Annotated in this window: 416 protein-coding genes, 1 tRNA gene, 3 pseudogenes and 3 riboswitches (2 of these 423 cut by a window edge); of the genes and pseudogenes, 146 read left to right on the forward strand and 274 right to left on the reverse strand. The window is 68.4% G+C overall.

Annotation, left to right across the window (positions count from 1 at the left end; translation table 11 throughout):
• Positions 1-770, forward strand: partial view of a glycoside hydrolase domain-containing protein gene (locus EV649_RS00520; RefSeq protein WP_130379372.1) — the end only. 1,450 nt of this gene lie to the left of the window's left edge; only the last 770 of its 2,220 coding nucleotides appear in the window; its start codon lies beyond the left edge, outside the window; its stop codon occupies positions 768-770.
• Complete coding sequence (locus EV649_RS00525; protein WP_130379374.1) at positions 767-2,059, forward strand: glycosyltransferase; 1,293 nt, start codon at positions 767-769, stop codon at positions 2,057-2,059. The genes EV649_RS00520 and EV649_RS00525 overlap by 4 nt, the downstream gene beginning before the upstream one ends.
• 4 nt (positions 2,060-2,063) lie before the next feature.
• Here EV649_RS00525 and EV649_RS00530 read toward each other — a convergent pair whose 3' ends face one another.
• From EV649_RS00530 to EV649_RS00540, 3 genes are read right to left on the reverse strand one after another with little or no spacing between them, the layout of a single operon-like run.
• Positions 2,064-2,450 carry a VOC family protein gene (locus tag EV649_RS00530; RefSeq protein WP_130379376.1) on the reverse strand — a complete coding sequence of 129 codons (387 nt, stop codon included), beginning with the start codon at positions 2,448-2,450 and terminating at the stop codon, positions 2,064-2,066.
• A 26-nt stretch (positions 2,451-2,476) separates the two neighbouring features.
• Complete coding sequence (locus EV649_RS00535; RefSeq protein ID WP_130379378.1) at positions 2,477-4,099, reverse strand: DNA polymerase Y family protein; 1,623 nt, start codon at positions 4,097-4,099, stop codon at positions 2,477-2,479.
• Positions 4,099-4,869, reverse strand: coding sequence for a hypothetical protein (locus EV649_RS00540; protein ID WP_241997626.1), 771 nt, complete (start codon positions 4,867-4,869; stop codon positions 4,099-4,101). Before EV649_RS00540 ends, EV649_RS00535 begins: the two co-directional genes overlap by 1 nt.
• Positions 4,870-4,945: 76 nt before the next feature.
• Between EV649_RS00540 and EV649_RS00545 the strand changes: the two genes are divergently transcribed.
• The 3 genes from EV649_RS00545 to EV649_RS00555 are packed head-to-tail and all read left to right on the forward strand — an operon-like array spanning position 4,946 to position 6,688.
• Positions 4,946-5,476, forward strand: a complete 531-nt coding sequence (locus tag EV649_RS00545; RefSeq protein ID WP_130379380.1) for a hypothetical protein — start codon at positions 4,946-4,948, stop codon at positions 5,474-5,476.
• A gap of 9 nt (positions 5,477-5,485) precedes the next feature.
• Positions 5,486-5,950, forward strand: a complete 465-nt coding sequence (locus tag EV649_RS00550) for a PPOX class F420-dependent oxidoreductase (protein ID WP_130379382.1) — start codon at positions 5,486-5,488, stop codon at positions 5,948-5,950.
• A complete protein-coding gene (locus tag EV649_RS00555) occupies positions 5,951-6,688 on the forward strand; it encodes a PIG-L family deacetylase (protein WP_130379384.1) in 738 nt (245 codons plus the stop codon).
• Here EV649_RS00555 and EV649_RS00560 read toward each other — a convergent pair.
• The 13 genes from EV649_RS00560 to EV649_RS00620 all read right to left on the reverse strand — a co-directional run bounded on the left by EV649_RS00560 (position 6,654) and on the right by EV649_RS00620 (position 17,897).
• A complete protein-coding gene (locus tag EV649_RS00560; RefSeq protein WP_130379386.1) occupies positions 6,654-7,343 on the reverse strand; it encodes a GntR family transcriptional regulator in 690 nt (229 codons plus the stop codon). The two genes, EV649_RS00555 and EV649_RS00560, sit on opposite strands and share 35 nt — an antisense overlap.
• Before the next feature lie 135 nt (positions 7,344-7,478).
• Positions 7,479-8,423 carry a zinc-binding alcohol dehydrogenase family protein gene (locus EV649_RS00565; protein WP_130379388.1) on the reverse strand — a complete coding sequence of 315 codons (945 nt, stop codon included), beginning with the start codon at positions 8,421-8,423 and terminating at the stop codon, positions 7,479-7,481.
• Between the two features lie 64 nt (positions 8,424-8,487).
• Entirely contained in the window at positions 8,488-9,399 is a 912-nt protein-coding gene (locus EV649_RS00570) for an amidohydrolase family protein (RefSeq protein WP_130379390.1), read from the reverse strand.
• Between the two features lies 1 nt (position 9,400).
• Positions 9,401-9,790 carry a cupin domain-containing protein gene (locus EV649_RS00575; RefSeq protein ID WP_130379392.1) on the reverse strand — a complete coding sequence of 130 codons (390 nt, stop codon included), beginning with the start codon at positions 9,788-9,790 and terminating at the stop codon, positions 9,401-9,403.
• The gene (locus EV649_RS00580) at positions 9,787-11,343 is read right to left on the reverse strand and encodes an FAD-dependent monooxygenase (protein ID WP_130379394.1); all 1,557 of its coding nucleotides are present in this window, start codon (positions 11,341-11,343) and stop codon (positions 9,787-9,789) included. Before EV649_RS00580 ends, EV649_RS00575 begins: the two co-directional genes overlap by 4 nt.
• A gap of 4 nt (positions 11,344-11,347) precedes the next feature.
• Positions 11,348-12,073: an SDR family NAD(P)-dependent oxidoreductase gene (locus tag EV649_RS00585; protein ID WP_130379396.1), complete on the reverse strand. Its 726-nt coding sequence runs from the start codon at positions 12,071-12,073 to the stop codon at positions 11,348-11,350.
• Positions 12,070-12,780: a GntR family transcriptional regulator gene (locus tag EV649_RS00590; RefSeq protein ID WP_130379398.1), complete on the reverse strand. Its 711-nt coding sequence runs from the start codon at positions 12,778-12,780 to the stop codon at positions 12,070-12,072. Before EV649_RS00590 ends, EV649_RS00585 begins: the two co-directional genes overlap by 4 nt.
• Positions 12,777-13,610 (reverse strand): fumarylacetoacetate hydrolase family protein, encoded by an 834-nt coding sequence (locus tag EV649_RS00595; RefSeq protein ID WP_130379400.1) that lies wholly within the window; start codon positions 13,608-13,610, stop codon positions 12,777-12,779. The genes EV649_RS00590 and EV649_RS00595 overlap by 4 nt, the downstream gene beginning before the upstream one ends.
• A gap of 43 nt (positions 13,611-13,653) precedes the next feature.
• The gene (locus tag EV649_RS00600) at positions 13,654-14,049 is read right to left on the reverse strand and encodes a RidA family protein (protein WP_130379402.1); all 396 of its coding nucleotides are present in this window, start codon (positions 14,047-14,049) and stop codon (positions 13,654-13,656) included.
• Positions 14,049-15,137: an Ldh family oxidoreductase gene (locus EV649_RS00605; RefSeq protein WP_130379404.1), complete on the reverse strand. Its 1,089-nt coding sequence runs from the start codon at positions 15,135-15,137 to the stop codon at positions 14,049-14,051. The genes EV649_RS00600 and EV649_RS00605 overlap by 1 nt, the downstream gene beginning before the upstream one ends.
• A 115-nt stretch (positions 15,138-15,252) precedes the next feature.
• The gene (locus tag EV649_RS00610; protein WP_241997627.1) at positions 15,253-16,047 is read right to left on the reverse strand and encodes an ABC transporter permease; all 795 of its coding nucleotides are present in this window, start codon (positions 16,045-16,047) and stop codon (positions 15,253-15,255) included.
• A complete protein-coding gene (locus EV649_RS00615; RefSeq protein WP_130379406.1) occupies positions 16,044-16,850 on the reverse strand; it encodes an ABC transporter ATP-binding protein in 807 nt (268 codons plus the stop codon). The genes EV649_RS00610 and EV649_RS00615 overlap by 4 nt, the downstream gene beginning before the upstream one ends.
• 21 nt (positions 16,851-16,871) lie before the next feature.
• Complete coding sequence (locus EV649_RS00620; protein ID WP_130379408.1) at positions 16,872-17,897, reverse strand: ABC transporter substrate-binding protein; 1,026 nt, start codon at positions 17,895-17,897, stop codon at positions 16,872-16,874.
• Between the two features lie 404 nt (positions 17,898-18,301).
• On the opposite strand from EV649_RS00620, the gene EV649_RS00625 reads away from it, so the two are divergent.
• Both EV649_RS00625 and EV649_RS00630 read left to right on the forward strand, forming a co-directional pair.
• Complete coding sequence (locus tag EV649_RS00625) at positions 18,302-19,585, forward strand: histidine kinase (protein ID WP_241997628.1); 1,284 nt, start codon at positions 18,302-18,304, stop codon at positions 19,583-19,585.
• A gap of 1 nt (position 19,586) precedes the next feature.
• Positions 19,587-20,237 carry a response regulator transcription factor gene (locus tag EV649_RS00630; protein WP_130379410.1) on the forward strand — a complete coding sequence of 217 codons (651 nt, stop codon included), beginning with the start codon at positions 19,587-19,589 and terminating at the stop codon, positions 20,235-20,237.
• On the opposite strand, the gene EV649_RS00635 is transcribed toward EV649_RS00630, so the two are convergent.
• Positions 20,234-20,782: a MarR family winged helix-turn-helix transcriptional regulator gene (locus EV649_RS00635; protein WP_130379412.1), complete on the reverse strand. Its 549-nt coding sequence runs from the start codon at positions 20,780-20,782 to the stop codon at positions 20,234-20,236. The genes EV649_RS00630 and EV649_RS00635 overlap by 4 nt on opposite strands.
• Positions 20,783-20,904: 122 nt before the next feature.
• On the opposite strand from EV649_RS00635, the gene EV649_RS00640 reads away from it, so the two are divergent.
• A complete protein-coding gene (locus EV649_RS00640; RefSeq protein ID WP_130379414.1) occupies positions 20,905-21,576 on the forward strand; it encodes an NAD(P)H-dependent oxidoreductase in 672 nt (223 codons plus the stop codon).
• A 66-nt stretch (positions 21,577-21,642) separates the two neighbouring features.
• On the opposite strand, the gene EV649_RS00645 is transcribed toward EV649_RS00640, so the two are convergent.
• From EV649_RS00645 to EV649_RS00690, 10 genes are all read right to left on the reverse strand, one after another.
• Complete coding sequence (locus EV649_RS00645; protein WP_241997629.1) at positions 21,643-22,506, reverse strand: putative RNA methyltransferase; 864 nt, start codon at positions 22,504-22,506, stop codon at positions 21,643-21,645.
• Between the two features lie 6 nt (positions 22,507-22,512).
• A complete protein-coding gene (locus EV649_RS00650; protein WP_130379416.1) occupies positions 22,513-23,388 on the reverse strand; it encodes an ABC transporter permease in 876 nt (291 codons plus the stop codon).
• Positions 23,375-24,310, reverse strand: a complete 936-nt coding sequence (locus EV649_RS00655; protein WP_130379418.1) for an ABC transporter ATP-binding protein — start codon at positions 24,308-24,310, stop codon at positions 23,375-23,377. Before EV649_RS00655 ends, EV649_RS00650 begins: the two co-directional genes overlap by 14 nt.
• A gap of 8 nt (positions 24,311-24,318) precedes the next feature.
• Complete coding sequence (locus tag EV649_RS40685; RefSeq protein WP_157996142.1) at positions 24,319-25,374, reverse strand: hypothetical protein; 1,056 nt, start codon at positions 25,372-25,374, stop codon at positions 24,319-24,321.
• Positions 25,375-25,560: 186 nt separating this feature from the next.
• Positions 25,561-26,157, reverse strand: a complete 597-nt coding sequence (locus EV649_RS00665) for a hypothetical protein (protein ID WP_241997630.1) — start codon at positions 26,155-26,157, stop codon at positions 25,561-25,563.
• Entirely contained in the window at positions 26,154-27,509 is a 1,356-nt protein-coding gene (bluB, locus tag EV649_RS00670) for a 5,6-dimethylbenzimidazole synthase (RefSeq protein WP_130379420.1), read from the reverse strand. Before bluB ends, EV649_RS00665 begins: the two co-directional genes overlap by 4 nt.
• Positions 27,506-28,849, reverse strand: a complete 1,344-nt coding sequence (locus tag EV649_RS00675) for a cobyrinate a,c-diamide synthase (RefSeq protein ID WP_130379422.1) — start codon at positions 28,847-28,849, stop codon at positions 27,506-27,508. The genes bluB and EV649_RS00675 overlap by 4 nt, the downstream gene beginning before the upstream one ends.
• A 14-nt stretch (positions 28,850-28,863) precedes the next feature.
• A complete protein-coding gene (cobO, locus tag EV649_RS00680) occupies positions 28,864-29,478 on the reverse strand; it encodes a cob(I)yrinic acid a,c-diamide adenosyltransferase (RefSeq protein WP_130379424.1) in 615 nt (204 codons plus the stop codon).
• A gap of 1 nt (position 29,479) precedes the next feature.
• Positions 29,480-31,498 carry a putative cobaltochelatase gene (locus tag EV649_RS00685; protein ID WP_130379426.1) on the reverse strand — a complete coding sequence of 673 codons (2,019 nt, stop codon included), beginning with the start codon at positions 31,496-31,498 and terminating at the stop codon, positions 29,480-29,482.
• 68 nt (positions 31,499-31,566) lie between these two features.
• Positions 31,567-31,730, reverse strand: a riboswitch (cobalamin riboswitch).
• Between the two features lie 91 nt (positions 31,731-31,821).
• Positions 31,822-32,532, reverse strand: coding sequence for a FadR/GntR family transcriptional regulator (locus EV649_RS00690; RefSeq protein ID WP_130379428.1), 711 nt, complete (start codon positions 32,530-32,532; stop codon positions 31,822-31,824).
• A gap of 132 nt (positions 32,533-32,664) precedes the next feature.
• Here EV649_RS00690 and EV649_RS00695 point away from each other — a divergent pair, with 132 nt between their 5' ends.
• The 5 genes from EV649_RS00695 to EV649_RS00715 are packed head-to-tail and all read left to right on the forward strand — an operon-like array spanning position 32,665 to position 39,158.
• Positions 32,665-34,275 (forward strand): ABC transporter substrate-binding protein, encoded by a 1,611-nt coding sequence (locus tag EV649_RS00695; RefSeq protein WP_241997631.1) that lies wholly within the window; start codon positions 32,665-32,667, stop codon positions 34,273-34,275.
• Between the two features lie 11 nt (positions 34,276-34,286).
• On the forward strand, positions 34,287-35,246 hold the full coding sequence (locus tag EV649_RS00700) for an ABC transporter permease (RefSeq protein WP_130379432.1): 960 nt from the start codon (positions 34,287-34,289) through the stop codon (positions 35,244-35,246).
• Positions 35,246-37,210, forward strand: a complete 1,965-nt coding sequence (locus tag EV649_RS00705; protein ID WP_130383449.1) for a dipeptide/oligopeptide/nickel ABC transporter permease/ATP-binding protein — start codon at positions 35,246-35,248, stop codon at positions 37,208-37,210. The genes EV649_RS00700 and EV649_RS00705 overlap by 1 nt, the downstream gene beginning before the upstream one ends.
• Entirely contained in the window at positions 37,207-38,226 is a 1,020-nt protein-coding gene (locus EV649_RS00710; RefSeq protein WP_130379434.1) for an ABC transporter ATP-binding protein, read from the forward strand. The genes EV649_RS00705 and EV649_RS00710 overlap by 4 nt, the downstream gene beginning before the upstream one ends.
• Entirely contained in the window at positions 38,223-39,158 is a 936-nt protein-coding gene (locus EV649_RS00715; protein ID WP_130379436.1) for a dihydrodipicolinate synthase family protein, read from the forward strand. Before EV649_RS00710 ends, EV649_RS00715 begins: the two co-directional genes overlap by 4 nt.
• Positions 39,159-39,171: 13 nt before the next feature.
• Here EV649_RS00715 and surE read toward each other — a convergent pair whose 3' ends face one another.
• Both surE and cobN read right to left on the reverse strand, forming a co-directional pair.
• On the reverse strand, positions 39,172-39,942 hold the full coding sequence (gene surE, locus EV649_RS00720; protein ID WP_130379438.1) for a 5'/3'-nucleotidase SurE: 771 nt from the start codon (positions 39,940-39,942) through the stop codon (positions 39,172-39,174).
• A gap of 12 nt (positions 39,943-39,954) precedes the next feature.
• Complete coding sequence (gene cobN, locus EV649_RS00725) at positions 39,955-43,656, reverse strand: cobaltochelatase subunit CobN (protein ID WP_130379440.1); 3,702 nt, start codon at positions 43,654-43,656, stop codon at positions 39,955-39,957.
• A gap of 34 nt (positions 43,657-43,690) precedes the next feature.
• Positions 43,691-43,832, reverse strand: a riboswitch (cobalamin riboswitch).
• Positions 43,833-43,969: 137 nt separating this feature from the next.
• Here cobN and EV649_RS00730 point away from each other — a divergent pair.
• A complete protein-coding gene (locus tag EV649_RS00730) occupies positions 43,970-45,238 on the forward strand; it encodes a vanadium-dependent haloperoxidase (RefSeq protein WP_130379442.1) in 1,269 nt (422 codons plus the stop codon).
• Positions 45,239-45,243: 5 nt separating this feature from the next.
• On the opposite strand, the gene EV649_RS00735 is transcribed toward EV649_RS00730, so the two are convergent.
• The 3 genes from EV649_RS00735 to EV649_RS00745 are packed head-to-tail and all read right to left on the reverse strand — an operon-like array spanning position 45,244 to position 47,858.
• The gene (locus EV649_RS00735; protein WP_130379444.1) at positions 45,244-46,221 is read right to left on the reverse strand and encodes a DUF3500 domain-containing protein; all 978 of its coding nucleotides are present in this window, start codon (positions 46,219-46,221) and stop codon (positions 45,244-45,246) included.
• A gap of 36 nt (positions 46,222-46,257) precedes the next feature.
• A complete protein-coding gene (locus tag EV649_RS00740; protein WP_130379446.1) occupies positions 46,258-46,938 on the reverse strand; it encodes a phosphoglycerate mutase family protein in 681 nt (226 codons plus the stop codon).
• Positions 46,929-47,858, reverse strand: a complete 930-nt coding sequence (locus tag EV649_RS00745; protein ID WP_198682250.1) for a cobalamin biosynthesis protein — start codon at positions 47,856-47,858, stop codon at positions 46,929-46,931. Before EV649_RS00745 ends, EV649_RS00740 begins: the two co-directional genes overlap by 10 nt.
• Positions 47,859-47,902: 44 nt before the next feature.
• On the opposite strand from EV649_RS00745, the gene EV649_RS00750 reads away from it, so the two are divergent.
• From EV649_RS00750 to EV649_RS00760, 3 genes are read left to right on the forward strand one after another with little or no spacing between them, the layout of a single operon-like run.
• Positions 47,903-48,730 (forward strand): serine hydrolase, encoded by an 828-nt coding sequence (locus EV649_RS00750; protein WP_130379450.1) that lies wholly within the window; start codon positions 47,903-47,905, stop codon positions 48,728-48,730.
• Positions 48,727-49,791, forward strand: a complete 1,065-nt coding sequence (locus EV649_RS00755) for a dipeptide epimerase (RefSeq protein WP_130379452.1) — start codon at positions 48,727-48,729, stop codon at positions 49,789-49,791. Before EV649_RS00750 ends, EV649_RS00755 begins: the two co-directional genes overlap by 4 nt.
• Entirely contained in the window at positions 49,788-50,654 is an 867-nt protein-coding gene (locus tag EV649_RS00760) for an NlpC/P60 family protein (protein ID WP_130379454.1), read from the forward strand. Before EV649_RS00755 ends, EV649_RS00760 begins: the two co-directional genes overlap by 4 nt.
• A 53-nt stretch (positions 50,655-50,707) precedes the next feature.
• On the opposite strand, the gene EV649_RS00765 is transcribed toward EV649_RS00760, so the two are convergent.
• The gene (locus EV649_RS00765; protein ID WP_130379456.1) at positions 50,708-51,739 is read right to left on the reverse strand and encodes a TerC family protein; all 1,032 of its coding nucleotides are present in this window, start codon (positions 51,737-51,739) and stop codon (positions 50,708-50,710) included.
• Positions 51,740-51,997: 258 nt separating this feature from the next.
• A complete protein-coding gene (locus EV649_RS00770) occupies positions 51,998-52,354 on the reverse strand; it encodes an MmcQ/YjbR family DNA-binding protein (RefSeq protein ID WP_198682251.1) in 357 nt (118 codons plus the stop codon).
• 72 nt (positions 52,355-52,426) lie between these two features.
• On the opposite strand from EV649_RS00770, the gene EV649_RS00775 reads away from it, so the two are divergent.
• Positions 52,427-53,314 carry a carbon-nitrogen hydrolase family protein gene (locus EV649_RS00775; protein WP_130379458.1) on the forward strand — a complete coding sequence of 296 codons (888 nt, stop codon included), beginning with the start codon at positions 52,427-52,429 and terminating at the stop codon, positions 53,312-53,314.
• A 24-nt stretch (positions 53,315-53,338) separates the two neighbouring features.
• Here the strand turns inward: EV649_RS00775 and uvrB are convergent, their stop codons facing one another.
• The 9 genes from uvrB to EV649_RS00820 form a co-directional block, all read right to left on the reverse strand.
• Positions 53,339-55,444 carry an excinuclease ABC subunit UvrB gene (gene uvrB / locus EV649_RS00780; RefSeq protein WP_130379460.1) on the reverse strand — a complete coding sequence of 702 codons (2,106 nt, stop codon included), beginning with the start codon at positions 55,442-55,444 and terminating at the stop codon, positions 53,339-53,341.
• A gap of 47 nt (positions 55,445-55,491) precedes the next feature.
• Complete coding sequence (locus EV649_RS00785) at positions 55,492-56,328, reverse strand: hypothetical protein (RefSeq protein WP_130379462.1); 837 nt, start codon at positions 56,326-56,328, stop codon at positions 55,492-55,494.
• A 31-nt stretch (positions 56,329-56,359) separates the two neighbouring features.
• Positions 56,360-57,307, reverse strand: a complete 948-nt coding sequence (locus EV649_RS00790; RefSeq protein ID WP_130379464.1) for a hypothetical protein — start codon at positions 57,305-57,307, stop codon at positions 56,360-56,362.
• Positions 57,304-58,353 (reverse strand): PT domain-containing protein, encoded by a 1,050-nt coding sequence (locus tag EV649_RS00795; protein WP_130379466.1) that lies wholly within the window; start codon positions 58,351-58,353, stop codon positions 57,304-57,306. Before EV649_RS00795 ends, EV649_RS00790 begins: the two co-directional genes overlap by 4 nt.
• On the reverse strand, positions 58,350-59,486 hold the full coding sequence (locus EV649_RS00800) for a PrsW family glutamic-type intramembrane protease (RefSeq protein ID WP_241997632.1): 1,137 nt from the start codon (positions 59,484-59,486) through the stop codon (positions 58,350-58,352). The genes EV649_RS00795 and EV649_RS00800 overlap by 4 nt, the downstream gene beginning before the upstream one ends.
• Before the next feature lie 204 nt (positions 59,487-59,690).
• On the reverse strand, positions 59,691-60,308 hold the full coding sequence (coaE, locus tag EV649_RS00805; RefSeq protein ID WP_130379470.1) for a dephospho-CoA kinase: 618 nt from the start codon (positions 60,306-60,308) through the stop codon (positions 59,691-59,693).
• A gap of 140 nt (positions 60,309-60,448) precedes the next feature.
• Positions 60,449-61,825, reverse strand: a complete 1,377-nt coding sequence (locus EV649_RS00810) for a vanadium-dependent haloperoxidase (RefSeq protein ID WP_130379472.1) — start codon at positions 61,823-61,825, stop codon at positions 60,449-60,451.
• A gap of 177 nt (positions 61,826-62,002) precedes the next feature.
• Positions 62,003-63,496 carry a 30S ribosomal protein S1 gene (gene rpsA, locus EV649_RS00815; RefSeq protein WP_130379474.1) on the reverse strand — a complete coding sequence of 498 codons (1,494 nt, stop codon included), beginning with the start codon at positions 63,494-63,496 and terminating at the stop codon, positions 62,003-62,005.
• Between the two features lie 250 nt (positions 63,497-63,746).
• On the reverse strand, positions 63,747-64,631 hold the full coding sequence (locus EV649_RS00820) for a phosphotransferase (protein WP_130379476.1): 885 nt from the start codon (positions 64,629-64,631) through the stop codon (positions 63,747-63,749).
• 97 nt (positions 64,632-64,728) lie between these two features.
• On the opposite strand from EV649_RS00820, the gene EV649_RS00825 reads away from it, so the two are divergent.
• From EV649_RS00825 to EV649_RS00835, 3 genes are read left to right on the forward strand one after another with little or no spacing between them, the layout of a single operon-like run.
• Positions 64,729-65,481, forward strand: coding sequence for a TipAS antibiotic-recognition domain-containing protein (locus EV649_RS00825; RefSeq protein ID WP_130379478.1), 753 nt, complete (start codon positions 64,729-64,731; stop codon positions 65,479-65,481).
• A gap of 48 nt (positions 65,482-65,529) precedes the next feature.
• Positions 65,530-66,330, forward strand: a complete 801-nt coding sequence (locus EV649_RS00830) for a methyltransferase domain-containing protein (protein ID WP_130379480.1) — start codon at positions 65,530-65,532, stop codon at positions 66,328-66,330.
• Complete coding sequence (locus EV649_RS00835) at positions 66,327-67,364, forward strand: acyltransferase (RefSeq protein ID WP_130379482.1); 1,038 nt, start codon at positions 66,327-66,329, stop codon at positions 67,362-67,364. Before EV649_RS00830 ends, EV649_RS00835 begins: the two co-directional genes overlap by 4 nt.
• Here EV649_RS00835 and EV649_RS00840 read toward each other — a convergent pair.
• Entirely contained in the window at positions 67,271-69,952 is a 2,682-nt protein-coding gene (locus EV649_RS00840) for an alpha-(1->3)-arabinofuranosyltransferase family protein (RefSeq protein ID WP_198682252.1), read from the reverse strand. The genes EV649_RS00835 and EV649_RS00840 overlap by 94 nt on opposite strands.
• 92 nt (positions 69,953-70,044) lie before the next feature.
• Here EV649_RS00840 and EV649_RS00845 point away from each other — a divergent pair, with 92 nt between their 5' ends.
• Positions 70,045-71,316 (forward strand): polysaccharide biosynthesis protein, encoded by a 1,272-nt coding sequence (locus tag EV649_RS00845; protein WP_130379486.1) that lies wholly within the window; start codon positions 70,045-70,047, stop codon positions 71,314-71,316.
• Here the strand turns inward: EV649_RS00845 and EV649_RS00850 are convergent.
• The 3 genes from EV649_RS00850 to EV649_RS00860 form a co-directional block, all read right to left on the reverse strand.
• Entirely contained in the window at positions 71,302-72,225 is a 924-nt protein-coding gene (locus tag EV649_RS00850) for an ABC transporter permease subunit (protein WP_241997633.1), read from the reverse strand. The two genes, EV649_RS00845 and EV649_RS00850, sit on opposite strands and share 15 nt — an antisense overlap.
• A gap of 69 nt (positions 72,226-72,294) precedes the next feature.
• Positions 72,295-73,233: a carbohydrate ABC transporter permease gene (locus EV649_RS00855; RefSeq protein WP_130379488.1), complete on the reverse strand. Its 939-nt coding sequence runs from the start codon at positions 73,231-73,233 to the stop codon at positions 72,295-72,297.
• A complete protein-coding gene (locus EV649_RS00860) occupies positions 73,230-74,978 on the reverse strand; it encodes an extracellular solute-binding protein (protein WP_130379490.1) in 1,749 nt (582 codons plus the stop codon). The genes EV649_RS00855 and EV649_RS00860 overlap by 4 nt, the downstream gene beginning before the upstream one ends.
• A gap of 249 nt (positions 74,979-75,227) precedes the next feature.
• Between EV649_RS00860 and EV649_RS00865 the strand changes: the two genes are divergently transcribed.
• Entirely contained in the window at positions 75,228-75,701 is a 474-nt protein-coding gene (locus tag EV649_RS00865; RefSeq protein ID WP_130379492.1) for an NUDIX domain-containing protein, read from the forward strand.
• Here EV649_RS00865 and polA read toward each other — a convergent pair.
• Positions 75,698-78,400 carry a DNA polymerase I gene (gene polA / locus EV649_RS00870; RefSeq protein WP_130379494.1) on the reverse strand — a complete coding sequence of 901 codons (2,703 nt, stop codon included), beginning with the start codon at positions 78,398-78,400 and terminating at the stop codon, positions 75,698-75,700. The two genes, EV649_RS00865 and polA, sit on opposite strands and share 4 nt — an antisense overlap.
• 96 nt (positions 78,401-78,496) lie before the next feature.
• Between polA and EV649_RS00875 the strand changes: the two genes are divergently transcribed.
• Positions 78,497-78,904, forward strand: coding sequence for a hotdog fold thioesterase (locus EV649_RS00875; RefSeq protein WP_130383452.1), 408 nt, complete (start codon positions 78,497-78,499; stop codon positions 78,902-78,904).
• Here the strand turns inward: EV649_RS00875 and EV649_RS00880 are convergent.
• Entirely contained in the window at positions 78,867-79,484 is a 618-nt protein-coding gene (locus EV649_RS00880; protein WP_241997634.1) for a GNAT family N-acetyltransferase, read from the reverse strand. The genes EV649_RS00875 and EV649_RS00880 overlap by 38 nt on opposite strands.
• Positions 79,485-79,566: 82 nt before the next feature.
• Here EV649_RS00880 and EV649_RS00885 point away from each other — a divergent pair, with 82 nt between their 5' ends.
• Positions 79,567-80,325 carry a DUF554 domain-containing protein gene (locus EV649_RS00885; protein ID WP_130379496.1) on the forward strand — a complete coding sequence of 253 codons (759 nt, stop codon included), beginning with the start codon at positions 79,567-79,569 and terminating at the stop codon, positions 80,323-80,325.
• Positions 80,326-80,352: 27 nt separating this feature from the next.
• Here the strand turns inward: EV649_RS00885 and EV649_RS00890 are convergent, their stop codons facing one another.
• From EV649_RS00890 to EV649_RS00920, 8 genes and pseudogenes are all read right to left on the reverse strand, one after another.
• Positions 80,353-81,069: an ABC transporter ATP-binding protein gene (locus tag EV649_RS00890; protein WP_130379498.1), complete on the reverse strand. Its 717-nt coding sequence runs from the start codon at positions 81,067-81,069 to the stop codon at positions 80,353-80,355.
• Positions 81,069-81,911: an ABC transporter ATP-binding protein gene (locus tag EV649_RS00895; RefSeq protein ID WP_130379500.1), complete on the reverse strand. Its 843-nt coding sequence runs from the start codon at positions 81,909-81,911 to the stop codon at positions 81,069-81,071. Before EV649_RS00895 ends, EV649_RS00890 begins: the two co-directional genes overlap by 1 nt.
• Complete coding sequence (locus EV649_RS00900) at positions 81,908-83,623, reverse strand: branched-chain amino acid ABC transporter permease (protein ID WP_130379502.1); 1,716 nt, start codon at positions 83,621-83,623, stop codon at positions 81,908-81,910. The genes EV649_RS00895 and EV649_RS00900 overlap by 4 nt, the downstream gene beginning before the upstream one ends.
• Entirely contained in the window at positions 83,620-84,558 is a 939-nt protein-coding gene (locus EV649_RS00905; protein ID WP_347233127.1) for a branched-chain amino acid ABC transporter permease, read from the reverse strand. The genes EV649_RS00900 and EV649_RS00905 overlap by 4 nt, the downstream gene beginning before the upstream one ends.
• A gap of 18 nt (positions 84,559-84,576) precedes the next feature.
• Positions 84,577-84,936, reverse strand: a pseudogene (locus EV649_RS42115) (branched-chain amino acid ABC transporter permease); the annotation flags it as partial.
• Positions 84,937-85,019: 83 nt separating this feature from the next.
• Positions 85,020-86,261 (reverse strand): branched-chain amino acid ABC transporter substrate-binding protein, encoded by a 1,242-nt coding sequence (locus EV649_RS00910; RefSeq protein ID WP_241997636.1) that lies wholly within the window; start codon positions 86,259-86,261, stop codon positions 85,020-85,022.
• Positions 86,262-86,601: 340 nt separating this feature from the next.
• On the reverse strand, positions 86,602-87,180 hold the full coding sequence (locus EV649_RS00915; protein ID WP_347233111.1) for a response regulator: 579 nt from the start codon (positions 87,178-87,180) through the stop codon (positions 86,602-86,604).
• A 24-nt stretch (positions 87,181-87,204) separates the two neighbouring features.
• Positions 87,205-87,972: a helix-turn-helix domain-containing protein gene (locus EV649_RS00920; RefSeq protein WP_130379506.1), complete on the reverse strand. Its 768-nt coding sequence runs from the start codon at positions 87,970-87,972 to the stop codon at positions 87,205-87,207.
• Positions 87,973-88,056: 84 nt separating this feature from the next.
• Between EV649_RS00920 and EV649_RS00925 the strand changes: the two genes are divergently transcribed.
• Positions 88,057-88,130, forward strand: a tRNA-Leu gene (locus EV649_RS00925).
• Between the two features lie 36 nt (positions 88,131-88,166).
• Entirely contained in the window at positions 88,167-88,916 is a 750-nt protein-coding gene (locus tag EV649_RS00930; RefSeq protein WP_130379508.1) for a transcriptional regulator, read from the forward strand.
• A 27-nt stretch (positions 88,917-88,943) separates the two neighbouring features.
• On the opposite strand, the gene EV649_RS00935 is transcribed toward EV649_RS00930, so the two are convergent.
• From EV649_RS00935 to gltB, 5 genes are all read right to left on the reverse strand, one after another.
• Positions 88,944-89,753, reverse strand: a complete 810-nt coding sequence (locus tag EV649_RS00935) for an SGNH/GDSL hydrolase family protein (RefSeq protein WP_198682253.1) — start codon at positions 89,751-89,753, stop codon at positions 88,944-88,946.
• A 90-nt stretch (positions 89,754-89,843) separates the two neighbouring features.
• Positions 89,844-91,295 carry a pyruvate kinase gene (gene pyk, locus EV649_RS00940; protein WP_130379510.1) on the reverse strand — a complete coding sequence of 484 codons (1,452 nt, stop codon included), beginning with the start codon at positions 91,293-91,295 and terminating at the stop codon, positions 89,844-89,846.
• A gap of 99 nt (positions 91,296-91,394) precedes the next feature.
• On the reverse strand, positions 91,395-92,951 hold the full coding sequence (locus EV649_RS00945; protein ID WP_241997637.1) for a metallophosphoesterase: 1,557 nt from the start codon (positions 92,949-92,951) through the stop codon (positions 91,395-91,397).
• An 88-nt stretch (positions 92,952-93,039) separates the two neighbouring features.
• Positions 93,040-94,506, reverse strand: coding sequence for a glutamate synthase subunit beta (locus EV649_RS00950; protein WP_130379512.1), 1,467 nt, complete (start codon positions 94,504-94,506; stop codon positions 93,040-93,042).
• Positions 94,506-99,044 (reverse strand): glutamate synthase large subunit, encoded by a 4,539-nt coding sequence (gltB, locus tag EV649_RS00955; RefSeq protein WP_130379514.1) that lies wholly within the window; start codon positions 99,042-99,044, stop codon positions 94,506-94,508. The genes EV649_RS00950 and gltB overlap by 1 nt, the downstream gene beginning before the upstream one ends.
• Positions 99,045-99,297: 253 nt before the next feature.
• Here gltB and EV649_RS00960 point away from each other — a divergent pair, with 253 nt between their 5' ends.
• Positions 99,298-100,098 carry a phosphotransferase gene (locus tag EV649_RS00960; protein ID WP_130379516.1) on the forward strand — a complete coding sequence of 267 codons (801 nt, stop codon included), beginning with the start codon at positions 99,298-99,300 and terminating at the stop codon, positions 100,096-100,098.
• A gap of 57 nt (positions 100,099-100,155) precedes the next feature.
• Positions 100,156-101,205: a 1-aminocyclopropane-1-carboxylate deaminase gene (locus tag EV649_RS00965; protein ID WP_130379518.1), complete on the forward strand. Its 1,050-nt coding sequence runs from the start codon at positions 100,156-100,158 to the stop codon at positions 101,203-101,205.
• Here EV649_RS00965 and EV649_RS00970 read toward each other — a convergent pair.
• From EV649_RS00970 to hisI, 12 genes are all read right to left on the reverse strand, one after another.
• Positions 101,166-101,891 (reverse strand): VIT1/CCC1 transporter family protein, encoded by a 726-nt coding sequence (locus EV649_RS00970; RefSeq protein WP_241997638.1) that lies wholly within the window; start codon positions 101,889-101,891, stop codon positions 101,166-101,168. The two genes, EV649_RS00965 and EV649_RS00970, sit on opposite strands and share 40 nt — an antisense overlap.
• Positions 101,884-102,852 carry a prolipoprotein diacylglyceryl transferase gene (gene lgt, locus EV649_RS00975; protein ID WP_198682254.1) on the reverse strand — a complete coding sequence of 323 codons (969 nt, stop codon included), beginning with the start codon at positions 102,850-102,852 and terminating at the stop codon, positions 101,884-101,886. The genes EV649_RS00970 and lgt overlap by 8 nt, the downstream gene beginning before the upstream one ends.
• A gap of 230 nt (positions 102,853-103,082) precedes the next feature.
• Positions 103,083-103,790 carry a thioredoxin domain-containing protein gene (locus tag EV649_RS00980; RefSeq protein ID WP_130379520.1) on the reverse strand — a complete coding sequence of 236 codons (708 nt, stop codon included), beginning with the start codon at positions 103,788-103,790 and terminating at the stop codon, positions 103,083-103,085.
• A complete protein-coding gene (locus EV649_RS00985; protein WP_130379522.1) occupies positions 103,787-104,281 on the reverse strand; it encodes a MauE/DoxX family redox-associated membrane protein in 495 nt (164 codons plus the stop codon). The genes EV649_RS00980 and EV649_RS00985 overlap by 4 nt, the downstream gene beginning before the upstream one ends.
• Entirely contained in the window at positions 104,278-104,934 is a 657-nt protein-coding gene (locus EV649_RS00990) for an SCO family protein (protein ID WP_130379524.1), read from the reverse strand. Before EV649_RS00990 ends, EV649_RS00985 begins: the two co-directional genes overlap by 4 nt.
• A 7-nt stretch (positions 104,935-104,941) precedes the next feature.
• Positions 104,942-105,766, reverse strand: a complete 825-nt coding sequence (gene trpA / locus EV649_RS00995; RefSeq protein ID WP_198682255.1) for a tryptophan synthase subunit alpha — start codon at positions 105,764-105,766, stop codon at positions 104,942-104,944.
• Positions 105,759-106,961: a tryptophan synthase subunit beta gene (gene trpB, locus EV649_RS01000; RefSeq protein WP_130379526.1), complete on the reverse strand. Its 1,203-nt coding sequence runs from the start codon at positions 106,959-106,961 to the stop codon at positions 105,759-105,761. Before trpB ends, trpA begins: the two co-directional genes overlap by 8 nt.
• Before the next feature lie 77 nt (positions 106,962-107,038).
• Positions 107,039-107,845 carry an indole-3-glycerol phosphate synthase TrpC gene (trpC, locus tag EV649_RS01005; protein WP_130379528.1) on the reverse strand — a complete coding sequence of 269 codons (807 nt, stop codon included), beginning with the start codon at positions 107,843-107,845 and terminating at the stop codon, positions 107,039-107,041.
• 13 nt (positions 107,846-107,858) lie between these two features.
• Entirely contained in the window at positions 107,859-108,116 is a 258-nt protein-coding gene (locus EV649_RS01010) for an HGxxPAAW family protein (RefSeq protein WP_241997639.1), read from the reverse strand.
• Between the two features lie 56 nt (positions 108,117-108,172).
• The gene (locus tag EV649_RS01015; protein WP_130379530.1) at positions 108,173-108,703 is read right to left on the reverse strand and encodes a Trp biosynthesis-associated membrane protein; all 531 of its coding nucleotides are present in this window, start codon (positions 108,701-108,703) and stop codon (positions 108,173-108,175) included.
• A complete protein-coding gene (locus EV649_RS01020) occupies positions 108,700-110,202 on the reverse strand; it encodes an anthranilate synthase component I (protein ID WP_130379532.1) in 1,503 nt (500 codons plus the stop codon). The genes EV649_RS01015 and EV649_RS01020 overlap by 4 nt, the downstream gene beginning before the upstream one ends.
• Positions 110,199-110,531, reverse strand: a complete 333-nt coding sequence (gene hisI / locus EV649_RS01025) for a phosphoribosyl-AMP cyclohydrolase (RefSeq protein ID WP_130379534.1) — start codon at positions 110,529-110,531, stop codon at positions 110,199-110,201. The genes EV649_RS01020 and hisI overlap by 4 nt, the downstream gene beginning before the upstream one ends.
• A 65-nt stretch (positions 110,532-110,596) precedes the next feature.
• Between hisI and EV649_RS01030 the strand changes: the two genes are divergently transcribed.
• Positions 110,597-111,694, forward strand: a complete 1,098-nt coding sequence (locus EV649_RS01030) for a dipeptidase (protein WP_130379536.1) — start codon at positions 110,597-110,599, stop codon at positions 111,692-111,694.
• Here EV649_RS01030 and EV649_RS01035 read toward each other — a convergent pair.
• A complete protein-coding gene (locus tag EV649_RS01035; RefSeq protein WP_130379538.1) occupies positions 111,691-112,557 on the reverse strand; it encodes a GNAT family N-acetyltransferase in 867 nt (288 codons plus the stop codon). The genes EV649_RS01030 and EV649_RS01035 overlap by 4 nt on opposite strands.
• A gap of 193 nt (positions 112,558-112,750) precedes the next feature.
• Between EV649_RS01035 and EV649_RS01040 the strand changes: the two genes are divergently transcribed.
• Positions 112,751-113,758 (forward strand): hypothetical protein, encoded by a 1,008-nt coding sequence (locus EV649_RS01040; protein WP_130379540.1) that lies wholly within the window; start codon positions 112,751-112,753, stop codon positions 113,756-113,758.
• A gap of 123 nt (positions 113,759-113,881) precedes the next feature.
• On the forward strand, positions 113,882-114,196 hold the full coding sequence (locus EV649_RS01045; RefSeq protein WP_130379542.1) for a Fe-S cluster assembly protein HesB: 315 nt from the start codon (positions 113,882-113,884) through the stop codon (positions 114,194-114,196).
• A gap of 59 nt (positions 114,197-114,255) precedes the next feature.
• Here EV649_RS01045 and EV649_RS01050 read toward each other — a convergent pair whose 3' ends face one another.
• A complete protein-coding gene (locus EV649_RS01050) occupies positions 114,256-116,052 on the reverse strand; it encodes an ABC transporter ATP-binding protein (protein WP_130379544.1) in 1,797 nt (598 codons plus the stop codon).
• Positions 116,049-117,830 carry an ABC transporter ATP-binding protein gene (locus EV649_RS01055; RefSeq protein ID WP_241997640.1) on the reverse strand — a complete coding sequence of 594 codons (1,782 nt, stop codon included), beginning with the start codon at positions 117,828-117,830 and terminating at the stop codon, positions 116,049-116,051. The genes EV649_RS01050 and EV649_RS01055 overlap by 4 nt, the downstream gene beginning before the upstream one ends.
• Positions 117,831-118,010: 180 nt before the next feature.
• On the opposite strand from EV649_RS01055, the gene EV649_RS01060 reads away from it, so the two are divergent.
• Positions 118,011-118,652 carry a TIGR03085 family metal-binding protein gene (locus EV649_RS01060; RefSeq protein ID WP_130379548.1) on the forward strand — a complete coding sequence of 214 codons (642 nt, stop codon included), beginning with the start codon at positions 118,011-118,013 and terminating at the stop codon, positions 118,650-118,652.
• Here EV649_RS01060 and EV649_RS01065 read toward each other — a convergent pair.
• The 4 genes from EV649_RS01065 to EV649_RS01080 form a co-directional block, all read right to left on the reverse strand.
• Complete coding sequence (locus tag EV649_RS01065; protein WP_130379550.1) at positions 118,638-119,219, reverse strand: VTT domain-containing protein; 582 nt, start codon at positions 119,217-119,219, stop codon at positions 118,638-118,640. The two genes, EV649_RS01060 and EV649_RS01065, sit on opposite strands and share 15 nt — an antisense overlap.
• Positions 119,216-119,980, reverse strand: coding sequence for an MBL fold metallo-hydrolase (locus EV649_RS01070; RefSeq protein ID WP_130379552.1), 765 nt, complete (start codon positions 119,978-119,980; stop codon positions 119,216-119,218). Before EV649_RS01070 ends, EV649_RS01065 begins: the two co-directional genes overlap by 4 nt.
• A 3-nt stretch (positions 119,981-119,983) precedes the next feature.
• On the reverse strand, positions 119,984-122,083 hold the full coding sequence (locus tag EV649_RS01075) for an alkaline phosphatase family protein (RefSeq protein WP_130379554.1): 2,100 nt from the start codon (positions 122,081-122,083) through the stop codon (positions 119,984-119,986).
• A 68-nt stretch (positions 122,084-122,151) separates the two neighbouring features.
• Complete coding sequence (locus EV649_RS01080; RefSeq protein ID WP_130379556.1) at positions 122,152-123,450, reverse strand: family 43 glycosylhydrolase; 1,299 nt, start codon at positions 123,448-123,450, stop codon at positions 122,152-122,154.
• Between the two features lie 172 nt (positions 123,451-123,622).
• On the opposite strand from EV649_RS01080, the gene dacB reads away from it, so the two are divergent.
• The 5 genes from dacB (at position 123,623) to EV649_RS01105 (ending at position 129,090) form a co-directional block, all read left to right on the forward strand.
• Positions 123,623-125,176 carry a D-alanyl-D-alanine carboxypeptidase/D-alanyl-D-alanine-endopeptidase gene (gene dacB / locus EV649_RS01085; protein ID WP_241997641.1) on the forward strand — a complete coding sequence of 518 codons (1,554 nt, stop codon included), beginning with the start codon at positions 123,623-123,625 and terminating at the stop codon, positions 125,174-125,176.
• A 40-nt stretch (positions 125,177-125,216) separates the two neighbouring features.
• Positions 125,217-126,170 (forward strand): GNAT family N-acetyltransferase, encoded by a 954-nt coding sequence (locus EV649_RS01090; protein ID WP_130379558.1) that lies wholly within the window; start codon positions 125,217-125,219, stop codon positions 126,168-126,170.
• Positions 126,167-127,150, forward strand: coding sequence for a GNAT family N-acetyltransferase (locus EV649_RS01095; protein WP_241997642.1), 984 nt, complete (start codon positions 126,167-126,169; stop codon positions 127,148-127,150). The genes EV649_RS01090 and EV649_RS01095 overlap by 4 nt, the downstream gene beginning before the upstream one ends.
• A 93-nt stretch (positions 127,151-127,243) precedes the next feature.
• Complete coding sequence (locus tag EV649_RS01100) at positions 127,244-127,837, forward strand: ArsR family transcriptional regulator (protein ID WP_130379560.1); 594 nt, start codon at positions 127,244-127,246, stop codon at positions 127,835-127,837.
• Positions 127,834-129,090 carry an MFS transporter gene (locus tag EV649_RS01105; protein WP_130379562.1) on the forward strand — a complete coding sequence of 419 codons (1,257 nt, stop codon included), beginning with the start codon at positions 127,834-127,836 and terminating at the stop codon, positions 129,088-129,090. The genes EV649_RS01100 and EV649_RS01105 overlap by 4 nt, the downstream gene beginning before the upstream one ends.
• Here EV649_RS01105 and EV649_RS01110 read toward each other — a convergent pair.
• Both EV649_RS01110 and EV649_RS01115 read right to left on the reverse strand, forming a co-directional pair.
• Positions 129,087-130,670, reverse strand: coding sequence for an MDR family MFS transporter (locus EV649_RS01110; RefSeq protein ID WP_130379564.1), 1,584 nt, complete (start codon positions 130,668-130,670; stop codon positions 129,087-129,089). The genes EV649_RS01105 and EV649_RS01110 overlap by 4 nt on opposite strands.
• On the reverse strand, positions 130,670-131,176 hold the full coding sequence (locus EV649_RS01115) for a MarR family transcriptional regulator (protein ID WP_130379566.1): 507 nt from the start codon (positions 131,174-131,176) through the stop codon (positions 130,670-130,672). Before EV649_RS01115 ends, EV649_RS01110 begins: the two co-directional genes overlap by 1 nt.
• Before the next feature lie 177 nt (positions 131,177-131,353).
• On the opposite strand from EV649_RS01115, the gene EV649_RS01120 reads away from it, so the two are divergent.
• Genes EV649_RS01120 through EV649_RS01130 form a run of 3 tightly spaced genes read left to right on the forward strand, consistent with a single transcriptional unit; the run spans position 131,354 to position 135,858 of the window.
• The gene (locus EV649_RS01120; RefSeq protein ID WP_130379568.1) at positions 131,354-132,991 is read left to right on the forward strand and encodes an AAA family ATPase; all 1,638 of its coding nucleotides are present in this window, start codon (positions 131,354-131,356) and stop codon (positions 132,989-132,991) included.
• 6 nt (positions 132,992-132,997) lie between these two features.
• Complete coding sequence (locus EV649_RS01125) at positions 132,998-134,341, forward strand: O-antigen ligase family protein (protein ID WP_130379570.1); 1,344 nt, start codon at positions 132,998-133,000, stop codon at positions 134,339-134,341.
• Positions 134,335-135,858, forward strand: coding sequence for a right-handed parallel beta-helix repeat-containing protein (locus EV649_RS01130; protein WP_130379572.1), 1,524 nt, complete (start codon positions 134,335-134,337; stop codon positions 135,856-135,858). The genes EV649_RS01125 and EV649_RS01130 overlap by 7 nt, the downstream gene beginning before the upstream one ends.
• A gap of 6 nt (positions 135,859-135,864) precedes the next feature.
• Here the strand turns inward: EV649_RS01130 and EV649_RS01135 are convergent, their stop codons facing one another.
• Positions 135,865-136,362, reverse strand: a complete 498-nt coding sequence (locus EV649_RS01135; RefSeq protein ID WP_241997643.1) for a MarR family transcriptional regulator — start codon at positions 136,360-136,362, stop codon at positions 135,865-135,867.
• Positions 136,359-137,120 (reverse strand): imidazole glycerol phosphate synthase subunit HisF, encoded by a 762-nt coding sequence (hisF, locus tag EV649_RS01140; RefSeq protein ID WP_130379574.1) that lies wholly within the window; start codon positions 137,118-137,120, stop codon positions 136,359-136,361. Before hisF ends, EV649_RS01135 begins: the two co-directional genes overlap by 4 nt.
• Positions 137,121-137,272: 152 nt before the next feature.
• On the opposite strand from hisF, the gene EV649_RS01145 reads away from it, so the two are divergent.
• Complete coding sequence (locus tag EV649_RS01145; protein ID WP_130379576.1) at positions 137,273-137,746, forward strand: hypothetical protein; 474 nt, start codon at positions 137,273-137,275, stop codon at positions 137,744-137,746.
• A gap of 45 nt (positions 137,747-137,791) precedes the next feature.
• On the opposite strand, the gene EV649_RS01150 is transcribed toward EV649_RS01145, so the two are convergent.
• The 5 genes from EV649_RS01150 to priA are packed head-to-tail and all read right to left on the reverse strand — an operon-like array spanning position 137,792 to position 144,556.
• The gene (locus EV649_RS01150; protein ID WP_130379578.1) at positions 137,792-138,724 is read right to left on the reverse strand and encodes a lysophospholipid acyltransferase family protein; all 933 of its coding nucleotides are present in this window, start codon (positions 138,722-138,724) and stop codon (positions 137,792-137,794) included.
• A complete protein-coding gene (locus tag EV649_RS01155) occupies positions 138,724-140,304 on the reverse strand; it encodes a lactate racemase domain-containing protein (RefSeq protein ID WP_130379580.1) in 1,581 nt (526 codons plus the stop codon). Before EV649_RS01155 ends, EV649_RS01150 begins: the two co-directional genes overlap by 1 nt.
• A 33-nt stretch (positions 140,305-140,337) precedes the next feature.
• On the reverse strand, positions 140,338-141,537 hold the full coding sequence (locus tag EV649_RS01160) for a zinc-binding dehydrogenase (protein ID WP_130379582.1): 1,200 nt from the start codon (positions 141,535-141,537) through the stop codon (positions 140,338-140,340).
• Positions 141,534-143,822: an HAD-IB family hydrolase gene (locus tag EV649_RS01165; RefSeq protein WP_130379584.1), complete on the reverse strand. Its 2,289-nt coding sequence runs from the start codon at positions 143,820-143,822 to the stop codon at positions 141,534-141,536. Before EV649_RS01165 ends, EV649_RS01160 begins: the two co-directional genes overlap by 4 nt.
• A complete protein-coding gene (gene priA / locus EV649_RS01170) occupies positions 143,819-144,556 on the reverse strand; it encodes a bifunctional 1-(5-phosphoribosyl)-5-((5-phosphoribosylamino)methylideneamino)imidazole-4-carboxamide isomerase/phosphoribosylanthranilate isomerase PriA (protein ID WP_130379586.1) in 738 nt (245 codons plus the stop codon). The genes EV649_RS01165 and priA overlap by 4 nt, the downstream gene beginning before the upstream one ends.
• 120 nt (positions 144,557-144,676) lie before the next feature.
• Between priA and EV649_RS01175 the strand changes: the two genes are divergently transcribed.
• Positions 144,677-145,789 (forward strand): cytochrome P450, encoded by a 1,113-nt coding sequence (locus EV649_RS01175; RefSeq protein WP_130379588.1) that lies wholly within the window; start codon positions 144,677-144,679, stop codon positions 145,787-145,789.
• On the opposite strand, the gene EV649_RS01180 is transcribed toward EV649_RS01175, so the two are convergent.
• From EV649_RS01180 to EV649_RS01190, 3 genes are read right to left on the reverse strand one after another with little or no spacing between them, the layout of a single operon-like run.
• On the reverse strand, positions 145,773-146,531 hold the full coding sequence (locus tag EV649_RS01180) for a class I SAM-dependent methyltransferase (RefSeq protein WP_130379590.1): 759 nt from the start codon (positions 146,529-146,531) through the stop codon (positions 145,773-145,775). The two genes, EV649_RS01175 and EV649_RS01180, sit on opposite strands and share 17 nt — an antisense overlap.
• A 9-nt stretch (positions 146,532-146,540) precedes the next feature.
• Positions 146,541-146,990, reverse strand: a complete 450-nt coding sequence (locus EV649_RS01185; RefSeq protein ID WP_130379592.1) for a hypothetical protein — start codon at positions 146,988-146,990, stop codon at positions 146,541-146,543.
• A 40-nt stretch (positions 146,991-147,030) separates the two neighbouring features.
• Positions 147,031-147,807: a TSUP family transporter gene (locus tag EV649_RS01190; protein ID WP_130379594.1), complete on the reverse strand. Its 777-nt coding sequence runs from the start codon at positions 147,805-147,807 to the stop codon at positions 147,031-147,033.
• 104 nt (positions 147,808-147,911) lie between these two features.
• Here EV649_RS01190 and EV649_RS01195 point away from each other — a divergent pair, with 104 nt between their 5' ends.
• Positions 147,912-148,298, forward strand: a complete 387-nt coding sequence (locus EV649_RS01195) for a YciI family protein (protein WP_130379596.1) — start codon at positions 147,912-147,914, stop codon at positions 148,296-148,298.
• On the forward strand, positions 148,298-149,509 hold the full coding sequence (locus EV649_RS01200) for a sigma-70 family RNA polymerase sigma factor (RefSeq protein ID WP_130379598.1): 1,212 nt from the start codon (positions 148,298-148,300) through the stop codon (positions 149,507-149,509). The genes EV649_RS01195 and EV649_RS01200 overlap by 1 nt, the downstream gene beginning before the upstream one ends.
• On the opposite strand, the gene EV649_RS01205 is transcribed toward EV649_RS01200, so the two are convergent.
• The 7 genes from EV649_RS01205 to EV649_RS01235 form a co-directional block, all read right to left on the reverse strand.
• Complete coding sequence (locus EV649_RS01205) at positions 149,473-150,861, reverse strand: FAD-binding oxidoreductase (RefSeq protein WP_130379600.1); 1,389 nt, start codon at positions 150,859-150,861, stop codon at positions 149,473-149,475. The two genes, EV649_RS01200 and EV649_RS01205, sit on opposite strands and share 37 nt — an antisense overlap.
• Positions 150,862-151,013: 152 nt before the next feature.
• Positions 151,014-152,777: a proline--tRNA ligase gene (locus EV649_RS01210; protein ID WP_130379602.1), complete on the reverse strand. Its 1,764-nt coding sequence runs from the start codon at positions 152,775-152,777 to the stop codon at positions 151,014-151,016.
• Between the two features lie 99 nt (positions 152,778-152,876).
• Positions 152,877-153,251, reverse strand: a complete 375-nt coding sequence (locus tag EV649_RS01215) for a DoxX family protein (protein ID WP_130379604.1) — start codon at positions 153,249-153,251, stop codon at positions 152,877-152,879.
• A gap of 53 nt (positions 153,252-153,304) precedes the next feature.
• A complete protein-coding gene (locus EV649_RS01220) occupies positions 153,305-154,129 on the reverse strand; it encodes a GNAT family N-acetyltransferase (protein WP_130379606.1) in 825 nt (274 codons plus the stop codon).
• A 61-nt stretch (positions 154,130-154,190) separates the two neighbouring features.
• Complete coding sequence (locus EV649_RS01225) at positions 154,191-155,450, reverse strand: MFS transporter (protein ID WP_130379608.1); 1,260 nt, start codon at positions 155,448-155,450, stop codon at positions 154,191-154,193.
• Positions 155,451-155,646: 196 nt separating this feature from the next.
• Positions 155,647-156,282 (reverse strand): VOC family protein, encoded by a 636-nt coding sequence (locus EV649_RS01230; RefSeq protein ID WP_130379610.1) that lies wholly within the window; start codon positions 156,280-156,282, stop codon positions 155,647-155,649.
• Positions 156,279-156,443 carry a CopG family transcriptional regulator gene (locus EV649_RS01235; protein ID WP_130379612.1) on the reverse strand — a complete coding sequence of 55 codons (165 nt, stop codon included), beginning with the start codon at positions 156,441-156,443 and terminating at the stop codon, positions 156,279-156,281. Before EV649_RS01235 ends, EV649_RS01230 begins: the two co-directional genes overlap by 4 nt.
• Positions 156,444-156,498: 55 nt before the next feature.
• Between EV649_RS01235 and EV649_RS01240 the strand changes: the two genes are divergently transcribed.
• Entirely contained in the window at positions 156,499-156,861 is a 363-nt protein-coding gene (locus EV649_RS01240; protein WP_130379614.1) for a VOC family protein, read from the forward strand.
• A gap of 346 nt (positions 156,862-157,207) precedes the next feature.
• Here the strand turns inward: EV649_RS01240 and trxA are convergent, their stop codons facing one another.
• Genes trxA through EV649_RS01260 form a run of 4 tightly spaced genes read right to left on the reverse strand, consistent with a single transcriptional unit; the run spans position 157,208 to position 160,349 of the window.
• On the reverse strand, positions 157,208-157,543 hold the full coding sequence (trxA, locus tag EV649_RS01245) for a thioredoxin (protein ID WP_130379616.1): 336 nt from the start codon (positions 157,541-157,543) through the stop codon (positions 157,208-157,210).
• Entirely contained in the window at positions 157,540-157,902 is a 363-nt protein-coding gene (locus tag EV649_RS01250) for a MerR family transcriptional regulator (RefSeq protein WP_130379618.1), read from the reverse strand. Before EV649_RS01250 ends, trxA begins: the two co-directional genes overlap by 4 nt.
• A 60-nt stretch (positions 157,903-157,962) precedes the next feature.
• On the reverse strand, positions 157,963-159,576 hold the full coding sequence (locus tag EV649_RS01255; protein WP_130379620.1) for a thiamine pyrophosphate-binding protein: 1,614 nt from the start codon (positions 159,574-159,576) through the stop codon (positions 157,963-157,965).
• Positions 159,573-160,349, reverse strand: coding sequence for a cyclase family protein (locus EV649_RS01260; RefSeq protein WP_130379622.1), 777 nt, complete (start codon positions 160,347-160,349; stop codon positions 159,573-159,575). The genes EV649_RS01255 and EV649_RS01260 overlap by 4 nt, the downstream gene beginning before the upstream one ends.
• 78 nt (positions 160,350-160,427) lie before the next feature.
• On the opposite strand from EV649_RS01260, the gene EV649_RS01265 reads away from it, so the two are divergent.
• Entirely contained in the window at positions 160,428-160,934 is a 507-nt protein-coding gene (locus EV649_RS01265) for an NUDIX domain-containing protein (protein WP_157996143.1), read from the forward strand.
• Here EV649_RS01265 and EV649_RS01270 read toward each other — a convergent pair.
• The 8 genes from EV649_RS01270 to EV649_RS01305 form a co-directional block, all read right to left on the reverse strand.
• Positions 160,915-161,463: a nucleosidase gene (locus EV649_RS01270; protein ID WP_130379626.1), complete on the reverse strand. Its 549-nt coding sequence runs from the start codon at positions 161,461-161,463 to the stop codon at positions 160,915-160,917. The two genes, EV649_RS01265 and EV649_RS01270, sit on opposite strands and share 20 nt — an antisense overlap.
• A gap of 40 nt (positions 161,464-161,503) precedes the next feature.
• Positions 161,504-162,385 (reverse strand): trypsin-like serine protease, encoded by an 882-nt coding sequence (locus EV649_RS01275; protein ID WP_130379628.1) that lies wholly within the window; start codon positions 162,383-162,385, stop codon positions 161,504-161,506.
• 190 nt (positions 162,386-162,575) lie between these two features.
• Positions 162,576-162,974 carry a PIN domain nuclease gene (locus EV649_RS01280; RefSeq protein WP_241998069.1) on the reverse strand — a complete coding sequence of 133 codons (399 nt, stop codon included), beginning with the start codon at positions 162,972-162,974 and terminating at the stop codon, positions 162,576-162,578.
• A 20-nt stretch (positions 162,975-162,994) separates the two neighbouring features.
• Complete coding sequence (locus tag EV649_RS01285) at positions 162,995-163,249, reverse strand: DUF2191 domain-containing protein (protein WP_130379632.1); 255 nt, start codon at positions 163,247-163,249, stop codon at positions 162,995-162,997.
• Between the two features lie 88 nt (positions 163,250-163,337).
• Positions 163,338-164,486, reverse strand: a complete 1,149-nt coding sequence (gene ispG, locus EV649_RS01290; RefSeq protein WP_130379634.1) for a flavodoxin-dependent (E)-4-hydroxy-3-methylbut-2-enyl-diphosphate synthase — start codon at positions 164,484-164,486, stop codon at positions 163,338-163,340.
• Positions 164,487-164,492: 6 nt separating this feature from the next.
• Positions 164,493-165,800, reverse strand: a complete 1,308-nt coding sequence (locus EV649_RS01295; RefSeq protein ID WP_130379636.1) for a site-2 protease family protein — start codon at positions 165,798-165,800, stop codon at positions 164,493-164,495.
• The gene (gene dxr / locus EV649_RS01300; RefSeq protein ID WP_130379638.1) at positions 165,797-167,008 is read right to left on the reverse strand and encodes a 1-deoxy-D-xylulose-5-phosphate reductoisomerase; all 1,212 of its coding nucleotides are present in this window, start codon (positions 167,006-167,008) and stop codon (positions 165,797-165,799) included. Before dxr ends, EV649_RS01295 begins: the two co-directional genes overlap by 4 nt.
• 17 nt (positions 167,009-167,025) lie before the next feature.
• Positions 167,026-167,859: an FHA domain-containing protein gene (locus tag EV649_RS01305; RefSeq protein ID WP_130379640.1), complete on the reverse strand. Its 834-nt coding sequence runs from the start codon at positions 167,857-167,859 to the stop codon at positions 167,026-167,028.
• A gap of 89 nt (positions 167,860-167,948) precedes the next feature.
• Here EV649_RS01305 and EV649_RS01310 point away from each other — a divergent pair, with 89 nt between their 5' ends.
• From EV649_RS01310 to EV649_RS01325, 4 genes are all read left to right on the forward strand, one after another.
• Positions 167,949-168,653, forward strand: a complete 705-nt coding sequence (locus tag EV649_RS01310; RefSeq protein ID WP_130379642.1) for a type 1 glutamine amidotransferase — start codon at positions 167,949-167,951, stop codon at positions 168,651-168,653.
• A gap of 21 nt (positions 168,654-168,674) precedes the next feature.
• Positions 168,675-169,250 carry a DUF1707 domain-containing protein gene (locus EV649_RS01315; protein WP_130379644.1) on the forward strand — a complete coding sequence of 192 codons (576 nt, stop codon included), beginning with the start codon at positions 168,675-168,677 and terminating at the stop codon, positions 169,248-169,250.
• A 46-nt stretch (positions 169,251-169,296) separates the two neighbouring features.
• Positions 169,297-170,460: an acyl-CoA dehydrogenase family protein gene (locus EV649_RS01320; RefSeq protein ID WP_130379646.1), complete on the forward strand. Its 1,164-nt coding sequence runs from the start codon at positions 169,297-169,299 to the stop codon at positions 170,458-170,460.
• 267 nt (positions 170,461-170,727) lie between these two features.
• On the forward strand, positions 170,728-171,444 hold the full coding sequence (locus tag EV649_RS01325; RefSeq protein WP_130379648.1) for a neutral zinc metallopeptidase: 717 nt from the start codon (positions 170,728-170,730) through the stop codon (positions 171,442-171,444).
• Here EV649_RS01325 and EV649_RS01330 read toward each other — a convergent pair.
• The 6 genes from EV649_RS01330 to recA all read right to left on the reverse strand — a co-directional run bounded on the left by EV649_RS01330 (position 171,441) and on the right by recA (position 178,164).
• Entirely contained in the window at positions 171,441-171,896 is a 456-nt protein-coding gene (locus EV649_RS01330) for a GNAT family N-acetyltransferase (protein ID WP_130379650.1), read from the reverse strand. The genes EV649_RS01325 and EV649_RS01330 overlap by 4 nt on opposite strands.
• Before the next feature lie 35 nt (positions 171,897-171,931).
• Positions 171,932-173,638, reverse strand: coding sequence for a ribonuclease Y (gene rny / locus EV649_RS01335; protein WP_130379652.1), 1,707 nt, complete (start codon positions 173,636-173,638; stop codon positions 171,932-171,934).
• 746 nt (positions 173,639-174,384) lie between these two features.
• Entirely contained in the window at positions 174,385-174,789 is a 405-nt protein-coding gene (locus tag EV649_RS01340; protein WP_130379654.1) for an antitoxin, read from the reverse strand.
• 231 nt (positions 174,790-175,020) lie between these two features.
• A complete protein-coding gene (locus EV649_RS01345; protein ID WP_130379656.1) occupies positions 175,021-175,410 on the reverse strand; it encodes an MmcQ/YjbR family DNA-binding protein in 390 nt (129 codons plus the stop codon).
• 23 nt (positions 175,411-175,433) lie between these two features.
• On the reverse strand, positions 175,434-175,928 hold the full coding sequence (locus EV649_RS01350) for a regulatory protein RecX (protein WP_241997644.1): 495 nt from the start codon (positions 175,926-175,928) through the stop codon (positions 175,434-175,436).
• Positions 175,929-177,093: 1,165 nt separating this feature from the next.
• Positions 177,094-178,164: a recombinase RecA gene (gene recA, locus EV649_RS01355; protein WP_130379658.1), complete on the reverse strand. Its 1,071-nt coding sequence runs from the start codon at positions 178,162-178,164 to the stop codon at positions 177,094-177,096.
• A 229-nt stretch (positions 178,165-178,393) separates the two neighbouring features.
• Between recA and EV649_RS01360 the strand changes: the two genes are divergently transcribed.
• From EV649_RS01360 to EV649_RS01370, 3 genes are all read left to right on the forward strand, one after another.
• On the forward strand, positions 178,394-179,206 hold the full coding sequence (locus EV649_RS01360; RefSeq protein ID WP_241997645.1) for a hypothetical protein: 813 nt from the start codon (positions 178,394-178,396) through the stop codon (positions 179,204-179,206).
• Positions 179,207-179,247: 41 nt separating this feature from the next.
• The gene (locus EV649_RS01365) at positions 179,248-179,814 is read left to right on the forward strand and encodes a GrpB family protein (RefSeq protein ID WP_130379660.1); all 567 of its coding nucleotides are present in this window, start codon (positions 179,248-179,250) and stop codon (positions 179,812-179,814) included.
• A 164-nt stretch (positions 179,815-179,978) separates the two neighbouring features.
• Entirely contained in the window at positions 179,979-182,084 is a 2,106-nt protein-coding gene (locus tag EV649_RS01370) for an MMPL family transporter (protein ID WP_241997646.1), read from the forward strand.
• A gap of 19 nt (positions 182,085-182,103) precedes the next feature.
• Here EV649_RS01370 and EV649_RS01375 read toward each other — a convergent pair whose 3' ends face one another.
• Positions 182,104-182,298 (reverse strand): DUF3046 domain-containing protein, encoded by a 195-nt coding sequence (locus tag EV649_RS01375; RefSeq protein ID WP_130379664.1) that lies wholly within the window; start codon positions 182,296-182,298, stop codon positions 182,104-182,106.
• The gene (locus tag EV649_RS01380) at positions 182,295-183,422 is read right to left on the reverse strand and encodes a hypothetical protein (RefSeq protein WP_130379666.1); all 1,128 of its coding nucleotides are present in this window, start codon (positions 183,420-183,422) and stop codon (positions 182,295-182,297) included. Before EV649_RS01380 ends, EV649_RS01375 begins: the two co-directional genes overlap by 4 nt.
• 109 nt (positions 183,423-183,531) lie before the next feature.
• Between EV649_RS01380 and EV649_RS01385 the strand changes: the two genes are divergently transcribed.
• The 3 genes from EV649_RS01385 (at position 183,532) to EV649_RS01395 (ending at position 189,552) form a co-directional block, all read left to right on the forward strand.
• Entirely contained in the window at positions 183,532-188,181 is a 4,650-nt protein-coding gene (locus EV649_RS01385) for an ATP-dependent helicase (protein WP_130379668.1), read from the forward strand.
• An 11-nt stretch (positions 188,182-188,192) separates the two neighbouring features.
• Positions 188,193-188,978: a DNA-formamidopyrimidine glycosylase family protein gene (locus tag EV649_RS01390; protein WP_130379670.1), complete on the forward strand. Its 786-nt coding sequence runs from the start codon at positions 188,193-188,195 to the stop codon at positions 188,976-188,978.
• A 112-nt stretch (positions 188,979-189,090) separates the two neighbouring features.
• Entirely contained in the window at positions 189,091-189,552 is a 462-nt protein-coding gene (locus tag EV649_RS01395) for a DUF4262 domain-containing protein (RefSeq protein ID WP_130379672.1), read from the forward strand.
• Between the two features lie 8 nt (positions 189,553-189,560).
• On the opposite strand, the gene EV649_RS01400 is transcribed toward EV649_RS01395, so the two are convergent.
• Positions 189,561-189,848, reverse strand: a complete 288-nt coding sequence (locus EV649_RS01400) for a helix-turn-helix transcriptional regulator (protein ID WP_130379674.1) — start codon at positions 189,846-189,848, stop codon at positions 189,561-189,563.
• A gap of 163 nt (positions 189,849-190,011) precedes the next feature.
• Entirely contained in the window at positions 190,012-190,503 is a 492-nt protein-coding gene (locus EV649_RS01405) for a CinA family protein (RefSeq protein WP_241997647.1), read from the reverse strand.
• Between the two features lie 171 nt (positions 190,504-190,674).
• Between EV649_RS01405 and EV649_RS01410 the strand changes: the two genes are divergently transcribed.
• Positions 190,675-191,799 (forward strand): DUF2332 domain-containing protein, encoded by a 1,125-nt coding sequence (locus EV649_RS01410; RefSeq protein ID WP_130379676.1) that lies wholly within the window; start codon positions 190,675-190,677, stop codon positions 191,797-191,799.
• 44 nt (positions 191,800-191,843) lie between these two features.
• Here the strand turns inward: EV649_RS01410 and pgsA are convergent, their stop codons facing one another.
• The 7 genes from pgsA to EV649_RS01445 form a co-directional block, all read right to left on the reverse strand.
• Positions 191,844-192,467, reverse strand: coding sequence for a CDP-diacylglycerol--glycerol-3-phosphate 3-phosphatidyltransferase (gene pgsA, locus EV649_RS01415; RefSeq protein ID WP_130379678.1), 624 nt, complete (start codon positions 192,465-192,467; stop codon positions 191,844-191,846).
• A complete protein-coding gene (gene rimO / locus EV649_RS01420) occupies positions 192,464-194,089 on the reverse strand; it encodes a 30S ribosomal protein S12 methylthiotransferase RimO (RefSeq protein ID WP_130379680.1) in 1,626 nt (541 codons plus the stop codon). The genes pgsA and rimO overlap by 4 nt, the downstream gene beginning before the upstream one ends.
• A 51-nt stretch (positions 194,090-194,140) precedes the next feature.
• Positions 194,141-194,905: a helix-turn-helix domain-containing protein gene (locus EV649_RS01425; RefSeq protein WP_241997648.1), complete on the reverse strand. Its 765-nt coding sequence runs from the start codon at positions 194,903-194,905 to the stop codon at positions 194,141-194,143.
• A gap of 117 nt (positions 194,906-195,022) precedes the next feature.
• On the reverse strand, positions 195,023-195,589 hold the full coding sequence (locus tag EV649_RS01430) for a hypothetical protein (protein ID WP_130379682.1): 567 nt from the start codon (positions 195,587-195,589) through the stop codon (positions 195,023-195,025).
• Between the two features lie 4 nt (positions 195,590-195,593).
• Positions 195,594-198,206 carry a DNA translocase FtsK gene (locus EV649_RS01435; RefSeq protein WP_198682258.1) on the reverse strand — a complete coding sequence of 871 codons (2,613 nt, stop codon included), beginning with the start codon at positions 198,204-198,206 and terminating at the stop codon, positions 195,594-195,596.
• Positions 198,207-198,279: 73 nt separating this feature from the next.
• The gene (locus tag EV649_RS01440; RefSeq protein WP_130379684.1) at positions 198,280-199,074 is read right to left on the reverse strand and encodes a DUF4184 family protein; all 795 of its coding nucleotides are present in this window, start codon (positions 199,072-199,074) and stop codon (positions 198,280-198,282) included.
• A 30-nt stretch (positions 199,075-199,104) separates the two neighbouring features.
• Positions 199,105-199,620: a DinB family protein gene (locus EV649_RS01445; RefSeq protein WP_130379686.1), complete on the reverse strand. Its 516-nt coding sequence runs from the start codon at positions 199,618-199,620 to the stop codon at positions 199,105-199,107.
• A 96-nt stretch (positions 199,621-199,716) separates the two neighbouring features.
• Positions 199,717-199,830: riboswitch (SAM riboswitch) on the forward strand.
• Between the two features lie 17 nt (positions 199,831-199,847).
• Here EV649_RS01445 and EV649_RS01450 point away from each other — a divergent pair.
• The gene (locus tag EV649_RS01450; protein ID WP_130379688.1) at positions 199,848-201,212 is read left to right on the forward strand and encodes an aminotransferase class V-fold PLP-dependent enzyme; all 1,365 of its coding nucleotides are present in this window, start codon (positions 199,848-199,850) and stop codon (positions 201,210-201,212) included.
• Positions 201,213-201,222: 10 nt separating this feature from the next.
• Here the strand turns inward: EV649_RS01450 and EV649_RS01455 are convergent, their stop codons facing one another.
• Positions 201,223-203,289, reverse strand: a complete 2,067-nt coding sequence (locus EV649_RS01455; protein ID WP_130379690.1) for a prolyl oligopeptidase family serine peptidase — start codon at positions 203,287-203,289, stop codon at positions 201,223-201,225.
• A gap of 37 nt (positions 203,290-203,326) precedes the next feature.
• On the opposite strand from EV649_RS01455, the gene EV649_RS41395 reads away from it, so the two are divergent.
• From EV649_RS41395 to EV649_RS01470, 3 genes are read left to right on the forward strand one after another with little or no spacing between them, the layout of a single operon-like run.
• A complete protein-coding gene (locus EV649_RS41395; protein WP_157996144.1) occupies positions 203,327-205,162 on the forward strand; it encodes a helix-turn-helix transcriptional regulator in 1,836 nt (611 codons plus the stop codon).
• Between the two features lie 48 nt (positions 205,163-205,210).
• Entirely contained in the window at positions 205,211-205,963 is a 753-nt protein-coding gene (locus tag EV649_RS01465) for a disulfide bond formation protein DsbA (protein ID WP_241997649.1), read from the forward strand.
• On the forward strand, positions 205,960-206,601 hold the full coding sequence (locus tag EV649_RS01470; protein WP_130379694.1) for a maleylpyruvate isomerase family mycothiol-dependent enzyme: 642 nt from the start codon (positions 205,960-205,962) through the stop codon (positions 206,599-206,601). Before EV649_RS01465 ends, EV649_RS01470 begins: the two co-directional genes overlap by 4 nt.
• A gap of 72 nt (positions 206,602-206,673) precedes the next feature.
• Here EV649_RS01470 and EV649_RS01475 read toward each other — a convergent pair whose 3' ends face one another.
• Complete coding sequence (locus EV649_RS01475) at positions 206,674-208,200, reverse strand: alkaline phosphatase D family protein (protein WP_130379696.1); 1,527 nt, start codon at positions 208,198-208,200, stop codon at positions 206,674-206,676.
• A gap of 198 nt (positions 208,201-208,398) precedes the next feature.
• Here EV649_RS01475 and EV649_RS01480 point away from each other — a divergent pair, with 198 nt between their 5' ends.
• Both EV649_RS01480 and EV649_RS01485 read left to right on the forward strand, forming a co-directional pair.
• Positions 208,399-209,478: an acyl-CoA desaturase gene (locus tag EV649_RS01480; RefSeq protein WP_130379698.1), complete on the forward strand. Its 1,080-nt coding sequence runs from the start codon at positions 208,399-208,401 to the stop codon at positions 209,476-209,478.
• Positions 209,479-209,553: 75 nt separating this feature from the next.
• Positions 209,554-210,636 carry an acyl-CoA desaturase gene (locus EV649_RS01485; protein ID WP_241997650.1) on the forward strand — a complete coding sequence of 361 codons (1,083 nt, stop codon included), beginning with the start codon at positions 209,554-209,556 and terminating at the stop codon, positions 210,634-210,636.
• Here EV649_RS01485 and EV649_RS01490 read toward each other — a convergent pair.
• From EV649_RS01490 to dapA, 3 genes are read right to left on the reverse strand one after another with little or no spacing between them, the layout of a single operon-like run.
• Positions 210,610-211,641, reverse strand: coding sequence for a LacI family DNA-binding transcriptional regulator (locus EV649_RS01490; protein ID WP_130379700.1), 1,032 nt, complete (start codon positions 211,639-211,641; stop codon positions 210,610-210,612). The two genes, EV649_RS01485 and EV649_RS01490, sit on opposite strands and share 27 nt — an antisense overlap.
• 45 nt (positions 211,642-211,686) lie before the next feature.
• Positions 211,687-213,381 (reverse strand): ribonuclease J, encoded by a 1,695-nt coding sequence (locus EV649_RS01495; protein WP_130379702.1) that lies wholly within the window; start codon positions 213,379-213,381, stop codon positions 211,687-211,689.
• A complete protein-coding gene (gene dapA / locus EV649_RS01500) occupies positions 213,378-214,292 on the reverse strand; it encodes a 4-hydroxy-tetrahydrodipicolinate synthase (protein WP_130379704.1) in 915 nt (304 codons plus the stop codon). The genes EV649_RS01495 and dapA overlap by 4 nt, the downstream gene beginning before the upstream one ends.
• Positions 214,293-214,510: 218 nt before the next feature.
• On the opposite strand from dapA, the gene EV649_RS01505 reads away from it, so the two are divergent.
• Entirely contained in the window at positions 214,511-215,032 is a 522-nt protein-coding gene (locus tag EV649_RS01505) for a hypothetical protein (protein WP_130379706.1), read from the forward strand.
• On the opposite strand, the gene EV649_RS01510 is transcribed toward EV649_RS01505, so the two are convergent.
• Complete coding sequence (locus EV649_RS01510; protein WP_241997651.1) at positions 215,023-215,826, reverse strand: metal-dependent hydrolase; 804 nt, start codon at positions 215,824-215,826, stop codon at positions 215,023-215,025. The genes EV649_RS01505 and EV649_RS01510 overlap by 10 nt on opposite strands.
• A gap of 179 nt (positions 215,827-216,005) precedes the next feature.
• Here EV649_RS01510 and argG point away from each other — a divergent pair, with 179 nt between their 5' ends.
• A complete protein-coding gene (gene argG, locus EV649_RS01515) occupies positions 216,006-217,439 on the forward strand; it encodes an argininosuccinate synthase (protein ID WP_130379710.1) in 1,434 nt (477 codons plus the stop codon).
• 251 nt (positions 217,440-217,690) lie between these two features.
• Here the strand turns inward: argG and EV649_RS41015 are convergent, their stop codons facing one another.
• Genes EV649_RS41015 through paaA form a run of 6 tightly spaced genes read right to left on the reverse strand, consistent with a single transcriptional unit; the run spans position 217,691 to position 221,784 of the window.
• Positions 217,691-218,296 carry a hypothetical protein gene (locus tag EV649_RS41015; protein ID WP_198682259.1) on the reverse strand — a complete coding sequence of 202 codons (606 nt, stop codon included), beginning with the start codon at positions 218,294-218,296 and terminating at the stop codon, positions 217,691-217,693.
• A 26-nt stretch (positions 218,297-218,322) separates the two neighbouring features.
• Complete coding sequence (paaE, locus tag EV649_RS01525) at positions 218,323-219,408, reverse strand: 1,2-phenylacetyl-CoA epoxidase subunit PaaE (RefSeq protein ID WP_130379714.1); 1,086 nt, start codon at positions 219,406-219,408, stop codon at positions 218,323-218,325.
• Positions 219,409-219,876 (reverse strand): 1,2-phenylacetyl-CoA epoxidase subunit PaaD, encoded by a 468-nt coding sequence (gene paaD / locus EV649_RS01530; RefSeq protein ID WP_130379716.1) that lies wholly within the window; start codon positions 219,874-219,876, stop codon positions 219,409-219,411. It lies immediately after the preceding gene.
• On the reverse strand, positions 219,870-220,604 hold the full coding sequence (paaC, locus tag EV649_RS01535) for a 1,2-phenylacetyl-CoA epoxidase subunit PaaC (RefSeq protein ID WP_130379718.1): 735 nt from the start codon (positions 220,602-220,604) through the stop codon (positions 219,870-219,872). Before paaC ends, paaD begins: the two co-directional genes overlap by 7 nt.
• On the reverse strand, positions 220,601-220,879 hold the full coding sequence (paaB, locus tag EV649_RS01540) for a 1,2-phenylacetyl-CoA epoxidase subunit PaaB (RefSeq protein WP_130379720.1): 279 nt from the start codon (positions 220,877-220,879) through the stop codon (positions 220,601-220,603). Before paaB ends, paaC begins: the two co-directional genes overlap by 4 nt.
• Positions 220,876-221,784: a 1,2-phenylacetyl-CoA epoxidase subunit PaaA gene (gene paaA / locus EV649_RS01545; protein ID WP_130379722.1), complete on the reverse strand. Its 909-nt coding sequence runs from the start codon at positions 221,782-221,784 to the stop codon at positions 220,876-220,878. Before paaA ends, paaB begins: the two co-directional genes overlap by 4 nt.
• Before the next feature lie 162 nt (positions 221,785-221,946).
• Here paaA and EV649_RS01550 point away from each other — a divergent pair, with 162 nt between their 5' ends.
• The 3 genes from EV649_RS01550 (at position 221,947) to EV649_RS01560 (ending at position 225,580) form a co-directional block, all read left to right on the forward strand.
• A complete protein-coding gene (locus tag EV649_RS01550; protein ID WP_241997652.1) occupies positions 221,947-223,131 on the forward strand; it encodes a DUF418 domain-containing protein in 1,185 nt (394 codons plus the stop codon).
• Positions 223,132-223,149: 18 nt separating this feature from the next.
• Complete coding sequence (locus EV649_RS01555) at positions 223,150-223,752, forward strand: GNAT family N-acetyltransferase (protein WP_130379724.1); 603 nt, start codon at positions 223,150-223,152, stop codon at positions 223,750-223,752.
• 112 nt (positions 223,753-223,864) lie between these two features.
• A complete protein-coding gene (locus tag EV649_RS01560; protein ID WP_130379726.1) occupies positions 223,865-225,580 on the forward strand; it encodes an alpha/beta fold hydrolase in 1,716 nt (571 codons plus the stop codon).
• 369 nt (positions 225,581-225,949) lie between these two features.
• Here EV649_RS01560 and EV649_RS01565 read toward each other — a convergent pair whose 3' ends face one another.
• From EV649_RS01565 to EV649_RS01600, 8 genes are all read right to left on the reverse strand, one after another.
• Positions 225,950-228,448: a tetratricopeptide repeat protein gene (locus EV649_RS01565; RefSeq protein WP_130379728.1), complete on the reverse strand. Its 2,499-nt coding sequence runs from the start codon at positions 228,446-228,448 to the stop codon at positions 225,950-225,952.
• Positions 228,449-228,557: 109 nt separating this feature from the next.
• On the reverse strand, positions 228,558-229,001 hold the full coding sequence (locus EV649_RS01570) for a hypothetical protein (RefSeq protein ID WP_130379730.1): 444 nt from the start codon (positions 228,999-229,001) through the stop codon (positions 228,558-228,560).
• Between the two features lies 1 nt (position 229,002).
• Positions 229,003-229,749, reverse strand: coding sequence for a 4-hydroxy-tetrahydrodipicolinate reductase (gene dapB / locus EV649_RS01575; RefSeq protein WP_130379732.1), 747 nt, complete (start codon positions 229,747-229,749; stop codon positions 229,003-229,005).
• A 37-nt stretch (positions 229,750-229,786) separates the two neighbouring features.
• On the reverse strand, positions 229,787-231,607 hold the full coding sequence (locus EV649_RS01580; protein WP_130379734.1) for a hypothetical protein: 1,821 nt from the start codon (positions 231,605-231,607) through the stop codon (positions 229,787-229,789).
• A 36-nt stretch (positions 231,608-231,643) separates the two neighbouring features.
• Entirely contained in the window at positions 231,644-232,639 is a 996-nt protein-coding gene (locus tag EV649_RS01585) for a dipeptide ABC transporter ATP-binding protein (RefSeq protein WP_130379736.1), read from the reverse strand.
• A complete protein-coding gene (locus tag EV649_RS01590) occupies positions 232,639-233,640 on the reverse strand; it encodes an ABC transporter ATP-binding protein (protein ID WP_130379738.1) in 1,002 nt (333 codons plus the stop codon). Before EV649_RS01590 ends, EV649_RS01585 begins: the two co-directional genes overlap by 1 nt.
• Complete coding sequence (locus EV649_RS01595) at positions 233,637-234,536, reverse strand: ABC transporter permease (RefSeq protein ID WP_130379740.1); 900 nt, start codon at positions 234,534-234,536, stop codon at positions 233,637-233,639. The genes EV649_RS01590 and EV649_RS01595 overlap by 4 nt, the downstream gene beginning before the upstream one ends.
• Positions 234,529-235,455: an ABC transporter permease gene (locus tag EV649_RS01600; RefSeq protein ID WP_130379742.1), complete on the reverse strand. Its 927-nt coding sequence runs from the start codon at positions 235,453-235,455 to the stop codon at positions 234,529-234,531. The genes EV649_RS01595 and EV649_RS01600 overlap by 8 nt, the downstream gene beginning before the upstream one ends.
• A gap of 104 nt (positions 235,456-235,559) precedes the next feature.
• Here EV649_RS01600 and EV649_RS01605 point away from each other — a divergent pair, with 104 nt between their 5' ends.
• Positions 235,560-236,756, forward strand: a complete 1,197-nt coding sequence (locus tag EV649_RS01605; RefSeq protein ID WP_130379744.1) for an RNA-guided endonuclease TnpB family protein — start codon at positions 235,560-235,562, stop codon at positions 236,754-236,756.
• Between the two features lie 37 nt (positions 236,757-236,793).
• On the opposite strand, the gene EV649_RS01610 is transcribed toward EV649_RS01605, so the two are convergent.
• The 5 genes from EV649_RS01610 to EV649_RS01630 all read right to left on the reverse strand — a co-directional run bounded on the left by EV649_RS01610 (position 236,794) and on the right by EV649_RS01630 (position 245,502).
• Positions 236,794-238,377 (reverse strand): ABC transporter substrate-binding protein, encoded by a 1,584-nt coding sequence (locus tag EV649_RS01610; RefSeq protein ID WP_241997653.1) that lies wholly within the window; start codon positions 238,375-238,377, stop codon positions 236,794-236,796.
• 281 nt (positions 238,378-238,658) lie between these two features.
• Positions 238,659-240,410, reverse strand: coding sequence for an ABC transporter ATP-binding protein (locus EV649_RS01615; protein ID WP_130379748.1), 1,752 nt, complete (start codon positions 240,408-240,410; stop codon positions 238,659-238,661).
• Positions 240,407-242,008 (reverse strand): ABC transporter ATP-binding protein, encoded by a 1,602-nt coding sequence (locus EV649_RS01620; protein WP_157996145.1) that lies wholly within the window; start codon positions 242,006-242,008, stop codon positions 240,407-240,409. Before EV649_RS01620 ends, EV649_RS01615 begins: the two co-directional genes overlap by 4 nt.
• Before the next feature lie 414 nt (positions 242,009-242,422).
• On the reverse strand, positions 242,423-244,174 hold the full coding sequence (locus EV649_RS01625) for an ABC transporter ATP-binding protein (protein ID WP_241997654.1): 1,752 nt from the start codon (positions 244,172-244,174) through the stop codon (positions 242,423-242,425).
• 137 nt (positions 244,175-244,311) lie between these two features.
• A complete protein-coding gene (locus EV649_RS01630) occupies positions 244,312-245,502 on the reverse strand; it encodes an MFS transporter (protein WP_241997655.1) in 1,191 nt (396 codons plus the stop codon).
• Between the two features lie 79 nt (positions 245,503-245,581).
• On the opposite strand from EV649_RS01630, the pseudogene EV649_RS41405 reads away from it, so the two are divergent.
• Positions 245,582-246,450: pseudogene (locus EV649_RS41405) on the forward strand (LysR family transcriptional regulator).
• Between the two features lie 4 nt (positions 246,451-246,454).
• On the opposite strand, the gene EV649_RS01640 reads toward EV649_RS41405, so the two are convergent.
• From EV649_RS01640 to EV649_RS01655, 4 genes are all read right to left on the reverse strand, one after another.
• Entirely contained in the window at positions 246,455-247,768 is a 1,314-nt protein-coding gene (locus EV649_RS01640) for a pitrilysin family protein (RefSeq protein WP_130379754.1), read from the reverse strand.
• Positions 247,765-249,981 (reverse strand): polyribonucleotide nucleotidyltransferase, encoded by a 2,217-nt coding sequence (locus tag EV649_RS01645; RefSeq protein WP_130379756.1) that lies wholly within the window; start codon positions 249,979-249,981, stop codon positions 247,765-247,767. Before EV649_RS01645 ends, EV649_RS01640 begins: the two co-directional genes overlap by 4 nt.
• Positions 249,982-250,271: 290 nt before the next feature.
• Positions 250,272-250,544, reverse strand: coding sequence for a 30S ribosomal protein S15 (gene rpsO, locus EV649_RS01650; RefSeq protein ID WP_130379758.1), 273 nt, complete (start codon positions 250,542-250,544; stop codon positions 250,272-250,274).
• Positions 250,545-250,680: 136 nt separating this feature from the next.
• A complete protein-coding gene (locus EV649_RS01655) occupies positions 250,681-251,643 on the reverse strand; it encodes a bifunctional riboflavin kinase/FAD synthetase (protein WP_130379760.1) in 963 nt (320 codons plus the stop codon).
• Between the two features lie 119 nt (positions 251,644-251,762).
• Here EV649_RS01655 and EV649_RS01660 point away from each other — a divergent pair, with 119 nt between their 5' ends.
• Positions 251,763-252,803, forward strand: a complete 1,041-nt coding sequence (locus EV649_RS01660; RefSeq protein ID WP_130379762.1) for an SGNH/GDSL hydrolase family protein — start codon at positions 251,763-251,765, stop codon at positions 252,801-252,803.
• A 40-nt stretch (positions 252,804-252,843) separates the two neighbouring features.
• Here the strand turns inward: EV649_RS01660 and EV649_RS01665 are convergent, their stop codons facing one another.
• From EV649_RS01665 to rimP, 8 genes are all read right to left on the reverse strand, one after another.
• Positions 252,844-253,740 carry an NAD-dependent protein deacetylase gene (locus tag EV649_RS01665; RefSeq protein WP_130379764.1) on the reverse strand — a complete coding sequence of 299 codons (897 nt, stop codon included), beginning with the start codon at positions 253,738-253,740 and terminating at the stop codon, positions 252,844-252,846.
• A 20-nt stretch (positions 253,741-253,760) separates the two neighbouring features.
• Positions 253,761-254,603 (reverse strand): LLM class flavin-dependent oxidoreductase, encoded by an 843-nt coding sequence (locus tag EV649_RS01670; RefSeq protein ID WP_130379766.1) that lies wholly within the window; start codon positions 254,601-254,603, stop codon positions 253,761-253,763.
• A 31-nt stretch (positions 254,604-254,634) separates the two neighbouring features.
• A complete protein-coding gene (truB, locus tag EV649_RS01675) occupies positions 254,635-255,525 on the reverse strand; it encodes a tRNA pseudouridine(55) synthase TruB (RefSeq protein WP_198682262.1) in 891 nt (296 codons plus the stop codon).
• Positions 255,526-255,533: 8 nt separating this feature from the next.
• A complete protein-coding gene (gene rbfA / locus EV649_RS01680) occupies positions 255,534-255,971 on the reverse strand; it encodes a 30S ribosome-binding factor RbfA (RefSeq protein ID WP_198682263.1) in 438 nt (145 codons plus the stop codon).
• Positions 255,972-256,071: 100 nt separating this feature from the next.
• Positions 256,072-259,311, reverse strand: a complete 3,240-nt coding sequence (infB, locus tag EV649_RS01685) for a translation initiation factor IF-2 (protein WP_130379772.1) — start codon at positions 259,309-259,311, stop codon at positions 256,072-256,074.
• A gap of 136 nt (positions 259,312-259,447) precedes the next feature.
• Complete coding sequence (locus EV649_RS01690; protein WP_130379774.1) at positions 259,448-259,777, reverse strand: YlxR family protein; 330 nt, start codon at positions 259,775-259,777, stop codon at positions 259,448-259,450.
• A gap of 44 nt (positions 259,778-259,821) precedes the next feature.
• Positions 259,822-260,814 carry a transcription termination factor NusA gene (gene nusA / locus EV649_RS01695; protein ID WP_130379776.1) on the reverse strand — a complete coding sequence of 331 codons (993 nt, stop codon included), beginning with the start codon at positions 260,812-260,814 and terminating at the stop codon, positions 259,822-259,824.
• 1 nt (position 260,815) lies between these two features.
• Complete coding sequence (gene rimP / locus EV649_RS01700) at positions 260,816-261,346, reverse strand: ribosome maturation factor RimP (protein WP_241997657.1); 531 nt, start codon at positions 261,344-261,346, stop codon at positions 260,816-260,818.
• Positions 261,347-261,521: 175 nt separating this feature from the next.
• Between rimP and EV649_RS01705 the strand changes: the two genes are divergently transcribed.
• Both EV649_RS01705 and EV649_RS01710 read left to right on the forward strand, forming a co-directional pair.
• Complete coding sequence (locus EV649_RS01705) at positions 261,522-262,073, forward strand: cell division protein FtsK (RefSeq protein ID WP_130379780.1); 552 nt, start codon at positions 261,522-261,524, stop codon at positions 262,071-262,073.
• Positions 262,070-262,483, forward strand: a complete 414-nt coding sequence (locus EV649_RS01710) for a ferritin-like domain-containing protein (protein ID WP_130379782.1) — start codon at positions 262,070-262,072, stop codon at positions 262,481-262,483. Before EV649_RS01705 ends, EV649_RS01710 begins: the two co-directional genes overlap by 4 nt.
• On the opposite strand, the gene EV649_RS01715 is transcribed toward EV649_RS01710, so the two are convergent.
• From EV649_RS01715 to hisD, 11 genes are all read right to left on the reverse strand, one after another.
• Positions 262,480-263,880, reverse strand: coding sequence for an alkaline phosphatase PhoX (locus tag EV649_RS01715; protein ID WP_130379783.1), 1,401 nt, complete (start codon positions 263,878-263,880; stop codon positions 262,480-262,482). The two genes, EV649_RS01710 and EV649_RS01715, sit on opposite strands and share 4 nt — an antisense overlap.
• Positions 263,881-263,990: 110 nt before the next feature.
• Entirely contained in the window at positions 263,991-265,292 is a 1,302-nt protein-coding gene (locus tag EV649_RS01720; RefSeq protein ID WP_130379785.1) for an ABC transporter substrate-binding protein, read from the reverse strand.
• A 9-nt stretch (positions 265,293-265,301) separates the two neighbouring features.
• A complete protein-coding gene (locus EV649_RS01725; RefSeq protein WP_130379787.1) occupies positions 265,302-266,405 on the reverse strand; it encodes a branched-chain amino acid ABC transporter permease in 1,104 nt (367 codons plus the stop codon).
• Positions 266,402-267,289 carry a branched-chain amino acid ABC transporter permease gene (locus EV649_RS01730; RefSeq protein ID WP_130379789.1) on the reverse strand — a complete coding sequence of 296 codons (888 nt, stop codon included), beginning with the start codon at positions 267,287-267,289 and terminating at the stop codon, positions 266,402-266,404. The genes EV649_RS01725 and EV649_RS01730 overlap by 4 nt, the downstream gene beginning before the upstream one ends.
• Positions 267,286-269,115, reverse strand: coding sequence for an AMP-binding protein (locus EV649_RS01735; protein ID WP_130379791.1), 1,830 nt, complete (start codon positions 269,113-269,115; stop codon positions 267,286-267,288). Before EV649_RS01735 ends, EV649_RS01730 begins: the two co-directional genes overlap by 4 nt.
• On the reverse strand, positions 269,112-269,933 hold the full coding sequence (locus tag EV649_RS01740) for an ABC transporter ATP-binding protein (protein WP_130379793.1): 822 nt from the start codon (positions 269,931-269,933) through the stop codon (positions 269,112-269,114). Before EV649_RS01740 ends, EV649_RS01735 begins: the two co-directional genes overlap by 4 nt.
• Entirely contained in the window at positions 269,930-270,673 is a 744-nt protein-coding gene (locus EV649_RS01745) for an ABC transporter ATP-binding protein (protein ID WP_347233128.1), read from the reverse strand. Before EV649_RS01745 ends, EV649_RS01740 begins: the two co-directional genes overlap by 4 nt.
• A 195-nt stretch (positions 270,674-270,868) precedes the next feature.
• Positions 270,869-271,510 (reverse strand): imidazole glycerol phosphate synthase subunit HisH, encoded by a 642-nt coding sequence (gene hisH / locus EV649_RS01750; RefSeq protein WP_130379797.1) that lies wholly within the window; start codon positions 271,508-271,510, stop codon positions 270,869-270,871.
• The gene (gene hisB, locus EV649_RS01755) at positions 271,507-272,109 is read right to left on the reverse strand and encodes an imidazoleglycerol-phosphate dehydratase HisB (protein ID WP_130379799.1); all 603 of its coding nucleotides are present in this window, start codon (positions 272,107-272,109) and stop codon (positions 271,507-271,509) included. Before hisB ends, hisH begins: the two co-directional genes overlap by 4 nt.
• Positions 272,106-273,224: a histidinol-phosphate transaminase gene (locus EV649_RS01760; protein ID WP_130379801.1), complete on the reverse strand. Its 1,119-nt coding sequence runs from the start codon at positions 273,222-273,224 to the stop codon at positions 272,106-272,108. Before EV649_RS01760 ends, hisB begins: the two co-directional genes overlap by 4 nt.
• Positions 273,224-274,549, reverse strand: a complete 1,326-nt coding sequence (gene hisD, locus EV649_RS01765; RefSeq protein ID WP_130379803.1) for a histidinol dehydrogenase — start codon at positions 274,547-274,549, stop codon at positions 273,224-273,226. Before hisD ends, EV649_RS01760 begins: the two co-directional genes overlap by 1 nt.
• 123 nt (positions 274,550-274,672) lie before the next feature.
• On the opposite strand from hisD, the gene EV649_RS01770 reads away from it, so the two are divergent.
• From EV649_RS01770 to EV649_RS01780, 3 genes are all read left to right on the forward strand, one after another.
• On the forward strand, positions 274,673-275,344 hold the full coding sequence (locus tag EV649_RS01770; protein WP_130379805.1) for an LON peptidase substrate-binding domain-containing protein: 672 nt from the start codon (positions 274,673-274,675) through the stop codon (positions 275,342-275,344).
• Positions 275,345-275,458: 114 nt separating this feature from the next.
• Positions 275,459-275,695: a ribbon-helix-helix domain-containing protein gene (locus tag EV649_RS01775; RefSeq protein ID WP_130379807.1), complete on the forward strand. Its 237-nt coding sequence runs from the start codon at positions 275,459-275,461 to the stop codon at positions 275,693-275,695.
• Between the two features lie 10 nt (positions 275,696-275,705).
• On the forward strand, positions 275,706-276,008 hold the full coding sequence (locus EV649_RS01780) for a type II toxin-antitoxin system PemK/MazF family toxin (protein WP_130379809.1): 303 nt from the start codon (positions 275,706-275,708) through the stop codon (positions 276,006-276,008).
• Here EV649_RS01780 and EV649_RS01785 read toward each other — a convergent pair.
• Complete coding sequence (locus EV649_RS01785) at positions 275,997-276,767, reverse strand: aminoglycoside phosphotransferase family protein (protein WP_130379811.1); 771 nt, start codon at positions 276,765-276,767, stop codon at positions 275,997-275,999. The two genes, EV649_RS01780 and EV649_RS01785, sit on opposite strands and share 12 nt — an antisense overlap.
• Complete coding sequence (gene ilvD / locus EV649_RS01790) at positions 276,764-278,614, reverse strand: dihydroxy-acid dehydratase (RefSeq protein WP_130379813.1); 1,851 nt, start codon at positions 278,612-278,614, stop codon at positions 276,764-276,766. Before ilvD ends, EV649_RS01785 begins: the two co-directional genes overlap by 4 nt.
• A 124-nt stretch (positions 278,615-278,738) precedes the next feature.
• On the opposite strand from ilvD, the gene EV649_RS01795 reads away from it, so the two are divergent.
• The 3 genes from EV649_RS01795 to EV649_RS01805 all read left to right on the forward strand — a co-directional run bounded on the left by EV649_RS01795 (position 278,739) and on the right by EV649_RS01805 (position 282,102).
• Positions 278,739-279,608, forward strand: coding sequence for a helix-turn-helix domain-containing protein (locus EV649_RS01795; protein ID WP_130379815.1), 870 nt, complete (start codon positions 278,739-278,741; stop codon positions 279,606-279,608).
• A 10-nt stretch (positions 279,609-279,618) separates the two neighbouring features.
• Entirely contained in the window at positions 279,619-281,454 is a 1,836-nt protein-coding gene (gene recQ / locus EV649_RS01800) for a DNA helicase RecQ (RefSeq protein WP_130379817.1), read from the forward strand.
• Between the two features lie 78 nt (positions 281,455-281,532).
• Positions 281,533-282,102: a dihydrofolate reductase family protein gene (locus tag EV649_RS01805; RefSeq protein ID WP_130379819.1), complete on the forward strand. Its 570-nt coding sequence runs from the start codon at positions 281,533-281,535 to the stop codon at positions 282,100-282,102.
• 2 nt (positions 282,103-282,104) lie between these two features.
• On the opposite strand, the gene EV649_RS01810 is transcribed toward EV649_RS01805, so the two are convergent.
• Together EV649_RS01810 and EV649_RS01815 are read right to left on the reverse strand one after the other, a co-directional pair.
• Positions 282,105-283,256 (reverse strand): serine hydrolase domain-containing protein, encoded by a 1,152-nt coding sequence (locus EV649_RS01810; RefSeq protein ID WP_130379821.1) that lies wholly within the window; start codon positions 283,254-283,256, stop codon positions 282,105-282,107.
• Positions 283,257-283,275: 19 nt separating this feature from the next.
• Complete coding sequence (locus EV649_RS01815) at positions 283,276-284,145, reverse strand: LysR substrate-binding domain-containing protein (RefSeq protein WP_130379823.1); 870 nt, start codon at positions 284,143-284,145, stop codon at positions 283,276-283,278.
• 100 nt (positions 284,146-284,245) lie between these two features.
• Between EV649_RS01815 and EV649_RS01820 the strand changes: the two genes are divergently transcribed.
• Positions 284,246-284,947 (forward strand): SDR family oxidoreductase, encoded by a 702-nt coding sequence (locus tag EV649_RS01820; RefSeq protein WP_130379825.1) that lies wholly within the window; start codon positions 284,246-284,248, stop codon positions 284,945-284,947.
• 1 nt (position 284,948) lies between these two features.
• Here the strand turns inward: EV649_RS01820 and EV649_RS01825 are convergent, their stop codons facing one another.
• Together EV649_RS01825 and EV649_RS01830 are read right to left on the reverse strand one after the other, a co-directional pair.
• The gene (locus EV649_RS01825; RefSeq protein WP_130379827.1) at positions 284,949-285,320 is read right to left on the reverse strand and encodes a VOC family protein; all 372 of its coding nucleotides are present in this window, start codon (positions 285,318-285,320) and stop codon (positions 284,949-284,951) included.
• A 127-nt stretch (positions 285,321-285,447) separates the two neighbouring features.
• Entirely contained in the window at positions 285,448-286,950 is a 1,503-nt protein-coding gene (locus EV649_RS01830) for a DUF3352 domain-containing protein (protein ID WP_241997658.1), read from the reverse strand.
• Between EV649_RS01830 and EV649_RS41410 the strand changes: the two genes are divergently transcribed.
• Positions 286,945-287,340, forward strand: a complete 396-nt coding sequence (locus EV649_RS41410; RefSeq protein WP_241997659.1) for a hypothetical protein — start codon at positions 286,945-286,947, stop codon at positions 287,338-287,340. The two genes, EV649_RS01830 and EV649_RS41410, sit on opposite strands and share 6 nt — an antisense overlap.
• Here EV649_RS41410 and EV649_RS01835 read toward each other — a convergent pair.
• The 5 genes from EV649_RS01835 to EV649_RS01855 form a co-directional block, all read right to left on the reverse strand.
• Positions 287,337-287,957 carry a hypothetical protein gene (locus EV649_RS01835; RefSeq protein WP_241997660.1) on the reverse strand — a complete coding sequence of 207 codons (621 nt, stop codon included), beginning with the start codon at positions 287,955-287,957 and terminating at the stop codon, positions 287,337-287,339. The genes EV649_RS41410 and EV649_RS01835 overlap by 4 nt on opposite strands.
• Before the next feature lie 33 nt (positions 287,958-287,990).
• Positions 287,991-291,539: a DNA polymerase III subunit alpha gene (gene dnaE / locus EV649_RS01840; protein WP_130379833.1), complete on the reverse strand. Its 3,549-nt coding sequence runs from the start codon at positions 291,537-291,539 to the stop codon at positions 287,991-287,993.
• Positions 291,540-291,732: 193 nt separating this feature from the next.
• Positions 291,733-292,050, reverse strand: coding sequence for a hypothetical protein (locus EV649_RS01845; protein WP_130379835.1), 318 nt, complete (start codon positions 292,048-292,050; stop codon positions 291,733-291,735).
• Positions 292,047-293,681: an alpha-amylase family glycosyl hydrolase gene (locus EV649_RS01850; protein WP_130379837.1), complete on the reverse strand. Its 1,635-nt coding sequence runs from the start codon at positions 293,679-293,681 to the stop codon at positions 292,047-292,049. The genes EV649_RS01845 and EV649_RS01850 overlap by 4 nt, the downstream gene beginning before the upstream one ends.
• Before the next feature lie 106 nt (positions 293,682-293,787).
• Entirely contained in the window at positions 293,788-296,100 is a 2,313-nt protein-coding gene (locus EV649_RS01855) for a LuxR C-terminal-related transcriptional regulator (protein ID WP_130379839.1), read from the reverse strand.
• 59 nt (positions 296,101-296,159) lie between these two features.
• On the opposite strand from EV649_RS01855, the gene EV649_RS01860 reads away from it, so the two are divergent.
• Positions 296,160-296,954, forward strand: coding sequence for an alpha/beta hydrolase (locus EV649_RS01860; RefSeq protein ID WP_130379841.1), 795 nt, complete (start codon positions 296,160-296,162; stop codon positions 296,952-296,954).
• On the opposite strand, the gene EV649_RS01865 is transcribed toward EV649_RS01860, so the two are convergent.
• From EV649_RS01865 to EV649_RS01880, 4 genes are read right to left on the reverse strand one after another with little or no spacing between them, the layout of a single operon-like run.
• Positions 296,951-297,556 carry a Type 1 glutamine amidotransferase-like domain-containing protein gene (locus tag EV649_RS01865; protein WP_130379843.1) on the reverse strand — a complete coding sequence of 202 codons (606 nt, stop codon included), beginning with the start codon at positions 297,554-297,556 and terminating at the stop codon, positions 296,951-296,953. The genes EV649_RS01860 and EV649_RS01865 overlap by 4 nt on opposite strands.
• A complete protein-coding gene (locus tag EV649_RS01870; protein WP_130383474.1) occupies positions 297,553-298,461 on the reverse strand; it encodes an RluA family pseudouridine synthase in 909 nt (302 codons plus the stop codon). Before EV649_RS01870 ends, EV649_RS01865 begins: the two co-directional genes overlap by 4 nt.
• Positions 298,462-298,475: 14 nt before the next feature.
• Positions 298,476-299,087, reverse strand: coding sequence for a signal peptidase II (lspA, locus tag EV649_RS01875; protein ID WP_130379845.1), 612 nt, complete (start codon positions 299,085-299,087; stop codon positions 298,476-298,478).
• Positions 299,060-299,746: a TraR/DksA C4-type zinc finger protein gene (locus EV649_RS01880; protein ID WP_130379847.1), complete on the reverse strand. Its 687-nt coding sequence runs from the start codon at positions 299,744-299,746 to the stop codon at positions 299,060-299,062. Before EV649_RS01880 ends, lspA begins: the two co-directional genes overlap by 28 nt.
• A gap of 496 nt (positions 299,747-300,242) precedes the next feature.
• On the opposite strand from EV649_RS01880, the gene ileS reads away from it, so the two are divergent.
• Positions 300,243-303,401, forward strand: coding sequence for an isoleucine--tRNA ligase (gene ileS / locus EV649_RS01885; protein WP_130379849.1), 3,159 nt, complete (start codon positions 300,243-300,245; stop codon positions 303,399-303,401).
• Here ileS and EV649_RS01890 read toward each other — a convergent pair.
• A complete protein-coding gene (locus EV649_RS01890) occupies positions 303,398-303,874 on the reverse strand; it encodes a MarR family winged helix-turn-helix transcriptional regulator (protein WP_130379851.1) in 477 nt (158 codons plus the stop codon). The two genes, ileS and EV649_RS01890, sit on opposite strands and share 4 nt — an antisense overlap.
• 46 nt (positions 303,875-303,920) lie before the next feature.
• Here EV649_RS01890 and EV649_RS01895 point away from each other — a divergent pair, with 46 nt between their 5' ends.
• Complete coding sequence (locus EV649_RS01895; protein ID WP_130379853.1) at positions 303,921-304,376, forward strand: pyridoxamine 5'-phosphate oxidase family protein; 456 nt, start codon at positions 303,921-303,923, stop codon at positions 304,374-304,376.
• Positions 304,377-304,488: 112 nt separating this feature from the next.
• On the opposite strand, the gene EV649_RS01900 is transcribed toward EV649_RS01895, so the two are convergent.
• The 18 genes and pseudogenes from EV649_RS01900 to mraZ all read right to left on the reverse strand — a co-directional run bounded on the left by EV649_RS01900 (position 304,489) and on the right by mraZ (position 324,174).
• Positions 304,489-305,238 (reverse strand): DivIVA domain-containing protein, encoded by a 750-nt coding sequence (locus EV649_RS01900; RefSeq protein ID WP_130379855.1) that lies wholly within the window; start codon positions 305,236-305,238, stop codon positions 304,489-304,491.
• Between the two features lie 135 nt (positions 305,239-305,373).
• On the reverse strand, positions 305,374-305,679 hold the full coding sequence (locus tag EV649_RS01905; protein WP_130379857.1) for a YggT family protein: 306 nt from the start codon (positions 305,677-305,679) through the stop codon (positions 305,374-305,376).
• Between the two features lie 38 nt (positions 305,680-305,717).
• Positions 305,718-306,284 (reverse strand): cell division protein SepF, encoded by a 567-nt coding sequence (sepF, locus tag EV649_RS01910; protein ID WP_130379859.1) that lies wholly within the window; start codon positions 306,282-306,284, stop codon positions 305,718-305,720.
• 71 nt (positions 306,285-306,355) lie between these two features.
• On the reverse strand, positions 306,356-307,069 hold the full coding sequence (locus EV649_RS01915; RefSeq protein WP_198682265.1) for a YggS family pyridoxal phosphate-dependent enzyme: 714 nt from the start codon (positions 307,067-307,069) through the stop codon (positions 306,356-306,358).
• Positions 307,066-307,794, reverse strand: coding sequence for a peptidoglycan editing factor PgeF (pgeF, locus tag EV649_RS01920; RefSeq protein ID WP_130379861.1), 729 nt, complete (start codon positions 307,792-307,794; stop codon positions 307,066-307,068). Before pgeF ends, EV649_RS01915 begins: the two co-directional genes overlap by 4 nt.
• A 489-nt stretch (positions 307,795-308,283) precedes the next feature.
• Positions 308,284-309,477 (reverse strand): annotated as a pseudogene (gene ftsZ, locus EV649_RS01925) (cell division protein FtsZ); the annotation flags it as partial.
• Between the two features lie 160 nt (positions 309,478-309,637).
• Positions 309,638-310,378, reverse strand: a complete 741-nt coding sequence (locus EV649_RS01930; protein ID WP_130379865.1) for an FtsQ-type POTRA domain-containing protein — start codon at positions 310,376-310,378, stop codon at positions 309,638-309,640.
• An 18-nt stretch (positions 310,379-310,396) separates the two neighbouring features.
• Positions 310,397-311,857 carry a UDP-N-acetylmuramate--L-alanine ligase gene (gene murC / locus EV649_RS01935; RefSeq protein ID WP_130379867.1) on the reverse strand — a complete coding sequence of 487 codons (1,461 nt, stop codon included), beginning with the start codon at positions 311,855-311,857 and terminating at the stop codon, positions 310,397-310,399.
• The gene (murG, locus tag EV649_RS01940) at positions 311,854-312,969 is read right to left on the reverse strand and encodes an undecaprenyldiphospho-muramoylpentapeptide beta-N-acetylglucosaminyltransferase (RefSeq protein WP_130379869.1); all 1,116 of its coding nucleotides are present in this window, start codon (positions 312,967-312,969) and stop codon (positions 311,854-311,856) included. Before murG ends, murC begins: the two co-directional genes overlap by 4 nt.
• Positions 312,966-314,216 (reverse strand): putative lipid II flippase FtsW, encoded by a 1,251-nt coding sequence (gene ftsW / locus EV649_RS01945; protein WP_130379871.1) that lies wholly within the window; start codon positions 314,214-314,216, stop codon positions 312,966-312,968. The genes murG and ftsW overlap by 4 nt, the downstream gene beginning before the upstream one ends.
• 4 nt (positions 314,217-314,220) lie before the next feature.
• Entirely contained in the window at positions 314,221-315,654 is a 1,434-nt protein-coding gene (gene murD / locus EV649_RS01950; RefSeq protein ID WP_130379873.1) for a UDP-N-acetylmuramoyl-L-alanine--D-glutamate ligase, read from the reverse strand.
• On the reverse strand, positions 315,651-316,727 hold the full coding sequence (gene mraY / locus EV649_RS01955; protein ID WP_130379875.1) for a phospho-N-acetylmuramoyl-pentapeptide-transferase: 1,077 nt from the start codon (positions 316,725-316,727) through the stop codon (positions 315,651-315,653). Before mraY ends, murD begins: the two co-directional genes overlap by 4 nt.
• Positions 316,724-318,115: a UDP-N-acetylmuramoyl-tripeptide--D-alanyl-D-alanine ligase gene (gene murF / locus EV649_RS01960; RefSeq protein WP_130379877.1), complete on the reverse strand. Its 1,392-nt coding sequence runs from the start codon at positions 318,113-318,115 to the stop codon at positions 316,724-316,726. Before murF ends, mraY begins: the two co-directional genes overlap by 4 nt.
• Complete coding sequence (locus EV649_RS01965; RefSeq protein WP_241997662.1) at positions 318,112-319,638, reverse strand: UDP-N-acetylmuramoyl-L-alanyl-D-glutamate--2,6-diaminopimelate ligase; 1,527 nt, start codon at positions 319,636-319,638, stop codon at positions 318,112-318,114. The genes murF and EV649_RS01965 overlap by 4 nt, the downstream gene beginning before the upstream one ends.
• Before the next feature lie 77 nt (positions 319,639-319,715).
• Positions 319,716-321,941 carry a penicillin-binding protein 2 gene (locus EV649_RS01970; RefSeq protein WP_130379879.1) on the reverse strand — a complete coding sequence of 742 codons (2,226 nt, stop codon included), beginning with the start codon at positions 321,939-321,941 and terminating at the stop codon, positions 319,716-319,718.
• A gap of 4 nt (positions 321,942-321,945) precedes the next feature.
• On the reverse strand, positions 321,946-322,560 hold the full coding sequence (locus EV649_RS01980) for a hypothetical protein (protein ID WP_241997663.1): 615 nt from the start codon (positions 322,558-322,560) through the stop codon (positions 321,946-321,948).
• Positions 322,560-323,525: a 16S rRNA (cytosine(1402)-N(4))-methyltransferase RsmH gene (gene rsmH / locus EV649_RS01985; RefSeq protein ID WP_130379881.1), complete on the reverse strand. Its 966-nt coding sequence runs from the start codon at positions 323,523-323,525 to the stop codon at positions 322,560-322,562. Before rsmH ends, EV649_RS01980 begins: the two co-directional genes overlap by 1 nt.
• A 217-nt stretch (positions 323,526-323,742) precedes the next feature.
• Complete coding sequence (mraZ, locus tag EV649_RS01990) at positions 323,743-324,174, reverse strand: division/cell wall cluster transcriptional repressor MraZ (RefSeq protein ID WP_130379883.1); 432 nt, start codon at positions 324,172-324,174, stop codon at positions 323,743-323,745.
• 592 nt (positions 324,175-324,766) lie between these two features.
• Here mraZ and EV649_RS01995 point away from each other — a divergent pair.
• From EV649_RS01995 to EV649_RS02005, 3 genes are all read left to right on the forward strand, one after another.
• A complete protein-coding gene (locus EV649_RS01995) occupies positions 324,767-325,672 on the forward strand; it encodes an AAA family ATPase (RefSeq protein WP_241998071.1) in 906 nt (301 codons plus the stop codon).
• A gap of 3 nt (positions 325,673-325,675) precedes the next feature.
• Entirely contained in the window at positions 325,676-326,962 is a 1,287-nt protein-coding gene (locus tag EV649_RS02000) for a DUF58 domain-containing protein (protein ID WP_130379885.1), read from the forward strand.
• Between the two features lie 115 nt (positions 326,963-327,077).
• Positions 327,078-329,441 (forward strand): DUF3488 and transglutaminase-like domain-containing protein, encoded by a 2,364-nt coding sequence (locus EV649_RS02005; protein ID WP_130379887.1) that lies wholly within the window; start codon positions 327,078-327,080, stop codon positions 329,439-329,441.
• A 7-nt stretch (positions 329,442-329,448) separates the two neighbouring features.
• Here EV649_RS02005 and EV649_RS02010 read toward each other — a convergent pair whose 3' ends face one another.
• The 3 genes from EV649_RS02010 to EV649_RS02020 all read right to left on the reverse strand — a co-directional run bounded on the left by EV649_RS02010 (position 329,449) and on the right by EV649_RS02020 (position 331,408).
• A complete protein-coding gene (locus tag EV649_RS02010; protein ID WP_130379889.1) occupies positions 329,449-329,883 on the reverse strand; it encodes a GNAT family N-acetyltransferase in 435 nt (144 codons plus the stop codon).
• Between the two features lie 110 nt (positions 329,884-329,993).
• Positions 329,994-330,413 (reverse strand): DUF3040 domain-containing protein, encoded by a 420-nt coding sequence (locus EV649_RS02015; protein WP_238155274.1) that lies wholly within the window; start codon positions 330,411-330,413, stop codon positions 329,994-329,996.
• A 239-nt stretch (positions 330,414-330,652) separates the two neighbouring features.
• Positions 330,653-331,408, reverse strand: coding sequence for a methyltransferase domain-containing protein (locus tag EV649_RS02020; RefSeq protein ID WP_130379891.1), 756 nt, complete (start codon positions 331,406-331,408; stop codon positions 330,653-330,655).
• A 195-nt stretch (positions 331,409-331,603) separates the two neighbouring features.
• Here EV649_RS02020 and EV649_RS02025 point away from each other — a divergent pair, with 195 nt between their 5' ends.
• Positions 331,604-331,963 (forward strand): cupin domain-containing protein, encoded by a 360-nt coding sequence (locus EV649_RS02025; RefSeq protein WP_130379893.1) that lies wholly within the window; start codon positions 331,604-331,606, stop codon positions 331,961-331,963.
• Positions 331,964-332,062: 99 nt separating this feature from the next.
• Here the strand turns inward: EV649_RS02025 and EV649_RS02030 are convergent, their stop codons facing one another.
• The 4 genes from EV649_RS02030 to EV649_RS02045 form a co-directional block, all read right to left on the reverse strand.
• Complete coding sequence (locus tag EV649_RS02030; RefSeq protein WP_198682267.1) at positions 332,063-333,274, reverse strand: DUF480 domain-containing protein; 1,212 nt, start codon at positions 333,272-333,274, stop codon at positions 332,063-332,065.
• Between the two features lie 76 nt (positions 333,275-333,350).
• Positions 333,351-333,623 carry a hypothetical protein gene (locus EV649_RS02035; protein ID WP_130379895.1) on the reverse strand — a complete coding sequence of 91 codons (273 nt, stop codon included), beginning with the start codon at positions 333,621-333,623 and terminating at the stop codon, positions 333,351-333,353.
• 30 nt (positions 333,624-333,653) lie between these two features.
• A complete protein-coding gene (locus EV649_RS02040; protein ID WP_130379897.1) occupies positions 333,654-334,127 on the reverse strand; it encodes an SAV_6107 family HEPN domain-containing protein in 474 nt (157 codons plus the stop codon).
• Entirely contained in the window at positions 334,124-334,633 is a 510-nt protein-coding gene (locus EV649_RS02045; protein ID WP_206751581.1) for a DUF6504 family protein, read from the reverse strand. Before EV649_RS02045 ends, EV649_RS02040 begins: the two co-directional genes overlap by 4 nt.
• Positions 334,634-334,997: 364 nt before the next feature.
• On the opposite strand from EV649_RS02045, the gene EV649_RS02050 reads away from it, so the two are divergent.
• On the forward strand, positions 334,998-335,573 hold the full coding sequence (locus tag EV649_RS02050; protein WP_130379901.1) for a DM13 domain-containing protein: 576 nt from the start codon (positions 334,998-335,000) through the stop codon (positions 335,571-335,573).
• A gap of 220 nt (positions 335,574-335,793) precedes the next feature.
• On the forward strand, positions 335,794-336,264 hold the full coding sequence (locus EV649_RS02055) for a YbaK/EbsC family protein (protein ID WP_130379903.1): 471 nt from the start codon (positions 335,794-335,796) through the stop codon (positions 336,262-336,264).
• 3 nt (positions 336,265-336,267) lie between these two features.
• On the opposite strand, the gene EV649_RS02060 is transcribed toward EV649_RS02055, so the two are convergent.
• Together EV649_RS02060 and EV649_RS02065 are read right to left on the reverse strand one after the other, a co-directional pair.
• Complete coding sequence (locus tag EV649_RS02060) at positions 336,268-337,002, reverse strand: nucleotidyltransferase domain-containing protein (RefSeq protein WP_130379905.1); 735 nt, start codon at positions 337,000-337,002, stop codon at positions 336,268-336,270.
• Between the two features lie 10 nt (positions 337,003-337,012).
• On the reverse strand, positions 337,013-338,917 hold the full coding sequence (locus EV649_RS02065; RefSeq protein ID WP_130379907.1) for an N-acetylmuramoyl-L-alanine amidase: 1,905 nt from the start codon (positions 338,915-338,917) through the stop codon (positions 337,013-337,015).
• 162 nt (positions 338,918-339,079) lie between these two features.
• Between EV649_RS02065 and EV649_RS02070 the strand changes: the two genes are divergently transcribed.
• The 3 genes from EV649_RS02070 (at position 339,080) to EV649_RS02080 (ending at position 343,315) form a co-directional block, all read left to right on the forward strand.
• Positions 339,080-339,691: a DUF4126 domain-containing protein gene (locus EV649_RS02070; RefSeq protein ID WP_130379909.1), complete on the forward strand. Its 612-nt coding sequence runs from the start codon at positions 339,080-339,082 to the stop codon at positions 339,689-339,691.
• Positions 339,691-340,998: an NAD(P)/FAD-dependent oxidoreductase gene (locus tag EV649_RS02075; RefSeq protein ID WP_130379911.1), complete on the forward strand. Its 1,308-nt coding sequence runs from the start codon at positions 339,691-339,693 to the stop codon at positions 340,996-340,998. The genes EV649_RS02070 and EV649_RS02075 overlap by 1 nt, the downstream gene beginning before the upstream one ends.
• A gap of 145 nt (positions 340,999-341,143) precedes the next feature.
• On the forward strand, positions 341,144-343,315 hold the full coding sequence (locus EV649_RS02080) for a UvrD-helicase domain-containing protein (RefSeq protein ID WP_347233113.1): 2,172 nt from the start codon (positions 341,144-341,146) through the stop codon (positions 343,313-343,315).
• Here the strand turns inward: EV649_RS02080 and EV649_RS02085 are convergent.
• Together EV649_RS02085 and metF are read right to left on the reverse strand one after the other, a co-directional pair.
• Positions 343,312-343,842 carry a histidine phosphatase family protein gene (locus EV649_RS02085; RefSeq protein WP_130379915.1) on the reverse strand — a complete coding sequence of 177 codons (531 nt, stop codon included), beginning with the start codon at positions 343,840-343,842 and terminating at the stop codon, positions 343,312-343,314. The two genes, EV649_RS02080 and EV649_RS02085, sit on opposite strands and share 4 nt — an antisense overlap.
• Before the next feature lie 4 nt (positions 343,843-343,846).
• Positions 343,847-344,764: a methylenetetrahydrofolate reductase [NAD(P)H] gene (metF, locus tag EV649_RS02090; RefSeq protein WP_130379917.1), complete on the reverse strand. Its 918-nt coding sequence runs from the start codon at positions 344,762-344,764 to the stop codon at positions 343,847-343,849.
• A gap of 57 nt (positions 344,765-344,821) precedes the next feature.
• On the opposite strand from metF, the gene EV649_RS02095 reads away from it, so the two are divergent.
• Positions 344,822-345,892, forward strand: a complete 1,071-nt coding sequence (locus EV649_RS02095; RefSeq protein ID WP_130379919.1) for a polyprenyl synthetase family protein — start codon at positions 344,822-344,824, stop codon at positions 345,890-345,892.
• Here the strand turns inward: EV649_RS02095 and EV649_RS02100 are convergent, their stop codons facing one another.
• Entirely contained in the window at positions 345,893-346,312 is a 420-nt protein-coding gene (locus tag EV649_RS02100; RefSeq protein WP_130379921.1) for a helix-turn-helix domain-containing protein, read from the reverse strand. It lies immediately after the preceding gene.
• Positions 346,313-346,387: 75 nt separating this feature from the next.
• Here EV649_RS02100 and EV649_RS02105 point away from each other — a divergent pair, with 75 nt between their 5' ends.
• Positions 346,388-346,741 carry a DUF4180 domain-containing protein gene (locus EV649_RS02105; RefSeq protein ID WP_130379923.1) on the forward strand — a complete coding sequence of 118 codons (354 nt, stop codon included), beginning with the start codon at positions 346,388-346,390 and terminating at the stop codon, positions 346,739-346,741.
• Here EV649_RS02105 and EV649_RS02110 read toward each other — a convergent pair.
• From EV649_RS02110 to thiE, 3 genes are read right to left on the reverse strand one after another with little or no spacing between them, the layout of a single operon-like run.
• The gene (locus tag EV649_RS02110; RefSeq protein WP_130379925.1) at positions 346,724-347,149 is read right to left on the reverse strand and encodes a barstar family protein; all 426 of its coding nucleotides are present in this window, start codon (positions 347,147-347,149) and stop codon (positions 346,724-346,726) included. The two genes, EV649_RS02105 and EV649_RS02110, sit on opposite strands and share 18 nt — an antisense overlap.
• Positions 347,146-347,574, reverse strand: coding sequence for a ribonuclease (locus EV649_RS02115; RefSeq protein WP_198682268.1), 429 nt, complete (start codon positions 347,572-347,574; stop codon positions 347,146-347,148). The genes EV649_RS02110 and EV649_RS02115 overlap by 4 nt, the downstream gene beginning before the upstream one ends.
• Positions 347,571-348,209 (reverse strand): thiamine phosphate synthase, encoded by a 639-nt coding sequence (gene thiE / locus EV649_RS02120; RefSeq protein ID WP_130379927.1) that lies wholly within the window; start codon positions 348,207-348,209, stop codon positions 347,571-347,573. The genes EV649_RS02115 and thiE overlap by 4 nt, the downstream gene beginning before the upstream one ends.
• Positions 348,210-348,251: 42 nt before the next feature.
• Here thiE and thiO point away from each other — a divergent pair, with 42 nt between their 5' ends.
• The 5 genes from thiO (at position 348,252) to EV649_RS02145 (ending at position 354,675) form a co-directional block, all read left to right on the forward strand.
• A complete protein-coding gene (thiO, locus tag EV649_RS02125; RefSeq protein WP_130379929.1) occupies positions 348,252-349,391 on the forward strand; it encodes a glycine oxidase ThiO in 1,140 nt (379 codons plus the stop codon).
• Positions 349,392-349,559: 168 nt separating this feature from the next.
• Entirely contained in the window at positions 349,560-350,498 is a 939-nt protein-coding gene (locus tag EV649_RS02130) for a LysM peptidoglycan-binding domain-containing protein (protein ID WP_130379931.1), read from the forward strand.
• 75 nt (positions 350,499-350,573) lie between these two features.
• On the forward strand, positions 350,574-352,529 hold the full coding sequence (gene pknB / locus EV649_RS02135; protein ID WP_130379933.1) for a Stk1 family PASTA domain-containing Ser/Thr kinase: 1,956 nt from the start codon (positions 350,574-350,576) through the stop codon (positions 352,527-352,529).
• 36 nt (positions 352,530-352,565) lie between these two features.
• Positions 352,566-353,456, forward strand: a complete 891-nt coding sequence (locus EV649_RS02140; protein ID WP_130379935.1) for a DMT family transporter — start codon at positions 352,566-352,568, stop codon at positions 353,454-353,456.
• Between the two features lie 13 nt (positions 353,457-353,469).
• Positions 353,470-354,675 carry a glucoamylase gene (locus tag EV649_RS02145; protein ID WP_130379937.1) on the forward strand — a complete coding sequence of 402 codons (1,206 nt, stop codon included), beginning with the start codon at positions 353,470-353,472 and terminating at the stop codon, positions 354,673-354,675.
• 21 nt (positions 354,676-354,696) lie between these two features.
• Here the strand turns inward: EV649_RS02145 and EV649_RS02150 are convergent, their stop codons facing one another.
• Positions 354,697-355,239, reverse strand: a complete 543-nt coding sequence (locus EV649_RS02150; protein ID WP_130379939.1) for a hypothetical protein — start codon at positions 355,237-355,239, stop codon at positions 354,697-354,699.
• A 65-nt stretch (positions 355,240-355,304) separates the two neighbouring features.
• Complete coding sequence (locus EV649_RS02155; protein ID WP_130379941.1) at positions 355,305-356,375, reverse strand: glycoside hydrolase family 172 protein; 1,071 nt, start codon at positions 356,373-356,375, stop codon at positions 355,305-355,307.
• A 127-nt stretch (positions 356,376-356,502) separates the two neighbouring features.
• Between EV649_RS02155 and EV649_RS02160 the strand changes: the two genes are divergently transcribed.
• Positions 356,503-357,006, forward strand: a complete 504-nt coding sequence (locus EV649_RS02160) for an SRPBCC domain-containing protein (RefSeq protein ID WP_157996146.1) — start codon at positions 356,503-356,505, stop codon at positions 357,004-357,006.
• A gap of 6 nt (positions 357,007-357,012) precedes the next feature.
• On the opposite strand, the gene EV649_RS02165 is transcribed toward EV649_RS02160, so the two are convergent.
• The gene (locus EV649_RS02165; protein WP_130379945.1) at positions 357,013-357,540 is read right to left on the reverse strand and encodes a hypothetical protein; all 528 of its coding nucleotides are present in this window, start codon (positions 357,538-357,540) and stop codon (positions 357,013-357,015) included.
• 142 nt (positions 357,541-357,682) lie between these two features.
• Here EV649_RS02165 and EV649_RS02170 point away from each other — a divergent pair, with 142 nt between their 5' ends.
• Both EV649_RS02170 and EV649_RS02175 read left to right on the forward strand, forming a co-directional pair.
• Positions 357,683-360,817, forward strand: coding sequence for an amidohydrolase family protein (locus EV649_RS02170; RefSeq protein WP_241997664.1), 3,135 nt, complete (start codon positions 357,683-357,685; stop codon positions 360,815-360,817).
• A gap of 101 nt (positions 360,818-360,918) precedes the next feature.
• Positions 360,919-361,353 carry a VOC family protein gene (locus EV649_RS02175; RefSeq protein ID WP_130379947.1) on the forward strand — a complete coding sequence of 145 codons (435 nt, stop codon included), beginning with the start codon at positions 360,919-360,921 and terminating at the stop codon, positions 361,351-361,353.
• Positions 361,354-361,356: 3 nt separating this feature from the next.
• Here the strand turns inward: EV649_RS02175 and EV649_RS02180 are convergent, their stop codons facing one another.
• From EV649_RS02180 to EV649_RS02195, 4 genes are all read right to left on the reverse strand, one after another.
• Positions 361,357-362,478, reverse strand: coding sequence for a Gfo/Idh/MocA family oxidoreductase (locus EV649_RS02180; protein ID WP_130379949.1), 1,122 nt, complete (start codon positions 362,476-362,478; stop codon positions 361,357-361,359).
• A 53-nt stretch (positions 362,479-362,531) separates the two neighbouring features.
• A complete protein-coding gene (locus EV649_RS02185) occupies positions 362,532-363,524 on the reverse strand; it encodes a serine hydrolase domain-containing protein (protein ID WP_130379951.1) in 993 nt (330 codons plus the stop codon).
• 252 nt (positions 363,525-363,776) lie between these two features.
• Positions 363,777-364,460, reverse strand: coding sequence for a methyltransferase domain-containing protein (locus tag EV649_RS02190; protein WP_130383481.1), 684 nt, complete (start codon positions 364,458-364,460; stop codon positions 363,777-363,779).
• 126 nt (positions 364,461-364,586) lie between these two features.
• Positions 364,587-365,033, reverse strand: coding sequence for a hypothetical protein (locus EV649_RS02195; protein WP_130379953.1), 447 nt, complete (start codon positions 365,031-365,033; stop codon positions 364,587-364,589).
• 266 nt (positions 365,034-365,299) lie between these two features.
• Here EV649_RS02195 and EV649_RS02200 point away from each other — a divergent pair, with 266 nt between their 5' ends.
• Positions 365,300-365,647, forward strand: a complete 348-nt coding sequence (locus EV649_RS02200; protein WP_130379955.1) for a hypothetical protein — start codon at positions 365,300-365,302, stop codon at positions 365,645-365,647.
• A 255-nt stretch (positions 365,648-365,902) separates the two neighbouring features.
• On the opposite strand, the gene EV649_RS02205 is transcribed toward EV649_RS02200, so the two are convergent.
• Together EV649_RS02205 and EV649_RS02210 are read right to left on the reverse strand one after the other, a co-directional pair.
• On the reverse strand, positions 365,903-367,447 hold the full coding sequence (locus EV649_RS02205; protein WP_130379957.1) for a hypothetical protein: 1,545 nt from the start codon (positions 367,445-367,447) through the stop codon (positions 365,903-365,905).
• Positions 367,416-368,015 carry a hypothetical protein gene (locus EV649_RS02210; protein ID WP_130379959.1) on the reverse strand — a complete coding sequence of 200 codons (600 nt, stop codon included), beginning with the start codon at positions 368,013-368,015 and terminating at the stop codon, positions 367,416-367,418. Before EV649_RS02210 ends, EV649_RS02205 begins: the two co-directional genes overlap by 32 nt.
• Before the next feature lie 942 nt (positions 368,016-368,957).
• Here EV649_RS02210 and EV649_RS02215 point away from each other — a divergent pair.
• The 4 genes from EV649_RS02215 (at position 368,958) to EV649_RS02230 (ending at position 372,765) form a co-directional block, all read left to right on the forward strand.
• On the forward strand, positions 368,958-369,938 hold the full coding sequence (locus EV649_RS02215) for an ATP-binding cassette domain-containing protein (RefSeq protein WP_241997666.1): 981 nt from the start codon (positions 368,958-368,960) through the stop codon (positions 369,936-369,938).
• Positions 369,935-370,735: an ABC-2 family transporter protein gene (locus EV649_RS02220; RefSeq protein ID WP_130379963.1), complete on the forward strand. Its 801-nt coding sequence runs from the start codon at positions 369,935-369,937 to the stop codon at positions 370,733-370,735. The genes EV649_RS02215 and EV649_RS02220 overlap by 4 nt, the downstream gene beginning before the upstream one ends.
• A 37-nt stretch (positions 370,736-370,772) precedes the next feature.
• On the forward strand, positions 370,773-371,531 hold the full coding sequence (locus EV649_RS02225) for an ABC-2 family transporter protein (protein ID WP_157996148.1): 759 nt from the start codon (positions 370,773-370,775) through the stop codon (positions 371,529-371,531).
• Positions 371,532-371,703: 172 nt separating this feature from the next.
• Complete coding sequence (locus EV649_RS02230; RefSeq protein WP_241998075.1) at positions 371,704-372,765, forward strand: Gfo/Idh/MocA family oxidoreductase; 1,062 nt, start codon at positions 371,704-371,706, stop codon at positions 372,763-372,765.
• Positions 372,766-372,781: 16 nt separating this feature from the next.
• Here the strand turns inward: EV649_RS02230 and EV649_RS02235 are convergent, their stop codons facing one another.
• The 4 genes from EV649_RS02235 to EV649_RS02255 all read right to left on the reverse strand — a co-directional run bounded on the left by EV649_RS02235 (position 372,782) and on the right by EV649_RS02255 (position 379,139).
• Positions 372,782-373,513 carry a hypothetical protein gene (locus EV649_RS02235; protein ID WP_130379970.1) on the reverse strand — a complete coding sequence of 244 codons (732 nt, stop codon included), beginning with the start codon at positions 373,511-373,513 and terminating at the stop codon, positions 372,782-372,784.
• Positions 373,514-375,731: 2,218 nt separating this feature from the next.
• On the reverse strand, positions 375,732-376,709 hold the full coding sequence (locus EV649_RS02245; RefSeq protein WP_130379974.1) for a ribose-phosphate pyrophosphokinase: 978 nt from the start codon (positions 376,707-376,709) through the stop codon (positions 375,732-375,734).
• Positions 376,710-376,746: 37 nt separating this feature from the next.
• Entirely contained in the window at positions 376,747-377,769 is a 1,023-nt protein-coding gene (locus EV649_RS02250) for a GntG family PLP-dependent aldolase (protein WP_130379976.1), read from the reverse strand.
• A complete protein-coding gene (locus EV649_RS02255) occupies positions 377,766-379,139 on the reverse strand; it encodes a 3-deoxy-7-phosphoheptulonate synthase class II (RefSeq protein ID WP_241997667.1) in 1,374 nt (457 codons plus the stop codon). Before EV649_RS02255 ends, EV649_RS02250 begins: the two co-directional genes overlap by 4 nt.
• A 198-nt stretch (positions 379,140-379,337) precedes the next feature.
• Here EV649_RS02255 and EV649_RS02260 point away from each other — a divergent pair, with 198 nt between their 5' ends.
• Positions 379,338-380,393, forward strand: a complete 1,056-nt coding sequence (locus EV649_RS02260) for a type IV toxin-antitoxin system AbiEi family antitoxin domain-containing protein (RefSeq protein ID WP_130379978.1) — start codon at positions 379,338-379,340, stop codon at positions 380,391-380,393.
• Positions 380,394-380,431: 38 nt separating this feature from the next.
• Here EV649_RS02260 and EV649_RS02265 read toward each other — a convergent pair whose 3' ends face one another.
• The gene (locus EV649_RS02265) at positions 380,432-380,824 is read right to left on the reverse strand and encodes a DUF2237 domain-containing protein (protein ID WP_130379980.1); all 393 of its coding nucleotides are present in this window, start codon (positions 380,822-380,824) and stop codon (positions 380,432-380,434) included.
• A gap of 36 nt (positions 380,825-380,860) precedes the next feature.
• Complete coding sequence (locus EV649_RS02270; protein WP_130379982.1) at positions 380,861-381,625, reverse strand: lysophospholipid acyltransferase family protein; 765 nt, start codon at positions 381,623-381,625, stop codon at positions 380,861-380,863.
• Positions 381,626-381,945: 320 nt separating this feature from the next.
• Between EV649_RS02270 and EV649_RS02275 the strand changes: the two genes are divergently transcribed.
• Genes EV649_RS02275 through EV649_RS02290 form a run of 4 tightly spaced genes read left to right on the forward strand, consistent with a single transcriptional unit; the run spans position 381,946 to position 385,168 of the window.
• Positions 381,946-382,740: an alpha/beta fold hydrolase gene (locus EV649_RS02275; protein WP_241997668.1), complete on the forward strand. Its 795-nt coding sequence runs from the start codon at positions 381,946-381,948 to the stop codon at positions 382,738-382,740.
• Positions 382,733-383,431: a hypothetical protein gene (locus EV649_RS02280; protein ID WP_130379983.1), complete on the forward strand. Its 699-nt coding sequence runs from the start codon at positions 382,733-382,735 to the stop codon at positions 383,429-383,431. The genes EV649_RS02275 and EV649_RS02280 overlap by 8 nt, the downstream gene beginning before the upstream one ends.
• 56 nt (positions 383,432-383,487) lie before the next feature.
• Positions 383,488-384,717, forward strand: a complete 1,230-nt coding sequence (locus EV649_RS02285) for a TIGR00300 family protein (protein WP_130379985.1) — start codon at positions 383,488-383,490, stop codon at positions 384,715-384,717.
• Positions 384,718-384,742: 25 nt separating this feature from the next.
• Positions 384,743-385,168, forward strand: a complete 426-nt coding sequence (locus tag EV649_RS02290) for a nuclear transport factor 2 family protein (RefSeq protein WP_130379987.1) — start codon at positions 384,743-384,745, stop codon at positions 385,166-385,168.
• On the opposite strand, the gene EV649_RS02295 is transcribed toward EV649_RS02290, so the two are convergent.
• Positions 385,165-385,518, reverse strand: a complete 354-nt coding sequence (locus EV649_RS02295; RefSeq protein ID WP_130379989.1) for a hypothetical protein — start codon at positions 385,516-385,518, stop codon at positions 385,165-385,167. The genes EV649_RS02290 and EV649_RS02295 overlap by 4 nt on opposite strands.
• Positions 385,519-385,672: 154 nt before the next feature.
• Here EV649_RS02295 and EV649_RS02300 point away from each other — a divergent pair, with 154 nt between their 5' ends.
• Both EV649_RS02300 and EV649_RS02305 read left to right on the forward strand, forming a co-directional pair.
• A complete protein-coding gene (locus EV649_RS02300; RefSeq protein WP_130379991.1) occupies positions 385,673-386,422 on the forward strand; it encodes an enoyl-CoA hydratase-related protein in 750 nt (249 codons plus the stop codon).
• Between the two features lie 40 nt (positions 386,423-386,462).
• Entirely contained in the window at positions 386,463-387,206 is a 744-nt protein-coding gene (locus tag EV649_RS02305; protein ID WP_157996150.1) for a phytanoyl-CoA dioxygenase family protein, read from the forward strand.
• Here EV649_RS02305 and EV649_RS02310 read toward each other — a convergent pair.
• The 7 genes from EV649_RS02310 to EV649_RS02340 all read right to left on the reverse strand — a co-directional run bounded on the left by EV649_RS02310 (position 387,175) and on the right by EV649_RS02340 (position 392,676).
• Positions 387,175-387,891, reverse strand: a complete 717-nt coding sequence (locus EV649_RS02310) for an endonuclease/exonuclease/phosphatase family protein (RefSeq protein WP_130379995.1) — start codon at positions 387,889-387,891, stop codon at positions 387,175-387,177. The genes EV649_RS02305 and EV649_RS02310 overlap by 32 nt on opposite strands.
• The gene (locus EV649_RS02315) at positions 387,888-389,030 is read right to left on the reverse strand and encodes an ROK family glucokinase (protein ID WP_130379997.1); all 1,143 of its coding nucleotides are present in this window, start codon (positions 389,028-389,030) and stop codon (positions 387,888-387,890) included. Before EV649_RS02315 ends, EV649_RS02310 begins: the two co-directional genes overlap by 4 nt.
• Before the next feature lie 73 nt (positions 389,031-389,103).
• Positions 389,104-390,072, reverse strand: coding sequence for an ROK family glucokinase (locus EV649_RS02320; RefSeq protein ID WP_130379999.1), 969 nt, complete (start codon positions 390,070-390,072; stop codon positions 389,104-389,106).
• Entirely contained in the window at positions 390,063-390,464 is a 402-nt protein-coding gene (locus EV649_RS02325) for a hypothetical protein (RefSeq protein WP_130380001.1), read from the reverse strand. The genes EV649_RS02320 and EV649_RS02325 overlap by 10 nt, the downstream gene beginning before the upstream one ends.
• A complete protein-coding gene (locus EV649_RS02330) occupies positions 390,461-391,771 on the reverse strand; it encodes an ArsA family ATPase (RefSeq protein WP_130380003.1) in 1,311 nt (436 codons plus the stop codon). Before EV649_RS02330 ends, EV649_RS02325 begins: the two co-directional genes overlap by 4 nt.
• Before the next feature lie 4 nt (positions 391,772-391,775).
• A complete protein-coding gene (locus tag EV649_RS02335; RefSeq protein WP_130380005.1) occupies positions 391,776-392,207 on the reverse strand; it encodes an SRPBCC family protein in 432 nt (143 codons plus the stop codon).
• 4 nt (positions 392,208-392,211) lie between these two features.
• A complete protein-coding gene (locus tag EV649_RS02340; RefSeq protein ID WP_130380007.1) occupies positions 392,212-392,676 on the reverse strand; it encodes a polyketide cyclase / dehydrase and lipid transport in 465 nt (154 codons plus the stop codon).
• 105 nt (positions 392,677-392,781) lie between these two features.
• On the opposite strand from EV649_RS02340, the gene EV649_RS02345 reads away from it, so the two are divergent.
• The 7 genes from EV649_RS02345 to EV649_RS02375 all read left to right on the forward strand — a co-directional run bounded on the left by EV649_RS02345 (position 392,782) and on the right by EV649_RS02375 (position 402,311).
• Positions 392,782-394,569 (forward strand): AMP-dependent synthetase/ligase, encoded by a 1,788-nt coding sequence (locus EV649_RS02345; protein ID WP_130380009.1) that lies wholly within the window; start codon positions 392,782-392,784, stop codon positions 394,567-394,569.
• 94 nt (positions 394,570-394,663) lie between these two features.
• Positions 394,664-395,578 (forward strand): ABC transporter ATP-binding protein, encoded by a 915-nt coding sequence (locus tag EV649_RS02350; protein ID WP_198682271.1) that lies wholly within the window; start codon positions 394,664-394,666, stop codon positions 395,576-395,578.
• Positions 395,575-396,339: an ABC transporter permease gene (locus EV649_RS02355; protein WP_130380011.1), complete on the forward strand. Its 765-nt coding sequence runs from the start codon at positions 395,575-395,577 to the stop codon at positions 396,337-396,339. Before EV649_RS02350 ends, EV649_RS02355 begins: the two co-directional genes overlap by 4 nt.
• 25 nt (positions 396,340-396,364) lie before the next feature.
• On the forward strand, positions 396,365-397,600 hold the full coding sequence (locus EV649_RS02360; RefSeq protein WP_130380013.1) for a sensor histidine kinase: 1,236 nt from the start codon (positions 396,365-396,367) through the stop codon (positions 397,598-397,600).
• Complete coding sequence (locus EV649_RS02365; protein WP_130380015.1) at positions 397,593-398,225, forward strand: response regulator transcription factor; 633 nt, start codon at positions 397,593-397,595, stop codon at positions 398,223-398,225. The genes EV649_RS02360 and EV649_RS02365 overlap by 8 nt, the downstream gene beginning before the upstream one ends.
• Before the next feature lie 204 nt (positions 398,226-398,429).
• A complete protein-coding gene (locus EV649_RS41930) occupies positions 398,430-401,798 on the forward strand; it encodes a S8 family serine peptidase (protein ID WP_130380017.1) in 3,369 nt (1,122 codons plus the stop codon).
• 93 nt (positions 401,799-401,891) lie between these two features.
• Complete coding sequence (locus EV649_RS02375; RefSeq protein ID WP_130380019.1) at positions 401,892-402,311, forward strand: STAS domain-containing protein; 420 nt, start codon at positions 401,892-401,894, stop codon at positions 402,309-402,311.
• Positions 402,312-402,329: 18 nt separating this feature from the next.
• Here the strand turns inward: EV649_RS02375 and EV649_RS02380 are convergent, their stop codons facing one another.
• The 3 genes from EV649_RS02380 to EV649_RS02390 are packed head-to-tail and all read right to left on the reverse strand — an operon-like array spanning position 402,330 to position 405,493.
• Positions 402,330-403,235, reverse strand: a complete 906-nt coding sequence (locus tag EV649_RS02380; protein WP_130380021.1) for a carbohydrate ABC transporter permease — start codon at positions 403,233-403,235, stop codon at positions 402,330-402,332.
• Positions 403,232-404,134: a sugar ABC transporter permease gene (locus tag EV649_RS02385; RefSeq protein ID WP_130380023.1), complete on the reverse strand. Its 903-nt coding sequence runs from the start codon at positions 404,132-404,134 to the stop codon at positions 403,232-403,234. The genes EV649_RS02380 and EV649_RS02385 overlap by 4 nt, the downstream gene beginning before the upstream one ends.
• A gap of 3 nt (positions 404,135-404,137) precedes the next feature.
• Positions 404,138-405,493, reverse strand: coding sequence for an extracellular solute-binding protein (locus tag EV649_RS02390; protein ID WP_130380025.1), 1,356 nt, complete (start codon positions 405,491-405,493; stop codon positions 404,138-404,140).
• 176 nt (positions 405,494-405,669) lie between these two features.
• On the opposite strand from EV649_RS02390, the gene EV649_RS02395 reads away from it, so the two are divergent.
• Together EV649_RS02395 and EV649_RS02400 are read left to right on the forward strand one after the other, a co-directional pair.
• Complete coding sequence (locus tag EV649_RS02395) at positions 405,670-407,400, forward strand: glycoside hydrolase family 36 protein (protein WP_130380027.1); 1,731 nt, start codon at positions 405,670-405,672, stop codon at positions 407,398-407,400.
• Positions 407,401-407,409: 9 nt separating this feature from the next.
• Entirely contained in the window at positions 407,410-408,414 is a 1,005-nt protein-coding gene (locus EV649_RS02400) for a LacI family DNA-binding transcriptional regulator (RefSeq protein WP_130380029.1), read from the forward strand.
• On the opposite strand, the gene EV649_RS02405 is transcribed toward EV649_RS02400, so the two are convergent.
• From EV649_RS02405 to EV649_RS02415, 3 genes are all read right to left on the reverse strand, one after another.
• Complete coding sequence (locus EV649_RS02405) at positions 408,411-409,448, reverse strand: alcohol dehydrogenase catalytic domain-containing protein (protein WP_130380031.1); 1,038 nt, start codon at positions 409,446-409,448, stop codon at positions 408,411-408,413. The two genes, EV649_RS02400 and EV649_RS02405, sit on opposite strands and share 4 nt — an antisense overlap.
• Positions 409,449-409,520: 72 nt before the next feature.
• The gene (locus EV649_RS02410) at positions 409,521-409,850 is read right to left on the reverse strand and encodes a carboxymuconolactone decarboxylase family protein (protein ID WP_130380033.1); all 330 of its coding nucleotides are present in this window, start codon (positions 409,848-409,850) and stop codon (positions 409,521-409,523) included.
• The gene (locus EV649_RS02415) at positions 409,847-410,254 is read right to left on the reverse strand and encodes a cupin domain-containing protein (RefSeq protein ID WP_130380035.1); all 408 of its coding nucleotides are present in this window, start codon (positions 410,252-410,254) and stop codon (positions 409,847-409,849) included. Before EV649_RS02415 ends, EV649_RS02410 begins: the two co-directional genes overlap by 4 nt.
• Before the next feature lie 101 nt (positions 410,255-410,355).
• Between EV649_RS02415 and EV649_RS02420 the strand changes: the two genes are divergently transcribed.
• Positions 410,356-411,216, forward strand: coding sequence for a helix-turn-helix transcriptional regulator (locus tag EV649_RS02420; protein WP_130380037.1), 861 nt, complete (start codon positions 410,356-410,358; stop codon positions 411,214-411,216).
• Here the strand turns inward: EV649_RS02420 and EV649_RS02425 are convergent.
• A complete protein-coding gene (locus EV649_RS02425) occupies positions 411,213-412,085 on the reverse strand; it encodes a LysR family transcriptional regulator (protein WP_130380039.1) in 873 nt (290 codons plus the stop codon). The two genes, EV649_RS02420 and EV649_RS02425, sit on opposite strands and share 4 nt — an antisense overlap.
• Before the next feature lie 70 nt (positions 412,086-412,155).
• Here EV649_RS02425 and EV649_RS02430 point away from each other — a divergent pair, with 70 nt between their 5' ends.
• Positions 412,156-412,896 (forward strand): SDR family oxidoreductase, encoded by a 741-nt coding sequence (locus EV649_RS02430; RefSeq protein ID WP_130380041.1) that lies wholly within the window; start codon positions 412,156-412,158, stop codon positions 412,894-412,896.
• On the opposite strand, the gene EV649_RS02435 is transcribed toward EV649_RS02430, so the two are convergent.
• A complete protein-coding gene (locus EV649_RS02435; RefSeq protein WP_241997669.1) occupies positions 412,856-414,058 on the reverse strand; it encodes an MFS transporter in 1,203 nt (400 codons plus the stop codon). The genes EV649_RS02430 and EV649_RS02435 overlap by 41 nt on opposite strands.
• A 67-nt stretch (positions 414,059-414,125) precedes the next feature.
• On the opposite strand from EV649_RS02435, the gene EV649_RS02440 reads away from it, so the two are divergent.
• From EV649_RS02440 to EV649_RS02450, 3 genes are read left to right on the forward strand one after another with little or no spacing between them, the layout of a single operon-like run.
• The gene (locus EV649_RS02440) at positions 414,126-415,103 is read left to right on the forward strand and encodes a DUF5937 family protein (RefSeq protein WP_130380043.1); all 978 of its coding nucleotides are present in this window, start codon (positions 414,126-414,128) and stop codon (positions 415,101-415,103) included.
• A 26-nt stretch (positions 415,104-415,129) separates the two neighbouring features.
• Positions 415,130-415,801: a DUF1345 domain-containing protein gene (locus EV649_RS02445; protein ID WP_130380045.1), complete on the forward strand. Its 672-nt coding sequence runs from the start codon at positions 415,130-415,132 to the stop codon at positions 415,799-415,801.
• A gap of 45 nt (positions 415,802-415,846) precedes the next feature.
• A complete protein-coding gene (locus EV649_RS02450) occupies positions 415,847-416,812 on the forward strand; it encodes an EamA family transporter (protein ID WP_241997670.1) in 966 nt (321 codons plus the stop codon).
• Here EV649_RS02450 and EV649_RS02455 read toward each other — a convergent pair.
• The 7 genes from EV649_RS02455 to EV649_RS02485 form a co-directional block, all read right to left on the reverse strand.
• Complete coding sequence (locus EV649_RS02455; RefSeq protein ID WP_130380049.1) at positions 416,805-417,956, reverse strand: alanine--tRNA ligase-related protein; 1,152 nt, start codon at positions 417,954-417,956, stop codon at positions 416,805-416,807. The genes EV649_RS02450 and EV649_RS02455 overlap by 8 nt on opposite strands.
• 196 nt (positions 417,957-418,152) lie before the next feature.
• Positions 418,153-419,262 (reverse strand): glycosyltransferase family 4 protein, encoded by a 1,110-nt coding sequence (locus EV649_RS02460; protein WP_130380051.1) that lies wholly within the window; start codon positions 419,260-419,262, stop codon positions 418,153-418,155.
• Positions 419,259-420,506 (reverse strand): M48 family metallopeptidase, encoded by a 1,248-nt coding sequence (locus EV649_RS02465; protein WP_130380053.1) that lies wholly within the window; start codon positions 420,504-420,506, stop codon positions 419,259-419,261. Before EV649_RS02465 ends, EV649_RS02460 begins: the two co-directional genes overlap by 4 nt.
• Entirely contained in the window at positions 420,499-421,983 is a 1,485-nt protein-coding gene (locus EV649_RS02470) for a hypothetical protein (protein WP_130380055.1), read from the reverse strand. Before EV649_RS02470 ends, EV649_RS02465 begins: the two co-directional genes overlap by 8 nt.
• 89 nt (positions 421,984-422,072) lie before the next feature.
• Complete coding sequence (locus EV649_RS02475) at positions 422,073-423,134, reverse strand: C40 family peptidase (RefSeq protein WP_130380057.1); 1,062 nt, start codon at positions 423,132-423,134, stop codon at positions 422,073-422,075.
• 214 nt (positions 423,135-423,348) lie between these two features.
• Complete coding sequence (locus EV649_RS02480) at positions 423,349-423,606, reverse strand: hypothetical protein (RefSeq protein ID WP_198682272.1); 258 nt, start codon at positions 423,604-423,606, stop codon at positions 423,349-423,351.
• 81 nt (positions 423,607-423,687) lie between these two features.
• Positions 423,688-424,995, reverse strand: coding sequence for an NYN domain-containing protein (locus EV649_RS02485; protein WP_130380061.1), 1,308 nt, complete (start codon positions 424,993-424,995; stop codon positions 423,688-423,690).
• A 183-nt stretch (positions 424,996-425,178) separates the two neighbouring features.
• Between EV649_RS02485 and EV649_RS02490 the strand changes: the two genes are divergently transcribed.
• The 3 genes from EV649_RS02490 to EV649_RS02500 all read left to right on the forward strand — a co-directional run bounded on the left by EV649_RS02490 (position 425,179) and on the right by EV649_RS02500 (position 430,579).
• Positions 425,179-426,972, forward strand: coding sequence for a DEDD exonuclease domain-containing protein (locus EV649_RS02490; protein ID WP_130380063.1), 1,794 nt, complete (start codon positions 425,179-425,181; stop codon positions 426,970-426,972).
• Between the two features lie 220 nt (positions 426,973-427,192).
• On the forward strand, positions 427,193-427,480 hold the full coding sequence (locus EV649_RS02495) for an Lrp/AsnC ligand binding domain-containing protein (RefSeq protein ID WP_130380065.1): 288 nt from the start codon (positions 427,193-427,195) through the stop codon (positions 427,478-427,480).
• Positions 427,481-427,609: 129 nt separating this feature from the next.
• On the forward strand, positions 427,610-430,579 hold the full coding sequence (locus tag EV649_RS02500) for a hypothetical protein (protein WP_130380067.1): 2,970 nt from the start codon (positions 427,610-427,612) through the stop codon (positions 430,577-430,579).
• Between the two features lie 571 nt (positions 430,580-431,150).
• On the opposite strand, the gene EV649_RS02505 is transcribed toward EV649_RS02500, so the two are convergent.
• Positions 431,151-431,387 carry a hypothetical protein gene (locus EV649_RS02505; RefSeq protein ID WP_130380069.1) on the reverse strand — a complete coding sequence of 79 codons (237 nt, stop codon included), beginning with the start codon at positions 431,385-431,387 and terminating at the stop codon, positions 431,151-431,153.
• Between the two features lie 393 nt (positions 431,388-431,780).
• Here EV649_RS02505 and EV649_RS02510 point away from each other — a divergent pair, with 393 nt between their 5' ends.
• Complete coding sequence (locus EV649_RS02510) at positions 431,781-432,467, forward strand: hypothetical protein (protein ID WP_130380071.1); 687 nt, start codon at positions 431,781-431,783, stop codon at positions 432,465-432,467.
• Positions 432,468-432,514: 47 nt separating this feature from the next.
• Here the strand turns inward: EV649_RS02510 and trpD are convergent, their stop codons facing one another.
• The 3 genes from trpD to EV649_RS02525 are packed head-to-tail and all read right to left on the reverse strand — an operon-like array spanning position 432,515 to position 434,948.
• The gene (gene trpD, locus EV649_RS02515) at positions 432,515-433,558 is read right to left on the reverse strand and encodes an anthranilate phosphoribosyltransferase (RefSeq protein WP_130380073.1); all 1,044 of its coding nucleotides are present in this window, start codon (positions 433,556-433,558) and stop codon (positions 432,515-432,517) included.
• A gap of 6 nt (positions 433,559-433,564) precedes the next feature.
• Positions 433,565-433,984, reverse strand: coding sequence for a response regulator transcription factor (locus EV649_RS02520; RefSeq protein ID WP_130380075.1), 420 nt, complete (start codon positions 433,982-433,984; stop codon positions 433,565-433,567).
• 46 nt (positions 433,985-434,030) lie between these two features.
• Entirely contained in the window at positions 434,031-434,948 is a 918-nt protein-coding gene (locus EV649_RS02525; protein WP_130380077.1) for a cytochrome c oxidase assembly protein, read from the reverse strand.
• Positions 434,949-435,030: 82 nt separating this feature from the next.
• Between EV649_RS02525 and EV649_RS02530 the strand changes: the two genes are divergently transcribed.
• The 4 genes from EV649_RS02530 to EV649_RS02545 are packed head-to-tail and all read left to right on the forward strand — an operon-like array spanning position 435,031 to position 439,269.
• Positions 435,031-435,693 carry a heme-copper oxidase subunit III gene (locus EV649_RS02530; protein ID WP_130380079.1) on the forward strand — a complete coding sequence of 221 codons (663 nt, stop codon included), beginning with the start codon at positions 435,031-435,033 and terminating at the stop codon, positions 435,691-435,693.
• A complete protein-coding gene (locus tag EV649_RS02535; RefSeq protein ID WP_130380081.1) occupies positions 435,690-436,556 on the forward strand; it encodes a cytochrome c in 867 nt (288 codons plus the stop codon). Before EV649_RS02530 ends, EV649_RS02535 begins: the two co-directional genes overlap by 4 nt.
• The gene (locus EV649_RS02540; RefSeq protein WP_130380083.1) at positions 436,553-437,599 is read left to right on the forward strand and encodes a Rieske 2Fe-2S domain-containing protein; all 1,047 of its coding nucleotides are present in this window, start codon (positions 436,553-436,555) and stop codon (positions 437,597-437,599) included. Before EV649_RS02535 ends, EV649_RS02540 begins: the two co-directional genes overlap by 4 nt.
• On the forward strand, positions 437,596-439,269 hold the full coding sequence (locus EV649_RS02545; protein WP_130380085.1) for a cytochrome bc complex cytochrome b subunit: 1,674 nt from the start codon (positions 437,596-437,598) through the stop codon (positions 439,267-439,269). The genes EV649_RS02540 and EV649_RS02545 overlap by 4 nt, the downstream gene beginning before the upstream one ends.
• 49 nt (positions 439,270-439,318) lie before the next feature.
• Here the strand turns inward: EV649_RS02545 and EV649_RS02550 are convergent, their stop codons facing one another.
• On the reverse strand, positions 439,319-439,783 hold the full coding sequence (locus EV649_RS02550; RefSeq protein WP_130380087.1) for a MarR family transcriptional regulator: 465 nt from the start codon (positions 439,781-439,783) through the stop codon (positions 439,319-439,321).
• A 41-nt stretch (positions 439,784-439,824) separates the two neighbouring features.
• Between EV649_RS02550 and EV649_RS02555 the strand changes: the two genes are divergently transcribed.
• Positions 439,825-440,652, forward strand: a complete 828-nt coding sequence (locus tag EV649_RS02555; protein ID WP_130380089.1) for an alpha/beta hydrolase — start codon at positions 439,825-439,827, stop codon at positions 440,650-440,652.
• 49 nt (positions 440,653-440,701) lie between these two features.
• Positions 440,702-442,009, forward strand: coding sequence for an HNH endonuclease signature motif containing protein (locus tag EV649_RS02560; protein ID WP_157996152.1), 1,308 nt, complete (start codon positions 440,702-440,704; stop codon positions 442,007-442,009).
• A gap of 73 nt (positions 442,010-442,082) precedes the next feature.
• Here the strand turns inward: EV649_RS02560 and EV649_RS02565 are convergent, their stop codons facing one another.
• From EV649_RS02565 to coxB, 4 genes are all read right to left on the reverse strand, one after another.
• A complete protein-coding gene (locus EV649_RS02565; protein ID WP_241997672.1) occupies positions 442,083-443,327 on the reverse strand; it encodes an Ig-like domain-containing protein in 1,245 nt (414 codons plus the stop codon).
• Between the two features lie 198 nt (positions 443,328-443,525).
• Complete coding sequence (locus tag EV649_RS02570) at positions 443,526-443,921, reverse strand: cytochrome c oxidase subunit 4 (RefSeq protein WP_130380095.1); 396 nt, start codon at positions 443,919-443,921, stop codon at positions 443,526-443,528.
• Positions 443,918-445,696: a cytochrome c oxidase subunit I gene (gene ctaD, locus EV649_RS02575; RefSeq protein WP_130380097.1), complete on the reverse strand. Its 1,779-nt coding sequence runs from the start codon at positions 445,694-445,696 to the stop codon at positions 443,918-443,920. Before ctaD ends, EV649_RS02570 begins: the two co-directional genes overlap by 4 nt.
• The gene (gene coxB / locus EV649_RS02580) at positions 445,693-446,577 is read right to left on the reverse strand and encodes a cytochrome c oxidase subunit II (protein WP_130380099.1); all 885 of its coding nucleotides are present in this window, start codon (positions 446,575-446,577) and stop codon (positions 445,693-445,695) included. The genes ctaD and coxB overlap by 4 nt, the downstream gene beginning before the upstream one ends.
• 258 nt (positions 446,578-446,835) lie before the next feature.
• Between coxB and EV649_RS02585 the strand changes: the two genes are divergently transcribed.
• From EV649_RS02585 to EV649_RS02595, 3 genes are read left to right on the forward strand one after another with little or no spacing between them, the layout of a single operon-like run.
• Positions 446,836-447,951, forward strand: a complete 1,116-nt coding sequence (locus tag EV649_RS02585; RefSeq protein WP_198682273.1) for an aminotransferase class V-fold PLP-dependent enzyme — start codon at positions 446,836-446,838, stop codon at positions 447,949-447,951.
• Complete coding sequence (locus EV649_RS02590; protein WP_241997673.1) at positions 447,948-448,160, forward strand: sulfurtransferase TusA family protein; 213 nt, start codon at positions 447,948-447,950, stop codon at positions 448,158-448,160. The genes EV649_RS02585 and EV649_RS02590 overlap by 4 nt, the downstream gene beginning before the upstream one ends.
• Positions 448,161-448,173: 13 nt before the next feature.
• The gene (locus EV649_RS02595; RefSeq protein WP_130380101.1) at positions 448,174-448,740 is read left to right on the forward strand and encodes a GNAT family protein; all 567 of its coding nucleotides are present in this window, start codon (positions 448,174-448,176) and stop codon (positions 448,738-448,740) included.
• Here EV649_RS02595 and EV649_RS02600 read toward each other — a convergent pair.
• Positions 448,713-449,627 (reverse strand): hypothetical protein, encoded by a 915-nt coding sequence (locus EV649_RS02600; RefSeq protein WP_130380103.1) that lies wholly within the window; start codon positions 449,625-449,627, stop codon positions 448,713-448,715. The two genes, EV649_RS02595 and EV649_RS02600, sit on opposite strands and share 28 nt — an antisense overlap.
• A 40-nt stretch (positions 449,628-449,667) precedes the next feature.
• On the opposite strand from EV649_RS02600, the gene EV649_RS02605 reads away from it, so the two are divergent.
• From EV649_RS02605 to EV649_RS02615, 3 genes are all read left to right on the forward strand, one after another.
• The gene (locus EV649_RS02605) at positions 449,668-450,390 is read left to right on the forward strand and encodes a Sir2 family NAD-dependent protein deacetylase (RefSeq protein WP_241997674.1); all 723 of its coding nucleotides are present in this window, start codon (positions 449,668-449,670) and stop codon (positions 450,388-450,390) included.
• 76 nt (positions 450,391-450,466) lie between these two features.
• A complete protein-coding gene (gene pulA, locus EV649_RS02610; protein WP_130380107.1) occupies positions 450,467-456,118 on the forward strand; it encodes a pullulanase-type alpha-1,6-glucosidase in 5,652 nt (1,883 codons plus the stop codon).
• Positions 456,119-456,196: 78 nt separating this feature from the next.
• Positions 456,197-457,342 carry the 5' portion of a M1 family metallopeptidase gene (locus EV649_RS02615; protein WP_130380109.1) on the forward strand. 990 nt of this gene lie beyond the right edge of the window, so only the first 1,146 of its 2,136 coding nucleotides appear in the window; the start codon lies at positions 456,197-456,199; its stop codon lies beyond the right edge, outside the window.

Genomic DNA, 457,342 nt, shown 5'->3' on the forward strand with positions numbered 1-457,342 from the left:
TGCGCGACCTCGCCCATGGCTGGCGGGCGGCGTACGACCCGGGCACCGGCCTGCTGCGCGACTCGACGTTCTACGAAGGCGGCCGGTGGAACTACTCCTTCCGGCTCCTGCACGACATGCGCGCCCGGATCGCGCTCGCCGGCGGCGACGAGGCGTTCGTCGGGCTGCTCGACCAGTTCTTCGGGTACGGCGCCGTACCGGTCACCCAGCCGGGGGTGGCGCCGAGCGTGGCCGAGATGGACGCCGGATACGCCCTGTCCCGGTTCGAGGGGCTGAACAACGAACCGGACTACGAGGCGCCGTGGTCCTACCACTACGCCGGACGGCCGGACCGCACCGCCGAGGTGGTGCATGCCGCGATCGCCAACCAGTTCGGCACCGGCCGGGGCGGGCTGCCAGGTAATGACGACTCCGGCGGGCTGTCCGCCTGGTACGTGTGGGCGACGCTCGGACTGTTCCCGGTGGCTGGGCAGAACCTGTTCCTGGTGAGCGCGCCGGCCGTGGCGGAATCCACAACCCGGCTGCCGGACAGCGAACTGTCCATCACCACAACAGGATTCGAACCGGTCGAGGCAGGCGGACCGGTCTCCTACGTCCAGTCCATCGCGGTGGACGGCAAGACACTCGAACGCCCCTGGATCTCCGGCCGGGAACTGCGGCACATCCGCAACCTGCACATCGAGCTCGGCCCTCAGCCCTCCGGCTGGGGCACCCGGATCAGGCCACCATCCACATCCGACCCACTGCACACCACTGGAGGTGAGGCATGAACATCCCATCCACACCCAACCGCCGTCTGGTCATTGTCGTCCGCGCAGACCCGGTGATCTGCGGACACTCCGGTGAGGCCCGGTGCCTCGCCGAGGTGGCGCTCACCCGCGGCTTCGACGACGTACGGATCGTGACCTGGCCGCTGGACGCGCTGGAGGCAGCCGGGCTGCCGTTGAAACCACTCGATCGCGTGCTGCCGTACAGCCCTGGCATCACCGTGGAGCGGCCCGATCCCGTCGGCGACTACCGGGTTCCGGACGGGCGCTACCTGTCCGGGCTCATCGGGCGGCTGGTCGAGCTGTTCAGTGACGGGGTGCCGACGGTGGCGATGTCGCTTTACCTGAGCCCGCACGCGATCGCCGTACAGGAGGCCGTCCAGGTGGCGCGCCGGATCGGGCCCGCACAGGTCATCACGGTGGCTGAGGCGGTGGGCTCCGACATCACCAACGTGGTGCGCGAGTGCGTAAACACCGGCCGGTTCGGGGCGGCCGCGCACATCCTGTCGGTCTACCTCGCGGCCGACCACTGCGTGGCTGTGTCGGAGTACACCAAGGACCTGATCGTGGCCTCGGCGGCGACCCTCGACGGCATGCACGGCACGACGTTCGCGCAGCTGTGCCGTGAGCGGATCGCCATCTCCTACCCGGCGGTCGACTCCTGGTCCTACCTGTCGCTCACCGAGGACAGGATCGCCGAAACTCTTACCCGGCGCGGCCTTTCGCGGGACGGGTACGTGCTGTTCCTGTCACGGATCGCTTCGGCGAAGGGGGTCGACGATCTGATCGATGCCTACGCCGGATCGCGATCGGCCGAGCGGGTGCAACTGGTCCTGGCCGGGCGCGGGCCGCAGGAAGCTGAGGTGGTTGCGCGGGTGGCGGCGGCGGGGCTGGGCGAGCGGGTGCGGGTGCTGACCGACGTGGACGACGCGGAGAAGCCGGCGCTGATGGCCGGGAGCGCGGCGTTCGTGCTGCCGACCCGCGAGCAGCCGGAGTTCGTGGAGACGTTCGGGATCGCGCTGGTCGAGAAGGCTCTCGCCGGCGGCGGGCCGGTCATCACCTGCGCGACCGGCGGTGTACCCGAGGCGGTCGGTGATACGGCCCTGCTGGTGCCGCAACGTGACCCGGCCACGCTGCGGACCGTGCTCGACGAGGTCGTGTGCGACTGGACGCGCGAGCAGCGGGCGGAGGCCGAGCGGCGCGCGCGGGCGTACGCGTTGCAGTTCGACCGGGTAGCGGTGTTCGACCGCCTCTTCGCGCTCGCCGAACCTCCCGCCGTCCACGTCGCCTGAGCTCTTACTCGCTGCCCCAGACGGTCGCGTGCTGCTCGAAGTACGCCGGGTCGCTGTGCACCGGGATGACGCACAGCAAATGACCGCCCGGGGCGCGGAGGGTATGGCACCCCTGCCAGCTCGCAACCTCGACCGCGCCGATCCCGGTCAGGCGGGCGACCTCGGCGGGTACGTCGTCGGTCTCGATGTCCAGGTGGTACCGCGGCTCGTCGTCGACCGACTGGATCGCGGTCACGTACCCCGGAACCGCGTCGTGCAGGCTGATGAACTGCGGCTCACCCTCCGGCGAAGACGTCCGTACGCCGAGAGCCTTCGACCAGAACGCTGTCGCGTCCGGCACCTCGTCCCGCTTGACGTCGATCAGAAACGTGGAAACCCGACTCCGATGCATACGTCCAACCTATGGTGGCGGGTTGATCAGTCGTAAGTGGCTTGGGCTTGCCAGGTGGTTCGGTGGAGGGTGAAGAGCCAGGCCCGGGTGTCGGCGGTCTGGAACTGGAAGCGGGCCTGGCGGGACTCGGTGCTGGGGTCCCACCAGCGTTCCGCGGTGAGCCAGGGGCCGGCCCAGGCGGTGATCGGGTGGATCTTGTTGCTGTCGGCAACTTGAACGCCGGGGGCGCGGGCGGGCAGCAGGGTGAACGAGGTGGGTACGCCGGACAGCTCGCCGCGGGCGCTGACCGAGACCTGAGCGCCGTCCGCGGCGAACACCTTCGCGGGGATCGGCTCCGGGAAGACCGTGGTCGGCGCCAGTGCCGGCCAGCGCTTGGCCGTGCCGATCGAACCGGTGATCGCACCGGGCCAAGGCTGGTCCGGTGACCGTGCAGGCACCACCGGATCGCCCCATGGGACCAGCGTCTGCCGCTCCGCGAACCCGCGACCGCCGCCGATCACCACCGACACCACCGCACCGTGACCGAGCATGCTCTGCACCCGCGACAACGCCCGGTGGATCCGCTCGTCCGGACCGCCGCCCCACAATCCGTCGACATGCGCGCCGACCGGATCCGCCTGGTCCGGGATCAACCGGATCCGGACGACCGGTGACGTCAGCTCGCTGGTCGCCGTACCGCTCCCTTGCAGTTGCCAGCGCACCCGGTCCACCACGTCCGCCGCGGTGAACCAGCGCGGGTGCAGCCACTCCCGCTCGTGGATCCGTCCGGACTCGGTGCCGACCTCGACCCGCAGCGTCGTACACACCAGCCCGAGCTCGGTCAGCCGGACGACCAGCTCGTCGGCGACCGCCCGGACCGCGAACGCGACCTGGTCGACCCGGTCCACGGACGGCTCGAAGTCGAGCGTCCGGGTGAGCTCCGGCGAGATCTCCCGACCCGTCACCGGGCGATCGTCGTACCCACGGGCCAGCCGATGGGCGAAGGCGCCGTCCGGACCGAACCGGGTCAGCACCTCGGTCCGGGGCAACTGCGCGAACGCACCCAGCGACCGCAATCCCAGCCGGCGCAGCAGGTCCGTGAGTGTCGGCTGCTCGAGTACGTCGACCGACAGCGGCGCGAGGAACTCCGGTGAACCGTCCGGCGGCACCACGTGCACCCGGGTCCGCGCGGAACTCACCCGGGCCGCCTGCTCGGCGGCGAACGGCCCGTCGGCGATCCCGATCCGGCCGCCGTGCACGTCGTACGTCTCGAGCCGGTCGAGCAGCTTCTCCGCGGCCGCCTCCTCGCTGCCGTAGAACCGCGCCGGGCCGCGCGCCTTCAACGCGCACATCCCCGGCCGGATCACCTGCACCCCCGGCGTGATCGCCTCCAGGCACGAGATCACCGGGTCGAACGTCCGCGCGTCGATCACCGGGTCGTACTTCAGCACGACCAGCTCCGGGCACCGCGACTGCGCGTCCCGGGCCCGCTGCCCGCGTCGCACTCCTTCGGCGCGTGCGGTGGCGGAGGTGGCGAGCACCTTTCCCTTCTCCAGTACGGCGATCGGCTCGTCCGGTGATCGCCCGGTCGCCATCGCGGCCGCCGCCACCGGCCAGTCCGGCACCCAGATCACCATCGTCCGAGTCAGCCCATTCGTCAGCCCGTTCATCAGCCCACCGCGCCGATCTGGTCCGCCCACTCCTCTGGCCGGGCTTCCGCCGTCCCGGTGGAGCGGATCGTGCCGTCGGGGGCGGGCAGCCAGAGCTCGTGACGAGCCCGGACGGCGGCACGGCGGCCGGTCACCGCGACGGTCGCGCGCCGGGCGGCGAGCAGACCTTCGCCGTCGCCGAGACCGGTCCAGGTGTTGCTCTCGATCTCGAACCGGGCCTCGCTGCCTGGCCAGGACCCGTACGCGATCAGCATCGCGCCGCGGGTCCGGAGCCGCGCGGCGAGCCGGGACGCCTCCCCCGGTGTCACCTCGCCGGGCGGGCGGACGACCACCACGGTCAGTGCGTCGACCAGCGCGGCGACGACGCTCAGCCACTCCGGCCCCGGGTCCGGAACGAGCACGAGACGCTCCAGGTCCACCCCGAGCCCGCGCGCCGCCTCAGCCCCGAACGACGGCACGCCGACCACACCGCACCAGGCGCCCTCCGCGGACGGCCCGGCCATCAGCGCCATCACCAGCGCGGCACTCCCCCGCACCGAGTACACCGAACCGCCGCGCAGGCTCGCCCCCGCCAGCAGCTCACCCACCGCCGGATGCGTCGGCAGCTCCCGATCCACCCCCGCCGTATCCAACGCCTGCTGCACCCGAGCCACCGAAGGCGCCCCGGCGGCAGCCTTCAGGGCGGACTTCCGGTCCTTGGCCTGAGCAAGAAGCAGCCGCGCCTGATCAAGCGCCGTGACCCGACTCGCCGCTGCCTCGTTCCCCGCCATAACTCCATGTTCGAACACCTGTTCGAACAAGTCAATCCGGTCGTCCACAGGCCCGAGGCTGACTAGAGTCCGGGGCATGCGACGTGTCGATCACCCTCGGTTCACCACCGCGCTGCGGCAGGTCGAGGAAAGTATCGACGCCGCCTGGGACAGTTTCTGCAGGGACTCCGGAGGTACGGCGGAACCGCACGAGCTGGCCGAAGTCGTACTGCAGGACACCTCCGAGTTCGACTGGCGAATCGTGGACGGCGCGCTGAACCAGCTGACCTGCCCGGACTGCGGCTCCACGCTCGGCGCCGGCGACTCCGGGTGCCCGAGCTGTGACAAGGCGAACGGCTTCCGTTTCGCGGCACGGGAGACCGACCGCCCCGGCGTACCTCCCGGAAACGAGCACGCGATCCGCGTGTCCTCGGCAGTAGCCCGCACCCGCCACCGCTACTCGCCCCGTGCCCGGGCCGGCTACGAGCTCTTCCTTCCCGATCTGCTCGACGGTGCTCTGCCCACGACGCCGCAGGCTCAACGTGCCAAGCACCTCATCAACCAGCTCACCGACGACGAGCTGGAGCACCTCGTCACCCCAGCGGATCTGCAACTGCCCAGCGCATAGGGTGGAGGCATGCCGAGGACTATTGCGACCAATACCAAGGTTGGGCTCGACGAGTTGCTGGAGTTCGTGCGGCCGCGTCATCACATGTTGCTGATGACCACCCGGGCCGACGGGACGGTGCAGGCTTCGCCGGTGTCGGGTGGTGTGGACACCGAGGGGCGGATCGTCATCTCGTCGTACCCGGAGCGGGCGAAGAGCACGAACGTGAAGCGGGCCGGCAAGGCCAGCGTGGTCGTGCTGTCGGACGAGTGGAACGGCGCGTGGGCGCAGGTGGACGGCAGCGGTGAGGTGATCGAGCTGCCGGACGCAGTGGAGGCGCTGGTCGACTACTACCGCTCCATCTCCGGTGAGCACCCGGACTGGGACGAGTACCGCGAGGCGATGGTGAAGCAGGGCAAGTGCCTCATCCGCATCACCCCGGAGCGCTGGAGCCCGATCGCCACCGGCGGCTTCCCAGCACATCTCGCTGATTAGATGCGTACGGCGTTAGTGGTCCACGCACACCCCGACGACGAGGTGTTCGCCACCGGCGCCGCCACGTCCGTGCTGAACGAGCAGGGCTGGCACGTCGTACTGCGAGTCGCTACCGCCGGCATGCACGGAGCCCTCGATCACCTCGGCGTCTCCTGCGCACTGCTCGGGATCAACGAGTGGGACTGGCTGGGAGCGGTGGACCAGTGGGTCGACGACGGCGGTCGCGGTGGACCACGGTCATTGGCCGCGGCATCGCCGGGCGACCTGGCCGAAGCGATCCAGGTCGCGGCCGCCGTGGTCGAGCCGGAGCTCATCCTCACAGTAGGCAGTGACGGGCTGACAGGTCACCCGGACCACATCGCCGTCTCACAAGGGGTGCAGCGCGCACTCCAGCACGTCGACTGTCGTGCACTGGGTGCACGCGTGCGAGCTCAGGACGTGCGTGCGGGCGAGCAACTGATCCAGCAACTCGCACCGGGTCAGCAGGTCGGGTCAGGCCACGTCAAAGGGTGCGATGCACCGCTGGAGGAGATCGGCGGAGCATCCGAGCAGCGACGGCGGCAGGCACTGGACGCGTACTACGACGGCCTGGGCAGCAAGCCGCTCGAAGAGCTCCTAGGAGTGCACCGGGCGAGCAGCGACGGACTGCTGCTGCGTGCGGTGTTCGACGCGACCGGCTGGCAGCAGGACCGGTTCGAGGAGCTCACTGCTTGGAGCGACGCTCCATCGTCTCGGTGATGCGCTGCATGGCGCCTTCGAGGTGCTCGCGCAGCGCTGCCTCCGCACCCTCTTCGTCGTGCGCCAGGCACGCGTCGAGAATCGCCTGGTGCTCGCGGCGGGTCTGCTCGATCCGGGCCTTGGTCTGCCGCGAACCGAACCGGTAGCGCTCACTGTTCTGCCAGACCGGCTCGATCGCCCGCGGCAGCCACCGTGAGCCGCCGGACCGGTAGATGGCGAAGTGGAACTCGGTGTGCGCCTGCCGGGACGCGATGTTGTCGCCCAGCTTCGACAACCGGACGTGCTCGGCCAGTGCGGTCCGGGCGGCCGCCGCATCCGAGTCGGAGAACCGTGTCGCCGCCGCACGGACTGCCAGCGACTCCAGCGCCAGCCGGGTCTCGTGGGTGTCGCGAAGGTCCTCCATCGACAGCTCACGCACCCAGGCGCCCTTGTGCGGGACGATCTCGACCAGTCCGAGCGCCGCCATCCGCCGGAGCCCTTCCCTGATCGGCATCTGGCTCATGTCCAGTCGCTTGGCGAGCTCCTCCAGCCGGAGCGCCGTACCGCTGGGAAGTTCGCCGGACAGGATGAGCTCGTGCAGCTCGGCGGCAGCTTCCTCGGCGAGCGTACGACGCCCGGTGGGTCCCCCAGGCGTGAGCTCGAGTCGTCGGATCATCAGTAGCGGGCTGCCTCTCTCCTATTCAGCTCTGGAGGTACCGTAGCCGCCGACCGGGTATCTGGCGGCCTTCGCCCACAGATTGCTCAGCTGAAAGCCCAGCAAACATGAGTGGTCTAGGCCACCGGCACTCTCTCAGAGACCCGTCAGGTCGAGCAGAACCCGGCCTGCAGGCCGGTCCAGCACGTCACCGATCCGCTCTGCCGGTACGACGTCATAGTCCGCTCGCCAGGACACCCCTGCGATGTCGGCCAGCGCCTGACCGACAGCATCTGGTGCCAACGTAGTCCGCTGCAGATTCACCGGCAGCACCCGCAGGTCCCGGCCGATCAGCTGGTGCAAGTCGATCGTGGTGAACTCACCGGCCTTGTAGCCGAGTACGGCGATCCGTCCGCCCGGAGAGATGTGTCCGAGCACCCCACCGGCCACCGGACCACCCATGGTGTCGATGACTGCGTTGCACCACGGCAGCTCCCGACCCACCTGTCCCAGACCGTCCACACGGACCACCTGATCCACCACTCCGGTCGCACCGTCGGAGCGGTCGTCCAGCGACACCAGACCGATCACCCGGGACGCACCGGCCGACCGTGCGATCGCAGCACACATGTGCCCGACCAGACCGGTGACGCCGGTGACCACGACCGTCTCGCCCTCCTGTACGTCGGCAACCCGTCGTACGGCGGTGTGCGCCGTCAACACCGGCGTCATCAACGCGAGCGCCGTACCCGGCTCCAGCGACGACGGCAGCCGGTGTACGGCGGCGTTCGGTACGACGGCGTACCGGCCCCAGACACCGTCCCGGGTCACGCCGACACCCTCGCCACGGACCACCACGGGCGTATCGGCCTCAAAAGCGTCCGAGCTCACCACCACACCGGCTCCCTCGGAGCCAGGCACGAACGGCCCAGACGACACGGGCGGCTGCTTTCCGGCCAGTGTCGACCGGTCCAGCGGAGTTACCGCGGCCAGCCGCATCTCCACCAACGTCTCACCCGGACCGGCGGTCAGCTCGACCTCTTCGGCCTTCAGCTGCTCCCCCGGTCCATGACTGCGCAAAACAGTCCCCCGTGTACTCACGCCTCTACCCCGTTCCCCACGATTTGATATCTGATCACAACCTCGACCAGACGGAACACATGTCTCACCACTCGGCGACCTCCTTCGCCAGCGGCCGGGTCAGCATCTCGACCGTGGCGGACCGCCCTGAGGCTCGCACTGTGGACACCTCGTCGCTGCCCATCGGGAACGGCCAGTCACTCCCGGCCAGCACCCGCTCGGGCCCGAACGTCTTCGTCAGCAACTCCAGTACGGCGTCGTCGTGGACCAGGTCGTCGACGTAGAAGCGGCGCAGGGCCTCGGCCACCGGCAAGGACACCGGCTTGATCCCCGGGCGTTCCTGGTCGATCCCGCGCTGCCACCGTCCGGCGACGGCCGCCGTCACACCACCCCCATGGCACAGACAGAACCGGATTCCCGGGAACCGCCCCGGCACGTCCGCGAAGACGAGCGAAGCCGCCGCCAGTCCGGTCTCGTACGGATTCCCCAACAGGTTCGACAGGTAAAACGAATCGAGCCGCTTGTCGTCACTGTGTCCCGGGTGAATCAGCGTGAACGCCTCCAGCGCGTCCAGCACCCGCCACACCGGATCCAGCCCGGCGTAGCTCGGCGTACCGAGGGCAAAACCGCTGAAGACGCCTTCACTGGCCAGTCCGGCAGCTACAGAGGGTGCTGCCGGGTCGAGCAGCGGCAGGTGCCCCAGGACGCGCAGCTGCGGTGTGGCGAGCTCCCGGAGCCCCTGGTTCACCAGCTCGGTCCACTCGAGGCTCTCGTCGTACCGGAACAGGGCCGGCGGCACTGACACCACAGCACCGTCCAGGTCCTGTGACGAGATCCAGTGCAGCAGTGCAGCCGGGTCGGCGAGCCGACGTAGCGGCAGCCGCTCCCCGTCGACAACCAGCGAACCGCTGTCGACGGACAGCCCGAACTCACCCCGATGCGCCGCCGCCAGCACGGTCGGCGGGATCAGGTGCGTGTGGACGTCCCAACCGGCCATGTCAGCGGGCGTCCTCGTCGTTGTCGTAGAAGTCCGGACGCTCCGGGTAGTGCGGACCGTCGTACACCTCCAGCAGGACAGAGGTCTCCTCGGCGCGCGTCGGACCGTGCACGACGCCCTTCGGGTTCCAGTAGAAGCTGCCCTTGGTCAGCGTCGTCCCGGTCGGCAGGTACACGTACCGGCCGGACAGGCAGAACATGAACTGGTTCGACGCGTGCTTGTGCTCCGACGGGATGCCCGAGCCCTTCTCGAACCGCACCAGTGCGATCGACGCCTCGGTCACCGGGTCCCGCCACAGCATCTTGTGGGACAGCCCGTCCAGCGACTTCTCCACCCACTCCAGGTCGTCCGTCTGCAACAGGATCTCCTGCAACGGTTGGTCGAAACTCATGGCACCTCCCGACCCGTGACCCGCGTGTACAGCTCCTCCGCCACACCAGTACCCATCGGAGCAACCGCGGCGATGTGACCATCCGGCCGGATCAGTACGACGCTGTCCGCCGGTACGCCGTACCTCTTGGTGGCGATGCTGCCCGGATCGAACAGCGCCCTGTCCCGCAGACCGGAGTCGTGCGGGGCGTCCCATCGGGACACCGCGTAGTGCTGCAACGCCGGCGACTCGTTCACCGGGACCTCCGGCCGACGCCGTACGTCGGTGAAGTAGAGCGCCACGAACGAGTCGCGACACAGGTCGTGGATCGACGTACGACCGGTTGGGCTCTGCAGCACCAGGTCCGGCGCCCGGTCCCCCGCCCGTACGGCAGGCGGCGCGGCGGACGTGGCCACCATCGACCAGTCGCCCTTACCCTCGACGTCCAGCCGCACACTCAGCAGCGTCCTGTTGTACGCCGTGGCCCACGCGCCCGTGTCCTCGGTGACAGCACCACGCTGGAAGGACATGTACTTGCGGGCCGCCTCCGCCATCTCGCCCGAGCCCTCGATCGCCACCGGCCGCTGCTCTCGCTCATAGCCGTCCAGCAACGACGGATCAGCCCAGCCACGCAGTACCCAGGCCAGCCGCCACGGCAGGTTGGACGCGTCCAGCGCACCCGTGTTCAGACCGAGTGCCCACATCGGCGTGATCAGGTGTGCCGCGTCGCCCATCAGGAAAACCTTGCGGTCCTTGGTCCACTGCTCGGCGACCCGGTGGTGCACGTTGTAGACGACCGAGCCGAGCAGCTCGATCCGGTCCACCTCACCGATGAACTGCTTCACCTTCACCAGCAGGTCCTCGTCACCCGGCGCGTCGGCGCCAGCCGCCAGCGGGAACAGGAACCGCCAGTTGTCCGGCTGCCGGATCAGCACCATCCACTCGGACTTGTCCGCGAAGTACGCGAGGTACGGGTAGTCCCTGGCGTTGTCGACGTCCAGGTCCACCACGACGTCGATCAGCATGTACCGCTCCGGCAGGGTCTCCCCCACCACCTTCACACCGAGCGCATCGCGGATCCGCGAACGCCCACCATCACACGCCAGCAGGTACGACGCTTCCAGCTCCTGCGGACCGTCAGGGGTCTCCAGCTGCAGTACGACGCGATCGTCGCGGACCTCGAACGACGTCATCCGGTGCTGCGTCCGCACCGGCTCCGGAAGAGCTGCCGCCAGCAGCGGCTCCATCTTCTGCTGCGGCAGGTTGATGACGAACGGGAACTGGGTGTCGTTCACGAGCTCGGCCAGCTGCACCGAGGCGCGCGGAGTGTTCGTGGCCCGGTCGATGTCGCCGATCTCGTCGATCCGCAGCGCGGCACCGAGGATGCCGTCGACCGCGCCGTACCGGTTCCAGATCTCCAGCGTCCGGCTGAGCGTCGTACCGGCCTTGGTGTCGGACGACAGGACGGCGTCCTCCTCCAGCAGCACGTACGGGATGCCGTAGTGCGCGAGACCGAGCGCGGTGGTCAGACCGATCGGTCCGGCACCCACCACGGCAACAGGCAGTTGGTTCACTCGTTCACTCCACGAAGCTTGTGAGCTTGGCAAAAGCGCGTTCCCGGGTCAGCACGGACCCGGTCATCGCGGCCGCGTCGGACAGCAGGAACAGCAACGGGCCGACCACGTCCTCGGGGTCGCCGATACCTATGGTGTCCTGCCAGTGCTCCCGGTCCGCACCGGCGTTCGCACCGCGGAACTGCTCGGTGTCGATCACCCCCGGCGCAACCACGTTCACCCGGACCCGGTCGCCGGCCACTTCCACGGCCAGCGTCTTGGCGAACGCCACCAGCGCCGCCTTGCTCGCCGCGTACGCCGCAGCGCCCGCAAACCCGGTCGACGCCATCCCGGACGTGAACACCACCACCGAACCGGACTGCCGCGCCACCATGTGCGGTACGACGGCCTGACACGCCCAGACCACCCCGTCCAGGTTCACCTGCAACGTCCGGGTCCACTCGGCCGCATCCATCTCCAGCACCGTCGACCGCGGCTGCACCGCCGCACCGGCGACCAGACCGTCGATACGCCCGTACCGCTCCAGCACACCCGCTACCGCAGCCTCGACCGCAGACCGGTCAGCCACGTCCACCTTGACGTGCTGGACGCCGCCAGCCGGCGCTGTGACGTCGAAGACAACCGCCGTACCGCCTGCGGCGTTCACCGCGGTGGCCAGCGCAGCACCGATGCCCTGGGCGCCACCTGTGATCACCACGACTTCACCGGTCGCGTCGAAGCTCACCTTCACGGCGTCTCCTTCTGCTTCGATGCCTGCTTCGATGTCATGGTCTCGGTGATCCGCTGGAACGCGCCGGCAAGGTGACTACGTAACGCCTGCTCTGCCGCGTCCGGGTCCCGTGCCACGCACGCGTCCAAGATCGCCTGATGCTCCTGCCGGCTCCGCTCGATCAGGAATGCGGTGGGACGGCTGCCGAAACGGTACCGCTCGCTGTTCTGCCACACCGGCTCGATTGCTCGCGGCAACCACTGCGAACCGCTGGCCCGGTAGATCGCGAAGTGGAAGTCCGCATGAGCCTCACGGGCACCAGCGGAGTCCTCCGCGCGCGACAACCGGAGGTGCTCGGCCAGTGCGGCCGCTGCCTTCGTCAGGTCCTCTTCGGTGAAGTGGGCCGCAGCCGCGCGTACGGCGAGACTCTCCAACGCCAGCCGCGTCTCGTGCGTGTCTCGCAGGTCCGCCAGCGACAGGTCCCGTACCCACGCGCCACGGTGCGGGATGATCTCGACCAGGCCCAGTGCCTCGAGCCGACGGAGCCCTTCACGCACGGGCATCTGGCTCATCTCGAGCCGGCTGGCCAGCTCCACCAGGCGAAGAGGCGTACCACTGGGTAGCTCGCCGGACAGGATCAGCTGGTGCAGCTCCGCGGCCGCGTGTTCGGCGAGGGTACGGCGACCTCCCTTGCCGGCACCCGGCAACAGCTCCAAAGGCCCGCTCATACCCGCGTCACCCGGTTACGCAACGAGCCGAGCTTGTCGGACCGGGTGACGATCACGTCGCCGTCCTGCAGGAACACCTGTGGCTCGCGGGCGTTCCCGATGCCGGCCGGCGTACCGGTGAGCAGCAGGTCACCCGGGCGCAACGTCATACCGAAAGACAGCTCACTGATCAGCGTGGCCACGTCGAACGCCATCTGCCGCGTCGACGCGTCCTGCCGTACGTCGTCGTTCACCAGGCACTGCAGGTGGATGTCCTGCGGGTCGCCCACTTCGTCGGCGGTGACGATCCACGGACCCAGCGGCATCGTGTCGTCGATGCTCTTGCCCTTCAGCCACTGCCCGCCGTGCGCACGCTGCAGGTCCCGCTGCGACACGTCGTTGGCCAGCGTGTAACCCCAGACGTGGTCGAGTGCCTCGCCGACCGGGATGTTCTTGCCGGTCTTGCCGATCACCAGTGCGACCTCGGCCTCGTAGTCCCACTTGGCGGAGATCGCCGGGTCCCAGGCGATATCGTCGTACGGGCCGATCACCACGTCCGGACCCTTGGTGAAGAAGGTCGGGTGCTCGGGCCGGTCCACGTCCTGGCCCTCGCGCTTGCCCTTGCTCTCCTCGAAGTGGTCCCAGTAGTTCCACCCGGTGCACAGGATGTCGCGCCGGAACCGCCGCAGCGGCGCACGCAAGATCTCTTCGCTGTAAGGGATCTTGTCCACCACCTCGGCCGGACCGGCGATCACCTCGGTCAGATCCGTTGCATCGAGCAACAGAACCGAGTCACCGTCGAGTACGCCGGGCCGCTCGCTCCCGGCGTACTCCACCACCACGTACTTCATCTCAAGTCCACTCAACGCCACGCATCACGAGTTCACCCCCTGGTCATGCGATCACGGCGATCGCGTTGATCTCGATCAGATAGTCCGGGTGCGCGAGCTTGCTGACCTCGACCATCGTCGAGGCCGGCAGCGGCTCGGTGAAGTACTGCGCCCGGATCTCGTGGATCTTGGCGAAGTCCTCCATGTTGCGCACGTACACATCCACCCGGCAGACGTCCGCGAGCGTGCCGCCGGCGGCCTCGACCGCCGACTTCACGTTCTCGCACACCTGCCGGGTCTGCTCCCGGACGTCCCCCACGCCGGCGATGCTGCCGTCCGGACGGCGGGCGGTCATCCCGGAGACGAACACGAGCCGCCCGGTCGCCTCGATCGTGGTCGCCTGCGAGAACACCCCGTTCGGGCTCCGCAGCGCATCGGTGGAAACCTGTGTCTTCGGCATCAGCTCAACATCCCTCCCGACGGAATGACGGCGCCGACCGCGCGTGCGGCCGCCAGCAGCCCGTCCAGTCCCGACCGTTCGATCCGTACGCCGTTGCGCCGCTGCTGCGCCGAGCGCTCGGCCTCGATCTCCCCCGGCAGGTACAGCCGGTTCACTCCGGGCGCCGTCGCACTCCCCCGGACACGAGCGGCCAGCCCCGACGAGCGGCGCTTGAAGTCCTCCACGCCGCCCATCAGTTCCGGGTCGATCGCCAGGAACAGGTGCGCGCAGTCGTTCGGCCGGTCCGGCTCCCGGTACAGCGGGCGGACCTGGTCGCCCCACCCGCCGCCGCTCAGTACGCCGGTGAGTACGTCGATCATCAGCGCCAGCCCGAAGCCCTTGTGGCCCGCGGCCGGCAACAGCATGCCGAGCACGGCCTCGTCCGGGTCCGTCGTCGGCGTCCCCGAGGGGTCGGTGGCCCAAGTGTCCGGGATCGTCCGCCCGGCCGAGGCCGCGAGCCTGATCTTGCCCAGGGCAACAGCCGACAACGCCATGTCCAGAACGATCTCCACGCCGGCCGTGGTCGGCACCGCGATCGCGAGGGGGTTGTTGCCGACCAGCCGTTCCGCGCCGCCCGGGGCGGGCATCAGCGGCGTGGTGTTCGACATCGCGATACCGATACACCCCGCCTGGCCGGCTTGCATGGCCCAGCGGCTGGCCGCGCCGAAGTGGTGGGCGTTGCGCACCGAGACGATGCCGATCCCGTACCGGCCGGCGCGCTCGATCGCGTGCCGCATCGCCTGCGGGCTCGACAGCTGGCCCATCCCGCCGCGGGCGTCCACCACCATCGCGGCACCGGCGTCGAACAGGATGTCGAGCTCGCGTTCCCGGGTCACACCGCCGGCGTTCAGGCGTTCGACGTACATCGGGACCAGCATCACGCCGTGCGAGCTGACACCGCGCAGGTCGGCCTCGACGAGTGCCGTGGCGATCTCAGTCGCGTCCGCGGAGTCGAACCCGAGCGCCGTGAACACCCCCGCCACGGTCGCCTCCAGCCACTCCGGCCGAACCAGCACCCGCCGATCCGCATCAGAGGCTTGAGCGGTCATCGGGCCTCCCGTCCTGGACTGAGGAGCGGAGGGAGCGAAGCGACCGGAGCGACGAGGGAAGGACGGGAGTTACAGCCCGATGACCCGCCGCGCCGGAGGCGTGGCATCAGTACAGTCATCGCTTCTCCCGGGCCCATGGGAGGAGCCAGTGCTCCAGCAGGACCAACGCGTAGAACAAGACGATGCTCATCACGCTCAGCAGGGTGATCGCGGCGAACGCCAGGGTGGTGTCCGCGCTCGCGCCGGACTGCTGGATGACGTACCCGAGTCCCTTGGTGGCGCCAACGAACTCCGAGATCACCGAACCGATCACGGCCAGCGAGATCGCCACCTTGAACCCGGTGAAGATCTGCGGCATCGCGTACCGCAGCCGGAGCTTGAAGAACTCCTGCGCCCGGCTCGCGTTCAGCGACCGCATCAGCTCGACCAGCTCGGTCGGCGTCGACTTCATCCCCTGCGCGGTCGAGATGACGATCGGGAAGAAGCACATCAGCAGCACCATCACGACCTTCGGCCACTGCCCGAAGCCCATCCAGATCACCAGCAGCGGCGCGATCGCCACCTTCGGGATCGAGTTCACCATCAGCAGCAGCGGGTACACCAGCCGCTCGAGGACCACCGAGCGGACGATCACCAGCGCGATCGGTACGCCGATCACGATCGCCAGCAGGAAGCCCTCGATCGTCTCGAGCAACGACGTACCGGTCTCCTGCAGCAGGTAGCCGGGCTGCTCGAAGAACTTGACCACCACGTCCCACGGACTCGGCAGCAGGTACGGCTGGATCGAGAACGCGATCGTCGCGCCCCACCACAACCCGATCGCGACCGCCAGGCCGATGATCGGGAGTACGACGGCGGCCACCGGGGAATCGGTCAGCCAGGTCCGCCTCGGCATCGTTCGCCGGGTCATCGCGGCCGCACCTCGTCGACCGGGCGCACCTCGCCGGACTCCTTCTCGGCCAGCAGCGCGTGCAACTGGCCACTGATCGCGGCGACCTCGGTGAGGTGCGCGTTCTGGCCGAGGCTGCGCGGTCGTGGGATGTCGATGTCGACGACCTCCCGCATCCGGCCCGGCCGCGGCGTCAGCACGACCACCCGGTCGGCCAGGAGGACGGCCTCCTCGATCGAGTGCGTGACGAACACGATCGTGGTGGACAGCTCCATCTTGATCCGCTGCAGCTCCTCGGACAGCTCGGTCCGGGTGAGGGCGTCGAGCGCGGAGAACGGCTCGTCCATCAGCATCACCTGCGGGTCGCGGATCAGCGACCGGCACAGCGACACCCGCTGCTGCATCCCGCCGGACAGCTCGTGCGGCAGCCGCCGCTCGAACCCCTGCAACCCGACGAGTTCGAGCAGCTGATGAGCCCGGTCCCGGTACGCCGCTTTGCCGCGATCGCCCGTGCCCTTGTCGATCTCGACCGGCAGCATCACGTTCGACAACACCGAACGCCACGGCAGCAGCGCCGGCCGCTGGAACATGAACGAGACGTCCCGGCGCGGTCCGGTGACGGGCTCCCCCGCCACCTGAACCGCACCGGACGTCGGGGGCAGCAGTCCCGCGATCAGCCGGAGCAGCGTGGACTTGCCACAGCCGGACCGGCCGATCAGCGTGACGAACTCACCGCCGCGAACGTGCAGGTCGATCTTCTCCAGGGCGGTCACCCGGCCCTCGCGTCCGTCGAAGACCTGCCCCACGCCGTCCAGGCGAATCATCCGGTTCCAGTACTCCTAACCTCAGCTCTTCGGCGCCAGGCTCAACGTCACCAGGTCCTCGGGCTTGATCACGCCCGAGCCGATCGCCTTCGACTCCTCGAGCAGCGAGATGACCTTCTGCACCCGCTCCTCCGTGACGTCACCGAGCGGACCGTTGAAGCCCTCCGGCTTGATGTAGTCCTTCATGATCTTGAGTTCCTCGGTGGCAACGTCGAGATCGGTGTTCGGCACGTACTTCTTCAGCGTCGCCGCTGCGGCAGCCGGGTCGTTCAGCGTGTCCTGCAGGCCCTTCAGCAGCGCGTTGGTGAACTTCTTCACCTGGTCCGGGTGGTCCTTGGCCAGGTCCGACCGGGTGATGATCGCGTTGCCGTACAGCTGCGGCAGGGCCTTGCCGTACGGAAGCACGATCGCCTTGCGGTGCTTGTCCTTGTCGGCCTTCTCGATCAGCGGCTGGCCGACCACGAACTGGCCGATGCCCTGAACCTTGCCCGACGCCAGCAGGGTCGGCAGCCCGGGCGGCGGCGACGGGAGGAACGTGACCGAATTCGGATCGATGCCGACCGCCTTGGCATAGACCGGGAACATCACCGTGTTGGTGGAGCCCGGCTGGTCGCCGATCGTCTTGCCGGGCAGGTCCTTCGGGCTGTTGATACCCAGGCCCTCGAGCGACATGATCGCGGCCATCGACCGCTGGTGGATCATGCCGACGGTGGTGACCGGGAGCTTCTGCTTGGCGAGGGTGATCGCGACCGCGGTGAAGTCGCCGATGCCGTAGTCGGCCTGACCGCCGGCCACCAGCTTCATCACGTCGACGGTGCCGCTGCCGGGGGTGATCTTGACGTCGAACCCGGCGTCCTTGAAGTACCCCTTGTCCAGCGCGACGTACGCGTACGCCTCACGCCCGAAGGTGTTGAACGACGTCAGGTAGCTGACCTTCTGCAGCCCGTCGCCGTCGGCCTGCTTGCCGCTGTCGTCACCGTTGCACGCACTCACCAGGGCGAGCCCCAGGACCGCCATCAGGGCGATGACGGAACGCCTCAACCTCATATCGACCTCTCTCGTCCCGATATTTGATCAAACATCAAATATTGAAAGGTGGTCAATTCACCCGCGGGGTCTTCACGGGGACTTAACGTCCGCCGCGCCGGGTCCTCGCGGTCCTGCTGACCACCCGTCCTGGAGCCGTTCCCCATACCTGTCCGAAACACATGCTGTAACCGGACGGGCACCCGCCCCGACCACAGACCGTACCTGCCTGAGCAGCAGATCGCGACGCCCGCAGAGACCGAACTCGGCGACACTCCGTCAAATTTGCGTAAACCCTCAACTTCCTCGTGACCCAACCCACCCGGTCCGTCCGGAATCACGGGTTTCCCTCCGTTCCCTCCGGGGAGGGAGGTGGCACTCGCCCGGCTTTGACAGGATGTGACGGTGCGAGAGGTGGGCAAGAAGTGACGCGACGGGTGTGGCGGGCGATCAGTTGCCTGTGGCGTCCGTCGACGTACCTGCGCTGGGTGTACCTGCTGCTCGGCGCGGCGCTGGTCCTGGCGTTCATCCTCGTCGGCAGCGCGCTCGGCGCGGTGGTCTCCGATCTCGGCCTGCCGAAGGTTGCCACCAGCACCATCTGGGTCCTGATGGCCCTGGTGCCGCCGATCGTGCTCGGCCTGCTGCCCGCTGTCCGCGAGGTCGAGGGCATCGCGGTCGAGTCGCTGCTCGCGGTGCGGTTCGAGGAGCGGCCGCTCGGTCCGGCGCGGACCTGGCCGCAGCGACGGCGGACCACGGTGTGGTTCTGCCTGCACCTGCTGGCCGGCGGCGTCGTCGGCATCCTCAGCACGATCGTGTTCGGTCTCGGCGCGATCTGGCTGGCCGCTCCGTTCCGCTCCCCCGGTGCGCGCGACGTCGTCCCCGGCTGGTCGTACGACGTCCACGGCAACTGGACCGACCTGTGGATGCCGGCCGCGGCGATCGGCGGTCTCGCCGGACTGTTCCTGCTGTCGGCCGCCGTCGGCGCGCTGCTGGCGTACTTGGCGCCCCGCGTGCTCGGCCCGACCGCGGCGGAGCGCATCGAGCTCCTCGAGAAGCAGACCGCGACACTTGCCGAGCGCAACCGTCTCGCGCGGGAGCTGCACGACAGCGTCGGGCACGCGCTGAGCCTGGTCACGATCCAGGCGGCGGCCGCGCGCCGGGTTCTGGCCAGCGATCCGGAGTTCGCCGAGACCGCGCTGGCCGCGATGGAGACCTCCGCCCGGGCGGCGCTGGCCGATCTCGACCACGTACTCGGCCTGCTCCGCGACGACCGGCGACCGGGTTCCCGGACCTCGCCGCACACCACGCTCGGAGGTCTGGACCGGCTGGTGGACGCCACCCGGGCCGGCGGGATCACGATCGAGGTCGAACGGTCGGGCGCACTGGAGGAACTGCCGGCCGCGGTCTCCCGGGAGGCGTACCGGATCGTCCAGGAGGGCCTGACCAACGCGATCCGGCACGCCGGACGCCCGGCCGGCGAACTGGTCGTGCACCTGTCGATCTGCCTCGACGCGTCCGGGCTGCGGCTCGCCGTGACCAACCCGGTCAGCGGCACGTCGGATCACTCCGGGGGCGGCCGCGGGTTGGCCGGGATCCGTGAAAGGGTCGCCGTACTGCGCGGAACCGTCGACGCCGGCCCGGTCGACTGGCAGGACGACCCGGGATGGCAACTGGCAGTGCGGTTACCCGTCAGCGTGACGAAGGGATGACATGAACCTGTCGGTGGTCGTGGTCGATGACGAGCCGCTGATCCGTAGCGGGTTGCGGGCCATCATCAACGCCGAGGAGGACCTCACGGTCGTCGGTGAGGCCGGCGACGGGGCGGAGGTGCTCCCGCTGGTACGTCGTACCGGCGCGGACGTCGTACTGATGGACGTCCGGATGCCCGCGGTGGACGGCATCCAGGCCACCCGGCTGCTGCTGGACAACCTCGACCCGGCGCCGCGCGTCCTGGTCGTCACGACGTTCGAGAACGACGACTACGTGTACGACGCACTACGCGCCGGAGCGTCCGGGTTCCTGCTCAAGCGGACCCCGCCGGACGAAATCATCGCGGCGATCCGGACGGTCGCGAAGAGCGAGTCGTTGCTGTTCCCGGAGGCGATCCGCGCGCTTGCTCTCGCCCATGTCGGCGCCCCGGCGGCGAGCGGACTCGACCGGTACCAGCTGACCGAGCGCGAGCAGGAGGTGCTCCGGCTGATGGCGCGCGGATTGTCGAACGCGGAGATCGCCGCGGAGCTGATCCTCGGCCTGCAGACGGTCAAGACCCACGTCGCGAACGTGCTCGCCAAGCTCAATGCCCGGGACCGCACCCAAGCGGTGATCCGCGCCTACGAGTCAGGCTTCGTGCCGCTGCACTAGGTGTTGGCGGGGTCGTCCGCTTCGGCGAGGGTGCAGGCATTGTGCAGCGGGTCGACGGCGTTGGCCTTCATCGCCAGCCGCTGCAGAAGCATCCGGAAACTGGATCGCTCCGACTCGTCGAGGATGCCCAGCATCTCGTCCTCGGTGGCCCGTAGCCGCCGCTCGAGGTCACAGAGGGCCTCGTGGCCTTCATCAGTCGGCGCGATCAGCCGCGCCCGGCGGTCGGCCGGGTCGGGCCGGCGCTGCACCAGGCCTGCCTTCTCCAGGTCGTCGAGCAGGTAGGTCATCACGGTCCGGTCGACGCCGAGCTGAGCGGCCAGGTCGAGCTGCCGTTTCGGTCCCTCGGCGCTCGTCGTCGCAAGGACCTGGTAGCCCCGCGGTCCGCCGGGCAACCCCTCCAGCGCCGCCGCGGACGCCTTCGCGTACCGCCGGAAGACGACGCCCAGCGCCCAGCCGAGGTCGGCCTCCACCGGTGCGCCACTGGCGACCGCGGGCTCGACCCCTCGCGTACCTCGGGCCGCGACGTCGGGCGGAGTACTGGGCATGTCCCCATCGTACGTGGTGTACGCCACTCGGAATACGATCTGACTTGAATATGTTCTGCTTCACAGATTATCTTCAAAGCAGCTCAATACGAGCACGCCCCCTCACCTATGGAGAACAACGAATGAGCACCCTGCTACGCGTCGACGCCAGCATCCGGCTGGACGGCTCGGTGTCCCGCGCCCTCGCGGACAGCGCAGAAGCCGCCTGGAAGGCTGAGCACCCGGACGGTGTCGTGGTACGGCGTGACCTCGGACAGCACCCGCTGCCCGCCACCGTGTGGCCGACCCTGGCCGCGGCCCAGGTGGGCCAGGAGCCGGTCGCCGAGTCTGACCGGATGCCGCTCGCCGAGGCCCAGGCGATCGCCGACGAACTCAAGGCGGAGATCGTGAGCGCCGACGCGGTCCTGCTCGCCGTACCGATGTACAACTACGGCATCGCCCAGCACGTGAAGACGTGGATCGACCTGCTGGTGATCGACAAGGACCTCGCCTTCGGCTCGCGCCCGCTGGCCGGGCGGCCGGCGATCTTCGCGCTCGCCCGCGGCGGCGGCTACGGGCCGGGCTCGCCGAAGCACGGCTGGGACCACGCCACGCCGTACCTCGAGCGCATCTTCGGCGACGTCTTCGGGATGAACCTCCGGACCGCCGCCGCGGAGCTCACCCTCGCCCCGGTCACCCCGGGCATGGAGGAGCTGATCGACGCCTCCAAGGTCTCGGAGTCCGAGGCACACGTCGAGGCCGAGAACCACGGAACCGTCGTCGCCCGCGAAGTCATCGGCGGCCAGGCAGCCTGACCGACCGGACCTCCAGCACTACACAATTGCCCGCCGGCGAGCAGGCTGAGCGTGGGCGGACCGCTGTCAGGCCGATTGTGGAGTGCTGGAGGTCCGCGACCACGTCGACAAGTTCACCGACAACGTGACGAGCATCGGCTCCGGGAGTACGCCGATCCGCTGCAGCAGCTCGCGGTAGTCCAGGTGGCGCGCGCTCGGCGTCATCAGTACCAACTGCTCCACGGCCGACCGGTCGAGCCGCATCGTCTCCTCGACCAGTTCGGTGCCGACGCGCTCGAACTCCCCCGCGAGCGACTCCTCCAGGCGACGTTCCTTCTGCTCGTCGACGCTGACCATCCCCAGTACCTCGACGAGCTCGCCGAGGTGCTGCTGGTTCGGTGTGACCACGAGCAGCCGGCCGTCAGGAGCCAGGACGCGGGCCATCTCGGCGGCGTTGCGGGGGGCGAACACGTTCAGCAGCAGATTCGCCGCGCCGTCCATCAACGGCAGTTCACGCCACGCGTCGCACACCACGGAAGCGATCCGTGGGTCCGCTCGGGCCGCGCGACGGGCGGCGTACTTCGACACGTCCAGCGCGATCCCGCGGCGGTGCGGAGACAGGCCGAGGACACCGGACAGGTAGTAGGCGGTGCCGGCGCCTACCTCGACGACCAGGTCGTCCTCGCCCAGCCCGGCCTGCAGGATCAGCGCGTCCCGGATCGGTCCGTAGTGGCCGGTGCCCAGGAACACCGTGCGGGCGCCGACCATCGCGGCCGAGTCGCCCTCGATCCCGTTCGAGGCCGAGGGCAACAAGTTCAGGTAGCCCTGCTTGGCCAGGTCGTACGCGTGCCCGCGCGGGCAGCGCGCCGTACGGTCGTCCAGCGCCAGCCGGTCAGCACACACCGGACAGCGCAGGACGGCCACGAGGTCGCCATCCAGAGAGCTGGTCACGGGACACTAGGTTATGTCGCGGCTGGTGATCTTCGCCCAGGCGGCGGCGTAGAAGACGACCAGGTAGCCGCCTTGGAGAAGCAGGTTGCGTCCTATCTCGTGCCAGTACGGCGGGTCGCGGAGCAGGTCGGCGAACGACTGCCAGCGATAGATCAGCAGCCACGGGTGGATCGCGTGCAGCTGCGGGATCGCGGTCAGGATGCCGAGCACGATGAACGTGCCGAACGTCGCCGCCATCGCGGCCAGCGGCGTCGACGTCAGCGACGACACGAACAGGCCGATGCCGGCGAGTCCGAGCAGCGACAGCGAGATCACGACGGCGATCCCGAGCGCGCGGAGCAGGCCTTCGCCGAGCGAGACGGTCGAGCCGGAGAGCAGCAGGACGTCGCCGACCGGGAACAGGATGAAGCCGACGATCAGGCCGGAGATCCAGATCGTCATCGTCGCGGCCAGGCAGAAGACCGCGAGGGCAACCATCTTGGCGGCGAGCAGCCGAGACCGGCCGGCCGGCGCGGTGAGCAGGTTGCGTAGCGTGCCGAGGCTGGCCTCACCGGCCAGCGACTCCCCCGAGATCACGGTCACCGCGGTCGGCAGGAAGAACGGCAGCGACAGTCCGAGGCTGGCGACGATCAGGAACAGGCCGTTGCCGGCGATCTGCCCGATGAACCCCTCGGCGCCGCTGTCCGAGCCGGCGATCTTGATCGCGACCCCGATCAGCAGCGGTACGGCGGCCAGCACCCCGAGCCCCACCTGAGTCCGAGCCCGCCCGAACACCAACCGCAACTCGGACAGGAACAACGCGAGAGTATGCCGCCCAGCACTCGGCCGCTCCCCAACAGCCAATGCCTCGGTTGGTTCGGCTGCTACTTCATTCGGCGACATCGAAGCCCTCCCCCGTGAGTGCTACGAAGGCGTCTTCGAGGCTGGGGCGTTCCAGGCCGAAGCCGTGGATGCGGACGTCGGCGGCGACCAGCGCGGCCGCGAACTTCTCGATCGGCAGTTCGCCCGGATCGCCCTCGACGGTCTCACCGCTCGTCTTCAGATCCGTCACGCCCAACCCCTGCAACGTCTCGGCCGCCGTCCCGGCATCCGGCGTACGCACGACCAGCCGCGGCCGGAGCTCGGCGCGCAGGTCCTCGACCGTGGACTGCCGGAGCAGCTTCCCGCGGCTCATCACGGCCGCGTGCGTGCAGACCTGCTCGACCTCGGCCAGCAGATGGGTCGACGTGAACACCGTCGTACCGTCGCGCGCGAGCTCCTGGATCAGATGCCGGACCTCGCGGGTGCCCTGCGGGTCGAGGCCGTTCGTCGGCTCGTCCAGCACGAGCAGCTCGCGGCGTTGCATCAGCCCGACCGCGATCGCGAGCCGCTGACGCATGCCGAGCGAGTACGCGCGGACCTTCTTACCGGCCGCGTTCGACAGCCCGACCCGCTCGAGCGCCTCACCGGCGCGTGCCTTCCGGGTCTTCGGATCAGCGGTGCGGTCGGCGGCGTCGAACCGCAGCAGATTCGCCTGGCCGGTCCAGAACGGGTAGAACGCCGGTCCTTCGACCAGCGCGCCGACCCGGGGCAGGACCCGCAGGTGCGCCTTCGGCATCGGCTCGCCGAGCAGCTCGACCTCACCGGACGTCGGCGCGATCAGGCCGAGCAGCATCCGGATCGTCGTCGTCTTCCCCGACCCGTTCGGGCCGAGGAAGCCGAACACACTGCCGGCCGGCACCTCCAGGTCGACCGCGTCCACGGCCACCTGGCCGCCGTGGAACCGCTTGGTCAGCCCGTGGGTGACGATCGGCGCGCTCGTCATCTGGCTGTTCAGCGGGGGGCCTTCGCCGCGGCGGCCTGCAGGGTGTCCGGGGTGACCAGGCCGACGAAGACCCGGCCGTCGTCGGTGATCAACGCGCTCACCATCCTGCTGGTCAGCACCTTGCCCTTACCCCACGTGCCCGACACCGTCGGTGCCTTCGCGAGCAGCTGCGCGAGCGGCCCGTTCCCGGTCAGCTGGGCGGTCTGCGCACCGCGGATCATCGCGACGCTCTCCCAGCCCTCACCGATCACGGTCGGCTCGCCGGCCTTCGCCGTACCCGGCTTGAGCTGCTTCGGCTCGACCTGCTTCGGCTCGACCTGCTTCGGCTCGACCTGCTTCGGGGCGACCCGCTTCGGCCGGTCCTGCGACGGCACCTTCTTGTCCGTGACCTTCACACCCTGCGGCGGGGTGAAGGTGAACGTGCTCGCCGCCGGTACGTCGAACGACACCGTGCTGAAGCCAACCTCGAGCGCAGGGTCGTTGCCGGTCCGCGGCATCACCGTCACGTCCAGCGGGACCCAGGTCTTGGAGTCGATCGCCAGCGTCACGGAACCCACGGTCGTCTTGTCGGTCTTCGGCACCAGGCGCAGCTTGTACGCGTCCCGGCCGGCGACCTTCTCGGTACCGCTGACCTCGACCTTGGTGGTCGGGTCGATCGCGTCGAGGAACTGCTTGGCGACCGCCTGCGGGTCGTACGACGGCACCGCCTTCTCCGGCTTCGTCGTCTTGTGCTCGGGGACCGTCAGCTTCACGGCCTCGCGCCTGGACGAGTCGTAGGCCCACGCGGACTTGCCGTCGGTGGTCCAGACCCGCTCGGCCTGGTTGTCGAGCACCGAGACCCGTGCCTTGTCCGGGCTCGCGAACGCAACCCGCGCGGTGTGCTGACCGCTCAGCATCTCGGTCAACTGCTCGCTACCGGCCGGCGCGCCGGGGATGGCCGGCAGGCCCAGGTCCGCGTCCGAGCGGACTGTGCCGCTCAGGCCGTCGACCTTCGCCGTCTGTACCTTCGCGAGCAGGTCCTGCGCGGAGATCCCGGGCAGCTTCGGCGAGGCATCCGCGACCACTGGTCCGAGTGTCCCCACCCCCGCTATCACCGCGACTGCCGTGACCGGAACCAACCACCGTCGACTGCGCTGTGCTACGCCCATGGATACAGCGTCGCACCGGGCCGGACCGGAACCAAGCCCACTCAGGGTAGGTTCACCCGAAAGAGTGAGGGCGGCGTACGACCGTGGTCGTACGCCGACGACTCAGCGGGACTGCAGCGCGTCGAGGGCGACCGTCATCGCGGCGGCGACGCGGAAGTCGAGGCGCTCGTCCTGGACGGTGACCCGGTAGCGGTCGCGGACCGACATCTTCCGCTCAACCGACAGCACCGGCTGCCCGCCGGACCGGTCGGTGAAGTCGAAGTGGAAGATGAACGGCAGCGGGATCTCGCCGATGAACGGCACGAAGTCCCAGACCCGCCGGACGATCGCGATCGTCTGGTTGCGCTCGGTGCCGTCCGCCTCGACGCCCGCCGCGCTGAGCTGCCAGCTGGACCGGAGCAGGCTCTTGCCGAACTCCTTCTTGAACCAGCCGATCGCCTGCCCGTCGGCGTCGTACACGTCGTACCCGGACCCGAGGTCGATGGTCTTGCGGGCCTTGAACGAGAACACCGGCTGGGTCTTGGTGTCGTCGCTGTAGAACGTCACCTGCTCCTTGAACGCCATCCGCTTCTGCTGCGCGAACGCGAGCAGCGCCCCGTCGGTGCCGTCCGGGTTGGTGGCGATCAGCTCGTACTTGTTCGCCATCAGCGTCACACGCTGCTTCATCGAAAACGCGGGCACGTACATAACTGCAGTCATGTCGTGGAGTGTGTCAGACCACAGGCCGACGCACCGACCTGTAGACCGCGAGCGAGCGACTCGGCACGCTCCGAGTTCTCATCCAGCTGTACGGCGAGGTGCCCGACGCCCTGCAGCGCGAGGTCGCGGGCGATCTCGACGCCGAACTCGACCGCCTCGGCGGGTGTGCGCGCCGGCCGCCACAACACCCCGAAGTCGGCGGGCGGGCGGTCTGCCCGCAGATCGACGACCAGCGCATCGGACTGTTGAAGTTGGCTCGCGTCGCCGCCGACGATCACGTGGACCCGCTGACCAGTCGCCGGTACGGCGTTCTGCGCGGCCTGCCGGGCGTCGTCGACGATCGACGTGTCGCGGCGGCCCCATTCCTCGTGGTGGATCGCCCACGACAGCGGGCGCCGCTTCGCCCATCCGGAACGCACGAGTTCGGGCGCCGCGGCGAACTCGTCGACGTACCCGACGCACAGGTAGCCGACCAGTTCGACGTGGGCGGGCAGATCGAGGACCGCGGCGACCTCACCGGGTTCGAAGAACGAGACCCAGCCGACGCCGAGGCCCTCGGCGCGGGCGGCGAGCCAGAGGTTCTGGATCGCGATCGCCGCGGAGAACATGGTCGTTCGCGGATCCGCATGCCGGCCGAGGACGTGCCGTCCGCCGCGACCGGGATCGCAGGTCACCGCGAGGTTCAGCGGGGTGTCCAGGATCGCCGCGATCTTGAGTCCGTCGAACGCGGCGCGCCGGTCCTCGGGGAGGGATGCGGCGAACGCGTCCCGTTGCGCGGTCGCGAGATCGTGCACCTTGCGGCGGGTCGCGAGGTCGCGGATCACCAGAAAGTCCCACGGTTGGCTCAGCCCGACACTCGGCGCCCGATGCGCCGCCTCCAGCACCCGCCCGAGCGTCGCGTCGTCAACCGGCAGGTCCAGGAATCCCCGCCGTACGTCACGCCGCTCAGCAATCACCCGCTGCACAACCGCGCGATCCCGCACGTCATACCCAGCCGCCCGCTGCACACCGATCGCGATGGTGGCGTTGGGGGTTTGCCGTTTCGGGATGAGGAGCTGGGCGCCGGTTGCGAGGACAGCTGCTTCGGCGACGCTCGGGGTTCCTTTGAGCTGCTCGACCTGGGCGCTCGGGGTTGGTACCGGCTGTTCGGCGAGTTCCTCGTTCGAGAAGGTGCGGAGCTCTGCGCCTAGCTGCGCGGCCAGCTGTTGCAGTGCGGGCTCGTTCTCCTTGCCGGTGATCGTGACGACCAGTCGGACCTCGCCCGCGAGTTCGTGGAGGGCTGTGGTCGCTAGGTCCTGCAGTTCGGCGTACGGCGTACCGGTGCGGAGTCCGACGCCGATTACGAGGTTCACCGGGCGCGCTCGCGGGCGGCGGCGACCAGGCGGGCCGGGACATCTGGGGTAGCGGTCCAGTGCAGGTGCAGGTACGACGCATGGACGTGGGGAAGGGTGATTCCTTCGACGCCGCTGGGCAGATGCCAGGCCGGTTGTACGTCGGCCTCGAGGTCGACCGCGGTGCGGTGGAATTCGTGGCCGCGCACCCGCCGTCCTTCGTCGAAGAACGCGGTGCTGGTCGCGGCGATCGCCGTACGGTAGCCGAGCGTGAGGCGGCCGGTCATGCGGGCCGTCGCCGGGAGTACGCCGGTCATCGGGTGACCGTCGAGTTCGCGGCAGAGGTAGAGCAGGCCGGCGCATTCGGCGATCACAGGGAGACCGTTGGCGACCGCGGCGGCCACTTGTTTGCGCAGCTCGACGTTCGCGGAGAGCGCCTCGGCATGCAGCTCGGGGAAGCCGCCACCGAGGTAGAGAGCAGCGGTTGCCTCGGGCAACGCGTCGACGAGCGGGTCGAAGGTGACGACATCCGCACCAGCGGCGGTGAGGAGCTCGGTCGTCTCGGTGTAATGGAACGAAAACACCGGCCCCGCCGCGACAGCCACCACCGGCCGTGCCCCCGCGTTGGGGTTGAGCTCGACGGTTGGGGTCCAAGGAGTGGTGCTGTGGGGTGAGGCGGAGTTGGCAGCGGCGATGACAGCTTGTAGGTCTACGCCTTGGCGGACCAGTTCTGCGGCGGCATCTACGGCTTGTTCGGCTTGGGTGTGTTGTTCGTTGGCTGGGATCAGGCCGAGGTGGCGGCTGGGGACCGTCAGGCGGGTGTCGCGGCGGAGGACGCCCAGGACCGGTACGCCGGTCGGCGCGACCCCGGCTCGTACTTCGGCCTCGTGCCGGTCCGAACCCACCTTGTTCAAGATCACCCCGACGATGCGGATCTCGGTGTCGAAGGCAACGAAACCTTGGACGACCGCCCCGACGCTCCGACCCGCCGCCGATGCGTCGACCACCAGCACCACCGGTGCCTTCAGCAACTTCGCGACGTGGGCCGTGGACGAGAAACCTTCCGTCCCGAGCGCACCGTCGTACAGCCCCATCACACCCTCGACCACAGCCAGGTCCGCACCGGCGGAACCGTGCTCGAACAGCGGCCCCACCAGTTCCTCCCCCGACAGCATCGGATCGAGGTTCCGGCCCGGCCGCCCGGTCGCGACCGCGTGGAACCCGGGATCGATGTAGTCCGGCCCCACCTTGAACCCGGCCACCACATGCCCGGCCCGCCGCAACGCCGCCATCAACCCGACAGCAACCGTCGTCTTCCCCGCCCCCGAAGCCGGTGCCGCAACCACCACCCGCGGAATCATCGTGGTTTCCCGGGTTACCACTCGATGCCCTTCTGGCCCTTCTGGCCGGCGTCCATCGGGTGCTTGAGTTTTGTCATCTGGGTGGCGAGGTCGGCGGCCTCGAGGAGCTTCGGATCGGCGTCGCGGCCGGTGATCACGACGTACTGGTGGCCGGGACGGTTGACGAGCGTGTCGACGACCTCGTCGACGTCGACCCAGCCCCACTTCATCGGATACGTGAACTCGTCGAGTACGTACAGGTCATGGGTCTCGGCGGCCAACCGGCGCTGGATCTCGCGCCAGCCCTCGACCGCGTCGGCGGCGTGGTCCTCCTCGGTGCCGGCCTTGCGGGACCAGCTCCAGCCCTCGCCCATCTTGTGCCACTCGACCGGCCCGCCCTCACCGGTCGATTCGTGCAGCCGGCCAAGCGCCCTGAACGCGCCCTCCTCGCCGACCTTCCACTTCGCGCTCTTCACGAACTGGAAGACCCCGAGGTTCCAGCCCTGGTTCCAGGCCCGCAGCGCCATCCCGAACGCCGCCGTCGACTTCCCCTTCATCTCGCCGGTGTGCACCATCAGCAGCGGACGGTTGCGACGCTGGCGGGTGGTCAGGCCGTCTTCCGGTACGGCGACCGGCTGTCCCTTCGGCATCTCAGGCCGCCTTCCGTTCGGTGACCGTACGGATGAGGTTGCCTGCGACAACGTCTCCGAGGTCGAGGTACTCCGCTCCGAGGTCCGCGGCAAGCTCCGCGGAGAGGCCGAGACGGATACCGCGGCGCGGCTCGCAGTCCACCACGACGGTCGCGATCCCGCGCTGCGCCAGCCATCCGGCGGCCTGGCGGGCGCGGGCGAACGCATTGTCGCCGTGGGTCGCGCGGCCGTCGGTCACAAGGACGAGGAGCGGGCGCCGGCGCGGGTCGCGGATCGCGGCGATCCGCAGTACCTCGGCCGCTTGCAGCAGCCCTTCGGCAAGCGGCGTACGTCCACCGGTCGGGAGCGATTCGAGCCGTCGTACGGCGGTCTCGACGCTGCCCGTCGGCGGCAGCGCGACCGTCGCGGCGGCACCGGCGAACGTCACGAGGCCGACCGTGTCGCGGCGCTGGTACGCGTCGAGGAGCAGCGAGACGATCGCGGTCTTCACCTCACCCATCCGCTTCTTCGTCCCCATCGAACCGGAGGCGTCGACGCAGAACAGCACGAGATTTCCCTCCCGCCCTTCCCGCACCGCGAGCCGCACGTCGTCCGCCCGAACCACCAGCCCTGGGCCGCTCCGCCCGCGAACTTTCTGGTACGGCGCTGCGTTGCGCATCGTCCCCAACAGATGCGGCCTGCCAGCCTCCCGCCCGACCCGACCGCGATCGCCCACAACACGCCCTACCTCGGTGATCGCCCGCGACCGCCGCCCCGCGACACCGGCCCCAGCCACCTGAACACTCAGCAGCCGAGCCTTGTACGGCGCAGAACTCCCCACAACCTCACCACTCCCGGTGGGTTGAGTACCACCGGGCTGACTGTCGGTGGATGGCGTGGCGGCGTCCGCCTGCTCGTACGATCCGTCCGCGCCATCCCCTTCTGAACCGCCTGAGCCGCCCGGCCCGCCAGGGTCGGTGGGGTCTGACGGGTCGTCGTCGGGGTCTTCGGGTGGGGTGCTGTTGTTGATTGCTTCTTCGAGTTGCTGGTCGTCCAGGCCGGGGGCGTCGAAGGGGTTCCGCCGCCGGCGGTGTGGGAGGGCAAGTTTGGCGGCGGCGCGGACATCGTCGACCTCGACAACGGTGCGGCCCGACCAGGCTGCGTGGGCGACCGCCGTACGTGCCGTGACCAGGTCGGCGCGCATCCCATCGACGTCGAACGACGCGCAGATCTCCGCGATCTGCCGGAGCGCCGAGTCGGTCAGGATCACCTCGGTCAGCAGGTCGCGCGCCTTCACGATGCGTTCGGCGAGTTCCCGCTGCGCACCGTCGTACCGGGCGACGAAGTTCTCGGGATCTGCCTCATAGGTCAGCCGCGCGCGCATCACCTCCACGCGTACGGCGGGATCGCGGCTGGCGACCACGTCGACGGTCAGCCCGAACCGGTCGAGGAGCTGTGGCCGGAGCTCGCCCTCCTCGGGGTTCATCGTGCCGACGAGCACAAACCGCGCCGGGTGCGTGACCGAGACGCCGTCCCGCTCGACGGTCGCGCGCCCCATCGCGGCGGCGTCGAGGAGCACGTCGACCAGGTGGTCGTGGAGCAGGTTGACCTCGTCGACGTACAGCAACCCGCGATGCGCCGCGGCGAGCAGACCAGGCTCGTACGCCGTGATGCCTTCCGCGAGCGCCTTCTCCAGATGCAGCGACCCGAGCACCCGATCCTCGGTCGCCCCCACCGGCAACTCCACCAACCGCGCGGCACGCACCGACCGCTCCCCCGCATGCGGGCCGTCAGGACAGGACGAGTCTGGACGGTCGGGGTCGCAGGAGAAGCGGCAGTCGGGTACGACGTCCACGGGGGGCAGGATCTCGGTGAGGGCGCGGACGGCGGTCGACTTCGCCGTACCCTTCTCGCCGCGGATCAGCACGCCGCCGATGGCCGGCGAGATCGCCGCCAGGATCAGCGCGAGCTGGAGATCGTCCATTCCGACGATCGCGGTGAACGGGAACGAGTTCGACGGTCCGCTGAACGGAGCCCGCATCGGCGGTGGTCCCTTTCGTCGAGCGGGTATCCACGCCCGCTACGGCCGGTACGCCGGCGCACGACAATCGCGAGCCTGCGGACGGCAGCAGATGTCCTGGCTTCCGGGCCACGTTGATGCTCATGGCTCCCGGTCACAGTGGCGGGACCGCCCCGGACTCCCAGCACGCTGGTCACCGGTGTTCCTCCACAACCGTCGGCCCGATCATGGCACATCCGCCCGCGCCACAACGCACCCCGGTCACGTGGGCCTCACCACGTACCGTGTGCCATGATCAAGGCCTGCCTCAACGGCGACCGCACGCGGGCAGACCATCCGGTCCGCTACTGATCGGCCGGCCGGCTTCGGTACGGGCCGGTGCCGAGGCGGGCGCGGACCTCGCCGAAGTGCAGGTGGACGGACTCTTCCGCCCGGTCGGCATCACCCGAGGCGATCGCGTCGACCACGCGTTGATGCCGCGCCGCGGTTTCGCCTGGTGACCCGGCGACGGTCTCCAGGTCGGTCTCGACGGCCCGGTAGACGTCCCAGAACAGGCCGACCAGCTCGCGGGCCAGCGGGACCCCGGCCGCGTCGCAGATGTGCTCGTGGAACGCGCGGTCCGCGGTCGCCGCGTCCGGGCCTTCGACCCGCATCCGCTCGACGCAGCCGGACAGCTTCTGCTGGAGCTCGCCGTCGCCGGTTCCAGCGGCGCGACGGGTCAGCTCGGTCTCGAGGATCTCCCGGATCTCGAGCAGTTCCCGCAGCCGCTCGGTGCTGCTGCCGGACGAGCGGGTGCGGAACAGCAGCCAAGGGTGCAACACCGCCGAGCTGGCCGAGCCGACGAAGGTTCCGTAGCCGTGCCGGACCTCGACGATCCCCAGCGCCTGCAAGGCTTTGAGCGACTCCCGGACCGAGTTGCGACTGACGCTGAAGTCGTCCATCAGCACGCTCTCGGGAGGCAGCGCGGCGCCGGGCTCCAGATTGCGTTCGATGATCAGGTCGGCGATCGCGTTGGCGAGCTCGTCACTGCGTTTCGGCTTGAGGCGACCAGCCATCGGTGTCTCCTCCGGTCTTGACCGACCCGGAAACAGACTCTTAAGGTCGGCACTCATAGGACGTAGGACGTAGTACGTCCCATAACCTACCTCCTCTGAAGCTCCGCCACACCCCCTGCCGCTGGAGGCATCGTGAACCAAACAGGGTTCGACCGCCGCTCGTTCCTGAAGTACTCCGGTGCGCTCGGCGCAGCCGCGACGATCACTGGTGGATTGTCGGCCTGCAGCAGCGGCCCCGCCTCGACCGGAGCCGTCGGCGCCGGAGCGGACACCGGCCTGGTCACCGCGGTGATCGGCTACGGGAACAACCAGAGCTGGGATCCGACCATGAGTGCCTCCGCCTTCACGATGGCGGCGATGCAGCACATCTACGAGGGCCTGCTCGACACCGACCCGATCACCCGGCAGCCGTACGCCGCTCTGGGCACGGAGGTACCGGCCGACCTGAACGCCACCTCCTGGAAGTTCACCTTGCGGGACGGGGCGAAGTGGCACGACGGCGAGTCGGTCACCGCCGACGACGTCGTCTTCACCTTCCAGCGGATCCTCGACCCGAAGCTGAAGGTGCTCACCTACAACTTCTTCGCCAGCTGGCTGAAGGAGGTCAAGAAGGTCGACGACAAGTCCGTGGAACTGGTCCTGAACTTCCCGTTCCCCGACGGGGCGCCCCGGCTGACCATCGCGAAGATCATGCCCAAGCACGTCTTCTCCCAGGCCGGAGCCTGGGACCTGGCCAAGAACGGCAAGGCGGTCGGGTCCGGTCCCTACAAACAGGTCTCGCACCAGCCGAAGTCGAACACCACCTTCGAGTCCTTCGCGGACTACAACGGCCCCCGCCCGGCGGCGTTCAAGAAGATGAACTGGCTGAGCATCGTCGACTCCTCCGCCCGGGTCGCGAAGATCTCCGGCGGCAGCGCCGAGGCGCAACTCTCCGACAACATCCCGTACGCCAACATCGAGCAACTGAAGACCTCGGGCCTCACGGTCGAGGGCGGCAAGGGGATGAACCACCTGTTCCTGATGTTCAACACCGCGACCAAGCCGTTCGACGACGTCCGGGTCCGGCAGGCGCTGTTCACCGCGATCGACACCCAGAAGATGATCGAGGTCGCGCTCAAGGGCCGCGGCAAGGCGAGTACGTCGTTCCTGAACGAGGAGAACCCGGCCTACGCCAAGGCGAAGACCGTCTACAGCTACGACCCGGCGAAGGCCAAGGCGTTGCTCGCCGAGGCCGGCGTGACGAACCTGTCGATCAACCTGCTCGCGGTGAACGTGAGCTGGATCGTCGACTGCCTGCCGACCATCGCCGCCTCCTGGAACGCGATCGGCGTGAAGACCACGCTCGAGCCGCAGGACACCGCAGCGGTGTTCACCAAGATGGACCAGCACGCCGACTACCAGGTGGTCGCGGCGGCGTCGAACCCGAACCAGTTCGGCGCCGACGCGGACCTGATCCTTCGCTACAACTACACCCAGGGTGGATCGTGGATGAAGTACACGCGCTGGGAGACCAGTGCCGGCGCCAAGGTGATCTTCGCCAAGATGGACGAGGCCGTCCGGGCCACCGACGCGGACACCAGGACCAAGCTGACCCACGAGTACCTCGATCTGGTCGCCGAACAGGCGGTGCTGTATCCCGTCGTCCACACCGAGTTGATGACGGCCTGGGACTCCAAGAAGCTGAGCGGGATCAAGGCGCAGCCCTATCCGGGGATCAACCTGCTGCAGGCGAAGCGGGCCTGAGGTAACCGACTGTGGCCGTCATCGTCAGAATGCTGGTTCGCCGGCTGCTGCTGCTGGTTCCGTTGCTGCTCGGCATCATCGCGTTCGTCTTCCTGGTGATGCGGTTCTCCAACAACGATCCGGCGGTCGCGTACTTCCAGGGCGCCAACCCGACCGAGGAGCAGTTGCACAGCTTCCGGCAGGAGAACGGTCTGCTGGACCCGCTGCCACTGCGCTATGTGCACTTCGTCGGTGACCTGCTGCACGGCGACCTGGGCACCAGCGTGCTGACGAAGGCGCCGGTGCTCCAGTCGGTCACCACCGCGATGCCCCTGACGTTCCAGCTCACCCTGTTGGGACTGCTGATCGCACTGGTGCTGGCCTTGCTGCTCGGTGTCGTCGCCGCGATCTTCAGGGACCGCTGGCCGGACCAGGCGATCCGTCTGGTCTCACTGATCGGCGTGGCCGCGCCTTCGTTCTGGCTCGCACTACTGATGATCCAGTACCTCGCCGTCGACCGCGGCTGGTTTCCGCCGAGCGGTTACGTGAATCCGGCCGACGGGATCGCGCCCTGGCTGCGGACGATGGCACTGCCGGCGCTGGCGCTGTCCTTGCCGGTGGCCGCGCAACTGACCCGGATCATTCGTACGTCGGTCGTCGAGGAGCTCGACAAGGACTATGTCCGGACCGCCATCGGCAGCGGCCTGCCGCCGGTCGTGGTGGTCGGACGCAATGTTCTGCGGAACGCGCTCATCAACCCGCTCACCGTGCTCGGCCTGCGGATCGGGTACCTGCTCGGCGGAGCCGTCGTGATCGAGCAGATCTTCACGCTGCCGGGGATGGGCACGCTGATGATCAATGCCGTCCGCGACGGTGATCCGGCCGTGGTGCAGGGCGTCGTACTGACCATCGCGGTCGGCTTCGTGGTGGTCAACCTCGTCGTCGATGTGCTGTACCTGCTGGTCAACCCGCGACTGAGGAGCGCTGCGTGATGCGCGCACGACTGGCCGGGCAACTCTCCCGTCCGGGGATCAACTTCAAGCGGCTGCCGCCGGCGGCCTGGCTCGCTGTCGCGGTCCTCGCGGTGGTGATCCTGGCCGCGGTGCTCGCTCCGCTGCTGACGCCGTACGACATCTTGACGCAGGAGGACGCCGGCGGCGGCCCGTCGGGGGCGCACTGGTTCGGGCTCGACAGCGCGAACCGTGACATCTTCACCCGGCTCGTGTACGGCGCCCGCTGGTCGCTGATGATCGGTCTCGGCGCGACCGCGCTCGCACTGACCGCGGGCGCGATCGTCGGAGCGGTCGCGGCCACCTCCCGCAAGGCGGTCGACGAGACCGTGATGCGGCTCCTCGACGTCGTGATGGCATTCCCCGGGATCGCGCTGGCCGCCGTCCTGGTGGCGGTGTTCGGTGGATCCGTCCCGGTCCTCGTGATCGCGATCGCCTTCCTCTACACGCCGCCCGTCGCCAGGGTGGTCCGCGCCAACGTGCTCGCGCAGTACGGCGAGGACTACGTGGTCGCGGAGAAGATCATCGGCGCCCGCACCCCGCACATCCTGCTCCGGCACGTGGCGATCAACTGTGCCGCTCCGGTGCTGGTGTTCTGCACGGTGATGGTTGCCGACGCCATCGTCTTCGAGGCGTCGCTGTCCTTCATCGGGGCCGGGGTGCGACCGCCGGAGCCTTCCTGGGGCTCGGTGATTGCCGACGGCAAGAACATGGTGCTGCTGGGTGGCTGGTGGGCGACGGTGTTCCCGGGACTGCTGATCCTGATCACCGTGCTGTCCCTGAACATCCTGTCCGAGGCCGTCTCCGACGCGTGGGCGGCGCCGGGCGGGCGTCGGGCCGCGAGCAAGAAGCAGGTCAAGGACGCGCTGGAGAGCGCGCAGCCGGGCTCCGGCGAACTCGTCGAGCTTCCCGGTCTGGACCTGGCGGCGACGCGGCTGCGGGAACGAGCGCGGCCCTTGCCGGACGGTGAACCCATACTGTCCGTCCAGCAGCTGGCGATCGGCTTCGAAGGCCGGCACGACGGGGTGGACGTCGTCGACGGGATCAGCTTCGACGTACGGCCCGGCGAGGTGCTCGGTCTGGTCGGCGAGTCCGGCTGCGGCAAGTCGCTGACCGCGCTCGCCGTGATGGGGCTGGAGCCGCGGGGCGCCCGGATCCGTGGCCGGATCCGGTTCGACGGCAAGGACCTGCTGAGTCTGCGGCGCTCGGAGCGGCGCCGGCTGCTCGGTCACGACATGGCGATGATCTACCAGGACGCGCTGTCCTCGCTGAACCCGGCGATGACGATCAAGGCGCAGTTGAAGCAGGTGGTTCGCCGCGGCGGACGGCGTACTCCGGCAGACCTGCTGGAACTGGTCGGACTGGATCCCGAGCGCACCCTGACCAGCTACCCGCACGAGCTGTCCGGTGGTCAGCGCCAGCGGGTGCTGATCGCGACGGCGTTGTCCCGGGAACCGAAGCTGATCGTCGCCGACGAGCCGACCACGGCACTCGACGTCACCGTGCAGGCGCAGGTGATCCAGCTGCTGCTGCGGCTGCGAGCCGAACTCGGCTTCGCCCTGATCCTGGTGTCGCACGACCTGGCACTGGTCGCCGACGTCACCGATCGGGTGGTGGTGATGTACGGCGGTCAGATCGTCGAGACCGGTGTCACGGCGGACCTGGTCGGCGAGCCCGCGCACCATTACGCCCGTGGCCTGCTCGGATCGGTCCTGTCCCTGGAGTCCGGCGCGGCCCGGCTGACCCAGATCCGTGGCGTGGTGCCCTCGCCGGCCGACTTCCCTGCCGGGTGCCGATTCGCCGACCGGTGCCCGATGGTCACCGATCTGTGCCGCGACACCGCCCCCGAACTGACGGGCCGCCCGGCGCGGCATCTGGTGGCCTGCCATCACCCGGCAGTCACCCTCGACCTTCCCGAGCCGCTGGAGAAGGAGGCGCTGCGATGACAGAGCCGGTGCTCGAACTGTCGGACGTGCACGTCGTGCACCGAGCCAGGTCCGGTGGTCTCTTCAGCAGAGACCGGGTCTATGCGCTGACCGGGGCCGACCTGACCGTCGCCGCCGGTGAGACCGTCGGCGTGGTCGGCGAGTCCGGCTGCGGGAAGTCCACGTTGGCCAAGGTCATGGTCGGTGTCCAGCGACCGACCGAGGGCAGGGCCTCGTTCCGGGGCCAGGACATCTGGTCGATGAAACCGGCCGAACGCCGCGAGGCCATCGGCGCCGGGACCGGGATGATCTTCCAGGACCCTTCGACGGCACTGAATCGCCGGCTGCCCGTTCATCGGGTACTGCGTGATCCGCTCGACGTGCACCGTCACGGCACCGTTGCCCAGCGCAACGAACGGGTGCGGGAGCTGATGGCGCTGGTGGGGCTGCCGCGGAGCGTCTCCGACGCCCTGCCCGGCCAGTTGTCGGGCGGCCAGCGACAGCGCGTCGCGATCGCCCGGGCACTGGCACTCGAGCCGTCGCTCCTGGTCGCCGACGAGCCGACCAGCGCTCTCGACGTCTCCGTGCGGGCGCAGATCCTCAACCTGCTGCTGGACCTCAAGGAACGCCTCGGCCTGGCCATGGTGTTCGTCTCGCACGACATCCAGACCGTCCGCCGGATGAGTGACCGGGTGGTCACCATGTACCTCGGCCGGATCGTCGAGCAGGCACCGGCGGCCGGTATCGCCCGGCAGGCGCGGCATCCGTACACCCGCGCGCTGTTCTCGGCGACCCCCGGCCTGATCTCGCCGATCGACCCGATCCCGCTGGTCGGGCCGGTGCCGTCGGCCACCCGGCCGCCGAGCGGCTGCCCGTTCCGGACCCGCTGCTGGAAGGCCGACGACACCTGCTCCGGTTCGATGCCCGAGTTCGAGTCCGATGCCGCCGCCCCGGCGCACCTGTTCCGCTGCTATCACCCCGTGGTCGCGCGCGAGTCCACCGATGACCTGATCACCCAAGCTTTGGAGCGTTCATGACCCTGCCCGCCCGCCTGACCGGCGTCATCCCACCTGTCTGTACGCCGTTCACGCCGGATCACCGGGTGGACACCGCCTCCCTGGTCCGGCTGGTCGACCACCTGATCGACGGCGGAGTGAGCGGCCTGTTCGTCCTCGGCTCCACCTCCGAGGTGGCGTACCTGCCGGACGGACATCGCCGGGTGGTGCTCGACACGGTGGTGGGCCACGTGGCAGGCCGATTGCCGGTGCTGGCAGGTGTCATCGACATGGCGACCCTGCGGGTGATCGACCACGTCCGGACGGCGGTCGCGGCCGGTGTGGACGGCATCGTCGTCACCGCGCCCTTCTACACCCGCACCCATCCGGCGGAGATCGACAACCACTTCCGGATGGTCGCGGCGGCCGCGGGGCTCCCCGTGTTCGCCTACGACCTACCGGTATCGGTGCACTCCAAGCTCGGCGCAGATTTGGTGCTGCAGCTCGCGGCCGACGGAGTACTGGCGGGTCTGAAGGATTCCAGCGGCGACGACGGCGGTCTGCGCAACGTCGTCCTGAGGGCGCGCGACCGGGGTGACATCACCGACTTCAGCGTGCTCACAGGCTCCGAGCTGACCGTTGACAACGCGCTGTGGATGGGAGCCGACGGAGTGGTCCCGGGGCTCGGCAACGTGGATCCCCACGGCTACGTCAAGCTCTACGGCCACGCGGCCGCAGGCGAATGGGAGGACGCGCGGGCCGAGCAGGAACGGCTGGTGCGGCTGTTCGAACTGATCGGGGTCGGCGACCCGGCCCGGATGGGCACCAGCTCCTCCGCCCTCGGGGCCTTCAAGGCGGCGCTGCAACTGCGTGGCGTGATCAAGTACGGCGTGATGGCGCCACCCCAGATCCCCTTGGACGCCGACGAGGTCGCACGCGTCGGGAAGTACCTGGTAGCAGCCGGCCTCCTCTGACCAGGCAGCGGACCTACTGCATCAGGCGCTTCGCCAAAGCGGTCGCGGCGGCGTCGTCGCGGACCTCGCGGATGCCGACGATCGGTGTGACCGTCACGAAGCCTTCGGACAGCAGGGCCTCGTCGGTGCCAGGGACTGTGGCGGCCTGGGGGTAGCGCTCCAGGGCGATCATCGGTTCGCCTGACGGAGCTGTCGTGGCGACGAGACGGGTACGCCGGTTCACGGCCAGTGACGCGTGCCGTACACCGGCCAGCTGATCCAGCGGACGGTCCGGCACGTTGATCGTCAGCACCGTCCCGGCCGGCTCGCCGGCGACCCACCCGAGCGCCTCGCCCGCAATCGTCGCCGCGGTCGCCCAGTGCTCCGGGGCGTCCGCGTCGAGGCTGACGGCAACCGCCGACGTACCCGTCTCGGCCGCCGTCAGGGCCGCTGCGACGGTGCCCGAGTGGAAGATCGACACGCCGATGTTCATTCCCCGGTTGATCCCCGACAGCACCAGATCCGGCGGCGGGCCGAACGCGCCGGCCTGCGCCAGCGTCACCGCGACTGCCGGGGTGCCTTCGATCCCGACGAACGTCACGCCGTTCTCCACGTCGGACGCGGTCCGGATCGGCCGGTCGACGATCCCGGCCCGCGCGGAGCCGACGCCGCTCTCGTCGATCATCGGAGCGACCACGAGTACGTCGTACCCGAGCTCGGCGATCGCCGGCGCGAGCGCCCGGATCCCTGGGGCCCGATACCCGTCGTCGTTGGTGATCAGGACCCTCAGCGGCTCAGACGGCATACGTCTACCCAATCAGCCGCGGTCCTCGATGTCACCCTCCGTCTCAAGGACTGCGTTTCGCAGCGTCTCCAGCGCCTCGGCCGACGGCTCCGCCCACAACCCGCGTTGCGCCGCCTCCAGCAGCCGTTCCGCGATCCCGTGCCGTGCCCACGGGTTCGACTTGCGGAAGAACTCGGCCATCTCCGGATCGGCGACGTACTCCGTGGTCAGCGACTCGTACATCCAGTCGTCGACGACGCCCGCGGTCGCGTCGTACCCGAACAGGTAGTCCACGGTCGCGGCCATCTCGAACGCGCCCTTGTACCCGTGCCGCCGCATCGCCGCCATCCACCGCGGGTTCACCACGCGGGCCCGGAAGACGCGCTTCGCCTCCTCGTCCAAGGTCCGGGTGCGAACCTGTGCGGGTACGGCGGAGTCGCCGACGTACGCCTTCGGGTTCGCCCCGGTGAGGTGCCGCACCATCGCGATCATGCCGCCGTGGTACTGGAAGTAGTCGTCGGAGTCCATGATGTCGTGCTCACGGGTGTCCGCGTTCTTCGCCGCGACCTGGATCCGGGCGTACGCGCGTTCCATCGAGCCGCGGGCCTCGGCGCCGTCGAGATCCTTGCCGTACGCGTACCCGCCCCACACGGCGTACACCTCCGCCAGCTCGGCGTCGGTACGCCAGTTCCGCGCGTCGACGAGCGGCAGCAGACCGGCGCCGTACGAACCGGGCTTGGAGCCGAACACCCGCGCTGTCGACTGCCTCAGGTCATTGCCCGCAGCAACGTCTGCCTCCACGTGCGCGCGCAGGTAGTTGCTAGCAGCATCTTCATCCAGGGCGGCGACCGTGCGCACCGCTTCGTCCAGCAGCGTGACTACGTGTGGGAACGCGTCCCGGAAGAAGCCGGAGATCCGGATCGTCACGTCGATCCGCGGCCGGCCGAGCTCCTCCAGGCCGACCACTTCGAAGGTGGTGACGCGTCGCGAAGCCTCGTCCCAGACCGGGCGGCAGCCGAGCAGCCAGAGCACCTCGGCGAGGTCGTCACCCTGCGTGCGCATGGCCGACGTACCCCAGACGGTGAGGCCGACGGACCGCGGCCACTCCCCAGTTTCCGCCTGGTGCCGCTGCAGCAGCGAGTCGGCGAGCGCGACACCGACGTCCCAGGCGTTCCGGCTCGGGATCGCCTTCGGGTCGACCGCGTAGAAGTTGCGGCCGGTCGGCAGCACGTTCACCAGCCCACGAGTCGGCGACCCGGACGGCCCAGCCTCGACAAACCGGCCGTCCAACGCACGCAACACGTTCGCCACTTCGTCTCCGGTCCGCGCGAGCCGCGGCACAACCTCGGTCGCAGCAAACGTCAACGAAGCCTCGACCTGCTGGGAAGTCCGGCCGAGGACCTCGCCGACCACGACCGGGACCTTCGCCGCGTCCCAACTCAGCGTCTCCATCCCCACCACGAGCTTCCGTGCAACGGCCTCCAGAATGTCGACGCCGTCCGCGCCACTGACCGCCGGCAGATCGGCCAGCGTCGCGAGGTCGGCGAGGTCGACGGCTGCCCCGGGGTTGGCGAGCAGTTCGGCCTCGTCCACTCCGAACGTGTTTCCCAGCGCGGTCCGCAGACCGGCGATCGAGTACGAACCGCCCCACAGTTGCCGAGCGCGCAGTACGGCGAGCACCAGGTTGACCCGCGCCTCACCGGCCGGCACCCCGCCCAGCACATGCAGCCCGTCGCGGATCTGCACGTCCTTGATCTCGCACAGATATCCGTCGAGATGCAGCACGAACTCGTCGAAGTCGTCGTCCTCCGGCTTCTCCGACGTGTGCAGATCGTGGTGCAGCTGCGCCGCCTGGATCAGCGTCCAGATCTGTGCCCGCAACGTCGGCACCTTCTCAGGGTCGAGCGCCGACACGGTCGCGTATTCGTCGAGCAGGTACTCCAGCTTCGCCATGTCGCCGTACGTCTCGGCCCGCGCCATCGGCGGCACCAGGTGGTCGACGACCGTCGCGTGCGCCCGCCGCTTCGCCTGTGTCCCCTCGCCGGGGTCGTTGACGATGAACGGGTACACCATCGGCAGGTTCCCGAGTACGGCGTCTGGCGCGCAGCCGGCCGCCATCCCGATCCCCTTGCCGGGCAGCCATTCCAGCGTGCCGTGCTTCCCGAGGTGTACGACGGCCTGCGCGCCGAACCCGCCCTCGTCGGGTGACGCCTCCAGCCAACGGTACGCCGCCAGGTAGTGGTGCGACGGCGCCATGTCCGGGTCGTGGTAGATCGCGACCGGATTCTCGCCGAAGCCACGCGGCGGCTGGATCATCAGTGCGACGTTCCCGAACCGCAGCGCCGCGAGCGCGATCGCCGGCTCGTCACCCGACGTGTCGACGTACAACTCCCCCGGCGCCTCGCCCCACGCCCCGGTCATTGCCTCCTGCAACGACTCGGGCACCCGGCCGAACCAGGTGGCGTACGTGGACAGCGGGACCTTGGCGACCGCGTTGGCCAGCTGCTCGTCCGTCAGCCAGTCGACGTCGTGCCCACCCGCCGCGATCAGCCGGTGAATCAGCCCGTCGGCCCCGTCCGCTCCCTGCAGCTCGCTCAGATCGAGGTCGCCCAGGTCGTATCCGGCGTCCTTCAACTGCCCGAGCAGGACGACCGCCGACGCCGGAGTGTCCAGCCCGACCGCGTTCCCGATCCGCGCGTGCTTGGTCGGGTACGACGACAGCACCAGCGCGATCCGCTTCTCGGCCGGCGGAACGTGCCGCAGCCGGGCATGCGCGACCGCGATCCCGGCCAGCCGCGCGCACCGCTCCGCGTCCGGCGCATACCGCGCCAGACCGTCGGCGTCGTACGACTTGAACGAGAACGGGACCGTGATCAGCCGCCCGTCGAACTCCGGGATCGCCACCTGCGTCGCCGCGTCCAGCGGACTGACGGCCGCGTCGCTCTCCACCCACTGCTCGCGGGTCGAGGTCAGCGCGAGCCCCTGGATCAGCGGGATGTCGAGCGACGCCAGCGCGCCCGCATCCCACGCGTCATCCGCACCGCCCGCGCTCGCGTTCGCCGCCACGGCGCCGCCTGCGGCGAGGAGAGTGGTGACCAGTACGTCGCACTTCCGCAGTAGATCGAAGAGCCCGACATTCTCCGCCGGGTCGAGCCCGCGAAGAGTCCCGCAGTACACCGGAAGTGGTTGCGCGCCGGCATCGGCGACCGCCGCTGCGAGCGCGTCGACGAAGGCGGTGTTCCCGGAGATCTCGTGCGCGCGGTAGTACACGATCCCCACCACGGGCCGGTCGTCGTCGACGAAGGACCCGCGGACGCCGTACGTCGGGAGCGCGTGCGGCGGCTCGAACTCGTCGCCGGTCAGGAGCAGCGTGTCGCGCAGGAAGCCGGCCAGGTTGCGGAGGTTGTCCGCGCCGCCTTCCCGCAGGTAGGCGAGCGCCTCGGTGACCGCACCGGCGGGCACGGTCGACAGCGACATCAGCTCGGCGTCCGGTGCGGCCTCGCCGCTCACGACCACCGCGGGCTTCCCCGAGGCGAGGACCGCGTCGAGCCCGTCCTCCCACGCACGGCGCCCACCGAGCAGGCGGACGACGACGATCTCGGCGTCGTCGAGCAGCGGTCCGAGACCGGCGAGCTCGAGCCGGGCCGGGTTCGCAACATTCCACCCGGCATCGGCGGCGGCGGCCGCCAGCAGATCGGTGTCGGCAGTGGACAGCAACAGCAGCTTCGCAGGCATGCGCACGCGTTCCTTCCCGGGGTATCCACGCCCCGACTTCAGGTACGACGGCGGCAGTTCCTGACTCCCCTTCACGGGTCACAGTGGCGGGACCGCCCCGGACTCACACCGGGTTCCTGCTGATGCCGTCGATTGACGTCGCGACTCTATCCGACGCCGCCGCAGCGCATTGCAGAGCCAACGCTTGATGCTTGACCGCGCTAGACCACGAGTGTTAGGCCGGATGAAGAGGGCTTGACTCGCTGACCCCCTCCAGCAGCGCACAACGTTGCTTCAGCGCAAGTCGTTCGACTTTCGACTGAAGGAGATACCTGTGCGCTTCAAACACGCTCTTGCCACGTCCGTCGTGCTGGTCGCCGGACTCGCCACCTCGGCCGTCACGGTTCCGGCCGACGCTTCGGCCCGCCGTTCCGATCCCGCGGTCGTCACCACCTGGAACACGATCGCCACCCGCACCATCTTCACCGAGAACGCCACCCCGGTCCCGGTCGGCACGCTGTACTACGGCTTCGTCTCGATCGCCGTGTACGACGCAGTGGTGGCGATCGAGGGACGCTACCGGCCGTACCTGCGACAACCTTCGGTCCACGGCAAGGCGTCGACCGAAGCCGCGGCCGCCACGGCGGCGTACCGCGTTCTGAGCAACTACTTCCCTGCCTCCGCTTCGAACCTCGCCTCCGACTACGCCGCCTCGCTCAGCGGCATCCCCGACGGTTCCGCCAAGAGCCGTGGGCAGCGAGTTGGCGAGGCCGCGGCAGCGTCGCTGATCGCGGCACGGACGAACGACGGGCGTGGCGCGCCCATCACGCTCGACGTCACGCCTGCTCCGGGTGTGTGGCGCCCGACCCCGGAACTCCTCGCGCCGATGCTTGCTCCCTGGCTCGGCTTCGTACGGCCGCTCGCCCTGAAGTCGCCGACCCAGGTACGGCTGCCCGGTCCCGACCCGATCACGTCGAAGGCCTACGCCCGTGATTTCGCCGAGGTGAAAGCGACGGGCGCCGGCGTCGGGTCGTCCCGGACCCCCGAACAGACCCAAACCGCACTGTTCTGGAACGCGCCCGTGCCCGTGCAGTACAACGCGGCGCTACGGGACCGGACGGCGAGCAGCGGGATGGACATCGTCCGGACCGCGCGAGCCTTCGCGCTCCTCAACACCAGTACCTCCGATGCTGTGATCGCCTGCTGGCGGGCGAAGTACGACTACGCGTACTGGCGACCGATCACCGCGATCCGGCTGGCGGACACCGACGGCAACCCCGCGACCGCAGCCGATCCCACCTGGAGCCCGCTCGTCGCGACACCGCCGTACCCGGATTATGTGAGCGGGCACGCCTGCCTCACCGGCGCCGCATCGGAGACATTCAGCCGCCTCTTCGGAGCAAGCTCGATCGACATCGACGTCTCGTCCTCGGTCACCTCGACGAGCCGCCACTACGAAACCGCAGCGGCGCTGGACGCGGAGACCAAGAACGCCAGGATCTGGCTGGGTCTGCACTTCCGTCAGGCGATGGACGACGGCAACCGGCTCGGGCACCGCGTCTCCACCTGGGCCGCGACCCACGAGTTCCAACCAATGCACTGAATCACTCAGCGGTGCATCGCGTAGTGGGCTGCCAGGAGGTCGGTGGCCCAGTCGTTGCGGAGGTCTCGCCAGACCGAATGGATGTGATTGGCGTTGTCCTGGGTGTTGTCGTACTCGGCGAGGAAGGTGGGGCCGGCGATCGAGTAGTAGTGGCGGTGACCGACGCCCTGCTGGGTCTCGCCGGCCCAGGCGAACGTCAGACGCTCGATCCCCTGCTCGGTGATGTCCCGCCATGTCTGCAACCCGATCGGCCCGGCGGCGCGGCCGACGTACTGACCGATGAGAAGGCTCAGGAGCTGGCGCTGGTCCTCGGTCATGTCGCCGTACGCCAGGCCGCGGTGCAGGAGCGACGCGTCGGCGACCGGGTCGTGGCGGGTGAGGATGTCGTCGGGCGCGGCGTCCGAGACCAGTGCAACGTCGAGCTGAGCCGGCTCGAGCGCGTGCAGGAGTTGGAAGCCGAGGTCCTGCTCGGCCACCAGGAACCGCCGCCCGGCGTGCGGCCCGGACAGGACCTCCGCCGGATTCGACCCGAAGAACTGCGGGGTGAACGAGATCGCCCCGTCCACCAGCGTCACGTGCAGTGCCAGATGGTGACCGTTGAGCCGCCAGGCCCACGGCTCGGTCCCGGCGGGGTCGCCGAGCACGCGGAGGTAGTAGCGGTCGCCGACCGTCGAGCCCGTCCATCCCCCGATCTCCGCGACCTCCATCGGGTCGCCGAGACCGCGGACGATGATCTCGGCCGCCATCACGGCGCGGAAATCGGCCAGACCGCGCTTGCTGTAGACGAGCTCGAGCAGGCGGACGACGAGGGCCTCCTGCGCCGCCGACAGCTCGGTCAGCGCCAGGCCCGGAACAGCACCGGGCAGGTAGGTCCAGGTCTGGTGATCGGGTGTGTTGAACGGCGCCGTGATCTTCTTCAGCTGCTCCGGCGTCAGCGCGGCCAGCAGGTCCTGGGTTGCCGCGCGGATCTGGTCCACCACCATGCGATCACTCCCGTCGAGTAGCCCTCGCCCAGGACCCTACAACCAGGCCGACCGTTCGCGTTCTGTTGGTTCGTAGGGTGTCCACTGGTCGAACGGGCGGTCCAGCTTGTAGCGGAAGTCCGGTTGCCGCATCAGAACTCGGGTTTCCGCGTTGGCCGGGTTCCGCAGCGACTCGAAGAACCGTACCGACCAGTGGAACCAGCGCATGCAGAACAGCCGCATCGTGAGTCCATGCGACACGAGCAGCACGTTGCGTGGCGCATCCGGTTTCTCGAAGTCGCGGTGCATGGTCTCCAGGAACGTCGACACCCGGTCGTACACGTCCGAACCCGACTCGCCATGCGTGAACCGGTAGAAGAAGTGCCCGAACGAGTCGCGCAACTGCTCCTGCCGCTCGATGTCCGCGGTGTCCTGGAGGTTGGCCCAGTCCTGCTCCCGTAGCCGCGGCTCTTCCCGCGGTACGCCGATCAGGTCGTCCAGCCCGAGCGAGTCCAGCGTCTGACGGGCCCGCAGGTACGGCGACACGTACGCGCGGACCGGCTCGTTCTCGAACAGCTCCCGCAGCTCCCGCCCCGCCTTGGCCGCCTGTTCGTGTCCGAGCGCCGTCAGCGGGACCGCGTGGTCGGGGGTGCGTTCGTAGATCGTCTTGTCCAGGTTCGCCTCGGACTCGCCGTGCCGGATCAACGCGATCCGCATCGGCCGATGACTCAGCCCCATGGCTTCCCCCTCGATAACACTGCGACGATCGCCGCGACGCCGGTCGCTGCCATCCCGACCCGCCGTGCGAGTGCCGCCGTACGCCGGACATCGGCGACCGTCGGCGCCGGACCGTCGCCCAGCGTGCCGCGATCCTCCGCGTAGGTCCCGTAGCTGTTCGTCCCGCCGAGGGTCAGCCCGAGCGCCCCAGCGAACGCGGCCTCGACCGGCCCGGCGTTCGGACTCGGATGCTTCGGCGCATCCCGCCGCCAGACCCGCGTCGTCTCCTGCACCCGACCTACCGCGAGTCCGGTCAGCAACGCGCACACCCGCGCCGGCAACAGGTTCAGTACGTCGTCCAACCGCGCAGACGCCCACCCGAAGTTCAGGTACTTCGGCGACTTGTAGCCGACCATCGCATCGAGCGTGTTCGCCGCGCGGTACGCGAGCAGACCTGGGACGCCGAGGACCCCGCCCCAGAGCAGTGGCGCGACGCACGCGTCCGACGTGTTCTCGGCGATCGACTCGACCGTCGCACGGGCCAGCTCGTCGGCCTCGAGGTCGGTCGCGTCGCGAGCACACAGATGGCTGAGCCGGTCGCGGGCCGCCGGGATGTCCTTCTCCTCCAGCAAGGCGGCCATCGTTTCGGCCTCGCGGTCGAGGCTGCGGGCGCCGAGAACGGTCCACGTCGCGGCCGCGGTGACTGCGGTGTGGAGGATCGAATGCCGACGGGTGAGCCGCTCGGCTGCGAGGCCCAGAACCGTTGTGCCGCCGACGAGAACGGCGGTGTGGACGGTGCCGTTGAGGCGCGAATCGGCGTACAGGCGCTTCTCGAGACGGGTGGCGGTCTGGCCGAAGCCGGCGACCGGGTGGAAGCGGCGGGGATCGCCGACGAGCCGGTCGGCGGCGAAGCCGATGAGAAGACCGATTGCCCGTGACACCCTCGGCAGTCTGCCAGGTCCCAGGCTGTGATTGGGTGAGCGGCATGGGAATCGCGGAGCTGCTGCGGCAGGTCGACGGGGCCGGTGAGTTCGGGGTCTGGCTGGGCCGGTTGGACGGTACGCCGGTGTTCGTGCACGAGGCAGAGCGGACGCATTACTCCGCGAGCACGATGAAGCTGCCGGTGGCGATGGCGATGATGCACAAGGTCGAGGCGGGTGAACTGGCGCTGTTCCAGCCGGTGGCCGTGCACAACGACTTCGAGTCCGCGGCAGGCGGCCGGTTCGGCGTGAACCCGGACGAGGACGAGGCGCCGAAGACCTGGAAACAGCTCGGCAAGAAGGCGCCGCTCAACTGGCTGGCGACGGAGATGATCACCCGGTCCAGCAACCTGGCGACCGACCTGGTGCTCGAGCAGGTCGGGATCGCGGCCGCTCATGCCGCCCTGGCCGACGCGACGCTGCCCAGCTCGCCCGCGCCGGAGTCCAGAATCCAGCGCGGCATCGACGACGTCCCCGCGGCCCGCGCCGGGATCAGCAACCTGATGAGCCCGGCCGGCCTCGCCGGCGTCCTCGTCGCGGTAGGCAACCAGCAGGGCGAGTACGGCGAGTACCTGCGCGAACTGCTGGCCGCCAACCAGTGGAACGGCGAGATCCCCGCGCTGCTGCCGAAAGGGACCCGCGTCGAACACAAGAACGGCTGGGACACCCGGATCCGGCACGACGGCGGCATCGTCCGCCCGAAGGACGCCGACCCGTTCGTGCTCGTCGTGTGTACGACGTCCGACCTGCCGGACACCGAGGCGCAGCAGCTGATCGCGTCGATCGCGCTCGAGGCCTGGAACCACCGGCACAACCTGGAGGCAGTGCGGTGAAGCTCACCACCCACTTGGTCTCGGCACCGCTGCACACCCCGTTCGTCACCGCGCTGCGTACGGCGACCCACGTCGAGTCGCTCCTGGTCGAGGTGAGCGACGGCGAGCACAGCGGCTGGGGCGAGGCGCCGCAGGTCTGGAAGGTGACCGGTGACTCGCTCGCCGGCTCGCAGGCTTGTATCGAAGGCCCGATCACCACTGCGCTCGACGGCCTCGGCCCGGACGATCTCACCGAGGCGCTGCGTCGCGTGCAGGGCGCGGCGGTCGGCAACTTCGGGGCGAAGGACGCCGTCGACGTGGCGCTGCATGACCTCGCGGCGCGGCGGCGCGAGCAGACGTTGCACGGGTTCCTCGGGTCGACGACCGACGTGGTCCGGACGGACGTGACGCTGTCGGTCGGCGACGCGGACGCGTTGGCCGACGCCGGGAAGGCACGGGTTGCGGACGGGTTCGACGTACTCAAGATCAAGGTCGGCACCGACGCGGCCGGCGACATCGAACGCGTCCGCCGGGTCCGGGACGCGATCGGGCCCGCGCCGCGGCTGCGCCTGGACGCCAACCAGGGCTGGACGCGTCGCGACGCGGTGACGGTGATCCGCGCGCTCGAGGACGCCGGCTGCGCGATCGAGCTCGTCGAGCAGCCGGTCGCCGCGGCCGACCTCGATGGCATGGCCTGGGTGACCGACCGGGTCGGTACGCCGATTCTCGCCGACGAGTCCGTGTACGGCGTCCGCGATCTGGTGGCGGTGATCCGGCACGGCGCGGCCGACCTGGTGAACGTGAAGCTCGCGAAGTGCGGCGGGCTGGCGCCGGCGCGGACGCTCCTCGAACTCGCCCGCGAGCACGGCCTCGGCGCGATCGTCGGCTGCATGATGGAGAGCCACGTCGGCGTCGGCGCGGCGGCCGCACTGGTCTCGGCGTACCCGACGACGGCGGTCAACGACCTGGACGCCGCCTGGTGGCTCCGCGAGGCGCCCGTGACCGGCGGGATCCGGTACGACGGCTCGCTGATCCACCTGCCTTCTGCTCCGGGACTGGGCGTGACAGGCTTGACCGTATGAAGTTAGCCGCCGCCAAGGTCCCGATCAGTACGGTCTGGACTTCACCGGACGCGCCGCGCGACATCGACGCGCCGGCCACCGCCGCACAACCCGACGTGGCCGCGTGGGCCAAGTCGATGGACACCGAGACCCGGCTCGGCCTGCACGGCCGGACCCTGACCCAGCTGCTGTTCGCCGAGCCCGTCCTGGTGCGCTCGGAGCGAGACGGCTGGTCCGAGGTGCTCGCGCCGTGGCAGCCGTCGTCCCAGGACGAGCTCGGGTACCCGGGCTGGGTCCCGTCGAGTCACCTGGGGGAGCTGCCGCAGAGCGCGTCGGATCCGGTCGCAATCGCTGTACCGGCGGCCTCGTTGCTCGCCGAGCCTGGTGGCCGGCCAGTAGCGGAGCTGTCGTTCGGGACGGTGCTGGCCTCCGACGAGCACGCCGACGGGCACACGCGGGTGGCGACACCCGACAGCGGATCGGGCTGGCTTCCGGACGCCGTACTGCGGTCCGTGTCCGAGCCGTCCGATGCCGACGAGCGGCTGCGTCTCGGCGAGCAGTTCCTCGGGCTGGAGTACCTGTGGGGCGGTACGTCGGCGTACGGGCTGGACTGCTCCGGGCTGATCCACACCGTCAGCCGGGTGCTCGGGCTGCGGACGCCCCGGGACGCGCACGACCAGGCGGACACGCTGCCGAACATCCCGATCGACGACGCGCGGCCGGGCGACCTGTACTTCTTCGCGCGGGCCGGGAAGCTGGTGCACCACGTCGGGTTCGTGTCCCCGGCGGGGATGCTGCACGCGTCCGAGACCGGCAAGCGGCTGGAGAACGAGGCGCTCACCGACGACCGCCGGGCGACGCTGGTCACTGCCGCGCGCTTCTGAACAGACAAATCGCCCCGGACCGCGACTGTGCGGTCCGGGGCGATCTGTTGTGTTCAGGACTCCTTGTGGTTCAGCTCCGGCTCCGAGGGCTCGACCTGGTCGACCGGCTCGTCCGCCTTCATCGTGCGGGACTTGCGCAGGCTCAGGATCGTGGTGATGCCCAGCGTCACGATGATGAAGCCGAGCGAGAACCAGATCGGGATCTCCGGGGCCCACTCGATGTGGTGACCGCCGTTGATGAACGGCAGCTCGTTCACGTGCATCGCGTGCAGCACCAGCTTCACGCCGATGAACGCGAGCACCACCGACAGGCCGAGCGACAGGTACACCAGGCGGCGGAGCAGGTCACCGAGCAGGAAGTACAGCTGCCGCAGGCCCATCAGCGCGAACACGTTCGCGGTGAAGACCAGGAACGGCTCCTGCGTCAGGCCGTAGATCGCCGGGATCGAGTCGAGCGCGAACAGCAGGTCGGTGGTGCCGAGCGCGATGATCACGATCGCCATCGGGGTGACGAACCGCCGACCGTTCTTCTTCAGCGTCAGCTTGACGCCGTTGTACTCGTCGGTGGCGTTCAGCCGCCGCTTCGCGAACCGGATGACCGCGTTCTCCTTGTAGTCATCGTCGTCGTTCTCGCCCTGCTTCGCGAGGTGGATCGCGGTGTAGACCAGGAACGCGCCGAAGATGTAGAAGATCCACGAGAACTGGTTGATCGCGGCCGCGCCGACCGCGATGAAGATGCCGCGGAACACCAGCGCCAGGATGATGCCGACCAGCAGCGCTGTTTGCTGGTACTTCCTCGGTACGCCGAACCTGGACATGATGATCAAGAAGATGAACAGGTTGTCGACGCTCAGGCTGTACTCGGTGAGCCAGCCGGCGAAGAACTCCCCGGCGTACTGCCCGCCGGAGAACCACCAGACCCCGAGACCGAAGACGACCGCGAGTCCGACGTAGAACGCGATCGCGGTGGCCGATTCGCGGGTGCTCGGCTCGTGCGGGCGGCGGCCGATGACGAAGACGTCGAAGGCCAGCAGCGCCAGCAGCAGGCCGACGGTGATGTACCAGACATAGTCAGCAACGTGCATAGAATCCTCCGGAGCTCAGACGAAAAATCGACTCCGAAGGTCTCTTCCGCGTCACTCAGAGTGACGCCGAGGGCACCGGGTTCGGGACGAGCCCTGACCGTGATGACGATGCCGCCGCAAAAGGAATACTCCCCTTCTCAAGGACCATTCTGACGGCTCGGTGTCCAAGACTCCAAATCCAGGACGCCGTGTCCGCCTGTCGAAATCATCACAGGCCCGTCAGGGAATAGTCGCAGCCCGTAACCTATTGGCAGCCGATCAATCGCCGGCCGTCGGTCGTTGCCGCTTCGGCAGCTTCCCCACCACGGTCTCGTACGACGCGTCGATCAGCTCCAGCACCTCGTCGTCCGGCACCGCTCCCCCGAGCCGCACCGTGTTCCACCCCGCGCGCCCGATGTACGCCATCTTGCTGACGTCGTCAGGGTACGTATCCACCAGCTCGTCGGCTTCCTCCCGATTCGCCCCGCACTTCAACCCCACCGAACCACCCCCGAGAAACGCGAAGATCTTCGGCCCCACCTTCGCCACCACGTCCCCGTCCCACGGCTCATCCTGCCAAGCCCCCGCCTTCCCCAAGCAGTACTCGAGTACGTCCCCGTCACTCAGCTGCCCCATCTCGTCCCTCCTGCCCAACCGACCCTGACAGGCAGACTAGACCGCGGGGTGGACAGAACTACGCTGCTCGGCATGGGTTCTGTTGTGGTGGCTGCTGTGCAGGCTGGGGCCGTGCTGTTCGACACGCCTGCGACCGTGGTGAAGGCTGAGCGGTGGATCCGCGAGGCGGCGTCGAGTGGGGCGCGGCTGGTGGTGTTGCCGGAGGCGTTTCTGGGCGGCTATCCGAAGGGGTACGACTTCGGGATCACCGTCGGATCACGCTCGCCGGAAGGTCGCGACCTGTTCCGCCGGTACCGGGAGGCCGCCGTCGAACTGGACGGGCCGGAGATCGCGCGGCTGGCCGAGCTCGCGACGGAGCTCGACGTACACCTCGTCGCCGGTGTGATCGAACGGGACGGCGGGACGCTGTACTGCACGGCAGTGTTCATCGAACCGCGCGACGGGCTGGTCGCCCACCACCGCAAGTTGATGCCGACTGCGGCCGAGCGATACCTGTGGGGTCAGGGCGACGGCTCGACAATGCCCGCGGTCCGGACGGACGTCGGGGTGCTGGGCGCCGCGATCTGCTGGGAGAACTACATGCCGCTCTTCCGGCAGTCCATGTACGCCAAGGGCGTGCAGATCTGGTGCGCGCCGACGGTCGACGACCGTGAGCAGTGGCAAGCGACCATGCGGCACATCGCGCTCGAAGGCCGCTGCTTCGTGATCAGCGCGAACCAGTACCTGACCCAGGACGGCACCGTGCTGATCAACGGCGGCAGCACGATCATCTCGCCGCTGGGCGAGATCCTCGCCGGACCGCTGCGCGACGGCGAGGGCATCCTGCTCGCGGAGGTCGACCTCGCCGAGCTCGATCGCGGGTACTTCGACTTCGACTCGGTCGGTCATTACGCCCGGCCGGACATCTTCACCCTGACCGTGGACGAGTCGCCGCGCAACACCGTCGTACGCCGGAGCTGACCAGCAGCCCCGGCGTACTGAGAGCTATTTCGCGCCGGCGTTGGTCATCTGGCGGAGCTCCTTCTTCAGTTCGGAGATCTCGTCGCGGTAGCGGGCGGCGACCTCGAACTGGAGCTCGGCGGCGGCGTTGTGCATCTGGTCGGTCAGCTGCTGGATCAGGTCGGCCAGGTCGGACGACGGGAGCCCGCCGGCCAGTTCCTTCGCCTTCTCGCCGGCCTTCGCCTTGCCTCCACCCGGGACCGGCGCCTTGCCGCGCGACTGGGTGCGGCCGGAGCCGAGCAGCTCGGCAGTATCCGCGTCCTCGCGGGCCAGCATGTCGGTGATGTCGGCGATCTTCTTCCGCAGCGGCTGCGGGTCGACCCCCTGCTCCACGTTGTACGCGATCTGTTTCGCGCGCCGCCGGTTGGTCTCGTCGATCGCCTGCTCCATCGACGGGGTGATCTTGTCCGCGTACATGAACACCTGGCCGGAGACGTTTCGGGCGGCGCGGCCGATCGTCTGGATCAGCGAACGGCCCGACCGCAGGAAGCCTTCCTTGTCGGCGTCCAGGATCGCGACCAGCGACACCTCGGGCAGGTCCAGACCCTCACGGAGCAGGTTGATCCCGACGAGGACGTCGTACTCCCCCATCCGCAGCTCGCGCAGCAGCTCGACCCGGCGGAGCGTGTCGACCTCGCTGTGCAGATACCTGGTCCGGATCCCCATCTCGAGCAGGTAATCGGTCAGGTCCTCGGACATCTTCTTGGTGAGCGTGGTGACCAGGACCCGCTCGTCGCGCTCGACCCGGAGCCGGATCTCGTGGATCAGGTCGTCGATCTGGCCCTTGGTCGGCTTCACGATCACCTCGGGGTCGACCAGACCGGTCGGCCGGATGAGCTGCTCGACGTACCCGTCGGACTTGTCCTGCTCGTACTGCCCCGGGGTCGCGGACAGGTACACGGTCTGGCCGATCCGCTCCAGGAACTCCTCCCAGCGCAGCGGCCGGTTGTCCATCGCCGACGGCAGCCGGAAGCCGTGCTCGACCAGGGTCCGCTTCCGGGACATGTCCCCTTCGTACATCCCGCCGATCTGCGGGACGGTCACGTGCGACTCGTCGATGACCAGCACGAAGTCCTCGGGGAAGTAGTCCAGCAGACAGTGCGGCGCCGTACCGGCCTCGCGCCCGTCGGTGTGCCGCGAGTAGTTCTCGATCCCGGAACACGTCCCGATCTGCCGCATCATCTCGATGTCGTACGTCGTACGCATCCGGAGCCGCTGCGCCTCCAGCAGCTGCCCGCCGCGCTCGAGCTCGGCCAGCCGCTCCTCCAGCTCGGCCTCGATCGAGGTGATCGCACGCTCCATCCGCTCCGGCGCGGTCACGTAGTGCGTGGCGGCACCGATGTAGACCTCGTCCTCCTCGCTGATCACCTCACCGGTCAGCGGGTGCAGCGTCATCACCCGCTCGATCTCGTCACCGAAGAACTCCACCCGGACGGCGAGCTCCTGGTACACCGGGAAGACCTCGAGCGTGTCGCCGCGGACCCGGAACGTGCCGCGGGTCCCGGCCAGGTCGTTGCGCGCATACTGCACGCCGACCAGCTTGCGGAGCAGGCCGTCGCGGTCCATCTCGGTGCCGACCTTCACATGGATCATGCGGTTCAGGTACTCGTCGGCGGAGCCCAGGCCGTAGATACAGGAGACGGTCGCGACCACGATCACGTCACGGCGGGTCAGCAGCGACCAGGTCGCGGAGTGCCGCAGCCGCTCGACCTCCTCGTTGATCGAGGAGTCCTTCTCGATGTAGGTGTCCGTCTGCGGGACATACGCCTCGGGCTGGTAGTAGTCGTAGTACGACACGAAGTACTCGACGGCGTTGGCGGGGAAGAACTGCCGCAACTCGTTCGCGAACTGGGCGGCGAGCGTCTTGTTCGGCTGCAGGATCAGCATCGGGCGCTGGACCTTCTCGGCCAGCCAGGCGATCGTCGCGGTCTTACCCGTACCGGTGGCGCCCAGCAGCACCACGTCCTGCTCGCCGGCGTTGATCCGCCGCTCGAGGTCCGCGATCGCGGCCGGCTGGTCACCCGCCGGATCGAAGTCCGACACCACCTTCAGCGGGGCGACCATACGCTGGAGATCCGAGACCTGTCTCATGCCCTCCACCGTACGGTCCCGCGCCGACAGTTTCTAAGAACCGCAGGTCAGAAGCTTTTGACCACGCTGTTGTTCATGTAGATCAGCTCGTTGACGCGGCGCGTGTAGACGCGGGTCTCAAGGGCCGCGTCGGTGGCGGTGGTGCGGTCGAACTGATCCTGGTAGGCGGTCACGAAGCCCTGCATCGCGACCTTCTTGCCGTTCTTCGCGACCCAGTTGCCGGTGTAGAACACCGCGTAGCAGGCCTTGATGTTCGGATTCGCCGGCTTGCAGGTGGTGCCCTTGCCGATCCGGACGCCCTCCATGCCGTTCGACTCGATGTCGACCAGGTGCTCGGCGAAGCCCTTCGCGTCGTACAACTCGGTCTGACGGACCCAGTAGTACCCGTCGATCAGCCCGCGCGCGTTGAACTGCTGCAGGATGTAGTTCTTCCCGCTCCTGGACTTGTCCCAGTCCGGCAGCCAGCCCTTGGACGGCGTGAACCAGATTCCCCAGCCGACCTGGACCCCGACGTCGTTCGGGCCCTTGGAGTCGTTCGGGGTCGGCGTCGGAGACGGCGTGTACATCGTGCGGCCGGTCGGCTCCGGCGACGACTGCGTGGACGGCTTGTCGTCCTTGCCGTTCACCATCAGCACGACGCCGACCGCGACCAGCAGCACCGCCACGATCGCGCCGGCCATGATGATCCACGGCGTCCGGTTCGACTTCTGCGGATGGCTCGGCCGACCCGGACCCGGACCCCAGCCGCCGCCGAAGCCACCACCGGCGGCGCCGCCGGGTTGCGCGGGCGGTCCCTGCTGCTGACCCTGCTGCGGCCCGGTGCCCCAACCGCCGGGAGCGGGTGCCGGCGGCGGGCCCGGCGGTGGACCGTACTGCTGACTCATAGTTGTTCCTCGCGGTAGTTCTGGGGATCCGTCACAGACTGTCGATCACGGACTTCTTCATGATCGCGGCGTCCGCGTCGGCCTTCTGGGCGAAGTCGACCCGGGTCCGGAAGTCCAGCGCGGTGACCACGTTGTCCTTGCGCCGGTACACCTCGACGGAGCCCTTCACCTTGACGTCCTCGCCGTTCATCTTGGCTGTGGAGGTGTAGTCGATCGCGACGCACTCCACCAAGACGTCCTTCGGGCACGGCAGGTTCCGTACGTTGCCGAGCTGCGCGACCTCGTTCTCGGTCTCGCCCTCGACGATCCCGAGCAGGTAGGCGTTCGCGGTCACGTTCTGCTTCTGCCGGACCCAGAAGAACGCCCTCGCCTCGGCGTTCGGGCCTGGCGTGATGCCCGGCGGGTAGATCGCGACCTGTTTGCCGAGCTTCTCCCAGGTGACCGCGGCCCAGCCCTGGGCCGGGACGAGCGAGACGCCGAACCCGACCGGGAGCGCGTTCGGCGGCGGCTGGTACGACGATGCCGGCGCGGTCGGCGTACCGGCCGGCGGGCTCGGCGACTGGCCCGGGTCGGCCTTCTTGTCACCGCCGGACAGCGCCACCAGCACGACCGCGACCAGCGCGACCACGAGCAGGCCGGCGCCGATCGGGATCAGCAGCGGCGGGACGGAGAAACCCTTCTTCTCCGGCGGCGGGCGGCGCAACGACGGCGGACCGACCTTGTCGCCCCACGCCGACGAGGTCTGCGTCGCCGGACCAGAACCAGATCCAGGACCGGACCCAGGACCAGACCCCGGGCCGGGTCCAGGACCCGGTCCGGGCGCGCCGCCGTCACCCCAGGGCGACGGCGGTGGCGTCACCTCGAGGTCCCACGGCGACGGCGGGAGCTGGTCCTCCGGCTCGTCGGTCTCGTCCGGGTCCGGTCCGGTCTGGTTGACCCAGGGGTTACCGCCGGTCCCCTTGTCTCGCTTTCCGCTCACTGACTCTGCAGCACCGACTTCAGCATGGCCGTGGTGTCCGGGTCGAGCGTCGAGAGCTTGTCCTTGCGCCCGTACGCCCTGGCGACGGTGAACACCCCGTCCTCCCGCTCCACCACGGCGACGAACCCGACGACCGCGAGGCTGCCGCTCTGGCTGCTCTGCATACCGGAGTACGACTGGGTGAGCAGGGTCTTGACCGGGGTCTTGTCTTCCGGACCCGGTGTCGTCGTCTTGACCTGACCGGTCTTGACCGAGGACAGGCTCTTGGTGTCGGTCTTGAGGACCTGGGGCAGCAGCGCCGCTGCGCTGGCACCCGACACCTTCGCGGCCTGGACCATGAAGACACCCTCGCCCTGCTTGACCAGGACGACGCCCTTGAACCCGTCGACGCTCTTGCGGATGTATCCCGTCTGCGGCTTCACGTAGACGCCCTCGGCGACCTCGATGCCCTCGTCGCCGCCGTTCGGCTCCGTGGTCGGCTCCGTGGTCGGCGAGCCGGTGGGCTCGGCAGTCGGCTCACCGGTGGGCTCGCCTGTCGGTTCGCTCGTGGGTTCGCCTGTGGGTTCGCCGGTCGGCTGCGACGTCGTCGGGGTCGGAGTCGGGTCGGCCTGCTCGTCGTCGCCGCCCTTGAAGACCAGGGCGAGCACGACGCCGATGATCGCCACGACGGCGAACGCACCGCCGGCGATCATCAGGGTCTTGCCGCTGCCGCCACCGCCACTACGCGGAGGCTGGTTCCACTGCTGCTGGCCGCCGTACTGCGGCTGCTGCCCGGGGAAGCCCTGCTGCTGGCCGGGATACCCCTGCTGCTGGCCCGGGTAGCCCTGCTGCGGCTGCTGGCCAGGAAACGCCTGCGGTTGCCCCTGCTGCGGGTACGGCGGCTGCTGGCCGTACCCCGGCTGCTGCGGCTGTCCATAGCCAGGCTGCTGACCCGGCTGCTGCGGCTGACCTGGCTGCTGGCCGTACCCGGGCTGCTGCCCGTAGCCAGGCTGCTGACCGGGCTGCTGCCCCGGCTGGCCACCGTACGGCGGCTGCTGGTTGCTCATGCTTGCGTCTCCCCAGTCGTCGCTTCGTACCCACTGGCGCCCGTCGCGGCTGTCACCCCGCGGGCGGACTTCGGTACGGATCGCACCGAGTTGCCGCACGCCGAGCAGAAGTCCGAGTGCGGGAGCAGCGGCATCTCACAGCGCGAGCAGAACGCCAGATCGCCGGACGCGTGGTTGGAACCACCCCGGGCGGCCGACTCCAGCGCAGCCTCCAGGAGGCCCTTGTGGAGCACGGTCCGGACCCGGATGATCAGCGCGCCGAGCAGCAACAGACCCCAGACGACGCCGAGGATCGCGCCGATCGTCGAGCCGCGACCGCCGACGAAGCCGAGCAGGTAGATGCCGCCCTGGAACAGCGCGTTCACCGCCATCGCCTGCAGCAGGCCGCCGACCCAGCGCGGCGTGAAACCGTCGTACTTCTCGCCGAGGCCGGAGAACTCCGCGCCGGCGAGGCCGGTCGCCGAGCCGTACACCAGCGGCTTGATGAAGCCGTGCAGCACGACGATCGAGATCCAGGTCCCGGCGCTGCTGCCCGGACCGGCGAAGCCGCCGCTGATCCAGCCCCAGTGCAGCACCAGCGTCTCGAAGCACGCGTAGCCGACACCGGCGACCACACCGAAGGTGAAGCCGTCCATCAGGTCGTCGTACCGCGGCCGCGATGCGAGGTAGAGCGGGCCGATCTGCCGGATCAGCTCCGACACGACCGGCACCAGGAGGAGCACGATCAGCAGGTCCCGCAAGGACGGCCCGGAGCGGTTCTCGCCGATCGTGGCGATCGACAGCCCCACCTTGTCCGACCAGATCCAGGTGAACAGCGCCGCGAGTACGCCGGTCAGCACGAAGGCCGCGGCGACCACCGGGATCGGCTCGTCCTCCCAGAGGTTCACGTCGTACAAGTAGATGATGTAGACGATCGGGATCGCGAAGGCCGCGATCATGATCGCCACCGGCAGCGCGCCGAGGGCGGCTGTCACCACGGTCAGCAGCAGGGCGATGCCGAGCGCGACCTTGTAGGTGTACGGCTGTGTGCCGGACCCCTGCGGCATGATCGTCGAAACCAGTTTGAACGAGGCCACGGCCTCGTCGGGCCTGGCGGCGTACGCGTTCTTCCGCTCGGAGTCCCCGGTGCGCATGTCGTTGCCACAGTGATGGCAGAAGTGCGACACCTCGGGGACGTCAGAGCTGCAGCGCGGGCAAACCACGCCTTCCTCCCAACGTCGGACGTCCGGACCGGCACGGGGTGCGCCGACCGTGTCCGGCCCTGGGGCATGCCTCGGGCCGAACCGGGACAGATTCTCGTACAGGCGGTCCCGGATGCATCATTTCCCGCGCAAGGGTCACCTTTTCGTGTCCGGACCGTGGCCTTGGCGGTGTTCGAGTGTGTCCCACACCTCGTCCAGGCGGCGATCCAGGTCGGCCAGGCTTCCGGAGTTGCCGACCACGACGTCCGCGGCCGCGAGCCGGTCGTCCCGCGACGCCTGGCTGGCGATCCGTTGTTTCGCTTCCTCGTCAGTCATTCCACGCTGCGCGGTCAGGCGCTGCACCTGGACCTCCACCGGTACGTCGACCACCAGTACTACGTCGAACCGGTCGGCCTGACCGGTCTCGACCAGCAGCGGGATGTCGTGCACCACGATTGCGTCCGCCGCCGCACCGGCCTCGATCTCGGCCGCCCGCGCCCGGACCCGGGGATGGATGATCGCCTCCAGCTTCCGCCGGGCGGTCTCGTCGCCGAACACGATCTTCCCGAGCGCCGGCCGGTCCAGCTCGCCGTCGGCCGTCAGTACGCCGGGACCGAACGCATCGACGACCTCCGCGAGACCGTCGGTCCCCCGCGCGACCACCTCCCGCGCGAGCACATCGGAGTCGATCACCACGGCACCCCGCTCGGCCAGCCGCGACGACACCGCACTCTTCCCGGCACCGATCCCGCCAGTCAGTCCCACTCTCAGCACCGTCGCAGCCTACCGACCCGGTTCGGGCAGCAGTTGAGCCGTCCGGGCCGGACAATCGGAGGGCAGGCAACCGAGGAGCACGGCGTGCTCACCCGCAAGCAGCCTCCCGCACCCGGTAAGGGCGCGGGAGGCCGGTCCGGCTAGTGGCGTGGTTGCAGGTAGTTGCGGACGACCAGCTGACCGATCTTCGTTCCGTGTTCCTCGCCTTCGGTCGTGGCGTGCTTGAAATGGAACCCGACCATGACTCGTGAGCGGGCGTTCTCGGCAGATGCCTGCGAGAACCTGGTGAAGTGACGCATCACCGGGTTGGCGTCGGTACAGGTACTACCGGGCAACACGGTGAAGCTGCACAGCGAGAAGTCCATCCGGTCGGTCTTGAAGAACCCTCGGAGTACGGCGGCCGCCGCGCCGCCCTCGACGCTGTGGCCGGAGTCGTGCTCGGGGACCGGCGGTGTGGTCACCAGCGGGGTCCAGGTCGGATCCTGCGCAGTGGCGTCGTTGCCGTCCGTCGCGCCCAGCTGAATCGCGGTCACCGGCCGCCAGAACAGCAGCTCGTACTTCACGGCGAAGGTCGCGATGTAGCCGTCGGTCAGGGCCAGATCGAGCAGACCGAACAGGCGTGCACTCTGCCAGAGATCCAGGTGCCGGCCGGTGGCCAACTGACGGGCAAGCCGGTTCCACAGCAACGGCGAGCTCTCCACCCAGAACCTGGCCATCTCGGTCTCGTCGGCGGTCCGGGCACTAGGCGTGGTCACGCCGTCGCCGCCCAGACGTTTCACCTCGTTGTAGTCGGCGGCGTACTCGGCCGAGTCGAGCGCGAACGGCGGTGCCACCGGGAACTGCTCGACGGACCGGAGCGCGAAGGGTTGCACCTCTCCCCACGTGGGGGCGAAGGCGAACGGCGTACCAGGAGTGAACCGGTACTCGCCGGGATTGACGCCTTGCGGGAAGTCGGAGCCGATCAGCGGCACCTCGGAGGCTCCATCGTCCGCACGCCTGGCGAGGATGGTGTACGCCGACTTCTTGCCGAGGGCGACACCGGCCAGCTTCGCCGTACTGTCCGGAATCGCTGCCAGTTCCGAGGTGTAGGCCGTCTCGACACCGGTGATAGCGGCGCTCGTGTCGGTGAACGGTGGCGTGAGGTCCGTCAGCGCGCCGACCAACGCTGTCCTCGCGGCAGCAGCGACGGCGGCCTCCGGGGACGCACCCCGCGCACGACCGTGGAACGCATAGGCCTGTGAGCGCGGTTGAATGGCGTTCAGCGCGTCGTGGATGGCGATGTGCATCATCGCGTACATGCGCGACTCGTGCAGCGGATTGTCGGTCGGTGCGAGATGAGTCGCCAGTGCGGCGGTCGCTGCGGTGGCGTTCCACCTGACCACCGCGTTGTCACTGGTCGCGGCCGGGCCGCTCGGTGCAGCGTCCGCGGCTCCGTTGGCCGGTGTGAGCAGCGCGAGCAGCAGAATCGCTCCGACCGCAATTCTGGCGCGGGACAGGACAATGCGTTTTCTGGCCACGACAGGGCCCCCCTTGTGAAAGGCCCGGAGCATCGGATCACGGGCCTTGCCCCGACGCTATGAGCCGCCACTGCGACGGTCAATGCGTCGTGTCAATGCGTCGTGGACGTGCGAGACCCCCGCACCCAGTACGGGGATGCGGGGGTCTCGGGTCCAGCTACTACCGGTTCAGGGAGATCAGCCCTGGCCGGTCAGCTTCTCGCGGAGCGCCTGCAGTGCCTCGTCGGAAGCGAGCGCACCCTCGACGGGAGCGTCGTCCTTCGGGGCAGAGCTGCCGCCGCCGGAGGCCGAGGAGTACGTCGACGCCTCGCCGGCCTCGACGTCCGCCGTCTTGGCGTCCTCGATCTGCTTCTTGTGGGCCTCCCAGCGCGTGTGGGCCTCGGCGTACTGCCGCTCCCACTCCTCGCGCTGAGCGTCGAAGCCCTCGAGCCACTCGCCCGTCTCCGGGTCGAAGCCCTCCGGGTAGATGTAGTTGCCCTGGTCGTCGTACGTCGCCGTCATGCCGTAGAGCGTCGGGTCGAAGTCGTCCGAGACCGGGTCCACACCCTCGTTGGCCTGCTTGAGCGACAGCGAGATCCGGCGCCGCTCCAGGTCGATGTCGATGATCTTGACCATGACGTCGTCGTTGACCTGGACGACCTGCTCCGGGATCTCGACGTGCCGCTCGGCCAGCTCGGAGATGTGCACCAGACCCTCGATGCCCTCCTCCACGCGGACGAACGCACCGAACGGAACCAGCTTGGTGACCTTGCCGGGCACGATCTGGCCCATCTGGTGGGTCCGGGCGAACTGCTGCCACGGGTCTTCCTGGGTCGCCTTCAGCGACAGCGAGACGCGCTCGCGGTCCATGTCGACGTCCAGCACCTCGACGGTGACCTCCTGGCCGACCTCGACGACCTCGGTCGGGTGGTCGATGTGCTTCCAGGACAGCTCCGAGACGTGCACCAGACCGTCGACGCCGCCGAGGTCCACGAACGCACCGAAGTTGACGATCGAGGAGACGACACCCTTGCGGATCTGGCCCTTCTGCAGCTGGGTGAGGAAGTTCATCCGCACCTCGGACTGCGTCTGCTCCAGCCACGCCCGGCGGGACAGGACCACGTTGTTGCGGTTCTTGTCCAGCTCGATGATCTTGGCCTCGATCTCCTGGCCGACGTACGGCTGGAGGTCGCGGACCCGGCGCATCTCGACGAGCGAGGCCGGCAGGAAGCCGCGGAGGCCGATGTCCAGGATGAGACCACCCTTGACGACCTCGATGACGGTGCCGGTGACGACGCCGTCCTCTTCCTTGATCTTCTCGATCGTGCCCCACGCCTTCTCGTACTGAGCGCGCTTCTTGGACAGGATCAGACGGCCTTCCTTGTCCTCCTTCTGGAGAACCAGGGCCTCGACGTGATCGCCGACGTTGACGACCTCGTTCGGGTCGACGTCGTGCTTGATCGACAGCTCGCGGGACGGGATCACGCCTTCGGTCTTGTAACCGATGTCGAGGAGAACCTCGTCCCGGTCGACCTTGACGATGGTCCCTTCAACGATGTCGCCGTCGTTGAAGTACTTGATGGTCTGATCGATCGCCGCGAGGAAGTCTTCCTCCGACCCGATGTCATTGACCGCTACCTGCGGGGTGGTGCGTACTGCGGGGTCGAGAGGTGCCTCGATGCTGGCCGTCATGTGGTGGGTTGCTCCGTGGACTGGTGGTGTTGTGCGGTCGCGTCATGAACCGTTGGATCGCATCAAACCGCTGGATTGCCTGAAGAGCACAGATTCACCACCGACTGCTGCGAGCACGAGCCTGCTCCGTCCGAGGTCGCGCGGGCCCATAGCGCATCTCACAGAATACCGGTCTTGACGAAGACAGCACAACCTGGGGCACCCGGTGCCGACCGGCCGCCCGCCGAGGTCTCCCGACGTGCCACTGATCTCAATGTACGACGTCCAGGTCCGGACGGCCTCCGGCGAGCGTGCCGGTGTCCGCCATTCGGGAGACCAGACGGTGCGCGGCCGCCGCGACCTCGTGCTCGGCGGCCCGCTCCGCGAGGTCCAGCAGCGCCCACAGATCGGCCGCCCGGCCCAGGTCCACCAGCCGCTCCCCCAGCGCCATTCCCCGGAGCGCGTCCAGCACCGCCCCGGCCAGGATGTGGTCCTCCGAGAAGCGGAGCAGGTTGCCCAAATCGGCGTACGGCGAACCTGCGTGGGCGAACTCCCAGTCGATCAGCCCGGTGATCCGCGCCGTCTCCGGGTCGACCAGCAGGTTTTTGGGGTTGAAGTCGCTGTGCACGAGGCAGATCCGGTGCACGCCGTCGGCCAGTACGTCCTCCGCCTCGTCGACCACCGCCGCGAAGCCCTCGCGCTGCCGGTCGTCGAACCCGAGCCGGAGCCCCGCGACGTACTCCGCCAGGTCGCCGAACCCGAACGGCTCGACCGTCAGCTCCCCGCCCCGGAACATCCCAGACTGCAGGAACGGCATCCCGCTCAACCGCGCCAGCAACTCCCCCAGCTGCGTCCCGACCCGCCGCCGCTGCTCGTCCGTCGCCGACTCGAGGAAGACCTGCAGGTTGATCCCCGGCAGCCGCTCGGTCAGCAGGTACGGCGGATCCTCGAAGGACCCGTCGCGCTTGAGATCCAGCACCCGCGGCACCGGCAGCAGCCCGCGCACCAGCTCGAGCAGCGAGGCGTCGACGGCGGCCCGCTCCGGGTCCCGCGCGTAGAACTTGATGACCGCGTCCTCGTCGCCGGCGCTCACCGCGAACGTCTGCCCGCCGTACCCACCGGTCAGCGGGACGGCACTGGCCGCGAAATCACTCATGTCTCCGCATCCTGCCGCATCCCCTGGACAAATCGGCTTGAAGTTGACGTAGCGGCAACATCTACCGTCGGGGACGTCGACGGAAAGGAGCAGTTCGATGGCGTGGTCGATCGCGCAGGTGGCCCGGTCCTCCGGTGTCACCTCACGCACGCTCCGGCACTACCACTCCATCGGCCTGCTGGTGCCGGCCCGGGTCGCGCACAACGGCCGGCGGTACTACGAGCAGGAGCAGCTGTTGCGGTTGCAGCAGATCCTCCTGCTCCGGGACCTGGGGCTGAGTCTGGACGTGGTGGGCGAGGTGATCGCGCACCGCGACGAGCAGGACGCGATCGAGGTGCTCGCCAAGCACAAGGAGTGGCTGGTCAAGGAGCAGCTGCGCCTGGGCCGGCTGGTGCAGACCGTCGACGCCACCATCGACAACCTGAAGAGAGGAGGAGAGATGTCACCGGAGAACGTCTTCGAAGGATTCGAGCGCAACCCGTACGAGGCCGAGGCGCGCGAACGCTGGGGCGACGAGGCAGTGGATGCCAGCTACCAGCGGATGCGCGGCTGGACCGAGGCGGACGCAGAGAAGGCCCGGACGGGCTACACACGGGTCCACGAAGGGTTGGCCGCGCTGAAGGCGGAAGGGGTCGCAGTGACCGAGCTGAGTGTGCAGGAGCTGATCCAGCTGCACTACGAGGTCACCTGTCTGTTCTGGACGCCGACACGTGAGGCGTACAAGGGACTCGGGCAGATGTACGTCGACGACGAGCGGTTCCGGCAGAACATCGGCAGCGGCGACGACGCACTGGTCGAGTACATGCGCGACGCCATGACCGTGTACGCCGACAGCAAGCTGGACAGCTGATCCAGGACCTCGGAGGCTGCAGACTCCGGGGTCCCCTAGGCTGACCCGGTGGTGGAGCCGCGGAGGGTTGAGCTGACGGAGGCGCAGGCGTCACGTGCCAGCCGGACGTACTGGGACGGGGCCGCTGCGGAGTACTTGGCCGAGCACGGTGACTTCCTCGGTGTCGACCGGTTCGTGTGGTGTCCGGAGGGCGTCGACGAGGAGGCGGCCCAGCTGCTCGGGCCGGTGCGCGGCAAGCGGGTCCTCGAGGTCGGCTGCGGTGCAGCCCAGTGCTCGCGCTGGCTCGCCGGGCAGGGCGCCGATGTGGTTGCCTTCGACATCTCGATCGAGCAGCTCCGGATCGCTCACGAACTCGACGTACGCACCGGCACGGCGGTCCGCACGGTGGCCGCTGACGCCGTCGCGCTCCCCTACCGCGACAGCACCTTCGACATCGCCTGCTCTGCCTTCGGAGCCCTCCCGTTCGTGGCCGACGTCGGTACGGCGTTCCGCGAGATCGCGCGTGTCCTGAAGCCCGCGGGCCGTCTGGTGTTCTCGGTGACCCACCCGTTCCGCTGGGCGATGCCCGACGACCCGTCGGCGGCCGGCCTGCGGATCATCCACTCCTACTTCGACCGGACGCCGTACGTCGAGGTCGACGACTCCGGTACGCCGGTGTACGCCGAGCACCACCGCACGACCGGCGACTGGGTCCGCGAGCTGACCGGCGCCGGGTTCGTCGTCGACGACCTGCTCGAACCGGAATGGCCGGCCGGGCACCAGCTCGTCTGGGGCGGCTGGGGACCCGAGCGCGGCCCCCTCGTCCCTGGCACAGCCATCTGGACCGCCCACAAAGGACAGCCCGCATGACCCGGTTCCCCGCAGTGGACGGACTGCGAGTGATTGCCGCACTCGCGGTGGTGGTGTCACAGGTCGGCCTGCACACGCATGCGCCGTTCGCCGGTGTCATGTCCCGGCTGGACGTCGGCTGGGCGATCTTCTGTGCGGTGTCCGGGTTCCTGCTCTACCGGCCGCACGTACTGGCATGGTTCTCCGGCACCCTGCCGCCGCTCACCCTCCCGTACCTGCGCAGCCGCGCCCTACGCATCCTCCCGGCACTACTGGTCGCCGTCGTGCTGTCGATCGTCCTCGTCCCACACCCGGCGACCACCTACCTCCGCTGGGCTGTCCTGACGCCGCTCCCGTTCTACCTGCTCCTGCCCGGTCTGGGGCGGCTGCTGACCGGGTACGAGCGCCCCACTCGCCGCAGTGTCCGGTGGCGACTCCTTGTCCTGGTCGCGCTGACAGCACTCGGACCGGTGTGGATGGCCGCGGTCATGGCAACCGGTCATCCCGAGGCAGGGCTCTGGCTGCCCGGGTACCTCGGCTGGTTCGCCGTCGGCATGGGTATGGCGCTCTGGCAGGTCGCCCGCGCCACAGGTCGCCTCGGCCCGTCAACACTCGACACGCTGACCAGGGTTCCCGGCACTCTCTGGGGAATCGCCGCAGCACTCCTGCTGATCGCTGCAACCCCGATCGCCGGACCGTACGACCACTCCACCCCTACACCGGCACAGGCCCTCATCAAGAGCCTGCTCTACACAGTCGTCGTCGCCTGTGTGCTCTTCCCGGTCCTGACGCCCACGGCCGGGACGGTCCGCGTCCTGGGCAGTCGACCGGCTCAGCGCGCCGCACAGCTGTCGTACGGCGTTGTGGCCTACCAGTTCGTCGTACTAGGCCTGCTCGACGGTCCGTTCGCCGTACAGCTGCCCGTGACGCTGCTGGCCGCTGTCGTCCTCGCAGCCGTCAGCTACCGCCTGGTCGAACGTCCGATCGTGAAGAACGCGGCGGTCGCCAAGATCGAGAGCAACGCGACCAGCCCGAGCAGCAGCCCGGCGCGGTAGGCCCTGTCCGGCATGAAGCTTGCCGTGACCACCTGCTCCGGCCCGGCCGGCAGTACCCAGCCCTGCTGCCAGCCGCCGATCCGGATCGGCGTGAGCTTCTGGCCGCTGCCGTCGTACGCCTCCCAGCCCTCGTTGTAGTTCTGCGCGACTGCCAGCACAGACTGCTCGTCCGCACCCGGTACCTCGACCGTCAGCTCGGTCGGGTTCGGACGCCACACGTCCACACCCTGCACCGGCGTCACGGACACGTCCCCGAATCCTGCCTTCGCCAACGTGGTCTCGATCGGCACAAGCCCACCGTTCGCCTGCACCTCCACCTGGTGGAGCCCGGACCGCAGCGGGATGGTCGACATCTGGCCGCACAGGGTGAACGCCACCTGCCGCCGCTGCAGCAGATCCCGCATGGTGGCCGCGACCTGCGTCCGCGCCGGTACGCCGTCGATGCGAACCGTCGGCCCGTTGCCGCAGTACGCCGGAACGCGACGCTGCGGAGCGACCGCCTTGCGCAACTCGTCCGCACCGAGCACCTCGACCTCGGTCACGCCGACCGGACTGGTCCGCGCGTCCTGCAGCGGCTTCGTCGCGGTGAAATCGATCCTGACGGTCCGAGTGTGCCGCGCCGCGAACCGGACGTACCCGCCGGCGTCGACCGTCGCGGGGACGGACGCGCCGCCGTCGAAGTGCAGCACGACTCCGGCCGGCCGCGAACCGTTCAGGTACGCCTGGAACCGCAGCCCGTGCACGTCCCTTGCTGCAGGCAACTTCAGGGCGAGGCTCGGCGCCGTGTCCTCCGGCGCGGCCAGCCAGCCGGTGCCGAGATCGCGGTCGACGGCGGCATCCGGCCGTCCCTCCGGCGCGGCGACCGCCCGCGACGACGCTGTGGCGGTGATCGCTCCCGGCACCGACAGCAGTCGTTCGAGCGCCTCGCCGTCCTGCGGCAGGGCGGTCCCGCGCAGCTGGTACGTCGCAGCCTGCGGCAGCTGCACGCTGCGGGACAGGCCGTTCGGTTCGGCGGAGTGCTTCGCCTGGTCCTGGCTGCACAGGGCCCGTGCGCCAACGTGTAGACAGGCGGACCGGCCGATCTGCCCGTTCCGCAGTACCACTGCACTCGGTTGCTGCTGCCCCGTCTGCTGGTTGGTCTGCTGGTCGGTGGCGATCAGCGGTAGTCCGTCCAGCTTGCCGTTGGCGTCGGCCCGCAGTACTGCAGCCCCCTGGCCACCGAGCGCGGTCACCACGGTCGGTACGTCGTCAGCAGTGCCGCCGACCGCTACGAGCCGGGACCGCGGGATCAGCCGACCCGGCGCGGTCGCTCCGACGTCGTAGATCTCAACGCTCGGGTAAGGCAGGCGGGACTGTCCGGGCGGGCCGAAGTACGCCACGCGTCCAACGCCGGAGTCCGCCAGGCTCTCGTGAATCGCCAAAGTATCTTCCGGTACGTCGTTGCGCACGACGACGTACCGCACACCGTCACGGGTCAGCTCTTGACGTAGCGCGGGGTCACCGACACCAGAGTCGATACGGCCACGCATGTCGTTGGTGAGCGCGGCCAGTGGGCGGTTCACCAGGGCGGCGAGCGGTTCATTGGAGCTGGCGAGGACCAGCACGCTGCCGGGCGTGGTCTGCTCGTCCAGCCAGTTGGCCGCGTCCTCCCAGTGCGGCGGGATCGCAGCGAACGCGCCGTCCGGTCGGGTGAGCACCACGGGCAGGGCGGCGGCCACAGCCAGGCAGGTGACCAGAACAGGTACGACGCGGCGGTGGACGCCTCGTGAGACGGACAGATTGGTCAGGCGACGCAGGTAGTGCGCCGCGGCCAGTGCGAGCGGCACTCCGACGACCGCAGCAGCGACCGGTACCCAGCGCGGGCTTTGCGGCGCAACGCCGTACCGAAGCAGCATCAGCAGTGGGACCAGCCACCAGATCGACGCTGCGACGACGAAGCCCAGCCACGCGGCAGTCAGCTTCAACCGTGCACGCACCACGAGCCAGACGGCCGGTACGACGAGGGTCGCGACGCCGGCCACCGGGTTGGCGCCGCCGATCAGCGCGAACGCGACAGCCGACCAGCTGACCCGCCACCAACCGGAGCGGGCACCTGGTGAGACGAGTGGCAGTAGTACCCACGGGGCCATGGCCAGCGTCCACACCTCGATGGGAAGCCCGCCGAACGCCAGGGGCACCACGGCGTACAGCAGTGCGACGGCGAGCCGTGTCCAAGCCACGCCGTACTGCAGGACGTTGCAGAGCTTCCAGATGCCGAGGAACGCGACGCACAGGACCAGCGACCACCACAGGCGCTGCGTGATCCAGTCCGGCACCGACAGCGTGTCCAGCAACCAGTGGAACGGCCCCATCGGAAACAGATAGCCGTAGGCGTCGCTCTGCAGCTGGCCGAAGCCAGTGTGCGGATCCCACAGGTGCAGTGCGCGCGACAGGAACCCGCCCGGCCCGGCCGTCAGCTCGAGCCTGCGATCCGGAACGATCTGGCCAGGAGCACGCTGAAAGCACAGGGCGATCAGAGCAAGGCATCCCAGGACGAGCCGTGCCCGCCAGACGACCTGCTCCGAACTACCAGCCTTCAGCCTCCTCACCGGCGGGACATTAACGGATCCGGCGGCTCCTGGGCGGCATCGTTGCCGTACCGTGAGGTCCGGCAAATCTCACACGATCCGAGGCAGCGTAAATGACGTCTGGCATCACTCCGGCTGATGCACCGAATGCCAAGCGCCTGGCGTTCCTGCGGCGTGCCACCGTGGTGGCCGTAGCCATGGCGATCATGAACGTCGCCGCCTACGGCTTCACGCTCATCGGCACGCACCGGCTGGTCCCGGAACAGTTCGGCGCCCTCACAGCCTTGCTGGGTCTGCTGCTGATCGGCAATGTCGCCTCACTCGGCCTGCAGGCAGCCGGCGCCCGCCAACTCGCGACACACTCCGGTGCCGGGGCCGGGGCACTGGCCGACGCGATGTTGAAGGCGGGCAATCGCGCGGCGCTCGGACTGACCGCGGTCTGCCTGGTGCTCACGCCGGTGTTGATGTGGCTGCTGCACATCGATTCGGTGGTCTCGATCCTGCTGCTCGCCCCGACCCTCGGCTGCCTGACGGTGATGGGATCCCAGCTCGGCGTCCTCCAGGGCAGCAAACGCTGGACCGAGCTGGCCGCGATCTACACCTCCACCGGTGTCGGCCGCCTCGTCCTCGGCGGCGGCGCACTGCTCATCCGTCCGTCGCTCGACTCGGCGATGATCGGTCTCGCGCTCGGCGCCGCCGTACCGGTCGTGATCGGCCGCATCGCGCTCCGCGGATCGACCGGCGCGGCCAAGGGCCAGACCAAGGAGGTACTGCGGGAGACCGTGCACGGCACGCACACGCTGCTGGCCTTCTTCGCGCTCGCGAACGCCGACGTGTTGTTCGCCCGCGCATTGCTCGACGGCACGGACAGCGGGTACTACGCGGCCGGGGTGATCATCGCGAAAGCCTGCCTGTTCCTCCCGCAGTTCGTCATCGTCCTGGTGTTCCCGACACTCGCACAGTCGCCGGGTGACACCCTGCGGCTGCGCAAGGCGATCGCGGCTGTCGCAGGTCTCGGTGTGTGTACGGTCATCGGCACCCTGATCCTTCCCGATCTCGTCGTCGCGATCATCGGCGGCAAGGAGAAGTACGCGCCCCTCGGTCCCTACACCTGGCTGTTCGCGGTCGCCGGCTCCGCGTACGCCGTACTGCAGCTGGTCGTGTACGCCGCTATCGCGCAGCAGGAGAAGCGCGCCGCGCTGCTGATCTGGATCGGGCTCGTGGTGCTCGCGGTGGCTGCCGGGATCATCCTCGGCACGGGCACCGCAACCGGCCTGGACGGCGTGAAGGTGCTGGCCGCGATGACCAGCACCTGCGCCCTCCTGCTGTCGGCAGGCCTGGCGGCCGGACTGCACCGCCAGGCTGCCGAATCACCACAAGCTTGACTTGGCGAACCGCCGGGCGAACGTGTTGGCCAGCACCAGCAAGACCAGTCCGATCACCGATCGGAACAACCCGATCGCGGTGGCATAACTGAACTGCGGCACCGATGACGCCAGACCGATCTTGTACACGTAGGTGTCGATCACCTCCGCGACGTCGAGGTTCAGGCTGTTCTGCATCAGCAGCACTTTCTCGAAGCCGACGGACAGGATGCGGCCGATGTCGAGGATCAGCAGGATCACCGCGACCGGCACGATCGCCGGCAGGTCGATGTGCCACATCCGCCGCAAGCGGGACGCCCCGTCCACGATCGCCGCCTCGTGCAGCTCCGGCGGAACACTGGTCAGCGCCGCCAGGTAGATGATCGCGGCGAACCCCATGGTCTGCCACGCACCCGACCAGACGAACAGATGCCGGAACATGCCCGAGTCGCCCATCACGTCGGTCGGACCGAACCCGAACAACCCGATCAGCTTGTTCGTCACACCGGTGTTCGGGCTGGTCAGGACCACGAGCAGACCGACCACGACCACTGTGGAGATGAAGTGCGGCGCGTAGGTGATCAGCTGCGTCGTGCGGCTGAACCACTTCTTCCGGACCGTGTTCAGGCACAGCGCGAGGATGATCGGCAACGGGAACGTCGCGACCAGTTCGTAGACGTGCAGATACACGGTGTTCTTGATCAGCCGCCAGAACTGGTACGACTCCACGAACCGGTCGAAGTACTTCATCCCGGCCCACGGGCTGCCCCAGATCCCGGACACCACGTTGTAGTCCTTGAACGCGATGATCACGCCGTACATCGGCCAGTACGCGAAGATGGCCAGCCAGATCAGCGGCAGCGCGAGCATCGCGTACAGCTGCCAGTTCCGGCGCATCCGCAGACCGAGGCCGACCCTGGACTTCGCCACCCGAGTGCGCTTGTGACCGGCCGACCGCACCGACGACCTTGTCTCAGTTTCTGTTGTGGCCACGGTGCCTCATCCCTTCAGGGAGCCGATCATGGCTCCCTTGACGAAGTGCTTCTGGACGAAGGGGTAGACCAGCAAGGGCGGGATCATGCCGATCACGATCAGCGAGTACTTCAGCTGCTGCTGCAGCTCCTGCATCTGCGCCAGCTTGCTGGTATCGGCCATCTGCGACGGGTCGACCTTGGTCTGGAGCAAGATCTGCCGCAGGATCACCTGCAACGGGAACAGGTGCTCGTTGGTCAGGTAGATGAGCGCGTTGAAGAACGAGTTCCAGGAACCGACCGCGTAGAACAGCAGATTCACGGCGATGATCGGCTTGCTCAGCGGCAGGACGACGCGCCAGAAGAACCCGAAGTCGCTGCAGCCGTCCACCTTCCCGGCCTCCACCAACTCCTCCGGGATCGTCACCATGAAGTAGGTCCGGGTGATGATCACGTTCCAGACCGCCAGCGCCGTCGGCAGGATCATCGCCCACCGCGTGTTCAGCAACCCCAGCTCGTGCACGACCAGGTACGTCGGGATCAGCCCACCGCTGAACATCATCGTGAACACGAACGCCGCCATGATGATCCCTTTGCCCGGGAGCCCCTTCCGCGACAACGGATACGCCGCGAGCAGCGTCAGGACCGTGGCGACCACAGCGCCGACGACCGCGTAGAACACCGAGTTACCGAAGCCGGTGACGATCGACTTGTAGTCGAAGATCGCCTTGTACGCATCCAGCGTGAACCCGACCGGCCACAGCCACACCTCGCCGGCGGACACCAGCTTGGTGTTGCTGACGGAGGCACTGAGGACATAGACGATCGGGTACAGCACCGCCAGGCAGAAGAGCCCGAGAGCGGTGTAGATACAGGCCAGCGCGATCTTGTCGCTCTTGGTGTCCTGGATCGGCGCACCGGCCCCGAGCCGCTGCTCGTCCGGCGCCAGCGTCGTTCCCGCGCTCATCCGTTGTACGTCTCGTAGGCGGCCTGCTGGAGTTCCAGATACGGCTTCACGCCGATCTTCTCGACCCGGCCCTTGTAGTCGTTCCACGCACCGTCGTCGTTGGGGTCGAGCTGCCCGGTGAGGAACTTGGCGAACGACTGGTTCACCTCGCCCTTGAGGTTGGTCCTCAGCTCCGCCTCTTGCGCAGCCTGGTCCTGGTCCAGGGTGACCGGCGGGAACTGCATCTCCGGCGGCTGCTTGTGCGGGAAGTACTTGTCCCTGGTCTGCTCGTAGAGCGGCTTCTCGAAGGTCATGTCCTTCGGGTTCACCCGCTCACTGAGCCGGAAGTCCTGGGACCGGTACATCGGGTTGTCCTGGCTCCAGTTGATGTTCTTCTGCGAGTTCCAGGTCGCGTCGAACCCGTAGACCGCCTGCTTGCCGTTGATCCCGAGCTCGCCCTTCTTCGCCCACGAGAACGCAGGACCGCCGTACCCGCGCAGGATCGCCTCCAGCTCGTACTGGGCGTCGGCCCACTGGACCAACTGCTCCGGCTTGGCGCACTTCTTGGTGATCACCAGGTGGGCCACCTCGACGCCGACGCCGGTGTAGTCCCACGCCGCGTACTGGACGCCGTTCGGTCCCTTCAGCGGCGGGCAGGCCTCGTACTGGCGCCAGCGAGCCTGCGGGTCCTTCTGGTCGATGTCCAGGAAGACGCCCCAGTAGTTCGTCCGGGCGCCCCCGATCAGCGGCTTGCCGGACGCGTTGCCGTAGCGCTTCAGCTGGTCCTCGTCCGCGGTGAACACGTCCCGGTTGATCAGCCCGTCCTTGTACAGGCTGTTCACGAACTTCAGCCCCTCACGCCACTCGTCCTTGTCGAACGCGACGTCGACCTTGCCGTCGCGAATCACCAGCCACGGCTCGCCCGGGTTGTAGAGGAACGGGTTCATGAAGAACGGGTCGATCGCGGAGTCCTTGTAGCCGGCGAACGGAATCGTCTTGCCGTTGCCCGCCAGGTCGGCCTTCTTGAACGCGCGCAGTACTTCCTGGAACTCGTCGGTGGTCTGCGGCATGGCCAGCCCGACCTGCTTGATCCACTCGGTGTTCAGCCAGGCGCGGCCGTCGCTGGCCCGGCAGTGGTAGCAGTCGTTGATGCCGGGGAACGAGTAGATCTTCTTGTCCGGCGCCTGGATCAGCTTGCGGGTGTCGGGGTAGTCCTTCATCGCCTGCTGCAGGTTCAGCGCGTACCCGTCGATGTACTGGCCGACATCGGTGAACAGTCCCTGCTGGCCGTACAGGAACAGTTGCGACCGGGTGAAGGCGATCCCGAGGAAGGCGTCCGGGATGTCGCCGGCGGCGATCATCGCGTTGACCTTGGTCATCACGTCGTCGTCAGTGCCGCCGACCTGCATCCATTCGATGTGGACCCCGGTCTTCTGCTCCAGCCACTTGGTGAACGCGTTGGTCTTCCAGTCGCCGATCGTGACGTCCTGCTTGACCACGATCTTGAACGTGACCTTCTCGGACGTGATCGGCTTCAGTTGGCGGGCGATCGGGCCGACGTACCCGTCCGGGTACTGCACCGTCGTCAGCTTCGGGCCGAGCGTGACGCTGGGCGCCGCGGCGCCCGAACCTGGGGCTGCGCTGTTGGCATTGCTCGAGCCGCTGCACGCGCTGAGCACACCGCCACCGGCGGCCGCGGTCAGTCCGAGTGCGCCGGCGATAAGTGATCGGCGGCTGAGTCCCGGGCGTGCGTGATCGTTCGGCATGGTTCCTCCTAGGCGGCGGGGTCGGAACGGAGACGCAATATCCGATAGCGATATCCGATAGGATCTCGGATCTTTGCCCGGGAGAATGACATAGAAAGCGACCCGACGGAAGGCTTCGTTCGATACCGATCGGGATCGGTCAGTCACTGTTCGTAAGTTGCGCGGCAAACGCTTGCCGCTTGCGTAGACCCACCCAAATTTCTTGCGGCGAAGAAAGTCCTGGACGCCGGCCTCGGTAGGGTTCTGGGCATGCCGACGCCGAAATTCGTCCTCGACCTGCGCGAGAAGATCGGGCACGACCTGCTGTGGCTGAGCGGGCTGACCGCGGTCGTGCTCAACGACCGGGACGAGGTGCTCCTCGTCAAGCGTGCCGACAACGGCCGGTGGAGTCTGGTCGCCGGCATCCTCGAGCCGGGCGAGCAGCCGGCTGTCGGGCTGGTACGCGAGATCCAGGAGGAGACCGCTGTCGAGGCAGTCGTCGAGCGCCTGGTCAGCGTCGAGTCACTCCCACCCGGCAGCTACCCCAACGGCGACCAGGTCCAGTTCCTCGACCTCTGCTTCCGCTGCCGCCCGGTCCGCGGCGAGCCCCGAGTCAACGACGACGAGTCCCTCGACGTCCGCTGGTGGCCCCTGAACGACCTCCCAGACCTGACGGACCGGGAGAGAGTCTGCATCGAGCGAGCGCTCTCCCCCGGCCTGCAACCGGTGTTCGCAACCTCTTAGTGGGCCGCTTCGTGCCAGGTGCGGCCGACCCCGACAGATACGTCTAGCGGGACGGCCATGTCGACGGCGTGGCCCATGTCGTGGCGGACCAGGGTCTCGAGGGGTTCGCGTTCGCCGGGGGCGATCTCGAAGACGAGTTCGTCGTGGACCTGGAGGAGCATCCGGGACTTCAGGCCGGACTCGCGCAGCGAGCGCTCGACCTTCAGCATCGCCATCTTGATGACGTCCGCGGCCGACCCCTGGATGGGCGCGTTCAGCGCCATCCGCTCAGCCATCTCGCGGCGCTGCCGGTTGTCGCTGGTCAGGTCCGGCAGGTACCGCCGGCGACCCAGGATGGTCTCGGTGTACCCGGTCTTGCCGGCGTCGATCACGATCGACCGCAGGTAGTCCCGGACCCCGCCGAAGCCCTCGAAGTACTCGTCCATCAGGCCCTTGGCCTCGTCGACGCCGATCTTCAGCTGCTGGCTCAGCCCGTACGCCGACAGGCCGTACGCGAGCCCGTAGTTCATCGCCTTGATCTTCGCGCGCTGCTCCTGAGTCACCGCGGACGGCTCCACCGAGAACACCCGGGACGCGGTCACCGAGTGGAAGTCCATCCCGGAGTTGAACGCGTCGATCAGGCCCTGGTCCTGCGACACGTGCGCCATGATCCGCATCTCGATCTGGCTGTAGTCCGCCGACATCAGCGACTCGTTGCCCTCTCCGACCACGAACGCCTGCCGGATCCGGCGGCCCTCCTCGGTGCGGATCGGGATGTTCTGCAGGTTCGGCTCGGTCGAGCTCAGCCGGCCGGTCGCCGCGATGGTCTGGTTGAACGTCGTGTGGATCCGGCCGTCGCGCGGGCTGATCGTCTTCAGCAGCCCCTCGACCGTCTGCCGCAGCCGGGTCGCGTCCCGGTGCGCCAGCAGGTACGCCAGGAACGGGTGCTCGGTCTTCTCGAACAGCGCCTGCAGCGAGTCCGCGTCCGTGGTGTACCCGGTCTTGGTCCGCTTGGTCTTCGGCATCTGCAGCTCGTCGAACAGCACCACCTGCAATTGCTTCGGCGACCCGAGGTTGATCTCCTTGCCGATCACCTCGTACGCCGCCGTGGCCGCTTCCCGTACGCCGGTGGCGAACCGCGCCTCGAGCTCCTCCAGGTACGCCCGGTCGACCGCGATCCCGTCCCGCTCCATCGCGGCGATCACCTGGATCAGCGGCAGCTCGACGTCCGCGAGCAGCGCCGTACCGGCCTGCTTCTCGAGCTCTGCGTCGAGGGTGTCGGCGAGGTCCGCGATCGCGCGGGCGCGCAGCATCGTGTGGTCCGCGGCCGGCCCGCCCTCGACGTCGTCGAAGCTGAGCTGGCCGTTCTCGGCCTCCTCGTTGCGCAGCTCGCGCTTGAGGTACCGAACGGTCAGGTCGGCTAGGTCGTACGCCCGCTGGTCCGGGCGGACCAGGTACGCACTGAGCTGGGTGTCCGAGCTGAGGCCCGCGAGGGTCCAGCCGCGCTCCAGGAAGCCGAGCAGCGGGCCGTTCACGTCGTGCAGCGCCTTCGGCTGCTTCTCGTCGGCGAGCCACGCGGCCCACGCCGACTCGTCGTCCGGCGTCATCGTGGTCGGGTCGAACCAGGCCGCCGCACCGGACGTGTTCGCCAACGCCAGACCGGTGATCTGACCGGTCCCGCCGCCCCAGCTGCCCTGCACCGCGACACCGACGCGGTCACCGCCGCTCACGTGCTCCTTGAGCCAGGCCCCGACCTCGCCCGGCTTCAGCTGCACGCCGTCCAGCTCGAACCCGTGGTCGACGGCCGCGTCGACCTCCTCGTGCTCGGCGACCAGCCGCTCGCGCAACACCCGGAACTCCAGGCTGTCGAACAGCGTGTGCACCTTCTCCCGGTCCCACGGCACCCGGGCCAGGTCGTCCACCGAGACGTCCAGTGTCAGGTCGCGGACCAGCTCGTTGATCTGCCGGTTCCGGATCACGTCGGAGAGGTGCTCGCGCAGCGACTCGCCCGCCTTGCCCTTGATCTCGTTCACCCGGTCGATCACGTCGTTCAGCGAGCCGAACTGGTTCAGCCACTTGGCCGCCGTCTTCGGGCCGACCCCGGGAACGCCGGGCAGGTTGTCGCTGTGCTCCCCCACCAGCGCGGCGAGATCCGGATACATCCGCGGGCCGACGCCGTACTTCTCCTCGATCGCGGCCGGGTCCATCCGGGCGATCTCGGACACGCCACGCTTCGGGTACAGCACCGTGACGTCCTCGCTGACCAGCTGGAACGAGTCCCGGTCACCGCTGCTGATCAGCACCTCGAAGCCCTGCTCGGACGCCTGCGTGGCGAGCGTCGCGATGATGTCGTCGGCCTCCCAGCCGTCGATCTCCGTGGTCGGGATCCGGAGCGCCTCCAGCACCTCCTTGACCAGCGAGATCTGCCCCTTGAACTCGTCCGGCGACTTTGACCGGCCGGCCTTGTACTCCGTGTACTGCTCGGAGCGGAAGGTCTTGCGGGACACGTCGAACGCGACGCAGATGTGCGTGGGCTGCTCGTCGCGCAGCATGTTGATCAGCATCGAGGTGAACCCGTACACCGCGTTGGTGTGCTGCCCGGTGGTGGTGGAGAAGTTCTCCACCGGGAGCGCGTAGAACGCCCGGTACGCCAGGGAGTGCCCGTCCAGCAGCAGGACCCGCGGTCGCCCGGTGCCCGGGGTCGCGGAGTCCTTGGTCATCGTCGAAGTGTCAGTATCTGGAGCCACACACCGACTCTAGTGGTTCCCACCGACAGTTCTGTCACAGCCGCGTACTCTGCTTGCGTGACTGATCAAATGAACCTGGGACCGGGCATGGGCATGGAGGGCACACTCCTCCAGCTGATGGGAATCGTTGTCAGCGAAGCGTCACCCGAACGGGTCGTCGCGACGATGCCGGTCAAGGGCAACACACAGCCGTACGGTCTGCTGCACGGCGGCGCGTCCTGTGTGCTGGCCGAGAGCCTCGGCTCGATCGGGTCGGCGCTGCACGCGGCGACGTCCGGGAAGGTCGCGGTCGGCGTCGACATCAACGCGACCCACCACCGCGCGGTCCGCGACGGGGTCGTCACCGGCGTCGCGACACCGATCTACCTCGGCCGGACCACCACGTCGTACGAGGTGGTCGTCACCGACGACCGGGACAAGCGGGTGTGCACCGCCCGGATCACTTGCCAGCTGATTCAGGCTCCGCCCGGGAGCTGACCGCGCGACGGGCGACCGCGGAGCGGCGCGACGAGAGCAGGGCGAGCAGGTTCGGCGCGTGCTCGGCGGTGAGCCGCCGGCGCACGGTGTGGGTGTTCGCGAAGCGCAGTACGCCGGCCTGCCCGAGGCCGAGGCGGGCGAGGAAGCGGTTCGCCTCGCGGGCGATCGCGGGCGCGACCACGGCCAGGTGGACACAGCTCTCGTGCTCGGCCCAGGTGACCGCTTCCGCGATCAGCGCCTTGCCGAGGCCGTGCCGGCGGGACGTGTCGCTGACGTGCAGGTACTCGACCGTGACAGTCGAGTCGTCGTGCAGCGGACTGATCATGGTCCGGCGCAGATACGCCATACCGTGCACCTCGCCGTCCAGCTCGACCACCAGCAGCCGGCCGAACGGGTCGTCCAGATGCTTGCTGACGGCAACCTCGGCGGCCGCGGGCGACGGCGGCGCCGGGAGCCGGGACGGTAGACCGGCAGCTGTGCTGAGCTCACGCCAGAGCGCCACCAGCGCGTCGGCGTCGCTCGGCCGGGCGTCCCTCACCTCGACGGCTGCCACCACAGCGACCTCCAGGGTCCAGTCCACCCCCGAGGTGAACAGACGGGCGGATACGCTCGTCCTCGCGCAACAGTAGGCCCTCGGGGGTCACATGCAAAGCTGACCACAGATGTCCGGAGGGACCAGTTTGTTCATCGGAATCGGGACCGTCGTGAACGTCGCGACAGTGCTGCTGGGTTCGGTACTCGGCGTGCTCGTCGGACACCGGCTCAGTCACCGCACGAGGGACCTCGTCACCGACGCGATCGGCCTGGTCACGCTGCTCATCGCAATTTCTGCCGCACTCACCGTCGGCGACCACGCACTCAGCGACGCCGTCGGCGACAGTGCTCCGATCCTGATCGTGCTGGGCGCGATGCTGATCGGCGGAATCGCCGGGTCGCTGCTCCGGATCGAGCAGCGGCTGGAGGGCTTCGGCGCGTGGATACAGCGCCGGTTCGACCGCGGCGAAGGGCAGAACACGTTCGTCGAAGGGTTCGTGTCCGCGTCGATGGTGTTCTGCGTCGGCCCACTGACGTTTCTCGGCGCGCTGTCCGACGGACTCGGCCGCGGAGCGGATCAGCTGTTTTTGAAGGCGGTTCTGGACGGCTTCACGTCGATCGCCTTCGCCGCGTCGTTCGGCTGGGGCGTCGCCGCGTCGGCCTTGGTCGTCCTCGTCGTACAGGGCCTGATGACGGCCGTCGGCGCCGTACTGGGCGACGTACTGCCGGAGGCTCATGTGACGGCACTCGGCGCGACAGGTGGCGTGATGCTCATCGGTGTGGCGCTGCGGCTGCTCAAGCTGAAGCAGGTGGCCGTCGCCGACCTGCTACCGGCCCTGATCGTGGCGCCGCTGCTGGTTCAGTTGCTCGTTGTCATCCGCAACTGAACCAGCAGCGACAGTGCCAGTCCTCGGTCAGTCCTCGCCGAGGTACGCCTTGCGGACCGAGTCGTTCACCAGCAGGTCCCGGCCGCTGCCGGACAGCACGATCTTCCCGACCTCGAGCACGTACCCGTAGTCGGCCCGCTTCAGCGCGGCCTGGGCGTTCTGCTCGACCAGCAGAATCGTCGTACCCTGCTTCTGCAGCTCGCTCACGGTGGTCATGATCAGTTTCATCATGATCGGCGACAAACCCATCGACGGCTCGTCCAGCATCATCAGCTTCGGTCGGCTCATCATCGCCCGGCCCATCGCCAGCATCTGCTGCTCGCCACCGGAGAACGTCCCGGCCGGCTGCTTGCGCCGCTCCCCGAGGATCGGGAACAGGTCGTACGCCGCCTGCAGGTCGGCCCGCACGCCCGCCGGGTCCCGCCGGGCGAACGCCCCCAGCAACAGGTTCTCCTCGACCGACAGCCGCGGGAAGATCCGTCGCCCCTCGGGCGAGTGCGCCAGACCGCGGGTGACGATGTCGTGCGCCGCCACGTGGTCGATCCGCTCGCCCTGGAACCAGATCTCCCCGCCGGTCGGCCGGAGCAGACCCGAGATCGTCTTCAGCGTGGTGGTCTTGCCGGCGCCGTTGGTGCCGATCAGCGACACCACCTGCCCCTGCTCCACGCTGAAGCTGATCTTCTTCACCGCAAGGATCTTGCCGTAGGCAACTTCCAGGTCCTTGACCTCGAGCATCGCGGCCATCAGACCTCCCCTCCGGGTACGTCGTCCTCGACCTCGTCGTCGTCCTCGCCGGTGCCGATATAGGCCTCGATCACCCGCGGGTCGGACTGCACCTCCTCGGGCGTGCCCTCGATCAGGGCCTCGCCCCGGACCAGGCACAGCACCCGGTCGCAGAGGTTGAAGATGAACCGCATGTCGTGCTCGATCACCACGACCGACAGCCCGGAATCCCTGATCTTGAAGATCAGGTCACTGGCCTGCCGGGTCTCCTGCGGGTTCATACCGGCGGTCGGCTCGTCCAGCAGGATGAGCTTGGGATCGGTGGCCAGGGCCCGCGCGATCTCGAGCCGGCGCTGGTCGCCGTACGGCATGTTCCGGGCCAGGTGCTCGGCTGACCGGCCGAGCCCGACGAACTCGAGCAGCTCCTGCGCCCGGGCGCGGGTGGCCTCCTCCTCGCGGCGGAACTTCGGGCCGTGCAGCACCGACGTGAGCGCGCCCGCGCTGGTCCGGCAGTACCGCCCGACCATCACGTTCTCCAGCGCGGTCATGTTCGCGAACAGCCGGATGTTCTGGAACGTCCGCGCCATCCCGGCCCGGACCACGGCCCGCGGCTTGGGCGGCAACGGCGTACCGGAGAACCGGACCTGTCCGCTGGTCGGCTTGTAGAGGCCGGTGAGGCAGTTGAAGAACGTCGTCTTGCCGGCGCCGTTCGGGCCGATCAGACCGACGATCTCGCCCTCGCGGACGGTCAGGTTGACGTCGTTCACCGCCAGCAGACCACCGAATCGCATAGTCACGCCGGTCGCCTCGAGCACCGTTTCGCCGGCCGCCTGGGGCCGGGCCGCATCCTCGACGACGGTCATTTCGCCTCCTCGATGACCAGGTGTTCTTCCTCGACCGCGACGGCCAGCGCCTCGTCCTCCTCGTGGAACTCCAGCTGCCGCCGTCTGCTCGCCACCAGACCCTCGGGCCGGAACCGCATCATCAGCACCAGCAGCAGGCCGAACAGCAGCAGCCGGTACTCCGAGAAGAATCGCAGCTTCTCCGGCAGCATCTTCAGGATCGTTGCGCCCAGCAACACGCCGGCGATGGTGCCCATACCGCCGAGCACGATCGCGGCGAGCAGGAACGCCGACTCCAGGAAGATGTACTGGTCCGGGCTGACGGCGCCGTCCTGGTGCGCCTTGATGGTGCCCGCCAGACCGGCCAGGAACGCACCGATCGAGAACGCGAGCAGCTTCAGCCCGAACACGTTCACGCCCATCGCCTCGGCGGCCTTCTCGTCCTCCCGGATCGCCACCCAGCCACGCCCGATCCGGCTGTTGTTCAGCCGGGAGAACGCCAGGATGACGCCGCCGACCAGGATCAGCAGCAGGAAGTAGTAGTTCGAGAACCGGCCGAGCTCGATCCCCGCGAGTGTGTGCTCGGAGCCGAAGTTGAAGCCGAACAGCTCCAGGTCCGGGATGCCCGGGATACCGTTCGGGCCGTTGGTCAGGTTCGGGCCGTTGTTGCCGTCCAGGTTGAACATCGAGAACCGGAAGATCTCACCGAAGCCGAGCGTCACGATGGCCAGGTAGTCACCCGAGACCCGCAGCGTCGGCGACCCGATGATCAGGCCCAGGACGGCCGCGACACAGGCGCCGACCAGGACAACCACCAGGAACGGCGGCTTCCAGCCGATGGTCGCGAACGCCGAGTTCGACAGCGTCGCCGCGACGTACGCACCGGAGCCCAGGAACGCGATGTATCCGAGGTCCAGCAGGCCGGCCAGACCGACCACGATGTTCAGCCCCATCGCGGTGGCGCTGAAGACCAGCACCGAGCCCGCGATCGACATGTTCGCGTCCGAACCGTTCTGGGTGAACGGGAACAGGAACGCCGCCGCGAACGCCGCCAGCGTCAGCACTTTGCGGTGCCGCTGTCCGGCGTGTGACACGAACGTCATCGCCCCGGAGCGGAACAGCCCGATCGCGGCGGTGAACACGAAGACCAGGCAGAGGATGAACGACCACGCGTCGGGCAGCCCGAGCGCGTACGCCGCGACGAACAGCAGTGCCGCCATCAGCACGGCGATCGAGAGGATCTCGAACCAGGCCGGCATCCGCGCCTCGCTCATGTCCCGCAAGTGCCGCAACGGCAGCAGGTACGCCGACACCGCGATCAGCGCGGCGCCGACGAGCGTGACATACCCGCCCGGGTTGACGTTGATCAGGCCGTCGGACTCCACCGAGATCGCGACCACGACCAGCACCATGTACAGCGTGAGGCCGTCGCCGAGGGCCCGGAGCGCGAGGGTCACGTCCAGCCACGAGCCCAGTTTGACCAGCGGGCCCTTCTCGGCCAGCAGCAGCACCAGCGACAGCAGGGCGACGATGATCGCCAGGATCTGCAGGCCGCCCGGGTAGAAGTTGATCGACAGGTCGTTCAGGATCGACGCGTCGTAGCTCCAGGACAGGAACGAACCGACGATCACCAGCACCACACCGGCAAGGCCCAGCGGCCAGGCGATCGGCTTGCCCGGCTTCGCCACCGGAGCCTGCGAGATGTCGTCGACAGGAGTCTCGATATCGGTCATGCGCGGTCCACCACCCTTGCGCCCAGCAGGCCCTGCGGCCTGAACACCAGAACCAGGATCAGGATGACGAACGCCCACACGTCCTTCCAGGTACTACCGCCGAACTGGCCGGGGATGTACTGCGTGGCCATCGCCTCGACGACCCCGAGCACCAGACCACCGACGACGGCACCGTAGATGTTGCCGATACCGCCGAGCACCGCGGCGGTGAACGCCTTCAGACCGGCCAGGAAGCCCATCCGGAACTCGATGTTGGTGTTCTGCAGACCCTGCGAGACACCGGCGATCGCGGCCAGCACCGCACCGAGGGCGAACGCGACCACGATGATCCGGTCGACGTTGATACCCATCAGCCGCGCGGTGTCCGGGTCCTGCGAGACGGCCTGCATGCCGCGGCCCAGCCGGGTCCGGTTGATGAACAACCAGAGCAGTACGGCGCAGACCGCCAGGGCCCCGACCGTGAAGATCGCGGACCGCTGAATCGTCACGCCACCGGCCTGCAGCGCCTTGCCTGTCACCACGTCGAGCTGCGGGAACGGGATGCGCAGCTTGGCGCTCGGCCACTCGATGCTGGTGATCACCTTCTTGAAGATCACCCAGCCGACCTCGGCGACCACGGCACCACCGGCAGCGGCGGCAGCGATCGCCTGCACCGATACCTCGACCCGGGCGTTCCGGCGTACCGCAAGACCGGCAAGCCATCCGATCGCGGTGCCGACCAGCGCGCCGAGCACGATCACGCCGGCGATCAGCAACGGGTTGAGGTCGCGGTTGACCAGCCGTACGACGATCCACAGGGCGACGGCACCTCCGGCGCCGCCGAGCACCGGGGCGCGGTCGTACCACCTGGACACCGGGTGGTTCAGGTCCACCTTGGCCACCCGTCCGCCGGCGACGTAGCCGACGGCGATCGCCAGACCGGCGAACACCACCACCGTCCAGGCGGGCTCCTCGTAGAAGAGGCGGATGAACTCCTGCAGGAACACGGAGATACCGATCGCCGTGATCAGCGGCGCGAGTCGTGGCGCGTTCCGCAGGGGACGGTACGCGACACGCTCCATCAGCACCGCGGTGCCGACCGACGCGATCATGGCGCCGACGATCATGATCGGCAGGATCCACACGCTGGTCTTGCCGTCGAAGAACAACAGGTACGTCGTGAGCGCGCCGAACGCGCCGATCATGAACACCTCGCCGTGGGCGAAGTTGATCAGCTGCACGATGCCGTACACGACCGTGTACCCGACCGCTATCAGGGCGTACAGCGAGCCCAAGGTCAGCCCGTTGACGAGCTGCTGGAGGAACTGGTCCACGTCGACCTCCCATCTGCCTCGGTTATGACATGCCACGGGGGTGGGAGGATCGCTCCCACCCCCGAGACATCAGGTCGACTCTGTTACTTGGTTTCGAATGCCTTCGTCTCGACGGTGGCCCACTTGCCGGCGTCCACCTTGTAGACGGTCAGCACCTTCGTGGTGCTGTCGCCGTACTGGTCGAACGCGACCTTGCCGGTCACGCCGTCGAACGAAACCTTGCCCACGGCATCGACCGTGGCCTGGCGTGCGGACTCGACGTCCTTCGCGTCCTTCAGCGAGGTCTTGAGGGCGTTGATGATCGCGTTCGCCGCGTCGTAGGAGTAGCCGCCGTACGCCGCGGAGTCCTCCTTGTACCCGGCCGTCTTGTAGTCGGCGAGGAACTTCTTGCCGGCCTCGGTCGAGTCGGTCGGCGCACCCACCGAGGTGGACAGGTCGCCGGTGCTGGTCTTGCCGGCCAGCGTGATGTACTTCGGGTCCTTGATGCCGTCGCCGCCCATCAGCGGGATGTTCAGGCCGGCGGCCTTCATCTGCTGCGACAGCGGCCCGGCGTTCGGGTACTCACCGCCGTAGTAGATCGCCTGCGGACCGGACGGCTTGACCGCGGAGATCACGGCCTGGTAGTTCGAGTCGTCCGGGTTGATGGTCTGGGCCGCGACGACCTGACCGCCGAGCTTCTTGAACTCCTCGGTGAAGGTGCCGACCAGACCCTGGCCGTACGCCTTCTTGTCGTGGATCGTCGCGACCTTGGTGATCTTCGCGGTCTCGTACAGGTACCGCGCCGCGAACGGACCCTGGACGGCGTCCGTCGTGCAGGTGCGGAAGTACGTCGGGTAGGGCCGCTTCGGCTCGGTCTGCCACTTGGCGCCCTGGGTCAGGCCGGGGCCGGTGTTGGCCGGGGAGACCTGGACGATGTTCTTCGGCGCGAGCACCGGCTGGACCTGCTGGCTGACGCTGGTGTTCAGCGTGCCGACGACACCGATCACGTCCTTGTCGCTCGCGAGCGCGGTGGCGGCGTTCTTGCCCGGCTCGGTCTTCGCCTCGTCGTCCTTGGCGTCCACCTCGAGCTTCCAGCCCGGGATCGCGTTGGAGTCGTTGGCCTGCTTCACAGCGAGTTCGACGGAGTGCTGGATACCCAGACCCAGAGCCGACAAGTCTCCGGACAGCGGCGCGATGACGCCGATCTTCGCGGTCTTGGTCGCTTCTCCGGAGCCCCCGCCAGAATCTTTGTCACTGCGTGAGCCGCAGGCAGTCAGGGCCAACGACGCAACGATCAGCGACGCGCCGACCCGTACTACGGAACGCTGGTGCACTGTTCCTCCCATGTCTGGATAGTCCCAGCGAATCCGGGACTCTCGCGCATTTGCCACGAGCACCCGCAGGTTAGACCCCACGATGGTTGCAAGCGAACAGCGCACGGGCTGTGTTGTGAGGTCGTTACCCCGGTAAGCATCGTCCTATGACCTGATTACTGTCCGGTGGGGAAATGCGGTGACATACGGTCAGCGGGCGGATCTACTCGGTGAGATTCGCTCGACGTCGCCGACCACCTTCGCCACGGTTTGTTACCAACGCCCGTGCAGGTTCACCTCACGGTTACGACACGCCGGTGTTGCGAGCGGATGACGGCAGGTTGCGCATGGACAGGCAGATGCTGCTGCCTGATCAGGAATCTCCGGCTTCGTTGACGACCAGCTCGGCCACCTGGCGCATCGAGACCCGCTTGTCCATCGCGGTCTTCTGGATCCACCGGAACGAGTCCGGCTCGGACAGCCCGAACTTGGTCTGCAGGATCGACTTCGCCCGGTCGACCAGCTTGCGGGTCTCCAGCCGCTCGGCCAGGTCGGCGACCTCCCGCTCCAGCTCGGCGAGTTCGACGTACCGGGATGCGGCGATCTCGATCGCGGGCAGCAGGTCGGCCTTGGAGAACGGCTTCACCAGGTACGCCATTGCGCCGGCGTCCCGCGCCCGCTCGACCAGCTCCCGCTGCGAGAACGCGGTCAGCATCAGCACCGGGGCGATCCGCTCCCCCGCGATCTTCTCCGCCGCGCTCAGCCCGTCCAGCTTCGGCATCTTCACATCGAGAATCACCAGATCCGGCCGCAGCTCGATCGCCAGCCGAATAGCCTCCTCGCCGTCCCCCGCCTGCCCGACGACGTCATACCCCTCTTCCGCGAGCATCTCAGCCAGATCCATCCGAATCAAAGCCTCGTCCTCAGCAATCACCACACGCTTAGCAGTCACACCGCACACCCTAGCGACCCCACCTCACCTCTTCGGCCCCACAAACCCGTCAAGCACCCCAACCGCCTCCCGCCGACTCACCGCGATCACGTTCCGCCGCGGCTGCCGCCAAGCAATCCCTAACTGGTCCAGCGCATCCGTGAGAATCTTCCGGATGTCCTCCGACTCGTTCGAGAACATGTACCGCGTGTAGTAGTACCGCTTGCCGTCCGGCTTACTCGCCCAGTTCACGAACCGGCACCCGTCCGAGTGGAACAGGCCCCGTAGCAACTGATCGGGGTACTCGGCAACTATCTCCCGCTGCCAGTCCGCCAGTTCGATCTTCCGCAGATGCTTCCGTCCAGGACCGTGCTGCGGAAACACACACGGCCAGTGCTTCCACCGAGCCTCGATCCTGATCGCCGTCGACCCGCCACGCAGGCACGGGCTCGCGCCCGGCTTCACCAGCTTGATCGTCGCCGCGATCTCCTGGTTGAGCTCCGGATACTTCTGGTCGTTCGCGATCTGCAGCGTGAACACACCCCGCCGCGCCCGTGCGATGGACCCGTCGCCCAAGTACCACCCCAACAGCAACGCGTATGCCGACTCGTCCAGATCCGCCCCATCACACCGCGGACACGGTGTCCCCCGGTCGCCGCCACGAGTCCGCCCCTCGAGCTGATAACGCCGCCGCCACGTCCGAATCGTCTGCAGGGCAACACCGTGAATCTCGGCGTTTCGCCGATCGCTGACACCGGCGTCGCACAACCGCAACGCCGACTCAACTGTCTCCTTGGACCTGAAGTGCGCCATGCCACATCGTCGCGTCGGCCGCCGACATTTTCTGATCGAGCGGTCATATGGGCTAGGATTTCCCAGCGCGCATGAAGCGTGCATGCCCTGGTAGCCCAACCGGCAGAGGCCGCGCTCTCAAACAGCGTCCAGTGTGGGTTCGAATCCCACCCAGGGCACAGAAATCTGTCGGTCGTCTGCGCGAAGCTCGGTTCGTGTACGACGAGCAGACTCGCGAGATCGCGCTCGCGGCGATGGCGGCGGGCGAGAGTCTGAATGCGATCAGCAAGCGGCTCGGGGTCAGTCGGGCGGCGCTTCGGGAGTGGCGGGACGGCAAGGTACGTCGGACTCCCCCGGCCAACTGCCCGCGGTGTGGAAGCGGGACGCTCGACACCTCGTCGTACGCGCATCTTCTGGGGCTGTATCTAGGCGACGGCTGCCTGTCCAGGCACCGGCGTGAGGTCTACGCACTGCGGATCGCCTGTGATGATGTCTATCCGCGGCTCATCAACGAAGCGGCCGCCGCGATGAGCGCGGTCCACCCGAGTCGGCCGGTGCACCGAGTTCGTGCGGTCGGCTACACGTCGGTTGTTTCGTACTGGAAGCACTGGCCGTGTCTGTTTCCTCAGCACGGTCCGGGGCCGAAGCACGGGCGTACGATCGCGCTCGCCGACTGGCAGCGGGAGATCGTTGCCGAGCACCCCCAACTGTTCCTGCGCGGCCTCTTCGACTCCGACGGCTGCCGCGTCACCAACTGGACAACCCGAACAGTCGCCGGCCAGACGAAGCGCTACGAATACCCGCGCTACATGTTCTCCAACGAATCCACCGACATCATGCACCTCTGTCAATGGGCCCTCGACCTGCTCGAGATCCCGTGGCGCATGCCCCGCCGCAACGCGTTGTCAGTCGCTCGGCGGGTGGCCGTCGCGAAGCTGGACCAGTTTGTTGGGCCGAAGTCGTAGCCATGACCGGCACCAGACCGAGCTAATTTACCCCCACCAGGAGTGGGGCCAGGTGGTTCGGGCGAGGGCGGCTTGGCCGGTGAGGCTTGGGTGGAAGTAGTCGAGCTTGCTGACGTCGCTGCGGGTGAACTGGTAGTTGAAGACAGCGCCGGCGTCGTAGCGGCATTTTGTGATCGCGGCGCACTCCTGCGCGAGGACAGTGTTGAAGGCGATCACACGACCGCGGACTGCTTGGCGCTCGGCTTCGGTGCGGTTCGGAGCGAGCAGGGACTGACAGATGCCGGCGGTCTGCCAGACCAGGGTGGCCAGCAAGTCGGTGTGGTAGATCTGCCAGAGGCGGTAGACGTCAGGGACGCTCGCGACGAAGATGTGGGCGCTGCCGGGCAGGCCCGCGTCGAGGATCTGCAGGGTCTGCCGGAACTGGCTGCGATACACGTCGACAGGCGTCATCGAGGTCGGGGACGACGTGCAGGCGTCGTTGGCGCCCATCAGGATCGTCACGTAGCGGACCTGTTGTGCGACCGCGCGCTGACTTTGCGAGGGCGCATCCGACATCCGGGCGCCGGACTCGGCGTCGTTGTAGTTGTGCCCGGCGATGGCTGGGTTGAGCGCGCGCAGCCGCTCGTAGTGGCTGGTGATCCCGTCCCAGCTCGCCCCGCCGGTACTCCACGAGTTGGCGGGATGGTCGCCGTACCAGCAGCAGACATCGGCCGCCCGTGTCATCGAGTCTCCGATGGAGGCCATGCTCGACGGCACCGCCAGCGCCTGAGCAGACGTCGTGCCGCCGAAAGCCAGCAGCAGACTGAGCAGAACCATCAACACCACTGAGCGACGCACGGCGGACTCCTCATCAGACAGCCCCAGGCCGTCTGTTCGGTACCCAGCCGCAAACCGGCGGGCGGCTGGTGAGCCGCCCGCTGCGGTCGCTTACGGGTTGGGGCTGCGGTACGCCGGGGCGTTGCCTTCGATGGCGTCGCCCATGCGGTGGACTCGGAGGGCGTTGGTGGAGCCGGGGATGCTGGGTGGGGAGCCGGCGACGATGACTACCAGGTCGCCCTTGTTGAGGATGCCGAGCTCGAGGAGGCGCTGGTCTACCTGGCGGACCATTTCGTCGGTGTGGTCGACGGTGGGGACGATGTGGGTGGTGATGCCCCACACGACGCTCAGCCAGGAGCTGACCGACGGGACCGGTGTGAACGCGAGCAGCGGGACATCGGTGCGATAGCGGGCGAGGCGGAGCGCGGTGTCACCGGACTGGGTGAACGCGATCAGGTACTTCGCCTCCAGCCGCTCCGCGACGTCCGCGGCCGCGCGGGCGATCACGCCGCCCTTGGTCTTCGGCTCCCATTCGATCTCCTGGATCCGGCCGAGACCGTGTTCCTCGGTCGACTCCACGATCCGGGCCATCGTCTTGACGGTCTCGATCGGGAACCGGCCGACGCTGGTCTCACCGGACAGCATGACGGCGTCGGCGCCGTCGAGTACGGCGTTCGCGACATCGGAGGCCTCGGCGCGGGTCGGCCGCGGCGCGGAGATCATCGACTCCAGCATCTGGGTGGCGACGATCACCGGCTTCGCGTTCAGCCGGGCCTGGTCGATGATCAGCTTCTGGACCAGCGGGACCTCCTCGAGCGGGAGCTCCACGCCGAGGTCACCGCGGGCCACCATGAACCCGTCGAACGCCTCGATGATCTCGTCCAGGTTGGCGACCGCCTGCGGCTTCTCGATCTTGGCGACGACCGGGAGCCGCAGCCCCTCCTCGTCCATGATCTTGTGCACCAGCTGGATGTCGGAGGCGTCCCGCACGAACGACAGCGCGATCATGTCGGCCGGCAGGTGCAGCGCCCACCGCAGGTCCTCGGCGTCCTTCTCGGACATCGCCGGCACGCTGACCGCGACCCCCGGCAGGTTGATGCCCTTGTGGTTCGACACCGGGCCGCCGACGGTGACCCGGCAGATCACGTCGGTCTCGGTGACCTCCTCCGCGACGAGCGCGATCCGGCCGTCGTCGATGAGCAGCTGGTCACCCGGCTTCACGTCACCCGCCAGACCGTCGTACGTCGTTCCGCAGATGGTCTGGTCACCCGGCACCTCCCGGGTGGTGATGGTGAAGCGCTCGCCGTAGGTCAGCGTGGCCTTGCCCTCGGCGAACTCGGCCAGCCGGATCTTCGGGCCCTGCAGGTCCACCAGGATGCCGACGTTCTTGCCGGTCTCCGCGGCAGCGGTCCGAATCCGCTGGTAGATGCGCTCATGCTCGGCGTGGGCGCCGTGGCTCAGATTGAGCCTTGCGACGTCCATACCTGCTTGGACGAGTTCTGTGATGCGCTCCGGGGCGGCAGTAGCCGGGCCGAGCGTACAAACGATCTTTGCGCGACGCACGTCACAAAACCCTACTCCTGCAAACCACTGGGTCCGCTGGTCCACCCCCGTTACTGGACAGTTAACAGTAGAAGACGAACGGCGGCATCGCCTGAATCGTCAAGAACCCAAGGGGGTGTAGGGCCCGACGGTCACATCGCCACTCGGCTGCGCGGTGACCGTCTGCAGACCGACCGGCAGCCCTTTCTGGTACGTGATCAGGGTGACCTCACCCGGTTTGCGCAAGGTGTAGCCCAGCGCGAAGGCGTACGCCGCTCCCCCGGTCGTCCCGTTCGTGTACGTCGTGACCGCGCGGTTGTCGACCACCCGGTGCTCGGGCCCGACCTGGCGGTGCAAATGACCGGACAACAGCAAGGTCGCGCACCCCCGCGCGGCGGTGTCGGCGTACGACGACGGATCGTGTACCACCATCGTCGAGATCCGCTTGTCGTCCGGCTGGTCGCAGGCGATGTCCGCGAGCCGCTGCGACTGGTGCTCGATCGTCTCGTCGCCCGGGCTGTCCGCGCTGCCGAGCCCGGTGCGCGTCGGGTCGCTGTCGCCGAGGAACCGGATCCCCTCGACCTCGACCGGCTTGCTGTCGAGCACGGTGAACCCGGCCTTGCGCATGAACCCCTCGACGTGGCCGCCGGCGTCGTGGTTGCCGGCCACGGCGACCACCTTGAGATCCTTGAAGTGCTGCCGCAGCGAGTTGATGCTGAACGCTTCCCAGGTCTGCCCGGACGAGGTGTCGTCACCGGCGTCGATGAGCAGCTTGGCGCCGCCCGCCTTGGCCACCTCGGCGGCGAAGCCGTCGATCCCGATGTTGTCGTGCCGGTCCGCGACCAGCAGGGCGACCTTCTCGTTCTCGTTCGGCTTGTGCAGTTGCGGGGCGACGTCGGCGACCCGGTCCTTGAGCTTGCCGTACAGCTCGGTGGACTTGCGGTACGTCTCGACCAGCGTCCGGATCACCCCGACCCCGCCGGTCGTGGAGATCCCGGACGCGACCTCGACCGTCTTCAGCCGGTCGTCGAACGACATCTCCGGCAGCAGCTTGAACAACGGCTGCCACTGCGTCGGCGGTACGTCGGGCTGCCGCATCCGTCCCGGCCCGTAGATCGACGCGATCGTGATCAGCATCGCGACCAGGACGACGATCATCCGGTGCTCGGTCCGGCGTTCGTGCCGGTGCACCAGGTGCCACAGCTCGCTCCGGCGTCGTACCCCGAGAGCTGTCCACAGGGTCGCGACCACGACGACCACGAGCAGGCCGGTCCCGACCCCGGCGACCGCGTTGTCGACTGCCATCTCCTGGATGACCTGCTGGATCCGCCCGATCTCACCGTCGGGCTGGGAGGCGATCAGGGTGTCGCGGGTGAGCAGCTCGGTGAGGTTGTCGGCGTCGGTCTCCTGGACGTCGACGTTGACGCCGATGCCACCCGGCGTGTGGGTCGGGATCCGCAATCGCGGCAGTACGGCGCCGAGGTCGAGCGTCGCGTGCCCGTCGAACGTCGGCGATACGGTCGCCGCGTGCGCGCCGATCGTGACCCGCTCGGAGTCGTTCACGAACCCGAACAGTCCCACCACGAGCGAGGTCAGCACGAAGAGCAGGCTCAACCCGGCCCACGGCGCAACCGCCCGCAGCCGCTCTTTCGTCACCAGCCGGAGAACCACACTCACCAACCTACCGAGAAGCCCCACCTTGAGCACCGACCAACCATTTTCCGTCGCGGATTTTGGTTGCCTGGGGCCCAAGGTGGAGCTGCGGTCAGACTGCGAGGGGGCGGGCGGTGGGCGGGATCGGGGTGGGGAGCGTCGACGATCCGGTGAGGTGGGCGTCGACGCCGCCGGCGCAGGACCGGCCTTCGGCGATGGCCCAGACGATCAGCGACTGGCCGCGGCCGGCGTCGCCGCAGGCGAAGACACCTTCGACCGAGGTCTGGTACCGCTTGTCCCGCTTCACGTTGCCGCGCTCGTCGAGCTCGACGCCGAGCTGCTCGAGGAAGCCCTCGCGCTCCGGGCCGACGAAGCCCATCGCCAGCAGCACGAGCTGCGTCGGAATGGTGCGCTCGGAGCCCTCGACCGGGTTGAACTTCCCGTCCTTGAACTCGACCTCGACCAGGTTCAGTCCCGAGACGTTGCCGTCGGCATCGGCCTCGAAGTTCACCGTGGAGACGGCGTACACCCGGTCGCCGCCCTCCTCGTGGGCGGAGGCGACCCGGTAGATCATCGGGTACGTCGGCCACGGCTGGTGGCCCGGGCGGTCGTCGCCGGGTCGCGGCATGATCTCCAGCTGGGTCACCGTCCGCGCGCCCTGCCGGTGCGCCGTACCGAGGCAGTCGGCGCCGGTGTCGCCGCCGCCGATGATCACCACGTCCTTGCCGGTCGCAACGATCTGGTTCTCGACGGTCTGCCCGAGCGCGAGCCGGTTCGACTGTGGCAGGTACTCCATCGCCTGGTGGATGCCGCCGTACTCACGGCCCGGCACCGGCAGGTCGCGGGCCGCCGTGGAGCCGGTCGCGATCACCACCGCGTCGTACCGCTGCTTGAGCTGAGTGCCCGTGACGTCCACACCGACGTTGACGCCGGAGCGGAAGACCGTGCCCTCCTCCTTCATCTGCTGGATGCGGCGGTCGACCTGAAGCTTTTCCATCTTGAACTCGGGAATGCCGTACCGCAGCAGGCCGCCCGGGGCGTCGGCGCGCTCGTACACGGCGACGGTGTGCCCCGCGCGGGTCAGCTGCTGCGCGGCGGCGAGTCCGGCGGGCCCGGACCCGACGACCGCGATCGTCTTGCCGGTCAGCCACTCCGGCGGCTGCGGCTTGACGTCACCGGTCTCCCAGGCCTTGTCGATGATCGCGACCTCGACGTTCTTGATCGTCACCGGGTCCTGGTTGATGCCCAGGACGCAGGACGTCTCGCACGGCGCCGGGCAGAGCCGGCCGGTGAACTCCGGGAAGTTGTTGGTCGCGTGCAGCCGCTCGATCGCGCTCGACCAGTCGTCGCGCCAGACCAGGTCGTTCCACTCCGGGATCAGGTTGCCCAGCGGGCAGCCGCTGTGGCAGAACGGAATACCGCAGTCCATGCAGCGGCCGGCCTGCTTGGTGATGATCGGCAGCAGCGCCTTGCCGGGACCGCCGGGGTAGACCTCTTTCCAGTCCTTGACCCGTTCGTCGACCGGCCGCCGGTCGGCGACCTCCCGCGGGGTGGTCAGGAATCCCTTGGGGTCAGCCATCAGATGGCCTCCATCATCGCTCGCGTGGTGGCGTCCTCGTCCAGCCCGTCGCGCTCGGCGGCCGCCTTGGCCGCCAGCACCCGGGCGTAGTCGCGGGGCATCACCGTGGTGAACCTGGCCGCCGCGGCGGGCCAGTCGGCGAGCAGCTTGGCCGCCCGTTCCGAACCGGTCTCCTCGAAGTGCCTGCGGACCAGGTCGTGCAGCAGTTCGGACTCGTCCGTGGTGACCGGGTGCAGATCCACCAGCTCCGGGTTCACCAGGGTGTGGTCCAGGTCGAGCACGTGGGCCACGCCGCCCGACATGCCCGCCGCGAAGTTCCGGCCGACGGCGCCGAGTACGACGACGCGCCCACCGGTCATGTACTCGCACGCGTGGTCGCCGACCGATTCGACGATCGCGGTCGCGCCGGAGTTCCGGACGCAGAACCGCTGGCCGGCGCCGCCGCTGATGAACAGTTCGCCGGACGTCGCGCCGTACGCGATCACGTTGCCGGCGATGATCTGGTCGGCGGCGTCGAACCGCGCGCGCCGGTCCGGCCGGATGACGACCCGGCCGCCGGACAGGCCCTTGCCGACGTAGTCGTTGGCGTCACCCTCGAGTCGCAGGGTGACTCCGCGCGGCACGAAAGCGGCGAACGAGTTGCCGGCCGACCCGGTGAAGGTCAGGTCGATGGTGCCGTCGGCCAGGCCGGCCGCGCGGTACCGCTTGGTGATCTCGTGGCCGAGCATCGTGCCGACGGTCCGGTTGACGTTGCGGATCGCGAGCTGCGCCCGGACCGGTTCGCCGTTGTCCAGCGCCGGCCGGCAGATCCGGATCAGCTCGTTGTCGAGGGCCTTGTCCAGACCGTGGTTCTGCTCGATGGTCTGGTGCAGCGAGGCGCCCTCGGGCAGCGCCGGTACGTGCAGGATCGGCGACAGGTCGAGCCCGTCGGCCTTCCAGTGGTCGACGGCGCGCTCGATGTCGAGTACTTCGGCGTGCCCGATCGCCTCGTCCAGCGTCCGGAATCCGAGCTCCGCCAGGTACTCGCGGACCTCCTCGGCGATGAACTCGAAGAAGTTCACGACGAACTCGGGCTTGCCGGTGAACCGCTCCCGCAGCACCGGGTTCTGCGTCGCAACCCCTACCGGGCAGGTGTCCAGGTGGCAGACCCGCATCATGATGCAGCCCGACACCACCAGCGGCGCGGTCGCGAAACCGTACTCCTCCGCGCCGAGCAGCGCCGCGATGATCACGTCCCGCCCGGTCTTCAGCTGGCCATCGGTCTGTACGACGATCCGGTCCCGCAAACCGTTCAACAGCAGGGTTTGCTGCGTCTCGGCGAGACCGAGCTCCCACGGACCACCCGCGTGCTTCAGCGAGGTCAGCGGCGCCGCACCGGTACCGCCGTCGTGGCCGGAGATCAGTACGACGTCCGCGTGGGCCTTCGAGACACCCGCCGCGATCGTGCCGACGCCGACCTCGGAGACCAGCTTCACGTGGATCCGCGCCTGCGGGTTCGCGTTCTTCAGGTCGTGGATCAGCTGCGCCAGGTCCTCGATCGAGTAGATGTCGTGGTGCGGGGGCGGCGAGATCAGGCCGACGCCCGGCGTCGAGTGCCGGGTGTTCGCCACCCACGGGTACACCTTCGGGCCGGGCAACTGCCCGCCCTCACCGGGCTTCGCGCCCTGCGCCATCTTGATCTGGATGTCGTCGGAGTTCGTCAGGTACTCCGCGGTGACGCCGAAGCGACCGGACGCGACCTGCTTGATCGAGCTCCGCCGCGCCGGGTCGTACAGCCGGTCGGCGTCCTCGCCGCCCTCGCCGGTGTTCGACTTGCCGCCCAGCTGGTTCATCGCGATCGCCAGCGTGGTGTGCGCCTCGGCGCTGATCGAGCCGTAGCTCATCGCGCCGGTGGAGAACCGCTTGACGATCGCGCTCACCGGCTCGACCTCGTCGATCGGGATCGGCCCGCGGTCGCTCTTGAAGCCGAACAGTCCGCGCAACGTCATCAGCCGCTCGGACTGCTCGTCGACCCGCGACGTGTACTGCTTGAAGATGTCGTACCGCCCGGTCCGGGTGCTGTGCTGCAGCCGGAAGACCGTGTCCGGGTCGAACAGGTGCGGCTCGCCCTCGCGGCGCCACTGGTACTCGCCGCCGATCTCGAGCTTCCGGTGCGCCGGCAGGATGCCGTCGGCCGGGTACGCGCGCAGGTGGCGACGCCGTACCTCCTCGGCGATCGCGTCCAGGCCGACGCCGCCGATCCTGGACGACGTACCGGTGAAGTAGATGTCGACCAGGAACGGGGACAGCCCGTTCGCCTCGAAGATCTGGGCGCCGGTGTACGACGCGACCGTCGAGACACCCATCTTCGACATGACCTTGAGGACGCCCTTGCCGAGCGACTTCACCACGTTGCGGATCGCCTGCTCGGGCTCGATGCCGGGCAGATAGGTACCGCGCCGGCACAGGTCCTCGACGGACTCCAGCGCCAGGTACGGGTTGATCGCGGCCGCGCCGTACCCCATCAGGAGCGCGACGTGGTGGACCTCGCGGACGTCACCGGCCTCGACGACCAGGCCGACCTGGGTGCGGGTCTTCTCCCGGACCAGGTGGTGGTGCACCGCGGAGGTGAGCAGCAGCGACGGGATCGGGGCGCTGTCGGCGTTCGAGTGCCGGTCGGACAGCACCAGGATGCGGGCACCCTCGCTGATCGCGGCGTCAGCCTCGGCGCAGATCTCGTCGAGCCGGGTCCGGAGCGCCTCGCCACCGCCTTCGACGTCGTACACGCCGCGCAGGACCGTGGTGGCCAGGCCGGGCATGTCGCCGTCGAGGTTGATGTGCCGGAGCTTGGCCAGCTCGTCGTTGGTGATCACCGGGAACGGGATCACCACCTGCCGACAGGACGCCGGACTCGGGTTGAGCAGGTTCGACTCCGGGCCGAGGCTGGACGACAGCGAGGTCACCAGCTCCTCGCGGATCGCGTCCAGCGGCGGGTTCGTGACCTGCGCGAACAGCTGCGCGAAGTAGTCGAACAGCAGCCGCGGGCGGTCACTGAGTACGGCGATCGGCGTGTCGGTGCCCATCGAGCCGATCGGCTCCGCGCCGGCCTTCGCCATCGGGGTGAGGATGACGCGCAGCTCTTCCTCGGTGTACCCGAAGACCTGCTGGCGGCGGGTCACCGACGCGTGGCTGTGGACGACGTGCTCCCGCTCGTGCAGGTCCTCGAACCGGATCAGGCCGGCGTGCAGCCACTCGTCGTACGGGTGCTCGGTGGCGAGCGCGTTCTTCACCTCGGCGTCGGTGATGATCCGGTGCGCGTCGACGTCGACCAGGAAGATCCGGCCCGGCTCGAGCCGGCCCTTCTCGGTCACGGTGGCCGGGTCGATGTCCAGGACGCCCGCCTCGGAGGCCAGTACGACGAGACCGTCGTCGGTCACCCAGTACCGCGAGGGCCTCAGGCCGTTGCGGTCCAGGACCGCGCCGACCTTGGTGCCGTCGGAGAAGACCACCGACGCCGGGCCGTCCCACGGCTCCATCAGCGTCGAGTGGAACTCGTAGAACGCACGCCGCTGCGGGTCCATCGTGGCGGCGTTCTCCCACGCCTCCGGGATCATCATCAGCATCGCGTGCGGCAGCGAGCGGCCGCCGAGGTGCAGGAGCTCGAGAACCTCGTCGAACGACGCCGAGTCGGAGGCGCTCGGCGTACAGATCGGGTAGAGCTGCTCGAGGTCGCCCGGGATCAGGTCGCTGGAGAGCAGCGCCTCGCGGGCCCGCATCCAGTTCCGGTTGCCCTGGACGGTGTTGATCTCACCGTTGTGGGCGATGTACCGGTACGGGTGGGCCAGCGGCCAGGACGGGAACGTGTTCGTGGAGAACCGCGAGTGCACGATCCCGATCGCGGAGGCGAGGTCGGGGTCGGTCAGCTCGGGGAAGAACTTGTCCAGCTGGTCCGTGGTCAGCATCCCCTTGTAGGTGATGGTCCGGCCGGACAGCGACGGGAAGTAGGTGTCGGTCTCCTTCTCGGCCCGCTTCCGCAGCCGGAACGCCATCCGCTCCAGCGCCAGGCCGAGCACGCGGCCGGCCTTCGCGGTCACGAACAGCTGCTTGAAGGTCGGCATCACCGAGCGCGCGGTCGCGCCGAGCAGGCCGGGCGTGGTCGGGATGTCCCGCCAGCCGACGACCGTCAGCTGCTCCTCGTCCGCCAGCTCCTCGATCCGGTCGATCGCCTTCGCGGCGTCGTCGGCGTCGGCCGGCAGGAACGCGATACCGGTCGCATAGCTGTGCGGCGCCGGCAGCTCGAACTCGCACACCTTGCGGTAGAAGGCGTCCGGTACCTGGATCAGGATGCCGGCGCCGTCGCCGGAATCGGGCTCGGCACCGGACGCGCCACGGTGCTCGAGGTTCCGCAGGGCGGTCAAGGCCTTGGCCACGATGTCGTGGCTCGGTTCACCGGTCAGGGTCGCGACGAAAGCGACCCCACAAGCGTCGTGCTCATGGGCTCCGTCGTAGAGACCCTCGCTGGGGCGGTGCCGGTTTTGGGCAGGGGGGACACCAAACATTCAGGAGCTCCCGTCGTCCTACGGTCAACACAACTGGCCGCGGGACAACACTGGCCCAAGCCGGGAGTCCCGAGACTACCTCATGACGCCCGCCAGTTGGACTTCCTGTCCACCGCGCAACGCCTTGATGACCCTCAGTAAGCAAGCGCTCACTATTAGCCTCCCATCATCCCAGCCCACCTCCATCACAGCCACCCACAGCCCCTTGAAATTCACCTGCTGAGACCGGCCGGATCCTGATAGGCCAGGGCCTATGCCCTGGCACCCGTCTCCCGACTGGCAACCGCTCACTGCCGGAACCGGTCAAGCCACCGGCGGCGTCTGGCGAACCCGCGACGGCCAGGTGGTGAAGCGCCTGGTCCCCGGCGTACAGGACCTCCGTCACCACGCCTACTGGGAACGGCAGGCGCTGGTGGCCGAGTCCGGTGTGGTCGCGGGTACGCCGGGACTTCGCGCACCCGCCTGCCTAGGGGTGGAGCGGGATGCTGACGGGATCACGCTGCGGATGGCGTACACGCCTGCCGCTGAGTGGGCTCCCGAGGCGCTGGCCGGGGCACTGGGGCGGTTTGCGGGCTCCTCCTTGGCAGAGCCTGGCTGGGGTGCTCGCGACGTACTGCGTGACCGTCTGGGGACTGTGGAGCGGCGCGGTGGATGGGCGTCGCTGAACCGGGCGGGGCCCGCGATCGACGAGCTGTGGCGGCTGCGGGACAGGGCGCTAGCGGTGCTAGATGACCTACCTCGGGTGCCGACGCATGGTGACGCGCATCCGATGAACCTGCTCGGCCGCGCCGGTGACGACGTAGTGGCGATCGACTGGGAGCAGTTCGGCCTGGGTCCTCTTGGGTTCGATCTCGGTTACCTGGCGCTCGCGGTCGACACACCTCTGGACGCATTGGTCGACGCCCACGGCGGCGACGTACGGCGCGGGGCTGTCATTGTGGCGGCGTACACCGGCGTTTCGCGCGCAGCCTGGGCGCTCGACGCCGGCGATCACACCGATCGGTTGAGGACGCTCTCGTCGATTGTCGACGAGGCTGTTTGCCAGGCGTCGTAGAAGGCGGTAGTTCGGGAAGCGGGTGAAGATGGTGCCTAGCTGATCGAGGAGGAACTGATGGGGCTCAGTGATTTTTCGCGGTATCCGTTGTTGTTCGGGGCGAGTCCGGTGCATCCGTTGGAGCGGCTCTCGGCGTACCTGGGTGGGGCGAAGGTGTGGGCGAAGCGGGAGGACTGCAACTCCGGGCTCGCGTACGGCGGGAACAAGACGCGGAAGCTCGAGTACCTGATCCCGGACGCGCTCGCGCAGGGCGCCGACACGTTGGTGTCGATCGGCGGGTACCAGTCGAACCACACCCGCCAGGTGGCCGCGGTCGCGGCGAAGGTCGGGCTGAAGGCGGTGCTGGTCCAGGAGAACTGGGTGAACTGGCCGGACGCCCTCAACGACCGGGTCGGGAACATCCTGCTCAGCCGGATCATGGGCGCCGAGGTGCGGCTCGACCCGGCCGGGTTCGGGATCGGGTTCAAGGACAGCTGGAAGCAGGCGCTCGCGGACGTCGAGGCTCGCGGAGGTACGCCGTACGCGATTCCGGCCGGTGCTTCGGACCATCGGCTCGGCGGACTCGGGTTCGCGCAGTGGGCGTACGAGGTGCAGCAGCAGGAGCGGGAGCTCGGGGTCTTCTTCGACACGATTGTGGTCTGCTCGGTGACCGGGTCGACGCACGCCGGGATGATCGCCGGGTTCGCGGGTCAGGACCGCCCGCGGCGGGTGATCGGGATCGACGCGAGCGCCAAGCTCCAGGAGACCCGCGACCAGGTCGAGCGGATCGCCCGCGCCACCGCGGAGCTGATCGACCTCGGCCGGGACCTCCGCGCCGACGAGATCACCGTCCTCGAGGGCTGGGCCGGCGACGAGTACGGCGTACCTGTGCAGTCGACCCTCGACGCGATCCGCCTGACCGGTCAGCTGGAGGGGATGATCATCGACCCGGTCTACGAAGGAAAGTCCATGGCCGGCCTGATCGACCTGATCCGCACCGGCGACATCCCCAAGGACTCAACCGTCCTCTACGCCCACCTCGGCGGCCAACCCGCCCTGAACGCCTACAGCAGCCTCTTCACACACACTCAGCCGATTCCGGGGCCGACGAGGGTTCCGACGAAGTAGGTGAGGGCGGCGGCTGCGGCGCCGAGGAGGAGTTGGCGGAGGCCGGAGTACCACCAGGAGCGGCTGGTGACGCGGGAGACGACGGCGCCGCAGACGAAGAGGGCGGTCAGCGCGAGGATCAGGGACGGTACGACGCTGCCCGCGCCGAACAGGTACGGAGCCAGTGGGACGAAGGCGCCGATGGCGAAGCAGATGAACGACGAGGCGGCCGCGATCACCGGGTTCGGGAGGTCGCCGGGGTCGATGCCGAGCTCCTCGCGTACGTGCTCCTCGAGGGCCTGGTCCGGGTCGGCGTGGAACTGCTTCGCGACCTTGCTGGCCAGGTCCGGGTCGAGGCCCTTCGCCCGGTAGGTCTCGGCGAGCTCGATCTCCTCGTCGATCGGGTGCTTCTTGATCTCGGCGCGCTCGACCTCAATCTCCGCCCGGGCGAGCTCGCGCTGGGAGGCGACCGAGGTGTACTCCCCCGCCGCCATCGAGAAGGCGCCGGCGGCGAGGCCCGCGAGGCCGGCCAGCACGATGAACTTCGACCCGGAACTGGTGCCGCCGTCCATGCCGGCGATCAGCGCGAAGTTCGACACCAGGCCGTCCATCGCGCCGAACACCGCCGGACGCAGCCAGCCGCCGTTCACATCACGGTGCGTGTGGTCCCCGTGATGCTCGGCAGAAACCTCAGGCGTCTCAGTCACTTGACCCGTCGTTGGCTTTCGCGGTGGTCGCCTCGGCACCCGTCTCGTCGGTCGCCTTCGCTTCGCTCGGCTCGGCGGTGTCCGGCGTCTCGCCCTCGACGGGCAGGCCAGCGGCGGGGCCGGTGGCTATGTCTTCCTGGCCCGGGCGTTTGCGGGCGCTGATGACGAAGGCGACGACGCCCAGAACAAACAGGATGATCGCGGTCCACACGTTCAGGCGCAGGCCGAGGAAGTGGTTCACGTCGTCGATGCGCATGTTCTCGATCCACGCGCGGCCCGCGGTGTACGCCGCGACGTACAGGAAGAACGCCCGTCCGTGACCGAGTTTGAACCGGCGGTCGGCGAGCAGGATCAGCGCGACCACGCCGAGGTTCCAGACCGCCTCGTAGAGGAACGTCGGGTGGAACGTGGCGAAGTCGGCGTACCCAGCCGGCCGGTGGTCCGTGGCGATCTCCAGGCCCCACGGCTTGGTAGTCGGGCCGCCGAACAGCTCCTGGTTGAAGTAGTTCCCGAACCGGCCGAAGATCTGCGCCAGCGCGATCCCCGGCGCCATCGCGTCCGCGACCGCCAGGAACGGCACCTTGGCCCGCCGGCAGGCGATCCAGGCGCCGAGCGCGCCGAAACCGACCGCCCCCCAGACGCCGAGCCCGCCGTGCCAGATCTTCAGCGCGTCGATCGGATGCTTGCCCTCGCCGAAGTACAGCTCGGCGTCGGTGATCACGTGGTAGATCCGCGCACCGATCAGCCCGAACGGGATCGCCCAGAACATGATGTCGGCGAGCACCGTCGCGGAGCCGCCGCGCGCCACCCAGCGCCGGCGGCCGAGCCAGTAGCCGGCGAAGATGCCGGCCAGGATGCACAGCGCGTACGCGCGGATCGGCAGGGGGCCGAGGTGCCAGACACCTTGGCTCGGGCTGGGGATGAATGCCGGAACCATCACGGCGGGAAGCAGACTAGACATGGCAAAGGGGAACGCTACTCGACCCACCAGAGCACTGCCAGAAACGCACGGTCACGATGGGGCCTCAGAGTGCGTGTGGACCCCCTGCGCCGTCGCGAGCAGGTGCTCGGCGGAGTGCCTCGGCGAGCGGGAGCGGAGGGGTCGATGTGGTGTCATCGTTCCCTTCGCTCCCGCTCGGCGAGGTGCCCGCCGAGTGCCGCGCAGTAGGCGCAGGGGGTCCACACGCACTCTCAGCTTGCGACGGCGTCGACGGCCTTTTGCAGGCCTTCGGCGGTGAGCTGGTCGGCCTCCAGTTGCTTGCCGTTGACGAAGACGGTCGGCGTACCCGTCACTCCCCGGTCGTCGGCCGCCTTGCCGACGGACTCCAGCCAGCTCGCGTAGGTGTTGTCCTGCACGGCCTGCTGGAACGTCGCACCGCCGGCCCCGAGCTGCTTGCCGAGCTCCAGCAGCTGGTCGGTGGTCCAGGACTTCGAGAAGTCGCCGTACAGCTCGTCGACGAAGCTCAGCGCCTTGCCGTTCGCGGCCGCCGCGGCGAATGCGTTCGCGAGCCGTGGTGAGGCGTCCGGGTTCACGAACTGCAGCGGCCAGTATGTGAGCGTCGCCGTACCGTCCTGGACGAGCTTGTCGACGGTCGCGCCGCTCGCCTCCTCGAACTCCGCGCAGTGCGGGCAGCGGAAGTCGAGGTACAGGTCGATGTTCACCTTCGCGCCGGACTGGCCGACCGTGACGCCCTTGCCGGACGTGCCGGGACCGGTGACGACCGCGGGCTCCGGGCGCCCGTTGGAGCTCACCTCGACCTTGGAGTGGCCGCGGTAGTACTGCACGCCGACACCGGCGCCGAGGGCCAGCACCAAGACGATCACCACGATGATCCCGGGTGAGATCCGGCGCTTGGGCTGCTGCACCAGCGGGTTCGCCGGGGGTTTGGTCTTGCTCACGACGCGGTGGCTCCTTGCGGTCCTGTGTTCGGTTCGGTGTTCGGTTCGGATACGACGGCGAACTTACTGGCGGGCTTCAACCACAGCCAGCCGGCCAGCACCAGCAGCCCGAGATCCCGGAGGATCTCCTGCAGGTACTTCGTTTGTCCCGGGGCGACCTGACCACCGCCACCGAAGCAGCCGCAGTCGATCGACAGGCCGCGGGCCCAGGCGGACGACACCGCGGCGATGAAGACGATCATGAAAACACCCGCGGCCACCGCGGAGGCGCGGACGCCGAAGCCGATGATCAACAGCAACCCGATCGCGATCTCCAGGAACGGCAGCCCCCAGCCGACCGGCTCCACCAGGGCCGACGGGAGCAACTCGTACGCACGGACCGCCTGGGCGGCGGTCTCCGGATCGGTCACCTTCAGCGCACCGGCGACCAGCATCACGCCGCCGAGCACCAGCCGCGCCACCAGGGAGACCCAGGGAATCCACGGCTTCACCGGTTGTCCTCCACCAGCTTCCCGAAGTCGTGCGCCAGGTCGCCGATGGCGGCGTTCGACAACCAGAGCACGTTCGCCTTGTCGTTCTTCCCGAAGCCGATCACCTGCGCTCCGTGACCGACCTCGTACCCGCCGGAGGGAAGCTTCTGCATCCCTTCCACCGGTACGCCGACGGCCTTCGCGATGTCCTTGATCGACGTCAGCGATCCGGTCAGCCCGACGAACGACGGGTCGAACCGGTCCAGGTACTTGCGGATCACCGGCCCGGTGTCGCGCGCCGGGTCGGTGGTGATGAACAGCATCTGGATCTGGTCCTGCACCTGGTCGTCGAGCTTGGTGAGCGCGGACGCCACGTCGGCCATCACGGTCGGGCACACGTCCGGGCAGTTCGTGTACCCGAAGAACACCAGCGTGACCGGCTTCTTCGTGGAGGTGACCAGGTTGAACGGGTTCCCGGCGGTGTCGGTCAAGGTGGCCGCGGGCATCGAGTACGGCCGGTCGAGGGTGGCGCCGCGCAACCCGTTCGGGTCCTGGCTGCTGCGGATGATGGCGCCGCCGGGGTTGTCCGGCTTCTCTTCCTTGCCGCTGCAGCCCGCGAGGGCGAGCAGAGCCACCGCCGCCAGGAGCAGGACAGCGTTCCTCGATCGACTCACGTCGGTTCTAACGTACGGCGGGCGCGCGGGGTTCCCGGCGGACGCCTTCGGCCAGGCCCTCTGTGAGCTTGCGAACACCCGCGGGGCCGCCGTCCTGGAGCGCCTTGACGAGGGCCGCGCCAACGATCGCCGCGTCCGCGAACGCCGCCACACCGGCCGCCTGGTCGCCGTTCGAGATGCCGAGGCCGACGCCGACCGGCAGGCCGGTCGCCGACTTCACCCGGGCGACCAGCGGCGCCGCGAGATCCGACGGCTTGTCCCGCGCACCGGTGACACCCATCACAGCGGTCGCGTACACGAAGCCGCGGCAGTTGGCCGTGGTCATCGCGATCCGCGCGTCCGTCGACGACGGCGAGACCAGGAATACCTTGTCGAGCTCGTACTTGTCCGCGGCCGCGATCCACTCCGCGCCCTCGTCCGGGATCAGGTCGGGCGTGATCAGCCCCGCTCCCCCGGCGGCGGCGAAATCGGCCGCGAACCGGTCCACGCCGTACCGCTCGACCGGGTTCCAGTACGTCATCACGAGCAGCGGTACGTCGGAGTACGCCGCGACCTTCTCGACCGTGCTGAGCACGTCGCGGGTCCGCAGCCCACCGGCCAGCGCGACCTCGGTCGCGCGCTGGATCGTGACACCGTCCATCACCGGGTCGCTGTACGGCAGGCCGATCTCGACCACGTCGACACCGCCGTCGATCAGCGCCTTGATCCCGTCCACGCCACCGTCGTACGACGGGAAGCCGGCCGGCAGGTACCCGATCAGGGCGCCGCGGCCCGCGTCGTTCGCCTTCCGGATCGCGACCCCGGCCTTGCCCAGGGCAACCACATCACTCATCAGAACCCCCCAGGCCGAACCAGGTTGCGGCCGTGTCCATGTCCTTGTCGCCGCGACCGGACAGGTTCACCAGAATGGTTGCCTCCGGCCCCAGTTCCTTGGCGATGTCGAGTGCGCCCGCGACCGCGTGCGCGGACTCGATCGCCGGGATGATGCCCTCGGTCTTCGACAGCAACCGGAACGCCTCCATCGCCTCGGCGTCGGTGATCGGCCGGTACGTCGCCCGCCCGGTGTCCGCCAGCCACGCGTGCTCCGGGCCGACACCCGGGTAGTCCAGGCCCGCGGAGATCGAGTGCGACTCGATCGTCTGCCCGTCCTCGTCCTGCAGCAGGAACGACCGCGCACCGTGCAGTACGCCGACCTGCCCGGCGGTGATCGTCGCCGCGTGCCGCCCGGTCTCGAACCCGTCGCCGCCCGGCTCGATGCCGTACAGCTTCACCTCGTCGTCGCCGATGAACGCGGTGAACAGGCCGATCGCGTTCGACCCGCCGCCGACCGACGCGACCGCGGCGTCCGGCAGCTTGCCCAGCAAGGCGAGCGACTGCTCCCGCGCCTCGTCGCCGATCCCGCGCACGAAGTCGCGGACCATCGCCGGGAACGGGTGCGAACCGGCCGCCGTACCGAGGATGTAGTGCGTCTTGTCGACGCTGGCGACCCAGTCGCGCAGCGCCTCGTTGATCGCGTCCTTCAGCGTCCGGCTGCCGGTCTTCACCGAGATCACCTCGGCGCCGAGCAGCCGCATCCGGGCCACGTTCAGCGCCTGGCGCTCGGTGTCGACCTCGCCCATGTAGACCACGCACTCCAGGCCGAGGTACGCGCACGCGGTCGCGGTCGCGACGCCGTGCTGGCCGGCGCCGGTCTCCGCGATCACCCGCGGCTTGCCCATCCGCTTGGTCAGCAGCGCCTGGCCGATCGCGTTCCGGATCTTGTGCGCGCCGGTGTGGTTCAGGTCCTCGCGCTTCAGCAGGATCCGCGAACCGGCGACGTCCGACAGCCGGGTCGCGTCGTACAGCAGGCTCGGGGCGCCGATGTACTCGCGCAGCATCCGCTCGAACTCACCGGTGAACTCCGGGTCGGCCATGGCCTCTCGCCAGGCCTGGGTGAGTTCGTCGAGCGGCGCGATCAGCGCCTCCGGCATGAACCTGCCGCCGAAACGGCCGAAGTGCCCGAACTGGTCGGGCAGCACAGTACTCATCCGACAAAACCTTCCAACCCGGCCCGTACGGCGCGGGAGAGTTGCTGTCCCGTGCCGTTTGGACCGGCCGGGAAGGTCTAGTGCCGCTGCTGGATGGCGGGGTGCGATCCGGCGGCGACGAGGTCGGCGACCGAGGCGCGAGGATCGCGGCCGGTCACCAGGGTTTCACCGACGAGGACGACATCGGCCCCGGCGCGCGCGAACTCGATTACATCATGCGGACCGCGGACCCCGGACTCGGCCACGCGCACGAGCTCGGTCGGGATCGTCGGCGCGACCCGGGCGAAGGTGTCCCGGTCGACCTCGAGGGTCTTCAGGTTCCGGTTGTTCACGCCGATGAGCTGGGCGCCGGCGTCCACCGCACGCCGGGTCTCCTCCTCGTCGTGCACCTCGACCAGCGGGCACAGGCCGATCGAATGGGCCCGCTCGATCAGCGAGACCAGCGCCTCCTGCTCCAGCGCCGCCGCGATCAGCAGCACCATGTCGGCACCGGCCGCCCGGGCCTCCCAGAGCTGGTACGACGAGACGATGAAGTCCTTGCGCAGCACGGGCACGTCGACCCGGCCGCGGACCGCACGCAGGTCGTCGAGGCTGCCGTTGAACCGGCGCTCCTCGGTCAGCACCGAGATCGCCGCAGCGCCGCCCAGCTCGTACTCACCGGCCAGCGCGGCCGGGTCGGTGATCTCGGCCAGCTCGCCCTTGGACGGGCTGGACCGCTTCACCTCGGCGATGATCGCGATTCCCTCGCCGCGGAACACCGGCATCGGGTCCTTGGCGTCGGGTTTGCGCTGGGCCTCGAGCTTCAGGTCGTCCAGGCTGACCAGCGCCTGGCGCTCCGCGAGGTCCTCCCGGACCCCCGCGAGAATGTCGTCAAGCACAGTCATGTCCGTCCGCCCTTCAGTGGTCGCCGTCGGCCGGGACCCCGAAACCGAGCAGCTGCAGCACCTTGCCGGCCAGCGCACCCAGCACCGCGATCCCGACGGAGATCCAGAACAGCACCCAGTTCGGTCCCAGCACCATGGCGATGGCGCCGACCGTGAACGCGACCAGCACGATCGCCACCGCCGTCCACGCAGCCGGGCTGTTGCCGTGCAGATCGTGCGGAGCTTCCTCCTCGATCCGACCGGCCCCTTGATCCGCCACCGTATTGTCCATAGTTGGCGCCACTCCTCCTCGTCGTCCCGTCCTATTGTGGCGGTAGCCCGCCGCGATCAGAGAGTCGGGTCCTCCCCGGCGTCGATCGCCTTCCACTGATCCGCCGGTGAGGCGGCCGGATCACGCTCGTAACGCTGGGTCGCGCTGCGCCAGCGGTGTGCCGTCAGCACGGTGAGCAGACCGGCCGCGACGAGCGCGATTCCGCCGCCCAGGGCGAACCACGGCGCCGGGCCTCCGGTCTGGATAACTTGGTCGGCCAGTACGGCGCTGAGCACCGGCCGGATCCGGCTCAGCTCGGGGCCGTCGGGCCGCACCAGCAGTGCGACGGCGACCGCGATCGCGCCCAGCACGACGACAAGCGCACCGAGCAGGCGGCGCAGCGCCGTACCGGCGAGTTTCGTGATCACCACCGCCACCAGCGACGCGAGCGCCAGCGCGACCGGGGCCTTGGTGATCGAGTAGCCGTTGAAGACCTCGTCCACGCGGCCGTTGCCCGGGTTGACCGACACCCAGGTCAGGTACGCCGAGAGGCCGAGCAGCACCAGCGCCACCAGGGTCAGCAGGTCGACCAGCCGTTGCGGTTTCATCCGTCCGCCAGCACGTCGCTGAACGTCCCCGCGACCGCGATCGCGTTGAGGACGGCGGCCGCCTTCGTCCGGCACTCGGCGTCCTCCGCGGCCGGATCCGAGTCCGCGACGATCCCGGCCCCGGCCTGGACGTACGCCGTACCGCCACGGAGCACCGCGGTGCGGATCGCGATCGCGGTGTCGGCGTCACCGGCGAAGTCCAGGTAGCCGACCACACCGCCGTACACGCCGCGCCGGGTGACCTCGAGTTTGTCGATGATCTCCATCGCGCGCGGTTTCGGTGCCCCCGACAACGTGCCAGCGGGGAACGCTGCGGTGAGCGCGTCGAAGGCGGTCATGCCGGCCTTGAGTTGCCCGGTGACCGTCGATTCCAGGTGCATCACATGGCTGTAGCGGCGGACGTCCATGAAGTCGACGACCTCGACCGTGCCGGGCGCGCAGACCTTGCCGACGTCGTTGCGGCCGAGGTCCACGAGCATCAGGTGCTCGGCGCGTTCCTTCGCGTCCGCGCGCAGCTCCTCCTCCAGCGCGTGGTCCTCCTCGGGCGTCGTGCCACGGCGTCGGGTGCCGGCGATCGGGTGCAGGATCACCTTGTTCTCGGTGACCTTGACCAGGGCCTCCGGGCTGGAGCCGACGATGTCGAAGCCGTCGAGGCGGACCAGGTACATGTACGGGCTGGGGTTCGAGCGCCGCAGCACCCGGTAGATGTCGAGCGCGGAGGCGCTGCTCTGGAGCTCGAACCGCTGCGAGACGACGATCTGGAACGCCTCGCCCGCACGGATCTCTTCCTTCGCGTGCTCGACCGCTTGGCGGTACTCGGCGCTGGAGCGCTGCCGGTGCGGGTCCGGCTGGGCCTGCCGGTCCGCGTGGACGACGTACGACGGGGTGGGTCGGGCGAGGTCGCGCTCCATGGCGTCCAGACGGCGTACGGCGTCTGCGTAGGCCTCGTCGACGCGCTCGTCGGAGTCGTCCCAGTTGACCGCGTTCGCGATCAGCCAGATCTCGCCGGTCTCGTGGTCGAGGGCGGCCAGGTCGGTGGCGAACAGGAACGTGAGCTCGGGCAGGCCGAGGTCGTCGGTGGTCGTGTCCGGCAAGCGCTCCAGGCGGCGTACGGCGTCGTACCCCAGAAAGCCGACCATGCCTCCGGTCAGTGGCGGCAGGTCGGGCAGCCGCGGCGTGTGCAGGATCTCGAGCGTCTCGCGGAGTGCCTTCAACGGGTCGCCGGTCTGCGGCAGGCCTACCGGCGGGTTGCCGGTCCAGACGGCCTCGCCGTTGCGTTCGGTGAGTGTCGCGGACGAGCGGACGCCGATGAACGAGTACCTGGACCAGACGCCTCCGTTCTCCGCCGACTCCAGCAGAAACGTGCCTTCCCGTTCGGCCGCGAGCTTGCCGTACACACCGATCGGCGTCTCCGCGTCGGCCAGCAGCCGCCGCGTCACCGGGATGACGCGGCGGTCCTTCGCGTACTCGCGGAACGTCTCGAGCGCCGGCGCCGTCACGCTGCCTTCACCTCGATCTCGCCGTGCTCGAAGCAGCTGCGGGTCCCGGTGTGACAGGCCGGGCCTTCCTGGTCGACGAGGACGAGCAGGGTGTCGGCGTCGCAGTCGACGAGGATCTGCTTGACGTGCTGACGGTGGCCGCTGGTTTCGCCCTTCACCCAGTACTGCTGCCGGCTGCGCGACCAGAACGTGCTCCGCCCGCTCTCCGCGGTACGGCGCACCGCCTCGGCGTTCATCCAGCCAACCATCAGGACCTCGCGCGTGTCGTACTGCTGCACCACTGCCGGGATCAGACCGGCCGCGTCGAAGGTCAACTCGTCGATAATCACCCACCCATTGTCCCCGATCCGGGGTTGCCTTCTGACCACGGTCCCGAACTTGCGAAGATGACCCAATGAGTCGGATCGAGGCGTTGCTGGCGGAGCATCCGGTGATCGACGGGCACAACGACCTGCCGATCGCGTTCTACGGGCTGTGCGGGTACGACCTGGACGCGTACGACCTGGCCGGCCCGGTGCCGCAGCTCCACACGGACCTCCCGCGGCTGCGCGCGGGCCACGTGGGTGCGCAGTTCTGGTCCCTGTGGGTGCCGCAGGACGAGCACGCGGTACGGCGTACGTTCGAGCAACTCGACTTCGTCCGGCGGCTCGTCGAGCGGTTCCCGTCGGACCTGCAGCTCGCCTCGTCGGCCGACGACGTGGACGCGGCGATCAAGGCCGGCCGGGTCGCGTCGCTGATGGGGATGGAGGGCGGCCACTCGATCGGTGAGTCGCTCGGCGTGCTGCGGGTGATGCGCGCGCTCGGCGTGCGGTACATGACGCTGACCCACAACAACAACGTGTCCTGGGCGGACTCGGCCACGGACGAGCCGGTGCTCGGCGGGCTGAACGAGTTCGGCGAGGACGTCGTCCGGGAGATGAACCGGATCGGCATGCTGGTCGACCTCTCGCACGTCTCCGCGGACACCATGCGGCACGCGCTCCGGGTGACGACCGCGCCGGTAATCTTCAGCCACTCGTCCTCGCGTGCGGTCTGCGACGTACCGCGGAACGCGCCGGACGACGTCCTCGAGACGCTGACCGGCAACGACGGCGTCTGCATGGTGACGTTCGTGCCGTACTTCGTCTCGCAGGCGTACGTCGACTGGCTCGACGGGATGCACGCGCTGGCGAAAGAGCACGGCCTCGAGGGAAGCGAGCATCGCGAGAAGGTCGAGTCGATGTACGGCGTTCCGCGGCCGGAGATCACGCTCGCGGACGTGGTCGAGCATGTCGAGCACGTCCGCGAGGTGGCGGGCGTCGACCACATCGGTCTGGGCGGCGACTACGACGGCTGCCCGGAGTTCCCGGTCGAGCTGCCGGACGTGGCGTCGTACCCGGTGTTGTTCAGCGCGCTGGCCGACCGCGGCTGGAGCGACGAGGAGCTCGGCAAACTTGCCGGAGGCAACATCCTGCGCGTTCTCCGCGCCGCGGACGACGCAGCGACTGCTTAGGCGTCCCGGTACTGGGAGCGGATCTCGTCCTGGGGTTCGAGCCCGGCGGCCTGGTACGTCGCGACGGCGCCGACGTTCGTTGCCGGGGTGACCGTGTAGACGCTGGACGAGCCCATCTCCTGGAGTGTGCGGGCGCAACCGAGGACCATCGCGGTGCCGTACCCGCGGCCGCGGTGCAGGCGGTGGACGCCCATCGGCTCGATGTAGCCGGGGCGTCCCTCGCCGGCCGACCACACGGTGGCGGCGGCAACCGATTCGCCGAGGTCGTTGCGGAGCACGAGATCGCGCGCGTCGGCGTACGGCAGGCCGTCGGCCATCGCGAACCAGCGGTCGTCGGTGAACGTCGACCCGTCGAACGACGCCCGCTGTACGGCGGTCCGCTCGTGGGCCTCCTCCGCGCCGATCACGTCGATCCGGACACCCGGATCCGGCACCGGGTCGGTCAGGTCGCGCCACACCGGGACCCACGGCGCGTCCGCGTTCCAGCCATCCTTGAACAGCAGGTCCTGGACGAGCGCTCCCATCGGCGTCTCGACGTACACCTTGCCCTCGATCAGCACACCCCTCGCGGGCACCGACACGTCCTCGGCGATCCGCTGCGCCAGCTCCTCGTCACGCTGCAGGTCCGGCGCGATCGACATCCGCAGCCAGTCCGGCTCGTCGAGCATCCCGATCGCGACGATCTCCCCGCCCCGCCGCCAGATCCGCGTCGCCGCCGCCGTCCGATCCTCCCCGAACCGCCAGAACCACCCGAGATCCCCCGGATGCAACTGCGACGCCACCCCCTCCCGCTGCCACTCCCGCAGCACCCCAACAACATCCCCCAACTCCCCAACCCCCGCCGTACCCATCTCAATACCCATCCCCCGATCACACACCATCCCCCCGCCACCCCGCACCCCACTTTGAGCCCGCACCAACCACGTCACCCCCACTTTGAGCCTCCACCAACCAAAATCCGTCGCGAGATTTGGTTGGCCCGTGCTCAAAGACGTTTTCCACAGGGCGGTGGGTAGCGGGATGCGGGGCGGGGTGGGGAGGAGGGAGGGTTGGTGGATGGATCGGCTTGGGTACGACGTGCGGGAGCGGCTGGCTGTGGTTGCGCGGACTCCGCAGCGGCGCGCGGTCCTGCGTGAGCTCGGGCTCGGTGACGCCGACCTCCGGCGACTGGTACGGCGTGGCGCTCTGCGACACCACCATGGCCGTTATGTCGACGGGCGTCTCGACGAGCAACTCGCGGCGATCGCCTGTGCACATGCGGCGTACCCGGGCTCGGTCGTGAGTCATTTCAGCGCCGCCCGGCTCGCAGGCATCCCGGTGTGGTCCGACGGCGTCCGCCCGGGTGGCGCCCCGATCGATGCCGCGTGGCTGACCCGCCCACCGGAGGCCCCGCGCAATCAGCGACGCGCGGACATCGTCGTACGGCGTGCCGGCCTGACGGCTGCTGATCTCGCAGGTCACGGTTGGTTGCCCGTCACCCGCGTCGCCAGGACCGTGGTCGACCTGGCCCGCGAGCTGCCGCTGCGCGAGTCGATTGTCACTGTCGACGGCGCATTGCGGGCCGGCACAACGATGGAGGAGCTGCACGCGGTTGCCGAACGCCAGCAGCATTGGCCCGGCATCCGGCGAGCGCTGTCGGCCATCGCGTTCGGCGACCCCGCGTCGGAGTCCCCTTTGGAGTCGATCGCCCGGGCCAGGTTCGCGGCCGCCGGTCTGCCTTCTCCCGTTCTCCAGGTGCAGTTCTTCGACGGCTTCGACTGGATGCTCGAGCGGGTGGACTTCTGGTGGCCCTGGTTCCGCACGGTCGGGGAGGCGGACGGGCTTGCGAAGTACGAAGCGAGCAGCCCGGAGGAGCGTCGGCGTCTGCTGCGCAGGAGCCACCGGCGTGACCAGCGGCTCAGTGACCGTGGAGTCGAACTCGTTCACTTCGGTTGGGAGGACGTGGTCGATCCGAGGTCGGATCTGATCGATCGCTTCCGAGCGGCCTTCGCGCGCGGCGAGGCCCGTCACACCGAGCCGCCCCACTGGCGTACCGCTCCGCCGCCGACCGTGGATGCCGCGTGACCTTGAGCACGGATCAACCAGTTTCGAGGCGCGTCCGTGGTTGGTGGGTGCTCAAGGAAGGTTTGTGATTTCGGTGGTCGGGCACGGGGCGTGGGCTAGTGACAATCGACGGATGGAGTGGCTGTGCTGACCCTGACTGAGAACGCGACGCTGGTGATCAAGAGCATCACCGGGGTCGAGGGCGCGCCGGACGGGGCCGGGGTGCGGATCTCGCAGGAGAACCCGGCGGATCCGGCGCTCGCGGTGACCACGACCGAGGCTCCGCAACCGGGTGACCAGGTCGTCGAGGAGGCGGGTGCCCGGGTCTTCCTCGAGCAGAACGCCGCGAACGCGCTCGACGACAAGATCCTGGACGCGGCGGTCGACGACAAGGGCGGTGTCGAGTTCCTGCTGGTACCGCAGCCGGGCCCGAGCAATGGCGCAGCCCCGACCCCCTGAGCAACAACGTTTGGTGCGTACCGAGGAACGGGTAGTGACTTCCCGTTCCTCGGTCCGTGTTAGAGAGCGCTGCGCTGGGCGATCCAGCTGTCGTGCAGCCGGGTGTAGACCCCGCCTGCATTGACGAGTTCGGCGTGCGGGCCGCGTTCCACGATCTCGCCCTCGTCGAAGACCAGCACTTCGTCGGCCGCCTCGGCCGTCGACAGGCGGTGCGCGATGGTGACCGACGTACGGCCGGACATCAAACGCTCCAGTGCCGCGTTCACCCGCACCTCCGTGCCGGGGTCGACCGCTGACGTCGCCTCGTCGAGCACGAGCAGGTCCGGATCGGCGATGTTCGCGCGTACCAACGCCACCAACTGCCGCTCCCCCGCCGACAGCGACTCGCCGCGCTGACCGACCGGCGACTGCAGCCCGTCCGGCAACGACTCCAGCCAATCCGTCAGCCCCAGCGACTCGAACGCCGTGACCAGCTCCGCGTCCGTCACCTCGGGCCGCCCGAACCGCACGTTCTCCGCCAGCGACGCGTCGAACAGGTACCCGTCCTGCGGCACCATCACGACCCGCTCCCGCAGCGACTCGAACGAAATCTCGCGAGCGTCCACCCCGTCCAGCCGCACCGCCCCGGATGTCGGATCCATCAACCGCGTCAGCAACTTCGCGAACGTCGTCTTGCCGGACCCGGTCTCCCCGACCACCGCGACCCGCCGGTGCGGTTCGATCCGTACGTCGACGTCGCGCAGCACCAATTCGCCTTCCGGATAAGCGAAATCCACGTCGTCGAACTCGACCGTGACCGGCCCGCGCGCCTGTTTCACGCCGTCCTCGCCCGGGTCCGCGACGTCGGCCGGCGTCGCGATCACGCCGAGCACCCGCCGCCATCCGGCGAACGCACTCTGCGCGTCGGTCAGCACCTGCGTGGCGATCTGCACCGGGTCCGAGAACAGCGCCACCAGGAACATGAACGCCAGCAGCTCACCGAGCGTCGCCTGCTTGTCGATGCCGAGCAGTACGCCGACCGTCAGGACGCCGGCGTTCGCGAGACCGGCGGCCAGACCACCGATCGAGAACGTCACACCGGTGAGCGCCTGTGCCCTCGTCGCCGTATGCCGGTAGTCCTCGATCGACGCGTCGATCCGGTCCTGTGTGCGCTGCTCGATCGCGTACGAGCGGACCACCTGCGCGCCGACCACCGGCTCCGCGATCGCGGACAGCATCTCGCCGACCTTCGCCCGCACCACGCCGTACGCCTTCGACATCGCGCGCTGCAGGTACTTCAGGCTGGCGAACAGCGGGATGAAGCAGGCCAGCACGACCAGCGCGAGCTGCCACGAGTAGAAGAACATCACGACCGTCGCGAGCACCATCTGCCCGATGCTGACCAGGAAGATGAACCCGCCGAACTGTAGGAACTGCGACACCGTGTCCACGTCCGACGTGACCCGGCTGACCAGCGCCCCGCGCCGCTCGGTGCTCTGGGTCAGCACCGGCAGGTCGTGCACGTGCCGGAACGCCTTGATTCGCATCGTCGCCAGCCCGTGCTCCGAGTTGACCGCGAGCCGCACGGTCGTCAAGTACGACGCTCCCGCGGTGAGGATCACGCCCAGCGCGCAGATCAGGCACATCCAGGCGACGTACGACATGTCCGGACCGCCCGCGCCGGACAGGCCCTTGTCGATCGTCTGCTGCACGGCGATCGGTACGACGATCCGTCCGCCGGTCATCGTCAGCGCGAGGAGCCCGGTCAGCCACCACCCACGCGCGAGCTCGGGCGAGACCTTCAGGCCGTCCTTCAGGGTCTGCAACCCACCCGCGTTGTCGCCATGGTCAAGCCGGGACGCTTCCGCCGCGCTCACGCTGATACCTCTTCCTCGTCAAGTTCCGCCTCTTCCTGGCGGCGCTCGGCGTCCTTCTCGTACGCGTCGACCAGGTCCCGATAGGCCGCCGTCGAAGCCTGCAGTTCGGTGTGCGTTCCGTGCGCCTGAATCCGGCCTTCGTCGAGGAACAACACCTCGTCGGCGAGCGAGATCGTCGCCTTCCGGTACGCGATCACCAGCACGGTCGTCGCCGCCCCGGAGTCCTCCTGTACGGCGGAGCGCAGCCCGGCCAGGATCCGCGCCTCGACCTGCGGGTCCACCGCGCTCGTCGCGTCGTCGAGGATCAGCAACCGCGGCCGCCGTACCAGGGCCCGCGCCAGCGCGATCCGCTGCCGCTGCCCGCCGGACAGCGTCGTACCGCGCTCGCCGACCTTGGTGTCCAGCCCGTCGCCCAATGCCTTCACGAAGCCGTCGCCCTGCGCGATCCGCAGCGCGTCCCACACGTCGTCGTCGCTGTAGTCCCCGCCGAGCGTGATGTTGCCGCGGATCGTGTCGTCGAACAGGAACGCGGTCTGCGCCACCAGCGCGACCGATCCGGCGAGCTCGTCGCGCGCCAGGTCCCGCAGGTCGATCCCGTCGATCTTCACCGCACCCTGCTCCGGGTCGACGAGCCGGGTCAAAAGCGTCGTCATCGTCGACTTCCCGGCCCCCGTCGGGCCGACGACCGCAACGGTCCGGCCGGGCTCGATCGTGAAGTCCACGCCGGCGAGTACGTCGCGCTCCGGCAGGTACCCGAACCGGACGCCGGCGACCTGTAGCCGGGCCGCCTTCGTCGACGTCAACCGCGCCTCGCCGTACTCCGTCCCGCCTTCAGCCGTCAGCACCCGCTGCACGCGGTCCCATCCGACGACCGACCGCGGAAGCTCACCGAGCACCCAGCCGAGCGCCCGGATCGGGAAGCCGATCAGCGTGAACAGGAACGCCACCTGGACCACGTCGCCCGCGTCCGCGCCACCGGACCGCACCCGCCCGACGCCGACCAGCAGCACCGCGAGGACGCCGAGTCTGGGCAGGCCGTCGATCACCGGGTCGAACATGCCGCGGGCCTTGTTCACCGCGATGTTGGCGTCCCGGAGCGCGTACGTCGGCGTGCGGAATCGCTCCGTCTCGGCGGCCTCCCGGCCGAGTGTCTTCACCACCAGCGCGCCGTCGAACGACTCGTGCGCGACCTCGGAGACGTCCGCGCGGAGCTGTTGCGCCCGGGTCGCGAGCGGCTGCAGGTACCGCTGGAAGATCACGTTCGCGACGAACACCAGCGGGAACACCAGGCAGCCCACCAGCGCCAGCCAGACGTCGGCCGCGAACATCGCGATGGTCGCGAACACCAGCATCGCGATGACGCCGATCGCCATCGGCAGCGGCGCGATCACGAACCAGGTCGACTCCACGTCGGCGTTGGCGTTCGACAGCAACATGCCGGTCGAGTGCTGGTGGTGCCACTCCAGCGGCAGCTTCAGGTACTGCCGGGTGACCCGGCGGCGGTACGTCGCCTGCAGGCGGAACTGCATGACACCAGCTCCGAGCCGCCGTCCGACGACGCCGATCGCGTTCAGGATCGCGATTCCCATGAACAGCGAGATCAGCGCCGCGATCGTGCCGCCGGTGGTGTCACCGCGCTCGAACGACGGGCGGATCAGGTGATCCGTGGACCAGCCGAGCGCCCAGCCGCCGGCCACGGTCATCGCGCCGTACAGCATGGCGGCGAGCACGGACAGCGCGAAAACGCCCGGCTCCTCCCAGATCGCGACCCGCAACACCCCGAAACCTCTCCGGGTGACGCCGCCCTTGTCTGGGACGCGGGGGCCTGGGGGTCGCCTCCCAGATGGCGCAGTCGGGACAGGCAAGACACACTCCAGGGCAGTCAGGTGCATACACGGGACACAGGCATGACAACGATTGACATTCTGCCATTCCCTCCCGACAACTACGATCGAGTTGTGACCGACTACAGCCGGGTAGAACGACTCGCTCTGTGTGATCTGTTCGAGGAAGTCGGCCCCGCCGCTCCGACGCTGTGTGACGGCTGGGACGCCTACGACCTCGCAGTCCACCTGTACGTCCGGGAGGCGGACCCGATGGCGGGCCCCGGGATCATGATCCCGGCGCTCGCGGACACCACCGAGAGACGGATGCAGCGGGTCAAGGAGCGCTACGGCTTCGCGGAGGTCGTCGGCAAGGTACGCAACGGTCCGCCGCCGGTCTCGATCTACGCCCTGCCGAAGCTCGGGCACCAACTCAACACGACGGAGTACTTCGTCCACCACGACGACGTCCGCCGCGCGCAGGCGTCGTACGACGTCCGCGACCTTCCCGCCGAGCAGCAGGACGCCCTGTGGAAGGCGGTCCGGCTGGCGGCGAAGACGATGATGCGGAAGGCGCCGAGCGGCCTGGTGCTCAAACGGCCCGACGGTACGACGTCCGTCGTGAAGCGGCCGAACGAGAACGGTTCCGTCACCGTGACGGGCGAGCCCGGCGAACTGGTGCTGTTCTGCTTCGGGCGGCAACAGGTGGCCGACGTACAGCTGGACGGCGACGCGGAGTCGGTCGAGCGGCTCCGCAACGCGTCATTCGGAGTGTGATTTACGCCGGGCGCGCTGGATCAGGCTGCTGACAACGGTGGTGAGGATGACCAGCACGATCGCTGCCACCACGCCCTGCCACGGCTCGTCGAAGAGCGCGTAGCCGAGCAGTCCGATCGCCATGTAGACCGCCGCCCACAGCGACGACGCGAACAGGTCGACGAGCGCGAACCGCTCCCACTTGTACCCGGCGAGCCCGGCCGCGAGCAGCACCGGGACGCGGCCGCCCGGGATCAGCCGGGACGTGAGCAGCACGCTGATCTCGTGCTCGGCCAACCGCTCCCGGAGGGCGTCCAGCGACGCGTTGTCGCGCAACCACCCGATCCGCTTCGCCAGCCGTTCACCACCGAACCGGCATCCGGCGTACACGATCAGGTCGCCGATGTACGCCCCGGCCGCACCCGCGATCAGTACGCCGACCAGCCCGATCGGATTGCTGTGCGACGCCAGTACGGCGCCGGCCGACACCGCGGCGCCGGTCGGCAAGACGGGCAGCACCGCCCCGATCAGGACCGCTCCGGCGAGCGCGAACAAGTACCAGAGATCGAACTTGGTGTCGCCTGTCACGCAGGCACCTCGATCGACTCGCCCGGCACCAGAACCTCCACCTTCACCGCGGGATCCACCTCGGTCATCGCCGCCTTGAACCTGTCCCCCGGTGGCAGGAACAGCTCCGGTTTGACCCAGTCGAGGCCGATCGGCCAGAACGTCCCGAAATGTACCGGCACCGCCGTCGACGCACCGACCCGCCGTACCGCCTCGGCGGCGCGAACCGGGTCCAGGTGCCCCGGACCGAGCGACGGTCCCCATCCACCCACGGGCACCAGCGCGAGATCGATCGCACCGGTCTCGGCCGCGAGGTCGTCGTACAGATCGGTGTCGCCCGCGAACCAGACACTCGACGAGCCGTCGACCCGGTACCCGAGCGGCTGGGCGGCGTACGACGACCACGGCAGCCGCCGCTCGTCGTGGTGGGCCGTGACGGCGGTGATCTCGAGCGACCCGATCCGGACTTGATTGCCGGGCGCAACCTCGATGCAGCGGTCCGAGTACGTCGGCCCGCGGTCGGCATGAATGAGCTTGGCGGCACCGCGCGGCACGATCAACGCCGCGTCCGGCGCGATGAACGGCAGCGACGTGAGGTGCAGGTGGTCCGCATGCAGATGCGAGATCAGGACCGCGTCGCACTGCCCTGCCTCCACTGACGGCGTCGGTCCGCGGCGGCGGCGCAGGTGCGCGATCCGCGAGGTCAGCACCGGGTCGGTGAGGACCCGCGTGCCGTTCGCCTCGATCGTGGTGGTGGCGTGCCCCCACCAGGTCACTCGCACGCGTCAGGCCTCCACCTTCGACTCGACCGGCAGGTCCTTGCGCTGCCCCAGCTTCTCCAGCCAGCTGATGAGCACTTCGTGGACCGCGTCGGAGCCTACGGGAGGCTCGCTCAGCACCCAGCGACTCGGGTGCACCAGGACCGCCTCGGTCTGCCAGCCGCCGATCCCGCCGTGGCATCCGACCAGTTCCTCGAACGCCGCCACCTCGTGGGTGTACTCGTCCAGCCGGCTGACCACCACCAGGTCACCGTTGTGCGGCATCTCCGCCTGGTGGAGCAACGACGGCGCCGCGAGTTCGCCGTACGCCGACAATGGGTCCTCACCTTCCACCCGGCCGGAACGCAGGACCCGGACCCCGGCCCGTCCGATCGCGACCGGTCCCTCGGCGAGCGAGTCGACCACGACGAACCCGATCCCGGGATGGGTCGCGAGACCCGGGATCAGCTTCGGGTGCAGCAGCTCGATCTCCTCCAGCGGCACCCGGCCGGGCGTCGTCGCGAGGTAGATCAGCGCCAGGTTGCCGGACGCGGTGACGACCATCTGCTCGTCCGCGGCGATCTTCGGCTCGCAGTCCTTCGGGCCGAGTTCGACCTCGCCGGTCTTCACGTGCAGCGCCTTCCGGGTGACGGTTCCGGCCACGCTCCGGCGCATGCTCAGCTCGGTCAGGAACGCGTTCACCGGGCCCCAGCCCTCGGACTTGCCGACCGCCGCGACCGGCTCCTTGGCGGTGTCGACGAGGTCGTCGACCACCTCGGCGAGCGTCCGGCCGTAGCGCTGCAGGAACGTCGCGCCCTGACTCTGGCCGTGATCCGACAGCACGACGATCTCGTACGAGTGCGGGAGGATCTCGATGATCCGCTGCAGCGCGCCGAGCACCCGGTCGAGACCTTCGAGGGTCTGCAGCGACTCGGCGCGGGTCGGGCCGGCGTGGTGCGCGACCTCGTCGTAGTCGACGAAGTCGCAGTAGATGGCCGGCGTGCCCTTCACCAGCTCGTCGGTGATCAGCGAGACGTTCAGGTCGCGGAGCAGGACGTTGCTGATCGCCCGCAGGAAGATGTACGACCCACCCCGCTTGACCCGCGGAACCAGGTGGCGGACCCGCTGTCGCCTGGCCTGGTGCAACTCCTTCACCATCTCGGCAACACACAGCACCAGACCGCGGGTGGCGCCCTGCGGACTGGAGAAGAACCGGACGTAGCCGCGGCTGCGGCTGTTCGGCAGGCCGGCCCGGCTGAACACCAGCTCGCACCGGTCCGCGTCACCGGACCAGTTGTTGCTGATGCTGACGCCGCCGTCCGCGAGCAGGCCGCGGCCGGTGGACATCCGGGCCTCGATCTCCGCCGCGTCCCGGCCGCGGTTGGTGACCATCACCCGGCCGGTCTCTTTCTCGTACCACCGGAACGCCGGGATGTGCCGGGAGCCGCCGTGCAGGATCCCGGCCTGGCTGGCCGGCGTGGTGGCCGGTACGCCGGTGTGCCAGGCGAGCATCGAGTGCTTGCCGTCCCGGATCCAGCCGCCGAGGTTCGGCAGGTTGCCGGCCAGCACCATCCAGTTCAGCAGCGGCGCGGACAGGCCGTCGATCTGGATGATCAGCATCCCGGTCTTCGGCGCGGGCTGGATCCGCCGGGCGCGGCGGTGCACGCCCCGCATCACCTCCGCGACGTACGCGTCGTCACTGCCCGCGTACGCGACCCAGCCGACGAAGGCGCTCACCGAGGACATCACGATCGAGACCATCAGCGGCGCCTCGACGCCGCCGTGCAGGTTCACGCCGGGATCGACGGTGATCGCGAGGTATACGACCCCGAACTGCGACAGCAGGCCACCGACCAGGACGCCGAGCGACCCGATCAGCACCGCGATCCCGGCGAGGATCCAGCGGATCAGCACCGAGAACACCGCCAGCAGGACGACCAACCGGAGGATCGGGAGCCGGCCGTCGCTGCTGATCTGCGGGAGCAGCCAGAACGTGATCACCAGCGAGATCAGTGACAGCAGGCCGCCGACGAACATCGCCTGCAGGCCGCGTCCGGTGCGGCGCAGGTCCAGCCACACCGGACGTCCACGCCGGTTCTCGGACACCTGTTCTGGTGGTTTCGCCATCGCCTGCTTCTTGCTCCCCGTTCCGTCTCGCCGTGCAGGTACGAGAGTACGGGGTCACGCAGACGGATCTACTGCACCTCGAGGTAGTCGACCTCCGTGTACAGGTCGCCCTTCGTCAGACGGATCGTGTTCCAGCCGGCGTTGAGCGTGACGGAGACCGAGCTCTGCTGCCAGTTGTCCCAGCCGGTGACCGGATAGCTGACCGACCCGGCGTTGTTGCCGTTGACAACGAGACCGTGGCTCGCCGTGGATGCCGAACCGTTGGCGTACCCGACGTGCAGCGTGTAGCCGCCCGCAACCGGCGCGAACACCGTGTTCTCCACCCACGAGTCGGCGTAGTCGATGTACGCGACCACCTTCCCGTCGGACGCGCCGGCCGCGTTGGACCGTACGACGCAGTTGTTCAGCGTCCCGCGCTCCGCCTCGTACCGGACCCGGCTCCCGCGCACCACCGGGTAGTCGTTGGCCCACCCGACGTCAGCGACGTACAGGTGCCGCCCGCCGTTCACCCAGCCGTGGACGAACACCTTGTCCCCGACGAAGTCCGCGCCACCCGGCCCGCAGACGTGGCTGTCGAACGTCGCCGTCGTCATCAACGGCCGGTACGCCGTGGTCCACGGCCCGCTCAGACTCGTCGAGGTCGCGTACGACGTCAGGTAGTTGCAGTCGTTGTAGCCGCCGCCGGAGAAGAACAGGACGTACTGGCTGCCGCGCTGGACGAGATCCGGCGCCTCGATCACACCGCTCGACGTGAGCATCGCGGTGTTGCCGCCGACCAGGCTCTGACCGTTGTTCGCCGTACGGGTCAGCCAGAGCGTCGACGGCTGGCTGATGGCGTTGCCGTCGTTCTTCCAGACGAGATACCGGGTGCCGTCGTTCGCCACGAACGTGTTCGCGTCGATCGCGCCGCCCAGGTCGAGCGGGCAGATCAACGGCGCCGTACCGACCGGCTGGAACGGGCCGAGCGGATTCGTGGCGGTGGCGACGCCGATGCACTGGCGGCCGGAGGCTTTGTGCCAGGCGGTGTAGGTGAGGGTGTAGGTGCCGTCGGAGTTCGGGTAGACGTCCGGCGCCCAGGTGCGGCCGGGCTGGGCCCAGGCGCTGGACGGGCCGCCGGGCATCGCGTCGCCGCGGACCGTCCACGGCCCGTTCGCGCTCGGGGCGGTCGCGACCGGGAGGGTGCCGCGGCTGCCGTTGGTCGCGTACGCGTACCAGGTGCCGTTCTGCTCGAAGACGTCCGGGTCGGGGAAGTTCTCGCCGATGATCTCGCTCGGGAAGACCGCCGCTGTGGTCGCGGCGTGGACCGCGGGCGACAGGAAGGCGGAGAGGCTGAAGACGGCCAGAGCGGCCGCCAGAAGTCGTCGCATGTGTGACTCCTCAGGTGGGGGCGGATACCTGTGAGAGGAACTTTTCCATCGATTCACCTGAATATCACCCCTCCACCTCTTCTTTCTTCAATTGCACCGATCCCTGGACCCGAGGGACTGCGAGGTGTTGACTCCCGCTAGTTGGTTTCCGCCAGGGGTGAGGGAGTGTCTCGTGAGTCGTTTACCGAGAGGGATGGTCGCCGCGGTTGCTGCGGTCGCGGCCGCTGTGGGTGGGGTTGTGACACAGTCCGTCGCCGCGCCCACCGCCGTACAAGCAACGGCTTTGCAGCAAAGGCTCGACGGGCTGCTGAACGACAGCCGGTACGACGGATCGCAGGTCGCGCTCGTGGTCCGCGACGCGACCACCGGCGAGACGCTGTACGACCGGAACGGCGGCCAGCGGATGCTGCCCGCGTCGAACACCAAGCTGTTCAGCTCGACCGCCGCGATGCACGCCCTCGGCCCGTCGTACCGCTTCCACACCGACGTACTCGCCGGCGCACCCGTCCGCGGTGGACAGCTGCTCGGCAACCTCTATCTCAAGGGGTACGGCGACCCGACCGCACTCGAGTCGGACTACGCGGCACTGGCGAAGCAGCTCAAGGCAGCGGGCGTACGGCGGGTGTACGGCGACCTGATCGCCGACGACACGTACTTCGACCACGTCCGTCTCGGTGACAGCTGGGCCTGGGACGACGAGCCGTTCTACTACAACGCGCAGATCTCCGCGCTCACCCTCGCCCCGGACACGGACTACGACTCCGGTACGGCGATCGTCGAGAGCCGACCCGGTGCGGCCGCCGGCGCGCCGGTCCAACTCGATCTCGTGCCGGCGAACGGTGTGATCAAGCTGGTGAACACGGCGACGACCGGCGCGGCGGGCTCGTCGAACACGCTGAGCATCGAGCGTGACCACGGCACCAATGTCGTCCGGGTGACCGGCTCGGTACCGCTGGGTGCTTCGACGGGTGAGGAGTGGGTGACCGTCTGGGAGCCCGAGCTGTACGCCGCCGACGTGTTCCGGCGCGCGTTGTCCGCCCAGGGAATCTCGGTCAGCGGCGGGATCAAGAACGCTGCCACCCCGGCGAGCGCGACGCGCCTGGCTCGGGATGAGTCGATGACGGTCGGCGAACTGATGACGCCGTTCCTGAAGCTCTCGAACAACATGCACGCCGAGACGCTCGTCAAGGCGATGGGCGCGGTCGTCGAGGCGGACGGCTCCTGGTCCGCCGGGCTGGGCGTGGTCACCGACTACGCGAAGAGCATCGGCGTCGACACCAGCCGCATCCGGCTCTCCGACGGTTCCGGCCTTTCCCGCAAGGTGAACGTGACCGCCGACTCGATCACCGACGTACTGATCGGTGCGCAGCAGGAGCCCTGGTGGAAGCAGTGGTACGACGCGCTGCCGATCGCGGGGAACCCGGAGCGGTTCGTCGGCGGCACGCTGCGCAGCCGGATGCAGAACACACCAGCGGCCAACAACCTGCACGGCAAGACCGGCTCGCTCACCGGCGTCACTTCGCTGTCCGGGTACGTGACGAACAAGGACGGCCGCAAGCTGGTGTTCTCGATGATCAGCAACAACTACCTGGTCAGCCCGCGCTCGATCGAGGATGCCGTCGGCGTCACGCTCGCGTCCTGGTCCGACACAGCGCCGCCCGCGACCGTGTCCACCTTGAGGACCGCTCAGACGACCTGTGAGCTGGAGTGGGACAAGGCCTGTTAATGCCTTGGACAGTACGGCGGTCGTTCATCACCATGTGGGAATGACCGCCGTACTGCCAGACGCCTACACCGTCCGTCCGCCGATGCTGGAGGACGCGCAGGCGGTCCTCGAGCTGGTGTCCGACTACAACACCTCGGTGGTCGGTTTCGCCGACTACACCCTGGACGACGCCCAGGACGAGCTCACCGAGCCCGGCTTCGACCCCGTGACCGACGGCTGGCTGGTGTTCGACGACGGCCGGCTGGTCGGGTACGGCTCGATCTTCGGCAAGGGCGATCATCGTCAGCTCGACCTCGATGTCGTCACCACCGACCCCGTCGTGGAGCGTTACCTGCTCGACCGGCTCGAGCGCCGGGCGGCCGAGATCGCCACGCAGCACGGGCACCCGGCAGTGCAGGTCGACATCGTCAACTACCAGGCCGACAAGGCCCGCGAGGAACGCCTCGCCGGCTACGGGTTCGAGCGCGGCACGATCTTCCACCGGATGCGCATCGACCACGACGGGACGGTGCCGACGCCCGCGGTTCCGGCCGGAGTCACGGTACGGCGGGGTGCCCCGGACGAGGCGAGCCGTCGGGCGGCGCACGACGTGATGAATGCCAGCTTCGCGGGGCAGTTCGGGTTCTCGCCGCGCTCGTACGAGGAATGGCACGCTTCGCTGGAGAACTTCTCGGCGTTCGACTGGTCCCAGCTGACGGTGCTCGAACTGGACGGCGAGGTGGTCGCGATGCAGCTGTGCAACGACCAGTTCGTCGAGGACGAGAACTGCGGCTACGTCGGCCGGCTCGGCGTACTCGAGAAAGCTCGCGGGAAGGGCCTCGCCAAGTTCCTCCTGCGCGACCAGTTCGCGCTCGACGCGGCCGCCGGGCGGACCGGCACGATCCTGCACGTCGACACCAACAACCCGACACCGGCGCTCGGCGTCTACCTGTCGGTCGGCATGCAGGCCACCCTGGTGATGGAGGTCTGGCGGCGCGAGGTGACCGCTGCGTGAGCCTGCCCGCCGGCTACACCGTTCGGCCGATGCGGCAGGAGGACGCCGCGCTGATCGCGGAGCGGTCCGGTGTCTACACGGCGGCGCTGCTCGGTTTCCCGAAGCACAGCCCGGAGGATGTCGCCAACTATCTCCGGGATCCCGGCATCGACCTGGCGACCGACGCCTGGGTTGTGCTCGGCCCGGACGGCGACTTCGCCGGCTCAGCCACCGCCGTCCCGATCACCGGCGGCACCCACCTGAATCTCGACATCCTCAGCGAGAACCCGGCCGTCCTCAGCTGGCTGCTCGACCAGGTCGAGCACCGAGCCGCAGAGGTCGCCCGGCACGAGGTTGTGGTGCGGGTCGGTGTCATCAGGCAGGACGACCGCCTGGCTGCTGTTGTCGCTGCCCGCGGGTTTGCAGTTGGTACGTCGACGCACCGGATGCGCATCTCCTTCGACGGCCCGATCCCACCACCCGCCGTACCGGAGGGCGTCGTCGTACGGCGCGGCGCTCCGGACGAGGCGAGCCGCCGGGCGGCGCACGGCGTACTGATGGAGGCCTTCGCGGACCAGCCGGGGACGCTGCCGCGGCCGTTCGAGGACTGGGCCGCGTCGCGGGAGAGCCGGTCGACGTTCGACTGGTCGCAGGTGACGGTCGTCGAGGTCGACGGCCGGGCAGTCGGGATGACCGAGTGCAACCACAACTTCGTCAGCACCGACAACTGCGGGTACGTCGGGCGGCTCGGCGTCATACCGTCCGCACGCGGCCGCGGACTGGCCAAATTCCTGCTCCAGAACGCATTCGCAGTCGATGCCGCCGCCGGCCGCACCGGCACAATCCTCCACGTCGACGCAGGCAACCCCACACCAGCAGTCGCCCTCTACACCAACGCCGGCATGCACCCAGACCTAACCAGCGACATCTGGACGCGGACCGTCCGTAACGACAGGACGTGGTCGTCCTCGACGCCTCCCCACCGGCTGTTCCCCGCCTGAACGCCCATCCGGAGCCCGCCCCGAGCGGACTACCTCCTGTCGTTAGCAGCTCCACCCTTGCTCTCGAGAGATCTGAGAGACTACTCTCGAAACATGTCTCTCAGAAATCCGTACGGCGATTTCGAGATCACCGACCCGCAGGCGATGCGGGCGCTGGCTCACCCGGTTCGGCTCGCCGCACTCAGCTACCTGCAACGCCACGGTCCCGCGACCGCCACTCAACTGTCCGAGCACGTCGGCGCCTCCCCTTCGGTGACCAGCTGGCACCTGCGGCACCTCGCGGGCTTCGGGCTGGTCAACGACGGTCCGCCGCCGAGCGGGTCCGACCGGCGCCAGCGCTGGTGGTACGCGGTCGCCAAGGGGTTCCGGTACGAGATGCCGGACACCCCGGAAGGCGCCGAGGCTGGCCGGCTGCTGCGCGCCGAGGTCATGAACCAGGCGCTCGAGGCGGCCCAGACCTGGCTCGTCGACACGGAGCCGAACCTCGAGCCGGAGTGGAGCCGTCGGGCCGGATCCGCGAACACCCTGCTGGTCATCACCACTGCCGAAGCAGAGGCCATCGAGTCGGCGATCGAGCAACTGCTCGCCCCGTACATCAAGCGCTACGGCACCGACGAGGTACCGGACGAGGCCCGCCCGGTTCGACACATCCGTCTGTCTCTGCCCGAAGCACTGGATTCCGAATGAAGACGCTCGCCGCCACGAGCCTTTGGCGCGACAGGAGATTTCGAACGTTCTGGTCCGCGCAGGGCGTCTCCGAGTTCGGCGATCGGATCACCGAGCTCGCCCTGCCGCTGATCGCGGTCACGATGCTCAATGCCTCCCCCAGCCAGGTCGGCTTCCTGACCGCAGCCGTGTGGCTGCCGAACCTCGCGTCACTGTTCATCGGCACCTGGGTCGACGGCCGGCGCGACAAACGACCGCTGATGATCGCCGCCGATCTGACCCGCTGTGTCGTGCTGCTCTCGCTACCGGTCGCCTACTGGTTCGATCTGCTTGCCCTCGGCCACCTTTATGCGATCGCGATCCTGGCCGGCACGGCTCATGTCGTCTTCACCACCGCCTATGTGTCGTTCTTCGTCCGGCTGGTGGATCGGGACCAGTACCTGGAGGCGAACAGCAAGCTGTCCGCGACGCGGTCGATCTCGTTCATGGGCGGGCCGGCTGTCGGCGGTCTGCTGGTGCAGTGGCTGACGGCGCCCGTCGCGATCGTCGTCGACGCGCTCACGTTCGTGATCTCGGCCGTACAGCTCAGCCGGCTGAAGGTCGAACCAAGCGTGCCGGACGAGTCGAGCGAGCCGCTGCTTCGCCGGGCCCGCGCCGGGATGCGGTACGTGCTCAAGCACCCGTACATCCGCCGCAGCCTGGGATGTGCGACCACGGTGAACTTCTTCAACCTGATGAGCACAGCATTGCTCGTGCTGTTCGCGAGCCGGAACCTCGAGCTGTCCGCCGGGACGATCGGTCTGGCCTTCGGGATCGGCGCATCCGGCGGTCTGCTCGGTGCGGTTACCGCGTCTCCGCTCAGCCGCCGCTTCGGTGCAGGTCCGGTGATCGCGGCCGGCGCCATCATTTTTCCGGGCTCGATCGCGATCGCCGCATTGGCCGACGGTCCGACCTGGGCCAAGGCCGTCCTGCTTGCGGTGGCCGAGTTCATCGGGGCGTTCGCGGTGATGTGCTTCGACGTACCGCTGAACTCCCTGCAGGCGGCGGTTGTCCACGACCACATGCGCAGCCGGGTCGCGGGTGCGTTCAGCAGCATCAACTACGGCATCAGGCCGCTCGGTGCGGTCGTCGGAGGGTTCCTCGGCACCTGGATCGGTGTCCGCGAAACCCTCCTCGTCTCCGCCGCCGGCGGCCTACTCGCCGTACTCTGGCTGATCGGCTCCCCCATCATCCGCACCCGCGAACTATCCGGCCTTGAACCACCCGAGCTCTAGTCCTCGATCACGTCGACCTTGGCGACGGTCGTACGGAGGGGGACCTCCTTGATAAACACGACCGCGAGCAGGCTCACCACCGCACAGGCGGCGGCGATCAGGAAGATCCGACCGGTCGCGTCGCCGTACGCGTGCCGGACCAGCTCGGCCAGCTGCGGCGGCAGGTGGTTGACGTCCAGCAGACTCGTACCGCCGGAACCACCCTCCTGCAACTTCCTGGCGGCCTCGGCACCACCCGGACCGCTGGCCTGCAGACCGTCGACGATCAGGTCCTTCACTCGGACGGCCAGGACAGCACCCAGTGCGGAGACACCGACCGCACCACCCAGGCTGCGGAAGAACGCGACGGTCGCGGACGACGCGCCGATCTGCGTGACGTCGACGGTGTTCTGTACGGCGAGCACGAGGTTCTGCATCGTCATACCCATGCCGAGGCCCATCGCGAGCATGCCGAGCCCGACGAACCAGTACGGCGAGGTGTGGTCGATCGTGCCGAGGATCAGCAGACCGCCGAGCAGCAGTACGCCGCCCGCGACCAGGTACCGCTTCCACTTGCCGTAGCGGGTGATCAGTTGACCGGAGCCCGCCGAGCCGACGAACGAACCGAGCATCATCGGGATCGTCAGCAGGCCGGCCTCGGTCGGGCTGTAGCCGCGGGCGATCTGGAAGTACTGACCGAGGAACAGCGCGCTGCCGAACATCGCGACGCCGACCGCGAGGCTGGCGACGATCGCCAGCGCCGTCGTCCGCTCCCGCACGACCTTCAGCGGGACCAGCGGCTCGGCCACCCGGTTCTCCACCACGACGGCGAGGAAGCCGAACAGCAAGGTGCCACCAACGAACAACGCGGACTGCCACGACATCCAGGCGAAGTCCGAGCCGGCGAAGGTGACCCAGAGCAGCGGCAGGCTCGCCGTGATGCTGATCAGCACCGCGCCGAGGTAGTCGATCCGGACCTCACGCTTCAGTACCGGCAGGTGCAGGTACTTCTGCAGGATCACCAGGCTGACCACGGCCAGCGGGACGCAGACGTAGAAACACCAGCGCCACCCGAGCCACGAGGTGTCGACGATGACGCCGCCGATGAGCGGGCCGCTGACGGTCGCGACCGCCATGACGGCGCCCATGTAGCCGGAGTACCGGCCCCGCGACCGGGGTGGGATCGCGGCGCCGATGATGGCCTGGGCGAGCGCCATCAGACCGCCCATCGCGAGACCCTGCAGCACCCGGGCGCCGATCAGGAACGTCACGTTGTGAGACAGGCCGGCCAGCGCCGAACCGATCACGAAGATCGAGATCGCGAGCTGGACCAGCAGTTTCTTGCTCATCAGGTCCGAGAGCTTGCCCCAGATCGGGGTGGACACCGTGGTGGCCAGCAGGCTCGCGGTGAGGACCCACGTGTACTGCGTCTGGGAGCCCTCGAGATCGGCGATGATCGTCGGCAGCGCATTGCTGACGATCGTCGAGCTCAGCATCGCCGTGAACAGCGCGGCGAGCAGGCCGATCAGGATCTCGAGGATCTCACGGTGGGTGAGTTCCGGCGCACTGGGCAGTTGGCGCCGGGTCTCGGTGACAGTCATCAGTCTCCAGTCTTGGGGTTACGCCTCACGACCTTGTTGGCCTCGATGATGGCGCCGGCGACCCGCTGCATGGTGGCTGCGGCCGCGGTCATCGCGTCGTCGTCGAGGTCCGCAAGGGCGGTTCTCAGTTGCCGGGTGTAGGACGAATAGAGCGCCTCGAGCTGGGCCTTGCCCTGGGACGAGAGGCTGACCAGCCCCACGCGGGCATCGGCCGGGTCAGGCCGACGGCTCACCAGTCCGTCGGCTTCCAGCGCGGTCAACTGCCGGCTCACCACCGACGCGTCGACGCCGAGCTTGGCGGCGATCTCGCCGCCGCGCTGCTCGCCGTCCTTCATCAGCACCTTGAGCACACTCGCGTCGGAACGGCGCAGTCCGCCGTCGCCGGTCAGGTGCCGGTGCTCGATACACCGCACGGCGCGCACCAGGGAGCTGACTCCTTCGAGCAGCTCCTGGGCGGCCGCATCCCGCTCTACCCCCGGGACGAGGGGTTGCTGAGCTAGTTGCATAACCCAACTATATACTCCGATAGTTGGTTTCTGCAACCATATGCGCTGATCGGCGGCGGACGATCACGAAGAGTGCCGGATGCCCAGCTGTGGTGACAGGCCGCCTATCATCATGACAAGGGGGCACACTGCTGGGGCGGTGCACCGAGGTCCAGGGGAGCGACTGAGGTGGGGGCCATGAAGGCCACCAGAATCGATCAAGGGCGGTTCGAGCCGACCGTCTTCGGCGCCGTGCGCCGCTACAGCGCCATGGTGCTGCTCATCGGGGTGCTGATGGCCGCGGCGGCGGTGAGTTACACCTTGGTGCAAGTGCAGGTCTACCGCGCCACTGCCACCATCACCGTGCCGCAGAGCACGCTGGCCCACGACGAGAACCCCGACCAGTACTTCGACAGTCAAGTGCTGCTCATGCAGTCCCAGCAGGTCGCCGACCGCGCCGCCGCCATCGCCAATGCGACCCTGAACGGCAACGTCCTCTCCCTCGGCGACTTCGCCGGCGAGGGCAGGTCACTGGAGATCACGCCGCCGGCGCAATCCGCACCGGGAGCCTTCGGCTCCAGCATCGTCACCGTGTCGTTCACCTGGCCGAACGCCCGGGTCGCACAGATGGGTGTCAACGCGGCGCTCCAGGCCTTCGACGAGGAACGAGCCGCCGGAATCCTCGCTCAGGGCGCGGACGCGGTCGCCGCGGTCGATCGAGCTATCCAGGACTCCCGGACCCAAGGCCAGCGCATCGAGCTGCTGAAGCAGCGAACGCAGGCTCTGGTCGACGTGCAGCTAGACCTGGCCACCCATCCGACCGTGGCGTGGGCCCCGGAACCGCAACTGCCGGTCAACAGCAGCTCCAAGAGATCCGGTGCTGTCGGTCTGCTTGCCGGCCTCGTACTCGGTGCCGTGCTGGCGTATCTGCGCGCGGCCCGCCACCGATGCCTCGACGACCGGCTCGACCCGGTGGCGATCTACGATGCGCCGCTGATCGGTGACGTTCCATCGACAGGCAAGAACCGGATCCTGCCGGGCTTCGCGGCCGCCTCCGATCCGCTGCCGATGGTTGTCCACCCGCAGTCCGCGGCCGCCGAGGCGTTCCGGTTCACCGCGGCATCGGTCGAGCGGATCCGGACGGCTCGGGACGAGCAACTCGCCGTCGTCTTCGTCTCGGCGGACAGCGGTGACGGCCGCAGTACGGTCGTGGCCAACGTCGCACTCGCCGCCGCCGAGAGCGGTACGCCGGTGATGGTGGTGGACGCCGACGCTGCCTGGGGGACGCTGACCGAACTGCTGCTTCCAGGCAGCGAACCGACCGATGGCTTCGAGCAGGTGGTAGCCGGCCGGAGTCTGATGTCCGACTGCATCGAGGCCAGTCCGTTCAACGGCGACATCACCGTTCTCCCGGCCGGGCCTACCCGGACGAAGCGAACCACCGGCACGGCGTACGCACACGCGGTGGAGCGAGTGATCGCCGAGGCGAAGGCCTCCTTCGACCTCGTCCTGATCGACAGTCCCGCCGTACTGCGGATGGCGAACGCTGTCGAGCTGGTGAACGACTCCGACGCGGCCATCATCGTTCTCGGCCCGGACGAGTTGGTCAGCGATCACGTCGCTGTGGTCGAGCGGCTGGATCAGGTCGAGTCGAACGTCGTCGGTTACGTCTACCGGCGTCCCGGCCGGACACCCAGGTTCGTCCGCCGGTTACGTGCGCGGACCACCGGCCGGACTGCCGGCCCGCCCAGACTGGCGCTCGCGCCGTCGGCACCCCGGTTCGCGTTCCAGCCTGCCAAGGAGCCGCGATCGACGGCACGCCTGCCGCGGGACTGAGGCGAGATGTCCTCGGCACTGCGCCGCACGGGCGTCCAGCCGGGTCGCCTGTTCGATCTCTACGGCCGATTGCTCGGTCCGTTGCTGGCCGGGTACCTCCTGTTCGACCGGGCTTTCGCGTATGTCCATCTGCCCGGAAGTCCGCTGTTCGTCGCCGAGATGATGCTCGGGCTCGGCTCAGTCGCGGCTGTGACAGCCACTCGCCGTTTCCTCCTCCCGGTCAGCAATGAGCCCGTCCTCGCGTGGCTCGCCGCGTTCGCACTCTGGGGGTTGATTCGCACGGTGCCCGGACTGGCCACCTACCAGCTGGACGCAGTGCGGGATGCGGCGCTGTGGTACTACTGCCTCTTCGCCTTCTTCGTCACTGCCGCCCTCACCACCTCGCCGGATCTGCTCGACCGGCTGATCGACCAGCTGACCAAGCTGATTCCGTGGCTGTTGCTGTGGCTCCCGCTGGGACTGCTGCTGGCACCCGTGGCCGCGGCCCCCCACGTGCCGTTCTCACCGGTGTCTGTGCTGTCACACAAAGCCGGGAGCACAGCGATCGCGGCACTGCTGGCGCTTGGATCCATGTGGCTCCTGCCCGGCACCCGCAGCCCTCGCAGCCGCGCAGGGTGGAGCACCCTCGCATTCCTGGTCCTCGCACTTGTAGCTACCCAGAACAGGGGTGGCCTGCTCGGCGCGGTCGCCGGCATGGCGGTGGGACTGGCGTTCATGCGTCACCGGCTCGGCCTCGTCGCTCGCGCGGTGCTCGTCGTGGGCGTCGGGTTGAGCGTGGCGACGCTGCTGTCGCTCCAGGTCCCGGTCAAGGGGTTGCAGGGACGAGCCTTCTCGGCGTCCCAACTGGTGGCCAACGTGGTGAGCCTCGGCGGCAAGGAATCACCCGGCAATCTGGGCGGCACCGTCGAGGGGCGTGAGCAACTGTGGTCGCGGATCCTCGACAAACAGATCGTGGACGGCCATCTGGCCGATGGGTCCGGATTCGGTCAGAACCTGGCCGCGGACGTCGGTGTGTACGACGCGGGCAAGGACACCTTGCGGAGCCCCCACAATTCCCACCTGCACATCATGGCCAGGCTGGGCGTGGCCGGTCTCTCGCTGTGGATCGCGCTGTGGGTGGCCTGGTACTGGCAGCTGATCGGGGGCTGCCGGCGCCTGGCCCGGGACGGTCTGCACACCAGGCGGCAGCTGGGTGTGCTCTCGATGATGGTCACCACCTCCGTGCTGGTGTCGTGCTTCTTCGATCCCCAACTGGAAGGACCTCAGGTGGCAGCGTTGCTGTGGACTTCGTTCGGAATCGGAGTGGCCGTCACCACCGCCAGGCCCTGGTTCGGCAGGACGTCATGGTGAACCTCGCGTCGGCCGTGGCCATCTGCATGTTGATGGCGCTGCCGACTGCCTGTAAGGGTGCGGACAACGAGACCGACTCCGTTCCGCCGAGCCGCGCCGGCCTCACCGGTCCGGTCGGCCCGGTCCCGAGATCCTGTGACGGCGTCGTAGTCGATCCGTCCGACAACATCCAATCCGTCATCGATGCGCACCCGGCCGGAACGACGTACTGCTTCTCCCCCGGCATGTACCGGCTGGAGCAACCGCTGCGGCCGAAGGAAGGCGACGCGCTCATCGGTCGCCAAGGAGCGGTCGTCAGTGGAGCGAGGGTGCTGACTGGCTGGCAGCAGCACGGAAACACGTGGTCCACCACGGGATTCCTGCCGACCGTTCCCGGCAACCATGGTGAGTGCCTGAAGTCTGTGCTGACGTGCGCGTACGCCGAGGACGTCTTCCTGGACAAGCACCGCCTGACGAGGGTCGAGTCGCCGGACGCAGTGACTCCAGGCACAGTGCATGCCGACTACCGTGCGAACACCATCACGATCGGCGACGACCCCAGACCCCACTTGGTCGAGCAGGCGGTCGCGTCCAGTCTCGTCCGCGCGACGGCCGACGACGTCACCGTCGCGAATCTCGTCCTCGAGCAGGCCGCCAACGAGGCCCAGGTCGCGGCCGTCGAGAGCCGCCAGGCGACGCCCCGGGAGTCGGGCTCCGGCTGGCGCATCCACAACAACGAGGTGCGCGGCAATCACGGCGCCGGCCTCGGCCTGGCCGGCCGCGCGGTCGTCACCGCCAACTTCGTTCACCACCAAGGCCAGCTCGGTTTCGGTGCCTGGGGCACGGGATCGGTTGTCAACAGCAACGAGATCTCGTTCAACGGAGTGGCCGGTTACTCGCCGGACTGGGAGGCGGGCGGCGGCAAGATCTGGCACACCGACAGTTACACCGTCACCCACAACGACGTCCACGACAACCTGGGCCCGGGGCTGTGGACCGATGGCGGCAACATTCGCACGGAGTACTCGGCCAACAAGATCACCGGCAACTGGGGAGCCGGGATCCAGCATGAGATCAGCTACGACGCCACCATCCGGGACAACGTGATCTCTGCCAACGGCAGCCGGCACAAGGGGTGGTCCTGGGAGGCAGGCATCCAGATCCAGTCGTCCGGTGGTACCGGACTGATCGAGGTGGCCGGCAACGTCGTCAGCGGCAATGCCAACGGCATCGCCCTCATCGAGAGCGGCCACCGAACGACCGAGGAACCCGCGCCGTACGGGCCGCACGTCGTCCGCAACATCCTCGTCCACGACAACCGCGTCACCATGTCGACCGGGCAGTCCACCGGAGCTGTCCAGGACATCGGCGACACAGCCGTCTTCACCGGGCGAAACAACCGCTTCGAAGCGAACACCTACTACCTGCCATCCCTCCCCGAGCCGCATTTCTTCTGGAACGACACCGAGCTGACCTGGGCGCGCTGGCGCGCCCTCGGGAACGATGTGAACGGACGGGCCGTCCGCACCACTCGGTGAAGGACCTCAGCCCAGGTCGCCGTTGAGGCGGGCGAGGAGGCGGCCTAGGTCGGCCAGGTCCGTGGGGTTCCAGCGGTCCAGGATGGCGCGGAACTCGGTCCGGCGCTGGGTGCGCATGGCCTCGTAGCGCTCGGCGCCGGTGGTGGTCAGGCGCAGGAGGCGGGCGCGGCCGTCGTCCGGGTCGCCGACGCGTTCGATCAGGCCGAGGTTCTCCAGCTGGGTGATGCCGCGGCTGACGGTGGACTTGTCGAGGCCGAGCACCTGCGCGACGTCGGACGCCCGTACGCCGGCGCTGCTACCGGTGCCCATCTCGATCTGGGAGATCAGCGCGTACCCGGCCGCGTCCATTTCCGGGTGCACGCGACGGGCGAGCCGCAGCGAGGCCGACCGTGACCGGCGGAACAGCGCCGACAGCTCCTGCTCGATGGCTGCGACCATCTGCTCCGACCGCTCAGCAGGCGAGGCCGGCTGGTTCGAGTGCTCGACCTCCGCGGGCGTGCTCACCGGACTACGATCCCGGCGTCGCGGAGCGCCTTCTTCACGTCGGCGATCCGGAAGTCGCCGAAGTGGAACACGCTGGCGGCGAGTACGGCGTCCGCGCCGGCCTCCACCGCAGGCGGGAAGTGCTCCGGCGCCCCGGCTCCCCCGCTGGCGATCAGCGGTACGTCGACCACCGCGCGGACCGCCTTGATCAGCTCGAGGTCGAACCCCTGCTTGGTCCCGTCGGCGTCCATCGAGTTCAGCAGGATCTCCCCCGCGCCCAGCTCACAGCCGCGCTGCGCCCACTCGATCGCGTCGAGCCCCGCCGACTTCCGGCCGCCGTGCGTGGTGACCTCGAACCCGCTCGGCTGCTCCGTGGCCCGCCGTACGTCGAGGGACAGCACCAGAACCTGGTTACCGAAGCGGTGCGCGATCTCCTGGATCACGTCCGGCCGCGCGATCGCGCCGGTGTTGATCCCGACCTTGTCCGCACCGGCGCGCAGCAGCCGGTCCACGTCACCCACCTCGCGCACCCCACCGCCCACGGTCAGCGGGATGAACACCTGCTCGGCAGTACGCCGGACAACGTCGTACGTCGTCTCGCGCGACCCCGACGACGCGGTGATGTCGAGAAAGGTCAGCTCGTCCGCACCCTCCGCGTCGTACACCTGCGCCATCTCGACCGGATCCCCGGCATCCCGCAGATCCGCGAAGTTGACGCCCTTCACCACCCGTCCGGCATCAACGTCCAGACAAGGAATCACCCGCACAGCAAGACTCACGCGGCAAGCCTAGCGTTCACCCGGAACCGATCAGCGCAAGCGACGGCGACGCGGACAGGCAATGGGGGGCTGTGAACCGGCAATTGCTTGTTCACAGACCCCGGCACGCCGGCCCACCACCAACCGCGTACCGTGAGCCGGGGGTGGGAACGATGGGCGGCGATCCAAAGGATCCTCTGGGCCCTGTCGCGGGCGAGGTCCAGCCAACGCCCGAAGACGAAGCGGCGCAGGCGGTGAGGCAGTGGCTCGACGACAACCCCATGCCCAACGCGGGCAGCGTTTGCCTTCTCCGTGATCACAAGACCGTCGTGGTCTATTGGAAAGGTGATCCGCCGGCTGAGCTGCAGCAATTCGTGGCACGTCAGCCAGTGCCGGTGACCATCCGCAACGCAACCTACAGCCGAGCCGAACTGGTGGCGGCCGCCAGATCCCTGATGGAAGCCAACAAAGGTGTCCTGAGCTCGGCCGGCCCGAACCACGACTTCTCCGGGGTCAGGATCACGTTCTGGTCCACGGCACCGCAGACCGCGCTGGCGGCAGTGCGAGCGCAAAGCGTGATACCGATCGAGTCCCACGGAGCCCTCGACATCAGGAACGCAGCCGACCGCTCCAGCTTCCCAGGCTGAGTGGGCGGGACAGTAGGTTCGTCTGTCCCGCCAACGTCCTTCGGGTCACTTCCAGGCGCGGCGGCGGTTGTCGGTGGACTTCATGGGGCGGGTGGACTCCCAGACGCGGCGCCAGCGGGCTGCTTCGGGGCCGGTCTGCGACGGGGAGGCGCCGATGGCGGCGCGGCGGCGGGACTCGTACCAGGTGGTGGATTCCTCGTCGAGGAGGGCCGAGACGGCGGCGGCGATCCGGGGCGCGAAGTCGCGGGCGCTCTCGCCCTCGGCGGCCTTCAGCGGGTCGCCGTACCGGACGTGCACTGCCGGGCGGCCGGGGATCGGCCAGCCGCGGCCGCGCGGCATCGCGGCGAACGAGCCCTTGATGCCGACCGGGATCACCGGCACGTCGTGCTCGACGGCCAGGTACGCCGCGCCCATCCGGAACCGCTGGATCCAGCCGTCCGGCGAGCGCGTGCCTTCTGGGAACACGACGACGTTCCAGCCGTCGGCGAGCAGGTCCCCAGGGGTCGCGCTCATCTTGCCGCCACGGCGCTCGATCGGGAACGTGTTGAACACGATCGCCGAACCTGCCGCCCGCCACCAGGTGTCGAAGAAGTAGTCGGCGGCGGCCGCGAACGCCGTCTTGCGGCGCATCGCGTCCGGCAGCGACAGCAGCAGCAGCGGGGTGTCCAGGTGCGACGAGTGGTTCGCGACGATGATCGCCGGACCGTCGAGCTTGAGCAGCGAGTCGAGTCCGCTCACCTGCGGGCTGACCTCGAAGTTCAGGACCGCGTTCAGCGGGCCCTTCTGGATCAGGTCGCGGACCGCGATCGCGGCCGGCGTCCGGGCCCACTTCGTCGGGAAGACCGTGGTCTCCTTCGGAATCACGTACGGCTCGGCCGACCGCGGCACCTGCGGCCGCCGGCCCCAGCGCCACCCGCGCGCGACCTGCTTCACGTCGCGCGCGGTGTCCTTGCCGAACTTCACCAGGCTGGTGCCCATCAGCGCACGTCCGCGAGCAGGTGCGGCGGGTTGTGCAGGTACGTGATCGACGGCGACCGGCCGACCGAGTGGCTGACCATCTCGAGCGCGTCCTGCAGCGTCGACGCGGACCGGAAGCCCATCCGCTCGACGGTCTTGCGGTTCGCGCCGACCCAGACGATGTCGCCGCAGTGGTCCAGGGCGTGGGAGATCCAGTACCACATGTAGAACGGGTGCACGCCGTGGTACGCGTACGACGTCCGGTACAGGTGGATGTACCACGGGTCCTCGGCGTACTGCTTCTCGAACTTCGCCTCGATCGTCGCCGGATCGGTCGACTCCGACAGCACTTCCTCGAAGAAGTCGACGTACGACGGGTGGTGCAGCTGGCTGAACTCGTAGTCCACCGGGTGGTACAGGATCACCGCGCCGTCCTTGCGGACGACCGGGTTGCCCCGGTACGAGTTGAAGTAGTAGCCCAGGCCCATGCAGGCGGCCAGGATCGGGTTCATCACCGAGTTCACGTTGTACGGGCCGACGAACGGCACGCCCATGATCGCGACGTCGGACTGGCCCTGGACCTCGACCAGGTGCTGGCGGTGCACGGCCTCGATCGTCTTCTCGTGCACCGGCTCGATGGACCCGGCGTTGATCCCGGTCAGGCCGTAGTTCGACCGGACGTCGGTGAAGATCTTGTGCCGGACCTTGGCCGGCGCGGCGGCCAGTGCGCGCTTGGTGCCGAGCATCGAGGCCTGGTCCTTGATCGACCACTCCCACTCGCGCTTCTGCAGGAACTCGATCGGCCCGCCGAAGATGTCGTTGTTCAGCGTCGTCTCGATCTGGAAGACCTTGACGTGGCTGGTCAGCACCTCGCCCATCCGCCAGGCGGAGTGGTGCATCTTCGAGGCCTTGTGGTCCATGAACGACCGCGAGTGGATCATCGTGTGGCTGTTGTGGTGGTGCTTCAGCGACTTGTACGACGCCAGCCCGATCGACGTGGACTTGTGCCCGCCGTCCATCGCCACCAGGTTCACGTTCACGTAGACCAGCAGGTCGGACTCGGCCGCCCGCTTGGAGATCTCGACGTCCTCGCCGTGCCGGGTCTGGCCCAGGTGGGTCAGGTTGTCGCGGTCCTCGGCGTCGAAGTTGTAGAGCTTCCCGTCCGGGAAGAACGACCGGAAGACCCGCTCGCCGACGATCTCGCGCAGCTCGTTCGGGGTCAGCCGGCGGTGCAGTGCGTTCGCCGAGATCAGCTCGACGTCGTCGACACCGGCCTGCGCGGCCAGCTCCAGCACGGCCTCGATGACGCGTTGCCGGATGTCCGGCTTCTTCATCGGGGGCAGCGGCAGCGAGATGTCGTCGAACGCGATCGTCAGCCGCATCCCGGGGCGCAGCAGCTCCGGCAACGGCTCGGACTCGATCGGGTTCAGCAGGGCGTTCTGGATCGCCTCGTCGACGTCGCGGACCGGCGGCAGCGCCTCCGGCGGGTACACCACCCGGGTGCCCTGCGGGAACCGCTCCAGCAGGAAGCCCTCGCCGTTGTGCACGAGCAGCGGCGGCGTCCGGTCGTCCACCTCAAGCACGAAACCTGGCCGAGACATGTCAGAACCTCTCTCGTCGTACGTTCAGCGCCCTCATGAGGCCCTCACATCGAATGCGACCTTGACCGTGCCGAGTCGGCCGGCCGAATGCGCGTGGTCCAAAGCCTCGCGCCAGCGGTACAGCGGGTAGCGGGCGCCGACGATCCCGTCCAGCGGGGCGCGGCCGGCGAGTTCCAGCGCGGTCTCGAACGCCGGGCGGCCGTTCGGCTCCTCCCGCGCGGAAGCGTACGTGCCGGTGACCTCGAGCTCGCGGAACCACACCGGCGACAGGTCGGCGCCGCTGGCCGGCATCCCGGACAGCACCACCCGGCCGCCGGCCTTGGTGACCCGCAGCACGGTGTCGATCGAGTCCTTGCTGCCGACCGCGTCGACGGCGACGTCGACACCGCCGAGCAGGAACTCGCCCCCGCTGAAGTCCTGCTTCAGTCGGAACGCCCCGGTCGACCGCCGTACGCCGCGGAACACCTCGTCCGGCGCCACAACGTCACTCGCGCCGAACGCACGCGCCAACTCCCTCTGCTTCGCGTGCTTGGCGACCACGGTGATCCGTCCGGCCTGCGTCAGCTCGCGCAGCGCGAGCGTCGCGAACAGCCCGACGGCGCCGGCGCCGCTGACCAGCACCGACTGTCCCGGCTGGACCTTGGCCCGCAGCGCGGCGTGCACCGCACCCGCCAACGGCTCGACCAGTACGGCGCGCTCGTCGGACATTCCGTCCGGTACGGCGTACAGCTGGCTGCGATGCGCGACCATCAGGTTGCCCCAGCCGCCACCGGTGTCGCGGCAGAACCCGGTCTGCAGGCCCGGCGCGACATGGCCGACGGTGATCCGGTCGCACCTGTTGGTGTTTCCGGACACGCAGCCCTCGCACGGCTCGACGCCGCGCGCCGCGCAGGTCAGGACGCTGTCCATCACCACGCGGGTGCCCTTCGGCAGGTCCTCGCAGTCGTCGAGCAGCTCGCCGACGATCTCGTGACCGGGGACGAACGGCATCGACACGACCGCAGAGAAGTACAGCTTCGTGGAGCCGGTCACCATGCCGAGATCCGAGCCGCAGATGCCGGACAGGATCGGCCGGATCCGCGCCCAGCCCTCCCGCTCGGCCTTCGGCTCGTTGATGGTGACGAGGCGCAGCGGCGCGGCCGGTCCGGTCAGGATGCCGGGGATGCGGCCGCCGACCGCCTTGGCCGCCAGGTACTTGGCCGGCGACCGGTACATCTCGAGAGCGAGCATCATCGAGCGTTCACCCCTGGGAGCTCCAGACGGGACGACGTGGACGGGGTCTTCCAGTCGACGATCTGCCAGCGCGCGGCCCGGGCAGCCCGGAACAGCGACACGTCCGGCGAGACCGCGACCGGGTTGCCGACCGTCGACAGCATCGGGAGGTCCGAGTGGCTGTCGGCATAGGCGAACGACTTGGACAGATCGATGTTGGTCTGTCGCGCGTGGTGCTTGAGCCACGCGGCCCGCGACTCACCGACCAGCGGCGGGCCGGACAGGAAGCCGGTGCAGCGGCCGCGGTCGTCGACGGCCAGCTCGGCGGCGACGATCTCGTCGAACAACGGCTCCAGCGGACGGGTCAACGGCCGGACAGCACCGGTGATCAGGATCGTCTTGTGCCCCGCCGCGCGGTGCTCGCGAATCCGTCGTACCGCGGCGCCGCTCAACCGCTCGAGCACGTGCTCGGCGAGGATCTCGTCGACGATCTGGTTCAGCTCCTCCAGATCCGCGCCGGCGTACCGGCGGTAGATCGTGCGGAGGAACGTGCCGCGGTCCTTGCGCTCGGCGGCGATCAGCTTCGGGAGCTTGCGGAGCATCGCGCCGATCTCGCCGGCCCGCTGCGGACCGTCCAGCTCGGGCAGCCGCATCCACAGGTAGGTCTCGATCACGTTCGACGACAGCAGCGTGCCGTCCATGTCGAACGCCGCGACCACCTTCGCCTCGGACGGTTCGACCTTCTTCAGCACACCGGCCGACTCGGCGAGCGCCTTGTTCCGCTTCTTGCGGACGACGTCCAGCCGGCGCATCGACTCGGTGACGCTCGGGCAGTGCAGCTCCTGCAGGTAGTACTGCCAGTCGACGACCGCGGTGTCGCAGGCGAACTTCTCCTTGTCGTCGCCTTCGAGCGCGTTGTGCAGCGCGAGCACGTTGTCGTCGATGAACTGCAGCTCCGCCTGCGCGTACTCGGAGTACAGGTCCATGTAGCGGCGCAGGAAGTCGAGCCGGCGCTTCTGGACGTCGAGCTCGCGCGCGTACTTCCGGGTCCGCTCACCCCGCGGGACGGTGGTGATGATCTTGTCGGCGATCTTGTGCGCGCGCTCGCCGTACCTGAGCATCGTCTCGACCGAGTCGCCGCCGGGGAACTTCCATACCGGCAGCCGGACCGCGCCGCGCTCGCCGAGGTCGAACGGGTGCTTGGAGAAGTACGCGCGGACGCCGGCGTACAGCTGCTCGAACGTCAACGGGTTCCGGGAGCCGGAGCCGATGTGGTAGTACTCCGGCTTGCTCAGCTCGGGCTCGGTCGCCATCACCGCGCAGATCGCGCCGACGACGTGGTCGACCGGGATGATCTCGATCACCGAGTCCGGCGACGCCGGGAACTCCGGCAGCTCGCCGCGGCCGTACGCCAGGATCAGCGGCTCGGCCATCTTGAAGCCCTCGATCCAGCCCGGGTGCGGACTCTGGAGCGCGGACTCGATGATGGCCGGCCGGACGATCGACGTCGGCAGCTTGCCGGAGAACTCCTCCACCACGCGCTCGCCGAGCGCCTTGGTGAACGTGTAGCAGTCGGTCCAGCCGAGGCTGCGGGCGCGCTCGGTGCCGGTCTCGACCAGCCGCTTCGCGACCCATTCGGTACGTCGCCGCTCGGTGTCGGCCGCGGCCGTCAGGTGACCGGCGCGCCGGTGCAGCTTCTCGGCCTCCTTGCGGAACTTCGCCAGCATCGGCGCGGACCGGGACTGCTCCTCGATCCTGGACTTCATCGCCATCCCGGCCTCGGCCTCGGTCCGCCAGTCGACGAAGTGGTCGACCGGGGCCTCCGGGATCGCGCCGCGCCGGCGACCGGCGGTGTAGGCGGTGGAGATGTGCACGTAGTGGACCGGCCGGCCGGTCTCGACGATCCGCTCGAGCAGGCTCTTGGTGCCGAGCACGTTGGTCGTGAACGCCTCGTGGATCGGCGGGTCGAAGCTCACATCGCCGGCGCAGTGCACGACGATGTCGAGATCCTTCGGCAGCTCCGGTACGTCGGACAGGTCGCCGTCGATCACCTGGATCCGGGCGGCCGACAGTGCCTCGGCGTCGGCGTACTCCGTGCCCTCGCCGTAGAACGGCTTGAAGATGTCCTTCCGGAGCAGCTGCGCCATCCGGTCGGTGCCGGTCAGCGAACCCTTCGGCCGGATGATCGCGACCACGGTGGTGCCGGGGAGCTCGCCGATGATCCGGTGCAGCAGCGCCTCGCCCACGAAGCCGGTGACGCCGGTGACCAGGACCTTCTTGTCCTTGAGCTTGTCGGCCAGACTCACTTGTCGCCTCCACGCGTGAGCTCGAGTGCCTGTTCCAGGGTGAACGCGCCGGCGTACAGCGCCTTGCCGACGATGACGCCCTCGACGCCGTCCTTGACGAGCGTGCTGAGAGCTTTGAGATCGTCGAGGCTGGAGACGCCGCCCGACGCCACGATCGGCTTGTCGGTGCGTGCGCACAGGTCGCGGTACAGGTCCAGGTTCGGGCCCTGGAGCATGCCGTCCTTGGTGACGTCGGTGACCACGTAGCGTTCACAGCCGGCCGTCTCGAGCCGGGCGAGCACCTCGTAGAGGTCGCCGCCTTCCTTGGTCCAGCCGCGGGCGGCCAGCGTGCGGCCGCGGACGTCCAGACCGATCGCGACGCGGTCGCCGTACTGCTGGATGATCCGGTCGCACCACTCCGGGTCCTCGAGCGCAGCGGTGCCGATGTTCACCCGGCGCGCGCCGGTCGCCAGCGCGGCCTCGAGGGAGTCGTCGTCGCGGATGCCGCCGGACAGTTCGACCTGTACGTCGAGCTTGCCGGTCACCTCGGCGAGCAGTTCACGGTTGCTGCCGCGACCGAACGCCGCGTCCAGGTCGACCAGGTGGATCCATTCCGCACCGGCGTCCTGCCACGCCATCGCCGCCGCCAGCGGGTCGCCGTACGACGTCTCGCTGCCGGCCTCGCCCTGCACCAGCCGAACCGCCTGACCGTCCGCCACATCGACGGCAGGCAGCAGCACCAGGTTCTCAGACATGGCCACACCCTAGAGGGCGATGCTGAAGGATTCGTAACCCGGAGGCCTCCTGAGTCGTTTAAATCCGATCTGTCTCAGCAATACCAGTATAGTCAGTGGTCTTATCACTAGGCTGGTCGGGTGGCGACCGTCGAAGAGCTCGAGACCGACCCGCATCCGACCCTCGCGCAGGTCCGGCCGATCGGGTGGATCGAGGCGCTGAACAGCTGGGTCGTCACGTCGCGCGCGCTCGTGCTGACCGTCCTGCGCGATCCGGACACCTTCACGGTCGACGATCCGCGGTTCTCGACCGCCCAGGTGGTCGGCCCGTCGATGCTGTCCCTGGACGGCGGCCCGCACAAAGCACACCGCGACCCGTTCGAGTCCCCCTTCGGCCTGGCCGAGACCCGCCACCGCTTCGTGCAACCGGTGCAGCAAACGGTCGATGAACTGATGTCCGCCCTGGAATCGCCTGCCGATCTTCGCACCGCGCTCGCGGGACCTCTGTCCGTCGCGGTGGTTGCGATGTCGCTCGGCCTGCCACCGGCGTCAGCCTCGACGGTCCTCGAGTGGTACACCGCGATCTCCGACTCCGTGTCCGGCGTCTCCGCCGGCCACCCGGTCACCGCCGAAGGCGCCACCGCCTTCGCCGAGCTGCACAAACATGTTGCCGCAGGCATCGACTCGTCGGACTCCCTGGTCGCCACGGCCGCGCACGCCGGGCTCGGCGTGGACGAGGTCGTCGCCAATGCCGCCGTACTGATGTTCGGCGGGATCGAGACGACCGAGGGCATGATCACCAACGCGCTCTGGCACCTCCTGACGCACCGCGACCAGCTCGACCTGGTGCTGGCCGACCCGTCGCTGCTGCCGAACGCGATGGAGGAGTCGCTCCGCCTCGAACCGGCCGCGGCCGTCGTCGACCGCTACGCCACCCGTGACATCGAACTCGCGGGCCGGAAGATCCGTCGCGGAGACATGGTCACCGTGTCGTTGGCGGGTGCCGGTCGCGACCCCGAGGTGTTCGAGTCGCCGGACAAGTTCGACGTACGGCGGGCCAACGCCCGTCGCCACCTCGCCTTCGCGAGCGGACCGCACATCTGTCTGGGCATGCACCTGACGCGTCTGGAAACGCTCGTCGCCCTGGAGGCCGTCCTCAAACTCCCCGGGCTCCGCCTGGCCGCGGACTCGCCTCCGCCGCGCGGACTCGTCTTCCGTAAGCCGTCGGCGCTGCGGGTCAGCTGGGACGCGTGAGCACGAGCATCGTCGCGGAGTAGACCGGCATCGCCCGATCCGGATCCCGCTCCGCGTCCTCGGCGAACCTGGCGAACCCGGACTCGATCTCGTCGGCCGGCAGATGCTCGAACGTCGACAGCGCGCGATGGCTGAGCCGCTCGTACCGCTCCCGCAGCGTGCGCGGCTCCTCGGCGGTGATCTCCACGACGTCGTCGCCCGGCGTCAGCCCGGCCTCGACCGCGAGCGCCTGCGCCGCGGACAGTGAGATGTACATCGCGGCGTCGACCTCCCGCGCTGACGGGAAGTACTCGTACCAGAACAGGTCCGGCATCAGGTCCGCGAACTGCGTGCGCAGCAACGCCACTCCCCCGGGCCGCAACACCCGGCGTACTTCACGGAGTCCCTGCAGCGGATCCGGGAAGTGGTGGAACGACAGGAACATCAGCACCGCGTCAACCGATGCCTCAGGCAACGGAATGTCCTCGGCGCTGCCCTTCAGGTACGTCACACCCGGATGCGGTGCCTGCTCGGCCGCCGCACGCATCCGGTCCGACGGCTCCACGCCGTACACCTGGCCCTGGAACTGCGCGGCCAGACCTGGGGTGAGCCGACCGGTTCCACTGCCCAGATCGAGGACGTCCAACGGGCGCCGCTCCGGGAGGTACGTCGCGAAGGCGCTGGTCCAACGCTCTACCTCAGCGGGCGAGATGCCGCGGCCCGCGACGTACACACTGCCCATCCGACCGTTGTAGTCGACCATCGACACAGGCTATCCGCCTTGGCCGAGCATTGACGCGAAGGACAGGAGTGCCGCTAGCAGCGCTAGGACTGCGGCGGCGTACGCAAGGATCGTCGTGGACAGCGCAAAGGTGCGGCCGCTGGGCCGGTCACGCGCCTCCTGGCGGACCGCATGTGCACAGCGAACCGCCGCGACGCCGACCAGCAGGCCCGGTATGGGTTGGAGCAGAAAGCCGGGCGCGTCGAACCGCGGGTCCGAGTACGCGAGGTCGTACATCGTCGTGAAGGCGGCCCAGATCACCAGCGGCGTGGACAATGCGAGCAGAACGGCCGCCGGGGCCGCCGGCACCCAGAGCGGTCCGTCGGCATTCGAAGGATTCACCCACGCGCCGCCGCGACGGCGGCTCGCGGCGAGCACCGCCGCCAGGCCGAACGCGACCAACCCGATGAACGACCACAGAGCGACGTTGTCCCGTTGCACGGTCCTCCACCTCCCCCGCCACTACGGTACAGACGCGGCGTCAGGCGAAGAAGACGTCGTACGCGAGGCGCAGGATGAGCGCCGAGACGACGACCAGGAAGATCACCCGCACGAACTTGCTGCCGCGCGCGACCGCCGTCCGGGCGCCGAGCAGGCCGCCGAGCATGTTGGCGGCCCCCATGATCAGGCCGAGCCGCCACAGCGGTGCGCCGTTCAGCGCGAACACGGCGATCGCGCCCAGGTTCGTGGCCACGTTGGCGATCTTCGCCTTCGCGCTCGCCTGCAGGAAGTTGTACCCGAGCAGGCCGACCAGCGCGAAGATCAGGAACGATCCGGTCCCCGGCCCGACGGCGCCGTCGTAGAAGCCGATCAGTACGCCGACACCGCTGGCCGCGAGGTAGTGATCGCGCCCGTCGAACCGCAACGCGGTGCGGGCGCCGAGGGACGGCTTCATCGCGGTGTAGATCGCGACTGCCACGAGCAGCACCAGGACGATCGGCTTGAACCACGACATCGGGATCCTGGTCGCCACCAGGGCACCGGCCGCGGCCCCGAGGCCGGCCAGGATCGCCATCGGGAGCACGGTTTTACGGTCCGGACGCACCTTCACACCGAACGTGACCGCACTGGTCGCCGTACCGAACAACGACGAGATCTTGTTGGTCGACAGGATCTGCGCCGGCGACGCGTTCGGCAGCCCGAGGAGCATCGCGGGCAGTTGCAGCAACCCGCCACCGCCGACCACCGCATCGATCCAGCCGGCCGCGAAGGCGGCGATCACCAGGAACAACAACGTCAGCAACGAGACATCAGGCACAGCGGCAATTCCTCACGCCCCGATGATCTGGTAAGGGCGTAGTACAGCTCAACCCTTACACCGTCGAGTGAGAGCCATGACACCTCATCCGGGAGAATGGCGGGGTGAAGTTTCTACTGCTGATCCACAACAACCTCGAGGCGCTCAAAGGATTCACCGAGCAGCAGCTGGTCGAGATGTCCGGCGGACGGGAGCACGTCGCGACGCTCGCCCGCGACCTGCTGAAGACCGGTGAGCTGGTGTCTGTCCTCGGGCTCAACGAGCCCGGCGAGGAGAAGGACGTCCAGTTGGTCGCCGGTACGCCGGTGATCTCCGACCGGCCGTTCCTGGAGACGAAGGAGTACCTGGCCGGCGCGATGGTGCTGCACTGCGCGTCGGTGGAGCGGGCGCTGGAGATCGCGGCGCTGATTCCGCTGGCACAGTTCCGGCGCGTCCAACTGCGGGAGATCCGGCTCGACCAGGACGACTTCCTGGCGGAGCTCGGCGAGTAGTGAGTGAGCTCGAGGCGGCGATCAGGGCGGCGGCGCCGCGGGCGCTGGCCGCGCTGGTCCGGCGGTACGGCGTGTTCGACCAGTGCGAGGACGCGGTGCAGGAGGCGCTGCTCGAAGCGTTCGTGCAGTGGCGTGCGAACGGCGTACCCGAGCAGCCGATCGGCTGGCTGATCAGCGTCGCGGCGCGGCGGATGATGGACGGCTGGCGTCGGGACAACGCGCGCCGGCAACGCGAGCTCAACGACTTCCTCCGCGCGCCGGATCCCGCTCCCGAGGATTACCACGAGGACTCCGACGACACTGTGCGGCTACTCGTGCTCTGTTGTCATCCGGCGCTGACTCCGGCATCGCAGATCGCGCTCACGCTGCGCTCGGTAGGCGGTCTGACGACGGCCGAGGTGGCAGCCGCGTTGCTGGTCAGCGAGACGACAGTGGCGCAGCGGATCAGCCGGGCGAAGCGGCAGATCGCGGGCGCCAGCTTCGAGCTTCCGACAGCGGACGAGTACGACGTGCGGATGCGCGCCGTACTGCAGGTGCTCTACCTGATCTTCAACGAAGGCCACACCGCCAGCGCCGGCGACTCGTTGCAGCGCGTGGATCTGGCCGAGGAGGCGTTGCGGATCACCCGCCTGCTCTGTCAAGCCACCGGCGAGGCCGGAGAGGTGGCCGGCCTGCTGGCGTTGATGATCCTCACCCACGCCCGCCGGGACGCGCGGACCGGTCCCGGTGGCAACCTGATCCCGGCCGATCGACAGGACCGATCCCGCTGGTACGCCGACGAGATCGCCCAGGGCATCAGCATCGTCGAGGAGACGTTGCGCTCCGGCGCCGTCGGCCCGTACCAGCTGGAGGCGGCGATCGCGGCCGTGCACAGCGAGGCCGACTCCGTCGAGACCACCGACTGGGAACAGATCGCCGGCCTCTACCGGATCCTCGAGAAGATCGACCCGAGCCCGATGGTGACGCTCGGGTCCGCCGTCGCCGTCGCGATGACCGACGGCCCGGACGCCGGCATCGCGATCGTCGAAGGCCTGGCCGACGACCGGTACCTCGGCGACCACCACCGCCGGCTGTCCGTCCTCGCCCATCTCCACGAGCTCGCCGGCCGCCCGGACCTGGCCCGCTCCAACTACCTCGCGGCACTGGAGCGGACCCGGAACACGGCCGAACAGAACTATCTCCGCGACCGCATCGCCCACCTCATCAGGTGACGACGGCCGCCGGTCCACTCCGGCCGCGGCGGCACGCTCAGCGCACTGCGGAACACGTGGCCCGGGTCGACTGATTGCTTGAGTGCGGCCAGCCGGGTGCGGTGCTGCTCCGGGAAGCAGCTGTCCAGGTCGGCGCCGGTCGGGTCGGAGATGAAGTTCAGGTACGCGCCGTTCGGTTTCATCGACCGCCACAGGGCGTCGAAGTCCTTGGGCTGTTGGGTGCCCTGCTGTTCGGGCGTTCCCATCAGCACCGAGTTGACCATGAACCGTGCGTCGCGGTGCGCGAAGGCGGTCGCGTCCGCGGGCATAGCGCCGTACGCACCACCGAGCGACCTGATCTCGATCGCGAGTCCGGGGATCCGCGGGCGGGCCTCCAGCAATCGCTGGCTCAGCTTCGGCGACCAGGTGTTGTACAGGCCGTTGCGGATCCGGGGGCGCCAGTCCGCCGGCATCGCCATGTCGGAGAACACCTCGGCGTACGGGACCTCGGACACCTTCTCGGTGAGCAGCGAGCCTAGGTGCCGCAACGGCTCGAGGATGCGATCCACGTCGCCGGTGACACACACCATGATCGCGACCGGAACCTGCCGGTCGGCCATCATCGTCGGCGCCAGTTGCAGCGACGACGTGATCTCCTCGGGCGCGTCCGCGGCGTACTCCGTCCAGCCCTTCAGCACCTGCTCCGCCTGCGTCCACGGGTACAGCAAGGTGCCGAAGTGCACGGTCGGCCGTTGAACAGCAGTGATGTCGTACGACGTGACCACGCCGAGGCTGCCCGCGGCGCCGCGGAGTCCCCAGAACAACTCCGGGTCCGTGGCCGCGTCGACCCGGCGTACCGAACCGTCCGCGGTGACCACCTCGGCCGAGACCACGTTGTCGATCGCCAGCCCGTGCTTGCGAACCATCCACCCGATGCCGCCACCGGCCATTAACCCGCCGACACCGACGCTCGCCGTGTCACCGGACGAGATGGCCAGGCCGACCTTGCCGAGCCGCTCGGCGACCCGCCCCCAGGTGGCACCGGTGCCGATCCGCACGACGTCGTCCGGCAGCAACCTGACCTCGTCCATCGGCCGTACGTCGATCACGACGCCGCCGTCGTTCGTGCCGAACCCGGCCGAGTGGTGCCCGCCGCTCCGAACCGCGATCGGCAGGTCGTGCGTCTCGGCGTACTTCAACGCCGCCACCACGTCGTTCGCACCTGCACACTGCACGATCACTTTCGGCCGACCCTCGGCTGTCATCACCCGCCCGGCCTCCGGGTACCCCGGGTCCCCGTCCACGAGCACGTCGCCCGTGACGGCCTGCCGCAGCCCGTCGATCCCCCGCCCATCCAGCACAGATTCCCTCATCGCCAACTCCCTAGCTCCCGGACGCCCCCTCAGGCGCCACACCCCGGGATCGGAGCCGACAGACGTTCCTCGACATCAAATGCTCAAGAAATATGCCGAGAAAAATCCGGCCCCGCTCCCTGCAGCGGGAGCGGGGCCGGGTGAACCGATGATCAGCTGCGGACGGTGGTGACCAGGTGGTCGACGACGTCGGCGACCGGGATGTCGGCGCGGTCGCCGGTGCGGCGGTTCTTGACCTCGATGGTGCCGTCGGCGAGGCCCTTGCCGACCACGGCGATGGTGGGTACGCCGAGCAGCTCGGCGTCCTTGAACTTCACGCCGGGCGACACCTTCTCGCGGTCGTCGTAGATCACCGTCAGGCCCCGGGACTCCAGCTCGTCGGCGAGCTCGGCCGCCTTCGCGAAGAGCTCCTTGTCCTTGCCGGTGGCAACCAGGTGCACGTCGGCGGGCGCGATCTCGCGCGGCCAGATCAGGCCGAGCTCGTCGTGGTTGCCCTCGGCGATCGCCGCCACCGCGCGGGTGACGCCGACGCCGTACGAACCCATGGTGACCGTGACGAGCTTGCCGTTCTGGTCGAGGACCTTGAGGTCGAGCGCGTCGGCGTACTTGCGGCCGAGCTGGAAGATGTGGCCCATCTCGATACCGCGCGCGGTCTCCAGCACGCCCGAACCGTCCGGTGCCTCGTCGCCGTCGCGGACCTCGGCGGCCTGGATCGTGCCGTCCGCGGTGAAGTCCCGGCCGTGCACCAGGTTGACGACGTGGAACCCGGACTTGTCCGCACCGGTCACCCACGCGGACCCCTCGGCCACCCGCGGGTCGAGCAGGTACCGGATGCCGGAGGTGTTGTCCTTGCCGAGCACGCCCGGACCGATGTAGCCCTTCGCCAGCGACGGGTACTTCTCGAAGTCGGCCTCCTCGAAGGCGACCACCTCGGCCGGCTCCACCTGCGCGCCGAGCCGCTTCTCATCGATCGCGCGGTCCCCGGGGACACCGATCGCGAGCGGCTCGCGGGCGCCGTCCGGGTGCACCAGCATCACGAGCACGTTCTTCAACGTGTCCGCAGCGGTCCACTCGCGGCCGTCGGTCCGCGCGTGCTTCGCGTTCATCGCGTCCACGAGGGTGTCGATGGTCGGCGTCTCCGGCGTGTCCACGACCTCGGCGGCCGGTACGCCGGACGCGTCGACGGGCGCCGACTGCGGCACCACGACCGCCTCGACGTTCGCGGCGTACCCACCCGGCGAGCGGACGAAGGTGTCCTCGCCGTTCTCCGCGATCGCCAGGAACTCCTCGGACCGCGAACCGCCCATCGCGCCGGACATCGCCCGCACGATCACGTAGTCGAAGCCGAGCCGGTCGAAGATCTTGATGTACGCCTCGCGATGCTTCTCGTACGACGCGGCGAGGCCGTCGTCGTCGACATCGAACGAGTACGAGTCCTTCATCACGAACTCGCGCCCGCGCAGCACACCGGCCCGCGGCCGCGCCTCGTCGCGGTACTTGTTCTGGATCTGGTAGATCGACAGCGGAAGGTCCTTGTACGACGAGTACAGATCCTTCACGACCAGCGTGAACATCTCCTCGTGCGTGGGCCCGAGGAGCATGTCGGCGCCCTTGCGGTCCTTCAGCCGGAAGATGTTCGGCCCGTACTCCGTCCAGCGGCCGGTGGCCTCGTAGGGCTCGCGGGGCAGCAGCGCCGGGAACACCAGCTCCTGCGCGCCGATCGCGTCCATCTCCTCACGGACGATCCGCTCGACGTTCCGCAGCACCCGCAGGCCGAGCGGCAGCCAGGTGTAGATGCCGGGCGCGGCGCGCCGGATGTACCCGGCGCGGACGAGCAGCTTGTGGCTCGGGACCTCCGCGTCCGCCGGGTCCTCGCGAAGGGTGCGGAGGAACAACGACGACATACGCAAAATCACGGGAGTCTCCAAGCGTGCAAAAGTAGATGACCGGACGTTACAGAGAATATCGGTCCGGCGGACATGCTCTCACCACGTTATCCACAGGCCCACACCGGCTCAGGCAGATTTGCCCTCGCGGGCGGCTTTCAGGGCCCAGCGGATCAACGGGATCTGCAGCGGCAACCGCGCGTACGCGATCGCCTGCGCCGTCCGGGATCCCTTCTTCTGCAGGTCGGCGGCCATCTGGACGTTCGCCGGGAAGACCGCGACCAGCAGCCCGGCGCTCGCCAGCCCGGCCAGCCGCCGGGTCCGCGGGTGCAGCAGCCCGGCCGCGCAGGCCAGCTCCGCCACCCCGGAGACGTACACGAGCTCTTTCTTCCGGGGCAGCGGTTTCGGCACGATCTGCTCGAACGGCTCCGGCTTCACGAAATGCAAGGTGCCGAGAACGCCGAACAGAACGGCCAGGCCGGTGGTGCTCTTGCTCCGCGACATGCGCCGGAGCTTACCCGACGGTAACCACGGCACGAGTGTCACGGCCCGCGGTATCAGAACAGAATCGTCGCGAACGTCTCGGTTGTTCGGAACCCGACGCGTTCGTACGCCGCTCGCGCCGGCAGGTTGAAGGCGTTCACATAAAGCGTGACGACCGGAGAGATCTGCCGGGCCAGCTCGACCACGGCCGCCATCCCGGGCGCGGCCAGCCCGCGGCCGCGGTACTCCGGATCCACCCACACGCCCTGGATCTGGCACACACCAGATCCGACCGACCCGACCTCGGCCTTGAACACGACGCGTCCGTTCTCGATCCGCGCGAACGCGCGCCCGGCCCGGATCAGCTCCGCGACCCGCGACCGGTAGAACGTCCCGTCCGGCCCGGTCTGCGGCGGTACGCCGACCTCCTCGGTGTACATCGCCACACACGCCGGGTAGAGGATCGGCAACTCGACCGGCTCGACAGCGCGGACCAGCGGATCCGGCGCGATCGACGGCGGCCCTTCGATCACCATGAACGGCTGGTCGTCGCGCACCTCGCGGGCCGGTCCCCAGTGCGGCTCCAGAATGTGCCACAGCTGCTCGACCGCGCGGGCCGGCCCGAGGATCTGGAAACAGTTCCGCCCGCGGCGCATCGCGTACGCCGCGAACGCCCGGAGCGCAGCGTCGTCGGCGCCGACCGGAACCATGTTCCCGCCGGCGTGGCACAGCGCCTCGAGCGCGCCTTTCTCGACGTACCCCCAGACCTCCGCACCGCGCCGCGGGTCGAGTCCGGACGCCTGCACAAGGCTGTCCACGAACACGTTCACCACCGGATCACGGGCGATGACCGCGCGCGCCGCCGCGAGGTCGCGAGGACCGAGAACCCGTACACCCACGCGCAGAACCTAGCGGATGATCGACGCGTCCGTATGCAACGGGGCATGCAACGGGGCCGCGTCAGCCGGCCTGCGGCTCGTGGCCCGCGGCGATCCGGCGCAGCGGCGACGTCCACGCAACCACTACCCCCGCGCAACCGAACAGCCCCATCAGCACCATCCCGGTCCGCGGCCCGAACGCGTTGCCGAGCAGCCCGCCGACGACCGATCCGAACGTCCACCCGACGCCCCAGGAGAGCATCCGGCCTGCCGTGTTCACCCGGCCGAGCAGGTGCTCCGGCGTCACCTGCTGCCGGTACGACACCGAGTTCACGATCACCAGCACGTACGCCGAACCCCAGACCAGCAACGCCAGCGCGGCCACGATCCAGTTCGGCGACAACGGCGAGAGCACTCCGAGCAGCGCCGACATCGGCAGCGCGTACAGCGTGATCGCCGCCGGCGGCATCCGCTTGAGCAGCCGCGGGAGGCTGAGCGCGGCGATCAGCCCGCCGATCCCCCACACACCCCAGACCAGTCCGAAGCGAACTCCCGACGTACCGATGTCCAGGACGCGGTCGCACCACACCACGATCAGCGCCATGAACCCGCCGCCCGCGAACGACTGCACGCTGCCGATGATCGTCATCGTCCGAACTCCCGCGTGCCGGATCAGGAAGCGCAGGCCGTCACCGATGTCGTTCAGGATCACCTTCGGCCGCAACGGCGGCTGCCCGTCGCGGGACTCGGACATCGCCCGCACAATCCCGCGGACGGCGAACGCGGACGCCGCAAAGCTGAGGGCGTCGAGCGTGAGCAGACTGGCCGGATCGAGTACGGCGAGGAGCAGACCGGTCGCCGGCGGGACGAGCAACTCGATCAGGCTCGACGCCGTCCAGACCGCGGAGTTCGCCTGAGCCACTCGTGCGCGGCCGACGAGCACGGGCAGCGCGCCGAAGTTCGCGCCGTCGAAGAACGTGTAAACGGCCTGCACCGTGAACGCGACGATCAGCACCTGTACGACGGTCAGCACACCGAGCAGATGCGCGACCGGCACCGACCCCACCAGGACCGCATTGATCGCATCGGCGGTCACCATCGTGCGGCGCCGGTTCCAGCGGTCCGCCAGCGCGCCGGCAAACAGACCGGCCAGCAGGTACGGCGCGGACTCGAGCGCGGTCACCACTGCGGTCAGCACCGTCGATCCGCTCAGCCGGTAGACGAGCACCGGCAACGCGATCGCCGTCACCATCGACCCGGTGATCGACAACGCACGAGCCAACCAGTACCGCCGAAAGTCCGGATCGTCCCGCAGCCGCGCAGGGGGCGTCGCTGTTGTCATGAGGCGAATCTTGCAAGTTCAGGCCCGGTCGAGGTCAAGACTCATCCACATCAAATTCGTCGCCGAGGTCACGGTCGGGCGTCCGCCGCGGCTCTGCGAATCCTTGCGAGCGGTAGAAACCGATCGCCTTGTCGTTCGCCACGAGCACGTCCAGGAGGAGTTCCGGCGTACCTTCCGGCTGCCCGACGTACGGCGATCATCCGTGGACCACTACGAGTTGGCCGTCCGGGTCCTGGATCTCCAGCCCGGCCTCGGTCCGCGATCCGCCGACACGGGCCTGCACGTCGTCCAGGTCCTCGGTCGTGGTCAGGTCAAGCCGTACGGCGAAATCTCCGGCGGCCGGCCCGAAACGGACCGCCGTCTGCACGCCGAGCGCGCCGAGGAACCGCCGCCAGGGCGCCTCGTCCGCCCCGGTCAGGTACGGCGTGACCGACCAGCGACCGTCCGGGGCGGCGTCGTGCAGCTTGTATCCGTACAGATCGTCGGTGCGCTCGTCGACCCAGATCACCACGCCTTCGGGCCCACTGACCGACAGCACCCGTCCGTACGCCTCGTCGAAGACCGTCGCGTCGACGAACCCCACCTGCTCCAGCCGATCCTTCAGCTCGTCGACCTTGTCCGCCTCGAACGACAACGTCGTCTGCCCCGGCTGCCCGCCCGTCGAACTCGACGCCGCATCGTGCAACGCGACCATCCCGCGACCGGTCAGCATGTCGACCCATCCCCCGCGCTCGGACTCGATCCGCGACCGCAACCCCAGCGTCTCCAGGAACGCCCGCATCGCCTCCACGTCAGCCGTGAACCGCAGCGGCCTGATCACCACGTCATTCATCCCCGCGCCTCCCCATGGTTGTCGAGGTACTCCGCCAACGCCTGCTCGACGAGCGCGGACAAGCTCGCCCCGTCATCGATCGCCTTGTGCTTCACCCGCCGCACCAACTCCGGCGGCAGATACACGTTGAACTGCACCTTCTTGTCACCGTCACCCGCCATGGCTATATTGCTAGCATCCTAGACAGCTAACCGTCAATCTTCAGGGAGTCCGACGATGAACCTCCGCTTCGACCACCTCGGTCTGCTGACGGACAGCCGCGACAAGAACCAGGACATCGCCGACTTCTTCAGCGGCGTACTCGGCCTGGAAGTCTCCGGCAACGCCGGCGAGGGGTACGCCGAGGTGAAGGCCGGCGCGATGACGATCGCCCTGCACAGCGGCGCGATGATCGACGACTTCGGCGCGCACGGCGGGACGCTCCTGCAGTTCAGCAGCGACGACGTCCGCGCCGACGTCGAGGAGATCCGCGACCGCGGCGGCAAGATCGCCCTCGAACCCACCGAAGCGGACTGGGGAACGATCGCGTACGTCGCTGGACCGCACGGCGTGCTGGTCGAGCTCTGCACCTCGCACTAGTGTCCGCCGCCGCAAGTTCGCGTCGTAAGTCCGGCCCGGTGCGATCGCGGCTCCGCGCGCCCAGCCCGCCCAGGCCGGACCTCGCGCTCCACAAGCCTCCCCAAACCGCTTTGGGGAGGCTTTTGCCTCCGACCGGGGAGCGCTACTGCCCGATTCGGGCGGGCAGGCGTCCCCAAACCGGTTTGGGGCGGAGTTAGAAGCGGGCGTCCAGCCGAAGCCGGACTTATCGCACGAATCTCCGGCGCGGGACACTGGCGGACCGCCAGGCCATCACAATTGGCGTCAGCGGGACGTGTCACGCTCGGACGCGTCGGCTGCGGACAGTTGTGATGGCCTGGGGATTCGGTCAAACCGCAGTCAGCAGGGCGTCGTCGAGTTCCTTCAGGAGTTTGTGCTTCGGGCGGGCTCCGACGACGGACCAGATCATTTCGCCGCGGTGGAAGAGGATCAGGGTGGGCAGCGCCATCACCCGGTAGCGGGCGGAGATCGCCGGGTTCTCGTCGGAGTTCAGCTTCACCACGGTCAGCTGTTCGTTGCGTTCGGCACCGATCTGGGCGAGGACCGGGGCGATCTGGTGGCACGGCGGGCACCACTGCGCCCAGAAGTCCACCAGCACCGGCTTCTCGGACCGCAGCACCACCTCGTCGAAGGTGGCCTCGTCGACAGTTCGCAGATCGCTCATCTCGTCCTCCAGTTCTCGGCATCGGTCAGGAGGTCGGTCAGCCGCGCCCGCAGATCGGTCAGCTCGGCGATCCGCCGGTCCACTTCCTCGATCCGGGTCCGGTACGCCGTCAGCGACGCCGGGCACACGTCCGCGCGCGCATTGCCGGCCCGCAGGCACTCGATGAACGGATACGTCTGCTCCGCGGTCAGCCCGAGGCTCAGCAACGCCTTCACCTCACGCACCACGACCACGTCGTCCGGCTCGTACGACCGGTACCCGTTGGCCTCCCGTCGCGGCTTGAGCAGTCCCTGCGACTCGTAGTACCGCACCGCCTTGACCGTCACCCCGGCCTCGGCCGCCAGATCACTGATCCGCATCCCGCCTCCTTCACCTCGACGCTAAACCTTGCCCCCAGGGTCAAGGTCAAGCCAGGATAATCAATGCCCGCGGAACGCTTCCTCCAACCACCAGGACGGATGCTCCGCGACGACCTTGGCGTCCACGAGCATCGGCGCCGACCGCGGCCCGTTCAGCCAGCTCGCGACCGCCGCGAGGTCGTCGACGCCACGTACGATCACAGCCTCGAAGCCGTACCCCCGCCCGATCGCGGCGATGTCGGTCGGCGGGAACGTCACCGTCTCCAGCGCGTGCCCGCCCGGACCGAAGTGGTGCACCTCGGCGCCGTACGCGTCGTCGTTGTACACGACCACCAGCATCGGCAGGCCGAGGCGGCGTACGGTGTCGAGCTCAACGGCGCTCATCAGCGCACCGCCGTCACCGAGTACGGCGACCGGAAGGCGGTCCGGCTGCGCCAGCGCGGCACCGATCGCGGTGGCAAGCCCCAGCCCGATCGACTGGAACGCCTGGGTGAAGCAGAACCCGTTCTCGTCCGGCACCGACAGGCACACGCTCGGGTAGCCCATGAAGTTGCCGGAGTCGACGGCGAGCACACGCTCGGCGGGGAGCATGTCGTCGAGCGCGATGCTCAGCGTCCGGGGGTCGATCCGCTCCCCCGTGCTCTCGTCGTCGAACGCGACGACGTCCCGCCACCGCACGCTCCCGAGCTCGGCGGCGCGATAACCCACCTGCTGCTCGCCGTACGCCTCGAGGGCGAGCGTGGCGGTGAGCTCGACGTCGCCGGTGACACCCAGCTGGATCTCACGATGCACACCGAGCGCGGACGCGTCGTCGTCGACCTGCACCACGGTCGCGTCGGGTCCGATCAGCTGACCGTGCCGCATCGTCCACATGTTCAGCGCGCATCCCCAACCCACGATGAGGTCGGCGTCGCGGATCAGTTCGGCGGTGCGAGGCGAGGCAAAGCCGCCGGAGATGCCGAGATCCCAGGGATTGCCGTGGAACAGGCCGTGCGCGACGGCCGAAGTCGCGAGCAGCGCGCCACACCGTTCCGCCAACGATTCAAGGGCCTTCCGATGTCCACGGGCACCACGACCGGCCACGAACACCGGACGCTCGGCCCGCCGCAGCAGGTCAGTCAGCGCGGCGACCTCGGCGGCGTCCGGTACGACGGCATTCCGCGAAGGGCGTGGCTCGGCCACCGGCGCCGCAGTCTCCAACGCCTGCAGCGAAAGCGGAACGTTGAGCAGCACGGTACGGCGTTCACGTACCGCCGTCGCCACCGCGGCCTGTGCCTCGGCCACCGCCGTCTCCGCCGAGGTGATCCGCACCGGCACCGCGCCCACCGAACGGGCGAGCGCGTCCTGGTCGACGTGGAAGTTGGACCGCGGCTCGGTGGCTTCGGCCGCGACAACGAGCATCGGCGTACGGCTCTTCGCCGCCTCGGCGATCCCGGTCATCGCGTTCGTGAGACCGCAGCCCTGATGGACCGACAGCGCAGCGACCGTACCGCTCATCCGTGAGTACGCGTCCGCCATCGTGGCCGCGCCGCCCTCGTGCCGCGCGGCGACGAATCGCGCGCCGGCGGCCACCATCGCATTCGTCAGGTGGAAGTTGCCGGACCCGACCACGCCGAACACCTGGCGGACGCCCGCAGCCGTCAACGCCTGACCGACGGCGACCGCGACCTTCATCCGCGTTCGACCAAGGCGAGCACCCGGGCTGGCGAGCCGGAGCCGCCGACGATCGGCAGCGGTCCGGCGATGACGACGGCGCCGGTCGGCGGCAGCTCGGCGAGGTTCTGCAGCTGCGTCAGCCCGTACTTGTCGCTCCCCATCAAATAGGAGTGGCACGGGAACGGCGGATCGAACGAGTGCGCCTTCCCGGCGTCGGTGCCGACGGTCTCAACGCCCATACCGAGTACGGGCGACTCCTGCGCGACCCATCGTGCGCACTCCGGCGACAGGCCCGGCGTGTGCGGTCCGTTCTCGTCGGCGTTGACGAACGCCTCCTGCGAATGCGATCGCGCGTCCCATCCCGTGCGTACGAACAGCCAGCCGCCGGCGGGCAGCGGAATGTTCTCCGCCTCCCACGCCTTGAGGTGGTCGACCTCGACGAGGAAGTCGGGGTTCTTCTCGACCTCGGCGGTGAAGTCGAGAACGACGGCCGGCGCGATGAGCCGGTTGGCCGGCACCGACGCCACGTCGGCGAGATCCTTGCCGGTGACCCAGTGGTTCGGTGCGTCGAAGTGGGTGCCGGTGTGCTCGCCGCTGGTGAAGTTGTTCCAGTACCACGCCGGCCCGCGGTCGTCGTACCTGCTGATCTCCGCCAGCGCGAACGGCGCCGTCTGCCCGAACTCCGGCGGCAACTGGATCACCGGCGTCGACGCGGACAGCGGCGACGTCAGGTCCACCACCTCGACCGATCCGTCGGCGAGTGCTGCGACAAGTGCCGACAGGAGCGGCATGCGAACCTCCAGGCGAGTGACGAACGGATGCCTGACGCTAGGCCGACGCCCCTGCCCTCGTCCAGGACAATGGGCCGCATGCAGCTAGCGATGTTTCGCGCACCCGAACTCCCGCCCGGCGGACGGATCATCGAACGCACCGCGGTCCGCGGCGTACTGTTCCGCGGCCCCGAGCTGCTACTCCTCAGCTCACGCCACGGCGACTACAAGTTCCCCGGCGGCGGCGTCGAATCCAGTGAGTCGTTCGACCAAGCCCTCCGCCGCGAGTTCCGTGAGGAATGCGGGTACGACGCGGTTGCCGTCGGAGCCGAGTTGGCGACGACCCGCGAGGAGGTCGCGGCGATCGACGCGGAGTACGACGTGTTCGGGATGACGTCGTACTACTTCGAGTGCTCAGGCGGGGCGCCTCTCGGCGACCAGCACCTGGAGGGATACGAGGCGGAGCTGGAGCTCACGCCCCAATGGGTGACTGTGGCGGCGGCCCTGGCCGCCAATCGGAGCGTGCTGGAGAGCGGCGTCGGAGTGATGCGCTGGCTGGTGCGCGAGATCGCCGTGCTCGAATGGCTCAGCGAGCGTTCTCGCTGACCCACTCCCCCAGCACCTTCGCGCTGGCGTCTACGAGGGACGGCCAGTCCAGGGCGGCTTCGTCCGCCGAGTCCGACACGTGTTTCACGACGCGCACAGGTACGCCGTACGCGCGGCACGCGTACACGACGCCGTACGCCTCCATGTCCACCAAGTGCGCTCGCTCCGCCAACCGCGCCCGTACGACGGGATCCGTCACGAAGACGTCCCCCGACGCCAGTACCGTCCCGTCCCCACCCTCGACAGCCAACTCATCCTGCGGATCCAGCCCGATCGCCCGGACCGCCTCCGCGTTCACGTCGTGGTTGATCACCGTGCTCGGCAGATACAACCCGGAGAGCCCGTCCCGCAGTGCGCCCGTCGTACCGACGTTCAACACCACCAGCCCCGTCGTGTCCCGCTCCGCCAAGGCCCGCGCGGTAGCCACCGCCGCCGCCGTCTTCCCGACGCCGGTAACGACGACGGGCAGTTCGTCCGGGACGTAGCGGGCTTCTGCGCGGATGGCGCTGACGATCAGGTAACTGGTCACCCGCCGAAGCGTAGTCGGCGGGTGACCAGTCCTCCGGAGATCAGGGGAGCTTGACGTACGGCGCGAGGAAGGACCGTGCCGATTGGGTGTCGGTTCGATAGACGACGTTCGTCGCGTAGCAGGGGGTGTCGCCGGTGATGGTGGTTGCCGCGAGGACGCGTTTGCCGTTGAGGGTGACGAAGTTCGGGCCGCCTGAGTCGCCGTAGCAGGCGCCGCCGTTGCCCTGCGGCGCGGTCATGGCGAGCCGGACCCACGTCTTGTTCAGCGCGTCGAAGTCCACCGGCGCCTTCATCCGCACACCGCCGCCGGGATGCGTCTGGCCGCCCGGACCGTTGACTGCCTCTTGGGTGCCGTAGCCGACGACCAGCCAGGACGCGGCATCGAGCGCCCGGCTGCCCAGCTTGTCCAACTGACCCGCGCTCGGCAGCGTTGCCGGCGTGAAGCTCCAGACGTCGGCGGGATCGGTCGCGCGGTTCGCGAAGTCGATCACTCCGATGTCGTGCGCGTCGGCCGACGTCCCCGGGTACGCCGGGTCCTGGTGGGTGTCGCCCTCTACCGCGTGATGGTTCGTGACGAACGAGGCGGCGGTCTGCGCGGGGGTAAGGCCCTGCGCCGCGGCGTTGTCCAGGAGCGTCTGGACGTCCTGGTCGAGCGACACGTAGAACTTGGTTCCGGCCGGCCAGTCGTCGGTGCAGTGCGCCGCCGTCAGATAGGTGTCGCGGTCAACCATCGTGCCGCTGCACACCCAGTCGAACCGATCAGGTACGCCGTCACCGGTGTTGTCCCACAACGCCATGAACGCGCCGACCTCGGTCCGCTCCGGCGCCGGCGTCGCGTTGTAGGAGTTGATAGCCGCCGCCGGCACGGTGGACGCACACATCGCCGCACCGATCGCCAGCACGGTCAGGATCTTCTTGCGCATGGAACCTCCCAGAGGGCACGAAACAGCGGCACACTACGCCGCCGCCTGCCCCCGGGAGAAGCCCTGAAGACCCCACCGGCCCACGTCAGAGGGAACCCTCCGCAGCGCGGGACAAACCCTTCGCCCGGATCGGTCAGCTGACGCTAACGCAGGGCTCGCCGGACTCTCTCGCCCCCAGAGCCGGTCATCCTCAGAGCGATCCCTTCGGTACAACCCACTCGACGGGCTGCCCGGTCACCTTCGCAATCCGGTCGTAGTCCTCGTCGTAGTGCAACACCGTCAGCCCGGACAACTCCGCCGTCGCTGCAATGATGAGATCCGGCAGCTTGAAGCCTCGATGCTGACTCTTCGCGGCAAGTGCTCGGTGAACACCTAGAGCCCTGTCCATGACGTCGGTGGTCACGTCTTCCCAGCGCTGCCCCTGGAGGTCTGACCACATTCGCTCGTACGTTGCTGGATCAGGTGCATTGTTGAGACATTCGAGCAAGGTCATCTGGCACAGCGCCACGCGACCTTCGACCAGTAACGTGTCGAAGCGATGCTTGACCGAGGCGTGCCGGCCACGGAGTACGACAACCGACGTGTCCACCAAGTAGGCGGACCCAGCCATCATGCGGTGCGCGCCTCTCGCGCATCCTCCTCCAGTTTGCTCAGATCACGGCCGCCCCCATACCGCCAGGCGTCGGCCGACGCGCTGAGATCGAGTTCGACGGCGTCCAGCGTCGCGATGAGATCCTTTGCCCGCTTACGCCGAGCGAACTCGTGCAAGGCGGCGTTGATCGTCTCCACCTTGCTGTCGGTGCCCAACTCGGCGCGAGCGGCGTCCAGCCACTCGTCGTTCACGTCCACTGAGATGCGCGTCATATAACTAAAGATACACCGAACAAGGACGCCATGTGGTGCAGATTCTCGGTGCGGTCGTACACCAAGTTGAATGGCGAGTTGGTGCAATTCAGCTGACGCTGACGGTGGGCTCGCCGGGCTCTGTGGTCTCCATCGACTCGGCGATGCGCATCGCCTCTTCGATCAGGGTCTCGACGATGGCGGATTCCGGGACGGTCTTGATGACCTCGCCCTTGACGAAGATCTGGCCCTTGCCGTTGCCGGAGGCGACGCCGAGGTCGGCTTCGCGGGCCTCGCCGGGGCCGTTCACGACGCAGCCCATGACGGCGACGCGGAGCGGGACCTCCATGCCCTCGAGGCCGGCGGTGACCTGCTCGGCCAGGGTGTAGACGTCCACCTGGGCGCGGCCGCAGGACGGGCAGGAGACGATCTCGAGCTTGCGCTCGCGCAGGTTCAGCGACTGCAGGATCTGCAGGCCGACCTTGACCTCCTCTACCGGCGGCGCGGACAGCGAGACCCGGATCGTGTCGCCGATGCCCTTCGACAGCAGGGCGCCGAACGCGACCGACGACTTGATCGTGCCCTGGAACGCCGGCCCGGCTTCGGTGACCCCGAGGTGCAGCGGCCAGTCGCCGCGCTCGGCGAGCATCTCGTACGCCTGCACCATCACGACCGGGTCGTTGTGCTTGACCGAGATCTTGAAGTCGTGGAAGTCGTGCTCCTCGAACAGCGACGCCTCCCAGACGGCCGACTCGACGAGCGCCTCGGGCGTCGCCTTGCCGTACTTCTCCAGCAGCCGCTTGTCCAGCGAGCCCGCGTTCACGCCGATCCGCAGCGACGTACCGTGGTCCTTCGCGGCCTGCGCGATCTCCTTGACCTGGTCGTCGAACTTGCGGATGTTGCCCGGGTTCACCCGTACGGCGGCGCAGCCGGCCTCGATCGCCGCGAACACGTAGCCCGGCTGGAAGTGGATGTCGGCGATCACCGGGATCTGCGAGTGCTGCGCGATCTCCGCGAGCGCGTCGGCGTCCTCCTGCCGCGGGCACGCGACCCGGACGATGTCGCAGCCCGCCGCGGTCAGCTCGGCGATCTGCTGCAGCGTCGTGTTCACGTCGTGCGTCTTCGTCGTGGTCATCGACTGCACAGAGACCGGTGCGTCGCCGCCGACGAGCACCTTGCCGACCTTGATCTGGCGGGTCTTCCGACGCGGCGCGAGGGTCGGAGGCGGCAGCGCGGGCATGCCCAGGTTGATGCTCATGTTTCCTTATCCGTTGAACAGCTTGATGGGGTTCACGATGTCGGCGATGACGAGCAGCACACCCATCACCACGATCACACTGGCCGCGACGTACGCGATCGGGAGCAGCTTGGCCACGTCGACGTACCCGGGGTCCGGCCGGCCGAACAGCTTGGCGAGGCCGCGCCGGATGCCTTCCCAGATCGCGCCGATCATGTGACCGCCGTCGAGCGGCAGCAGCGGGATGAAGTTGAACAGGGCGAGGAACAGGTTCAGCGAGGCGAGCAGCAGGATCAGGGTGGCCGCCTTCGCGCCGACGTTCAGGTCGCTGGAGGCGATCTCGCCCGCGACCCGGCTGGCACCGACGACGCTCATCGGGCTGTCCTGGTCACGCTCGCCGCCGACGATCGACTTGGCGACGCCGACCAGCTTCTGCGGGAACTGGCCGAGGGCCTGGATGGTGCTGACCGTGTAGCCGCCCATCTTGTCCAGGGCGTAGCCGACGCTCTGCCGCTCGACCTTGCTCTCCGGCGAGACCCCGAGGAACCCGACCGACACGTACTTGTCCGACCCGGGCTTGTCCAGGACCTGGTTGACGATCGTGCTGGTGTGCAGGGTCACCTGCTGACCGTTGCGCTCGACAACGATCGTGGCGGCCTTGTCGGTGTTCGCCCGGATCAGCGGCGTCAGCTGGTCCCAGCTGTTGATCGTGGTGCCGTTGAACGCGACGATCTTGTCGCCGACCTGGAACCCGGCCTGCTTGGCCGGCGAGGGCTTGTCGCTGTCCAGGCACTTGCGGTCCGGCGACGCCTGGTCGGCCGGGATCACGCAGTCGGTCACCGTCGAGATGGTCGTCTGCGCGACGCTGTCGCCGTAGATCGTGAACAGCCCGGTGAAGAGCACGACCGCGATCAGCACGTTGACCAGCGGCCCGGACGCCATCACGATCAGCTTCTTCCACCACACCTTCTGGTAGAAGAGCCGGCCGTCGTCCTCGGGCGAGATCGTCTCGTACTCCGCCGTGCGCGCGTTCTCGACCATCGACTGGATCGGGCCGGTGTTGGCCTTGCGCACCTTGGTCGGGTCCTGGCCCTTGGCGGGCGGCATCATGCCGATGATCCGGACGAAACCGCCGGCCGGGATCGCCTTGATGCCGTACTCCGTCTCGCCGCGCTTCACCGACCAGATGGTCCGCCCGAAGCCGACGAAGAACTGTGTGACCTTCATCCCGAACGCCTTGGCCGGGAGCATGTGGCCCATCTCGTGCAGCGCGACCGAGATCAGCACCCCGGCAACGAAGAGCACGATGCCGAGAATGGTGAGAAGCACACTCATGCCTGCTGGATCTCCTGTACGCCGGTAATGTCACGGGCCCGCTGCCGGGCCCACGCGTCCGCCGCGAGCACGTCGTCGACGGACAGTTCCTCATATGAGGGTACGTCGTGTTCGGTCACCACCCGTGCCACCGTGTCGACGATCCCCACGAACGGCAGCCGGCCGTCCCGGAACGCCTGGACGCAGACCTCGTTGGCCGCGTTGAAGACAGCCGGAGCGGTCCCGCCCCGGGTCCCCGCCTCGCGGGCCAGCGCCACGGACGGGAACTCGGCGTCGTCGACCGGCTGGAACGTCCAGGTGCTCGCCTCGGCCCAGTTCCACGGCGGCGAAGCGTCCGGTATCCGGTCAGGCCAGCCCAGCGCGAGCGCGATCGGCACCGTCATCGTCGGTACGCCGACCTGCGCGATCGTGGAGCCGTCGAAGAACTCGACCATCGAGTGGATCGCCTGCTGCCGGTGGATGACCACGTCGATCCGGTCCATCGGGATCCCGAACAGCAGGTGCGCCTCGATCAGTTCGAGCCCCTTGTTGACGAGCGTGGCCGAGTTGATCGTGACGACCGGCCCCATCGCGAAGTTCGGGTGGTCCAGGGCCTGCTCGACGGTCACGTTCTCCAGCTCGCTCCGCGGCCGGCCGAGGAACGGGCCGCCACTCGCGGTCAGGAGCAGTTTGCGGACCTCGTCCGGCGTACCGCCGCGCAGGCACTGGGCGATCGCGCTGTGCTCGGAGTCGACCGCGACGATCTGCCCCGGTTTCGCGCGCCGGGTGACGATCGGGCCGCCGATCACCAGCGACTCCTTGTTGGCCAGCGCCAGCGTGTTCCCGGCGTCCAGCGCGGCCAGCGTCGCGTGCAGACCGACCGACCCGTTGATGCCGTTGAGTACTACGTCACACGGCATCGCCGCGAGCTCGCTGGAGGCGTCCGGTCCGGTGACGATCTTCGGGATCCGGAACTCGCCCTGCGCGTACCCCTTCCGCTGCGCCTCGGCGTAGAACGCCAGCTGCAGGTCCTGCGCGACCGTGGCCTTGGCCACCGCCACGACCTCGACCTCGAACTCGAGCGCCTGCTCCGCGAGCAGGGCGACGTTGTCGCCGCCTGCGGACAGGGCCAGGACGTGGAAGCGGTCCCGGTTCCGTCCGATCAGCTCGAGCGCCTGAGTACCGATCGAGCCGGTGGAGCCGAGGATGACGACGCTACGCGGGTTCACGGCGCCATTGTTCCAGGTCAGGCGAGCAATAGCCGGAACGGGAGCGCTCCGAGCCGGATCTCGTCGCCGTGGGTGACCATCGCGGTCTCGATCGGCACGCCGTTCACCAGTGTCCCGTTGGTCGACCCCAGGTCCCGCAGCTCGTAGCTGGTCGCGTCGATCCGCAGCAGTTCCGCGTGGTGGCGGCTGACCTCCTGACGGTCGAGGATCAGGTCACAGTCCGGTGCGCGGCCGATACGGGCCAGGTCGAGCAGCGGCACGACGTCACCGTCCAGCCCGACCAGTGCGGGCTGCGGTCCGGTTTCCAGGGCGGCTGCGATCTCCGTCACGCCCGCGGTCCGGATCGACAGCGAGACGATCAGGTCGTCGCCCTTGTCCACGTGCAGGTTGTGCTGAGCGCCGTACCCCTGCAGCAGGTCGCCGTACTCGTCGATGACGACGGCGGAGACGTGGTAGTACCCCGGCGGCAGCTGTGCGTACGCCGCGGCGCCGAGGGACGTGGTCAGTACTACGGCGTCGTACTCGCGGTGACTGACGTCGGTGATCGTGATGAGGACCGGGCTGTTGGCACTGAGATGTGCCTCGGCGCCGGTGTCACCCGGGGTGAACTCGACAGTGATCATCGGGGCGGGCCGGAACTCGTCCAGCCCGACCAGGCGGCCCACGGCGGGCACCGTGCCGGTCGGAATGGACAGCGGTACGTACTGACCGTGTGACCGCACCAGTACGTCGAGCTGCGGTCGCGGCCACCCGTTGCGGCGGGCGAGCAGGTACGCGCTGACCATGCCCTTGCTGAAGATGAAGGCCACATCTCCGACAACAGCCCGCACGAATCCGCTGACAGGTTCCATCGACACCCCCAGTGCATCAGTATCCCGGAATCGCCACTCCGGTACGGCGGTGCGCTGCGTGTCATGGTGTGCCGCCGTACCGTTGCCCAGTGACCCCACTGCCAACTTCTGTGCTCATCATCGAGAACGATCGCGACAGCGGACCTGGCCGGCTGCTCGACTGGCTGGACGAGCGTGGGCTCTCGCCGATCGTCGTACGGGCCTGGGACGGTGAGCCCATACCCGGGAGCGTGGACGGTCATGCGGCGCTCATCATGCTCGGCGGCGGCATGCTGCCGGACGAGGACGAGCGGTCGCCGTGGCTGCCGGCGGAGCGTTCGCTGCTGCAGGACGCGCACGGACGGGTGCCGGTGCTCGGGATCTGCCTGGGTGCGCAGTTGCTGGCGCACACGTTCGGCGGTGAGGTGCAGGGGAAGTACGGGCAGCCGGAGAAGGGTGTGACCTCGCTGACCGTGCTGCCGGCCGGTGCGGACGACGTACTGCTGGCTGGGCTGCCGTCGACGGTGCGGGCTGTGGAGAGTCACCAGGACCAGATCACGCGGCTGCCGGAGGATGCGGTGCTGCTGATGTCCAGTGCGCGCTGCACGAACCAGATGCTGCGCATCGGGCAGAGCTGGGGTGTGCAGTTTCATCCGGAGGTTGAGGCAGAGCGGGTACGGCGCTGGCAGCCGGCGCGACTGCGGTCGCTCGGGTTCGACCCGGACGCCGTGGTGGCGGACGCGGAACGGTACGCCGTCGAACTGGAGAAGACGTGGTCGACGGTGGTTGGCCGGTTCCTGTCTCTCGTCGGCTGATGCGGCGCTACCTTATGGGGCATGAGTCTGGAGCAGCCGCCGCCCAACCGCCGGGCATCCGACAACGACCGTGAGCATGCCGCCGCCGTGGTCCAGGAGGCGCACACCGACGGGCGGCTGGACTTCGAGGAACTGGACGAGCGGCTGACCCAGATCTACTCGGCCAAGACCCAGCTCGAGCTCCGCAACGCGACCGCGGACCTGGTACCGGTCGCCCACGGCAGCTCTCAGGAACTCACGCTCCGGGCCCGGCACAGCGCGCAGAAACGCGAGGGCGCGTGGGTCGTACCGGAGCGACTGACCGCGATCGCGGAACACTCCTCGGTCAAGCTCGACTTCACCGACGCCGTCGTGCACTGGTCCGACATCCACGTCGACGCCCAGGCCATCCACAGCTCGGTGGTGATGGTCATCCCCGAAGGCTGGAGCGTCGACATCGACCAGGTCGAGGCCAACCACAGCAGCGCCAAGAACAAGGCCGTAGCCCCGCGCCCCGGCGGAGTCCGCCTCCACGTCACCGGCAAGGCCCACCACGCCAGCGTCGTAGTCCGCCACCCCCGCAAACGCCACTGGTGGTGGCCCTGGTACCGCAAGTGATCCATACCTCCTCCGCAGCCGGCCGGATTGCCGTTAGCGTTCGGGCATGAGCGCTTCGTTGGATCTGGTGGATGTCGACTCCTTGCTGACGTCGGACGAGGTTGATGTTCGGGGGGCTGCGCGGCGGTTTGCGGACGAGCGGTTGCGGCCGTCCTTGCCGGAGTGGTTCGAGGCCGGAGTGATTCCGGCGCGGGAGCTGGCGAAGGAGCTCGGGGCGCTCGGGTTCCTCGGGATGCACCTGACCGGGTACGGGTGCGCCGGGCTCGGGCCGGTCGCGTACGGGCTGGCCTGCCTCGAGATCGAGGCGGCTGACTCGGGCATGCGGTCGCTGGTGTCGGTGCAGGGCTCACTGGCCATGTACGCGATCTGGAAGTACGGCAGCGAGGAGCAGAAGGCCGAGTGGCTCCCCCGGATGTCCGCGGGTGAGGCGATCGGCTGCTTCGGGTTGACCGAACCGGACTTCGGCTCGAATCCGGGCGGCATGCGCACCAACGCGCGCAGTGATGGCGCTGACTGGGTTCTGAACGGCTCCAAGATGTGGATCACCAACGGTTCGATCGCCGACGTCGCGGTGGTCTGGGCCCGGACCGACGACGGTGTCCGCGGCTTCGTCGTACCGACGTCGACGCCCGGTTTCTCGGCGCCGGAGATCAAACAGAAGATGTCGCTGCGCGCATCCGTCACGTCCGAGCTGGTGCTGGACGACGTACGGCTGCCGGCGTCCGCGATGCTGCCCGAGGCGCGTGGCCTGTCCGGCCCGCTCGGCTGCCTGAACGAGGCCCGGTTCGGCATCATCTTCGGTGCGATGGGCGCCGCGCGGGACTGCCTGGAGACCGCGATCGCGTACGCCGGCGAGCGGATCGTGTTCGACAAGCCGCTGACGGCGTACCAGCTGACGCAGGCGAAACTGGCCGACATGGCGGTCGAGCTGAACAAGGGCATCCTGCTCGCCGTCCACCTCGGCCGGTTGAAGGAGAAGGGCACGCTGCGGCCCGAGCAGGTGTCGGTCGGCAAGCTGAACAACGTCCGCGAGGCGATCGCGATCGCACGCGAGTGCCGGACGATCCTCGCGGCGAACGGCATCAGCAGCGAGTACCCGATCATGCGGCACGCCAACAACCTCGAGTCCGTGCTCACGTACGAGGGGACCTCCGAGGTCCACCAGCTCGTCATCGGTCAGGCGCTGACCGGGCAGTCCGCGTTCCGCTGACGGGTATTTCCGCTCGGCCCGTGCGGAGCTAGGCTGCCGCGGGTGAATGCGCGGGCTGGGTTGGTCACTGCTGTCGTCGTCGTACTTGCGACCGTCGGGATAGTCGTCGTACGGCAGGTGGGCGGTAGTGATGACTTGCCGACCGCTGGTGGGACGCTGGCGGTGCTTACTCCTAGTGCGACTCCAAGTGCGACTCCTTCACCTACGCCTGAGCCTTCGACGCCTAGCCCGACTCGGACTACTCCGACTGTCGACTCTGTCGCTCAGATGCTCGCGGAGAAGCAGCGGATCGTCGCTCAGAACCCGCTCTACCGCGTCGGCCGGCTGCCCGCCTCGCGCTGCAGGGAACCGTCGGTCCGGCCGACCTCGGTGGCGAACGTGCGCAAGTACTACACCGAGTACATCCGCTGCCTGGACAAGGTGTGGAAGCCGGTGGTCGAGAAAGCCGGCTTCACGTTCCAGCCGCCGCGGCTGGACGTCTTCACGGGCAAGACCCGCACCCTGTGCGACGTCCAGGACTCCGCCGCGTACTGCGGCAGCGGCACGATCTCGATGAACGCCACGTTCGACATCGACAACTACCGCAAGTACAACAAGCTCTGGGCACGTACGACGATGGCTCACCTGGTCGCCCACGAGTACGGCCACCACATTCAGCGCCTGATCGGCATCAGCGACGCCTCCGCAACGCGGACGAGCTACCTGAACGGCGCGGACGCCTCGCTGCTGGAGAGCCGGCGCATCGAACTCCAGGCGTCCTGTCTCAGCGGTGTCTACCTGGGCGCAGACCGCAGCTACTTCCCCGTCGCCGGATCATGGCGGCAGCGGTGGCTCTGGACCATCAGCCACCGTGGCGACGAGTGGGGCACGCAACGCGACCACGGCAGCAGCAAGAGCCACAGCCGCTGGACCCGCCGCGGGTTCGACGCAGGCACGCCGTCCGCGTGCAACACGTTCACCGCGTCGGCCGCCAGCGTCGCCTAGAAGGTCTTGATCAAGTACTCGCAAGGATCGTTGTGCGTCCGTACGACGCTTCCGTCGGCCGCTTGCTCGGTCCAGTAGTCCAGCAAGTGCGGACCGGACCACGGCTCGTACCCGAGCCGCTCGTACAGAGCCCGAGCCGGATCGTTGTCGAGTCCAACGGCGAGCCCGATCGCCGACCGGTTCCACTCCCCCGCCGCGATCGCCTCGGCGGCGCGAATGATCGCCGTACCGATGCCGTGCCGCCGGACGTACGCCTGCAGGGCGTTGATCTCGGCCGGATCCGCGTCAGCGCGAAGTTCGTCGTACTTCGAACGCCGGAGCAGGATCGTCTGACCCACGATCTCCCCGTCGCGCTCCGCGATCAGGTAGACGCCATCATCGGACTGTTGGGTGTCCCAACGAGCCCGGATGTGGTGCTGGGCGGCCGGTTCTCCCGCCAGCGCGCTGATCATCCGATCGACGTCGGCTCGAGTAGCGGGCCTGATGACTATTTCGCGACTTCCGTCGCCCGGGACTCCCGTACGACGGTCACGCGGATCTGACCGGGATATGTGAGCTCCTCCTCGACCTGCTTCGCGATATCGCGGGCCATCACCTGCGCCGCGATGTCGTCGACCGCGTCCGGCAGCACCATCACGCGGATCTCCCGGCCGGCCTGCATCGCGAAGACCTTCTCCACACCCTCGTGGTGCATCGCGATCTCCTCGAGCCGTTCGAGCCGCTGCACGTACGCCTCCAGCGACTCGCGCCGCGCACCCGGCCGGCCGCCGCTCACCGCGTCCGCCGCCTGCGTCAGCACCGCCTCGACGGTGCGGACCTCGACCTCGTTGTGGTGCGCCTCGATGCAGTGCACGACGTCGTCGTTCTCGCCGTACTTCCGCGCCAGCTCCGCACCGACGATCGCGTGGCTGCCCTCGGATTCGTGCGTGAGTGCCTTCCCGATGTCGTGCAGGAACGCACCGCGCTTGCACAGTTTCGGATCCAGCCCGAGCTCGGCCGCCATCATCCCGGCGATGTGCGCCGACTCGATCAGATGCTTCAGCACGTTCTGCCCGTACGACGTCCGGTAGCGCAGCAGCCCCATCGTCCGGACCAGCTCCGGATGCAGCTCGGTGATCCCGACGTCGGCCATCGCGTCCTCGGCCGCCCGCTCGCACAGCTCGGCGACCTCGCCCTTGCTGCGCTCGTAGATCTCCTCGATCCGGCTCGGGTGGATCCGGCCGTCGAGCACCAGCGAATCGAGGGTCAGCCGCGCGGTCTCCCGCCGTACCGGATCGAAGCAGGACAACAGCACCGCTTCCGGGGTGTCGTCGATGATCAGGTTCACGCCGGTGGTCTGCTCGAACGACCGGATGTTGCGGCCCTCGCGCCCGATGATCCGGCCCTTCATGTCGTCGCTCGGCAGGTGTACGACGGACACAACCGACTCGCTCGTCTGCTCGGAAGCGAGCCGCTGCACCGCGCCGGTGATGATCTTGCGCGCCTTCGTCTCACCCTCGTCGAGGGCCTGCCGCTCGATGTCGCGAACGATGGTGTGCGCGTGCCGCTTCGCCTCGTCCTCGATCGCCGCGACCAGCTCGGCCTTCGCCTGCTCGGTCGTCAGGTTCGCGACGCCTTCGAGAATCCGGCGGCGTTCGTCCTCGAGGTCCTTGATCTCCTGCTTGCGTTGATCCAGCACCGCCAGCTGCGCGGTCAGCTCGGTGTGGCGCTCCTCGATCCCGCGGTGCTGCTCGTCGATCCGCTCCTCGCGTTCGGTCAGCCGGTGGTCGCGGCGTTCCATCTCCAGCCGCTGCTCCCGCAGGTCGTCGCGGATCGACTGCGCCTCCGCCTCGGCCTCCCGGCGTACGTCGGACGCCCGCTGCTCGGCATCCCGCCGTACCTCGGACGCCCGGTCCTCCGCGGCGCGGCGGATCTCCTCGGCGCGCTGCTCAGCCGCCTCGGCACGGGTCCGCAGTACGGCGGCGTCCTCCTCGGCCTGCCGACGTACCAGCTCCGCCGCGGACTTGGCGGTGGCGGTCAGCTGCACGGCCTCGAGTTGAGCAGCCTCGAGCTGCGCGTTCTCGAGCTGGGCGGCCTCCTGTTGGGAGGTCGAGATGCCCACGGCCTTCCGGCGGGAGAGGGTGAGGCCGATCCAAGCCAGTAGTCCGGCGATCAGCAATCCGATCAGGGCCAGGCCAACGGACATCGCGGTCATCGGCGTCTCCCCTCTCCTTCGAGTCCCACGCGGGGGACTGTGGCCATCGGTCGAAGGGATCAGCCAGCCGGCCGTTCGTTCGGTAAGGCGTCACCGGGGTACGGCGGTGCCGGCGCCACCTCTGCTGAGGCGGTACCGGTGCTGCCATTCCGGCTGTGCCGACGGTGCTGCTGCGCACTCGCTGCTGATGTGCTGCCCAGCGTGCTCGCGGTCCGCGAACCCCCGTCCGCCGACTGCAGGGACGCCGCATCCGCGGCCGCCCAGCGTTGCTTGCTCACCGTGCGTCGCCGGTTGAACCCTCGGAGACCACGATGGCCCCGCTCGTGTCCTGTCTGGCTGCTGCCGTTCAGGTATTACGTGCGGTGCCGTCTATCCGACAGCGTCTGCACGACGCCGTCGTCCTTCCTTCAGCTCGGTCGAGCGTGGTTGCGTTTTCCCGGCCGGTCGGTAGTTTCGCCAACCCGCCGTTCCTCATATCCGCCACCGTCCCGGTGGATTCATCCCTTCCTGATGCCGAGGCTAGGCGCGCCCCACCACCCGGTCAAGACGGACACTCATCGACGCCACCGCCGATCCTCACAAGACCACCCATCAACGTGGTCTACTCCAGATCGGAAGCCGGTCGTAGAGCAGGCGCTGGCCCGCGGACCGCCCCACTGACCTAGCCAACGCACCCCAGCCGTGCCAGATCAGCTCGACCACACCAGCTACCGCGGTCGAGCTGACCGTTCCGTGTAGCTGCGGGGCTAGCTGCGCGTGCTGCTGCCCTGGGACCCGGCCGCACCCTCCGACGCGCCGGCCGCCGACTCACCCGGCGCTTCGGATGTGCCTGCCGAGGCTCCCGTGGCGGATTCAGGAGGCGTCTCGGCGGACTCGGCCGCGGTGGGCTCGGACGGGGCTGCCTGAGTGGGCTCGGGCGTCGTCGCGGGTGCGGATTCTGTGCCTGCCGAGCTCGGGGCCTCTTCGGAGCCGTGCTTGTCGACGAAGCCGCCGACCTTCTGCTGGACTGCGTCGACCTTCTCCGCGTACTTCCCGCCGGTCTGCTTGTCGATCAGGTCGCCTGCCTTCTCAACGCCGGCCTTGATCTTGTCCGGGTTCTGCTTGACGACATTCCGGAGCCAGTTCTTCGCCTGTTCCTGGAAATCGTTCATTGCACCCTCCGCGGTGTCTGGGGCGGATCGACGGAAAATCCCAGCCTACGGACCGGAGCAAATACCGGCCCTACCTCGGATAACACACCGTCACGGCGCACCCGTCAACGCCCCTCGCCGCAGCCCACCCCCCGAACCCACGTCACCGTCCGTAACACCAGCCCCGCTGAGACCCCAATCAGCAGCCCACACGCGCCCTCCGGGCTCCGGGGTGGTGACTTGGATCGCGGGCTATTTCCCGAGGTGCGCCTTGGCAACGTCCGCCGGTGCGTGCACCAACCACGCGTCGAGCAACGCTTCCTCCAGGACGGTCTCAGACACCTCGTCCAGCTGAACCAGCACCGCGGCGTACCCGTTGAAATGCGGAATCGTGAAGAACCCGTCCCCCGCCCGCGACTGCAGCACGGCTTCTTTCTCCGCAAGATCCTCAACCACCAGCGCGACGATCGGCCCACCCGGCGGCGTCTCGTCCCCGAACCGCCTCAAATCCGCCTTACTGAACGGCCGCTCCCACGCGTACGCCTTCCCCCCGACCTTCCACGTCCGCATCCCGTGGCGAGTCGCCTCCTCGGTCCCCGGCAGCCCCGAGACCACCCGCTCCACATCACCCAAGCTCGTCACCCCACCGACGCTACCGCCCGGAACTACTCGGGTTCGAGACCGGAGGAGTCGAGGAGCGGGAACTCGTCATGGGCGGCGTCGAGTTCCTGTTTGATGATGGTCATCGCGAGACCGCCCGGGTATCCCTTGCGCGCAAGCATTCCGAGCAGCCGCCGAATCGCCACCTGCCGCTCCAGCGAACGCATCGACCGCAACTTCCGCCGTACCAGCTCGCGAGCCTTCTCCTCTTCCTGCTCAGGTTGCAGCTCCTCGAGCGCATCCCGCGCCAGTTCATCGTCCACCCCGCGCCGCCGAAGCTCCTGCGCCAGCGCCCGCTTCCCCAGCCCACGCCCGCGATGCCGCGACTCCACCCACGCATTCGCGAACGCGGCGTCATCGATCAACCCGACGTCGGTAAACCGATCCAGCACCGCATCGGCCACCTCATCCGGAATGTCCCGCTCCGCCAACACATCGGCCAACTCGGCCCGAGTCCGCGGCTGCCCCGTCAACTTGTCCAGCAGAATCGTCCGAGCCACCGAGTACGGATCCGCCTCTACCCCGTCGAGCTCCGGATCCCCCGTCCCCTGAGGCTCATCCCCAACAGGCCGCTTCCCCCGCCGCCCAAATCCCCCACCAACCCGCCGCCGCGCACTCCCCCGCCCACCCCGAGCCGACCCACCCCCAACACCAGCAGAGCCCGCACCACCGAGCCGGGTGCCCTTATCTGCGCTCGCCGGTCCGACCGCTCCGCGCCGGCTCTCCCGCCTGGTCTCCATACCGGCTGATGGCGCGTCGTCTGTCGCACTGGCCGGCGCCGCACTTGACGGGCCTGCGAACGACTGTGCGGACGCCTCTTCGGGTGGTGCGCCGGCTGCTGCATCAGCAGATGTACTACCGGCCTCAGCCTCGCGGCTCCCAACCGGGAGGCGACCAGGTGAGTCGGTCTGGGATTCGTATGTCTCGTCCGCGGCGCTCGTTGGTGGAGGCGCAGCGACTGGGTCTGACCACGGGTCGAAGGCGTCGGCTGTGTCGAAAGCGGCGCGCGAGACCGACGTCGTCGAGCCAACAGACGGCGTGGGCGTCGGGCTGGCCTCAGGGGTGGGACCGTTCGAGGTATTGCGACTCTCGCCGTCGCCGGGCGCTGCCGGGGCATCGTCTGCGAAGGCCTGGGCTTCGGCCCGGCGCTCGGCGGCCTGGGTCTCGAAGGCCTGGACGGTTCGCTTGTCCTCGTCACCCCAAGGGTCGACGGTGCCGGCGGTTCGCCTGATCGAGCTGGTACGTCGCGCTGTACTCCGCTCCGACTCCCCGCTGTCCAGGAAGTCGTCGGGGTCCTCCCACGGGTCGGCAGCGCTCGCTCCACGACCTCGAGTACGACGACTGCCTCGCCTCGAACCAGCCGAGGAGTCGTCGCTGTCACCAGACGCACCACCTGGACGAACGTCGCCCGACGAGGACGCTGACCGCGACGCATCACGCTCCCCGGACACCTGCCGAGCCGACGTAAGCCGGTACGACGTGCGCTCGGTGGCAGCCGGCTCTGTGGTGGAAGGCCCGGTGGTGGTCGCGGACGCGGTCGCCCCTTTGGCCAGGAGTTTGCGGGCCAGAGCGAGGCGTTCGTCGTGGGGTAGAGACAGCGCCGCGGGGGCAGCGTCGTCGGCAGCTGATGGCTGCCGGGGGACGCTGCCACCCGCGGAGGGTCGGTCAGAAGTCGACATCGACCTCGGCCGCGGCAGCGTCGGCCGGCTGGTCAAGGGTCGGGCCGATGCCCATCTTCTCCTTGATCTTCTTCTCCAGCTCGTTGGCCAGATCGGGGTTGTCGCGCAGGAAGTTCCGCGCGTTCTCCCGGCCCTGGCCGAGTTGGTCGCTCTCGTACGTGAACCAGGCGCCGGCCTTGCGGACGAAGCCCTGATCCACGCCGAGGTCGAGCAGGCTGCCCTCACGGCTGATGCCCTGGCCGTAGATGATGTCGAACTCCGCCTGCTTGAACGGCGGGGCCACCTTGTTCTTCACGACCTTGACGCGGGTCCGGTTACCGACGACGTCGGTGCCGTCCTTCAGCGACTCGATCCGGCGCACGTCCAGCCGCACCGACGCGTAGAACTTCAGCGCCTTACCACCGGTCGTCGTCTCCGGGGAGCCGAACATGACGCCGATCTTCTCGCGCAGCTGGTTGATGAAGATCGCGGTCGTGTTCGTCCCGCTGACCGCGCCGGTCATCTTCCGCAGCGCCTGGCTCATCAGCCGGGCCTGCAGACCGACGTGGCTGTCCCCCATCTCACCCTCGATCTCGGCCCGGGGCACCAGCGCGGCCACCGAGTCGATCACGACGATGTCGATCGCGCCGGAGCGCACCAGCATGTCGGCGATCTCCAGGGCCTGCTCACCGGAGTCGGGCTGCGAGACCAGCAGCGCGTCGGTGTCGACACCCAGCTTCCGCGCGTACTCCGGGTCGAGCGCGTGCTCCGCGTCGATGAAGGCCGCGATCCCGCCGGCCCGCTGAGCGTTCGCGACCGCGTGCAGCGCGACCGTCGTCTTACCGGAGGATTCCGGACCGTAGATCTCCACCACCCGGCCGCGCGGCAGACCGCCGATCCCGAGCGCGATGTCGAGCGCGATCGACCCGGTCGGGATGACCTCGATCGGGGGCCGGTTCTGCTCGCCCAGCCGCATCACCGATCCCTTGCCGCACTGTCGCTCGATCTGCGTCAGCGCGGTCGCAAGCGCCTTCTCGCGATCGGCCGCCGCGCGCTCCGCACTCGCTACACCCGCCATGTGACTGCCACCTGACCCATCTGATAATCCGGGGCCGCCGCCGGCCACCCGAAGGAACTTTGTTGTCGCCAGAGAAGGTATTCGTTGCCGCCGACAGTTTTCGCCGCGACTTCGAATCTGTGGACAACTCGGCCGTCCAAACCACCTTCCGAGCACCAAAGTATCCCGAACACGTGTTCGAATCACAACTGACACGCCGAAGGCTGTTCCGGCAGCCATCCTGACCCAGATGATCCCTACCCTTGCGGACGTGACCGACCGTCCCGACGTACCCGACTCCGCCGTGGTCCTCGCGATCAGCCGGGTCGAATTCGGTATCGACATCGTGCTCGACGCGCTGCGCTCGCAGGACCCGTTCGGCATCCGCACCGTCCTGGCCGAGTACTCCGCTCAGGAGAAGCCCAACCTCGCCGAGAAGGGTCTGATCCTCGCGATCGACCGGCTGCTGCAGATGAAGGTGCCCGGCCACGAGGAATGGCCGACCCTCCCGCTGGCCAAGCGCTGCGACTGGTGGGTCGAGCGCCTCGGCGGGTTCGCCGCGGTCGTCGCCGGTCTCCCCCGGCTCAGCGGCGCGGCGGCGGACCGGCTGCCGATGAAGGACACCCTCGGCGCGGCTGTGCAGGCGATGGTGATCGGCGCGGTCTGCCGCGAGTACGGCGTGGACGCGCACGCGGACCGTACGTCGATCATCATCCGGGTACTCACCGATCGCCCGATCACGCCGGACGAGGTCCTCAAGTACGACGACCCGGAGATCGCCGGCAAGGACGTCTCCGAGCAACTGGGCCTCGACGAGGTCTCGGCGGACATGGGGTTGCGCAAGGGCGTCCGGCTGGTCTGGCGACTGAGCAAGCTGTTCGGCGGCCTCAGCGAGGTGTTCGAGGAACGCCCGCGCGGCAGCCTGGGTGCCCGGTTCGTCGGGAAGCTCCCTGGCGTCGGCGTGGTCGGCGGCTTCTTCGACGAGCGCAAGGGCATCAAGAAGGCGGCGTACGAGGCGGCGGATCTGCTCACCACCAGCGCGTTCCGGGTCAAGCCGGTGTAAAGGGCTGGGACCTGCGACCGCAGTACTGGGATGATCTCCGCATGACTGGGATCGTCATCGCGCGGCCGGACGACACCTGGCCCGCGCAGTACCAGAAGACCGCGCAGGTGATCGGCGGACTGCTCGGCGAGTTGGCCCAGCGGATCGACCACGTCGGCTCCACCTCGGTACCCGGCCTGCCGGCCAAGGACATCCTCGACATCCAAGTGACCGTCGGTACAGAACCGGACCTGGACGACGTCGCCGAGCGCATGGCTGCCGCGGACTGGGAGCTCCGCCCGCCGCGGCGCGACCACCCCGTGCCGGGTCTGCCCGCGGACGACATCCAGTGGGTGAAGCGGATGCTGGTCGAGCCGATGTACCGGCGCCGCGTGAACCTGCACATCCGCGTGGCAGGGCGGGCCAACCAGCGATACGCGCTGCTGTTCCGCGACTACCTGCGCAGTCATCCGGAAACGGCACGGGCGTACGCCGTGTTCAAGCAGCACGCGGCTGCGCTCAAGCTCGAGATCGGCGACTACAGCGACCTGAAGGACCCGGTCTGCGACCTCATCTATCTACCGGCCGAAGAATGGGCCGCCCGCACCGGCTGGACACCTGAGAACTGAACCAGTGACCGTGCAGGCTGGAGACGCACGGTGAGCGCAGCACTACCGAGTGGTCGTTGACCAGGTCTGACGCAGCCACCACGCTGGTTCCGGGGGCGTCGTGATCGGTCCGGCGAGCGGACGGGACGGATGTCTCTCCAGGGGGCGTGGTTCGGGTGCGCGGAGTGGGACGACTCGCGGCGTTGCCGTGCGGCAAGGTGTCGAAATGGATCGTGCTGGCGCTGTGGATCGTCGCAATAGGGGTGTCCTTCAGTCCGGCGGGCAAGCTGACCGGTGCGCAGGAGAACGACGCTGTCTCGTGGCTGCCCGGTAATGCCGAGTCCACCGAGGTCTTGAAGGCGACCGCACAGTTCTCGTCCCCGGACGAGATTCCGGCTGTGCTGGTGTACGAACGCTCGTCCGGTATCACTCCCGCTGACCAGCAAGCGGTCGCCCGACAGGTGACGCAGTACGGCGACCTGCAGGACGTCGACCGTGACGTCGTCGGGCCGATCCCGTCGGAGGATCGCAAGGCACTCCAGGTGCTTGTACCGATCAACGCCGGCTCTGGAGGCTGGGAGACCATCGGTGCGCGTGCCGACGACATCAGGCGGATCGCGGCGGACCGGCCGGACGGACTGTCCTTCCACGTGACCGGACCGGGCGGATTCGCCGCCGACTCGCAAGAGGCCTTCGCAGGTATCGACGGCAAACTCCTGTACTCCGCTGCAGCCGTAGTGATCGTCATCCTCCTGCTCACCTACCGGAGCCCTGTGTTGTGGCTGCTGCCAGTCCTCTCCGCAGGTGTCGCACTCTTTGCGGCACAGGCCGTCATCTACGTCTTGGCGACCCGAGCGGACCTGACCGTCAACGCCCAGAGCGCAGGCATCCTGACAGTCCTTGTGTTCGGCGCGGGGACGGACTATGCCCTGCTACTGATAGCGCGCTACCGCGAGGAACTCAGGAAGCATCAGGACAGGCATGAGGCGATGGCATTCGCTCTGCACCGGTCCGGTCCGGCGATCTTCGCATCAGGATCCACAGTGGTAGCAGGCATGCTCTGTCTGCTGTTCGCCTCGATGAACTCCACCCGCGGGCTCGGTCCGGTCGCAGCAGTCGGCATTGTGATCGCCCTGCTCGCCATGCTGACCTTGCTGCCCGCACTGCTCGTCATCTGTGGTCGTTGGGTGTTCTGGCCGCTCCGTCCGACGTACGGATCGGATGACCACACCGAGAGGAGCGTGTGGGGTCGCATCGGCCGACGGATCGCCGTACGGCCGCGGCTGACCTGGATCACCACGTCGGTGCTCCTGGGCATCGCCGCCCTCGGCATGTTGACACTCAACGCCAACGGCCTGACCAACGAAGAGTCCTTCGTCGGTACGCCGGACTCCGTCGTCGGAGAGAAGATCGTGGCCGCCCACTTCCCGGCCGGCGCGGGCAACCCACTGGTCGTGGTGAGCAAGGCCGACAAGGCCGCGGAGGTCCGTACGGCGATGTCCTCGACGCAAGGCATCGCGGCGGTGGCGGAGCCGCGGGTGGCCGGAGGACTGGCGTACCTCGAGGGGACCATGACCGACGCGGTGGACACGCAGGCCGCGAAGGACACCGTCGATCGCGTACGGACGTCCGTCCACGCGGTGCCGGACGCCGACGCACTCGCCGGCGGTGGTGCCGCGATCCTGCTGGACACGCAGCGGGCATCCGCTCACGACAACAGGCTGATCATCCCGGTGGTGCTCGCGGTGGTGCTGGCGATCCTCGCACTGTTGCTGCGGGCACTCGTCGCGCCGGTGATGCTGGTGGCAACCGTCGTACTGTCGTTCGGCGCGGCGCTCGGGATCAGCTCACTGGTGTTCAAGGCACTCGGCTTCGAGGGTGCGGACACGTCGTTGCCGCTGTTCGTCTTCGTCTTCCTGGTTGCCTTGGGCATCGACTACAACATCTTCCTGATGACGCGCGTGCACGAGGAGGCGAAGACCCAGGGCACCCGGCGCGGGGCGCTGATCGGGGTGGCCGCGACCGGTGGGGTGATCACGTCGGCCGGACTGGTGCTGGCGGGGACGTTCGCGGTGCTGGCGACGCTGCCGGTGGTGGCTTTCGCGGAGATCGGCATCGCGGTCGCGCTCGGCGTACTGCTCGACACCATCGTCGTCCGTTCGGTGCTGGTCACGGCGCTGAACCTGGACATCGGCCGGCACCTGTGGTGGCCGAGCCGGCTGGCCCGTGAGCACGAGCCAGGGCCGGCCGACATCCTGCCTGAAGGTGAGTCGACGCTCACCAGGACCTGATTGAGTGGCGGTGGGCCGGTCAGCGTTCGCTGGGCGGAAGGTTGAGGTGGGCCCACACGGCTCGCCAGACGAACTTGGCGGCCTCACCGTCGGCCAGGGCCTCGACGACCGTGCGGCCGCCGAGCTCCTGGACCACCTGGGTCTCTGCCCAGGTCCGTGCATACGCGGGCCCGAGATGGTGATCCATCCGTGCCCAGAATTCCGTCAGTCTCATGCCTGCCCGTCATCGTCCTTCGGCGGCGGTCCCCAACCGCCCTGCTGCCCCTGCTGAGGCGCCGACGGACCACCCTGCTGGCCCCACCCACCCTGCTGCGGCGGCTGCTGACCGTAACCCTGCGGCGGCTGACCAGGCTGCTGACCCTGACCAGGCTGTTGTCCCCAACCACCAGGACCCTGCTGCGGCGGCTGCTGAGGCTGTCCAGGGTACTGCTGCTGACCAGGCTGACCAGGCTGCTGCCCCTGCGGCGGCTGACCCGGGTACTGTCCCGGCTGACCGCCGTACTGACCAGGCTGACCAGGCTGCCCTGGCTGACCGCCGTACTGACCGGGCTGCCCCGGGTACTGCCCACCGGGACCCTGCTGGCCGTACTGCTGCTGCCCGAACCCAGACTGCCCCGGGTACTGCCCCGGGCCGCCGTACTGACCCGGCTGGCCCGGGTACTGCCCCGGGAACTGCTGGCCGTAGCCCTGCGGACCCTGATTCTTGCGGCTACGCAGGACAAAGAACACCACCGCGGCGATCGCCAGCAGCACGAGCACGATGATCAGGATCAGCGCCCACATCGGGAACCCGCCACCGGCCTCGGAGGTCAGCGAGATCTTCCCCAGCTTGTCGAGGCTGTCGTACGTCGCCGTACGGCCGCTGACCTTGGCGCCGCTGTCGTGCTCGAGGATCTTGCCCGGCATGGTGATCTTGAAGTTCACCTCCGGCTGGCTACCGCCGGACGGCAGGTTGCTGCTCAGGTCACCGGCCTTGACAGCCACCTTGACCTTGTCGCCGTCCTTGCTGAAGCCGACGCCGTCGCCGCTCGAGCTGCCCATCTTGTCGAACGGCACGTTCTCGAACGTGCAGTTGGAGCCGACGTACTTGTCGTCCTCGTACGACTTGCAGGTGACGCCCTGGGTGGCCGACTCCTTGATGCCGCTCTCGATCTGCTGGCGGATCTTGTCGAGGGACTGGCCGCTGGACTGCAGCAGCTGCTTGTCCACCCCGATCTTCATGTTCCCCGAGACCGTCTCGTTCGACCCGACCTTCAGGTCGGCGTCGAGCTTGACGCACCCGGTCAGCCCGACCAGGCAGGCCACGACGACGAGGGCTGCACGTACGCGGTTCATCATGCCGCCGATCATTCCAGACGAAGGGGACAACCGGCGCACCGGACGGAAAGCGCCTGCTCACGGTGGGCGACCGGGCGGTCCGTGAAAACTGTCGGCGGGACCCGGCAAGATGGTCAGCGTGAAGAAGACCAGCGCGTTGAGCCGGTTCTCGCCCGCGACCCGGGCGTGGTTCGGCGACGTCTTCGAGGCGGCCACCCCGGCCCAGCTCGAGGCGTGGGACGCCATCACCGCGGGCCGGGACGCGCTGGTGGTCGCCCCGACCGGCTCCGGGAAGACGCTGGCAGCCTTCCTGTGGGCCCTGGACAAGCTGGCCACGACACCGCCGCCGGACGATCCGAAGTTGCGCTGCCGGGTGCTCTACGTGTCACCGCTGAAGGCGCTCGCCGTCGACGTCGAGCGCAACCTTCGCGCGCCGTTGATCGGCATCCGCGAGACCGCCCGCCGGCTCGGTGAGGCGCCGATCGATGTCGAGGTCGCGGTGCGCTCGGGCGACACCCCGGCCAACGAGCGGCGACGGTTCGCCACGCGGCCGTCCGACGTACTGATCACGACGCCGGAGTCCCTGTTCCTGTTGCTGACCTCGCAAGGCCGGGAGTCGCTGCGCGGTGTCGAGACCGTCATCATCGACGAGGTGCACGCGGTCGCCGGGACCAAGCGGGGCGCGCATCTCGCGCTGACCCTCGAGCGGCTGGACACACTGCTGCCGCAGCCGGCGCAGCGCATCGGTCTGTCGGCGACGGTGCGACCGGTGGAGGAGGTCGCGCGGTTCCTCGGCGGTGAGCGGCCGGTGACGGTCGTGCAGCCCAAGTTCACGAAGCAGTGGGATCTGAGCGTCGTCGTACCGGTCGAGGACATGGCCGAGCTGGCCGCGACCGAGGTGGAGACTTCGGGGTCCGCGGCCGGTCCTCAGCAGCATGCTTCGATCTGGCCGCATGTCGAGGAGCACGTCTTCGACCTGATCAGTCAGCACAGTTCGACGATCGTCTTTTCGAACTCGCGCCGCCTCGCCGAGCGACTGACCGCCCGGCTGAACGAGATCGCGGCCGAGCGCGCCGAGCTGGAGCTGCCGGAGCTCGGCTCGCCTGCGCAGCTGATGGCGCAGTCGGGCGGATCGCTCGCGGCTCCGCCGTTGATCGCGCGGGCCCACCACGGCTCGGTCAGCAAGGAGCAGCGGGCACTGATCGAAGCGGATCTGAAATCCGGTCGGCTGCCGTGCGTCGTGGCGACGAGCAGCCTCGAGCTCGGCATCGACATGGGCGCCGTGGATCTCGTCATCCAGGTCGAGGCGCCGCCGTCCGTTGCCAGCGGACTGCAGCGCGTCGGTCGTGCGGGTCACCAGGTGGGAGCGGTGTCGCGCGGCGTGCTGTTTCCCAAGTTCCGCGGCGATCTGATCGACACCGCCGTCGTCGTGCAGCGGATGCGCGACGGCCTCATCGAGAGCCTGCACATCCCGGCCAACCCGCTGGACGTCCTTGCGCAGCAGATCGTGTCGATCGTGGCCCTCGACTCCGTCGACGTCGACGAGCTCTTTTCCCTGGTACGCCGCTGCGCGCCGTTCGCGACCCTGCCGAGATCGGCGTACGACGGGGTGCTCGACATGCTGTCCGGTCGGTACCCGTCGGACGAGTTCGCGGAGCTCCGGCCGCGGATCGTGTTCGACCGGGTCAGCGGTGAGATCTCCGGCCGCCCGGGCGCGCAGCGGCTCGCGGTGACGAGCGGCGGGACGATTCCGGACCGCGGGCTGTTCGGCGTGTTCCTGGTCGGCGAGTCGACGAACCACCGGGTCGGCGAGCTCGACGAGGAGATGGTGTACGAGTCGCGCGTCGGCGACGTGTTCACCCTCGGCGCGTCGAGCTGGCGGATCGAGGACATCACGCACGACCGCGTGCTCGTCTCCCCCGCGCCCGGCCAGCCGGGCAGACTGCCGTTCTGGAAGGGCGATGCGGTCGGGCGGCCGGCTGAGCTCGGCGCGGCGACCGGCGCGTTCGTCCGCAAGATGGCGTCGTTGCCTGCGGCCAAGGCGATCGAGCGCGCGCGGACCGCGGGTCTGGACGAGTACGCCGCGAACAACCTCGTCTCGTATCTCGCGGAGCAGCGCGACGCGACCAGCCGAGTGCCCGACGACGTGACGATCGTGGTCGAGCGGTTCCGTGACGAGCTCGGCGACTGGCGGGTATGCGTGCACTCGCCGTACGGCGGTCAGGTGCACGGCCCGTGGGCGCTGGCGATCGCGGCGCGGCTCCGGGACCGTTACGGGATGGACGCGCAGTCGGTGTCCGGCGACGACGGGATCGTGCTGCGCCTGCCGGAGACGGACGAGCCGCCGCCGGGCGCGGATCTGGTGCTGTTCGATCCGGCGGACATCGAGGATCTGGTGACCACCGAGGTTGGTGGGTCGGCGTTGTTCGCGGCGCGGTTCCGGGAGTGCGCGGCGCGGGCCTTGCTGCTGCCACGACGCAACCCGGGACGACGGTCACCGCTGTGGCAGCAGCGGCAGCGTGCCTCGCAGTTGCTGAGTGTCGCGAGCAAGTTCGGGTCGTTCCCGATCGTGCTCGAGACACTGCGCGAAGTCTTGCAGGATGTCTACGACCTTCCTGCGTTGAAGGATCTGCTGACCGGTATCAGTGAGCGCCGGATCTCGGTCGTCGAGGTGGAGACGTCCGAGGCGTCGCCGTTCGCGAAGTCGTTGCTGTTCGGCTATGTGGGCGCCTTCATGTACGAGGGCGACAGTCCGCTCGCCGAGAAGCGTGCTGCCGCATTGTCGCTGGATCAGAGCTTGCTGGCCGAGTTGCTCGGGCGGACCGAGCTTCGTGAGTTGCTCGACGCCGAGGTCGTACTGCGGACCGAGGCCGAGTTGCAACGCCTCGCCGAGGATCGCCGAGCGCGTGATGCGGAAGGGTTGTTCGACGTATTGCGAATCATCGGTCCGCTGTCGTTGCCGGAGGCAACCCAGCGGTCCGTCGACGGTTCGGATGCGGAGTCCTGGCTGACGTCGCTCGCGGCCGCGCGCCGCGTCGTACGGGTGCGGATCGCGGGTGAGCATCGCTGGGCGGTCGTCGAGGATGTGGCTCGGTTGCGTGACGCGCTCGGCGTGCCGCTGCCCCCTGGCGTTGCGGAGGCGCATGCCGAGCCTGTCGCCGATCCGCTCGGCGACCTGGTGTCTCGGTATGCGCGGACGCACGGACCGTTCCGCGCGATCGATCTCGCGACCCATCTCGGCATCGGAGTCGCAGTCGTCACCGACGCGCTACGGCGGCTCGGCGCGGCTGGGCGAGTCGTCGAAGGCGAATTCCTGCCGGGTGGGATCGCGCTCGAGTGGTGTGACAGCGAGGTCCTCCGGCTGCTGCGACGGCGTTCTCTCGCCGCATTGCGGAAGGAGGTCGAGCCGGTCGATCCATCCGCGCTGGCGCGATTCCTGCCCGCCTGGCAAGGCATCACGAGCAGCCGCGGCCGCGGGTACGACGTACTTCTCGGCGCGATCGAGCAACTCGCGGGATGCGCGGTGCCGGCGTCGGCGCTGGAGTCGATCGTGCTGCCGTCGCGGGTGCCTGGGTATCAGCCGTCGATGTTGGACGAGCTGACCGCGACCGGTGAAGTGGTGTGGGCCGGCTCCGGTTCATTGCCCGGGACGGACGGATGGGTGTCGCTGCATCTGGCTGACAACTGCGACTTGACGCTGCCTGACCCGGATCCGGCCTTCGAGCTCGGCGAAACGCACCAGGCTGTGCTGGACGCGTTGTCGGGCGGCGGCGCGTTCTTCTTCCGGCAGTTGAGCGACGTCGTCGGATCGAGTTCGGGTGCGATCGAGGACGAGACGCTGGTCGGCGTTCTCTGGGACCTCGTCTGGGCCGGGTATCTGACGAACGACACACTGACGCCGGTCAGATCGCTCGTCGGTGGCGGCCGCGGCAGTCACCGAACACGTCGTGCGACTCCACGTGCGCGTCCGGGACGCCCGATGCGGCCAGGCCGACCCGCGATGCCGTCGCGGAGTGGTCCGCCGACGGCTGGTGGGCGATGGTCGTTGCTTCCGGCCCGAAGCTCCGATGCGACTCGGCGGGCACATGCCGCGGCCGAGACCCTTCTCGATCGCTACGGCATCGTGACGCGGGGTTCGGTGATCACCGAGCGGACGCCCGGTGGGTTCGCGGCCGTCTACAAGGTGCTGAGCGCCTTCGAGGAGTCCGGGCGGTGCCGGCGCGGGTACTTCGTTGCAGGCCTCGGAGCTGCCCAGTTCGCGTTGCCTGGCGCAGTCGATCGGCTGCGGGCGCTCGCCGAGCTACCAACTTCTTCGAAGCCGGACGGACCGTTCGGTCCCCCCGGACGGTTCGGGCCTGGTGGCGCACGGACAGGCGGTGCCGCTCGCGGCCGGAAGGACGAGGAGCTGACCGCGCGCGCCGTCGTACTGGCTGCGTCCGATCCAGCAAACCCGTACGGCGCTGCGTTGCCATGGCCCGAGCGGGAAAGCGCCGGCGGCCACCGTCCCGGCCGGAAGGCGGGCGCGTTGGTCGTGATGGTCGACGGACAGCTGATCGTGTACGTCGAACGTGGCGGGCGGACCGTGCTCAGTTTCACGGAGGATCCCGATCTGCTGCAGCCGGCCGTTGACGCGTTGGCCTTGTCGATCCGGGACGGTCAGCTCGGCAAGCTCAGCGTGGAGACGGCCGACGGTGAGCAGGTTCGCCATACCGCGTTCGGGGACGCTCTGGCCAAGGCGGGCTTCCACGCCACGCCACGCGGTCTGCGGCTCCGGGCCTGAAGTAGTCGGTCATGCCTGAAGGAGATACCGTCTGGCGAGCCTGCAAGCGGCTGAATCAGGCGCTTGCCGGGCAGGAACTCGTTCGGACCGACTTCCGTGTGCCTTCGTTGGCGACGACCGATCTGAGCGGACGAACCGTGCTGGAAGTCGTTGCGCGCGGCAAGCACATCCTGATGCGGCTGTCCGGTGGGCTCACGCTGCACAGCCACTTTCGGATGGACGGCAGCTGGCACCTGTACCGTCCCGACGAGCGTTGGCGCGGCGGACCCGACCACGAGATCCGCGTGGTCCTCGAAACCGCACCGTGGACGGCCGTCGGATACCGGCTTCCGGTGCTCGACCTCGTCGCCTCCGGCAAGGAAGACACCGTTGTCGGGCATCTCGGCCCGGACCTCCTGTCCCCGTCGTTCGATCGCGCACTCGCCATCTCGAACGTCGAGTCCGATCCGGGCCGCACCGTCAGCGAGGCGCTGCTCGACCAACGCAACCTCGCCGGAATCGGCAACTTCTACCGCACCGAGGTCTGCTTCCTGCTCGGCTTGCACCCGTGGCGCCCGGTCGAGGCTGTCGATGTCCCCGCCGCGATCGACCTGAGCCGCAAGCTGATGAAGGCCAACGTCCGCAACGGCACCCAGGTCAGCACAGGCATCGACCGGCCGGGACAACGCTCATGGGTGTTCGAACGCGCCAGCAAGCCCTGCCGCCGATGCGGTACGACGATCCTCACGTCCTCTCTCGGCGAGCCGACTCGCGAACGGGTCACCTACTGGTGCCCGGCCTGCCAGCCCGAAGCCTGATTCCTGGCGAAATTCCTGGTGAAATTGCCCTGTGGACAACGCCTCCGGAGGGAGTGAACACGGATACCTTCTCTGACGCATCGAACAACTGTTCGAGCGAAAGGAGACGGTGATGTGCGACAAGTGCGGCGGCCTGGACGACGAGCGGTACTCGCGCCAGCTCGAGCGAAACATCCAGACGTACGGCTGGACGATGCAGTTCATCGAGGGCGACGGCGGGCGGAACCCTGCCTTCGCGTACACACTCGGCCTCAGCCTGTACCGGCATCCGGAGATCATCGTCTTCGATCCGGAGCCGTGCTACGCCTACCTAGGGCTCAAGCCACTCGCCTGGGCGGTGCTGGAAGGAGCGGCCTTCGACGAGGGAGACGACCTGTCCGGCTTCTTCCCGCCTCCGCACACCGCCGAGCTCCTGCGATTTCCCGACTCGGCGCACCACCTGTACACCGCCAACACGATGTTCCGGCGGCCCGGTCAGCCGCCGCTGCCCGCGCTGCAACTCGTCTGGCCGACCCGGACAGCACTGATCCAGCCGTCCAGCAGTGGTTCGACTCCCGACGCAGGGGTCCGATGACCCGCGGCTCAGGCCGCAGCCACGACCTCGGGCTCGATGGTCGGGTGCGCCAGCACCAGAGCCTCTTCGCGCGCCAGATCTTCGCTGACCTCGGCGAACACCGTCGACAACGGCACTTCCAGGGCCATGCAGATAGCCGCCAGCAACTCGCTCGAAGCTTCCTTCTGACCGCGCTCGACCTCGGACAGATAGCCGAGGCTGACGCGTGCGTCGGCGGATACCTCGCGCAGAGTGCGCCCCTGGCGCAGCCGCTTACGCCGCAGCACGTCGCCCAGCAGGCCACGAACCAGCACCATGAGGTTTCTCCCTTCCGCCTGTCCGGTCGCGTCTACTCGCACGGTAGCTCGACCGTAGGAACCAACGGTACCTGTTGCTGGGTCACTACTTCTCGCAATGTCCACCTTCGGTGCGCCGTGCCAGTCTGCCTTACCTGTCCCCATGCTGGTCCCAACACCCCGATCAGTCGAGTTCTTCCGCCACAAGTTCTGCTCCGAGTTCCAGGACGGCCAGCACACTCCCCCGGCGCACAGCTGCCCGATCACCGCTCAGCTGCAACTTCCGCACCTGCACCGAGTCCGGTCCGGCCGCGGCGACGTACACCGTGCCGGCCTCGACACCCGCCTGCGGGTCCGGTCCGGCCACACCGGTCGTCGCGAGCCCGTAGTCCGCCTCCAGACGCTCCCGCACGCCGCTGGCCAATGCAGCAGCCGTATCCGGGTGCACCGGGCCCACAGCAGCCAGCAGCTCCTCCGGAACTCCCGCCAGCTTGGCCTTGAGATCAGTCGCGTAGACCACCACGCCACCCCGATACACAGCCGACACCCCCGGCACATCCGTCAGAACCGCCCCGACCATCCCACCCGTCAACGACTCAGCAGTAGCCAGCGTCACGCCACGTTCCAGCAACAACTCCACGAGCCGCTCAACCGCCACCTCGACCCCGCCGCCCACGGCCACCTCCGACTCTCAGCAGACACCGCTACTCAACACCCACCACCCAACACCACGGTCCCACCAACCTCCGATACACCACCCACGACGCGACGGGAAGGCGGCAACATGGCAAGACTTCGGTCAATAGCCGACGGCACTGGGCGGGGGTGCGTGGCTAGACTCGTTCGAATGCCGCAGGCGACTGGTGGGAGAGCGAAGGGTGGGGTGCGCGGGCGCACTCTCGCGCAGGTGTATCGGCGGTTCGGTGAAGTCGACGCGCTGAAGACTTCGCCGGTCTACGCGCGCATGGCGATTGCACTGAGCGAGTCACCTGAAGCGCTACGCGTGATCGAGAACGCGCCGCCACGCCGCCGGCATCCGACGGCAATCCTCGCCGCACTTCACCACCTCGCGCTCTCCGGACAGGCTCCCGACCTGGCCGCCGCCTTCGCCACCGCAAACACCACCGCCACGACGAATGCAGCTGGGCTGGATGTGGTTGGAGCGGTGGCTGTTGAGGTGGTTCGGCGGCGTGGGGACTTGGTTTTGGAGGCTGGTGCGAAGCGGAAGGTTCGCGGCGACGAGGGTGGGCGGCACGCAGTGTTGTATCCCGCCGTTGCTGAGGTGGCGCGGCGGGTTGGAGCGGGTTCGGTTGGGCTGATCGATGTGGGGCGGTCGGCCGGGCTGAATCTGACTGTTGACCGGGTGGGGATCTCGTACTCCAACGGGCAGTCGTTGGGTGACGCGGGTTCTGCGGTGCAAGCGTCGGCTTCGGTTGTGGGCGACGGGCTCGTGCCACTACGAGCGATGCCGGAGGTTGCGGCTCGGGTTGTGGTTGATGTTGATCCGGTTGATGTGACTGATGTGGACGAGGCGCGTTGGCTGCGGGCGTGTGTTCCGCCGGATCAGGTAGAGCGGTTGGCGATGCTCAAGGCGGAGTTGGCGTTGGCGGAGGCGGCTCCTCCGGTGCTGGTGCGGGGTGGTGTTGTCGACGTTCTGCCGGAGGCGATCGCCTCGGTGCCTGACGACGTACTCCCGGTGGTGATCACGACCTGGGCGTTGTCGGGGCTGGATCTCGAGGGGCGGTTGCGGTTTTTGCAACGGCTCGACGAGGCGGCGACCCGGCGGCCGGTGGCGTGGGTGTCGGTCGAGGGGGTTGGCGTCGCGCCGGGGATGCCGACGTTCGGCGATCGGCGGGCTTCGGGGCACAGCATCGTGGGCTTGGGCGTGTTCGACCACACGTCACTGCACGCCACGGCGGTCGGCCGTTGCTGGCTCCGCGGCGAGATGCTCGCCTGGCTGGCCGATTCGTAGATCCGTCCGACAACCCGCTGCCGCGATCACGCGGCGGGTGGGGGTTACGGGAGGGGGCGTTTGGCGGCGGCTCTTAGGCGGAGGGCTCGGGAGAGATAGTCGAGGCCGGTGACGAGGGTTACCAGGACGGCCGCGGCCATGATGGCTACTGCGGGCCAGTGGACTACGGCCAGGTGTTGCCATGGGAGGAGGTAGAGGCCCAGGGCTACAGCTTGGAGAACCGTCTTCAGTTTGCCGCCTCGGCTGGCGGGCATAACGCCGTGGCGGATGACCCAGAAGCGGAGGGCTGTCACGCCCCACTCGCGGACCATGACGACGATGGTGACCCACCACGGGAGTTCGCCGAGGTACGAGAGGCCGAGGAAGGCGGCGCCGGTGAGGGCCTTGTCGGCGATCGGGTCGGCGATCTTGCCGAAGTTCGTGACCAGGTTCCAGCGGCGGGCGATGTCGCCGTCGAAGCGGTCGGTGACGATGGCGACGACGAACGCGGCCGTGGCGAGGAGGCGGTCGCCGGTGGTGTGGCCGCCGTCGCGGAGTAGGAGCCAGACGAACAGCGGCACCAGGACCAGGCGGAGGACCGTGAGCGCGTTCGGCACGTTCCAGGCGCTGGGCGCGTGGAGATGGCCGCCGGCTGCGTGCGGCGCCGGGTTCGTCTCCGGGTTGGTCACGCGGTCAGGTTAGCTGCCGGACGGGCGTCTGGGGCGTTCACGAGTGCCGCGAACTCGGCGATCAGGTCGACGCCGTCGTTCGACACGACCTTCGCGGAGACCAGATCCCCGACCCGGATCCCGTCCGGGAGGCCGGTCACCGTCGTCATTCCGTCCACCTCGGGGCCCTGGTGCGCCGCACGGCCCTCGGCGTCGCCGGAGTCCGCCGAGTCGAGGGATTCGATGAGGACCTCCAGGAGTTCGCCGATGCGGGACTCGGCGCGGGAGGACGTCAGGTCTTCGGCGAGGCGGGTGACGCGGTCCAGGCGGTCGGCGATGGTGTCCTCGTCGAGTTTGCCGTCGTACGTCTCGGCCTCGGTGCCGTCCTCGTCGGAGTAGCCGAAGACGCCGATCGCATCCAGGCCGGCGCGGGAGAGGAAGTCGCAGAGGATGTCGACGTCCTCTTCGGTCTCGCCCGGGAAGCCGACGATGACGTTGCTGCGGATGCCGGCGGTCGGGGCGGCGGCGCGGACCTGGGCGATGAGTTCGAGGAAACGCTCGGAGTCGCCGAAGCGGCGCATCCGGCGCAGGAGCGGGCCGGAGGCGTGCTGGAAGGACAGGTCGAAGTACGGGACGACGCCGGGGGTGGCGGTCATCGCGGTGATCAGGGTGGGGCGCATCTCGGCGGGCTGCAGGTACGAGACGCGCACGCGGGTGATGCCGGACACCTGGGCGATCTCGCCGACCAGGGTCTCGAGGAGGCGGAGGTCGCCGAGGTCCTTGCCGTAGGAGGTCGAGTTCTCGGAGACCAGGAAGAGTTCCCGTACGCCGTTCTCAGCAAGCCACTCGGCTTCGCGGAGTACCTCGGCGGGCCGCCGGGACATGAAGGCGCCGCGGAACATCGGGATCGCGCAGAACGCGCAGCGGCGGTCGCAGCCGGAGGCGAGTTTCAGCGGGGCCATCGGGCCGCCGTCGAGGCGACGGCGCATGACGCGGGGGCCGCTCGCGGGGGCGGTCGCGAGGTCGGGGGCGTCGATCTTCAGCTCTTCCGGTACACCGGTGACGAAGCGTCCCTTGAGTTCACCGGGAGCGTCCGAGGCGGTGCCGACCGGCCGGAGGGCCTCGGGGATGTGATCACCGAGCACAGGCGTCTGCCCAGCAGCGGTCGGGTCGCCGTGGCCGGGGATTGCTGGGGCGGAGGTGGCGTGGCGGTCTGCGGGGGCCAGCGGAAGGAGCTTGCGGCGGTCGCGCGGTACGTGGGCCTGGTGCTTGGTGCCGGCGAGGATCGCGCGGAGGCGGTCCGAGATGTCGGTGTAGTCGTCGAAGCTGAGTACGGCGTCCGTCTCCGGGAGTGCGTCCGCGAGCTGCTCGCCGTACCGCTCGGCAAGGCAGCCGACCGCGACAACGGCCTGCGTGCGGCCGGAGTCCTTGTAGTCGGCAGCCGCGAGCAGCGTGTCGACGGAGTCCTTCTTGGCGGCCTCGACGAAGCCGCAGGTGTTCACCACCACCGTGTCTGCCTCGGCGGCGTCGTCGACCAGTTGGAATCCCCCGGCTTCGAGCCGGCCGGCGAGTTCCTCGGAGTCGACATCGTTACGGGCACAGCCCAGCGTGACCAGGGCGACGGTGGTGGGTGGCGTAGTCATCCCCACGAGTATGACGCGCTGTGCACGTCCGTACCTAACCCAGAAGCTTGATTACTGGTTGCCGGTGGTCTTGCTGAGGGTGCCGTTCGGGTGCGCGGTGAACTTGTAGAGCTTGGTGGGGATCCGCTTGCCGTTGAGGACGACGACGAGGTTGCCGGGATTGCCCACAGTCACCCGGATGTCGCCGGCGCTGGTGACGGATTGCGCGATGCCCGGGCTGAGGCGGCCCTGGAAGAGGCGCCGATTCTTCCTGTCCCGGATTGTCAGATAGGTGCCATCGCCCGTCGCCGTCAGCCTCAGCGCGGTCTGCAGAGCCGGCGGCTTGGCCGACGTCGGCTTCTTGGTGGGCCGCACCGTCGGCTGCGGCGACGCTTTCGGGGTCGGCGTCGTGACCGTTGCCGTCGTGGTCGCGGTCTTGGACGCGTTGGCCTCGATGTCGCTGGGCAGCGTGAAGAGCCGCACCATCCCCCAGCCCATCAAGATGACCAGGATCGCGCCGACCACGAGGGCCCAGCGCGGGCGGGCCGGGCGGAGGGTCGGGGCCTTGGCCACGGCGCGTTCCTCGCGCCGGGACTTCTCCTCCTCGACGGCCTGTTCGGCGTCGAAGCTGGCGAGCAACGGTGCGGGGTCGGCCTTGACCACGCGAGCGATCGACCGAATGTGCCCACGGGCGTAGAAGTTCCCGCCGCAGCGGGAGAAATCGTCGGCCTCCATGGCGATCAGCAGCCCGGATCTGATCCGGGTGGCGGCGCTCAGTTGCTCGATCGTCATGTCGGCCCGTTCGCGGGCCGCCGTGAGCTCGCTGCCGATGCTCACGTCCCCACCATCCTCTCCTCGTCCGACCTGTTCGCGCGGACCGTCGACAGCCGGTGCATCGACATCAACACAACGACATCAACTCAACGGCTTGGGCTCGTCGGGGTCACGGACGAGTCAGAGCTGTTCCCTGACCGGACATCTGGCATCGGCCAGCATGTGCAGTGCCTGCACCACTTCCCCGTTGGACGGCCGAGCCGTCAACCCGAACGGTATCGCGAGTGAGGATCCGGTCAGACGGCGGTTGGCATCGGTTGTCTTGCGGGTCGAACTCGGCATCGCACCGAGGACGGGCCCAGGATCCTGCAGGTGTACGGCGATCCGCCCGTCGTCGAGCGGATGCCGCCGCTGCAGCACCGTCACCTCTTCGATGTCCTCCCACCGTGTACCCACCCATTCGCTGCCGATGCGCAGCCGGATGCCGACGTCGTCGGCCACCAGCATGTCCCCCACTGTCAGCGCGCGGGCACACACCACCGCGAGTACGGCGAACGCGGCCGCCACGATCCAGCGCAGGATGCCGGCCGGACTCGTGGACGCCGACGCCGCGAAACCGATCGCCACCAGCGCCGCGCCGGCGGCGAGCCCGCCGTGCACCCGCTGCGAGGCGCGAACGGTGAACGGCACTGGCTCGGGGTCGACGTCGAATCGGTCCTGCCTGGGCAGTGCGCTCGCGGCGGTCACGGTCTCACTCTCCTCGGAGGGTGGTGATGAAATCCTCTAGGTCGTCGGGCTTGACCAGGACGTCCCGGGCCTTCGAACCCTCACTGGGACCGACGACGCCGCGGCTCTCCAGGATGTCCATCAGCCGGCCGGCCTTGGCGAAGCCGACGCGGAGCTTACGCTGCAGCATCGACGTCGAGCCGAACTGGGTGGAAACAATCAGCTCCGCTGCCTGCACCACCAGGTCGAGGTCGTCACCGATCTCGTCGTCGAGGTCCTTGCTCGGCCCCGGAGCCGCGGTGACGTCCTCGCGGTACGTCGGCTCCAGCTGGGTCTTGCAGTGTTCGACGACGCCGTGGATCTCGGACTCCGTCACCCACGCGCCCTGGATACGCATCGGCTTGCTCGCGCCCATCGGCAGGAACAGACCGTCACCCTGACCGACGAGCTTCTCCGCACCCGGCTGGTCGAGGATGACCCGGCTGTCGGCCAGCGACGAGGTCGCGAACGCCAGTCGCGACGGCACGTTCGCCTTGATCAGACCGGTGACGACGTCCACCGACGGCCGCTGCGTGGCGAGCACCAGGTGGATACCGGCGGCCCGGGCCAGCTGGGTGATGCGGACGATCGAGTCCTCGACGTCGCGCGGCGCGACCATCATCAGGTCGGCGAGCTCGTCGACGATCACCAGCAGATACGGGTACGGCGTCAGCACGCGCTCGGATCCCGGTAGCGGCTTCACCTTCCCGCTACGGACCGCCTTGTTGAAGTCGTCGACGTGCCGGAACCCGAACGCCGCGAGGTCGTCGTACCGCATGTCCATCTCGCGGACGACCCACTGCAGCGCCTCGGCCGCCTTCTTGGCGTTGGTGATGATTGGCGTGATCAGGTGCGGGATGCCCTCGTAGTGGTTCAGCTCGACCCGCTTCGGGTCGACCAGGATCATCCGCACCTCGTCCGGTGTGGCCCGCATCAGGACCGAGGTGATCAGCGAGTTGACGAACACCGACTTGCCCGAACCGGTTGCGCCCGCGACCAGCAGGTGCGGCATCTTCGCCATGTTCGCGACCACGAAGCCGCCCTCGACGTCCTTGCCGAGGCCGGCCACCATCGGGTGATGGTCGTTGCGCGCGGTCGCGGACCGGATCACATCGCCGAGGCTGACGATCTCCTTGTCGGTGTTCGGGATCTCGATGCCGATCGCGGACTTGCCCGGGATCGGCGACAGGATCCGGACGTCGGCCGACGCGACGGCGTACGCGATGTTCTTGGAGAGCGCGGTGACCTTCTCGACCTTCACCGCGGAGCCGAGCTCGACCTCGTACCGGGTGACTGTCGGGCCGCGGGTGTAGCCGGTGATCTGCGCGTCGATGCCGAACTGCTCGAACACCTCGGTCAGCCGGTCGACCACCGCGTCCGACGCCTTCGTCCGGGCCTTGTGCACCGAACCCGGCTTGAGCATCTGGCCGTCGGGCAGCGTGTACGTGATGTCGCCGGACAGGCTGAGCTGCTCGACACGCTGCGGCAGCGGCGTGTGCGGCGGCGGCTCGGGCGCCGGTGCCGGCGGCTTGCTCGGAGCCGGCGCCTCGAAGGCGGGCTCAGCTGCGGCTGGCGAGGGTGCATCGTCGACGTCGTAGGGCTCCTCGACCACCGGCTGCGCCTTGGCCTTGCGGCCGCGCTTCGGGGTCTCCTCGAGCACCGGTGAGTCGTACGGCTTGATCGTCGGCTCGCCGTCCTCCTCGAGCTCGGCCTTGGCACGCCGCTGCTTGCGGGTCAGCCGGACCGTGTCGTCGGTCGGTGCCGCGATCACGGACGGAGCGTCCTCAGGCAGCTCGGTCCGTCCCATCAGTACGTCGAACGCCGCCCGGAACCGCAGCGGGATCGCGTAGACCGGCGTACCGGTGATCACCAGCGCGCCGAAGATCGACAGCAGCACGAGCAGCGGCGCTGCGACGTACTGCGTGAGCAGGTCGGAGAGGAACGACGAGACGAAGTACCCGATCGCGCCGCCGGCGTCACGCAGCGGTCCGTCGGCCGGGTTGCTCGGCCGCGGCAGACCGTTGGCGATGTGGATCAGGCCCAGTACGCCGAGGCTCACCGCGGTCCATCCGATGACCTGACGGCCGGCCGGGCCGTTGCGGTCGGGGTGACGCAGTGTGCGGATCGCGATGACCACCAGCATCAGCGGCAGGGCCCAGCCGAGCATGCCAATGCTGCCGCCGACCACGGTCCGTACGCCGTCGCCGACCGAGCCTGGGAGGTCCCACCAGATCGCTGCAGCCACGACGACCGACAGGCCGATCAGGAACAGGCCGGCGCCGTCACGGCGATGCTCCGGCTCCAGGTCGCGGGCGCTGTGACCGATCCCCCGCACCATGCTGCCGAGCAGGTGCGCGATGCCGATCCAGACCTTCACCACCCCGCGACAGAGCGCGAGCATGGCGGCCGCGAACGGGCCCGGTCCGCTGTTTTTGGGCGTGCTGGTCCGCGCGGCGGTGGATCCACCGCGCTTCGCGCTTTGCCCACGCTTCTGGGCGCCTGACGGACGGGAGCGTCCACCGGCAGCCGAACGGGCCGTGCTCGGCCGTTTAGCTGCCGACTTCTGCGCCCGCGCCGGGGGAGACGTGCGGGTCGCCATATTGATCAGGCTACCCCGACTACCCCTTGAGTCCCACGTGTCACACGCCGATCACACCGCCCCATACGTAGCGTCACGAAACGTGGGTTCGCCGTCGCAGCCGCTCCAGGTGCCACAGCACGACGTACGCACCGACAGCGATCAGACCGCCGGACACGAGGCCGGTGAGCACCGTTCGTACCCCGGTTTCGCCGCCGAACCCGCCGTCGACCCTGCCGAGCTCCACAACCACTCCCCCGACCGCCAGACCGATGGCCCCGACGTAGACGAGGTACCGCATCCACGTCGGCATGCGCTCATCAACAGGCTGCGGTGCTGTACGGCGGTACCAGCGATAGAGCCACGCCGCGAGAACGAGGCAGCCGCCCAGTGTGCTGACGTACTGGAGGATGCGGTTGACGTCCCACGCTCCCGTCACCTGAGCCCGGAAGAACCCGGGGAACTGGCGGACGAAGTAGCCGTCGCCGTGGGTGAACGAGTCCCAGACGACGTGAGTGACTGCTCCCACGACGGCTGAGACGACCGTCCAGAGCACGACGGCGGCGCTGGGGATGCGGAACGGCCGGCGTGGAATCTCCAGTCGGCCGGAGAGCACAGGTGGGGCGAGAGCGATCAGGGGCCGCTTGAGACCCAGATTGAAGACAGCGAGCAGCACCAGTGCCAGCAGCGGGTCCAGCCACAAAGCAGAGGTGAACTCGTGTGTGAGAGTCAGTGTGAAGTTGCCGTTGATCTGCCGTGTGGCGATCCGGTAGATCGGGTCGACGTACAGCAGGTCAGGCGCCACCGCACCGGCCACCAGGGCTGACGCCACGAAGGGCCGGCGGAACAGCGGGAGCACGGCCGCAGGGTGGGCGAGGGTGAACGGCACGGCGGCAGCCTAGGGGCGCGGTAGGTCGTGTTACGCGCCTGTGGTGCCGTCGAGTTGCTCCCGCAAGAGGTCGGCGTGGCCACAGTGGCGGCCGTATTCGCCGATCAGGTGGATGTAGATCATCCGCAGCGTCGACTCGGTGCCCTTGAACGTGAAGCGGTCGTCCAGCGAGCGACCGGCGGCTGCGTCGTCAGAGAGCTTCCACTCGGCGATCAGACCGTCGTACGCCGTCTGCGCGTCAGCAGGGTCGATCAACTCGAAGTCCGCGTCCTTGCCGAGCTCCGGCGCGAACAGCGGCTCGGCGGGCTCGTCGGCGAAGTGGATGCGGAACCAGATCCGCTCGACCTTGGTGAGATGCCTGATCAGGCCCAGCAGCGACAGGTTGGACGGCGGCGACGGCCGTTCGGCCAACTGCTCGGCGGTCAGACCCGCGCACTTGAAGAGCAGCGTGGTGCGGTAGAACTGCAGGTAGCCGTGCAGCAGTTCCGCTTCGGGTGCGGTCAGCGAGCCGTCCGGTCGCTCGACGGCAGGTGCTCTCCAGGTCATCGAATTCCTTGTCTCGTCCCACGATGTGTGCAGCCATCTCATCACATGAGATAGCCACTGGCGGTGCCTGTATCCCGTTCGTTACCGTTCTCGGCAGGTCATGAGTGTCAGCGACAAGCCCCGGCTAGCTGGCCGGCAACCCTCCTCCGCGGCGGGGTGCCCCGGGTGAAGACCAGGCCGTGCGGATACCCCGTTCGGCAAGTGCGGACTTCCCTGGGAGCAGCATCATGTCGATCCTGTCCATTCTCGAGCCGGCCAGTACGACGACTCCGCGGCCGGCGATCGCCCGGCTCGCGACCGGCAGCATCCCCGCCACGGTCGGCTCGGACCTCCTGGTCCCGCTCGCCGACGGCCGGGTCACCGACTACGCGAACTTCGACCACGGTGCGAGCGCGCCGTGTCTGGAGTCCGTCCGGGCCAGTGTCGAGGCCGCGCTGCCGTCGTACGCGTCGGTGCACCGCGGCAACGGGTACGCCTCGCGGATCACCACGCAGTGGTACGAGCGGGCGCGCGCCGAGGTGCACGCCTTCGTCGGGGCCCGTGCGGACGACCAGGTGATCTTCACCCGCCAGACCACCGACGCGCTGAACCTGCTGGCCCGCGCAGTGCCGGCGGACGCGACCGTGATCGTGTTCGAGTCCGAGCACCACGCGGCGCTCCTGCCCTGGCCGACCGAGCGGACCGTTCGCCTGGCCGCGCCGTCGAGCCCGGCCGAGGCCGTGACCCGGGTCGCCGACGCGCTCCGTCAGGCGCCTGAGGGCCCGCGGCTCGTGGTGATCACCGGCGCGTCCAACGTCACCGGCGAGATCTTCCCGATTGCCGACATCGCCAAGGTGGCCAAGGCGCACGGTGCGCGCGTCTGCCTGGACGCCGCGCAGCTCGCCCCGCATCGCCCGGTCGACATCGCCACCCTGGACGTCGACTGGGTCGCCCTGTCCGGTCACAAGCTCTACGCGCCGTACGGCGCGGGTGCGCTGATCGGCCGCTCCGACTGGCTTGACGCCGCCGACCCGTACCTGCACGGCGGCGGCGCGACCCACGCCGTCACCAGCGACACCGTGGTGTGGACGACCGGCCCGGCCCGCCACGAGGGCGGCTCCCCGAACGTCATCGGTGCCATCGCCTTGGCGAGCGCCTGTGCCGCGATCAGCAAGCACCGGGACGCGATCGAGCAGCACGAGCGCAGCCTGCTGGCGCGCCTGCGCACCGGGCTCGCTCAGATCGACAACGTCACCACGTACTCGATCTTCGGCGAGGACGCGGATCGTGTCGGCACCGTGTGTTTCACGGTCGCCGGTCTGACCTCGACGCTGGTGTCCGCGGCGCTGAGCGCGGAGTACGGCATCGGTGTCCGGGACGGCAAGTTCTGCGCGCACCCGCTGGTCGGCCACCTCCTCGCCGGCTCCCCCGAGCACGGTACGGCGGTCCGCGCCAGCCTCGGCCTCGGGACGACCCGTGAGCACGTGGACCGGCTCGTCGACGCCGTACGCACGCTGGCCACGAGCGGCCCGCGCACGGAGTACACGGAGAGCGCGCACGGCTGTCAGCCGGCCGACGATCCCCGCGACCTCCAAGCGCCCCGCATCTGGTGAAGCAGCCCTCCTACTGCTCAGGAGGTACGAGACCTACATGGTGAGCAGCGAACGCCAGTAGGTCCGCCCACTCCGCCGCGATCATCGCGGCGGGCTTTCCGAAGCCATGGCCGGTGTTGACCTCGACCCGAGTCAAGACAGGCCGCGGATCGGACTGGGCATGCTGCAGCGCCGCGATGAACTTGTGGCTGTGCAACGGAACCACGCGGTCGTCATGGTCGCCTGTGGTCACGAGAGTTGCCGGGTACGCCGTACCGTCGCTGACGCGATGCAGTGGCGAGTAGGCCAACAGGTCCTCGAACTGCTCGGGATCGTCCGGCAGACCGAAGTCGGACGCCCACGCCGCTCCCACGGTGAACAGGTGGAACCGCAGCATGTCCAGGACGCCCACGCCGGGCAGTGCGACGGCGAACAGGTCCGGCCTCTGCGTCATGACCGCGCCGACAAGCAGTCCGCCGTTACTGCGACCGTGGATGGCCAGCTGCTCCGGAGTGGTCACGCCGGTGTCCCGCAGGTGTTCAGCGACCGCGATGAAGTCGTCGAACACGTTCTGCTTGTTCTTGAGCCGGCCCGCGTCATGCCACTCGGCCCCGTACTCACCGCCACCACGCAGGTTCGTGATGACCAGTACGCCGCCTGCGGCAAGCCACGCCGGCCAGCCGGGGCGGTAGTCGGCCTCGACCGGGATGCGGAACCCGCCGTACCCCCACATGAGCGTCGGACGCGGTGCCTCGAAGTCCAGGTCGGACCGGGTGATCAGGAAGTACGGCACGTCGCGGCCAGGAGCGATGCGGCGCGTCACGGTGACCTGTGGCGGTGTGAATCCAACTGAGCCACCCGTGCCACGGACAAGCTCCGGCAGTGCGCGTACGTCGCCTGACCCGGTCGAAACGGCGTACGACAGCGTGGGATCGGTTGTCGTCGACAGGCCGATGAACAGCTCGTCGTACTCCGCTCCGGCGTTGAGGCCGACCACTCCCCCGCCAGGTACGTCGACGACACGCCGGCCGGACCCGTCCAACGCGTAGAGCGTCAGCACCGGCTGCGCGTCGACGAGCGTCAGCGTGGCGAGGCCGTCCGCCGTACCGCGGACAGCCTGCAGTGTCGACTCCCCCTCCGGGATCAGGTCGGTGAACTCACCGGCCAGCGTGGAGAGCACCACGCGGCCCCGGGACGCGTCCCGGTCGGTCCGCAGTACCAGCAGGTCGCCGGACATCCGTACGAACGCGATCTCGTCCACGAACTCGTCGACGACCTTCACCGGCTCGCCCAGCCCGTCCGAGCTGATCGGGTACACCCACAGGCGCGTGGCCGGGTCAGTGCCTTCAAAGATGTGGACGATCAGGTACCGGTCGTCGTCGGCCACCTCCGGCGTGATGAAGTACTGGTCCTTGCCCGGGAAGCTCAGCACCAGCTCGTCCTCGGACTGCGGTGTGCCGACCCGGTGCAGCATCAGCCGCCCACCGGACAGCGACGCCGTCTCGGTCCCCTCGCTGCGCCCGCTTGCCGGGTAGTGCAGGTACAGGTACGCCGAGCTGTCCGGAAGCCATGTCGCCTCGCTGAACTTGGCTTCCGACACCACATCGTCGACCGGCGTGCCAGTGGCGATGTCGAGCAGCCGGTACGTTGTCCAGTCGCTGCCGCTCTCGTTGATGCCGTACGCGAAATACTTCCCGTCAGGGCTGACGGTGAACGACCCCAGCGAGTCGGTGCCGTCCTCGGAGAGGGTGTTCGGGTCGATCAGCACGCGGCCGCGCGACAGCAGCTCGTCGAGCGAATCGGCAACGTAGATCACGTCCTGTGCCTGCGTGCCGTCGTTGCGGCCGACGAAGTACCAGCCCGCCTTCTTGACCGGTACGCCGGCGCGTGGGCGCGCGAGGATCGCGGACATCGTGGTCTGGAACCAGCCACGCTCGGAGTAGCCGGCCAGCTCGGCCTGCGTGTACTCGTTCTGCCGGCTGACCCAGTCTTGGGTGTCGGCCGAGTCAGGGTCTTCCAGCCAGCGGTACGGGTCGGCGATCTGGTGCCCGTGCAACGTCTCGACCACATCGTCGCGGCGGCTCTCCGGATAGGTCATGCTGACAAACCTAACCTGTGACGGTCACACTGCGAGCGTGATAACTGACCTGCTGCTGGGCGCCGCTGCGGTGGCTGGTGAGCGGGTGCGTCTCGAGGTACTCCAGCAGGTCGTCGGCCTACCACCGAAGGACTTCCTGGACGCCCTGGACGCACTGGTCCGTGCTGGCGCCTTGGTCGTCACAGCCGGCGAGGCCTGGTTCGCCGACGAGTCCGTACGCCGGGATGCCGAGGCACGGCTGCCCCTGACCGACCGCGCCGACCTGCACCGCCGTACGGCTGAAGCTGTCGACGCACCGGCCGAGGTCCAGCGGCACTGGTCCGCAGCCGCAGCGGTGACAGCAGATCCACAAGAACGAGCACGGCTGCAACTGAACCTCGCAAAGGCAGCTGTCCGCGCCGGTGACCTCCCGGCAGCACACGCGGCCGTCGGAGCCGCGGTCGCGACTGCACGTACGTCGCAGGACCTCGACCTGCTCGCAGACGCAGCAGTGACGTTGGAGCCGATCGGCCAGTCCGCGTGGGACGGCGACATCCACCAGTGGTGCACCGAAGCGCTCGCCGCGCCCAGGCAGTCAGCACAGCGCAAGGTCCGTCTACGAGCCCGACAGGCACAGGCGGCGATCTACCTCGGCCGCTGGTCGGAGGCCTCGACTGCGAGCAGCGAAGCCCTCACCCAAGCAGAGACCATCCACGATGACGACCTGCTCGTCGAGGCGCTCACTGCACGCCAACTCGCCACCAGCGGACCGGACGACGTCGACGAACTGACCATCGCAGCACGCCGCATGATCGAGCTCGGTACGTCGACCGGCCGCGCCGAGATCGAGCTACGCGGGCGCCTGTGGCAGGTGGACGCGCTGTGGTACGCCGGCGACCTGGCCGCGATCGCAGCCGAGACAGGCCGACTCGCGAGCTGCGCAGGTCGTGTCAGCGGTCCGCACGGCCGCTGGCACGTGCTGCTGACGAGGGCCTCGCTCGCACTGGCCAGGGCTGAGTTCGAGGACGCCGAGGCCCTGCACGACGACGCACTTGCGGGCTTCCGGCAGATCGACCACCCCGCGGCACATGGTGCTGAGGTCGCGTTCCAGCTGCTGCTCGGCCATCACCGCGGTCACACCGAGAACCTGTTGAGCCCTGCGGCCTGGCAGTTCGGGACGGACGTCCGCTGGGACCTGTCCGCCCGCCTGGCTCGCGCGTTCGTTCTCGTGGACGCAGGTCGGTTCGACGAAGCAGCTGCGGCGTACGAACGCTGCGGCCGCCCGGAGTCCTGGCAACCGATGCGGGCCGCCGAGCTGTTGATGGACGCCATCGCAGCGCGAGTCGCGGCCGCACTCGGCCGCACTGACGACGTACGGCTCTTTCGTGCCCGGCTGGAACCCCGCCGTGGCCGGTACGTCGTCGGCGGTGCCGGCGCGACCAACTTCCTCGGTCCGGTCGAGCTGGTGCTCGGTGCGTGCGCTGCCGCGCTCGGCGACTGGGATGCGGCCGCCGTAGACCTCCAGAAGGCCGGTGCGCTCTGCAGGTCGATCGGTGCGCCTGGCTTCGCGGTCGAGGCAGCCTGTCTGCTGGCCGACGTGTACGAGAGGTCCGGTGATCCAGCGCAGGCCCGCGCACTGGCCGCCGAGACACTGCCGCTGGCGAAGACCCTCGGCATGACCCCTTGGGTGGAACGACTCAACCATCCCACCGGCCCGTTGAGTCAGCGCGAGCGAGAAGTCGCCGACCTGGTCGCCAAAGGCCTCAGCAACCGCGAGATCGCCGCTGCACTGGTCATCTCCGAACGAACCGCCCAGAACCACGTCCAGCACATCCTGACCAAGCTCGGCTTCGCGAACCGTGCCCAGGTCGCAGCCTGGGTGAGTAAGGGATGAGCAATTCGGACGATGCGCCACGCCTCCCCGCGGCGGACGCTGAGCAACATGACGCGACACGACCAGACTGGTGCCGACCTCGACCTGTGGGACCAGGTCACCAGGACCTACTTCACTGAGCGCCTGGGCACCGTCCCCACCGAATACGCCCGCCAACGCCAGAGCACAGCACCAGGCGTGGACCTGTACGTCGACCCCGTCTGCCCCTACACGTGGGTGGTGGCCTGCTGGCTACGGGAGGTCGCCCAGCACCGCGACCTGGACCTCCGCTACCACGTGATGAGCCTGCTCATGCTCAACGAAGGCCGCAACGACACCTACAGCCGACAACTAGACGCGTCGACAGGCCCGTCCCGAGTAGCGACCGCAGTCGTCACGCACCACGGCAGTGAAGCGTTCCGGACCTGGCACGGTGCTTTCGGCAACCTGATCTTCGACCACTGGCGCTACCCGACGCCGACGGAGTATCGCGACGCCTCGGCAGCAGCCCTGAGAGAGGCGGGACTGCCCGCGACGCTCGCGGACGCCGCCGACACCACGGAGTACGACGAGGCACTGCGCCGCAGCCACGAGGAAGGAACACGCCCGGTGGGGATCGACGGCGGTACGCCGGTTGTGCACATCGACGGGACCGCCTTCTTCGGACCGGTCCTGAACGCGGTCCCCCGTGGCGACGACGCGCTCCGCCTGTTCGACGGCGTACGGCTGCTCGCAGGGTGTCCTGACTTCTACGAGCTGAAGCGCACGCGCTCCACACCGCCCGATGTGAGCTACCGTCCGATGGAGGGGAAGGCACCATGAACGATGACGAACTCTGGGCCGCGATCGATGCTCAGCGCCTGCGCACCGCCGACCTGCTAGCAACGCTAGCGCCGGCCGATTGGTCGCACCGCTCGCTGTGCGACGGCTGGACCGTACGCGACGTCGCCGGTCACCTCACCCTCCAGCAGATGACCATCGGCGACGTACTCCGCCTCGCGCTGAAGCATCCGGGTGCCCACAGCCTCAACTGGATGATCCGAACCTCCGCCCGCGACCAGGCGGCGCTGCCGACCGAACAGCTCATCGAAGAGATCCGCGGCATGGTCGGTTCCCGGCGGCACAACCTCGGCGTCACTCCGCGCGAGACGCTGATCGACATCGTCGTTCACGGGCAGGATCTGGCGATCCCGATCGGCCGGACGCTCGCGGTTCCGCCGGAGGTAGCCGCGACGGCGGCCGCGCGCGTCTGGGAGTGCCGGGGCACGCGGCTGTCCAAGGTCTTCAAACCAGTGCCGTACGACGGTCTGAGATTGGTCGCCGACGACATCGACTGGACTGTCGGCGACGGGCCGGAGCTCCGCGGTCCTGTGCTGTCGTTGCTCCTGCTGCTCACCGGACGTCGCGTCGTCCTGCCGCAGCTCGACGGTCCCGGCGCAGAGGCCCTACAGCGTGTGTGACGTCGTACTCACCGGCGCTCCGGCGGGCGGCATCCCGCACAGGCGCCGGAGCCCGGTGAGCACGACTGGCCCTCAAGGACGGGCCGGGGTGATGTCCTTGCTCCAGAGCACCGCGCCGAACAGGTTCCGCAGCGAGACCGTGAACACGCCGGTCCGCGGGTCGATCCGGGTGTGCCCGAAGAACTGGTTGCCGGACGCCGGTGACTGGCTCGGGAAGTCGGCCGCCTTCGACCACACGACCTCGGGCCCGAATGTGCTGTCCAGCGCGTTCGGCCCGAAGGTGCCGGCGTTGATCGGCCCGGCCACGATCTCCCAGAACGGGTCGAAGTCGGTGAACGCCGCCCGCGACGGGTCGTAGTGGTGCGCCGCGGCGTAGTGCACGTCGGCGGTCAGCCAGATCGCGTTGCGGACCTTGCGTTTCTTGAACTGGCTGAGCACCCAGGCGATCTCGTGCTCACGACCGCCGGGCGCCCCCGGTAGACCGTTCGCGACCGCCTCGATCAGGTTGCCGTCCGGGACCAGCACGCCGAGCGGCATGTCGCTGGCGATCACCTTCCAGGTCGCCCGCGACGCCGCGACCTCGCGCACCAGCCAGGCGGCCTGCTCGGCACCGAGCATCGCCACCGGCCCGACCGTCGACGGCACCGGGTTCGCGCCGCGGAACGTGCGCATGTCCAGGCAGAACACGTCGAGCTGCGGGCCGTAGCTCACCTTGCGGTAGATCCGGTCCCGCCCGCCGACATGCTCCATCGGCAGGTACTCGAGGAACGCCTTCTTCGCCCGCGCCGCAAGGACGTCGACCCGCTTCTCGGTGTACCGGTCGTCGGTGATGACCTCGCCCGGGTACCAGTTGTTCAGCGTCTCGTGGTCGTCCCACTGCGCGACCAGCGGTACGTCGGCGTACAGCGAGCGCACGTTCTCGTCGAGCAGGTTGTACTTGTACCGGCCGCGGTACTCGGCCAGTGTCTCGGCGACCTTCGCGACCTCCTCGGTCACCACGTTCTTCCACACGGTGCCGTCGGCAACTTTCAGCTCGGCCTGGATCGGGCCGTCGGCGTAGATGTTGTCGCCGGAGTGCAGGAAGAAGTCCGGCCGGGTGTCGTGCATCGCCTTGTAGGCGATCATCCCGCCGAGCTCGGGGTTGATGCCGTACCCCTGGCCCGCGGTGTCGCCGGTGAACACGAACGAGACCGGCCGGTTGCGCCCCGGCGTGGTGAACGAACCGTCCAGCGTCTCGCCGATCCGGCCATCGGAGTCCTCGAAGCCGAGCCGGTAGTCGTACCGCTGCCCCGGACGGAGGCCCCGCAGCGGAAGCCGCGCGGTGAAATCGTCCGCGGCGTCCGTCTTCGGGCCGCGCAGACAGATGGCCTTGTCGAAACGGCCGTGGCTGGTCAGCTGGACGACCAGCCGACCGGGCCGGTCGGCGCGCGACCAGACGACGGCCGAGTTCGGCGTCACGTCGGCGCTCGCGATACCGGACGGCAGCGCAGCACGGTCACGACGGACAAGGTTCGGCCCCGCAGCGGCGATACCGGGTACGGCGAGGGACGCACCGGCGACGGTGGATGCGGCCAGGAGTTGGCGGCGACTCAGTTTCATGACCCGAAGGTGCTCCTCGCTGATGACGGTCAGGTGAAAGCCGGGCGAACTGAGCCTCAAATCACCTCCAGACCCCGGACACCGCCTTGCATGTGGCTACCTGGCGTGGTTCCGTTGAAGACCTCAGCACCTTCTTGTGACGCTGCCCCGGACCTGGTAGCGCATCCGCCGATGCACTACCTGGAACGGGGCGCTCCCATGTCGCAGCTTCTCGCCGAAGACCATGACCCCTTGCGGGCTCAGAACAAGTACACGCACCTCTACACCGACCTGCTCCGGACCGTCCGCGAACTCGGACTCCTCCGGCGGCGACGCGGGTACTACTTCACCCGGATCGGCTTGGTACTGGCTGCCTTCGCCGGCGTCTGGGTCGGTGTCGGCCTGCTCGGCAACTCCTGGTTCCAGCTCCTGATGGCAGGTGCACTCGCGCTGGTGCTCACGCAGGTTGCCTTCCTCAGCCACGACAGCGCGCATCGCCAGGTCTTCGACTCGGCCGCCTGGAACGACTGGACCGCCCGCCTGCTGGCCGGTGGTCTCGTCGGGATGAGCGCTGCGTGGTGGAAATCGAAGCACAGCCGCCACCACGGCGCGCCGAACCAGTTGGGCAAGGACCCGGATATCGCCATCGGAGTCGTCGCGTTCACCCCTGAGCACGTCGGCAGACGCAAGGGCTTCCAGGCATGGCTGACCCGCCGCCAGGGCTGGCTCTTCTTCCCCTTGCTGACCCTGGAAGGCCTGAGCCTCTACGTCTCGAGCATCCAGCACCTGTTCCGGCGGGGAGCGAGCACAGTCGAGCGCATCGAGGCCGCGATCGTGGTCACCCGGCTCGGTGGATATCTGACCGTGCTGTTCCTGCTGCTGCCGATCGGCAAGGCCGGAGCGTTCCTCGGGCTGCAACTCGCCGTCTTCGGCGTCTGCCTCGGCGGTTCGTTCGCGCCGAACCACAAAGGCATGCCGCTCGTCCCGAAGACGATGAAGCTCGACTTCCTGCGCCGCCAGGTGCTGATGTCGCGCAACATCCGCGGCGGTCTGTTCACGGACTTCGCGATGGGCGGGCTGAACTACCAGATCGAGCACCACCTGTTCCCGAGCATGCCGCGGCCGACGCTCCGCAAGGTCCAGCCGATCGTCCGCGAGTACTGCGAGCTGCACGGAGTGAAGTACACCGAGGTCAGCCTGTTCACGTCGTACAAGACCGTCGTCGGGTACCTGAACAACGTCGGTCTGCGCGCCCGGGACCCGTTCGACTGCCCGCTGGCCTCGCAGTACGGGCGATAGCACTTTGCCAACCCGACCTCGTCGTGTCACGTGTCCGCACGCCCGACGTTGCGTGAGGTCACTAGGCTGACCGGGGTGAGTGCCCAGCAGCAGTACGTCAGCCTCTACACCGATCTCCTGCAGACCGTCCGCGACCTCGGTCTGCTCAGGCGGCGGCAGGGCTACTACGTCACCAGGATGAGCATCGTCCTCGGTGCCCTGCTCGCGGTCGTCGCGTGCATGATCCTGCTCGGCAACTCGTGGCACCAGCTCTGGCTCGCCGGAGCCCTGGCGCTCGTGCTGGTGCAGGTGGCGTTTCTCAGCCACGACAGCGCCCATCGGCAGATCTTCCACTCGAACGCCCGCAACGACTGGACGGCGCGGATTCTCGCCGGCTGCGTCCTCGGGATGAGCGTCAGCTGGTGGCGCAGCAAGCACAACAAGCATCACGCCGCCCCCAACCAGGCGGACCGCGATCCCGACGTACAGCTCAAGGTGCTCGCCTTCACGCCCGACGCCGTCGTCGAACGCGGGCCGGTGGGCCGCTGGTTCGCCGCGCGTCAGGGCTGGCTGTTCTTCCCGCTACTCACGCTCGAGGGCATCGGCCTGCACGCCTCCAGCCTGACGCATCTCCTCCGCCGCGGCGCGACCCGCGCGGACCGCATCGACGCAGCGGTCGTCGCCTCGCGGATCTCGCTGTACGTCGCCGCGCTCTACTTCCTGCTGCCGCCCGGGAAGGCCACTGCGTTCCTCGGGCTGCAGCTCGCCGTGTTCGGGGTCTTCCTCGGCGCCGCGTTCGCCCCGAACCACAAGGGCATGCCGATCGTGCCGGCCGGGATGAAGCTCGACTTCCTCCGCCGCCAGGTGCTCACGTCGCGCAACATCCGCGGCGGCATCCTCACCGACTTCGCGATGGGCGGGCTGAACTACCAGATCGAGCATCATCTGTTCCCGAGCATGCCGCGGCCGACGCTGCGGCGGGTGCGGCCGATCGTCCGCGAGTACTGCGAGCTGAACGGCATCGCGTACGCCGAGGTCGGCCTGTTCACGTCGTACCGGGTCGTCGTCGACTACCTGAACAACGTAGGCCTCCGCGCCCGCGACCCCTTCGACTGCCCCCTGGCCGCCGAACTGCGGTCAACGAGCGGGCCGTCAACGGGGAGGCGGGATCTCGCCTGAGCCGCGGATCGTCAGTTTCACGGGGACGCGGACCGTGCGGCCGGGGCGGTGTGGCTCCGGGAGGCGTTCGGTCATCAGCTGGATCGCCGTACGAGCCATCACGTCGGCGGACTGCGCGACCGCGGTCAGGCCGGGGCTGAGCAGGTCGCCGAGCGCCAGGTCGTCGAAGGACACCAGCGCTACCCGGTCCCGCCGGCCCGCGAGACCCCGCAGTACCTCGGCGGTAGTCATGTTGTTCGCCGACAGCAACGCCGTGGCCGGCTCGGAGCGGTCGAGGACGGCCGACAGCGTGATGCCGATGCCTTCGGTGGTCGGCTCGGACAGATGCACCAGATCCTCGTCGACGTTGATGCCGTGCCGGGCCATCGCCGCCCGGTAGGCCACCACCCGCTCGCGGGCAGTGAAGATCCGCTCGTCGTCACCGAGGTACGCGATCCGGCGGTGGCCCTGCCGGACCAGGTGGTCGATCGCCTGGTCGATGCCGCCGGCGTTGTCCGCGAGGACGGCGTCCGCCTCGATCCCGTGCGCGGGACGGTCGATCGTGACGACCGCCATCCCGGCGTCGACGTGCGGCGCGAGGTACTCCTGGGTCTCCCCGATCGGCGCCATGATCAGCGCGTCCGGCCGCCGGGCGACGAACTCCAGGCAGACGTCCCGCTCCCGCTCCGGGTCCTCGTCGGTCAGGCCGATCATCACGACCGAACCGGACGAGCGGGCCCAGAGCTCGACCGCGCGGCCCAGGGACGCGAAGAACGGGTCGCCGATGTCGCGAATGACCACCGCGATCGTCCCGGTCTTGCCGCGGCGCAGCATCCGGGCGGACTCGTTCGGGGTGTAGTTGAGCTCCTTGATCGCGGCCTGGACCTTGGCGGTCAGCTCCGGGCTGACGTTCGGTTCCTCGTTCACCACCCGGGACACGGTCTTCAACGCGACCCCGGCCCGGGCGGCGACCTCCTTCATCGTGGGCCGGCGCTGGCCCGTCCCGTTCACCCCGCTGACACTCATCGCCGGCCCACCCTTTCGTCGTCGCGCAGAGGTTACACCGGGTGACTAGCTCTCCACCACGACCGGGATGATCATCGGGCGGCGGCGGTGGGTGTCGCTGACCCATTTGCCGACCACCCGGCGGATCACCTGCTGCAGCTGGTACATGTCGTCCAGCCCGCTGCCGATCGCCTTCTCGATCTCCGCCTCGATCTTCGGCTTCAGGTCGTCGAACACCGTGTCGTCCTCGGCGAACCCGCGGGCCTGGATCTCCGGGCCGGCGGTCAGCTTGCCGGTCACCGAGTCCATCACCGCGATCACCGAGATGAAGCCCTCGTCACCGAGGATCCGGCGGTCCTTCAGCGAGGTCTCGGTGATGTCCCCGACGGTCGAGCCGTCGACGAACACGTACCCGCAGTCCACCTTGCCGGCCACCACGGCCTTGCGGTCGATCAGGTCGACCACCACGCCGTCCTCGACCACGACCACGTTCTCCCGCGGTACGCCGGTCTGCACCGCCAGGTCGGCGTTCGCATGCAGGTGCCGGACCTCGCCGTGCACCGGCATCACGTTGCGCGGCTTCACGATGTTGTAGCAGTACAGCAACTCGCCCGCGCTCGCGTGACCGGACACGTGCACCAGCGCGTTGCCCTTGTGGATCACGTTCGCACCGTGCCGGATCAGGCCGTTGATCACCCGGTACACCGAGTTCTCGTTGCCCGGGATCAGCGAGGACGCCAGGACGACGGTGTCACCCGGCTGCAGGTGTACGACGTTGTGGTCGTTGGCGGCGATCCGGGACAGCGCCGACATCGGCTCGCCCTGCGAACCGGTCGACACCAGCACCACCTGCTCCGGCGGGTAGTTGTCCAGGTCGCGCATGTCGATCAGCGTGTCGCCGGGCACGTTCAGGAAGCCGAGGTCCCGGGCCACGGCCATGTTGCGGACCATCGAGCGGCCGACGTACGCGACCTTGCGGTGATGCTTCACCGCGGCGTCCATGACCTGCTGGACGCGGTGCACGTGCGAGGCGAAGCAGGCGACGATGATGCGCTGGTTCTTCGCCCGGGTGAACACCCCGTCGAGCACCGGCGCGATGGCGCGCTCGTGGGTGGTGAAGCCGGGCACCTCGGAGTTGGTGGAGTCGACCATGAACAGGTCGACGCCCTCCTCGCCGAGGCGCGCGAACGCGCGCAGGTCGGTGATCCGGTTGTCCAGCGGCAGCTGGTCCATCTTGAAGTCACCGGTGTGCAGCACCACGCCGGCCGGCGTCTTGATCGCGACCGCGAGCGCGTCCGGGATCGAGTGGTTGACCGCGACGAACTCGCAGACGAACGGCCCGATCTGGAGCTTCTCGCCCTCGACCACGGTCTGCTGCGGCACGTTGCGGTGCCGGTGCTCCTTCAGCTTGCCCTCGAGCAGCGCGAGCGTGAGCTGCGACCCCACGACCGGGATGTCGCCCCGCTCACGCAGCAGGTAGGGCAACCCGCCGATGTGGTCCTCGTGGCCGTGCGTCAGGACGACCGCGACGACGTCGTCGAGACGGTCCCGGATCGGCTCGAAGTCCGGCAGGATCAGGTCCACGCCGGGCTGGTTCTCGTCCGGGAAGAGTACGCCGCAGTCCACGATCAGCAGCTTGCCGTCGTACTCGAACACCGTCATGTTCCGGCCGACCTCGCCGAGGCCGCCGAGCGGGATGACCCGCAAAGCGCCCGGAGCGAGAGGTCCGGGCGCGGAGAGATCTGGATGGGGATGGCTCATGCAATCAGTCCTGCCGTCTTGAGGTCGGTGGTGAGCCAGTCCACTTGCTCGGCCGTCGCCTCAACCAACGGCGACCGAAGCGTCGCGTGCTCGATGACTCCGGCCAGCTTGAGCGCGGCCTTCACCATGATGGCGCCCTGGGTCCTGGTCATGATCGTCTCGACGGCGGGCACCAGCCGTCGATCGATCTTCTGTGCGGTGGCGAGGTCGCCGGCCACCACGGCGTCGATCAGCTGCCGGTACTCCCGGCTCGCGACATGGGCTACCACGCTCGCGATGCCGACCGCACCGATCGCCAAGGAGGCGAGGTTCAGCTCGTCGGCACCGCAGTAGTAGAACAGATCGGTGTTCGCCAGCACCTTGGTGGTCCCGGCGATGTCGCCCTTGGCGTCCTTCACCGCGACGATCCGCGGGTGCTCGGCGAGCGTGATCAAGGTCTCGGACCTGATCTCCACGCCGGCCCGGCCGGGGATGTCGTAGAGCATGTTCGGCAGGCCGGTGGCGTCGGCGACCGCGGTGAAGTGCGCGCGCAGCCCGTCCTGCGGGGGCTTGTTGTAGTACGGCGTGACGACGAGCAGCCCGTCCGCGCCGGCAGCCTCGGCCTGCTTGGCGCACTCGATGGTGTGCGCGGTGTCGTTGGTCCCGACGCCGGCGACGACCTTGGCGCGGTCACCGACGGCCTCGCGGACCGCCTGGATGATCTGGACCTTCTCCTGGTCCGACGTGGTCGGCGCCTCGCCGGTGGTCCCGTTCAGCACCAGGGCGTCGTTACCGCCGTCGACGAGGTACGTCGCGACCTTCTGGGCGGCGTCCAGATCGAGGGAGCCGTCAGGCCGGAACGGTGTGATCATCGCGGTCGTCAACCGGCCGAACGGCGGTGTTGACGAGGGCGTGGATGCTGGCGAGGACATGTGCCTCAGATTACCGCTCCCGAACCCTGAAGAAATGGGTAGGCCTGGTGGCTGTCCGCTCGGGGGTCCGGGCAGCCACCAGGCTCACTCGTCCTATCGGGGCCCGCCCGGTAGGCGTTACAGCTTCCGGCAAAAAAGTCGGGAAAAACTTCTGTAAATACTCTCCGTAAGCAAATGGCCGCATTGCGTGGAGATTCCAATGCTTTAGTCTCATCGGCGTGTCGACACCATCTGGCAACTCTGCCACCCCTGCCATGCCGGCCGCCCGCCAGAGCCTGACCACGGTCTGCGCCGCGATGGCCGGGGTGATTCCCCTGATGACTCTCGTCCTGTGGTTCGTCCTCGCCACCGACGGGATCGGCGAGTTCCCGGAGAGCTGGCCGCTGCTGGTGGTGCTCGCCGCCGCGGTCGGCGCTTACTCCATCTGCGAGCTGACCGGCTTCCGCACTCCCCCACTCGAGTACTCGAGCCGCCCGGCCGCCGAGGTCCAGGCGGACTCGTGGCGTCGCTTCACCGCGTCGACGTTCACCCGGTTCGCGGTCTGCGAGGCCGTGTTCCTGATCTCCGTCGCACTCGCGTTCGTCGCCGCCAGCTTCTGGGTCGTCCTGCTCGGGGCGGTCATCGCTCTCCCGCTGTTCTTCTGGGAGGCGTGGCCGGGCGAGCGCAACCAGCGCCGCTTCGCCGCGGCGCTCGAGTCCGGCGGCGTTCCGTCGTACCTGACCGGACGGCCTCAGGACTGACCCGCGAGCCAGATCGAGGTCGCGTCGAACAGCTGCTGCAGCGCCTGGAGCGCGCCGGGGAGAAGTAGTACGCCGCCTATGGTCAGCACCGGGACGATCACCACGTGCTCGAACCACTTGCCGGTGCTGAACCGCAGTGGTTTGGGGAGGCGCAGCTCGTACCAGGTCTCACCCCGGATGGGGAGCGGCCAGAGCCACGGGCAGCCGGAACGGGTCAGGCTGTCCCCTAGGCAGTGAACGAACATGCCGACGGCTACAGCGGCGCCGATCCAGCCGCCGATCTGGCTAAGTCCGGCCTGCAGCGCATCGGCGGCCGCTGTTCCAGGGAGCGCGTCGCCAGTGCCGATGATCGACCAGCCGGCTGCTGCGAGGACGGCGAGGACGATCCAGTCGCCGAGCGCGTCGGCGGCCAGAACGAGACCAGTCACGGCTACAGCCAGTACTGCCCATTTACCGCGGTCGCCGAAGCTTGCGGCGAGCACGCCGAGCAGGATCGCGGCGACCAGCGTATGGGTCGCGTGCCGGTGTTTGCCGGTGCTCTCCTCGTCGCGCGGCCCCTTCGTCACGCTGTAGAGGACGCCGGAGAACGCCCGTACCGCCGCCGACACCAGCCGGGTCACCGGCCCGAGCAGGCGCGATGCGCTCGCCCCCGGATGATCCAGGTCCGGCACCAGCGCGTACCCGGCGGTGGCCGCCGCGAACGGCACCACTTCCGCCACCGAGGTCAGCCCGACCAGCGGCGCCACCGCCAGCCCGGCACACCACCCCGACAAAGCATGCGACCGCCCCATCATCCCGCGCCTCACTCCCTCCAGCCGACCCACATCCTCCCCCACCAACCCCACCAGCCCCCCACACCACACCGGCCGTCTTTGAGCCCGCACCAACCAAATTCCGCGGCGGATTTTGGTTGGTGGGGACCCAAAGACGGTGGCGCTTTGCATAATCATGCAGGAGGGTGCATACTTTTCCTGTGTCCAAGGTGCTTACTTCTTTGCCGGTCGGTGAGCGGGTCGGGATTGCCTTCTCGGGTGGTCTCGACACGTCGGTTGCGGTTGCGTGGATGCGGGACAAGGGTGCGATCCCGTGTACGTACACCGCTGATCTCGGGCAGTACGACGAGCCCGACATCGGGTCGGTCCCCGGCCGTGCGACGGCGTACGGGGCCGAGATCACCCGACTCGTGGACTGCCGCGCGGCGCTCGTCGAGGAAGGGCTCGCGGCGCTTGCCTGCGGCGCGTTCCACATCCGGTCCGGCGGGCGGACGTACTTCAACACCACCCCGATCGGCCGGGCGGTGACCGGCACGATGCTGGTCAAGGCGATGCTCGACGACGACGTCCAGATCTGGGGCGACGGCTCGACCTTCAAGGGCAACGACATCGAGCGGTTCTACCGCTACGGCCTGCTCGCGAACCCGCAGCTGCGGATCTACAAGCCGTGGCTGGACGCGCAGTTCGTGCACGAGCTCGGCGGCCGGAAGGAAATGTCCGAGTGGCTGGTCGCGCACGCCCTGCCGTACCGGGACAGCACCGAGAAGGCGTACTCCACGGACGCGAACATCTGGGGCGCCACCCACGAGGCGAAGACGCTCGAGCACCTCGACACCGGGGTGGAGACGGTCGACCCGATCATGGGCGTCGCGCACTGGGACCCAGCGGTCGAGATCGCCGCCGAGGACGTCACGATCGGCTTCGTGCAGGGCCGGCCGGTGACGATCAACGGCAAGGAGTTCGGTACGGCGGTCGACCTCGTCCTGGAGGCCAACGCGATCGGCGGCCGGCACGGGCTCGGCATGTCGGACCAGATCGAGAACCGGGTCATCGAGGCGAAGAGCCGGGGCATCTACGAGGCACCCGGGATGGCGCTGCTGCACGCGGCGTACGAGCGGCTGGTGAACGCGATCCACAACGAGGACACGCTGGCCAGCTACTTCACCGAGGGCCGCAAGCTCGGGCGGCTGATGTACGAAGGCCGTTGGCTCGACCCCCAGGCACTGATGGTCAGGGAAGCGCTGCAGCGGTGGGTCGGTACGGCGGTGACCGGCGAGGTCACGCTCCGGCTCCGGCGCGGCGAGGACTACTCGATCATCGACACCACCGGCCCCGCGCTCAGCTACCACCCGGACAAGCTCTCGATGGAGCGGATCGAGGACTCGGCGTTCGGCCCGGTCGACCGGATCGGCCAGCTGACCATGCGGAACCTGGACATCGCGGACTCGCGCGCGAAGCTGGAGCAGTACGCCGGCCTCGGCATGTTCGGCTCGTCCAACCCCGCACTCGCGTCGTCCACCGAGCTGATCGGCGAGCTCCCCACGGGCGGCGCCGAGGCGATCGCCTCCCGCGGCGAGGCGACGGAGGAAGACGAGCTGCTGGACCGCGCCGCAATGGAGTCCGGCACCGACTGAGGTCCGCCGCCCCGCCCACCCGCATTTGGCTGGCCCACCAGGGATATTGGGGGTTCCTGACCCTTAACCAGGGTGAGGAACCCCCGACCTGATGGGTCGGCCAGGCAAATTGGTGGGTCTGCCAGGCAAATGGGGGCGCGGGGTCAGGCGTGATGGCCGGCGTGATGGCCGGCGTGATGGCCGGCGTGATGGCCGGCGTGATGGCCGGCGTGATGGCCGGCGTGATGGCCGGCGTGATGGCTGTTTGGCCGTCAGCCGCGCACGTGCGGTTGGTGGCGGTTGTCCTTGGCGCGGTCGGGCGGCTTCGGGGCGACGGCGTCGACTGTGCCGGACGTGCTCCGAGGTCCGGCGGCGGGTGGCGTCACTCCGGCGCCGGCCTGGCGCTGGATTTCGGCCGCCTGCAGGTCGCGTGCGCGGTTGACGGCGCCGCCCAGGACCATGCCGACCTGGCCACCGGCCTCGTGTGCGACCTTCTCGTACTCTCCCCGGAGCAGGCGGTCCGCGCCCTTGCCCGCCAGCTCGCCCAACCGCCCGTCGGCGGCCTGCACAGTCAGCCTCGCGTCGATCGTCCTGGCGGTGACCAGCGCAGCCTGCTGAGCGGCCGCGGACCGCTCCTCGGCCGGCAACGCGTCGAAGTGACGGCTCGCGTCCATGGTCGCCTCGACGGCCGTCTGCAGCCGATGTCCAGGTGCCGCGGCGGACATCAACTCCGCGACCTCGGCCGTCGGTTGGTCGCGCGGCGCGTACTCGCGGGCGATCGCGTCGAGAAACGCCGGCCGCATTGTGTTCTCGACCTTGGCGATGAACTCACGTTCCTCGGTCGTGATCGGCTCTGGCGCACGAATCAGATCGGTCATGCGCCGGAGTGAACCAGGTCGCAGGGTCAGGCGTCGAAGTCGAGTGTCACCGCAGGTGTGGAGGGGTGGGACTGGCAGGTGAGGACGTAGCCGGCGCGGATCTCGTCGGGTTCCAGCGCCCAGTTCGTGTCCATCCGGACGGTGCCTTCGAGGACCTTGGCCCGGCAGGTGCCGCAGACACCGCCCTTGCAGGCGAACGGTGCGTCGGACCGTACGGCGAGCGTCGCGTCCAGGACCGCCTTCGAGTGCTCCCCAAGCGGGAACGTCGACCGGCGGCCGTCGAGGATCACGGTCACCTGGGCCGCGTCCTCGTCGACAGCGGTCTCCTCGACCGGCGCCTTCGGAGCCTCGTCGCCGACATGGAAGAGCTCGGCGTGGACGTGTTCGCGCGCGACACCCTCGGACAGCAGGAGGTCCTGGGCGCCGACGACCATCGCGTACGGGCCGCAGAGAAACCACTCGTCGACGGAGTCCAGCGGGAGGATCGTCGCGAACATCCGCTGCAGCCGGTCCGCGTCGATGCGGCCGCTGAAGAGCTCCACCTCGGTCGTCTCGCGCGACAACACGTGCACGAGGTGCAGGCGCTCGGCGTACCGGTCCTTCAGGTCGGCCAGCTCGTCGGCGAACATCACCGAACCCGCGGTCCGGTTGCCGTACAGCAAGGTCACGCGGCTGGACGGTTCGATCGAGAGGACCGTCGCGATCAGCGACAGAACGGGCGTGATTCCGCTGCCCGCGGCAACGAACGCGTAGTGCTTCTCGTTGGCGGCGTCGAACGTCGTACCGAATCGGCCGAGCGGGGTCATCACCTCGAGTTCGTCGCCGACCTTCAGGACCTTGGCGGCGTACGACGAGAAGTCGCCGCCGGGGAGGCGCTTCACGCCGATCCGCAACACACCTGATCCCGCGGGCGAGCAGATCGAGTAGCTGCGGCGTACCTCTTCTCCGGTACGGCGGATCGTGAGGTGCTGGCCCGCGGTGAACTCGTAGTCGTCCGCGAGCTCCGGCGGTACGGCGAAGGTGATCGCGACCGCGTCGTCGGTGACGGGCTCGATCGCGGCGACCTTCAGCGAGTGGAACGTTGCGCGCCGGCGAGGGGCGATGGTCGTCATCTAGATCGCCTTGAAGTGATCGAAGGGTTCGCGGCACGAGTTGCAGCGCCAGAGCGATTTGCAGGAGGTCGAGCCGAAGCGGCTGAGCTCGGACGTGTCAGGTGAGCCGCACAGCGGACAGCGAATGCTCAACTGCAGCAGGACCGGACCAGTGCTTGATGGTGGAGCGATGCCGTATTCGGTCAGCTTGGTTTTGCCTGCTTCGGTCATCCAGTCGGTCGTCCAGGCCGGGGACAGAACGGTCTCGACTCTGCCGTCCACGTTCAGCGAGCGGAGCGTCAGCTCGACCTCGTGGCGGATCAAGTCCATGGCGGGACAACCGGAGTACGTCGGGGTGATCGTGACGACGACGTCGTCGCCCTCGTGCCGCACACCACGCAGTACGCCGAGGTCCGCGATCGTCAGCACCGGTACCTCGGGATCCGCGACCTCGCCGACGGCTTCGAAGATTGCCGCGTCGGTCACCATGTCGCCCCCGGATGCGAACGCGCCACGTGCTGCAGCTCGGCCAGCAGAAAGCCCATGTGCTCGGTATGACGACCCGAACGACCGCCGGAGTGCTGGTAGGACGACGAAGGCCGCTCGCAGGTGGACTGGTCAATGACGGCCAGGACCCGGTTGGTCCATTCGTCCTGCAGCGTTGACGGATCGACAGCGACAGACAGCCGCCGTACGAGGTCGTCCGACGCGAACATCTCAGCGGTGTAAGGCCACAGCGCCTCCAACGCAGCCTGCATCCGCCGATGACTCTCCTCGGTCCCGTCGCCCAGCCGCAGCACCCACTGCGTCGCATGGTCGACGTGGTACGCGACCTCCTTGACCGCCTTCCCCGCCACGCCGGCCAGCGTCTCGTCGGCACCCGACCGCAGCTCGTCGTACAGCAGATGCTGGTACGTCGCGAAGTACAGCAACCGTGCCATCGCGAACGCGAAGTCGCCGTTCGGCAGCTCGCACAACTGGAGGTTCAGGAACTCGCGCTCGTCCCGGAAGTACGCGAGCTCGTCCTCGGTGCGGCCGTCCAGCGAGCCGGCGTACTGCAGCAGCGAACGCGCCTGCCCCAGCTGGTCGAGCGCGATGTTGCCGAGCGCAACGTCCTCCTCGAGCTGCGGCGCGGCCGCGATCCACTCGCCGGTGCGCTGCGCCGCGATCAGCGCGTCGTCACCGAGCCGGAGTGTGTACTCAAGCAGGTCGTTCACAGGTGCTCGACGCCTTCCGGGACCTCGTAGAACGTCGGGTGCCGGTACACCTTGTCGCCGGCCGGGTCGAAGAACTCGTCCTTCTCGTCCGGCGAGGACGCGGTGATGTCCGACGCCCGCACCACCCAGATCGACACGCCTTCCTGGCGGCGCGTGTAGACGTCCCGAGCGTTCCGCAACGCCATCGTCGCGTCAGGCGCATGCAAGCTGCCCACATGCGTGTGCGACAGCCCCCGGCGCGAGCGGACGAACACCTCCCACAGTGGCTCGATCATGCGGCCCGCACCGCCTTCTTGGCCGCATAGGCAGCTGCGGCTTCACGGACCCAGGCGCCGTCCTCATGCGCCTGCACGCGACGGGACAACCGCTGCTGGTTGCACGGACCGTTGCCCTTCACCACGTCGTACAGCTCGGTGTAGTCGGGCTCGGTGAACCGGTAGTGACCGTCCTCGTACACCAGTCCGTCGTCAGGGACGCGCAGCCCGAGTACGTCGGCCTGCGGCACGGTCATGTCCACGAACCGCTGCCGCAGCTCGTCGTTGCTGTGCCGCTTGATCCCCCACGCCATCGACTGCTCCGAGTGCGTCGACGCCGCGTCCGGCGGGCCGAACATCATCAGCGACGGCCACCACCAGCGGTTCAAGGCGTCCTGCGCCATCGCCTTCTGCGCCTCGGTGCCGTTCGACAACGTGTAAAGGATCTCGAACCCCTGCCGCTGGTGGAACGACTCCTCCTTGCAGACCCGGACCATCGCTCGCGCGTACGGCCCGTAGGAGCAGCGGCAGAGCGGGACCTGGTTGACGATCGCGGCGCCGTCGACCAGCCAGCCGATCGCGCCGATGTCCGCCCAGGTCAGCGTCGGGTAGTTGAAGATGCTGGAGTACTTCTGCCTCCCGCTGTGCAGCAGGTCGAGCAGGTCCGCGCGGTCCACGCCGAGCGTCTCCGCGGCGGCGTACAGGTAGAGACCGTGGCCGGCCTCGTCCTGCACCTTCGCCATCAGGATCGCCTTGCGGCGCAGCGACGGCGCGCGACTGATCCAGTTGCTCTCCGGCTGCATGCCGATGATCTCGGAGTGCGCGTGCTGCGCGATCTGCCGGATCAGGGTCTTGCGATACCCGTCCGGCATCGCGTCCCGCGGCTCGATCCGGCCGTCGGCGTCGATGGTCGCCTGGAAGTCCATACCGACAGCATATGTGACACTTTTTCTCAGAATCAACAACAGGTGTCACAAAGGTGGTGCTGGACCCACCCAGGGAGTGGGTTTGACGCTCTGGGAGCGGGCGGCTCGGGTCGCGAGGATTGAGTCAACAGCTCAACCCTTCCACAGTTTTCGGAGGACACCGTGACTACAACCACCCTCCCGGCCGTCGATCACCGCGGCCCGGTCACCGGCCGGGAGCGCGCGCTGGCCCCCGACCTGATCCGCGGCGCGATGCTGCTGATGATCGGCCTGGCGAACAGCGCCAACTTCGCGTTCGCCGGCCAGCCCGGCGTGGAGAGCGCGCCGCACGGCTTCGAGCGCATCCTGAACTTCCTCAAACTCACCTTCGTCGACGCCCGGGCGTACCCGGTGTTCGCGGTGATGTTCGGCTACGGCCTGGTGCAGCTCGCCCGGCGGCAGCGATCCTCGGGCGCCACCACCGGCGCCGTCCGGCGGATCCTGCTCAAGCGCAACGCCTGGCTGATCGGCTTCGGCGTCGTCCACGCGACGCTGCTGTACTTCGGCGACTTCCTCGGCGCCTACGGCATCGTCGGCATCATCTGCACGCTGTTCCTGCTCAACCGCGGCGACAAGTTCCACCGGATCGTCCTCGGCATCTGGGCGTTCATGGCCGTCGAGGTCCTGTTCATCGGGGCCAAGGCCGCGCTCGCGATCGTCAACAGCTCCGGACCGGCGCACGCGCTGACGAATTCCCCGAACCCGTCGCTGGCCGCTTCGTCGTACCTGGGCAGCCTGGTCGACCGGCTGCACGAGTACCCGCTGCACGCCGCGAGCGTCATCCCCTTCATCGTGATCGTCTGGCTCGGCATCTGGGCCGCCCGTCAGCAGATCCTGGAGAACCCGGGAGCCCACAAGACCCTGCTCACCCGGGTGGCCGTTGGCGGTCTCGGTCTCACCGTCCTGGGCGGCCTGCCGCTCGCACTGGTCGGCGCCGGCTGGATGCACGTCGACGAGAGTGCAGTGGACGCGCTGAGCCTGCTGTCCCACGTGTCCGGCATGTTCGGCGGTCCTGGGTACGTCGCCCTGTTCGGCCTGCTCGTCCTGCGGATCCGCAAGCTGTCGTTGCCGGTCCGTGCGATCTCGGCGCTCGGTCAGCGGTCGCTGTCCGGGTACCTGTTCCAGTCGGTCTCGTGGATGATCCTGCTGGCCCCGTTCACGCTGGACCTGCGGTTCGGAAGTACGGCGTACACCGCGGCGCTGGTCGCGATCGGTGTCTGGGTCGTCTCGGTCGCCGGCGCGTACGCGATGAGCCGGCGTTCCTACCGCGGTCCGGCCGAGACCCTGCTGCGCAAGCTCGTGTACTGACTTGCGAGGATTGCGGTCATGAGTGACTTCGGCGTACCGGAACCCGCCAACCTCTCGGATCTATCAGGCGACACCCCGGTAGCCGAGACCAGCGTGCGGCTGGCGCTGCCTGCGGAGGCAGGAGAGATCGGCGAGATCCAGGTCGCGGCCTGGCGTACGTCGTACGCCGGGCTGCTGCCGGCCGATGTCCTCGCCGATCTCAACCCGGCGCAGTTCGCGGCCCAGTGGCGGGCCGCGCTGGTCGCTCCGGGCGAGGCGCGGAACCGGGTGATGGTCGCACTGGCCGGCCGCACCCTGGTCGGGTTCGCGGCCATCACGGCGTCCGACGACCCGGACGCCGACCAGCAGCACGACGCGTTGATCGCCGAGCTGGCGGTCAGCCCGGAGGCGACCCGCGCCGGCCACGGCTCCCGTCTCCTGAACGCCGTCGTCGACACGGTCCGCGCCGACGGCTTCCGCCGGGTCACCGTCTGGGTCAACTCGACCGACGACGTACTCCGCGCCTTCTACACCGAATCCGGCTGGGCCCCCGACGGCGCCCACCGCGAACTCGACCTCTACGGCGACGAGTCCGTCCGCATCAAGCAGATCCGCCTCCACACCGACCCCGGCACGGAGTAATCCCTTAGCAGGTCGGCGATCGGCGACGGGCCGGGGGTGGTGCTAGACGCGTCCTGGTGGGCATGACAGATTGTCACGGACCGATCACGCATGGCCATCCGCTGGAGTCTGCATGAAGTACGTTCCACTGGCCCTGGGCGCGGCAGCCCTGGGGCTGTCCGTTGCCGCTGTTGTCGTCGTGCCGGGCTCGGGCGCGACGGCGTCGACACAATCGGCCAGTCAGGCACGAGTTGTCGACAAGCCACATCAGGTGGCGACCAAGTACCTCAAGCAGAAACCGCGGTGGTTCGAGTGCGGCGACGCCGAACTCCGCACGTACTGCGCGAAGATCACCGTCCCGCGCGACTGGGCCAACCAGTACGCCGGCAACGACCTGCAGATCGCGGTCAGCAAGGTCGCACCGGCCAAGGGCAAGCCGAGCCGCGTCGTGTTCGGCAACCCCGGCGGACCTGGTGGCGCCGGCCTCGGGATGGCGCCGTACCTCGCGAGCCAGGCGCCGCTCGCCAAGGATCACCTCGCCGTCGGCTTCGACCCGCGCGGCACCGGCGGCAGCTCGAACGTGAGCTGCGACGGCGCCCCCGGCTACACGATGGACGCGCGCGACCGCGCTCCCGCGACCCGCGACCTGATCGCCGAGGCCTCGCAGATGGCGCAGACGTACTGCGACCAGCAGTCCCGCGGCCTGCTCCCCTACATCACCACTGCGCAGACGGTGCAGGACATGGACCTGATCCGGCGGCTGCTCGGCTTCGACAAGATGGACTACGTCGGGTACTCCGGCGGCACCTGGCTCGGGGCGTACTACCAGACCTACTTCCCCGAGCACGTCGGCCGCTTCGTGCTGGACTCGAACACGGACTTCACCAAGGGCTGGCTGGACACGTTCGTCAGCCAGCCGCAGGCGTTCGAGCGCCGGTTCCGCGAGGACTTCGCGCCCTGGGCCGCCAAGTACGACGACCAGTTGCACCTCGGTTCGTCACCCGGTGCGATCATCCGCCTGTACGAACGGTTACGACGGGCTCTCAAGGAGCAGCCCGCGACCGAGGAGTTCATGGACGGCGCGGTCACCGTCAGGTACGACGAGAACACCCTCGACCTGATGGTGACCGGGGATATGTACTCGAAGCTCGATTTCCATTCCCTCGCGGCGGACCTGCTATTTCTCCATGACCTTTCCACAACGCAGGCAAAAGGCGGCCCGCGAGCCGCGCAACGCAAGGTCGACGCGCTCTCCAAGGCCCGCCAGCAGCAGCTCGTCGAGCGCGCCGGACGCGCACCCGTCGGGCTCCGGACGCTCGGCGAGGACGACGCCGAGGATGCGACGTTCACCGCGATCACCTGCAACGACACGGCCTGGCCGCAGGGCCGCGAGTACGGCGAACAGCTCGCCGCCCGCCTCGGTCCGCACTTCCCGCTCGTCGGCTGGACGATGTCCGAGAACCCCTGCTTCTACTGGGACCGCCCGAACCTGACGATGCCCACACCGACCGGCAAAGGCTTGCCCACAACGCTGATGGTGCAGTCCGTGCACGACCCGGCGACCAGCTACAGCCTCGCCGCGGCGGCCCACAGCCGGTACGCCGGTTCGCGGCTGCTGACCGTCACCCGCGAAGGCGACCACGGCATCTACGGCGGTGTGAACCGCTGCGCCGACCGGATCGTCAACACGTTCCTCACGACCGGGGTCGCACCGGCCAAGGACGTCAGCTGCGCCGGCGAAGGCATCCCCGCACCGACGACCGAGGAGCCCGGTTTCGACGAGGGCACCGGTGCTCCTTTACGAAGGATCGCCGGATTCACAAAAGCTGTTTCCGGATATCTGCCGTAACGAGCGCTTGAAAGCGGCTGAATTCACCTACGGACCGGCAGTCCGCGGTCACGGTCGGCGAAGTCCGGCCGGGGTTTTCGTTGTCAGGACAAATTTGTCAGGGCGATGTCAGGGTTCCGTCCCTGTGCGACAGAGCGTGATCACGGCAATCTTGAGGCAGCGCGGAGGACCTGGTCGTCGTCTGGGAGGGCTCGACGACCCGGCGATCATCGCGGAGGTGGCTTCGGCCGGCTGTGAGGTGGGGGGACTGCCTGGGGGGTCAGACAGAGGACACAGCCGGCCGGGTCACAACTCTGGATCCGCGCCCTCAGATCCCTCGCGGGGCATCGTCGATCCCCCAGGTCGTGGTGCTCCGCGAGGCACGCCCACTCAGAGCGGATCGCGAGTCCGCGCCGCCTCTGGGGCGCCCGGGGGCGGGTAACCGTCCGCGACCGCGGCCAGTGGCGCCGCGCGACCGGCCGACCAGGCGGCCCGAAAGGCGCGTCGCTCGAGCGACGCTTCGACCGCGGCTCGGGTAGTTTCGCAGCCTGCCTTCTCGATCTCTGGTACGGGCGCCCGGATGACTTCTCGCACCCCGTCGGCCGCGCCGAGCAGGAAAGCGGCGTACTCGCTGCGATCGCGTTGCTGCGCGACGGCGGCCAGCTCCTCGAGCACACTGGCCGACCGCCACCGGTCTCCCAGATCGCGATGCTCGGCCAGGCTTTCGTCGAGCAGGTGTACGGCGCGGTCGGTCAGGCCACGCCGGCGTTCGACGATGCCGAGCTGGTTCAGCGACCAGGCGACACCCTCGCGATAGCCGAGCCGTTGCGACAGCGCGAGGCTCTCCTGCAACAGGTCCTCGGCCTCGACCAGGTCACCGCCGTACTGCGCGATCGCGCCGAGGCTGATCAGCGACCAGGCGGTTCCTTCGCCGTCACCGACGGCCCGGAAGCTGTCGCGGGCTCGTCGGCACCGACGCGCGCCGATCTCGAGATCGCCGCGGAGCCAGGCCACGAAGCCGAGGTGGTTGTGGGCCCAGGCCATCCCCGACCGGTCGCCGAGGCTCTCGTACAGGTCGTAGCTCTCGCAGTGCAGGTCCTCCGCTGCCTCGTAGTCGCCGCGTTCGCGTGCGACGCCACCGAGGCGTTGGAGAACCAACGCAGTACCGGACGTGTCGCCGAGCTCCTTGTACTGCCGCAGCGCGGTCTGCAGTCGCTCGGTCGCGGCGTCGTACTCGCACTGGAGGAACGCCAGCGTCCCGGCGCCCAGGTTCGCCTTCGCACACACCGGCGCAAGGTCCGCGATCCGTTCGGGCGGCACCGAGTCGCCGAGTTGCAGGGCACGCTCGAGCCACTGACTGCCCTCGGCGTAGTGCCCGCGGAGGTAGCAGAACAGCCACAGCCCACCGGCCAGCCGGAGCGCCTCGTCGACCGAGCTGGTCCGTAGCGCCCACGCCATCGCGGATCGCAGGTTCGCGAGCTCACGGTCCAACCGGTCGAGCCACTCCCCCTGCTCCGGCCCACGCAGACGGCTCTCCGAGTCCTCGGCGAGACCGACGTAGTACTGCGCGTGCCGCTCGGCGGCCTCGTCCGTCTGTCCCGCGGCCCGCAGGCGATCGGCTGCGAACTCCCGAATCACGCCGAGCATGTAGTAGCGCGCGACGCCGCCGCGCCTGGCCACCCGGATCAGCGACTTGTCGGCCAGGCGTCCGATGAGGTCGAGGGCCTCGACCCGGGTCGCACCACCGGGAACGACCGCTGCCGCCGCGCCCAGCGTCCAGCCGCCGGAGAACACCGACAGCCGGGCGAACACGTCCCGCTCGGCCTCGCTGAGCAGTGCGTGGCTCCACTCGATCGCGCCGTACATCGACTGCTGGCGAGGGGACGCGGTGCGTGGACCGCCGGCCAGGATGCTGAACGACGTCTCGAGTTCGCTCGCCAGTTCCTCGATCGTCATGACGTTCGTCCGCGCCGCGGCCAGTTCGATCGCGAGCGGCATCCCCTCCAGGCGGCGCACCACACGCGCGACCTGGTCGAGCTCGCCGGCCGGGTCGTAGCCGCGGGCGATGGCGCGTTCGACGAACAGCCGCACCGCTTCCGACGATGCCAACCGGTCCTCGTCGTGCGGCAGGGAGAGTGCGGGTACGACGTACACACTCTCGCCCGGCAGCCGCAGCAACTCGCGGCTGGACGCGAGGATCGACAAGTTCGGGCAGTACTCGAGCAAGGTCGAGCAGACCTGCCCGACTGTCGCCACCAGGTGCGAGCAGTTGTCGAACACCAGGAGCATCGTGCTCCGGCCGATCTGCTCGGCGATCTCCTCGACCAGGCGCGTGCTGTCCAGCCGATGCATGCCGATCGACGCGGCGACGGCGGGAGCGACCGCGGCGAAGTCGGTGACCGACGCGAGCGGCACCCAGCAGACGCCATCGGGGAAGTTGTCCGCCACGTCGCCCGCGAGGGCCAGCGTCAGCCGGGTCTTGCCGACACCACCTGGTCCGGTCAAGGTCAGCAAGCGAGTCAGTCGCTGCCCCAGCAGGCGCGTCGTCGCGGTCAGCTCGGTCGTCCGCCCGATCAGCTCGTTGGTCGGCGCCGGCGGTTGCCGTATCGGCAGCCGTGCGGAGCCGGCCTCCTTGCGCGCTGCCGCCGTCAGCAGGGACCGCTCGGGCTCACCGAGCCGCAGCGCGTCCGCGAGCAGACGCAGCGTCTGCGCCCGCGGCGCACGCCGGCGGCCTCGCTCCAACGCCGCGATCGCGTCAACGCTGAGACCGGCTCGTTCGGCCAGCGCTTCCTGCGACAGCCCCGCCTCCCGTCGGTGCCGGCGCAGTAGCCCGCCGAACCCAGCCCCCTGTACGTCGCCCGTGCCGCGGCGAGATCCGTCTGATGGCACAGGACGGCCCCACCCAGTCTCCGACCTTTACGTGGCGGCTGCCACGTAACTGCGAAAATATCGCGTTCCGCACCCCGTTGTCAGTTATCCCGGGGAACTGCCCCGGAACTCATGCGGTCCGATCGTGGTGCGCGATGGCGGTTCGCATCGATTCCCGGGCCCGTTTCCGGTCCCCCGCGGCGTCGTACGCCGTCGACAGCCGGAACCACACCCGCCAGTCCTCGGGGGCCGCTTCCGCCTCCGCCTTGTACCGTCCGAAGGACTCGTCCGCGGCCGCCCGGTCCACCCGGCCGGACGGCCGGCGCGGCAGATCGTCGACCGGCAGACCGCCGGCCGCCTCCAGTTCACGCGCCAGCACCTCGGTCCGGCGCCCGAACTGGATCTCGCGCCAGACCAGGTACGCGCCGATCAGCGGGATCACCAGGACCGCGAGCCCGAGCACGACCGACACCGGCGTACCGACCTTGATCAGCAGCACGCCCCGCCAGCCGATCAGCACGGCGTACGCGACGAACACGACCGCCAGCAGGATCGCGGTCTGCTTGGCTCTCATCTCAGGAGAGATCCATGAAGTGCTCGAGCCCGACGGTGAGGCCGGGCGCGTCGCCGATCCGCCGTACGCCGAGCAGGACGCCGGCCATGAACGAGACCCGGGCCATCGAGTCGTGCCGGATCGTCAGCGTCTCGCCCTCGTCGCCGAACAGCACCTCCTGGTGCGCGATCAGGCCGCGCAGCCGGACGCCGTGCACCCGGATCCCGTCGACGTCCGCGCCCCGGGCGCCGTCGAGCGCCGTCGTGGTGGCGTCCGGGATCGGGCCTGAGCCGGCCTCGCGGCGGGCGTCCGCGATCAGTTCCGCCGTACGCCGGGCCGTGCCGGACGGAGCGTCCACCTTGTCCGGGTGGTGCAGCTCGACGATCTCGACGGACTCGTAGTACGGCGCGGCCTTCGCGGCGAACTGCATCATCAGCACGGCGCCGATCGAGAAGTTCGGCGCGATCAGTACGCCGGTCTCCGGGGACTTCTCGAGGAGCCCGCGCAGCGTGGCGAGCCGCTCGTCGTCGAAGCCGGTGGTGCCGACGACCGCGTGGATGCCGTGCTCGATGCACCAGGCCAGGTTGTCCATCACGACCTCGGGGCGGGTGAAGTCGACGACGACCTCCGCACCGGCCTCGGTCAGCGCGTCGAGCGCATCGCCCTGGTCGAGCTGCGCCACCAGCTCACAGTCGGCAGCCTCCTCGACCGCGAGGCACGTCTGAGCGCCCATCCTGCCCTTGGCCCCCAGGACACCGACCTTGATCATGCGACACCTTTCTGTCCGAACTGAGGGGTTCAGGATCTCATCCGGCCGGTTGGGCGGGCCGCTCGGCCTTCGGGATCCAGACCTCCAGCCCGATCGTCTCCCGTGCTGGCGCCAGTTGCTCGTAGTCGGCGTGGAAGTCCAGCCCGCAGCTGCGCAGGGCGTTGATCTCCAGGTCGGAGATCTCCCGGTTCAGGATCACCAGCGGCGGCCTCGACGGACGCTCCTTGCGGCAGACCTCCTCGACGCCGGCCGCGGTTCGCGCGCGTTCCTTCGGCGCGATCCAGGCCTCGCCGAGCGGGCGGCCGCCGAGCATCAGCACCAGGCCGGCCATCTTGTCGAAGGCGAGGATCGGCCGCCCGGGCGGTTCGGTGTACGGGCGGAGGTCGGCGGCCAGGCGGCTGAAGTTCTCCTCGGCCGGTGGCGACAGGTACATGCCGTCCAACGCGGGGATCGTCGTGGCCGCGGTCAGCTGCGAGTGGCCGACGGAGCGGTACGGGTACCGGAACAGACCGGTGTACGCGATCATCGACGTCGCGACCAGGGAGCCGACCAGCACCAGTCCGACAGTCGCCCGCGCGACGATCGGGGTCGCCCAGATGCCGGTCAGGACGGCGATCATAACTGCGGCCCAGGCGGCGAAGGCGTTGAAGCCGATCGTGAAGAGCGGGGTGTTCGTGCCGAAGGCCTGCACGAGCGGCAGCAGCACGAGCAGGGAGAGGATGACCCAGGTGCGCGTGTTCTCGCGGCTCAGCCGGGAGCGGGGCGTGACGCCGACGCGGCCCGCGATCACGGCGCCGGCTGCGGCCACGACGGCGACCAGTACGGCGGCCAGCAGCGTCTCGGCGTACATCGGGATGTGTTGCGAGCCGCCGACTGCGCCGTCGTCGACGACAACCCGTCGTACGGACAGGATCAGTGCCGCCAAGGCGAAGATCGCGGCGGCGATCCGGAGCCGGCGCCAGCGCGCGATGACCGCCACGGCAGTCGCGAGGAGCAGGAGGCCGTGCGCGCTCAGCGTCTGACCGATCAGTCTGATGGTGCTCGACCAGTAGAGCTGCAGCAGCTCGGCCGGCGAGTACGACGTACCGGCGATGAACCTGTTGACGTCGAGGATCCCCGGCACCGCCACGTTCAGCCGCACCACGAAGAGCTGCACGACGAGCGCTACGAGGGCCAGGCCGCCGAGCGCGAAACCGATGCCGCGGGCAACGGCTCGTCCGCCCTGACCAGCCAGTGCGACGACCGCCGTGATCACGATCAGCCCGATCACCACGACCGACGTCCACTTGGCCAGCACCATCATGCCGATCACGAGACCGGCGACGACGAAGATCCAGTACGGGACCGGCGTACCGCGATCGACCGCGGTCGCCATCCACAGCACGCAGGACACCAGCGTCAGCGCACCGAGCAGCACCACATCGTTGTACCCGGGCGACTGCGGCAACCAGCTGTAACACATCCCGCCCGCAGCGAGAACGACCGCCGTACCCGCCGCTTCCCACAGCCGCGTCGGTGGCAGCCCCGGCCGTCGCCCGCGCAGCCAGCGCATCAAGCTGTAGCCGAAAACGAGGTGTACGACGACCACAGTGAACAGCCGGAAGAATCGGAGCTTCACGATGTCGTACCCGAACCACTCGAACACCGGGCCGTACAGATACTGCACGCCGGTCAACGCCAACGGGTTGCTGTCCCACCACCGGTACGAGAGCAGGTAGTAGCCCTCGTCGGTGATGTCGAAACCTTCGTTGGCGGCCCGTCCCGCGGTGAGAATCCACCACGCCGCCAGCCCACCGGCCACCACGATCACCCCGGCAAGCAGGACAAACCGTCTGCTTGCCGAGAGAACCGTACTCACGGCCGCAACCCTAGGCCATCACCCGACAGCTATCCCTCAGGCCGTCGAGTAAGCGGTTTGCGCATCCTCCGCGAAGTGGCACGAGACCGTCTGGCCGGACTTGATCTCCCGGAGCTCCGGTACGTCGGTACTGCACTTGGCCTCGGCCCGCAGGCATCGGGTGTGGAACCGGCATCCGGACGGCGGCATCACCGGCGACGGCGGGTCACCGGCCAGCACGATCCGCTGCCGGCCCTGCCGCGCCAGACCGGGCTCCGCGGACAACAGCGCCTGCGTGTACGGATGCGCTGGTACGTCGTACACATGCTGGTGCTCGCCCAGCTCGGCGACCTTGCCGAGGTACATGACCGCGACCCGGTCGGAGACGTGCCGGACGACGGACAGGTCGTGCGCGACGAAGATGATGCTCAGGCCGAGCTCGCGCTGCAGCCGCATCAACAGGTTCACCACCTGCGCCTGCACGGACAGGTCGAGCGCCGACACGGGCTCGTCGCACAGCAGTACGTCGGGGTTCAGCGCGATCGCCCGCGCGATGCCGATCCGCTGACGCTGTCCGCCGGAGAACTGGTGCGGGAACTTGGTCTCGTCCTCCGGCCGCAGACCGACCAGCTCGAGCAGCTCGCGGACCCGGGACCGGATGTCGACCCCCTTGCCCACGTCCGAGTGCACCCCGTAGGGCTCGCCGACGATCTCGCCGACCCGCATCCGCGGGTTCAGGCTGGAGTACGGGTCCTGGAACACGACCTGGACGTTGCGCCGCCAGCGCCGCAGCTCGCGGCCCCGGAGCTTGCTGACGTCCACACCGCCGTACTCGATCTGGCCCGACGTCGGCTTCTCCAGCGCGGCCAGCAGCCGGACCAGCGTCGACTTCCCGCAGCCGGACTCGCCGACGATGCCGAGCGACTCACCCTTGCGCAGCGTCACGTCGACGCCGTCGACCGCGCGGACGATGGTCTTGGCGCCGAAGTTCAGCGCCGGGCTGATGTCGTAGTGCTTCACGACGTTCGTTGCCACCAGCAACTCTTCGGCCATCAGACAGCCTCCTTCGCGGCTAGCGACGTACGCCGGATGCACGCGGCCTCACGTCCGGGCGCGATCGTCAGCAACGGCGGCACCTCGGCCGCGCAGTCGTCGACCGCGATCGGGCACCGGGTCCGGAACGCGCAGCCGGACGGGATCGCCCGCAGCGACGGCGGCGTACCGGGGATGGTCGGCAGCTCGCGGCCCTTGAGGTCGGCCGACGGCATCGAGCCCAGCAGCCCTTCGGTATAAGGGTGTACCGGGTTTTCGAGGGCCTCCGCCGTCGCGGCCCGTTCGACCACGTGGCCGGCGTACATCACCACGACGTTGTCGGCGACGTCCGAGACCACGCCGAGGTCGTGCGTGATCAGCACCACGCCCATGTCCCGCTCGGCCTGCAGGTCGGCGATCAGCTCCAGGATCTGCGCCTGCACGGTCACGTCGAGTGCCGTGGTCGGCTCGTCGGCGATCAGTACGTCGGGGTCCAGCGCGAGCGCCATCGCCAGCATCACGCGCTGCCGCATCCCGCCGGAGAACTCGTGCGGATAGTCGCCGACCCGTTTCGCCGCGGCCGGGATCCGCACCTGGTCGAGCATCTCCGCGGCCTTCTTCATCGCGTCCCGCTTCGACATCCCGCGGTGCACCCGGTAGCACTCGGCGATCTGGGTCCCGACGGACTGCACCGGGTTCAGCGCCGACAGCGAGTCCTGGAACACCATCGTGATCCGGTCGCCGACGATCCGGCGCCGTTCCCTGGTGGTCATCTGGATCAGGTCCGCGCCGCGGTACTCCGCCGTACCGGACACGATCCGGCCCGGCGGCATCTCCAGGATCCCGGTCAGCGCCTGCGTCGAGACGCTCTTCCCGGACCCGGACTCGCCCAGGATCGCCAGCATCTCCCCCGCCCGCACCTGCCAGGACACCCCGTCCACGGCCCGCACCGGCCCGTGCGGCGTGTCGAACTCGACCGACAGATTGTCGACCTTGAGCAGTACTTCGCCAGTAGCAGTCATCGCATGAGTTTCGGGTCGAGGGCGTCCCGGATCGAGTCGCCGATGATCATGAACGAGATCGTCATCGTGGAGATGAACAGCGCCGGCCAGATGAACAGGTGCGGCGTGTCCCGGTACGACGCCGCGACGCCGAACTGCGAGCCCCAGGAGATCGACGGCGGTTGCAGCCCGACCCCGAGGAACGTCAGCGCGGCCTCGAGCCCCACCATGCCGCCGATGCCGAGCGTGGTCATCGCCAGCAGCGGCGCCATCGCGTTCGGGAACACGTGCTTGCGCAGGATCCGCACCGGCGGCACGCCGATCGACCGGGCCGCCAGGACGTACTCGCGGTTGCGGACCGAGAAGACCGTGGCCCGCATCAGTCGCATCCCACCCGGCCAGCCGATCAGCAGGATGACGCCGACGATGATCCAGATGCTCCGGTTGGCGACCGAGTTCAGGATCACGATCAGCACCACGATGCCGGGGATCGAGAACAGTACGTCGGCGGTCCGCGAGATCAGGCCGTCCACGAAACCCGGGAAGTACCCGGCCAGCAGACCGAGCGATCCGGCCAGCACGAACACGCCGAAACTCGCGCAGATGCTGACCAGCACCGACGGCCGCGCGCCGTAGATCACGTTCGCGAAGTAGTCGCAGCCCTGGATGTCGAACCCGAACGGGTGCCCCGAGCCGCGGCCCTGCCGGCTCTTGGCCAGCTCGCAGAACCGCGGATCGGCGGACGTGAACAGCTTCGGCACCGCCGCCATCGTGAAGAACGCGAGCAGCAGCAGGCTGCAGACGATGAACTGCGGCTTGCGCAGCAGCGCCCGGAGCAGCTCGCGGTTGGACAGGGTGCGGCCGTCGCCGATTTCCTGCGCCTCGGCGCCGACCGCCGCGGTGATCTGTTCAGACATTGCGCACCCTCGGATCCAGGACGCCGTACAGGAGATCGATCAGCAGGTTGATCAGGATGAACGAGATGAACGCGAGCGTGGACAGCAGCACCACGACACCGCCTTCCTTCAGCTTGATCGCCTGGAACATGAACTGGCCGAGCCCAGGCAGGTTGAAGATGCTCTCGGTGATGATCGCGCCGCCGAACATGCCGGCCAGGTCGAGCCCGATGAATGTGACCACCGGCAGCAGCGCGTTCGGCAGGATGTGCCGCCACAGCACCCGCTGCTCGCCGAGACCCTTGGCCCGCGCGGTCTTCACGAAGTCGGCGTTCACCGTCTCCACGATCGACGTCCGCAGCAGCCGGGCCAGGCCGGCGAACCCGAGGACGCCGATCACCAGCGCGGGCAGCAGGTACGAGCGCGGGAACCCTTCCAGCACACCGGACACCGGGAACCACTTCAGCTCGACCCCGAACAGGTACTGCGCGGCGAAGTACGCCACCAGTCCGGGCACCGCGAGCAGCACGAGTGTTGCCAGCAGCAACGACCGGTCGACCCAGCCGTTGCGCTTGAAGCCGGCGTAGATCCCGAAGAACAGGCCGAGCGTCCACTGGACGGCGTTCGCAAGCAGCGTCAGCTTCAGCGTCACCGGGATCCGCAGCCGGAGCTGGTCGGCGATGTCCGCACCCGCGAACGTCGTACCGAAATGGCCGGTGAGGATGTCCTTCATGCTCAGCAGGTACTGGACGATGAACGGATCGTCCAGGTGGTACTGCGCGCGCTTGGCGGCCAGCACCGCGGCGGGGATCGGTTTGTCGCCGGCCAGCTCCCGCAGGGGGTCCCCGGGCATCGCGAAGACGAGCGCGAAGACCCCCAGCGTCACCAGCACACCGATCGGTACCGCCGCCAGTGCACGGCGCAGGATAAAACGGATCATTGGTATTGCCGCGACTGGCGCCCGTTGCTCAAGGCCCGGAGGAACCGCGGCTTCCTCCCCTCAGTGACAGGGAAATGTCGGCGCCGGCTGATTCGATGAGTGCCATGTCCCGGTTCCGGCTCTACCCGACCCCCGCACAGCAAGTTACGTTGTTGAAGCACTGTCAACATGCGCGCTACGTGTGGAATCTGGCGCTCGAGCAATGGTCGATGTGGACCGCCGACAAACCTCGAACACCGGGCTTTGCCGAACAGTGTCGGCAGTTGACCGAAGCTCGAGCCGCGTCGGGCTGGCTGCGCGCAGGGTCGCAAACCGTGCAGCAGCAGGCGCTGCGGGATTTCGACCAAGCTATCCAGCACTTCTACGCCGGGATCCATAGGCGACCGAAGTGGCGCAAGGCTGACCTCCACGAAGGATTCCGGATCGTCGGCGCCCAGGCGTCCCGGATCGTGAAGGTGAGCCGGAAATGGGCGCAGGCACTGATACCCAAGACTGGCTGGGTACGATTCCGGCTGTCTCGCGCCGTACCCGACGCGAAGTCGTACCGCATCACCCGCGACCGCTCTGGTCGCTGGCACATCGCCTTCGCTGTCATCCCCGCCCCGATCCCTCCACCCGGTACGGGCGAGATTGTCGGCGTGGACCGCGGCGTCGCGGTGTCCGCGGCGTTGAGCACTGGCGAACTGCTGCGGTGTCCGGGACTGTCGATCACCGAGCAGGCTCGGCTTGAACGCCTGCAACGCCGACTGGCTCGCTGTCACCGCGGGTCCGGCCGACGACAACGAACGCAGGCGGCGATTGCCAAGCTGTGCGCTCGCGGCGCCGATCGCCGCAAGGACTGGGTCGAGAAGACCAGCAGCGATCTCGCGCGGCGCTTCGACATCGTTCGAGTCGAAGACCTTCGCCTTACCCAGATGACCAGGCGACCGAAGCCAAAGCCGGATTCTGCGCGACCGGGAATCTATCTCCCGAATCGGCGCCGCGCCAAGGCGCGACTCAACCGCGGCATTCGTGCCAATGGCTGGGGAGCTCTGGTGCGACGCCTCGAGCACAAAGCTGCCGGACGGGTCGAGAGAGTCAACCCCGCGTACACCTCGCAGACCTGCAGCGCCTGCGGGCATCGCGCACCGGAGAACCGCAAGAGCCAAGCGGTTTTCCGGTGCGCAGCCTGCGGACACCAGGCCAATGCCGACGTGAACGCAGCCATCAACATCGCGGCCGGACGGGCCGTCAGCGCACGCCGAGAGACGCCCACACGGGTCCCGCCGAAGCGTGAACCTCAACTCACTACCTCCACGTAGTAGTTGAAATCTCCGACCATCACGGTCGGGGAGGACGTCAATTGAACGTGGCCCAGAGCGCCGAGACGCCGACGAACTTCGAGACCCGCGGCTCGATCTTCGCCGAGTGCAGGTACGCGTTCGACTTCGTGTAGAGCGGGATCAGCGGCATGTCCTCGAGCGCGATGTCCTCGGCCTGCTGGTACAGCTTGATCGCCTTCTCCGGGTCCGGCTCGGCGTCACCCTTGGCCAGTACGGCGTCGAGCGCCGGGTTGGCGTACTGGGCGAAGTTCGCGTCACCGTTGGACTTGAACATCGGCGTCAGGTAGTCCTCGATCGACGGGTAGTCGTGACCCCAGCCGGAGAACCGCAGACCGTCCAGCTTGTGGGAGTCCGCCAGCTCGGTGATCTCCGAACCCTGCTTGCCGGTGTACTTGACGGTCAGGCCGAGGTTCTGGCGGAGCATGTTGCCGATCGCCTCGGCGAAGATCTGGCCGGTCGCCGACGAGGTGTTGTAGTTGATGTTCAGCGGGCCGGAGAAACCGCCGGCCTCCTGCAGCAGCTGCTTGGCCTTGGTGGCGTCGAAATCGCAGTACTTGCAGGCGTTGTCGCGGTATCCGGCCATGTCCGGCGCAACCAGACCCTTGGCGGGCTCGGACAGGCCGACCAGGTCCGCGAAGGCCTTCCGGTCGATCGCCTCCGAGAACGCATGCCGCAGCTTCGGGTTCTTGAACCGCGGGTCCCAGGCCGGGATCACCAGGTAGTTGGCGCCGGAGCTGATGCTGGTCACCCACTGGTCCGGGGCGTCGGTCTTGAAGCTCTTCACCTTGGTCGACGGCACGTCGACGAAGTCCACGTTGCCGGCCAGGAACTCGTTGTACGCCGTGTCAGCGTTCGCGATGAACCGGTACGTGATCTCGTCGGCCTGCGGTACCAGCGGGCCCTTGTAACCGTCCCACTTGGCCAGCTTGATGTCGTCACCGGCGTTCCAGTCGGCGGCGAGCTTGAACGGGCCGTTGCCGATCGGCTTGCGCTTGTACGCGTCCGGGTTCTTCCGCACCTCTTCCGGCAGCGGCGCGAGGCCGAGGTACTGCAGCGTCAGGCCGAACTGTGAGAACGGCACCTTGAGCTTGACCGAGAAGGTCAGGTCGTCGATCTGCTTCAGGCCGCTCAGCGTCTTCACCGCGGTCGGCTTCGGCGTGGCGCCGTCCGGGGTCGGCGGGTTCAGGGCGTCGTACCCGTCGACCTTGGAGAAGAAGCCGTTGTTCTTCCAGGCGTTCGAGCCCATCGCGGTCATGTTCCAGCTGTCCACGTAGTCCTTCGCGGTCAGCGGCTGGCCGTTCTGGAAGGTGTTGCCGGCCTTCAGCTTGATCGTCCAGGTCTGGCTGGTCTTGTCCGGCGTGACCGAGTCGGCCATCACGTTCTGCAGCTTGCCGGTCTCCGGGTCCGTGGTCACCAGCGGGGCGAACATCGCCATCGCGATCTGGATGCCCGGACTGCCGTTCTCGTTCAGCGGGTTGATGTACTCCAGCGGGTCGGCAGCGATCGCGATGACCTCGCTCTTGCTGCCCGAGCCACTGCCGGAGCCGCTGCTCTTCCCGTCTCCACACGAGGCGAGCACCAGAGCTAATCCGAGTGCCACCCCCACTACCCCAGTCAGACGTCGCACGGTCAAACCAACTTCCTCGGCGGGAGGGCCGCTAGGCGGGCGGATCAAGCGTCATGGTGGCTGGTCGAAACTGCACATGTCAACGTTGTCAGGCGCAAAGCGGCGGCGCGTAACTCAGGCGTTACTTTGCCAAGACCTCAGATGACCAGCCCTCACTTGCGGAGCGAGCACCCACTTAATCAGATCAGTACGCCAGAGTCATCAGATGACAGGTCAGATCTGGTCAAAACCCGCCTCTGCGCACAGTTGCGCACTTACCGGTAGCCGGCCGCTTGCAGACGGTAAAGCTCCGCATACATCCCGTCGCGCGCCATCAACTCTTCATGCGAACCGGACTCGGTCACTCGGCCGTTTTCCAGTACCACGATGAGGTCCGCCGAGCGCACTGTTGAGAAGCGATGTGAGATGAGCAACGTGATCCGCCCGTCGGAACGTCCGGCCCGTGCCTCGGCGGCCAACCGGTCGAAGACAGCCGCTTCGGTCTGCGGATCCAGCGATGCACTCGGCTCGTCCATGATCATCAGCAACGGCGCCGGACGGACGAGTGCGCGGGCGATCGCCAGCTTCTGCCATTGCCCGCCGGAGAGTTCGACGCCGTCGACCCACGACGTACCGAGTTGGGTGTCGAGGCCCTGCGGCAACGTGTCCACGAAGCTCGCATCCGCCTTGCTGAGGGCGGTCCGCACCTGGTCCGGCGGCTCGGACAGTCCGCCGACCGCGACGGCGTCGCCGACCGTCAACTGGTACCTGACGAAGTCCTGGAAACCGGCGCTGACCTTCTGCCGGTACTGCTCGAGATCCATCGTGGCGAGATCGACGCCGTCGACCAGGACCGCACCCGAGGCGGGCCGGTACATGCCGGTGAGGAGCTTGACCAGGGTCGACTTGCCCGCGCCGTTCTCGCCGACGATGGCGACCGTGCGGCCGGCCGGGAGGAACAGGTCGGTCCCGGGGAGTGCGAGGCGATCTGTTCCGTAGCCGAAGGTGACCTGTTTCAGTTCGATGCCGTGCACCAGGCGATCCGGCGTCGGCGCGGTGCTTGGTTCCTTTTCGGCCTGCTGCGCAAGCCAGAAGTAGTGCTCGGCCGTTGTGCGCACCTGCAGTACGGTGCCTGCCAGGTCGAGGATGCGGTTCGCCGCGCTCACCACGGCGCCGGCCAGCGCGAGCGCCAAGGCCACGTCGCCTGGGGTGACACTCGCCTCGTGAAGGATCAGCACCATTGCGCCGACGTACGCGAGCGGGAACACCGACCAGCCGACGGACCCGATCAGGACCGATCGGAAGAGCGCGTGGTGAGCGATTGAGTTGGCCTTGTCCGCGGCTTCGCGGTGGCTATGGAGCAGCTCGTCGCCCATTGACGCGACGTGCAGCTCCTGTGCCGAGGTCGGAGCGACCGACAGCATGAAGAGTTGCTGCGCGAGCCGCCGCTGCGGAGCCGCCTCCAGCTCCGACCGTCGGCGGATCCGTTCGGCCCGGCGGCTCAACCACAGCGAGGGAATCGCGACCAATGGGAGCACCACCAGCACCGGCTTCAGGTCTGCCAGCAGGACAGTGCTGATCACCAACTGGGCCACGACGAACAGGCCGATGAACGGCATCGTGACGCTGTCCGCGAGGTCCGGCGCCTCCCGCCGCAGGGTCTGCAGCCGGTCCAGGAACTCGGGCCGCTCGAAGTGGTGGATCTGCGGCGCACCCGCGGCCAGCCTCAGTACCCTGCGCTCGGCGACGAAGCTGGAGCGCTCGCGCATCCGGATCGTTGCCCAGCGATAGCCGATCGGGGCCACCAGTACGAAGGTCAGTGCGACGGCGACAGCGATGCCTCCGGCAACCACCTGCCGCGGTTCGCCGGACACTACGCCGTCGACCAGTGGCCGTACGCCGAGTGCGACGAGCAGCGGGCTGATGAAACTCGACATCGTGACGACTGTGTAGAGCGTGAACAGGCCGGGACCGATCTCCCAGCCGAGCCCGATCAGCAGACGCGCTGTGGCGACCCACGACTTCATTCCGGGCCTCCCTCGAAGCGGGCCGCTTGAAGGCGGAACAGGTGGGCGTACGTGCCGTCTCGCTCGAGCAACTCGTCGTGCGATCCCTGCTCGATCACCCTGCCTTCGTCAAGTACGACGATGGAGGACGCCTGGCGCACCGTGGAGAAGCGGTGTGAGATCAGGATCGTGGTCAGCCCGGCGGTCAGGTCCAGGAAACGCCGGTACAGCTCGGCTTCGGAGCGCGCGTCCAGGTGCGCGGCGGGCTCGTCCAGTACCAGTACGGATGCGCCCTGTTGGACGGCGTACAGCGCTCTCGCGAGACCCAGTCGTTGCCACTCTCCGCCGGACAGCTCGACACCGCCATCGAACTCGGCTGAGAGCACCGTGTCCCAGCCGTTCGGCAGCGCCTCGACAATGCTTGTCGCTCCTGCCCGCTCGGCTGCGACCTCAATGTCTGCATCACCGCGGCCGAACCGGACATTGCTGTACGCCGACATCGGCAGCCGCAGGGGCTGCTGGAAGACGACCGCCAGCGTGCGCCGCCAGTCGTCGGTGTCGAGGTCTTGCAACTCGACACCGTCGATCAGGATGGAGCCTTCGGTCGGTTCGTATAGACCGCACAGGAGCTTGACGAGGCTGGTCTTGCCGGCACCGTTGGCGCCGACGACTGCGAGCGATTGCCTGGCTGGAATCACCAGGTCGAGGTCCTTCAGTACCCGGCGGCTCGTGCCCGGATAGCCGAAAGACACGCTACGGAAGGCGATCTCGCGCTGCGGCATCCCGGTTGCCGGCTGCGATCCACCAGCGGGAGCGGTTGTCGGTGCGATTGCGCGCATCGCCTCGTCGTACCGATCGAGGGTTGCGAGGGCGAGCTCTGTCTGCAGGCCAGACCAGGACGACTGCTGGATGCCGCCCAGCGCGACTAGGAACGTCTGGACGTACGTCGCTGTCGGGCCGGCGGCGAGGCGCCCTGCCATCGCCTCGCGGACCACGAGCACGATGCCGCCGAGCACGACGACGCCCAGGAACGCAGTCGCAATCAGCGGACGACGGCCGGCCGGGGTCAGAACGCGCTGCATCGTTGCGGCCCAGGTCTCCCCATGCCTGTTGACGACGAACTCCGGCAAGCCGAACAGGCGGATCTCCTTGGCGGCCGGCGGTGTGGTCCCCAGGTCGTTGAAGTACCGCATCCGGCGCGCGGACTCCGTTGCGCCGTAGTGGTGCCCGGCCTCGGTGCGGGAGGCGACCCGGTCTTCGTACGCCGCCCAGACGCCGGCCACGAGCAAACCCGCGCCGAGCCACCAATGGAAACCGGCGAGAATGATGCCCGAGGCCAGCAGAATGATCCGCCCGGTGGCTAGGCCGCCGATCGTGCTCGCGAGCCGACCCGGCCGCGCCCAGTCCGCCCGCAACGTGTCACGCCCGACCTCCACCAGCGCCGCCGTCGCGGGATCCTCCAAGTGCCGCACGCCACTAGGCGCGGCCACAGTCCTCATCAACTCGTGCTGCAGCACCGCATCGACCCGCTCCCCCAACGCAGTCGCCGCCGCCCGCTGCAACGCCCCACCAAGCCACTGCAGCAACAAACACCCACCGGCCACCACAGCCCAACCCACCGCGTGAGCCCGATCCGCCCGAGCAACCCCCGCAACAACCTGCCCCAGCGCCACCGCAATCCCCACCGGCGCCCCAGCCGCCAACACAACCATGCCAACCGTGAGAACAGACAGCCGTCGCCCCGCACCCCAGGCCACTCGTGCAAACCGCCGGACCCCACTCACCACCCAAGTCAACAACATCCGCCGGTCCACCACCGAACAGCGGGTTGTGTCACCGCTCGTGTGACGCGCCGGAAATTCGCGCGATAAGTCAGTGGTCGAGCCGCCCGCCCCGCCGTCCGAAGCCGGCTGTGGCCACCTTGGGCACCGATCAACCGTGTTCCGCGGCGAATTCTGGTTGACCCGCGCTCAAAGTTGATCGCTGGCACGCACCGCGATCCCTCCGGGTGGGTGCGGGGAGTGCAGCTGCCGTTATGGGTGGGTAATGCTCCCCAGACCCGAGGCGAGGCCGATGACCGCGGTACGGGCGGTTTGGGTGAGGGCTTGGGTGGCGAAGAGGCGGGGGAAGCGGGTGGTTGGGTCGGTCATCAGTTCGTCGTACGTTCCTTGCTGGGCGACTGTGCCGTTGTCTATGACGTAGATGCGGTCCATCTCGCGGAGTGTCCAGGCCCGGTGGGAGACGACGATCGTGATGCGGTCGGCGCTGGTACGGCGTAGGTCGGTGAAGATCTCGTGCTCTGCCTCGGCGTCGATCGCGGAGGTCGGCTCGTCGAGGATCCAGACGCCGGCGTCGCGCAGCCGGATCCGGGCGAGCGCCAGCCGCTGCCACTGGCCGCCGGAGATGCCGGTGCCGCCCCATTGCTGACCGAGTTGGGTGTCGAGCGGGATGTCGGCGGCGAAGGTGCCGGCTAGCGCGTCGCGGATGTCTTGGTCCGTGACGACGTCCGGCGCGCCGAGGCCGACGGCGTCGCGGAGGGTGAACTCGAAGCGTCCGAACTCCTGCACCAGCAGGCCGAAGTGGGCGAGCCGCTCGTCCTCCGCCAGCGCGTCGGCGTCCGCTCCGTCGATCAGCACCCGCCCGCTGCCGGGGCTCAAGGCGCCGACCAGCAGGTTGATCGCCGTTGACTTGCCCGCCCCGTTCACGCCGACCAGCGCAATCATTTCGCCTCGGTGGGCTTCGATGGAAACGCCGCGAAGAGTCGGCTCGGCCGCGCCCGGGTAGCCGAACGTGACGTTGTCCAAGGCAACGGAATTGACCTGCCGGACCACCGCGTGGCGCGGCCCGGCAGACACGCTCCGCACGAACCGCCGGTAGATCGCCGCCTGCGGAGCCGCGGTGACGATACTGCCGAACGCGTACCCACACTGACGAATCGCGTTCAACCCGGTGATCGTGCCTGCCACCGCCGCAGCCGCCGCTCCCCCAGTCGCACCGCCGCGCACCAAAGCGATCAGCGCACCCCCGAAGAGAAGCACAGTGACCAGCGCCGCACCCAGCTCGTACAACAGCGCCGTACGGATCATCCGATCGAGAACCCAAGTCGCCGACGCCCGGCTGTTCGCGACCAGGCCGGCCACCTTCCACCCCGATCCCAGCACCGCGAGCTCGGTCCCGGGGCGCTGCTGGATCAGTTGCTCGGTCGCGTACGCCGCTCTGCGCTCGTGCTCGGCGACCCGCGGCCAGCCCTGCGCCTCCATCCGCGAGATCAACGTGAACGCGAGAACGGTCGGCGCCAACGCAGCAAGGACCAGCAGCCCGGAGACCAGGTTGATCGCCGCGATCGCCACGCACAGTACGACGGACGTCGCCGCCGCGCTGAGCAACTGCACCGGCTTGCCGGCCACGTCACTCATCGGGTGCGTCGCGGTCTGACTCGCCTCCAGGTCGCGGACCGTCTCAGGCTCGGCCAGCCGGCTCGGGCTCAGCCGGGCGGCGACGCGAGCAAGCTCGATCCGCAGCTCGAGCCGGAGACGCAGCATCATCCGCTGGCCGACGCCGTTCGACACCTGGGTCAGCGGATACATCGACCCGACCACCACGGTCAGCCCCAGCAGTGGACGCCAGAGGTCACCGCTATCGACCAGCTCGCGGATCAGCACCACCTGCGCACCAGGCAGAATCGCCAGCAGGAGTTGGAGAACCGAGTACGTCGCGAGCCATCCCGGGGTGATCCGGATGGCGTCGGTCAACGATTCACGGGCAGTACGGAACGCATCGAGCACGATGATCCTCGCAAGGCAGGCCGGAGCCGCGCCGGTGTTCCAGCGCGGATCGCGTCGGCCGCAAATTGCGTGTCATCCCAGCAAGCAGGCCCAGCCCGTGCGTCCAGGGATCCAGTGGCAGATCACGTATGACGTCTTCACTTCAACCTACCCGGCGCGAGGAGCTGAGTCACCAGGAGCGACGCGGCGATGAGCACGATGCCGAAGTACATGACGCTGTTCACGCCCGCATGATCGGCGAACAGTCCGCCGAAGAGAGCACCGAGGGCGATCGAGGTGTTGTACGCCATCGTGTTGAGCGACATGGCTGCCTCGAAGGTCTCGGGAGCGGCGGCCTGCGTGAGGTTCACCTGGCACAGCTGGACCACGCCGAACGACGTACCCCACAGCACCAGTGAGACGACCTGACCAACCGGCCACTGACCGACTGCCAGTAACAGCACCATGGCCGCGGCGGCACCCGCGCAGCCCGCCATGAAACCGGCGCGGCTGTTCCAGGACACCACACGTCCGCCGATGAAGTTGCCGGCCGCCCCAGCCGCGCCGTACGCCATCAGCACGGCGGTGATGAACGCCGGTGACGCAGCCGACTCGCCTTCCAGGAAAGGCCGGACGAAGGTGTAGGCGCCGAAGTGCCCGAGTACGAACAGCATCACCATCAGCATCACCAGCCGGAGCCGCGCGTTGCTGACCGGGAGCGCGAACACTGCCCGCACGGGCACCGCGTTGTCGGACGGCAACGAGGGAATCGCGGCGACGACCGCGGCCAGGACGAGCAGGCTCAGCCCCGACCAGAGCAGGAAGGTGGTGCGCCAGTCGGTCCGGCTCTCGAGGAAGATCCCGAGCGGGATGCCGACGACCGCCGCGACCGAGATGCCGGACATGACGACCGCGGCCGCCTTGCTCGCGTCGCGCTCGGCCACCAGGCGCATCGCCATGCTGACGCCGATCGCCCAGAACACCCCGCTGGCGAAGCCCATGCACAGCCGGGTGGCCAGTATCAGCGGGAAGTTCGGCGCGATCGCGGTCACCAGGTTTCCCACGGTCAGCACCGACAACAGGACGGAGAGCAGGATGCGGCGATTGACCCGCCGGCTCCACGCGACGATGAACGGCACGCCGAGGCCGGCCGAGACGCCGTACAGCGTCACCATCAGGCCGGCGACCCCGACCGGAACGCTGAGGCTGGTACTCAACGGGGTGAGGAGGCCGACGGGCATCAGTTCGGTGGTCAGGAAGACGAACAGGCTGGCGGTGATCGCGGCGACCCCCAGCCACGGGCGCGTCGTCGAGGCCCGTTGCTTCGTGAGGATAGGTTGATTGGTCACCCTGGCAGTTTCCGGCCGCGGTGATCAATGAGTCCAACACATGTTCGTCACGCCATCGATCGTGATTCAAGATAGTTCCATGGAACTCCAGCAACTCCGGTACGTCGTCGCGGTCGCCGAGACGAACAACTTCACCCGCGCCGCCGAACGGTGCCTGGTCGTGCAGTCCGCGCTCAGCCACCAGATCGCCCGGCTGGAGCGGGAGCTGGGCGCGCGGCTGTTCGACCGCACCAGCCGGCGGGTGCGCCTGACACCGGCCGGTACGGCGTTCCTGCCTGCGGCCCGTCAGTGCCTGGATGCCGCCGAGCGGGCCGCCGCAGAGGCCGCCGCCGCGGTCGGCCTGGTCCGCGGACGGCTCGCCGTCGGGCTCATCCCGACCGTCGCCGCGGTCGACATTCCCGCAGCGCTGCGGGACTTCCGGCGTGAGTACCCCGACGTACGGATCTCGCTGCGCGTCGGTGCGAGCGAAAACTGGCCGAACAGGTCAAGGAAGGCGTCCTCGACGTGGCCTTCCTCGGGCTGCCCACGACCGCTCGACCTCAGGGCGTGGAGACGCGTGAACTCGCCCGCGACCGGCTGGTCGCGGTGGTTCCGCCCGATCACCCGCTCGCGGCCGAGTCGTCGGTGACGCTGCGACAGCTCGCGAGCGAGGTGTTCGTGGATCTGCCGCCCCGGACCGCCGGTCGTCTGCAGAGCGACCAGGCCTTCGAGGCCGCCGGACTCGTCCGCGACGTCGCCTTCGAGGTGAGCACCGCCGAGCTGATGGCGCGGCTCGTCAGCGAACGGCTCGCCGTCGCCTTGTTCGCCTCGACCTATGCGCCACAGCTGACCGGCATCGCCACGGTCGAGATCACTGAGGCGCCCGGGCGGATCGAGTACGTCGTCTGGAGCTCGGCCGGCCGCTCTCCAGCCGCGTCCGCCTTCCTCGCTCTGCTGGGAATCAGCTGACCATTCAGACGGTGAAGGCGGTGGTGTCTTCCTGGAAGGGGCCCATGACGGTGAGGGCGGGGGTGCCGACATAGAGGTCGGCGGCCAGGGCAGTCACGTCGTCGAGGGTGACGGAGTCGATGCGGTGCAGGATCTCGTCGACGGTGGGGAGTTCGCCGTACACGAGTTCGGCCTTCGCGATCCGGGTCATCTTGGCGCCGGTGTCCTCGAGGCCCATCACGACCGAGCCGCGCATCTGGCCCTTGCCGCGGAGCAGTTCGTCGGGCGTGATGTTGCCGCGGGCAATCGACTCGAGCTCGCCGCGGATCACGTCCAGGACCTCGGGGGCCTTCTTCGGCAGGCAGCCCGCGTACACGCCGACCATACCCGAATCGGCGTACGCCGAACCGAACGTGAACACCGAGTACGCCAGTCCGCGCTTCTCCCGCACCTCCTGGAACAGCCGCGACGACATCCCGCCGCCGACGATCCCGTGCAGTACGCCGGCGATGTAGCGGCGCTCGTCGCTCCGGACCAGCCCGGGCATCCCAAGCACCAGGTGCGCCTGCTCGACGTCACGGTGGTGCACCTGCACCCCGCCGTACGTCGGAACGGTCTTGCCGGCACCCCGTCGTACAGCTGCCGGCTCGGCCTCGGCGGTCACCCAGTGCCGCTCGAACGCCTTGCGGACCAGGCGGACCACGTCGGCGTGGTCGACGTTGCCGGCCACCGAGACGACGATGTTGGAGGGCTTGTAGCGGCGCCGGTACCAGCCGACGACCTGTTGGCGGGACAGCCCGGCGACCGATTCCGGCGTACCGGTGATCGAACGACCCAGCGGGGACTTGCCCCACAGCTGCTCGGCGAACAGGTCGTGGATGTGGTCCGACGTCTCGTCGGCGTGCATCGCGATCTCTTCGTCGATGACGTCGCGCTCACTCTCCACGTCCGCGTCCGTCAGCGTGGCGGAGGTGATCATGTCGCAGATGACGTCGACCGCGAGCGGCAGGTCGGAGTCGAGCACCCGCGAGTAGTAGCAGGTGTACTCCTTGCCGGTGAACGCGTTCATCTCGCCGCCGACCGCGTCGATCGCGGCGGAGATCTCCAGTGCGTCGCGGCGCTCGGTGCCCTTGAACAGCAGGTGTTCGAGGAAATGCGTCGCACCGGCCAGCTGCTCCGGCTCGTCGCGGGAGCCGACGCCGACCCAGAGGCCGAACGTGACCGAGCGGAAGCCCGGTACCGACTGGGAGAGCACGCGAAGCCCGGAGGGCAGGACGGTCCGTTTGACCGGACCGCCCGCCTCCGGGCTCAGCAGCGTGCTGGTGGTTGCTCGAATCACTCGGCGGACTCGGCAGCCTTCTCTTCGGACTTGTCTTCACCCTCGATGACCGGGATCAGCGAGAGCTTGCCGCGGTCGTCGATCTCGGCGATCTCGACCTGGAGCTTCTGCCCCACCGAGAGCACGTCCTCGACGGCCTCGACGCGCTTGCCACCGGCCAGCGGACGCAGCTTGCTGATGTGCAGCAGGCCGTCCTTGCCCGGCAGCAGGCTGATGAACGCACCGAAGTTGGTCGTCTTCACGACCGTGCCCAGGTAGCGCTCGCCCTTCTCCGGCATGGTCGGGTTCGCGATCGCGTTGATCGCGGCCCGGGCCGCCTCGGCCGACGGGCCGTCGGTCGCGCCGATGTACACGGTGCCGTCGTCCTCGATCGAGATATCGGCGCCGGTGTCCTCGGTGATCTGGTTGATCATCTTGCCCTTCGGGCCGATGACCTCGCCGATCTTGTCGACCGGGACCTTCACCGAGATGACCCGCGGCGCGAACTCGCTCATCTCACCCGGCGCGTCGATGGCCTTGGCCATCACGTCCAGGATCGTCAGGCGGGCGTCCTTGGCCTGGGTCAGCGCGCCGCCGAGCACGCTGGCCGGGATACCGTCCAGCTTGGTGTCCAGCTGCAGGGCGGTGACGAAGTCCTTCGTACCGGCGACCTTGAAGTCCATGTCGCCGAACGCGTCCTCCGCGCCCAGGATGTCGGTGAGCGCGACGTACTGCGTCTCGCCGTCGATCTCACCGGAGATCAGACCCATCGCGATACCGGCGACCGGGGCCTTCAGCGGCACACCGGCGTTCAGCAGCGACAGCGTCGAGGCGCAGACCGAACCCATCGAGGTCGACCCGTTCGAACCGAGCGCCTCGGACACCTGACGCAGCGCGTACGGGAAGTCCTCGCGCGACGGCAGCACCGGCACCAGGGCCCGCTCGGCCAGCGCGCCGTGACCGATCTCGCGGCGCTTCGGCGAACCGACCCGGCCGGTCTCACCGGTCGAGTACGGCGGGAAGTTGTAGTTGTGCATGTACCGCTTGCGCGTCTCCGGGGAGAGCGTGTCCAGCTGCTGCTCCATCCGGAGCATGTTCAGCGTGGTGACACCCATGATCTGGGTCTCGCCGCGCTCGAACAGCGCCGAGCCGTGCACCCGCGGGAGCACGCCGATCTGGGCCTTCAGCGGCCGGATGTCGGCCAGCCCGCGGCCGTCGATGCGGACCTTGTCCTTCAGCACCCGCTGCCGGACCAGCTTCTTGGTCAGCGAGCGGAAGGCTGCGGACAGCTCCTTCTCGCGGCCCTCGAAGTCGGCGGCCAGCTTGTCCACCGTGGCGGCCTTGACCGCGTCGGTGGCGTCGTCGCGCTCGTGCTTGCCGGCGATGGTCAGCGCCTGCGCGAGCTCCTCGCTCGCGGAAGCCTCGACGGCGGCGAACGCGTCGTCCTGGTAGTCCGGGAAGACCGGGAACTCACCGGTCGGCTTCGCGGCCTTGGCCGCCAGCTCGGACTGCGCCTCGACCAGGGTCTTGATGAACGCCTTGGAGGCCTCGAGGCCCTCGGCGACGATCTCCTCGGTCGGCGCCTGCGCGCCACCGGCGACCTTGTCGAAGGTGGTCGGGGTCGACTCGGCCTCGACCATCATGATCGCGACGTCACCGGACTCGGTGACACGACCGGCGACCACCATGTCGAAGACGGCGTCCTCGAGCTCGGTGTGCGTCGGGAAGGCGACCCACTGGGTGCCGATCAGCGCGACGCGGGTGGCGCCGATCGGGCCCGAGAACGGCAGCCCGGCGATCTGGGTGGACATCGACGCCGCGTTGATCGCGAGTACGTCGTACAGCTTGTCCGGGTTCAGCGCCAGGACCGTGATGACGACCTGGATCTCGTTGCGCAGGCCGGACACGAACGACGGCCGCAGCGGGCGGTCGATCAGCCGGCAGGTCAGGATGGCCTCCTCGGAAGGACGGCCCTCCCGGCGGAAGAACGAGCCCGGGATGCGGCCCGCGGCGTACATCCGCTCCTCGACGTCCACCGTCAACGGGAAGAAGTCGAACTGGTCCTTGGGCTTCTTGCTGGCCGTGGTGGCCGAAAGCACCATCGTGTCGCCGTCGAGGTAGGCAGCCGCGGAGCCCGCGGCCTGCTGGGCCAGACGGCCCGTCTCGAAGCGGATGGTGCGGGTGCCGAAGCTGCCGTTGTCGATGACGGCCTCAGCGAATTCGGCGCCCTCCATGGGCGCGCGTGTGGATCCCGACACGGGATACCCCTCTCTCACAGTGTGACGACTGCGAGGCGCGAGCTTCCGGGATGCCGGTCTTCGATCGAGGCCCGCGGGAGTCCAGCTTCGCTGTTCACCCGAAAGCCACTACCGAGGACCGGTCGTTGTCCCGCCACGCGCTTCGCGTCGCCTCGTACGTCTTACGTGCTTCGATATTCAGTACTGTATTCAATTGTCCCTGGCACGCCAGGGCGTGGATACGCCAGGAGCGGCCACCCGAGTTTCGGGGGCCGCTCCTCGCGAAGTCATCGGCGAAGGCCGAGCCGCTCGATCAGGGACCGGTAGCGGTTGATGTCCTTCTTCGCCAGGTAGTTCAGCAGCCGGCGGCGCTGACCGACGAGCAGCAACAGGCCACGACGGCTGTGGTGGTCGTGCTTGTGCTCCTTCAGGTGCTCGGTGAGGTGCGCGATGCGGTGCGTCAGGAGCGCAACCTGGACCTCGGGGGACCCGGTGTCGCCCTCGGTCAGGGCGTACTCACCCATGATCTTCTTCTTCGTTGCGGCATCAACAGATGACACAGGATTCCTCTCGATTTCCGTTGCGCGGCGCACCGGGGCATTCTTCACCCGAGCACTCTCGATCCGCGGCCGTTCAGACGGCAGCAGCCAGCGTATCAGTCCGTGGACGGGGTGCCCTAATCGCCCTGACCGGTCGCTAATCGGTGCTGAGCAGGTGTCGCGCACCGTCGACGTCGGCCTTCATCTGCACCAGCAGTTCGTCGATGCTGTCGAACCGGATCTGCGTACCGCGCAGCCGGGCGACGAAATCGATCGCGACCGTGGCGCCGTACAGCTCGAGGTCGTCGCGGTCCAGCACGTACGACTCCACCCGGCGGTCCACGCCGTCGAAGGTCGGGTTGCTGCCGACGCTGATCGCCGCGGGCAGCGGATCCGGGTACGCCGGGGCGCCCGGCGCCGGTGTCAGCACGGTGAGCCACCCGGCGTACACGCCGTCCTGCGGGACCGCTGCGCCCGGGTCCGCGGGGATGTTCGCGGTCGGGTAGCCGAGCTCGCGGCCGCGCTTGTCGCCCTCGACGACCACGCCGGTGACCCGCAGCGGGCGGCCGAGCGCCTCCGCGGCGGCCTCCACGTCGCCGTCGGCGAGCCGCTGGCGCACGTACGTCGACGACCAGGGCTGCTCGTCCCCCGCGAGGCTCAGACCCTCGACCTGGAAGCCGTACTGCGTTCCCGCCTCGACGAGCGTGTCGACGTGACCGGCCGCCTTGTGACCGAAGCGGAAGTTCTCACCGACCACGATCGCCTTCGCGTGCAGCGCGTTCACCAGCGTGCGCTCGATGAAGTCCTCCGGCGACCAGTGCGACACCTCCTTGGTGAACGGGAGGATCAGCACCGCGTCCGCGCCGGCCTCGCCGAGCAGCTCGGCGCGCCGGCCGGGGTCGCTGAGTTGCAGCGGCGCGTGGTCGGGCCGCAGGACCCGCATCGGGTGCGGGTCGAAGGTCATCGCCACCACCGGCAGACCACCCAACTCGGCCGCCCGCGCGCGGGCGTGCGCGAGCACCTCCTGGTGACCCCGGTGCACGCCGTCGAAGTTGCCGATGGTGACGACGGTCGGCCCGAAGTCCGGGCTCACCTCGTCCAATCCATGCCAGACACGCATGGCAGCAGGATTCCATGCCTGACCTGGATTGCTTCCACCAGGTCCACGATCACCCCTTGTAATCGTGCGGTGACTCAACTTATGGTGGGCCGCGCACTGGATGAGCCTGGGGAGGTCTTGTGAAGCTACGCCGTCTGGTTGCTGTCTGCGCAGCACTCGCTCTGGTGGCCGGGCTACCTGCCACTGCCGCCACAGCCGCGCCAAGCTCCACGATGTCCACCGGCTTCGAGCGGTACGTTGCGCTCGGCGACTCGTACACCTCCGCGCCGTTCGTCCCCTTGGCCGACCTGTTGTCGCTCGGGTGCGCTCGCTCGTACAGCAACTACCCGAAGCTGCTGGCCGGAGCGCTCGGCGTGCACCGGTTCACCGACGTCAGCTGCGGCGGAGCTGACACCACGAACATGACCCAGCCACAGAGCACGATCCTCGGCACCGCCGCGCCGCAGTTCGACGCGCTGACGCCGGACACGGACTTGGTGACGCTCGGGATCGGCGGCAACGACTTCGGCGTCTTCGGCGACATCATCGGCACCTGCCCCGGGCTGGGCGCCTCCGACCCGACCGGGGCGCCGTGCAAGGCGCACTTCACGGTCGACGGCGTGGACACGCTGAAGGCCAAGATCGCCCAGACCCAGACGCGGATCGCGATCGTCGTCCAGGGCATCCGGGCGAGGTCGCCGCAGGCCACCATCGTGCTGGTCGGCTACCCGAAGATCGCGCCGGAGCACGGGACATGCCCGTCGATCCTCCCGTTCGCCGACGGCGACTACGCGTACCTGTACTCGATCGAGCAGGCGCTGAACGCAGCCGTCTCCGGGGCAGCCGAGGCCGGCGGAGCGACGTACGTCGACACGTTCGGGCCGTCCACCGGGCACGACGCCTGCGCCCCGGACGGCCAGGCGTGGATCCAGGGCAAGGACATCAACCTGCTGCGGGCGCTGAACTACCACCCGCGCTTCGAGGGCGAGGCCGGCATGGCCGCGCTCACCTACAAGACGCTGACCGGCGCGCAGCCGGTCGTCACCGCCGCCGAGCAGGCCACGTGGGCCGCCCGGGCGCGCACGCTGGCGAAGCAGGCCGCCGCGTCACCCCAAGCTGCCCTCTCCCCCAAGGCCCTCGAGGCCTCCCTGAACCGCGTACGGACCAGCGCGCAACGCTGACCCTTTCCAATCCGTACTGCGGACCACGGGCCGGGCCACCTCACGCGTGGCTCGGCCCGCTGGTTTCTTCGAGTAGGTCCGTGAGCGCCCTTCCGAGCGGAAGATCGACCCGGTACGTCGCGTACGGGTCGCCGCGGGTCAGGCCCTGGTTGACGATGAGCACCGGCGTACCGGCCTTGGCCGCGTGCCGGACGAAGCGGAACCCGGACATCACGGTGAGGGACGAGCCGAGGACGAGGACGGCGTTCGCGTCGTCGATGAGCCGGTAGCAGCGCTCGACACGGCTCTTCGGGACGTTCTCGCCGAAGAACACCACGTCGGGCTTGAGCACGCCGCCGCAGACCGTGCACGGAACGACGGCGAACGTGCGTACGACGTCCTCGGGGAGTTCGACGTCGCCGTCCGGGTTGATCCGGGTCGCCTCGGCCGTGAACGCCTGGTTGGCGGCGCGGAGGCGGCGGTCGAGGACCTCGCGGGCGGACGTCGTACCGCAGCCGAGGCAGATCACGCGGTCGAGGTTGCCGTGCAGCTCGATCACGTCGCGGGCGCCGGCTGCCTGGTGCAGGCCGTCGACGTTCTGCGTGATGATGCCGCTCAGGTGACCGCGGGCCTGGAGGGCGGCGACGGCGCGGTGGCCGTCGTTCGGGGCGGCGCGGGCGATGGTGCGCCAGCCGAGGTGGCTGCGTGCCCAGTACCGCTGGCGTGCGACCTCGCTCGCGGTGAAGTCGCCGTACGTCATCGGGGTGTGCGTTCGCAGGCTGCCGGTCTCGCCGCGATAATCCGGGATCCCCGATTCGGTCGAGATCCCGGCGCCACTCAGTACGACGACGCGCCCGGCGGCCACGATCCGAGCGACCGGGCCGATGTCCGTCGCACCCGGCTCCAACGCCAGTACCTCGGGCCCGGGGGCCCACTCCAACGTCGGACGAGAACGCACCACTCCAGCGTACGTGCAGATCAATCGACGCGGGGCGGACCGGCCTTCAGGCGACGTTCGGCGGCCTGGCGGACGGCGGTCGGGTCCATCGAGGACCAGTCGGCGTCGATCCACCAGGTCGCGCCGGCCTCGGCCCACGGACGGACCGTGTCCGCGGCTTTGGTGTCGTCGGCGTGGGTCGTGCCTTCGGTGACCACGTCGTACCCGTCCATCGTCAGGCCGTGTGCGTCGCGTTCCTTGCGGATCCAGTCGACACCCTCGGCCACGACCGCGGGCGTCACCTCACCGTCGCCGACGTACGCCGGGAGCCAGCCGTCCTGCAGTGCCGCGCGGCGCATCGACTTCGGTCGTGGCCAACCGCCCACGACCCAGGTCGGGACCCGCGGTTGCTGCACAGGCGGCGGTGGTGCCGGTGGCATCAGCTCGGCGATCTTGCGGGCCTGGTAGTGCTTGCCCGAGTACTCGAACGGTTGGTCGCGCCACAGATGCGGCAGGAGCTCCAACGACTCGTCCATGAGCTCCGCGCGGACCTTCCGCCCGGGATCCTCCTCGAACAGCCAGAACCGGTCATCCCCCGTCACGCCTAGTCCGACCGAGAGGATGACCCGGCCGCCGCTGAGGTTGTCGACGGTCGAGACCTGGCCCGCCACGTCCCACGGTTTTCGGCGCGGCAGCGGCGTGAGCATCGTCCCGAGCCGGATCCGCTCGGTCGTCATCGCCGCCGCGCCGAGCATGACCCAGGCGTCGATCCCCCAGATCGACTCCCACACGAAGAACCCGTCCCAACCGTGCGCCTCGGCGATCGGCGCGAGCTCGGCCGCGTCACGCGCATCGCCGTACGCCATCACAAACCCGTATTTCATGCCACAGGACGCTACGCCGGGCCACCGACATTTAGCTGACGAAGACCGCGGTGGGTTTGGCGACGGGGCCGTGGGGTTCGTAGAGGGCCAGGAAGGTGCCGTCCGGGGCGAACATCGCGGTCTGTCCGGCGCCCAGTTCGAGCCCCGGCAGCGGACGGCCGGTGCGGATCGCGGCTGCCTGGGCGTCGTCGGCGTCGTACCGCGGGAAGGTGCCGGCGGCAACGTCCGCGATCGGCAGCCAGTCGAAGGACTCGGCGAGGGACTCCAAAGTGTGAGCGGCCTTGAGATCGAAGGAACCGACCCGGGTACGGCGCAGCGCGGTCAGGTGACCGCCGACGCCGAGTTCGGCGCCGAGGTCGCGGGCCAGCGCGCGGATGTACGTACCGCTGGAGCAGTCGACCGAGATGTCGACCGAGATCCCGTCGTCGTCGGGCCGGACGTCGAGGATGTCGTAGCGCGACACGGTCACCGCCCGGGCCTTGAGCGCGACCTCCTCCCCCGCCCGCACCCGCTCGTACGCGCGCCGCCCGTCGACCTTGATCGCCGACACCTTCGACGGGACCTGCGAGATCTCCCCGCGGAACCCCTCGACAGCCGCCGAGATCGCCTCGGCGGTCACGCCGTCGACCGGGGCCGTGGACGTGATCTCGCCCTCGGCGTCGTCGGTCGTCGTCGTGGCACCGAGCCGGATCGTCGCGTCGTACGACTTGTCGGCCAGCTGCAAGTGGCCGAGCAACCGCGTGGCCCGGTTCAGGCCGACGACCAGGACACCGGTCGCCATCGGGTCCAGCGTGCCGGCATGGCCGACCTTCCGGGTGCCCGCCAGCCGGCGGATCCGGGCGACGACGGTGTGCGAGGTCAGCCCGGCAGGCTTGTCGACGACCACGATCCCGTCGGACCCCGGCGTGAAGTCAAGGCTCAACGCAGTACTCAGTCCTGCTCGTCCTCGTCGTCGTCCTTGTGCTTGTACGGGTCCGCGTCGCCGGCCGGCTTCGCGCCCGCGGCGGCCTTGGCCACCTCGGCGTCGGCCGACCGCGCCTTCTGGAGCAGCTCCTCGATCTGCCCGGCGGTCTCCGGTACGGCGTCCAGGAAGAACGCCACGCTCGGAGTGTGCCGCAGCCCGAGCGCCTTGCCGACCTCGCTGCGGATCAGGCCCTTCGCCGACTCCAGCGCGGCCGCCGTGGACGCCCGCGCCTGCTCGTCGCCGTACACCGTGTAGAAGACGCTCGCCTCCCGCAGGTCACCGGTCAGCCGGGCATCGGTGACCGTGACGAACCCGAGCCGCGGGTCCTTGACCCGGCGCTCCAGCAGTTCGGCGACGAGCACCTGGATCCGGTCGGCCAGCTGCTTGGCCCGTGCTTCACCCATCAGGGCTCACTCCTCTATTCATGAACAACGTCCGGAGAGGCGGCTAGTGCCTCTCCGGACGTTACTCCGGTGCCCCCGGGATCAGGGGCACCACCTGCTGTCAGCTACGCGGCTTCTCGCGGAGCTCGAACGCCTCGACGACGTCGCCGATCTTGATGTCGTTGAAGTTGTTGATGGTCAGACCACACTCGAAGCCCTCGCGGACCTCGGACGCGTCGTCCTTGAACCTCTTCAGCGACGACAGCTCGGTGTTGTCGACGACCACCGCGCCGTCCCGGATCAACCGGACCTTCGCGTTCCGCTTGAGCAGGCCGCTGGTCACCCAGCAACCGGCGATGTTGCCCACCTTCGAGGAGCGGAAGATCTCCCGGATCTCGGCCTGGCCGAGGGTGACCTCCTCGTAGATCGGCTTGAGCATGCCCTTCAGGGCGGCCTCGATGTCGTCGATCGCCGAGTAGATGACCGAGTAGTACCGGACATCCACGCCCTCGCGCTCGGCCAGGTCACCGGCCTTGCCCGCCGGCCGCACGTTGAAGCCGATGATGACGGCGTTCGACGCGATGGCCAGGTTGACGTCGTTCTCGTTGATCGCACCGACACCACGGTCGATGATCCGCAGGTTGACCTCGTCGCCGACCTCGATCCGGACCAGCGCGTCTTCCAGCGCCTCGACCGAACCGGACACGTCGCCCTTGAGGATCAGCAGCAGCTCCTGGGCCTCGCCCTTCTCCATCGAGGCCATGAAGTCCTCGAGGGTACGACGGACGCGACGCTTGGCGTTCGCGGCCGCACGGGCACGGGCTTCGCGCCGCTCGGCGATCTGCCGGGCCCGACGGTCGTCGTCGACCACCAGGAACTTGTCACCCGCACCTGGCACGGCGGTCAGACCGAGCACCAGGACCGGACGCGACGGAGTCGCCTCCTCGACGGTGTTGCCGTGCTCGTCGAGCATGGCCCGGACCCGGCCGTACGCCGGACCGACCACCATCGAGTCGCCGACCCGGAGCGTGCCGCGCTGCACCAGCACGGTCGCAACCGGACCACGGCCCTTGTCGAGGTTCGCCTCGATCGCGATGCCCTCGGCGTGCATGTTCGGGTTCGCCCGCAGGTCCAGCGCCGCGTCCGCGGTCAGTACGACGCCCTCGAGCAGGCCGTCGATGTTGATCCGGGACTTGGCCGAGACGTCGACGAACATGGTGTCGCCGCCGTACTCCTCGGGGACCAGGCCGTACTCGGTCAGCTGACCGCGCACCTTGGTCGGGTCCGCCGCCGGGACGTCGATCTTGTTCACCGCGACCACGATCGGGACACCCGCCGCACGGGCGTGGTTCAGCGCCTCGATCGTCTGCGGCATCACGCCGTCGTCGGCCGCGACCACCAGGATGACGATGTCGGTGGCCTGCGCACCACGGGCACGCATGGCGGTGAACGCCTCGTGACCCGGGGTGTCGACGAAGGTGATCGCCCGCTCCTGGCCGTCGACCTCGGTGGTCACCTGGTACGCACCGATGTGCTGGGTGATACCGCCGGCCTCGTCGGCCACGACGTTCGCCATCCGGATCGCGTCCAGCAGCTTCGTCTTACCGTGGTCGACGTGACCCATGACGGTCACCACCGGCGGCCGCGGTGCCAGGTCGCTGTCGTCGCCCTCGTCGTTGCCGAAGTCGATGTCGAACGACTGCAGCAGCTCGCGGTCCTCGTCCTCCGGCGAGACGATCTGGACGTCGTAGTTCAGCTCGGTACCGAGCAGCTCGAGCGTCTCCTCGTTCACCGACTGGGTCGCGGTCACCATCTCACCGAGGTGGAACAGCACCTGGACCAGCGACGCCGGGTCGACTCCGACCTTCTCGGCGAAGTCCGTCAGCGACGCGCCACGCGGCAGCTTCACGACCTCGCCGTCACCGTGCTTGACGCGCACGCCGCCGACGGCCGGAGCCTGCATGTTGTCGAATTCCTGGCGCTTCGCCCGCTTCGACTTACGGCCACGACGCGCCGGACCGCCCGGACGCCCGAAGGCACCCTGCGTTCCGCCACGACCGCGGTTGCCCGGACCCGGACGGCCACCGCCGCCACCGGGCGGGCCGCTCGGGCCGCCGCCACCGGGACGGAAGCCGCCACCGGCGCCGCCACCGCCACCGCTGCGCGGACCGGCACCCGGGCCGCCACCGGGACGACCACGGCCACCGCCGCCACCGCCCCCGCCGCCACCGGGACCGCCGGAGCCGCCACCGGGACGGCCGGTGAACGTACCGGCCGAGGACTTCGGCATCATCGCCGGGTTCGGACGCGGGGCGCCCGGCACACCACCGGAACGCGGCCGGTCGCTACCGCCACGCTCGCCGCCGCCACTGCGACCCTGCGGCGGACGCGGAGCCATCCCGGCCGGGCTCGGAGCCCCGGACCGGTCGCCACCACCCTGGCCGCCCGGGCCGGGGCGTGCGCCACCGCGCTGCATGCCCTGGGTCGAGCTGAACGGGTTGTTGCCCGGACGCGGTGCACCCGGACGCGGACCGCCGCCACCCTGGCCGCCCTGACGGGGCGCACCTGGACGCGGGGCGCCCGGACGGGGCCCACCACCCTGGCCACCCGGACGCGGACCGGAACCGGGACCACCCTGGCCACCCGGACGCGGGCCAGAACCCTGGCCACCGCCCTGGCCGCCCGGACGCGGGCTCGCACCCGGCGCCGGACGCGGACCCGGACGGCCCGCGGAGTCGCCACCGGTACGACGCGGCGCCGGTGACGGAGCCGACGGGCCACGGGTCTCCGGGGCTGCCTTCGCGGCCGGAGCCTCGAACGACGGTGCTGCCGGAGTCTCCGCCTTGGCCGCCGGAGCGGACTCGACCGGAGCCGACTCGACCGGGGCAGGCGCAGCCGGCTCGGCCGGAGCGGACTCCTGGCGCGGACCCGGCTTCGGGCCCGGACGCGGTCCCGGCTTGATCCCCGGGGCCGACTTCGCGGGCGCCGACTCGGCCGCAGGGGCCGTCGTGGCCGCAGCGGCCGGTGCCTCGGCGACCGGAGCCGCCTCGGTGCGCACCTCAGCGGCCGGCGCACTGCGCTCGGCCGGAGCCTTCGGGGCGGCCGGCTGGGCCGGCTTGGGCGCCGACGCGACCGGTGCGGTCGCCTGCGGCGCGGCAGACGTGCTGGCGGCGGCCTTCTTGGCCGCGCGCTTCTTCGGCGGGTTCTTCTCGAACTCCTCCGCCAACCGTCGGACGACGGGTGCCTCGATCGTCGAGGACGCCGATCGGACGAACTCTCCCATGTCATTCAGCCTGGTCAGGACGACCTTGCTGGTAACTCCGAGCTCTTTCGCGAGCTCGTAGACCCGGACCTTTGCCACTACTCTCCCTCTGGTCCGAGCCTGGGGCGCGGACCGTTAGTTGACGTACATGCTCATCGCATTGCACTCATCGTTCGACACTCATCGAGTGGTCATGAGTCGATGACCCGCCTTCATGTCGGTCACGACGGTCCGGTCAGACCGCCGCGGACGGCCGGGTGGCCGCCTTTTGTACTGCTTCTTCCCTATCACGCTGCTCGACGTACTCCTGCATCCCGGTGACGTCCAGCGGCCCCGGGACCTTGAAGGCCCGTGGGAACGCCTTGCGCCGGACGGCGAGGTCGAAGCACTCGGTCGCCGGGTGCAAATGCGCTCCACGGCCGGGTGCCCGACGATCAGGATCCGGGAGGACAAGTCCTCCGGACACCGTCATCCGCAGCAGGTCAGTCGGGCTGGATCGTTTCCGGCACCCGATACAGGTGCGCTCCCGAAGCTTCTCAGGGCGCGCGTCTGCAGTTTCTGTCACAGTTCCTCAGGGTGTGGTGACGACTCAGTCGACCGACCGAGAGATCAGTCTACCTTCTTGTCATCACCAGTCACATCGGTATCCGGGCGGATGTCGATCCGCCAGCCGGTGAGCCGGGCCGCGAGGCGGGCGTTCTGCCCTTCCTTGCCGATCGCGAGCGAGAGCTGGTAGTCGGGTACGACGACCCGCGCGGCACGGGCCGCGGCGTCCACCACCTCGACCGACGTAACCTGCGCCGGGGACAGCGCATTCCCGACGAAGGTCGCCGGATCGTCGCTGTGGTCGATGATGTCGATCTTCTCGCCGTGCAGCTCGTGCATGATGTTGCGTACCCGCTGACCCATCGGCCCGATGCAGGCGCCCTTGCCGTTCACGGACGGATTCAGGGTGCGGACCGCGATCTTGGTCCGGTGCCCCGCCTCACGGGCGATCGCGGTGATCTCGACGGTGCCGTCGGCGATCTCCGGGACCTCCAGCGCGAACAGCTTCTTCACCAGGTTCGGGTGCGTCCGGCTGACCGTGATCTGCGGGCCCTTGAAGCCCTTCCGGACGCCGACGACGTACACCCGCAGGCGGGAGCCGTGCTCGTACTTCTCCCCCGGCACCTGCTCGGGCGCGGGCAGCACGGCCTCGATCTTGCCGAGGTCGACCATCACCGACCGCGGGTCGCGGCCCTGCTGGACGACACCGGAGACGATGTCGCCCTCCTTGCCGGAGAACTCGCCGTAGCGCACCTCGTCCTCGGCGTCGCGCAGCCGCTGCAGGATGATCTGCTTGGCCGTGGTGGCGGCGATCCGGCCGAAGTCGGCCGGGGTGTCGTCGTACTCCCGGGCCGGCGTGCCGTCCTCGGCCAGCTCGCGGGCGAAGACGGTCACGTGCCCGTTCTTGCGGTCCAGCTCGACCCGGGCGTGCTGCTGCGCTCCCTCGGTCCGGTGGTACGCCACCAGCAGCGCCGCCTCGATCGCCTCGACGACGACCTCGAGGGCGATGTCCTTCTCCCGTTCCAGCGACCGCAGCACGGCCATGTCGATGTCCATGTCAGTTCTCCTCCACCGTGCCGTCGGCAGGTGTTTCTTTTTCGTCGTTGCCGGCGGTCCGGTTGAACTCGATCTGGATCTTGGCCTTGGCCACGTCGGCGTACGCGACGCTGCGCCGCTTGCCGTCGACGTCCAGTTCGGCCGCCTCGTCGGAGGCGGACTTGATGCGGCCGGTCAGCTTCGCGTCGTCGGTCAGCGTGACCGCGACCAGCCGGCTGATGTTGCGGCGCCAGTGCCGGGGCAGGGTGAGCGGCCGGTCGACGCCGGGGCTGGAGACCTCCAGCGTGTAGGCGCCCTCGCCCATGATGTCGTCGGCGTCGAGCGCCTTGGAGATGGCTCGCGTCACCTCGGCGATGTCGTCCAGGCTGATGCCGCCGTCGCGGTCGACCAGGACGCGCAGCAAACGGCGGCGTCCGGCCGGCGTGACGTCAGCGGCCTCCAGGTCGCAGCCGAACTGCTCGACGATCGGCCGCAGGAAGTTCTCGAGGCTCGTGGTGTCCGTGTGGCGCGTGGGGCCCGGCTTTCGGCTCACAGGTTGACCTGCCTCTCTCCAGTTGTGCACCCGTTCGGCTCCCGGCGGTCCGGCCGAGAGCAGTAGCCCACCATATCCGCCCGCTGCCCCGATCCCGGTCATCGGCTCTCCCGGGCCGGTTGTGGGCGGGTCAGCAGGTATCATCTATCGTTCCGCCGTGCCTGAACGCCGCCAAATGAGATATACACCGAACCGACGTACTGTCGTCGTCACCGCCGCCCTTGTCCCGGGCGCGGTCGCGCTGGCCGGTTGCAAGGACGACGCCGCCTCCGGGGCCGGTACGCCGGGAACGAACGGCGCCGTGAACGGCACGCCGACGTCACCGGGGCCGACCGGGGAGACACCGACCGTCGACCCGGCAGTCGTCGCGGCGCTCAGTACTGCGGCGACCCAGGTGACTCAATTATCCCAGCTCTACGCAACCGCGAGCCGTAAGTTCCCGGCGCTGCGGGCGCAGCTCGCAGCGGGTGCGAAGTACCACGTGAGCCACCTGGCGAAGCTCAGGGAGACCCAGGGCGTCGCACCGCAGGCCGCCAAGTCCGCCGTCCCGGCGAGTTCCCAGGCCGCGCTGGCCGCCATCGCCAAGCAGGAGAAGGCCGCCGCCGTCGCGAACGCGGCAGCCGCGGCCAAGCTGTCCGGCGCCCCGGCCCGCCTCCTCGCCGAGATAGCAGCGGCCGAGATCCAGCTGTCCACGACGCTCACGCCCAAGAAAAAGGACGCCTCGTGAACCAGGTCGAAGCTCTGCAGGCTGCGCTCGCCGGTGAGCATGCCGCGCTGTACGGCGTGGGCGTCGCCGGGGGCAAGCTCAGCGGGGCCAGGTTCCGGGACGCGACCGACACGTTCGAGGTCCACCGCGACAACCGGGACCGCCTGAGCGCGTTGGTGGTCGCCGCCGGCGAAACCCCGGTCGCGGCCCAACCGGCGTACGACCTCCCCCAAGTCGTCAGCAACACCGCGACCGCAACCGCCCTGGTCCTGCTGATCGAGCGCCGGATCGCGGCGGTGTACGGCGACCTCATCGAGGCCGCCGAACAACCCGCCGTACGAACGTTCGCCATCGAGACCCTGCTCGGCTACGCGACCAGCCAACTCACCTGGGGCGGCGCCCCCCTGCCCTTCCCCGGCGCGACCGCCTAACGCCTACGGCGCCACGGGCCGGTGACCGCGTAGGTGATGCCGGGGTTGTAGACGTTGAAGAACATCGTGCGGCCGTCGGCGGAGAAGCCGGCCCCGGCCAGTTCGCCGTACTCCGGTTCCTCCGGGGTGCCGTTGTTCACCCGGTTGCGGGCGAACTTGAAGACCTCGCCGTCCTCCGTGGTGCCGAGGATGTGCTGCTCGCCGAGTCCGTCCTCGCACATCATCAGCCCGCCGTACGGCGACATCGTGATGTTGTCGGGGGCGTCGAACTCGGGGTCGTCCGAGCCGGGCGAAGGCCGGGTGAAGATCACCTCGAGGCGCAGGGTCTGCTTGCGTGGGTCGAACCGCCAGACCTGGCCGTCGTGGTTCACCTTCGGGCCGAGCTCGGTCCGGGCGAACGACGAGACGAAGTACACGCAGCGATCCCGGGCCCCCCACCAGCAGCCCTCGAGCTTGTAGCCACCGGTGATCGGCTTGGCGTAGTCCTGCGCCCGGACCGACTCGGTCGTCGCCAGCGGATCCGGCACCTTCACCCATTGCACGCCGTGGAACAGCGTGCCGGCCTCCTGGACCACCGACAGGTCCGGCAGATCCGGGATGTGCATCGCCTGCAACTCGCCACCGGCGCGCAACGAGCCCCAGCCGCCGCGCGGGCGGTTCGGCAGGAACCGGTAGAAGCCGCCGAGCGGCGCGACGAACGCGTCCTCGGTCTCGTACACGATGCCGGTCGACGGGTCGATGGCGACCGCCTCGTGCTGGAACCGCCCCATCGGCTTCAGCGGAGTCGGGTCCACGTTGCGGCGGTCGTCGTACGGGTCGACCTCGAAGATGAAGCCGTGGTCCTTGGTGTAGCCGCTGTCACCGGCCCTGAGCTCGGTCTCCTCACAGGTCAGCCAGGTCCGCCACGGGGTGATGCCGCCGGAGCAGTTGATCGCCGTACCGCCGAGGCTGACGAACTCCTTCGTGGTCGCGCTGTGCCGGTTCACGACCAGCGTGCTGGTGCCGCCGGCACCGGCCGGGTCGTAGGTCCGCTCGGCGGGCGCGACCACCTTGATCTTCGCGGTCGGGCTGCACTCGTGGTTGCGGACCAGCCGAGCACCGCCGTCGCGGTCCGCGAACGTGCCCATGCCGTCGAAGCGGCTCGGGGTCTGCAGCCCGTCGGGCCGGACGGTGCCTTCGCGGGACAGGATCTTGTAGCTGAACCCGCGCGGCAGGTCGAGCATGCCGTCCGGGTCCTCGATCAGCGGTCCGTAGCCGATCTTCGGGCCGGACGTGCCGAGCGCGGGCTGGGCGGTGTACAACGCCTCCACCGAGCCCGCGACACTGACCGCGACACCGGCCGCGGCAGCTCGGGTGACGAACTGCCGCCGGGACAGGGGATTCTCGTGAACGGACACGGGTGGGGCCTCCTCGTGGGCGTAAGGATCTGCCGGTCACCGGTGAACATACGGTGAACGGCAGACGCCTACAAGATGAACCCCCAGGTCGCTACCAACAGCAGGGCCCGTTACTGGTAGCAGGGCTTGGTGAAGTCGTGCGCCTTCGCCGTCTTGCCGGTGAAGAAGTCGCGTTCCACCTTGACGCCGGTCGGCGCCGTCGGGTCCACCTTCGAGATGATGCTGGAGCGGAAGACGCGCTCGTTCGGCTCGCCGTTGAAGCGGCCCGCCTCGGCCGGCAGCATCCCTTCGTAGTCCACGGTCTGCAGTGACTTCACCGCGGCCAGCAGCCCGGCCCGGGTGAGGTCCTTGGAGTCGACCGCCTTCTGCAGGGCGGCCTTCAGCGGGTACGACCAGACCCAGCCGGCCGTGTAGCCGTCGTTCGGGGCGGCCTTGAAGGTCGCCTGGTCGATCGACGCGGCCAGCGCCTTGTGGCCCGGGGTGTCGGTGCCGTACGGCGCCCACGGTCCAGACTGGCGGTAGAGCGCGGTCAGCGCGGGCGCGGCCGGGCTCTTCAGCAGGGCCGGGTTCCAGGTCGGGCTGGTGCCGATGAACGGGCTCTTGAAACCGTTCTGCGCGGCGCCGCCGACGATGGTGGCCGCCTCGGTCGGGCCGGTGGTCAGGATGACCAGATCGGGTTTGGCCGCGAGCAGTTTCTGGATCGCCGCACCCTGGTTCTCCTGCCCGGGGGCAGTCGGGATGTCGGTGAACTTCAGCCCGTTGGCCTCGGCCGCGAGCTTCGTCCCGGCCGCGGCGTCGTCGCCGTAGTCACCCGGGAAGTGCACCGCGGCGACGCTCTTCGGTTTCAGCGTCTCGACCGCGAAGTCGACCGAGTTCATCGACTCGAAGCAGTAGTTCGTGCCCGACTCCAGGATCACGTCCTCGAACGCCCACGCCGACGTCCAGGACGCCGGTACGCCGATCATCCCGCTGGCCTTGAGGTCGCCGAGGATCGCGGCCGTGGTCGGCGATCCGAGGGTCTGGGCCAGCCCCAGTACGTCGGGCTTGATCTCGGCGTACACCTCGTTGTGGATCTGCGGGTTGTACTTGTTGTCCTTGGTGTACTTCGACACGTCGACCTCGAAGGCCCCGATCCCGCCGGCCTTGTTGACCCGCTGCCAGAACGCCTTCTGGCTCTCGGTGATCGGTACGCCGAGCGCCTTGAACGGGCCCTCGGTGAGGTCCGAGATCGAGCCGAGGTAGATGCAGCCCTTGGTCTTGTCGACCGCGGCCGGGCACGGCTCGGCGGTGACCCCGACGTCGAACTTGACGCCCGACCCGCCCTCCTGCGTCTCCGGGGCGTCGTTCCGGCACCCCACCAGCACAGCCATCGCCGCGATCAGCGCGACAGCGATTCCCCTCCGAATGCTCATCGATACTCCTTAGTGCGAGAACGGCCAGGATTTCCAATAGGTGCGGAGCCGGATCCAGATCCCGAACAGCCCTCGCGGTTCGAAGATCAGGAAGGCGATGATCAGCAGGCCGTAGAGGATCGTCTCGACCTGGAAGACCGTGATGCCGCCGGCCGCCGAACTGCTGCTGATGAACGGCAGCACGGCCGGCAGCTCGCGGGTGATCCTCGGCAGCAGGGTGATGAACAGCGCGCCGAGCACCGATCCGGAGATGGTGGCGACACCGCCGATCAGCACCATCGCGATGTACTGCACCGACATACCGAGGTTGAACGACCCCGGTTCGACGAAGCCGATCATCACGTACAGCAGCGCCCCCGCGACGCCGGCGTAGAACGACGACACCGCGAACGCGATCATCTTGTAGCGGGTCACATCGACCCCGATCACCTCGGCCGCCAGGTCCCGGTCCCGGACCGCGGCCAGCGCCCGGCCGATTCGGGACCGGACCAGGTTCCGGGCGAGTACGCCGAAGATCACCAGCAGCACGAGCATCAGCAGGTACAGCTTCTGCGCCTTGGTGAACATCGCCCCGTCCACCGCGAACTGGATCCCGAACAGCTCCGGTACGGCGGCCGGACGGCCGACGCCGACTCCCCCGGTGAGATCGCGCCAGTGCTTGAACACGTGCTCCCCGATGAACACCAGGCCCAGCGTCACCACCGCCAGGTACAACCCGCGCAACCGGGCCGCGAGCGGCGCGACGATCAACCCGGCCAGTCCCGCGACCAGCCCGGCGGCGAGCAACCAGATCGGCACCGAGGTGATCCCGAACCCGATCAGCCGGGTGCTGTCCGGATCCCCCGACAACGCCGCCGCCGTATAAGCGCCGATGGCAAGGAAGAACGCATGCCCGAGCGACACCTGCCCGGCGTACCCGGTGACGAGGTTCAGCCCGATCGCCCCGATCGACGCCACACACGCAGTCGCCAGTACGACGAGCAGGTCATCGGTCAGCAGGAACGGCAACGACACCGCCAGGATCCCGAGCACCGACGTCCAGAACCGCTTCCCCGGCGTGTTCAGCAAAGCCGAGTCCTGCTTGTAGGACAGGTAGAGCAATGGTCGACTCATATGCGCTCAACCTCTCCAGTGCCGAAGAGGCCATAGGGTCTGACGAGCAGGACGAGGAGCATCAGCAGGTACGGGACGACGAGGAAGAAGTCGCCGCCGAAAACCGGGTGCAGGTTGTCGCCGTAGCTGCCGACCAGCGCCTCGATGACGCCGACCGTGAGGCCCGCGACCACTGCGCCGCCGAGGGAATCCAGGCCGCCGAGGATGATCACCGGCAGCGCCTTGAGCGCGGTCAGCCAGAGGTTCTGCTCGAGTCCGATGCCGGTCGAGAGGAACACGCCGGCCAGTCCGGCGAGTGCGGCCGCGAGCGCCCAGGACAACGAGAACACCCGCCCGACCGACACTCCCTGCGCGAGCGCGACCTCCTGGTCCGACGACGCCGCCCGCATCGCCAGACCGGTGCGCGACCAGCGGTAGAACGCGAACAACGCGGCCACCACGATCAGGGTCGTCACCAGCGTGGCGAGATGCCGCTGATCGATCTTGGCACCCAGTACGTCGACCTGCCGCAGGCCCCACGGATCACCCATCTGCCGGATGTCCAGGCCGATGAACGAGTTCACCACCGTGCGGATCACGATGTCGACGCCGAGGGTGATGATCGCGATCACGAACACCGGCTTGCCGATCATCGGCCGCAACGCCAGCCGTTCCACCCCGGCGCCGAGCAGCCCGGTGAGCAGCAGCGCGACTCCGACGGCGACGAAGAAGTTCATCGACAGCACCAGATAGCCAGTCAGCAAGGCGCCGGCCATCATGAACGCCGGCTGGGCGAAGCTGATCACCCGCATGGACTTGTAGACGATCACGAAGCCCAGCGCCAGCAGGGCGTAGATCGACCCGTTACCGAGACCGCGGACCACCGTGGCGACGAACTCGTTCACCTGACACCCCCGGCGTACATGGACTCGACCAGGCCGGCGAACGCCGACTCGACGGCGGTGCGTTTGACCTTCTGGGTCGCGGTCAGCTCGCCGTCCTCGTGATCCAGCACCTTCGGCAGCAGCCGGAACGACCGCACCTGCTCGACGGTGGCGAACCGTTCGTTGACCTCGTCGACGACCCCCTGGACGAGCCCGATCACCTCGGGCTTCGCGGACAGGTCGCCGTACGTCGAATACGGCAGCCGATGGACCTGCGCCCAGTGCCCGACGGTGTCCGGCTCGATGCCGATCAGCGCGGTGAGGAACTTGCGCCGGTCGCCGATCACGACGGCTTCCTTGATGTACGGCGACGCTTTCAGGGCGTTCTCGAGTTCCGACGGGGCGACGTTCTTGCCGCCCGCGGTGATGATGATGTCCTTCATCCGGTCGGTGATGCGCAGGTGCGTACCGTCGACCCACTCGCCCACGTCGCCGGTGTGCAGCCAGCCGTCCGGGCCGATCACCTTGGCGGTCGCCTCCGGGTCCTGCCAGTAGCCGGCGAACGTCCCCGGATGCCGGGTGAGGATCTCGCCGGTGCTCTCGTCGATCCGTACCTCGACGCCCTCGTGCGGCTCGCCGACCGTGCCGACCTTGACCCGGCCCGGACGGTTGGCGGTGGCCACCGCGGTGTTCTCGGTCATGCCGTACACCTCGTGCATCGGCAGACCGAGTCCCATGAAGAACCGCAGTACCTCGGGTGCGATGGGTGCGGCCCCACAGGCGGCGTACCGGACCTTGCGCAGACCGACGCGATCCTTCAGTGCGCGGTAGCAGAACAACCAGCCGATGCCGTAGACCACTGTCGAGGCGGCGGTATGACGTCCGCCGTTGGCTGCGAGGACGCCGCCGATCCAGTCGGCGCGGCGCAACCAGTAGCCGCCGACCAGGCGCTTGACCGGATCCGCGGACTGGATCCGGATCTGCACACCGGCCGCGATCTTCTCCCAGATCCGGGGTACGCCGAACAGGACGGTCGGCTGCACCTCATGCAGGTTGGGCGCGACGGTCTCGATCGACTCGGCGAAGTGCACGCACACGCCGGCCCCGGCGCCGAACCAGCCGCTGAAGATCCGTTCGGCGACATGGCACAACGGCAGGTAGGACAGCACGCTGTCGCGCGGTGAGGGTGGTGGTGCGGTGAAGCCGCCGCGCTCGACCAGCTCCTGGATCGCGAAGTCGACGTTCGCACCGGTCAGCATCACGCCCTTTGGCGGTCCGGTGGTCCCGGAGGTGTAGATCAGCGTCACGACGTCGTCTGGGCGGGCGTCGATCATTCGCTGCGCCACCGCGTTCGGATGGGCCTCGCGGTGCTCGGTGCCGAGGGCAAGGAAGTCGGGCCAGGCGATCAGCCGCGGGTCGTCGTACCGGTAGCGGATGCCGCGCGGTTCGACGTACACGATGTGCTTCAGGTCGGGCAGGTCGTCGACCGCGAGCGCCTTGTCGACCTGCTCCTGGTCCTCGGCGATCAGCACCTTCGCGCCCGAGTGCCGGAGCAGATAGCCGACCTCGGCGACCGGGTTGGTCGGGTAGAGACCGACGGTGGCCGCGCGGGCCGCGACCGTTCCGACATCGGTGTAGAGCCACTCGCGCCGGTTCTCCGAGTGGATCGCGACCCGGTCTCCGGGTTCGATGCCGAGGGCAATCAGCGCGTGGCCGACCAGCTCGGCGGTGTCCCAGTACTGCAGCCAGCTGACCTGCTGCCAGATGCCCAGATCCTTTTCCCGCAAGGCGATCCCGCCGGGTGTCTTCCTGGCACGCTCCCGGACCCGGGTGGCGATCGTGGTCATGGCATCACCCGGTGTTCCTCGCCCAGGTAGGCGCGCACCACGTCGGGATCGGTCGCGACCTCGCGCGGTGTACCGGTGCGGATCGGCTTGCCGAAGTCGATCACCATGATCCGGTCGGCCAGATCCATCACCAGGCCCATGTCGTGCTCGACCATCACCATCGGCAGCCCGAGCTCGTCGCGGATGTCGAGGATGAACCGGGCCATGTCCTCGGTCTCCTCCAGGTTCATCCCGGCGACCGGTTCGTCCAGCAGCAACAGCTTCGGCTCGGACGCGAGAGCACGGCCGAGTTCGACCCGCTTCTGGATGCCGTACGGCAGCAGGCCGACCGGGAGACGTCGCCACTGAGCGAGCTCGAGGAAGTCGACGATCTCCTCGACGGCGAGGCGATTCGCGAGCTCGTTGCGCCGGGCCTTACCGAGCCACGCGAACGCGGCGAGGACGCCGTACGGGTGATGGAGGTGCCGGCCGAGCATCAGGTTGTCGAGCACGGTGAGATTGGAGAACAGCTCGATGTTCTGGAAGGTCCGGGCGACGCCGAGGCGCGCGATCGCGTGCGGCCGGCGGCCGATCAGGTCCTCGTCGCCGAACCGGACGGTGCCCTGCTGCGGCCGGTAGACGCCGGACAGCACGTTGAAGATCGAGGTCTTGCCGGCGCCGTTCGGCCCGATCACCGCGAACAGTTCGCCCGCGTTCACCGTGAAGCTCACGCCGTTGAGAGCCGTCACCCCGTCGAATCCAAGGAGGACATCCTCGAACGTGAGCACCGGGGTCGCTTCCTCCGTGCTCTCACTCCGCCGAGCTTCCGTCGCCGTCACGACAGCCAACGCTTCCGGCGGCGGTAGTGCTTGACGTCCCGGAAGGACTTCGCCGATCCTTCGGCGCCGAGACCGAGGTAGAACTCGCGAACGTCGCCATCGGCAAGCAACTCCGCGGCGGGCTTGTCCATCACCATCGCGCCGTTCTCCAGCACGTAACCGTGTTCGGCGATCGACAACGCCATCGCCGCGTTCTGCTCGACCAGCAGAACCGTCGTACCGTCCTGGTTGATCTGCACGATCACGTCCCGGATCTGCTGGACGATCATCGGCGCCAGGCCGAGACTCGGCTCGTCCAGCAGCAGGTACTTCGGATCCGACATCAGCGCCCGGCCGATGGCGAGCATCTGCTGCTCGCCGCCGGACAGGTAGCCGGCGAGCTTGCGGCGACGGTCGGCCAGCACCGGGAACAACTGATACGTCCGGTCCAGGTTGGTCTTGATCGAGCGCGGGCTGACGTGCCCGCCGATCCGCAGGTTCTCCTCGACGGTGAGGTCGGCCAGAATGCGCCGGCCCTCCAGGACCTGTTTGATGCCCAGGGCAGCGATCCGGCTGGCGCCGTACGTGTGGATCGGCTCGCCGTCGAGGGTGATCGACCCACGCCGGACCGCGCCGTCATGGACGTCGAGCAGGCCGGAGAACGCGCGCAGCAAGGTGGACTTGCCGGCGCCGTTCGCCCCGAGCAGGGCGACGATCCGCCCCTGCGGAACCTCGAGGCCGACGCCCCGCAGCACCAGCATCACATCGTCGTAGACGACCTCGAGATTCTTCGCCGCCAGCACCCGGCCTCCTCGGTGGAGGTTCCCCAACCAGCATCTTGGCGAGTGAGTGTGACAGCACCGGTGGCGAGTTTGAAGTCCTCGCAGCCCGGAAATCGGACACCGCCACCCAACCGTGACCGACAGTCAGGAGTAAAACCAGCTACGCGACTGGTATTACAACGAACGAACCCAGTTGGCAAGCAGTTCGGCACCTGCATCACCGGACTTCTCGGGGTGGAACTGGGTGGCGGTGAGCGGGCCGTTCTCGACGGCGGCGACGAAGCGGTCGGCGCCGTACGTCGTCCACGTCACGAGCGGGGCGACCGACTCGCGGGCGTCCTGCAGCTGCCACTCGCGCACGCCGTACGAATGGACGAAGTAGAACCGCTCCTTCTCGATGCCGTCGAACAACTTCGTGCCGGACGGTACGTCGATGGTGTTCCAGCCCATGTGCGGGACCGGTTGGTCGTCCTTCGGCTGCAGGCGCTCGACGGTGCCGGGCCACTGCTCGCAGCCCTCGGTCTCGACGCCGTGCTCGATACCGCGGGCGAACAGGATCTGCATGCCGACGCAGATCCCGAGCACCGGACGGCCACCGGTCAGCCGGCGGTCGACCACGACATCGCCGCGGACCGCCTTCAGTCCGGTCATGCAGGCCTCGAAGGCACCCACGCCGGGGACGAGCAGACCATCCGCGTTGCAGGCCGCGTCGAAGTCGGAGGTCACCGTGACGTCGGCGCCGACACGTTGCAGCGCCCGCTCCCCCGACCGGATGTTGCCGGAACCGTAGTCGAGCAGGACGACCTTCTTGCTCACAGGGCGCCCTTGGTGGACGGGATGCCCGGCTGCCGCGGATCCAGCTCGGCGGCAGCCCGAAGCGCCCGGGCGAACGCCTTGAACTGCGCCTCGACGATGTGGTGCGGGTCGCGGCCGGACAGCACCCGGATGTGGACGCAGATCGCAGCGTTGAACGCGAGCGTCTCGAACACGTGCTGGGTCAGCGAACCGGCGTAGTCGCCGCCGATGATCGCGTACACCTGACCGTCCGGCTCGCCCGTGTGCACGCAGTACGGACGCCCGGACAGGTCGACCGTGCAGTGCACGAGCGCCTCGTCGAGCGGCACGGTCGCGTCGCCGAACCGGCGGATCCCGCGCTTGTCGCCGAGGGCCTCTTTCAGCGCCTGGCCGATCCCGATCGCGGTGTCCTCGACCGTGTGGTGCGCGTCGATCTCCAGGTCGCCGACCGTGTTCACGTGCAGATCGAGCAGCGCGTGCTTGGCGAGCGCGTTGAGCATGTGGTCGTAGAACCCGACCCCCGTGGAGATGTCCGCCCGGCCCTCGCCGTCGATGTTCAGCTCGACCAGGACCTTCGACTCACTCGTCTCCCGATCGATCCGCGCCGTACGCCCGCTCATGTCTGCCTTCCCGTGTCTGTCTTCAGAACGCGCTCCAGCGAAGCGCGGAACGCGGCCATCTCGTCGCCGGTGCCGATCGAGACCCGCAGCCAGCCGTCCGGACCGGTCTCCCGGATCAGTACGCCGTCGTCCAGCAACGCCTGCCAGACCGCGTGCCGATCCGCGAACGTGCCGAACAGCACGAAGTTCGCGTCCGAGTCGACCGCCCGCAACCCCAGCGATCGCAGCCAGTCGACGGTCTCGTCCCGCTCCACCCGGAGCTGCTCCACCCGGCCGAGCAACTCGTCGGAGTGCTGCAACGCCGCCCGCGCGACTGCCTGGGTCACCGCGGACAGGTGGTACGGCAACCGGACGATCCGCAGCGCGTCCACGAACTGCTTGCTCGCGGCAAGGTATCCGACCCGCCCGCCCGCCATCGCGAACGCCTTCGACATCGTCCGCGCGACCGCAAGATTCGGGTACGACGGCAACAGGCTGACCGCACTGGGCGTCCCGGCGCGGCGGAACTCGGCGTACGCCTCGTCGACCACGACCACGGCACCTTGTGCACCGGCCTGCGCGACGATCGCCTCGGTCACGTCGATCGGCAGCGCCGTCCCGGTCGGGTTGTTCGGCGAGGCGAGCAGCACCACCGACGGGCGGTGCCGCGAGATCGCCGCGAGCGCCTTGCTCTTGTCCAGCGTGAAGTCCTCGGCGCGGCGGCCGGTGACCCACGCGGTGTTCGTGTCCCGCGCGTACTCCGGATACATCGAGTACGTCGGCGCGAACGAGAGCGCCGTACGACCGGGGCCGCCGAAGGCCTGCAGGACGTGCAGCATCACCTCGTTGGACCCGTTCGCTGCCCAGAGCTGCTCCGGCTCGAGTTGCGCGCCGGACTCGCGCGCGAGGTACGCCGCGAGGTCCGCACGGAGGCCGATGAACTCGCGGTCCGGGTAGCGGTTCATGCCACGAGCGGCCACGGTGACCGCCGCGGCGATGTCGGCGACGGTCGCCTCGCTCGCCGGGTACGGGTTCTCGTTGACGTTCAGGAGCACCGGGACGTCGAGCTGCGGGGCGCCGTACGGCTCGAAGCTCTTCAGCTCGTCGCGGATCGGCAGCCCGTCGAAGCGGCCCATCACCGCTCCCCTGGGAATCGGACGGACACCGCGGCGCCGTGGGCGGGCAGGTCCTCGGCGTGGGCGAGCGTGACCACGTGGCCGGCGACCTCCTGCAACGCATCGCGCGAGTAGTTGATCACGTGCATTGCCTTCAGGAAGCTGCGCACGGACAGGCCGGACGAGTGGCAGGCGCAACCGGCCGTCGGGAGGACGTGGTTGGAGCCGGCGCAGTAGTCGCCGAGCGACACCGGCGACCAGCTGCCGACGAAGATCGCGCCGGCGTTGGTGATCAGGCCGGCCCGCTCCTCGGCGTCCGCGGTCTGAATCTCCAGGTGCTCGGCGGCGTACGCATCGACCACCGCGGTGCCCTGCTCGAGGTCGTCGACCAGCACGACGGCCGACTGCTGACCTTGCAGAGCCTCCGTCACGCGGTCCTGGTGCTTGGTCTGCGCGACCTGACCCGGCAGCTCGGCCTCGACCGCGGCGGCCAAGGTTTCGGACGGTGTCACCAGCACGCTGGCGGCCATCGGGTCGTGCTCGGCCTGGCTGATCAAGTCGGCGGCGACGTGCTTCGGGTCGGCGGTGTCGTCGGCCAGGACCGCGATCTCGGTCGGGCCGGCCTCGGAGTCGATGCCGACCTCACCCAGCAGGAACCGCTTGGCGGCGACTACGTAGATGTTGCCGGGACCCGTGATCAGGTTGACCTTCTTGCAGCCGTCGAAGCCGTACGCGAACCCGGCGATGGCCTGCGCGCCGCCCATCGCGTAGACCTCGTCGATCCCGAGCAGCGCACACACCGCGAGCACCGTCGGGTGCGGCAGACCGCCGAACTCCTTCTGCGGCGGGGAGGCAATGGCCAGGGACGGCACACCGGCCACCTGCGCCGGCACGACGTTCATCAGGACACTCGACGCGAGCGGCGCACGGCCGCCGGGCACGTACAGGCCGACGCGCTGGACCGGGACGAACCGCTGGGTCACCCGCCCGCCTGGTGCAGGCTCGGAGGCGATGTCGGGGGTGAGCTCGTCCTGGCTGACCTCGCGGACCCGGCGGATCGACTCCTCGAAGGCGCTGCGCACCTCCGGGTCGAGCTCCTCGAGCGCGGTCTTCAGCGCCTCGGCCGGGACCCGGATGTCCTCGACGCGCACATGGTCGAACTTCTCGCCGTACTCCCGGATCGCCTCGAGGCCGCGATGGCGGACGTCCAGGCAGATGGGTCGGACGACGTCGAGAGCCTTCTCGACGTCGAACACGGCTCGGGGGACGAGGGCATTCACTTCGGCTTGGAGGTCGGAGACCTCTCCGGCCGCCACTCGGCCCCGCAGGTCGACGCGGCGAATCATGGCGCCAGTCTAGTGGCGCGGACCGGGCAGCTCCGCGCCATATCCACAGGTCGGCCGCCAACGACGCCGTACCGACGCCGTCACCGGCCGTGATCGCGGAGTTCGTCCACTAGGCTCGTTGGCATGGACTCCCGCCTGCCGTTGCTCACTGTCGACACGGTGATCTTTCCCGGCCTGGTGGTCTCGATTCCGGTGACCGACGTCCAGGGCCGCGCGGTGGTCCGCGACCTGGTCGAGAACGGCGGCGAACTGGTCTGCGGCGCGCTCGCGGTCCGGGACGGGTACGAGCTGGGTGAGCGGGTGTTCCGGTCGCTGTACGGGACCGGCTGCGCGGCAACGATCTCCGAGATCGCGCTGGACGCGGACGACGACGGACCGGTCGAGGTGACGCTGACCGGCAACCGCCGGTTCAAGGTGAGCGAGCTGGACGGCGGCGGCGACTACCTGGTCGCGGATGTGGAATGGCTGGCCGACGACCTCGGCGACGACCCGCTGGGTACGGCAACGATCGCGCTCGAAAGGTTCCGCAAGTACGCCGAGGCGATCAGCGAGATCAGCCGCCCCGGCCTGCACCTCGGCGACCTCCCCGACGACCCCGGCACGTTGTCGTACCTGATGTCGGCCGCGATGAAACTCATGACCCCCGACCGCCAGAAGCTCCTCGAAGCCGCCGACATCACCACCCGGCTCGTCCAGCTCGTCGCCCTCATCGACACCGAACTCTCCGCGATCACCGCCCTCCCGTCCCTCCCCGCCACCGACCTCATCGCCTGGTCCGCCCTCTCCCCCAATTAGCCTCCAACCGGGGAGCACAACTGCCCGATTCGGGCGGGTAAACCTCCCCAAACCAGTTTGGGGCCACACCAGCAGGTGCTACCGAAGTGAATCCCACGGCGGTATGGTTGTGGTATGAGCAAGCAGATCACGGTTCGGCTGCCGGACGACCTGGTCGACTTCATGGACGAGCTCGTCGCGACCGACAAGGCGACGAGCCGGGCCTCTGTGGTCGCCCGGGCGATGGTGCGTGAGCGGCGCCGTGAGTTGGCCGCCCGCGATCTCGCCATCCTGAACGAACATGGTGAGTACGCCGACCTCGAAGGGCTCGCCCCCGCGGCCGCGGGCACCGTGCTCAGCGACCTCGACTGAGTACGACGTCGTGCGCCCACTGCACATCGCCCGGCTCGACAAACCCCGGCCGGTGGTCGTGCTGACCCGTGAACTGATCCGGCCGCGCCTCACCAACGTGACGGTCGCCCCGATCACCAGCACGATCCGCGGCCTGTCCACCGAGGTCCTGGTGGGGCCTGACAACGGCCTCGATCACCCCAGCGCGATCTCCTGCGACAACATCCAGACCATCCCGAAGTCCCAGCTCGGCCGCCTGATCGGCTACCTCCACCCCGACCAGGAACCAGCCCTGGCCGAGGCCATCAACCTGGCGTTCGATCTAGAGTTCTAGCAACGCCGCCCGGTTCGCCAGCACGTACGCCGCGGCCGCTCGGTACCCGCCCGCGTGATCCTCTTCCCGGTGTACGTCGAACGCCGGGTCCCCCGCCCGTACCTGCTGGTCGATGTACGCCGCGAACGACAGCAGCCTGATCCCGATCAGATCCACCAACTCGGCCGGCGCGACCCCGAGTCCGTAGGAGTCGCAGAACAGACGCAGCCGGCGGGCCCGGTCGGGCTCCTCCGGCCAGCCGAAAGGCTCGAGCGAGGCCGGCGGGTGGAACGGCACGAACTGATGCGCGGCGTACGCGAGATCCCACCGGCGGTTCGACGGGCGGATCGTGTCCCAGTCGATGATCCCGGTGACCTCCGATCCGTCGAAGACCAGATTCCACGGGGCCAGATCGTGGTGCCCGATGCAGTCGATCCGAACCGGCGTCGCGACCTCGAGCTCGTGCCAGTCGGCTGGATCGACCGGCTCGAACCCCTCGGTCGCATCGTGGAGCCGGCGGATCGCGCGGGCCACACTCACCAGCGCCTGATCCGACCGGAGCTCCTCGGACAGCGGTGGGTATCCGGTGGTCCCGGGGAGGTAGGAGAGCGTCTCCGTCTCACCGTCCGCAGCAACAAGCCGTGGCGCCAGGTCGAATCCGACCTGCTCGAAATGCCGGAGCAGTGCGTGCGTGTTCGCCGTACTCCTCCGGCGGTGCACCGTGTCACCTTGCCGCACCGGCTTGGCGAACCGGCCGCCCGGCAGGGCCTCGCCCGTCACCCCAGCTTGCTGATGTCGCGGACGGCGCCCTTGTCGGCGCTGGTGGCCATAGCGGCGTAGGCGCGGAGGGCGGTGGTGACCTTGCGGTCGCGGTTCTTCGGGGCATAGACGCCGCCGAGTGCCGCCTCGCGCGCGGCCAGTTCGTCGTCGCCGACCAGCAGTTCGATCGACCGGTTCGGGATGTCGATCTTGATCCGGTCGCCGTCCTGGACCAGCGCGATCGTCCCGCCGGACGCCGCCTCGGGCGACACGTGCCCGATCGAGAGTCCCGACGTACCGCCGGAGAAGCGGCCGTCGGTGACGAGTGCGCAGACCTTGCCGAGACCGCGGCCCTTCAGGAACGACGTCGGGTACAGCATCTCCTGCATGCCCGGACCGCCCTTCGGGCCCTCGTACCGGATCACGACGACGTCGCCCGGCTGGACCTGCTTGGCCAGGATCTTCTCGACGGCCTCTTCCTGCGACTCACACACCACCGCGGGACCCTCGAACGTCCAGATCGACTCGTCCACACCGGCCGTCTTCACGACACAGCCGTCGACGGCCAGGTTGCCCTTCAGGACGCCGAGACCGCCGTCCTTGGAGTACGCGTGCTCGCGGTCCCGGATGCAGCCGTTCGCCGCGTCGTCGTCCAGCGTCTCCCACCGCTCCGACTGCGAGAACGCGGTTGCCGACCGCTTGCAGCCCGGAGCCGCGTGCCACAGCTCGACGGCCTCCGGCGACGGCGATCCGCCGCGCAGGTCCCACGTCTTCAGCCACTCGTCGATCGAGTCGCTGTGCACGGTGTGGATGTCCTGGTTCAGCAGGCCGGCGCGGTGCAGCTCACCGAGGATGGCCGGGATGCCGCCGGCGCGGTGCACGTCCTCCATGTAGTACGTGCCCTGCGGCGCGACGTTCGGCGCGACCTTCGCCAGGCACGGGACCTTCCGCGAGACCGCGTTGATGTCGTCGAGGTCGAAGCCGACCTCCGCCTCCTGCGCGGCCGCCAGCAGGTGCAGGATCGTGTTGGTCGACCCGCCCATCGCGATGTCCAGGGCCATCGCGTTCTCGAACGCTTCCTTGGACGCGACGTTCCGCGGCAGCACGGTGGCGTCGTCATTGTCGTAGTACCGCTGGGTGATCCGTACGACGGTCTCGCCGGCCTTCTCGTACAGCGCCTTGCGAGCGGTGTGGGTGGCCAGCACGGAGCCGTTGCCCGGCAGCGAGAGGCCGATCGCCTCGGTCAGGCAGTTCATCGAGTTCGCGGTGAACATGCCGGAACAGGAACCGCAGGTCGGGCAGGCGTTCTCCTCGATCCGCAGGATGTCGGCGTCGGAGACGTTCTCGTTGACGGCCTCGGACATCGCGTCGATCAGGTCGAGCTTGCGGACCGTGCCGTCGACGAGCGTCGCGCGGCCGGCCTCCATCGGGCCGCCGGAGACGAACACGGTCGGGATGTTCAGCCGGAGCGCCGCCATCAGCATGCCGGGCGTGATCTTGTCGCAGTTCGAGATGCACACCAGTGCGTCCGCGCAGTGCGCCTCGACCATGTACTCGACCGAGTCGGCGATCAGGTCCCGGGACGGCAGGCTGTAGAGCATGCCGCCGTGGCCCATCGCGATCCCGTCGTCGACGGCGATCGTGTTGAACTCGCGGGCGATCCCGCCGGCCGCGTGGATCGCCTCGGACACGATCCGGCCGACCGGGGCGAGGTGCGTGTGGCCGGGGACGAACTCGGTGAAGCTGTTCGCCACCGCGATGATCGGCTTCCCGAAGTCCTCCCGGGCTACCCCGGAGGCCTGCATGAGCGCGCGGGCGCCCGCCATGTTGCGGCCGTGGGTGACTGTGCGGGACCTGAGAGCGGGCACGACGACATCTCCTTGCTACACGTGTACGTGGCTACCGATCCTGCCACGCTCGTCCGGATGGCGGTACGCGGGTCCCGGATCCTGGAGGGCCGGTTCTGTCCGTGGCCGGCTCTAGTCTGGATCCATGGCCGGGATGGAGCACCGCACGCGTCCGCTGCACGCTGCGCTGCGCCCGTACGTCGGAGACGTCATCGGGTATGCGTACGACGCCGATCCCCCGGACCTGCACCGCGGGCTGCCGTCGCGCTACCTGACGCTCGTCGTCACGCTCGATGAGCCGCTGGGCGTCGCGTGGCCGGGCGGTCCGGTGGAGAAGTACGACGCACTGGTCGGCGGGTTGCACTCCACCGCCGTGCAGATCGGTCAGACGCCCAGCCGGGCCGGTGTGCAGCTGTCACTCACTCCCGCGGCCGCACGCGTGCTCTTCGGGCTGCCGCCGGGTGAGCTCGCGTCGGCGGTCGTCGGGCTCGACGACGTGCTCGGCCGACCGGCCCGCGAGCTGACCCAGCACCTGCGTGCGGAGACGAGCTGGTCGGCTCGCTTCGATGTGCTCGAGGACATGTTGCTGCAGCGGCTCGGCGCGCGCCCGCATGGTGCGGTCCGTCCCGAGCTCGACTGGGCATGGCAGCGACTGTGCATGTCGGGCGGCGCAATCGGCGTACAGGAGCTGGCGACCGAGGTCGGCTGGAGCCGGCGGCACCTCACCGACCGGTTCACCTCCGAGTTCGGCCTGGCGCCCAAGGTCACGTCCCGGGTGCTGCGCTTCGAGCGCGTCACCAGCTACCTGCGCCGGCATCCACGCACCCGGCTGGCGGAGCTCTCGGCCGCCGTCGGGTACGCCGACCAGTCGCATCTGACCCGTGAGTTCCGGGCGATCGCGGGCTGCTCGCCGCGGCAGTGGATGACCGAGGAACTCCCGGCCCTGCCGGCCGATTTCACCCGTAATCCACAGGGTCCGGCGATCGCGCCAGCATCGTCGGCGCGATCTCACTAAACTCGCCGACGTGAGTGAGACGACCGAGCTGCCCGATTCCGAAGCCCTTCAGGTCCTCCGGCGGGTGTTCGGGTACGAATCCTTCCGCGGTGAGCAGGCCGACATCATCGACACCGTCGTCGCGGGCGGTGACGCGCTGGTGCTGATGCCGACCGGCGGCGGCAAGTCGCTGTGCTACCAGATCCCGTCGCTGGTCCGGTCCGGTGTCGGCGTGGTGATCTCGCCGCTGATCGCGCTGATGCAGGACCAGGTGGATGCGCTGACGGCGCTCGGCGTACGGGCCGGATTCCTCAACTCCACCCAGGATTTCGAGCAGCGGAGAGAGGTCGAGCAGGCGTTCCTGGCCGGTGAGCTGGACCTGCTCTACCTCGCACCGGAGCGGCTCCGGGTCGACGCGACCGTGCGGCTGCTCGACCAGGGCAAGATCGCGCTGTTCGCGATCGACGAGGCGCACTGTGTGTCGCAGTGGGGCCACGACTTCCGGCCGGACTACCTGATGCTGTCCGAGTTGCACGAGCGCTGGCCCGACGTACCGCGGATCGCGTTGACCGCGACGGCGACCGAGGCGACGCATCAGGAGATCGCGACCCGGCTGAAGCTGAACGAGGCGAAGCACTTCGTCGCGAGCTTCGACCGGCCGAACATCCAGTACCGGATCGTCCCGAAGGACAGCCCGCAGCGGCAGTTGCTCGACCTGCTCCGCACCGAGCACGCCGGCGACGCGGGCATCGTGTACTGCCTGTCCCGCAACAGTGTCGAGAAGACCGCGGCCTTCCTGACCCAGAACGGGATCGAGGCCGTGCCGTACCACGCGGGCCTGGACAGCCGGACGCGTGCGACGAACCAGTCGCGGTTCCTGCGCGAGGACGGGCTGGTCGTGGTGGCGACGATCGCGTTCGGGATGGGGATCGACAAGCCGGACGTCCGGTTCGTCGCGCATCTCGATCTGCCGAAGTCGGTCGAGGGGTACTACCAGGAGACCGGTCGCGCGGGGCGGGACGGGCTGCCCTCGACGGCGTGGCTGGCGTACGGGCTGCAGGACGTCGTACAGCAGCGGAAGATGATCGACACGTCCGAGGGCGACCTCGCGCATCGACGGCGGCTGGGTTCGCATCTCGACGCGATGCTGGCGCTGTGCGAGACCGTGCAATGCCGGCGGTCGCAGCTCCTGGCGTACTTCGGTCAGCACGGCGAGACGTGCGGGAACTGCGACACGTGCCTGACGCCGCCGGAGTCGTGGGACGGGACGATCGCGGCGCAGAAGCTGCTGTCGACGGTCTATCGGCTGCAGCATGAGCGCGGACAGAAGTTCGGCGCCGGGCAACTGGTCGACATCCTGCTCGGCAAGGAGACCGACAAGGTCAAGCAGTTCCGGCACAACGAGCTGACAGTGTTCGGGATCGGCACCGAGTTGAAGGACACCGAGTGGCGCGGAGTGGTCCGGCAGTTGCTGGCGCTGCGGTTGCTCGCCGTCGAGGGCGACTACGGAACGCTCGTGCTGACCGAGGAGAGCGGCGAGGTGCTCGGCAAGCGGCGCGACGTGATGATGCGCCGCGAGCCCGAGCGAGTCCGGTCTTCGAGTAGATCGTCGGGCGGGAAGAAGAAGGCGGCGGCCGATCTGCCACCGGAGGCGGCGCCGGTGTTCGAGCGGTTGCGCGCGTGGCGGGCGGCCGTGGCCAAGGAGCAGGGTGTCCCGGCGTACGTCATCTTCCACGACGCGACTCTGCGCCAGATCGCGACCGACCAGCCGTCGTCGCTGGCCGAGCTGGGCACGATCAGCGGCATCGGCGAGAACAAGCTGACCAAGTACGGCGACGGTGTGCTGGAGACATTGGCCGCGGAGTGATGTCGAATCGTGCTCGCGGTCTTCGACGCCTAGGCACAGGTGCGGACCAACCGTGCCCGCGAAGACTGGAGAACGCTCATGTCCTCATCCGTGCTGTTGATGTCGATGTCCGCCGACGGCTACATCGCCGGGCCGGACGACCGGCCGGGCAATCCCGGCGGCGACGACTTCATGCGGTTGCACGAGTGGTACCTGGACGCGGACGGCGAGGTGGGCCGCCCGGACGGTGAGCCTGGCGAGATCTGGGACGAGCTGAACGCCACGGGCGCGATCCTGGTCGGCCGTCGTACGGCGGAGCAGGTCGACTACTACGGCGGCGACCATCACGGCGTACCGATCTTCGTCCTCAGCCGCGACCCGTCACCGGTGGACTACGAGAACGTCCACGTGGTGGGCGACATCGAGACCGCGATGGCGCAGGCCAAGGCGGCGGCCGGCGACAAGGACGTGTTGGTCCACGGCGCGGTCACCGCACAGCTGGCGTTGGCAGCCGGGCTCCTCGACGAGCTGCAGCTCAGCCAGGTGCCGGTCCTGTTCGGCAGCGGTCTGCGACTGTTCGACGTACTCCCCGAACGCGTCGAACTCGAGATCGTCCGCGTGATCGACACTCCCCGGGCAACGCACATCCGGTACCGGGTTCGTCGCTGAGGTCACCTGAGGAGCGGTTGGACGGCCGTCGTCAGGTCGCCCATCGGCCGGCCGATGTGCCGCCCGCCGTCGGCGAGGACCAGCGCGATCGAGAGCTTCTTCTCGGGGATCACGACCAACAGACTGGTGTGATCAGGCAGGTCACCGCCATGACCGTAGGCGTCGCCGAGGCCGAACTGCCGCGTGAACCGCATCGTTCCGAGCCCGTACTCGCCGTCGCCCGCGGTCATCTGGCGGACCAGGTCCGGCGGCAGGATGCGGCCGCCGTACAGCTGGTAACCCCAGCGGGCGACCGTCGGCGCATCGGCGGCGACCCCGCCGAACGGTGCGATCGCGCTGGCGAACGCACGGCACGGGAGGAAGCCGTCAGGCTGCCCGCACGACTCGTTGCGGTCGCCTGCGACCGGCGGCTGCGGCTTCTCCGCATCCTGGAAGGCAAGGTGCCGCAGACCGGCCGGCAGCGCCAGGTCGCGGCGGAGCGCGGTGGCGAGTGGCTGCCCGGTGACCTTCTCGATCAGGAGGCCGAGCAGCGCGTAACTGGGATTGCTGTAGCTGTACGGGCTGTTCGGCACGTTGACTGCCGAAGTGTAGTAGTCCAGCGACTGTGCGAGCCGCCAATGCCTGCCCGGCGCCGCAGCGACCGCCTTGTCCACCCGAGCGACGTCATCCGACTGGAAGTCCGGAACGCCGGACGTCATCGAGAGGTGCTGGCGAACGGTTGCGTTGTTGGCGGTCAGCTTGTGCTGCACGTACCGCGAGAGCGGCACGTCGAGGCTGAGCTTCCCAGCGTTCGCGAGCAGCATCACCTCCGCCGCAAGGAACGTCTTGGTGATGCTGGCAACCGCCATGCTGGTGTCCGGGCGCAGCGGCGTACCGCGGCTGTCCGTGCCGGCCGCGCCCGACCAGGTCCAGTGATCGGTGATCACCGTGACGGTGGCGCCCCGCGAACCGGACGGGCTGTCCGGGAACTCGACGATCCTGGCCAGCACGTCCTGCAAGGCGCCGGCCTTCGCGGGATCGAGAGTCTGCGTGGCCGGGACCGGGAAGGTGCCCACGGAGGCAGGCGTGTCCGGCGCGGGTGTCGGTACCTCTCCCCCACCAGAGCACCCCACCACCGCCGCAATCACCAGGAGGGCGGCTGCGCTCCACCTCATCCCCTGATCATGACACCGCCTATGGCGTCCAAGTGACGGTTGGAGCGAGATCGGCGAATTCGTGCACCAACCGGGAACGCCGGCTGGCGATCCATGCCAGGCAGACCGTGTTCGGGGCGAGGTTGTCGACCGGGACCGTGACCACGTCGGGGCGCTGGTAGAACGTCGCGACGGACAACGGGATGATCGAGACGCCGCGGCCGGCGGCGACGTGTTCGAGTTTCTCCTCGACGCTGCGCAGGACGGGGACCGGCTTCGCCGTCCGGGTGCGAAGCTCGACGGCGATGTCGCGCCATTCCGGTACGGCGTCCGGGTCCTGCAGCAGGTGCTCGCCGGCGAGGTCGGTGATGTCGATGACGGGCTTGCCGGCCAGGCGATGATCGGCCGGGAGCGTGGCGACCCGTGGCTCCTCGAACAGCGGGCGAACGGTCAGCCCGGCCTGATCGATCGGTAGCCGGACGATGCTCACGTCCACTCGCCCGTCGTGCAGTACGTCGACCTGGTCGTCCCACGTGGTCCGGATCAGCTCGATCTCGAGGTCGGGGTGCGTCGCACCGAGCGCGCGGACCGCCTCGGTCACAGTGAGCCCCGGCATGAAGCCGATCGTGAACGTCTTCGAGCCACGCGCGGCGAGCGCGACCCTGCGCCGGGCGGCGTCCGCGGCGGCCAGCAGCGGACGGGCGTCGTCCAGCAACTGGCGACCGGCCGACGTCAGTTCGGTGGCTCGCTTGGTCCGCACGAACAACTGCGCCCGGACCTCGTCCTCGAGTGCGCGGATCTGCCGGGACAGCACGGGCTGCGCGATGTGCAGCCGCTCGGCCGCGCGCCCGAAGTGCAGTTCCTCGGCGACGGCCACGAAGTACCGGAGCTTGCGGAGATCGAGATCCATAATACCTTCAGGGTATTACAGCGACCGGAACAGGTCTTGGACGCCGGCGTCCGGACGGCCGCATCGTGGAAGGGAAATCCCAACCACGAAAGGCAGTTCCGTGACTCTGCAGGACCAACGCGTCGTCGTCCTCGGTGGTACGTCGGGGATCGGGCTCGCGACCGCTGAACTCGCCGCCGCCCAGGGTGCAACCGTGATCGTTGCCTCCAGCAACCCGGAGTCGGTGCAGAAGGCGCTGGCGACCCTCCCCGGCTCGGCCATCGGCGCCGCCGTCGACCTCACCGACTCCGCTGCGGTTGCGGCGTTCTTCACTGGGTTGGAGCCATTCGACCACCTCGTCTTCACGGCCGGGGAGGCGTTGGCGTTGCTCGAGGTCGGCACGATGGACCTCGCCCAGGCGCGGGCGGCGTTCGAGCTGCGGTACTTCGGTGCGCTCGGTGCCGTGAGTGCCGCCGTACCGAAGCTCCGTCCGGGCGGTTCCGTCGTACTCACGACCGGCGCCGCCGCGGACCGGCCCGGCGCCGGCTGGTCGGTCGCCGCGAGTATCTGCGGCGCGGTGGACTCCCTCGTCCGCGCCCTCGCCGTCGAACTCGCCCCGCTCCGCATCAACGCCGTCAAACCCGGTGTCGTCCGTACGCCGTTGTGGCGCGGCGCCCTCGAGTACGACGAGACCGCCCGCCACCTCCCCGTCCAACGCGTCGGCGAACCCGAGGACATCGCCGCCGCCTACGTCTACCTGATGAACCAGCCGTACGCGACCGGCTCGATCGTCAGCGTCGACGGCGGACACGTCCTCGTCTGAGTCAGGCCTGGGAGATGTAGAGGCGGTTTCCGTCGGGGTCGCGGAGGCTGAACATCGGCGGGACGCCTGGCCATTCGAGCAGTTCGTCGGTGTCCACGCCCGCGCCGAGGAAGTGCTCGTGGGCCGCCTTCGCGTCTGGGCTGGCCATCCGGATGCCGGTGTCCACGCCGGCCGGGTTGCCGTCGCTCGCGGGGACAAGCGCGATGCTCGCGGACGAGCCGGCCGGCGCGACCGTGATCCACCGCCCGCCGAACTGCGGCAGCGGCGCATCCATCAGCAACTCGAAGCCCAGGGTGTCGGTGTAGAACGCCACCGCCCGGTCCTGATCGGTCACCGGAACGCCGACGGTCCTGATCTCGCTGATGTGGTTCATCCTGGTTCTCCTTCTCGTGAAGAGGTGCTTTCACCAGGAGGTAGAACCCGATCCGCGGTTTTCGACATCGCCCACGAAAGAAGCCCCGGACGCGGCGGTCCGAGGCTTCTTTTGTGCAGCGTGATTACTACTTCGCGACGACCCGCAGGGTGATCTCCGCTTCGCCGTCGCCGGTGGAGCGGGTCACGATGCCGGCCGAGCGGAGCGCGGCCAGGTCCTTGTCGTCGGAGAACCGGTCGCTGACCGAGCCGGCCGCCTCGAAGTCGACGTACCCGATCATCACCGCGCCCTTGGTGTCGGGCAGCGCCTGCTTGAAGTTCTCGGTCTGACCGAGGTTGCCGCCCTTCAGCACCTGGTCGGCGTAGTCCTTGCTGGTCGAGACGACGAGCGTGTCGTCGTCCTTCGCGGTCTCGATCGGGATGTTGGCCGACGAACGCTCGCGGAGCAGCGTGGTCAGCTTCTGCACCACCGGCTCGGCCTTCGCCGGGTCGGTCTCCATCCGGGCTGCGATCTTCGGGCCGTCGGCGGTGTCCTTGTCGATCGAGACCGACAGGTTCTTGCCGGCCAGGCTCTTCAGGTCCTCCGGGAGCTTGAGGCCGGTCTCCTGGGCGATCTCGTCGATCATCGGCTGGAGTTTGTCGCCGCCTGCCTTCTGCACCTGCGCCCAGGCGGTGTCGATCAGGTTCTCGCCACCGGAGATCGCGATCGCGCCGGCCGTACCGTCCGGCAGCTTCGTGACCAGGTCACCCGCGTCGGCAGCACCCACCTTGACGCTCTTGTCGCCGTGCGCGATGCCCTTCAGTTCGACGTACGACGCGTCGAACCGCAGCGCCACCGCTGCGCTGGCGTCACCGAGACCGGACAGCTGGCCGGAGTCGACCTTGCCGCTGATCGAGGCCAGGCCCTTGGCGTCCGCCCAGCCCGAGATGAAGCCCTGCTCGCCGAGCTTGTCCATGTCCGCGCTGAACTTGGCGTTCTTGGTCAGCGGGTTGTCCTTCGCCGTGGCGACGGCCGAGTCGACGGTCGCCTGGTTCTCACCGAGGATCATGTAGCCGTTGCTGAACGCGCGACCGGGCTTCTCGTCCTCGTTCGCCAGCAGCTTGTCCATGCCCTTGGTCGCGGCGTCCTCGTCCGTGACCTGAACCGCGACCACCGGGACCGGCTCGTCCTTGCCCTCGGTCGGCGGCAGCGCGGCGAACCCGGCGCGGTCACCCAGCCACGGCTTGATGTCCTTGGCGTAGTCGACGTCGGCGAGGTCGTCGCCGGCGGACTTCTTGATCTGCTCGAACAGCTTCTGCTTCAGGTCGTCCTGGTCACTGGTGAGGCCGAGGTTGTCCTTCACCGACGGGAACTTCATCATGAACCGGATCGCCGCGACCTTCTGGCCGGCGGACGGGTTCAGGTCCACGCGGACGTAACCGACCGCGGTGCCCGGCAGGACGTCGGACGGCTGCTTACCGCCGCCACCGAGCTTGCCGTAGGCAAAGATGCCGCCGCCCGCGACCACCAGCACCATCGCCAGTGCGGCGACGATCGGGATCAGCTTGCCGCGCTTCTTCTTCGGCTCCGGCTGCCACTGCTGCGGACCGCCGTACCCGGGACCCTGGGGTGGCTGCCCACCGACATGCATCTGCTCGTACGACGCCTGACCCGGCTGGCCCTGCTGGCCGTAGCCACCCTGACCGTACGGCGCACCGGGCTGAGGACCCTGCGGACCTTGAGGACCGCCGTACTGCGGGCCGCCTTGCTGCGGACCACCGTACTGCTGGCCTTGCTGCGGAGCACCGTGCTGCGGGCCGCCGTACTGCTGGCCCTGCTGCGGGTAACCCTGCTGACCCGGCTGCGGGCCCTGCTGACCCTGCTGGGGCCAGAGGTTCTGCCCCTGCGGGTTCTGACCCTGCGGCGGACCGTACTGCGGCTGCTGACCGCCGGCACCTGGGTACGTGGGTGGTTGGTTCTGGTCGGACATATGCTCCCTCGCTGGCTCCGGTGGCCTCACCGCCGGACCTGCAAAGGCTAGTGGACCGGCGGTCCAGAGTCGGACGCAGCAGGTTGCGAAGTGGTTGCAACCGGGTCCGCGCGCCAGGTGGTAGCCGCGATGATCGCGCACGCCAGCGCGGCGCCGACCAGCCAGGAAGCCGCCGGAGTCCAGGTGTGCAGCTCCAGCGGGGCCGCGACCAGATCACCCGGGTGAGCGGCCCGCAGCCGCGGCTCGAGCGGGTCGTGCCCGAGCAGCATGCCGACACCCCACGACACTCCGGCACCAAGGCACGCACCGAGCGTGACGATCGCCACCGACCAGGGACCGTAGTTACGCAGCCACCAGAACAACGCGGCGCCGAGCACCACGGCCGCCACGAACCCGATCGCGGTGAACGTCCCGTCCGGCCCGAAGATCCGGGTCATCTGCTCCTCGCCCAGCGCGCCACCCTGCTCGTCGACGGTGTATTGCGCCAACGGCGAGAACTGCTGCCACGCCCACCCGGCCACCACTCCCGCGACCAGAAACACCACCACGGTCACCAGAACCGCCTTGGCCCACGGCAATCGAGCCTCCTCCACCACCGGCGCCCCGAACGGGTTGTACGACGGCGATGCCAGGTACGGCGACGACTGGGACGACTCCGGTTGACTCACGACGCCAGTGTGACGCATGGGTTCCACAATCGATCAGCTGGCCAGGCAGGAGGGCCCCAGGAGGGCTTTCAGGTCGGCCATGAGGGATGAGGTGGGGGTTACGCGGAAGCGGTCGCCGATGCGCATCACGGTGGTTTTCTGGCGGGCCTGGAGGCGTAGGTGGACCTCGGTCATGCCGGGGTGGGACGTCAGGATGTCCTTCAGCTGGTCGACGACCGGTGGGGTGCAGCGGTTGACCGGCATCGTCAGGACCACCGGGCCGCTCGGGCCCTCGGTGAGGTCGGGGACGACGACCTCGTCGCCGCTCAGTTCGAGCCGGTCCTCGCGGCGGCGTACCCGGCCCTTCATCAGGATGATCGCGTCGTTGGTGAGCAGGTGCGCGTGCAGCTGGTACGCCGAGGAGAACATCATCACCTCGATCGAACCTTCGAGGTCCTCGATGGTGACGATCGCGTAGATGTCACCGCGCTTGTTCACCTTCCGCTGGACCGCGGTCACCAGGCCGCCGATCGTCACCCGGCTGCCGTCCGGCCGCTCCTCGTCGGCGAGCAGCTGACCGATCGTGCAGTCGCTGCCGTTGGTGAGCACGTGCTCGACGCCGAACAGCGGGTGGTCGGACACGTACAGGCCCAGCATGTCGCGCTCGTGCGCCAGCTTGGTGGCCTTGTCCCACTCCTCGATCTCCGGGACGGTCACGGTCAGGCGGCTGTTGCCCTCGCCCTCGTCCGCGTCGTCGTCGCCCATCGAGAACAGGTCGAACTGGCCGTGTGCCTCGTTCCGCTTCAGGTCGATGGCCTCGTCGACGGCCTGCTCGTGCACCGCGACGATCGCCCGGCGGGCGTGGCTCATCGAGTCGAACGAGCCGGCCTTGGCCAGCGACTCGATCACGCGCTTGTTGCAGACCGGCAGCGGCACCTTGTCGATGAAGTCGACGAAGTCGGTGAACCGGCCCTTCTCCTCGCGGGCCCCGACGATCTCGGCGACCACGTTCACGCCGACGTTGCGGATCGCGGACAGGCCGAAGCGGATGTCGGTGCCGACCGGGGTGAAGTTCGAGTCCGACTCGTTGACGTCCGGCGGTAGCACCTTGATGCCCATCCGGCGGCACTCGTTCAGGTAGATGGCCATCTTGTCCTTGTCGTCCTTCACGGACGTCAGGACGGCGGCCATGTACTCCGCCGGATAGTTCGCCTTCATGTACGCGGTCCAGTACGAGACCAGCCCGTACGCCGCGGAGTGCGCCTTGTTGAACGCGTAGTCGGAGAACGGCAGCAGGACGTCCCACAGCGCCTTGATCGACGCGTCGGAGAACCCGTTCGACTTCATGCCCTCTTCGAAGCCGACGTACTCCGCGTCCAGCACCTCGCGCTTCTTCTTGCCCATCGCCCGGCGGAGCAGGTCCGCCTTGCCGAGCGTGTAGCCGGCCAGGCGCTGGGCGATCTCCATCACCTGCTCCTGGTACACGATCAGGCCGTAGGTGACGCCGAGCACGGGCTCGAGCGCGACCGCGAGCTCGTCGTGCGGGTAGCTGATCTCCTGCTGCCCGTTCTTGCGGAGCGCGTAGTTGGTGTGGCTGTTCGCACCCATCGGGCCCGGCCGGTAGAGCGCCGTACTCGCGGAGATGTCCTCGAAGTTGTCCGGCTTCATCAGCCGCAGCAGCGCCCGCATCGGCCCGCCGTCGAACTGGAAGACGCCGAGCGTGTCACCCCGCGCCAGCAGGTCGTACGTCGGTTTGTCGTCGAGGTCCTTGCTCAGCTTGTCGAGGTCGACCGAGATCCCGTGCGCGGCCTCGATGTTCTTGACCGCGTCGTCCATGATCGTGAGGTTCCGCAGGCCCAGGAAGTCCATCTTGACCAGGCCGAGCGTCTCGCAGCTCGGGTAGTCGAACTGGGTGATGACCTGGCCGTCCTGCTCGCGGCGCATGATCGGGATCAGCTCGATCAGCGGCTCGCTGGACATGATCACGCCGGCCGCGTGCACACCCCACTGGCGCTTCAGGTTCTCCAGGCCGCGGGCGGTGTCGACGATCTTGCGGACGTCCTGGTCGCCCTCGTACAGCTGGCGGAACTCGCCGGCCTCGGAGTACCGCTTGTGCTGCGGGTCGAAGATGCCGGACAGCGGGACGTCCTTGCCCATCACCGCCGGCGGCATCGCCTTGGTGATCCGGTCACCCATCGCGAACGGGTAGTCCAGCACCCGGCCGGCGTCCTTGATCGCCTGCTTGGCCTTGATGGTGCCGTAGGTGACGATCATCGCGACCCGGTCGTCGCCGTACTTCTCGGTGACGTAGCGGATCACCTCGGGGCGGCGACGGTCGTCGAAGTCGATGTCGAAGTCGGGCATCGACATACGTTCCGGGTTCAGGAAGCGCTCGAAGAACAGACCGTGCAGCAGCGGGTCGAGATCGGTGATCTTCATCGCGTACGCGCACATCGAGCCGGCGCCGGAGCCACGGCCCGGGCCGACCCGGATGCCGTTCGCCTTGGCCCAGTTGATGAAGTCGGCGACGACCAGGAAGTACCCGGCGTACCCCTTCGAGACGATGACCTCGATCTCGTAGTCGGTCCGCTTCCGGACGTCGTCCGGGATCCCCTCGGGATACCGGAAGTGCAGGCCGGTCTCCACCTCGGCGACGAACCACGACTCCTCGTTGTGGCCCTCGGGGCACGGGAAGCGCGGCATGAACCGGCCCTCGCCCTCGGTGAAACTCACGTCGCACTGCTCGGCGATCAGCAGCGTGTTGTCACACGCCTCCGGGAAGTCCTTCCAGACCTCGCGCATCTCGGCCGCGGTCTTGACGTAGAACTCGTTCGCGTCGAACTTGAACCGGTTCGGGTCGGACAGCGTCGAGCCGGACTGGACGCACAGCAGCGCGGCGTGCGCGATCGAGTCCTCGGGCTTGGTGTAGTGCAGGTCGTTGGTCGCGACCAGCGGGAGGCCGAGCTCCTTGGCCAGCTTCAGCAGGTCGCCCTGGATGTTCCGCTCGATGCCGAGGCCGTGGTCCATCAGCTCGCAGTAGTAGTTCTCGCGGCCGAAGATGTCGCGGAACTCCGCGGCGGCCTCGACGGCCTCCTTGTACTGCCCCAGCCGGAGCCGGGTCTGCACCTCGCCGGACGGGCAGCCGGTGGTCGCGATCAGGCCCTGGCCGTACGTGTTGAGCAGCTCGCGGTCCATCCGGGGCTTGAAGTAGTAGCCCTCGAGGCTGGCCAGCGAGCTCATCTTGAACAGGTTGTGCATGCCGGAGGTGTTCTTCGCCAGCAGCGTCATGTGGGTGTACGCACCCGAGCCCGAGACGTCGTCACGGCCGGCGTTCGCGTCGCCCCACTTGACCCGCTTCCGCTCGCTGCGGTGCGTGTGCGGCGTCAGGTACGCCTCGACGCCGATGATCGGCTTGACGTCGTACTTCTTCGCGGTCTTCCAGAACTCGTAGGCGCCGAACACGTACCCGTGGTCCGTGGTCGCGATCGCCGGCATGCCCATCTCCTGGGCCGTCTTGAACAACTCGTCGATCCGCGCGGCGCCGTCCAGCATCGAGTACTCCGTGTGCACATGGAGATGCACAAAACTGTCGCTGGACGCCATATCGACGCAGACCTCCCAGGGCGCGATTCAGGTGGACCAGCACAGCCTATGCGGGCCCGGGGACAGTTCTGAATCGGCTCACCGTCAAGCCCGCCACCGCCCGCTATCCGGGCGCCCCGAACGGGGTGCGACAAGGGGTGGAGCGGCCGACCTGGCGTCGAGCAGGGGTCTCAGGGACGCCAGGTCAGCCGGTTCAGGGGGTCGCTGCCGCGACCATCACGTGCACCGCGCCGTGGTGCTCCAGGTCTCGTCTCATCACCTGGAGACCGCCGTCGGTCAGGTGCTGCGGGGTCGGCACCACCACGACCCAGACGTCGTTGTCGCTGCGGACCTCGTCCAGCAGCGCCTCGAACGCGGCCGGCGCGGTCCGCGGGTGTTCGAGATAGACGGTGCCGAGGGCGAGCCCTTCGGCCAGGGCGAACGCCGCCAGGTCCACTTTCACCGCGGCGATTTCGTCGGCGGTCGTCTGCACGCGTGCCCGGATGTAGCCGAGAGCCAATGGACGCGTCACGCCTCGGCCTCCAGCAGGATCCAGGCGGCGCTGTTCGGGGGGAGCTTCTCGCCGGCCTCAGGGTTGCTGGCGAGGAGCAGGGGGCCGTCCACCGGGTTGCAGACCGGCTTGGGCGAGCAGTTGACGACGCAGGCGAAGCCGTCGCCGCGGGTGAACGCCAGTACGCCGGGCTCGGTCGGCAGCCAGCAGAAGTCGTCCGACCCGAGTGCGGGCAGGCGGTGGCGCAGAGCGAGCGCCTCCCGGTACAGGTGCAGCATCGAGTCGCCGCGGTCGAGCATCCGGTCCACCGCGTGCTCCGCGAACCAGTCCGGCTGCGGCAACCAGGTCGTACCGGCCGAGCCGTCCGGTGAGAAGCCGAACACGTCGTGCTCCGCCGTCCATGGCAACGGGACGCGGCAGCCGTCTCGTCCTCGCCGGACCCCGCCGGTGCGGTGGAACATCGGATCGGTGAGCAGATGCTCCGGCAGATCGGTCACCTCCGGCAGGCCGAGCTCCTCACCTTGATAAAGGTACGACGATCCCGGCAGCGCCAGCATGAGCAACGCGGCAGCCCGGGCCCGGGCCAAGCCGAGGTCCAGATCGCCGGGTCCGGCGCCCGGTGCACCTCCGGCATACCGGGTGACCGACCGCGGCATGTCGTGGTTGTTCAGCACCCAGGCGACGGAGGATCCGGACCCGGCGATCGTCTCGAGCCCCCGGTCGATCACGTCGTACAGCGCCGGCGCGTCCCAGGCGGCGCGGAGGAACTCGAAGAAGAAGGTCTGGTGCAGCTCGTCCGGGCGCTGGTAGCGCGCGAGCTGCTCGGTGTCGAGCAGGCCGACCTCGCCGATCAGGACCCGTTCCCGGCCGGTCCGCTGCGTGTACTCCTCCGCGACAGCTCGCCAGCTGCGCCACACGTCGTGCACCTCGGGCTGGTTCCAGGTGTGCGGGTTGATCGGGTCGCCGGTCAGCTCGTCGTGGCCGGCGTGCTCGTGGTCCGGCAGCCCCTCGGCCTTGTGCAGCCCGTGCGCGACGTCGATCCGCAGGCCGTCCGCGCCGCGGTCGAGCCAGAAGCGCAGCACCTCCTCGAAGTACGACGAGACCTCGGGGTGCCGCCAGTTGAAGTCGGGCTGCTCGGCGGCGAACGTGTGCAGGTACCACTGGCCGTCGGGGACCCGCTGCCAGGCGGACCCACCGAAGATCGACCGCCAGTTGTTCGGCGGTTCGTCGCCCTGACCGTCCGCGAAATGAAAGCGGTCCCGCTCCGGGCTCCCGGGACCGGCCGCGAGCGCCGCCAGGAACCAGTGGTGCTCGATGGAGCAGTGGTTCGGCACGACATCGACGATCACCTTGAGGTCGAGGCGATGGGCGTCGCGGACCAGCCGGTCGAAGGAGTCCAGCGTCCCGTAGTCCGGGTGGACGCCGCGATAGTCCGAGACGTCGTACCCGTGGTCGTGCAGCGGTGACGGGTAGAACGGGTTCAGCCACAGCCCGTCGACGCCGAGGCTGCGCAGGTACGGCAACCGGGCCCGGACACCGTCCAGGTCGCCGATACCGTCACCGTCGGAGTCCGCGAAGCTGCGCACGTAGACCTGGTAGACCACGGCGCTTCGCCACCAGTGCAGCGGTGGGCGACTCGTCTCGGCAGACATCCAGGACCTCGGCAACGGTGTGAGGGGCAACGTTGTCAGCAAGGATTGCCAGACCCGGCACCGAAGGCATCGGGACACCTACGTATTTCGGTACGGAGAGAGCGCTCTACCGGTCGGGGTGTTCGGCGAGCCAGCGCCCGACCTGCGCACGGGAGGCGAAGCCGAGCTTGCTGAGGATGTGCTCGACGTGGGTCTCGGCGGTGCGCTGGGAGATGACCAGGCGAACGGCGATCTCCCGGTTGCTCAGCCCATCGCCGATCAGGACCGCGATCTCGTACTCGCGGCGCGTCAGCCGTCCGGCCATCCCGGGCTTCGCCGTCCGTTCGGGCTCGGTCTCCTCCCCCAGCGCCAGCGCGACAGCCCGCTCGAAGGAGTACGCCGCGCCGCGCGCGAACGCACTGTCGAACGCGGCGTCGCCGATCGCGCTCCGGATCCGCGCCTCGGTCCGGTCGTCGAACTGGCTGTACGGCGTGGTCTCGTCGACATGCGCACCGCTGGAGCGCCACACGGCCCGCGAGGCCCCCATCAGGCGAGCCGCGTTCTCGTCCGGCGCCGCGGACCCGCCGCACCAGGACAGCGCCTGCACGCAGAACCCGATGCCGGTGCGGTCGTTCAGCGGCTGCCACAGCCGGATCGCTTCCCGGAGCGACCGCGTCGCCGCCGCGACCTGATCGTGATCACGCCATTGCACGATCCCGACGCTCCACAGCGCGTACGCCTTCGACGACTCGGCGCCATGGGCCACGGCCAGGTCGTACGCCGCCCGGCTGAACTCCCCGACCCGCGGATCCCCCAGGAAGAACGTTGCCGCAGACAACAGGATCAAGACGTCGAACTCACCGAGCGAGTCCCCGACGGCGCGATAGCCGGCCAGTGCCGGCTCCAGGCGGTCGATGGCTCCGGTCAGATCACCCTGGTAGATCGCCGCGTGCCCCAACACCTCCGCGATCCGGGCCCGCAGCCAATCATCGTCGTACCGCTCGGCGAGCTCCTCGCACTCGGTCAGCAACCGGCTGAGCTGATCCGCCTCGCCGAGGAACATCGCGAGGTAGCTGCCCGCCCACAGCCCCATCGCCCGGACCCGTGTCTGCTCCGGCGCGGCATCGAGCGCGCGGGTCAGATAGCGGTGGCCCTCGCGCAGGAAACCGGCGAACCAGAAGTTCCAGATCGGGGCCGCGATCTCCAGCGCGGCCGGGCCCTCGCCCGGCTCGGCCAGGCAGAAGTCCAGCGCGGCCCGCACGTTGTCGTGCTCGCGCCGCATCCGCAGGTACCAGTCGCCCTGCCGCGGGCTGAAGCTGTCCGTCTGCCATTGCGCGGCCAGGGTCCGGTAGTGATCGCGGTGCCGGAGCCGGTACTCGCGAGTCCGGTCGGCCAGTCGCAGGCCGCCGTACTGGCTGATCGTCGTGAGCATCTCGTACCAGGCGGTCGGGTGCGCACCGGCCGTACGGCGGGTGATGATCGACTTGTTCAACAGGCCGGCGACCAGGCCGAGCACGTCGTCGCGGGCGATGCCGTCACCCGAGCAGACCTCCTCCGCGCCCTCCAGGTCGAATCCGCCGGAGAAGACCGACAGTCGATCCCAGAGCATCCGCTCCGCCGGCGAGCACAGGTCGTAGCTCCAGCCGACGGCAGCGTCCAATGCCTGTTGCCTCGGCGGGCCGGCCGATCGCCCGCTCGTGAGCAGCCTGAAACGGTCCTCGAGCCGATCGATGATCTGCGACAGCGACAAGGTCCGCATCCAGACCGCCGCGAGCTCCAGCGCCAGCGGTACGCCGTCCAGCCGCCGGCACACCTCGATCACCTGGGCCCGGTTGGTCTCGTCGATCACGAATTCGGGCAGCACCGCGCGGGCCCGATCCGTGAAGAGAACCAGTGACTCGTACTGGTCGGCGTCGGCCGCCGGGGCCTCCTCGGGTGGCGTCGACAGCGGAGGCACCGACAGGACTTGCTCGCCTTCCACTCCGAGCACATGCCGGCTGGTGGCGAGAATCCGGAGCTGGGGTGCGGCCGCGAGCAGCTTGCTGACGATCACGGCGCACGCCTCGGCCACTTGCTCACAGTTGTCGAGCACCAGCAGCAGGTGCTTGTCCTCCAGGTACTCCGCGAGATCCGCGGTCGGATTCGCCGAGACCTGACTCAGCTCGAGCGCATTCGCCAGCGTGAGCCCGAGCAGACCGGCGTCCCGCAGCGCGGCGAGTTCGACGAACCACACGCCGTCGGCGAACGTACGCCGTACCTCCGTGGCCATCCGGAGCGCCAGCCGGGTCTTCCCGACCCCACCGGAACCGGTCAGGGTCAGGAGCCGGCTGCTCGACAACAGTCGCCTGGTGGCAGTCAGCTCGCGACGCCGCCCTACGAAACTCGTCAGCTCGGCCGGCAACCGGCCACGAGCCGACGCCGCCGGCTTCGACCCCGCCATGCCTCAGCGTAGGCCGGATCGGCGCTGTTGAGACCGGCTCAGGGCGCACACTGAACAACATGGTGCGGTTGGGGCTGATCGCGGTGTCGGTAGTGCTGTTGCTGCTGGCTCTGACGTGGGGCTTCCAGAGGCAGCTGATCTACCTGCCCGACACGTCGGCTGTGACCGCCAGAGCAGGTGTCGAGGACGTGGTGCTCGAGGCGAGCGACGGCGTGCGACTGGGTGCTTGGCTGCTACCTCCTCGAGCACCTGACCGTGGCGTCGCCGTACTGGTCGCCAACGGGAACGGCGGGAATCGGGCCGGGCGGGCACCGCTCGCGCAAGCGCTGGCCGCGCAAGGGCTGACCGTGTTGCTGTTCGACTATCGCGGGTACGGCGGGAACGACGGGAGCCCCAGTGAGGAAGGTCTCGCGCGCGACGTGCGGGCGGCGCAACGGTATCTGGGCGAGTACGGCGTACCGCCTGAGCGGACCGTGTACTTCGGTGAGAGCCTCGGGGCTGCTGTGGTGACCGAACTGGCGTCCGAGATCCCGCCGGCAGGGCTCGTACTGCGTTCGCCGTTCGTCGATCTCGCGTCGGTGGGACGGGAGCACTATCCATTTCTCCCGGTCAGGCTGTTGCTGCGGGACGAGTTCCCACTGGCGGAGCGGTTGGCCGGTTTGAAGGTACCGGTCGCAGTGGTCTACGGCGGCTCGGATTCCGTCGTACCACCGGAGCAGAGCCGCTCCGTGGCCGAGGCCGCGCCGGTGCTGAAGGATGTGGTCGAGATCCCCGGAGCGGACCACAACGACACCTCCTTGGCCCATGGGCCGGAGGTGATCGCGGCCGTGGTCAGGCTCGTCGATCGGCTCTAGACGAGTTCTCGATGGTCGCCGTTCACGACGAGCGCCTGGCCATCGCGCATCTTCAGGTGGGGTACGCCGGTTCGTTCGTACAGGGCAGCCACCTTGGCCAGCAGTTCGGTTTCGGGGTGGCCAGGTGAGTCGAGGTGGGGAACGATCGCCTGGTCGAGCACCCCGAGGCCGTCGAAGGTGACCTCACCGTCCACCGCCGTCAGGTCGTCACACAGCTCGAGACCTCGCAGGCTCGGCGCGAGGACGCAGGGTCCGGCGCTGTACCCGGCGTACACAAGCTTCTCGGTGCGGATCAGCCCGGGGAGGACCTGGTCTGCGCCGGAACGTGCCATCGCGGCACGCAGCACGAAGACGTTGCCGCCGCGGACCCACACGCCGTCGTACGTCGTGAAGTCGGCCGACGTCCGCAGGTCGAACTCCTCGGCACGCAGGCCCAGCTCTGTCAGCCGGCCGATCTCATCGGCGACCTTCTCGCGACGTACCGCGGGATCCTCCGCGTCGATCGCGTTGCAGCTGACGGCGACGCGGGCAGCCGGTGGGAGGAGGGCGACCAGATGTTCAGGGTGATCGCCGAGGCGGAAGGACGAGAGGTAGAGCTTCATTGAGCGTCGACGAGGAGGTCCAGCGCCTGGTCCAGGTCTTCGGGGTACTTCGAGGTGAACTCGACGTACTCGCCCGTGCCGGGGTGGTTGAAGCCGAGGCGCATCGCGTGCAGCCACTGGCGGGTGAGGCCGAGGCGTTCGGCGAGGACCGGGTCGGCGCCGTACGTCAGGTCACCGCAGCATGGGTGGCCGATCGCCGACATGTGGACGCGGATCTGGTGGGTGCGGCCGGTCTCGAGGGTGATCTCCAGGAGGGTCCCGTACCGGAACGCCTCGAGGGTCTCGTAGTGCGTGATGCTCGGCTTCCCGCCGGCCACCACGCCGAACTTGTAGTCGTGGTGCGGGTGCCGGTCGATCGGCGCGTCGACCGTACCGGTGAACGGGTCGGGATGACCCTGCACGAGCGCGTGGTAGATCTTCTTGACCGTGCGCTCCTTGAAGGCGCGCTTCAGGACGGTGTAGGCGTACTCGGTCTTCGCGACCACCATCAGCCCGGACGTCCCGACGTCGAGCCGGTGCACGATGCCCTTGCGCTCGGCCGCCCCGCTCGTGGAGATATTGAAGCCCGCGCCGGCCAGGTGCCCGATCACGGTCGGGCCGGTCCACCCGGGCGACGGGTGCGCGGCGACGCCGACCGGCTTGTCCACGACGACGATCTCGTCGTCGTCGTACACGATCCGCAGGTTGTCGACGGTCTCCGGTACGACGGTCACCTCGGACGGCGGCGCCGGCAGCTCGACGTCGAGCAGGACACCGGCCGCGACCCGGGACGACTTCGGCGCCGTGGCGCCGTCGACCTGGACCAGGCCGGACTCGATCAGCTCGGCGGCCTTCGTCCGGGAGACACCGAACAGCCGCGACAGGGCGGCGTCCAGCCGCTCCCCCGCGAGACCGTCGGGAACCATCACGGTCCGGGAGGTCACTGGCGGTGCTCCCTCGTCCCGTCGAGCCTGATGCCGCGCAGCGTCTGGATCACCAGCAGTACGGCGGCTGACGTCACCGCCATGTCCGCGACGTTGAAGATCGCCCAGTGCGGGGTCTGCAGGAAGTCGACCACGTGCCCGTGGAACGGCGACGGCTCACGGAAGATCCGGTCCAGGATGTTCCCGACCGCACCGCCGAACAGCAGCCCGAAAGCCACCGCCCAGCCCATCGACCCGAGCTTGCGGGACAGGTAGACGACGCCGAGCGCCACGGTGATCTGGACCGCGCTGATGTACGGCGTGTAGCCGGCACCGAGGCTGAACGCGGCACCGGAGTTCCGGATCAGGTTGAACTTGAGCAGCGAACCGATCACGTTCACCGGTTCCCCCGGCGTCAGATGCGCCAGAGCGAGCGCCTTGGTCACCTGATCGAGGAGCAGGACCAGCAGCCCGACCCCGCCGAAGAGCACAGTCCATTTCCGGGAGTGCCCGGCCGGCGACGACGGAGAACCGGCCGACGGGTCGTCGGCCGGTTCCGGTGAGTCTGCGTCCCCCACCTGGTGGGACGAGGCGGCGTCGTTCAGCGGCGTTCCTGGCGTTCTTTGCATGAGACGCACAGTGTCGCACGCGGGAACGCCTGCAGCCGACCCTTGCCGATCGCGTTGCCGCAGTTGTCGCAGACGCCGTACGTGCCGTCGTCGATCCGGGTCAGCGCGAACTCGATCTGGTTCAGCATGTCGCGGGCGTTGTTGGCCAGCGTCAGCTCGTGGTACCGCTCGAGGGTCGTGGAGCCGACGTCCGCCTGGTCGTTGCCGGCGCCGTCGCTGCCGTCCCGGAACAGGCCCGCGATCTCCTGCTCGGCGTCCTTGATCTCCTGCTTGAGGTGCTCGACCTCACCCTCGAGCTCCGCGCGCAGCTCGGCCAGCTCGGCAGCGGTCCACGGGTCCTCGCCCGGCTTCACCTTGAAGGTCTCGGCCGTGTGCGCTGCGGACTTCGCCGGCGCCGTCGCCGGGGTCCTGTTCTCGTTCGTCTTCATGGCCACCCTCTTCGTCGGAGCTTTCTTGGCAGGGGTCTTAGCCGCTGTTTTCTTGGCCGCGGTGGTCGATGACGACTTCTTCACCGCGGAGGTCTTCTTGGCCGGCGAGGTCTTCGCCGCACCGTTGCGAGCCGTCGCCTTCTGGACCGGTTCGGACTGCTTGCCGGCGGCGCTCTTCTTGGCCGCGGCAGAACGTTGGGGGGCGGACTTCTTCCGTGCCGATGTAGCCATGGTCAGCTACCCCCTGCCTTCCGTCGGAGACTGAAGCGGACTGGTCGCAAGACAGTAGGCCACCCGAACACCGCGTGCCAGCCGACTCGCAGACCGTGGACATACGGTAGTCGGTTCTTCAAGTCCGCTCGATGTTCCGCGCGTCACAACCGCATTGCGGACGTCACTGTCCGTAACAATCTCTCTCCCCCGACCGCCCTCGCAGCAGAATTGTCTTACCCGGACGCTCGCCGCACCAGTCATTAACGATTCGTAGTCACCCCGTACGACGCCGTACACTGATGACCGCGAACCGCAAGGCACTGATGGGGCCATCACCCCGGAGCCGCCGGAAGAACAGTCCGTAGGGACCTATTAGAACCGGCAGCGAGTCGTCAAGGAAGTGGGTGACCGGACTTTCGGTCACCAAGGAGGGTGGTACCGCGCGGTAGCCAGGCGACAGGCCCGGCACTTCGTCCCTCGTCCAGTGGCAAGGACGGACGAAGGACGCAGAAAGATGGCGGCAGCGCATCACCCCGGCACCCCGTGGCGGCAGGTTCCCGCCCAGGTCGACTTCCCCGCGCTCGAGCGCGAGGTGCTCACCCTCTGGGACGAGCACGACACCTTCGCCAAGAGCCTCGAGCAGTCCGTCGGCGGTCAGCCGTGGACGTTCTACGAGGGTCCGCCGACCGCGAACGGCATGCCCGGCACCCACCACATCGAGGCCCGCGTCTTCAAGGACGTGTTCCCGCGCTACCGGACCATGAAGGGGTTCTGGGTCGAGCGCAAGGCCGGGTGGGACTGCCACGGCCTCCCGGTCGAGGTCGCGGTCGAGAAGGAGCTCGGCTTCAACGGCAAGACCGACATCGAGGCGTACGGCATCGCCGAGTTCAACGCCAAGTGCCGCCAGTCCGTGCTGCGGCACGTCGACGCGTTCAACGAGCTCACCACCCGGATGGGCTACTGGGTGGACCTCGAGCACCCGTACAAGACGATGGACCCGGAGTACGTCCAGTCGGTGTGGTGGTCGCTCAAGCAGATCCACGACAAGGGCCTGCTGGTCGAGGACTACCGGATCACGCCGTACTGCCCTCGCTGTGGCACCGGCCTGTCCGACCACGAGCTCGCCCAGGGGTACGAGACCGTCGTCGACCCGTCGGTCTACGTCCGCTTCCCGCTGACCTCGGGTCCGCTGGCCGGCCAGGCGTCGCTGCTGGTCTGGACGACGACCCCGTGGACACTCGTTTCAAACACCGCGGTCGCCGTACACCCAGAGGTCGAGTACGTCGTCGCCACCGACGGCACCGAGTCGCTGGTGGTCGCCAAGCCGCTGCTGGACCGGCTCGGCGAGGGCTGGACGGTCACCGGTGAGTACGGCGGTCGCGAGATGGAGCGGTGGACGTACCAGCGGCCGCTCGAGCTCGTGCCGTTCGACGAGCCGGCGCACTACGTCGTGCTGGCGGACTACGTCACCACCGAGGACGGCACCGGTCTGGTGCACCAGTCCCCCGCTTTCGGTGCGGACGACCTCGCGGTGGGCCGCGCGTACAACCTGCCGGTGGTGAACCCGGTGGACACCACGGGTCACTTCAACGCCGACGTACCGCTGGTCGGCGGGCAGTTCTTCAAGAAGTCCGACGAGGCGCTGGTCAAGGACCTGAAGGACCGCGGCCTGCTGTTCAAGCACGTGCCGTACGAGCACCCGTACCCGCACTGCTGGCGCTGCCACACGCCGGTCATGTACTACGCGCTCCCGTCCTGGTACATCCGCACCACCCAGGTGAAGGACGCCCTGCTCCGCGAGAACGAGAAGACCAACTGGTACCCGGACTCGGTCAAGTGGGGCCGGTACGGCGACTGGCTGCGCAACAACATCGACTGGGCCGTCTCCCGCTCGCGCTACTGGGGTACGCCGCTGCCGATCTGGCGCTGCGGTGAGGACCACCAGGTGTGCGTCGGATCGCTGGCGGAGCTCGGTGAACTGGCCGGCCGCGACCTGAGCGCGACCGACCCGCACCGGCCGTACGTCGATGACATCACGTTCGACTGCCCGACCTGTGGCGGCGAGGCGCGGCGCGTGCCCGAGGTGATCGACGCCTGGTACGACTCGGGCTCGATGCCGTTCGCGCAGTGGGGCTATCCGTGGGCGGAAGGTTCGAAGGAGAAGTTCGCGGAGACCTACCCGGCGGACTTCATCTCCGAGGCGATCGACCAGACCCGCGGCTGGTTCTACACGCTGATGGCGATCGGCACGCTGGTGTTCGACGAGTCGTCGTACCGCAACGTCGTCTGCCTCGGGCACATCCTCGCCGAGGACGGCCGGAAGATGTCCAAGCACCTGGGCAACATCCTGGAGCCGATCCCGCTGATGGACGACCACAGCGCGGACGCGGTGCGCTGGTTCATGGCCGCGTCCGGGTCGCCGTGGAAGGCACGCGGCATCGGGCCGAACGTGCTGAACGAGATCGTCCGGAAGGTGCTGCTCACCTACTGGAACACGGTCGCGTTCCACGCGCTGTACGCGCGGCTGGCCGATTGGTCACCCGCCGACGCCCCGGCGGTCGCCGACCGCTCGGTGCTGGACCGCTGGCTGGTCAGCGAGACGCACCGGCTGGTCCGGGACACCGACGAGGCGTACGCCGCGTTCGACACGCAGCGGCTCGGTCTGCTGATCAACTCGTTCGTCGACGTGCTCTCGAACTGGTACGTCCGCCGCTCGCGCCGCCGGTTCTGGTCCGGTGACGCCGGAGCGCTGGCCACCTTGCACGAGACGCTCGAGGTCCTCACCCGGGTGATGGCGCCGTTGACGCCGTTCGTCACCGAGCGGGTCTGGCAGGACGTGTTCCGCCCGGTCACGTCCGACCTGCCCGAGTCGGTGCACCTGACGAGCTACCCGACGTACGACGAGACAGTGATCGACGACGTATTGGCGCAGCACGTGTCGATGGCGCGGCGGGTCGTCGAGCTCGGCCGGTCGGCCCGCGCCGAGGCGAAGGTGAAGACACGGCAGCCGCTGGCCCGCGCACTGGTCGGGTCGGCCGCGATCGCGGACCTCTCCCCCGAGCTGCTGCGGGAGATCGCCGACGAGCTCAACGTGGGCACGGTCGCGCCGTTGTCCTCGGCGGGCGCGGATCTGGTCGAGTTCTCCGCGAAGGGCAACTTCCGGGAGCTCGGCAAGCGGTTCGCCAAGCAGACCCCGGTGGTTGCGGCGGCGATCGCCGCTGCCGACGCTGGCGCGCTGGCTGCCGCGTTGAAGGAGTCGGGTACGGCGACTGTCGTGGTCGACGGCGAGGACGTCCAGGTCGGTGAGGCCGAGGTGCTGGTGTCCGAGCGGCCGAAGGAAGGCTGGTCGGTGGTCAACGAGCAGGGCGAGACCGTTGCCCTCGACCTCGAGGTCACACCGGAGCTCAAGCAGGCCGGGCTGGCGCGCGAGGTGGTCCGCACCCTGCAGGAGGCTCGGAAGAACGCCGGCCTCGAGGTGTCGGACCGGATCAGGGTCTGGCTGACCTCGACCGACCCCGAGCTGACCGATGCCCTCGGCAAGCACGCCGACGAGATCGGCCGCGAGGTCCTCGCTGTCGAACTCACCCAGACGCCGCCGCTCGACACGCCGGCCGACGTTGCCGAAGGCACCGAAGAAGACCTGCAACTCACCTACTGGCTCACCAAGGCCTAACGAGGTGGCCGGACGGCGCGGGCCCGCAACAACGGGCTCGCGCCGAGCCGGTCGATCAGCTCCACAAGCAACAACCGCGCCTGTTCGACGCGGTCGTCACCCAAATCCTTACGAACCTCTGCGTCGATGGCCGCGCGGTGCTTGCGGGCGGCGGCGATCACGGCCTGCCCGCGGTCGGTGAGGACGACCTGGCGGGCGCGGGCATCGGCCGGATCCGGCCGGCGGCTGACGTAGCCGCGGCTCGAGAGGTCGGCGACCGACTTCGAGGCGGCCTGCTGGGTCACCCCCAGCTTCTCCGCGAGTGTGCTGATCGTCACCGGCCCGCCGACCAGATGCTGGAACACCACACCGTCCGCGAAGCGCGAGTCCGCGAACCCCTCAGCCGCGAGCCGTCGCTGCAACTCGTCCGCGAGCGCCCAGCCGGCGAACAACGAGGCCAGGGACAGATCGGCGTCAGCGGGATCGAACTCCATGACCCGAAATATACAACCGCGGTTGTGCATCAGCTAATCTACAACCATGGTTGTGCAAAAGGAGTTCCTGGACAGAGCGCACCGGATCGTCTGGTGCACAGTGGCCACGGTCGGGCCGGACAACCGGCCGCGGACCCGCATCCTGCACCCGATCTGGGAGCTGTACGACGAACTGACCGGCTGGATCGTCACGCGCGCGACGCCGGTGAAGGTGCGGCATCTGGCTCACAGCTCGTATGTCAGCTGCAGCTACTGGGAGCCCGGGCATGAGGTGGCGGTCGCGGACTGCGAGGCGGAGTGGGTCACGGATGCGGTGACCCGGCAACGAGTGTGGGAGCTGTACCGGGACGCTCCCGCACCACTCGGCTACGACTTCTGGAGTGTGTTCCCCGACGGTCCTAGCGGGGAATCACCTTCGCTCCTGCGGCTTACGCCGTACCGGCTGCGGCTTGCTGATGTCGAGACGCTCAGCGGCCGGAAGGTTGCCCTCGCCTGGCCCTGACTCCGAGTCACCAATAAAAGACCCTGTGTCAGAGGTGGTCAGACATGGCGAAGAGGCGGTGCTGCCGGAAAGCACCGCCCCTTCAACAAACAAGTACAGCGACTACGTCTTTTTAGACGCCGTGACCGTGCGCCTGCGCACGCGCCTCCGGCCGGAAGCCGTTGCGCGGGCTGAGCGTGTCGTCGCCGTTGCCGAGCGCCTTCAGCTGCTCGGTGAAGTACGTCTTCAGGCGGCTGCGGTACTCACGCTCGTAAGCGTGCAGGTCGTCGATCGTGCGCTCGAGCTGACCCTTCTGCTTCTCCAGCGTGCCGAGCATCTGCGCGCGGCGCTCGGCGATCTCGCCGTCGAGCTTCTCGGCGCGGGCGCGGGCCTCACCGGTCATCCGGTCGGCCTTGCCGCGAGCCTCGTTCTCCAGGCGCTCAGCCTTGGCGCGGGCCTCGCCGATGATCTTGTCGGCGGTGTCCTTCGCCTCCTGGACCAGGTCGTCGGAGTGCTTGGTGGCCATCTCCAGCAGCCGCACCGCGGAGCTGGAGGCGTCACCGACAGTGCCGGCCGCCGCAGCCGCGGTCGGAGCGGCCACCACCGGCGGCTTCTCCTCGGGCTTCTCGACCACGACCGGGGGCTTCGGCTGCTGCACGACTGGCGGCAGCGCGGCGGTCTGGTCGACCGGGCGCTGCTGGTCAGCACCAGCGCGCTGAGCCGCCGCGAGCTTGGCCCGCAGCTCCTCGTTCTCGGCGAGAAGTCGCTCGAGCTCGGCTTCCACCTCGTCGAGGAAGGAGTCGACCTCTGTGACGTCGTAGCCCTCCCGTAGTCGGACGGGCGTGAACTGCTTCGAGCGGACGTCATCCGGCGTCAGCGGCATCTTTCACCTCGTTTGTCTGTGTCTTGGCGGAGTCCCCGTGGCCCTCGCCTTGGCGACTCAGTAGATCACGTTATCGCTTCGTTGTCTTATGACGGAATCCGGGCTCTATCTACCCCGTCTTCACGGTCCTCACCCTTACAACGACCGAAGGGCCGTCGAGTTGATCGCCATCGCCACCGAGACCATCACGAACAGCATCAGCATCGACAGGTCGATCCGGATTCCGCCGGCCCCGATCGGGGGCAGGATCCGCCGCAACGGCTTCAGGAACGGGTCCGTGATCGAGTAGATCAGCTCGAAGAACAGCAGCAGCGGCCCTTTGGGGTGCCACTGCGGAGCGAACATGACGATCAGACTGAGTACGAACCGTGCCACCAGCACCAGGAAGAAGGCGAGCAGTACCCAGTACAGAACGATGAGGACGAGCGCTAGAGCATCCATGTCGAGACCGAGTGTAGAAGACGGCGGAAGCGCCGGCCTCAGCTCTGGTTGTAGAACCCGTCCGCAGCGATCTTTTCCTTCTCCTCGGCAGCCACCGTCACGTTCGGCGGGCAGACCAGGAACACCTTGGTGGTGATCCGCTCGATCGAGCCCCGGCAGCAGAAGATCAGGCCGGCCGCGAAGTCCACCAGCCGCTTGGCGTCGGAGTGGTCCATCTCGGTCAGGTTCATGATGACGGGCGTACCGTCGCGGAAGTGCTCACCGATGACGCGCGCCTCGTTGTAGCTGCGCGGGTGCACGGTGGTGATGCGGGCCAACTCGGTTACCTCCGGGGACGACGCGACACCGCGCCGGTCTGGGAACTTGCTGACCGTGGCGCCGCTCTGGTCCTGACGCTCCTCGCGGCCCTGGAACTGGGGCTCGGTGCGAGGCTCGCGGCTCTCCCTGCCGGCGGGTACCGGCTCGGCCTCCTGGGAGTCCCCGTCGACGGCTTCGTCCTCGTACTCGTCGTAGCCGTCGTACTCGTCGTCGTACCGCGCGTTGTAGCGCTCCCCGTCCTCGACCAAGCCGAGGTACACACCCATCTTGCGCAGTGCGCCGCTCATGGCCCTCCAGCACCTCGAATCCGGTTCGACGACAACAGTGAGCAGGAAGCAAAACCCGCTCGATGTCGACACTAACCCAGCAGAGAGCGCGTACCGAGTAATGCACGCCCGAGCCGCACGTGTGTCGCACCGTGCTTGATCGCGGCTTCCAGATCGCCGGTCATCCCGGCCGAGATCCAGTCGGCGCCAGGGTGTTCGGAGCGTAGCCGCGACGCTACTTCACGCAGTCCGGCGAAGGCCTCCTCCGGGTCCGAACCGAGGGGTGCGACGGCCATCACTCCCCCGAGCTCGAGGCCGTCGGCCGTCGCGATCTCCGCGGCCAGTTCCGGTACGTCGGCGGGCGCGACACCGCCCCGGCTCGCACCGGTCGCCGCGTCCGCGGATCCGTACCCCGCGAGGCTCACCTGGATCAGGCAGCGCAACGTCTTCTCCTCGGCGACCGCGGCCTTGGACAGCGCCTCGACGAGTGACGACCGGTCGACCGAGTGCACGACCGACGCGTACCGCGCGATCGATCGGGACTTCTTCGACTGCAACTGACCGACGAAGTGCCAAGTGAGATCCGGGCACTCCGGGGCCTTCGACTTGAGCTCCTGCTCGCGGTTCTCCCCGACGTCCTGGATCCCGAGGCCCGCGAGCGCCCGTACGTCGCTGACTGGGAAGGTTTTGGTGATCGCCACGAGGGTGACCTCGTCCCGGGCCCTCCCGGCCGCCTGACAGGCCTTCTCGATCCGCTCCTGCACCTGCACCAGATTCTGGCGCAGCTCGTCGGCGCGTGTACTCACTGTGAGACCAACTTGATCAGCCCTGCCATCCGCCCGCTCTCCGGACCTTCGCGGCGGTACGAGTACAGGTTCTCGGACTCGATCGTGCAGGCAGTCGCATCGACCACCTCGACACCGAGTTCGGCGAGTTGTGCCTTCACGCCGGCAGCCACGTCGATCGCCGGCGTCCCCCAACTTGTCTCGGAGTACGACGCCGGCACCCGCTCCGCGACCTCGGCCCGCATCTCGTCGGGGACCTCGTAGCACTTCCCGCACGCATACGGTCCGAGGACGGCGGTGATCGTCGACGCGCCGAGTTCCCGCATCGCGTCGACGGTCGCCGGGACGATGCCGACGTACATGCCCTTGCGGCCGGAGTGTGCGGCGCCGATCACGCCGTCGCCGGACAGCAGCACCGGCAGGCAGTCGGCCGCGCGAACCGCCAGCACCACATCGGATCGCGTCGTCACCAGACCGTCGGCCTTCGGCATCGGCCGGGCCGGCAGTTCGTCATCCGGCCGTACGACGTGGACGTCGCGGCCGTGCACCTGGCTGACCCGCACCACGTTCTCCGCGGGCACCCCGAACTCGGCCGCGATCAGCCCGAAGTTCGCGATCACCCCGTCGACATCCGGACCCGAGGCGCTACCCAGGTTCAGTTCGCCGTACGGCGGCTGACTCGCACCGCCGAACCGATCGGTAAAGGCAAAGCGGACACCCCGGCGAACCTCGTCATACCCGAACACGCCCAAAGGCTACCGGGCTCGACACTCCTTACTCCCACACCGCCCGGACAACCTTGAGAAGCCACCAACCGTTCTCCGGACGGAGAAATGGTTGGTGGCTTCTCAAAGTTGGTTTCGAGGTACGGCGTGGGTGGAGCGGGGCGGCGGTTACTTGAGGAAGTCCGGGATGTCGAGGTCTTCCTCGGGCTCCGGCTTCTTCGGCTTGGCCGGCTGACTCGGCTGCGTGGACTGACCCGACTGACCGGCGGCGTTGCTCGGGCCGTTGGTCGGCCAGGAGTGCTGGGTCGACGGCGAGGCCGGGGTGTGCGGTGCCGGCTGGGCCGACTGCTGGCCGGACTGCACCGTGCGGACCCCGTCACCCGATTGCGGGCGCGCGGAGTTCGTCGTCCCAGCACCGGGCCGCGGCTCGGTCGATGCAGGCACCGGCACCGTGTCGTCGGTCGGGGCCGGCGGGGTGGTCGGAGTGCCCTGGTTGTTCGGGACCGCGGTAACCGGCGGGTTCTGCACCGGGGGCTGGGCGTTCGGCGCCTGCCCCGGCTGTCCCTGGCCCGGGTGCTGCGCAGGACCAGGCTGCTGGGTCGGCGCGGGCTGCTGCTGAGCAGGCTGCTGCGGCTGGCCTGACTGCTGGCCTGCCGGTGGTGTCGTGCCGCCGGACATCGGCGACGAGTAGCTCTGCGACGACGGGCGGGACGACTGTGGCCGGGCCTGGTTCATCGCCTGTTCGCGGCGTTTCGGCATCCCGCCGTCGAACCCGGCCGCGATCACCGTGACCCGCACCTCGTCGCCGAGGGCGTCGTCGATGACCGCGCCGAAGATGATGTTCGCGTCCGAGTGCGCGGACTCCGAGACCAGTTGCGCCGCCTCGTTGATCTCGAACAGACCGAGATCGGATCCGCCGGCGATCGACAGCAGTACGCCGTGCGCGCCCTCGATACTTGCCTCCAGCAACGGCGAGGAGATGGCCGCCTCGGCGGCCGCGACGGCGCGGTCCTCGCCGCGCGACGAACCGATACCCATCAGCGCCGAGCCGGCGTTCGACATGACCGCCTTGACGTCGGCGAAGTCCACGTTGATCAGGCCGGGGGTGGTGATCAGGTCGGTGATGCCGGAAACACCCTGCAGCAGCACCTGGTCGGCCTGCTTGAACGCGTCCAGTACGGACACGGCGCGGTCGGAGATGGTCAGCAGCCGGTCGTTCGGGATGACGATCAGGGTGTCGACTTCTTCGCGGAGGGTGGCAATGCCGTCCTCGGCCTGGGTCGCGCGCCGCTTTCCCTCGAAGGAGAACGGCCGCGTGACGACACCTATGGTCAACGCGCCGAGCGAGCGGGCGATCCGCGCCACGACGGGCGCGCCGCCGGTGCCGGTGCCGCCACCCTCGCCGGCGGTGACGAAGACCATGTCGGCGCCCTTCAGCGCCTCCTCGATCTCCTCGGCGTGGTCCTCCGCGGCCTTCTGCCCGATCGCCGGGTTCGCACCGGCGCCCAGGCCGCGGGTCTCCTCGCGGCCGATGTCGAGCTTGACGTCCGCGTCGCTCATCAGCAGCGCCTGGGCGTCGGTGTTGATGGCGATGAACTCCACGCCTTTCAACCCGTGCTCGATCATCCGGTTGACGGCGTTCACGCCGCCGCCGCCGATGCCGACGACCTTGATGAGTGCCAGGTAGTTCTGCGGTGCCGCCACGTCCGCGCCTCTCGCCTCGTTGCTTTTCCCGTTGTCCAGCGAAAAGACTGAACCTCAAGTGGATGCTTAGACTTATGTCAACTTTAGATTACGTCGCACGCTACGGGACGGGTTCTGGCGATGTCCACGCGCCTCGCCGCCCGTACCGACATGTGATCCGTCACCGCTTTTCCCCTTTGGTGACAGGAAGATCGGGCGCCGAGACGTCGTACACCTTCGCCTGCCGTTTCATCAGCACGCTGAGTACCTCGGCCTTGCGCTCGCTGTCATCGGAACTACCCCAAACGACCTTGACGCCGGAGCTGAGGTTGAGGGTGATCGAGTCCGGGGACGCTGCCGAGATCGATCCCACCTGCGCCCGCAGCGTGTCCGGCAGGGCCGCCGACACCGTCACCACCGAGTGGATCGTGACGTCGCGCCGCACCCCGGTCACCTTCGCCTCCGGCAGTCCGGCCGGCCGGTCCGGCACCGTGCGGTACGACGTACCCGTCGCGTCCACCAACTCGTACCGCGAGCCGTCGGTGACCACCACGACCGGGACCCGTTCGGTGACGACGATCACGATCTTGCGCGGCCACGCCCGCGTCACCTGCGCGTCCGCCACCGCCGGAATCGTCCGCACCCGGTCCGCGATCGACCGCAGGTCGACCTTCGCCAGTGGTGTACCCGTCGGCGCGGCCGCGACCTGCTCGATCGTTGCCACCGGCACCGTGTCGGCACCGCTGATCCGGACCCCGGAGACCGCGAACGCGGAGGAGAAGTAGAACAGCCAGACGATCAGACCGGCCAGCACGACCAGTCCGCCGCCGATGGCCCAGGGCAACCAGCTCCGCCACCGCACCAGCCGTTGCCGGCGCGCGAACTTCTGCTGTGCCCGAGCCAGATCGACGCTCTGGCTCATTCAACGAACCCCACGCTTTTACTCCACCACAGGTACCGGCATTGCCTCGGAAGGCTCGCGGGCGGCGGCGCGTTCGGCCAGTAAACCAACGACTTCCGGGCCGATCAGCGTCACGTCGCCCGCGCCCAGCGTCACCACCAGGTCGCCCGACTGGGCGAGGTCCGTGACCAGCTGCGGTACGGCGGACCACGACGGCTCGAACCGCACCTGCTCGGGCTTCAGCGGCACGTGGTTCGCGATCAGGGCACCGGTGACACCGGGCTCCGGGTCCTCACGGGCCGCGAAGACGTCCATCACCACGACCTCGTCGGCCAGTGCCAGCGCCTCGGAGAACTCGGTGGCGAAGATCCGGGTCCGGCTGAACAGGTGCGGCTGGAAGCACGCGATCACGCGCCCCTCCCCCGCCACCTGGCGCGCCGCGGTCAGGTCGACGGCGAGCTCGGTCGGGTGGTGCGCGTACGAGTCGAACACCCGCACGCCGTCCTCGAGACCCTTGAACTCGAACCGCCGTCCGGTCCCGGTGAACGACGCCAGTCCCTCGGCCAGGTCGGCCGCGGAGAACCCGAGCCCGAGCCCGACGGTCAGTGCCGCCGACGCGTTCAGCGCGTTGTGCTTGCCGGCCTGCTGCAGATTCACGACGGGCAGCTTGCGTCCGCGGTACACCGGCACGAACGACTGCGTCGCCCCGGTCGCGATGATCTCGGTGACGTGCAGGTCCGCGTCCGCGGCCTCGCCGTACGTCCGGACGTCGATCCCGCGGTCCCGCGCGTACGACGCCAGCGCGTGGGCGCCCGCGTCGTCCTGGCAGATCACCATGAACCCGCCGGGCAGCACCCGTCCGCAGAACTCCTCGAACGCCTTCCGGTAGCTGGCCTCGTCGCCGTAGTTGTCCAGGTGGTCCGGCTCGACCGACGTGACGATCGACACCTCGGGGGCGTAGGTCAGGAACGACTTGTCCGACTCGTCCGCCTCGGCGACAAACAGGTCGCCGGTGCCGTCGTGGGCGTTCGACCCGGACTCGTTCAGGTTGCCGCCGATCGCGTACGACGGGTCCGCTCCGCAGTGCTGCAGCGCCACGGTCAGCATCGACGTGGTCGTGGTCTTGCCGTGCGTGCCGGCGACAGCGAGCGTCCGGCGGCCGACCATCACCGAGGCGAGCGCGGCGGCCCGGGGCAGAATCGGGATCCCGGCGGCGCGGGCGGCGACCACCTCGGGGTTGGTCTCGCGGATCGCCGTCGACACCACCACGGTGTCGGCGTCCTTCACGTGCTCGCCGGCGTGGCCGACCCAGCAGGTAGCGCCGAGCGCCCGGAGCGCGCCGAGCACCTTGCCGTCCTTGGCGTCCGAGCCGGACACCTCGATCCCGCGCGACGCCATGATCCGGGCGATCCCGGACATCCCGGCGCCGCCTATGCCTACGAAGTGCACCCTGCCCAGCTTCTCGGCCGGTAGCAGCGTGTCAGGTGCGGTGACGATCACGACGCAGACCTCACCACATCGAGGATGATCCGCGCCAATCGGTCGTCGGCGTCGGTCCGGATCACACCGGTCGCAGCTGTGGACATGGCTGTCAGACGCTCGCGGTCGAGCAGAAGTTGCGGCACGTTCGCCCGCACCCAATCCACGGTCAGCTCGGCGTTGTCGATCAGCACACCTCCACCCACGTCGACAACGGGCTTCGCGTTCAGCCTTTGCTCACCGTTACCGATCGGCAGCGGAACGTAGATCGCGGGCAGGCCGACACCGGACACCTCGGTCACCGTGTTCGCGCCCGAGCGGCAGACGACCAGATCCGCGGCGGCGTACGCGAGGTCCATCCGGTCGACGTAGTTCAGTACGACGTACGGAAGCGGACCGGTCTGCGGCACCTCGAGGGTGTTCTTCGGGCCGATCGCGTGCAGCACCTGGATACCGGCCGCCTGCAGGTCCGCGGCGGCACCCGACACCGACTCGTTGATCCGCTGCGCGCCCTGCGAGCCGCCGGTCACGAACAGCGTCGGCGCGTCCGGGTCGAGGCCGAAGAACTGCCGGGCCTCGGCGCGCAGCGCGGCCCGGTCCAGCGTCGAGATCGCCCGCCGGATCGGCAGCCCGACGTACTCGGCGTGCGGCAGGTCGGTGCCCGGGAACGACGTCTTCACGTGCTGCGTGCAGTACCGGGCGGCGAACTTGTTCGCGATCCCCGGGACGGCGTTGCCCTCGTGCACCACGATCGGGGTCTTCCGCCGCCAGGCGGCGACGTACGCCGGGGTGGAGACGTAGCCGCCGAAGCCGACCAGGACGTCCGCCTTCGCCTCGTCGAGCACCTTCCGGGCCGCGCTGACCGAGGACAGCATCTTCCCCGGGACTGCGAACAGGGCGGGCGTGGGCTTACGCGGCAGCGGCACCGGCGGGATCAGCTCCAGCCGGTACCCGGCCTCGGGGATCACGCGGGTCTCGAGGCCGCGCTCGGTCCCGAGGGCGATGATCTCGATCGTCGGGTCGATCCGGCGCAGGGCGTCTGCGGTGGCGATCAGGGGTGAGGTGTGGCCGGCGCTACCGCCACCGGCCAGAACGATGCTGGGCACAGCTTTCAACGCTCCCGCGGGGTTCATTTGTACGACGTACGCCGCGAAGGCCACCAGCCGAAACGAGGTCGCCGAGTCTCTTTCAGGGCGGCCTGCGCGCCGGGCTCGGCCTTCGCGAAGGACAGCAGCATGCCGATCGCGATCAGCGTCGGCAGCAGTGCGGAACCACCGTACGACAAAAGCGGGAGCGGGATACCCACGATGGGTAGCAGTCCGATCACGGCGCCGAGGTTGACCAGCGTCTGCGCCATGATCCAGATGGTGATCCCGGCCGCCGCATAGCGGACGAACGGCTCGGTGTTCCGGGTCGCGATCCGCACCCCGGCGTAGGCCAGGGTGAGGAACAGGGCGAGCACGGTGAGCGACCCGACCAGGCCGAGCTCCTCACCGATCACCGAGAAGATGAAGTCGGTGTGCGCCTCCGGCAGGTTGCCCCACTTCTGCCGGCTGTTGCCGATCCCGACGCCCCACCAGCCGCCGGTCGAGAGCGCGTAGAACGAGTGGTACGCCTGCCAGCCGATCCCGGACGGGTCGGTGAACGGATCCATGAACGACGAGACCCGGTCCATCCGGTGCTTCGCGGTGACGACGAAGTACGTCGCGACCGCACCGACCACCACGATGGTCGCGACGAACAGCCGGGTCGGCGCGCCGACGATCCAGATCAGGCCGATCATCACCGCCATCAGCACCAGCGCGGTGCCGAGGTCGCGCTGACCGACGATCAGCGCGATGACCAGTCCGCAGACCGGCACCATCGGGATCAGCAGGTGCTTCCACTGGGTGAGCAGTTTCTCCTTGCGGGCGTACAGATCCGCACACCACATCACCAGGGCCAGCTTGGCGAACTCGCTCGGCTGGATCTGCAGCGGACCGCCGAGGTTCAGCCAGTTGGTGTTGCCGTTCACACCGACACCGAGGCCCGGGATGTAGGTCAGCACGAGCAGGAACATCGAGCCGAGCAGGGCGACGTACGCGAGCATGCGGAAGTGCCGCGGTGTCATCCGGGAGGCGACGTACGCCATCGGCAGGCCGACACCGACCCAGATGACCTGGCGGACGAAGATCGTGTAGCTGTTCCCGTTAGCGCGCAGCGACAGAACGCTGGACGCCGACAGGACCATCATCAGGCCGAGCACGAGCAGCAGGCCGGTCGCGCCGAGCACGATGTGGTACGACGTCAGCGGCCGGTCGAGCACGTCCTTGATCGCCGCGATCCACGCGCGCTCGCTGGTCTGCTTCTTCTGGTCCGGGCGATCTGCGATCGACGTCACGCGATCACCCCAGTCGGCGTACGGCATCGGCGAAGGCGTCGCCGCGGGCTCCGTAGTTGGCGAACATGTCCCAGGATGCGCAGCCGGGCGCGAGCAGCACGGTGTCACCCACCTGTGCGAGCTTCGCCGCCTCCCCCACCACGGTCTCCATGGCTCCAGTGTCCGTTGACTCGACGACGATCCTCGGGACATCCGGTGCGTGTCGCTGCAGAGCTTGCGCGATCACGTCCTTGTCCTGTCCCAGCAGGACGACGGCACGCAAACGTTCCCGTGCTGCGATCACCAACTCGTCGAACGTCGCGCCCTTCGCCTGACCGCCGGCGATCCACACCACATGCTCGTAGGCAAGCAGCGATGCCTGCGCCGCGTGCGGGTTGGTGGCCTTCGAGTCGTCGACATAGTTGACCCCGGCAACTTCCGCGACGTGCGCGATCCGGTGCTTGTCGGGCCGGAATCCGCGCAGCCCGTCGCGGATCGCGGGCGCCGGTACGCCGAACGCGCGAGCCAGCGCCGCGGCCGCCAACGCGTTCGCCACGTTGTGCGGCGCGGGCGGTGTGATGTCGGACAGGCTCGCGAGCTCCAGTGCGGACGTGGTGCGCTGCTCCACGAACGCGCGGTCGACGAGCAGGTCGTCGACGAGGCCGAGCATCGAGAGGCCCGGCGTACCGAGGGTGAAGCCGATGGCGCGGCAGCCCTCGATCACGTCGGCTTCCTCGACCAGGTGCTCGGTGGCCGGGTCCGCGACGTTGTACACGCACGCGACCTGGCAGTTCTCGTAGATCCGGCCCTTGTCCTGTGCGTACGCCTCGAGCGAACCGTGCCAGTCGACGTGGTCCGGCGCGATGTTCAGGACGGCGGCCGAGTGCGCCGACATCGAGTGCGTGAAGTGCAGCTGGTACGACGAGAGCTCGACCGCGATCACGTCGTACGGCTCGGGGTCCATCACGACCTCGAGCAGCGGCAGCCCGACGTTGCCCGCGGCAACGGCCCGGTGGCCGGCCGCCTGCAGGATCGCGGTCAGCATCTGCACGGTCGTGGTCTTGCCGTTGGTGCCGGTGATGCACAGCCACGGCGCGGCGTTCGCCGGATCGCGCAGGCGCCACGCCAGTTCGATCTCGCTCCAGATCGGCACGTCCCGCTCGGCCGCCTGTGCGAGCAGCGGCGCGTGCGGCGGTACGCCGGGTGACGTGACGACGACGTCGACGTCCTTCGGGAGTTCCGTCGTACTGCCCGGGCCGAGGGTGATCGTGGCGCCGAGCGTCTCGAGGATCTGCGCCTTCTCGCGGAGTGCCTCGGTGTCCCGGTCGTCGAGGACGACGAGGTGCTCGGCGCCGGCCTGGAGCAGGGAGTCGGCGCAGGCGTAGCCCGCCGTACCGAAGCCGAGCACGACGAACCGGGTCGTCGCCCAGCCCTCGTCAGTGCGGGTTTCGAGGCTCATCCGGTCACCCATTCCGCGTAGAACACCCCGAGTCCGATCACCACGAACAAGCCTTGGATGATCCAGAAGCGGATCACCACGTTCACCTGTTCCCAGCCGAGCATCTCGAAGTGGTGATGCAAGGGCGCGATCAGGAACAATCGTTTCCCGACGCCGGTGGCCTGTTTGGTGATCTTGAAGTAGCCGACCTGCAGGATGACCGAGGCGGTGATGACGACGAACAGGCCGCCGAGCAGCAGCACCAGCAGCTCGGTCCGGGTCATCACGGCCATGCCGGCCAGCGCACCGCCGAGCGACAGCGATCCGGTGTCGCCCATGAAGATCTTGGCCGGCGACGCGTTCCACCACAGGAAGCCGAACAGCGCGCCGGTCAGACAGGCGGCCACCACGGCCAGATCGTGCGGATCTCGCACCTCGTAACACTTCGTGCCCGGAGCGGTCTGGCAGCTCTGGCCAAACTGCCAGATACAGATCAGCGTGTAGGCGCCGAACACCATCATCGACGCGCCGGTGGCCAGACCGTCCAGGCCGTCCGCCAGGTTCACGCCGTTCGACATGCCGGCGATCAGCAGCAGGATCCAGATGATCACCAGGATGACCGGCAGCTCGAGCCAGCCGATGTCGCGGATGAACGAGATGAACGGCGACGCCGGCCGCTGCCCGCGCTCGTCCGGGAACTGCAGCGCCAGAACCGCGAAGATCACCGCGACGATCGTCTGACCGGCCAGTTTCGCTTTGCTGCGCAGGCCGAGGCTGCGTTGCCGGAAGATCTTGATGAAGTCGTCCAGGAAGCCGACCGCGCCCATCCCGGCGAACAGGAACAGCACCAGGACTGCCGAGGCGCTCGGCGGCGTCATCGTGAACAGCTTCGCCGCGAAGTACCCGACGATGGTCGCGGCGATGAACACCGTGCCGCCCATCGTCGGCGTACCGCGCTTGACCTGGTGCGACTTCAGGCCGTCGTCACGGATCTCCTGGCCGTACCCGTGTTTGGCCAGCCACCTGATCGCGTACCGGGTGCCGAGCAGCGTCAGCACCATCGCGACGGCGCCGCCGAACAGGATCGAAATCACTGGGCGTCCTCCACCAGCGCATCGGCGAGGCTGCGCAGTTTCGCGGCCTTCGAGGACTTCACCAGTACGACGTCACCCGCGCGCAGCTCTTGGCGAAGCAACTCCAGCGCCTCGGGGATGGTCCCGACGAACGCGGACTCGTTGCCCCACGAACCTTCCAGGGAGGCGCCGAGGTGGATCGGTTTCGCGCCCTCGCCGACCACGAGCAGCCGGTTCACGTCCAGCCGGACGGCCAGCCGGCCGATCGCGTCGTGCTCGTCGGTCGAGCTGTCACCGAGCTCGAGCATCTCGCCGAGCACCGCCCAGGTCCGCGCACCGCGCGACCGCCCGATGGCGGCCAGGGACTTCAGGGCCGCGCGGGTCGACTCCGGGTTCGCGTTGAACGCGTCGTTGATGATCGTCACGCCGTCCGGCCGCTCGGTCAGCTCCATCCGCGCCGCGGACACCCGCTCCGCGGCGTTCAGGCCGTCGGTGATCTGCTCGGGCGTCAGGCCGATCGCGACGCCGACCGCTGCAGCGGCCAGCGCGTTCGAGACGTAGTGCTCGCCGATGAACTGCAGCTGGACCGGGGCGCTGAAATCGCCGATCTGCAGCGTGAACGCGGGCCGTCCCTCGCCGTCGATCTTCACGTCCGTGGCCCGGACCTCGGACTCCGGCGCCTCGCCGAACGTCAGCACCTTTTGCTCTGTCCGGCTGCGCATCGCGGCGACCCGGTGGTCGTCGGCGTTCAGGATCGCGGTGCCACCCGGCGCAACGGCCTCGATCAGCTCGCCCTTGGCCAGCGCGATGTTGTCCTGCGACCCGAGCTTGCCGATGTGCGAGGTGCCGACGTTCAGCACAAGGCCGATCTTCGGCGGCGTGATCCCGGCTAGATAGGTGATGTCCCCGAGGCTGCGCACACCCATCTCGGCGATCAGGTACTTCGTCGAAGCGGTCGCCTGCAGCGCGGTCAGCGGGTGCCCGATCTCGTTGTTGAACGAGCCTTCCGGCACCACGGTCTCGCCGTACGGGCTGATCAGCTGCCCGACCAGGTCCTTGGTGCTGGTCTTGCCGGACGACCCGGTCAGGGCGATCACCGTCAGATCAGGCAGCTTGCCCATGACGTGACGCGCCAGGTCGCCGAGGGCCCGCTGCGCGTCGTCGACGACGATGCACGGGCTGCCCTCGATCGGCCGCGTGGTGAGCGAGACCGTGACACCGGCCGCGGTCGCCGTACCGACGAAGTCGTGGCCGTCGACGCGTTCACCGGGCAGGGCGACGAACAGTCCACCCGGTCCCGCGGCTCGTGAGTCGATCACCACCGCGCCGTCCACGACGGCCGCAGGCTCGACGCCCACGAGCTCACCGCGAACGGCGTCGGCGATCTCGCCGCAACTGACAGGGATCACCGGTCTGCCTCCAACAGCTCACGCACGGTTTCGCGGTCGTCGAACGGGTGGATGACACCACCGACGTCCTGGCCCGTCTCATGCCCCTTGCCGAGGACGACGACGGTGTCGCCCGGGCCCGCTAGCTCGATCGCGGACGCGATCGCCTGCCGGCGGTCGCCGATCTCGTGCAGGTCCGCGCCCGGAACGGCCTCGCGGGCTCCCGCGAGCGCGGCGGCCCGGATCGCGGCCGGGTCCTCGCTGCGCGGGTTGTCGTCGGTGACGATCACGACGTCCGCGGCCTTGGCGGCCTCGGCGCCCATCGCGGGCCGCTTCCACGGATCGCGGTCACCGCCGCAGCCGACAACCGCGAACAGCCGGCCCTTGGTCGCAGTCCGCGCGGCCCTCAGCGCCAGCGCGACCGCGTCCGGCGTGTGCGCGTAGTCCACGATCACGGACAGTCCGTCCGCCCGGGTGAACGTCTCCATCCGCCCAGGTACGGCCGCGGTCCGCAAACCGGCCGCGATCGCCTCGGCGGGTACGCCGACCTGCCGCAGCATCGCCGTCGCGAGCAGGGCATTGGCGACGTTGAAGTCACCCGGTAGCGCGATCTCCACGGTCAGCGTCTCGTTCGGCCCCTGGATATCGAGCACCGTCGTACCGTGCTCGGACCGGTGCCGGTTGGCGACCGTCCAGTCGGCGTCACCCTCCGTCGACACCGTGACCAGCGGTACGACGGTCTGCGCGGCGAGCCGGCGCCCGTACTCGTCGTCGATCGTCACCACCGCGACATCGCACCGCTCCGGGGTGAACAACGAGGCCTTCGCCTGGAAGTACTCCTCAAACGTCTTGTGGAAATCCAGATGATCCTGCGTGAGGTTGAGGAACCCGGCGACCGCGAACCGCGCCCCGTCGACGCGGCCCAGCGCCAACGCGTGGCTGGACACCTCCATCGAGCACCACGCGACGGCCTGCTCCCGCATCACCGCGAACAGCGCCTGCAGGTCGGTGGCCTCCGGAGTGGTCCGGACGCTCTTCACGACCTCGTCGCCGATGCGGGTCTGGATCGTCCCGATGAGCGCGGTCGGACCGAGGTCCCGCAGTACGGAATCCAGCAGGAAACTGGTGGTGGTCTTCCCGTTGGTGCCGGTCACGCCGAGCAGCCGGAGCTCACTGGTCGGCTCGCCGTAGATGCGGGACGCGATCGCGCCGAGGACGCTCCGCGGCCGGTCGGCGACCAACACCGGAAGACCAGTTGCCGCGGCGCGGTCCGCGCCGGCCGGGTCGGTCAGTACGGCGACCGCGCCCGCCTGCTGGGCTCTCGCGACGAACTCCGCGCCGTGTGTGACCGCACCGGGCAGCGCGGCGTACAGGTCGCCGGGAAGGATGGAACGCGAGTCGAGGGAAACGCCGGTCACGGTCGCCGGCGACATTGCCGGGACCGGAACATGGGCGACGCTCGCGAGGTCGGCGAGGCTGACCGGCACGACGTGCCGGGGCCTGATCGCTGCGACCGCGCCGCCGGCGGCGGTAGGGGTGGACACGGGCCCTGAGGCTACCGCTCCGGACCCCGTGACTCCTATCTGACCCTGCGTCACCACGCTGCGTATCAAGCTGGGCGTCACCGCTTCGATGAGGTCCAGGTCAGCGGGATGTTCGGCTGCTGCGCCCCGGTCGGCGGGACGACGTACTTCTGCAGCGCGTAGCTCATCACATCGCGGAACACCGGTCCTCCTTGGAGACCACCACCCCGGGCACCCTGGGGATCGTGGAGTACGACGTACGTAACGAACCGTGGGTTGTCCGCAGGAGCGAATCCGGCGAAAGAAGTCGCCCAGGCGCCGTACTTGCCGGTCCCCGGGACGACCTGCTGCGCGGTACCGGTCTTGCCGGCCACCAGGTAGCCGTCGATCGCGGCCTGCGGCGCGGTGCCCTTCTTCGCGGTCACCGCCTCCATCATCGTGGTGACCTCCTTGGCGGCCTTCTCGCTGACCACCCGGCGCGCCGGCGCGGTCTGGTTCGGGACCAGGGTGCCGTTCGCGTCGATGTAGTTGCGGACCACCTTCGGCGGCACGTACACGCCGCCGTTCGCGACCGCGTTCACCGCGGCGGCCTCCTGGACGGCGTTCACCGACAGCCCCTGGCCGAACGCGACGTTCGAGCGGGTGATCTCGGGCCACTCGTCGCCCGGCGTCAGCCGGCCCTTCGTCTCGCCCGGGAAGTTCAGCCCGGTCGGCTCGCCGAAGCCGAAGTCGTGCAGGTACTTCACGAACTGCGGGATCGGCATCTTCTGCGCGGCCATGATCGTGCCGACGTTCGACGACTTCGCGACCACCCCGGAGATGGTCAGGTTCATCGTGGCGTGCGACCAGTGGTCCTTGATGATCCGGCGCTGCACGTCGATGCTGCCGGGGACCTGCAGCTTGGTGTTCAGGTCGATGATCCCGGCATCGGCCAGGGCGGCCATCGTGACCACCTTCTGCACACTGCCCGGTTCGTAGCTGCGCTCCAGGGCCGGATTGTTCAGGTCCGCCGAGGTGTACTTCTTGTTCGGATCGAAGCTCGGGTAGTTGGCCATCGCCATCAGCTCCCCGGACTTCACGTCCATCACGATCACCGTGCCGGCGCTGGCCTTGTACTGCTGGACCGCCTGCTGGATCCGCTTCTGGGCGAAGAACTGCAGGTCGGTGTCCAGGGTCAGCTGGACACCCAGACCGGGCTTCGGTTCCTGCACCGTGTGGTTCGCGTTCGGGATCTTGTTGCCCTTGGCATCGACCTCGTACATCGCCTGGCCGTCCTTGCCGGACAGCTTGTCGTTCAGTCCGTACTCGAGACCGGACTGACCCTTGCCGTCGGCCCCCGTCACGCCGACCAGGGTGGCGGCGATACTGCCGTTCGGGTGGCTGCGGATCGGGTCTTCCTCGGTGTACAGCCCGGCCAGCATCGGGGCCTGCTGTTCCTTCGGCTTGCTCTTGTTCTGCTCGGCGATGGGCACGTTCGCGGCCTTGATCTCGGCCTGGATCGTGCTCCAGATCGTCGGGCTCACCTGGCGCGCGAGGTACGTGAAGCGGCCGGTGCCGGACATCGCGGCGACCAGCTTCGCGGTCGTCGTACCGGTCAGCTTCGGGGCCAGGATCGCGGCCAGCTGGTGCGCCACGGGCTTGGTCTGCTGAGGGTCCGCGGTGATCGCGACCGCGTCCTCGGTGACCGCCAGTTCGACGCCGTTACGGTCCTCGATGGTGCCGCGGCTCGCGTGCAGGATGTACGACCGGGCGTTCTCCTTGGTCGCCGCCTGCGCGTAGCTGTCCGGGTCCACGCCCTGGAGCAGCACAAGGCGCCCGGCGAACAGCGACAGGACGAACGCCATCACGCCGAACGTCATCCGCAACCGCAGCGCCGGCCGGCCCAGCCGCAACATCCGCGGCGCCTTCTTCACCTTGCGCTTCTTCGGCCGCGGCGCAGGCCTGTTCTGCGGCGGCCGCTTGTTCCCGGAGCTCTTCTTCACCGGCCGTTTCGCCGCGACCTTCTTGACCGGCCGCTGACCGGTCTTCTTGGCGGCGCGCTTCTTGGCAGCAGTCTGCTTTGCGGCTGGAGTCTGCTTGCGAGGACTCGGCCGCTTCGCAGCAGCCTTCTTCACCGGGCGTGGTGCAGCTGCCGCCTGCGCGCGCTCCTGCTCCTCGCGGGCTTTGCGGAGGAGCCGTTCGCGGGTGGACTCGGGGCGTTGCGGGGTGGTGCGGCCACTGTCCGTAGCGGATGGACGACGGGGCTGAGCCTTGCTGGGCGGGTTCCCCCGGCCCGGTGCGGCACCACGCTTGCGTGGCGGCTCGTTTCCCCGTCGGTCCGTCATCCGATCATCCCCGTGTGGTCGTGGCAGGCTTCTTCGTCGTGGCCGGCGGCTTCGTGGTGCCGGTCGGCGGCTTGGTCGTACTCGTGGGCGGCTTGGTGGTTCTGGTCTGCGGCTTCACCGGAGTGACCGGCTTGACCGGTGTCACCGGCTTAACGGGCGTCACCGGCTTGGTGGTCGCCGTACCGGTAGGCGTGCCCGGGCCGAACATCGCCGTACCGGCCCCGGCCTTGCCCTCTGCCGGTACGCCGAGCACGCGGCCGTCGGACAGCCGCAGGAACACCGGGTTCGGGTTCGGCACCATGCCCAGCCTGAGCGCCCGGTCGGACAGGTTCTGCGGCGACTCCAGTGTCCGGACCTGCTTCTCCAGCTGTTCCTGCTGGTCCCGCAACTGGTCGGCCTGCGAGCTCAGCTTGGTGATGTTGAACGTGCCGCTCTGCAGCTGAGTGTTCAGCAGCAGCAGGCCGACCAGTCCGGCGGCCAGCAGCGACACCACGAAGATGACGAACGGCATCCGGGGCGGCCGGAACGGCGCGCCGTACACCACCCGCAGCCGCGGCTGCGTCTTCTTCGCCGGGACCGGCGTCACCCGCGCTTTCTGCGGGCTGAAGACAGTACTCATCAGGCGACCAGTCCCCTCTCCCGGATCCGCTCGGCCGCCCGCACGCGAGCCGAGGCGGCGCGCGGGTTCACCGCGACCTCCTCCTCGGTCGGCCGTTCGGCGCCCCGGGTCAGTAGCTTCAGATACGGTTCGTGCCCGGCCGGGATCACCGGCAGGTCGTCCGGTACGTCGGACTTGGTGCCCGGCGCGAACGTCTGCTTGGTGATCCGGTCCTCGAGCGAGTGGTAACTCATCACCACGATCCGGCCGTGCAGCGCCAGCGAGTCGAGCGCGGCGGGCAGCGCGCGACGCAGTACGTCGAGCTCGCCGTTCACCTCGATCCGCAACGCCTGGAAGGTCCGCTTGGCCGGGTGTCCCCCGGTACGACGGGCCGCCTGCGGGATCGCGTTGCGCACCAGTTCGCTCAGCCGCGCGCTGTTCGTGAACGGCTCGGTCTCGCGCTCCCGGACGATCCGGTCCGCGATCCGGCGGGCGAACTTCTCCTCGCCGTACTGGAACAGGATCCGGGCCAGGTCGGCCGCGCTGTAGGTGTTGAGGATGTCGGCCGCCGTGGTCGGGCCGGTCGGGTCCATCCGCATGTCCAGCGGCGCGTCCTGCGCGTAGGCGAAACCGCGGTCGGCCTCGTCCAGCTGCATCGACGAGACGCCCAGGTCGAACAGGATGCCGTCGATGGCCGGTACGTCGAGGTCCTCGAGCACCTGCGGCAACTCGTCGTACACCGCGTGCACGAGGGTGATCCGCTCCGCGTACTGCGCGAGCCGGTCGCCGGCCAGCCGGAGTGCGGCGGGATCCCGGTCGAGGCCGATCAGCCGGAGCTCGGGGAACTGCCGCAGGAACGCCTCGGAATGACCACCGAGGCCGAGAGTGGCGTCGACGACGACAGCGCCGGGACGCGCGAGCGCCGGTGCCAGCAGCGCGACCACGCGCTCCAGCATCACCGGCACATGCCGCTCCGCACCGTCCATCTCGACCCTTCCCGTCGCCGCGGGAGCGACCCTGCCCCCGCAGGTCCTGTGTGGTGCGTAGACAGCACCGTCCGGTCAGATCGCGGGTACGTCTCCCGGGGAAGTACCTGATGGCCTTGGCGCCGGGGAAGTGGCGTCAACACCCCAGGTCGGAAGTCGGACCCGTGATCTCACCGGACGGTCGGTGTGTCCTCGCACTCTGTTCAGCTGTGTGCTTCTAGAAGATGCCTGGCAGTACTTCCTCGGACAGGTCGGCGAATGCCTGCTCCTGCTCCTGCGAGTACCGGTTCCAGTTCTCCGTGTTCCAGATCTCCACCCGGTTCATCGCCCCGATGACGACGCAGTCGCGATCCAGTGCCGCGTAGTCGCGCAACATCGGCGGGATGGTGACCCGGCCCTGCTTGTCCGGCATCTCGTTGGAGGCGCCGGCGAACAACATCCGTAGGTAGTCCCGCGCACCCTTGTTGGTGATCGGAGCCTGCTTCAACTGCTCGGTCAGCTGGACGAACTCACGCTCCGGCCACACGGACAGCGATCGCTCCTGTCCACGCGTGATCACCAGACCGTCGGCCAGTTCGTCCCGGAACTTCGCCGGCAGGAACAGCCGTCCCTTGTCGTCGAGCTTGGGGAAGTGAGTTCCGAGGAACACGCTCCACCTCCCCGTTGCGGACTCTCCGACTCAGGCGGGTGTTTCCACCACTTCAGTTCCACTGCGCTCCACCTTACTCCACTTTCCACCACCGTCAACCAACTTCCGCCCCATTCCGCCCCCGCGCCGCGTGAATCCACGCTCCGCACCCGCGTGTCGCTGCCGCCTCAACCTCCGGCGCACGAGCCGGTTCCGGGCGGTGTAGTAAGTGGTGTGGAGCGATGTGGAGGACGTCGTGGAGGAAAGTGGAGGACGGCCGGATCCGGCGATCGGTGAACTATTCGGCGGCCCGAACCGTGAACCAGTCGGATGTTCGTGGCGTCGTACGCCCCGCATGCGGCTTTTGCCGCCCGTACGCTGGGTAGGAACTAGTTTTCCGACCCCGCCGTGAGGGCGTGTGCCGATGAACACCGAAACGCCAGGTAACGAAACTCCCGCGGCCCTAGGCCCGACCCCTACAGCGGGTGAGAATGTGTCGGCAGTCAACGAATGGGGAGGACACCGAGTGAGCACCACCGCGACCAGCTCGCCGCTGGCAGGAGCCGGGGACTTCGACGAGCTGTCCGAGGTGGCGGGCCGTGTCCGCCGGGCCATGGAGACGGTGATCGAGGGCAAACCCGACGTCGTCGAGGTCGCCATCACGGTCCTGCTGGCCGAAGGACATCTGCTGATCGAGGACGTGCCGGGCGTCGGCAAGACGATGCTGGCCAAGGCGCTGGCGAAGTCGATCGACTGCACCGTGCGCCGGATCCAGTTCACGCCGGACCTGCTGCCGTCGGACATCACCGGCGTCTCGGTCTTCAACCAGGAGATCCGCGACTTCGAGTTCAAGCCCGGCGCGGTGTTCGCGAACATCGTCGTCGGCGACGAGATCAACCGTGCCTCGCCGAAGACCCAGGCCGCGCTGCTGGAGTCCATGGAGGAGCGCCAGGTCACCGTCGACACCACGACGTACCACCTCGAGTCGCCGTTCATGGTCATCGCGACCCAGAACCCGATCGAGATGGAAGGCACGTACCCGCTGCCCGAGGCGCAGCGCGACCGCTTCATGGCCCGCGTCTCGATGGGCTACCCGGAGCCGGCCGCCGAGCTGCGGATGCTGGACGGGCACGCGGCCGACGACCCGCTGGCGAACCTCCAGCCGGTCACCGACGGCCAGCAGATCCTCCGGCTCGTGAAGACGGTGCAGTCGGTGCACGTGTCCGAGTCGGTGAAGGAGTACGCCGTTGCGCTGGTCGGCGCGACCCGCCGCTCGCAGGAGCTGCGTCTGGGCGCCAGCCCGCGGTCGACGCTGCACCTGATCCGGGCGGCCCGCGCGGCCGCTGCTCTCGACGCACGGGAGTTCGTGCTGCCTGACGACATCCAGGAGCTCGCGGTACCGGTGCTCGCGCACCGTGTGCTGCCGGCGGCCGAAGCGCATCTCGGTGGGCGCGGTGCGGCCGACATCATCTCCGGGCTGGTCGCGAGCGTGCCGCTCCCCCGCACCCGCCGGGACTGAGACATGCGGCAGGCACTGCGCGGACTGACCACCAGAGGTCGGGCGTTCGTCGCGGCCGGTCTCACTGCTTCACTGTGCGCGCTGCTGCTCGGCCAGAAGGACCTGCTGCGCGTCGGCATCCTCCTGGCCGCGCTGCCGGTCGTGGCGGCGCTCGTCGTCGGACGGACCCGGCTGCGACTCCAGGTACGGCGCAGTCTCGCGCCGGACCAGGTGCCGGTCGGGACGCAGGCGACCGTGGAGCTGACGCTGAGCAACCAGGGCCGGATGCCCGCGGGGCTGCTGCTGCTCGAGGACCGCATTCCTTATGTACTAGGTCATCGGCCGCGGTTCGTCGTGGACCGGGTGAGCCCGAACTGGCGTCGTACGGTCACCTACCCGGTCAAGTCCGACGTACGAGGACTGTTCCAGGTCGGGCCGTTGATGCTGACGGTGGCCGACCCGTTCGGGCTGGTGGAGACGAGCCGGACGTTCACGCGCAGCCAGCACCTGCTGGTCACGCCGCGGGTCTACAAGCTTCCCGAGATCCGGCTGGGCGCTGACCGCGCCGGGTCGGGCGAGAACCGGCCGCGGGCGATCGCGGCCGCCGGCGAGGAGGACGCGACGGTCCGCGAGTACCGCGACGGCGACGACCTGCGCCGGGTGCACTGGCGATCGACCGCGCGGCGTGGCGAGCTGATGGTCCGTCGCGAGGAGCAGCCCTGGCAGAGCCGGTGCTCCCTGTTCCTGGACGCGCGGGTGATCTCGCACCACGGGCACGGTCCGTCGTCCAGCCTGGAGTGGGCGGTCAGCGCGGCCGCCTCGATCGGCATCGACCGGATGCGGCGCGGCTACGTCACGACCATGCTCGGCGGGCCGACCACGCTGTCCGCCATCACCCACCGGACTTCCGCGGCGGTGCACCAGCCGCTCACGCAGCAGCAGCTGCTGACTGAGTGCGCGACTGTCGAGGAGCACAAGTACGCCGAGCTCGGTCCGCTGCTGACCGTCGACCGGCACGCGCAGGACCCGAGCCTCGTGATCGCGATCCTCGGCGCGTGCGGGACCGAGGACGTCACCGCCCTGAACCGGTGGCGGACCGGCCAGGCGACCGGGGTCGCGCTGGTTCTGGACGCCGCCAGCTGGGCGGTCGGCGCCGAGGCGACCGAGAAGGCGGCCCGTCTGACCGCCGCCACGGACGCCACCGAGAACGAGCTGCGCCGGAACGGCTGGCGAGTAGCCAGAGTCCGCCGCGGCGACCACCTACCGACCGTTTGGTCCGGCCTCGGACTGAGGAGCGGAAGGATCGCATGACAGTGCATATGCCACGCCTCCGGCGCGGCGGGTCATCGGGCTGGAACTCCCGTCCTTCCCTCGTCGCTCCGGTCGCTTCGCTCCCTCCGCTCCTCAGTCCAGGCCGGGAGGCCCGATGACCGGTCACGCCAGGATTTCTATCGCTGCTTGGGGAGCGACCGTGCTCGGGTCGCTCGTGCTCACGCCGGTGTTCTCCGGGCCGTTCCTGTTCATCAGCGCGTTCCTGTGCGCCCTGGTGACCGGCGTCGGCGTCCTGTTGCAGAACCTGCGGACCCCGCGGATCGTCGTGCCGATCGTCCAACTGCTCGTGCTGATCGAGCTCCTGTCGCTGTTCTTCCTGCACAGCACGATGAAGTTCGGGCTGCTCCCGCTGAAGGCGACCGCGATCGAGTTCAACTCACAGCTCGTCGACGCGATGGACTCGATCAACCGGTTCAGCGCGCCGCTGCCCCAGGACTCGCACCTCACCCTGTTCGCGGTGTCCGTGATCTCGGCGACCGGGTTCCTGATCCACGTCATCGCCGTACAACTCCGGCAGGCCGCATGGTCCGGCTTGCTGCTGCTGATCATGTACACCGTGCCGGCCGCGACGGTGCACGGCGGGCTGCCGTGGCTGCTGTTCATCCCGCCGGCGATCGGCTACATCGTGCTGCTGTCCGCGGAAGGCCGCAGCCGGCTCAGCCGCTGGGGCCGCCGGATCTCGGGTGTCTCGCACCTCGACGCGGCCGAGCCGGTCGAGGCGTCGGCGCTCGGTCAGGCCGGCCGGCGGATCGGGCTGACCGTGGTCGCGATCGCCGCACTGCTGCCCGCGTTGCTGCCGACGCTGCCGGAAGGTGTCATCGGCAACGGCCTGGCCGGCGGCGGGACCGGCACCGGGATCGGCGCGAGCATCTCGTCGACCGACCCGATGCTGGACATGGGCAAGAACCTGAAACGCGGCGAGAACGTCGTCGCGCTCACCTACAAGGGCGGCCCGACCGGCGGCACGTACCTGCGACTGACCGCGCTCGACCTGTTCGACGGCAACACCTGGCGGATCGCGCCGCGCTCCCCCGGGCACAAGCTGAACGGCGGCGAACTGACCCCGCCGCCGGGCTACACCGGCGACCTGACCAAGGTCCAGCAGTCCTCGATGGAGATCGACGTCACCCGGACGTTCCGCTCCCAGTTCGTCCCGGTCCCGTACCCGCTGCACTCGATCTCGCTGAAGCGTGACTGGCGGTACGACGCCGGCTCGCTGGACGTGGTCTCGTCGAACGGGTCGATCGTTGGCGGCAAGAAGTACAAGCTGACGTCGTACGACCTGACGCCGACCCCGGACCAGCTGCACGACGCGATCACCACCGGCGCCCCGGACCAGTACACGACGGTCGTACCGGGGAAGACGCCGCTGGACATCAAGCAGAAGACGGCCGAGATCACAGCGGGGGCCAAGGACAACAAGTTCGAAGCGGCCGTGCTGATCCAGAACTGGTTCCGCAGCGGCGGCGGCTTCACCTACAGCACGCAGAACTCCAAGGGCAGCGGGATGGCCGCGCTCGAGGACTTCCTGCTGAACAACAAGGAAGGGTACTGCGAGCAGTTCGCCACCGGGATGGCGCTGATGGCACGGATCATCGGGATCCCGGCCCGGGTCGGGATCGGCTTCCTGCCCGGCACGGCCGGCAAGGACGGTGAGTTCACGGTCAAGATGCACGACATGCACGCCTGGCCGGAGCTGTACTTCCAGGGCATCGGCTGGGTCCGGTTCGAGCCGACACCGTCCGCGCGGGTCGCGGCCACGCCGAACTGGACGGTCGCCTCGAACGAGAACCCGACCAGCCCGACGACGGCGCCGACCAACGTGCCGACGACGCCGGGCGGCAAGGAGACCCCCGGGATCAGCAAGCCGAAGAACGACCCGAACCTGCCGAGCGACAGCGGGACCGCGATCGTTGACTCCGGCAACTGGTTCACCAACGGCGGCGCGAAGGTGATCGCCGGCGGGCTCGGTGCGGTCCTGCTGCTGTCCATCCCCTGGCTGGTCCGGACGCTGACCCGGCGACGGCGTTTCCTGCGACCGCCGGGACGCGCTGGAGCCGAAGGGTTGTGGGCGGAGATCCGGGACACGTCGCGGGATCTGGGCCTCGACTGGTCCGACATCTCGACACCACGTCAGGCCGGCCAGTGGCTGACGTCCCAGCTGCCCGAGGACACGCACCCGGCCGCGCGCCGGGTGGCCCGCGGGATCGAGGCACTGCGGTACGCCGGGGACGCCGAGCTCGAGCTGGACCTTCGCGACGACGCAACCGCCGTACGGCAAGCGCTGTGGTCGCGGGCTCGCGCTCGTCGCCGCTGGAGGGCGCGGCTGCTGCCGCCGTCGTGGCGCTGGTACCTCAGCCGAGGCACCAATGAGGCGTCCGATCTCCTGGACGAGTTCGACCTGCTCCTGGCCCGTCTCCGCTCGCTGATCCTCCCGAAGCGGGCCCACACCAACTGACGGCCTGCTACAGCGGGATCTGATAGAGGATGAAGCCCCGGTTCTCGGCCACCTGGTCGTAGAGCCGGCGGGCCGTGCCGTTGGATTCGTGCGTCGACCAGTAGACGCGTCCGCACGCACGCTCACGAGCCCAGCCGGTGACAGCTTCGATGAGCGCCCGCGCCGCACCGCGACCGCGGGCCTCCGGCGCCGTGAACAGGTCTTGCAGGTAGCAGGAGTCAGGCGCCGTCGTACTCGCGTGTGTCAGGAAGTGCACGATCCCGACCAGCTTTCCGTCCAGGCGTGCTCCGAGCGCGTGCACCTCTTCGTCGCGCTGGAACCTGCTCCACGCGTCCTCGAAGAACTCGTCCGGCATAGTGCGGCCGTAGAACTCGTTGTAGCCGGCGAACAAGGTCTGCCAGACGTCGCGGTCAGCCGGCTCGAGGCGTCCGATGGTGAGCATGGATGAACAGTGCCACGCTCACGGGCCGAGGCGACGGGTGGGACTAAAAGAACCACACTCGTTCCACCAGGGCACGGGTGTGGTTCTCAGGTCAGAGTGGGCGGGGCCTGTCAGAGGTCCTCGTCGCGGCGGCGGCGCCAGCGGTCTTCCATGCGCTCCATGAAGCTGCCGGACGAGTCGTGTTTGGTCCGGTGCCGTTTTGTCGGCGGAGGCGGCGGCGGGATGTCGTCGGACTCTCCCGCGTTGCTGATCCGCTTCATGCTCAGCGCTGCGATGTACAGGCAAGCCACCATCATCACGAAGCCGATGACTCCGATGATGGTGTTGGGGATGATCGCACCGGTCATCAGCACCACGATGCCCAGCACGAATCCAACGCCGGCAAGCACTGCCCGGCGCTTGTAGTACAAGCGCACATTGGTCCCACGCATGGCGGAAACGAACTTCGGGTCTTCCGCAGCAAGGGCACGTTCGAGCTGCTCGAACTGGCGCTGCTCTTCTTCCGAGAGGGGCACCGTCGATCCCTCCATGATGAGCGCGATCTCGATAGGCCGCCTCCAGTCTAGGCCGCGCCCGCGTCACACGAAACCCTGACCGGCTGTCCAGCGCGTCACGGTCCGGCAACTGCCCCGGCCAGGGCGGTCCCAAACGTGTGTCCTTCGGCGTGTCGCTCACAGCCGGTTGACAGCAGCCACCCCGCTGACCGTGCCGGAGGTAGCGTGTTTGTCACCCTCCGTCGCGAAGCCTCAGCTGGTGCAACGGCTCCCGCTCAGCGCGTCGCGAGAATGTGCAGCTGCGTCGCCAGCGCGCGGAACGCCGGATGCCGGCTCGCCGCCCGCTCGAGCTCGGCCAGCGACTCGGCGGCCCCCGGCTCGGAGTCGACGAACGCGGACGGCACCAGATCGGCGAAGGTCCGGACGCCGTGCACGGTCTGCACCACGAACCCGGCATCCGCCAGCTGCCCCGTGATCCCGGCCTCGTCGAACCGCCGCGGCATCGGATCGGTCGCGCCCCAGCGCCCCTCCGGATCCTGCAGCGCGATCCGCGCCTCGGCCAGATGACCGGCCAGCGCCCGGGCCAGGACGACCGCGTTGCGCTGGGCAACCAGCAGACTCAGTACGCCGCCTTCCCGCAGTACCGAGGCCATCGCCTGCAGCGCCTGGACCGGGTCGTCGACGACCTCGAGCACCCCATGGCACAGGACGGCATCGGCGCTCGACTCCCCCGCCAGCCCGGGGAGCTCGGCCGCGTCACCCTGGACGCCGCGGACCAGCTCACTCACGCCTTCGTCCCGGGCGCGGCGCTCCAGCGAGGCCAGCGCGTCCGGGCTCGGGTCGACCACCGTCACCCGATGTCCCTCGACCGCCAGCGGAACCGCGAACCCGCCGGTGCCGCCGCCCAGGTCGACGATGTCCAGTCGGTCCGATCCAGCGCCGGGATCGGTCCGCTTGCGTTCCGCCAACGCGACCCGCAGCGCTTCTCCCACCAACGCCGTCCGCACGCTGCGCCGCCGCCGCTCCACCATCAACCCTCCAGCCGGTCCCCCATCACCACCCCACCGCGCCACACCCTACTTCCACTCCGCCCGGTCCATCCCGCCGACCGCCTGCCGACCGTTCGCAAGGCGTCGTAAGCAGTCGATAAGTCGTGGGATCTATCGCCGGAGGCGCGATCGGCGCACTCTCGGCACAAGGGGAGATGCGATCACCAGGGAGGGATCATGGCCATCTTCAGTAAGTCCTTCGACGAGCCGGACGAGCAACGTACACCGGACAAGACGAGCGTCGACGTCGTCAAACTGCCGGGTGCGAGTGTCGCCCGGGTCACTTTCCAGCCCGGCTGGCGCTGGTCCGAGTGCATCCGTCCGGTCATCGGCGGCGACTCGTGTCAGGTCCGCCATGTCGGCACCCTGCTGTCGGGCGAGATGGAGGTCGTCCACGACGACGGCACCAAGGCGAACCTGGTGCCGGGCATCGCCTACGTCATCGAACCAGGTCACGACGCCTGGGTCGTCGGCAACGATCCGGCGGTCAGCCTGGAGTTCGAGTCGCTCGCAGCGGAGACGTACGCCAAGGCCTGACACACCGGCCGGTCCAGCTGAGGCAGCAATCGGAGGGAGCTGCTGCCTCACCGGACCTGCTGGTGCACGGGACTCTGCCGGTGCGACGGCCGGGTCCCGTCAGGACGGGGCCCGGCCGATGACGTAAAGGCGGCGGGTGGTTTCGGCGCGGGTCGTGATCGGCCCGCGCAGGTACCACTCGGTGTCGGTGAGGCCGGCGGCTTCGACAACGCTCACGACGTACGCCGGATCGTGCAGGACGTAGTCGAGGTTGACCTCGTGACCGAGGAGCTCGTCGACGTGGCTGATCTCCTCGCCGGCATGCAGCGCGAGCACCAGCCAACCGCCCGGGTCGAGCGGCCTCGTCAGCGCGGAGATCGCGTCGGGGAACTCGGACGCAGCGAGGTGGATGAGCGAGTACCAGCCGAGGACCGCCGCCCAGCCGGAACTCGTCGGCGGCCGGCCGAGGCGGCGCAGGTCGCCGACCTCGAACCTCAGGTGCGGGAACCGCCGGTGAGCCTCGGCAACCATCTCCTGCGACAGGTCGACGCCAGTGGCATCCGCGTCCCGGTCGGCGAGGTACGCCGTGACGTGGCCCGGGCCGGAGCCGACCTCCACCACCGGGCGACCGTTGGCGTGGGCAACCACCCGGTCGAGCAGCCAGCGTTCGAACGGCAACGCATCGAGCTCGTCCAGCAACTCGTCCGCGTACGTCGTCGCAACAGCGTCGTACGCCGAACGCACGCGGGCATCACGCTCGTCCGCGCCGTCGGCGATGACCGTGTCCCGGTCGACGCTCTCGACGACGGCGGCCGCCTCCGCCTCGGACACGGGGCCGAGGAGGTGGATCCAGCGGCGATCGTGCTGCCCGACGCGACGTTCCAGCTCGCGCACCAGCGGGTCGGGGCGCGCGGCCATCCGTTGCAGGCACGCTTCGACGTCGCTCCGGTCCTCGAACTTGTACAGCCGCTCGGTCCGCGTCCGCAGCTCACCCGGCGCCTGGGCGCCGCGCAGCAGCAACACCGTGATGAGAGCCCGCTCATCCTCCTCGAGCTCGAGCTTCTCGTCGAGGATCTGGTGATACTTCAAGGTCCGCCGGCCGACGTCGGCCCAGACGATCCGCAACAACTCCCGATCGCGCAGCGTCCGCGCGGTCCGCTCCACGGTGCCCTGGTCGTAGTCGACGACCGGATCCCGGTTGCTGGTCTGATTGCACGCCGTCCGCAACGCGTTCGCCGTCAACGGGTACGACGCCGGCACCGTGGCCTGCTTCTCCAGCAAGCTCCCGAGAACTCGCTGCTCCTCGACGTCCAACACCGGAAGTCCGCTCACCCCGCCGACCTTAGACGCTGTCCGGCCGACCTTTGAACACTTTCGGTGACTCGGCTCTGTGACTCAGCTCTGTGACTCAGCCGGGCTGGTAGGTGTCGGGGAGGGTCAGGGGTTCGAAGGCGGTGCCGTTGCAGGTAGGACACAGGAAGTCGGATCGGATGCCGGACTGAACCTCGGACTGGATGCCGGAGCCGGCGCATTGCGTGCACAGGCCGTCGTGCCAGGAGTCGCCCGACAGCGCCTGGTGGGGTCGCGGGTAGTGCGTGTCCGGCAGGTAGCACTCGGCGCCGGTGAGGGCATGGACGCGACCACACAGGTCCTCGCCCAGACCTCTCGAGGGTTCGCTCACGGTCGGGATCTCCTCAGTGCGGGGTCTGATCTAGCTGGCTTGCATCCAGGGCTGGGTGAGGACGGACTGGGGGTCGGTGGTCGCGGTGAGCACCGGGGTGGTGGAGAGGCGCAGGCTGGCTTCCACCTGGGTGTAGAACGTGTCGACGGCGCGCACCAGGTCGTCCGCCTCGCGGGTGCTGACGGCGCGCTCCAGGCCGGCCTCGGCGGCGGCGCGCTGGGAGGCGCCCGCCGCGAAGAACGTGGCCCATTCGCCGAACTCCGGCGCGACCTCGGCAAGCAGCACCCAGGCGTTGCGCTGGATCCTGCGGCGGCTGCTCGAGCGGACCGGACGGGCGCGGACGGCGAGGACCGCGGCCGCCACCCGGAGCGCCGCGACGTGCGCGCTCGAGTAGCGGATCAGGTGGTCGCTGGTCTCCGTAGCCTCGGCCAGGGCGGCGCGGGCACGGGACAGCTCTCGGCTGGCCGCGCCGGCCGCGGCCGGCGATACCGGTGAAACAGTCATCGGTCGGTCACCCTTTCCAGTTGCCAACGGCCCGAGTCCGGGTCGTGGGCGAGATCGAACATCTCCTGCCGTCCGAACCTTCCGCAGCCGGCTTCGACGCGGAAGACCGCCCGCTCCGGTCCCCAGTCGGCGTCCAGCACTCCGACTGCTGCCGGGGTCATGTCGTCCGGTCCGGGGAGCGTGGCAGCGGGGCGTGAACGGGGGTTGGCCGCCGCTGCCACGCCGGCTGTGTGCGTCCGGGTAGGACGAGTGGTCGTGCGGGCTGCCGAGCACGCTTCGGCGACGGTGGCCGCATCGATCCGCGCGAGCGAATCGGCGTGGGCGCGTGGGTCGTGGATCTGGCCGGTGCCGATGACGCCGCGCTCCCACCAGACGGCGGTCTCGGTCCACTGGGACCTGATCGTGCGGACCCGCCAGAGCCGGCCGCGCCAGAGGAACTGGTCGGGGGCCTGCACACCGTCCACGGGCACCGTGTGCACCTCGACGGCGTCGTCGAACTCCCACATGCTCCATCGCCTCCTGTTCATACCCGGCGCTGCTTCAGATCTGGCTCTGCGTCGAGGGCCGGGCCCCGAGCCGGCGGCCCGGCGGGTGGGCACGGGGTGGGGGTCGAGTACCACCCCGGTGCCCGACCCGCCGGGACCACCGGATTCCGATGCGGCCGCAACTCCGCACCGGGGCCGTTCAGCTGTCCGGCTCACCTCGGTCCGGCCTCCCGACGAAACCGAGTCCGAGGTAATCGAACATCTGTTCGAACAATGGAAGCGTAGCGCCGCCCGCCGACAGTCGTCAACGGTCCGTAAGCCCGGCGCGTCGCCGCGGGGCTGCTCCGGCCGCCAGACTGGAAGCACCGAGGCGAAGGGACGCACGATGCGGAAACGGACAGCCGGAATCGCCGCGGCGGCGGTCGCCGTCGTGGTGGCAGCGGTCGCGCTGCCGCTCTTCCAGCCGTGGCGGCTCGCCACCGACAAGGTCGTCGACGAGGCGTTGCCCGGCGCTGTTCCTATCTCCACGACTTCATCGTCGACGACGCCACCGACAGTTTCCGTCGAGCCGAAACAACCGACGCCGCAACCGACGCAGCCACCGAGGCCGCAGCCGAAAGTTCTCCTGACCGGGAAGCTGATCACGCATGAACACCGGACGTCCGGCACGGTCGCCGTACTCGCACTCCCCGACGGCAGCCGGGTCCTCCGGATCGAGAACCTCGACACCTCGGACGGCCCCGACCTCAAGGTCTGGCTCAGCGACGCCCAGGTCACCCCGGGCCGCGCAGGCTGGCACGTCTTCGACGACGGCCAGTACCGCAGTCTCGGCAGCCTCAAAGGCAACCACGGCAACCAGAACTACGTGGTACCCCACGACCTGAACCTGGAGAGCTTCCGCAGCGTCGCAATCTGGTGCGACCGCTTCAACGTTTCCTTCGGCGCCGCCACCCTCGCATAAGCAGCTCCCCCACCCGGTGCGTGAGTGTGATCAGCCCACTCCGGGCTCAGACGACGGGTTATCCCCTCGTGTTGTGGGTTCTCTACTGATACATGAGTGGAGAACCCTGCACGCGAGGGGATAACCCCGGCTGTGCTGACAGCGCGTGGGGCGGCCGAGGTCGACGGAGCAACCCAACCCACCCGCGGAGGTGGCGGAAGTGCCGCATAAGCTCGCGTCTGTGAGTAGTCATCCCAATGTGCAGAAGGTGGCGGACGCGCTGGGGGCGGCCGGCGCGACCGGCGAGATCGTGATTCTGGACGAGGCGGTGCCGACCGCGGCGGCCGCGGCGGCGGAGCTCGGTTGCGAGGTCGGAGCGATCGCGAACAGCTTGATCTTCAACGGCGACGGCGCCCCGGTGCTGATCCTCACCTCGGGTGCGCACCGGGTGGACACCGCCAAGGTCGCGGCCGAGCTCGGGATCGCGAAGCTGAAGCGGGCCACGCCGGAGTTCGTCAAGGAGCACACCGGTCAGTCGATCGGCGGCGTCGCCCCGGTCGGGCACCCCGGCCGCGTCCCGACGTACGTCGACACCGCGCTCGAGCAGTACCCGGTGATCTGGGCCGCCGCGGGCATCCCGCACTCGGTGTTCCCGACGACGTACGCCGAACTCCTCGAGCTGACCGACGGCACCCCGATCACCGTCAACTGAGCTTTATCGACCGAGTACGGCGGGAATCGCGGTCCGCACGAAGCGCCGGGTCAGGCCGGCGCGGGTGTGCCGCCACCAGGGTCCGGTCCGGGACTCCGGCCCGTAGCGGCGGCGCCTGATGTCCTCGACGACGTCCGCGGGCGCCCCGAGACGGGGCAGCACGTCGAAGGCCGCGCGCTTGGTGATCAGGTCGCCGGTGGCGAGCGTGACGTGCGCGCGGGCGATCGTGAGCAGGCTGAGGTCGACCCAGATGTCGTGGTACCAGGGCTTTCGCTTGCGGGCGACCGGCAACCAGAACTCCCGCAGATCGCGGCGGATGAACGCGAACAGTTCCTCGTCGGTGGTCGCCGGCAGCAACTGGTCCGGCGCCGGTCCGTAGAGCGTCCGGTTGCCGATGGCAAGCTCTCGGCGGGTCACCGGCGTCACCGGGCGGTCGAAGTACCGCTCCTGCGCGAACGTCGGGTGCCGCACCGAGGGGTCGGCCAGCTGAGACGTCAGCATGTACGAGCAATGCAGCTTGGCGGCCAACGGGTCCGCGCGGATCAGCTCCCGATGAAGGTCGGCCACAGCCGGTGAAGGCGGCGCGGAGACGACCGCGACCACGTCCAGGTCGCTGCGCCCCAACTGGTAGTCCCCCAGTGCCAGTGAGCCGTGCAGCCAGACCGCCTCTACGGCAGCGACTTCACGCAGAGAAGTGACAAAGCCGTCCAGCAACGGCTGGACGGCTTCGTCGATCACGGCACACAGACTAGACGGCTGGTCGCACGTCCACGTCGGCGGCCCGTACGTAGGCCATCCGGTGGCCGAACCAGATCTGGTAGTACTTGTCCGTCCCGAGCACCTGGACGTGATCCGCCGGCGGCTCTCCGGCGAACGTCACCGCGCGGTAGTAGTCGGTCTCGATGTTCAGGTCGCTCACGGGGTAGGCCTGCCCCGCACCGATCGAGTACTGCAGCGGCGTCACCGTCTGGTAGGGAATCCCTGCCGGGTACGCCGACTGCTCCGGGTACGCACGCCCATACACCGGCACCGACGTGAGACCGGCCTTCGGCTTCACGACCAGACCCGGCTTGGCGAACGCGTCAGGAGCGGACGCCGGGCTCTTGAACCAGCCCTTCGCACCCAGGTACCAGACAGCCACCCAGTCGCCCTGCCGCTCGGCCACGACGTACTGTGAACCTGCTGCGGCCCGGGAGCCCATGTCGGAGACCTCAGTGGTGCCGTTCGACCCGTCCGGGTGCAGACCGAGGTCCTTGACCAGCGGCGCGTTGTCGTCCGGCGCCTGACGCAGGTAGATGAAGTTGGTGCCCTGCGGCTTGCACGGCGTACCGGGGGTGTCGCAGCTGTTGATGACCTGGACGTTGCCGGCGAAGCCCGGCTTGATCGTGACGATCGACCCGGTGCGCACCGGGAACACGGACTTGCCCCAGATCGGCGCGCCCATCAGGTCCATGTAGTGCTCCCAGTCCCAGTAGGGGCCCGGGTCCCAGTGCATGCCGCGGACCGTGGACGGGACGGTACCCGGCACCTGGTCGTGGCCGAGGATGTGCGCCCGGTCGAGCGGGATGTTGTTCTTGGCGGCCAGGTAGGTCACCAGCTTGGCCGAGTTGCGGTACAGCGACTCGCTGTACCAGGTCGCACCCTGGGCTGCGAAGCCCTCGTGCTCGATGCCGATGCTGTGCATGTTCACGTACCAGTTGCCGGCGTGCCAGGCGACGTCCTTGGCCTTCACGTGCTGCCAGACGTGGCCGTCCGACGACCGCATCGTGTACTGCCAGCTCACGTACGTCGGGTCCTGCACCAGGTTCAGCACGCCCTGCCAGGTGCCCTCGGTGTCGTGGATGATGATGTAGTCGATCTTGCCGGTCTTCGGCCGGTCGGCGAGGTCGTGGTTGCCGTAGTCGCCGTCACCGAACTCCGAGTACGGCGCGGGCAGCCACTCGCAGCCGAGCGACGGCGGGCACTCCACGTCGGAGGTGGACGGCTGCACACCGGCCGGCAGCGACAGCTTGCTGATCTGCGACTTGTCCGGTGTCACGGCGAGCGCCGGCATCACGATCTGCTGGCCCGTGTTCGTCGTACGGGCCGCGCCCTTGGCCATGATCGAGTAGACGTCGTCGGCGAATCCGCCCGCGCCGACCTTGTCCGGAGCCTCGGCGTACGACGCCACTGCGCCGTACCACTCGGCCGGAGAGGTGTTCGCGCCGACCGGCAGGCCGAGCGACTTCTGGTACGACGCCAGCACCGCGGCGCCGCCGCTGATGTTGGCGGTCACGTCGGTGCGCAGCGCGCTCTGCTCGAGGCCGGTCAGCTCCGACGCCTTCTGCAGCGTCTGCAGCGACTCGGCCGTGGCGACCTTCTGCTTGCCGGACAGGTCCTCGACCTCCGAGTCCCCCAGCGAGGTGAGGTGCATCGGGCCGTAGCCACCTGTGGTGCTCGGCGTGCCGGCGTGGTCGTCCCAGCGGGACTCGGCGTACGAGACGGCGAGCAGGACCGACTCCGGTACGCCGTACTTCGCGGCGGCCTGACTGAACGCCGACGCCGCATCGGGCGGTGCGGCCGCGGCTGGTGGACCTCCCAACGACACGCCGACCAGGGCGGCCGGCAGCGCTACCGCAGCGAGTGCGGCAAGAATCTTCGGACGACGCAGCATGATTGTTCTCCTGAACCCGTAGGGCGGGGGCCGGTCACACAGACTGGCAGCCTAGTCACTGTGGGTCGGGGCGACGCGGATGTCAACGGTTAACCAAAACTCACGTCGTCGAGTTCGATACTGACGAAATCATGCCGGTGCCGAGGGTTACGGAGTAGCACGATGGAAGCGCTGCCGTTGGCAGTCACGACAGGCTGGGCCAGTGGGGTGAACGCCTATGCCTGCGTGCTGATTCTCGGTCTGCTCGGCCGGTTCGCCGGTGCCGACGACGTACCGCACTCGCTGACCACGACCCCGGTCCTGATCGTCGCGGGTGTCCTGTTCGCGGTCGAGTTCGTCGCCGACAAGATCCCGTACGTCGACTCCGCGTGGGACGCGATCTCGACCGTCGTCCGGCCGGTGATCGGCGCGGTCCTCGCCGCGCTGATGTCCGGTCAGGCGAGCACGCTGCAGCAGGCCCTGATCGCGACCGCCGGCGGCCTGGTGGCGCTGCTCTCGCATGCGGTGAAGTCGAGTCTGCGGCTCGCGATCAACACCTCCCCCGAGCCGGTCACCAACATCGCCGCGTCGTCCGGTGAGGACGTCGCGGTCGCCGGTGTGATGTCGTTGGCCGCCTTCCACCCGGAGATCGCGCTCGTCATCGCCGGCGTGCTGCTGCTCCTCGGACTGATCGGGGTGTACTTCGCGTTCAGGTTCATCCGGCGCGGGTATGTCAGGTTCAAGGCATGGCGCGAGAAACGTAGTACCCCTGCAACTGGGAGCAGTGCTGCCTGATGGCGAACGTGATTGTCGTGGGGGCCGGTCTGGCCGGTCTCGCGAGTGCTGTGCGGCTGGCCAAGCTCGGCCACCAGGTGACCATCTGCGAACGCAACGAGCACCTGGGTGGCGCTCTCGGCCGCGTTGAGGCGGACGGGTTCACCTGGGACGCCGGAGCCGCCAGTACGACGCTGCCGGCCGCGCTGCGCGACCTCTTCCGCAAGAGCGGCCGTCCGATCGAGAGCCTGGTGCAGCTGGACCCAGTGTCCGAGCCACGTCGCCACATGTTCGTTGACGGCTCCGTACTCGACCTGCCCGTCAGCGATCGCGGTGCCCAAGAAGAAGCGTGGACCGACCTGGCAGGTGCACCTGTGGCCGCGCTGTGGACCGCACTGGTCGACGCGTACGGCGACACGTGGCAGATCCTCCGCAAGACCTCACTGGAGCCACCGCTCGAGGACAAGCTGCCGATGAAGACCATCCGCGCACTCAAGCCCTGGCAGTCGCTGGAGAAGGTCGCACAGCGCGAGCTGACCGACGACCGCTCCCGTGCGGTACTACGGCACTTCGCAGCCCAAGGCGGATCGGACGCCAGCCTCACACCGGGGTACGTCGGCGTCTGGTCCTACCTGGAGCGCACTTTCGGCCGCTGGACGATCGCAGGTGGTTTCGGCGCACTGGCCGACGCCCTGGTACAGCGCGCCAGCGAGCGGAAGATCACTGTGCGCACCAGCGCCGAGGTGGTCGCCGTCTCGACGTCAGGTGGTGCAGTGACCGGTGTACGGCTCGCTGACGGTGAGGAGCTGCGCGCAGACATCGTCGTGAGCGACGTCGACCCACGGATCCTCTACGAGTTGTTCGTCGACGATCCGGTCGCCAAGAAGACCCGCAAGCGGATCCTGTCCACACACCAGGCGCAGGCGGCGTACGTCGTACATCTCGGTCTGAAGGACCCGGTGCCGCAGCTGCCGTTCGAGACCGTGCTGCACGGGACACCGACCGTAGTCGTCCGCACAGGTGGTACAGCACCCGCCGGGCACCAGGCCTGGTCCGTGCTGGTCCACGGCTACCCCACTGACGACGTACTGGATCTCTTGGTCGCCCGTGGGCTGCCTGTCCGGGAGAACGTGGTGTCGCGGCAGACGTCGCCGTCCTGGTGGGCCGGCGTGGCCTGGGAGGGCTACAAGACCGCCCGCCGCCGGGCCACGAACGTGTCACCGGTGAAGGGCCTGTACTGCGTCGGCGCGGGCGCGCACCCGGGCTCTGGTGTGCCCGCCACCACACTCGGCGCGGCCATCGTGGCGGACGCCATCGGGAAGGCCTGAGACCCCTGTGGGGTTGGACAGGGAAGCCAACTAAGATTGGTTGTTCCTGTGTTCTGAGTCGGGGCGGGTCCCGGCCGTAGAGAGGACCTCGGTGGATCAAACCCCCACATCGGCCGATCACCACAACCATGACGTCCCTGACGGCGTGGAGCGGGCTGAGCTGGCGGCGGAGCAACAGCATGTCGACCGGGTGTACGGACGGGTCGAGGAGGCCGCGCGGTCGGCGTCCCGGATCGCGGTCGACGGCCACCAGCGCGGCCAGGCGCAGAACGTCGGGCGTGTCCGCGACGAGGAGCAGACCGGTCTGTACGAGCGCGACGTGCTCGTGTTCGCCGCCGCGCGCCGGATCGCCGAGCTGGACGCCGAGCACGAGGGCCTGGTGTTCGGCCGGCTCGACTCGGACCACGGCGACGACGAGCCGGCTGCCACGACCTCGGCCGAGCTCGACAAGCTGTACGTCGGGCGCATCGGCGTTCGTGACGCGGAGTACGAACCGTTGGTGATCGACTGGCGCGCGCCCGCTGCCGAACCGTTCTACCGCGCCACCGCGACGGACCGGCAGAAGGTCGTCCGCCGCCGCGTGCTGCGGAACAAGGGTGCGCGGATCGTCGGTCTCGAGGACGACCTGCTGGCGCCGGAGCGGGCACCGGAGGACCTGCCCGTGATGGGCGAGGGCGCGCTGATGGCGTCGCTGTCGCGGGCCCGTGGGCACACGATGCGCGACATCGTCGCCACCATCCAGGCCGAGCAGGACGAGGCGATCCGGGCACCAGCCCGCGGCGTCACCGTCATCGGTGGCGGACCGGGCACCGGCAAGACGGTGGTCGCTCTGCACCGTGCGGCGTACCTGCTGTACAGCGACCGCCGGCGCTTCGAGCGTGGCGGCGTACTGGTCGTCGGACCGTCGGCCGCGTTCATGGCCTACATCGAGAGGGTGCTGCCCAGCCTCGGTGAGAACACGGTCTCGCTGCGCGCTGTCGGCGAGCTGGTCGACGGAGTGAAGGCCACTGCGGTCGACAACGCCGCAGCAGCCGCCATCAAGGGCTCGCTGCGGATGCGTGCGGTGCTGTCACGCGCCGCCCGCGACCGGGTGCCGAACGCGCCGACGAACCTGCGGGTGTTCCTCGGCGGCGCCACCGTCGAGCTGGACGCCAACCAGCTCGACAACGTACGGCGGAACGCGCTGCGCCGCACGCCCCGCAACCGAGCCGCCGCTGAGGCGCGGAAGGGCCTGATCGCCGCGCTGTGGCAGCGGTTCCCGGAGGACCTGCGCAACGGGCCTCTCGGCGACCGCGAGGCGTTCGGCGACCGCGTCGCCGACACTCCGGCGTTCCGCACGTTCTTCAGCCAGTGGTGGCCGGTGGTGACCCCAGAAGGGGTACTGCGGTGGCTCGGTGACCCGCGCCGCCTCCAGCGATGGGCCCGCAACGACCTGACCCCCGCTGAGATCGACGCACTCGCTACGGCGATCCGTACGACCGACGAGTTCACCATTGCCGACGTCGCGTTGCTGGACGAGCTGAGCGGGTTCCTGGGACGTCCTCCGATCGTGGAGAACACCGACGAGGAGTTCGACTGGCTCGAAGGGCTCTCGGACGGCGTCAACGAAGTACTGACCAGCTCCGAGCGCCGGGCCCGGGCCGCGGCTGCACGGGAGGCGGAGGAGCCGGAGGAGTACGCGCACGTGCTGGTGGACGAGGCACAGGACCTCTCCCCCATGCAGTGGCGGATGGTGACTCGGCGCGGACCGCAGGCCAGCTGGACGATCGTCGGCGACCCGGCGCAGAGCTCCTGGCCCGACCCGGACGAAGCTCGGGCCGCGATGGACTCGATGCTGTCGCATCTGCAGCGGCACGCGTTCCGGCTGTCCACCAACTACCGGAACTCGGCCGAGATCTACTCGTTCGCCGGTGAGGTGATCCGGCAGTCCATCCCGGACGCGGACCTGCCGAACGCGGTCCGCAGTACCGGAGTGGAGCCGGAGCACCGGGTCTTCGACGCCGGCAAGGTCCCCGCGGCCGCCGGCGACGCGGCCGTGGAGCTGCTGCAGCTGGTCGAGGGCACCGTCGGCGTCATCGTGCCGCCGGCGCTCCGCCCGGTCGTGGACCCGGTCCTCGCCGAGCTGAACGACCCACGGGTCGTCGCGGTCAGCCCACTCGACTCCAAGGGCCTCGAGTACGACGCAGTGGTCGTCGTCGAACCGGACCGGATCGTCAGCGACACGCTGGGCGGCGTACGAGCTCTCTACGTGGTCCTCACCCGCGCCACCCAGCGCCTGATCACCGTCAACAGCACCACCCGCTGGCTGCCCTCTTAGGCACGCGGTGCGACGTACGACACGAGGTCGGCGTCGTTCGCCGAGAGGTCGGCCCAGCGGGTGGTGAGGTGCAGGATCGCGAGGCCCGTGGTCGGGTACTTCTGGGTGAGCTCGACGCGCTCTGGGCTGGTGCCGTCCAGGGCGAGCTCGTCGGCGAGCCACGGGATGCCCGGCGCGTGGCCGACGACGATCACCGTGCGGGCTTCGGCCGGGGTTTCGTGGATGGCGTCCAGGATGCCGTCGGTGTCGCCGTTGTAGATGCGCTTGTCGTACCAGACGTCCTTGGCGCCGACGCCGGCCTCGGCGACGTACTTCCAGGTCTCGCGGGTGCGCTTCGACGGCGAGCACAGGACCAGGTCCGCTTCGATGCCTTGGGCAACGAGGTACCGGCCGGCGGCGCTCGCGTCGGCGCGGCCGCGGTCGGCCAGCGGTCGTTCGAGATCCGGCAGCGTCTCCGGCGGCACCGCCTTGGCGTGCCGGAGCAGGACGAGAGTGCGGTCGATCAACAGGTCCGACGGGTCAGCCATTGCGTCAGGATACGACGGAGGCCTTGAGGTTGCGGAACACCTGCCGCGTCGCCGTGGATCTGTTCAGCGTGATGAAGTGGATGCCGGGCGCGCCGCCGGCCAGCAAGCGTTCGCACAACTCGGTCGCGATCTCGACACCGACCTCGCGGACGGCGGCCGGGTCGTCCTCGACGGCGAGCAGCCGGTCGGTGACGGCGACCGGTAGCGCCATACCCGTGAGGTCCGCCATCCGCTGGATCTGCTTGATGTTCGTGACCGGCATGATGCCCGGCAGCACCGGGATGTCGCAGCCGAGCGCGGCGGCCCGATCGACGAGCCGGAAGTAGTCGTCGGCGCCGAAGAACATCTGCGTGATGGCGTAGTCGGCGCCGGCCTGGGCCTTCGCGGCGAGCACCTGCGCGTCCGTCTCGAGCGAGGCCGCCTCCGGGTGCTTGTCCGGGAAGGCAGCGACACCGACGCAGAAGTCGCCGAGCGAACGGATCAGCTCGACCAGCTCGGTGGCGTGGTTCAGTCCCTCGGGATGTGCGATCCACGGCTGGTTCGGGCCGCCCGGCGGGTCGCCGCGGAGCGCGAGCATGTTGCGGACCCCGGATCCGGCGTACGCGCCGATCACGGAGCGGAGCTCGTCGCGGGAGTGCGAGACGCAGGTCAGGTGCCCGAGCGGCGTCAGCGACGTGTCCTGCGCGACCCGCTCGGTGACCCGGATGGTGCCGTCACGCGTGGTCCCGCCGGCGCCGTACGTGATCGAGACGAAGGTCGGGCGCAGCTGCTCGATCTCGCGGATCGACCGCCACAGCACCTCCTCCGCCTCGGGGGTCTTCGGTGGGAAGAACTCGAACGAGAACGACCGGTCTCCGGACGCGAGCAGCTGGCGGATCGTCGGCGCACCGCCGGGACGCGTCGAGGGAAGACCGTTGGCCATGACGTCAGGTTACCCGCGGTGGCCAGTCACGTCTGCCTACCGACTACGCTCCGAGACGTGTATGGCGATGTGGACATCCCGGCCGAGATCCAGCGTGCACTGAGCGGCTTCCTCGACCGGCAGGAGAAGCGGCTGACCGCCATCGGGCCGGAACTGGCCGAGCAGGTGCAGGCCGCGCGGGACGCGACCAGCGGCGGCAAGCGACTGCGTCCGTCCTTCTGCTACTGGGGTTTCCGGGCCGCGGGCGGCGATCCGGCGCAGCCGATCCTGACCGCCGCGGCCAGCCTGGAGATGCTGCACGTCAGCGCGCTGGTGCACGACGACGTGATGGATTCCTCGGACGTACGACGGGGTGCGCCGGCCGCGCATCGCCGGTTCGAGGCGCTGCAGCGGGAACGGGCCGCGAAGTCCGGACACGGAGCGGATCCGGTCGGATTCGGCGTCGGCGCCGCGATCCTGCTCGGCGACCTGTGCCTGATCTGGGCCGACGAGCTGCTCCACACGTCGGGATTCGACGCGGCCGCACTGGCCCGGGCGGAGCAGTACTTCGACGCCGTACGGGTCGAGGTGACGGCCGGGCAGTACCTCGATCTGCTCGCGCAGGCGAGTGGCGAGTCGGACATGGACCTGGCGCTGCGGGTGCTGCGGTACAAGTCGGCGACGTACACGATCGAGCGGCCGCTGCACGTCGGTGCCGCGTTGGGCGGCGGGGACGCGCAGTTGATCTCGTCACTGTCCGGGTACGGGCTGCCGTTGGGCGAAGCGTTCCAGCTGCGGGACGACCTGCTCGGGGTGTTCGGGGATCCCGCGCTGACCGGCAAGCCGGCTGGGGACGATCTGCGTGAGGGCAAGCGGACGGTCCTGATCGCGTACGCCGTCGACCACGCGTCGGAGATCCAGCTGACCGAGTTCAACCGGCTCTTCGGACGCCCGGACCTCGACGACGACGAGATCCAGCTGCTCCGCGAGATCCTCCAGGACTCCCGCGCCGTACAGGCCTGCGAAGACCTCATCACCGAACGCACCGAGGACGCGCTCGATGCCCTCGACAGCGCTCCCCTGGCCGACGACACCGCCCGCAAGGCCCTCACCGACCTAGCCGTCGCGGCAACCTCACGCGTCGTCTAGCTACTGCTCCGCCAGCATGTTGATCAGGCGGAGGAGGTCTGCGGTGGCTGAGAGGTTGCCGAGGATGATGACCTTGAGGACGGCGCGCTCCTCGTCGTAGATCGTCTCGGCCTTGAGGTGGACCGCCTCGGGCTGGTTGAGCGCGCCGTGGATGTGGGTGCTGAGACGGTCGGCGGTGGCTCGGTCGACCGCGTCGATGTGGACGATGCTGGACGCCTCGACGTGCCGCGCGGAGCGGTCGACGTCGATCACGGCGGCCGGCGTACCGGTGAATTCCTCGAGGTCCTCGCGGGTGATCCGGTACTGCTTCCCGATCCGCACCGCCTTCAGGCGCCCGTCGCGGACGTAGTTGCGGATCGTACGAACGTGCAGGCCCAACTGGTTCGCCACCTGCTCCACCGAATACAGCTCCTGGGCCATCCCCTCAGCGTAGAGCACTTCCTTAGAATTCCCTATAAATGGCTGATTCCAGGCACTTACGGTATTTTGGGGTACATGGTGCTACTGGCTGGGGTGCAGGTCCACGTGAGCGACACCGCGCTCACCGATGAGAGTGACGCCGTACAGCTGATCGTCGACGCGCATTATGCGCATCAGGCTGAGTGGATCGCGGTCGCGCCGGAGCAGTTGGGCGACGAGTTCTTCGAGCTGAGCAGTGGGCGGGCCGGTGCGATCACGCAGAAGTTCGTGACGTACCAGATGGGCCTGGCTGTCGTCGGCGACATCTCGGAGCGGGTCGCGGCGAGCAAGCCGCTCGCGGACTGGGTGCGGGAGAGCAACCGCGGTCGCAATCTGCTGTTCGCCGCGGACCTCGGCGAACTGAAGGACCAGCTACAGGACCGGCAATGAGCCCAGCAGGTCGGGCGTTTCCGTCTCTGCGATGAGCACCCGGAGCTGGCCGGAGTTCGTGGTGTCCTCGGCGAAGATCTGCAGCGCGACGTCGACCGTGTCGTGGTCGTGTTCGAGCAGGTGCCGCAGCCCGGTCCACAGCACGACCTCGGGTGCGCCCGTCGACCGGTCGCTCAGCGAGTCGGCCAGCGCGTCCCAGTTCCGCCCGAACCAGCGGGGCAGGTCGAACGCGGTCGCGCACAGGTCGAGGAACCCGGTCTTGTCGTGGATCTCGCCGGTATCGAGCAGCACGAAGCCGAACCCGGCGGCGGCAGCATCCCGGCGTACGTCGGCAACACCCGAAGCGGATGGCCAACGGTAGACGCCAGGCCGCAACCCCTCGGCCAGCAGCGTGCTCAGCGAGCTCATGAAGTTCCCCCGTCTTCCGCGATCCGGCGGAAGGACTTGTAATGGTCGTCCGTGTAATAACGCTCGCCGGCGTTACCGGTCACGATCCGGCGGGCGCCTCGGTCCTTCTCCCCCGGCGTCTTCACGGTGTACTCGTGGTAGTAGCCGCGGTCGTGCTTCGGCAGGATCTTCTCCAGGTTGCCGAACACCACACCGTCACGGCTGTACGGGTACGGCCCGCCCTGGTCGATCAGCTTCAGCGTGTCCTGCCCCTCCTTCGGCAGGTCCGTCACGACGACGTACTTGAGACCGCTGGTCGGATCGACGTCATCGGACGACGCCTTCTTGTCGGCCGAACAGCCGAACAGCGACGCCGCCAGAGTGATCACCAGCATGGCGATCACCACGACCGCGACGATCCGTGCGGCCTTCGGGTTGTTGATCACCGCAGCCTCCGACTGAACTCGGCGGCCGCCTCCCCCGGGTCGTCCGCCTCGGTGATCGCCCGTACGACGACCACGCGCGAGGCCCCCGCTTCCAGTACCTCGTCCAGCCGCTCCAGGTCGATGCCACCGATCGCGAACCACGGCTTCGACTGCTTGCGACCGGCCGCGTACGACACCAGGTCCAGACCGGCGGCCTGACGCCCCGGCTTCGTCGGCGTCGCCCAGGTCGGCCCGACGCAGAAGTAGTCCGAGCCCACCTCGTCGACCGCGGCGTTCACCTGGCTGAACGTGTGCGTCGAGCGCCCGACGACAGGACCAGGCCCGACGATCGCCCGAGCGGCGTGCACCGGCAGGTCACGCTGTCCCAGGTGCAGTACGTCGGCACCCGCAGCGAACGCGATGTCAGCGCGGTCGTTGACGGCCAGCAGCTTGCCGTGTCGCCGGCACGCGTCCGCGAACACCTCCAGCGCCGCCAGCTCGTCGGCAGCCTCCATCTCCTTCTGCCGGAGCTGCACGATGTCCACGCCGCCGGCCAGCGCGGCGTCCAGGAACTGTTCGAGATCGCCCTGCTTCTCGCGCGCATCCGTGCACAGGTAGAGCCGGGCATCCGCGAGACGGTCGGTGTGGTCAGTCACACCCCAAAGCCTGCCATGTCCCCGCAGAAGTAGGCTTACGGCATGCCTGAGCACACCTCCGAGGTAGTCGTGATCGGTGCCGGGCTGATCGGCTTGGCGACGGCCTGGCGACTGGCCGCAGACGGTGTCCAGGTGGCGATATGTGACCCCACACCAGGCGCGCAGACCTCGAACGTCGCCGCCGGGATGCTTGCCCCGGTCACCGAGGTGGAGTACGGCGAGGACGACCTGCTGGCCCTCAACCTGGCTTCGGTGAACGCCTGGCCCGCCTTCGCGGCTGAGCTCGAGGAACTGACCGGACAGCCCGCGGGCCTGCACCAGACCGGCACGCTGTCCGTTGCGTACGACGTGGACGACGCTGCAGCGCTCCGCAGGCTCGCCGACTACCAGCGACGCCTCGGCCTCGAGGTGGAGGAGCTGTCCGGTCGTGACGCCCGCCGCCGCGAGCCAATGCTCGCCACAGGTGTCTCCGGTGGTGTCTGGGTCCCAGGTGACCATTCCGTCGACAACAGGCAGGCCGTGGCGACCCTGCTGCGCGCCGTCGAGCTCTCCGGCGTACAGCTCATCCGCCAGCGCGTCACTCGAGTCATCACGTCCGGTACGACGGCACTCGGCGTACAGCTCGAGAACGGCGACACGGTGCACGCAGGTCACGTCATCGCGGCAGCGGGACCGTGGTCATCGCAGCTGGACGGCGTACCCGAGGAACTTCGTCCTCCGGTGCGTCCGGTGAAGGGTGAGGTACTGCGGTTGCGGGTCCCGGAGGCGTACCGCCCGGCGCTCCAGCACACTGTGCGCGCCACAGCCCGCGGCTTCTCCGTTTACCTCGTGCCGCGACCAGGTGGCGAGCTGGTGATCGGTGCGACTACCACCGAGCTCGGTTACGACACTCGGGTGCTGGCAGGGGGTGTGTTCGCGCTGCTCCGCGATGCGCGGACCGTGCTGCCCATCATCGACGAGCTCGAATTCGTGGAGTCGATCGCCGGCCTCCGCCCAGCCACACCGGACAACGCGCCGATCCTCGGCCCCTCGGGTCTGGATCGGTTGCTGTGGGCAACCGGCCATTACCGCAACGGCGTACTGCTGACCCCGGTCACCGCGCAGATCCTGGCCGACACCGTCAGCACCGGAACCCTCCCGGACCTCGGGAAACCCTTCCTCGCCAGCCGGTTCGGGCACTGACTCACCGTTGCCCGCAGCAACCGGAAAGATTGTGAACGACAACAATGTAGTTCAGCCTTGAATTGTAACCTTTGCGTTACAGGCGCAACACCAACCCCATTCGCCCCTGTTGTCACATCCGTATCAACACATACGGTCAGGTGACGTTCACACGGGGAGTTGGTTGCGATGCGCAACGTCGTACGGATCTTGAGCGGCCTGGCAGTACCGGTGCTGACCGCGGCGGTGATCACCGCCGGTGCGCCTGGCCTCGGCGCGTACAAGGTCAAGGAGGGTGACACCCTCAGCCACATCGCCGGCCGCTACGGCACGACGGTCTCGACGCTGGTGGCGCTGAACAAGCTGCCCGGCAACGGCAACGCGATCTACGCGGGTGAGGTGCTCAAGGTCCCTGGCAAAGGATCAACCACCACCACGACCAAGACGCGCTCAAAGCTGGGCCGGGTGACGTACGTCGTGAAGCCCGGCGACACCGTCTCCGGGATCGCGAAGCGCTTCAAGTGCTCGCAGGCCAACCTGCTCGCCGCGAACGGGCTGAAGGCGGGTGCCCGCATCTACGCCGGCAAGCCGCTGCAGGTGCCGGTGAAGGTGCGCCCGAAGGCCCGGACCGACAACACGTTCGCGGGGCGCACGTACGCCGACCACATCGTCGCCGCGGCCAACCGCAACCGGGCCACCCTGAAGAAGCGCAAGCTGCCGACCCGGACCCAGGTGCGCTCACTGATCGTGAGCACCGCGAAACGGTACGGCGTCGACCCGGAACTCGCGCTCGCGGTCAGCTGGCAGGAGTCCGGCTGGAAGCAGCGGGTCGTCTCCCCGGCGAACGCGATCGGCGCGATGCAGGTCATCCCGTCGACCGGCCGGTTCGCCTCCCGGCTCGTCGGCCGCGAGCTGGACCTGCTGAAGCCACGCGACAACGTCACTGCCGGCGTCGTCCTGCTGAGCCGCCTGACCGGCGCCGCCAAGCTCGATATCGCGGTGGCCGGCTACTACCAGGGTCTGGGCGGCGTGAAGAAGAACGGTATGTACGCCGACACGAAGCTCTACGTGAAGAACGTCCTCCGGATCCAGGCTCAGCTCGAACGCGGGTGGGACCCCCTGCGGTGAGCCTGAGCCGGTGACGCTGAGGCGTTATCTACACTCTCTGAGCAGAACGGTTTGGGGAGAGGCGGCTCACCGCAAGTGACGGACGACGTGGACACGCAGGTCAGCGACCGCCTCGTCGGGCGCGTGCTCGACGGTCGGTACCGCGTGGGCGCGCGCGTCGCGAAGGGCGGCATGGCCACCGTCTACGAGGCGCTGGACATGCGGTTGGACCGGACCGTCGCGCTCAAGGTGATGCACGACGGGCTCGGTGACGACGCCCAGTTCACCCGCCGGTTCGTGGCCGAGGCCCGCGCCGCCGCCCGGCTCTCGAACCCGAACGTGGTGGCCGTCTTCGACCAGGGCGACGACAACGGCACGCTGTTCCTGGCGATGGAGTACGTCCGCGGCCGCACGCTGCGCGACGTCATCCGCGAGGAGGCGCCGCTGTCCCCCGCCCGCGCGCTGGACCTGCTGACACCGATCCTGTCCGCGCTGTCGGCCGCCCACGACGCCGGCATCGTGCACCGCGACATCAAGCCCGAGAACGTCCTGATCTCCGACAAGGGCGCGGTGAAGGTCGCCGACTTCGGTCTGGCCCGCGCAGTGAGTGCCAGCGGCAACACCGCCACCCAGGGGCTCCTAATGGGCACGGTGTCGTACCTGGCCCCGGAGCTGGTCACAGATGGCAGTGCGGACGCCCGCTCGGACGTGTACTCGGCCGGCATCCTCCTGTACGAGATGCTCACCGGCAACAAGCCGCACTCCGGTGACACCCCCATCCAGGTCGCGTACGCCCACGTGCATGCCGACGTACCCCCACCGTCGCTGGAGCAGCCGAGCATCCCGCCGTACGTCGATGCGCTCGTGCAGCGCGCGACCGCGCGGGACCGGGACCTGCGGCCGACCGACGCGCGGGTGTTCAGCCGGCAGGTGCACCGGGTACGCAGTGCGCTGGACGAAGGGCTGCCGGACGACCCTGAGCTGACCGGTGACCTGACGGTGCCGATTCATCAGATCCGGCAGGACAGCGGGTACGACGACGGCTACACGCGCGGGGAAGCACCACTGGACGGCCAGGAGATCCGTCACGACACGATCGTCGTACCGGTCGACTACGGACGGCCGACGGGCGCTCCGGCCAAGACATCTGCAGTGGCGCCGCCGCGGCGCAGGTCGCGGGGACCGATCGCGCTGATCCTGATCCTGGCGGCCGCGATCGGCATCGGTACGTCGGCCTGGTACTACGGCATCCACCGGTACACCACCACGCCCGACCTGGTGAACCTGGCGCCCGCCGACGCGACTGCGAAGGCGGAGCAGTCAGGCCTGCGGACGAGCCTGGACAACCAGGACTACTCGGAGGACGTGAAGAAGGGTTTGGTCATCCGGACCGATCCCAAGACAGGTGACCGGATCCGGAAGGACGGTGAGATCGGTCTCACCGTTTCCAAGGGACCGGAGCGGTACCGCGTGCCGCAGCTCGTCGGTCTGCAACTGGACGCCGCGCAGCAAGCGCTGTCGCCGATCAAGCTGATCACCGGGAAGATCAACGAGCAGTACAACGAGACCGTGCCGCAGGGCAAGGTGATCGCGATCAGCCCGAGGTTCAACACGGTCGTGAAGCCGGGGACCGCGGTGAACTTCGCGGTCAGCAAGGGCAAACGGCCGATCACCGTCCCGGACCTGACCGGCAAGTCGTACAAGGACGCGAAGAAGACGCTGACCAAACTCGGGTTCGTCGTCGGGCGCAGCTCGCAGTACGACGAGAAGGTCGCCGAGGGCAACGTGATCAGCCAGAGCCCGAACAACGGCACGCTGTTCGCCAAGGACAAGGTCTCGCTGGTCGTGTCGCTCGGTCCGCCGCTGGTCGAGGTCCCGGACGTGAAGCGGAAGACCACCGCCGACGCACAGAAGATCCTCGGCGACGCCGGCTTCAAGGTGACGGTGCAGAAGGCTCCCTTCAACCTCGGCCTCAACATCGTCGCCGCCCAGAGCCCAGCCGGCGGCCGGAAGGTCAAACCCGGCAGCACCATCGTGATCACCGTCCTTTAGGCGCGGTTTTGCCTTGCACGCAAGGCGTCTGATCTGATGTCCGGCGTGAACCACCCCCGTCTTGCCGTGCTGGCCCTGCTGTCGGTTGCGGCCGCCTGGGGGTCGACGTTCTTCCTGACCAAGGACCTGCTCACCAGGATGGACGTCGCCGACTACTTGGCGTTGCGGTTCCTGATCGCGTCGGTCGCGCTGGTGCTGGTCCATCCGCCCGCGATCGCGCGGCTGAGCCGCCTGGACCGCGGCCGCGCCGTTGCCCTCGGCATCACGTACGGCATCGCCCAGCTCCTCCAGACCGAAGGTCTGCGGCACACCTCGGCGAGCGTCTCCGGCTTCGTCACCGGCATGTACGTCGTCTTCACCCCGCTGCTCGGCGCCGTGATCCTGCGGCACAAGATCGGCCGCTGGGCCTGGGTCGCCGTGATCCTCGCCACGACCGGTCTCGGCGTACTGTCCCTGCGCGGACTCAGCCTCGGCCACGGCGAGCTGCTGACGCTGGCGTCCGCCGGCCTCTACGCGCTGCACATCATCGGCCTCGGCGCCTGGTCGACCTCGAGGAACGCGTTCGGTCTGTCGTCGCTGCAGATGATCGTGATCACGTGCGTCTGCGCGATCGGCGCGCTGCCCGGCGGGTTCTCGGTGCCGAGCACCGGCGGCGACTGGGTCAGCGTGATCTACATGGCGCTGGTCGCCGGAGCCCTCGCGCTGATCGTCCAAACCTGGGCACAGGCACACCTGACTCCCACCCGCGCGGCGATTGCGATGACAATGGAGCCAGTGTTCGCCTCGTCGTTCGCGGTGCTGTTCGGCTCCGACAGCCTCACCTGGCGGATGCTGGTCGGCGGCGCACTGGTGGTGTCGGCCATGTATCTGGTCGAGCTGGCACCACGGCGTAAGTTCGAGGCGGAAGTGCAGCACCTGGCACAGTAGATTCGGGGGGACCATGCGGGAGAGTCAGCGGCGGGACCGGTGGTTCCCGTACGTCGTGATCGCCCTCCTGCTCGCGATACTGGCCGCCGGGACCGCCAGCAACCTGGTCCGCAACCCGCAACCCCGCCTGGTCGCCGACGGCGTCCCCAGTGACGCTGCCCCCGTACACGCCGGTTCGTCGCTCCAGCAGCACGACGACCTGGTCCAGCACGCACTAGCTGACCTCAACGCGCTCACCCTCCCGAACGGCGCGACCCTGGCCGGCTGGGACGGCCCGTGGCGGTACGTCTGGCCGCGGGACGCGGCGTTCGTGGCAGCCGCGCGGTGCTCCGTCGGGCAGTACGACAAGGCGTACGACGTACTGTCGTTCCTCAACCGCCTGCGGCCGCGGAGTGGGCAGTGGGAAGCGCGCTACACCGAGGCTGGTGCTCGGGTGGACGACGGGCGGGCCCCGCAGCTGGACGGGTCTGGGTGGGTCCTGTGGGCCACCTGGTTCTGTCGCGCGGGCGGAAGGTACTGGGACCTGGTGCGCGAGTCGGCCGACCACATCGTCGCCGAGCTCGCTCCTGACGGTCTGCCTGCTCCCTCGTCCGACTACTGGGAGCGGCGCGAGAAGGAGCTGACCCTCGGCACGGTCGCCCCACTCCTCACCGGGCTCAGGTCCGCCGTGCAGATCGCGACCGAACTGCACCGTTCCGCCGAGGCCACCCGCTGGCGGTCCGCGGTCGACACGTTGTCGGAGGCAACCGATCGGGTCTTCGGACCGGACTATCCGCGGACCCCGGCGCGGGCCACCAGTTTCGTCGAGCCGGGCGTCGAGCCGATCGCCGTCGGGGGCGGCCGGGACGCGATCGTGACTGTCCTGGGCCCGCCGTTCGCGCCTGCCCGCCCGGTGGTCAGTACGGCGATCGACGGAGCGCGCGCCGCCCTGACACAGCCCAACGGAGGAGTGACACCAGGCGAGGACTGGCGGGCGGACGGTGTGTCGTGGACACCGCAGACCGCCCTGTTCGCCCTCAGCGCCGCGGCCCGCGGCGATCACGCCACCGCGAACAACCTCCTCGGCTGGCTCGCCGACCACCGCACCAGTACCGGCGCCCTGCCGGAGAAGGTCAACCGAGATCTGGAGCCGGCCGGCGAAGCTCCCCTCGCCTGGACCGCGGCGTTGGTCGTCCTCACCAGCACGGCGCTACACGGCTCTCTACCGATACCTGGCTAGCTGTGCCATCCACAGGGCCGATCAGTTCCGCTTCGCTCGCCTGAGCTCGCGCAGCCTCAGCCGGCGGAGCCTGTACCGACGGAGCCGCTGACGCAGGGTCTCGGACCCGCGCCGCTCGTCCTTCGTCAGCCAGGTCCATCCCCACGCGCCGAGCGCGAACAGCCCGGCAGCGATGGGGACCGAGCTGTACATCGCGAACGGCGACCTGTTGAAGACTGCGTTGTGCGAACTGACCCACACCGTCACATGCTCGCCCTCGTCCCGACGGTTGCAGGTCGACATCACGCCGTGGCGTGTGTCTCCGTCTGCGTCCGTCCAGGTCAGGTCGACCTCGTACGACGTGCCGTGGGTGTGCGTCGTCCCCTTGCCGTCCTTGCTCTCGCCGCACGGGCCATCGGCCACGGAGGCACCGGCAACAGCGACCACCTTCTCGGTGCGGAACGTCGCCTGCTCGAAGAAGTCGTCGGGATCGTCGGATCCCAGCAACAGGGCGAATCCGAAGATGATCGCCCACACGAGCGCACCAGCGACCGCCCAGCCGACGATGAACAGAACGCGGCGCATCCCACTACTCCCTTGTACGTCCCCCCGTGAACGTCACAGCGGTGGAGTATAGGCGTGACGCCGTGTCAGCAGATCTCCATCACGTCGTGGGTCGGCGCGTCGGGTCGCGCCGTACTCGTCCTGCCCGAGTAGAAGAACGCCGTGGACGAGATGTCGTCCTGTAGCGGCAGGTAACGTCCGCCGGAGCGCCAGCCGAGCGCCTGTACGTCGACGCGCAGCCGCTCCTTGAAGCGGACCGGGTCCGGCAGGTGGAAGCGGTACATGCCGAATCGCTGCTGGCTCTGGTACTGCCCGTCCGGCCGGATCACCTGAGGCATACCGAGGTACGGCGTACTGAACTCGGTGTAGCCGCCCAGGTGAGGTACGTCGAAGTTCCAGGCGCCACCGAAGTAGTCCTCGGTACCTGTGCCGCAGACGGTCGGGAACTCGTCGTCGCCGTCCAGGTAGAACTTCACCTCGCCCTCACCCCACCAGCCGGTGCTGTTGACGCCCCAGGCCAGGTAGGTGCCAACGTAATGCCCCGGCCCCTCCACACCGTCCAGCAACGTGTGCACCGTCTTTGAAGGCAGTGGGTTGCTCCGACGCCACTGCGCGTGCAGGTACGCCGACTTGTCCGGCACATCGCCCAGCCAGTAGTCCACCTGGAAGTACACGACCACTGCTTCGTCGTGTGTGTTCTCGATGGTCAACTGCGCCTGGGACTGGAACGGCATCTCCCAGTAGCAGTTGAAGCCGCCGTTGGGGTTCACGGCGACCGGCAGCGAGCTCACCTGGGCGAACTTGCCCCAGCCGGAGCAGAAGAAGTCACCGACCGGCGTCTCGATCGCGGGGGTGGCGTCGCCGTCCCAGAATGCCCGCAGTACCAGCCGGCGCCAGTGGTCGACATGCGTGGTCAGCCAGATGTGCGTGATGCAGCCGGACCCGGCGATGTCCGCCAGCGTCACGGTCTCCCCCGGCCCGATCTCGATCGACGGCGAGACCTTCCAGCCCTGGCCGAGGTCGCGGGCCGCGTGCGCGCCGGTCCCCTCGGTCCGCCGTCCACCCTGACCGGGCTCGCCGGTGGGGTTCTCCGCACTGATGGAGCGCGACTCGACGTCGGCGAGCGCGCTGATGCCGGTGAGGTTCCCAAGAGTCATACCCGCGACCTTAGGCCGCGCCCGGTCCGCTTAGAAATCGATTGCCCACCAAATGGGACTCGGCGTGGCCGACGCGGCTATCTCTGTTCCATGGGCGCTTATATTCATCGTGGGTTATATTGCTGGCATGGACAGTCGGCGCGGAACGGTCTTCACGACGGGCGACGGACGGACTGCGATCAGGTTCGAACGACTGCTGCCCCATCCACCGGAGCAGGTGTGGCAGGCGATCACCGATCCTGCGCGACTGTCCTCGTGGTTCCCCGCCGTGGTGGATCTGGATCGGCCGGTCGGGAGTGAGCTCTTCTTCGCGGTGACGGAGGAACAGCAGCGGCGGTACGGGATGGCGGACGACCCGGACCGCAAGCCGAACGGGCGCCTGCTGCGGAGCGAGCCGCCGACTGTACTGGAGTACGAATGGGCCGGCGAGCTCCTCACCTGGGAGATCGCTCGCACCTCGACGGGTAGCCGATTGGTGTTCACCAACATCCTGTCCGATCCCGAGGCCGCCGGACCTGCGTCGGCGGGCTGGGAGGCAGGACTGGAGGTCGTCGAGGCTCAGCTCGACGGCAGGCCTGTCACGTGGGACCCGTTGGATCGGGCCGAGGAGTTGAGCGCCGCCTACGAATAGCGGGCTTCAGCAGGAGCGGACCTTGGCGTCCAGGCCGTAGACAAAGGAGAGGCAGGCCCAGGGGCGGCCCTGGTCGCGCTTGGCGCGGATGACGAGTGGGTAGGCGTCTGCGCCGCGCACCTGCGGATTCTTCTCGGTCGGGAGCGTTCCTACTGCTCCCCCGCGTGCCTCGGCCGCGGCCTGCACGTCCGCGACCGAGACCGCGCTCTGGTTGTTCTTCTCCGCCGCGTTCTTCGCGTCGGTCGCGACCTGTAGCGCGAAGTCGATCTCCGGCGGCTTCGACCAGGCCGTCTGCGAGACCGGGATGATCAGCCCGAACATCCCCAGCCCGACCCCCGTCACGATCTGCCGCAGCCGCCGGGTTTGGTCGGTGGCCAGCAGCGCGGCACAGCAGACCGCGAGCAGGGCGGTGAGGCCGCGGAGGATCCAGTGCCGGTCGAGCCGGATGTCGACCGCGAGCCCGGCCACGACGGCGATCAACAGACAGAGCCCGGCCGCACCCAGCGCCCGAGCCCGCGGAGACAGAGATTGCATGGCGCAGACGATAGACGGTGAGCCGTTCGGCGCACGGTAGCGGCCGTTGGGCGCGGGACGCGCCGGTCAGGTTCGTGCGACTCGGACGGTACTGGCAGATTCGGAGGAGTCCCACCGCCCTCGAGGGATTGGATCCGATGACGTGAGCGAGAACCCTGGTTCCTGGAGCATTTCGCGGCGACGCGCGCTGCAGCTCGGCGGAGGCGCCGCCGCCGTCGGCGCCGTACAACTTCCGGCCCTGCCGACCGAGGCAGCCACTGAGGCGTCAACCGACAGACAGGCCGTGCTCAGCGAGGGCACGAACCTGATGGTGTCGGTGTCGCCGGACGGGAAGTGGCTGGCGTTCGACCTGGTGACGGCGATCTGGGTGACGCCGGCCGCGGGCGGTACGTCGCGCCGGCTCACCGACGACCTGCAGGACGCGACCCGCCCGCGCTGGTCGCCGGACGGGCGGTCGATCGTGTTCCAGTCGTACCGCGACGGGAACTTCCACCTCTGGTCGATCCGGCCCGACGGCAGCGGCCTACGGCAGCTGACCAGCGGACGATACGACCACCGCGAGCCGCACTTCACGCCCGACGGCCGATCGATCGTCTTCTCGTCGGACCGCGGCGGCTTCGGCGACGGGGGCAACACCGCGGGCAGCTACGGCATCCACCGCCTCGACCTTGCGAGCGGCGCGATCGTGGCGCTCACCGACAGCACGAGCGAGGAGGCCGAGCCGACCGTCTCCGCCGACGGCCGGAAGATCGCGTTCACCGTCGACACCAACTCGATCCTCGAACTCGACCTCGCGTCCGGTGTACGCACGACGATTGTCAACAATCAGACCGGGATCAGCCTCTTCGGCCCGTCCTACTCGCCGGCGGGCAAGCTCGCGTACGTTCGACTGACCGGTCCGTCTTGCGATCTGATTGTTGACAATCAGCAAGTCAGCGATGGACAGGATGTCTTCGCGGTCCCGCCGTCGTGGGCGTCGACGGACCTCTTCTACACGGCCGACGGCACGGTCCACCGGTACAACACCGCCGACGCCGGCGGCGAGCACAGCGTCGTACCGTTTGCAGCCACTGTCCCCGTGACGTCGCGGCGGCCGCGGCCGAAGGCTCCTGATCTCGAGTCGACCGGCAAGCGAGCGGTGCGCGGGATCGCGAGCCCGACCGCGTCGCCGGACGGGAAGTGGCTCGCGTTCCGCGCGTTGAACGCCCTTTGGCTGGCGTCGACCGACGGCAAGACGCAACCCCGCAAGGTGGTTGCCGACGGCTACTTCAACTCGGACCCGGACTTCTCGCCGGACGGCAAGAAGTTGCTCTACGCAAGCGATCGCGACGGTACAGCGGATCTGTGGCTGCACGATCTGGCAACGGGTACGAACACCAAGCTGTCTGGTCTCCCCGGCGCTCAGACTGCGCCGCGTTTCGCACCCGACGGGCAGCGCATCGCCTACCAGGACCAGGACGGCATCGCCTGGGTTCTCGACCTTGCCTCGGGCGAGGTCCGCCAGCTCACGCCGACGTTGTTCCAGCCCGGCCGGGTCAGCTGGTCGCGCGACGGCAAGACGATCGTCCTCGCCGCAGTGAAGCCATTCTCCAAACGTTTCCGCGAGGGCACGAGCCAGCTGCTGTACGTCGATGTCGCGTCGACCGCGCTCGAGTACGTCGAGCCGATGCCGTTCCGTTCGCTCGCCACTCGCGGCGACGACGGCCCCGTGTTCTCACCCGACGGCAAGCAGCTCGCCTTCGTGGTGGAGAGCCTGCTGTACGTCGTACCGGTCGATGCACGCGGCCGCTTCACCGGGGAGCCACGCGCAGTCACCAACGAAGTGACGGACTCCCCCGTGTGGCTGAAAAACGAGACGTTGATCTACCTGAACAACGGACGGTTGCGCACGACAACTGGTGAGACGATCAAGCTCGACCTGCAGTACCGGCGGGCGACCGTCAACCAGCACGTCACGATCCACGCAGGTGCGTTGTGGGACGGACGCGCGACCTCACTGCGCCGGGACGTCGACGTGGTCGTCGACGGTGCGCGCATCGCCGCCGTACGACCGCACAGTGGCCGTGCTGACATCGACGCGTCGGCGTTGACCGTGATGCCCGGGTTGATCGACGCGCACAACCATTGGCATCTGCGCGGACGGGCGTGGGGCGCGCGGCAGGGGAACCTGTGGCTCGCGTACGGGATCACGAGTACGCGCTCTCCGGGCGATCCGGCGTACCAGATGGAGGAGACCCGGGAGGCGCTCGTCAGCGGGTCCTTGCGCGGTCCTCGGTACTTCGCGACGGGTGAGGCGATCGACGGGTCGCGGGTGTACTACAACTTCATGCGGCCGACGTTGTCGCTGCGGCAGCTCGGTCTGGAGCTGAATCGGGTCGAGGGGCTCGCGTACGACCTGGTGAAGACGTACGTGCGGCTGCCGATCGAGTACCAGCGGCGGGCGATCGCGTACGTGCACCAGCTCGGGCTCCAGTTGTCGTCGCATTACCTCTATCCCGCGGAGCATCTCGGGATGGACGGCATGGAGCACACCGGCGCGACGAACCGGCTCGGGTACTCGCACACGGTCAGCCGGCTGGGACGCGCGTACGCCGACGTGGTGACACTGTTCACGCGAGCCGGCCTGTCCGTGACGCCGACGCTCTTCAACTCGACCATGGCGCACGTCGACGATCCGTCCCTGCTCACGGACCGCCGTACGACGACGCTGTATCCGTCCTGGGAGTACAACGCGCTGATCACCGAGGTGAATACCGCGAAGGGCCCGGCCGGCGTCACCACGCGCGAACTGTTGCGCGGCAACGTCGACATGGTGCTCCGGATCCACCGCGGCGGCGGGCTGGTCATCTCCGGTACCGACACTCCCCTCGACAACATGGCCGTGTCGCTGCACGCCAACCTCCGCTCGATGGTCGCGGGCGGATTCACGCCGTACGAGGCCCTGACGACGGCGACGCGCAACCCGGCGAAGTGGCTGAACCTGGAGGACAAGCTCGGCGTCGTGAAACCCGGAGCCCAAGCCGACCTGTCCTTCGTCAGCGGAGACCCGTTGGCCGACATCCGCGCGGCCGCCGCCGTACAACAGGTGATGATCGCCGGCAACCACTACACCGTCGACGACCTACTGACGCCGTACTCGTCCACGAACAACCTGCAGCCGACCGTCCACACCGCCAACGCCCCACAACCCCTGTCCCGCTCCCAAGCCCACGCTCACGACACCGACTACTGGTGGCACGAGCCCGAATGGCTCCACCGAGCCTGCTGCGAAAGCTAGAAGGAAATCGCTGCGTTCCGGATGTCGAGGGAGTCGCGTTGGGTCCGTCCTAGGTGTGTAAGCGGCCAGGACGGGCCGCGTGACTCAGAAGGAGCACCAGCGTGACGATTCAGCAGATGGCAAACGTCGGCATCGTCGTTGACGACCTGAAGGCCGCGGTCGCGTTCTTCATCGAACTCGGGATGGAGCTCGAGGGCGAAGCGGAGATCGAGGGCGCGTGGGCGGACCGCGCCGTCGGACTGGACGGCATCCGGTGCGGCGTGGCGATGATGGCGACCCCAGACGGTCACGGCCGGCTGGAGCTGTCGCAGTACCACAGCCCCGCGCTGCTCCCCAGCCCGAGGAACCAGCCGCACAACATCCTGGGTACGCATCGCGTCATGTACATGGTCGACGACATCGACGACACCATCGCCCGCCTGCGCCGGCACGGCGGCGAACTCATCGGCGAGGTAGCGCAGTTCGGCGAGAACACCCGGCTCTGTTACTTCCGCGGCCCGGCGGGCATCATCATCGGCCTCGCCGAATACAAGTAGGACTCAGAACGTCGTGGTGAGGGCCTGGGTCTGACCGGTCGCCGACGCGCGGTACGCGGATTCGATGATGTCGATGACGTGGCGCGCGTGTTCGGCGGTGACGATCGAGGGCTTGCCGTCGCGGACCCAGTCGACGAGCTGCATGACGTCCTCGTACACATGCTGCTCCTCGATCTCCCGGTGTACGCCGGTCACGTGCGGAAGCAGCGCCTGGTTCCCCGGCCCACGGGGCGAGAGCTCGGACGGGTTGCGGTTGGGGAAGTCGAACGGTTCGCCGTTGAGCAGCAGCCCGTCGATCGTTCCCGCCGTACCGTAATAGGCGCCGCCGAACCCTCCTCGCATCCCGCCCGCGGCGGTCCCGGTCGCGACACAGAACAGGTTGTCGCCGAAGTCGATCAGGATGACGGTGTTGTCGTCGGCATCGGTCTGTACGTCGACCCCTCCGCTCGTCCGGACAGGCACCCGTACGCCGGACATCGCCGTGACCCGCTGCGCCGGCCCGAGGATCCCGGTCACGGAATGCAGCGCGTAGACCGTCATGTCGTACAGCGGTCCGCCGCCGGGCTTGCGGAAGTACCACGACGGATCGATGTTCGTGAGTACGTCGTTCCCGCCGCGCACGGACTCGTCCTCGTGGTAGGTGCCGAACGCCGCACCGCAGCTCACCCACGACAACGTCCCGATCGCGCCCTCGGCAATCAACTCCCGTGTCCGCACATGATGCGGCCGCAACATCTCCCCCGGTGAGGCGACGATCCGCAGATCGTTGGCGGCTGCGAGCTCGATGAGTTCGGTCGCCTCGGCAACGGTGATTGTCATCGTCTTGTTGAAGTGCACGTGCTTTCCTGCCTGCAACGCGAGCTTGCCCTGCTCGTAGTGCAACCCGATCGGAGAAGCGATCGTCACCGCATCGACATCGCCGCTCGCCAGCAACTCCTCGTACTCGACGTACGCCCGCTCGACCCCGAACTTCTCGGCCGCCGCCTCCGCCCGCCCTGGCACGGGGTCACACACCGCGCCCAACGACACTCGGTCGGCGAGATCCGGCTGGCCCAGATGCGGAAGGAGCCCGCGAACCGAAATGCTCCCCGCACCGACAACACCGATCCGCACCGAATCCGCCATACCGGCAATGCTATTGGCGATCGCCGAACCCTGCGGCCGTGCGCGTTTCTGGTTCAGATGCCGAGCTGGTCGTTGAGGACCTTGACGATCGGCCAGGCGCCGTCGGACCAGTTCGCGATGACGGTGTAGGTGATCGATGACGACGGCTTGTGCAGGCTGGCGAAGGACACGCCTGCGTCGTACCCCTCGAGCCAGACGCCGTCGCCCGTCGCGTGGAGGTGGAACCCGAGGCCGTAGCGCCTGGTCTCCTCCGGCCAGTCGCTGCGCGGGCGCACCATCTCGGCGACGTGTTCCGGGGAGACGATCCGGCCGGCGAAGAGCGCGTCCCAGAAGGCGCTGAGGTCGGCGGCGGTCGAGTAGATGCCGCCGTCACCGCTGCCAATGACGGGGAGATGCAAGACGTTCGTTCGCAGGCCGTCGACATTCAGGTAGCCGAGCGCGGCGCGTCCGGGGAGTTCGTCGGAGCGCAGGAACTCGGTGTCGACCATGCCCGCCGGCTCGCAGACCAGCGGGCTCACCAGTTCGTGGAAGTTGATGCCGCTCGCGCGTTCGGCCAGCAGAGCGAGGACGACGTAGCCGCCGTTGTTGTAGGCGAACCGCTCGCCGGCCGGGAACACGGTCGCGTGCCCGTCCAGCACCGGCAGGTACTGCTCGGTCGTCGCAAGCTTGTGCACCGACACCGGCATCACATAGTCGGTGATATCGACCTCGTCCTCATCCAGGTAGTCCCCGATCCCGGACCGATGCGCCAGCAGATGCTCGATCGTCACGTCGTCGGCAATCAGAGGCAGATCCTGGCCGAGCAACGAACGGGCGGTGGTCTTGAGCTCGAACGTCCCACGCTCGATCAGGCCCATCACCGCCAACGCCGTCAAACTCTTCGTCCCACTCGCAGTCGCGAACTGCGTCTCGGCCGAGTTGAGGATCCCGTGGGCCCGGTCGGCGTACCCATAAGCCGAGCAGAACTCAGTCACACCTGCCCGATCGACACGAACCACACCCGAAAACCCAGTGCGTTCTGCGACCCCGTCCACCCCATCCCCCACGCCGCCGAAGCTACCACCCAGCCGCTGCCCCGCCCAGACGTTGCCCGCCGCTGCAGATCAACGGCGACCTCCCCCACTGATCACCCCCTCCGGGGACTGGGAACTAGCAATTGCCTATTCCCAGTCCCCGCCGCCTGTGCCGACAACGCCCGCCAAAGCCGCGCGCAGACGGTCCTCGCGCCTCCGGGCGTGTGAACCACCCACTCCGGCCCGCCGCGATGTCCGTTCACCTAGGACGGATTGCGTTTCAGCCTAGGTGTTGCGGTGGGCGATGACTCGGGTGAGACCGAGGGTCCGGCCGGCGTCGGTGTGGAGCATCTGGGCTTCTTCGCGTCCCGGCGTACCGCTGTCGTGGTCGCAGGCCTCGTTCCACTGCAACCAATCCCGCCATCCGTTGGGCAGTCGATCGGCGACCTCGACGGTGACCAGGCCAGTTTTCTCCCAGTGCCGCCGCCACCAGGCCGGGCTGTGCCAGGCACAGAAGTCCCATTGCCAGTACGCCGCGAGGTGTGGCGGCGGAAGCGTCTCGTACTCCTCGGCGAGACCGGGCTGGACGATGCCGATCTGACCGCCGGGCTTCACGAAGCGCGAGTAGTAGCCGAGGTACAGGTCGTCGGTGCCGAAGTAGTGGTAGGCGCCGATGCTGACGAGCGCATCGAAGAACCCCTCAGCGAAGGGCAGTGCATGAGCCTCGGCATGCACCGGATGCACCCGCCCCTCCAGGCCCGCCTCAGCCACCCGCCGCAGGTTCTCATCAGGCTGAACCCACAGATCAGCAGCCCACACCTCAACCCCAAACTCCTTGGCCAAAAAGACCGAACTCAACGCGGTGCCACACCCCATATCCAGCACCCGCATCCCAGCCTCGAGCGACATGAGCTCACTCAGAGCCTCCGCCTGCCACACAGCATTCGGCCCCATACCCCCATCAACCATCCACCGACCGGAGTACGCCGCAGCCCGCGGATACCGCTCATTCCGCAACAGGACCTCAAGCTCGGAATCATCCACGCAACCTGAGTCTTCGGCAGCACCCACAACCAATCAAACGGTTATTGACCCCTACGGCGTGATGGTGATCCGCAACGACGACGCCAACATCAACCTGCCGCCCTCGGTGTCCAGCTCGACAACCAGCCCCCACTCCCCCGGCGGAACGCCGTACCCCAGCTCAGGAACCACCGACGCCGTCCCGATCAACACAGGCACCGAACGACTCTCCTGAGGCCCGACCTCGAACCCCTTCCGTGCCAGGCAATGCGGACCAACGAACCGACCGACCACCCCACCGGAGCCGTCAACCACCGCAGCCGACAGCTCCCCGTTGCTGATCAACACCTCCGCACGCGCAGTCCGGTTGGTGACCAGCACATCCCGCCGCGCATCGTGCCCAGTCCGAACCACCAGCGGAGCCAGTGTCTCGACCTCGAAGCCGGCGTCACCGGCAGGCTCACCACGCAACTGGAGACTGTGCACATTCACCAACAGCTCCCGCCCAGGAAACCGCATAGCCCCAACATGCAGGTCGACGAGTTCCCCGTACGTCGCGTGCAACGAAGCCGCAATCTCCGTCGCCCAAGCGGCCAACCCAATCCAAATCCGCTTCTCGTACCGCTCACTATCCGGATCAGGCCACTCCACCAGCGCCCCTGGCGCCTCCGCCAGCAACCGCCGCAACTCGACCCGCAAGCTGTCCCAACCACCCACAACCCGACGATAACCCCTTCACCCATAGCCATAAGAGCCCTCACCAGCCACCATGCACAATGTCAGCCATGCTCCCGCTCTCCCGCCGCCGCCGCGAACGCCAAGCCACCGAAGCCGTAACCGTCCTGTGCTACGAGGCATTCATCTCCATTCGAGGCAGCGCCTACTTCGGCGAAGTCCGGTCAGCGACAGACGTCGGCCCCATAGATGTCGATGTCATCGAATGGATCCGCTCCCTCGCAGACGCCTGCCACAACCTGCCGCCCTCCCTACGCCCATCAGTCGCCAACGGCCGCAAACACCGAGCAACCGACGCCATGCAGTACCTACTGGCCACAGCAAGCCCCCTCCAACGCAAATGGATAACAGCCACCCTCACCGCCAACAACATCAACCCCGACAACTTGACCCACTAACCACCACCAGCTCCCGGTCGCCGGCAGGTCTCACGCGGACACTCACACGGACAGCCGACAGGTCCCCTCGGGTGCGAACCCACACTCGAAGCGCGGCTCCACATCAGAAGTAGCGCTCAGCAGCAGATCCGTCCATTGGCCGGCTCCCTCTGGTCGCCAGACTTCTAGCCTGGCGCATATCAGTTGGCGGATCACAAGAGGACCCGATTCAGAAGCCGTCCGGCCATCAGCGTCGCTTGTAGGTGGCCAGCCGCATCAGCCGTCGCTGGATATCCGGGTCAGTGCTGCCATTGCTCCGGGATAGTGCCGACTTCGGCACACCGCGCCTAAAAGTAGAGCTTCTAATTCTGCGCTGGTATGTGCGGTGGGCGTCTGTCCAGCGCGATCTGTCCACCTTGGGTAGTCGACGCGGGTTCGTGGAAACACATTGCCCCCTCCCCTCTTCCAACGAGCGAATCGCTCGTCCGCCGCGGTAGCGCTCGCGACGATCCGCAACGCGGACAGGTTTTCCAGAAGAGCGTCGTAGAGGTCCTGAGCGCCGATGACCCACAACGCGTCGAGCGCAACGGAGGCCAAGTAGCTTGAGTTTCGTAGCTCGAGAGTGGTGATGGATGTAGCGCCACCCACGAGCCGTTCGAATTGCGTCTCCTCGTTCTCGTCCAAGCTGCCGAGGCCGAGCCCGTTCTTGTCCGCATCATGCCGATCGAGTAACCAAATTGAGACCTTGCGCATGAACTGGACTGCAGCCTGTCGATCCTGGCGCGCTAGCACGACGACAAGTGGGACGAGACTCGCGGCGAACTGGTCTGATGGCGGTCGCGCTGTCCCGGGGTGGTCGGAGGCCAGAGTGGCGACCGCGTCGGCCGCCCGTGCGGAGACGTCCGGCTCACCCAACAAGGCGAGCAGGCCGAAGACCTCAGCGAGCCGGCAACATGTCGCTGGATACGTGATTACGAATCCAGCATCCATGACTGTGTCCGCGAGATGTTTCGGGCTGCTCAGCAACGGGGTCGCCTGATCCAGTAACTCGGTTGCATAAGAGGCGAAAAGTCGGAGCGAAGCGTCCGAAACAGTCGCCGGGCCAGCGTCGGCGGATGGTGGAACCCAAGCGGCACGATAGAGATGTAACGCTGTCAGCGCCGCGAGGTCCAGCCGTCGTACCGCCACGAGCTCTGTGCAGATTAGGGATGTTTCGATCGACGCTCGGGCGAGGCGATGCCGGTCGTCATCACCTGCTAACCACTGGCGACTGTGGCGCTCCAAGTTGGGTTCTGTCAGGGTCCGCCGGGCGATAGATGTAAGCAAGGCGACCAGCTCGTCCTGAACACCAATTTCCGTCAGCCCGAGTGAGGGGTCGAGGCACAGCCAGTCCAGCAAGGTGTAACGGTCCCAAACCTCAAAGTCCGCTAAGCCACGCTTCTCGCACGCCTTACGGAACTCCTGCGCGTCGACGGCAGCGGAACCTTTCAACCGCCCCGTGGTGACAAGAACCGCCACTCGGGGCAAGTCTTCGTCAAAATTGGGATGAGCTCTCGTATTATACTCGCACTCTTCGAGCTGCGGACGAATCGACCTCCAATCGCCTTGACCGATGTCGCCGGCCTTCGACTGGATGGAGTACTGCCTGATCGTCCCGTTCGCGTCTGTTCGCTTAGCTATAACATCCTTACCGAACTCAAATCCCCCGTGTATGAAGTGAATATCGGTGAATCCTTGAGCGGGTAGCACGGCAAGCAGCGGTGCATCAAACTCTCGCTCGGTTAGGGAATCAAGGAAGCTCCCGACGACGCCGCGAAGCATCCCATTCCTCCTTCCTACGTTCGAGCACCCGCCTGGCACGTTCCTCTTGCTCAGGTGTTGGCTTCCGGCCCTCAAGGCTCTTTGCCGTGTCGGGACCGACAACTACGAACAGACTCGGCTGACCGTTCTCATCGAACGCCATATCGATGGTTTCCATCGCCTCGATCATCACGTCGAAGTAATCGCGACCGTCGGCCTTGATGACTTGTCCCGACGCTTCACATATCTCGCTGATATGCTCAAGCATTCCGCGGGTCGTTTGAGAGCCCAACTCGTCCGCGAGATTGAAAACAAGGGCCAGAAACGCGGCAACATCTCCCATCAGTACGTCGTCTACATCGGCGGTGACTACGTGCTGAACCTCAATGCCACGGTAGAGGGGCGATGCCATTCCTGCCGCATCGGGGGAATGATCATCGGGTCTCGGAAGGTCGGCGACCCGTTCGCGGCGAACCGCGCCGAGAATCGGGTGGAGCTCACGACTGATCGAGTCCATCGCATTGTCCATCCATCTCGCTGCGCCCGCGCCATACTCGTGCGGCATCGCCCACAGCTCGGCTTCCGACATATCGCCTCCGATGCCTGTAGCTATGTCAAGCCTACGGGATGGCTTTGACATTCTAAGTGGAGCTGTCGACGGCGTTGGTCGGTCTGCCACAGAAACGGCCGTGTCGGCGAGTGGCTCCCTGCCCTCGAAGGTCAGCCTGCGTCATCGGCTTCCGCGACCGTAGCGCCATGACGGCGGGCCGTCGCCTTCGTAGCGGCGCAGCTACACGTGGACGAATAGCATGACACATGCACTCAGTCCACCCTTGACCTGCGGATTCACCCTGCCAGGCTGCTCATTCCGCGTTAGTGCACAGACCCTGCGTTCCGTTGATTTTGGCCTGAGTAGAGAGCGGACGCTCGCCGCTGACACAGGTCACCATCTTTCGGCGTGCCGGGATAACCAGGCGACTTTTGCCGAGCCGCCGGCATCTAAGGACCTCGTTCGGGCAGCGCCGGAGCGAGGTCCCGAGACACCACTCGACTCACCGCAATGTCGAACAACCGCGACAACCGATCCCTAACGCGAGCCCTCAACCAACGACACCAGTTCCCGGTCGAGCTCCGAGAGATCCGGCTAGGATGCGGCCAGTAGAGAGGCGGTCTGGACCTTTGGAAGGAACCATCGCGAACGTGTGCTCCGGCACCCTCATCTCGCTCGACAGTCGAGGCAACGTCAGGGCGAGTCCAAGAGACTCCATTTACCGACCATCCCGCGATAATCGCTAGTAGCGTCGAGGGGAATCTGAATGCAGGACATGGTGATGAGGTGCCTCAGAGCCTCGCGGCCTCGCCGGAGCCGGGCGCCTCTGATGCGGTCGGTTCCCCCGACGAAGATGGTCTCCATTCAGGTTCCACACCCTCCACGCCTGACGCGGTTCGTAGCTGCCGCACGGCGGCAAGCGTCTTCGAACCTCCGATACTGTTGGCCGGAGGGGCCACAGATGGCTGTCTGGACATGTCGATGATCGTTGCGGAGCATCTCGTCAAACAGTTCCATCGCCGAGCCGTGCCAGACGGCCCCGCCTCCAGGTTCCGGTCGTTGTTCGCGGCCCGTGAGGCCGTGCGTGCAGTCGATGACATCAGCCTCGCCATCGACAAAGGCGAAATAGTCGGGTTCCTGGGTCCGAATGGGGCCGGCAAATCCACAACCATCAAGATGCTGACCGGAATCCTGGTGCCGACCGCCGGTCGGGTCGAGGTGGCCGGCGTCGTACCCTGGCGGCATCGGCGCCGTAACGCACTCAACATCGGTGTCGTATTCGGTCAGCGGTCTCAGCTCTGGTTTGACTTGCCGCTGCGCCGATCGCTGGAGGCAATTCGGGACTTGTACTCAGTGTCCGCTGCCGACTACCGCAATCGTATGAGTCAGTTCGACGACTTACTTGACCTAGGATCCTTCCTCGATACGCCGGTCCGATCGTTATCCCTTGGGCAGCGCATACGCGGCGACCTTGCTGCGGCAACTCTGTATCGCCCACCGGTCCTCTATCTCGACGAACCCACCGTTGGGCTCGATGTAGTGGCCAAGGTCGCCTTGCGCGATCTCATAACAAGCCTCAACGTTGACGGCCGCACGACCGTCATGCTGACGACACACGACATGGATGATGTCGAGCAACTGTGCCAACGCATCATGGTCATCGACGGCGGAAAGATGTTGTACGAGGGCGACCTCAAGGACCTGAAGCGCCGATTCGCGCCGTATCGCGATCTGATCGTCACGCCGCGGTCTCCGAGCGACGCCGACCGAATCGACTCTGGCCTCGCTACACGCGTCAGTTCGCCAGGAGCCGCAAAAGTAACCCTCCGCTTCGACCCTCAGGAGGTGTCGGCTCCGGAGGTCATCCACTCGGTATCGAGCCAGTTTGAGGTGTCCGATATCTCGATCCTTGACCCTCAGTTAGAGGACGTCGTACGCCGCCTCTACGGAGGCAATCCATGAGGGCAGCGCTTCGCGGTACGGCGGCGATGGTCCGTCTTGGAGCACAATCGGCACTTCACTTTCGTGTCAACGTTGGGATCAGCGTGGTCGGCGCTTGTTTGCAGGCCGTCCTACTAATCGTCGTGTGGCGAAATGTCTACGCAAACCGTCAAACTGTTCAGGGTGTCGGCGTCGATATAGCTGTCCAATATGCGATCCTCTCTCTCGCAGTTGCTCATCTGGCACTACCGTTCCGGCTCTCCTCGCTCCCCGAGCGTGTGCGGCAGGGGGCGATCGCCACAGATGTCATTCGCCCCATTGGAGTCACGTCTCAGAACCTGGCCCATAGTGTCGGGGAAGCGGCGGCAGCCTTGCCGGGATCCGTCGCCGTCCTGATTGTGGGCTGCGCACTTGACGGCATTAGCGCGCCACGCGATCTGTGGGCCGCCGGCTTCTTCGTGCTGAGCGTGGGGCTCGGCCTCCTGATGGCGTGGACCATGAACCTAACAGTGTCGATGGTCGCATTTTGGACAACCGACACTCGTGGCACCTTTTACATTTATCGGACCCTCGCGACTTTCTGCTCAGGAGCGATTGTTCCCTTATGGTTCATACCAGAGTGGCTCGCACATATGCTCAACGCCCTGCCTTTTAGGCTCCAAATATTCGCTCCACTCGAAATATGGTTCGGACAGGTGACATACGATCACTCCAAACAACTGTTGATTCAACAAGCTAGTTGGCTGGCGGTCCTATTCCTCTTGTTACATCTGGTAGCCCGACGCGCTCTTCGGGTGGTGGTCGTTAATGGCGGCTAGCACACTGACCGCCCTCCGGGTTCTGATCAGATTGAGCTTGGCAACCGAACTGCAATATCGAGTCAACCTTCTCCAATCCTTGATCGGTGGCGCCGCAGCGCAGGCGACCCAACTGTTGTTCATCGGCGTGATCCTCACTTCATTCGGTGCAATTGGCGGTTGGTCCGCCAGTGAAGTCATGCTGCTAGTCGGATTGCGCATGGCAGCGCATGCGATCTATGCGTTCTTCTTCAGGCGCGTCATCGACAACGACCGCGTCGTTCACACTGGTGAATTCGATCGATATCTACTGCGGCCCGTCCCAGCATTCTTACAACTGTTGACACGCCAATTCAATCTCCAGCAACTAGGCGACATTTTCATCGCAGCGGCGGTCCTAGGAGTCGCCGTTCGCAATGCATCGATCGACTGGACCTTCGGATTGGCGCTATTTTGTGGCGCTTCAGTTATCGGTGGGGGCCTCATCGAGGCATCCCTTCAGACGATCCGCGCGGCGGCGGCATTTCGCCTCGCTAATACCGACGCCCTTATCGGAACGATTGACAGCTTGGTCGGAACGTACTCGAACTTTCCTCTACAGATCTTCGGAGGCTTTGCCTCCGCATTCTTCACGTTCGCCGTCCCATTAGCATTCATCGCATGGGCGCCGGCCGCCATCTTGCTCAACCGGAGTGCGGACCTAGGCTTCCCGGCAGAAATCGCTTGGTCGACACCGGCCTTCGGGCCCATCTTGATGATGCTCGCCGTCACCGTTTATCATCTTGAGTCACGACACTACTCGAGCCCTGGAAGCTAACGATCACGTCACTAAACTCCTTTTACAGCACACCGTCGCGTTGCTCATGCCCGGCACGCGTGGCGTGCAGCATAACGCAACTCACGGTGAGGGCATGGCAACAGGGCGAGGATGGCAAAGACCAAAGGAGTGAGCGCATATGAGAGCGAATCCAGATCCTCTGCGCGTGGGAATGGTTGGTTGCGGTCGCGTCAGTTCTAAGTACATCGAAGGGATTCATGCTTCCGACCGATTGTCGCTGGTTACATGTACTGATTTGAACCCGGCCAACGCACGAGTCGTCGCTAATGCTCACGGATTCGAGGTGGCTGATTCACTCGATGCTCTACTCCAGAACGACTCGGTTGATATCGTCCTCAACCTGACGCCTCCTCATGCGCACGAAGCCATCACGATCTCGGCCCTTGAGGCCGGAAGGCACGTCTACTCAGAGAAACCTCTCGCTACAACACGGGAAGCAGCGCGTCGAGTTGTCCGCACGGCAGCGTCATCCGCGCGCCTTCTTGCATGTGCGCCAGACCAGATCCTCACTGGTACTATGCGGGCAGCCCGCGAAATGATTGACGCTGGGCACATCGGCAACCCAGTAGCCGCCACTGCATTCATGATGAATCACGGCCATGAGCAATGGCATCCCGACCCAGGTGGATATTATGCGTCACCGGGAGGCGGACCATTCTACAATCGCGCTGGCTACTACGTGGGCGCCCTTATCAATCTGTTTGGCCCGGTTGTCGAGGTTTCAGCAATGGGCAGAACCACATGGCCCCATCGCGAGATAAAGACAGGACCCCGGATTGGCGAATTGATACCGGTGGAGGTTCCGACGCACATATCCGCAAATCTAGCCTTCGAAAACGGCGCCATCGCGACCGTAGTGACAAGCTTTGATGTCTGGAACACCAGTCTGCCAAGAATCGAGATCTATGGCTCGGACGCGACTGCTGTGTTGCCCGACCCAGTCACCAACAATGGCAGCGTTCTCATCCTGCCACGAGATGGCGGCGAAGCTCAGAACTTCCCTATGCGACCATCGCAATATCCTGTGGCTGGCACGGGGATACGCGATCTGGCGTCCGCCGTAGATAACAACGGCCAGCCCATATTGGACGCAGGTCTTGCTTATCACATCGTCGACATCATGGAATCCGTGCACGACTCCATGACTCAAGGTCGCACCCAGCAGATAGAAAGTTCTTGCCGTCGACCTGAGTTGGGTCGGCTGGCGTCGTAATGCGACACCCCTCGCCCTACAAGTTTGCAAAATTGGCAATCCTATCGACCGCGATCGCAGCTCCGTCCCGATTGAGGCGCGCTCGCCACTTTGTCACATTTGATCGAGTCTCACTATCAGACGAGAGGCCCTCAGCTAATGTGCGGATCTGCGCCCATGGGATGACCGACGGGTGAGTGGTCGGCGGGCGGAGAACGTACCCGAGGCCCATCCGCTCCATCCACCTGGCATTGAGTTCTCTCTCTGGACTCGGATCGAGGACGATAACTGACGGCAGTGATGCCTGGATGCAACTCAGACAGGACCCGTGGCCTCCAATGGTAACTGCACATTTGGCAGTTCTGGCTACCACACTCATGTCGAACATAACCTTTATGGAAGCTCGCCCGAATCGGGATGAATCGCGGAGACTCCGTGCGACACTGCCATCGCCCGTTGCTATCATGATTTCACTGCCGAGGTCGCCGAATGCATCGAGGAACTCCTCCGCCCGCGTAGCGTCGAACATAGTTCTGTAGAAGAATATGCCGTTGCGCTCAATATCATGACCGCCATCTGCAGCGCCTAGATCATTCAGCATTGTCAGCGGGCCGACATAGCTCACATTTCCGACTGTGTCCAGATCTGGAATTGGGTCGAACTCGGGAATGCTTGGAATGACGATCAACCCTCGCGCATACAACTCACGGAGATCCTCTGTTATTTCGGGAAGATCGAGAGAGGAAAGGACGCGATTGAATGGTTCCACCGCTAACGACCATGTCCGACTCGCGCCGTCATATGTGAATCCGACCAAATGCACCTGCTGACAGATCGAAACGGCCGGAACGCGTGCCGCAGTTGCCGCGACCATCGCGCTCGGTCGATTGTCGTGCACGACCACGTCCGCTCCTACTCGCGCGATCAAGGCACTGTCGGCCTCAACAGCATCTCGCACGTGATCGTGGTCCCTCCAGCACTGCCAGAGCTGACGCGGAATCAGGCTGGCGGGGTACACAACCGGCTCACAGTTCGCTTCTCGGACTAGCGCGACCTCTGCGTGCATATTCCGTACTGCAATGACCACGCGCCATCCTCGAGCCCTAGCTGCACGGCCAACGACAGCACATCGCGCTACGTGCCCAAGGCCGCCGCCCCAAGAGAGAAGTAGGAGCGTGGGCAGTGATCGCATAGACGTCAACCTTCCACCTTCATTGACCTCAACTCATGGGCTCCGGCTGCTAGAGTCACATGCCGTCAAGATCAATTGTGTCGAAAATGAGGTCCATGTGGCTCCAGACAGCCCGCACGATAGATTACCTCAGCACAGACCGGGCGACATCGTGGTTTGGCGATGCATCCAGGAGTCACGACCTGATTCACTCAGGCACATCACGTACGCAATGCCGGCCATCATGCTCAGCGACGCCGGTGATTCGATCGCGATCCACCATCTGCCAGGCTCAGTTCCCAAGCAACGATCCGGGTCAAGAGTGCAGGGACCTCGCGGGAACCGGATGCTGCCAAGTGGGTGGGACGGTTCATACGAAGATGCACCTGCGTTCATGGGCGAGAATGTGCGCGTGCATCTGAAGAGCAGGCAATACTCGATCTTGCGAAACTGGAACCCTGTACAGCGACAATTTCGTGGTTGGTACATCAATCTCGAATTGCCATGGAAGAGCTCTCATTGCGGCTATGACAGCGCTGACTTAATTTTGGACGTGGCCGTGTCAGACGATCTGAGGTCCTGGAACTTGAAGGACGAGGCAGAGTTTCGTTGGGCAGGCAAGGTAGGAATCCTGGATGCCTCAACCATGGAGTTCGCCGAGCGGCAGGCTAGGTCGGCGATCGATGATATCTCTCACCTACGGTGGCCGTTCTCAGCGGACTGGTCGCCATGGGCACCACATTCCAAGCCATTCGCGCCCAGACTCCCGACTGGCTGGGATCAGTTGGACGATTGAAGTTCGGGGTCCTCAGGCAGGTATGAGATCGATCCCGTCGTCCGGTGGCATCTTCTTCGTTACCCCTAGCGCGTCGGGGTGAACCACGGCAGGCGGCCGAATTGGCGTCGAGGCGATCCTTGGATCGTTCTCGCTTGTGTCTGTGGACATATTCGAGGTTTGCTCCGTGTCAATCGCTCAGCAAGGCCGTGGCCGGTGTTCGAGCGCCGGTCGTTGGGCCCGATAGGTCGGCTAGCTCGATCTTGACGTCACACCGGTCCAGATATTGCAAGCAGCTCGCGAGGTGCTCGCCAAGGAGTTTCGTCATGAGTGGAGGATCGCTCGATGACCTTGGTCTGCCCGTGACCTCACGGACATGTTCGTCGTGGTATCGGACGTACGCAGCAGCGCTCCAGGCCAGCACCTTGCCCTTGTCGTTCTCACTCTCACTACGGGATTGTCGTTCTCCCTCTCACTAGGGGATCGGATGTTGCCCCACGTCCCGATCGGAAGGTGCGGTCAACTGAGGTCAGACCTCCACCGTCTGCTGCACGTGGCAGCTCAACGGCCGGACGGGGCGGAGATCAGACCCAAGCGAGAGCAGTGCGACAGAACGCGATAAGCGCACCGCCAGCTGGCTGCCGGGACCCGGCGGCTGTGGCGTTGGCAGTGCCCCATTGCCCGGGCAGTCCTTGACCAACTCTGCAAATTGGTGGAGTAGATGCAGGTCTCGGGCCCCTGCCGAGGCGCCGACCTGCGCCTGACCTGGGGATTTGTAGACACGGTGGGGGTCGAACCCACAGCCAGCAGAGTTGCTGTCGGTTCGCTCGTGGTGCGCCGCCAGGTGCAGCGCTGGATGCGGCAGGGCCGGGACGTTGCAGTCGCCAGCAGCACGAGTCCGTTTGGTTGCGGGCGTTGGGTTGGTGGTCGCCTGCGAGCGGTAGCGAGCTGAAGGCGGGCGGCAGCTCGCCGGCGGTAGCCGGCAGCTGGAAGACGGCGCTGAGCCGGGGGTGGGTGGGAGCGCTCGGAGGTTGGTTACTTCTAGAACGGGAGTTTGGGTTGGGGTGGGGCGTGGGTGGGGTCTACGCCGTCGAAGAGGCTGCTGACTGATTCGCCGTCGTGGATTCGTTTGATGGCTTCGGCGAAGAGGCCGGCGACCGAGGTGACTTGCAGGTCGGGGAAGCCGGTGGGGCGGGGAACGGTGTCGGTGCTGATGACCTCGGTGATGGAGGGGTGGGAGCGGAGGCGCTCGACCGCGGGGCCGGCGAACAGGCCGTGGGTGCAGGCGACGGCGGCCGACGTACAGCCGCGGTCCTTCAGGCGGTCCAGGAGTTCGACGATGGAGCCGCCGGTGGCGATCTCGTCGTCGAGGACGATCGCGCGTTTGCCGGCGACGTCGCCGACGATCGTGTCGATGACCACGCGGTCGTCGGAGAGCCGCTGCTTGCTGCCGGCCGCGACCGGGAGGCCCAGCAGCCGGGCGAACTGCGTCGCGGTCTTCGCGTTGCCGAGGTCGGGGCTGACCACGACGGTGTCGGACAGGTCGCGACCGCGGAAGTGGTCGGCGAGGATGCCGATCGCGGTCAGGTGGTCGACCGGGACCGAGAAGAAGCCGTGGACCTGGGGCGCGTGCAGCGACATCGTCAGCACCCGGTTGGCGCCGGCCGTGGTCAGCATGTCGGCGACGAGCCGGCCGCCGATCGAGATCCGGGACGCGTCCTTCTTGTCGGACCGTGCGTACGCGTAGTGCGGGATGACCGCGGTGATCTGCTGCGCCGACGCGCCGCGGGCGGCGTCGATCATCAGCAGCAGCTCCATCAGATGATCCTGCGTCGGCGGGACGAGGGGTTGCACGATGTACACGTCTCGTTGCCGGCAGTTCGCCTGCAGTTGGACCTGCAGGCAATCGTTGCTGAAACGATGGATCTCTACCGGAGAAAGCGGTACGCCGAGATCTTTACAGATCTGCTCCGCCAACTCGATGTGGGCACTTCCGCTGAACACGACGATCTCTCGCACGGCTCTCCCCGAACGCTGCGACCCCGACAGCTGAACACTAGCCGATCAGTCGCGCCAGAACTTCTGCGGCCTGACGGCAATCAGCTGCCGAGGCGTCGAGATGCGTGACGATCCGCAGCTGGGTCGCCCCGACCCCACCGACCAGTACGCCGGCGTCGCGAGCGCCGGCCACCACGTCGGCGACTGTGCGACCGGTGGCGGCCAGGTCGGCGACGACGATGTTGGTCTCGACTTGGTCGGGCTTCACCGAGCCGGGCGCGGCGTCGGCGAGCACCTCGGCGATCGCGCGGGCGTTCGCGTGGTCCTCGGCCAGCCGCTCGACGTTGTGTTCAACGGCGTACAGCCCGGCCGCGGCCAGTACGCCGGCCTGCCGCCAGCCCCCGCCGAGACGCTTGCGCCACACGCGCGCCTCGCGGATCAGCTCCACAGAGCCCACAAGGACGGAGCCGACCGGCGCGCCCAGGCCCTTGGACAGGCAGACGCTCGCCGCGGCCGCTCGCGAGGCAAAAGACGCGACGGACCGTCCACTGGCGACACCAGCGTTCCACAACCGGGCGCCGTCCAGATGCAGCGGAATTCCGCGCGCATCGAGTTCGTCCGCGAGTACGTCGTACCCGTGCTGGATCGACCCGCCGCCGAAGTTGTGCGTGTTCTCGACCGAGACGGCCGACGTGACGACGAAGTACGGACCGAGGTCTGGCGCGATCAGCGCGCGGATCTGCTCGAGGTCGATCTGCCCGGACGGCGCGCTCCACGTCCGCGTCGTGACGCCGCTAACGGCCGCGTGCGCACCGAGCTCGGCCCGCGCGATGTGCGCGCTCGCCTCACAGAGCACCTCACCGCCGGGCGGCACCAAAGAACGTACGCCGAGGATGTTCGCGAGCGATCCCGTGACGGTGAAGAGGCCGGCCTCGTGCCCGAGCAGGCCGGCGACCCGCTCCTCCAGGGCGTTGACCGTCGGGTCCTCGCCGTACACGTCGTCGCCGAGCGGGGCCGACGTCATCGCGGCCAGCATCTCCGCGGACGGGCGGGTGACGGTGTCCGAGCGGAGATCGATCATGCCTGTGCGCCGCGCAGGCGTTCCGCCACCAGGAAGGCCAGCTCGAGGGACTGGTGCCGGTTCAGCCGCGGGTCGCAGGCGGTCTCGTACCGGTTCACGAGGTCCTCCGCGACCAGTTCCTCACCGCCGCCGAGGCACTCGGTGACGTCGTCGCCGGTCAGCTCCATGTGGACACCACCCGGCCAGGTCCCGACCTGCTGGTGGGCGTCGAAGAAGCCCTGCACCTCGTCCATCACGTCGTCGAAGTTGCGGGTCTTGTAACCGTTCGGCGTCTCGTACGTGTTCCCGTGCATCGGGTCGCACACCCACGCGATCGGCGAGCCGTGGTCGCGGACCGCCTCCAGCAGCGGCGGCAGCGCCGAGCGGATCTTCCCCGCGCCCATCCGGGTGATGAACGTGAGCCGACCCTCGATGCCCTTCGGGTTCAGCTTGTCGATCAGGGCCCGGATGTACTCCGGCGTGGTGGTCGGACCGATCTTCACGCCGAGCGGGTTCGACAGCGAGGCGAGGAACTCGACGTGCGCGCCGTCCAGCTGCCGCGTCCGCTCCCCCACCCAGAGCAGGTGGCCGGACACGTCGTACGGCAGCTCGGTCCGCGAGTCGATCCGGGTCAGGGCGTGCTCGTACTCAAGAATCAGCGCCTCGTGCGACGCGTAGAAGTCGACGGTCCGGAACTCGTCCGAGGTGGCGCCGCAGGCCCGCATGAACGCGAGCGCGCGCTCGATCTCCGACGCCAGCTGCTCGTAGCGGCGGCCGACCGGGGACGACTTCACGAAGTCCGTGTTCCAGGCGTGCACCTGGTGCAGGTCGGCGTACCCGCCGGTGGTGAACGCGCGGGTCAGGTTCAGCGTCGCGGCCGCCGCGTTGTAGACGCCGCGCAGGCGCTGCGGATCCGGGATCCGCGACTCGGGGGTGAAGTCGAAGCCGTTCACGGCGTCACCGCGGTACGACGGGAGCGTGACGCCCTCGCGGGTCTCCTCGCCGGACGAGCGCGGCTTGGCGTACTGGCCCGCGATCCGGCCGATCTTCACGACCGGCACGCTGGCGGCGTACTGCAGTACGACGGACATCTGCAGGAGCACCCGCAGCTTGGCCCGGATGTTCTCCGCGGTCACGCCCGCGAACGTCTCCGCGCAGTCGCCGCCCTGGAGGATGAACGCCTCACCGCGGGCGACCGCACCGATCTTCGTCGTCAGGTCGTCGCACTCACCGGCGAACACCAGCGGCGGCAGCCTCCGGAGCTCCGTGATCACCTGCTCGAGCACACCCTGATCCGGCCACTCCGGCTGCTGCAGCGGCTTCAGCCCCCGCAACTCCTCCAGCGTAGGAACCCCGGGAACCTGCCCCGCCGTCAACGTCGCAAATTGCATACCCTCAGCCTAGTTGACCCCCCTCGGACCCCACCCACACGTCTCACCACCTCCCCTCGCCCCTCACCGTTGCCCAAATCTCTCCTAGGACAGAAATGCCTCTTCAGCGGGTGAAATCCGCCAGGATCCGGCGGGAGGTTGTCCACAGGGGCCTAACTCGTCGCGAGCGAGGAGGGTGATCGACGGCATGTTGTAGGTGTGGACGGACTTCGGCGAACAGAGGTGGAGGCGGACGATGAGCGGATACGACGGTTCGTCGAGCTGCGCGGCCGGCAGCAGGGCATGTTCACTCGCGCCCAGGCTGTGGCGCACGGGATCGACGACAACACGTTGGCGCGGCGGTGCCGGAACCGGCAGATCCAGCGGATCCACCAAGGCGTGTACGCCGACTTCACCGGCCCGTTGCCGTGGTCGGCCCGCGTCTGGGCCGCCTGGCTGGCGTGCGGTCCCGACGCTGCGTTGACCGCTGATACGGCGCTGCGCTGGTACGGACTGAGCGGCGACTGGCAGGACTCGCCGATCCACCTCGCCGTACCGCAGAATCGTCGGATCGAGCGGCGGTCCGGCATCCGGCTCACCCGCCACCAAGACCTCGCCTCGTGGCTGGTCGATGGACGTGAGCCGTACGTCGCACGCCTGGAGATCGCCGTACTGACCGCGGCCGCCCGAAGACTCGACCCGGATCGTCAGGCGGCAATCGTTCTCGACGCTTGCCGTCAGCGCCGGACGACACCTGACCGGTTGCTCGCCGAACTGAACCGGCTACCACGACTCCGTGGACGCAAGCTGCTGAGACCGATCCTGTCGGACGCCGCGTACGGCGTGCAATCGTTCCTCGAGCAGGTGTATCTGACCCGGGTCGAACGTGCTCACGGTCTGCCTGCCGGCACTCGACAGGTCCGTGCGACGAGCGGCTCGGCAGGTGACTTGACGGTGGACTACCGCGATGTCGAGTACGTTCCGTACGACCTGATCGTCGAGCTCGACGGTCGCACCGGACATGCCGATGCAATCTCGACCTGGCGAGACATGCACAGGGACAACGCAGCGACATTGCAAGGCAAGACCACGCTGCGCTTCGGATATCAGCTGGTGATCGATCCCTGCGCCACTGCGGGCCAGGTCGGCGCGGCGCTCGCCCTCCGCGGCTGGACCGGAACTCTCACTCCATGCTCCCCCACTTGCTCGCTCCAAGGAGGATTTTCCGCACCTAAGAGGAGGGATTCTGGCGCTATCCGAGCAAAACCCTCCTAGCACCGCCACGATCGCTCGCGGGGCGGGCGGGGGCCCGGTCAGGTGAGGGAGCTGGGGTCTTGGGGGACGTCTACGGCGTGGGTGCGGAGGGCGGCCAACGGGATGGTGTCCAGGGCGCGGACGTGGGTTGAGGCGAGTACGACGGGGGCCGGGGCGCCGGCGTGGTAGGACTGGAGCCAGCGGGTTGCTACGACGCACCAGCGGTCGCCCGGGTTCAGGCCGGGGAACTGCCACTCGGGGCGTGGGGTGATCAGGTCGTTCCCGATCGAGGCCTGGTGGGCTAGGAACTCTGCGGTCATCACCGCGCAGACGGTGTGGTTGCCGAGATCTTCCGGCCCGCTCGTGCAGCAGCCGTCGCGGTAGAACCCGGTCACCGGGTCGGTGCCGCACTCCTCGAGCGGCTCACCGAGCACGTTCAGGTCGTTGTCCATGACGGCAATCCTCGCCGTACGACGGCTGGAAAAGCGTCAGCTCGCCTTGGTGTCGCCGAGGCGGACGTGCTCGTCGATCGACTCGCCGGCCTTGAGCAGTTCCTTGGCCTTGTCGGCGTACATGTCGACGTACTCCTGGCCGGACAGGTCCATCAGGGCGTACATGATCTCGTCGGTGACCGAGCGCAGGACGAAGCGGTCGCGCTCCATGCCCTCGTAGCGGGAGAAGTCCAGCGGCTTGCCGAACGCCACGCCCGGGCGCACCAGCCGTGGCAGCAGCCGGCCCTTCTCGCGGTAGAACCACACCGGCCAGATCCGGCCGGGCGGTTGCAGCTTCTCGGTGTCGATCATCGCGACCGGGATCACCGGGACGCCGGCCACGATCGCCATCCGGGCGACGCCGGTCTTGCCCTTGTACAGCCGGCCGTCGGGCGAGCGGGTGCCCTCGGGGTAGATCCCGAACAGGCCGCCCTTCTCGAGGATCCCCAGGCCGGTGTTCAGCGCGGCCAGCGAGGCACGCCCGCCGGAGCGGTCGATCGGGATCTGGCCTACGGACCGGAAGAACGTGGCGACCAGCTTCCCCTTGAGGCCGGGGCCGGTGAAGTACTCCGACTTGGCCGGGAAGACGATCTGCCGCGGAATCGAGACCGGCAGGAAGATCGAGTCGCAGAACGCCAGGTGGTTGCTGACCAGCAGCGCCGGACCGTCGGAGGGCACGTGCTCCGCCCCGGTCACCTTGGGCCGGAAGAACAGCCTGACCAGTGGTGCGACCAAGAACCGTCTGAGGAACAGGTACAGCATCCGCCTCGACCTCCGTCACTCGCCCGACACTCACCAGCACTCACTGAGAGCCCACGTCACCATCGTCGGCCCGTACCTGCGTCCGGCACCAGTGCCCGCCGGTGGCGGTCACGCGACAACTCCGGCGCGCCACCTTCCGGTGCGGACACTACGTTCCAGCTTCCCCCTCAGGCAATGTCACCGCCAGGAATGTGGGCGTTGCTCACCGTGTTGTCACCTGGATGCAGACTGGATGCAGCCCAGATGCGACGATTGTCACGCGCCTACGAGGCCTAGTTGCAGGCGCGTCTGTGAGGACACTGAACGGCGAGGAGTCGAGCGTGCCAGTGCAAGCCCACGCGGAGGAGTTTCGCAGTCCCGGCACCGGGGAGAACGCCGCCGTCGGCGTACTGCTGAGCCACGGATTCACCGGCTCGCCGCGGTCGATGCGGCCGTTCGGTGAGCACCTGGCCGCCGAGGGGTACGGCGTCTCCGTGCCGCGGCTGCCCGGTCACGGGACCAGCTGGCCGGAGATGAACAAGACCGCCTGGCCGGACTGGTACGCCGTACTCGACAACGAGCTCGAGCGGCTGCGCAAGGAGCACGACCGGGTGTTCCTGGTGGGGCTGTCGATGGGCGGCTGCCTGGTACTGCGGCTCGCCGAGCAGCATGGCGAGGACGTATCCGGTCTGGTCCTGATCAACCCGTCGGTGCGCGCCGACGACAAGCGGCTGGTGCTGCTGCCGGTGCTGTCCAAGCTGGTGCCGTCGTTCCCGGGCATCTCGAACGACATCAAGAAGCCCGGCGTGGACGAGGGCGCGTACGACCGGATGCCGCTGCGGGCGCTGCAGTCGCTGTCGCAACTGTGGAAGATCACCCGGGACGATCTGGCGAAGATCACGCAGCCGGTGCTGTTGTTCCGCAGTACTGTCGATCATGTGGTGGAGCCGAGCTCGGGGCGGGAAGTGCTGTCCTCGATCTCGTCCCGCGACGTGACCGAGACCCTGCTCGAGGACAGCTACCACGTGGCAACCCTGGACAACGACGCCCCGCGGATCTTCGCGGACTCGACAGCCTTCATCAGCCGGCTGAGCGAGCCCAAGAGTGAGCCCAGGAGTGAGCGCAGCGATGCGTGACAACGGACTGACCGCGACGTCGTACACGTCGCTCGGAGGCATCGATCCGCTGATCGCGGAGCCGGTGCTCGACGCGCTCAAGGCGGCCGGAATCGCGGCGTACTGCGAGAACCAGAGCGAGGCCCGGACGCCGGAGGAGGCCGAGGAACCGGTCCGGATCCCGGTCGGGTACGACGAGATCTTCGTCGACGCCGAGGCGGTGGAGCGGGCCCGTCCGGTGATCGACCGCAGTACCGAGGACGCCGAGTGGCAGTCGCTGGTGGAACAGTTCAACAAACCGTCCGCGCCGGGGCACGACGGCGGCGAGGAAAAGGTCGCGCGGTGGCCGGCGAGTGAGGACGTCGACGACAAGTACGAGCCGCTGATCGACGTACCGGCCGGGCTCACCGTCGAGGAGAAGAAGACCGAGGACGCCGAGCCGCCGGCCAGGAAGGCCGACGACGCGCACGAGCACTACGTCCCGCCGGAGCCGCCGCGCGGGCCGCGGCTGGACTGGATCAGCCGGCTCGCGTGGCTCGGGCTGCTCGGCGGTCCGCTGCTGCTGATCCTGGCCGCCCTGCTCGACTTCGGCACCGGCCGGATCACGACGCTCGCGGTCACCGGATTCATCGGCGGCTTCCTCACGCTGGTCTTCCGGATGAAGGACCGGCTCCCTCCGGGTGACGGCGGTGACGACGGAGCCGTCGTCTGAGTTAGAGTGCGGATCGTCGGACAATCTGACGACATCACTCGTTTGGGAGGGCACCCGTGCAGGTCACCGAGACGGTCCAGATCACCGGCCACCTGATGGACTCCGGGCTGCTGTCCCGGGTGCTCGACGACATTCGCGGGTACGGCGGCGAGTACACGCTGGACAAGTTCGACCTCGGCTACGACAAGGACGACCCGTCCACGGTCCGGATGACGGTCGGCGCGGAGGACGAGGAGTCGCTGCAGCGGCTGCTGATGCGGATCCAGACCAAGGGCGCGAACCTGGTCGACCCCGGTACGCCGGAGATCACCGAGGTCAGTCAGGACGGGGTGTTCCCGGACGGGTTCTACTCGACCACGAACCTACCGACGAGCGTTCGGCTCGGCGGCCACTGGGTCACCGTCCAGAACCCGGAGATGGACTGCGGCCTGCTCGTCGAGGGTGACGCCGTACGGACCATTCCGATGTCCGAGGTACGCGCCGGGATGAAGATCATCTCGAGTGCGCAGGGCGTGCGCGTCACGCCCCCGATCGTGACGAGCACCGAGGACGGCTTCGGCTTCATGGAGTCGGACGTGTCCTCGGAGAAGCCGCAGCGGGTGCTGGTCAAGCAGGTCGCCGACGGGATGCGCGAGGCGAAGGCGAACGGGCAGAAGGTGCTCTGGGTCGGCGGGCCCGGCATCGTGCACACCGGCGCCGCGCCCGCGATGGTCGCGATCGTCGAGGCCGGGTACGTCGACGTACTGTTCGCCGGCAATGCGCTCGCGACGCACGACATCGAGTCGTCGCTGTACGGGACGTCACTCGGCGTGGATCTCGCCCGCGGGCGGGGCGTCGAGCACGGGCACGAGCACCACATCCGGGCGATCAACACGATCCGCAAGGCCGGGTCGATCGCGGCGGCCGTCGAGCAGGGCGTGCTGACGTCCGGCGTGATGCACGCGCTGGTCAAGAACGGGAAGCAGTTCGTGCTGGTCGGTTCGGTGCGCGACGACGGGCCGCTGCCGGACGTCTACACCGACGTACTCGAGGGCCAGCGCGCGATGCGGGCCGAACTGGACGGCGTCGGGTACTGCCTGATGGCCGCGACCATGCTCCACTCGGTTGCTACCGGCAACATCCTGCCGGCGTCGATCCCGTTGACCTGCGTGGACATCAACCCGGCGACGGTGACCAAGCTCGCGGACCGCGGCTCGTCGCAGGCGCGCGGGATCGTCACGGACGTCGGCCTGTTCGTCGAGCACCTGGCGCGCGAACTCTCCCCGTCGTACGCCGACATGAAGTGACCCTGTCGGCGTACACGCTGGTCCTATGGTGAATCAGGACTTCGAGTCGTTCCTGCGACGCTTCGAGGAGGCCAACACCGCGTTCGTCAACGGCGATCCGTCGTTGTGGTTGCCGTTGGTGTCGCACAGCGAGCTGACCTCGATCTTCGGCGGGTTCGGCGGGCAGGAGGTCGGCTGGTCCGAGATCGGGCCGCGGTACGGGTGGGCGTCCTCGCAGTTCCGCCCCAGCGGCGCGAAGATCGAGTTCGAGTACCTCGTCAAGCACGTTGGCGCGGACACGGCGTACACGGTCGCGATCGAGCGCGGCACCGTGCAGCACGTCACCCAGCCGGATCCGGTGCCGCACCTGCTGCGGACGACGATGGTGTTCCGGGCCGAGGACGGCGCGTGGAGGATCACGCACCGCCACGCCGATCCACTCAACCCCACCTCGGCCCCGACGGGGCCTTAACGGCTGAGGTCGCTGTGCCCGCCGGGGCGATAGCCCCTGTTCTCCCGGCGGCCCCACTCCGGGCCGTTGTCGGCCCGCACTTCCGGCCCTTCGGCGTTCAGAGCACGCGAGATCGACGTGCCTGCGTCGGGACCGTGTTGAACCGTCCGCTGCAACGTCTCGGCGAACTCGACGGCCGCCTTGACCTCGTCCTCGACGTCGAACCGCGCGAGCGTCCGCATACCTCCGTGCTCGCCGTTGTGCCGCAGGACCACCGCCTCGGTGTACGTCTTGTCCGGCTCGATGAAGGCGTTCTCACGGTCCGGCGTCACCAGCAGGTTCTCGTACTCCGCATGAGAACTCTGGCCCACCGCATGCAGCCACCCGTCGTCGTACCGCTTGGTCTCGGAGAACTCGGACCTGTTCGCCTCGCAGGTGGCCCTTTCACGTCACCGGGCCGACATGTCTGCTCTGTCACGTCTGTCCGGGCATGACGCCCGGACCGGAAGCGTGTTGGATGGCGGTATGACGGAACTCGTGCACCTGGATGCCGATGGCGGCGTCGCAACAATCACGCTCGACTCGCCGCACAACAAGAACGCGTTGTCGCAGCAGCTGACCAGTGAGTTGCTGGCGCGGCTCGAGACGGCGGGCGCGGATGAGGCGGTGCGGGTGATCGTGATTCGGTCGGCGCTGGACGTGTTCTGCTCGGGGGCAGATCTGTCCGAGGCTACGACCGTCGGGATGGGCGTCGGCGCGCAGCGGATGGTCGACGTACAGCGCGCGATCGTGGCGAACCCGAAGCCGGTCGTCGTGCGCGTCGCCGGGCCCGCGCGGGCCGGCGGCATCGGGATCGTGGCGGCGGCAGACATCAGCATCGCCGGGGAAAGCGCGACGTTCGCGTTGACCGAGGTCCGGCTGGGGCTCGCGGCGGCGACGATCTCGCTCACGGTCCTCCCCCGGCTCACGGACCGCGCGGCGGCGTACACCTTCCTGACCGGCAACGGCTTCGACGCCCTCGAAGCAGCACGCCTCGGGCTCCTCACGCTGACGGTGCCCGACAGCGACCTGGACGAGGCCGTCGACACGGTGCTCACGTCGCTCCTCAAGGGCGCACCACAGGGCCTACGCGAAACCAAGAAACTCCTCAACCGCGACCTCCTCGCCGACATAGATGCCCGCGGCAAAGACCTCGCCGAACTCTCCGCAAGCCTCTTCGCCTCCCCCGCCGCCCAAGAAGCCATGCTCACCTTCCTCAACCGCAAGAAGAGCTAATTCGTTTGCCGCTCAGGGACACCGCTGCTGGACTGGCGGTATGCGGCAGATCACCGAGGCACAGCGGACGCAGTTCCGGAACGAGGGGTACGTCGTCGTGCCCGGCGTACTCACCGACGAGCAGATCGCCGCCACTCGCCGGATCGTTGCCGAGATGCTCGAACGCCAGCCGCCGGAAGGTGTCGGCGCGCACTTCCTGTGGCCTGCCCTCGACGACGCACACCCGCTGCTGGCGTTGTATCGCGCAGCTGGGATCGCGGAGCTGGCCGCCCAATTGCTGCGGCCGGAGTTGGAGCTGCTCGAGCCGGACCAGGCCCAGGTTGCGACGACGATCCCGCCCTGGCCGCACCGGCCGGGCGGTCCACACGTCGACGGGATCACGCCGACCCTGGAGGACGGCACGCCGGGGACGTTCACGATGCTCGCCGGATTGTGGCTGACCTCCCACGAGGAGCTGGACCGGGGCAATCTCTATCTCTGGCCGGGGACGCATCTTCGGCTCGGCGCCTACCTGGCCGAGCGGGGCGCCGACGCGCTGTCCCGGGTCGACGAGATGACCCCGGGCCCCTACCCCGACATCCCGCTCGGCGATCCGATCCAGGCCAGCGGAGCGGCCGGGAGCGTGCTCTTCGCGCACTACCTGCTGGCGCACAACATCGGCGGCCACTCCGGCAGCGCGGACGACGTACGGCGGGAAACCCTGTACTACCGGCTCCGGACCGAGACACATCGCGCGAACTGGCGGGCCGCAGTCACTGATCCGCTACTCGAGTTCCGGCCCTGATCTCGATCAGCATCGGGAGGTGGTCGGAGGCGGCGGCGAGATCCTCTGGCGAGGCGGGTGTGGGGAGGATGCGTCCCTGCAGCGCGGGTGACAGGTGTGCGCCGTCGATGCGTTTGTGGGGATTTGTGGAGCTGAAGGTCGGGCCCGCGTCGGCTCCGAGGTCGGTCAGGCCCTCCTCGGCGAGTCGTTTCCACACCGGGCCGTCGGGTTCCTCGTTCAGGTCGCCGGCCAGCAGGTACGGCGTGCCGAGGGCGCGGCATCGCTTCAGGACCTGCTCGAGCTCGCGCTGACGGCCGAGGATGTGCAGGCCGAGATGACAGCACACGACAGCGACCTGCGTCGTCCCGACGAGTACCTGGCCGCCGACGGCGCCGCCGGGCAGCTGGGTGGCGACGAAGTTCAGGCGCCGGCGGACGAACGGCCGCCAGACCCGCCAGTGCACCGGATCGCCGAGCTCGATGCCGTCGGCAACCAGGATCGCGTTCCGGGCGGAGCCTGCGACGTACCGCATCCCGAACGTCGCCGCCATCGCGCGCCGCTTCGTCCGGGTCCCGAACCAGGTCGGCGCCTCCTGCACGAGCATCACGTCCGGCGCGCACGCCCGTACCACCCGAGCGAGCGCCGTACGGTCGTCTCCCCACCGGTGCACGTTGTACGACAGCACCCGCAGGGCGCCATCACTCATGCGTCAGGGTCGCCGTTCAGGTCAGCCGGGTGCAGGTCGGTGTCCTGCGCCGCGGCGCGCATCCCGGTACGCCGTCCCGCGGTCTTCCGGGCCGCCCGCTCGAGGCGGGTCGACCGTCCACGCGCCGCAGCCGTCTTCGCGGTCACGGCGGTGGTCTTCACCCGGACCCGGCGCAGCCACGTCGCCTCTTCGCGCGCGAGGTCGGCCGCACCGACCAGGCCCGCCTCCGGCCCGAGCACCGCGCGGACAATCCGCGCCTCCGGGCGGAATCCGCGACCGGTCAGCGTCCGCTTGAACGCCTCCCGCGCCGGTGCCAGCAGCAGTTCGCCCGCGTCGGACACGCCACCGCCGATCACGAACGTGCCCGGGTCGAGCGCGGCGGCCAGGTTCGCGAGGCCGATGCCGAGCCAGCGGCCGACGTCCTCGAGCAGCTCGACCGCGACCGGGTCGCCGTCCTTGGCCAGCTCGGTCACCATCGGGCCGTTGATCTTCCGCGGATCGCCCTCGGCCGCCCGCAGCAGGTTGTGCGCGACCGGCGAACCGGACAGCGCCAGCTCACGGGCCTCCCGGGTCAGCGCGTTGCCGGAGGCGTACTGCTCCCAGCAGCCGCGGTTCCCGCACTCGCAGCGGTGACCGCCCGGCACGACCTGCATGTGCCCGAACTCGCCCGCGATCCCGAACTTCCCGCGCTGCAACGCGCCGTCGTTCAGGATCGCGCCGCCGATGCCGGTGCCGAGGGTGACGCACACCAGGTGGCTCTCGCCTTGACCGCCACCGAACCGCCACTCGGACCAGGCGGCTGCGTTCGCGTCGTTCTCGACGACGACCGGTAGGCCGAGCCGGCGCTCGACCGCGTCCCGCAGCGGCTCGTGCCGCCAGGCGAGGTGCGGTGCGAACAGCACCGACGACCGGGTGCCGTCGACGAACCCGGCGGCGCCGATGCCGACCGCGATCACGTCGTGCCGGGACTCCAGGTCGCGGACGATCTCCGCGATCGCGTCCTCGGTCTCCTTCGGGTCCGTCGTCGGCGTGTCGCGCCGCAACCGGTCCAGGATGTTGGCCTCCGGGTCGACCACCCCGGCGGCGACCTTGGTCCCGCCGATGTCGATCCCGATCGTCAGTGCCTGCGTCAAAGCCAAGGTTCGACCTTCCTCGCGACCCCCGCCGGGCCAGGGTGTGTCTCGGCTCCAGTATCCCAGGTCAGGACAATCATCAGGACTGTTCCGGTGCCGGCGCCGGCCGGCGGGCCAGGTCCGCGGCCCCGATCAGGCCCGCATCGTTGCCCAGCTCGGCGAGGGTGAACGGCGCGTGCGGGCGGTTGGCCTTGGCGGGCAGCACCTTCTCGAACGCCTGCACAGCGGACTTCATGATCAGATCCTTCGCCGCGCTCACACCGCCGCCGATCACGACCAGCGACGGGTCGAAGATCGTCGCCAGGCTCGCCACGCCCTCACCCAGCCAGCGCCCCAGGTCCTCGAGCAGCTCGACGGCGCACGGGTCGCCCTTCATCGCCGCCTCGGTGATCATCGGCCCGGTCAACTCCTCGGGGTCGGTGATCCCGCACACGCTCAGCATCTGCGCCGCCGCGAGCGACCCCGACTCGGCCTGCGCCTTGCCCTCGCGCACCAGCGCCCGCCCGGACGCGTACTGCTCCAGGCAGCCCCGCGCCCCGCATCCACATCGGTGCCCACCGGGTACGACGCGCATGTGGCCGAGCTCGGCCGCCACACCATGGGCACCGCGCAGCAGCTCGCCGTCGATCACCACGCCGCCGCCGATCCCGGTGCCGACCGTGATGCAGACCATGTGCTCGACGTCCTTGGCCGCGCCGAACGCGAACTCGCCCCAGGCCGCCGCGTTCGCGTCGTTCTCGACCACGACCGGGATCTTCAGCTGCTCCGCGACGCGCGCGCCGAGCGGCTCGTCCCGCCAGGCCAGGTTCGGCGCGAACAGCACCGTCGACCGGTCCGAGGAGACGAACCCGGCCGCCCCGATCCCGACCGCTTCCACGGCGTGGTTCGCGATCAGCTCGGCGGCCGCGTCGCAGATCGCGGCCGCGGTGGCGTCGACCGAGTCGGCCGGGGTGTCGCGATGCGTGCGCGCGATGATCTCGCCGTGCTCGTCGACCACGCCGGCCGCGATCTTCGTACCGCCGACGTCGATGCCGATCGTCAGTCCCATGGTTCGGGGTCCTCACTCACGTCGATCCGGTCCACCCGGGACCGGGTCGATTCTTGGGCCGGTTCCTCGTCCGATGGCGAGGACCGCGACGCTGCGTCCTCCCGCGTCTGCCGGGCCGCGTCCGCGGCGGCCTCCAGCAGAGATCTCAGTGAGCCGAGCACGTGCGCGGCCGCCGTCGACAGCTGCTCGATCGTCTCCGGGCTGGTGTTCCGCACCCGGTGGATCAGCTGACAGACCGGGCACCAGACACAGTCGGGCCCCAGCTTGTGCTCATGGTCCGCGGCCTCGTCTGCTGCAGGCGGCGCCTCGTGGGCAGCGTTCTGCAGTACGGCGAACAGCTTCGCGGCCTCCTCAGCGACCGAGCCGACCGAGCCGGTGGAATCCTTGCTCACCGCGCCGCCTCGCGACGAGTCAGCGCCTCGTGGTACTCCGCCGTCAGGCCCTGCGCCAGCTCCTGCGCCGACTCCAACGGACCTGATCCGCTTGGCACATCCGACGAGGGTGCCACCGGCCGCGCGGTCTCCCGCGGCGAGAACCGCACCTGCAACCGGCCTTCGTCCAGCCGTGCGCCCGCGACCACGCCACGCGCCAGGGCGGCCGGCAGCGGCAGCACCCGGCGGTACGACCCGACGGTGATGATCAGCTCGTCCCCGTGCCGCGCGAGCTCCAGTTCGTCGGCGGATGCCAACGGCAACGGCATCGTCAGCGTGTACGTCCGCCCGTCGGTGTCGATGTGCCGATCCACCCACAGCGACGTGTCGTCCGTGGCGCGTGCGAACGGGTCGTCCCCGCCGTACATCTCCACCGCGAACGCGGCCAGTTCCTCGACGCCGACCGGCTCACACACGCGGTACGGCGACTCCCAGATCGGCAACGGCCGGAACGAGTCCGCGACCTCCTCGAGAATCCCGCGCTGCGCGGCGACCCACTGCCGGCGCCACGTGTCGGCCCCGGCCGCCGGGAACACCCGGTTCGCCACGACACCGTCCACGCGGTACCCGTACAGCGACAGCCGGGTCAGCGACCGCCGGGCCTCGGCGACCACGACCGCTTCCGGCGTCAGGACCAGCCGCACCGAGGCGTCCGGGCCGGCCAGCAACGTGCGGATGTCGGACAGGTCGGCCTGCAGCCGCCGCAGCGCATCGAAGACCGTGTCGTCCGGCATCGGGATGCTCGACCCGCGGTTCAGGAACGGCCGGAACGTGCGCATCATCTTGCGCTCGGCGTTGAAGATCCGTTCGAGGTACCAGTTCAGGGCCTCGGGCAGCGCCAGCAGCCGGAGCGTCTCCGCGGTCGGCGCACAGTCGACGACGATCACGTCCCAGCGGCCGGACCGGACGTGATCGCGCACCTCGAGCAGCGCGAGCACCTCCTCGGCGCCGGGCAGAACGGTCAGTTCCTCGGCCTCGACCGGGTCGACACCGACCATGTGCAGCACGGACCGCAGATACGCCTGGATGTCGCCCCAGGACCGCTCGAACTTGCGCTGTGCGTTGATCTGCTGGACGAACAGCAGGTCGTCGATCTCGGTCGGCTCCGGTCCGACCTCGGAGTCGAACGCGTCCGACAGCGAGTGCGCGGCGTCCGTCGACAGCACCAGCGTTCGCAGCCCGCGCAGTGCCGCGAGCGTGGCCGTTCCCGCAGCGGAGGTCGTCTTGCCGACGCCGCCCTTACCTGTGTACAGCAGTACCCGAGTCACTGGATCAGGACTCGACGCGCTTCTTGAGGCCCTTGAGAGCCGTGTCGATGATGACCTTCTCGGCCTTCCGCTTGAGCATGCCGATCATCGGGATCGCCACATCCACAGCCAGCCGGTACGTCACCTCGGTCCCCTCGGCTCCCAGATCCTTCAGGACGTACGCGCCGTCCATTCCCTTCACCATCTTCGCCTCGACCAGCGTCCAGGTCACCTCGTTGCGGGACCAGACGTAGGCCAGCGTGTACTGGTCGGAGATCGCGCCGGCGTCCACCTTGAACCGCACTTTGTTCGGCCGGCCTGCCTCGTCGGTGGACAGCACCTCGGTCTCCCGCATCGAGTCGGCCCATTCCGGGTACGCCGCGAAGTCCGCGATCACCGCCATGATCTCTTTGGGGGTCGCGTTCACCTGGATGGTCGAGGTGGTCTGTTCCGCCATCGATTCACCTCTTCGCTTGCCTGGGACGGGTGCTGCGGACCGCCGGACCCCCCGATGGATCCGCGTCCTCCCCGGAGACTATCGCGGGATCGGATCCGGTACGGCGTTCGCCCGCCGCGCGGCCCGCCTCGAGCTCGTCCTTGAACGCCCACAGCCGCTCCCGGTACGCCGCGACGTACCGCTCCTTCAATCGCTCGACCGCGCGGCCGCGGACCGGTTTCGCGGGGTCGGCCCGGAGGTACCAGTGCACGACGACCCCGTCCCGGACGGCTTCCAGCCACCATTCCGCCGTACCGATCGCGGCGCCGGTGACGGCCCACCGGACCCCCTCCCGGCCGCGCCGCTCGGACGGCGTCAGCGTGAGGTCCGGCCACCACTCACGCCATAGGGTGTCCGAACCGAGTCGCTCGGCAACGTAGGCTGGATCAGCAACGACCAGGTCGTCGCAACTGATGTCGAGCAATGGCATGCCGAGAACCTAGTTCCTTCGGTCACATAAACCTGGCTACTTGTGGGTAGGTGACTGTAGCGTGCGCCGGAAGTCGACAATTCGGGACCGACTGAGGAGACGCGGATGCGTGAGTACACCGTTCCTGCTGTGACAGAACCGCCCACCGGGAGTCTGAGCGACCCGGTGTGGGCGAACGCGTCCTCTCATCCTGACACCGCGGTGTTCAGCCGCCGTACGGGGTCCGCCTGGACAGATGTCACCGCCGCGGAGTTCGCGCAGCAGGTAACGGGCGTCGCGAAGGGCCTGATCGCGGCCGGGGTGAAGCACGGCGAGCGGGTCGCCCTGCTCAGCGCGACGCGGTACGAGTGGACCCTGATCGACTACGCGATCTGGAGCATCGGCGCGGTCACCGTGCCGATCTACGAGACCTCTTCGACCTCGCAGATCCAGTGGATCCTGACCGACTCGGAGGCGGTCGTCGCCGTCGTCGAGAACGCGACCCACGGCGCGGTCGTCGAGTCCTCCCGGGCCGAGGCGCCCGCGCTGCAGGAGGTCTGGCAGATCGAGGCCGGCGCCGTCGACCAGCTGACCGCGCTCGGCCAGGACGTCACGGACGCCGAGTTCGACAAGCGCCGCTCCGCGGTCACGCCGTCCGACCTCGCGACCCTGATTTACACGTCTGGTACGACGGGACGCCCGAAGGGCTGCAAGATCAGCCACTCGAACTTCATCGCCGAGCTCGACCCCGCGGTGAAGATCCTCGACGAGCTCTTCGACACCACCGGCGCGAGCACCCTGCTGTTCCTACCGCTCGCGCACGTGTTCGCCCGGATCATCCAGGTCGGCTGCGTGATGAAGCGGGTCAAGGTCGGCCACAGCGCCGACGTGAAGAACCTGGTCGAGGACCTCGGCGCGTTCAAGCCGACGTTCATCCTGAGCGTGCCGCGGGTGTTCGAGAAGGTGTTCAACTCGGCCAGCCAGAAGGCGCACGCCGACGGCAAGGGCAAGATCTTCGACGCCGCCGCGGAGACCGCGATCGCGTACTCGCAGGCGCAGGACAAGGGCGGCGCGTCGTTCGGGCTGAAGGCCAAGCACGTGCTCTTCGACCGCCTCGTCTTCGGCAAGCTGCGGGCGGTGCTCGGCGGCCAGGTGCAGTACGCCGTCTCGGGCGGCGCCCCGCTCGGCGACAAGCTCGGTCACTTCTTCCGCGGTATCGGCGTACCGGTCCTCGAGGGCTACGGCCTGACCGAGACCACCGCCGCGGTGTCGGTGAACCTGCCCGACGACGTCCGCATCGGCACCGTGGGCCGGCCGCTTCCTGGTGTGACGGTCGGTGTCGCGGACGACGGTGAGCTGCTGTTCAAGGGCGGCCAGGTGATGCAGGGCTACTGGAAGAACGACGAGGCGACCACCAACGCGATCGACACGGACGGCTGGTTCCACACCGGCGACCTGGGCGAGTTCGATGTCGACGGGTTCATCAAGATCACCGGCCGGAAGAAGGAGATCCTGGTGACGGCCGGCGGGAAGAACGTCGCGCCGACGATGCTCGAGGACCAGATCCGGCTGCACCCGCTGGTCAGCCAGTGCATGGTCGTCGGCGACGGCAAGCCGTTCATCGCGGCGCTGATCACGATCGACCCGGAGACCATCGTTCCGTGGGCGACCGAGCGCGGGAAGGCGACCGACCCCGCAGCGCTGACCCAGGACGCCGATCTGATCGCCGAGGTGCAGAAGGCGATCGACGACGCGAACGCCTCGGTCTCGCACGCCGAGGCCATCAAGAAGTTCTCGATCCTCCCGATCGACTGGACCCAGGAGTCCGGCGAGCTGTCGCTGAAACTCTCGCTCCGCCGGCACATCGTGATGGAGAAGCACGGCGCCGACGTCGAGGCGCTCTACACGAAGTAGGCGAGTTGTAGCCCCGGCATCACCCGAATGGCTGATGCCGGGACCAGCTCGTCGGGCGATGTGCGGGCGGTACGCCGTCCGCGAAGCTCGACGTATGACCAGTACTTCTCCCATCGTCGAAGTCAGCAGTCTGCGTAAGACGTACGGCGGGCGCACTGTCGTCGACGAGGTGTCGTTCAGCGTCGACGAGGGCGAGATCTTCGGGATCCTCGGGCCGAACGGCGCCGGCAAGACCACTACCGTCGAGTGCGTCGAGGGCCTGCGCATCCCCGACGGCGGGCGGGTCCGGGTCGCCGGGCTCGACCCGGTCGCCGATCATGCCGCCGTCACGCAGGTGCTCGGCGCGCAACTGCAAGAGAGCGAGCTGCAGGCCAAACTCACGGTCCGCGAAGCCCTCGAGCTGTACGCCGCTTTGTACCCGAACCCGGCCGACTGGCGCCCGCTCGCCGAGCGGCTCGGCCTGACGGGCCGGCTGAACACCAGGTTCGGGGTCCTCAGTGGTGGCCAGAAGCAACGACTGTTCATCGCGCTCGCGCTGATCGGCAACCCGCGCGTCGTCGTACTGGACGAGCTGACCACCGGTCTCGACCCGCGGGCCCGCCGGGACACCTGGGAGATCGTCGAGGACGTCCGCGCGAACGGCGTCACCGTCCTGCTGGTCACGCACTTCATGGAGGAAGCGCAGCGCCTGTGCGACCGGATCGCCTTGATCGACAAGGGCCGGATCACCGCGCTCGACACTCCCCAGGGACTGATCAGCCGGACTGCCGGCTCCACGATCATCTCGTTCACCCCGTCGGCGCCGCTCGACGACGCGGACGTGGCCGCGCTGCCTGCGCTCGCGTCGGTCGAGGAGAAGGACGGCCGGATCACCCTCGGCGGATCCGACGAGACCGTCACGGCGCTGCTGTCGCTGCTCGCCCGGCACCGCATCACCGCCCACCAGCTCCGCGTCACCGACGCCACCCTCGACGACGCCTTCCTCGACCTCACGGGAGCCACCAAATGAGCACGATCGCGGCGGTACGCCGTACCTCGCCGGGAACCGCTGTGCTGCGAGCCGAGGCGCGGCTGTTCCGCCGGGAGGCCGGCACCCTGTTCTGGACGCTCGGCTTCCCGCCGCTGTTGCTGGTGATCCTCGGGTCGATCCGGAGCTTCCGGAAGTTCGACGACGGGCTCGGGATGCGGGTCATCGACGTGTACGTGCCGACCCTTGTCCTGGTCGCGCTGATCGTCACCGGCCTGCAGGCGATGCCGCCGGTGATCACCGGCTACCGCGAACGCGGCATCCTGCGCCGGATGTCCTTGACCCCGGTCCAGCCGACCGCGCTGCTCACCGCACAGATGGGACTGAACGGCACCGCGGGAGTGCTGTCGGCGCTCATCACCCTGACGATCGGGCGGCTCGCGTTCGACGTACAACTGCCGAAGCAGGCCGCCGGCTACGCGCTGGCGTTCCTGCTCACGGTCACCGCCGCGCTGGCTCTCGGCGCACTGATCTCGGCACTCGCTCCGACCGCACGGCTCGCGACCGGTATCGGCATGGTGGTGTTCTTCCCGAGCCTGTTCTCCGCCGGCCTGTGGGCTCCCGTTCAGTCGATGCCGCACACCCTGCGGGAGATCGTCGTACTCCTGCCGTTCGGTGCCGCCTCCCAGGCACTCGAGCAGGCCGCGGCCGGGCACTGGCCGGACTGGTCCCATCTGGGCGTGCTGACCGCGTGGGCGGTGGTGCTGACGGCGGCGGCCGCACGATGGTTCCGGTGGGAGTAGGGCCCGGTTCGTGCACACTGGAGGAGTGACAACGGCGGACAGCGACCTCGACCGGCACGAGGCAGCGTTCCACCGTTGGGCTCCCTACTTCCTGCTCGCCCTCGGCTCGTTCCTGGCCCTGGCGACCGCGGACCAGATCATGCCGTCGCACCGGGAACACATCGCCGCGTACGTACTGATCGGCGTCGCCCTGCTCCTGCAGCTGTGGTGGAGCTGGAGCGGCCGCCTCCACCGCGGCCCGAATGCCGTGTCCGTGACGTACTACGTGATCCGCTGGGTGATCGCGTCCCTGCTGACGATGCTGAGCGGCTTCTTCGCGTTCTACGTGGTGGCGGGGTATTACGACACCGACGAAGTGATCCCGGGCCGGAAGGCGAAACGACTCGCACTGTTCGTCACCTCGATCCCGGTGGCCGGCTCGCAGACCGGAAGCTTCCCGCCCCAGGGACGGACCGGCTGGCTGGCGTTCGCCGGCCTGCTGGTCGCAAACAACGCACTGCTGACCGTCGTCAAGCATTTCGCCGACCGGCAGGAGGCGCGGTCGCAGGCGCGGGCCGCGACCATCACCGAGCTCGAGCAGGCGCACGAGGAGAACGCCGCGTTGCAGGCCCAACTCCTTGTGCAGGCAAGGGAAGCGGGCATCGCGGACGAGCGGCGCCGGCTGGCCGCGGAGATCCACGACACCATCGCGCAAGGGCTGACCGGCATCATCGCCCAGCTCCAGGTCGTGGCCAACGCCGCTGACCCAGCAACCGTCAAGGAGCATGTCGGCCGCGCGACCGATCTGGCCCGGCACAGCCTGGGCGAGGCGCGCCGCTCGGTGCAGAACCTGGCCCCGTCCGGCCTGTCGTACGACGGTCTCCCCGAGGCGCTCCGCAAGACCGTCGACCAGTGGTCCGAGCGGACCGGCGTACCCGCCGAGTTCACCCTGACCGGTACGGCGCAGCACCTGCACGGTGAGTTTTCGGCGACCGTCCTGCGGATCACGCAGGAGGCGCTGGCGAACGTGTCGAAGCATGCCGCCGCGACCCGCGCCGGCGTGACCCTCAGCTTCATGGACGACGAGGTGACGGTGGATATTCGCGACGACGGCAAGGGTTTCGATCCACTGGCCTTGTCCACCCGCACCGGCACCGGCGGTTTCGGCCTCGACGGCATGCGCGCCCGCGCGGAACGGATCGCAGGCTCCCTGACGGTCGAATCCGAGCCAGGTTTCGGTACGGCGGTGTCGGCTCGCCTACCGTTGGTCCTCCATGGCTGACATCTCACTGCTCCTCGTCGACGACCACCCCGTGGTCCGCAACGGGCTACGTGGCATGTTCGAGTCCACGCCCGGCTTCACCGTGCTCGCGGAGGCGTCGAACGGCATCGAGGCGGTCGAGCTGGCCGCGAATCTGACCCCGGACGTGATCCTGATGGACCTCCGGATGCCGGGTGGCGGCGGGCTCGACGCGATCACCGAACTGACCCGCCGCGGCATCCGCTCGAAGGTGCTGGTCCTGACGACCTGGGACACCGACACCGACACGCTGCCGGCGATCGAGGCGGGCGCCACCGGCTACCTGCTCAAGGACGCTCCGCAGGACGAACTGTTCAACGCCGTCCGCCAGGCCGCGGCCGGTCGAACGGTGCTCTCCCCCGCGGTCGCCTCGCGGCTGGTGTCGGCGGTCCGCTCGCCGGCGCCGAGTCCGTTGGCCGCGCGCGAACGGCAGGTCCTGGAGCTGGTCGCGAAGGGTACGTCGAACCGCGACATCGCCCGCGAACTGTTCATCAGCGAGGCCACGGTGAAAACGCATCTCAGCCACGTCTTCACCAAACTCGGTGTCACCGACCGTGCCGCAGCCGTTGCCAAAGGCTACGAACAGGGAATTCTCGGTCGCGACTGACGAACTCCGAGGTCTGGCCGGGGCGCAGGTTCTGGGCATAATCTCTGCTCAGGCAGGCACCGCGGGGGTGCCGGCCGCGACGCCGGTATCCGGGGGGATTCGGTCACAGGACTGAGGGATTCACTGCGTTTCGACCTGGGGGTCTCCTGACGTCCAATGCTGCGTCCTTCCGCGACGGCGTTCCGTCTCTCTGGAGGCCCGCGCATGAGGTCACCGCATCACCGACGAGGTCATCGTCGTACCGCCACTCGAAGTGTCACGGCCGGTGTGTCCGCCGGTCTGCTGGTCGCTGCGTTGCTGCCCGCAATGACCGCGTCAGCCGCAGATCCGTCCCCCACCGCGCCGAACGGCCGGCCCTGGACCGCGACGCCTCTGACCGTCGCCAGTACGGTCAACGGCGCCAAGTCACCCAGCGGCCAGCTCGCGAAGAGCGATCCCGCGCTGGTGAACAGCACGTCCCCCAAGCAGGTCCGGGTGGTCGTGAAGCTCGACTACGACTCGCTGGCGGCGTACCGCGGCGGGATCAAGGGCCTGCCCGGCACCAGCCCGGCCGTCACCGGCAAGCGCCTCGATGTGAAGGGCGCGAACGCCACGAAGTACCTGAAGCACGTGGCCACGCTGGAGAACAAGTTCCTCGCCGCGATGCAGTCGAAGGTCCCGAGCGCGAGGGCAGGCCAGCGGCTGCGCACCGTGTACGGCGGTATCGCGCTCAGCGTGCCGGCGAACCAGGCGCGCGACCTGCTGAAGCTGCCCGGTGTGGCCGCGGTCCAGCAGGACAACCCGCAGCAACTGCTCACCGATTCCAGCGGCGCCTTCATCGGTGCCCCGACGATCTACAACCAGCTCGGTGGTTCGGCCAACTCGGGCAAGGGCGTCATCGTCGGCGTCCTGGACACCGGCGCCTGGCCGGAGCACCCGTCCTTCGCCGACCCGGGCGGCCTGCCCGCACCACCGCCGACCGCCGACGCCACGCCGCGCGTGTGCGACTTCGGCGACAACCCGCTGACACCCGCGGCCGACGTGTTCAACTGCACCAACAAGCTGATCGGCGGCCGGCCGTTCCTCGACACCTACAACGCGGTGATCGGCGGCGACGTCTACCCGGACAGCGCGCGTGACTCCAACGGTCACGGCACGCACACCGCCTCGACCTCGGCCGGAGCAGCGGTCGCGCACGCCAACCCGCTCGGCATCGACCGCGGCGCGGTCGCCGGGATGGCACCGGCGGCAGCTGTGTCGGTCTACAAGGTCTGCGGCGCCGAGGGGTGCTTCCCGAGCGACTCGGCCGCGGCCGTCGCGCGGGTCATCCTCGACGGCGTCCGGGTGATCAACTTCTCGATATCCGGCGGCAGCGACCCGTACAGCGACCCGGTCGAGCTCGCGTTCCTGGACGCGTACGCCGCCGGTGTGTTCGTCTCCGCCTCGGCCGGAAACTCGGGTCCGGGCGCGGCGACCACCGACCACCGCGGCCCGTGGGTCACCACGGTCGCGGCGTCCACGCAGAGCCGCACCTTCCGCTCGACGGTCACGCTGGCCGGTGGTGGCGTGACCGCCACGGTCTCCGGCGCGTCGATTACCCCGGGTATCAGCTCACCGCTGCCCGTCGTACTCGCCGGGAGCACCCCTGGGTACACCGACGCGACCTGCAACACGCCGGCACCACCGGGTGTGTTCACCGGCAAGATCGTCGCCTGTCAGTTCACCCCGGGCCGCGTGATGAAGGGCTTCAACATCCTGCAGGGCGGCGCGTCCGGAATGCTGATGTACAACTCCACGGCTCCGTCCGACGTCTTCACCGACAACCACTGGGTGCCGGCCGTGCAGCTCGAGAAGCCCGACGCCGACGCGCTGCTGGCATTCCTCGCGGCGCACCCAGGGACCACGGCAACGTTCACGCAAGGCACCAAGACCACCTGGCAGGGCGACGTGATGACGTCGTTCTCGTCGCGCGGCCCCGGTGGTGACTTCCTCAAACCCGATGTCACCGCACCCGGCCTGCACATCATGGCCGGAGCCACGCCGACACCCGAGTCACCGGCCGAAGGCCCGCCCGGGAACCTGTACCAGGTGATCGCCGGTACGTCGATGTCGTCGCCACATGTGGCTGGCTCCGCCGCACTGGTCCTCGCCCTGCACCCGTCCTGGACGCCCGGCCAGATCAAGTCGGCGCTCGAGACGACCGCGAAGACGACGGTCACCAAACCGGATCGCACCACCCAGGCCGACCCGTTCGACTACGGCGGCGGGCGAATCGACCTCACCAAGGCCGGCGACCCCGGTCTGACACTGGACGAGACCGCCGCGAACTACGCGACCTCGGCCACCGACCCGCTGAACCGGATCGATCTCAACCTGCCGTCGGTGAACGCACCGACCATGCCCGGCCTGATCACCGCCCAGCGGACGGTCACCAACGTCACCAACCAGACCCTCACCTTCATGGCGTCCGGGACCACGGTCAGCGGTGCGAACATCACCGTGCTGCCTCCGGCGTTCCAGGTGAAGCCGGGCAAGTCACAGAAGCTGACGATCGCCATCACGGCACCCGACGTACCTGATGGTCAGTACTTCGGGCAGGTCAACCTCAAGCAGGTCGGTGGCAGCCGGGCCCTGCACCTGCCGGTGGCGTTCTTCCGCCAGGAGGGCATCGTCCCGATCGACCAGACCTGTGCGCCGTCCACCATCGCGCGGAACACCGGTCAGTCGACCTGCACGGTGACCGTGCGGAACAACAGTCTGCAGACCACGGACGTGACGGCAGTCAGCACGCTGAGCTCGCAACTGCGGCTGACCAGCGTCACGGGCGCGACCCAGGTCGGCCCGCAGATCGCGACCAAGACGGCCACGCTCGCCGGGCGCGAGCCCGACAGTCCGGTCATCGCGCCGGGATCGTTGGCCGGGTACATCCCGCTCGACGCGTTCGGCATCGCCCCGATCCCGATCGGGGACGAACAGGCACTGAACTTCACCGTGCCGCCGTTCACGTACGCCGGGCAGTCGTACAACCGGGTCGGGGTGACCTCCAACGGCTACACGGTCGTCGGCGGCACCAGCTCGGGTGACGACGTCCAGTTCCTGCCGCAGAACCTGCCGGACCCGGCGCGTCCGAACAACGTGCTCGCGTCGTACTGGACCGATCTCGACGGCACCGGAGCGCCAGGCATCTTCGCCGGCACGCTCACCGACGGGGTGTCCACCTGGCTCGTCCTCGAGTGGCGGGTGAACCTGTTCGGCACGAACAGCCTGAAGGTCTTCCAGCAGTGGATCGGTGTGAACGGCGCCGAGGACATCACCTACGCCTACGACCCGGGCAACCTGCCCGGCAGTCCGCCGGCGGGGTACGGCCTGACGGTCGGTGCGGAGAACTTCGAAGGCACGGCCGGCAGTCAGATCGTCGGTCCGCCGGTCATGGACTACCGCATCACGAGTACGCCGGGAGCCCCGGGTGGGTCGATGACGTACTCGATGAACATCAAGGGTGTGCAGAAGGGCACCGGTACGGTCACGACCGGGACCTCGACGCCACTCGTCAAGGGCGTCACGATCGAGGTCGACAAGATCATCGTCAACTGATCACAGGCACGTCCGGGCCGGGCCTCACGGGTCCGGCCCGGACGCTGTGCTCGCTGGGGCGCCGTGCAGGTTAGCCGCGGGGTACTGGGACGCATGAAACCACCCCGTGCGATCAGGTCCGCCCACCGACCGGCAGAGGTGAGCGGACCATTCGTCTGTAGCTGGAGTGCTGTCGGTGACTGTGCGGTCGTCCGGGTGGCGGGCACCGTCGATGTCCGTACCGCCCCCACCTTCGCCCACGAACTCCAACACGTCATCACCACCAAGCTGCCGCGGCTCGTCGTCGACCTGCGGCGCGTCACGGCCATGGAGGCGACCGGCCTCGAGGTTCTCGCCGACGCGCACGAACTGGCTGTCCGGCACGGCGGCTGGTTGCGCGCCTCCGGAGCCGGCCAGTGGCTGGCCGACCTCACGCGGGCCACCGGCACCGGCCGGCCGCTGGAGCACTATCCCACCTTGGCGGAAGCGCTCCCGGCGTACCGGCCGGCGATCAGAGGGTCACTTCCCATCTGAGAACGTGATGCCGGTCTGTCAGGTCTTCGAGCCGGACAGAGCGATACCTTGCACGATCTGGCGCTGGGCGATGATGAAGATCAGCAGCATCGGCAGCGCCGCCATGGTCGTGGCCGCCATCAGGCTCGTCCAATCGGAGGAGTAGGCGCCCTTGAACTGGTTGACCACGAGCGGAATCGTGAAGTTCCGATCGCTGTTCAGGAAGATCAGCGGAGAGAAGAACGAGTTCCACTGACCGAGGAACACAAAGATGCCGAGGGCAACGAGCGGGGTACGCAGCAGCGGCAGGATGATGGTCGTGAAGATCCGGACCCGCCCCGCGCCGTCGATCGAGGCGGCTTCCTCCAGCTCCAGCGGAATGCCGCGGACATATTGGCGCAGGAGGAAGACGCCGAAGGCGTTGAACAACGCCGGCGGGACGATCAGCGCCAGGTGGGTGTCGATCCAGCGGAGCTGCCCCATGATGACGTACAGCGGGATCACGGTCAGCTGGAACGGAACCATCAAGGTGGCCAGGAAGATGCCGAAGATCACTTTCCGCCCCGGAAAACGGATCCGCGCGAAGGCGTAGGCGGCCATCGAGCAGGTGATCAGGGTGAGGACCGTGACCAGACCGGCGATATAGACACTGTTGAAGTACGCGCGGGCGAAGTCGGCGCCCTGCCAAGCGGTGACGAAGTTCTGCGGCTGCCAGAGCTTCGGCAGCAGCTTCGGCGGCTGGGCGAAGATCTCGTCGAGCGGCTTCAGGGCCGAGAACAACATCCACAGGAACGGCACGAACATCGCCAGGGAACCCGCGACCAGCAGCAGGTGCAGCGGAATCCAGGACGGCTTGAACCGCCCGCCGCGCAGGCCATGAGAAGCATTCTTCCGACGCGCCGCCTCGAGGTCCCGGGCGGCGATCTCGCTTGATGAGGAAGTCATTCGGTGTAATGCACCCATTTCTTCTGAGCAAGAAACTGGAGGCCGGTCAGCGCCAGCAGGATGAGGAACAGGTACACCGCGATGGCCGCGGCGAACCCGAACTTGAACTGGCGGAAGGCGAAGTTCACGATGTCGTACACGATCGTGTGGGCGTTCGCCGGCGCTGTGGTGTCGAAGAAGAAGTAGATGTAGTCGAACACCTGGAAGGACCCGATGATCGAGGTGATCGACAGGAACAGGATGGTCGGCGACAGCAGCGGCACGGTGATCCTGCGCAGCTTCTGCCATTCCGACGCGCCGTCGATGTCGGCGGCCTCCATCAGGGTGGGCGAGATGTTCTGCAGACCGGCGACGAACATCACGATCATGTAGCCGAGGCCCTGCCAGATCGACACCACCACGATCGCAGGGATCGCCGTCCGCGGATTCTGCAGCCAGTCCGGCGGGTTGGGCAGCCCGAGCGACTTCAGCAGGGAGTTGATGGGACTGATATCGGGGTTCAGCAGCCAGAGCCAGATCGCACCCACCGCGACGGTCGACGTGACCTGCGGCGCGAAGAAGAAGATCCGGTAGAACGGCGTCAGCCGCCCCGCTTTCTGGATGAAGAACGCGAAGAAGAAGCCGGTGATCAACAGTCCGGGGACCTGGAGGGCGGTGAACCACGCGGTGTTCAGCCAGGACTGCCGCAACTGGGCGTTCTGCCAGACACCGATGAAGTTCTGCAGCCCGACGAACGTGCGCGAACCCAGACCGTCCCAGCTCGAAAACGACAGGACGATGGCGAAGACCAGCGGGCCCACCATGAAGGCGATCAGGCCGATGAGCTGGGGGGTGAGAAAGGCGTACCCCCACAGCGCTTCGGTCCGCCGTCTGCGCTTCACATCCACTGCGAGCGCCATGTCTCACTTCCCGTTGTTGATGAACTTGCAGATCTTGTCGGCCCACACCTTCGCGCTGTCGCCGGCCTTGATCGACTTGTCCATCTCGGTGCCGAGGTTGGCTCCGACCTCCGCCTTGGACGCGATGGCCGACGGGATCGCGTAGCCCTTCTTGGCGGTTTCGGTGAACCAGGCACAGTGCTCGGGCTGCTTGTTCTCCATCACGACCTCGTCCAGACCCGCGACGGACGGTACGGCGTTGCCTCCGCCGGAGAGCCGGGCCTTCTGCCCGTCCTTGTTGACGAACCGGGTCGCGAAGTACATCGCGGCTTCGGGGTCCTTGGCGTTGGCGTTCACGGCCATGGCCGCTGTGTAGACGATCACCGGCGGGACGGTCTTCCCGTCGGCGGACGCGAACGGCGCGATGTCGTAGCCGAACTTCAGCTTCTTGAGGTTCGGCAGGATCCAGCGTCCCACCTGGCAGCTGGCGAGTTGCTGGCTGTAGAACAGGGCGTCGATGGCCTGCCCCTTCGGCAGCGACCCGCCGTAGGTGATGTTGCCATTGGCCATTCCCTCCCAGAGCCACTCGAGGGTTTCCATCGACTTGGCGTCCTCGTTGAAGATCATCTTGTTGCCCTCGGCGACCTTGCCGCCGAACGCGGTCATCCAGCTGAGCATGGGGCCGAAGCCGCCTTCCAGGACCATGCCCCGCTTGCCGGTGGCCTTGATCTTGGTCAGGAAGTCGTCGACGGCGTCCCGGTTCCAGCCGCCGGACTCGTGCAGCTGCGCAGGGTTCTGGGTGACGCCGGCGGCCTCGCACATGTCCTTGTTGAACCAGAACACGATCGGGTTGCAGTCGACGACCAGTCCGTAGGTGCCCGGGCTGCCGTCGGCAGGCTTGCACCAGCCCATGAGGTTCGGGTACAGGTCGTCGATCTTGACGGGCGCGTCCGCCTTCGCCGTGAACTCGGTGAAATCGGCGACCTTCTTGTTCTGGATGAGCCGTTGCATGCCGGAGTCCTGCACGTAGAAGACGTCCGGGGCGCTGCTGCCGGCGAGCTGGGTGAGCAGCTTGGCGCCGTAGTCGCCGACGACCACCTGGAAGGTGACCTTGGTCCCGTGCGCGGCCTCGTAGTCCTTCGAGATCTGCCGGAACCGCTCGGCCTCGCCCGGGTTCGCCCAGGAGGCCCAGGTCACGGTGCCGCCCTTGCCTCCCGCGCCGCCGCCGGCGCCGCCGTTGCCCCCGGCCGAGGTGCCCCCCGCGCTACCGCCGGCGCAGGCGGTGAGCAACGCGCTCGAGCCCACTCCGGCGAGGGCCGCACTGGCCAGGAAACCACGGCGTGTGATCGGTCGCCCCACGGGCATTTCATTGATCGGCATCACAGTTCTCCTTCTCTTGGTTCGGTTTTCGGCAGACGGCCACACCGGCGAGGTCGGAGCTGAGAGCCGGCCCGACGGCTTCTCGAAGAAGGCGGATATTAGCGGTAAAACATAGGGACGTCAGGCAATTCCGTCAATGCTTCGGAGCATTCAGTTTTACCGCTATAGTCCGGCAGGTGACGACATTTGAGATCCGCTCCGCCGAAGGTCGTACCGTCCGCAGCGCAAGCCTGACCGGCCCCGGCACGCTCACCGAGCGCGCGGCTGCCGAGCCCGGTGTCCTGCGGTACGACGTGGTTGCCGACGTCGCTGCCGACGGTCCGGTCACGCTGCGCTGGACCTGGCCTGGCGGGGACGCGGTGACGCTCTGGCAGGCGGCCCAGGGATCACGCCGTCACCTCCCGACGGACTGGGGCTCGCACCGCGACGTCCGTTCCGTCCGCTCCGCACCCGTCGCCACGCTCGTCGATCCGCAGGACCGCAGCCTGTTGACCATCTCCTTGTCGTCGAACGTCCGGGGCTGCGACTTCGCCGTCGGGGTGAGCGAGGAGACCGCGGAACAGCTGATCGAGCTGACCGTGACGGATCTCGAGGGCGAAGGCTTCGCGCTGCGGATCGATGTGCGGGCCCAGCACTTCGCCGAGGCGTTGCGTGCCGTGACGGCGGAGTGGGCGGCCGAGCTGGGTGACCGGATCGCCGACGTACCGCCGGTCGCGCGACAGGCGATGTACTCGACCTGGTACAGCGACCACCAGCACGTCTCGGCCGAGTCCGTCGAGCGGCACGCCCGCGCGGGAGCGGCGTACGGCACCGAGGCGGTCATCGTCGACGACGGCTGGCAGACCGACGACACGCGGCGCGGGTACGCGTACTGCGGCGACTGGGAGCCGACCAGCCACAAGTTCCCCGACATGGCCGAGCATGTACGTCGCGTGCACGCGCTCGGCCAGCAGTACGTGCTGTGGATCGCGCCGGCGCTGATCGGTGTGCACTCGAAGGCCTGGGACAAGCTGAAGGACCGCACACTCGGCTTTGCCGACGGCGAGGTGACCGCCGTCCTCGACCCCCGCTATCCCGAGGTACGCGAACACCTCCTGGAGTGCTGCGTTCGTCCGGTGCGTGACTGGGGCGTCGACGGCCTGAAGATCGACTTCATCGATTCCTGGGCGCGGAGCAGCGTCCCTCCGGCACCGGGCGGTGACTGCTCCTCCGTCGACGAAGGCGTGGAGCGGTTCTTGCAGGCCGTCACTGACGAGCTACGGAAGCTGCGGCCCGACGTGCTGATCGAGTTCCGTCAGGACTACGTGCACCCGAGGCTCTGGCAGTTCGGCACGTTCCTGCGGGCCGGCGACTGTGCGCTCGACCCGGTGGAGAATCGTGTCCGCACGATCGACTGCCGGCTGCTGGCCGGTGACCGCGCGGTGCACTCCGACATGCTGATGTGGGACCCGTCGGCATCGGCGGAGAACGTCGCGCAGCACTTCATCGGTGCGTTGTTCAGTACACCGCAGGTGTCGATGGAGTTGGACGCGCTGCCGCCCGGGCACGAGCAGGTGGTCCGGTACTGGCTCGGATTCCTGCGCGATCACGCCGACGCGCTGCTGCACGGCGTATTGCTGCCGTCGCGATCGGATGCGCGGTACACGCAGGTTCGCGCGGTCGGTGCGAGGGAAACCGTGGTCGCCGTGTACGCGAATCCTGTCGTGCGGGTACAGGAGTCGTGCACCGTCGTGGTGAACGGTGGCGCCGAGCGGCGACTGTACGTCGAAGGTGCGTGCGACCGGCATGTCGACCTCGTAGTGTCTGACTGTTCGGGCCACGAGGTGCACCGAGAGACGACGACTCCGCCTGAGGTGTGGACGATCGACGTTCCGGTCGGTGGATCAGCCCGGATCGTGTGTGACTAAGGGGGAACGGTGGCTGCAGAGAAGCCGCGGCGTACGACTGTCGCGGACGTCGCCCGATTGGCGGGGGTGTCGGCGATGACGGTGTCGAACGTGCTCAACGCGCCACAGCGCGTAGCGGCACCGACAGTCCGGACCGTGCGCGCCGCGATCCAGGAACTCGGGTACATCCCGAACCACGCTGCCCGCGCGTTGTCGTCCGGACGCAGCCAGGTGATCGGCCTGCCGATGTCCTTCGAGGACGACCTCGTGGACGACGACAACCCGGGCCTGGGCGGGTTCCTGCACAGCCTGCTCGGCGGTCTGGTCAAGGCCGCCGCGGTCCCGGGGTACGGCGTCCATGTTGTCGAGACCCCCGCCGACACCGCGACCGAGATCGTGCTGTACGAGAAGCTGATCGCGGCGCGGCAGGTCGACGCGATCGTCGTCCTGGAGACGATGCCGCACGACGAGCGGATCGAGTTCCTCAGCCACCGGCGGTTCCCGTTCGTGGCGTTCGGGCGGACAGGGCCGGAGCATCGGCAGTGCTGGGTCGACGTGGACAACGAGACGTCGATGGCCGGTGTCGCCGCGCATCTGCGGTCGACCGGCCGGGAGCGGGCGGTGTACCTGGCGACGGACATTCCGCTGCCGTGGGTGCATCAGCGGCGGGACGGGTTCGTCCGGGAGTTCCCGTCGACGGTGGCGCGATCGTTCGGTTCGCTCGAAGCGGTCGCGGCGTACGTCAAGGAGCTGGACCCGCCGGACGTTTTCGTTGCGGACAACGACGCGTTCGCGGTCGTCGCGATGCGGGCCTTGCAGCGGCGCGGGATCGCGGTCGGTCAGGACGTCGCGGTCACCGGGTTCAACGACTTCCCGTTCGCGAGCATGCTCGACACGCCGCTCACGACCGCCCGGATCCCGCTGCGGGACATCGCCGCCTTCCTGTTCGACCGCGCCCTGCGGGAGATCAGCGGCGAGCCGGACGAGCCGGGCAGACTCGTCACGGCACCGCTGGTCGTCCGCTCGAGCGCCTAGGGCCTGACCAGCACCTTGAGTGCGGTGCGGTTGTCCATCGTGCGGTAGCCGTCGGCCACGTCGGCGAGGGCGACCTCGCTGTCGAAGACCTTGCCTGGGTCGACGGTGCCCGCGAGGACGTCGGGGAGCAGGGTTTCGATGTAGGCGCGGGCCGGCGCGGGACCGCCGGTGAGGGTGATGTTGGGCAGGAAGAGGCTGGTGAACCCGATCGGGGCGTCGGTGTACTGCGGTACGCCGACGCGGCTGATGACGCCGCCGGCCCGGACGACACCGATCGCCTGATCGTAGGCGGGCCGGTGACCGACAGCTTCGAGTACGACGTGAGTACCGTCGCCGCCGGTGAGATCCCGTACGCGGGCGATCCCCTGGTCGCCGCGCTCGGCTACGACATCGGTCGCGCCGTACTCGCGGCCGAGGTCGGTGCGGGCGGTGTGGCGGCCCATGAGGATGATCTGCTCGGCGCCGAGGCGCTTCGCGGACAGGACGGCCATCAGACCGACGGCTCCGTCACCGATCACCGTGACGCTGGTGCGCGGGCCGACGTTCGCCTTGATCGCAGCGTGATAGCCGGTTCCGTACACGTCGGACAGCGTGAGCAGCGACGGGATCAGCGGTGAGGTCTCTTCGACCGGCACGGCGACAAGGGTGCCGTCCGCCAGCGGGACCCGGACGGCTTCGGCCTGACCGCCAAGGACATCGCCGGCGTTCCAGAAACCGCCGTGCCGGCAGGAGGTCTGCAGGCCCTCGCGGCAGAAGTCGCAGGTGCCGTCGGACCAGGCGAACGGAGCGATCACGAAGTCGCCGGCCTTGACCGTGGTCACGTCGCTGCCGGTCTCCTCGACGACACCGACGAACTCGTGGCCCATGGATTTGCCGTCCGGCGTCGCCGCCAGGGAGTGGTACGGGTGCAGATCGGACCCGCAGACGCAGGCCCGCACAACACGGACGATCGCGTCCATCGGTTCCTTGATGATCGGGTCGGGCACGTCGACAACACGAACGTCGCCGGCGCCGAACATATAAGTGGCTCGCATGAGAATCCTTCGGTAGTTACTGCTTCTTGGTGTCGTCAGGGAGGAGGCGGAGTTCCTGCTCGCTCCAGCCGCTCACTTCGCCGGCTCCGCTGCGCCGAAGACGTCCTTGGCGACGGTGATCGCCGACATGGCGCGCGGCCAGCCTGCGTAGAAGGCCAGGTGGATGATGACCTCTTTGAGCTCGGTCTCGGTGAGGCCGTTGGTCTTGGCCCGGGCGAGGTGGCTTCGCAGTTGTTCGGTGCTGCCGTTGGTGATGAGCGCGGCGCAGGTGATCAGGCTCCGGTCCCGGGGGCTGAGTTCGTCACGGGCCCAGATGTCGCCGAACAGCACGTCGTCGGTGAGCTCGACCAGCTTCGGCGCGAAGTCCCCGATCGCCCGCTGGGCGGGGGTTTGCTCGGTCATGATTGTGCTTTCTCGTAGTCGGTGTCGGTGACGTGCTCACCCCAGGTCGTCTCCGGTACGTCGGGGTTGCCGGTGCCTTCCCAGATGGCCAGGTGGGTCATGAAACAATCGGCGGTCGCGCCGTGCCAGTGCCACTCCCCCGGCGGGGTGTGCACGGTGTCGCCGGGGCGCATCACGATCACCTGCCCGTCCCGGGTACCGACCAGGCCGACACCCTCGGTGACGTGCAGGGTCTGGCCCATGGCGTGCGTGTGCCAGGCGGTGTGAGCCCCAGGCGCGAAGCGCACCACGTTCACCCGCGCGCGAGACGGCTCCTCACCGCGGTAGATCTGGTCGAACCAGACCTCGCCCACGAACCAGTCGCCCGGTCCCTTCGCGGTCGCTGGTCTCGTCAGTTTCTCCATGTGTGCCAGTGAACGGGCCGCCGCGTGCCCGCGGGAGTCACTGTCGTTCCAGGTAATGGCAGTACCTCCTTCAGATCCGGGGGCCCGTCTACGGTGGAGGTATGGACAACCGAGCTGCGATCCGCGAGTTCCTCGCCTCGAGGCGTGCGCGGATCACCCCCGAGCAGGCGGGACTGCCGGCGTACGGCGGCAACCGCCGGGTCAAGGGGCTGCGCCGCGAAGAGGTCGCCATGCTGGCGGGAATGAGCATCGACTACTACGTGCGGCTGGAGCGCGGGAACCTGGCCGGGGCCTCCGACACCGTCTTGGAAGGGCTTGCTCGGGCACTGCAGTTGGACGACGCCGAGCGTGCTCATCTGTTCGATCTCGCCCGCGCCGCCGAACCGACTCCCGCGCGCAGTCGCAAGGCCGCGCCCGCGACCGTTCCGGCCAGCGTCCAGCTCGTGCTCGACGCCGTGAACGATGCGCCGGCCTGGGTCCGCAACGCCCGCCACGACATGCTCGCGGCGAACCGGATGGCCCGCGCGCTCTACTCTCCGCTGCTCGCGGATCCACGCCGCCCCGCCAACAGCGCCCGCTTCGTCTACCTCGACCCGGCCTCACACGACTTCTTCCAGGACTGGGAGCGCGCGGCCGACGACATCGCCGCCATGCTGCGCTCCGAAGCCGGGCGCAATCCGCACGACAAGTTGCTGATCGAACTCATCGGGGAGCTGTCCACCCGCAGCGAGGACTTCCGCACGCGCTGGGCCGCTCACAACGTCCGCTTCCACCGCACCGGTCTGAAGAAGCTCCGCCATCCGGTCGTCGGTGATCTGGATCTGACCTTCGAGGCGATGGAGTTCCCCGCCCACCCAGGACTCACCTTCCTGGCGTACGTCGCCCCCGTCGGCAGCCCGACCGCCGACAGCCTCAAACTGCTCGCCAGCTGGGCCGCCACCACGGAGGTCCCCCAGCACTAAGGAGTGCCTGACCGCCTGACTGCCACCTCGACGAACTTGGCGAGGTCGGCCGAGCGACTGCCGGCCGGCCAGACCACCAGCATCTGGTACGGCTCGACGTCGGTCACCGGCCGGTAGACGACGTCCGGTCGAATGTTGCGCTCGGCCATCGACTGCGGCACGAGCGCGACCGCCTGCCCGAAAGCGACCACCTCCAGCAGCTGTGACGAGTCCTGCACGATCGGCCCGTCCACCGGATCGTCCGGCCGCGCCGACCAGTAGTTGCGCTCAGCAACGTTGGCTCGGCTCCACCGCGGCGCCGGGATCCCGGCCAGATCATCGGCCGCCAGCACGTCCCGCGTCGCCAACTCGTGCCGCGCCGGAAGCGCAGCAACCCGCGGCTCCGTGTACAGCAGCTCGGTTTCCAGTCCGTGGTCGTCGAACGGCCGACTGACCAGCGCAACATCCGCCCGTCCGTCCCGCACCATGTCAGCCTGCTCCCCGAACCCGCTCACCACGACCTGCACCCCCAGCAACTCACCCTGGAGCTCCGTCACGATCCGGTGCAGCACCTCTGTGGCGACACCGGGCTTCGCCGTCACCACGAGGCCTCCGGACGACTGGCTGGCCCGCTGAGTCCGTCGTACCGCGGAGTCGAGCGCATCCAGCACCGGCCCCGACTCCTTCAGCAGGGTCTCCCCGGCCTCGGTCAACCCGAGGCGGGGGCCGGAACGGTCGAAGAGGTCGACGCCGAGACGGTGCTCGAGTTGGCGCATCGCGCGGGACAGCGGCGGCTGGGCAATGCCCAGACGCTCGGCGGCGCGGGTGATGTTCAGGTCCTCGGCGACCGCGCGGAAGTAGCGCAGCTCGCGGATCTCTGGCTCCGGCATACCTCCAGGGTATGGCGGACCACCTGATCGGTGTTGGTCCGCGGGGGTGGGTCCGCGCTGGACTGGAGGCATGAATCAGAACGAAGTCGCCCTGGTGACGGGCGCGAACAAAGGCATCGGCCACGAGATCGTGCGCCAGCTCGCGACCCGCGGGCTCACGGTGTATCTGGGCGCACGGAACCCGGCTCTAGGCGCTCGCGCCGCGGAGGAGCTGGTCGGCGACGTGCGGTTTGTGCAGCTCGACGTGACCGACGTTGAGTCGGTCGCGGCTGCCGCCAAGCAGATCGAAGCGGACTCCGGCCGGCTCGATGTGCTGGTGAACAACGCCGGCATCGTGTCCGAGTGGGGCACGGCGGTCGCGGACATCACGGCCGAACAGGTGCGATCGGCGTACGACGTGAATGTGTTCGGTGTGGTCGCGGTGATCAACGCCTTCGTACCACTCCTGCGACGGTCGCCGAACGCGCGGATCGTGAACATGTCGAGCGGACTCGGCTCGGTCAACCTCCTCTCGGAACTCGACGGCCGCCTCGCAACCCAAGGACTGCTCGCCTACAGCTCGTCGAAGGCGGCGCTCAACGCCCTGACTCTGGTCTACGCAAGCGCCCTGCGCGCGGACAACATCAAGGTGAACGCCGCCACACCGGGCCTGGTGCCAACCGACCTGAACACGCAGGCATCCGTACCACGCGGCGAGCGAACTGTGGCCGACGGAGCAGCCGTCCCGGTCGCCCTCGCGACGCTCCCGGCAGACGGACCAACCGGCGTCTTCAGAGGACCTGAGTCACTGACCGACGTGGCTCCGTGGTGAGGGCCTGACGGGCTATCAGCAGGGTGATTGTGGTGCCGAGGACGCCTGCTCCTGCCATGGTGAGGTTTGGGGCGAGGAACGAGCCGACGACGCCGCCCAGGGCGATGCTGACGCCCTGGATCGCCATCAGGCCGCTGGTTTGGACGGTGAACAGGCGGCCGCGGTACGACGGGTCGGCGTGCTGCAGGATCAGCGGATCGATGCCCTGGTTGAAGGCGTACCCCGTGCCGGAGATCGCGAGGAGTACCGCTGCGACCGGGATCGGCGGTGTGGTGAGGAACGCGATCGCGGGCAGTTGGCTGATCAGCAGGAACGGGACGACGAGCCGTCGCCGCACGGAAGGGGTGAACCGCGCGACGACGAGCTCGCCGAGCACGCTGCCGACGGCGTACCCGGTGAACAACGCACCGGCGGCAGCGGCTGCGACGCCGACCTGAGCGGTGTACGCGACGGCCAGTCCGTCCGGGACGGACGAGAACGCCGGGGCCACCCAGGTCAGCAGGATCAGGTTGCGGAGTTTCGCGTTGGCGAACAGGATCTGCAGTCCGTCCCACGAGTCGCGGACTGTGTTGCTCTTGCGCTCCCCCGGCGGCGTGTACGGCGTACCCGTCGCGATCAGCACCGCGGACGCGAGGAAGGTCACCGCGTCGAGCGCCAGCAACCAGTTCGCGCCGACCACCGCAACCGCGATCCCGCCGAGTGCGAACCCGGTCAGCACCGCGACCTGACTGATTGCCCTCAGCAAGGACCTGCCGACCGGGAAGAGGTCGGTCGGCAACAGGTGGGCGAGGCTGGCGGCTCGTGCGCCCGCGAAGATCGGTGCCACGATCCCGGTCACCAGCAACAGTCCCAGCAACCCGCCTACCGGCATTCCCGGTGTCAGCATCAGTCCGATGGCGACGGCGCTGACCACATCGCACGCGACCAGGACACGGCGCGCGGGGAATCGGTCCGCGATCGACGAGAACAGCACGCCGCTCACGGCGTACGGCAGGAACGAGCACGCCAGGACGAGGGCCGACAGCAACGGTGATCCGGTCCGCTCGAAGATCAGGATGGACAGCGCGACCTGCGCCGCCACGGTTCCCAGCATCGAGACGGTGTGGGCGGCGTACACGGCGCGCAGGCCGGGAAGGCTGAGTACAGCTCGGTAAGACCTCACGCCGCGAGCCTGCACGCGTCACGGCGGTGCGGCGTAGAGTTTTGGTTGTGGCCGAAAGTTCAGGTTCGTGACGGTACTGCGGTTCACGCAGGCGGACGCGCTGCGGTGCCGGTTCGGGGCGTCGCCGTTGTGGGAGACGATGTCCGCGGTGCGGGTGCTGAACGGATCGAAGCACCGGCCGTTGTACGGCGACTGGATCGCGGCGAAGCGGGAAGCGGCAGCGCGGCTCGACCTGCGCGGACTGAAGGCGGTGCAGCCTCGTGTGGGGTTCACGCCGGACTTCCTGACCCCGCCGCCGAAGGCCTCCCGGGCGAAGTTCGCGACCGAGATCGCCCGCGTCCGCAGTACCCCGCTCGACACGGTCCGCACCGAACTGATCCGGTCGCGGAACGAGATGAAGAACCCCGGCGCGCCGGAGATCGACAAGATGCTCGACGACCTGGCCGGCACCCGCGAGCGGCTCGCCGACGAGATCGAGGGCGCCTGGGAGACCCTGATCAAGCCGGACTGGCCGCTGATCAGCCGCGTCCTCGAGGACGACATCGCGTACCGCGGCCAGCAGTTGACCGACGGCGGCCTCGCCGGACTGTTCGACGATCTGCACCCGACCCTGGACTGGGAGGACGACCGCCTGATCGCCGCCCGCTACCGCTCCGAGGACCGCGATCTCGCCGGACAGGGCCTGCTCTTGGTCCCCGGGGTCTTCGCCTGGCCGTACCTCGTGATCGTCGTCGACCCGGCGTACCACCCGACCCTCGTCTACCCGGCCCGCGGCGCCGCCCGCCTGTGGTCCGACGCCCCGGCTCCCCCGGACCCGCTGGCCCGCCTGCTCGGCCGCACCCGCGCGACCCTCCTCGTCGCGCTCGACCCACCCGCCACCACCAGTGCGCTCGCCGCTCAGTACGACCTCGCCCTCGCCACGGTTGCTGAACACCTGTCGGCGTTGTACGACGCGGGTCTTGCGACACGTCGTCGTACCGGTCACCAGGTCCACTACCGCCGTACCGAAGTGGGACAGGCCGTCATCGACGCCTCCGTCGGATAACCGGCCCGCGGCGCGAGAATGCTGAGATGAACAAGCCGACGAAGGTGCGTCCGCCCAGCACCCGCCACACGCGGCGCTGGCCGGCCTCGCTGGCGGTGGTCGCGGTTCTCGTGCTGCAGGTGCTCGTGCCGACGCAGATCAACGCGCTCCCGCGGTGGCTCATGCCCTTGCTCGGTGGACTTCTGCTGCTGCCGCTGGTGTGGATGAACCCGTTCCACCTGCGCCGCGACGAGCCCTGGCTGCGGTCGGTGGAGCTCGTCCTGCTCGCGGTTCTGGTCGCGGTGAACGCGTACTACCTGGCCGGGATGATCTTCTTCCTGAACAACGGGGACGCCAACCAAGGCAAGGTCCTGGTCAAGAGCGCTCTGCTGATCTGGGTGACGAACGTGGTCGCGTTCGCGGTCTGGTATTGGGAGATCGACCGCGGCGGCCCGTTCGCGCGGGCGCCTGAGCACGAGCGTGAGACCGAGCGCGCGGACCTGCTGTTTCCGCAGATGACCGTCGACCTGCCGGGGTGGAAGGGCTGGCTGCCCGGATTCACCGACTACCTGTACGTCGCGCTCACCAACGCGACCGCGTTCAGCCCGACCGACACGCTGCCGCTGACGGCCCGCACGAAGACGCTGATGGGCGTCCAGTCGGCGATCGCGCTCCTCACCGTCGCGATCGTCGCCGCCCGCGCGGTGAACGTCCTCTGAGATCACACTCGACAGCCATGTAATGGGCATGAGAGCGTTATGCCCATGTACAGCACGAAGTCGGTGGGGTTGGGGTTCGCGGTCTTCTCCGCGATCACGTTCGGCGGGTCGGGCCCGTTCGCGAAGGCGCTGATCGGCGCCGGTTTCACGCCGCAGCAGGCGGCCTGGTTACGGATCCTCGGCGCCGCCGCGGTGCTGGTTCCGCTCGTGCTGGCCTTCCGCGGTCGCGCCGGGCTGCGCTCGGCGCGGGCGTCCTGGAAGGCGCTGGTGCTCTACGGCCTGACCGGGATCGCCGGCTGCCAGACGCTGTTCTTCGTCGCTGCGAGCCGCCTGCCGGTCGGCGTGGCGCTGATGCTCGAGTTCTCCGGTCCGGTGCTGGTGGTCGCGTGGCTGAAGTTCGGCCAGAAGGTCGCCGTACCGCGGTCGGCCGCGATCGGGGTGAGTATCGCGGTGGTCGGTCTGGCGACGGTGGCCGAGATCTGGTCCGGGTTGAAGCTCGATCTGATCGGCCTGCTCGCCGGCCTCGGTGCGGCCGCGTGCCAGGCGACGTACTTCATCCTGATCGACAAGTTGACCGGCGCCGCGGATCCTCTCGTGATGACGGCGGCGGGCAGCGTGGTCGGCGCCGTCGTACTGACCCTGATCGCGGCACCGTGGGGTACGCCGTGGCACGTGCTGGTCGACTCGATCGCGATCGGCCAGCGGCACGCTCCCGGCTGGGTGATGGCCGCGTGGCTGATCCTGGTGAGCACGGTCGTCGCCTACCTCGCGGGTGCGGCCGCCGTACAGCGGCTCTCGGCGCCGATCGCGGGTGCGGTCGCGTACGTCGAGGTGGTCGCGGCCTGTGTCTTCGCGCTGATCCTGCTCGGCGAGACGCTGCGCACCAACCAGATCATCGGCGGCGTGATCGTGCTGGCCGGCGCCTTCGTGGCCCAGTCGTCGGTGGGGAAGGTCGCGTCTCCGGAGATTCCCGACGCTCCCCGCTCCGACGTACTGGATCCGGTCACCTGAGCGAGTCCACCAGTTCCCGCGGCAGGCCGTGGGTTTCGTGCAGGTACTCGTAGTCGGTGTCGTCGAGGGACTTGTGGAACCGCTCGTGGCTGAGCACCTTGCGGCCCCGGTCGAGCAGGTTGCTGAACCGGATCTCCTCGTCGATCAGGATCCGGCGGATCAGCGTCACCGTCTCGCCCTGGTGGAAGTGGTGCAGCGTGTGCTCGAACAACTCGATCGGCAGGTCGGACAGCGACCGCGACTCGTCGGTCTGCCAGAGGATTGTCAACAATCGGCGGATCAACCGGCGCAACACGTACCCGCGGCCGGTGTTCGACGGATGCACGCCGTCGCCGACGATCACGATGCTGGACCGCAGGTGATCGATGACGATCCGCTGCGACCGCTCGTCCAGCGTCCACAGCTTCGGGATGATCCGCATCCACGGCTCGAACAGCGAGGTCTCGTACACCGACTGCCGGCCCTCCAGGAGCATCGTCAGCCGCTCCAGTCCGAGGCCGGTGTCGATGTTCTGCTGCTTGAGCTCCTCGAGCGAACCGTCGTCGTGGCGGCGGTACCGCATCATCACGTGGTTCCACACCTCGACCCAGCGGTCGTCGGTGGTCGGCGTACCCTCCGGCTCACCGTCGCCGGTCCAGACGAAGATCTCCGAGTCCGGACCGCACGGACCGGTCGGGCCGTTCGACCACCAGTTGTCGTCGGTGGTCAGCTCGATCGGCAGCCCGAGCTCCTGCCAGGTACGGAGCGACTCCTGGTCGAGCGGCACCTGCTCGTCGCCGCCGAACACGGTCACGTACATCCGCTGCGGGTCCAGGCCGAAGCGGGTGGTGAGCAGCTCGTACCCCCAGCGCAGGGTCTCGTTGCTGCCGTAGTCCCCCAGCGACCACGAGCCCAGCATCTCGAACACCGTCAGGTGGGTCGGATCCCCCACCTCGTCGAGATCGGTGGTTCGCAGACATCGCTGGATGCCCACGAGTCTGCGTCCCAGTGGATGTGGTTCACCCTCCAGGTACGGCGTGAGCGGATGCATCCCCGAGGTCGTGAAGAGCACGGCATCGCCGAGCCGCGGAATGAGCGTGGACCCGGTCGTCGGGACGTGCTCGCGGTCGAGGAAGAAGTCGATGAAAGTCCTGCTGATGCTCATGGTTCTCGTCCTTGTCGAATTCAGGACCGGAACCAGACCACCGGGCTACAGAAACAACGAAACCGGCGAACCGTTTCCGGTCGCCGGTGGAAGTCTGTGAATGTCAGGCCGCGGCAGCCGGAGAGCATGAAGCTCGTACGGCTGCGGCAAGTCGGAACATTCGGTGCATGCCGGTCAGAGTACACGACTCATGGCATCAGGTGTCCAGCAGTTCTCTCAGCGTGGCGCCGGACCGGGCCCAGGTCCATTCGGCCTCGACCCATTCGCGGCCTGCTGCGCCCAACTCGCGGGGGTCGGTGAGCAGTTCGACGATGCGCACGGCGACGGCCGCCGGGTTGTACGGGTCGACCAGGTACCCGGTCGTCCCGTGGATCACGGTGTCGGCCGCGCCACCCGAGTCCCCCACCAGCACCGGTTTGCCAGTGGCCGACGCCTCCAGCGTGACGATGCCGAGCGCCTCCGGCTCCAGCCCGAACCGCCGCGTCCGGCACGGCATCGCGAACACATCGGCAGCATCGACGTACGGCGGAATCTCGGCCCACGGAACCGGCCCCGTGAACACCACCGCGTCCGCCACGCCGGTGCTCACCGCCAGTTCCTCGAGGTATTCGCGGTCCGGCCCACCTCCCACCAGCAGCAGCCGCGCGTCAGGCACCGACTGCTGGACCCGCGGCCACGCGCGGATCAGCGTGTCCTGCCCCTTCCGGCGAATCAGCCGCGACACACAGGCAACCACCGGAACGCCGTCCAGCCCGAGCCCTTTGCGGATCTGCTCTCCCCCACACCCCGGAGCGAACCGGCGCGTGTCGACCCCGGGCGTCAGCCTCCGCATCCGTTGAGCGGCCGCCGGTGACAACGCCGGAGCGATCCGATCGGCACACCACGACGACACCGTCGTCACCGTGTCCGCCGCGTCACCGATCCGCCGCAGCGCCTGCCGAGCCCCGGGTACGCCGGCCCACCACGTCTCGTGTCCGTGCGTCATCGCGACGATCCGCCGCGCACCGGCCCGCCGCAGCGCCGGACCCATCAGCCCGAGCGGAGCGGCCGCCCCGAACAGGATCCGGTCGGCGCCGTACTCGCGCATCAGCCCGACGGCCCGCTTCGTGACACGGGCCGTGGGCAACAACATCGACGTCCGGTCCCGGATCACCGGGAACGGCAGCGTCGCGTCGTACGCCGTGTCGCCTACCTCGCGGGAGGTGTAGACGACGACGTCGGGCAGTTGGTCGCACAACGAGCGGACGAACGTCTCGATCCCGCCCTGGCGTGGCGGGAAGTCGTTGGTGACGACCAGGACGGTCATCGTTGGGCCAGCGGTGGGACCGTGCCGCCGTTCTCGGCGGCCCAGGCGCGGCCCATCGCGATCCGCTCCGGCGCGGTCGGGTGGCTTGCGAACATCCAGTACCGCCAGGCGCTCGGGTCGAGTCCCGAGATGTTCCGGACGGCGAGGTCGTGCTGCATCGCGACGAAGTTCTGCGGGTCGTTGGTCAACCGGAGCGAGTGGTAGTCGGCACGCGCCTCGATCTTGCGGCTCACCAGGTTCTGGATCGGGCTCGCCAGCGTCGTACCGGCCACGATCAGCGCGACGAGCAGCGCCGTACGCCGGGGGTCCGCGATCCGGGCCCCGAGCAACAAGTACAGCAACGTGATGCCGAACGCCGTACCGAGCACGCCGATCAACGTGCCGTGCAGTACATCGTCCTCGGCGGCGTGACCGAGTTCGTGCGCGACCACGAGCCGGACCTGCGCGGGCGGGGTGTCCTTCAGGAGCGTGTCGTAGACGACCAGCCGACGGGTGGAGCCGAAGCCGGAGACGTACGCGTTCAAGGCCGTGGTCCGCTTCGACGCGTCCGCGACCAGCACGTCCTTCACCGGTACGCCGTCCTCGGCCGCGAGCTTCAGGAAGTCGTTGCGCAGGGCACCGGCCGGCATCGACGTGAAGTCGTTGAACCGCGGCTCGATCAGCACCGGGTACGCGAACGACACGCCCAGCACGAGCAGCGCCGCGGCGATTGCCCCAGGCAACCACCAGCCCTGGCGCCAGCGTTTCGCCAACGCCACCAGGACAATCGCGAGGATCGCGACGCCGAGTGAGGTGATCACCCAGTTCACGCCGCGGTCCCAGACCCACAACCGCCAATTCTCCACGGACAGCCCGTACTTCAGGCTGACCCGCTGGGCGAGTACGTCGGTCGGCACGGTGAGCAGGTTGGTGATCAGCGCGATCCCGGCCACCGTGACCGGTACGGCGAGGAACCACCAACGGATGCGCAGACCGTCGTACAACCGGCGGCCCAGCGGGCTGAAGCCGATCACCAGCGGGACCGCGACCGAGATGATCCAGGACGCCGTCGACCAGCGAAGGATCTCGTGCCGGTACGCGTTCTGGCGGGCGATCTCCGCGGCCGTGAAGTCCAGCGCGGCGTCCGGCTTCGGCAGATCGATCAGGTGCCACGGCGTGGTGACGGCGATCGTGAAGACCAGCGCGAGCGCCAGCAGCCCACCCGCGGCGCGAGGCGCCCACGGACTGGAAGCTTTCTTAGGCACCGGCGAGCCGCTCGAGGTACTTCTGCCACTCCGCGACGAACTCGGCCTCGGTCATCCCGAGCACCGACTTGAACGCGTCCGGCAGCCCGGTCGAGGTCTTCGACGCGTGCACGGCCCGGTAGAACTTCACCAGCTTGTCCTGTCCCTCGCGCTCGGCGATCAGCCGGCAGGCCAGCCACGCCGACTCGTACGCCTGCGGCAACTCGGTCGCCGACGCCGCGAACGCCTCCGGTGTCGGCAACGTGGCCGGCACCTTCCCCGCACGCACCGCCTTGAACAACTCCTTCGCCGCCGACTCGTCCTGCACGGGTACGGCGGTGAACGCGACATAATCCGCGAAGCCTTCGGCGAGCCACAACGGCACTGGCGACGCGGTCGCGGTCGACGCGACGTGCGTGGTCTCGTGAGTCAGCACGATCCGTCGGCCCTGCTTGCCGAGTTCCTCGAACAGCTTCGGGTTCGCGACGATCCGCACCGGCGCGCCGACCGCCGGCGTGTCCAGCTCGGCCATCGTGACGGCAGCGATCTGGGTATAGGTGTTCGGCTGCGCGCCGAGAACACCTTCCATCTGGGCCTGTTTCGCGGGCAGGTAGACGACCACCTTCTGCCGCCAGCCCTTGCCCCACACCTTCGTCACGGACTCGACCGCCTTGTCGGCGACCGAAACGTAGCTTCTGGCCTCCGACTCCGAGTCAAGGCTGATCACCAGGCTGTGCTTGCCCTTGGCCAAGTCGATCGGGCCGAGCGCCCACACCGGCCGACGCTGTCCCGCCACGAACCGCTCCGAGAACGAGGCGGCGTACGTCTTGCCGTCGCGGGTCACGAACGTCACCGGGAGCGTCTCGCGCGCGGGCTTCACGTCGTACCCGGAGAGCTGCCAGGAGACCTCGACCTGCGCCAGCCAGGACTGCGTCCCGCCGAGCTCGGCCTGCCGGTCCGGGGTCAGGGCAGCGCTGTCGTCGCTCACGTAACGTAACTGGAAGGTGCCGAGCGGGAGCGCGCTGAGGTTGCTGAAGATCGTCCGTGCGCTGGTCCGGAACGCCGTGGCCTTCGGGTCGATCGTGTTCAGGAACTCGGTGCGATCCTCGTTCTCGACCGCGTCGGTCATCTTCTGCAGCACCGCTTCGCCCGCGACCGCCCGCTGTACTCCGGCCTGGGCCTGATCAGGCGTGCTCGAGGTCGACTGCGACGGCTGGTGCGCTCCGACGCCGTTCGGATCGGCCGGGGCGTTGGCGATGTGCTGGAGCCCGGCGTACCCGGCACCGGCGACCAGGCAGACGGCGACACCGAGGGCGACCTTCTTCAGGATCGGCGCGAACGGCGGGCGCTGCGGACCGCCGACGTACGACTCCGACAGGTGGTCGATCGGCTCCTCAGCGTGATCGGCCGACGGGATCACCGGCAACGGAATCGTATCGCCGTGCTCGTCGATCACCTCGGCCCCTCGCTGCTCACCTGCCCCAGTCAGGCGGGACACCCGGCCTCCTCCGACACTACGGCATCACCATCAAACGCATCGGCTCCGGGGAGAACCCCCGGAGCCGATGAGTATGTCAACGTGGCAGGTCAGCCCGGACGGACCGCGGTGTTGTACGGGTTCTCGTCGAGCGGGCTGATCTCGACGCTCTTGCCCGGACGGGGAGCGTGGACGATCCGGCCGTTGCCGAGGTAGATGCCGACGTGGCTGATCGGGCTGAAGAAGAAGACCAGGTCGCCCGGCATGAGCTCGGACTTGCTGACCCGGCGGCCCTCGCTGGCCTGCGCCTTCGACGAGTGCGAGAGGGAAACGCCGGCCTTGCCCCAGGCGTACATGGTCAGGCCCGAGCAGTCGTACGAGTTGGGACCTGCGGCGCCCCAGACGTAGGAGTCACCGAGCTGGGACAGGGCGGCGTTGATCGCGATCTTCGCGCGGCCGCTGGCCGGAACGTTCGGGAGGTCCTTGTCGTCGCCGGTCCGGTCGCCGTCGCGGGTCGGGCGCTGCTTGCGCGCCTCCTCCGCCTCCTTGGCGTTCTCTTCCTCGATCCGCTTCCGCTCGGCATCGCTGAGCTTGTCGAGGACCTTCTCGGCGGCGTCGAGCTTGGACTGGAGCTGATTCTTGAGCGCGTCCTGCTTGGCCTGCACGGCCTGCAGCGCGGCCAGCTCGGTCTGTTCGCTCGCCTGCAGGTCGGTCAGCTTGCCCTGCGCGACCTGGAAGCGACGCAGTGCCGAGTTCTGCTGGCCGGCGAAGGCCTGGGCGGTGGACGCCTGGCTGAGGAACTGGTCCGGGTTGCTCGACAGCAGCAGCTGCGCCGTCGTGGAGATGCCCGAGGTCTGGTAGCCGGCCACCGCGAGCGAGCCGATCTGCCGCTTCACCGAGTCCACCTGGGCCTGCTGCTTGGCGATACCGGCCTGCAGGGCCTTCACCCGGGCGGACGACGCGGTGATCTGCCCGCGCAGGTCGTTGGCCGACTCACCCGCCTCTTCGGCCTGGTGCTGGAGCGTGGCGATCTGCTGCTTCGCCTGCTCCAGAGTGGGCTTCGGGTCGGCGTCCGCCGCTCCCTGGATGAAGATCACTCCCGCGACGACAGCGGTGCTGGTGATGGCGGCGAGGGCGATTCCCCTGGTGCGGTTGATGCGTCCGATGGACACAGCCCGGTCGGTCCCTTCCTCTGCTCGCGCCGTCCCCGTTGACCAGGCTCTCCGTGGACAGCTGTCCACGGGATCCGCCGGATCACTCCCTCGGCTTGCCGCTGCCCGGTCGGCCGGAGCGGCCGACACCCTGAGGCAACGAGACGTAACAGTAGTGACCGTTTCGTGACCAGTGCAATTCGCCCCTCGGGTTTGATCGAAAATTAACGAAGGATCAACCCGACCCAACGGCCGTTTCGTCTTCTCCGGCAGGCGATTCGGCAGCAATGTCCGGCTCGACACTACTGACCGCGTGCACGAGGCGCAGCGGTGGCACCAGGCCCGAGTCGGCGAGCGCGTCCAGGGCCGCCTTCTCGTCGTCGTCGATGCGCAGGCTGCCGGAGCGTTCCTCCGAGAATCCGAGCACTACCGTGACGACGCAGTCCTGGCAGCCGGGACCCTTCATCACACAAGCGTCGCAGTCGATCAGCACAACATCCTCCAAGTGGGGAAGCACCCGGACTTGCATCCGGCTGAGAAGGACGCTAGAGAACCCCGCCGACAATTTCTGTTGTCAGGTGCGTGCGATGCGTGCTGTCAGGCTGCTCGCGGACAGTGAGCGGGCGCCCAGCTGGATGATGCTGTCGGCAACCTCGCGGTCGGTGGAGACGACCACGACCGGGCGACCGGGGGGCTCGGCGCGGACCAGTTGCCGGATCACCTCGTCGGCGATCACTCCGGCGGGGCTGAACCGCACCCGCACACCACGCGGTGGATTCAGCTGCACCGGACCCGACAGCTCGGCGCCGTCGAACACCACAGTGACCTCGATCCGGCGTTGCGCGACCAGTGCGCCCAGAGCTGTGACGAGTCGCTGACGCTGCGAGTGCAACGGCGAGTTCGGCCAGGCGGTCTTCGTCACGTTGTAGCCGTCGATGATCAGGTGCACCTGGGGCAACGCCAGCAGTTCGTCGAACAACGCCGGGTCGTCCTCAGGCGCCGTACGTCCGATCGGGGCCGCCTCGGGCTCGGAGCCGGCCACGGTGTCCGCCGGGCGGAGCTCTCCCCCGGGCGGCAGCGCCAGTTCGCGGCGCAGGCCGCTCGCTGCCTCGAGCAACGTGTCGAGCAACAGCCGGGTGCGCGTCGACGCGAGCTCCCGCTCCTGTCCCGCCGTACGTCGGGCCGCGTGCTCGACCGCTTCCAGTTCGGTGATCCGCGTGCGGAGCTTGCGCAGCTCACGCTCGACTTCGGCCCGCGCCGCGTCGACCCGTTCGTCGGCGGTCTCGGCCTCCTTGGTGCGTTGCTCGACCTCGGTCTGCAGACCGGTGATCCGCTGCCGCGCCTCGTTGAGCTTGCGGCGGAGCGTGACGTTCTCGGCCTTGAGCTCGTTGACCTGTTCACGAAGCCGTTCGCGGACCTGCCGGGTCTCGGTGCGCGCTTGGTCGAGCTGGTCTGCGAGCCGGTTGACGGCTTCCTCGTCGGCGCGCGGATTCTCCACCGGGACCTGGGCGGCCGCGGCGATGTGCTGCTCCCAGTCGTCCGGGCGGAGCAGGTACGCGAGCGCGGCGACCTCGACCGGATCCGCGGCCGGTACGGCGATACCGTCGGCCACCGCATCACCGAGTTCCGGGTGCTCCCGCCGTACCTCGAAGGCGGCGAGCCGGCGGAAATGGTCGTCGGTCTCCAGGATCGGCCCGAGCACCGAGGCGGACAACTTCGCCCGCTTCGCCGGCGCGAAACTGGCGAACCGTCGCAGCGGCGCAGGGATGTCGGACGCGGGCAACTGGCCGAGTGCGTGCGCGGCGAGGGTCAGGACGCGTTGCCGGACCGGTTCAGGCAAAGTCGTAGCGGCGGAGCTCGCGGCGGTGCCGGCCTCAGTCACCGGTCCGCAGTCCGGCCGGAACGACGAGCTGGCAGCAGCTGCTGGGCCAGTGACGCAGACCACAGCGAGCGGGCTTCCGGCCCGGAATCGCAGTGATCGCCTGTGTACGCATATAGAGAGCCTAGTCGACTCGCAGGCGTGTCACCTGCGGAATTGTCGGTGGCGGCTCCTAGCGTCGTGACCATGACCAGCCCAGGGCATGCGACGGCCTCGGATCCTTTGCTGCCGATCCGCGGTGTGCAGCACAGCTTCGACGACCTGGGTACGCCGCTGCGCGACATCACGTTCTGCGTCGTCGACCTGGAGACCACGGGCAATCCACCGGGCGAGGGCGGTATCACCGAGATCGGCGCGGTCAAGGTGCGCGCGGGCGAGGTGATCGGCGAGTTCCAGACGCTCGTGAACCCGTCGGAGACGATCCCGCCGTTCATCGCCGTATTGACCGGCATCACGAACGGGATGGTTGCCACGTCCCCCCGGATCGAGTCGGTGCTGCCCGCGTTCCTCGAGTTCGCAAAGGGCTGCGTGATGGTCGCGCACAACGCGCCGTTCGACATGGGCTTCCTGAAACACGAGAGCCTGGTGCACGGGTACGACTGGCCCGACTTCGCGGTCGTCGACACCGCGCTGCTGGCCCGCCGCGTGATCACCCCCGACGAGGCGCCGAACTGCAAACTCGGCACGCTGGCCAAGCTGTTCCGTACGACGACCACGCCGAACCACCGCGCACTGTCCGACGCCCGCGCCACCGTCGACGTGCTGCACGGGCTGTTCGAGCGGGTCGGGTCGTTGGGCGTGCAAACGGTGGAGGATCTGCAGACGTTCTCGTCCCGGGTCGCGCCGGCCGTCCGGGCCAAGCGCCACCTGGCCGAGTCGTTGCCGCACGCACCGGGTGTGTACCTGTTCACCGACGACCGCGGCGAGGTGCTGTACGTCGGGAAGTCCAAGGACCTGCGCACGCGGGTCCGCTCGTACTTCACCGCCTCCGAGACCAGGAACCGGATCGGCGAGATGGTCGGCATCGCGACCGCCGTCCGCGGGATCGAGTGCGGGACGCCGCTGGAGGCCGAGGTACGGGAGCTGCGGCTGATCGCGGAGCACAAACCGCGGTACAACCGGCGGTCCAAGTTCCCGGAGCGGCAGCACTGGCTGAAGGTCACGGTCGAACCGTTTCCGCGGTTGTCGCTGGTCAAACAGGTGCGTGACGACGACGCCGGGTATCTCGGGCCGTTCAGCTCGCGGAAGACGGCCGAGCGGGCGATGGCCGCGCTGCACGAGGCGTTCCCGATCCGGCAGTGCACCGCGCGGATGTCCAAGCACCCGCAGTTGTCGCCGTGCGTGCTGGCCGAGATGGGCCGCTGCGTCGCGCCCTGCGACGGGCGGATCTCAATGGATTCGTACGGCGAATTCGTCGAGGGGCTGCGCTCGGCGCTGACCGTGGACCCGACGCCCGTGGTGGACGCGCTCGACCGGCGGATCGACGTACTGTCCGCGGACGAGCGGTTCGAGGACGCCGCGGTCCATCGGGACCGGTTGAGCGCGTTCGTGCGGAGTTCGGCGCGGATGCAGCGGATGGCGTCGGTGACCGGGTGCGCCGAGATCTGTGCCGCCAGGCGGACCGACGACGGCGGCTGGGAGTTGCACGTGATCCGTCGCGGCCGGCTGGCGGCGGCCGGGTTCAGCCCGCGCGGGACGGACCCGCGGCCGCATCTGGAGATGTTGCGCGCGTCGGCGGAGACGGTATTGCCCGGGATCGGGCCGGTCGCGGCGGCGTCGCCGGAGGAGATCGAGCTGATCCTGCGCTGGCTCGAGCTTCCCGGCATCCGCCTGGTCGAGATGGACGGCACCTGGACCTGCCCGGTCGGCGGCGCCGGGCGGCACCTCACGCGCCTCGACAACTCACACACCGACCACCACCAGCACCCCACCGAACGCCGCCGCAGCCTCCGCCCGCTCGGCCCTGCTCGGGTCAGTTAGGCCTCTATGAACTGGTAGTCGGCGCGGATCCGGCCGTCAGGGGCGAGCAGGAGAAGATCGATGCCGATGGCAAGTGCCTCTCCCCGCCGGGCGGGACCATCGCCCAGCGCAGCGTCACCAGGTCGCGGATCTCGGGTTCGAGGGCGTTGCGGCGGCTCGGCCGCACTATGCTTCAGCCCGTTGAGGTGTGAGTTCTGGATGGGTGTTAGGAGAGGACGGCATGGTCACCGCGATCGTGTTCATCAAGGCCGACGTCGCACGGATCCCTGAGGTCGCCGAGCAGGTGGCGGCCATCGACGGCGTCAGCGAGGTGTACTCCGTGACCGGGGGGCTCGACCTGATCGCCCTCGTCCGGGTCGCGCGGCACGACGACCTGGCCACCGTCATCCCCGAGCACGTCAACCGGGTGCCGGGCGTGCTGAGCACCGAGACGCACATCGCGTTCCGCGCCTACTCGAGCCACGACCTGGAAGCGGCGTTCAGCCTGGGCGAGGAGAACGGGGTCTAGGTCCTCAGGGACTGGACTAACCGACCCGACTGACACGAGCTGAAGTTACGGTGAATACATGAACGTCCGTGGTCAGTTTCTTGCCGAGCAGGTCCGCGCCTCCGCGCCGGTGCCGAAGCGAGGACGCGGATGAGCAACCCGCCCGCAGGCTGGTACCCCGACCCCACCGGTCAGCCGCACACGATCCGCTTCTGGAACGGGGAGAAGTGGACCAACAAGACCGAGCACGAGGACAAGGCCGCGGAGCTAGCCGCCGCGGCCGACGAGTCCACGGCCAAAGCCGACCCCACGCCTTCTGAGCCGGCCGAGCCTGCGCAACAACAGTCCTGGCCGGCGCAACCAGACCCCGAGCCGACGCAGCAACAGTCCTGGCCCGCACAGTCAGACCCTGAGCCCGCTCAGCAGCAGTCCTGGCCGGCGCAACCAGACCCTGAGCCCGGCCCGCAGCAGTCCTGGCCTGCGCAGCAGCAGGACGCGCAGCCTGAGCCCGCTCAGCAGCCGTGGTCCGGGCAGCAGCAGTGGCCGGAGCAGCAGTCCGGCCCTGCCGACCCGTCGCAGCAGGAGTGGTCCGCGAACCAGCAGCCGTGGTCAGGTAACCAGCAGCCCTGGTCGGCGGATCAGCAGCCGTGGTCAGCGGACCAGTTCAGCTCGTACGAGCAGACTGACCCCAACTCCGAGCAGACCCAGCAGTGGCCCGCAGAAGGCGCTCCCCACGACCAGGGCAACCCGACGACGCCCGACCAGGAGCAGACCCAACAGCAACCGTGGTCCGCACAGCAGCAGTGGCCGGAGCAGCAGTCCGCCCCCGCAGACCCGTCGCAGCAGCAGTGGTCCGCGAACCAGCAGCCGTGGTCAGCCGACCAGTTCACCTCCTACGAACAGGCCAACCCAGACACCGAGCAGACCCAGCAACAGTCCTGGCCTGCCCAACCGGACCCGTGGCCGCAGCAGCAGGGCAACCCTGGAACGGCTGACCTAGAGCAGACCCAACAGCAGCCGTGGTCAGCCAACGAGCAGCCGTGGTCGGCCGATCAGTTCACGTCGTACGACCAGCCCACGCCAGACAACCAGGCCCCGCAGCAAACGCCCCCTGAGAACTGGGGCACCGAACAGCAGCCCGTTCAGCCTGTGCACACTGAATCGCAGGCGCCTGGGCTGCGGGCGGTGCAGGAGACCGGTGCCGGCGACGCGGCTCAGGCCGAGCAAGCAGGCGGAGGCGGCTGGTGGCAGCCTGCCGCCACCCCGCAACTGTGGGACTCACCTTCCACCGGCAACGACGACCCTGCACCCAGCGGCCCGCGCCTGCGCGCGGTCTCGCCGGACGCTGTGCCCTCCCCCTCTGCCGATCAACCTGCCTCCTCGGCGTCTGCTGCGGAGGACGAGAGTCCGGCGGATCGTGCCCGCGCGACCTGGGGTGCACCGGAGCTCGCCCCCGCGCCGCCGGAACACTGGACGCAGCGCGAGATCTCAGAATTCGAAGCAGCACAGGCCGCGGCTGACGCCGACGTACAGCCGGAGGACCAGTCCAGCGGCTGGACCCTCAAGCTCGCCCCGGACCCGACCGACGACACCACGGCCACCCAGTCCGCCCCCTCAGCGACCACACCCTCTGCAACCACCGCCGACGTACAGGCAGCGCAGGCCGCGGATGACCGGGCGGCGCTGGTGGCTGATGAGCGGGCCGCGGACGAGCTGGCTGCGGAGCAGGCGGTGGACGAAGCTGAGGCGGCCGGCCAGCTGCAGCCGAACTGGGGCAGCCAGTCCGGAGACGGGCAGGACCAGGAGGCGAGCGACGTCCCCGCGTGGGGTGTCGAGGCTACGGAAGACGAGGATCCGAAGACGCCGAAGGAGGCCGCTCCGCTCTGGACCGTGCCGGGGGCGTCCGACACGGACACCGCTCCGGAGCAGCCGGTGCAGCTCTGGGGCGACCAGCCTCAGCAGCAGACACCTGCCCAGGACCAGAACTGGAGCGGACAGCAGTCCGGTGGCCAGAGCACGGGTGCGGCACAGACCGCGCCGGCCGACGACGGCTGGGGTGCAGGCGACCAGCACGGCGTACAGGAATCAGGGCCGTGGGGACAGCAGGCAGCTGCAGGCGCCCAGACCGGTCAGCAAGGTGGCGACCAGTCATGGGGCGGGCAGTCCTGGCCCGTGGAGCAGTCCAGCAACCAGCAGACAGCGCAGCAGACTGGCCAGCAGCAGTGGGGCGCCCAGCAGGGCGCCGGCGTGCAGCAGGGTGGCACGCAGGCTTGGGGCGATCAGCAGACGCAGCGTGCGTGGGGTGACGACGGGAACGAGGCTTGGGGCGGTCAGACCGACCTGAGTTCCGGCGTCGGCAAGCGGGACGGTAAGAGCAAGAAGAAGTCCAAGAGCTCCGGCGGTGGTGGTCCGTTCGGCGGGAAGATGCCGTTGATCATCGGCGGTGGCGTCGCGGTCGTGCTGCTGATCGTCGCTGCGGTGGTCCTGCTCACCAAGGGGGACGACACGACGGCCAAACCCGATCCGACCGGTACGACGACGCAGAGCGGCTCGCCCTCGCCGACGAACCAGTCCAGCACCAAGCCCGGTCAGTCGAAGGACCCGAAGCTGCACGAAGGTGCCGGGCGGATCGCGTCGGACGCGATCTCGTTCCCGCGCCGGAACCCGCCGTGGTCGGACCGCAAACGCCTCGTCGAGCAGCTGATCAACTCGAACGGGCAGCGCATCGTCCTGAAGGAGGACGTCGTCGAGCAGGACGACTGGAGCGCGGACATCTTCGTCGGCGGGCTCGGTACCGGGTCCGGGTTCAACGGGGACCCGAAGGCGACCGCGGCGTCGCTGTCGATCAAGCTGCGCGAAAACATGTACGGGAACATCCCGGTGACCTTCAAGACGGTCGCCAACGGCCCCGTGAAGCGGACGGAAAAGGCGGGCTGGGTCTTCCAGCAGACCGTGACCGCGACGACGACCGCGGTGACCGATCGGGTGCTTACCCTGACGGTGGCCGTTTTCGACCTCGGTGACGGGACCGCGGTCGCGTACATCAGCGGCATCCCGAACAACCGCCCGGACCTGAAGAAGGCCGCGGACCAGGCCTACCTAGGAATCAACGTTGGCTGAGAACGAAGACCAGAACCCCGCGCGCCCCAACACCCCGGAGGGCACGCCGGACAGCTCCGCACGCCCACAGTCCCCCGACCCCCTGGCCGGCACTCCTCAAGCGCCTCCCGCCCCCAACCCCTGGCTAACCACCCGGCCGGAAACCCCCGGCCGGGCACAGGGTCCGGGACAGCCGCAAGGTCCGGGACAGGCACAGGGTCCGGGACAGCCGCAGGGTTCGGGGCAGGCTGGTTCGTCGGATGCGTTGTTCGGGCAGTCACCTGCTCCGGCGCCGCCTCCCCCGCCATCGGTCCGGCCGCAGCACGCAGCCCCACCACAGCACTGGACCAGCCAGCCCCCGCAGCCAGCGAACCCCCAGCAGCCGACCGCACCGCAGCCGGGCACACGGCCGCAGCCAGGCACGCGGCAGCCAGGACCGCACCAGGCGGGTCCGCAGCAGGTGCGGCCGCAGCATGCGGCTCCTCCGGCTGGTCAGCAGTACGGCGGCCAGCGGCCGGTGCCGCCACAGCAGGGTCAGCCGTCACAATCACAGGCAGGCCAACCACAAGCCGAGCAACCGGGGCAACCGCACTCACGTCCCGGACAGCCGGGTCCTGCACAGGCGGGTCCGGGGCAGGGCCAGGCGGGGCAGATGTGGGGTGTGCAGCAGCAGGTGCAGCAGGCGGGTGGCTGGCAGGTGCAGGCGACCGGACCTCAGCCTGGGCGGCCGCAGTTCGGTCAGCAGAGCTCTCAGCAGGGCGGACCGCAGGCCGGGCCGCAGGGTCCTCAGCAACGTGGGCCGCAGGGTGGGCAGCAGGGTCCGCAGCAAGGTGGACCGCAGGGTGGACAGCAGGCGGGATCTCGCGGTGGGACTCAGGGTGGGCCGCCGTTGGCGTTCACTGAGGTGATTTCGCGGGCGGCTGGGCCGTACGCCGCGGGCGCGACTGGGCAGGGTGCTGGAGCGGCGGGTGGGCAGGGTGCTGCCGCGGGCGGGCCCGGCGCCGGCCAAGGTGCTGGGTCGGCCGGTGGGCAGGGGCCCTGGGCGGCGGGCGCGCAAGCAGGTGGGCAGGGTGCGGGGGCGCACTCGGGCGGCCACCGCGCGGGAGCCGTCGGTGCGCACTCGGGTGGGCACGGTGCTGGTACGGCGAGGGCGCACTCGGGTGGGGACGGTGCTGGAGCGATTGCCTTGGGGGGTAATGGGCGGGCTCGGGCTATTGGGGCTGTGGTTCTGGTGTTGGCGGCGTTGGCTGCCACTGGGTTGAGTGTGGGGTGGGTCTGGACCAAGGCCGAGGCCGTTGCCCCGGTGCCGTTGCCCACCGTGGGGAAGCCGATGGAGACGGTCAATCCGTCGGCGAAGCCGACGAAGACGCCGACGCCGTTCGGCAAGGTGCTCGGCACCGAGATGGTTGCTTCCAACAACGACACGATGCCGATCATGAGTTCGGCCTGGGGCAACACCTACGAGCGCACCGGTCTGTGGGGCGGCGCCGCGATCTGGCTGACGGTGCACAGCAACTACGTCAAGGGCAGGAGCTGGGGCAACTACGTCGCCTTCGGTCAGCTCCCGCCGGAGATCGCGTACACGAACACCCCGGCCGGTCTCAAGGAGGCTGCGAGCCAGGTCGGCGGTCGCGCGCTCGTCAACCTGTACGACAAGGACACGCAGGTCATCAAGGGCAGCGTCGTCCACAAGCCGATCACGGTCAACGGCCATCCGGGCCACGAGATCGTCGCCAAGGTCCCGGTCAAGGTGGCGAAGCTACCGGAGACGTTCTCCACGATCATGATCGCGGTCGTCGACCGCGGTGACGGTACGGCGGCGGTGTCGGTCGCCGACCTCGCGGGCTCCACCCCGGCCTGGCAGAACGTCTGGCGCTACAAGGTCACCCAGATGAAGCTGAGCAAGTAGAAAGGGCCGGCGGGGAACACCCCGCCGGCCCCTTCCATTACGAACGATCAGCCGCGCACCTCGGCGCAGGCAGCGATCCACCGGTCCAGCACGTCCTTCGCCGCCCCGGAGTCGATCGCCTCGGCCGCACGATCCATCCCGGTCCGGATCCGCTCCGTCAGGCTGCCTGCCTCTGGCGTGTACGCCGCCAGCGCCGCGCCGGCGTTCAGCAGTACGACGTCCCGCACCGCCCCCGGCTCGCCCTCGACGAGTGCGCGCACGACCTTCGCGTTGAACGTCGCGTCAGCGCCCCTCAGAGCGTCCGCGGACACGGGCTCGATGCCCAGCTCCCGCGGGTCGAGCGTGATCGGCCCCTCGACCTCTCCACCGCCGACGATCCACACCTGCGACGTCGTACGCGTAGTCAGCTCGTCCAGCCCGTCGTCTCCGTGGAACACCAGCGCGTCGATCCCGCGCCGCGCCAGTACGCCGGCCATCAGCCCGGCGATCCGGCCGTCGCCGACACCGACTGCCTGTGCCGACGGGTTGCCCGGGTTCGCGAGCGGACCCAGGAAGTTGAACGTGGTCGGCACCCCGAGCTCACGACGAGGTACGGCGGCATGCCGCAACGCGGGGTGGAACGCCGGAGCGAAGCAGAATGTGATCCCGACCCGCTCCCCCACCTCGGCCACCTGGTCCGCGGTCAGGTCGAGGGGGATGCCCAGTTCCTCGAGGACGTCGGCCGCTCCACAGGCCGACGACGCCGCGCGGTTGCCGTGCTTCAGCACCTTCGCGCCGGCGCCCGCGGCGACGATCGCGGACATCGTGCTGATGTTCACCGTGTGGGCTTGGTCACCGCCGGTGCCGACGACGTCGAGCGTCCGGCCGGACACCGCGATCCGGGTGGCGAAGTCGCGCATCGTCGCGACCAGGCCCTCGACCTCGGTCACCGTCTCGCCCTTGGAACGCAGCGCGATCACGAACCCGGCGAGCTGCGCGGGCGAGGCCGCGCCGGACAGGATCTGCTCCATCGCCCATGCGGTGGCGGATGCCTCGAGGTCCTCACGCCGCAGCAGCGGATTGAGTACCTGGGGCCAGCTGTAGGCGCCCATCCTGCGTCAGGCGGTGGTGGCGGGCAGCTTGGCCAGCCGCTGGCGGAGCAGGTCCGCGGTGACCTCGGCCAGCTTGATCGGGTCGATCGGGTGCGAAACCGCGCCCTCGGCCCGCGACCAGGTCGCCAGCCAGGCGTCCTGCGGGCGGCCGGTGATGACGAGCACCGGCGGGCACTGGAAGATCTCGTCCTTCAACTGCCGGGCGATCCCCATGCCACCGGCCGGGACAGCCTCGCCGTCCAGGATGGCCAGGTCGATCCCGCCCTTGTCCATGGTCTTGATGACGGCCGGCTCGGTGGCGCACTCGACGTACTCGAGCTCGGGCAGATCGGCCGCCGGCCGCTTGCCGAGGGCCAGCCGGACGGACTCCCGCGTCGTACGGTCGTCGCTGTAGACCAGGACCTTCAGCGGACGCTCTGAACTCATCGATCCATCCCAAGCTTGTTCAAAAGACGACTGGACACCCGGAATGCTACCGGGGCGCCTGTCCAGTCCGGCGAGCCTGTTCCTCCAACCGGTCCAGGCGCCGGTCCTCACGACGCGCCTCACGCTGTGACTCACGCACCCATTGGACGAACAGTACGGCGAAGAACACCAGTCCCACGATGTCGCCGGAGCCCCACAACAGACCGCCGGCGATGTACTGGTCGCGCAGCGGCGACGGCGACCAGGAGCGGCCGAAGCTGGTGTACCAGTCCTCGGCGATCAGCTTGTTCGCGGACATGATCGTGATGCCGAGGAAGGCGTGGAACGGCAGTGTGAGGAACGTCAGGATCAGCCGGAACGGGTAGATCACCCGGCCGGGCACCGGGTCGAGCCCGAGCAGCGGCCAGAAGAACAGCGAGCCGACCAGGATGAAGTGCACGTGGAGCAAGTCGTGCAGCACGGCCGACCGGAGCGTGGCGTCGTACCAGCCGCTGAAATAGAGCGCCCAGGGGCTCAGGACGAACAGCGTGAAGCCGACCATCGGGAAGCAGATCACCTTCGCGAACCGCGAGTGCAACACGGAGAGCAACCATTTCCGCGGCTGCTGCGGCAGCGTCCGGAGCGCCAGCGTGACCGGCGCGCCGAGCGCCAACGCGAGCGGGGTCAGCATCGACAGGATCATGTGCTGCACCATGTGCACGCTGATCAGGACCGTGTCGTAGGTGCCGATCGCCGACTGGGTGGCGATCACGGCGCTTCCCAGCCCCACGCCGACGAACGCGAACGTCCGGCCGCGGGACCACTTGTCACCGCGTTTGCGCAGCCTGTGGACGCCGTACAGATAGACCGCTCCGAGGACGACGATCACGGCGAGTAACACCGGTTCGAAGGTCCATGCCGTCAGCAACCTGACCGGCGTCAGCGGCTCGATCCGGTCGCCGGGCGTGGCGTGAAGGGGAAGCACGCTTCCACAGTAGAAACACTTAGTTGCCGACATGCATGGGGGTGGTCGTGTCAGTTGATACGAGGACCGACATAATGACCGCGTGGCCACTGCAACCGCGCTCCCAGCGTCTCGTGAACACGGACACCACGACCGTCCCAGCATGGTCAGTGTCGGCACGATCGTCTGGCTCTCGAGCGAACTGATGTTCTTCGCCGCCCTGTTCGCGGCGTACTTCACGATCCGGTCGGTGACGACCGCCGCAGCCGCTCCGGGCACGGAGACGCTGTGGGAGGTCATGACGCACCATCTGAACGTCCCGTTCGCCGCGGTGAACACGACGATCCTGGTGGCGTCGTCCTTCACCTGCCAGTTCGGTGTCTTCGCGGCCGAGCACGGCCGCGTCGGCCGGACCGGCTCGGTGCTGAACATCCGCTCCTGGGGCATGCGTGAGTGGTTCATCCTCACGTACGTGATGGGCGCGGTCTTCATCGCCGGCCAGGTGACCGAGTACGCCGAACTGGTGCACGAGGGCATCACGATCTCGTCGAACGCGTACGGATCGGTGTTCTACCTGGCCACCGGCTTCCACGGTCTGCACGTGACCGGCGGCCTCATCGCTTTCGTGTTCGTCCTGGCCAGGACGTACATGGCTCGTAAGTTCACCCACGAACAGGCCGTCTCGGCGATCGTCGTGTCGTACTACTGGCACTTCGTCGACGTGGTCTGGATCGCCCTGTTCGCGACCATCTACCTGCTCAAATGAGTGAGAAGAGACCTTCCTTGTCACCGGCGCGCTTTCTCTCCGCGCGACGACGGCACCGGTCCGCCGGCCTCGTCGTGCTCCTGTTCGGCCTCCTGGCAGTGGGGTCGGCGTACGCCGCCTTCGCCCCTGACAACGCCGTGGCGGACAACTCGGCCCAGTCGCAGCAGATCGAGGAGGGCAAGAAGCTCTTCGCGGTCGGCTGCTCCAGCTGCCACGGCCTGAACGCCGAGGGCGGCGGGAACGGCGAGGGCAAGATGGCCGGCCCGTCGCTGATCGGCGTCGGCGCGGCCGCGGTCGACTTCCAGGTCGGCACCGGCCGGATGCCGGCGGTGCAGCCGGGCGCGCAGATCCCGCGCAAGGCCCCGGCGTACTCGGAGGAGGAGATCGAGGCCCTGGCCGCGTACGTCGCCTCGCTCGCCCCCGGCCCCTCGGTCCCGGGCTCCGAGTCGTACGACGTGAGCAAGGCCACCGACGAGCAGGTCACCCGTGGCGGCGAGCTGTTCCGCACCAACTGCACGGCCTGCCACAACTTCGCCGGTCGCGGCGGCGCGCTGCCGAACGGCAAGTACGCACCGTCGCTGATGGGCGTCAGTGAGAAGCACATCTACGAGGCCATGCTGACCGGCCCGCAGCAGATGCCGGTCTTCTCCGACCAGGTCATGCAGCCGGAGGACAAGCGCGACATCATCGCGTACCTGAAGGCGCTGGAGACTCAGAAGGACCCGGGCGGGTTCGGACTCGGCCGGCTCGGCCCGGTGTCCGAGGGCCTGTGGGGCTGGTTCGTCGGGATCGGCCTGCTGGTAGCAGTAGCGGTCTGGATCGGCGCCAAGGGCGTCAGGGCCAAGGGAGCGAAGGCCGAATGAGCAACGACAATCTGCCGGTGAAGCCGGAGGACGCGCACGGCACCGTCGAGGTGGCCGAACCGATCGCGGACCCGGGTGTGGAGCCGCACGAGCCGCGGATCACCGACATCGACCCGAAGGCGGCCGACCGCGTCGAGCGCCAGGTGTCGGGGATGTTCGGCCTGGCGACGCTGCTGGTGCTGGGCTCCTGCGTGGCGTACTTCGCCGTACCGCGGGACTCGATCCTCGAGTTCGGCCCGCTGTCCGGCAACGCGAACAACATGATCATCGGCCTGTGCATCGGGCTCGCGCTGTTCCTGATCGGGGCCGGTGCGATCCAGTGGGCCAAGAAGCTGATGGTCGACGAGGAGATCTCCGAGGAGCGGCACGCCGCTCACTCGTCGCCGCAGCAGATCGCCGAGATCACCGAGGCCTTCAAGGAAGGCACGGAGGAGTCCGGCTTCGGCCGGCGCAAGATGATCCGCAACTCGCTGATCGGCGCGCTCGGCGTCCTCGGCCTACCGGCCGTCGTGCTGCTCCGCGACCTCGGTCCGCTGCCGGGCCGGGCGCTCTACAACACGATCTGGGCGAAGGGCATCCGGGTCGTCAACGACGTCACCGACCGCCCGATCAAGCCGTCCGACCTGGTCGTCGGCCAGCTGGTCAACGCGGCGCCGGCCAACCTGGCCCCGCTGCAGGAGGAGAACGCGTCGGAGTACCAGAACGCCAAGGCGAAGGCCGCGGTGATCGTCGTCCGGATCAAGCCGAGCGAGATCCGCACCAAGCCGGGCCGGGAGAACTGGGGCATCGACGGCATCCTGTGCTACTCGAAGATCTGCACCCACGTCGGCTGCCCGATCTCGCTGTACGAGCAGACCACGCACCACGTGCTGTGCCCGTGCCACCAGTCGACCTTCGACCTGGCCGACAGCGCCAAGGTCGTCTTCGGCCCTGCTGCCCGCCCGCTGCCTCAGCTACCGTTGGCAGTGGACAGTGAGGGCTACCTGGTTGCGCAGAGCGGCTTCCACGAGCCGGTCGGCCCGAGCTTCTTCGAACGAGGGTGACAACAGTGTCAACAAACACAGAGTTCCCTGGACCGGTCAAGTGGGTCGACGATCGCCTCGGCATCGCGAAGATCGGGAAGAAGAACCTGCGGAAGATCTTCCCGGACCACTGGTCCTTCATGCTGGGCGAGATCGCGCTCTACAGCTTCATCATCCTGATCCTGACCGGCACCTTCCTGACGTTCTGGTTCAAGCCCTCGATGGCCGAGGTCGAGTACCAGGGCTCGTACAGCCTGCTCAAGGGTCTGCACATGTCGGAGGCCTACGCCTCCACGCTGGACATCACGTTCGACGTCCGCGGCGGTCTGCTGATGCGGCAGATCCACCACTGGGCGGCCGTGCTGTTCATCGCCGCGATGATGGTGCACCTGCTGCGGATGTTCTTCACCGGCGCGTTCCGCAAGCCGCGTGAGCTGAACTGGCTGATCGGTTTCGGGATGCTCTTCCTCGGCATCATCGAGGGCTTCCTCGGCTACGGCCTCCCCGACGACCTGCTGTCCGGCACCGGTCTACGGATCACCAACGGCATGATCCAGGCGTCACCGGTGGTCGGCACGTACATGAACTTCTTCATCTTCGGCGGTGAGTTCCCCGGCGACGACTTCGTTGCCCGGTTCTTCATCGTCCATGTGCTACTGATACCGGGCATCATCCTGGCGCTGGTCACGGCCCACCTGTTCCTGGTCGTGTACCACAAGCACACGCAGTACGCCGGTCCCGGCCGGACGCAGAAGAACGTTGTCGGCTACCCGCTGTTCCCGGTGTACACGGCCAAGGCCGGCGGCTTCTTCTTCGTGGTCTTCGGCATCACCGCACTGATGGGTGCACTGATGCAGATCAACCCGGTCTGGCTGTACGGGCCGTACAACCCGGCCGAGGTGACCGCGGGTGCGCAACCGGACTGGTACATGGGCTGGCTGGAAGGCTCGGTGCGAATATTCCCCGGATTCGAGTCGCACTTCTGGGGCATCACACTCAGCTGGAACCTGATCATCCCGGCGCTGATCGTGCCGCCGGCGTTCGTCACGCTGGTCGCGCTCTATCCGTTCATCGAGGGCTGGATCACCGGTGACAAGCGCGAGCACCACCTGCTCGACCGGCCGCGGGACGTGCCGACCCGGACAGGTATCGGCGTCGCGTTCATCACCTTCTACGCGATGCTGTGGATCGGCGGCGGTAACGACCTGATCGCCACCCACTTCAACCTGTCGCTGAACCACGTGACCTGGTTCCTGCGGTTCGCGGTGATCCTCGGCCCGATCCTGGGCTTCTGGATCGCGCGCCGCTGGGCGATCTCGCTGCAGCGGGCCGACCACGACCGGTTGCTGCACGGTCTGGAGACCGGTGTGATCATGCGCTCCCCCGAGGGCAAGTACACCGAGAAGCACCAGCCGATCTCGACGTACGAGGCGTACTCGATCACCGCGCGGGACCGCCTCGTGCCGCACGAGATCGGCCCGGACACCGACGAGAACGGCGTCCGCGCCCCGCGTCGGGCGCTCAACAAGGCCCGCGCCGCGCTCTCCCGCTTCTACTACGCCGACGCCGTACAGAAGCCGACCACTCAGGAGCTCGAGGAGGCGCACGAGCACGCTCACGACGCCGACGAGATCCACGAGCTGACGGAGGACACGGAAACCTACCGAGAGGTCACCAGCGACCGCTCCTGACGTCGTACGAACACAGACTGGGCCCCGGCACTCGCCGGGGCCCTTTCTGTTATGCCAGTGCGTCAGAGACTGCGGTCAGGTAGTCCTTCACCAGGGCCTGCCGGCCGGGGTCGAGGGCCTGGGTGGTGGTGATCAGGCGGTCCAGGAGTGGGCCGAAGAACTGCCAGCCGAAGGCTACGGCGGTATCGGAGACCTGGAGGCGGGAGCTGCGGCCGTCCGTGCGGCTTCTCAGGCGTTCGACGTGCCCTGCTGCCTCCAGGCGGTGGATGACGGCCGTCGTTGCTTGAGAGGTCATTCCAAGCTGTTGAGCGAGCCAGCTGGGCGTCGCCTCCACTCCGGCGCGTTCGGCGTCCAGGAGGCGCACCAGCGCGCGTACGTCGGTCCTGTGCAAGCCCGTCGTACGGGCGAACTCCCCGACCGCCAGGTCGAGCCTCAGGGCGACCTCCCGGAGCAGGTGCACCACGTCCAGTGCGGCGGCCCGTTCCGGGTCGGTCGGTGTCACTCCTTCACGCATGCCTGACAATTTACCTCACTGAGTGAGCTATTCTCGGCAGCATGAGCTTTCACGACGCGTACGACGCTCTCCTCGCCCGCTGGGATGTGCCGGTCAAGCAGCTCGAGCTCACCGACGAGTTCGGTACGACCCACGTCAACGCGTGCGGTCCCGCGGACGGACCACCCGTCGTACTGCTTCCGGGGCACGGCGCGACGTCGCCGGTGTGGTTCGCGATCGCGCCGCGGCTTGCTGAGCGGTACCGCGTCTACGCGATCGATCTGATCGTCGACGCGGGTCGCAGTACGAACACTGGTCGGACACCCAAGACGCCGGCCGACCTGCATACGTGGCTAACGAACACGTTCGACGGACTCGGCATCAGCCGGGCGGCGTTGTGCGGTCATTCGTACGGCGCCTGGATCGCGCTCACGTACGCGATCGAGCACCCGGAGCGCGTCGAGCGCCTGGCCCTGCTCGACCCGACGGACTGCTACGTCGGGTTGCGCGCGCCGTACATCCTCCGGGCTCTGCCGAGCCTGCTGCGACCGTCTCGGAAGCGCACGGTCTCGTTCCTGCGCTGGGAGACGCAAGGGCTTCCGATCGATCCCCAGGTCCTGGAGCTGGCGGGCCTGGCCGCGGAGCAGCCCTCAACCCCATTCGTCCGCACCAAACGGCCCACGGACGACCAGTTGCGCGACCTCGCTCCCCTGGTCTTCGTCGCGGGCCGCAGCAAGAGCCACAACGCCGCCCACCTGACCCGCCGAGTCACCACACTCTCCCCCGCCGCAATCGTCGTACAACTCGAAACCGCGACCCACCACTCCCTCCCGTCACTCCATGCGGACGAGGTGTGGGCTGTGTGGGCCCACGAATTGCCCACAAAATAAGGGGATTCTGGTTCGTCGCTCGGCGGTCGGGCGTTCTAGGGTCGACGCCATGGAACTCCTGGGCGAGCGGCCGGTGTGGTCGATGAGTGGCAGCGAACTGCTGTCGACTCTCGACGCGCTGGAAGCTGAGGCCGCCCACCGGGAGAGGTACCGGCTCGCGGTGATCGCTGCTATCGAAAGCACCGGGTACGCCGCTGAACTCGGCGCCCGGGACACCGCGGAGCTCCTGCAGTTCCGGTACCGCCAGGATGCACCGGTGGCACGCCGAGCGCTCCGACTCGCCCAGGCCCTGCCGAAGTACCCCGCCGTAGCCAGCGCCCTCGACGACAGCACCGAGGACGACGGGAGTGAGTGGTTGCTGCGGCCGGCACAGGCGGAGGCGATCGTGTCTGCGCTGGAACGGGTTCCGTCGCACGTGCCGGTCGCTGATCGCGACGCGGCCGAGCGGCAACTGGTGAAGCTCGCCGCACACCTCTCACCGAGTGAGCTGCGCCAGGCCGGCAAGGAGATGCGGGACATCCTGGACACCGACGGCCCCGAGCCGGAAGAAGCCAAGGCCTACGCCCGCGAGTCGCTGACTTTCGCCCCGGCGGATCGCGGAGTGAAGTTCCGCGGCTACCTCGCCAACGAGAACGCCGAACTCTTCCGTGCCCTGATCCACGCCGGTGCCCGCCCTCACAAGACCGCCGACGGCGAACACGACCCGCGCTCCCGCGAGAAGCGCCAGGCCGACGCGCTGTCTGCCACCCTCAGCATCGCCGCCGCAGCGACCGACACCGCGCAAAAGACGGACCCCGCGTCGGACGTGGTGCCCGGGTTCGGAGCCAAGGCGCAGCTGACGGTCACCATCGACTTCGAGGACCTGAAGGCGGCGACCGCGAGCGGACAGGTGGTGTACGGCGACGGACTGTCGGCCGCCACCGTACGGCGCCTGGCCTGTGACGCACGGATCATCCCGCTCGTGCTCGGCACGAACTCCGAGCCGCTGGACGTGGGCCGCAGCGAACGCCTGGTGACCCGTGCGATGCGTCGCGCCCTCAACGCCCGCGACCAGGGCTGCGTCATCTGTGGAGCCCCGCCGATCATGTGCGACGCGCACCACCTGCGCTCCTGGATCGACGGCGGCGAGACGAAGACCTCCAACCTCGCGCTCTTGTGCCGGCGCCACCACGTCGACCTGCACAACGGTCAGTGGAGTGTCACCATCACCGACGGCCTCGTCGAGGTCGCCCGCCCCAGCTGGGCAGAACCACCACCCAGACAGCACCGCAGTTCCCAGCGCTCGCGATGGAGGGCCGATGAGGCGGTCCTTCAGCAAGCGGCTGACTTCGCGTTGGCCGACGTACCGGCGGGCTGAGCCAGCCATGGTGAAAACACAACAGCCTCCTGCCCGCGGGCATGCGGGGAGGAGGCTGTCGCGTCTTGGTGTGTCAGGAGAGGGCGGAGCCGGCCTTGTAGGCGGCCCAGGTGCCGTTCCAGTCGGTCCAGCCGTTACCGGGCTCCATGTGGCGGGTGGTGCCGGTGACGATCACCGGGTCGCCGCGGAGGGTCTGGTTGTAGTACCACTGGGCGTCCTTGAGGCTCATGCCGACGCAGCCGTGGCTGACGTTGGAGCTGCCCTGGCTGCCGGACGACCACGGGGCGCCGTGGATGAACTCGCCGGAGCTGGTGACCCGCTGGGCCCACTTCACGTCCGGGATGTTGTAGTACTCCGGGTCGCCGGGCTTGAGGCCTACCGTCGCCGCGTCCATCCGCTTCACCGGGAACTTCTCCATGATCACCTTCACCCCGCTGCGGGTGGTGAAGCCGTCCTTGCCGGCGGTGATCGGGATGGTCCGGGCCAGCTTGCCGCTGATCGTCACCGTCATCGTGTGCTTCTTGACGTTGATGTTGGTGACCACCGACTTGCCGATGGTGAACGCGATCGTCCGGCTCGCGGTGCCCCACGTGTTGTTGCCCGCGTTGACGCCCAGGGTGCCGATGTCGACGGTCACCTTGGTGCCGGCCGGCCAGTAGTTCTTCGGGCGGTAGTTGACCTGCTTGCTGTTCACCCAGTGCCAGCTGCCGTCGACCGGGACCGAGGTCTTCACCGAGAGCCGCTTCTCGACCGCGGCGCGGTCCTTGACCGGGTTGTTCCAGAAGATCTGGATCGGCAGCGCGACGCCGACGGTCTCACCGTTCAGCGGGACGACCGAGGCCTTCAGGCTCTTCGACGCCTTCAGCGTCTTGAAGGTCGAGCTGATCGGCACGGTGGCGCCGTCAGTGCCCTCCGCCGAGCCGCTCACCGTGTACGTCGCGCTGGGCTTGAGCTGCGGCGACGACGTCCACTGGGTCTTGTCGGCGTTGAAGCTGCCGGTCACCTTGTCACCGTCGTCGTCCTTGAGCGTGACCGCGGTCAGCTTGCCGGCCGTGGTGGTCACCGTCACCGGCTTGTCCGGCTGCACCGACGACGCGCCCTTGGCGGGCACGATCGCGATGCTGGCCGACGCCGGGGTCTCGGACGGTGTCGTCGAGTTCCCTGGGGTGCTGGAGGCACCTGGGGAGTTGCTCTGGGACGTGCTGGGTGTCGACTGCCCGCCGCCGCCAGTTCCGCCGCCGGCCTCTGTGTCACTACAGGCCGTACCCGCTAGCAGCAGGACGCAGATCCCCGCCACGGCAAGGCCGTGCTTCCTCACCGAACCGCTCACCATTCCCCAGTTCTCCCCTGTTTAGTCAGACCGCGGTAAGGGTAACCTGCCGCAGCGACATTTCTGTGCATCCGCACGAGCCGTTCCGGTACAGTCCACGACTCTCCGTACCGGTTCGCAGTACTACAGACGCACGAAAACGCCGCCCGGTTCGTTCCCGGACGGCGTTTCTCGTACGACTCTCAACTAGTGAGCGTGGTCACCGCGGTAGTACTCGAAGATGAACCCGCTCAGCGTGACGATGCCGATGCCGCAGCCGGCGATGAACAGCCACCAGCCGAAGACGATGCCGAGGACAACCACCGCCAGCGTCAGCGCGCACCACAGCGGCCACCAGGAGTACGGCGGGAAGAAGCCGAGCTCGCCCGCCCCTTCGACGATCTCCGCTTCCTTGCGGTCCTCCGGGCGGGCGTCCATCCGCCGGGCGGTGACGCTCAGGTAGAACGCCACCAGCAGCGACAGGAAGAACGTCATCACCAGTGCGGTGGTGCCGGTCGGGTCCTCGGACATCAGCCAGTAGATCGGCGTGACGACGAGCACGAACACACTCAGGATCCCGAAGACCCAGGCTTCGACCTTCACGCCTTGTCCTTCCCGTCGTTCCCGGCATCGGACTCGACCTGCTCGACCAGGTGCTCGACGCGGCCCTGGTCCTCACCCGCGTCCAGCAGGTTGTCCTTGCCGGCCCGGTTGTCCGGGTACTCCGCGAGCGCCAGGTCGGCGTGGTGCAGGTCGAACGCCGGGGACTCCGAACGGATCCGGGGCAGCTTCTCGAAGTTGTGCCGCGGCGGCGGCGAACTGGTCGCCCACTCCAGCGAGCGGCCCCAGCCCCACGGGTCGTCGACACCCACCGGCGGCGTCTTCCGGGACTTGTAGATGTTGTAGAAGAACGGCAGCATCGACGCGCCCAGGATGAAGGCGCCGACGCTGGACACCTCGTTCAGCGTGGTGAAGCCCTCGTTGGCGCCGTACGACGCGTAACGCCGCGGCATGCCCTCGACGCCGAGCCAGTGCTGCACCAAAAACGTGGTGTGGAAGCCGATGAACAGCAACCAGAAGTGCAACTTGCCCAGCCGCTCGTCGAGCATCCGCCCGGTGAACTTCGGCCACCAGAAGTAGAACCCCGCGAACATCGCGAAGACCACGGTGCCGAAGACGACGTAGTGGAAGTGCGCGACCACGAAGTACGAGTCGGACAGCTGGTAGTCCAGCGCCGGCGAGGCCAGGATGACGCCGGTCAGACCGCCGAAGAGGAAGGTGGTCAGGAAGCCCACCGACCAGAGCATCGGGGTGTCGAACGAGACCGACCCGCCCCAGATCGTGCCGATCCAGTTGAAGAACTTCACGCCGGTCGGGACCGCGATCAGGAACGTCATGAACGAGAAGAACGGCAGGTTCACCGCGCCGGTGACGAACATGTGGTGTGCCCACACCGCCACCGAGAGGACCGCGATACCGAGGGTCGCGCTGACCAGACCGATGTAGCCGAAGACCGGCTTACGGCTGAAGACCGGCAGGATCTCGGTCACGATGCCGAAGAACGGCAAGGCGATGATGTACACCTCGGGATGCCCGAAGAACCAGAACAGGTGCTGCCACAGTATCGGCCCGCCGTTGGCCGCGTCGAAGACATGGGCCCCGAGTGTTCGATCCGCCTCCAGCACCAGCAGCGCCGCCGCCAGGATCGGGAAGGCGATCAGCACGAGGATCGACGTGACCAGGATGTTCCAGGTGAAGATCGGCATCCGGAACATCGTCATGCCAGGAGCGCGCATGGTGATGATCGTGGTGATGAAGTTGACCGCACCCAGGATCGTGCCCAGACCGGCCATCCACAGACCCATGATCCACAGGTCGCCGCCGACGCCCGGCGAACGGACCGCGTTCGACAGCGGGGCGTAGGCGAACCAGCCGAAGTCGGCCGCACCGCCCGGGGTGAAGAAGCCGCTGATCGTGATGAGCCCGCCGAACAGGAACAGCCAGAAGCTGAACATGTTCAGCCGCGGGAACGCGACGTCGGGGGCGCCGATCTGGATCGGCATGATCTCGTTCGCGAAGCCGACGAACAGCGGCGTCGCGAACAGCAGCAGCATGATCGTGCCGTGCATCGTGAAGAGCTGGTTGTACACCTCTTCGTTCACGATCTGCAGGCCCGGCTTGGCCAGCTCGGCGCGGATCAGCAGCGCCATCACGCCGCCGATCAGGAAGAACGCGAACGACGTGATCAGGTACATGTGCCCGATCAGCTTGTGGTCCGTCGTGGTCAGGTACTTGACCAGCAACGCACCCTTGCTGCGCCGACGGGGCAGCACGCTGGTGCTACCGATAGCGCCGGTGCGCTCGGCGAAGTCGGTCACTTCTCGCCCCCTGTGCCGGGAATGGTGGTGGCGTCGGCGCCGCCGGTTGCGGCGCCGGTCTGGCCCTTGGCGGCCAGTTCGCGCAGGTGTGCGTCGTACTCGTCGCGGGAGACCACCTTGACCGAGAAGACCATCCGGCTGTGGTAGAGCCCGCAGAGCTCAGCACACTTGCCGGCGAAGGTGCCGGTCTTGGTCGGGGTCAGCTCGAACTTGTTCGTCTTGCCCGGGATCACGTCGAGCTTGAAGTAGAACGACGGCACCCAGAAGGAGTGGATGACGTCCGGCGAGGTCAGGTCGAAGTGGACCGACTCGTTCACCGGCAGCCACAGGGTGGCCGGCTTGTCCATCGTGCCGGTCTCCCAGACGCCCTGCTGCCCGTCGACGGTGTCCTTGTAGTTGAAGGTCCACTGCCACTGCTGGCCCACCACGTTCACGGTGTGCGCGGGGTTGGCGTCCATCTTCGTGACCTTGTTGCCGTGCTCGACGGTGTAGAAGAACAGCACACCGATGATCGCGAACGGGGCCAGGGTGTAGAGCACCTCGAGCGGCAGGTTGTACCGCACCTGCCGGGGTGCCTCGTCGTTGCGCTTGCGGTACCGCACCGAAACCCACAGGATCAGGCCCCAGACCATCACGCCGATGATCAGGGCGGCGATCCACGCCCCGATCCAGAGGCTGCGGATGGCCTCGGTCCGGTCCGATGCGCCCTCGGGCAGACCGAGTCGTTTCCACTGCTCAGTGGTCGCCGTCGAGCAACCGGTCAGCAGCAGGGTGCCGAGCACCACTGCACTGCCGACCAGCAGGCGACGCTTCGCCGGCCGTGTGGCGCCGGCAGAACCTGCCGGTCGCTCCTCCACTCCGGGCGTGCCGTTCGAACCCACGGGGCGCCTTTCCCTTCCCAAGTGAGACTGACGACCAAACACTACTGGACACCATTCGCGTCTCCGCGCATAGGTAGGGCCAAGAGCATGTCGACCCCTCCGACGCCTGCTGCGGGGCACTCGGTGGGCGTCTCGCTGCACTGGAGCAAAGGCCACGATGCTCCGCATCGAGACCTTCACTCCAGCACACCGAGCCACTCCACCGAGCACCTCCTCGCGACGGCGTCGGAGGGGTCGACATGCTCTAGCGTTTCCCTTGTGAGCGAGCGTACGTATCTGGACGCCGCGTCGGCCGAGCCGATGCACCCTGCGGCGCGGGAGATGTTGCTGTCGGCAGTGGATTCCGGCTGGGCCGATCCGGTGCGTCTGCACCACGAGGGCCGGACCGCGAGACTGCTGCTGGACAACGCCCGCGCGGTCCTCGCGGACGCGGTCGGCGTGCGGCCGGACGAGCTGTACCTGACCACGTCCGGTACGGCGGCGATCCAGGCCGGCCTGACCGCGGTACGGGCCGCCCGCAGCCGGGTCGGGGCAACGATCGTGCACAGTGCGGTCGAACACTCCGCCGTACTGCACACGGCTGGAGAGGCGGCTGCCGAGGTCGGCGTGGACCGGCTGGGGCGGGTCGAGCTGGCTGCCTTCACAGACGCCGTACGTCGACCTGGGGTGGCTGTGGCTGCGCTGCAGTCGGCGAACCATGAGGTGGGGACGCGCCAGCCGGTCGAGGCGGCTGCTGCGGCAGCAGGCGACGTACCGCTGTTTGTTGACGCGTCCGCGTCGGTCGGGCACGACGTCGTACCCGCGGGCTGGTCGGTGCTCGCGGCAAGCGCACACAAGTGGGGCGGACCCGCGGGTGTCGGGCTGCTGGCTGTGAAGAAGGGCACGCGGATCGCGCCGGCGTGGCCGATGGACGAACGGGAGGACGGCCTCTCCCCCGGGTTCCCGAACGTCCCCAACGCGCTCGCTGCGGCCGCAGCGTTGCAGGCGCGGCTGGCCGAGGCGGAGGAGCTCGGCAAACAGCACAGGGCCTGGATCGACGAGGTACGCCGCCGTGTGGCCGCGGACATCCCCGATGTCGAAGTAGTAGGCGACGCGGACGACCGCCTGCCGCACATCCTCACGTTCTCCTGTCTCTATGTGGACGGTGAGGCGCTGGTGACCGCACTGGACGCTGAGGGGTTCGCTGTCTCCAGTGGTTCGGCCTGTACGTCGAGCACGCTCCGGCCCTCGCACGTGCTCGCTGCGATGGGCGTGCTGACCCACGGCAACGTCCGTGTCTCTCTCGGGCGCGACACGACCCACGACGAGGTGCAGCGGTTCTGTGCTGTGCTTCCAGGACTGGTGCAGCGGATCCGAGCGGAGGTGGGGATGTGAACATCGACCTGGACTGCCGTGGTCTGATCTGCCCACTCCCAGTGATCAAACTGGCCAAGACGCTACCGACTGTTGCCGTGGGCGACACGGTCACGGTGCTGGCCGACGACCCGGCCGCGGCGACCGACATCCCTGCCTGGTGCCGGATGCGCTCCCAGGAGCTGGTGTCGGCCGGCGAAAACCAGTACGTCGTACGGCGGGTCAGCTGACACACTGCGCGGCGTGACCGACTTCGCGTACAAGCCGACGCTCACCGGGGACCTGGTGGTCCTGCGCCAGCTGGACGAGGGCGACTACGACGCGCTCCGCGCCGCCATGGACGACCCGGACGTCACCCGCCTGACCGGCAGCCACGGCGAGATCGGCGAGGAGCAGGCCCGCGAGTGGATGCGGACCCGCAAGGACCAGACCGACCGGCTGGACCTCGCCATCGTCGACAAGGCGTCGGGAGCCGTCGTCGGTGAGGCCGTGCTGAACGACTGGGACCCGGACAACCAGTGCTGCAACTTCCGGATCCTGATCGGCCCGTCCGGCCAGGGCCGCGGCTTCGGGACCGAGGCGACCCGGCTGATCGTCGGCTACGGCATCGAGCAGCTCGGCCTGCACCGGATCAGCCTCGGCGTCTACGCGTTCAACCCGCGGGCTCAGCGCGCGTACGAGAAGGCCGGCTTCACGACGGAGGGCGTCCTGCGCGACGCACTCTTCTGGGAAGGCGAGTGGGTCGACGAGATCGTGATGTCCGTGCTGGCCACCGAGTGGGCTCAGAGCACCCGGGCCAGCTCGGCGTAGGTGGGCTGCAGCTTCCGGACGATTGCCGCCGCGGCCGACATCGACCCGGCGGTGAGCTCGTACTGCAGGCTGCCGACCAGGCGCGCCTGCGTGTCGAGGATCGCGCTCGCATCGCGAAGCCCGATCCGGCCCATCGCCGTCGCCGCGTCGACGAGCCGCCGGGTGCCCACGCGGACCGCGAAGTGCGTCATCAATCCGTGGATGCCGGGATCCATGCCCTGTTCGAGCAGCTCGGCGAAACGCTCCAGAGCCTCCTCGTTCCCGACGGTTCCGGGCGACACCACGACATCGCCCCGAAGCGACACCCAGGCCCTGGCCGCGGGTACCGACGCCTGTAGCGCATCCTCCACGCTCACGTCCCGCACCTGCTGGAAGCCCGAGCGCATGCTGTAGCTGTAGCGCTTGTAGCTGATCGACTCGGCCCGCCAAGAGGCCAGGAAGGCGTCCAGCGGCAGCGTGGCGTAGGGAAAGCCCTGCGGGTCGTGCAGCAGCACGCGGTCGGAGTCCATCGCCTGCACGACCAGGTAGTGGTCGGCCTCGATCGGTTCGCCTGCGCCCGGGTGGTACAGCAACAGGCCCATCTCCAGTGGTCCGACGAGCACCGGCCCGTCCAGCACCGCCGTACGGAGTCGGTCGAGCGCTTCTGCGGGCGACGACGCACCGGCGCTGGTGCAGGTCCAGCCGAGCAGGTCGATGGCGGCGTCCAGTCCGATTTCCCCGTCCCAGCCGTAGGGATCGAAGAGCGGAAGCCGACCGGAGATGAGTTGTACGCCGAAGGGTGAGCCGGTGAGGACCTCGATGACGGCGGGGGACGGGGCCTGGTCGCCGAGGATCATCGCCAGGCTGTTGCTGTAGCAGTACGGTCCGGAGCCGATGTAGGGAAGCATGTGTTTGACGATCGGGGTTGCCCCTGTGTCAAGGTCAAGTGTGTTCAACGCTGACCGCATCGCCGTACTGACCGGAGCCGGGATCTCGACTGCGTCGGGGATCCCCGACTTCCGGGGACCGCAGGGGCTGTGGACGAAGGACCCGGCCGCAGAGGCGATGTTCGACATCGACGAGTACGTCGCCAGTCGCGAGGTGCGCGTAGCGACCTGGAAACACCGGCTGGCCGTGCCGGCGTGGGCGGTCGAGCCGAACCCGGGTCATCTCGCTCTGGTCGAGCTGGAGCGGCAGGGTCGTCTGACCGGTCTGATCACGCAGAACGTCGACGGGCTGCACCAGAAGGCCGGCTCGTCACCAGAGCTGGTCCACGAGCTGCATGGCACGGTCTGGTATGTCGACTGTCTCCAGTGCAAGCGCCAGATCCCCATGGCCGATGTACTCCCCCGACTCGAGTCAGGCGACGAGGACCCGGCCTGTGAGGTGTGCGGCGGCATCCTGAAGTCCGCGACCGTCTCGTTCGGCCAGTCCCTCGACCGGGCCGTACTGGACCGAGCTGTTGCGGCCACCGAGTCAGCCGACCTGTTCCTGGCTATCGGTACGTCGCTGCAGGTCTACCCGGCCGCCGGTCTCTGCGACCTCGCACTAAACGCCGGAAAGCCTCTGGTCATCCTGAACGCACAGCCGACGCCGTACGACGAGCACGCGACGACTGTATTGCGTACTCCGATCGAGACCACGCTGCCGGACCTCGTGACCTTACCGTGACTTTTGAGCCCTCCTCACGGTAAAGGGCGGCGGCTACCGTCCCCGGCAGGGTGAGTCCGCCGGGGAGGGGCACGTGATGCACGGGTTCAGGCGTTTGACAGCAGGTTTCACCGCAGCCGCAGTGGTCGTACTGGGATTGGGTACGGCGGCACCGGCTCCGGCCCAAGTGACCGCGGACAAGGTGATCACCGTCGCGGGCTCGTTGCAGAGCGAGCTGGGGTGCGCGACTGACTGGGATCCGGGCTGCGACGCGTCCAGTCTGGGTGCGAGTGCGCCGTACACGAAGGTGTTCGACGTACCGGCGGGGTCGTACGAGTTCAAGGTCACGGTCAACAAGAGCTGGGACGAGAACTACGGCGCCGGCGGTGTGCGGGACGGCCAGAACATCCCGTTGGTGCTCGAGGGCCCGGCCAAGGTGCAGTTCAGTTACAACGACACTAGTCACGTTGTGACCATGACCCCGGTGGAGCTCGCCGGGCCGACGGTGACGGCCGCGGACAAGGCGCTCGCGACACCGAGCTTGCGCCCGGATCTCACCAAGGAGCGGTTCTACTTCCTGATGGCGGACCGGTTCGCCAACGGCAACAAGGCGAACGACGCCGGTGGACTCACCGGCGACCGGCTGAAGACCGGGCTGGACCCGAAGGACAAGGGCTTCTACCACGGCGGCGACCTGGCCGGTGTGATCCAGAAGCTCGACTACATCAAGTCCCTAGGGACAACGTCGATCTGGCTGACCCCGTCGTTCAAGAACCAACCGGTGCAGGGCTCGGGCGCCAATGTGAGCGCCGGGTACCACGGGTACTGGATCACCGACTTCACCCAGATCGATCCGCATCTCGGCACGAACGCCGACATGCAGCAGCTGATCGACCTCGCTCACCGCAAGGGCATGAAGGTCTTCTTCGACATCATCACCAACCACACCGCGGACGTGATCGACTACCAGTCCGAGCAGTACGGCTACATCCCGAAGGCCACCTCGCCGTACAAGGATGCCCAGGGCAACGTGTTCGACGACAAGGCCTACGCCGGCGGCGACACGTTCCCCGCGCTCGACAAGAACATCTCCTTCCCCAACATCCCGGTCTTCCGTTCGCCGGCCGACGAGAGCGTGAAGGTGCCGGCCTGGCTGAACGACCCGACGCTGTACCACAACCGCGGCGACTCGACGTTCGCCGGCGAGAGCGCGGAGTACGGCGACTTCGTCGGGCTGGACGACCTGTTCACCGAGCAGCCGAAGGTCCGCGACGGGATGATCGACGTCTACAAGACGTGGGCCGAGCTCGGGATCGACGGGTTCCGGATCGACACCGTGAAGCACGTGAACCTCGAGTTCTGGCAGAAGTTCTCGCCCGCGATCCTGGCGGCTGCCCGTGGAGCCGGGTCGAAGAACTTCTTCATGTTCGGCGAGGTCTTCGACGCGAACCCGCAGTTCATGTCGACGTACACGACCAAGGGCGCGCTGCAGGCGACGCTCGACTTCGGGTTCCAGCAGAGCGCGGTCGCGTACGCGAAGGGCGATCCGAGTACCAAACTGCAGGACTTCTACGCGGACGACGACTACTACACCGACACGGACTCGAACGCGTACGAGCTGCCGACGTTCCTCGGCAACCACGACATGGGGCGCGTCGGCACGTTCCTGAAGCAGAGTGGCGCGTCCGGTCAGGACCTGCTCGCACGGGACGAGCTGGCGCACTCCCTGATGTACCTGACCCGCGGCCAGCCGGTCATCTACTACGGCGACGAGCAGGGCTTCACAGGTCTCGGGGGTGACAAGGACGCGCGGCAGGACATGTTCGCGACCCAGACCGACGACTACGCGGACGACGAGGTCGTCGACGGCACGGGTACGACGACGATCGGCAAGGAGGACAGGTACGACGTCAACTCGCCGATGTACAAGCACATCGTGGAGTTGGCGAAGGTGCGTGCCAAGTACCCGGCCCTGTCCGACGGGCGACAGGTGCACAGGTACGCGTCCAAGACGAACGGCCTGTACGCGTTCAGCCGGCTCGGCAGTGACAACGTCGAGTACCTCGTGGTCGCGAACAACTCGAAGACAGCGGCCGCTGCGACGGTGGCGACGTACGGACCGAACACGTGGCTCAAGCCGGTGTACGGCGGCTCCAAGTCGGTGAAGACCGACCGTGAAGGCAGGGTGGCAGTTAGCCAGGCTCCTCTGTCCGTGACGGTGTACCAGGCCCAGACCAAGGTCCCGCCGCGCGTCAAGGCACCCAGTGTCTACATGAGCTCGCCAGAAGCCGGTGCGACGGTCGGTGGGCGTGCAGAGATCGCTGCTGCGGTCCCGGCGAACATCCCGGTGACAGTGACGTTCGGCTACCGGCCTGTGGGTACGACGGCGTGGAAGCGGCTCGGTGCCGACGACAACGCGCCGTACCGCGTCTTCCACGACGTGTCCGGGCTGGCGAAGGGCACGCTGCTCGAGTACCGCGCCGTACTGCGGGATGTCTCGGGCAACTACTCGGTGTCGGGCTCGTACGGCGTGGTTGGTGACGCTGCTGCACCGGGTGGCGGCGGTGGCGGGACGGGTCCCGTCGTACAGCCGGCCAACGTGTCCGTTCCAGGCGACCACAACAGTGAGATGGGCTGCGGCGGGGACTGGGCGCCGGACTGTGAGGAGGCGCAGCTGAAGCTCGACGCGAAGGACAAGGTGTGGAAGGGCACGTACACGCTCCCGCCCGGTGAGCACGCGTACAAGGCGGCGATCAACAAGACCTGGGACGAGAACTACGGAGCAGGTGGTGTCGCCAACGGCGCCAACATCTCCTACACCGCACCGACCACACCGGTCACGTTCTACTACGAACACGGGCGGCACTACGCCACGTCCACCGCACAGGGGCCGATCATCACGGCGCCCGGGTCGTTCCAGACCGCACTGGGCTGTCCGACCGACTGGGATCCCTCCTGCATGCGACCCTGGTTGACCGACGAGGACGGCGACGGGACCTACACCTGGTCCACCAGCGAGCTGAAGGCGGGCAACTATGAGGCGAAGGTGGCGCACAACCTGTCCTGGGACGAGAGCTACCCGGCGCAGAACGTACCGGTCGCGGTGCCGTCGGACGGGCTGGTCGTCACGTTCTCGTACGTGCTCGCGACCCACCAGTTCACGGTGACGACGGCCAAGCCCGGTGCACAGCCGGACCTCAGCCAGGCGAAGGCGTACTGGGTCAACCGCGACACCCTCGCCGTACCTGCGGTCGACCACGCGGAGCGGTACCGGTGGCGGCTGCACTGGTCGGACACCGGTTCGCTGAAGATAGATGCGAACGACATCGGCGGTTCGTCGGCCGCACTGCGCTACGACCCCGCTGAGGTGAAACCGGGGTACACCACGCTCCGGCTCGACCAGGCGGACGTTCGCAAGATCCTCACCGGTCAGCTCGGTCTGGCGCAGTACGACGACGCAGGGCGACTGTTGGACGCGACCGGCGTGCAGATCCCGGGTGTGCTCGACGACGTCTACGGGAACGCGACCGGGCGCTCGTACGGCGTTACCTGGCAGGCCGGCAAACCGACCTTCACTCTCTGGGCACCGACCGCCCAGGACGTCCAGTTGACGATCGGATCGTCGACAATCCCCATGCACACAAACGGCGACGGTTCCTGGTCGGTCAGCGGACCACGGTCGTGGAAGAACGCGTCGTACCGCTATCAAGTGAAGGTGTTCGCACCCAGCACCGGCAAGGTCGAGACGAACGTCGTCACGGACCCGTACTCGGTTGCCTTGACCACCAACTCGGCGTACTCCGTGGCCGCTGATCTGGACGACCCCGCGGGTAAGCCGGCGCTCTGGTCGAGCACTCCCGCGCCGAAGCTCGCACGGGGTGTCGACTCGACGATCTACGAGCTGCACGTGCGGGACTTCTCGATCAACGACAACACGGTGCCGGCTGCGCACCGCGGTACCTATCTGGCCTTTGCCGACGAAGGCAACGGAACCAAGCACCTGCGGACACTCAAGGCCGCCGGACTCAACACCGTGCACCTATTGCCGACATTCGACATTGCATCAATCCCCGAGACCGGGCAGCAGACGCCCGCGTGCGATCTCAAATCGCTGCCGGCCGACTCCGAGCAGCAGCAGGCCTGCGTGACAGCGGTGGCTGCGAAGGACGGATTCAACTGGGGCTACGACCCGTTCCACTGGCTGGCTCCGGAGGGGTCGTACGCGACCGACCGAGATGGCCTGGCACGCGTCGCGGAGTTCCGCACGATGGTCGGCGGACTGCACAAGTCCGGGCTCCGCGTCGTCCTCGACCAGGTCTTCAACCACACCCCGGCCGCAGGTCAGGCACCGACGTCAGTGCTCGACCAGATCGTGCCCGGGTACTACCAGCGGCTCAACCCCACCGGGAAGGTCGAGACCTCGACCTGCTGCAGCAACATCGCCACCGAGCACGCGATGGCCGAGAAGATCATGGTCGACGGCACGGTGAGCTGGGCGCGCAACTACCACGTGGACGGCTTCCGGTACGACCTGATGGGTCACCACACCAAGGCGAACATGCTGAAGGTCCGCGCCGCGCTGGACAAGCTGACGCTCGCCAAGGACGGCGTCGACGGCAAGTCGATCTACCTGTACGGCGAGGGCTGGAACTTCGGCGAGGTCGCGAACGACGCGCTGTTCGTCCAGGCCCGGCAGGGAAATCTCGGCGGGACCGGGATCGGCACGTTCTCCGACCGGCTGCGGGACGGGGTCCGCGGCGGCGGGCCGTTCGACGACAATCCGCGGATCCAGGGCTTCGGCTCCGGCGAGGCGAGCGACCCGAACGGTGACCCGATCAACGGTACGCCGGAAGAGCGCGCCAAGCGGCTCGCCCACGACACCGACCTGGTGCAGCTCGGGCTGGCCGGCAACCTTCGCACGTTCACGTTCAAGTCGGCGTCGTCGGGTACCGACGTCCGAGGCGACCAGGTCGACTACAACGGCTCACCGGCCGGGTACGCCGACCAGCCGGACGAGGTGATCACGTACGTCGATGCCCATGACAACGAAACGTTGTGGGACACGCTGACGTACAAGCTGCCGACGAACCTGCCGATGCCGGACCGGATCCGGATGAACACGTTGTCGCTGGCAACGACCGCGCTGGCGCAGACGCCGTCGTTCTGGCACGCGGGCGCGGACCTGCTGCGGAGCAAGTCGCTGGACCGCAACTCGTACGACTCGGGTGACTGGTTCAACACCCTCGACTGGACCGGCGCCGACAACGGCTTCGGCCACGGGCTACCGCCGAAGACCGACAACGAGGCCAAGTGGCAGTACATGAAGCCACTCCTCGCCAACCCGGCGCTGAAGCCGTCGGCGACCGACGTCGCGTCGGCCTCCGCCGCGGCCGCCGATCTGCTGAAGCTGCGCTTCTCCACTCCCCTGTTCCGCCTCGGGTCGGCCGCTCTCATCAACCAGAAGCTGAGCTTCCCCCTGAGCGGTACGACGCCGGGAGTCATCACCATGCGCGTCGACGACACCGTCGGCCCGGACGTCGACCCGGCCTTGAAGGGCCTCGTGGTCGTCTTCAACTCCACCAGCTCCACCGTCACCCAGCAGGTCCCCGGTCTGACCGGCGCCAACCTGAGCTTGTCCCCCGTCCAGGCCAACGGCTCCGACGCGGTAGTCAAGCAGACGACCTGGACCGCGTCCACCGGCACGGTCACGGTGCCGGCGCGAACCGTCGCCGTACTGGTCCAGACCTAACGGGTCCGAGCCCTTCCCTCGCTGCGCTGTGCTTTCTAGGTTCAAAGGTGACCAATTGCACAGCGCAGCGGAGGGGGAATGATGTTCCGACGAGCGAGCGTGCTGCTGTCCGGAGCACTCGTCACGATGCTGAGCCTCGGCCTGGGGACGGGGACCGCACCTGCGTCCGACCACACCGCACAGTTCTCGCCGGGAGCGCCCGGTGCCGGCGATCCGTACTTCGGCACCGACGGGAACGGCGGGTACGACGTCCAGCACTACTTCCTGGACGTGAAGTACGTTCCGGCGACCGACCGGCTCACCGGCGTCGCCACGATCACCGCCCGCGCCACCCAGAACCTGTCCCGGTTCAACCTGGACCTGCAGGGGCTGACGGTTCGATCCGTCAGCGTGAACGGCCGGGCAGCGGACTGGTCCAGGGCCGCCGACGAACTCACGGTGAAGCCGCGGTCCGGATTGCCCAAGGCGAAGAACTTCACCACGGTGATCCGGTACGACGGCGTACCGCAGACCCTCGGTGACGGCAGCGGGTTCATCCACACCGACGACGGCGCCGACGTGATCGGAGAGCCGCACGTGGCCGACACCTGGTACCCGGTGAACGACCATCCCAGCGACAAGGCGGCGTACACGTTCAAGATCGCGGTGCCGGCCGGGCTCGAAGCGATCGCGAACGGCGTCCTGAAGGACCAACGAACGAACCACGGCTGGACGACCTGGACCTGGGACGCCAAGGAACCGATGGCGTCCTACCTCGCCACCGCGACGATCGGCCAGTTCGACGTGCGTGCCTACCAGCGTCAGGGTATTCGCTACTGGGACGCGTTCGATCCCGACCTGTTCAACGAGGCCGTTCCGCGGACCGGGCAGCAGTACGCCCTGTCCCTGCGTGTGGACACGAACGAGCCTTCGTACAAGCGGCTGGCCCGGACCGTCAGCGTGCCGGCCGGCGGCGCGGACCTGTCGTTCTGGATCAATCGCGACACCGAGCCGGGCTGGGACCACGTGTTCGTCGAGGCACACACCGTCGGCCAGGACAACTGGACCACGCTGACCGACGGGAACGGCCACACCAGTCAGGACACCGGCCGGGTCTGCCCGTTCTGGCTCGACCTGCATCCGTTCCTCACGCATTACCAGACCGCCCAGCCTGACGGCACGTGTACGCCGACCGGGTCGAGTGGCTCGTGGTGGGGAGCCAGCGGGCGCAGCAACGGATACGAG

This window comes from Kribbella sp. VKM Ac-2569 (assembly GCF_004216905.1).
GTDB lineage: Bacteria > Actinomycetota > Actinomycetes > Propionibacteriales > Kribbellaceae > Kribbella.

What these genes read in the sequence shown, in the direction of transcription:
- EV649_RS00765 (WP_130379456.1), bottom strand. Translation starts at nt 51,739, where the DNA reads ATGCACGTTGCTGACTATGTCTGGTACATCACCGTCGGCCTGCTGCTG.
- EV649_RS00555 (WP_130379384.1), top strand. Translation starts at nt 5,951, where the DNA reads ATGCGTACGGCGTTAGTGGTCCACGCACACCCCGACGACGAGGTGTTC.
- EV649_RS01315 (WP_130379644.1), top strand. Translation starts at nt 168,675, where the DNA reads ATGAGTCTGGAGCAGCCGCCGCCCAACCGCCGGGCATCCGACAACGAC.
- EV649_RS02290 (WP_130379987.1), top strand. Translation starts at nt 384,743, where the DNA reads ATGGTGAATCAGGACTTCGAGTCGTTCCTGCGACGCTTCGAGGAGGCC.
- rpsA (WP_130379474.1), bottom strand. Translation starts at nt 63,496, where the DNA reads ATGACGGCCAGCATCGAGGCACCTCTCGACCCCGCAGTACGCACCACC.
- EV649_RS01495 (WP_130379702.1), bottom strand. Translation starts at nt 213,381, where the DNA reads ATGAGCCATCCCCATCCAGATCTCTCCGCGCCCGGACCTCTCGCTCCG.
- EV649_RS02230 (WP_241998075.1), top strand. Translation starts at nt 371,704, where the DNA reads ATGGTTGGTTGCGGTCGCGTCAGTTCTAAGTACATCGAAGGGATTCAT.
- EV649_RS00685 (WP_130379426.1), bottom strand. Translation starts at nt 31,498, where the DNA reads ATGCGGGCTCCGTTCAGCGGACCGTCGAACTCGTTCCCGTTCACCGCG.
- EV649_RS02155 (WP_130379941.1), bottom strand. Translation starts at nt 356,375, where the DNA reads ATGACTCTTGGGAACCTCACCGGCATCAGCGCGCTCGCCGACGTCGAG.
- EV649_RS01115 (WP_130379566.1), bottom strand. Translation starts at nt 131,176, where the DNA reads ATGCAACTAGCTCAGCAACCCCTCGTCCCGGGGGTAGAGCGGGATGCG.
- EV649_RS01385 (WP_130379668.1), top strand. Translation starts at nt 183,532, where the DNA reads ATGGTCAGCGTGAAGAAGACCAGCGCGTTGAGCCGGTTCTCGCCCGCG.
- hisB (WP_130379799.1), bottom strand. Translation starts at nt 272,109, where the DNA reads ATGAGCGGGCGTACGGCGCGGATCGATCGGGAGACGAGTGAGTCGAAG.
- EV649_RS02365 (WP_130380015.1), top strand. Translation starts at nt 397,593, where the DNA reads ATGGCTGACATCTCACTGCTCCTCGTCGACGACCACCCCGTGGTCCGC.
- EV649_RS01080 (WP_130379556.1), bottom strand. Translation starts at nt 123,450, where the DNA reads ATGCGACGACTTCTGGCGGCCGCTCTGGCCGTCTTCAGCCTCTCCGCC.
- EV649_RS00610 (WP_241997627.1), bottom strand. Translation starts at nt 16,047, where the DNA reads ATGACCCGGCGAACGATGCCGAGGCGGACCTGGCTGACCGATTCCCCG.
- EV649_RS00690 (WP_130379428.1), bottom strand. Translation starts at nt 32,532, where the DNA reads ATGGCTGGTCGCCTCAAGCCGAAACGCAGTGACGAGCTCGCCAACGCG.
- EV649_RS01470 (WP_130379694.1), top strand. Translation starts at nt 205,960, where the DNA reads ATGAACGATGACGAACTCTGGGCCGCGATCGATGCTCAGCGCCTGCGC.
- EV649_RS01380 (WP_130379666.1), bottom strand. Translation starts at nt 183,422, where the DNA reads ATGATGAACCGCGTACGTGCAGCCCTCGTCGTCGTGGCCTGCCTGGTC.
- EV649_RS02345 (WP_130380009.1), top strand. Translation starts at nt 392,782, where the DNA reads ATGCGTGAGTACACCGTTCCTGCTGTGACAGAACCGCCCACCGGGAGT.
- EV649_RS02210 (WP_130379959.1), bottom strand. Translation starts at nt 368,015, where the DNA reads ATGTCGGAAGCCGAGCTGTGGGCGATGCCGCACGAGTATGGCGCGGGC.
- EV649_RS00965 (WP_130379518.1), top strand. Translation starts at nt 100,156, where the DNA reads ATGGGGCTCAGTGATTTTTCGCGGTATCCGTTGTTGTTCGGGGCGAGT.
- EV649_RS02020 (WP_130379891.1), bottom strand. Translation starts at nt 331,408, where the DNA reads ATGGTGGAGCGGCGGCGGCGCAGCGTGCGGACGGCGTTGGTGGGAGAA.
- EV649_RS01480 (WP_130379698.1), top strand. Translation starts at nt 208,399, where the DNA reads ATGTCGCAGCTTCTCGCCGAAGACCATGACCCCTTGCGGGCTCAGAAC.
- EV649_RS02040 (WP_130379897.1), bottom strand. Translation starts at nt 334,127, where the DNA reads ATGACTGTTTCACCGGTATCGCCGGCCGCGGCCGGCGCGGCCAGCCGA.
- EV649_RS00620 (WP_130379408.1), bottom strand. Translation starts at nt 17,897, where the DNA reads ATGAGGTTGAGGCGTTCCGTCATCGCCCTGATGGCGGTCCTGGGGCTC.
- trpD (WP_130380073.1), bottom strand. Translation starts at nt 433,558, where the DNA reads ATGGGCGCCTACAGCTGGCCCCAGGTACTCAATCCGCTGCTGCGGCGT.
- EV649_RS02380 (WP_130380021.1), bottom strand. Translation starts at nt 403,235, where the DNA reads ATGACTTCCTCATCAAGCGAGATCGCCGCCCGGGACCTCGAGGCGGCG.
- EV649_RS01475 (WP_130379696.1), bottom strand. Translation starts at nt 208,200, where the DNA reads ATGAAACTGAGTCGCCGCCAACTCCTGGCCGCATCCACCGTCGCCGGT.
- EV649_RS01615 (WP_130379748.1), bottom strand. Translation starts at nt 240,410, where the DNA reads ATGAAGTCGTGGGTCGCCACAGCGCGTCTGCTGATCGGGCTCGGCTGG.
- EV649_RS01590 (WP_130379738.1), bottom strand. Translation starts at nt 233,640, where the DNA reads ATGACTGCTACTGGCGAAGTACTGCTCAAGGTCGACAATCTGTCGGTC.
- EV649_RS01090 (WP_130379558.1), top strand. Translation starts at nt 125,217, where the DNA reads ATGACCGCCGTACTGCCAGACGCCTACACCGTCCGTCCGCCGATGCTG.
- EV649_RS01570 (WP_130379730.1), bottom strand. Translation starts at nt 229,001, where the DNA reads ATGAGAGCCAAGCAGACCGCGATCCTGCTGGCGGTCGTGTTCGTCGCG.
- EV649_RS02005 (WP_130379887.1), top strand. Translation starts at nt 327,078, where the DNA reads ATGACCGGTCACGCCAGGATTTCTATCGCTGCTTGGGGAGCGACCGTG.
- EV649_RS01455 (WP_130379690.1), bottom strand. Translation starts at nt 203,289, where the DNA reads ATGACCTATCCGGAGAGCCGCCGCGACGATGTGGTCGAGACGTTGCAC.
- EV649_RS00795 (WP_130379466.1), bottom strand. Translation starts at nt 58,353, where the DNA reads ATGAGCAACCAGCAGCCGCCGTACGGTGGCCAGCCGGGGCAGCAGCCC.
- EV649_RS00550 (WP_130379382.1), top strand. Translation starts at nt 5,486, where the DNA reads ATGCCGAGGACTATTGCGACCAATACCAAGGTTGGGCTCGACGAGTTG.
- EV649_RS02550 (WP_130380087.1), bottom strand. Translation starts at nt 439,783, where the DNA reads ATGCGTGAAGGAGTGACACCGACCGACCCGGAACGGGCCGCCGCACTG.
- EV649_RS01295 (WP_130379636.1), bottom strand. Translation starts at nt 165,800, where the DNA reads ATGAGTGTGCTTCTCACCATTCTCGGCATCGTGCTCTTCGTTGCCGGG.
- murD (WP_130379873.1), bottom strand. Translation starts at nt 315,654, where the DNA reads ATGAGCCTCGAAACCCGCACTGACGAGGGCTGGGCGACGACCCGGTTC.
- EV649_RS01100 (WP_130379560.1), top strand. Translation starts at nt 127,244, where the DNA reads ATGTCTCTCAGAAATCCGTACGGCGATTTCGAGATCACCGACCCGCAG.
- lspA (WP_130379845.1), bottom strand. Translation starts at nt 299,087, where the DNA reads ATGCAAAGAACGCCAGGAACGCCGCTGAACGACGCCGCCTCGTCCCAC.
- EV649_RS02450 (WP_241997670.1), top strand. Translation starts at nt 415,847, where the DNA reads ATGTACAGCACGAAGTCGGTGGGGTTGGGGTTCGCGGTCTTCTCCGCG.
- uvrB (WP_130379460.1), bottom strand. Translation starts at nt 55,444, where the DNA reads ATGAGACAGGTCTCGGATCTCCAGCGTATGGTCGCCCCGCTGAAGGTG.
- EV649_RS02560 (WP_157996152.1), top strand. Translation starts at nt 440,702, where the DNA reads ATGGAACTCCTGGGCGAGCGGCCGGTGTGGTCGATGAGTGGCAGCGAA.
- EV649_RS01015 (WP_130379530.1), bottom strand. Translation starts at nt 108,703, where the DNA reads ATGAAACCGCAACGGCTGGTCGACCTGCTGACCCTGGTGGCGCTGGTG.
- EV649_RS00600 (WP_130379402.1), bottom strand. Translation starts at nt 14,049, where the DNA reads ATGCCGAAGACACAGGTTTCCACCGATGCGCTGCGGAGCCCGAACGGG.
- thiO (WP_130379929.1), top strand. Translation starts at nt 348,252, where the DNA reads ATGCCTGAGCACACCTCCGAGGTAGTCGTGATCGGTGCCGGGCTGATC.
- EV649_RS02160 (WP_157996146.1), top strand. Translation starts at nt 356,503, where the DNA reads ATGGACAGTCGGCGCGGAACGGTCTTCACGACGGGCGACGGACGGACT.
- EV649_RS02320 (WP_130379999.1), bottom strand. Translation starts at nt 390,072, where the DNA reads ATGGGACTGACGATCGGCATCGACGTCGGCGGTACGAAGATCGCGGCC.
- EV649_RS01250 (WP_130379618.1), bottom strand. Translation starts at nt 157,902, where the DNA reads ATGCGGATCAGTGATCTGGCGGCCGAGGCCGGGGTGACGGTCAAGGCG.
- nusA (WP_130379776.1), bottom strand. Translation starts at nt 260,814, where the DNA reads ATGGACATCGACATGGCCGTGCTGCGGTCGCTGGAACGGGAGAAGGAC.
- EV649_RS00865 (WP_130379492.1), top strand. Translation starts at nt 75,228, where the DNA reads ATGCCGACGCCGAAATTCGTCCTCGACCTGCGCGAGAAGATCGGGCAC.
- EV649_RS02425 (WP_130380039.1), bottom strand. Translation starts at nt 412,085, where the DNA reads ATGCCGGAGCCAGAGATCCGCGAGCTGCGCTACTTCCGCGCGGTCGCC.
- EV649_RS02340 (WP_130380007.1), bottom strand. Translation starts at nt 392,676, where the DNA reads ATGCCATTGCTCGACATCAGTTGCGACGACCTGGTCGTTGCTGATCCA.
- EV649_RS01110 (WP_130379564.1), bottom strand. Translation starts at nt 130,670, where the DNA reads ATGACTGTCACCGAGACCCGGCGCCAACTGCCCAGTGCGCCGGAACTC.
- lgt (WP_198682254.1), bottom strand. Translation starts at nt 102,852, where the DNA reads ATGTCTAGTCTGCTTCCCGCCGTGATGGTTCCGGCATTCATCCCCAGC.
- surE (WP_130379438.1), bottom strand. Translation starts at nt 39,942, where the DNA reads ATGCCGTCTGAGCCGCTGAGGGTCCTGATCACCAACGACGACGGGTAT.
- EV649_RS01450 (WP_130379688.1), top strand. Translation starts at nt 199,848, where the DNA reads ATGTCGATCCTGTCCATTCTCGAGCCGGCCAGTACGACGACTCCGCGG.
- EV649_RS00770 (WP_198682251.1), bottom strand. Translation starts at nt 52,354, where the DNA reads ATGGGGCAGCTGAGTGACGGGGACGTACTCGAGTACTGCTTGGGGAAG.
- EV649_RS41930 (WP_130380017.1), top strand. Translation starts at nt 398,430, where the DNA reads ATGAGGTCACCGCATCACCGACGAGGTCATCGTCGTACCGCCACTCGA.
- EV649_RS00605 (WP_130379404.1), bottom strand. Translation starts at nt 15,137, where the DNA reads ATGACCGCTCAAGCCTCTGATGCGGATCGGCGGGTGCTGGTTCGGCCG.
- EV649_RS02085 (WP_130379915.1), bottom strand. Translation starts at nt 343,842, where the DNA reads ATGGCTGACCCGTCGGACCTGTTGATCGACCGCACTCTCGTCCTGCTC.
- EV649_RS00900 (WP_130379502.1), bottom strand. Translation starts at nt 83,623, where the DNA reads ATGACCGATATCGAGACTCCTGTCGACGACATCTCGCAGGCTCCGGTG.
- EV649_RS01645 (WP_130379756.1), bottom strand. Translation starts at nt 249,981, where the DNA reads ATGGAGGGCGCCGAATTCGCTGAGGCCGTCATCGACAACGGCAGCTTC.
- EV649_RS00570 (WP_130379390.1), bottom strand. Translation starts at nt 9,399, where the DNA reads ATGGCCGGTTGGGACGTCCACACGCACCTGATCCCGCCGACCGTGCTG.
- EV649_RS01150 (WP_130379578.1), bottom strand. Translation starts at nt 138,724, where the DNA reads ATGGGCACCAGCCTGGTGAAGTTCGGCAAGGACACCGCGCGCGACGTG.
- murG (WP_130379869.1), bottom strand. Translation starts at nt 312,969, where the DNA reads ATGAACCCCGCGGGAGCGTTGAAAGCTGTGCCCAGCATCGTTCTGGCC.
- EV649_RS01735 (WP_130379791.1), bottom strand. Translation starts at nt 269,115, where the DNA reads ATGACCACGATCGCCACCCGGGTCCGGGAGCGTGCCAGGAAGACACCC.
- gltB (WP_130379514.1), bottom strand. Translation starts at nt 99,044, where the DNA reads ATGTTTGGTGTCCCCCCTGCCCAAAACCGGCACCGCCCCAGCGAGGGT.
- EV649_RS00735 (WP_130379444.1), bottom strand. Translation starts at nt 46,221, where the DNA reads ATGGTGGTGGACCAGATCCGCGCGGCAACCCAGGACCTGCTGGCCGCG.
- EV649_RS02180 (WP_130379949.1), bottom strand. Translation starts at nt 362,478, where the DNA reads ATGGCGGATTCGGTGCGGATCGGTGTTGTCGGTGCGGGGAGCATTTCG.
- EV649_RS02025 (WP_130379893.1), top strand. Translation starts at nt 331,604, where the DNA reads ATGGCCATCTTCAGTAAGTCCTTCGACGAGCCGGACGAGCAACGTACA.
- EV649_RS02600 (WP_130380103.1), bottom strand. Translation starts at nt 449,627, where the DNA reads ATGCTTCCCTACATCGGCTCCGGACCGTACTGCTACAGCAACAGCCTG.
- EV649_RS02350 (WP_198682271.1), top strand. Translation starts at nt 394,664, where the DNA reads ATGACCAGTACTTCTCCCATCGTCGAAGTCAGCAGTCTGCGTAAGACG.
- EV649_RS02415 (WP_130380035.1), bottom strand. Translation starts at nt 410,254, where the DNA reads ATGGAGAAACTGACGAGACCAGCGACCGCGAAGGGACCGGGCGACTGG.
- EV649_RS01860 (WP_130379841.1), top strand. Translation starts at nt 296,160, where the DNA reads ATGGTGCGGTTGGGGCTGATCGCGGTGTCGGTAGTGCTGTTGCTGCTG.
- EV649_RS02000 (WP_130379885.1), top strand. Translation starts at nt 325,676, where the DNA reads ATGCGGCAGGCACTGCGCGGACTGACCACCAGAGGTCGGGCGTTCGTC.
- EV649_RS01445 (WP_130379686.1), bottom strand. Translation starts at nt 199,620, where the DNA reads ATGACCTGGAGAGCACCTGCCGTCGAGCGACCGGACGGCTCGCTGACC.
- EV649_RS00800 (WP_241997632.1), bottom strand. Translation starts at nt 59,486, where the DNA reads ATGCGCACCGGGGACTCCGAGCGGAAGAACGCGTACGCCGCCAGGCCC.
- dapB (WP_130379732.1), bottom strand. Translation starts at nt 229,749, where the DNA reads ATGATCAAGGTCGGTGTCCTGGGGGCCAAGGGCAGGATGGGCGCTCAG.
- paaA (WP_130379722.1), bottom strand. Translation starts at nt 221,784, where the DNA reads ATGGACTTCCAGGCGACCATCGACGCCGACGGCCGGATCGAGCCGCGG.
- EV649_RS01805 (WP_130379819.1), top strand. Translation starts at nt 281,533, where the DNA reads ATGTCCTCATCCGTGCTGTTGATGTCGATGTCCGCCGACGGCTACATC.
- EV649_RS00705 (WP_130383449.1), top strand. Translation starts at nt 35,246, where the DNA reads ATGCGCGCACGACTGGCCGGGCAACTCTCCCGTCCGGGGATCAACTTC.
- paaD (WP_130379716.1), bottom strand. Translation starts at nt 219,876, where the DNA reads ATGGTGACCGACGCGGCAATCTTCGAAGCCGTCGGCGAGGTCGCGGAT.
- priA (WP_130379586.1), bottom strand. Translation starts at nt 144,556, where the DNA reads ATGTCTGAGAACCTGGTGCTGCTGCCTGCCGTCGATGTGGCGGACGGT.
- EV649_RS01375 (WP_130379664.1), bottom strand. Translation starts at nt 182,298, where the DNA reads ATGAGACTGACGGAATTCTGGGCACGGATGGATCACCATCTCGGGCCC.
- trpB (WP_130379526.1), bottom strand. Translation starts at nt 106,961, where the DNA reads ATGAGTACTGTGCTGCCCGACCAGTTCGGGCACTTCGGCCGTTTCGGC.
- EV649_RS02270 (WP_130379982.1), bottom strand. Translation starts at nt 381,625, where the DNA reads ATGCTGTACCTGTTCCTCAGACGGTTCTTGGTCGCACCACTGGTCAGG.
- EV649_RS01275 (WP_130379628.1), bottom strand. Translation starts at nt 162,385, where the DNA reads ATGCGCAAGAAGATCCTGACCGTGCTGGCGATCGGTGCGGCGATGTGT.
- EV649_RS01510 (WP_241997651.1), bottom strand. Translation starts at nt 215,826, where the DNA reads ATGATGGGGCGGTCGCATGCTTTGTCGGGGTGGTGTGCCGGGCTGGCG.
- EV649_RS02190 (WP_130383481.1), bottom strand. Translation starts at nt 364,460, where the DNA reads ATGGTTGATGGGGGTATGGGGCCGAATGCTGTGTGGCAGGCGGAGGCT.
- EV649_RS02255 (WP_241997667.1), bottom strand. Translation starts at nt 379,139, where the DNA reads ATGCAATTTGCGACGTTGACGGCGGGGCAGGTTCCCGGGGTTCCTACG.
- EV649_RS02015 (WP_238155274.1), bottom strand. Translation starts at nt 330,413, where the DNA reads ATGGAGGGATCGACGGTGCCCCTCTCGGAAGAAGAGCAGCGCCAGTTC.
- EV649_RS01880 (WP_130379847.1), bottom strand. Translation starts at nt 299,746, where the DNA reads ATGGCTACATCGGCACGGAAGAAGTCCGCCCCCCAACGTTCTGCCGCG.
- EV649_RS00650 (WP_130379416.1), bottom strand. Translation starts at nt 23,388, where the DNA reads ATGTCGCCGAATGAAGTAGCAGCCGAACCAACCGAGGCATTGGCTGTT.
- EV649_RS02410 (WP_130380033.1), bottom strand. Translation starts at nt 409,850, where the DNA reads ATGACCGAGCAAACCCCCGCCCAGCGGGCGATCGGGGACTTCGCGCCG.
- EV649_RS01900 (WP_130379855.1), bottom strand. Translation starts at nt 305,238, where the DNA reads ATGCCGCTGACGCCGGATGACGTCCGCTCGAAGCAGTTCACGCCCGTC.
- EV649_RS02200 (WP_130379955.1), top strand. Translation starts at nt 365,300, where the DNA reads ATGCTCCCGCTCTCCCGCCGCCGCCGCGAACGCCAAGCCACCGAAGCC.
- EV649_RS01815 (WP_130379823.1), bottom strand. Translation starts at nt 284,145, where the DNA reads ATGGATCTCGATCTCCGCAAGCTCCGGTACTTCGTGGCCGTCGCCGAG.
- EV649_RS01400 (WP_130379674.1), bottom strand. Translation starts at nt 189,848, where the DNA reads ATGGTGCTGGTTCGTGGCCTGCTGGGCGACGTGCTGCGGCGTAAGCGG.
- EV649_RS02150 (WP_130379939.1), bottom strand. Translation starts at nt 355,239, where the DNA reads ATGCGCCGCGTTCTGTTCATCGTCGGCTGGGCGGTCGCTGGTGCGCTC.
- EV649_RS00525 (WP_130379374.1), top strand. Translation starts at nt 767, where the DNA reads ATGAACATCCCATCCACACCCAACCGCCGTCTGGTCATTGTCGTCCGC.
- EV649_RS00665 (WP_241997630.1), bottom strand. Translation starts at nt 26,157, where the DNA reads ATGACTGCAGTTATGTACGTGCCCGCGTTTTCGATGAAGCAGCGTGTG.
- EV649_RS02065 (WP_130379907.1), bottom strand. Translation starts at nt 338,917, where the DNA reads ATGCTGCGTCGTCCGAAGATTCTTGCCGCACTCGCTGCGGTAGCGCTG.
- EV649_RS01720 (WP_130379785.1), bottom strand. Translation starts at nt 265,292, where the DNA reads ATGAGCATTCGGAGGGGAATCGCTGTCGCGCTGATCGCGGCGATGGCT.
- EV649_RS00560 (WP_130379386.1), bottom strand. Translation starts at nt 7,343, where the DNA reads ATGATCCGACGACTCGAGCTCACGCCTGGGGGACCCACCGGGCGTCGT.
- EV649_RS02420 (WP_130380037.1), top strand. Translation starts at nt 410,356, where the DNA reads ATGGACAACCGAGCTGCGATCCGCGAGTTCCTCGCCTCGAGGCGTGCG.
- EV649_RS01205 (WP_130379600.1), bottom strand. Translation starts at nt 150,861, where the DNA reads ATGAGGGAATCTGTGCTGGATGGGCGGGGGATCGACGGGCTGCGGCAG.
- EV649_RS02220 (WP_130379963.1), top strand. Translation starts at nt 369,935, where the DNA reads ATGAGGGCAGCGCTTCGCGGTACGGCGGCGATGGTCCGTCTTGGAGCA.
- EV649_RS01770 (WP_130379805.1), top strand. Translation starts at nt 274,673, where the DNA reads ATGGACTCCCGCCTGCCGTTGCTCACTGTCGACACGGTGATCTTTCCC.
- EV649_RS01830 (WP_241997658.1), bottom strand. Translation starts at nt 286,950, where the DNA reads ATGCATGTCGGTGGGCAGCCACCCCAGGGTCCCGGGTACGGCGGTCCG.
- EV649_RS01120 (WP_130379568.1), top strand. Translation starts at nt 131,354, where the DNA reads ATGAAGGCCACCAGAATCGATCAAGGGCGGTTCGAGCCGACCGTCTTC.
- EV649_RS01155 (WP_130379580.1), bottom strand. Translation starts at nt 140,304, where the DNA reads ATGTCTCGGCCAGGTTTCGTGCTTGAGGTGGACGACCGGACGCCGCCG.
- EV649_RS01705 (WP_130379780.1), top strand. Translation starts at nt 261,522, where the DNA reads ATGAGATATACACCGAACCGACGTACTGTCGTCGTCACCGCCGCCCTT.
- EV649_RS01435 (WP_198682258.1), bottom strand. Translation starts at nt 198,206, where the DNA reads ATGGCGACCCGCACGTCTCCCCCGGCGCGGGCGCAGAAGTCGGCAGCT.
- EV649_RS00640 (WP_130379414.1), top strand. Translation starts at nt 20,905, where the DNA reads ATGAGCACCCTGCTACGCGTCGACGCCAGCATCCGGCTGGACGGCTCG.
- EV649_RS01395 (WP_130379672.1), top strand. Translation starts at nt 189,091, where the DNA reads ATGTGCGACAAGTGCGGCGGCCTGGACGACGAGCGGTACTCGCGCCAG.
- EV649_RS00740 (WP_130379446.1), bottom strand. Translation starts at nt 46,938, where the DNA reads ATGGGGCTGAGTCATCGGCCGATGCGGATCGCGTTGATCCGGCACGGC.
- EV649_RS02305 (WP_157996150.1), top strand. Translation starts at nt 386,463, where the DNA reads ATGCGGCAGATCACCGAGGCACAGCGGACGCAGTTCCGGAACGAGGGG.
- sepF (WP_130379859.1), bottom strand. Translation starts at nt 306,284, where the DNA reads ATGAGCGGCGCACTGCGCAAGATGGGTGTGTACCTCGGCTTGGTCGAG.
- EV649_RS01320 (WP_130379646.1), top strand. Translation starts at nt 169,297, where the DNA reads ATGAGCGCTTCGTTGGATCTGGTGGATGTCGACTCCTTGCTGACGTCG.
- EV649_RS00540 (WP_241997626.1), bottom strand. Translation starts at nt 4,869, where the DNA reads ATGGCGGGGAACGAGGCAGCGGCGAGTCGGGTCACGGCGCTTGATCAG.
- ispG (WP_130379634.1), bottom strand. Translation starts at nt 164,486, where the DNA reads ATGAGCATCAACCTGGGCATGCCCGCGCTGCCGCCTCCGACCCTCGCG.
- EV649_RS02540 (WP_130380083.1), top strand. Translation starts at nt 436,553, where the DNA reads ATGAGCAACGACAATCTGCCGGTGAAGCCGGAGGACGCGCACGGCACC.
- EV649_RS01865 (WP_130379843.1), bottom strand. Translation starts at nt 297,556, where the DNA reads ATGAAGCTCTACCTCTCGTCCTTCCGCCTCGGCGATCACCCTGAACAT.
- EV649_RS01330 (WP_130379650.1), bottom strand. Translation starts at nt 171,896, where the DNA reads ATGATCAGCGCGCTGGCGGGAGAACCGGCCGCCCAGCACCACATCCGG.
- EV649_RS01465 (WP_241997649.1), top strand. Translation starts at nt 205,211, where the DNA reads ATGACGCGACACGACCAGACTGGTGCCGACCTCGACCTGTGGGACCAG.
- EV649_RS02300 (WP_130379991.1), top strand. Translation starts at nt 385,673, where the DNA reads ATGACGGAACTCGTGCACCTGGATGCCGATGGCGGCGTCGCAACAATC.
- EV649_RS02140 (WP_130379935.1), top strand. Translation starts at nt 352,566, where the DNA reads ATGTCCGGCGTGAACCACCCCCGTCTTGCCGTGCTGGCCCTGCTGTCG.
- EV649_RS02100 (WP_130379921.1), bottom strand. Translation starts at nt 346,312, where the DNA reads ATGGCCCAGGAGCTGTATTCGGTGGAGCAGGTGGCGAACCAGTTGGGC.
- EV649_RS02075 (WP_130379911.1), top strand. Translation starts at nt 339,691, where the DNA reads ATGGCGAACGTGATTGTCGTGGGGGCCGGTCTGGCCGGTCTCGCGAGT.
- EV649_RS02215 (WP_241997666.1), top strand. Translation starts at nt 368,958, where the DNA reads ATGATCGTTGCGGAGCATCTCGTCAAACAGTTCCATCGCCGAGCCGTG.
- EV649_RS01340 (WP_130379654.1), bottom strand. Translation starts at nt 174,789, where the DNA reads ATGAACGATTTCCAGGAACAGGCGAAGAACTGGCTCCGGAATGTCGTC.
- trpC (WP_130379528.1), bottom strand. Translation starts at nt 107,845, where the DNA reads ATGACTGTGCTTGACGACATTCTCGCGGGGGTCCGGGAGGACCTCGCG.
- EV649_RS00655 (WP_130379418.1), bottom strand. Translation starts at nt 24,310, where the DNA reads ATGACGAGCGCGCCGATCGTCACCCACGGGCTGACCAAGCGGTTCCAC.
- EV649_RS02165 (WP_130379945.1), bottom strand. Translation starts at nt 357,540, where the DNA reads ATGCAATCTCTGTCTCCGCGGGCTCGGGCGCTGGGTGCGGCCGGGCTC.
- rbfA (WP_198682263.1), bottom strand. Translation starts at nt 255,971, where the DNA reads ATGGGTGAAGCACGGGCCAAGCAGCTGGCCGACCGGATCCAGGTGCTC.
- dnaE (WP_130379833.1), bottom strand. Translation starts at nt 291,539, where the DNA reads ATGGCGTCCAGCGACAGTTTTGTGCATCTCCATGTGCACACGGAGTAC.
- EV649_RS01230 (WP_130379610.1), bottom strand. Translation starts at nt 156,282, where the DNA reads ATGAATGACGTGGTGATCAGGCCGCTGCGGTTCACGGCTGACGTGGAG.
- EV649_RS01130 (WP_130379572.1), top strand. Translation starts at nt 134,335, where the DNA reads ATGGTGAACCTCGCGTCGGCCGTGGCCATCTGCATGTTGATGGCGCTG.
- EV649_RS02445 (WP_130380045.1), top strand. Translation starts at nt 415,130, where the DNA reads ATGAACAAGCCGACGAAGGTGCGTCCGCCCAGCACCCGCCACACGCGG.
- EV649_RS02355 (WP_130380011.1), top strand. Translation starts at nt 395,575, where the DNA reads ATGAGCACGATCGCGGCGGTACGCCGTACCTCGCCGGGAACCGCTGTG.
- EV649_RS02105 (WP_130379923.1), top strand. Translation starts at nt 346,388, where the DNA reads ATGGTGCTACTGGCTGGGGTGCAGGTCCACGTGAGCGACACCGCGCTC.
- EV649_RS02010 (WP_130379889.1), bottom strand. Translation starts at nt 329,883, where the DNA reads ATGCTCACCATCGGACGCCTCGAGCCGGCTGACCGCGACGTCTGGCAG.
- EV649_RS00860 (WP_130379490.1), bottom strand. Translation starts at nt 74,978, where the DNA reads ATGCCGAACGATCACGCACGCCCGGGACTCAGCCGCCGATCACTTATC.
- EV649_RS00875 (WP_130383452.1), top strand. Translation starts at nt 78,497, where the DNA reads ATGAACCTGGGACCGGGCATGGGCATGGAGGGCACACTCCTCCAGCTG.
- EV649_RS02390 (WP_130380025.1), bottom strand. Translation starts at nt 405,493, where the DNA reads ATGCCGATCAATGAAATGCCCGTGGGGCGACCGATCACACGCCGTGGT.
- EV649_RS00895 (WP_130379500.1), bottom strand. Translation starts at nt 81,911, where the DNA reads ATGACCGTCGTCGAGGATGCGGCCCGGCCCCAGGCGGCCGGCGAAACG.
- EV649_RS00785 (WP_130379462.1), bottom strand. Translation starts at nt 56,328, where the DNA reads ATGAGTCAGCAGTACGGTCCACCGCCGGGCCCGCCGCCGGCACCCGCT.
- EV649_RS00855 (WP_130379488.1), bottom strand. Translation starts at nt 73,233, where the DNA reads ATGAGCGCGGGAACGACGCTGGCGCCGGACGAGCAGCGGCTCGGGGCC.
- EV649_RS01825 (WP_130379827.1), bottom strand. Translation starts at nt 285,320, where the DNA reads ATGAACCACATCAGCGAGATCAGGACCGTCGGCGTTCCGGTGACCGAT.
- EV649_RS00590 (WP_130379398.1), bottom strand. Translation starts at nt 12,780, where the DNA reads ATGAGCGGGCCTTTGGAGCTGTTGCCGGGTGCCGGCAAGGGAGGTCGC.
- EV649_RS02265 (WP_130379980.1), bottom strand. Translation starts at nt 380,824, where the DNA reads ATGGACAACGACCTGAACGTGCTCGGTGAGCCGCTCGAGGAGTGCGGC.
- EV649_RS01215 (WP_130379604.1), bottom strand. Translation starts at nt 153,251, where the DNA reads ATGTCGCGGAGCAAGAGCACCACCGGCCTGGCCGTTCTGTTCGGCGTT.
- EV649_RS00575 (WP_130379392.1), bottom strand. Translation starts at nt 9,790, where the DNA reads ATGAGTTTCGACCAACCGTTGCAGGAGATCCTGTTGCAGACGGACGAC.
- EV649_RS01160 (WP_130379582.1), bottom strand. Translation starts at nt 141,537, where the DNA reads ATGATGCTCGCTCTCGAGATGTACCGGTCGCCGGCCAAGTACCTGGCG.
- EV649_RS02195 (WP_130379953.1), bottom strand. Translation starts at nt 365,033, where the DNA reads ATGCGGTTTCCTGGGCGGGAGCTGTTGGTGAATGTGCACAGTCTCCAG.
- EV649_RS41410 (WP_241997659.1), top strand. Translation starts at nt 286,945, where the DNA reads ATGCATCTGCTCGTACGACGCCTGACCCGGCTGGCCCTGCTGGCCGTA.
- EV649_RS01605 (WP_130379744.1), top strand. Translation starts at nt 235,560, where the DNA reads ATGTCCCGGTTCCGGCTCTACCCGACCCCCGCACAGCAAGTTACGTTG.
- EV649_RS01555 (WP_130379724.1), top strand. Translation starts at nt 223,150, where the DNA reads ATGAGTGACTTCGGCGTACCGGAACCCGCCAACCTCTCGGATCTATCA.
- EV649_RS02500 (WP_130380067.1), top strand. Translation starts at nt 427,610, where the DNA reads ATGAGCAACCCGCCCGCAGGCTGGTACCCCGACCCCACCGGTCAGCCG.
- EV649_RS00750 (WP_130379450.1), top strand. Translation starts at nt 47,903, where the DNA reads ATGGGAATCGCGGAGCTGCTGCGGCAGGTCGACGGGGCCGGTGAGTTC.
- EV649_RS01980 (WP_241997663.1), bottom strand. Translation starts at nt 322,560, where the DNA reads ATGAGTACTGTCTTCAGCCCGCAGAAAGCGCGGGTGACGCCGGTCCCG.
- EV649_RS00825 (WP_130379478.1), top strand. Translation starts at nt 64,729, where the DNA reads ATGGCGTGGTCGATCGCGCAGGTGGCCCGGTCCTCCGGTGTCACCTCA.
- EV649_RS01905 (WP_130379857.1), bottom strand. Translation starts at nt 305,679, where the DNA reads ATGGATGCTCTAGCGCTCGTCCTCATCGTTCTGTACTGGGTACTGCTC.
- EV649_RS02110 (WP_130379925.1), bottom strand. Translation starts at nt 347,149, where the DNA reads ATGAGCTCGCTGAGCACGCTGCTGGCCGAGGGGTTGCGGCCTGGCGTC.
- EV649_RS01595 (WP_130379740.1), bottom strand. Translation starts at nt 234,536, where the DNA reads ATGTCTGAACAGATCACCGCGGCGGTCGGCGCCGAGGCGCAGGAAATC.
- paaB (WP_130379720.1), bottom strand. Translation starts at nt 220,879, where the DNA reads ATGATCGAGCCACTGTGGGAGGTGTTCGTCCGCTCGCGCCGGGGGCTG.
- EV649_RS00820 (WP_130379476.1), bottom strand. Translation starts at nt 64,631, where the DNA reads ATGAGTGATTTCGCGGCCAGTGCCGTCCCGCTGACCGGTGGGTACGGC.
- EV649_RS01255 (WP_130379620.1), bottom strand. Translation starts at nt 159,576, where the DNA reads ATGAAGGTCGCGGTCGCCGTCGGTCAGGCGTTGACGGCTGCGGGCGTC.
- EV649_RS00715 (WP_130379436.1), top strand. Translation starts at nt 38,223, where the DNA reads ATGACCCTGCCCGCCCGCCTGACCGGCGTCATCCCACCTGTCTGTACG.
- EV649_RS02495 (WP_130380065.1), top strand. Translation starts at nt 427,193, where the DNA reads ATGGTCACCGCGATCGTGTTCATCAAGGCCGACGTCGCACGGATCCCT.
- EV649_RS01010 (WP_241997639.1), bottom strand. Translation starts at nt 108,116, where the DNA reads ATGGACAATACGGTGGCGGATCAAGGGGCCGGTCGGATCGAGGAGGAA.
- EV649_RS02045 (WP_206751581.1), bottom strand. Translation starts at nt 334,633, where the DNA reads ATGTGGGAGTTCGACGACGCCGTCGAGGTGCACACGGTGCCCGTGGAC.
- EV649_RS02405 (WP_130380031.1), bottom strand. Translation starts at nt 409,448, where the DNA reads ATGCGAGCCACTTATATGTTCGGCGCCGGCGACGTTCGTGTTGTCGAC.
- EV649_RS01600 (WP_130379742.1), bottom strand. Translation starts at nt 235,455, where the DNA reads ATGATCCGTTTTATCCTGCGCCGTGCACTGGCGGCGGTACCGATCGGT.
- EV649_RS01995 (WP_241998071.1), top strand. Translation starts at nt 324,767, where the DNA reads ATGGAGACGGTGATCGAGGGCAAACCCGACGTCGTCGAGGTCGCCATC.
- rsmH (WP_130379881.1), bottom strand. Translation starts at nt 323,525, where the DNA reads ATGGACGGTGCGGAGCGGCATGTGCCGGTGATGCTGGAGCGCGTGGTC.
- hisD (WP_130379803.1), bottom strand. Translation starts at nt 274,549, where the DNA reads ATGATTCGCCGCGTCGACCTGCGGGGCCGAGTGGCGGCCGGAGAGGTC.
- EV649_RS00545 (WP_130379380.1), top strand. Translation starts at nt 4,946, where the DNA reads ATGCGACGTGTCGATCACCCTCGGTTCACCACCGCGCTGCGGCAGGTC.
- EV649_RS01895 (WP_130379853.1), top strand. Translation starts at nt 303,921, where the DNA reads ATGGTTGTGCAAAAGGAGTTCCTGGACAGAGCGCACCGGATCGTCTGG.
- EV649_RS00635 (WP_130379412.1), bottom strand. Translation starts at nt 20,782, where the DNA reads ATGCCCAGTACTCCGCCCGACGTCGCGGCCCGAGGTACGCGAGGGGTC.
- EV649_RS01145 (WP_130379576.1), top strand. Translation starts at nt 137,273, where the DNA reads ATGGGCGGCGATCCAAAGGATCCTCTGGGCCCTGTCGCGGGCGAGGTC.
- EV649_RS01225 (WP_130379608.1), bottom strand. Translation starts at nt 155,450, where the DNA reads ATGACAACAGCGACGCCCCCTGCGCGGCTGCGGGACGATCCGGACTTT.
- EV649_RS00710 (WP_130379434.1), top strand. Translation starts at nt 37,207, where the DNA reads ATGACAGAGCCGGTGCTCGAACTGTCGGACGTGCACGTCGTGCACCGA.
- EV649_RS01725 (WP_130379787.1), bottom strand. Translation starts at nt 266,405, where the DNA reads ATGAGTCGACCATTGCTCTACCTGTCCTACAAGCAGGACTCGGCTTTG.
- EV649_RS01040 (WP_130379540.1), top strand. Translation starts at nt 112,751, where the DNA reads ATGGATCGGCTTGGGTACGACGTGCGGGAGCGGCTGGCTGTGGTTGCG.
- EV649_RS02070 (WP_130379909.1), top strand. Translation starts at nt 339,080, where the DNA reads ATGGAAGCGCTGCCGTTGGCAGTCACGACAGGCTGGGCCAGTGGGGTG.
- EV649_RS01890 (WP_130379851.1), bottom strand. Translation starts at nt 303,874, where the DNA reads ATGGAGTTCGATCCCGCTGACGCCGATCTGTCCCTGGCCTCGTTGTTC.
- EV649_RS01035 (WP_130379538.1), bottom strand. Translation starts at nt 112,557, where the DNA reads ATGGGTATTGAGATGGGTACGGCGGGGGTTGGGGAGTTGGGGGATGTT.
- EV649_RS02130 (WP_130379931.1), top strand. Translation starts at nt 349,560, where the DNA reads ATGCGCAACGTCGTACGGATCTTGAGCGGCCTGGCAGTACCGGTGCTG.
- EV649_RS02460 (WP_130380051.1), bottom strand. Translation starts at nt 419,262, where the DNA reads ATGACCGTCCTGGTCGTCACCAACGACTTCCCGCCACGCCAGGGCGGG.
- EV649_RS01585 (WP_130379736.1), bottom strand. Translation starts at nt 232,639, where the DNA reads ATGGCCGAAGAGTTGCTGGTGGCAACGAACGTCGTGAAGCACTACGAC.
- EV649_RS01390 (WP_130379670.1), top strand. Translation starts at nt 188,193, where the DNA reads ATGCCTGAAGGAGATACCGTCTGGCGAGCCTGCAAGCGGCTGAATCAG.
- EV649_RS00535 (WP_130379378.1), bottom strand. Translation starts at nt 4,099, where the DNA reads ATGAACGGGCTGACGAATGGGCTGACTCGGACGATGGTGATCTGGGTG.
- EV649_RS00885 (WP_130379496.1), top strand. Translation starts at nt 79,567, where the DNA reads ATGTCCGGAGGGACCAGTTTGTTCATCGGAATCGGGACCGTCGTGAAC.
- EV649_RS00890 (WP_130379498.1), bottom strand. Translation starts at nt 81,069, where the DNA reads ATGGCCGCGATGCTCGAGGTCAAGGACCTGGAAGTTGCCTACGGCAAG.
- EV649_RS02385 (WP_130380023.1), bottom strand. Translation starts at nt 404,134, where the DNA reads ATGGCGCTCGCAGTGGATGTGAAGCGCAGACGGCGGACCGAAGCGCTG.
- EV649_RS00950 (WP_130379512.1), bottom strand. Translation starts at nt 94,506, where the DNA reads ATGGCTGACCCCAAGGGATTCCTGACCACCCCGCGGGAGGTCGCCGAC.
- EV649_RS02310 (WP_130379995.1), bottom strand. Translation starts at nt 387,891, where the DNA reads ATGAGTGATGGCGCCCTGCGGGTGCTGTCGTACAACGTGCACCGGTGG.
- EV649_RS00595 (WP_130379400.1), bottom strand. Translation starts at nt 13,610, where the DNA reads ATGAAGTACGTGGTGGTGGAGTACGCCGGGAGCGAGCGGCCCGGCGTA.
- EV649_RS00845 (WP_130379486.1), top strand. Translation starts at nt 70,045, where the DNA reads ATGACGTCTGGCATCACTCCGGCTGATGCACCGAATGCCAAGCGCCTG.
- EV649_RS01260 (WP_130379622.1), bottom strand. Translation starts at nt 160,349, where the DNA reads ATGCCGCTCCTGTCGGCACTTGTCGCAGCACTCGCCGACGGATCGGTC.
- EV649_RS00920 (WP_130379506.1), bottom strand. Translation starts at nt 87,972, where the DNA reads ATGGCGCACTTCAGGTCCAAGGAGACAGTTGAGTCGGCGTTGCGGTTG.
- EV649_RS01305 (WP_130379640.1), bottom strand. Translation starts at nt 167,859, where the DNA reads ATGGAACCTGTCAGCGGATTCGTGCGGGCTGTTGTCGGAGATGTGGCC.
- EV649_RS01265 (WP_157996143.1), top strand. Translation starts at nt 160,428, where the DNA reads ATGCAGCTAGCGATGTTTCGCGCACCCGAACTCCCGCCCGGCGGACGG.
- EV649_RS00675 (WP_130379422.1), bottom strand. Translation starts at nt 28,849, where the DNA reads ATGATTCCGCGGGTGGTGGTTGCGGCACCGGCTTCGGGGGCGGGGAAG.
- EV649_RS00775 (WP_130379458.1), top strand. Translation starts at nt 52,427, where the DNA reads ATGGGTTCTGTTGTGGTGGCTGCTGTGCAGGCTGGGGCCGTGCTGTTC.
- EV649_RS00960 (WP_130379516.1), top strand. Translation starts at nt 99,298, where the DNA reads ATGCCCTGGCACCCGTCTCCCGACTGGCAACCGCTCACTGCCGGAACC.
- EV649_RS00630 (WP_130379410.1), top strand. Translation starts at nt 19,587, where the DNA reads ATGAACCTGTCGGTGGTCGTGGTCGATGACGAGCCGCTGATCCGTAGC.
- EV649_RS02520 (WP_130380075.1), bottom strand. Translation starts at nt 433,984, where the DNA reads ATGAGTTCAGAGCGTCCGCTGAAGGTCCTGGTCTACAGCGACGACCGT.
- EV649_RS01795 (WP_130379815.1), top strand. Translation starts at nt 278,739, where the DNA reads ATGGCCGGGATGGAGCACCGCACGCGTCCGCTGCACGCTGCGCTGCGC.
- EV649_RS02250 (WP_130379976.1), bottom strand. Translation starts at nt 377,769, where the DNA reads ATGATCGATCTCCGCTCGGACACCGTCACCCGCCCGTCCGCGGAGATG.
- polA (WP_130379494.1), bottom strand. Translation starts at nt 78,400, where the DNA reads ATGACCAAGGACTCCGCGACCCCGGGCACCGGGCGACCGCGGGTCCTG.
- EV649_RS02335 (WP_130380005.1), bottom strand. Translation starts at nt 392,207, where the DNA reads ATGGCGGAACAGACCACCTCGACCATCCAGGTGAACGCGACCCCCAAA.
- EV649_RS01365 (WP_130379660.1), top strand. Translation starts at nt 179,248, where the DNA reads ATGACTGGGATCGTCATCGCGCGGCCGGACGACACCTGGCCCGCGCAG.
- EV649_RS01670 (WP_130379766.1), bottom strand. Translation starts at nt 254,603, where the DNA reads ATGAAATACGGGTTTGTGATGGCGTACGGCGATGCGCGTGACGCGGCC.
- EV649_RS01760 (WP_130379801.1), bottom strand. Translation starts at nt 273,224, where the DNA reads ATGGGCCGCTTCGACGGGCTGCCGATCCGCGACGAGCTGAAGAGCTTC.
- EV649_RS02455 (WP_130380049.1), bottom strand. Translation starts at nt 417,956, where the DNA reads ATGAGCATCAGCAGGACTTTCATCGACTTCTTCCTCGACCGCGAGCAC.
- EV649_RS01745 (WP_347233128.1), bottom strand. Translation starts at nt 270,673, where the DNA reads ATGCTGGTGCTGCGGGGCGTCGGCCTCGAGGTTCCGCAGGGGCGGATC.
- EV649_RS02205 (WP_130379957.1), bottom strand. Translation starts at nt 367,447, where the DNA reads ATGCTTCGCGGCGTCGTCGGGAGCTTCCTTGATTCCCTAACCGAGCGA.
- EV649_RS02375 (WP_130380019.1), top strand. Translation starts at nt 401,892, where the DNA reads ATGAAACCACCCCGTGCGATCAGGTCCGCCCACCGACCGGCAGAGGTG.
- EV649_RS02555 (WP_130380089.1), top strand. Translation starts at nt 439,825, where the DNA reads ATGAGCTTTCACGACGCGTACGACGCTCTCCTCGCCCGCTGGGATGTG.
- EV649_RS01775 (WP_130379807.1), top strand. Translation starts at nt 275,459, where the DNA reads ATGAGCAAGCAGATCACGGTTCGGCTGCCGGACGACCTGGTCGACTTC.
- ileS (WP_130379849.1), top strand. Translation starts at nt 300,243, where the DNA reads ATGGCGGCAGCGCATCACCCCGGCACCCCGTGGCGGCAGGTTCCCGCC.
- EV649_RS41015 (WP_198682259.1), bottom strand. Translation starts at nt 218,296, where the DNA reads ATGACCGATCTGATTCGTGCGCCAGAGCCGATCACGACCGAGGAACGT.
- EV649_RS01325 (WP_130379648.1), top strand. Translation starts at nt 170,728, where the DNA reads ATGCTCGCGGAGAAGCAGCGGATCGTCGCTCAGAACCCGCTCTACCGC.
- EV649_RS01655 (WP_130379760.1), bottom strand. Translation starts at nt 251,643, where the DNA reads ATGCGTGTCTGGCATGGATTGGACGAGGTGAGCCCGGACTTCGGGCCG.
- trpA (WP_198682255.1), bottom strand. Translation starts at nt 105,766, where the DNA reads ATGAGTGATGTGGTTGCCCTGGGCAAGGCCGGGGTCGCGATCCGGAAG.
- recA (WP_130379658.1), bottom strand. Translation starts at nt 178,164, where the DNA reads ATGGCGGGTGTAGCGAGTGCGGAGCGCGCGGCGGCCGATCGCGAGAAG.
- dapA (WP_130379704.1), bottom strand. Translation starts at nt 214,292, where the DNA reads ATGTCCTCGCCAGCATCCACGCCCTCGTCAACACCGCCGTTCGGCCGG.
- EV649_RS01180 (WP_130379590.1), bottom strand. Translation starts at nt 146,531, where the DNA reads ATGGTCGACTACAACGGTCGGATGGGCAGTGTGTACGTCGCGGGCCGC.
- EV649_RS00910 (WP_241997636.1), bottom strand. Translation starts at nt 86,261, where the DNA reads ATGGGAGGAACAGTGCACCAGCGTTCCGTAGTACGGGTCGGCGCGTCG.
- EV649_RS01030 (WP_130379536.1), top strand. Translation starts at nt 110,597, where the DNA reads ATGAGTCGGATCGAGGCGTTGCTGGCGGAGCATCCGGTGATCGACGGG.
- EV649_RS01360 (WP_241997645.1), top strand. Translation starts at nt 178,394, where the DNA reads ATGATCCCTACCCTTGCGGACGTGACCGACCGTCCCGACGTACCCGAC.
- EV649_RS01810 (WP_130379821.1), bottom strand. Translation starts at nt 283,256, where the DNA reads ATGAGGTGGAGCGCAGCCGCCCTCCTGGTGATTGCGGCGGTGGTGGGG.
- EV649_RS02490 (WP_130380063.1), top strand. Translation starts at nt 425,179, where the DNA reads ATGACCAGCCCAGGGCATGCGACGGCCTCGGATCCTTTGCTGCCGATC.
- EV649_RS00760 (WP_130379454.1), top strand. Translation starts at nt 49,788, where the DNA reads ATGAAGTTAGCCGCCGCCAAGGTCCCGATCAGTACGGTCTGGACTTCA.
- EV649_RS01075 (WP_130379554.1), bottom strand. Translation starts at nt 122,083, where the DNA reads ATGGCGAAACCACCAGAACAGGTGTCCGAGAACCGGCGTGGACGTCCG.
- EV649_RS01240 (WP_130379614.1), top strand. Translation starts at nt 156,499, where the DNA reads ATGAACCTCCGCTTCGACCACCTCGGTCTGCTGACGGACAGCCGCGAC.
- EV649_RS01235 (WP_130379612.1), bottom strand. Translation starts at nt 156,443, where the DNA reads ATGGCGGGTGACGGTGACAAGAAGGTGCAGTTCAACGTGTATCTGCCG.
- EV649_RS01970 (WP_130379879.1), bottom strand. Translation starts at nt 321,941, where the DNA reads ATGACGGACCGACGGGGAAACGAGCCGCCACGCAAGCGTGGTGCCGCA.
- EV649_RS00835 (WP_130379482.1), top strand. Translation starts at nt 66,327, where the DNA reads ATGACCCGGTTCCCCGCAGTGGACGGACTGCGAGTGATTGCCGCACTC.
- EV649_RS00530 (WP_130379376.1), bottom strand. Translation starts at nt 2,450, where the DNA reads ATGCATCGGAGTCGGGTTTCCACGTTTCTGATCGACGTCAAGCGGGAC.
- EV649_RS01490 (WP_130379700.1), bottom strand. Translation starts at nt 211,641, where the DNA reads ATGAGTGTCAGCGGGGTGAACGGGACGGGCCAGCGCCGGCCCACGATG.
- EV649_RS01105 (WP_130379562.1), top strand. Translation starts at nt 127,834, where the DNA reads ATGAAGACGCTCGCCGCCACGAGCCTTTGGCGCGACAGGAGATTTCGA.
- metF (WP_130379917.1), bottom strand. Translation starts at nt 344,764, where the DNA reads ATGGCCAACGGTCTTCCCTCGACGCGTCCCGGCGGTGCGCCGACGATC.
- EV649_RS00615 (WP_130379406.1), bottom strand. Translation starts at nt 16,850, where the DNA reads ATGATTCGCCTGGACGGCGTGGGGCAGGTCTTCGACGGACGCGAGGGC.
- EV649_RS02280 (WP_130379983.1), top strand. Translation starts at nt 382,733, where the DNA reads ATGCGTGACAACGGACTGACCGCGACGTCGTACACGTCGCTCGGAGGC.
- paaE (WP_130379714.1), bottom strand. Translation starts at nt 219,408, where the DNA reads ATGACGACCATCGCCCCTCGCCGGCGCGCAACGTTCCACTCGCTGAAG.
- EV649_RS01930 (WP_130379865.1), bottom strand. Translation starts at nt 310,378, where the DNA reads ATGAGCCAGAGCGTCGATCTGGCTCGGGCACAGCAGAAGTTCGCGCGC.
- trxA (WP_130379616.1), bottom strand. Translation starts at nt 157,543, where the DNA reads ATGAGCGATCTGCGAACTGTCGACGAGGCCACCTTCGACGAGGTGGTG.
- rny (WP_130379652.1), bottom strand. Translation starts at nt 173,638, where the DNA reads ATGACCGCGATGTCCGTTGGCCTGGCCCTGATCGGATTGCTGATCGCC.
- EV649_RS02145 (WP_130379937.1), top strand. Translation starts at nt 353,470, where the DNA reads ATGCGGGAGAGTCAGCGGCGGGACCGGTGGTTCCCGTACGTCGTGATC.
- pulA (WP_130380107.1), top strand. Translation starts at nt 450,467, where the DNA reads ATGCACGGGTTCAGGCGTTTGACAGCAGGTTTCACCGCAGCCGCAGTG.
- cobN (WP_130379440.1), bottom strand. Translation starts at nt 43,656, where the DNA reads ATGCCTGCGAAGCTGCTGTTGCTGTCCACTGCCGACACCGATCTGCTG.
- cobO (WP_130379424.1), bottom strand. Translation starts at nt 29,478, where the DNA reads ATGCCGAAGGGACAGCCGGTCGCCGTACCGGAAGACGGCCTGACCACC.
- EV649_RS01855 (WP_130379839.1), bottom strand. Translation starts at nt 296,100, where the DNA reads ATGGCGGGGTCGAAGCCGGCGGCGTCGGCTCGTGGCCGGTTGCCGGCC.
- EV649_RS01850 (WP_130379837.1), bottom strand. Translation starts at nt 293,681, where the DNA reads ATGTCTGCCGAGACGAGTCGCCCACCGCTGCACTGGTGGCGAAGCGCC.
- EV649_RS01560 (WP_130379726.1), top strand. Translation starts at nt 223,865, where the DNA reads ATGAAGTACGTTCCACTGGCCCTGGGCGCGGCAGCCCTGGGGCTGTCC.
- EV649_RS02050 (WP_130379901.1), top strand. Translation starts at nt 334,998, where the DNA reads ATGCGGAAACGGACAGCCGGAATCGCCGCGGCGGCGGTCGCCGTCGTG.
- rimO (WP_130379680.1), bottom strand. Translation starts at nt 194,089, where the DNA reads ATGACTACGCCACCCACCACCGTCGCCCTGGTCACGCTGGGCTGTGCC.
- EV649_RS02430 (WP_130380041.1), top strand. Translation starts at nt 412,156, where the DNA reads ATGAATCAGAACGAAGTCGCCCTGGTGACGGGCGCGAACAAAGGCATC.
- EV649_RS01125 (WP_130379570.1), top strand. Translation starts at nt 132,998, where the DNA reads ATGTCCTCGGCACTGCGCCGCACGGGCGTCCAGCCGGGTCGCCTGTTC.
- EV649_RS01285 (WP_130379632.1), bottom strand. Translation starts at nt 163,249, where the DNA reads ATGACGCGCATCTCAGTGGACGTGAACGACGAGTGGCTGGACGCCGCT.
- EV649_RS02535 (WP_130380081.1), top strand. Translation starts at nt 435,690, where the DNA reads ATGAGTGAGAAGAGACCTTCCTTGTCACCGGCGCGCTTTCTCTCCGCG.
- EV649_RS01410 (WP_130379676.1), top strand. Translation starts at nt 190,675, where the DNA reads ATGCCGCAGGCGACTGGTGGGAGAGCGAAGGGTGGGGTGCGCGGGCGC.
- EV649_RS01870 (WP_130383474.1), bottom strand. Translation starts at nt 298,461, where the DNA reads ATGGTTCCCGACGGTCTCGCGGGGGAGCGGCTGGACGCCGCCCTGTCG.